Origin of the sequence: Tenacibaculum aestuarii (assembly GCF_964510395.1) — a bacterium.
In the GTDB taxonomy this organism is placed as follows: Bacteria; Bacteroidota; Bacteroidia; order Flavobacteriales; family Flavobacteriaceae; genus Polaribacter; species Polaribacter aestuarii.
Genome location: NZ_CAZEFY010000003.1, coordinates 1 through 461373, shown reverse-complemented (window position 1 = coordinate 461373; position 461373 = coordinate 1). Strand labels below are relative to the sequence as shown.

The following is a 461373-nucleotide window of genomic DNA, read 5'->3' as shown; positions in this document are numbered from 1 at the left end:
ATGAAGTTTTAGTTTTTTCTTTTGTAGGATGTTCAACTAAAGAAGTTATTATTAGTAATGGTAGCACTGTAAACATAGAACTCGAAGAAGATAATGTTCTTGATGAAATAGTTGTTACTGGATTAGGCGTAGCAAAAGAATCAAAACCAGTAAGTAGTAATATTATTCAGTCTTTAGTAGGTAAATCTTCAGGAGTAAATATTTCTCAAGATAATGGGGGGGCAACCAAAGTTTCTATAAAAGGGAACAGTTCATTGAGTCAAAATGAGCCAATGTATATAGTTGATGGAATTCCAGTAAGAAAGAGTTTTATTGAAAAATTAAATCCCAAAGACATTGATGCTGTACAAGTAATTAAACCTTTTGATGCTATAAAACTTTATGGAGAAAAAGCAAGAAATGGAATTGTAATTTTTACAACAAAGAAAGGAAAAGAAACTAATAAAAAAGAAATAGAGAAATTAAACTTATTGATAGAACAAAGGATAGAATTAAAAGCATGGAATCCTAAAACTCCATATTTAGATATTCTTAAAAAAGAAATTTCAGTTTTATCTGCTTATAATAAATACTTAGAAATTAGAGATTATTATTCTAATAGTCCGATGTTCTACATAGATGTAGCTGATTTCTTTGATCAAAAAGGAGAAAAAGAATTAGCAATTAGAATTTTGACAAATTTAATAGAGATAGATTTAGATAATTATGAACTTATAAAAGCATTGGCATATAAATTAGAGCATTTTAAGAAGTATGATTTAGCCAAGAATATTTATAAAAAAGTATTAGAATTAAGACCTGAAGAGCCTCAATCATACAGAGATTTAGCATTAGCATATGAACTAGCAGGTGACTATCAAGATAGCTTTAATTTACTGTATAAGATCTATAATGGAGAGCTTTTAGTTAAAGATGAAGATGAACGATTTGATGGTATAGAATCAGTTGTATTTGTAGAGCTTTCAAGATTGGTATCTCAGCATGGGAATAAATTAAAATTAAGTAAACACCAGAAAAAGTTTTTTAAATCAATTCCAGTAGATGTGCGTATAGTTGTTGATTGGAATCATAATGATACAGATATTGATTTATGGGTTATTGATCCAAATGGAGAAAAAGCATATTACAAAAATCAGGAAACAGTGATTGGTGGAAGAATGTCAACTGATATGACAGAAGGTTATGGACCGGAAGAGTTTATGCTAAAGAAAGCTATTAAAGGGAAGTATAAAATTATGATTGATTATTATGCTGATAATGTTCAAAAAATATCTGGCCCAACTATTTTAAAAGTAAATATGTTTACAAATTATGGAAAGAAAAATGAAAAGAGACGAACAACCATCATAAAATTAGAAAAACAAGAGGATTATATTGAGGTAGGAAATTTGTCTTTTTAAAATAACTTTATTCTAAAATTTACCTTTACATATGTTAAACATATGGACACTCAAATTTCTAAATGTTAATCTAGTTACAAACAATGTTTTTTACAGTGCCTGTTAATACCACTAAACGTTTTTTCATAGATATAAATTTCGTTACAAGTTTAAGAAAATAAATACTTAGCTATCGCCTTGCGATTAAAAATAGGAAAAATTACTATGTTTGTTGTATGATTGATGAAGGATTATTAACCTATTTGGAAGGATATATAACTGAGAATAGGAAGGAAACGTTTGAAAAGGTATTAAGCGAGCGAACACGTCACTTTACAGTAGTTTTAGAAGATATTTACCAACCGCATAATGCCAGTGCAGTGGTAAGAAGTTGCGATATTTTTGGTGTACAAGATGTATATGCAATTGAAAATAAGGTTACGAATAAAGTATCAAGACATGTAGCTAAAGGAAGTCAGAAATGGTTGGATATACAGCGTTTTAAAGAAGATGGTGATAACACCAAAGCATGTTTAGACGATTTAAGAAAAAAAGGATACCAGATTATAGGAACTACACCACATACGGATTCTTGTGTGTTGTCTGATTTTGATGTAACTAAAAAATCAGCCTTTGTTTTTGGAACTGAAAAAGAAGGAATTTCTGATTACATAAAGAAAGAGGCAGATGGTTTTTTAAAAATTCCTATGGTAGGTTTTACTGAAAGTTTAAACATTTCGGTAGCCGCAGCAATTATTTTACAAGATGTTACTACTCGTATGAAGAAGTTACCAATAGATTGGAAATTATCGGAAGCAGAGAAAAAAGAGTTGTATTTTGAATGGATTAAAAACACAGTTAAAAATCCAGAGAAATTAATAGAACACTATTATAAAGAATTTACTTAGAAGTTAAAATAGTATACACTAATTCTTTTGTCAATGGCTTTCCATTGGCAATTTTTTTGATGTTTTCAAACGTAAACACAAAGTCACAACCGTTCTTGTATTCAGAGCATCCATAGGCAGATTTCCCTTTTAAAATGGTTCCTTTGTTACATTTAGGGCAAGTTAAAGTATCTGAATTTGATTTACCCTTATCACTCGAAATGACATTTGAACTCGTTTTTTTAGCTTCAAACTTTAGGCTGAAATCATCATCAAAACGAACTAAACCTTCTACTTTTTCTAAACCTTGTTTAAAGCCTTTTAAATTGGTAGTACAACCCTTATCTAGTAATCGGATTAATTGACTTTCAGATATTTTTTTATCCAAGAACTCAAATGGAAGTTTAAAATCACATCCATTTTTATAAGAAGAACATCCATAAGCGGTACTTCCTTTTAACAATTGCCCGTTGTTACACTTCGGACAACTTTTACCTACAACTTCTTTCTTTTTAGAAGTTGATTTTTTCTTGGTTTTAGTTGTATTTGAAACCGTGCTTTTTTCGGCAGATAATCGTACAGATTTAGTATTAGAACGTACTTCGTATACCAAACGATCTACCATTTTTTTCATTTCATGAATAAAATGAGCAGCACTGTATTCACCACGTTCAATTTCTTTTAAACGTTTTTCCCACAATCCAGTTAATTCTGCAGATTTTAAGAGCTCGTTGTCAATCAAATCAATTAAGTCGATACCTGTTTTGGTAGGAATGATTAATTTTTTTTGACGCTCAATATATTTTCGTCTGAACAAAGTTTCAATAATACTTGCACGTGTAGATGGACGACCGATACCATTTTCTTTCATCAATTCACGCATTTCGTCATCATCTACTTGTTTACCTGCAGTTTCCATAGCGCGTAGTAAACTAGCTTCGGTATAATTACGAGGAGGTTTGGTTTCCTTTTCTAAAAAAGAAGGTTCGTGTGGACCTTTTTCTCCTTTGGTAAAAGTTGGTAAGACGTCTTTTTCGGTATCTTTTTTAGGCTCTTTTCCATATTCAAAAACTTCACGCCAACCTTTGGTCAAAATTTCTTTTCCTGTGGTTTTGAATGAAACTTTATCGGCTTCACCTATTACAGCAGTATTCGAAATATCACTATCTGGATAAAAAACGGCAATAAATCGACGAACAATAATGTCGTACACTTGCTGCTGATTGTATTGCAAGTTGATTTCTATTCCCGTAGGAATAATCGCGTGGTGATCGGTTACTTTTTTGTCATTAAAGACTTTACTCGATTTGCGTATTTTTTTTCCTAAAAGAGGTTGCGTTAAGGTCGCGTATTGTTTTAGCCCTTTTAAAATATTCGGAACTTTTGGATAAATATCATTCGGTAGAAAAGTGGTATCTACTCTTGGGTAGGTAACTACTTTCATTTCGTAAAGCTTCTGAACAATTTTTAAGGTTTCGTCCGCAGAAAACCCAAATTTGTTGTTACAGTATACTTGTAAACCCGTTAAATCGAACAGCTTTGGAGCGTATTCTTTTCCTTCCTTTTTGGTGACTGAAGTGATTTCAAAATCACTTTCTTTTACTTTATCAGCAAAGGCTTGTCCTTCTTCCTTTTTCAAAAAACGACCTTCTTCACAACTAAAAAGTGTATCGCGATACAAGGTTTGTAGTTCCCAATAAGGTTCAGGTTTAAAGTTTTGAATTTCTTTATAACGGTCAACCAACATGGCTAGGGTAGGAGTTTGTACTCTACCAATCGATAGCACTTGTTTGTAACCACCAAATTTTACGGTGTACAATCGTGTAGCGTTTAAGCCCAATAGCCAATCGCCAATTGCACGAGAATATCCCGCGTAGTATAAATTGTTGTAATCGTCGTTGTTTTTTAAGTTGTCAAAACCTTCTTTAATGGCTTCTTCCGTTAGGGAAGAAATCCATAAACGTTGAATTTTACCTTTATAATTAGCTTGATTAATTACCCAACGCTGAATCAATTCTCCTTCTTGTCCCGCATCCCCACAGTTAATAACCACATCAGCTTTTTCAAATAATGATTTTACAATTTTGAACTGTTTTTGGATACCGCTATCGTTGGTAACCTTAGTATCAAAACGTTCAGGAAGCATAGGGAGGTTGTTTAAATCCCAGCTTTTCCAGTGCGATTTGTAGTCTTTAGGTTCTAAAAGTGTACATAAATGACCGAATGTATAAGTAACCGCATAACCATTCCCTTCGAAATATCCATCTCGTTTGGTATTGGCTCCTAAGATATTAGCAATCTCACGGGCTACACTAGGTTTCTCGGCGATACAAACTTTCATAAAACAGAGTCCATGTGGACAATTATAGTTATGTAAATGCTTGTAAATTAGTTTAAAGCATTATACATGTGTAATTATTAATAAGGGTATTTACAATACAATTTAGAAGGCCGAAATTACTAAATTATTTGTGAATGTTATAAGTTGATAGTAGAAAGAAGTTTTGAATTATAAACAAAACATTTTGAACATTTAGGAGTACTATTTAAACTTTAAGAGTTAATAAATGGTTTGTTTATATAATAGATTTGTAATATTAATAAAGGTTGTAACTTAATAAAAAAAAAATTAAGTAGTACAAAACCAGTAAACTGAATTAGTATGAGTAGTATAAAAAGTATCTTAGGAGCAGAACCAAAACAGGTTTCAGGAAATATATATTCTCCTTCAAAATTAGTTTTAAAACTAGCTGTAGATAAAAAAACAGACTATGATCATTCAGTTTTTGAAGATAAGAATACAGATAGAAATCGAAAAATCTTAGTAATTGGAACAGAGCAAACGCTACTTGAAATGCAAAATGGAAAGAACTTTTTAACAGGAAATCATCCTGTAGAAATGTTTGTGCCAATGTTACATTTTATGAAAGCTGGGTTTGAAATGGATATAGCTACGCTAACTGGTAAACCATTAAAGTTAGAAGAATGGGCTTTTCCTGAAGAGGATAGAGAAGTAATGGCTATTTATGAGACGTTTAAACCACAAATTCTAGCACCTTTAAGTTTACAGGAGGTAGTTACAAAATTAGATAAAAATAGTCCGTATACAGCGGTATATATACCAGGAGGTCACGGTGCTATTATTGATTTGCCGACAAGCTTAGCGGTTAAAAAGGTAATTGATTGGAGTGTAAAACATGATAAATGGATGATTTCTATCTGTCATGGACCAGCTGCTTTTTTAGCAGCAGCTATTGATGCTTCTCCAGAAGAATTTCCATATAAAGGATACAAGATAGCTGCTTTTCCTGATGGAGCAGATAAAATGCTTCCGTTAACAGGATATATACCAGGTGCAATGCCTTGGTATTTTGGAGAAAGATTGCAAGCATTGGGTGTAACGATTGTAAATAAAATGCCAAATGGGAAAGTGTACCATGATCGTAAACTTATTACTGGAGATAGTCCAAAAGCAGCAAATAAATTAGGAAAGCTAGCTGCAACATTAATGCTTTCAGAAACAGTATAGGAAATAATTTATTAGAATAAATAAACCGTAAAAAATAGAAAAATGCCTGTATATTTTATTATTAGTTATGACATTGTAGACTTTGAATTGTTTCAAAATTATCCGCCAAAAGTAGCAGCATTGTTACAAGATTATGAAGGGGAGATTTTAGTTTCAGACACAGAGGCTATTGCAATAGAAGGAGAAAAGAAGATGATGCATGCAATATTAAAATTTCCATCGAAAGAATTGGCAATGGAGTGTTTTAATAGCAAAGCTTATCAAGAAGCAAAACCATTTAGACAAAATTCAACAAAAGATAATACAGTAGTGTTAGCCCAAGGGTTTACATTAGAAAATTAAGCGTACTAAAATTTCATTTTTAGTTTTTTATAGAGGATTGTGAAAAACCCCGAGAAAAATATTTTTCTCGGGGTTTTAAGTGAGTTTAATAAGAGATGTTTTAGTTTAATTATTAATAGATAGCGTTTCTAAAAATAACTCGATTATTTCTTTATCCTCTTCAAAATCGTCATTTAAAAACATGGTTACTACTATTATACCTTCATCTTTTGCGCCATAAGTAGCAACTGTGTATACTTCACTTTCTCCTTTGTATGTTAAAGTAGCTTCAATACCTTCAATGGTTTGACCACTTTTTATTTTTTTCTTGAATTTCTTTTCAGTTTTCGAATAGCCATAATTAATACTTTCTTTAGTAATTTCATTCAGCATTAATTGAGTTAAACTACTTGGATTAATCGTTTTAAATTTTTGAACCATAAAACCATTTCCAGTAGACCTAATAATCATACATTGTTCAACACCTTCTTCAATTTTTGAGTTTGATACGTTTAATGATTTATTATGATCAAAAGAAACCATATCATCTGAATAGGTCAAAATTTCAGGTTGTATAACTTTAACGGTTAACTCTTCACCTTTGGGAGTTTTATACTTAATGTCATTGTTTAGGTCAATACGGATTGAGTCATTATTGATGATTACAATATAATTGCCTTTAGTTTGTGCAAAACATAAGGTAGTAATTAACATTACTCCTAAAGTCATAATAGATTTTATCATTATTGTTTGGTTTCGTTTAATAATTATTTATGGTTATACATCTTAAGTTAGCAAACGGTTTTTACATTCCAACATAATCAGTTTTATTAATTTCTAAATTCCCAATTCGGTCGTTTTTAATTTTTATAGAGTACCAAACTGTCCAAATGTTACTTGTGTCAGGAACTCCTAAACTTGAATTCAAATAAACTGTGTTTCCTATAGTACTGTCTATTTCGGTTGTCAAAAGATTACATTCTGAGTAGAATTCAGGAATAAGTGATTTTTCAAAATTAGTTCTGTCGATTTGTTTTTTGTCAACAATAGAGTCGGTCAAAAGTTTAAAATCAGTTACCATTTTGTGAGAATGGTCTAAATAAGCTTGTTCTCCGGTTTTAGATAAATTTCTAACAATTGAACTATCGTTTAAACTATAAGTTTTCACTTCAAGAGTATGTTTTAAGTCAGATATTTTAAATTCTTTTTTACTGGAAATAGTGTCAAGAATTAAAGCCCAATAATTATAAATTGTATCCTTTTTCTTTTTTGACTGGATATTTTCAGCTTCTTTAATTGGTTCAGATTTCGTTTCTGCTTTTAATTCCGATTGAGTTTTGTCCGATTTTTTTCGGTCGCAACTTGATAGAATTGAAAGTATTAATATTAAAATCAAAAGTTGTTTCATTGGTTTGGTAACGTTTACTTATAAGATTAGTTGCGTTTTTGTTTTTAGCTAAATGTAGCAATTAATTTTATACAGTGTTAGGTAACGTTTTTATTTATTTTTTCATTCAATTTTTTATTTTCAGCTAGTATTTTTTCCTGCTGTTTTCCTCTGATATAAAATGAAATTCCACCAAAAGTTACTATTATTCCAAATAATAAAGAAATAAATACTAAAAGTAATATTCCTGCAATAGTCAGAAAAATTCCATAATTCATATTCTTTTTAGGGTTTAAGGATCCATTTTGAGACCTAGCATTTCCAGCTGCATCAAGTTTCATTTTTAGCTTTCTTTCAGCTTCTTTTTCGTCTTTCAAAAAGTCTCCACAACTGTCTTCAAATTGAGGTTTTTCATTCGTTAAAGAGCAAACTAATCCAGTTTTAAAGTCAACGTGTCTGTTTTGACAAATTTTGCAAAATTCAAGACATTCATTTAAAGTCATAATCAATTTTTTTAAGTATAATATTTGGTTTGAGTATATTCTAATTTTTCAAAGTCTTTCCTTTTACCTAGCAAATGTTACCTAACGGTTTGTGTATGATTTCGTTGCGTGATTTGGTTACTAATTTAGTTAAAAAAACAAAGGCATTAATTCAGTGCGAGTATTTTCCGAGAGGAAATTCATTATCTTTCTTTTATTTGTTATCTGTCTATTAATCATTGTTTTATGGGGTTTTTGGTATTCTTTTTTGTTGCCAAACTACCCTTTTTTGCTTATATTTGTTGCCGTATTGTTGCCCATTTAACATAAATACAACACATCGTTTAACACAGTAAATATAAGGAAAATGAAAGTTACTTTACGCCAACGTAGAAAAGGGAAACGAATTAGTTTATATCTTGATTATTACGAAAACGGAAATCGTAAATACGAGTACTTGAAATTATATTTAACACCAGAACCCGATAAAGGGTCCTTAACCAAAGCACAAAAATTAGAGAATAAGAAAATCTTACAACTTGCTGAAAGCATCAGAGCTAAAAGGCATCTAGAAATTCAAAATAATATTTATGGCTTTGAGAATAAGGAAAAGAAACAAGGGAACTTCTTTGTGTATTTAGAACAATGGATTGAAAGGCGTTCAGAAAGTAAGGGGAATTTAGCAGTATGGAATAGTACTTTAAAGCATTTAAAAGCTTATTATCCTAGTGGTATTTCTTTTGAAAGAATTGATGAAGAATGGGTTGAAGGTTTTAAAGAGTATTTAGATAAAAAGGCACTTTCCAGAAGTAAACGAGAATTAAGCCAAAATACTAAATCTGCATATTTTAAAAAGTTATTGGCAGTATTACGTCAAGCGGTTAAAGAAAAGGTAATACAATACAATCCTGCAATTTATGTTGAGAACTTCAAAGAAGAAGATACACATATGGAATTTTTAACTTTAGAAGAAGTTAGAAAGCTTTTTAGTACAGATAGTAAACATCCACAATTAAAAAATGCGTTTCTTTTCTCTTGTCTTACAGGATTGCGTTGGTCGGATATAACAAAGCTTCAATGGTCAGAAATCCAATATTCAGAAAGTTACGGGAATTTTATTAGATTTAAGCAAAAGAAAACTAAAGGAGCTGAAACCTTACCAATTTCCGAACAAGCATTTGAATTGTTAGGAGAAAAAGGCGAACCAACTCAAAAAGTTTTCGAGAATATTAATAACGTTCAGAGAAACTATGACCTATTAAAAGAATGGGTTGGAGATGCAGAAATTAAAAAGAATATTACGTTCCATTGTGCGCGACATTCATTTGCTACATTGCAGCTAACTTTAGGTACTGATATTTATACAGTATCAAAAATGTTAGGTCATAAGAACTTAAAAACAACTCAAATTTACGCTAAAGTAATTGACGACAAAAAGAAACAGGCAGCGTACAGAATAAACCTTAACCCAAATGGCTAAAGACCTATTTATCGACTTACTGTATGTGGAAAAGGTTACTGATGATAAAAGAACCGAAAACCAATTTAAAGAGCTTTTAAAAGGCTTTAAAAAGCAATGCCTCAATACAACGCCTAAATATGAAATCGACTTCAAAAAGGCGTATTCTAACAAGCGTAAATACTATTTAAAATTAATAGAAAACGAGTACATCAAAAATTTTAATCAAATTAATGATGCACTTGAAATCAATACTACACCTGGTCATTTATCTTTCTTGTATGATAAAGAATATAATCGTATCAAAAATTACCTAAACCAAATTAGCAACTATATTTCGGATAACGATCTTGATGAAAGCTTATACTTAAAACCAATTCAAAACGATAAATCAGATGAAGCCTATATCATTTCATTTTTAAAGTCTAATGCAATGATGCTTTTTATGGAACTTCAAGAACGATTTTCAGAATTGAGTGATGCAGAAATTTATACAATAGAAGAATTGCACGAAGTCTTTTTTAACGAAGAACCACCTCTAAATAAAGTCATTATTAAATACGAGGGAGATAAAATTATACCTGCTAAAATTAGTATAAAACCAAAGAGTAAACTTAAAACCTCTTTTGGTTATAAAGGTGAAAATAAAACTAATCTTCTTAATTTAATAGAATCTCTTCAATTAAAAATTGATTTGCTGGATAATCGAACAACTGTAAATCAATTATTAGAAGTTTTGACAACTAATGACTTTACTAAATTAGATTTCAAGATATATTTTGAAGCTAATACAACAGCAGTAAGATACTTTATCGATAAAATTAAGCATCAATTCAAGGATTTAAAACTATCACAAATTGAAAAATCAGATAAGTTTTATACAAAAAATGATAATAAATTAACCGCTCAAAATTTATCTTCAAGCAAGCAGTTTAGTTTTAAAGAAAAAGAAATTATTGATAATATTTTCAAACAAATGCAATAAAAAACATTGAGAACATTAAGAAATCTCAATGTAATCTTAATGCTGTATAAAAATCTCAATTTTTTTAAAATCTTCATTTTTAACCTTTGTCCTGTTCTTGAAAATCAAGAATGACATTAGGCCTGATGTCCTCATTTATTTTAAAAATAATAAAAGATGGACATTACAATCATCGAAAAATTAGAACGCATCGAAAAGTTGTTAGTAGAACAACAAACGTTGCAAAAGCAAGTATTGAATTTCAATGAAACTTGTCAGTATTTAGAACTATCACAATCGCACTTGTATAAACTTACAAGTACGGGAGCCATTCCACACTATAAACCGAATGGTAAAAAAATCTATTTCCAACGTCAGGAATTAGACCAATGGTTATTGCGTAACCGTATGGATTCCCAAGATGAAATCGAGCAACAGGCAGCTAATTATTTAATCAAAAAAGGAAGGATTTAGTTATGACTGAAATCATCGATTTACTCTTGGCACTCTCACAAGAGATTAAGGATTTAAAAGTACGTATCGAATTAATAAGAGCTACGAGAGCAGAACACTTAAAAGATACGTGGATTGACAATCAGGACGTAATGCAAACGCTACATATTAGCCAACGCACATTGCAAACATTCCGTTCAAATGGCACGATTCCATATAGCAAGATACAAGGTAAATTTTATTACAAAGTATCTGATATAGAGGAACTATTACAAAGCAATTATTATAACCCAAATTTTAAGTGCGATGGAAATAAGTAAAGAAAGCATCTTGAAGAAAACGCATTACGGGTTAAATATTTACGCTTATGTATTAAGGCAGTATTATCCTAAATCAACAGTCCTTTCCTTAAAAGGAAGGGACTGCGGGATAACCCGCAATCCTTTTAACGGTGGAAAATCAACATTACAAATTAATGTTGTTGAAAATAAAGCAATGCATTACGATACTGAATTAACCGATTTTAAAGGCGATGTATTCGATTTTGCAGCCTATCATTTTAAACTTATCGAAGTAGAAGAATTGTTACTTAAAATTAATGAGGTAATGAATCTAAATTTTGAAGTTAAAAAAGAAGATGAATTATCCTGGTTAGATGCACCTGACGATACTTGGTATGCTTACAGCAGTTTTTACAAAGCACCAATTAGAAATGTGTTTCCAACTGAAAAAGTAAGATTGCATCAAATATTTGAGCGTATTACAAGCGATAAGTATAAAAGTATTACAGAACAATTTAGAACGATTAAAGACCCTAAAGAAGCACGAAAATTTAAAGCAAATCATTTTGATTATGTAACATTTTCAGGTGTGTTTTCTAAACGAAACGATGATAGCTTAATTGAGCATTCATCATTATTAACAATCGATTTTGACCATTTAGAGAATCTTGAAGAACTAAAACAACAATTATTAAACGATGAATATTTTGAAACCGAATTGTTGTTTACATCACCTTCTGGAGAAGGTTTAAAATGGATAATTAGAATCGATGTGTCTAAAGTGTCACACAACGAATATTTTATTGCGGTGGCCAATTACATTAAACAAACATATAACATTGAGGTTGACCAATCAGGTAAAGACATTTCCAGAGCGTGTTTTTTATCACACGATCCATTGGCATACCTACATAAAAGACATCAAAAGATATGACAAAGATATTCAACCCTAAAGATTGGTTAGCTGTTCCAGAGCAAAAAGAAGTACCTAAAAAACCAATCAACAACAACCCAACAACAGTTGTTGCAAATGATATTGAAACATATATCAACGCTTTAGAGCAATCAGGTATCGATATTACTGATACTTATGAAAAGTGGCGTGATATTGGTTTTGCTATTTCAGAAGAATACGGTGAAGCTGGACGTGATTACTATCATAGAATTAGCAGAAATTATTCAGGTTACGACCAAAAAGAATGTGACGAACAGTATAACAAGTGTTTACAAGCAAAAGGACACGGTATAAGCATAGCAACCTTATACCACCATTTGCACCAAGTTGGTATTAAACCAAAACAGCAACAACAAGTTGTTGAAGTGTTGCAACAACCAGAGGAAGTAAAACAACCATTGCCAACAATACCTTCAACAGTTTACAACAACATTCCAACATTTTTGCAACAAGTGGTACAACCATCAAGCAGTAATGAGGAACGAGATATTTTGTTGTTGGGAGCATTAACAGCGTTTAGTGCTTGTTTTCCTAAATTGTTTGGTGTGTACGACCAACGTAAAGTATTTAGCAACTTGTATTTATTTGTTACTGCACCAGCTTCAGCAGGAAAAGGAAGATTAAACCAAATTAAAAACTTGGTAAATCCTGTTCACAAACAAAAACGCGAACAATCCAAAACCCTGAAACAACAACATCAAGTTGAAATGGCGACCTACAATATGAATAAAGGCAAAAGTGAAACTATGGAAAAACCGAGTAAACCACCTGAAAGAATGTTGTTTATTCCGGCTAACAATAGTGTAACAGGTGTATATCAATTAATATCTGATAATGAAGGCAGAGGGTTAATTTTTGAAACAGAAGGAGATACATTAGCACAAGCCTTTAAAAGTGATTACGGTAATTATTCCGATGGTTTTCGTAAAGCTTTCCACCACGAAACCATTAGTTACTATCGTAGAACGGACAGAGAGTATGTAGATATTGAAAGACCTTGTTTGTCAACGGTGTTATCTGGTACGCCAAAACAGATTCAAGCATTGGTTCCAAGTGCTGAAAATGGCTTATTTAGTCGATTTATGTTTTATTATATGAATATCAAACCTACTTGGAAAAACGTTTTTCAAACGGATACAACCAACGGTTTAGATGAATATTACGACCAATTAGGAAAAGAATTTTTTGGGTTATACAAAACCCTAAAAAACAATCCTGATATTGAAGTAAGGCTAACAACAGAGCAACAACAAAAATTTAATGTGTTTTTTGAGAAGCTTCAAACCAAATATCTCAATCTGCAACCCGATGACTATATAGCAACCGTTAGGCGTTTGGGGTTAATTGCATTCAGAATTATAATGTTATTTTCTGTATTTCGCATTATGGAAGATGGCGATGTAAACCAAGTAAGGTATTGTGAGGATATAGATTTTGAAAATGCGTTGGAAATAATTAGCGTATTAGTAAAGCACAGTAGTAAGGTGTTTAACGATTTACCTATTGAACAAAAAGAAGTAAAACGAGCCAATAGAAAAGAGCGTTTTTTAGAAGCATTACCTTATCAGTTTTCAAGACAAGACTATCTAAATATAGCCGACAAAAGCAAAATACCTCACAAAACAGCAGAAGGCTATATTACTAAATTTGTAGATGCAGGTTTAATTCATAGAGAAGCTCACAACACTTATTCAAATCCTGCAAAAGCACAGTAAGGAATTTGAGGATTTTAAGGAAACGAGGATTTATAAACATACGGTATATCCTCAAATCCTTAACTTCCTCATTTCCTGTTAATAACTGTTAATAACTGTTAATATCTTTTTATTAGTTCTTGTATTCCTTTTCTTAAATTAGACAGATATTGACAAGTCAAAATCTCCCTAAAATGACATTTGGCGAATACATCAGAGAAATACGAGAGGAACAACAATTACTATTAAGAGAGGTTGCATCTCAAATGAATATAGATACGGCACTTTTAAGTAAAATTGAACGTGGTACTCGTATAGCTCGCAAAGAACAAGTAGAAGCGTTAGCCAAGGCATTAAAGCAAAATAAAAGCGATATGCTTCAATCTTGGATGGCAGATAAAATTGTTTATATGCTAAAGGATGAAAAGAACAGTACGGAAATCCTCAAAATTGTAGAAGAAAAAATTAAGAAATTTAAAAATAAATGACTTATGAAATATTTGTTTAACTCAAGTGGTAATTGGATAGCGTTTAGAATTGATGATTATTTATTTAATTCTAATGCTAATTGGATTGGATGGTTTCCTTGGAACGATGAGCACGCTGTAGATAAAAAAGGTAGATATTTAGGTAGTATGTTCAATGATAGTCGTTTTTATAAAATAATGAATTTTCCATATAGAGGTTATCCAGGTTACCCAGGCTATCCGGGTTATCCAGGCTATCCAGGTTACCCGGGTTATGCAGGTTATTCACCTATGCCTATTGGGGTTAAAGATTATACTCCTGAAGAATTAAAAAACATTGAAAATTAACATACACTATCATATAAATGAAATTAGATAACCTATACACTTTAAGAAGAGATTTTTCAATAATAGGAGTAACAGGTCGAACAGGTTCTGGTTGTACTAAAATAGCAAACCACTTAACTCAATCATTCGATAAATTCAATAAAGATGGAGAATTAAGACCTTTGTCAGATTTTGACCCACGTTCACACTTTTATAGGAAATATAATATTTTAAACAATTTTATGGCTTCAGAAGGTAATTGGATTCCTTTTGAAAAAATAATGTATAAGAATGTAATTGTATTATATCTTTTTAACAAAGAAAGTGGCAATCTTAAATATTTAAATCAGCTTTTAAAAAAGTATTTTGTAGAAAAGTTAGGAGAAGAAAATTCAGAAATTGTTACTAAAGTATTCAAAGATATTGTTGCGCTACATAAAGAATATGTTAACCTGATAGATGACATTAAAAATTTGGGTATAATAAAAGATATAACATCAAAAGATAAATTATTAAAGTTAAATGATGTTTTCTTTGGTGTTGATTTTAAACAATTTTGTCATAAATTATTTAAAGTACTAGAAAATTACGGTTTTTATAGACGAACACTTTTTTTACATTTTATAGCTTGTAACATTAGACAATCTGGCGACCCTCTCAAAGAAAAGGGAGAAGGTATAAAACACGTTTATACAATTGCAGAGGTCATAAATAGATTAATTAAAGCAAGAAAATTAAAAAATAATAAGAAACCAACGCGTATAGTTATTGACTCATTAAGAAATTCATTAGAAATAATGTTTTTCAAAGAGAGGTATTCTGCCTTTTATATGTTGGCTACAAAAGATGTTGTGAATAACTCTAGGGATAGAATAATTGAAAGGCTTAAACACTCTATAAAAGATGAAAATGATATAGAGCCTACAGCCGACAAATTATTAAAACTTGATGCTACAGAATATAAGACTAGTGATTTTTCAAAAGGGTTGTTTTCTTCTCCAGATGTAGAAAACTGTATTCAGAAAAGTGACTATCATATATTAAATTTAAAACAGGGGGATATTAAAAAATTCTTTGAGTTATATCCTAAAGAAAAGTTTAAAGAGTATAATTTCCTTACCAGAAAGGAACAACTTTTAAAATTAATGGGGCTTATTGCTCAACCTGGTCTTTTGACTCCTAGTTCGGCTGAAAGATGTATGCAAATAGCTAATACTGCTAAACTAAATTCAGGTTGTATTTCAAGAAATGTAGGAGCAGCAATTAGTGATGAAGATTTTTATATTAAATCAGTTGGTTGGAATGATGTTGCTAAAGGTCATACACCTTGTAATTTAAGAGACATAAATGATATTATAGCACCAAAGTTTGAGCAAGAATTAAAAGAATCAAGCCATTACAGTCCATTTGAAAAAGGTGATTTCTCTCAAAATTCATCATTCAAATATAAAGGTGAATACCCTAATAATTTCCCAATAGCTTTAAAAGATTATTTTAAAGAAAGTTATGATAAGAATAAAAATGATTTAAATGGTAAGAATTGTGCATTCTGTTTTAAGACTGTGCATAATCATTATGAAGGAGAAGCTAATCAGGTACATACTAGATCTCTACACGCTGAAGAAAATGCTATGCTACAGATAACAAAATTGGGAGGGCAAGGTGTTAAAAATGGTATTCTATTTACAACAGCTAGTCCTTGTGAGTTATGTGCTAAAAAAGCATATCAATTAGGGATAAAAACAATATATTTTATTGACCCATACCCAGGTATTTCATCAGACCAAATACTTAATGGAGGGACAGGTGTACCAACAATGATTCCATTTGCAGGAGCAATAGGTAATGCTTATCACAAATTATATGATTCATTTATGTCTTATAAAGATGAGATTTCAATGACATTAGAATTGCAGCAAAAAAACAAAGTAGGTATTCAATTTAAAACTTTATTAAAAAGCCTTAAAAAAGATAAGGATATAGAAAAGTTGCTTGAAAGTACAAAACAGTTTACAGATGAAGATGTTATTGAACTTATTAAGAGAGGATTGTTAAGTAGTAGTCAGGACAATTAAGAACTTAAAAAAATAAAATGGTCAGTTAAAAAATTAAAAAGTAAGCGTATGAATCAGGAGCTTTATTTCAACATACTAACGTTTGATATACCAACCAAACCTATAACCTTTTATTTCAGTAGAGAAAAGATAGGTTATGCACAGGAAATTTATAAAAACAAATTCCCTTCAAATATTGAAGAGTTGTTTCCTGGTATTAAAGAAGAAAACCCTGATTTCATCTACACATCTTTTATTTATGAAAAAGAAGGCTACCAACCGTTAAACCTTAATTTAAAAGAGCAACCTACGGAACTGATTAAACATTATTTAAATTGGAGAATTAAGAAGCATTTTAAAAAGCTAAATAAAGTAGTTAAAACCAATTTTGTAAATGATATACAAGTATGGATAAAAGATGCAACATTTAGGAATCCAACTTTTGCAAAGTATGATAAGTTTACCTTAAAACTACAATTTGAGGAAGTAAGTGATTTTGGGGAATTGGTAATTGCTTACGATGGTGCAACTAAAATTTTAAAAACGCCTGTTTCAGAATTGGTAAAAGGCGATGTATCTACAACCATATTAACAGGCATTATTCATAATCGCAACTACTTTAAATATCAAAAACTACCTGATGATATAACCGATTTTTCTAAAACCTATGCGGTTTTAAATAACGATATAAGGAATGCTTTAGGCTACGAAATAGACAAAAAGGAAAAAGGCAATAAATACAAAGGCTACAAAGCTAAAATTGATGAATTTATAAAGCGGTATGTAGTTCAAGATGATTTTAAGAAAATCATACCTATTAATTGCAAATACTATTTACCCGTAGAATTAAAGCGTATTGGCGAAGTATCTCAAGAATGCAACGATTTAGTGTTTAATGGCGGTGTGGTAGGCACAAAACCAAAGTACGATTTCAAACAGTTAAAACCCTTTAAACCTTGTACTCAAATACATAAAAACATACATCTTTTTTTCATTCTACATAGGCAACACGTTAAAGAAGCGGAACTACTTCAAGAATACCTTCAAAACGGTTTTAAATGGTATAGAGGATTGCAAGAATACGCAGGTGTATTGTACCATACAAAAAAGGGTTTTAGTATTGTGTTTGATGATTTAGACGATCCTTTATCACAAATATCAGAAGGTATTAAAAATTTAAAAAGAGAACCTGATGTTACTTATGTAGCTGTTTATTTAAGTCCATTTTCAAAGTACGAGCAAGATTTGGATAAAAAGAAAGTGTATTATAAAGTAAAGGAGCAGCTATTATTAAAACGTATCGTATCACAAGTAATCGACGTAAATAAGTTCAGATTAAAAGTGAATGAGTATGAAGCAAATCCTGATAGAAATAGCGGGTATCTATACGACCTTACAAACATTTCTTTAGCCATTTTAGCAAAGTTAGAGGGTATTCCTTGGCAGCTAAATATTACACCAAAAAAAGAATTGGTTATTGGTGTAGGTGCATTTAAAAACGTAGAAGAAAATATACGCTATGTTGCAAGTGCATTTAGTTTCCAAAGTAATGGTAAATTCAATGAGTTTCAATATTTCAGTAAGTCAGATACCAATAAATTAGCCAATGCCATAAGTGATGCTATTTGGCAATATGTAACATTAGAACAAAACCCAGATAAAGTGGTTATTCATTTTTATAAGGAAATGAGCAATGAAGAAATAGAGCCGGTACTTGAAATGATGAACGCACTTAAATTGGAGTGTCCTTTATACATAGTCAACATAAATAAAACCAAGTCAGAAGATATAATAGCTTTCGATAATAATTGGTATGGTAATTTAATGCCTAAAAGTGGCACTTATATCAATATAAGTCAATCAGAACATAAATACTTATTGTTCAATAATTCAAGATACGATAACAGTAAAGTATATCCATCAACCGAAGGCTACCCATTTCCTGTAAAGTTAAGAATAACAAGTCCTACACCCGAAGCATTAAACGATAGTAAGGTGATTAAAAAGCTGATAGAACAAGTATATCAGTTTAGTAGGTTGTATTGGAAGTCTTTACGTCAACAAAATGTACCGATTACTATTAAATACCCTGAAATGGTGGCAGAAATAGCACCTCGTTTTGATGGTAGTACCATTCCGCCTTATGGTGAGGAAACACTTTGGTTTTTATAACACAAAAATTATTTATTATATAAATACAATGTATTACGTTATATTTTTATAATAATGTCGGTATATTAGCAAAACAAAAATATTTCTGAATGAATCGCATTAAAGAAGTTTTAGAAGAAAAAGGTATTAAGCAGGTATGGTTAGCGGATAAACTTGGTAAAAGTTTCAATACTATAAATGGTTATGTTCAAAATAGAAATCAACCAAGTCTTGAAGTTCTATACGAAATAGCAGAGATATTAAATGTCCAAGTCAAAGAATTATTATTAGATAGAGAAGATATATAAATGAAACTATACGAAATATTAGAAAGTCAGTTGAAGAAAGAAAATAATTTTATTTCTGATAATGGTGAATTAAAAAAATGGGTAGTCATTAATAAGGCGCAAAACTATGATTCTAATCTTATTAGCCTAATACTAGAAAATAAAGATTTAAAAAATAAGTTTTTTATTAACGTAAATTCTGTTTTAGTTTTTAATCAAAATCTATTTATTCAATTTTTAGAACAAAAAAACTATTTAAATGATAGTTATACAAAATATCAAAATAAAGTAGGCTTAACAATTAATGATAAATATATTAAGCAACGTAATGAGGTTTCTTTAGTATGGCCTTTTAAAGATTGTATTTTAGAAGGTGGGCAAAGTAAGGAAGAAGATAAAAGAGAAGAGATTTTTTTTAACGAAGTTCTTGCTCAAGATGAAATAACGCAACTTTTTGAACCCAAAATATTCACTAATGCTCAAATTTTTAATACTACTGCAAATTCATCTTTTAAAAGTTTTTCTCGTGATTCAGAAATTAATATTAAAAGAAATCTACCAAAAGATACTATTACAGATAACTTAATAATCAAAGGGAATAACCTTCTGGCGTTACACTCTTTAAAGAAGGAATTTACAGGTAAAGTAAAGTTAATCTATATTGACCCTCCTTTTAATACAGGGAAAGACGAGTTTAAATACAATGATAATTTTAATCATTCCACTTGGTTGACATTTATGAAAAACCGCTTAACAATAGCAAAAGAACTGTTATCTCCAAACGGTTCAATTGTAGTGCAAGTTGGCAATGAAGAAGCATCATATATACAAGTATTACTTGATGATATTTTTAAAAGAGAAAATTATTTGAACCATATAACAATGAGTACCAATGCTCCTTCTGGTTTTAAAGCGACAAGTTCAAAAATTTTCTCCACATCTAATCATATATATATATATGCCAAAGATAGTGGTCATAATGAGTTGAATAAAATTTACGTAGAAAAGGAGTATGATACTGCTTATAAGTATTACCTTTTAAATCCTGAAAGTGATTTTTCTGAATGGAAGTATTGTAATATAGTGGATATTATAGCTGAAAATGAAGGATTTGATAGCTCTAAATCTTTTAGAAAGACTCTGTCTAAAGAAAATCTAACAAATTTAATTGCTGATTTTGCTCTTAAAAATAAAGAAAGGGTTTTTAGAACAGCGGCTGTAGGTGGAGGTGCTCTTAAAAAGAGGAAAAAAACTGTTTTACTTTCCAAAAAAAATAAAGGTCAAGTTATGCAACATCCTAATGAAGATGTTGAGAATTTCTTCATATTAAATGGTGAAATGATGGTTTTTTGGAGTAATGTCTTTAAAAATATAGATGGGGAATTAAAGCCGGCAGAAGCATTAACTGACATATGGACTGATATAGGTTTTACTGGAATTGCTAATGAAGGGGGTGTGACGTTGAAAAATGGTAAAAAACCTGAATTATTATTGAAGAGGATTATTGAATTAACAACAAATGCTAATGATATAGTTTTAGATTATCATATGGGTAGTGGTACAACCTGTGCTGTAGCACATAAGATTAATAGACAATATATAGGTATAGAACAATTAGACTATGGTAAAAATGATAGTACAGTTAGATTAAACAATGTAATAAGTGGTGATAGTTCTGGAATATCAAAATTAGTTAATTGGAAAGGTGGTGGTTCATTTATTTATTTGGAATTAAAGAAACACAATCAAAATTTTATTGAGTTAATTCAAGAATCTGAAAACACAAAACAGCTTCTTGAAATATGGGACTTAATGAAATTAAAATCATTTCTAAACTATAATGTCGATATTAAAAAGCAAGAGCATCACATTAATGATTTTATGCAGTTGGATTTGAAAAAGCAAAAGGAACATTTGGTTACTATATTAGATAAAAATCAATTATATGTTAATATATCATCTATGAATGACAAAGACTTTGAAGTCACTCAAATAGAAAAAATGGTAACAAGTAACTTTTATCAATTAGAAAATTAATTTTATGGCTTTTTTATTTGATACATTAATTCGTGAGTTTGGTAAGAGAGAGATTTCTAGAACAATAGTACCTAATTATATCGTTGATAATCTTAAATATGAAATAAGACCGTATCAAAATGAATCTTTTCAAAGGTTTCTCTTGTGTTATAATGAAGAATTTGATGGTAAACCTAATAAACCATTTCATTTACTTTTTAATATGGCTACAGGTAGTGGTAAAACATTAATAATGGCTGGGCTTATATTATATCTTTATAAACAAGGTTACCGTAATTTTTTATTTTTTGTTAATTCAAATAATATTATCACCAAAACAAAAGAAAATTTTATAAATCCAATTGCCACAAAATATTTATTCAAAAATAAAATTGTAATTGACGGTAAAGAGGTTGTAATAAAAGATGTGGAAAATTTTAATGAATCTGACAGTGAGAACATCAACATTAACTTTACTACCATACAACAATTACATTTAGACTTAAATAATTCTAAAGAAAATAGTATTACTTATGAAGATTTTAGAGATAAAAAAATTGCTTTAATAGCTGATGAAGCACATCATTTAAGTTCTGCAACAAAAAACAAAGGACAACTTTTTGGTAGTTGGGAAGGAACAGTAATTGAAATATTAAATCAAAATTATAATAATGTCCTTTTAGAATTTACAGCTACTTTAGACTATGAGAGTCGTGAGATAGCTGATAAATATCAAGATAAAGTTATTCAGAAATATGACCTAGCACAATTTAGGGTTGATAAATATTCAAAAGAGATTAATTTAATAAGGTCTTATTATGAAGAGGAAAAAAGAATTCTACAGGCTTTAATTTTAAATCTATATCGCCAAGAATTAGCAGCTACTTATAATATTAACTTAAAACCAGTGGTATTATTCAAAGCAAAGAGTACTATAAAAGAATCCGAAGAAAATAAAACTAATTTTCACCGTCTTATAGATAATCTTTCAGTTGAATCGATAAGTGAAATTGAAAAAACTTCTACCGTTAAAATAGTGCAAAAAGCTTTTAACTTTTTTAATAATATTACTCTAACTAAAAGTGATATTGTAAAAAGAATTAAGTCTAATTTTAAAGAAGAAAACTGTATTAGTGCTAATAATGATAAGGAAGCAGAATTAAACCAAATTAGACTGAATACTTTGGAAGATGAAAACAACCCAATTCGGGCAGTTTTTGCTGTTCAGAAATTAAATGAAGGTTGGGATGTTTTAAATTTGTTTGATATAGTACGTTTATATGAAGGACAAAATACAGGTGGTTCTAATACTAAAATAGGAAAAACAACTCTTTCTGAAGCACAATTAATAGGTCGAGGTGCTAGATATTTTCCCTTTAACTTGGAAGAAGGTCAAGATAAATATAAACGTAAATACGATGATGAGGTTTCTAACGATTTAAAAGTTTTAGAAGAGTTATACTATCATACAAAAGAAGATAATAGGTATATATCTGAACTGAAAAAAGCATTAGTTGAATCTGGTATTTATGAAGATGAAGACAACCTTGTAACTAAAAAATTAATTTTAAAACCACATTTTAAAAAAACAGAATTCTTTAAAAAAGGTAGGGTTGTATTCAATAAAAAAATAGAAAAAAGCTATAATAATGTAAAATCGTTTTTAGATTTTGGTGTAGCTAAAAAGAGTTTTGAATTTACTCTTTCTTCGGGGATTGGTGCAATGTCAGGTGTTTTTGTTGATGATGAAGTTAAAACTGAAAAAATGGAACAACAAGATCTTCCTGTTCAAGAAATACCTCCTCACATAATAAGATTTGCAATCTCTCAAAATCCATTTTTTTACTACGAAAACCTTATAAAATATTTCCCTAATATAGAATCAATTTCAAATTTCATTACCAGTGAAAATTATTTAAATGGTTTAGAGATAATTTTAAAAGGTACTCCTGCTAGGCTTTTAAATGTATCTAATACAGATTATTTGTTAGCTATTCAGTCCTTATTACAGAAAATAGAAAGTGAGATTAAAAATAATTTAATTGAATTTGAGGGGTCACAATATATAAATAAATATATCCACGAAGTATTTAAGGATAAAGAGATAAGAGTTTCAAAAGGAAGTGAGAGAGAATTAGGTCAAGAAGAGTTTCTTGAAGACAAAGATTGGTATGTTTTTAATGCTAATTATGGAACCAGTGAAGAGAAGGAATTTGTAAAAATGTTTAGTAGGAGGTTCAAAACTTTAAATCAAACTTTTGAGAATATTTATTTATTTAGAAACGAAAGAGAAATAAAAATAATAGACAAGGTTGGTCGAGCTTTTGAGCCAGATTTTATTCTCTTTTGTAAAAAGAATGCAGAGGAAGAATTAACTTATCAAGTTTTTATTGAACCAAAAGGTAAGCACTTAAAAGCTCACGATAAATGGAAAGAAGAGTTTTTAAAAGAGATTAGGGAAGAAAAAACAACTCTTGAAATACATTCAGATAAATATTTGATAACAGGTGTTCCTTTTTATAATAATGAAAATGAAAACGAATTTAAAGAAACACTATCAAGTATATTATTAAACTAATCTTTAATTAATTATGCCTTTAAACTCACGTAAAGACTATATAGATTCTCAAGAAGGTCAAGGTTCAAAAAATTACTCATTACAAAAAGCAAGTCAGTTTGTTTTGGATATAAAAGAGGAAATATCTCCACTTTTAGCGGAATGTATTGTTTATGATTCTGAAAAAAAATTAGGCAACGCTCCTTGTGTAGAATTACCAAACGGTAAACTTGCAATTGCTCCAGATTTAAGGTGTGTCACGAAAAAAGGTAATGTATTTTGGTTTGAAATAAAAGACAAATCTCAACGATTTTTTTACCCAGATACAGGAGCTGATATTTTCCAAGTCTATGGCTGGTATAATACTTTTAAATTTTATGAAGAACCTGTTTTTATTCTTTTTAAAGACCCTGATTTTGAAAGTTGTTTGCCTAATAGACCTAATGAGAAAAAAAAGAAAGAATTTAAAACTAGATGGGATAGTTTTTCTGGAAAACCTTACGGTGCTTGGTTGGGTGACTTACTTGAATTACAAAATGGATATCCTCGTGTATTTGAGGAAAGATCTAGAGATTTAAAAATGTACATATTATATTTTTTAATAGCAAAAATGAACCCGGTTGATGATTGGTTAAAACTGATTAATGAGGTTGACAACAAAGCTATTAAACCAGTTCCTGAAGAAATAAAAGCATATTTACATTCAAATAATACTCTTTTGTCAGAAAAGAATATACGTGGTATTATAGCTTCATTATTTCGGGGGTAATTTGTAGTTGTCATACATACCCCCACAAAACAAAACCCAGTTTTTTCGTGCCTCAAAATCCTCTGTCTTTTGTTTTGTTCCGCTATCCAACGCGCTTGTAGTTTTTGGTTGCCAACCCGCACACAGCACATTGCTTATTTTATTTGCGGGTATATTTTAAAAAGTGGTACAATAAAAAAGCAAAGAGCTGTTCCCAACGCGCACACCAAAAACCACCCCAAGCTATGTTTACATAACGGGTAGTTATAATAGCAGCCGCTACACCCGCCACATCACCAAAGCTGTAGTTATAACGCCATTATGTAAAATAGCCGCTTTTCCCACGCGCACACCCGAACTTTCAATAAAAATCCGAACTAAATTGAAACAATAGCCATTTGAAAATTTAGCTTAAAATGATGCATATTCGTTATCTCATTCAAGCTGCACAAAACCATCGTTAAGTCCAAGTATTCCTTACCTCAAGTCTTTGTTTGTTTCATTTCGTTAACAAATATAAAAGACCACTTTTCCCCACCACCCAAGTCAGCGGTTATAAAAAAATAGGTTCATAAAATGTAGTAATACGCCATAGCATATTGCTTTTTCTCGTACCTCAAAAAAACAAAAAGCTATTGCCTAAAAGTCTTGTATAAGTAGCTTGTTTAAATGCTGTTTTATCAAACAACTATTTAAAACGCTACCCATACAAACGCTTCATCCAACGCTCAAATTGGTAATAACCTATTTTTTTAAGAGTTTATGCCCCAAAAAGTGGAAATCAATTAACTAAATACAAACCAAGATGATTACAAAAACAGTTCAAATCACAGAAGTTACAGTAGATGAATTAGCAGATGCGGTAGCAGATAAACTAATGTTTAAAATTGAAAACTACCTTAAAGAATTATCTAAAAAACAAAATGATGAAATCCTAACAAGACAAGAAGTAGCCGATTATTTAAAGATAAGTTTGGTAACAATACATTCCTGGAATAAATACGGTATTCTAAATCCAATTCGTATGGGCAACAGAATTTTTTATAAAAAACAAGACATATTAGATGTTTTAGAACAACAAAAAATAAATAAAAAAAGGTAGCAAATATATGTGGCTACCACAGCCAACGCGCAAGGCTATAAAGGTCACGCCCTACGGGTTTTGAAAAAAATCTCCACCCCAATATTATTTAAAAAAGAGGGTAGTATTTTTTCCAAAAACCTTGACAGCCTTATCCACGCCACAAGAACATACGGCTTTCTTTTTTTATTGTTTTTCTTTTAAAAAATTAATGGTGCGAAGCGTAGCGAAGCAATTTTAAATTGGATAGCTATGTCAACTTTTGAACTGAAAACACACCAAATCGGAAGAACCTACTCGCAACCTCATTTTTTTATCCTGAACAAAGGGCAAAACAGCGGAAAGCCTTTAAAAAATCCCTGTCCTAATTGTTTTGTGGTAACTGTACCAACCGAAGAAGAAAAACACACCCTTTATCATTTATCAATGATGCTTCAAATAGGTGGTTTCTATGCGTATTATCTTAAAGGTAGTGTTATTCCGTTTATTTCAATAGATGATTGCAGAAACACGCTTAAAGATGGCTACACTTCATTACTAAATGAATCTAAAGAGTTGCAGAAGCATATTAGTATTGTGTCAGCTATTAGCAGAAAAGAAGCAGAATTACAAAAAGTCATTTCAAAAATGGCAGATTTAAAGGTGTCATATATTCAAAGTTTATTTCATAAAAAGCAAAATCGGGCAACAAAGGGCAACAAAAACCTAATCAATCTATTAGCATAGAATTTGCCATATATTACTTGTGTTGGTGAAAGGCTATACCAAGTCCGTACCAACTCCGAACAAGTAGTAATTTTAAATTTTATATACAATGGGTGTTATTTCACAAGGAATCCTGGGCGGTGTATCAGGAAAAGTAGGAAACGTAGTCGGTGCTTCTTGGAAGGGTATTGACTACTTGAGAATCAAACCTTCAAGCGTGGCAAATCCACGAACAGAGGGGCAAGTTAACCAAAGAAACAAGTTTACTGTTACTTTGGAGTATCTTCAACCAAATTTAGGCTTTATCCAAAAGGGATATAAGTCTTATGCGGTGCAAAAAACAGAGTTTAATGCTGCAATGTCTTATGTATTAAATAATGCTATTACAGGAGCTGCACCAAACTTTACTGTAGATTATTCTTTAGCTTTATTAAGTAGAGGTAACTTATCAGGAGCATTAAACCCTGCAACAGATTTAGCAACTGCTGGACAAGTTGAGTTTACTTGGGATGATAACTCTGCTGAAGGTAATGCAAATGCGACCGATAAAGCAATGGTTTTAGTTTACAATCCAAGTAAAAAAGAATCAATGTATATTCTTGATGGTGCTGATAGAACTGTAGGATCACAAATCATTACAATTCCAAGTACCTATGCAGGAGATACTGTTGAGCTTTTTATGGCATTTACTACAGCAGATGGTAGCATCGTGTCAAACAGCGTTTATTTAGGCTCTGGAACAGCTAATTAACGGTTGATGTTTAAATAATAAAACCGTTCTACACGAACGGTTTTATTTTTATCGTTTAATAAGTTCCTAATTTTATCTATTATTTCTTTCCTTTGATTAGTTCTTATAATCAAATATTTGTTGCCTTATTGTTGCCTTTTTAACTGAAACCCCTTATAAATAAGGGTTTATTAAATTCCGACGAGGAAAGTCAGAAGCAATGAACTATAGCCGGTGTTACCTGCTGGCTTTTAATTTTTCCATTTCTAATTTCTGTTCCTCGGTCAATTCAATATTGTACAATGAAATAGACATAGAGAAGTCAGTTACTTTTTCAAGAGATATATTCTTTATTTTTTCTTTTTTAACTAAATCAGCAACTTTTTGAGTGCAAAACCTAAACATATTAGAGTTTCCATTTTCATCGGGGTTACACATAAACAAGTCCGAACCATCCCAATAATCGTCTTTAAAATAAAAACCTTTGGAATGTGGTTCTGTTGTGATTCCGATTTTATCCATTATTATTGAGTTTTTCGAATAGTCACGATATCCGCAACGTCCAGTTATAATCAATCCGTAGTATTTTTGGTCAATAAACTCATTCTTTTTTGAGTAGATTTCCACGTTGTAAGTTTTCCAACCCGAAATTCCGTTTGATTTGAATAATTCAATGATTCTTTCACTAACAATAAGAGGGAAAGCATTAGTAGTCCAAATGATGTCATAAAGAGATTTTCCGCCCATTGAGTGTTTGATAGGAATTATTTCAAGAATCTCTTTTTCTCCTCTAGAAATATCAGGTTCAGCTAAGTCAAAATTCTCAATTTCTCCTCTAAATGGTCGATTGGAATGTGTTTCTCCTATCTTATATATTTTTTCGTAGTTCAGCATTTCGTTCAGCTTGCAGGTAACTTGTTATATGCGTTATAAATGTTCTTTTATCCCTAAAAAAGATAGGGATACTACTATTTTTTTATGTTCTTAAAAGAAATATGAAATTAGGGTTGAGAAATTCATAGCCTTTTTTCTTTTGCAATTTTTAAGAGCCTCTAAAATACATGTTTTTTATAAATTATAGTAACAAATAGGAGGTGAATAAATTAACATAGATAAGCATATTCTAGTTGTATTTTTTTCTATTTTTAATTTATCAAGGAAAGTATGCGTAAGCAAAAATAAAATAGACAAACCAAAAATGAAAGCAGTAGAGCTTATACAACCCAATACATTTAATAACGAAAACCACTGGTATCCTAAAGCGTTGAATGCCACGATTCACCCTATGGTAAATTTCTTTTTAAACTTAGATAAAGAACGAATTATAGCTAGGTATTGCCATTTACACCCTAAAGTAAATGCGGAAAAGTTACGAGAAATTTTGTCGTATGAGTGTAAGTATTTTTTGTGGGGTGGTGCCGATTTAATCAATTCTACTTCGGCAGATGGAGACAAAAACATGGTTATTATTGAAAATAACTCATGTCCATCAGGGCAAAAATCAATGCCTTTGTTAGACGATAATAAAGAAGATGGAGCGTATCGTTTGCTCATAGAGCGTACATTCAAACCTATTTTAGATAAAAAACGTAAGCTTGTTAAAGACGGTAGGTTAGCAGTGTTTTACGATAAGAATTACATGGAAACTTCAGGGTACGCTGCTGTAATTGCAGATGTTTTTAAAGAAGAAGTATTTTTGGTTCCGTTTTTTTCAAATGAGGAGAATACACATGTTAAAATAGAGGATGAAATTTTTTATTTGAAACAAGACGAAGAATGGATTCCGTTACGAGGAATTTTTAGATATGTAACTCAAAAACCATGGAATCGTTTTCCTGTAAATAGCAAAACAAAGATTTTAAATCCGATTATTACGTGTTTGGCAGGAGGAAGAAATAAAATGGTAGCTGCCAAAGCGTATGATATTTACAACACGGAGTTAGAAGAACACGGAATGAAAATTAACATACCCGATACTATTTGGGACGTGAGTAAGAATGAAATTCCACTGTGGGTAAAGAAAATGGGCGGACAAGCAGTTATTAAAATTCCATATAGTAACGCGGGTCAAGGGGTATATACCATTGTAAATGAGGAGGAGTTAGAGGAGTTTATGAGGCAGGATATCGAATATGAACGTTTTATTGTTCAGAGTTTAATAGGTAATTACAATTGGAGTTCGGTAAGCACCAAAGGAAAATACTATCATGTTGGTACGATGCCAAATGCTAAAGGAGAAACCTATGTGTCTGATATTCGAATGATGATTAGTAGCACCAAAGATGGTATTAAGCCTCTATGTATGTATTCGAGAAGAGCCTTACTGCCTTTGGTAAACGATTTAGAGGATAGTAAGGATTCTTGGCAAATGTTAGGTACTAATTTATCAGTTAAATTAGGAGAAAATCAATGGACATCTGATACCAATCGTTTGTTAATTATGGATAGAAGAGATTATAACAAATTAGGTTTGGGGATTGATGATTTAATAGAAACATTTATCCAAACAGTGCTTTCTACTATTGCGATTGATAAAATGTGTATTAGCTTAATCAACGCTAATAAAAAGTTTAAAAAGAAATTATTTACATCTTTAAATAATGACAGTACGTTATTGAATGAGTTGTACTAACTGATAAAGTTTATGGGACACCAAATTGACTATATTACAGAGTTTGATGTAAATCAAACACCACAAAATTCTATTAAGAATTACTGGTTAAAAGTAACTTCAAATGCATTAGGAATTGCTACTTGTATTCCTATTATGGTTGCAAGAGGTAAGGAAGATGGGATTGTATTGGGGCTTACAGCTGCGGTTCATGGAAATGAATTGAACGGAATATCAGTTATTCAACGATTGTTTAAAGATTTAGATACAAACAATTTAAAAGGAACCATTGTAGGAATTCCTATTGTAAACGTACCTTCTTTTGTAAGAGGAACCCGTGTTTTTAACGATGGTGTAGATATTAACAGAATTATGCCAGGGAAGCATGATGGAAATACAAGTGAAGTATATGCCAATCGTTTTTTGAATTTAGTAGTAAAAAAGTTTGATTACCTGTTAGATCTTCACACTGCTAGTTTTGGTAGGGTAAATTCGTTTTATATCAGAAGCGATATGAACAACGAGGTTACTAAAAAATTAGCCTTATTGCAAGATGCAGAAATCATAGTACACACACCACCTTCAGACGGAACTTTACGTGGAGCTGCTGAAGAATTAGGGATTCCTTCCATAACGATTGAAGTTGGTAATCCGCATAGTTTTCAAAAGAAAATTATTAAGAGTGGGCTAGCAGGGGTGCATAATGTATTGACTCATCTAGGAATTACCGATGATGAATATGAAACTTCAAAGAGGAATACTGTAGTTTGTAATAAATCGTATTGGTTATATACTCAAGAAGGAGGATTGTTAACAGTACATGTCGATTTGAGAGATATTGTAGAAGAAGGAGATCATATTGCCACTCTAAGAGATGTTTTTGGCAACACAATTAAGAAATATTATGCCCCAGAAAAAGGAATTGTGGTGGGTAAAAGTGTTAACCCTGTAAATCAATCAGGAGGTCGTATTATTCACTTAGGAATTATGAGGTAAAAGTAAAAAAAGACTGCTTCAGCATATAAGTAATGGTGAAGCAGTCCTTTTTTTTTATGAAACTCTTATTTGAAAATTACTTCATTTCAGCAATAAACTCTTTGTTCATTTTCACGTAATCAGCGTTTCCAACTTTTTCAGCACCAGCTAATGAAGCTTTGGCAGCTTTAATAGCTCCTTTTTTATCTCCAGCTTTAGCAAGGATTAACGATTGTTGACGTAAGTACCAAAAACGAGGTTGATCTTTAGTCATGTCTACCGCTTTGTTAATCCATTCTTTGGCTTTGTTAATGTCTTTTCCTTCTTGTAAATAGTAAACAGCAGAAGAAAAATAATCGTTAGCAGAAGGACCACCCATTACTTGTGCAATACTTTCTTCAACAGCTTTGTCTGTTGGAGTATTAAATTTTACACCAACGTAAGCATTTTCCCATAAGATACCTAACACAGCAGAATCGTTTGTTAAATCGTCAATAGACATTGTAAACGTTTCAATTTTCATTGGCATAGCCTCAACCTTAGCAGAAGTAGACACAGCTACTTTTGCATCGTCCCATTTTTGAGGAGTTCCCCAATTATTAGCATCTGAGTAAAATAATACTTCCCAAGTATCTTTTCCAGGCTTCGTGTATACAGCATAAGTTCCTTTTTTCAATGTTTTTCCGTCGATAGTAACGTCGTCGCTAAAGGTAACTTTGGTGTTTTGATTTGCTCCAGTTCTCCATAATTTACCGTAAGGAACTAAATTACCAAAAATGGCTCTTCCTTTCATACTAGGTCTAGAATATTCAACAGTAACATCGGTTAAACCTACTTTTTGCTCTATTTTAGAAGCAGGACTCGGAGCAGGTGTTTTTAATTGGGCAGTAATGTTTGTTGATAAGGCAACAACAAACAAACTCAAAAGTATTTTTTTCATAATGATTGGTTTGTTTTAAATTTAGTTTTGTTAAAATTACAAGGAATTCTTCGGATTAATGTTAACAAAAACTTAAAATACGATAGATTTGTTTTAATTGATATTTGCAATCATGAAAAAATATATTTCTGAATTTATAGGAACTTTTGCCCTTATTTTCTGCGGAACAGGGGCGATGACTGTTAATGAGGTTACTAACGGAGCAGATTTAACGCATACGGGAGTAGCAATTACTTGGGGTTTGATAGTTATGGCGATGATTTATGCTTTTGGAGAAACTTCAGGAGCACATTTTAACCCTGCAGTAACAATTGCTTTTGCCTATGCAAAAAAGTTCTCTTGGAAAGAAGTTCCTAAATATATCATAGCTCAAATATTGGGAGCTTTATTTGCAAGTGTAATGCTTTGGGTGTTGTTTCCTGCAAGTGAGTTTTACGGAGCCACCATTCCGTCTATAGATCCGTGGCGCGCTTTTATATTAGAGTTACTTTTGACGTTCTTTTTAATGTTGACTATTATTAATGTATCAACAGGAAGTAAAGAAGTAGGCGTAATGGCAGGAATTGCCATTGGAGGAGTGGTTTTGTTAGAAGCCATGTTTGCAGGTCCTATGACTAAAGCATCTATGAATCCTGCTCGTTCTATTGCGCCAGCATTGGTTTCTGGTCACTTAGAACATTTGTGGTTGTATATATTGGCTCCAATTTTGGGAGCTTTGTTAGCGGTGGTTTCTTGTAAATTAGTAAAAGACGATAATTGTTGTGATGAAAAGTGTTAGTATATTAGGTTGCGGATGGTTAGGAAAAGAACTAGGGATAGAGCTAATTAAGAAAGGATATACCGTTAAAGGTTCAACAACATCAGTAGCGAAGTTAAACGAATTAAAGGCAGTTCATATTTATCCTTTTTTAGTAAATATTTCTGAAGATACTGAAATTACGGAATTTTTAGATACTGATGTATTACTAATAGCAATCACATCTAAAAATATTGATGACTTTAAAAGGTTAATTTCTAAAATTGAAAAGAGTAATGTAACCAACGTTATTTTTATTAGTTCAACTTCGGTGTATCCTAGTTTAAACAAGGAAATGGCTGAAAAAGATGAAACTGTAGATTCTCCACTAGTTGAAATAGAAAATTTGTTTAGAAATAATGAAAATTTTCAAACAACAATTCTTCGTTTTGCAGGGTTGTTTGGGGGGAACAGACAACCAGGAAATTGGTTTGTTGATAGAAAAATTCCGCATCCAAAAGGGTATGTAAATATGATTCATCGTGAGGACTGCATTGCAATCATACAACAAATTATAGCGCAAAATGTTTTTGGAGAAGTGTTTAATGCTTGCGCAAATCATCATCCAACCAGAGAGGATTTTTATATAAATGCAAGAAAGTCCCTTGGAAAACCAACTCCTGAATTTGATGATTCAAAATCACTAGAGTATAAAATAATCAGTAGCGAAAAACTTCAAAAAGCATTAAACTATCAGTTTATACACAGTGATTTATTGAGTATTTAATATTTTAGCCAATAGCCAATAGCCAATAGCCAATAGCCAATAGCCAATAGCCAATTACTGATACTTCTTTTTTCTCCAATAAGTAAACCCAAAACCAAACAGCGCTAATAATACTAACGGAATACCAATATTGATAAACTGCCAGTAACTTTTTTCTGCAAATGCACGTTGTTTATCTAACAAGTTAATTTGAATAGTTTTATTACGTAGTTGAATCAATCCAGAGTCGTCTAATAAATAATCAATCGCATTGATTAAAAACTCTTTGTTTCCAAATTGTTCTCCTGTCCATTTATCTAAAGATAAATCGTGTGGTTTTCCTTTTAAAACCTGATTTCTACCTACATCACCATCAGCAATTACAATCATTTTATTGTTTGTACTCTCAGCTTTAAAATCAGGAGTGTCAAAAGGCTTTATTCTGTTTTTATAAGCAGAAGGAATATTACCCTCTACAAGAACAGCTAATAATTGCGGACCTGATGCAAATTCATTCTCTTTAGGTTCTTTGGCAATACTTTGTAATTCAATAAAGTTGGGAGTTCCTGTTTTTTTAGTAAGTACAGAAGTTACTAATAAAGGAGTTTTTTTCAAGCTACCTTTTAACGTATCTATTTGAGTGGTAAAACGAAAACGAACAGGCGCAACATTTTTAGTAATTGGGTGGTTCGGATTACCATTAACTAGTGGATGATAAAACCAATTTAAGTGTTGAAACTGTGTTTGATTCCCTACATTTCCTGTAGCTAACGGAATTTTAGCTGAATATAAATCTTGAATGAGTTTATTGTTTACACGAACTTGATATCCAAATAATAAGTCCGTTAAATTCAAATCACGAGGAAATGCTAACATTTTTCCTTCATTATACAAACTATCAGTATCCGCATAGTTATTATCTAGCATCCATAAACTTTTACCACCGTTTGCTATAAACTGATCAACGGTAAGCTTTTCCTCTTCTGTAAAACGCTCAGTAGGTTTAGCAATAATTGCTAAATCGTATGCTCTTAAGTCTTTTAAAGTTTTTTGCGGATTGTTAGCAACACTATCTAATGTAAATTTTGCTAAACGGTATTTTTTGCCAATTTCACTTAATAAACTATATTGATAAATATCTTGTAATTCACCATTACCAGCTAATACAGCTATTTTCTGTCTTTCTTTTAAGGTAACATTATGTAGCGCATTAGCAAAAGAATACTCTAGTTTTTCAACAGCATTTTGTAGCTGTGCCTCTTGCGTCTTAGCAATAGAGTTAGGAAGTAAAGAAATTAACTCTACTTTTTTACCATAAGTAATTTCTGCCCAAGGAAAAATAATAGCTTCGGATAGTTTTCCGTCCTCTTCAACAGTTAACTGACTAGGCATCATTCCTTTTTTTACCAATTGCTCGCGAATATTATCAGGATTGATAAAACGGAAACGAATATTGGTGTTTTTAGCTTGTAACTCTTCTAAAAACTGACGAGTTTCAATTTGCAAACGCTTAAATTCCGCAGGAAATTCCCCTTCTAAATATACATGTATAGTTAACGGAGCGTCAATTTTATAAATAAGATTCTCACTTACTTCAGATAATGTGTAACGTTTGTCTTGTGTTAAATCGAAACGTTCGTATACTGAGTTGGCTATATAGTTAACAACTAATAGTCCAATTAAAGCCAATGCGATGTGTTGAAATTTCTTATTCATTTTTTAACTGTTGTTTAGTGATGAATAAAAAGAAAACTGTAACACTGATAAAATAGATGATATCACGTGTATCTACCACACCACGACTAATACTTTTAAAGTGTTCGCTAATACCAAACTGTTGCAAAGCGTATCCTGAATTTCCTAAAGAAGAACTTACAGCGTCAAATCCGTAGAACAAGGCAAAAGTGATAAATACACTTAAAATAAACGCTACAATTTGATTTTTAGACAGCGTAGAAGTAAATAGCCCTACAGCGGTATAAGTTGATGCTAAAAACAATAAACCTAAATAGGATCCAATAGTACTACCCACATCTAAATTTCCAACAGGACTTCCTAATTGGTATACGGTATAGGCATACGTTAGTGTTGGTAACAATGCAATAACAACTAATAAAAGTGAAGCAAAAAACTTACCTAATACAATTTGCCAATCGGTAAGTGGTTTGGTTTTTAAAATTTCGATAGTTCCACTATTAAATTCATCTGCGAAACTTTTCATAGTGATCGCAGGAATAAGGAATAAAAACAACCATGGAGCTAAATAAAAAAAGCTGTTTAAATCGGCAAAACCAGCATTTAAAATATTGAAGTTGTCTTTAAAAACCCATAAAAATAAGCCATTGACGAGTAAAAATACTCCAATTACCAAATAGGCAATAGGTGAGGCAAAAAATGAGTTAAATTCTTTCTTTAGTAATGGAAACATACTTAATGTTAAATGTTTAGTTGTTTTATAAGGCTATCGTCTAATGTCTAACGACTATGGTAGCGAAGCTACTTTATCAACACTCCAAGCAAGTGGTTTGTCATTAAATAATACTTTGGTTTGTGCCCAAACGCCTTTAAATAAATCAGAATTTCTATAATTTTCTAAATCTTGTTCAGCATCCCAATAGCTGTAAGTGAAAAAAATGTTTGGATTAGTCTTGTCTCTGTACAGTTCTAATAAACGACAACCAGGTGAATTTCGTATAAATTCTTTTTTAGTATTGAAGTTGTTTAAAAATTCTTCAATCTTTTCTGGTTGAAAGCTCATCTTTACTATTCGTACAAACATATAGTTAATTTATAGGTGTGAATTCTGGTGTAATAGGATTTTCAAATTCAACAGTAATAGTGTCTCTATATTCTAAACCAAGTAGAGTAGAAGCACCACCAACAGTTTCTAAATTACTTCGATAAATAGCAATTTCTAAAAATCCTGCAGAGTTAAAAATAGCCAATTTTTCTCCATCATGCTGATCATTGTTTTCAATCGAATAATCCACAATTTCATTATATCGACTAAAAATTTTGGTAAACGTATAACGTCTGGCAGTAACTTTAAAATCACGCCCTTTACCAATAGCGTTAAATTGTTTTTGACTAATATTAGTAATTACATTTCCGTAGTTGTCAATATAAATAACACCACCAGCAATAATAGTTTGTTGGTCGTTTACTTTTGGTTGAATTTCAATAATCTGTTTATAAGAATCAATCTCTCTACCAATAACACTTAAACTACCGCCACGAGCAATATGACTAGCCACTTGTACAAACACATCTAACACAGGAAAACTACTTTCTACACGATCATGAATATTGATCTCAAAAATTTTAGTAGGCTTAATTTCAGAAGCAATCATAGAAATTAATCCGTTATCAGGACAAATAAAATAATGATTGTCCAGCTCTAAAGCAATGTGTTTATTTTGAATACTTAATTCAGAATCAACTCCAATTACATGAATGGTTTTATCAGGAAAACTTTTGTAAGCATTTTTTAAAATATATGCCGTTTCTGTAATGTTAAAAGGAGAGATATGATGTGTTATATCTACAATCTTAGCATCAGGTAATTCTGAGTATATAGCCCCTTTTACAGCCCCTACAAAGTGGTCTTTAGTTCCAAAATCAGTAGTTAATGTAATAAGAGACATTAAGTTAGGTGTTTGTTAATTAGTTTGTGAAAAATTATGCTGAATTTTTAAACAAAACTACACATTTCGACAAAAATAATCATTATTTTTAGAGTGAATAATCTTAAAACTTTTGTCATTTGAACGAACGCATAATTGAATTAACAGAAATCAATCCAAATGATTTCTTTGGAGCTCAAAATAGCACAATTACTCAGTTAAAAACCTTCTTTCCTAAAGTAAAAATTGTAGCAAGAGGAAACAAATTAAAGATTTTTGGTGAAGCAGAATTATTAGATGAGTTTGAAAAGCGATTAGAAATGCTTATCAAATACTTCAATAGATATAATAAACTTGATGAAAATAGTATTGAACGTATTTTAACATCAACTGGTAAAGAGGAAGAAATTCGTAGATCAGGAAATTCAAAAGATGTTTTAGTACATGGTGTTAGCGGAAAGTTAATTAAAGCGCAAACAGCCAATCAGCACAAAATGGTGGAGTTGATGCAAAAAAATGATATGTTATTTGCGGTAGGTCCTGCAGGAACAGGAAAAACATATACTGCGGTAGCATTAGCGGTAAAAGCATTAAAAGAAAAAGAAGTTAGACGTATTATTTTAACAAGACCCGCAGTAGAATCGGGTGAAAACTTAGGGTTTCTTCCAGGAGACTTAAAAGAAAAGTTAGATCCGTATATGCAACCATTATACGATGCGTTACGAGATATGATTCCGCATGAAAAATTACAAGCCTATCTTGAAAACGGAACGATTCAAATTGCTCCGTTGGCGTTTATGCGTGGTCGTACACTAGATAATGCTTTCGTAATTTTAGATGAAGCACAAAATACAACGCATTCGCAAATGAAAATGTTTTTAACTCGTATGGGAATGCATGCTAAGTTTATCATTACAGGCGATCCAGGTCAGATTGATTTACCACGCAGACAAGTATCAGGGCTAAAAGAATCGTTGTTAGCTCTAAAAGATATTGATGGAATTGCGCAGGTGTATTTAGATGATAAAGATGTAATCCGTCACCGATTAGTTAAAAAGATTATTACAGCCTATAAAAGTATAGAAACAGAGTAGTTTTCATAACAAAGTATACATTATATTTGTGAACTTATTTTAAAAGTTATGAAGAATACAGTTGTATTTCTACTGTTTAGTTTTTTATCATTATCCTTTTTTTCTTGTTCAGATAGTGAAACCATTGAAGTGATTTCAGAAGGTTATATAGAAGCTAAAGTTGAAGGTAGTTTTTTTAGAAAAGATTTTAAATTTATAAATTCTAAAGAGTTCTCACTAGCAGGTATTGATTATAATCAGTATTTTGATGTTAATATTAATCTAAAGGTTAATGATTTAAATGATAAAATAGTTATAACTATTGAAAATGTTACAGATGTAGGTGTTTTTGAAATTAACGGTTTAACATCAACATATATTAGTTTTTATGATGGGAGTAATAAAAAGAATTATCATACTAATTACAATTTTGGTACAGGTATTTCTGTTGGAAAAATTACTGTTACAAAACTTGATAAGAAAAATAAAATAATTGAAGGAACTTTTGAAGGTAGATTGTTAGAAGGACAAGAGCTAATAGAAGAGAAAATTATTTCAGAAGGAAAGTTCTCTGGGACTTATTTTAATTTGGAAATTTAAAACTTCAATAGGATTTAATTTGAGAGATGTGTTTTTAAAGCATCTCTTTTTTATTTACATAAGTTTTTAACTTACATTTGCGCCACAACAACACAACAAAATAGTAATGAATACAATAAACGAAACTAACTTTCAGTTTCCAGGGCAAAAGACAGTTTACAAAGGAAAAGTAAGAGAAGTTTATAATATCAATGACGAGTTATTGGTAATGATTGCTTCAGACCGTCTTTCTGCATTTGATGTGGTTTTACCTCGTCAGATTCCTTTTAAAGGACAAATCCTAAATCAAATTGCAACTAAAATGATGAATGATACTTCGGATATCGTTCCAAATTGGTTGTTAGCAAACCCAGACGAAAACGTTGCAGTAGGTGATTTATGTGAGCCATTTAAAGTAGAAATGGTAATTCGTGGTTATTTATCAGGACATGCTGCTCGTGAATATGCTGCAGGAAAAAGAATACTTTGTGGTGTAACAATGCCAGAAGGAATGAAAGAGAATGATAAGTTTCCAATTCCAATTATTACGCCTTCGACAAAAGCAGATAATGGAGAGCATGATGAAGATATTTCTCGTGAAGATATTTTAGCAAAAGGAATTGTTTCGGAAGAAGATTATTTAGTATTGGAAGATTACACTCGTAAACTTTTTGAAAGAGGAACTGAATTAGCTGCTAAAAGAGGTTTAATTTTAGTGGATACTAAATATGAGTTCGGAAAAACGAAAGACGGTAAAATTGTATTGATTGATGAAATTCATACTCCAGATTCTTCTCGTTATTTTTATGCAGATGGATATGCTGAGCGTCAAGAAAAAGGAGAGAAGCAAAAGCAATTATCAAAAGAGTTTGTACGTCAATGGTTAATTGAAAATGGTTTCCAAGGAAAAGAAGGACAGCAAATTCCTGAAATGTCTGATGCTAAAATCAATGAAATTTCTAACAGATATATTGAGTTGTACGAGCAAATTACAGGAGAAACCTTTATAAAAGCAAATACAGAAAATGTATTGGAAAGAATAGAAAAAAATGTAACTACATTTTTACAAAATAGATAAAGAAGAGAGGCGAAAGCCTCTTTTTTGTTTAAAACAATTTCATTAACTAAGTGGCATTTATTTTTTTCGTAACTTTTACGAATTCTAAAAACTACCTTTAAAATGCCAAATTATACATTAAAAATTAACGGAAAATCTGTATCCTTTACTGCAGATGCAGATACACCATTGTTATGGGTTTTACGTGATGAACTCGATATGGTAGGAACTAAATTCGGTTGTGGAATAGCACAATGCGGTGCCTGTACAGTTCATGTAGACGGAACAGCAATGAGAAGTTGTCAATTACAAGTTTCAATGTTGGATGGAGAGGAAATAACAACTATTGAAGGGTTATCAACCGAAGGAGATCATCCATTACAAGAAGCTTGGAAAGAAGTAGACGTTCCACAATGTGGTTATTGTCAAGCAGGACAAATAATGACAGCAGCTTCCTTTTTAAAAGAAAACCCAAATCCTTCCAGTGAAGAAATTAGAGAAGCAATGCAAGGAAATATTTGTCGTTGCGCAGCTTATAATAGAATAGAAAAAGCAGTTGCTTTAGCTGCCGAAAAAATGTCTTAAAATTTTTCAATTATGAGTACACAAGAAAACAAAGTAACGTTTAGTAGAAGAAATTTTTTAAGAGCCTCTGCGCTAGCAAGTGGAGGAATTATGATCGGATTTAATTTATTCACAGCATGTAAGCCTAATGTAAAACCATCTGTTGACGTTGAGAATTTAAATTTCAATGATTTTAATGCGTTTATTAAAATTTCTGATGAAGGTTATGTAACTATTTACTCTCCCAATCCAGAAATAGGGCAAGGGGTAAAAACTTCAATGCCGATGATTATTGCTGAAGAATTAGATGTAGAATGGGATAAAGTACATGTGGCACAAGCACCGTTAGATACTAAAAATTATACTCGTCAATTGGCAGGAGGAAGTCAGTCTATTCGTCATGGATGGACGGCTTTGAGACAAACAGGAGCTACAACAAAGCAAATGTTGATTAATGCAGCAGCTGTAAAATGGGGTGTTGATGCAGCTACTTGTTCGGCATCAAAAGGTGTAATTACCAATGCGAATGGAGATAAGTTAGGGTATGGAGAAGTAGTAAAAGAAGCAGCAGCCATAGAAATTCCAGAAAATGTAACATTAAAAAATCCTTCAGAATTTACCATTATAGGTAAAAACGCTACAAACGTAGACTTAGAAAAAATAGTAACAGGTAAACCATTATTTGGATTAGATTACAAAGAAGAAGGAATGGTATATGCTGCGGTTGTAAGACCACCTTCTTTTGGAGAAGAATTAGAATCGTTCGATGTGTCTGAAGCTAAAAAAGTTTCTGGAGTTATCGATGTTGTTACTATTGGAGAAAAAGCAAGAAACTTTATTGAATCTGGTAAAAATAACTGGACTTTCAAATTGTCAAAATCAGACAAGGTAGTTGTGCTTGCAGAAAATACTTGGGCAGCAATCAAAGGAGCAAAAGCGATTAAAGCTAATTGGAAACCAGGATCTCAACTTGAAGATACAAAACTTCATGATGAAAAACTTCTAAGTTTACTAGATGGAAATAAATTTGATATAAGAAGAGAAGATGGAGATGTAAATAAGGCATTTTCAGAAGCTGATAAAGTTATAGAACGTACATATCATTCGCCTTTCTTACCACATAATTGTATGGAGCCTATGAATTTCTTTGCGAATATAACTCCTGATAAAATCCATTTGGTAGGGCCTGTGCAAACTCCAGAGTACGCAGCTCAAGTGGCATCAGAAATGTTAGGTAGAGATTTAGAACAAGTCCATGTAGAAATGACTCGAATGGGAGGTGGTTTTGGAAGAAGATTGTATGGAGATTTTGTATATGAAGCACTCGAAATATCTGATAAAATTAAGAAGCCAGTAAAGATGGTTTCGACAAGAGAAGAAGATATAACAAGTGGTATTTACCGACCAGCAATTAAATATAGAATTGCAGCATCAATAAAAGACGGAAAAATAACAGCATATCATTTAAAAGAAGCAGCAATTAATGATAATATGTATGATTTAATTCCACATTTTTTCCCTGCAGGATGTATTCCAAATTATAAAGTTTCAACAGCTAGTTATAGGAGTAATATTACTACAGGCGCTTGGAGAGCACCATATACCAATTTCCTAGGATATGCTGAACAATCATTTTTTGATGAATTAGCAACTGAGTTAAATCAAGATCCAGTTCAGTTACGTTTAGATTTATTAGAGAATGTGAAAGATACTGAAGATAAAAGAATAGAGTATTCAGGGAAGAGAATGCAAGATGCGATTCGATTAGCTGCGGAAAAAGGCGGTTGGGGAAAAGCCAAAGAAGGAGTTTTTCAAGGTTTCTCTGCATATTATAGTCATAATTCACATGTAGCAGAGGTAGCAGAAGTAGAGGTAAAAGATGGAATCCCTGTGGTAACAAAAGTAGTAGCAGCGGTAGATTGTGGTATTGTTGTAAATCCTACTGGTGCGATTAATCAAGTAGCTGGTGGAGTTATCGATGGTATAGGGCATGCAATGTATGGAAATTTAACTTTTGAAGACGGGAAGCCTTCTAGTAGAAACTTTGATAGTTATAGGTTAATAAGAATGAATGAAACTCCAAAAGTAGAAGTTCATTTTGTTCAAAACGAGTTGTCTCCAACAGGTTTAGGAGAACCAGGTTTACCGCCAGCAGGTGGTGCTGTAGCGAATGCAATTCATAAAGCTTTAGGAAAGAGACTATATAAACAGCCATTTGTAGAAGAGCTAAAATCAAACGTTTTAGGTTAAAAAATAAAAAAGAAGTAAAAGGTGCCTAATTAGGCACCTTTCTTCATTATATATTAATTATGCTACAGACAATTTTTGAAACTCTGTTAAAAAAGCACTATTTTCGCAACCTATAAAAATCAAAAATAATAATGGTTAAAGATTTATTTGAAAGAATTAAGGGGGATAAAGGACCTTTAGGAAAATGGGCAGATAAAGCAGAAGGATATTATGTATTTCCTAAATTAGAAGGACCGATTTCTAACCGTATGTCTTTCAATGGAAAAAAAGTAATTACTTGGAGTATCAATGATTATTTAGGATTAGCAAATCATCCAGAAGTATTAAAAGCTGACGGAGAATCTGCAGCAACAGATGGTTTAGCATACCCAATGGGGGCTCGTATGATGTCAGGTCATACAAAATACCATGAGCAATTAGAAAAAGAATGTGCAGAATTCGTTGGTAAGGAAGCTGCTTATTTAGTAAACTTCGGATACCAAGGTATGGTGTCAGCGATTGATGCTTTAGTTTCTAAAGACGATATTATTGTATATGACGTAGACACGCATGCTTGTATTATTGACGGTGTTCGTTTGCATGCAGGTAAACGTTTTGTTTACCGTCATAACGATATTGAAAGTTGTGAGAAAAACTTACAACGTGCTACTAAAATGGCAGAAAAAACTGGTGGAGGAATTTTATTAGTTTCTGAAGGAGTTTTTGGTATGCGTGGTGAGCAAGGACGATTAAAAGAAATCGTAGCTTTAAAAGAAAAATACAATTTCCGTTTATTAGTAGATGATGCTCATGGATTCGGAACTTTAGGAGAAGGAGGAAGAGGAACAGGATTCGAGCAAGGAGTTCAAGACGGAATCGATGTGTACTTCGCTACTTTCGCTAAATCTATGGCAGGTATTGGGGCATTTTTTGCTGGAGATAAAGATGTAGTACAGTACTTACAGTATAATATGAGATCTCAAATGTTTGCGAAATCATTACCAATGCCAATGGTAAAAGGAGCATTAAAACGTTTAGATTTAATCCGTACGCAACCAGAATTGAAAGATAAGTTGTGGGAAGTTACTAATGCTTTACAGTCAGGTTTACGTGATGCAGGTTTTGATTTAGGAACGACACAAACATGTATCACTCCTGTATATTTAAAAGGAGATATTCCAGAAGCTATGGCAATGGTGAATGATTTAAGAGAAAATCATGGAGTTTTCTGTTCAATTGTTGTGTATCCAGTAATTCCAAAGGGATTAATTATTTTAAGATTAATTCCTACAGCACGTCACACAATGGATGATGTTAAAGAAACAATCGAAGCATTTACAGCTATCCGTGAAAAATTAGAAAACGGAACGTATAAAAAAGTAGCTGAATCAATAATGGCTGAATAATCCAAAATTGAAAAATAGAATAAAAAACTCATGAAATATTTCATGAGTTTTTTTGTTTTAAAACAGAAATGATACATTTGGAATCCTTTTTGTACATAAAAATTACATGAAAAAACTCCTTTACCTATATATAATATTATTTGCAGTAGCAATACAGGCACAAATAAAAGATTCGCTGCCAAATTTTAACGATGAGTACATTCTTATTAAAGAAGGAGACAGTTTAATGATAAGGTTAAATGAAGTAACCGTCTTACCAAAACATAAGTTTAAGGAGAAAAACGATATCTTATACTATTATTGGTTGCGAAAAAAAGTATTCAAGGCATATCCTTACGCAATTTTAGCAGCAAAAAGAGTAGATAGTGTTAATGCGCGTTTAGAAAGAATAGATTCTAAAAGAAAAAAACGTGAATATGTAAAACGTGTTCAAAAATACCTAGAAGAAGAATTAACTGCGCCATTAAAAAAACTAACAAGAACAGAAGGAAGAATTTTATTGAAGTTAATTCATCGTCAAACAGGAAAAACAGCTTTTGATAATGTGAAAGAAATACGAAGTGGATGGAAGGCTTTTTGGTATAATACCACAGCAAACATGTTTAAGTTGTCATTGAAATCCGAATATCAACCAGAAACCGAAAATGAAGATTATCTAGTAGAGGATATTCTTCAGCGAGCTTATATAGATGAAAAGTTAGAGTATCAATACCCAAAACTACAAAAAGACTATATGGTTATAGTGTCAAAGAGTAGGGGGTACGTAGATGTTTCTGAGTATAAAGAGATGTTTGCAAAAATGCGCAAGAAACGAGATAAGAAAACCGTTAAAAAAGTACAGTAGTAGTTTTATTCTTTGGGCGTTCCATTTTGCTAGTAGTTTTCACTAGATGTTCAAACACTATCAAACTGTCGGGCTTTCCGCTATATCTTTTGTTTTAGGTTGCTGAGCGAAGTCGAAGCAAAACAAAAGGATGTCGCTTCCAATCCCTAACGCGAGAGGTATAGATTAGTCATTAAAGGAATACAGTATAATATTTATAGCTAAAGTCAATTCTCAAAAGTTAAAAGCCAACAGCCAATAGCTTACCGCTTACAACTAGGTGTTCAAAAAACTTTTGCACGTAAAGTATTAATTTTTAAAGTATTAAAAAAAGGTTTAGAAAAAAGGCAAAAAAAGTGCTTGTTATAAGAAAAAAGGTATCTATATTTGCACCCGCAAACGGAAAAGCGGTAAGCTAAGAAGTTAGTAAGAGTTCATTAAAATAGGGTGTAAGATAAGTAAAGAAAAGGTTAAAAAATATTGTAGTTTTTTCTTGTTTTATTTAAAGTAAACGTAGTATCTTTGCAGTCCGATTTTAACGGGGATAGTTCATTAAAATAGTGTAGCGAAACAAACGAAAAAAAACTTCAAAAAAGTTTTTGTCAGAATAAAAAGAGTTTGTATGTTTGCGCCCGCTTTAAGAGAGCGGTTACGATCACAGAAATTTTGGAAAACGATTGAGTTACTAGTTCGAGTCTAGTGTTTCTACAAGAAGGTTGAGTTAAAGAGATGAGTTTAAGACTTGTTATTGGCGACTTGCCAAGTTCATTGAAAATATTGAAATTGACAGCGTAATTAAAAGAGTAGAATTACCACGGCGATCTAATTTAGGTTAGATTACCGAAAAAATTCTTTTGGAACTTAACATTTAAAATAATTAAAGATTTTACAATGAAGAGTTTGATCCTGGCTCAGGATGAACGCTAGCGGCAGGCTTAACACATGCAAGTCGAGGGGTAACAGGGTGCTTGCACCGCTGACGACCGGCGAACGGGTGCGTAACGCGTATAGAATCTGCCTTGTACAGGAGGATAGCCTTTAGAAATGAAGATTAATACTCCATAGTGTAGAGAAGTGGCATCACTTTTTTATTAAAGATTTATCGGTACAAGATGACTATGCGTCCTATTAGCTAGATGGTAAGGTAACGGCTTACCATGGCAACGATAGGTAGGGGGTCTGAGAGGATTATCCCCCACACTGGTACTGAGACACGGACCAGACTCCTACGGGAGGCAGCAGTGAGGAATATTGGTCAATGGAGGCAACTCTGAACCAGCCATGCCGCGTGCAGGAAGACTGCCCTATGGGTTGTAAACTGCTTTTATACAGGAAGAAACAGTCGTACGTGTACGACCTTGACGGTACTGTAAGAATAAGCACCGGCTAACTCCGTGCCAGCAGCCGCGGTAATACGGAGGGTGCAAGCGTTATCCGGAATCATTGGGTTTAAAGGGTCCGCAGGCGGTCAATTAAGTCAGAGGTGAAATCCCATAGCTTAACTATGGAACTGCCTTTGATACTGGTTGACTTGAGTTATACGGAAGTAGATAGAATAAGTAGTGTAGCGGTGAAATGCATAGATATTACTTAGAATACCGATTGCGAAGGCAGTCTACTACGTATATACTGACGCTCATGGACGAAAGCGTGGGGAGCGAACAGGATTAGATACCCTGGTAGTCCACGCCGTAAACGATGGACACTAGTTGTTGGGGTTTACCTCAGTGACTAAGCGAAAGTGATAAGTGTCCCACCTGGGGAGTACGATCGCAAGATTGAAACTCAAAGGAATTGACGGGGGCCCGCACAAGCGGTGGAGCATGTGGTTTAATTCGATGATACGCGAGGAACCTTACCAGGGCTTAAATGTAGAGTGACAGGGCTAGAGATAGCTTTTTCTTCGGACACTTTACAAGGTGCTGCATGGTTGTCGTCAGCTCGTGCCGTGAGGTGTCAGGTTAAGTCCTATAACGAGCGCAACCCCTATCGTTAGTTGCTAGCAGGTAAAGCTGAGGACTCTAGCGAGACTGCCGGTGCAAACCGTGAGGAAGGTGGGGATGACGTCAAATCATCACGGCCCTTACGTCCTGGGCTACACACGTGCTACAATGGTATGGACAATGAGCAGCCACTTTGCGAAAAGGAGCGAATCTATAAACCATATCACAGTTCGGATCGGAGTCTGCAACTCGACTCCGTGAAGCTGGAATCGCTAGTAATCGGATATCAGCCATGATCCGGTGAATACGTTCCCGGGCCTTGTACACACCGCCCGTCAAGCCATGGAAGCTGGGGGTGCCTGAAGTCGGTTACCGCAAGGAGCTGCCTAGGGTAAAACTGGTAACTAGGGCTAAGTCGTAACAAGGTAGCCGTACCGGAAGGTGCGGCTGGAACACCTCCTTTCTAGAGAAAGATGGTGAGTTACATAAGAGGTTAATTTTACTCTTTGCTGTTAATTTTAAAAAATAGACTAAGATCTTAAAAAAGAGAATTTTAGATGTTTGATATAAAATATCTAAGCTGTCTAAGACAGTCTCGTAGCTCAGCTGGTTAGAGCGCTACACTGATAATGTAGAGGTCGGCAGTTCGAGTCTGCCCGAGACTACAATTTTAAAGAGATTAGTTGAAAGGAAATTTTAGAAGTTGGGTATCCCAAGTTGACGTATAGGTCATCAATTAACTGATAACTGTTAACTGATAGCTGACTACTGAAAAGAAAAGGGGGATTAGCTCAGCTGGCTAGAGCGCTTGCCTTGCACGCAAGAGGTCATCGGTTCGACTCCGATATTCTCCACCAGGTAGCACCTGGAGGCAATAATAAATATTGTTTCAGAGTGTTGCACGAATTGTACTGATAAATACTTATCAGTGGCGATTCGCCACGTTCATTGACATATTGGTAAAATGATATCGTAAAGAATCAAGATAGAGAGTTAGAGAAATCTAACAAAATATTTTTATAAGAACAAGAATTATAAAGAGCTCGTTGTAGTATTTATACTACAGCAAAAAGTACAATAAGCTAAATAAGGGCGTATGGAGGATGCCTAGGCTTTCAGAGGCGATGAAGGACGCGATAAGCTGCGATAAGCTACGGGGAGAAGCACATATTTTATGATCCGTAGATTTCCGAATGGGGCAACCCGTCATGTTGAAGACATGTCACACCTTCGGGTGAGCAAACCTGGTGAACTGAAACATCTAAGTAACCAGAGGAAGAGAAAACAAAAGTGATTCCGTTAGTAGTGGCGAGCGAACGCGGATTAGCCCAAACCAATGTTGTTACGGCAATATTGGGGTTGTAGGGCTGCGACATTAGAATCTTAGAGAACTAGAATCGTTTGGAAAGACGAACCGCAGAGAGTGATAGTCTCGTATAGGTAATCGAAGAGGATATAGCAGTACCCTGAGTAGTGCGGGACACGTGTAATCCTGTATGAATCCACCGGGACCATCCGGTAAGGCTAAATACTCCTGAAAGACCGATAGTGAACTAGTACCGTGAGGGAAAGGTGAAAAGAACCCTAAGTAAGGGAGTGAAAGAGAACCTGAAACCGTACGCCTACAAGCGGTCGAAGCACATTTACTGTGTGACGGCGTGCCTTTTGCATAATGAGCCTACGAGTTACTGTTACTAGCAAGGTTAAGATTTTAAGGATCGGAGCCGAAGCGAAAGCGAGTCTGAATAGGGCGAATATAGTTAGTAGTAGTAGACGCGAAACCGAGTGATCTACCCATGGGCAGGTTGAAGCTGTGGTAACACACAGTGGAGGACCGAACCAGTTGACGTTGAAAAGTCTTTGGATGACCTGTGGGTAGGGGTGAAAGGCCAATCAAACTCGGAAATAGCTCGTACTCCCCGAAATGCATTTAGGTGCAGCGTTGATTAAAAGTTTTATAGAGGTAGAGCTACTGATTGGATGCGGGGGCTTCACCGCCTACCAATTCCTGACAAACTCCGAATGCTATAAAATGTTTTTCAGCAGTGAGGGCATGGGTGCTAAGGTCCATGTCCGAGAGGGAAAGAACCCAGACCATCAGCTAAGGTCCCCAAATATATGTTAAGTTGAAAAAACGAGGTTTGACTGCCCAGACAGCTAGGATGTTGGCTTGGAAGCAGCCATTCATTTAAAGAGTGCGTAACAGCTCACTAGTCGAGCGGTCGAGCATGGATAATAATCGGGCATAAACATATTACCGAAGCTATGGACTTATTAAAGTGGTAGGGGAGCATTCTATATGTGCTGAAGGTGTGCTGTGAGGCATGCTGGAACGTATAGAAAAGAAAATGTAGGCATAAGTAACGATAAAGGGGGCGAGAAACCCCCTCACCGAAAGACTAAGGTTTCCTCAGCGATGCTAATCAGCTGAGGGTTAGTCGGGACCTAAGGCGAATCCGAAGGGAGTAGTCGATGGACAACAGGTTAATATTCCTGTACTTCTTATAACTGCGATGGGGTGACGGAGTAGTGAAAGCACCGCGAACTGACGGAATAGTTCGTTGAAACATTTAGGTATTAGACTGGTAGGCAAATCCGCCGGTTTAGCTGAAGTGTGATAGTACCACAAGTCTTCGGATGCGTGGATAGTGTGCCTAAAATCTTCCAAGAAAAACCTCTAAGCTTCAGGTTATAAGAACCCGTACCGTAAACCGACACAGGTAGTTGGGATGAGAATTCTAAGGTGCTCGAGAGATTCATGGCTAAGGAACTAGGCAAAATAGACTCGTAACTTCGGGAGAAGAGTCGCCCTACTCCGGTAGGGCCGCAGTGAAAAGATCCAGGCGACTGTTTATCAAAAACACAGGGCTTTGCTAAATTGAAAGATGATGTATAAGGCCTGACACCTGCCCGGTGCTGGAAGGTTAAGTGGAGTTGTTAGCTTCGGCGAAGCAATCAAATGAAGCCCCAGTAAACGGCGGCCGTAACTATAACGGTCCTAAGGTAGCGAAATTCCTTGTCGGGTAAGTTCCGACCTGCACGAATGGTGCAACGATCTGGATACTGTCTCAGCCATGAGCTCGGTGAAATTGTAGTATCGGTGAAGATGCCGATTACCCGCAGCGGGACGAAAAGACCCCGTGAACCTTTACTATAGCTTCGTATTGACTTTGGATAAGTAATGTGTAGGATAGGTGGGAGACTTTGAAGCAGCGTCGCTAGGCGTTGTGGAGTCATCCTTGAAATACCACCCTTTGCTTATCTAGAGCCTAACTCAGTAATGAGAACAGTGCGTGGTGGGTAGTTTGACTGGGGTGGTCGCCTCCAAAAGAGTAACGGAGGCTTCTAAAGGTTCCCTCAGCACGCTTGGTAACCGTGCGTAGAGTGCAATGGCATAAGGGAGCTTGACTGAGAGACATACAGGTCGATCAGGTACGAAAGTAGAGCATAGTGATCCGGTGGTTCCGCATGGAAGGGCCATCGCTCAAAGGATAAAAGGTACTCCGGGGATAACAGGCTGATCTCCCCCAAGAGCTCACATCGACGGGGGGGTTTGGCACCTCGATGTCGGCTCGTCACATCCTGGGGCTGGAGAAGGTCCCAAGGGTTGGGCTGTTCGCCCATTAAAGTGGCACGCGAGCTGGGTTCAGAACGTCGTGAGACAGTTCGGTCTCTATCTGCTGTGGGCGTTAGAAATTTGAGTGGATCTGACTTTAGTACGAGAGGACCGAGTTGGACTGACCTCTAGTGTATCTGTTGTCTCGCCAGGGGCACTGCAGAGTAGCTACGTCGGGAAGGGATAAGCGCTGAAAGCATATAAGCGCGAAACCCACCACAAGATGAGATTTCTTTAAAGGGTCGTGGAAGATCACCACGTTGATAGGCTATAAGTGTAAGTGCAGTAATGTATGTAGCTGAGTAGTACTAATAACCCATAGGCTTATGTACGTATCCCGGTCTTCGGACCGGGAGCAAACTCTTTGATAGATTTATGATATGATTTTACTAATATGTTAACTTTTACAGTTGAAATATACTGCAACGATTTAAGGTGATTATCGCAATGGGGCTCACCTCTTACCATTCCGAACAGAGAAGTTAAGCCCATTAGCGCCGATGGTACTGCCACTGGTGGGAGAGTAGGTCGTTGCCTTTCTTTTAAACCTCAATCTTTTAATAGATTGAGGTTTTTTTTTGCCTTTTTTTTAGAATATTATAGGGATCCTCTTAACAGGAAATAGTTATACAGGTAGATTTTACAATAGCTATGAAAGTAAGTCCTAGAAAAACCTATAAAATATGCTTTTGTTTTACTTAAAAATAGGTCTATGTATGATTTTTGTCATTCATTTAACTTAATTATATCTGGATCTTTGTATTTTAAAACTAAAAATTTATGGCAAACAAATTGAGTATGGTTACTGTTGAAGAAGCGGTAGCATCTGTACAATCAAATAATAAAATCTTTTTTCAAGGAGCAGCAATGACTCCTAATTTATTAATAGATAGTTTATGTAATCGTTATCAAGAGCTATCAAATGTAGAAATCATTCAAATACATACGCATGGTAATGCTAAGTATTTAGAAGAACCTTATAGTAAGTCTTTTAAGCTTATAAGTTGTTTTGTAGGCGATAATGTAAGAAAAGGAGTAAATACGAATAATGGAGATTATATTCCTATCTTTTTAAGCGAAATTCATTGGTTATTTCGTCGTAACATTTACGAGTTAGATGTAGCTTTTATCCAGGTTTCTCCGCCAGATAAACACGGTTATTGTTCGTTAGGGACATCAGTTGATATTACGTTACCTGCTATTCAAACTGCTAAAAAAGTAATTGCTTTGGTAAATCCGAATGTACCTAGAACTCATGGAGACGGAATTATTCATATTAGTAATATAGATTATGCTGTTGAAGTAAATACACCAATACACGAATCAGTTTCAGGAATTCCTTCTGAAATAGAAATTAAAATAGGAGAAAATGTAGCAGGATTGATTGAAGATGGAGCTACGTTACAAATGGGAATTGGAAATATACCAAATGCAGTATTGCATAATTTAACCAATCATCAGCGTTTAGGAATTCACACCGAAATGTTTTCTGATGGAGTATTACCATTAATAGAAAGAGGTGTAATTACTGGTGAAGAAAAAGAAATTAAAACAGGAAAGATAGTAACTTGTTTTGCTGTAGGATCACAAAAATTATACGATTTTATAGACGACAATCCTTTAGTACACTTTAAAGAAGCTGGTTATACAAATGATACTTCTATTATTAAGAAAAATCCGAAAGTAACTGCTATAAACAGTGCAATTGAAATAGATTTAACAGGACAAGTTTGCGCTGATACTATTGGGCAATACCAATATTCTGGTGTAGGAGGGCAAATGGATTTTATTAGAGGGGCTTCTTTATCAAAAGGAGGAAAGGCTATTATAGCAATGCCTTCTATTACTACCAAAGGAGTTTCCAAGATTACACCATTTTTAAAAGAAGGAGCAAGCGTAACAACTACCAGAGCACATGTGCATTATGTTGCAACAGAATATGGAGTCGTTAATTTGTTTGGAAAAAGTTTAAAAGAAAGAGCAAAAGCACTAATTTCTATAGCGCATCCTAATTTTAGAGAAGAGTTAAAAAAAGAAGCTTTTAATAGATTTAAAAAGCTATAAAAAAAGGGAGTGTTTAAATACTCCTTTTTTTATAATGATTTGGTTCTTTTTTCTAACTCTAGTGCTTTTCTATGCAGTATATTGTGTTCTAAATGTATATGATGGTATAAATCTTGTTCAAACTCTTCAAGTTTAATGTAAAGGTCTTTATACGTATTCGAGACACTTTCTGGAATGGAATAGTTATCTGTTAGTTTCGCTATTTTTCTGAAAATATTATTAATTTCTTCATGTCCATGCTCTAACATTTTTATAGGGGTATGTATCGTGGTGAATGAAGGAATACTTATTTTTTTGTGCTCTTTGTCAGCTACTATTAGCTGTTTTATATAAGGGAAAAGTATTTGTTCTTCTTTTTGAAGGTGAGATATAACTTCAGAAGAAGCTTTTCTAAATAGTTTATTAATTTTTAATAGTTCAGGATGTGTATTACCATAGGTTTTTATAACTTCATTTATATATTGAATAATTATAGGTAAACTTTCTTTTACATAAGAATGATGTACACTTTCAATATAAAGGATTAAAAAGTTTAAACTCCAAGTGTTATAATCTTGAAGTACATCACTAACGCTTTCAACATTTTCCAATTCACTTTTTAATTCACTTAAGTTTATTTTCTTCTTTTGGCAGACTTTGTTTATTGTTATATTTCCTTTACAGCAAAAATCAATTCCATATTTCTTAAAAATAGGAGCTGTTTTTATATTCTCTATTACATAATCAGCGACTGTTCTATTTTCTAAGACATTCATTTTTTTTATTTTAATAAATACTGATATAAGTTTATAATTTGTAATTATTTTAACTTAAATTATACTATAACTAAGAGGAATAATGTTTTTTATTACAAATAAACAGGTAAAAGATCATTTAAAACATGATATAAATCATCCTTGAAAAAATAATTAAGGTTTCTGTTAAATTTATTCGAAAGCTTTAGTGAGTGTCATAGATTTGTAAGTAGTAATAAAAAGAAGCTACTAATAAGATAATAATAGAATTTTTAGGAATGAGCGATAAAATATTAACTTGGAAAGATATTATTTACTTTGCTGTAAACGGAAATCCAACACCAGATAGCAGAGTAGAAAAAACTTCAAAAGAATGGGCAGCAATACTAACTTCAGAACAATTTAGAATAACAAGAGAAAAAGGAACAGAGCGACCAAATTCTGGAGCTTTATGTAGTGTGTACGATGCAGGTAAGTATAAATGTGTATGTTGTGGTACTCCTTTGTTTGATTCAACGATTAAATTTAGTTCAGGCACTGGTTGGCCTAGTTTTACACAACCCATAAAAGAAAATGCCATTCAATATGAAAAAGACACTACTTTTGGCATGGTGCGAGTAGAAGTGATGTGCAATACTTGCGATGCGCATTTAGGTCATGTTTTTCCTGATGGACCAGAACCAAGTGGCTTACGTTATTGTATCAACTCTGCATCAATGATATTAGATACCGAATAAATATGGAAGTATTAACTGTTGGAGGTGGTTGTTTTTGGTGTGTTGAAGCAATTTTTAACCAAATAAAAGGTGTAGAGAAAGTAGTTTCTGGTTATATGGGAGGAACTGTTCCAGGAACACCAACCTATAGAGAAGTATGTTCTGGATTAACAGGACATGCAGAAGTAATTCAAGTAATGTATAATCCTGAGATTATAAGTTATGAAGAGTTATTGGTGATTTTTATGACTAGTCACGATCCTACAACTTTAAATAGACAAGGAGCCGATGTAGGAACTCAATATCGATCAGTTATTTTTTATCATACTGAGGAACAACGAGCAAGAGCAGAACAAGTAATTGAGGAGTTAAAACCTTATTTTGAAAGTCCTATTGTTACAGAAGTTAGTCCAGCTACTACATTTCATGCTGCGGAAGAGTATCATCAAAACTACTATGAAAATAATAAGCAACAGATGTACTGTGCAGCAGTGATTTCGCCTAAATTGACTAAACTGAGAAAACTGTATGCAAGTAAATTAAAAGAACAATAAAACGTGTTGAAATTCAATATACAAAATACCTTTACAAAAGAATTACCTGCGGATCCAATTCAAGAAAATACCCGAAGACAGATAACAGAAGCTTGTTTTTCGTATGTAACGCCTAAAAAAACTTCCAACCCTAAAGTTTTACATGTTTCTGATGAAATGGCAAAAGAGTTGGGGCTTTCAGAAGAAGAAATAACTTCGGAAGAGTTTAAAAATGTATTTACAGGTAATAAAGTGTATTCAAATACGCAACCGTATGCGATGTGTTATGGTGGACATCAATTTGGACATTGGGCAGGTCAGTTAGGAGATGGAAGAGCAATTAATTTGTTTGAGACAGTACATAATAATAAAAACTGGGCATTACAGCTGAAAGGAGCAGGGGAAACACCATATTCACGTACGGCAGATGGATTGGCGGTATTGCGTTCTTCTATTCGTGAGTATTTGTGTAGCGAAGCCATGCATCATTTAGGTGTACCTACTACAAGAGCTTTGTCGTTGGCATTGTCGGGAGATCAGGTGTTAAGAGATGTGATGTACAACGGAAATGCAGCCTACGAAAAAGGAGCTATTGTATGTAGAACAGCCGAATCTTTTTTGCGCTTTGGAAACTATCAAATTTTAGCAGCTAGAGGAGATGTAAAAACCTTGAAAACACTGGTAGATTATACGATTACTCATCATTTTTCTCATTTAGGAAAACCTTCCAAAGAAACGTATGTTTCCTTTTTTAAAGAAGTTGCGGATCGCAGTTTAGATATGGTAATTCACTGGCAGCGTGTTGGATTTGTACACGGAGTAATGAATACAGATAATATGTCGATTCTTGGTTTAACTATTGATTATGGTCCTTACGGATGGTTAGAAGGTTATGACCATGGATGGACACCAAATACCACCGATAATACGCACAAACGTTATCGATATGGTTCGCAACCAGAAATCGTTTTATGGAATTTATACCAGTTAGCAAATGCCTTGTATCTTTTAATTGAAGAAGCGAAACCTTTAGAAGCTGTTTTGGAATATTACCAAGAGAAATTTCCTGAAAAGTATATGCAAATGATGCGAGAAAAATTAGGACTTTTTTCTTCAAAAGAATCAGATGGAAAATTAGTTTCAGATCTTGAAGAAGTACTTAAAAAAACAGAAACGGATATGACTATTTTTTTCCGATTATTAGCAGTTATTTCAAAAGAAGATACAGTTGAAAATGCCATCAAAAAAATAGAAAAAGCATTTTATACACCATCAGAAATTGTTGATGAAGTTAAATTATTTTGGGAAACTTGGTTTCAAAATTACTTGGATAGAATGCAAAATGAAACTGTTTCAGATGAAGATAAAAAGACAAAAATGAATGCTGTAAATCCGAAATATGTACTTCGAAATTATATGGCTCAACTAGCAATTGATGATGCCGATAAAGGAAATTATTCGTTGTTAAATGAGTTATATTTGCTACTTAAAAATCCTTACGATGAGCAACCAGAAAACGAAAAATGGTTTGCAAAACGACCAGAATGGGCACGAAATAAAGTAGGATGCTCTATGTTATCTTGTAGTTCTTAATATAAAAATAATTATTATATTTCGGTTTAATTAATATGTCTTATATCGTTGATTTTTAATGTATTAAGTATTGTATTTAAAAATAATTCAAAAAGATTTTTTTAATAAAATTCAAAATAAATTTGGAAAATCCATTTTTATAATTGAATATTTGTGCTCGTAAAAGTTCAAACACTTATTGACGATGTTATCAAGAAAGGTGGAGGGATTAGACCCTATGAAGCCTTAGCAACCCTTTGTGCAAACAAAGAAGGTGCTAAATTCTACCAGAGTGCAAAACTCAAGGATAGATAACCCAAAGAAGTTTCTTTAATAACTACAAGAAACTCCTTATAATTTCTTAATAACATTTTTCTAGTAAGCAACATCTAACAAAGATGTGTTTTGGCTTTTGGTTTAATTTTTTATTAACTCAAAAACAAGAAAAATGAGTACACAAAAATTCGCAACAAATGCGTTGCATGCAGGTCACGATGTAACACAAACAAGTGGAACGCGAGCAGTTCCAATTTACCAAACTACGTCGTATGTTTTTAACGATGCAGAACATGCAGCAAATTTATTTTCGTTAAAGGAACTCGGGTTTATTTATACCCGATTAAACAACCCGACCAATCAAATTTTACAAGATCGTTTAGCTGCTTTAGAAGGTGGTATTGGGGCTGTAGTTTTTGCTTCGGGGACAGCAGCTATTTCGACTGGATTGTTAACCTTACTAAAAGCAGGAGACCACATAGTAGCTTCAAGTAGTTTGTATGGTGGAACCTACAATTTGTTAAACGTTACTTTACCAAGATTAGGAATTACGACTACGTTTGTGGATGCATCTAATCCAGATAGTTTTGCAGAAGCTATACAAGAGAATACCAGAGCTTTCTTCGTTGAATCTTTAGGAAATCCGAAGTTGGATGTATTGGATTTAAAAGCGATTTCTGCTCACGCTAAAAAAGCAGAAGTACCTTTTATTGTAGATAATACCGTAGCAACTCCAGCTTTGTTAAACCCGATTGAACATGGGGCAAATATTGTAATTCACTCGTTAACAAAATATATTGGCGGACAAGGAAACTCGTTAGGAGGAGCAATCATTGATGCAGGAACCTTTAACTGGGCAAATGGAAAGTTTCCTGAGTTTACAGAGCCTTCAGCAGGATATCACGGATTGGTATATCACGAAGCTTTAGGAGCAGCATCGTACACGTTTAAATTAATTTTAGAAGGTTTACGTGATTTTGGAGGAGCGTTAAGTCCAACAAATGCTTTTAATATTATCCAAGGATTGGAAACCTTAGATGTGCGAATTAAAAAGCATAGTGAAAGTGCTTTGGAATTAGCGAAATGGTTACAAGAGCAAGAAGAAGTTGCTTGGGTAAACTATCCAGGGTTGGGAGGAAATCAGTACAAAGCTTTAGCAGATGAATACTTACCAAAAGGTCAAAGTGGATTGGTAACTTTTGGCGTAAAAGGAGGTTACGAAGCCGCTAAAAAGATTGCCGATAACACAAAATTGTTCTCATTACTAGCAAATATTGGAGATACTAAATCCTTAATTATTCATCCAGCGAGTACTACACACCAACAATTAAGTGACGAAGCACAAGAAAGTACAGGTGTTACGAAAGACTTAATCCGTCTATCAGTTGGATTGGAAAATATTGAAGATCTAAAAACCGATTTACAAGAAGCATTTGCTAAAATTTCTAAAGAAGTATTAGCATAATATAACTAGCTATTTGTTCTGAATTTACTTCAGAATAACATAAAACAACATCGGTAATGAAAAGCGATTTACAACACATACATATTCTTAGTTACACCACCATAAGCGGTACACGATTCGATACAATTCCGTTGAGCTATCAAGTTTTCGGAAAAACATTGGGTACCGCTCCTGTGGTATTGATTAACCATGCACTCACAGGAAATAGCAATGTCGCGGGAAACCAAGGTTGGTGGCAAGATTTAATAGGAGAAAACAAGGTTATAGATACTAATGAATATACCATTTTGTGCTTTAACATACCCGGAAATGGGTATGACGATTTTTTAATTGATGACTATAAAAGTTTTGAAGCACGTGATATTGCAAATATCTTTTTACAAGGACTACAACAGTTGCAAATTGAAAAGTTATTTGCATTGATAGGAGGTTCTTTAGGAGGTGGAATAGCATGGGAAATGGCTGTATTGAATCCGAAAATTACCGAGCATTTTATTCCTGTAGCAACCGATTGGAAATCGACCGATTGGTTGATAGCGAATTGTCAAATACAAGAGCAATTTTTAACCAATTCTAGCAATCCGGTACACGATGCACGCATGCACGCCATGTTGTGTTACAGAACACCAGAATCGTTTAAAAAACGTTTTCAGCGCTCAAAAAATGAAGAATCAGAACTTTTTAATGTAGAGAGTTGGTTGTTGCACCATGGAAAAAAGTTACAAGAACGCTACCAATTAGCTTCTTACAAATTGATGAATCAGTTATTAAAAACCATCGATGTAACCAAAGGAAGAGAAGGGCTAGATGTATTAGAGACGATCGAGGCAGATATCCATATTGTTGGCGTTGATTCCGATTTGTTTTTTACTGCGGAAGAAAACAGAGAAACACACAAACAACTGGCATCATCTCATGCGAATGTAACCTATAATGAAATTAATTCAGATCATGGGCATGATGCTTTTTTAATAGAGTACAAGCAATTAGAAAAAATTATTGAACCGATATTCAATCAAAAATCAACAAATAAAAGAATGAAAATTTTAAAGTTTGGCGGAAAATCTTTGTCGAATGAAGGGATACAAAATGTAGTATCTATCATAGAACAGAAAATTAATGAAGGAGAAAAAATAGCAGTGGTAGTATCTGCAAGAGGAAATGCCACAGATGAGTTAGAAGAACTCTTAGAAAGAGCCGCTAAAAATGAAACTTTTAAAGAACAATTAGAAGCGTTTCGATTTGAGCAAACCAAATTAACTCCGTTGGTAGATTTTTCTACGGAATTTAATCGCTTAGAAAAGTTGTTTGAAGGGGTGAGTTTGTTAGGTGATTATAGTCAAAAGATAAAGGATGAAGTACTAGCACAAGGAGAGTTATTGTCTATAAAAACGGTAACCGATTTATTACAACAAAAAGGAATTAACGCGCATGCAACGGATTCAAGAGAGCTGTTAAAAACAGATGAGATAGTTGGAAAAGGGCAATCGATTGTTGAAATTTCTAAAGAAAATGTGTTAAATCACTTTAAGCAATACAACGGAACAACTGTGAATGTAGTTGCTGGATTTATAGCATCAAACCTAAAAAATGAAACTACTACTTTAGGAAGGAATGGAAGTAATTATACGGCTTCGTTGTTAGCGAACTATTTGGATGCTGAAGAGTTACAAAACTATACGCATGTAGATGGGATTTTTACAGCCAATCCTGATTTGGTAGCTGATGCTAAGAAGATAGAAGTATTGTCATTTTCTGAAGCGAATGAATTAGCAAACTTCGGAGCAAACATCTTACATGCCAAAACAATTATTCCGTTGTTAGAGAAGAATATCAATCTACGAATTTTAAATACCTTCAATCCTAACGATAATGGGACGTTGATTACAGCAAAATCAACTTTAAAAGGCATTAAATCTTTATCGGTTTTAGATAAGGTTGCTTTGATCAATTTTGAAGGAAGAGGTTTGTTAGGTAAAGTAGGCGTGGATGCACGTATTTTTAAGGCGTTGAGCAATCACGGAATTAGTGTGAGTATCATTTCACAAGGTTCATCAGAAAGAGGAATTGGTTTAGTGGTTGATAAATCGAATGCAGCGGCAGCTGTAAAAGCTTTAGAACAAGAGTTTGAAAACGATATACAAACGAAAGATGTAAACCAGATTTCGATACAGGAAGAAGTATCGGTAATTTCAATAATTGGTCAAGATTTAAGTGAGTTCCATCACCCATACAATGCGTTGATTAAGAATCAAATAGTTCCGCTATTGTTCAACAATACCATTACAGGTAAAAATGTGAGTTTGGTAGTGAAGAAAGAACAGTTGCACAAGGCACTGAATGTGATTCACGGTCAAGTATTTGGAGTTGCTAAAAAGATTAACATTGCTGTTTTTGGTAAAGGTTTAGTTGGGGGAACGTTAATAGAGCAGATTTTAGAGAACTCAAAATCGATTTTAGAAAGACGTAAAATTCAACTGAATATTTTTGCCATCGCTAACTCTAAAAAAGTACTCTTAACTAAAAATGGAGTCAATACTGACTGGTCAAAGGAGCTTGAAAAAGCTAACGAAAATCAGGACATTATTAATAGTGTAATCAACTATGCGAAAGAGCACCATTTAGAAAATTTAATCGCAGTAGACAATACAGCTAGCTTAGATTTTATAGAGAATTACATTCCGTTAGTCAATACAGGGTTCGATTTGGTTTCATCTAACAAAATAGCCAATACAGTTTCGTACGATTTTTATAAAAAACTACGTAAAACCTTAGAGGAAAACAATAAAAGTTACTTGTACGAAACCAATGTAGGTGCAGGATTACCGTTGATTGATACGATTAAACTGTTACACGATTCAGGAGAAAATATCACGAGAATTCGAGGTGTATTTTCAGGCTCGTTAAGTTACTTGTTCAATAAATTTTCTGCGGAAGAAGTACCGTTTTCAACCGTATTACAAGAAGCAATTGACAGCGGATTTACAGAACCAGACCCTCGTGAGGATTTGTGTGGAAATGATGTAGCTAGAAAATTATTGATTTTAGCTCGTGAGCTAGATTTAGAAAATGAATTTGAAGATATTCAGATAGAGAACTTAATACCAGAAGCGTTTAGAGAAGTATCTTCAGAAGAATTTTTATCTAACCTAGAACAATTAAATCCAACGTTTCAACAGCAGAAAGAAGCTCAAGAAGAGAAACATGTGCTTAGATATATTGGAGATTTACATGGAGATTTACAGCAAATAAAAGGAGAGTTGGATGTAAAGCTAGTCTCTGTACCAGAGAGTTCTCCTTTAGGAAGTTTAAAAGGTTCCGATGCCATTTTTGAAATTTATACAGAATCTTACGGAGAACAACCTATCGTAATTCAAGGAGCAGGAGCAGGATCAAAAGTTACTGCAAGAGGCGTATTTGGAGACATCTTACGATTAGCAAAGAATAATAACTAAAAAAGAGAAGAAAGAAAATAGATACAAGAATTAAGACCCAAAAATCTTGATTCTTTTACCTTACAACGAAGCGGTCAAACATCTAAAAAAATAACATGAGCAAAAATTTTGAAACACAAGCCATACGAACGCAAACAAAACGTTCACAATTTTCAGAGCATTCTACACCTTTATACTTAACTTCAAGTTTTGTGTTTGACGATGCTGAAGATATGAGAGCGTCGTTTGCTGAAGAAAAGCAACGAAACCTATACAGTCGATTTTCAAACCCGAATACCACAGAATTTGTTGATAAAATAGTGACTATGGAAGGTGCCGAAGCAGGATATGCGTTTGCAACCGGTATGGCAGCGGTGTTTTCAACTTTTGGAGCTCTGTTAAATGCGGGAGATCATATAGTATCGTGTCGCTCTGTTTTTGGTTCAACACATAGTTTGTTTACCAAATATTTACCAAAGTGGAATATAGAAACGAGTTACTTTAAAATTACCGAAGTTGATAAAATCGAGAGCTTAATTCAACCGAATACCAAAATATTATATGCTGAAACTCCAACCAATCCGGCAGTTGATGTTTTAGATTTAGAGTTGTTAGGAAGTATAGCAAAGAAGCATAATTTGTTATTGGTGATAGATAATTGTTTTGCAACACCTTACTTACAGAATCCAATTAAATTTGGAGCTGATTTGGTGATTCACTCAGCAACAAAACTCATAGACGGTCAAGGGCGTGTTTTAGGAGGCGTAACCGTAGGAAAAGAGGAACTAATTAGAGAAATCTATTTATTTTCAAGAAATACAGGTCCTGCAATGTCTCCTTTCAATGCTTGGGTATTGTCTAAGAGTTTAGAAACCTTAGCAATCAGGGTAGAAAAACATTGTGAAAACGCCCTCAAAGTAGCGCAGTTTTTAGAAGAACATCCAAAGGTGAACTTGGTGAAGTATCCATTTTTAAAATCACATCCACAGCATGAAATTGCAAAAAAGCAAATGCGACTAGGAGGAAATATTGTTGCTTTTGAAATCCAAGGAGGTATTGAAGCTGGACGTAAATTTTTGAATAGTATTCAACTATGCTCATTATCAGCAAATTTAGGAGACACAAGAACCATTGTAACACATCCAGCATCAACCACACATAGCAAGTTAAGTGAAGAAGATCGATTAGAGGTAGGAATTACTGATGGTTTAGTACGATGTTCGGTGGGATTAGAAAACGTAGAAGATGTAATTCACGATTTAAATCAAGCATTAAATAATTAAGAAGTAAAGCATATATTTGTAATATGCTTTCTAAGAAAACAAAATACGGAATTAAGGCACTTACTTTTATTGCAAGGCAAGAAAAGGGCACTATGGTACAAATAGCTACCATTTCAGAAAAGGAAAATATTTCGCACAAGTTTTTAGAAAGCATATTACTTACCTTACGAAAATCAGGAATTTTAGGAGCAAAAAAAGGAAAGGGCGGAGGCTATTATTTGCTAAAGCCAGCCAGCGAAATTAGAATGACTGATGTTATAAGAACACTAGAAGGACCTATTGCTATGGTACCATGTGTTAGTTTGAATTATTATGAAAAATGTGATGATTGTCCAGATGAAGAAGCTTGCTCAGTACACAAACTAATGATTCAAGTAAGAGATAATACGCTACAAGTACTTCGTAATAATACACTTGCAGATTTAGTGTAGTATTAACAAATTGTAAAATTCAAATATTTTTTTGATTTCTCCTTGGAGAATTAAAAAGCATCTGTATATTTGCTGACTTAAAACCTAGTATTCCGATAGGGTAAAGGTATTTTAAAAATGATCGCAGAACAAATAGTAGAAAATAGAACGAATTATAGAGACGATAAGCTTTCTGAAAAACCAATAAGAAGCATTGTGAAATCAATTAGTTGGAGAGTTGTAGGAACCATGGATACCATATTAATCTCATGGATAATTACCGGACAAGTAAAAACAGCTTTTTCAATTGGAGCGATAGAATTAGTAACAAAAATGCTATTGTATTTTTTTCACGAAAGAGTTTGGAACAGTATTAAATGGGGTAAAAAATGAGCATAGAAACAATGAATTTAGAAGCAGTAAACGAAGCGTTAAAAAGCAAATCTCCAAAGGAGATTATTGTTTGGGCGTTACAACAGGCTAACAAGGCGGTAGTAACCACAAACTTTCGTCCCTATGAAGGAGCAATTTTACAAGCTGTAGCATCAGTAAAAAATACTATAGAAGTTATTTGGTGTGATACAGGGTATAATACTCCACAAACCTATAAACACGCTGAAGAGTTAATTGAAAAATTGCAGTTAAACGTTCAGTTGTATGTTCCTAAACAAACGGTAGCACATAGAAATACCACATTAGGTTTACCAACAGTTGACGATCCAAAACATGCAGTTTTTACTGAGCAAGTGAAGTTGGAGCCTTTCAAAAGAGCAATGAATGAGCACAAACCAGATGTGTGGTTTACCAACTTAAGAAAAGGGCAAACTGCTTTTAGAGATAGCATTGATATTGTTTCAAAAAGTAAAGATGGAGTATTAAAAGTAAGTCCATTTTACCATTGGTCAGATGAAGAGTTAGATGCGTATTTAGAAGAACACCAATTACCAAACGAGTTTAAATACTTCGATCCCACAAAAGTAGAAAGTAACAGAGAATGTGGTTTACATATTTAAAAATAGGATTATGAATACAGAAACGATACAAGTAGGAGCTTTAGAAAGTGAAGCCATATATATATTAAGAGAAGTAGTCGCGCAATTTGAAAAACCAGTACTGTTATTCTCTGGAGGAAAGGACAGTATTACTCTAGTTCGACTAGCTCAAAAAGCATTTTATCCAGCGAAAATTCCATTTCCTTTATTACATGTTGATACAGGACATAATTTTCCTGAAACCATTGAATTTAGAGATCGATTGGTAGAGGAGTTAGGAGTAGAATTAATCGTAAGAGAAGTACAAGATAATATTGATGCTGGTAAAGTAAAAGAAGAAACAGGAAAGTACGCGAGCCGAAACATGCTACAAACCGAAACGTTATTAGATGCCATTGAAGAATTTGGTTTTGATGCGTGTATCGGTGGAGCGCGTAGAGATGAAGAAAAGGCGAGAGCAAAAGAACGTATTTTCTCAGTACGAGACGATTTTGGACAATGGGATGAAAAGAATCAACGTCCAGAGTTGTTTGATATGCTAAATGGAAGAATTGATTTAGGTCAGAATGTACGTGTTTTTCCAATTTCTAACTGGACAGAATTAGATGTATGGTCGTATATACAACAAGAACAAATTGAAATTCCATCCATCTATTTCGCTCATAAAAGAGCCACTTTTATTAGAGACGGGTTAATCTGGTCTGCAAACGATGAAGTTGTGTATAGAGAAGAGGAAGAAGAAGTACAAGAGCGTATGGTGCGATTTAGAACGGTTGGAGATATGAGTTGTACGGCTGCAGTATTATCTGATGCAATAGATATTGATACCGTGGTAGATGAAATTAGAGAATCTTCTATATCAGAAAGAGGAGCAAGGATAGACGATAAACGCTCAGAAGCAGCGATGGAAAAACGTAAACAACAAGGATATTTTTAAAAAGAAAACCTAGTATTTAGTATAGAGTAATGAGAGAAAAATACTCAAAGCTCAATACTAATCACTCAATACTAAAAGAACATGAACGTAGTAAAAATAGCAACAGCAGGAAGTGTAGATGACGGAAAGAGCACACTAATAGGGCGAATTTTATACGATACAAAGTCATTAACACAAGATAAATTAGAAGCTATAGAAGAAAAAAGTAAGCAACGCGGATTTGATTACTTAGATTTTTCTTTGGCAACAGATGGTTTGGTAGCAGAACGTGAACAAGGAATAACCATTGATGTAGCTCATATTTATTTTTCAACTCCAAAAACGAGCTTTATCATAGCCGATACTCCAGGACATATAGAGTATACCAGAAACATGGTTACGGGAGCTTCAAATTCACAAGCTTCTATCATTTTGGTAGATGCCAGAAATGGAGTGGTAGAACAAACCTATCGTCATTTCTTTATCAATAATTTATTGAGAGTAAAAGACGTGATAGTAGCTGTAAATAAAATGGATTTGGTAGATTTTTCAGAAGAGAAATTCAATCAGATTAAAGGAGAAATAGAGTATTTAGCTAAGAAGAGCGACTATCAAAATCAAAATATCACATTCATACCTCTTTCAGCTTTGAAAGGAGATAATGTTGTGAAGTCTTCAGAAAACATCCCTTGGTATAAAGGAGAAACATTACTGAATCACCTTGAAAACTTGGGGTCTGAAGATACGCAAGAAGTATCAAAAGCACGTTTCCCTGTGCAAACAGTTATCCGTCCAAAAACAGACGAATATCACGATTTCAGAGGATATGCAGGGAAATTGTATGGAGGTGATTTAGCAGTAGGAGATAGCGTAACGGTATTACCATCAGCAACAAAATCTACCATAAAAAGTATTCAGTTTTTTGATAAAGAATATGCAAGAGCAAAAAGAGGAAGCTCTGTAAACATCACCTTAGAAGATGATGTAAATGTAAGTAGAGGAGATATGTTGGTAAAAACAGGAGAAGAACCTTCTGTAGTAAAACAGTTAGAGGCTACTATTTGTTGGATGGATAAAACACCATTACAAGCTTCTCAAAAATATTACATCAAACATGGTGTAAATGATGTGCAAGCAAAAATAACAGAACTAACAGCGTTAATCCGTACCGATTTTTCTGGAAAAGAAGAAACTCCATCTCAATTATCACTAAACGAAATTGGAGAAGTGAGTTTAAAAGTAAGTAAACCATTGTTTGTTGATTCATATGAGGAAAATAAAGCAAACGGAGCGTTTATAATCATCAATCCTAAAACTAATACCACGTCAGGAGTTGGTTTTATCAAGTAAATAATAAAAAGTTATGGCAATAATCATTACAGATGAATGTATCAACTGTGGGGCTTGTGAACCAGAATGCCCAAATACAGCCATTTACGAAGGAGCAAGTGACTGGAAATATAGTGAAGGAACCTCATTACAAGGAAATGTAACCTTATTGGATGGAACTTCTGTAAATGCAGATGAGGAGAATGCACCAGTATCAGATGAGTATTATTTTATAGTACCTGATAAATGTACCGAGTGTAAAGGGTTTCATGAAGAACCCCAATGTGCGGCAGTATGTCCGGTAGATTGTTGCGTGCCAGATGATGCACATGTAGAAACCGAAGAACAATTGTTAACAAAGCAAAAGTTCTTACATAACGAATAACAACGCTTTTACAAGCAAATAAGGAGTAAAACCAGATGCAAAGTTTTAGATCAGAAATAGAAAATCCTGTTGTAGAAAAGGATATCCTAGAGTTAGAACGTAAAATACGTTTGTTTAACGAAGGAAAAATAGATGAAGAACGTTTTAGAAGCTTACGTTTAGCCAGAGGAATTTACGGGCAACGTCAATTTGGAGTGCAAATGATTCGTATCAAATTACCCTATGGTAAAGTTACAAGCGAACAATTACATAGAATAGCCGATGTTTCTGATGAATATTCAAGAGGGCGTTTGCATATTACCACACGTCAAGATATTCAAATTCATCATGTAAGTTTAGACAGAACCCCAGAGTTATGGGCACAGTTAGAGAAAGACGATATTACGTTGCGTGAAGCATGTGGTAATGCGGTACGTAATGTTACGGCTTCAGAAACTGCGGGAATCGATCCGAAAGAACCGTTTGATGTAACACCGTATGCACATGCTACTTTTCAATTTTTCTTACGTAATCCAATCTGTCAGGAAATGGGAAGAAAGTTCAAAATGTCTTTTTCTGCTACAGAAGAAGATACGGCGTTGAGTTTTATTCACGATTTAGGATTCATTGCTAAAACGAAAACAGTTGACGGTAAAGAAGTAAAAGGATTCAAAGTGTTGTTAGCAGGCGGATTGGGTTCACAACCGCGACATGCAGATGTAATTTATGAGTTTTTAGATGCAGAACTACTAATTCCTACTATTGAAGGAGTGTTACGTGTGTTCGACCGTTATGGAGAGCGTGTAAAAAGAGCCAAAGCTCGTTTAAAATTCTTGGTAAAAGATTTAGGAGTGGATGCTTTTTTAGAACTAGTAGCAGCAGAAAGAGATGCATTAGCGTATAAAACCTATCCGATAGATACTACCGACTTTGAACAAGATATTGTTTTTGAAACCAACGAAGTTCCATCTGTAGTAATTGAAGATGAAGAAGCGTATCAAAACTGGAAAACAACAAATGTTTTCAAGCAAAAGCAAGCTGGATTATACGCGATAGGTATCAAAGTACATTTAGGAGATTTTTATACCGATAAAGCACGTTTGTTAGCAGATTTAATCAAAAAATTTGGAGCAAATGAGTTACGTTTTACGCTACGTCAAAATATCTTGATTCGTCATGTAAGAGCAGCGTTTTTACCATTTTTCTATACAGAATTACAAAAGTTAGGTTTTGCAGACGCAGGATATAATAGTTTGAATGATATCACTGCATGTCCGGGAACGGATACGTGTAATCTAGGTATTGCAAGTAGTACAGGAATTGCAGCAGAGTTAGAACGTGTGTTAAAAGCTGAATATCCACAGTATGTGAATAACAAAGACATCACTATTAAAATTAGTGGCTGTATGAATGCTTGTGGACAACACAATATGGCACATATTGGTTTTCAAGGAATGTCTATAAAAGTAGGAAACCTATTAGCTCCAGCTTTACAAGTGTTGATTGGAGGAGGAGTTTTAGGTGGCGGAAATGGTCGTTTTGCTGATAAATTGGTAAAAATACCAAGTAAAAGAGGACCAGAATCTTTACGAATCTTATTAAACGACTTCGAAAGCTATAAACAAGCAAATGAAGATTTCCTAAACTATTATGATAGACAAGGAAAAACATATTTCTATGAGCTGTTAAAAGAATTATCAGACACTACCAATTTAACAGAAGATGATTTTATTGATTGGGGACACGATAAAAACTATGTAAAAGCCATAGGAGTAGGAGAATGTGCAGGAGTGGTGATAGACTTAGTAGCAACCTTACTGTTTGAAAGTGAAGAAAAGCTAGAAAATGCTTCACAGGCCTTGAATAATCAACAATGGTCAGATAGTATTTACCACGCTTATGCAGCTATGGTAAACACAGCTAAAGCCTTGTTAACCGCCGAAGGAGCAAAAACCAATACACAAGCAGGAATCATTACCAATTTTGATGAATTGTTTGTAGCAAATAATAAAATAGAATTATCAAGTTCATTTGCAGAATTGATTTATCAGATCAATAAGAATGAACCTACGGAAGCTTTTGCAAAAAAGTATTTAGAAGAAGCATCATCATTTTATAAAACAATTGATGCTTACCGAAAAGTAGCCGTAGAAAGTTAAAAAAGGAGAGTCCAATGAAAAATCAACCGAAATTAACCGTAGTAGGTGCAGGACCAGGAGATGCTGATTTAATCACCTTAAAAGCCATTAAAGCATTAGAACAAGCCGATGTGGTATTGTACGATGCATTGGTGAATAACGAACTGTTAGGATATGTGAATCCGAATGCAGAATTAATTTTTGTAGGAAAACGAAGAGGATGTTATCGCTATCAACAAGAACAAATCAATGAGTTGATTGTTGCGAGAGGATTTTCTCACGGACATGTAGTACGTTTAAAAGGAGGTGATCCATTCATTTTTGGTAGAGGAGCAGAAGAAATGGAATATGCCGCAAAACATGGATTAGAGGTTGCTGTAGTACCAGGGATTTCTTCATCGTTAGCGGTACCAGCTTATCAGAATATCCCGTTGACAAAAAGAGGAAGTTCAGAAAGTTTTTGGGTCATTACAGGAACTACAAAACAGCACCAATTATCAAATGATGTTGCCTTGGCAGCAAAATCAAGTGCAACGGTTGTTATTTTAATGGGAATGGGTAAGCTCTCTGAAATCATTCAACTTTTTAAGGCAGAAGGGAAGAACGAATTACCGGTAGCTATTATTCAAAACGGAACAACTCCTGAAGAAAAAATAGGAATTGGTACCGTAGATACGATAGAAGAAGTAGTTGCTAAAAATAACTTGAGTAATCCTGCTATTATTCTGTTAGGAGATGTGGTAAATCACAGACAGCAATTACTACAAGTGCAACAAGAAGTAGCTTTAAAAGAAGTGGTATAATGGAAGAAAGAAATAACTTATATCCTATCTTTTTAAAAACAGCAAGCTTGGAAGTACTAATAGTTGGAGGAGGGGTTGTTGCAGAAGAAAAGCTACGATTTTTATTAAAATCGAGTCCAGACGCTAAGGTAACTATGGTAGCTCCTTTTTTTAGAGAAGAAACCATTGCCATAGCTCAAAAAGGTAAGGTAAATAGGATAACAGATAGCTATAATGATACCTATTTACAAGGAAAACATTTGGTGATTGCGACAACCGATGTTCCTGAGGTAAATATACAAGTGTATAAAGATTGTAGGAGCCAAAATAAATTGGTGAATGTAGCGGATAATCCACCATACTGTGATTTTTATATGGGGGGAATTGTTACTAAAGGAAATGTAAAAGTAGCCATTTCAACCAATGGGAAATCACCCACAACAGCTAAGAGGTTACGTCAGTTTTTTGAAGAAGTAATTCCAGAAGACATCAATCAATTAGTACAAAACTTAAATAGTTATAGAAAAACTATCAAAGGAAACTTTGAACAAAAAGTAGAAACATTAAATAAGCTAACTGAGAGTTTAGTAAAGTAACGTCATTGCGAATCTTTCGACTGTCGCTAAAGACAGGCTAAAATGAAGCAATCTGTTAGTCGATAAACAGATTACTTCGTATTCCAATTCATTGGAATTCTCGTAATGACAAAATAAAGAGAACATGATACAAACAGATATATTAATTATAGGAGCGGGTCCAACAGGACTATTCACTGTTTTTGAAGCAGGATTGTTAAAATTACGTTGTCATTTAATTGACGCCTTACCTCAACCAGGAGGGCAATGTTCAGAAATTTATCCAAAAAAACCTATTTACGATATTCCAGCATATCCAGAGATCTTAGCAGGAGATTTAACTAAGAACTTAATGGAACAAATCAAACAATTTGAACCAGGGTTTACCTTAGGAGAACGTGCAGATACTATTGAAAAACAAGATGACGGAACGTTTATCGTAACCACCAATAAAGGAACAAAACACCAAGCACCTGTGGTAGCTATTGCTGGTGGTTTAGGAAGTTTTGAACCCCGTAAACCTATCATTCCAAATATTATCGATTTTGAAGACAAGGGAGTGGAGTACATGATTAAAGAACCAGAATTGTACCGTGATAAAGATGTGGTAATTGCAGGAGGAGGAGATTCTGCTTTAGATTGGTCTATTTTCTTAACAGATGTAGCAAAATCGGTGACCTTAATTCACCGAAGAAATGAGTTTAGAGGAGCGTTAGATTCTGTAGAAAAAGTTCAAGAATTAAAGAATTTAGGAAAAATCAATTTGATAACGCCTGCTGAGGTAAAAGCAGTATTAGGTAAAAAACACGTAACAGGAGTGGTAGTAGAGGAAACAGGTAAAGAACCATTCATTATTGATACAGATCATTTCATTCCACTTTTTGGATTGGCACCAAAGTTAGGTCCTATTGCAAACTGGGGATTAGAAATTGAGAAGAACGCTATTAAAGTAAACAATGCACTAGATTACCAAACCAATGTTGAAGGTATCTATGCGATTGGTGATGTGAATACTTATCCAGGAAAATTAAAATTGATTTTATGTGGATTTCACGAAGCAACGTTAATGTGTCAGAGTGCTTATCAGCGCATCCATCCAGATAAAAAATATGTGATGAAGTATACAACAGTAGGAGGCGTAGATGGTTTTGATGGAACCCGAAAAGAAGCACCGAAAGCAGTAGTAAAAGCGATTCAATAATGGAGCAGGATGTTACAATAAAAATTACCGATCGTGATGGTGTATTGCACGAGGTAGTTGCTCCGACAGACATGGCAATGAACCTAATGGAGGTGGTTCGATCGTACGAATTAGCTCCTGAAGGAACTATTGGTATTTGTGGTGGAATGGCAATGTGTGCCTCATGTCAATGTTATGTGAAGTCGAATCATGAATTACCAGAAATGAATGATAATGAAGATGCAATGCTAGCAGAAGCGTTTCATGTGCAAGAAAATAGCCGATTAGGGTGTCAAATTCATATAACTCCTGAATTAGAAGGATTAGAAGTTGAGTTAGCTCCCGAAAGTTAATTATTTTTGTAAAAATTTATCACATGGGATTCAAGCAGTACGATTTATCATTAAAAGACGATGTAGAAGTTTTTACAAAACAATTATTTTATGCCTTGTTTGATGATGTATGCCAAGAAAAAGCCAATCATTTAAAAGAAAAGTTTGAAAAAATTTTAAAGGGTTTAGCTATTGAAAATGCTTCAGAAGTATGGGCAGTATATCAACAAACGTTTTGTGAAATACGAGAAAAGCTAGATTTAGATGCTAAAGCATTTGAAAAGACCGATCCCGCCTGTAAAAGCTTAGGAGAAGTGTATTTAGCCTATCCAGGATTCCATGCGATTGCCGTATATCGTTTAAGTCATGAGTTGTACAAAATGGAAGTTCCGATTTTACCAAGAATGATGAGCGAATATGCACACGGATTAACAGGAACGGATATTCACCCAGGAGCAACCATTGGCGATTCGTTTTTTATAGATCACGCAACAGGAATTGTGATTGGAGAAACCACGATTATTAAAGAGAACGTAAAAATATATCAAGGAGTTACTTTAGGAGGAATTCAAGTAAAGAAAGAATTGGCTTCCATAAAAAGGCATCCAACGATTGAAAATAATGTAACCATTTACGCCAATGCAACTATCTTAGGAGGCGATGTAGTGATAGGAAGAGATAGCATAATTGGCGCTAATGTTTGCGTAACCACCTCTGTACCCGAAGGGTCTATTGTGACCTATGAGTCAGAAAATAAAATAACCACTAGAAAATCCTATGTTAAATAATGTAGGTAGAAAAGTAACCATGAAAACTAAAACGATAATAGATAGCATAGGAAATACACCTCTAATAGAAGTTTCTAACATCCTTCAAAAAGAAGGGGTGAAGTTATTACTAAAATTAGAAGGAAACAATCCTGGTGGAAGTGTAAAAGACCGAGCAGCCTTTAATATGATTGCTGAAGCTATCAAAAGGAAAAATATCCGCCCAGGAGATTATTTAGTAGAAGCAACTAGTGGAAATACAGGAATTGCATTAGCGCTCATGGCTAAAATATTAGGTGTAAACATGGTATTGGTAATGCCAGAAAACTCTACCGAAGAACGTGTAAAGACTATGCGAGCATACGGAGCAGAGGTTATTTTAACGGATGCAGAAAAAGGAATTGAAGGTTCTAGAGATGTTGCCCTAGAACTACGTTATAAAAAAGGCTATTTTATGCTGAATCAGTTTGAAAATACCGATAACTGGAAAGCACATTATAAAACCACAGGTCCAGAAATTTGGAAAGATACCGAAGGGGAAGTTACCCATTTTGTATCTGCGATGGGAACTACAGGAACCATCATGGGAGTTTCTACCTATTTAAAAGAACAAAACCCTCAAGTACAAATTATTGGAGCGCAACCTAAAGACGGAGCTAAAATTCCAGGTATTCGTAAGTGGACACCAGCTTATCAACCAAAATTCTTTAACAAAAGTAAGGTGGATCAGGTGGTTGAACTAGACGAAAACGATGCTAAAAACATGACGAGAAGACTAGCACAAGAAGAAGGTGTTTTTGCAGGAATGAGTAGTGGAGGAGCGGTACATGCAGCGTTAGAAATAGCCAAAAATATTGATAAAGGTGTAATTGTAGCGGTGATTTGCGACAGAGGCGATCGCTATTTATCTTCGGATTTATTTCAATAGACTGTCTTTGTTTATTTAAACAAACGATTTTATATATAGCGTACGGATGTTATTCGTACGCTATTTTTCTGAAATTTCTTTAAGTTTATTCAACGCTTTATCCCAAGTTGAGTTAAAATAATCAAGGTAGTCGTCTGCTACATCGCAGTCTATTGTTACTGTGGTGACTCCGTTATGCTCTTGAAATGAATAATTTTCCAGTGAACCTGCCCATTTTTCAATTTCAGCACCTTCGGTAATTTCATTTTCACCGTCTAAGATACCGTTATGACGAATGGAAATAAACTGAAAAGGAATATTATCTACAATTTCTGAGACCATTCCACCTTTTTTACCATTTTCATCCGTTCCTACAAAATAGATTTTACTTCCTTTTTCCCAGCTCCCTTCATATGTTGAGGTCGGATTAAACTCAGCTGTCCATTGCTGGTAAGTTTCAATAGTATCAATACCCAACATGGTGTTGTACACTTTCTCAGCAGATGCGTTGATGTCTTTCTTAAATTGTAGCTTTTTCATGATTCTGTGTATTGGTTAAAGGTTTAGTTTTTTGGCGTAGGGGAGAACAAGCTATTAGTTGTGGGTATTGTTGTAAGCTGACTTTTTATTTTTAAAACTTCCACCAAGGTTTTTTCGGTTCTATTGGTTTTACTTCCTTTTCTATTTCCCAAAATGATTTATCAAACTTTTCATTCAGAGTTTTTTCGGTCAGATTATGTCCGTAAGGATAAATTCCGTCTTCAAGTCCGTTTTGAATTCTCTTGATTATTCTTTGTCCAGGCCAGCAAGTTGTTCCGTCTTCAAGTTCGACCGCTATATTTATTTCTCCTTGTGGGTCATTGTCGTTCGTTATCCATTTTGAATTTGGGACATTTTTAATCAGTGTTTCTCCAGTATAAGCTGAAATTGAAAATACAATTCCGCCCAAATTTTTAGAAAGTCGACCGCCTTTAATTGGTCGACCATCTTTCGTGTATTTTTGGATAAATCGGTCAATCTCCAATAAACTACCAATAGAATAGTCCAATTCAATTCCGTCAGATTTAAATGCTTTTACTGTCCAATCGGATTGTTTTTTTATATCTTCTAATAATGTTGCCATTCTGTTTTTTAGCTTGCTTACAACGGTTCGTATAACCTTCAGTTATTGGTTTTAAAGTTAATAATTTTCAGTTAAGCACTAACGTTAGTAATTCCGAGTGGATTCGGACGCAGTCGAATCCGCCGTAATTGCGGTTATACATCTTAAGTTAGCAATTGTTTAAATTTAGTAATAAAAACCAGAAAGAAAAAAGCGTAGAGTAAGGTTATGATATACGTTGAAACCTAGATTTCGTCAACATTGATAATCCCTACGCTTTACTACTTTAAATTCGTTCAGTTCTGTGAGACCAAGATCTCGATTTCAAGTTGTTGAATTGATAGTAGTTATTTTTCTTTCCAATCCTTTTTTCTTATGAGTAAAAATAAACAATTTTTAGGAATCGATGTAAGTAAAGATGTTTTAGATGTGTATGATTATCAAGGTAATTGGTATCAGTTTAAAAATGATGCATCAGGCTTTAAAGAGCTGTTGTTAATCACAAGTGATTTAACTCATTGTATAATGGAAGCCACAGGGTATTATCATGTACGATTAGCTTATTTTTTAACAGAAAAAGGAGTTTTGGTATCAGTAGAAAATCCGTTGAAAATAAAACGTTTTATTCAAATGAATTTATCAAAAGTAAAGACGGATAAGAGTGATGCAAAGCAGCTATATAATTATGGTGTAAGTCAAGCCCCTTCTATATGGAAAGGAGAGAGCAAGGAACAACAAGAATGTTTACAAATAGTACGTTTGTTGAGTGTTTATACGAAACAATCTACTCAATTAAAGAATAAGCTTCATGGCGAATCAGTATTAGGAACTCCATCGAAATTGGTAGTTGGTTCCTTAAAAAGACAGCTAAAAAATATACAAAAAGAGATGGTTAAATTAGAAGATTTGTTGCTAGAAAATGTAAAAAAGAGCTATCAAGAAGAAGTGACTTTATTAAAGTCTATTCCAGGAATAGGGGGTAAAACAGCATTAATGTTATTAGTTTTTACCGATGGATTTAAGCGTTTTACTTCAGCAAAAGAGTTGTGTAGTTACGCAGGTATAACTCCTACTATTAGAGAGTCAGGCAGTAGTAAAAAAGGAAGACCTCGAATAAGTAAAATGGGTAATCCAAAGCTTAGAAATTTATTGTTTATGTGTAGTTTTAATGCTTGCAAATACAACAAAACATGTAGAGAACTTTATGACCGAATTGTAGCTAAGGGTAAGAGTAAAAAACTTGCTTTAATAGCGGTGTGTAATAAGCTACTAAAACAAGCTTTTGCAATAATAAAAAGTGGTTTGCCTTATGATGCAAATTATAAAAGTACTTTGGTTTAAAAAAGTATAAAATTTACTTGTTTTTTACCTCAGTTCTTTGTTGTGGTGTCGTTTTTATTATTTTTAATAGTCAAATTTATAAGTATTAGTTGTTTGTCTTTTTGTCCAATTTTTAAATTCAATGTTCATAATTACTTCTTGTGTTCCGTGAATTTTTTCTTTAAAATCAAAGTTTTCTTGATATGAAATTCCGTATTTATTTAGAACTTCATCAATTTTGTTTTTTTTCAGTTCCGCTTTTTTATTTTCTCTTCTATATTTATTCAGTTTAGAGTAAGCAGTTCCAAGAAATGAAAATCCAGCTACAATCATTCCAATTTTCACGTACCATAGATACAAGCTAAATATTTTCCAGTCAGATAAAAAGTAACCAAGAAGTATTAAAAGAAAACCAATAATTATTGTGCCGTAGAAAGTCAAATGTGTTGACTTTTGGTTTCTGCGAATTATTTCCAATTCGAGATTAGCAATTTCTAACTTTTCTTGAAATTTTTTGTCAAGTGTAATTTTTGAGCAAGTATTATTAAAATTAGGTTTTTTATTGGTCAAATTACAAGTCAATCCTTTTTCAAGACTCGTTATTTGGTTTTCGCATAAATCACAATGTCTTGAAAAATTCATTAAAATTTTAGTTCGGTTTTAGTAAGTTTTTGATTCCAGCGTTCGTTTTGGTAAATGCACCACAACTTGTTATAAAAGAACTAAAACTTCTTTTATCCGTGTTTTTAAACATGATAAGTAGAATTTTTAGCAATTTTATTTTTCTTGTTTCAAGTCTCCAATATAAAACAAAATAAAAAGTGAACAAAAAATGTATGGTTATATTAGTAAGTTTTAGATATAGTAATTAACTATCTAACAAACTAGCAGGCAATGTCTTTGTATTCTAACATTACTTTCCATAGTTGTTAAAAGAATGGTAAATGATTTAACAATGAATACAAAAGTCTTGGTTAGATTAACTTTTGGCATACATGTTGAAAAGCTCTAGGAAAATTATTTTATTATGAGAACATTTTCAAGGCAAATCAACAAATTATTTTTAATAACATTCTTAACTATTACTTCTATGGCAGTTGGACAAACATCTTTAAATAAAGTAGATTTATCAATTTATCCTAAACCAGAAAAAGGATTTAAACAAATGGTTATTGAAGTTCCTCATTCAGAAAACGATAGTAACAAAAAAATAGAATTTGTTATCGGAAAATGGATGGAAGTAGATACTTGTAATAAGCACGGTCTTGTAGGAAATATAGAAAAAAAGGATCTTAAAGGATGGGGATATTCGTATTATGATTTTACTACCGATGGTGGAGTTATATCTACTAGAAAGGCTTGTTTTGAAAGTAGTACAGTCAGAAAGTTTGTTACCAGTCAACCAACAACAGTAAGATACAACGGGAAATTACCAATTGTTATTTATGTACCAGAAGGTTACGATGTTCAATTTAAGATATTCAAGGCAGAAGATGATGTATATCATGCTAGTGAGGTAAAACAAAAATAAACTTAAAAGTACTGTGATTTATAACAGTTTTATATGAGAAAAGCAGCAAATACTATTTGCTGCTTTTCCTTTTTATAGAATTAATACACTACTTTTTTTCTTTAATAGGCACTGCATCAAAAGGATCTACCATGGCAATAAATAAAACACAAGGTCCATTGTTTAAGCATTTGGCCCTATGTGGTTTTCTTGCAGGACCATAAGCATAAGAACCCGCTTTTAATACGGTCGCTTTTTCTCCTTCGTATTGTACTTCCAAATTTCCAGAAATTAAAATCATTCGTTCAGGAGAGTTATGTGTATGAGATATAACTTCAGTATTAGGTTCTATTCTAAAGAAAAAATCTAAATTAGGTTTAGCTATATCACCGTGAAGTATTGTAAAAGAACAATTAGGAAAGAAATCAGGAGCAGGAAGCCATTTCAAACTCTTATCATTAACAGTTGTCGCAATAGACATTTCAGTGTCTGAAACACCATTGCTTTGAGCATTTAATCCGATAGCTAAAAAAGCTAGGATAAGGGTTAACAGGTTTAGTTTGTTTGTTTTCATCTTGTTGATTTTTAGGTATTTAATATAGTTAAAATATTTAAAAAATCAAATACTATTGTTGATGAAATCTACTTGAAATTTATTTTTAGAAGTGATCTTTTTTCTTTTATCTATTTTAGTTTTGGTGACTAAAAAATAATACTATAACTTTGCCCCGTTCATTAACGTATTGATGTTATCAAGAAAGGTGGAGGGAATAGACCCTTTGAAACCTTAGCAACCCTTTGTGCAAACAAAGAAGGTGCTACATTCTACTGCTTTGGCAGAGAGATAACGAAAAGAATTTTCTTTCCTCTTTTCCTGATAACATTACACTAAATATCAGGAATGTCAAACATTTATCAAGAAATACAAAAACGAATTCTCGTGCTCGATGGCGCTATGGGAACCATGCTTCAGGAATATAAATTTACGGAAGAAGATTTTCGTGGAGAACGTTTTAAAGACTATCCAACACCGTTACAAGGAAACAACGATTTGTTATCCATCACGCAACCCGAAGCCGTAAAAGAAGTACACAGAAAGTACTTTGCGGCAGGAGCAGACATTGTAGAAACCAACACTTTTTCAGGAACTACTATTGCCATGGCAGATTACCAAATGGAAGATTTGGTATATGAGTTAAATTACGAATCTGCTAAGATAGCCAAAGAAGTAGCAGATGAATTCACTGCGAAAGAACCGCATAAACCTCGTTTTGTAGCAGGGTCTATCGGACCTACAAACCGTACGGCAAGTATGTCTCCTGATGTAAACGACCCAGGATACAGAGCGGTAACTTTTGATGAATTACGTATTGCCTACAAGCAACAAGTAGAAGCCTTAATTGATGGTGGTTCAGATATTTTATTGGTAGAAACCGTATTCGATACCTTAAATGCCAAAGCCGCTTTATTTGCCATTGAAGAGGTAAAAACAGAGCGAAATATAGACATTCCTATAATGGTTTCAGGTACAATTACCGATGCTTCAGGAAGAACATTATCAGGACAGACAGCCGAGGCATTTTTGATTTCGATTTCTCATATTCCGTTGTTATCTGTAGGATTTAATTGCGCTTTAGGAGCCAATTTGTTGCAACCACACTTAGAGGCGATTGCTTCTAAAACGGATTTTGCCATTTCTGCACATCCGAATGCCGGATTACCGAATGCCTTTGGAGAATATGACGAAACTCCTGAAGAAACTGCCAATCAGATAGAGGAATATTTGAAGAAAAATTTAATCAATATCATAGGTGGATGTTGCGGTACTACGCCTAAGCATATTTCGGCTATTGCAGCAGTAGCAGCGAAGTACAAACCACGAAAAGCTGAATTTATTACAGCAGTACAAAATAGTTAGTAGATGAGTGAGGAAAGAAGATACATGAAATTATCGGGGTTAGAACCGTTAATTATTACACCCGAAAGTAATTTTATCAATGTTGGAGAGCGAACAAACGTAGCAGGATCGCGTAAATTTCTTCGATTGATTAAAGAAGAAAAGTTTGATGAAGCCCTGGCAATTGCGCGTCATCAAGTAGATGGAGGAGCGCAAATCATCGACATTAATATGGATGATGGTTTGATTGATGGAAAAGAAGCGATGGTTCGTTTCTTAAACTTAATTGCTTCCGAACCTGATATTGCCAGAGTTCCTATTATGATTGATAGTTCTAAATGGGAAATTATCGAAGCTGGTTTACAAGTAGTACAAGGAAAATCGGTGGTGAATTCCATTTCTTTAAAAGAAGGAGAAGAAAAATTTATTTTGGAAGCTACCCAGATAAAAAGATACGGAGCCGCTGTAATTATCATGGCTTTTGATGAAGTAGGACAAGCAGACACCTACGAACGAAGAATTGAAATCGCAGAGCGTTCCTATAGAATATTAGTGGATGTTGTTGGTTTTCCTGCGGAAGATATCATTTTCGATTTAAATATTTTTCCTGTAGCTACGGGAATGGAAGAACACAGAAAAAATGCGTTAGATTTTATCGAAGCTACCCGTTGGGTACGTGAAAATTTACCACATGTTAGTGTGAGTGGAGGTGTAAGTAACGTATCATTTTCTTTTAGAGGAAACAATGTCGTTCGTGAAGCGATGCACTCAGTATTCCTTTACTATGCCATCAAAGCAGGAATGAACATGGGAATTGTAAATCCAGCCATGTTAGAGGTGTATGATGACATTCCGAAGGATTTATTAGAACATATTGAAGATGTTGTTTTAGATAGAAGAGATGATGCTACTGAACGTTTGTTAGAATTTGCTGAAACGGTAAAAGGGACTAAAGCAGAAAACAAAGAGCAGGTTTTAGAATGGAGGAGTTTTCCACTTCAAGAACGTATTACGCACTCTTTAGTAAAAGGAATAGACGCTTTTATTGAAGAAGATGCTGAAGAAGCTCGTTTGAGTGTTGCAAAACCACTACATGTAATTGAAGGACATTTAATGACGGGGATGAACGTAGTAGGAGACTTGTTTGGCGAAGGAAAAATGTTTTTACCGCAAGTTGTTAAATCTGCCCGAGTAATGAAGAAAGCCGTGGCGTATTTGAATCCGTTTATTGAAGCAGAGAAAAGTGAGGAACAAAAAGCTATTGGAAAAATATTAATGGCAACCGTAAAAGGAGATGTGCACGATATTGGTAAAAACATCGTATCTGTAGTGTTAGGTTGTAACAATTATGAAATTGTAGATTTAGGTGTGATGGTTCCACCAGAAAAAATCATAGAAACCGCTAAAAAAGAGAACGTAGATGCCATCGGTTTAAGTGGACTGATAACGCCTTCGTTAGATGAAATGGTGTATTTAGCCAAAGAAATGGAACGTCAAAACTTGGAGATTCCTTTATTAATAGGAGGAGCAACAACTTCCAAGGCACATACTGCTGTAAAGATTGATACGCAGTATAAAAACGCAGTAGTACACGTAAACGATGCGTCAAGAGCAGTGACTGTAGTAGGAGATTTATTGAATAAAGAAACCTCAAACGAGTATGTTGCCAAGTTAAAGAAAGATTACGAAGAGTTTCGTGATAAGTTTTTAAAACGAGGAAAACAAAAGCACTACATACCAATTGAGGAAGCTAGAGAGCGAAAATTCAAAATAGATTGGGATACGACTAACATTTCTAAACCAAAAGAACTAGGCGTACAAAAATTAGAACAAGTAAGTTTAAAAGACTTGGTACCATATTTTGATTGGAGTCCGTTTTTTCGCTCGTGGGATTTACACGGAAAGTTTCCTGATATTTTAGAAGATGAAGTAGTAGGAGTAGAGGCAACCAATTTGTTTGCAGATGCTCAAAAGATGTTGCAACAAATCATAGAAAAACAAGCATTAAAGCCCAAAGCTATTTTTGGTTTGTTTGAGGCAAACTCTATTAACGACGACGATATTTCAGTTCAAAAGAAAGGAAAAGAAGTCGCAGTATTTAGAACCTTGCGTCAGCAATTAAAAAAGCGTGAAGGAAAACCAAGTTTTGCTTTGGCAGATTTTATTGCTCCAAAGGAAACTGAAAGAACGGATTATATGGGAGCTTTCTGTACCGCTATTTTTGGAGCAGATGAATTAGCATTGCAGTACAAAGAAAATCACGATGATTACAATGCTATTATGGCACAAGCTATTGCCGATCGTTTTGCAGAAGCTTTTGCTGAATACTTACACCACAGAGTAAGAACAAAACATTGGGGCTATGCTTCTGAAGAAAACTTAACGAATGATGAGTTGATAAAGGAAGCATACAAAGGTATTCGTCCTGCACCCGGGTATCCTGCATGTCCTGATCATCTAGAAAAAGAAACGATTTGGCAGCTTTTACAAGTTGAAGAAAACATAGGAGTAAGTTTAACAGAAAGCTTAGCTATGTGGCCAGCAGCAGCAGTTTCAGGATATTATTTTGCCAATAGCGAAGCTAAATATTTCGGTTTGGGTAAAATAACAGACGATCAGGTAAGGGATTTTGTAGAACGAAAGAACATTCCTTTAGAAAAAGCCAGAAAATGGTTGCATCCAAATATATCAGACAATTAATAATAAATTAAAAAACCAATAAAAAGAGCGTATTTAATTAACAATAAGTTTTAAGTAAGCTAAGATAAAAACTAAAAAGGCGTAGTAATATTGCAGTATAAAAATCAGATGTAATGAAGAAATATCAATTAGAAATCAGGTTTGCAATTCAGCTAGCAATTATGGCAGTTTTATCGTTGTTTGCAGCTTCGCTGATGTAAGTTAAATATGCCTTTATAAGCTATACTTATGAAGGTAACAGAACATTTAGAAAAAGCTAACGGAAAATCATTGTTTTCGTTTGAAATTCTTCCACCGTTAAAGGGAGATAATATTGATTCAATATTCAAAAATATTGATCCGTTAATGGAATTCAATCCGCCGTTTATAGACGTAACTTATCACCGAGAAGAGTACGTGTATAAAGAGTTAGAAAGCGGATTGTTAAAAAAACAAGTAGTAAAAAAGCGTCCAGGTACGGTAGGTATCTGTGCGGCAATTCAAAATAAATATCAAGTAGATGCTGTTCCGCATATTTTGTGTGGAGGATTTACCAAAGAAGATACCGAAAACTTCTTAATAGACCTTGATTTTTTAGGTATTGATAACGTAGTTGCGTTGCGTGGTGATGCAGTAAAAAGCGAGACTTATTTTAAGCCAGAAAAGGACGGACATGCGTATGCAAGTGAGTTAGTAACTCAAATAGAAAACTTAAATAAAGGAAGATATTTGGATGATGACCTGCAAAACTCCTCAAAAACTGATTTTTGTATTGGTGTGGCTGGTTATCCAGAAAAACACATGGAAGCACCAAGTTTAGATTCTGACATCCATTTTTTAAAGAAAAAAATAAAAAACGGGGCTAGTTATATAGTAACACAAATGTTTTTTGATAATCAAAAATACTTTGAGTTTGTAGATAAATGTAGAGAAGAAGGTATAACAGTTCCTATCATTCCAGGATTAAAACCAATTTCAACCAAAAAGCAATTGAATTTAATTCCACATCGATTCAAAGTAGATTTACCAGATGCGTTGGTAAAAGAAGTGATTAAATGTAAAGATAATAGTGAAGTACGACAAGTTGGGATTGAGTGGAGTATTGCACAAAGTAAAGAGCTGCAACAAAGAGGGGTGCCTATTTTACACTATTACTCAATGGGAAGATCAACCAATATTCAACAAATTGCTGAAGCCATTTTCTAAATAAATCGTCATTTCGAACCGAGTGAAACGAAGAGTGAGAAATCTTATGAAAGCAAGTTATTCATTTTTATGAGATTTCTCCCTTCGGTCGAAATGACAGGTTAGTTTTTAATATTTCTTACGTTATAACGAGGAGTGTAACGACATGGTTATCTCATTAAGAGACAAAACGTTATTTTTGAGTGCTAACAAACTTCTCCTGAATAATTTGCGCTACAGGTTTGTTTTCTATTTTACTTTCTAGCCAAGAGAGAATGTCCAAATACAAAAAGGCTCTTTTTTCATAAGGGTGATTCTCATATACTTTTAAGCGATCGTATATCTTCTTAAACTCTTTTTTTATTTGATGAGGATATACATCGCCTAATGCTTTTATAGAAGAGATAAACTCCTTTTGAACCTCTTGAAGATTTTCCATTTTTAGTAAAAAACGATAGGTATCTTTAAATTGTCGTTCTAAATCGTAATCCAATCCACATTCATAATGAGCAATTAAGCACAATACTCTAGCAAAACATTGTAAATCTTGTGCGACATCAATATGTTTAGATTTGATGATTTTATTTAGGTATAAAATACACTCTTTGTTTTTGCCCATACCAAAGTATAAACAAGCTATTTTATAGTAAAATACAACAATATGATGCGTGTCTAAACGATCCTTGTACTCATCAATTTTTTCATTAATAATATCTACTAAATATTCACCTTCTGAAAAATTACCTTCTAAGAAGTGTAAATGTAACTTATTAGCATAGTAGTATAAAAAGGTCAGGATTTCAGTATTGCTATTTTGCGGAATACTTTTCTCTTCAATTTCCTTTTCAAATAAAGAAAGTTCTTCTTTAAATTTATCATAGTGCTTGATAAAAAATAAGCTTTCTAATAAATAATTTTTCCCCTTCAAATAAAAAACAGGATGTAAAGAAATATTCTTAGAATCATTTTTAAATAAATCTACCCATTTGTTGGCGTACTTATAACTCTGTAAAAAATCCTGTGTCAAAAAACTATGCCATAAATGAGCTTTGTATAGCCATAACTTTTCTCTAAAACCTAATTTTTCATACGAATATTCAGGTAACTTAGAATTGAAGTAAGAATTTACGCGTTGCAGTTCTTCATCATTTTTTACGTACCCGTTTTTTAATAAGGTTCCATACAATTGCAGCGATAAGTTAGATAATTTACTAGCTATTACATTTTGCTGACTGAGTTCTTTTGCTTGAATGGTTAGCTCATCTGAACGCGTGTCGATACTTCGGGTTATATATTGGCTTTCAATCACTTTTTCCAACTCAACAATTTCATAGGCAATATTTTTTTCTTCATTTTCAATTGCCATATTTTTTGCTTTCTCAAGGAGTTTTAAGCTTTGTTTGTACAATCCTTTTTGATACAAAACAGTAGCAAAGTCCAATTGTTCACGTATTTGAATTCTGATGTTTTTATGAGCAGGATTCATACGAAGACTAATAAGTATTTGCTTATATAAGTGAGCTTTTAAATTGGAAAGTTGCTGTTTACTAACAACACCGCTATCAATAATTGCTTTTTCGTTGTAACACTTTTGTTTTTCTAACAATTTAAAAAGGGAAAAGAACTTCGCATCTACATTACCACCCAAACGACCTACATATAAATTAAATTGACGTTTTTCTGATTTTGATAACGACTTTATCAAAACAAATAATGCGTCATTTTGTTGGTTGGAGAATGTAATTGGTTTACGCATAACTTTTTGTCTTTCAGTAGTTTGTTTTTATTTTTTCTTGTTTTGATATCGTAACTAACCTATTTAAAAAGAGTTTGTTAGAAAAGCCAATATATACATTTGGTTTTTATTCTGATAATCATAGTTAGATTTATGCACAACGATAAAATTCAAATTTTTGATACCACTTTACGAGATGGGGAACAGGTCCCAGGATGTAAATTAGATACTCAACAAAAATTAATTATTGCCGAAAGACTCGATTTTTTAGGAGTTGATGTAATAGAAGCTGGTTTCCCTGTGTCGAGCCCAGGAGACTTTACTTCGGTACAAGAGATTGCTAAACTGGTTAAAAACGCTTCAGTTTGCGGATTAACGAGAGCTGTAAAAAAAGATATTGAAGTAGCTGCTGATGCTTTAAAGTTTGCTAATAAACCTAGAATTCATACAGGTATTGGTACTAGCGACTCTCATATTCAATACAAGTTTAATGCTTCAAAAGACGAAGTAATTAGACGAGCTAAAGAAGCAGTTTCGTATGCGAAGAATTTTGTAGATGATGTAGAGTTTTATGCTGAAGATGCTGGTAGAACTGATAATGCTTTCCTAGCAAGAGTTTGCGAAGAGGTTATCAAATCAGGTGCAACAGTGTTGAATATTCCAGATACTACAGGGTATTGTTTACCAGAAGAATACGGAGCAAAAATAAAGTATTTAAAAGAACACGTAAAGGGTATTGAGAATGTGATTATCTCTTGCCATTGTCATAATGATTTAGGGTTAGCTACTGCCAATTCTATTGCAGGAGCTATTAATGGTGCGCGTCAAATTGAATGTACAATTAATGGTATTGGTGAGCGAGCAGGAAATACTGCATTAGAAGAAGTGGTAATGATTTTAAAACAACATCCATACTTAAACCTTCAAACGGATATTAATACCAAGTTGTTATACGATACAAGTATGATGGTTCGTGAAAAAATGGGAATGCCTGTACAACCAAATAAAGCTATTGTAGGAGCTAATGCTTTTGCACATAGTTCAGGAATTCACCAAGACGGAGTGATTAAAAATCGTGAGACTTATGAAATTATCAATCCAGCAGATGTGGGCGTTAATGAAAGTGCTATTGTGTTAACAGCACGAAGCGGAAGAGCAGCCTTGGCATATCGTGCTAAAAAGATTGGATACGAATTAACCAAAATTCAATTAGATACTGCTTATAAAACCTTCTTACAGTTTGCTGACAGACAAAAAGAAGTAATTGATGAAGACATTCATCAAATTATGAAACAAGTTAACAATATTTCAAAAATAGCTATAGCCTAATGGGAAAGACATTATTTGATAAAGTTTGGGATGCGCATGTGGTTGATAGCATTAAAGACGGACCACAAATTCTATATATCGACAAGCATTTAATTCATGAAGTAACAAGTCCGCAGGCATTTAATGAATTAAAAGAGCGTAATATTCCAATTGCGCGACCTGATAAAATTGTTGCAACGGCTGATCATAACACACCAACTGTAAATCAACATTTACCAATAAAAGATGAGCTGTCTCGAAATCAATTAGAACAGTTGACCAAAAACTGTGAAGAAAATAACATCACCTTATACGGATTAGGTCACCGCTATAATGGAATTGTCCATGTAATGGCTCCTGAATTAGGAATCACACAACCGGGAATGACTATGGTTTGTGGAGATAGTCATACCTCAACGCATGGTGCTTTCGGTACTATCGCTTTTGGTATTGGTACGAGTCAGGTTGCACAGGTATTTGCAAGTCAATGTTTGTTGTTAGAAAAACCTAAGAGTTTACGTGTAAACGTGAATGGAAAGTTGAAAAATGGCGTATTACCAAAAGATGTAATCTTATATATCATTGCCAAACTAGGTACGAATTCAGGTACGGGATATTTTTGTGAATATGCAGGAAATGTATTTGAAGAAATGTCTATGGAAGGACGTATGACCGTTTGTAATATGAGTATTGAGATGGGAGCTAGAGGAGGTATGATTGCTCCAGATGAAACAACTTTTGAATACGTAAAAGGACGTGAGTTTGCTCCAAAAGGAGAGGAGTTTGATAAAAAAGTAGCGTATTGGAAAACGTTGAAAACGGATAAAAATGCAGCATTCGATAAAGAATACTCATTTGATGCAGAAGATATTGAACCGATGGTAACTTACGGGACCAACCCAGGAATGGGTATAAAAATTTCTGAAAATATTCCCCTTTTAAATGATGCTTCCTTTGAAAAGTCATTGCAATATATGGATTTTCAAAAAGGAGCATCTTTAATAGATAAACCGATTAATTATGTGTTTATTGGTAGTTGTACAAACTCTCGAATCGAAGATTTTAGAGTAGCTGCCAATTATGTAAAAGGAAAGCAAAAAGCACCCAATGTGCATGCATGGTTAGTACCTGGGTCACAACAAGTAGCAAAACAAATTAAGTTAGAAGGATTACAAACCATTTTTGAAGAAGCAGGTTTTCAATTGCGACAACCAGGATGCTCTGCATGTTTAGCAATGAACGATGATAAAATTCCAGCAAAAGAATACTGTGTTTCTACATCTAATAGAAACTTTGAAGGACGTCAAGGGCAAGGAGCACGTACTATTTTAGCAAGTCCTCTTGTAGCAGCAGCGACAGCTATTGAAGGTAAAATAATAGACATTACTAAACACTTAAATTAAGATGGAAAAGTTTGTAAAACTGATTGATACAGCCATACCATTATCAACAGAAAATATTGATACAGATCAAATTATACCTGCACGCTTTTTAAAATCGACCGACAAAAATGGTTTTGGTGATAATGTGTTTAGAGATTGGCGTTATAAAAAGGATGGGAGTTTGAATGAAGATTTTGTATTAAATAATGATAATTATAGCGGAAGTATTTTAATCGCAGGAGATAATTTTGGTTGTGGTTCTAGTAGAGAACATGCAGCTTGGGCATTAGCGGGTTATGGCTTTAAGGTAGTTATCAGTAGTTTTTTTGCTGATATTTTTAAAGGAAATGCGCTGAATAATGGCATTTTACCTATACAAGTTCCGAAGGAATACTTAGTAAAGCTATTACAAAAAGTAACTAATGTACCCGAAACTACTATTATTGTCGATTTAGAAAATCAAGTAATAAAGACTCCTATTGGGAACGTAGATTTTGAAATTAATTCGCATAAAAAACTATGCTTGTTAAATGGGTATGATGATATTGATTTTTTAATCAGTAAAAAAGATAAAATAACAGCTTTTGAAGCAAAAATGGTATAAAAAGAAATATATGAAGTACAATATAACCGTAATTCCAGGAGATGGAATAGGACCTGAAGTAACCGAACAGGCTAAAAAAGTGCTAAGAGCAATAGGTAATGTGTTCGACCATACTTTCTTATTTGAAGAAACATTAATGGGTGCCTGTGCTATTGACCAAACGGGAAATCCTTTACCCGAAAAAACCATTGAGTTATGTAAAAAAAGTGATGCTATCTTATTTGGAGCTATTGGAGATCCAAAGTATGATAATGATCCTACAGCTAAGGTGCGTCCAGAGCAAGGGTTGTTACGTTTACGAAAAGAGTTAGGCTTGTTTTGTAATGTGCGTCCTGTAAAAGCATATGATACGTTGATCCATAATTCACCTTTAAAGAAAGAAAGAATTGAAGGAACAGATATTGCTATTTATAGAGAACTGACTGGAGGAATCTATTTTGGAATTAAAGAATTGAGTGATGATGGACAACATGCTTTTGATGGTTGTTCTTATACGGTTGAAGAAATTGAACGAATGGCACATTTAGCTTTTCAGTCAGCACAAAAAAGACGTAAAAAGCTAACTTTGGTTGACAAAGCTAATGTATTAGAAACTTCAAGATTGTGGCGCAAAACAGTTACGGAGATGGCAAGTGAGTATCCTGATGTAGAAGTTGACTTTTTATTTGTAGACAATGCAGCGATGCAGCTAATATTAAATCCGAAACAGTTTGATGTAATTTTAACAGAAAATCTTTTTGGAGATATTCTTTCAGATGAAGCTAGTGTAATAGGAGGTTCTATAGGCTTATTAGCATCGGCATCTATAGGAAAAGAAAATGCATTGTTTGAGCCAATACACGGTTCTTTTCCACAAGCAAAAGGGAAAGATATTGCGAACCCGTTAGCTTCAATCTTATCTGCAGCTATGTTATTAAAACATTTAGGTTTATCACAAGAGGCTCAAGTAGTAGAAGCAGCGGTTGAAAAATCATTAGAATTAGGAATTACGACTCAAGATATTAATCTGGAAAACCCATTTTCAACAAGTAAAGTAGGCGATTTTATTGCTGATTACATCTATAATCAAGAAGATAGTAATATCAACTTTCAAAATGTACACATGGGGCAAAGTACGATTATATAAGTTATATACACCATAAATTAACCGTAAACTTCTTTTAACTACTATTGTTAAAGGAAGTTTTGTTTTTAAGTTATTGATAGCGTGTTTATTAGTTGTTTAAAAAATCATCTCTTTGTTTAGTTTTTAATATTTTATGATTTTTGTGTTTAAATATTATTTTTTTTAACACTTTTTATGTTTTTATATTAAAAATATAGACCTAAAATGTAGATTTACAGTGAATTAAAAAAACCCTTCATATTATGAAAAAAACAAAATTAGCCCTAATTATGGGCTTGTCTGTAGGTGTGTTCTTCACCTCATGTTCAAGTGAAAACGAACAAATTAAAGAGTCAGGAGTTATAGAGCAATCTAGCGATAACCCAGGATTTAAACCAGTACCTCAAGAGGTAGTTGACGCCGTAGCTAAATTAGAGCTAAATGTAGATCATATTCGTTATGATAATTTTTACTTTCCTGATGGAACTTCAGAAGTACGCTTATTCTTAGAAGAGGATGTTGTAATGACAGAACAAGAATTATTCACTTTGGCAGATGCTAAGGATGAGAATCAATCTGGTCGTCAATACTCAACCAACAGTTTGGTATCTCAAGGTAGAAATATTTCTATCATAGGATATACAGGTGGTGGTGGATACGGTCTTTCTAGTAAAGAGCAAACAGCATTACAATGGGCGGTAGACAATTATAACCGTTTAAGTGGTGTGTCTATTAGCTTTACCCTAAGCTTTGGTACAGATTATTCTAACAAAGATATGGTAGTATACCGAAATCCAAATCAATCTGGATCAGGTGGTAGCGCAGGTTTTCCAAGTGGAGGTTTACCTTACAAGTGGGTACAAATCTACGGATTATCAGGGTACACAACGAATGTAAACGAGCATGTAATTACACATGAAATAGGGCATTCAGTAGGATTTAGACATACAGATTGGTTTAGCCGTCAAAGTTGTGGACAAAATACTAACGAAGGTACTGCTGGTGTAGGAGCTAACCATGTGTCTGGTACACCAACAGGATACGATCCAACTTCAATTATGTTAGCGTGCTTTAGCTCTAACGAAGATGGAGAGTTTAATGGTAATGATATTACAGCACTACAAAACATGTACTAAGAATTAACTAACCTTAATACATATTGTAAACCACCGATTAAAGTCGGTGGTTTTTTATTGCATATATTCCTTAGTTCATCATTTATTTTCCTGAGCTTATAAAAAAGACGTTTTAAAAAACGTAAGTCCAAAATACTTTTGAGGTATCTAATTATAAAAAACACACCATTATGAACCCAAAAAGAGAACTTATTTTTTTAAGAACATTTGCAGTAAGTGTAACAGCACTAATAGGAGTTTTAACTACTGTAGCCTTTAAAAATAAAGGAAATACACAGTTTGATACCATTGATGTAAAAAGAATTAATATCATAGAAAATGACGGAACGGTAAAAATGCTTATTACTAATGCTGCAAATTTTCCTAGCAAAGGCGATGAAATTAACGGAAGAGTATATCACGAAAGAAAAAAGAGAGCAGGAATGCTTTTTTATAACGAAGAAGGTATAGAGTGTGGAGGGTTCATTTATGATGGTAAAAAGACTGAAAAAGGACATAGTTCAGGCTTATCATTAACATTCGATCAATATGATGGAGATCAAGTAATGCAGTTAATAACAACTGATGCAAAGAAAGACGGAAAAAGATACAAAGCAGGAAGATTAGTGTTTAATGATAGAGGTGATAATGAAACCCAAGAAATGTCTCAAAAAATAGGAGAGGAATTAAAAGCAATTCAAGATCCAGAAAAAAGAAGAGCTAAGTTTCAAGAATATCAACAAAAAGGAATGATAGGAGGTGTACCAAGGGTAGCTTTGGGACAAACACCGGGAAAACAAAATGGATTGTTTTTATATGATTCTAACGGAAAAACAAGAGCGAAGTTTATTATAGATGAGGATAATAAAATAAAACTAGAGGCTTATGATGATAAAGGTAATGTAATAAGTACTTGGCCAGAAGACAAATAGTAGATTATAATTTGCGATGAGATTTTTTTAAAAATCTCATCGCAAATTTGATATATTTGTGAATAACGATATGAAAACAAATACCTCCTTTTTTAGAGAAAATACTGCATTTTTAATCTTTCTCTTCCTTTTTTCTTGGATAGTTATTTTAAAGAATCAATTTGGAGTTTCAAGTTCTTGGGAAGATTTTATTTTTTATCCAGATGCTCCTTTTTGGTTTTTCTTAAAAGCTGTTTTTATTTTTTGGTGGGTGAGCTTTATTAAAAAAAAGATTAATAAAAGTTCTAAAAAGCAAACTCCATCGTTAAAAAAGTACCTGTTGTTTTTTGGGATAGGGCTATTATCTTATTTAGTTATCGGAAATATTTTTGGATTAATAATCTCTTTTATTTTTGATACCTATTCTAGAAATTTTGGTACGTTATATCACTTGGTTTATAAAAATATGGGGTCGACAATGGACTTTATTATTTTTGGGGGATTTTCGTTAGCTTATTTGTACTATAAAGAAAATGTAGTTTATCAAAAACAAGTAACTGCTTATGAGATAAGTAAGGCCAAAAGTGAAATTACTCAGTTAAAAACTCAATTAAACCCTCATTTTTTATTTAATAACTTAAATGTTTTAGATCAACTTATAGAAGAGGATACAGAGAGAGCTTCTTTATTTTTAAATCGTTTTGCAGAACTATATAGGTATAGTTTACATAGTGCAGATAAACAATTGGTTCCATTAAAAGAAGAATTGTTTTTTGCTGAAGGTTATTTCAAGTTAATGGAAGAGAAATATCAAGGATATTATCAATTAGAAATTCAGGAAACTCTTTATCAAGAAAATACTTTAGTTCCTCCATTTTGTTTACAAGTCCTTATAGAAAATGCAATTACCCACAATAAAGGAACACTCGAAATTCCCGTACATATTGTAATAACAGGAGGTAATGGAATAAAAGTAACAAATAATAAAGCATTATACTCTAAAAGAGTAAAAGGTAACGGAGTAGCGTTGGCTAACTTATCAAAACAATTTGAGTTGCTTACTGGTACAGGTATTTGCATAGATGAAAAGGAAGATAAATTTGAAGTGGTGTTACCATTAATAAAAACTAACAGGCATAACTTATAATGATAAAAGCAATCATAGTAGAAGATGAATTACCAGCAAGGAAGAAGCTGAAAAAATACATTGAAAGTTATAAAGAGTCTATCACTATTGTAGAAGAGTTTGAAACAGTAGAAGAAGTTTTAGATTTTTTTGAAACACCAACTGATATCGATTTGATTTTTTCAGATATAGAGCTAAGAGATGATAATGCTTTTGAAGCCTATAAAAAAGTGAACATTAAAACACCTATCATTTTTATTACTGCCTATAATCAGTTTTGGATGGAGGCTTTTGAAACTAGTGGGATTGAGTATTTATTAAAACCCTATTCGTTTGAACGTTTTGAAAAAGCGGTTGATAAATATCTAAATCTAAAAAACTCTATGACTATTGGTAGTAATGAAAACGTATTGCAAAAGTTAGATGCTTATTTAACTAATCAAACAATACAAACACCGAAAACGTATCAAGAGTTTATTGCTGTAAAATCATCACAATACACCTATTTTTTAAAGATAGATGAAGTAGTGTACTTTCAAGCAGATTACGGAATTGTAGTAGCGTATGATGTACACAACAAAAAACATATTTTGAATCAATCTTCTCTAAAGATGTTAGAAGAATTGATAAATCCTACTGTATTTTTTAAAATCAATAGAAGTGAACTGTTAAACAGAAATTATATCGAAAAAATAAGCAGGTATACTAAAAATATAATCGCTATTAACTTAAAAAATAACGAGACAGTTTTAAAAACCAGTCAAAATAAAACGGCTGAGTTTACTAAGTGGCTTGGGATGTAAAACTATAAAAGCAAGATGATTTCTATCTTGCTTTTATAAAAATGTTAAACTAAATTAAGTTTCTCACGGATTTTATCCAAACACAAATTATCAATACTTCCTATATGCGTATGTTTTTTAGAAGTATCAGGAGTGTAGGTTCCGTTGACAACTTCACCACCAATTTTTTGGTAAGCCTCTCTAAAACTCATAACGTTTTCAACAAGCGTATTGATATTGTCTACTGTGAATAGATATTTGTATTTTTCATCCTGTAAGTCAATATCCTTCACAATAACTTGCTGAATAGCGTAATCAAAAATATCCAACACATCTTTTAGTTCTTCAAAAGCATTGATGATATTTTCTTTTAATAACTGATAATCTCTATGATAACCACTCGGTAAATTGTTAGTGATTAATAAGGTTTCAGTATACAACGCTTGAATTTTATTGCACTTTCCTCTAATCAATTCAAATACATCAGGATTCTTTTTATGTGGCATAATGCTACTACCTGTAGTTAATTCATCAGGAAAAGAAATAAAATCAAAATTCTGACTCATATACAGGCAGATATCCATCGCAAAACGAGCTAGTGTATTACTCACACTACCCAACGCCATGGTAATAGTACGCTCACTTTTTCCTCTACTCATTTGTGCAGCAACCACATTGTATTTTAAGGTTTCAAAGCCTAGTTCTTTTGTGGTGAATTCTCTATCAATAGGGAACGAACTACCATATCCAGCTGCAGAACCTAACGGATTTTGATCTACTGTTTTTAGCGCTGCATTAACCATGTACAAATCATCAATTAGCAATTCAGCATAAGCAGAAAACCATAATCCGAAAGAGGAAGGCATTGCCACTTGCAAATGGGTATAACCTGGTAATAGCTTGGTTTTATATTGCTCTGCTAATTGAAATAAGGTGTTAAAAAGTGTTTTTGTTTTACCTGAAATCAACTGTAAATTGTCTTTGTAATACAATTGTAACGCCACTAAAACTTGATCGTTTCTTGAACGTGCTGTATGAATTTTCTTGCCAACTTCACCATACATTTTAGTCAATTCGAACTCAATTTTAGAATGTACATCTTCAAATTGAGCATCAATTATAAAAGTACCGTCTTCAACTTGCTGTTGTAGCGTAGTAATTCCAGTAGTTAATTGCTCTAATTCTTCTCCAGTAATAATACCGATGGATGCTAGCATTTTAGCATGTGCTAACGATGCTTGCAAGTCGTATGGAGCAATGTGTATGTCTATTTCTCTGTCATTTCCAACAGTGAAATGCTCTATTTTTTTATCTATGGATAATCCTTTGTCCCAAAGTTTCATGTTTTTATGTTTTTTGTGTCACCTCGAACGTATGTGAGAGGTCTTAAAGTTATTAGTAACTCATTTTTTTGAGATCCTCCTCGTACCTCGTTCGGAATGACGATTATTTTAGAGCCAAGAGAATAGATCGCTTCGCTGTTAGAGAAAAGACTTGTCTATAAGTCTTTGTTCTTGACTCTTTGTTCTATTTTCTTCTACAATACTTTATTCAATAATTTTATATACAACTCAATTCCTTCCTCAATTTCTTGAAGATAAATAAACTCATCAGCGGTATGTGATCGAGTACTATCTCCAGGACCTAATTTTAAAGAAGGACAACTTAAAACCGATTGATCGGATAGAGTAGGAGAACCATAGGTTTCTCTTCCTAAAGTAATACCTGCTTGTACTAATGGGTGTTTCACTGGAATAGATGAGGAGTTCAAATGCAATCCTCTAGGTTGAATTTTACAAGGTGCGTGTTCTTGTAAAAAGTCACTGATTTCTTGATTGGTATATTTGTCGTTTACACGAACATCAACTACCAATTTTACTTCTGCAGGAACAGCATTGTGTTGTTTTCCAGCATTGATTTGTGTTACCGTGAGTTTTACATCTCCCAAAGTTTCTGATGTTTTTTCAAACGACAGGTCTTTAAACCATTGCAATACCTCTATTGTATTGTAAATAGCATTATCATAATTCGGATGCGCCGCGTGACTCGGAGTTCCTTTTACCTCAGCATCAAAAACCACCAAGCCCTTTTCTGCTATGGCTAATTGCATTAAAGTAGGTTCTCCTACTATAGCTACATCAATTTTTGGTAAGGTTTTTAGCAATCCGTTTAACCCGTTAGGGCCGCTACTTTCTTCCTCTGCCGTTCCTGCAAATACTAAGTTGTATTGTAGGTTTTCTTGTGCATAAAAATAAGTGTAGGTTGCCAATAACGAAACCAAACAGCCTCCGGCATCGTTACTTCCTAACCCGTAGAGTTTGCCATCTTCTACAATAGCTTTAAACGGATCTTTGGTATAGCCGTTATTAGGTTTTACCGTATCGTGATGCGAGTTGAGTAATAACGTAGGTTTGTTAGCATCAAAATGTTTATTTACTGACCACACGTTGTTCTGAGTTCTAGTGTATGGAATATCAAACTCTTTAAACCAGTTTTCTAGCAGTAGGGCAGTAGCATCTTCTTCCGAAGAAAAAGAAGGTGTTTCTATCAGGTTTTTTAATAGGTTGATGGCTTTTGTGGTAAGTCTTTGTATCATGATAGTTGTAATGAGGTGTGTTTGTTTTTTGAGTTAAATAGCATAGTTGTACTACCTATATGAACTTTGTGAACGTTATTTTTTAGGGCGTGAAAGCAATTGTCTAGTTTAGGAAGCATTCCTTCAAATATGACTCCATCAGCTTTTAATTGCGCGTAGGATTCTGAAGTGATTTGTTCGATAATAGAGTTGTCATCGGTTACATCACTTAGCACTCCTGATTTTTCAAAACAGTAATATAGTTCTGTACTAAAATGAGCAGAGAGACCTATAGCAATTTCTGAAGCTATGGTGTCTGCATTTGTGTTCAATAACTGTCCGTTAGCATCGTGCGTAATGGCACAAAACACAGGCGTTACTTCGTTATTAATTAATATGGTTAGTACTTGCGGATTCACGGTAACAACGTCGCCTGCAAATCCGTAATCTATAGGTTCAGCAGGACGTTTGGTTGATATAATAGTATTTCCGTCCGCTCCTGTAAAACCTATAGCGTTGGCGTTATGCGCTTGTAACTGCGCAACAATTTGCTTGTTGATTTTACCTGCATATACCATAGTAATCAAATCTAAAGTTTGCGTATCGGTTACACGTCTGCCATCAATCATCGTCACAGGAATATTCAACTGTTTAGCCAATTCTGAAGCTAGTTTTCCACCACCATGTACCAATACTTTCGGACCTTTTAGCTGAGCGAAATTAGCTAAGAAGCTATGTAGGGCTGCCTCATCATTAATGATGTTTCCGCCTATTTTAACAATCTTTATGGTTTTCATTTCTTCAATTATCAATTATCAATTATCAATTATCAGTTATTATTGTTCACTGTTCACTGTTTTCAATATTTCCTTTAATACTATCTGTGCAGCAAAGGTTCTGTTGTTAGCTTGTTCAATCACAATAGAATTCTCACCATCTAAAACCGCATCTTCTGCTACCACATTTCTTCTAATGGGTAAGCAGTGCATAAATTTAGCAGCGCCTATTTTTTCCTGAGTAATCATCCAGTTAGGATCTTCGTTCAATATTTTACCATATTCATTAAAAGAACTCCAGTTTTTAGCATAGATAAAGTCGGCATTTTCAAAAGCTTTCTCTTGATTGTATTCTATAGGGAACTCTTGAGTAATTTCTGGGTTTAGCTCATAACCTTCGGGGTGCGTTATAACAAATTCTACATCCATATTATGCATCAAATGCACAAAAGCATTGGCAACCGAATGTGGTAACGCTTTGGGGTGTGGAGCCCAAGACAACACAACTTTAGGTTTGTCAACTTTTTTAGTTTCCGTAATAGTAATCGCATCTGCCAAAGCTTGTAACGGATGGTCAGTAGCGCTTTCCATATTGATAACAGGAACCGTAGCATATTTTACAAAACTGTTGAGTACAATTTCAGAAGTATCTTTTTCTTTGTCTTTCAACGTAGGAAAAGCTCTTACCGCAATGATATCAGCATACTGAGAAATTACCATGGCAGCCTCTTTAATATGTTCTGAAGTACTTAAATTCATTACAGTACCGTCTTCAAACTCCATATTCCAAGCGTTGGTAATGTTTAACACACTTACTTCCATACCTAAGTTTTTAGCCGCTTTTTCGGTACTTAATCTTGTACGTAAACTAGCATTGAAAAAAAGCATGACTAAGGTTTTATGTTTTCCCAAATCAGCAAACTGATAGGGGTTTTCTTTTAATTGAATTGCCTTTTGAATGGTTTCTGAAAGGTTTTCAATGTCGTTTAAGCTGGTGTATTTTTTCATGACAGTTCCTTTTTTAAAGCATCAAAAAACACATCGATATGTTGCTTTTGAATGGTTAATGGTGGAAGGATTCTTAATAAGTTCGGATTCTTAGCGCTTCCAGTGAAAATATGATGCTTGAATATTAGGTTTTTTCTTAGGTCAGCAATAGGAAAGTTGAATTCTAATCCTAACATTAGACCTCTTCCTTTTACAGCTTTTATTTGTGGAATTGAAGCTGCTTGTTCCTTAAAATACGCAGCAATTTGCTGTGTGTTTTCCATCAATTGTTCTTTTTGGATGGTTTCAAGAACAGCTAAGGAAGCGGCACAAGCTAAGTGATTACCGCCAAAGGTAGTTCCTAACAAACCATAAGAAGCTTGAATGCTTGGATGAATTAAAATTCCACCTACAGGAAATCCGTTCCCCATTCCTTTTGCCATAGAAATGATATGCGGAGTAATGTCGTGTTTTTGAAAAGCAAAGAAATCACCCGTTCTACCAAATCCGCACTGAATTTCATCAGCAATAAGTAAGGTGTTGTATTGCTTGCATAGTTTTTCTAACCCTTGGTAAAAAGTAGTTGATGCTTCGTCTAATCCACCAATACCTTGAATGGTTTCAATAATAATGGCACAAACATCATTGTTTTGTAAGGCTTTTTCAACACCTGCTAAATCTTCAAACTCTAAAAAGATAACTTCTTGCTGCGCATTGATAGGCGCTACAATCTTAGGATTGTCGGTTGCCGCTACCGCAGCAGAAGTACGTCCGTGAAAAGAGTTTTTAAAGGCAATTACTTTTTGTTTACTAGTATGAAAAGAGGCTAGTTTTAAAGCATTTTCATTGGCTTCTGCTCCTGAATTGCATAAGAATAGTTGATAATCGTTGCAACCCGATATGTTTTCTAGTTGCGAAGCTAACTCCACTTGTAGCGGATTCTGAATCGCGTTGCTATAAAAGCCTAGTTTGCTTACTTGTTCACTAATATTTTTAACATAGGCAGGGTGTGAGTGCCCGATAGATATTACGGCATGTCCGCCATATAAATCTAAATACTCTGTGCCTTTATCGTCGTATACATATACATCGTTGGCGGTTACTGGGGTTATATCAAATAGAGGATATACATTAAATAAACTCATTAGTTTTCTTTTTTTATGGTATTAATTTTGTTAAAAGAGGCTACCATTCCTTGTATTAATGCTGCACTTAATCCTTTGTGTTCCATTTCATTCAAACCTTCAATGGTACAGCCTTTTGGAGTGGTAACTTTATCGATTTCTTCTTCAGGATGATTTCCTGTAGCTATGAGTAAGTTGGCAGCACCTTCACTAGTATGCATAGCGAGTTCTTGTGCTTCTTTTGCATCGAAACCTAACTGAATAGCGGCTTGTGTAGTTGCCCGTATTAAGCGCATCCAAAAAGCAATTCCACTAGCACATATTACGGTGGCTGCTTGCATTTGATCTTCAGGAATAATCATAGAAGTCCCTAGTTGGTTAAAAATAGTTGTAGCTATTTCTAAATCTTCCTTCTTTTGAGTATTACCACTAAGACAAGTCATCGATTTTCCAACGGCAATAGCAGTATTAGGCATGGCTCTGATAATAGTAGTGTCTGAACCAATAAGCGCTTCCATTTTTTCAATAGAAAAACCAGCAACTGTAGAAATCACTATATGATTGTCTGATAATAGGGGAGCAGTTTCTTTTAAAAGAGTTTCTAAATGTGTTGGTTGTACAGCAAAAATTAATACATCAGATGCTGTGATTGCTTCCTTGTTATTAGAACTAATGAAAACTTTGGGTACCTCTTTAAATTCATTAAGTTCTTCAATGTTTCTCTTGGTTAAGAAAAGTTGAGAAAACGAATTGTTTTGTGTCAATCCTTTAGCGATTGATTTTCCTAAGTTACCTGTTCCTATAATTGCTATTTTCATGTCTTTTATTTTAAAAATAAGTTGCCTTTAGTTGTAATCCTGTATTCTCTTGAAAACCAAACATCAGGTTCATGTTTTGGATTGCTTGCCCAGAAGCTCCTTTTAATAAATTATCAATAATGCTTGTTATGAGGAGCTTATCTCCGTGTTTATGCAAATGAATTAAACACTTATTGGTGTTTACCACCTGTTTTAAGTGTAGTTCATTATTAGCTACGTGTGTAAAAACAGCCTCTTTATAGTAGTCTGAATACAGTTGTTGCGCTTCTTCTAAACTTCCTTCAAAATCTGTGTATAATGTTGCATAAATACCTCTGGAAAAATCACCTCTGTTAGGAAGAAATAATACTTCTGAATCAAAATTAGATTGAAGTGTATGCAAGGTCTGATTGATTTCTCCTAAATGCTGATGTGTAAAAGGCTTGTAGTACGAAAAATTATTATCTCTCCATGTAAAATGAGTAGTTGCTGATAGTGAAGTTCCCGCACCAGTAGCGCCAGTAACCGCATTGATGTGTACATCATTTTGTAATAAACCTGCATCTGCCAGTGGAAGCAATCCTAATTGAATAGCCGTAGCAAAACAACCTGGATTTGCAATATAAGAAGCGTTTTGTATTGTTTCTTTTTGAAACTCAGGTAAACCATACACAAACTCTTTTCCTTGAAAATTACTATCTGCTTTTAGTCTGAAATCATTACCTAAATCAATAATCTTTGTGTGCTCTGAAAATGTATGAGCTTCTAAAAACTTTTTTGAGTTTCCATGTCCTAAACATAAAAACAGCACATCTACTGAAGCATTGATTTTATTGGTGAATGTTAAATCAGTACTCCCCACCAAATCCTGATGGACATTCGCTATTTTATTACCAGCATTAGAAGTGCTATACACAAAATTAATAGCAGCTTTTGGGTGTTGTAGTAAAAGCCTAATTAATTCTCCTGCTGTATAACCAGCACCTCCGATGATTCCTGCTTGTATCATATTGTTTGTTGTTTTAAATAGTAGAATGAGTTTTCATTCATGAGATCATCACGTCGTTATCACTCCTCATGATGACGTCATTGCGAGTGAAGCGTGGCAATCTGTTTATTGTTAATCACTCACTGTTTACTGTCTATTGATTAACCTGTTGATATATTTTATTCTGGTTTCCTAAGATTTTGATAAAACCTTTTGCATCTTCAGCGGTCCAACCTTTGTTTAGTTCACCGTAGCTACCAAATTTGGCATTCATTAAATCATGTGGAGAATCAATTCCATCTAAGGTAAAGTGATATGGTTTTAGCGTCACAAAAACATCGCCAGTTACCTTTGCTTGGCTATTTGTAAAGAAGGCTTCCATATCTCTCATCACAGGATCTAAATACTGACCTTCATGTAAATGCATACCATAAAAACTTGCTAAATATTCTTTGTGTTGTAATTGCCATTTAGTTAAGGTGTGCTTTTCTAACAAATGATGCGCTTTAATTGTGATTAACGCAGCAGCAGCTTCAAAACCAACTCTTCCTTTAATTCCAACAATGGTATCGCCTACATGAATGTCTCTACCAATCCCAAATTCAGACGCTAGGGTATTCAATTGTTCGATGTTTTGTACAGGAGTTTTTTCATCATCATTGATGGCTACTAGTTCCCCTTTTACAAATGAAAGTTTTACTTGCTCAGGTACTGCTTTTGTTACTTGCGAAGGATAGGCGTGTTCTGGTAATGGCTGTTCAGAAGTCAACGTTTCTTCACCACCAACACTAGTTCCCCATAAACCTTTGTTTACAGAATATTTAGCTTTTTCCCAAGACAAATCAATTCCATTATTCTTTAAGTATTCAATTTCTTCCTGTCTTGAAAGCTGTAAATCTCTTATAGGTGTGATGATTTCAATTTCAGGAGCAATGGTTTGAAAAATCATATCAAACCTCACCTGATCGTTTCCAGCACCTGTACTACCATGAGCGATATAGTTAGCATCAATACTTTTAGCGTAGTTTACTATTTCTATGGCTTGTACAATTCTTTCGGCGCTTACCGAAAGTGGATACGTGTTGTTTTTTAACACGTTACCAAAAATTAAGTACTTAATTACTTTGCTGTAATAATCAGTTACCGCATTAATGTTTTTATAGGTAGCCACACCCATCGTGTAGGCATTTTCTTCAATTTTTTTAATTTCTTCGGAAGAAAATCCGCCAGTATTCACACTAACAGCATGAACTTCATATCCTTGTTTTGATAAGCTTACCGCACAGTACGAAGTATCTAATCCGCCACTATAAGCAATTACTAATTTTTTCATTTTTTGTCTTTTTTTAGGAAGATGGTTTCCTTAATTCTTTTTAGTCTTTGAAAGACTTTCTCTTTAACTTTTATGTTTTGAGTTTTTTTGTTAGGATCGTATAACATGCCAGTACATAAACACATTTTTTGTTGAGTACGTTGTAGCACATCATAGTTTTTACAGGTCTGACAACCATTCCAGAAAGATTGATCTTCAGTAAGTTCAGAAAAGGTTACAGGTTTATAGCCTAGTTCGCTATTCAGTTTCATAACCGCTAAACCAGTAGTAATACTAAATATTTTAGCATTAGGAAATTTAGCTCTAGAGTGTTCAAAAACTACTTTCTTAATTTGTTTGGCTAAACCAATGCCTCTATAATTTGGGTGAACAATCAACCCAGAATTGGCTACAAATTTGCCATGACTCCAGGCTTCGATATAACAAAAACCAGCAAATTGATCGCCATCTAAGGCAATAACAGCGTTACCATTTTCTAGTTTTGTAATTATGTATTCTGGTTTTCTTTTGGCAATTCCTGTGCCTCTAACCAGAGCAGCTTCGTCAATAGTTTGACAAATAATCTCGGCATACTTACTATGCGATTGATCAGCAATAACAACTCTCATTGAAATTGATTTTAGATAAACATTTTGTTAAAAATCAGTGGTTTGAAAAGAAGAACCGGACGCACCTAGGTTCCCAAAAGAAGTAGCACCCTTACGGGCGACGTCGGATAAAAATAGGTCGTACAACAGCTACGTTATTGAAAACAATAACAAGAGTTAGTAACGATATAAAAATGTAGATTATAGAAATCAAAAGGATGAAAATAAAATTATACAATACTCAGTTTTGTGCAAGGAAAGACTAGCGTCGGTTGAAAGACCGCACTGATAAACTGGGTATATTGTTGTATATTTTATTCGTTTGCATAATGCTGCAAATCTATAAAATAAATTTTGATAAATGCTAAATAAAAAACAAAAACTTTTGTAACTAATAGTAAAACAATAGGTTATGAGATGTGTTTTTAAAGGGGAAATAAAAAAAATCAAAAAAAAATTAGGATAACTAAAAAATAATTTCAAATATTTGTGACATCAAATGAAAAAACAAGTTTTAAATATCATTTCTATTATTATTGTCATTGTGATTATTTCACAAGGATAGGGAAGCGGTATTTAATATTTAACATATAAATTAATCAAGAAGGCTTCCTAAATTTAGGAAGCCTTTTTTAGTTGCAAAAAACATGAATCAAATTTTTAACATCGTGGTAATTATTATTGTCATTATTAGCTCTCCACCGAGTTGATGCAGATAGTTATTGCCTATAAGGAAGCCTGTATCTAACTCAAGATACAGGCTTTTTTTATACCGTGAATATCATAATGATTTGGTTTTAAGTGTTTGGTTTTAAGGTTTTTGTCTGTTTTTGAGAGTCAGTGAAAATCATCAAAGCCTTAAAAAACAAGAAAGTAAAGTAAAAAGCGAAAAATAATTTTGAACAGTAAAAACAACTAAAAATGTACTATAACGAGGAAACAGTAATTTTTTACAACGGACAGTTTATCAAAGCGAAAGATGCTAGCGCTAATTTGTATAGCCAAAGTTTACACTACGGGAACGGAGTTTTCGAAGGTATAAGAGCTTATAATACAACGGAAGGAACTAAAGTCTTTAAGTCGTATGAGCATTACAAAAGGCTAAAGTATGGAGCAGAAGTAATGAATATTCAATTGGAGTATTCAGAAGACGAATTAACCCAAATCACTTACGAATTATTAGAGCGTAATGGTTTGAAAGATGCTTACATCCGTCCGCTAGTCACTACTGGAGCCGATATGAGTTTGTTGACTTCTAAAGAAACCAACTTAGTTATTCAATGCTGGGAATGGGGAAAATATATGGGAGATAAATTACTACGTGTAAAAACGTCTTCGTTCCAACGGCCGAATCCAAAATCTTGTTTTGTAGAAGCTAAAGTAACAGGTCACTATACTAACTCAATATTATCAACTAACGAAGCAAAAAATAACGGTTATGACGAAGCTTTGTTGTTAGATATGAACGGTAATGTAGCTGAATGTTCTGGGGCAAATATTTTTATGCAGAAAGATGGGAAGTTATACACGCCACCAAGAGGTCACATTATGGCAGGAATTACCCGTGCTACAGTTATCGATTTATGTAAAGAAGAAGGAATCTCTGTTGAAGAAAAGCATTTTACGTTAGAAGAATTAAAAAATGCAGACGCTTGCTTTTTTACAGGAACTGCAGCCGAAGTAGTTGGATTACAGTCGCTAGACGATTATCAATTTCCTCTAGCGTGGGAAAAATCACACGGACACAAACTAATGAAATTATACAAAGACGAAGTATTAGGCTTACGTCAAAAACGAAAAGCAAGCTAACATGGAACTAAACAAATTTAGTAAACAAGTAACGCAAGATGATACGCAACCAGCAGCACAAGCCATGTTGCATGCCATAGGATTGTCAAAATCAGATTTAGAAAAACCGTTGGTTGGAATTGCAAGTACGGGGTACGAAGGAAATCCGTGTAACATGCACCTAAACGATTTAGCAAAATTGGTAAAAGAAGGAACTGAAAATGCCAATTTAGTAGGGTTAATATTTAATACCATAGGCGTTTCCGACGGAATTTCTATGGGAACACCAGGGATGCGCTATTCTTTACCTTCTCGTGATGTGATTGCCGACTCTATGGAAACGGTGGTACAAGCGATGTCGTATGACGGTTTGGTAACCGTGGTTGGATGTGATAAAAACATGCCAGGAGCTTTAATGGCGATGTTGCGTTTAAACCGTCCTTCAGTTTTAGTATATGGAGGAACCATTGCGTCTGGGTGTCATGAAGGGAAAAAGTTAGATGTGGTATCAGCTTTTGAAGCTTGGGGAGAGAAAGTTGCCGGAACTATTACAAAAAAAGAATATCAAAGTGTCATAGAAAAAGCATGTCCGGGGGCAGGAGCTTGTGGAGGAATGTACACCGCAAATACTATGGCGTCAGCAATTGAAGCTTTGGGTATGAGTTTACCTTACAATTCATCTAATCCTGCGATTAGCAATGACAAAGAGCAAGAATGTGTCAATGCAGGGGAAGCGTTACGGGTATTACTTGAAAAAGACATCAAACCATCAGACATCGTTACTAAAAAATCGTTGGAAAATGCAGTACGATTGGTAACAGTTATGGGAGGTTCTACCAATGCAGTTTTACACTTTTTAGCTATAGCAAAAGCAGCAGATGTGCAGTTTACTTTAGAAGACTTTCAACGTATTTCTGATGAAACACCATTTTTAGCCGATTTAAAACCTAGTGGAAAATACTTAATGGAAGATGTACACAAAGTAGGAGGTACACCAGCAGTTTTAAAATATTTACTAGAAAAAGGGTTGTTACATGGAGATTGTTTGACTGTAACAGGAAAAACATTGGAGGAAAATTTAGCAGCGGTTCCAAGTTTAACGGAAGGGCAGGAAGTAATTAAGCCGACAGAACAACCTATCAAAGCTACAGGACATCTACGAATGCTTTACGGAAATTTGGCAAAAGAAGGTTCTGTAGCGAAAATAACAGGAAAGGAAGGATTGTATTTTTCAGGAAAGGCAAAAGTTTTTGAAGGAGAATATGAGGCAAATGACGGGATACGAGACGGAAAAGTAGAAAAAGGGGACGTAGTGGTAATTCGCTATGAAGGCCCTAAAGGAGGTCCTGGAATGCCAGAAATGCTAAAGCCAACAGCTGCTATTATGGGAGCAGGATTAGGAAAAGAGGTTGCGCTAATTACCGATGGACGCTTTTCTGGGGGAACGCACGGATTTGTAGTAGGTCACATTACACCAGAAGCCCAAGAAGGAGGTGTAATCGCTTTGGTAAAAGATGGAGATACGATAACCATTAATGCAGAAACGAATACGATTAATCTAGAAGTTTCTGAAGAAGAATTAGCAAAGAGAAAACAAGAATGGACAGCTCCACCTTTAAAAGTAAAAAGAGGAGTGCTATATAAATATGCAAGAACAGTAGCATCAGCATCTAACGGATGTGTAACCGACGAATTTTAACACTTGTACTATGGAAACAAAAACGAAACAACAAACAGAACTAGAAAAAAAACAGAGAGTAACCATTACAGGTGCAGAAGCTGTAGTAAAATGTTTATTAGCAGAAGGAGTCGATTTATTGTATGGGTATCCAGGAGGAGCTATTATGCCTGTATACGATGAGTTGTATAAATATCAAGATAAATTGCACCATGTATTAACACGTCACGAACAAGGAGCTACACATGCAGCACAAGGTTACGCAAGAGCTACAGGTAAAGTAGGAGTAGCGATAGCAACATCAGGTCCAGGTGCAACCAACTTAATTACAGGTATTGCCGATGCGCAGATAGATTCTACTCCAATGGTATGTATTACAGGACAAGTAGGAGCACATTTATTAGGGTCCGATGCGTTTCAAGAAACGGATATTGTAGGAATTTCAACTCCAGTAACGAAGTGGAATTATCAGATAACCAAAGCGAGTGAGATACCTGAAGTAATAGCAAAAGCATTTTACATCGCTCGTTCAGGAAGACCAGGACCTGTTTTGGTGGATATTACTAAAAATGCGCAGTTTGAAGAGTTTGATTTTGAATATAAAAAATGTACATCGGTACGAAGTTATCAACCTGTTCCGAGTATGAACATACAAAGTGTTGAAGCAGCTGTTGAACTGATTAACAATGCGGAAAGACCATTTGTAGTTTGGGGACAAGGAGTAATACTTGGAGAAGCTGAAGAAGAATTTAAAACATTTATAGAGAAAGCAGGAATTCCATCGGCAAGTACATTGTTAGGTTTATCAGCTTTACCAACTAAACACCCTCTACATGTAGGTATGGTTGGAATGCATGGAAATTATAGTCCGAATAAACTTACCAATGAATGTGATGTATTAATCGCTATCGGAATGCGTTTTGACGATCGTGTTACAGGAGATTTGAACCGTTATGCGAAACAAGCTAAAGTGGTGCATTTTGAAATAGACCCTGCGGAAGTTGACAAAAATGTAAAGACAGATGTAGCTGTTTTAGGAAACGTAAAAGAAACCTTAGCGGCAGCACTTCCTCTTTTAAAAGCAAATTCACACAAAGAATGGTTGCAAGAGTTTCGAAATTTAGATGCGGTAGAGTTTGATAACGTGATAAAAAATGATTTGTTTCCAACTAAAGAAGGTTTAACAATGGGAGAGGTTATCAAGCAAATAAATGAAACCTCTGAAGGAAAAGCCATTGTAGTTACCGATGTGGGTCAACATCAAATGGTAGCAAGTCGTTATGCTGAATTCAACCAAACAAAAAGTAATATTACTTCGGGTGGATTAGGAACTATGGGATTCGCCTTACCTGCTGCGATTGGAGCAAAAATGGGAACTCCAGAGCGAGAAGTAGTAGCTGTGATTGGCGACGGAGGTTACCAAATGACTATACAAGAACTAGGAACGATTTTACAAACCAAAGCAGCGGTTAAAATTGTAGTACTGAATAATGAGTTTTTAGGAATGGTACGACAATGGCAGCAGTTGTTTTTTGACAAACGATATGCTTCTACAGTGATGACAAATCCTGATTTTGTAGCAATCGCTAAAGGATATCATATGGCAGCTAATAGAGTTACTAAAAGAGAAGAATTGGCAACAGCTGTTCAAGAAATGATGCAGTCTAAAGAAGCCTATTTCTTAGAAGTTTGTGTAGAAAAGGAAGATAATGTATTTCCAATGATTCCAACAGGAGCATCGGTATCTGATGTTCGATTAAAATAAGAAAATATGAATACAAAAAACACCTATACAATTTCAATTTATACAGAAAATAATGTTGGATTGTTAAATAGAATATCAGCAATATTCCTACGAAGACACTTGAATATAGAGAGTGTTAACGTATCAAAATCTGAAATTAAAAGTGTGTCTAGATTTACGCTTTTAGTGAAGGTTACCGAGGAACAAGTTAAAAAAATCATTGGTCAGATTGAAAAGCAAGTAGAGGTAATCAAAGCTTTTTATCATACGGATGAAGCAACAGTTTACCAAGAATCATGCTTGTTTAAATTAAGTACAGACTTACTTATTCAAAATGATGAAATTCAAACCATCATCAATCAAAGTAAATCAAGAGTAATTAATATAAACAAAAACTTTTTTGTTCTTGAAAAATCTGGTACCAAAGAAGAAGTAGAAGAACTATATCATATTTTAGATAAGCATGGTATCATGCAATTTGTTCGGTCTGGTAGAATAGCTATTACGAAAGATGAAATGCCAGTATCAAAACTATTACAATTAATAAAAGCATAAACAAACAACACAAATACAATAGAAATGAAAAATTATTTCAACCAATTATCACTTAGAGAACAATTAGAACAGTTAGGTAAATGTAGATTCATGAATGCTGAAGAATTTTCAGAAGGAACTAAAGCATTAGAAGGCAAAAAAGTGGTAATTGTAGGATGTGGAGCACAAGGATTGAATCAAGGGTTAAACATGCGCGATTCAGGGTTAGATATTTCATACGCATTACGAGAAGCAGCCATTAAAGAACAACGTCAATCATATAAAAACGCAACAGAACACGGTTTTGAAGTAGGTACCTATGAAGAGTTGATTCCTACAGCTGATTTGGTTTGTAATTTGACACCCGATAAACAGCACACACAGGTAGTAAATGCAGTGATGCCATTAATGAAATCAGGAGCGACTTTATCATATTCTCACGGATTTAATATTGTTGAAGAAGGAATGCAAATCCGTAAGGATTTAACCGTAATTATGGTAGCGCCTAAGTGTCCAGGAACAGAAGTAAGAGAAGAATACTTGAGAGGATTTGGTGTACCTACATTAATTGCGGTGCATCCAGAAAATGACCCAGAGAGTAAAGGATTGGCACAAGCTAAAGCTTATGCATTTGCTACAGGAGGTCATAAAGCAGGTGTATTAGAATCGTCATTTGTTGCTGAGGTAAAATCAGACCTAATGGGTGAGCAAACCATCTTATGTGGAGTGTTACAAACAGGATCAATTTTATCTTTCAATAAAATGGTTGAAGAAGGAGTAGAGCCAGCGTATGCTTCTAAATTAATTCAATATGGGTGGGAAACGATTACCGAGGCATTAAAACATGGTGGGATTACCAATATGATGGATCGTTTATCAAATCCTGCAAAAATCAAAGCCTATCAACTTTCCGAAGAGTTAAAAGAAGTGTTAGCTCCATTATTTAACAAACACATGGATGATATCATGTCAGGACACTTTTCAAAAACTATGATGGAAGACTGGGCAAACGATGATGTAAATCTATTAACATGGAGAGCGGCTACTGGAGAAACACAATTTGAGAAAACAACTGCTACTTCTGAAGAAATTTCAGAACAAGCCTATTTTGATAAAGGAACTCTATTAGTTGCTTTTGTAAAAGCTGGAGTTGAGTTGGCTTTTGAAACCATGGTGAAATCAGGAATTATTTCAGCATCGGCATACTATGAATCGTTACACGAGTTACCATTGATTGCCAATACTGTAGCACGTAAGAAGTTGTTTGAAATGAACCGTATTATTTCTGATACTGCTGAATATGGATGTTACTTATTTGACCATGCAGCAAAACCATTATTGACTGATTTTATGAAATCGGTACATACTGATGTTATTGGAAAAGCTTATAGTGCTACCAACGAAGTAGATAATCTTGAATTAATTAAAGTGAATAAAGTAATTCGTAATCATCCTATTGAAAAAGTAGGAGCAGAATTGCGAGAAGCAATGACGGCTATGAAGGTAATAAAAACCAATGTCAGTCAAGAAGAACCTGTTTTAGCATAATCGTATGGAAGTTCAAAAAGAAACTTATTTTCCTAAATTAGAAGCAATAGAGCAAGCTGCTACAACTTTAAAAGAGGTTGTGGCAGTTACTCCATTGCAAGAAAATTTTAACCTATCTCAACAATTTAATGCCAATATCTTTTTAAAAAGAGAAGATTTACAACAAGTTCGTTCGTATAAAATTAGGGGCGCATACAATAAAATTAGTTCTTTAACTTCGGAAGAATTAGCAAACGGAATTGTATGTGCCAGTGCAGGAAATCATGCCCAAGGAGTTGCCTTAGCATGCAGAAAAAAAGAAATCTACGGAACTATTTATATGCCTGCACCTACACCAAAACAAAAGGTAGAACAGGTAAAAATGTTTGGGGGTGATTTTGTAGATATTCGATTGATAGGTGATACGTTTGACGATGCTTATAAGGCAGCAAAACTCTTATCGGATAGTTTGCAAAAAATATTTGTACATCCGTTTGATGACGAAAAAATTATTGAAGGGCAAGCTACAGTAGGCTTGGAGGTTTTAGAACAAGCACAACAACCTATAGATTATGTTTTTGTACCTGTAGGTGGTGGTGGATTGGCTTCTGGTTTATCAAGTGTTTTTAAATTGTTGTCTCCAAAAACAAAGATTATAGGAGTAGAGCCTGCGGGGGCACCATCAATGAAAAAATCCTTAGAAGAAAACAAGAATGTTATACTAGAAAATATAGACAAGTTTGTTGATGGAGCGGCAGTACAACAAGTAGGGGAGTTAACTTACAGAATTTGTCAAGAAAACTTATCGGATATGATTACTGTTCCTGAAGGAAAAGTATGTCAGACCATTTTAGAAATGTATAACAAAGAAGCTATTGTAGTAGAGCCTGCAGGAGCTTTGACGATAAGTGCACTTGATTTTTATAAAGAAGAATTAAAAGGTAAAAATGTAGTATGTGTTATTAGTGGAAGTAATAATGATATCACTCGTACTGCCGAAATAAAAGAACGCGCATTGTTGTACGGTAAATTGAAGCATTATTTTATCATTCGTTTTCCACAACGTGCTGGAGCTTTAAAAGAGTTTGTAGCTGAGGTATTGGGAGAGAATGATGACATCACTTTTTTTGAATACTCTAAAAAGACGAACAGAGAAAATGGACCAGCTGTGGTAGGAATTGAGTTAGAGAAAAAAGAAGATTTGCAACCATTAATTCGTAGAATGAAAGAGCGTAGTTTTTATGGTGAATACCTAAACGATAAACCGAATTTATTTGAGTTCTTAGTGTAGTATTAATGAGACTGTCTAGATATATCGTCATTTCGACGAGGTACGAGGAGGAATCTCTTGCAAATGAGTAACAAATATTCAAAAGATTTCTCCCTTTGGTCGAAATGACACTTTAGACAGACAGTCTTATTTTTGACCAAGATATACCCAATGGTCATTTTCTTTACAAAAAACAGAGTTTTCGTGAATCACATCGATATTCCCATTTTCCATAAAAAAAGCTTTGAATTCAACAGTAGTTTCTGTTGCGTGTAGCACTTCTAGCTTTATCCAATTAACAGCTTTTGTCCAAGCTAAAATTTCTTTCTTTTCTCGCTTAGAAGGTCTGGTACTGCTATGGTGACTTTTTTGTAGGTAATCGATATTTGCTAGTACAAAAGCACTATATCTTGAACGCATTAAAGCTTCAGCTGAGGTAACTGAATGAATGTTTTGATGTGCTTTTTGACAGCAATCAGAATACTTTTTGTTAGGGTTACATGGACACTGCATAATTAATTGATTAATTCAGGTTGTTCTTGTACTCTAAAGCAACGTTCTTCACCAAGAAATAAAGGATTTCCATGTTTTTCAGACCAAAACCCATCTAAAATATCTTTAGAAAGACAAGAATATACTACTACACCTTTGTAGATAGTGTTATCATCACTAGTGTAGTTAAAATTGATTGCTAAAATATTGTTTTTAAAAAAGCCAGTTCCAAATTGTTCTTGTTCGTTGTTGATTAACCATTTGGCAACTATTCTGTTGTTTTCGTCAAGAGTTAAAGAAAGTGTTCCTTTGTAAGTATTAGTACTTTCGTCTTGGTTGCTACCAATAATGTTGTAGGTTCCTATTAAATCTTCTATCGTCATAAATCTTCTTAAAAAAGCAAAAATAAGAATAAATTAAGTGGAGGTTATAATTAGTTTAGCACGATAATATTTCGTATATTTTCGAGTGTTTTATACTAGTTATCAATACTATGGAGTTTATAGATTATTACAAAGTTCTAGGGATAGATAAAACAGCGACTGCTGCTGATATCAAAAAGGCCTACCGTAAACTAGCCAGAAAATACCATCCTGATACGAATCCGAATGATGAAGAAGCAAAAAAGAAGTTTCAGCAAATTAATGAAGCAAATGAAGTGTTAAGTAATCCTGAAAATCGAAAAAAGTACGATGAGTATGGTGAACATTGGCAACATGCCGATGCTTATGAAGAAGCTAAAAAACAACAAGGGTATCAAAGCGGATTTGGTGGTGGAGGTTCTTATCAACAATACTCATCCTCAGATTTTGACGGAACTGATTTTTCTGATTTCTTTAATTCTGCCTTTGGAGGTGGAGGAAGAAGAGGCTCTAGCAGACGTTCCTCTCAATTTAGAGGTCAAGATTTTAACGCCACTTTACAATTGAACTTAAGAGATGTATATACTTCACAAAAACAAGTATTGACGGTAAACGGTAAGAAAATACGAATTACGATCCCTGCTGGGGTAGAAAATGGACAAACCATTAAGATAAAAGGACATGGAGGTGAGGGATTGAACGGAGGACCTAAAGGAGATTTATACATTACTTTTGAAATAGCTCCGGATATAAACTTTAAACGTGATGGTGCTGATTTGTACACAGAGCAAACTATTGATTTATACTCAGCAGTGTTAGGAGGAGAAGTGGTTATAAATACTTTTACAGATAAAGTAAAGCTGAAGGTAAAAGAAGGAACTCAAAATGGAACCAAAGTTAGATTGAAAGGAAAAGGGTTTCCGAAGTATAAAAAAGAAGGTCAGTTTGGTGATTTATATGTTACTTATAAGGTGGATATTCCAACGAATTTGACAGATGAGCAACGAGATTTATTTACAAAACTTTCTAAATTAAAATAAGATGAGCAACAAAGAACTAATAAGTATACAGAAAGTGATTGTTCATCATAATTTAGATGAACAATTTATAGAGAGTATTGAGTCTTTTCAATTAATAGAAATTGTGGTAAAAGACACAGATAAGTATGTGTATGTAGAACAACTACCAACTTTAGAAAAAATTATTCGATTGTATTACGATTTAGAGGTGAATATGCAAGGGATTGATGTGATTAATAATATGTTGGATAGAATGGATATGATGCGTAAAACCATTCAACAATTAGAAAATAAGCTTAAATTATATGAGTAAATAGGGAGAAAAACCTATTGATTAAAAACTCCAAACGATATCAATGATAAAAACATATTCAGATAAAGTTTGGAAGTTTTTATTAGGCTTACTTGTCTTCTACAATTTGATCACCACGATATGTGTGGTTTTTATCGCTGTATAATAAAGAGTGTTTTTTGTTTGAAGGACCAAAAGTAGCTACATCTGCTTCTTTTAATAATTTTCCGGAAGCAAATACATGGTTTTTGTCTTTTGAATAATAAGAAACTTCAAAAATACTGAATGTTTCAGGATCAGCTTCTTCAATAACTTCCCCAAAATAAAACACATGATTTTTGTCTTTAGCGTAAGGAAATTGGATGACTTTAAAAGAAGAAATATCCGCATTTTCAATTTTAGCTCCATCATAAATAACGTTGGAATCAAACAATAAATATTTGTCTTCTAAGATGGTTAAATCCTCAATGTTTTGGTAAGGAATTGACGTTAGAGAGTCTACCTTTTTACCATTTTTATATTCTTGAAAGTCGTGAATTCCATTTTTATCAACAATATATCGATCATTGATTTTTTTGCTTGTTGTAGGGTCTATTGTTGTGGCAACTAATAATTCGTAGCTTTTTAATAAATACACTTGATTTTGGTCTTTGGCAAAGCTTTTATTCAAAACTTTAAAAGAATCATAATCTACATTTACAGGAACGTAATTATAAAAATAATGTTTATCGTCTTTAGACCAATCCTGATCAATTTTTTGAAATGTTTTAGGATTGGCTTTTGCTACCTTCCACAGATGTCTTTTCTCTTGATGTATTCCATCTATTTCTTGTGACATATAGTTTATAGCAATATATACATGGTCTTTGTCAAAACAGGTGTAATCGTCTACATCTACATAAAAAGTAGCGACATCTACCTCATTATCTATAATATTAGTCTTGAAGTATAAATGATTTTTATCTTTTCCAAAGTCTCTTCCTAAAACCTTAAAACTTTTAACATCGGCATTTAGATTGGTGTTTCCTAATGAAAACCAATTTCCCATAGGAGAATAACGAATTTCTTTTTTTGATTTTGAGTAGTAATACGAATCTGAAACAGATTTATCAACAGGGCCAGCAAAAGGACTACAAGCTTGGGCAATAATTGCCATTATAAACAAGAACAATTTTGCTATAGGGGAGTGTTCAGCTAGTGTAATTTTTTTAATTATAGAATTCAAAATAAGTATAATTATAATGATTGATATATAGGGATATTGTGTAATTAAGTTCATCAAGCAACTTAGGATTTAGTTGATTTTAGTTCTTTTCAACCATTAAAAGTATTTCTTTATTAATGATATCAGCATTTTCTTTTTCTGTAATTATTGAACCATGATTCGCTTCCATAACAAATTGTTTGCTGTTGGTAGATAGTTCTTTTAGCTCTTTTTGCATATCGAACCATAGTTGAATTTGTTTGTCGGGATTAATACCTTTCTTTCTGTATCTTTCTTTTTGAGATTTGTTATATTGCTCAGTTGCGGTGAAAACCAAAACAGGTAATGAATCTAAACTTTTGGCTTGACTCGCTCGTTTAAGAATATCATTATTGATGCTATTTTCTTTCAAATATCTACGATAAACTTTACCTGAATTAGAAGCAAGATTAAAATTACGGATATGACAATCTTTAGGTAATCCATCATTTGTAGCTTTTGGATTGGTTATCGTATTATAAAGTCCTCTTATTCCCAAATCTGAAAGAACAGCGATAAATTTTAGTACGTTAATTTGTTCTTTAGGAATCAATTCTTTTTGAGCTAGTCGTTCCCATTGTTCAGGGTGACTAGAATCTAGAAATACCATTCCTTTTACTTCATTTGGGTATAAATCTCTGAATATTTGATTGTAAGGCCCTCCCATAGAATGTCCTACCAATATATAAGGTGGTTTTTCTCCACTTTTCTCAAGTAATTCGTGTAATTGGTGGGCGTAAAATTCTGGTGTAATACTATCTTTACTTGATTCGCTAAACCATTTTCCCTCTCTATCATAGCGTATTACTCTTACGTTTTTTTTCAATCCTTCCGAAAGCCAATGAAACATGTCTGTATGACTATTTGCGCCTGCTTCAAGAATAAGGGTTGGTAAATCATTTTTTACGCCTTCAGCTCTTATATGAAGTTTTGTTCCGTTAACATCCACTAATTTTCCAGGAGGAACAGGTTTTGAACTAAATAATCGGTAAGATGCACCTGCTATTATTAGCAGTAGTATTACTCCAGCTAAAAACTTTGCTATCCATTTGAGTGTTTTTAGAATTAATTTCATAGTAATTTTTATAACGGTCTAGTGTATGATGCGTATCCCGAAGGGTATGCATTATACACCGTGTTGTGTGTTCGTTATTTCTCTATTTTTTCAATGATTGCTTTGATAATTCTATCGGAACTTTCTCCATTCTGTTTTAATAGACCAATTATATAATTCAGATATGCGTCATTTTTTGTACTTAAATCACACAGATAAACAACTTGAGAGTTTGGAACAATTCCTTTATTATTAAATACTTTTAAAATCCCTTCATAGTCTTTTTGGTCAATTAATTTTTGAAAATCACTAAGGACTGTATTGTATATTTCTTCTACATTAAAACCTGACCAAAAGGAGGATAGACTTGTTTGGAATTCCGAAATAGTTTTGACATCAGAATTATTAGTAACATTTTTAAAGAGACGTTCAACACGTGACAATGCGTGCTCTAAAGCCTGTTTCTCCTTTTGCGAGTCAAAAAACGAAATAATATTAGATTTGACATTTTCAAATACATCATTTGCATTTTTCATCATATTAGAAGCCACCTCTTTTACAATCTCCTCTAGAAGCAGAAAATTTTCAATTTCAGCTACCCGTGCAATCCAAATATTTGGATTTTGAATATGAGAGACTTCTTCATTAGTTCTCCTGTCTCTATCTATTAGCCCATAAGATTCAATATGATGGAAATCACTTTGTTCGTTAAAAGATTTTGTTGTAGAAAATACTTTTTGACAACTACCTAATGACTTAACTGTGTAATCGGAGAATATAAGTTCTAAAATTTTTTCGTCTATACTTTTTGAACTATCACCTTCTATAAACAAAATAGGTTTTCTGCTGCCTAAGATTTCTAAATATAATTGTTCGGGAATAGGAGTGTTGTCTTCTAGTAATTCATAATCCCATACATTGGAGCCTTCATAAGATTTTGCCCAAACTTTACGAGCCTTTTGTCTTGAAATTGCAAAATCGATATCGTGAGTTAAATAAATAAAAGCACAATCCTTGCGTTCATTTTCGATAAGGTCAAATAAGTTTTTTACTAAAGACTTATGAATGTGCATTTCTGGTTCATCTAGAATTACAATAGAATTTTCAGGGGAACAAACAACTTCTGCAATCAAATAAAAAATCACTCTTTCGCCATCACTCATCTCAGAAGCGTTGTACTTATTCGATTCTTGTCCGATTGGCAAAGTTTCAATAACTCCTGCCTTAATTCTCAACTGCCTATGTGGTAATACTTTTTCCCAAATTTCTCTTACTGTATCAATTTTTGTTTTCGGAGAAAGAATTTTCTTTTCTTTTGAATCAGAAAGGGATTCATATTCTTCTGTATGTAAAAGAACCAAAAGTTTTTCAAAGTCATTGAGTAAGTGAGTATTTATATTCCTGCCCCATCTATTATCTTTTTTAAAACTAAGACTTTCATTTACATTTTGCTTGGGATGATTACTTCCAATAAAGAACTCATTTTTAGCTACATCTAAAGCTGTTGGCCTAACAAGCTTAGGCATTGTCAAAGATTTTTGAGCAGATATTCTATGAGTTGTTAAATGATTATCCTCTTCAATTTTCGCTCCAAATCTTGTTTTTCCTGAACCATTAGCACCAATGACTACCAATTGGTCAAATTCCAATACAGGATTTGTGTTAGGTGTTCCTTTTTTTGTTGGAAGGTTTATTTTCATTTACTCATTTTTTTAATGACAAACAACTTGTTATAAAAGAACTAAAACTACTTTTATCCGGAGTATTAAAGATGATAAACGGAAGTTTTTAGCAATTTTTGTTCTTTCTCTATTAGCGCTAGCCAATATAAAACAAAATAAAAAACCGTACAAAAAATGTACGGTTATAATATTGTTATTCAGGTTTGATAAGTAAACTTACTTTATGAAATTACGTTGTCGTTTCGCTTCAAAGGTTAAAATGGCTGCGGCAACCGATACATTCATTGAATCAATTTCACCTTGCATAGGAATGTTAATGTTTTGAGTAGCTTCGTCTCGCCAAATTTGTGTTAAGCCTGTAGCTTCGGTACCTACTACTAAAGCCGTAGCTTTTGTGTAGTCGTTTTTATGGTATTCGTTTGAGTTTTGTAGGGTAGCACTATAAATATGGATGTTGTGCTTTTGTAAAAAAGCAATGATTTCTTCAGAAGAACCTACACCAATTTGATTGGTAAACACACAACCCACACTTGAGCGAATGATGTTGGGATTGAATATATCCGATTTTGGATTTGCAATAAAAACAGCATCTACATTCGCAGCATCGGCAGTACGTAACATAGCACCAATGTTTCCTGGTTTTTCAATCCCTTCCATAACCAACACGAGTGGAGTAGTGGTGTTGAATTCAATAGAATCTACCTCAAAATTTTTTGTTTTCACTACAGCAATAATACCTTCGGTAGTGTCGCGATAGGCAAGTTTTTGATATACTTCTTTCGTAATTTCGATGCAATTAGCAGTTTGATTTTTTATTTCGGTTAGATTTTCTTCTGAGAAAAGTTCAGATACAAAAAGTACAGTGTCAATTTCATATCCACCTTTGAGCACTAACGAAATTTCGCGTTGTCCTTCAACTAAAAAAAGTCCTTTTTTCTTGCGTTCACGCGATTTTTCTTGAAGCTTTAAAAGCTCTTTTATATAGGCGTTTTGTGTACTGCTAATCTGTTTCATTCTTGCAAAAGTACGAATATAGACTTAATCAATTACCTAGAGAGAAATACATGAGGTGTAGAAAAGAAACGATTTAAAGTCAAGTTACAAGAAATTAATTATTTGGCTATCGTTCTACGATAAAAAAAGCTCGGTTGCCCGAGCTTTTTGAGAAAAAATTGTTGTCATTTCAAACATAAGTGAAATGGAAGGAGAAATCTTAAGTTCCAGTAGTGTTTAATCTTAAGAAAAAAACTTACTCATTTTAATGAGATTTCTCACTATCGTTCGAAATGACTAGATGAATTGTTATCTAGATTCCTTCGTCAAACTTCCTCGAAATGATGTTTTATTGATTCTTATACTTATCAGAATAACGTTTCCATAATTTGGTTTGGTGCGATTCTAAACTAATCTTTCTTCCTTGAATAAAAGCTTCGTTTAAAATATTTGTACGCATGTCTAAAGCATCTCCTTCAGAAATAAATAGGGTAGCATCTTTACCAACTTCTAAAGTACCTACTTTATCATCAATTCCTAATATTTTGGCGTTGTTACCTGTAATTAACTGAACTGCTTTTTCTTTATCTAATCCGTAAGCAGCGTAAGTACCTGCATAAAAAGGAAGGTTACGCGTACTCATACGTTCCATTTCTCCTTCCATACCTAAACCAACTAAGATACCTGCATCAGCTAATATTTTAGCTGCACGATAAGGTCTGTCATAATCTGTATCTTCACCATTAGGTAAACGGTGAGCACGTTCTAAAATAACAGGAATGTTGTTAGCGTTTAATAAATCGGCTACTTTTTCAGCTTCTTGTCCGCGTACAATTACGATGTTTTTAATACCTAATTCTTTACAAGTATTTACCGCATCGGTAATTCCTTTTTTACCAGATACATGTACAAACATTTTTTGAGAACCGTTTAAAACACCTTGTAAAGACTCATAAGGTAAGTTTTTAGTAGACTTATTGCTCGCTAAATAACTTTTTGCGTTGGCAAAAAAGTCTTTAAATTCCTCAATGTTTTTTTGATAGTCTTTGTTTGGTTTTAAACCAGGGTCTTCTCCCATCCACCAACGACCACGGCTAAAAGCATTAGGCCAGTTCATGTGAATTCCGTCATCAGTTTTGATAGAAGCATCTTCCCAATTCCAAGCATCTAGTTGAACAATAGAAGAGGTACCAGAGATAACTCCGCCACGAGGCGCTACTTGTGCCATTAACACTCCGTTAGGACGCATCGTTTCTACTACTTTACTTTCAGTATTGTAAGCTATAATACTACGGATGTGAGGTAACATAGTACCAACTTCGTCAACATCTCTTGTAGCACGAACGGCATCAATTTCAGCTAATCCTAAAGAGGTGTTTGCAGCAATAAATCCTGGATATACATGTTTTCCTTTAGCGTCAATAACGGTACCCATGCGGGCAATTTTCATTTTAGCACTTCCTACAAACTTAATTTTTCCGTTAGAGAACATAATTAAAGAGTTTTCAATTACTTCTCCATTACCTAAATGTGCCGTAGCTCCTTCAATAGAATAATCTTGAGTTTGCTTAGGTGCTGGTGTTTGTTGGGCTAGTATGTTTCCTAAGAATAAGAAACATACCAAACTATATATTAATTTAACTTTCATGTTTTGTATTTTTAAGTTCTTACTCTGTATCACAGTGAAATAATTTTTGCGTTTTTTTCTTAGGTGCTTGTGTTTTACCACCTTTTAACTTCTCTTGTAACATCATATTAATCAATTTAGCGCGTTCTGCTTTGATAGCTTTACGTTTTTCTAAATCTTTTTCAATATCGAAGTACATTGCTCCATCAATAATTGTTTTCTCTGCTTTTGAATATACAGATAAAGGATTTCCGCTCCATAAAACTACATCGGCATCTTTACCAACTTTAATACTACCTGTACGATCATTTAAGTGTAATAATTTCGCAGGATTGATAGTTACCGTAGCCCAAGCTTCTTGCTCGCTCATTCCACCGTACTTTATTAATTTTGCCGCTTCTTGGTTTAATCTACGAGACATTTCAGCATCATCAGAATTAATAGCAACGGTAACTCCTTGGTTGTGCATAATTGCCGCGTTGTAAGGAATAGCATCGTTAACTTCATATTTGTATGCCCACCAATCAGAGAAAGTAGAACCACCAACTCCGTGTTCTTTCATTTTATCAGCAAGTTTATACCCTTCTAAAATGTGAGTGAACGTGTTAATGTTAAAGTTGAACTGTTCAGCTACTTTCATCAACATATTAATTTCTGATTGAACGTAAGAGTGACATGAAATGAAACGCTCTTTGTTGATGATTTCTGCTAAGGTTTCTAACTCAATATCTTTACGATAAGGCTGTCCGCTTTTCTTTTTAGCATCGTATTCTTTAGCTCTTTGGAAGTAATCGATATATACTTGTTCAACTCCCATACGAGTTTGTGGGAAACGAATGGTGTTAGAATCTCCCCAGTTAGATTGTTTTACGTTTTCACCTAAAGCAAACTTGATAAATTTAGGGGTATTGTTGTATAATAATCCGTCAGCATTTTCTCCCCATTTTAGTTTAATAATAGCAGAGCGTCCTCCAATAGGATTGGCAGAACCGTGTAAAATTTGAATAGAAGTAACACCACCAGCGATGTTTCTATAAATATTAATATCGTTAGGATTAATAACATCTTCAATAGTAACTTCAGCAGAAGAATTATGACCTGATTCGTTAATTGCTGATGCAGCAATATGTGAGTGCTCATCAATAATACCAGCGGTAAGGTACTTACCTGTTCCGTCAATTATTTTTGCACCTCTACTAGATAAATTAGATCCTATTTTTGAAATTTTTCCATCTTTGATTAACACGTCAGTATTGTTCAATACTTCGTTGTTTTCAGAAGTCCAAACAGTAGCATTTTTAATTAAAATAGTTTCATTTTGAGGCTTAGAAGCGTTACCATAACCTACATTAGGGAAAGAAACAGCAAAAACTTCAGGTGTTTTGTCGTCTTTTTTCTTGTCTTTCTTTTTCTCATCTACTTTAGAAGTATAAGTAGCTGACCATTTACTTTCGTTTCCGTTATTGTCAATAGCGGTACCTTTAATTTGCTTATTATCTAATTGACCAGTTAAGCGTGTAAAATTATCACCTTCTCTTAAAGTAATGTTTATCCAATCATTAGCAAATGAAAAGTTTGATTTGATTTTTTCTTCTTCCTTTTTAATTTCTGCAGTTTGTTTAGCGCCTGAACCTGTAATTGCCATAGTATAGGTTGAACCATTAATATTTAAGGCATAATTACCCGTAATGTCTTTGATATCCATAGGATTGATAACATTCTTAGCTCCTTGAACCCAGTTTTCAAATAAGGTTGTTTTTGAGTCAAAAATATCTCCAGAAGTAATTAAGAAGTTAGCATAGCTTCCAGCTTTTAAGTTACCTACTTTAGTATTTTTTAAAATGTTAGAAGGAATCGTTGTCAATGCTTCTAAAGCAGTAGTTTTATCCAATCCGTGAGCTATAGCTTTTTGTAAGTTAGCATTGAAATCTTTTACATTCTTTAAATCATGCGTAGTTAAGGCGAAAGGAATTTTATTTTGAGCAAACACAGCAGGATTTGAAGGCTCTTGATTCCAAGCGCGCATATCACTCAACGCAATTTTATCCGTTAAAAATGGATTGGATACATCGTAAGCTTTTCTGAAATTAATAGGAAGGATATAAGTAGCATTGGTTGCTTTTATATCGTTAATTCTTTCGTATTCATTTCCTCCACCTAAAATAGTGTATTGAATACCGAATTCATCTCCAATTTTATCAGCTCGTAAATTATCTAAGTAACCACCTGCATTAAAAATTTGTGGTAAGTTTTTGTTATTGTTTAAAGCCTCTAAAGCTAAGTCTGTGTTTTTAGCATTTCCGTTAGCATACCAATCAGCATCTAAATAGGTTTGGCGTAGTAAAGCCATAGCTCCCATACGAGAAGTAGGGTAACTTTGACGTGATTTTACACTTTTAGAAAACGACAAGTAGTTTCCTGATTTTTTATCTAGAATTCGATACGCATCAGTATTGTTAGGATTTAAGGCAACTAACATTCCGTTTCCTTGCATAATTCCATCTTCTAAGTGTGTATTAACAGCACCAAAACCAGCAGCTAATAATTCTTTAGCTTTTTTAGCGTCAAATTTGAATTCTGAAGCAGGATCTATATCAGGGCGAATATGATCGTTCCAATAATATCCTTTTCTACCAGCATCGTATTGAGGTCCCTGTCCGCGACCACCTTCTCTTTTTGGTTTTTCAATACCAAAAGTAGCGTAAACATCTACAAAAGAAGGATAAATAGATTTACCATCAAGATCGATAGTTTGTGCTTCGTTAGGAATGGAAACAGATTTCCCTACAGAAACCACTTTTCCGTCTTTTACAAGTAATGTTCCTTTTTTTATTACTTGATTAGGAGTAACATAAATGGTAGCATTGGTAAATGCATACACATTGTTTTTGGATGACTTTACTCCTGTGTTAGTAGGAAAGTACTCTTGTGCAAAAGAACTACTAATACACAAGGATAAGAGTAAGAATAGTATTTTTTTCATTGAATATTGAGTTGATTAGTTCATAAAAGTATACAGTAAAAAAGGAATAAAAACCCTTTTAACAAAACATTAAGAATTAGTTAAGAATTAACTTTCCGATTTTTTCGTGACCTGATAACCAAGCCGTATTGCTGTCTACAAATTGAATAGCATAGTACCCGTATTTGCTTACATCCGTCCAAGTGTGTCCACCATCATTAGAAAATGAAACGCCAGTTTTTCCAACCGCAAAAACTTCTTTTCCGTTAGTATTAGGTACATATTGCACACAGCTTTTATAATTAGGATTTTGATTATTAGCTACAAGTGTCCATGTTTTACCTCCATCAGAAGTGACAGCTTTGTTAGCAAGATTATCTTCAGGTTTTGAATAGTTTCCTCCAATGGCGATTCCGTCGTTTTCATCGTAAAAATCGATAGAGTAAATTCCTTGTGGACCATCTCCCTGAACTATTGGTGTGTCAAAAATCTCCCAAGTATTACCAAAGTCGGTAGATTTTAAAATACGTGCTTTTGTTCCTCCAGATCCAATCCAAACCGTGTTGTTTACTATCGAAATGTTGGTGTTACTAGCGGCAAAAAACGCTTCACCTTCTTCAAAAGTTGGTAATTGAGAGCATGGTAGTTTAGTCCAAGTATTTCCTCCATCCGAAGTAAGAATAACAGATGGACAGTCTTCTGTAGGATCACCAACTGCAATTCCGTGCTTTCCATCAGCAAAGAATTTCATACTGTCGTAAAATACTTTTTCATTTTTTTCAATATAAACCAATTGAAGCTCTTCTTGACTTTTTTTGTATAGAAGAGCAGGGTTTGCTACCGATAATACAAAAACATTGTTATTATTTTGAGCAATACTTCTAAAATGTGGGATGATAGAATCATTGTATTTCAGTTTTTGAGTGCTCCAAGTTTTACCTCCATCTTCAGTAGTTGTAATATCTCCTATAGAACCAGCATAGGTTAGTTTATTAGCGTCAATAGCTAGTATAGCTCTAATACTAGTGCTGTCTTGTTTCATTTCTGTAATCGTAGCAGAATTAATAGTTCTTGGAGTGTATTGTTTTTCAGTTTTACAAGAAATTAACACGTAAAAGAGAAAGAAAAGTACAGATAGTTGTTTCATGTGTTTGGTTGCTTTTTTTTGATATTTTTACAGAACTAAAAATAGATAAATCAAACTTAATTCAATGAAAAAAGCCTTGGTAATTTCTGGAGGGGGAAGTAAAGGAGCATTTGCAGGCGGAGTTGCACAATACTTAATGAAGCATAAAAATAAAGATTACGATATGCTTTTAGGTACTTCTACAGGTAGTTTAATGGTGTCGCATTTGGCTTTAGGTATGGTTGATGAATTGAAAGAGGTATATACTTCGGTAGATCAAAAAGCTATTTTTAGTAACAGTCCGTTCAGAGTAAAATCAGTACATGGTGAAAAGGTGGTGTCAATACGACATAGAAACACGTTTTGGAACTTTTTAAATGGAAGTAAAACCTTTGGTGAGAGTAAAAATTTACGTAAGCTCATAAAAAATAGCATAACCAAAGAAATGTATGATGAGATTAGAAGGTTAAATAAAGAAGTCGTGGTAACAGTTTCCAATTTAACAGCGAATCAAATTGAATATAAGTCGATTTTAGAGTGCGAATATGAAGATTTTTGTGATTGGATTTGGGGTTCATGTAATTATGTACCGTTTATGAGTTTGTTAGAAAAAGATCACTGTCAGTATGCAGATGGAGGTTTTGGAAGTTTAATACCTATACGAGAGGCAATTTATAGAGGAGCTACAGAGGTAGATGCAGTAATTTTAGCTACCGAAGTGACACAAATGAATAGATTGCCAGCAAAGAACCCATTTTCATTGATGATGGACACGTTTGATTTCATGTTAGAAAATGTTGAAAGACATAATATTACCATAGGAAAACTATCAGCAAAACAGCACAATGTAAAGTTAAATTTATACTATACACCAACGGTTTTAACTACAAATTCTCTAGTATTTGATAAAGAGAAAATGAAACAATGGTGGAAGTCAGGATATAATTATGCTAAAAAGCTAAATGATGATAGAATGACAGAGTTTAGACCAGAAATGGTAGATAATCAGGAAATTGAAGAAGGAATAGAAAACAATTAAGTATGAAGTTTGGAAAGGTTGAACACCCTGAGTTAATAGATTTTACATTACCTGAAACTCACTCTAAAACAATAGAGTTGTTAAGTTCTTATGAAAAGAGTGATAAACCAAGTGTTTTTGTAGGATGTGCTAAGTGGAACAAAGCCGATTTAAAAGGGTTTTATCCGAGAGGCACAAAAGATGAATTAGAATATTATTCGAAGCAATTCAATTCTATCGAATTAAACGCTACTTTTTATCGTCAATTTTCTGCGGAACAATTTGCTAAATGGAAAGAAAAGACTCCAAAAGGGTTTAAGTTTTTTCCAAAGTTAGGGCAGGAGATAAGCCATTGGAAACGACTAGAAGGTGTTCAAGATGCGGTGAATATTTATTTAGATAATGCTTCAAATTTAGAAGAAAAATTAGGAACGATCTTTTTACAATTACATTCTAATTTTGGACCTAAAAACTTTGATAAACTACAAAATTTTGCTGTGAGTTGGCCTAATGGAATTCCGCTTGCCATAGAAGTTCGTCACCCTGATTGGTTTGAAGATAGAGAAGTGTTTGATGAATTCACTCAGTTGTTAGAAGAAAATAATATAGCTAATGTATTGGTTGATACGGCAGGTAGACGGGATATGGTACACATGAGATTGACCAATAATGAGGCTTTTATACGTTATGTAGGAGCAAATCATCCAACAGATTATTCACGTTTGGATGAGTGGGTAGAAAGACTAAAAGAGTGGAGCGATTTAGGATTACAAAATATTAACTTTTTTATCCATCAAAACTTAGAAGTAGAATCTCCTTTATTAGCAGCTTATTTTATAAAAAAGTTGAATAAGGAACTAGGTGTCAACTTAAAAATACCTAATGAAGAGAATAATCAACAAATGAGTTTGTTGTAATAATGTAAGATGGTTTAGTCATTCCGAATGAGGTACGAGGAGGAATCTGTAAGTATTCAAAAGATTTCTCCTTTGGTCGAAATGACGTTTAATTGTTTTTCTAAAAAATAAAAATCCAGCCAAGTAGCTGGATTTTTATTTTATATTGTTTTGATTGTTTTTATTTCAAGTCAATATACATATTATTATAGTCAGGGTTTGACATAGATGAGTTCCAAGAAGGTGAAATTTTATAACCTTTTCGCAATGTTGGTAGTCCTTTAGCTCCTGTTGTAATATATTGAATAGTTCTATCTAATAAAGGTTCTGTAGGATCACCTAAGACACCTAAATTCCCAGGATCTTCATCTATAAGAATATCAGGAGTAAATCCTTCAGGAGAATTTTCTCCATTAACATTTTGAATTTCAGAAACAATAGGCTGTAGAGCCCAGGTATGACTTTTTAAATTATCTCCATATCGAGTATAATCGTCAGAATCGTATAAAGTTATCGAACCAACATGCTTTCCATAAGTTTGATCTCCTACCAGCTTAACATCAATATATGGCTTAAGAGAATTGATTAGGACTTCAGAAGCTGAGGCAGAATTACCAGAAACAATAAAATATACCGTTGTTAAATTCAAACTGTTAATAGTTTCTTCTAACACAATAGTTCCTTGCGGATCTGTATTTTTAATTTGATTCGTAAAATTATTGATGAATGTTTCAGCAGGGCGAGAATTCATTACTTTTTGATTCCATAGTTGTTTCGCAAACAACTCATCAGTAAATTGTCCAGTAATCATACTACTTAAATAGGTAGCTGTTTGTAGAGAACCACCACCATTGTAGCGTAAATCGATGATTAAATCAGTAATTCCGGCAGCTTTAAAGTTGGCAAATTCAGCGTTTAAATCTCCATCGAAATCTTTAGAGAATTGATTATAGAGTAAATAACCAATTGTATGACCTCCATCTGTAATTATATTGCTTACCTTAACAGGGTTTTCAGTTACTTGTGATTTGTTTACTGTGATAGTTGTTCCATTACTAATAGGGTTTCCTCCATTATAATCAGCCAAATGAATGGTAAATGTTTCATTATTAAATAAATCATTCACATTAGCCCTGGTTAAAGTTGTTCCGTTAACTTCAGTAATAATCATACCTCTAGTTACTCCTTGCATTTCAGCATCAGAGCCATTAACAACATCGTATACGTACACATAATAACCATCAGAACCGTCAGAAAAATCAGCACCTAAAGCTTTCATACCACTTGTTAATCGTGTACCTGCAAAAGACTGCTCAAGGGCAATATAATCATCTACAATCCAAGAATAAGTTTTATTAGGGTCTTGTGGATATTCATTATCCATGTATAATAAGCTATAAAAAAGATCTACTGGGTCATCATAGCCCGATAAATAACTATATATTTCGTTATCGTTACTAAAACGTCTATCATCTAAATCAGGAACTAAATCTTGCCATAAGTAGTATGCATTTAAGCCTCTCCAAACAAAATGTTGAACTTCTATGTTTTTAGGGGCATCATCTTTTTCACTACAAGAAACAATAAGTATAGAAAATAAGAGAATAAGGGCTGTTTTTACTATTTTCATCTATTTTAGATTTTTGTAATTGTTTGTTTTATTAATGATTTAATCAAGTTACGTGAGTGTGGTATACCTAAATGCCTATTGTGGGCTTTCATAAGGAATGTGCTAACTGTAATACCAACGCAATTTAACGAATAATATTATTTTTTTTATTATTGATGTAACAAACTTGAAACTGCCTCGTCGTAGTTATGTAAGCCTGATAAATAAGAAGTGTTTATTTTAAAGGATTACGCAATTAATCAACTAAACAATGAACCAAACAGACTTTTTAAAAGTTGTATTACCATTTAAAGACAAAGTCTTTCGTTTAGCGAAAAGATTGTTGGTTTCTACAGAAGAAGCTGAAGACGCTACGCAAGAATTGTATTTTAAATTGTGGAGGAATCGGGAAAAACTGTCCGACTACAAAAACGTAGAGGCATTTGCGATGACGATGACAAAAAATTATTGTTATGATCGATTAAAATCGAAGCAAGCAAGTAATTTAACATTAGTGCATAGCAATTATAAAGAAAAAGAAACATCGCTAGAAAAGAAAGTAGAACATAACGATAGTGTAAACCAAGTACATCAGCTCATTGAAAAATTACCTGAACAACAAAAAATAATCATCCAGTTACGTGATATAGAACAGTATGATTTTGATGAAATATGCAAAATGGTAGATATGAAACCCACCGCAGTAAGGGTAGCGTTATCAAGAGCGAGAAAAACAATAAGAGAAGAACTCATTAAAAAACATAACTATGGAGTTAGCTAACATAGAGAAGTTATTAGAAAAATATCTAGACGCAGAAACAACGTTGCAAGAAGAAAAGATGCTACAAGAGTATTTTACCTCAAACAATGTGGCACCTCATTTGCAAGAGTACAGTATGATGTTTGGTTATTTTAAACAAAGTAAAGATGAAACCTTTACCCAAACCATTCAGTTAAAACCTGAGAAAACTAAGAAGAACTGGAAATGGTTGTCGGTAGCAGCGTCAGTAGTCTTACTATTTAGTGTATTTATAGGTAACGAAGAATACCAAAAGCATCAACAACGTAAACAGTTTGCGCAAATTAAAGAAGCGTTACAACTAGTTTCAGTCAATTTAAACAAAGGAAACGAAGCTATATATGCCGTTTCAAACAACCTAAAAAAGGGAAGTGATGCAATTGAACATTTAGAAACCTATGAAGAAACAGTAAATAAAGTAATAAACACTGTAAATTAATTAAGAAAGTAAAACCAAGTACTTATAAACAAAAGAAATCATGAAAAAAGTAATAGTATTATTAGCATTAGCATTTGTATCTAACTTAAGTTTCGGACAATCAATTTTTGATAAGTTAGAAGATATTGATGAAGTTTCATCAGTTGTTGTAAACAAAGATGCTTTTGAAATTTTATCAAAATTTAAAGTAGAGTCTGAAGACAATGAAGCAATGGAAGTTTTTAAGATGATTCAAGACTTACAAGAATTAAAAGTTTTTTCTACTGAAAATGCTGCCGTAGCAGCTCAAATGGAAAATATGGTAAAATCAGCTGTAGGAAAGAGTAACTTAATTGAGTTAATGCGAGTAAAAGATAAAGATTCTCGTGTAAAGATTTATGTTAAGGCAACTAAAAACAAAGATTTTGTAAGTGAAGTGTTAATGTTTGTAAAAGACAAAGATTCTAAAAACGGATCACCAGAATCTGTAATTGTTTCTTTAACAGGAAATATAGATATTAACAAAATGTCTAAACTAGCAGAAACATTTTCTAAAGACGGAAAGAAAGATAAATAAAACAAACAGAGCAGCGTTAATTCGTTAACGCTGCTTTCAATCAAAAACTAACAACAATGAAAAAACTAGTTATATATTCAATGTTACTAATAGTATTTGTAACAGTTTCTTGTAAAACAGAATCGTTACAAAGTTATTTGGTAGAAAGTCAAGACAAAGAAGGTTTTATGTCGTTTGACTTACCAGCAAGTGCACTTCAATTAAGTATGGATAAAGCTTCTGAAGAAGATAAAAAGGCCTACGAAAGCATAAAAAAAATAAACGTTACAGGTGTTCCGTATAAAAACTTAGACGAGGCAAGCTATGAAGCTGAAAAAGAGAGATTAAAATCTATTTTAAAGAAATCAAACTACAAAGAGTTGATGAAATTTAAAAAAGACGGAGCCAATGCAGCAATTTATTATTTAGGTGAAGCAGATGCTATCGACGAAATAGTAGCTTTTGGTTATGGAAAAGGAATGGGAGTAGGTGTAGCACGTGTTTTAGGAGAAAATATGGATGTTAACAAAATCATGGGAATGATGCAGAAAGCTAATTTCGATGCAGGAAATATTGACCTAAAACAATTTAAAATGATTTTAGGAGATAGTGATATAGTCTCAGATAAAGCAGAGTAACCATCATTATTAAAAATATAAAAAAGGCCATCAGATTTCTGATGGCTTTTTTCTTTTTAACGGGGCATTAACAAGCCTACCAATAGATTTTCCTATTTTTGGAGTCTAAACAAAAAAATATGAAGTTTCAAAAACTCCTTGTTGTCGTTGTTACCCTTTTTACAGTAACATTATTTTCTCAATCTGATAAAACCTACAGAGCAGAAAGAGACAAAGTTCATAGTTTAATTCACACGAAGTTAAAAGTAGATTTTAACTTTCAAGAGCAAGAAATGAATGGAGAAGAATGGGTAACACTAAAACCACATTTTTATGAAACGGATAAAGTTACTTTAGATGCCAAAGCAATGGAAATTCATAAAGTAACGATGAATAACCAACCATTAGATTTTAATTATGACGATTTTGAGTTGGTTATCAATTTACCTCGCAAATACAATCGAAACGAAGAGTTTACTTTATATATCAAATATACTGCACGTCCTGAAAGAGTAAAGCAAAAAGGAAGTACTGCAATAACTTCAGCGAAAGGGTTGTATTTTATCAACCCGAAAGGCTTAGATAAAAACAAACCGACCCAAATTTGGACGCAAGGTGAAACTGAAGCGAGTAGTTGTTGGTTTCCGACGATTGATGCGCCAAATCAAAAGACATCACAAGAAATTTACATGACGGTTCCGCAAAAGTATGTAACACTTTCTAACGGAAAATTAGAAAAGCAAACAACAAATACAGATGGAACTCGTACAGATTATTGGAATTTTACTCAAAAGCACGCTCCGTATTTATTCTTTATGGGAGTGGGAGAGTATGAGGTTATTAAAGACAAATACAAAGATATACCAGTTGATTATTATGTAGAAAAGGAATATGCTCCGTATGCAAAAGATATTTTTGGAAATACGCCTGAAATGTTAGCTTTCTTCTCTAAAATAACAGGAATTGAGTATCCTTGGAATAAGTATGCACAAATAGTTGGTCGCGATTATGTTAGTGGAGCTATGGAAAATACCACAGCGGTAATTCATGGAGAAAACGCATACCAAAGACCAGGGCAGTTAATTGATGAAAATGTGCAAGAAAATACCATTGCGCACGAAGTTTTTCATCATTGGTTTGGTGATTTAGTTACAACTGAAAGCTGGAGTAACTTAACTGTAAACGAGAGTTTTGCGAATTATAGCGAATATTTATGGTTAGAGCATAAATATGGAAAAGACGAAGCAGATGCACATTTGTTTGAAGACAGTGAAGCCTATAAGCAAGGGCAAAATTATGACAAGCATTTAGTTCGTTTTTATTACGATGATAAAGAAGATATGTTTGATGCGGTGAGTTACAACAAAGGAGGCGCTATTTTGCACATGTTGCGCAATTATTTAGGGGATGATGCTTTTTACACGACATTAAATACCTATTTAACCGATTATAAATACGGAACAGCAGAAGCACACCAATTGCGTTTAGCTTTTGAAAAAGTTACTGGAAAAGATTTAAACTGGTTTTTCAATCAGTGGTATTTTAACAGCGGTCACCCGAAGTTGTCTATTTCGTATGATTATAACAAGTTACGTAAAACGGTAACTGTAAATATCATTCAAACTCAAATAAATGAGTTTAAATTCCCATTTGCGATTGATGTTTTTGAAGGCGGTAAACGCACACGTCATAATGTTTTTGTGGATGGTAGAGATGCTTCGTTTACCTTTCCTTTTACCAAACAACCAGATTTAATTCAAGTAAATGCAGACGGTGTATTGCTGTGTGATATCAATGAAAATAAAGTATTGAGTGATTATATCCATCAATTAAAATATGCTCAAAACTACGCTCATAAAAGAGAAGCGTTGTTAGAAGTTGCAAAGCATCAAGATGATAAAAATGCGTTTAATGCAGTTGCTGGAGCGATGAATGACGATTTTTATAAAATCAGAATTTTAGCGTTAGAAAATATCAATCTAATCAATAAAAATTCAAAAAGAAATGTGATTGATAAAATCATGAAAATGGCTAATAACGATCCTAAAACATTAGTACAAGCTGCTGCTATTGAAACGTTAGGAAAGTTAACAGATCCTGCATTAAAATCGGTATTTGATAAAGGTTTACAAAGTAAATCATACTCAGTATTGGGTAAATCATTGGTAGCAATGTATTATATCGATAAGCAGTTGGCAATTCAAAAATCAAAGACCTTACCGTTAGAAGTAAAAAAGATTGTAGCTACTCCGTTAACACGTATTTATTTAGAAGAAAATGATGATACAGAGTTAAGTTTTATTGCGGGTAATGTAATGGCAGGAATGTTCTTAAGTCCGAATAAGAAAATTCAATCTTTATACAAAGAAGCGTTTGATAAAATTGGAAAAAGTAACAATACAGAAGCTATTCAAAATTTAGCGGATGATATTGTAGCGAAAGGACTTCAATACAAGCAATATAATTTTGATAAAGTAGGAATTAACTTGTTACGTCAATTAGTAGAAATGCAAAAGGCAAACAATCCTTCAAACATTGATAATAACTTACGAGTTATACAAATTGCAACAGCAAAATTGTTAGAGTAAACAAAATTAAACTCTTAGCACATATTATATAAAATCATAAAGTTTAAGTTAAAAAGAATACTTAGTTTTGGCACAGAAATTGAATTTTCTAGCGAAACTTAAACTTTATGATTAAAAAAACTACCCTACTATCTATTTTTTCAGTGCTAGTATTAGCGTCTTGTAGTAGTGTTAAAACTACCGAGAAAGCGATTAATTCTGGTGATTACGAAAAAGCTATTTCTTTATCAATAGAAAATTTAGCAAAGAACAAAACTAAAGAAAAAAATCAGCCGTATGTGTTGATGCTTCAAGAAGCTTTTGCTAAAGCGACTCAAAGAGATTTAGACCGTATTTCATTTTTAGAAAAAGAGCAAAATCCGTCGAATTTAGAATCTATTTATAATTTATACCAACGATTAAACAATCGTCAGGAAAGAATTAAACCATTATTACCGTTACGAATTTTATCATCAGGAAGTGATGCTAAATTTAAAATGGTTAGTTATGCTGATAGAATTATAGAAGCTAAAGAAAACTATGCCGATTATTTATACGAAAATGGAGTAGCCTTGTTGAATGACGGAAAGCGTAATAAAATTAATTACCGACATGCTTTTGATGAACTAAGACATTTAGATAAAATCAACCCGAATTATAAAGATACAAGAGCGTTGATTGAAGAAGCTCATGAGTTGGGGACAGATTTTGTACACGTATCAGTAAGAAATAAAACCAATCAGATAATTCCTAAAAGATTAGAAAGAGATTTATTGGCGATTGATACCTACGGATTAAATGATTTATGGACCGTATATCATGCAAATAAAGACAGAAAAATTCGTTACGATTTTGATTTGGAATTAGATTTTAGAAATATTGAAATTTCTCCTGAACAAGTTCGCGAAAAAGAAATCATTAAAGAAAAAAGAATTAAAGACGGTTATAAGTACTTGTTAGATAACAACGGTAACTACGTAAAGGATAGTTTAGGAAATAAAATAAAGGTAGATAAGTACAAAGTAATTCGTTGTAAATTATATCAATTTACGCAGTTTAAAAGCAGCCGAGTTAGTGGAGTTGTAAAGTATATTGATAACAGAACGAATCAATTAGTACAAAAGTTTCCTATTCAAAGTGAGTTTGTATTTGAGCACATATATGCCGATTATGATGGTGACAAAAGAGCGTTAGAAACTTCTCTGTTAGATTTATTGAATGAAAGAGTAGTGAGTTTTCCATCCAACGAACAAATGGTATACGATACGGGTACCGATTTAAAACAGAAACTAAAACATATTATCACACGAAATAAGTTTAGAAATTAAAGAAAAGCTCCTGTTAAATAGCAGGAGCTTTTTTTATTATATTTGAGTATGGAAAAGGATTTTAATATTATAACTTTTGAATATAAAAGGACGAATAAAACTAGCTTGTTTTTTAAATTGTTAAGTGTAGTTTTGATTATGGTCTTTTTATTTAATCCTTTATCTGAGTTTGTAGATGTTTTCAGAAAAAGTTTACCTCATGGTTGGTGTTGTCAACCTAATTTTTGTAATCTAAATACTTACCATTTTTTATAAATGGATTTATTCTCACAATTTGACGATGCTCCTAAAAACTTACTTCCGAAAGATGGAACAGTAAACTACTACGGAATAGTTTTGTCTAAGGAACTAGCAGACCATTATTACGAAGCTTTATTAAATTCCATTGAATGGCGTAATGACGAAGCTATTATTTTTGGAAAACGCATGGTAACCAAACGAAAAGTAGCTTGGTATGCAGAGCAACCTTTTGAATATTCCTATTCTAACATTACCAAAACAGCCTTACCCTTTACCAAAGAATTAATAGCGTTAAAAGAATTAGTTGAAAAGAAAACTAACGAAACCTACAACTCTTGTTTGTTGAATTTATACCACGATGGTTCTGAAGGAATGGCGTGGCATAGTGATGGGGAAAAAGATTTAAAAAAGAACGGAGCGATTGCTTCGTTAAGTTTTGGAGCAGAAAGACGTTTTGGTTTTAAACACAAACAAACCAAAGAGACGGTTTATAAAGTATTAGAACACGGTTCGTTATTGGTAATGAAAGACGAAACTCAAACCCATTGGTTACACCGATTACCACCTACAAAAAAAATCCACCGACCACGAGTAAACTTAACGTTTAGAACGATTGTGAGGTAGGTTTATCTATGTTGTTTTGGCTAATTATTTTTTAGTGTTAATATTTCTCCAAGTAATAAATAAACATTGAGAAATAAATTTTTAGCCTCTTTAGAATCTACATCATCGTGAACACCAGCTGATACACGTGAATATAAATTCGATAAATTCTGCCTTATTTTTTTCTTTCTATTCTTACTTTCACAATGTTGGTGAACGTATGCATTTATTCTGTTCAAAACATTATTTTCATTTAGGGATAAATCATTTCCACCAATATTAATTGTTTCAATTGTAGGAGGGAAAACTTTATTAGCAAAATTATCTATTATTCTTCGGCAAGTTGTCAAGGCTTGACTTATTGACTCTTTGTCATTTTCTGATAGTCTTGCAAATACAGAAGGAATTTGTTCAATTACATCACCACTATTTTCGGCTAGTAATAAATCAATATCATTTTTGTAATTATCAAAAATACTTTCTGCTAGTTGGTCGAATGTTCTTTCGTAATAAACATTAGTAACAAATTCATGAACTAAGGAAATTACTCTACTTTTTATACCTCCAAGTTTAGCTATTCTAATAGCTGTTTCATTAATTGATAACCTTATATCTTTAATAATTGGTAGTGCCATTTCTGCACTGGTGTCTGGAATTCTTAATTGATTTAGTTTTAAAGTTTCTATTTGAATTTTTGCCTCAATTTGCGATAAGGGAAACCAATATCCTTTGGACTCTTTTTTGTTAGTCCATCGTCCAGTTTTTGTCATATAGATTCTTGATAACTCTGAATCTGGATAACCTTGCATCTCGAATTTTAACCAATCTCTAACTTTAGAATCATCTACATATCTTGCTAATCTTGTAGTTTTTAAAAGAATGGATTGAGCTTCGTTTTTAGTCAGTTCAATATCGTCCATTATTTCTGTAGCTAATTTTAAAATATGTTTGTTTTTTGATTCCAATTTTTTCGGTTTATTGAGCACAAGGTTATTTAAGAATATGATTTAGTTTCAATAAACCATATCAACTAATAGCTAAGTTACTAGTTTAAAGGTTAAGAACCAACCTAAGTTTACTCCACTTCCTTATAAAAAGTCAATTCATAATCTGGTAACAAATTAGGGTGCGTAATTTTTATCAAATCTTTTAGCACTAAGTCAGGTCGTACAGGAGAGAGTTCAAAGTAAATCAAACCACCAGTTTCACCTTTGTTGTGTCCGATAGAAAATATCTTATTATTGTTAAATGCATCAAACTCTTTGTAGTGAATATTTGCAGTAGTTAACTGTTCTTTGGTAGCATACAAGCCACAGTTAAACCAAAAATCAGCGTGTTGCCCTTTTTCCAATACGCTTTCAAAACTTAGTGGTAAACTACCGGTTCCTTTCGTGCCTTTCCATAAGTAATTTAAGTTCGCATCGTTATAAAACGAAGCAATAAAACTTTCACCAGCAGGAACATTCCAAACATCTTTAAACATGCTTCCAGATAAAATGGTAGGCTGTTTATCGCTGTTTTTAGCAATTTCTTTCGCTTTTAGGTATTCCTTTTCTATGTTGTTGAAAATACTGTCTGCTTCCTTTTCTTTTCCGTATAAAGCACCAAAAAGTTTAATCCATTCCGCTCTTCCTAAAGGGGTTTCTTCCAACCAATCTCCATTAAAAATGACAGGAATACCTGTTTTTTTGATGTTTTGGTATAGTTTCGTATTTGGATGCAAAGCAAAACCAATAACTAACTCAGGTTCAATATCAATCAACTTTTCGGTATTCATGTCTTGTTCCAAGCCTAATTCAACAATCTTACCTTCTTTAATTCTATTTCTTGTTCTTTTAGAAGAAATATATTTGGTGTGCGGAAAACCAACAATGGTGTTTTCAGCATTCAAAAGTTCTAGCATCGGAATATGAGTAGTGCTGGTAACTACTATTTTTTCAACAGGAACTTTAATTTCTTTTTTAGAAAGATTGGTTTTATTAGTAAGTGTGTAAGAAAAATATTCGTGCGAGCTCTGAAAAGCTTTTTTGATCACTAATTTTTTTTCTCCGTTTTCAGAGATGATATCAAATCCCTTGGCATACTTTACAGTGCTTTGGACAGGTTTCTTTTCGGTAGTTTTTTTAGTTTCTTGCTTAGATTGTGTGAACAGAAGTAATAAAGAAAAAATAAGTAAATAACGTTTCATAGTACTCTATTTTTATAGGTGGAAGGTTAGTGTATCTCCGTAGTTTAGTTTTAATTCAAATGATTTTTCCAACGGAATATTGTTCGTATAAGCCCAAAGACTTCTCATTACACCCGCATGGGTTACAAGTACTACTTTATGTAGGTTTTTTGCTTTTAAATCCGTTAAAAAATCGGTAGTTCTATTGTGTAAATCGATATAGGACTCTCCGTTTTTAGCAGGTGTTTTTACAAAATCGTTCATCCAAATATCGAGCTCTTTTTTATCAATATCGTTCCATTTTTGGAGTTCCCAATCACCAAAATCAAGTTCTTTTAATCGATCGTCAAAAATTACGTTAGCTGAAAGTTTTTCAGCCAAAAGCTTACAGCGTTGTAAGGGACTGCTGTAATACGTTACATCAGTATCGTTCACAGGAACTTTTTTTAGAATACTACTCACTTCTTCTTCAAAAGTAGTCGAAAGTTCTATATCTGCTTGACCATAGCATATACCTTTGGCAATTTCAGGTGTTGTGTGTCGTACTAAAAAAACTTCCATAAGGCAAGTAAACTTAAGTAAAAAACAATTTCAGCTACTTGTTGCAAAGCACCCGCACAATCTCCTGTTTGACCACCAATCCATTTTTTAAAAAAGTGCCCCATGTACAAATAGGTGAGTAATAAGGGAAGTAATACTAAAAATACCATTGGTTTTTGAAAGAAAAATAAGGGTGCTATTCCAAAAATAGCTGATATGAGTAGCGATTTACTACTCATTTGTTGGGTGGTTGGTTTTATTTTAGAACTGTCAATATCTCTTACATAGTCATGTGTGTATAGTAGAACAGTTGCGATAAATCGGCTAATACTGTGTCCTGAAATAATTACTAGAATTAAATTAACGGATAGGTTTTGTAAGTGATACAAAGCTAAAAACTTTATGGCTAGGATAAAGACCAAACCACTCACTCCGAAAGTTCCGAGTCTGGAATCTTTCATAATGGTTAAAATCTTTTCTTTGGTCCATCCACCACCAAAACCATCGCAAACATCGGCAAATCCATCTTCGTGAAAAGCTCCTGTAATCCAAATAGAACTAATCATACTAATTACAATCGCAATATCCGTAGGAAAAATATAAGAAGAGGCAAAATAAGCCAGTGCTGCAATACTTCCAACTACAATACCTACTAAAGAAAAATAACGACTGCTTTTGTTGAGTATTTCAGGAGAATGATTTACCCATTTTGGACACGGAATGCGTGTGAAAAACAATACAGCAGTTAAAAAATAATGGATTTGTCTTTTTATCATAACTAAGCTTCGCTAACATTGGCACTTTTAAAAGTCGCCATTTCGTTTAAAAAGTTCACACTCGATTGAATAATAGGAAATGCAACCGCACAACCTGTTCCTTCACCTAAGCGCAACCCTAAATTTAAAAGCGGTTCAGCGTTTAAAAATTCTAACATTTTTTGATGTCCTTGTTCTCCAGAATTATGACAGAAAATACAATAGTCTAGAATATCAGATTCCATGGCATGAGCTGCTAATAGGGCAGCAGTAACAATAAAACCATCAATAAGTAAGGTCATTTTTAAAGAAGCAGCTTCTAACATAGCTCCACACATCATTACAATTTCAAACCCACCAAAAGCAGTCAAAGCTTCCATAGGTGTTGAAATAGCTTCAATATGTAAGTTGTATACTTCACGTAATGTGTCAATTTTTGTTTGTAACCCTTTATCATCTACCCCAGTTCCTCTACCTACACATTTTTCAATAGGTGTATTGGTAAAATAACTCATTAACAAAGCCGCAGATGACGTATTGCTAATACCCATTTCACCAAAACCAATAACATTACAACCTTCACTATACACCTTTCTTACCAATTGTCTTCCTTTTTCTAAAGCTTCTTGGCATTGTTCTGAGGTCATAGCTTTGGTAATACTATAATCTTGTGTTCCTTTCGTTATTTTAGCATTGGTAAGTTGTGAATGTGCTTCAAAATCAGCATTCACACCAGCATCTACAATATTTAAAAGGATGTTATTTTGTTTACAAAATACATTAATAGCAGCACCTCCTTGCAAAAAGTTAAACACCATTTGTTGCGTAACTTCTTGTGGGTACGGACTCACTTTTCCTGTGGTAGCAATTCCGTGATCTCCTGCAAAAACCATAATAGTAGGTTTTGATAACACAGGGGTAGTGGTATTTTGAATTAATCCCACTTGCATGGCGATTTTTTCTAAATTACCTAAAGCACCAATAGGCTTGGTCTTGAAGTTAATTTCTTCTTGAAGTTCGTTCTGTAAATCTTTTGATAGAGGAGTTATTGTTGTTGTCATGTTTTATTTTAAAGTTAAAGGAAGTCCAGATACCATAAAAATGGCTTTATCAGCTAGTTTAGCTATATGTTGGTTAGTCCAGCCTTGTAGTTGTGTGAATTTTCTACCAGATTCAGAATTGGCATGTAATCCCATACCAATTTCATTAGAAATAATGATAATATTGGCGTCTATTTCAACCAATTTATTGATTTCTTCTTTGGCAATTTCTAATGCTTTTTCAATATCATATTTTGTGTCTACAAAGAAGTTCGTTAACCATAGTGTAACACAATCAACAACGACAGTTTGTTTTTCAGAAATCACTTTACTCAACCATTTTTCCTCTTCAACAGTGGTCCAGCGTTCATCTCTATCAGAAATATGTCTGTCAACTCGTTGCTTGAAATCTTCATCCCAAATACGAGAAGTGGCTAGGTAAATAGGGGTGTCAGATAAAGATTCGGCTAGCTTTTGAGCATAGCTACTTTTACCTGAGCGTTCACCTCCTGAGATATAATATATCATGAAATAGCATTTTATGTTGACACAAAGATTGGAAAGATTTTTAATAAAAAACAAATTAAAATAGAGAACTGTTTATTTTTGCTGAACTAAAACCACGAATTATGACAGTATCTTCTTTTATGCCAGCAGTAACTCAGATGATTTATGACATGGGCTTACAGAACTATTTAAACGGAATTACTTTTGAGTGTCCAGAAGTAGCTTTAAAAGAAAAAGAAGTAGCTGTTCGATATAAGTTAGAAGGAAAAGTGTTAACGAGTAAAGAAATAACGGCTATTTTTTCTAAAACCAAGGCAGAAGGGAAGACCTTGTATTATGTTGATGAACCTGTTTTAGAAAGTATAGCTCCAGATATTGTTTTTACACAAGATGTATGTGATGTTTGCCAGATAGATACAGAATCTGTGGCAAAATCAGCTTACAAACTGCCAAAGGTTCCAGAACTAATATCTATTACTCCGAACTCTTTAGAAGATGTTTTTGATAATGCGTTAACCATTGCAAAAGCTATGAAACAGGAAGCAGTAGGAGAGGCGTATGTAAGTGGGTTGAAAAAGCGTATTTATGATATTGTAGATGTGCAACGTGAACATAGAATCCAATCGAAAAGTGTGATGTTGTTAGAGTGGATTGATCCGTTGTTTAATTGCGGACACTGGATTCCACATCAAATAGGGTATGCTGGTGGAATAGATTTATTATCACATCCATCAGGAGATAGCATCGTAATTTCTTGGGATAAAATCGTAAAATACAATCCAGAGGTATTGATTATTGCTCCTTGCGGATACGGAATTGAGAGAACACTTGAAGATATGAAGTTTTTAGAAGAAAGAGAAGAATGGACGTCTTTAAGAGCGGTAAAAAACAAACAAGTGTACATTGCCGATTTTGCCATGTTTACACAGTCTTCTGCTGGTACTTTAGTAGAAGGAGTTGAATGTTTAGCAAAAATGATTCATCCAACGTATTATACACTTCCAGAAAACTTACAAACAAAATTCGCAAATTATCATGATTTGATGGTTGCTAATTTATAAGAATACTATACATTTGCCGTGATTTTTGGTTTTTCTTTAATCATCTATTAAAGAGAATTAAAAGGGAATTCGGTGCAAAACCGAAGCTGTTCCCGCAACTGTAAGCTATTAAGCTTGTAACAAATACTCAAACCACTGTTTTTTAAATGGGAAGGTATGTTGCAAGACGCAAGCCAGGAGACCTGCCAATTATTATAATTTAATTAAAACTTTCGGGATAAAAGTTTGGTAGAATATGGCTAAAAAAGTATTTACATTTTTTTCTTTTTTTTATGTGATTGTCCTAGTAGGACAAAATGATACTATTTCTTATCGGTTAGATGAAGTTATTATCAATGCTACAAAAAAACTAAAAGAAAACTCCATAGGTCAGCATGTGGTAAGTCTTTCAGACTCTGTGTTGACACGAAATATTGAATCATTTACTGATTTAATAAGATACAATTCATCAATTTATTTAAAGGAGTACGGAAAAGGAGGAACAAGTTCTGTGAGTTTTAGAGGTACAAGTGCTTCTAATACAGCTGTTGTATGGAACGGGATAAATATAAACTCTATAAACAATGGTCAAACAGGTTTTAATTCTTTAACAGTAAGCTTAAATGACGCGATTGATGTAAGAAAAGGAGGAGGAAGTATAGAATTTGGTTCAGGAGCAATAGGAGGAACGGTGCATTTAAATGATGTTTTAAATTACACAGAAGACTTTAATGTGAAAAATCAGTTTGTACTAACAGGAGGAAGTTACAATACATTCAATTCTCTTTTTAAGTCAAAAATCTCCAATTCAAAATATAGCATAGGAGTGGGAGTTTCTAGAAATTCTTCAGAAAATGATTTTAAATTGTTCAATTCTGAGTATAGAAATACCAATGGAGTTTATGAAAACTATGGAATTAACTTAGGCTTCGGATATAAATTCAATAATCAATCTGAATTAAAATTTTATAGTACAAGTTTTTCTGGTGAGCGTCATTTCTCAGGAACATTACCTAATCCAACTTCAGCAAGAGAAAAATATATAGACTCTAACCAAAGAAACTTATTGGTGTATGGTTTTGAAAAAGGAAAGTTAGAGCAAGAAGTTAAGTTAGCGTATTTAACACAGAAGTATCAATATTTCTCTAATAAGTTTTCTGATAATTTTAATTATGGAAAATCGAGAAGAGTAATAGCGTCGTACAACCTGAACTATAAACTTCCTAGAATTAAAGCAAAAATTTCATTTTTTTCAGAGTATGAATCTGCTTTTGGTAGTACAGATGTAATTAAAGAGAAAAATAGAAAACAATTTTCTCAGCACCTTGTTTATACACAAGATATACATAAAAATGTTTCCTTCAATGTTAAGTTAAGAAAGGATTTTAATTCTGATTATAAGGTTCCGTTTGTTTATGCTGCTGGTATAAAAGTAACGCCTATTTCGAAATGGTATGTAAGAGTTAACGGATCGAAAAATTATAGAGTACCAACCTATAACGACTTGTTTTGGCCAGGGCAAGGAAATGAAAATTTAATCCCAGAGACCTCTATTCAAGGAGAGGTAGGGTTAGGCTACTCAAACAAAGGTTTAAACTTTGATATGGGTGCTTACATGATTAACACAGAAGATAAAATTGTGTGGACTCCTTCTGGCGATCCAAACAGACCAGGAGTTTGGACTCCAATCAATTTAAATGAAACTCAGAACAAAGGTATAGAAGCTAGTTTGAGTTATAAAGTTCAAATAGGAGAATATAAATTTAATGCAAGCTCTAACTATTCTTATGTTTTAGCGAAAGATAGTGAGACAGACAAGTATTTAACTTTTGTGCCTAAACATTTATTGAATAGTAACTTATCGGTAAACTATAAAAAAGTGAATTTGTTTACTCAGTCACTTTTTAATGGAGCTGTGTATACTACAGAGGACAATTCTAATGATTTAATTGTTCCTAGCTTTTTTATAGTTAATGTGGGGACTGAGTATGAAATCCTTCAAACTCAAAAAAAACAATTACTATTAGGTATTAAGGTAAACAATGTATTAGGAGAAAAATATATGGTTATGCCTAGGAGGCCTATGCCACAGAGAAATTTTAACATAAACATCAATTATAAATTTTAACAAATGAAAATAACTAAATTATTAGGATTATTATTCTTAGGAGGTATCCTTTTTACGTCATGTAGTGATGATCCAACACCTAGTTTACCTAAAGGAGATTATGAAAACGGAATTTTGATTAGCGGTGAAGGAACTACAGCTGTTTCAGGATCTGTTTCTTTTGTATCTAATGATTTATCAATTGTAGAGAATACAATTTATAAAAAAGTAAATAATGCTGAGTTTGGAGAGTATGTTCAGTCTATAGCGTTTGACGACGATAGAGCTTATATAGTAGCTGATAACCAAAATACAGTAACAGTAGTAGATAGATATACTTTTGATAAAGCAGGAACTATTACAACAGGTTTGTCAAAACCAAGGTATATGACCGTAGTAGGAAATAAAGGTTATGTAACTAACTGGGGAGCTACAGATAATGATAATGATGATTTTGTTGCAATTGTAGACTTAAACTCTTTAGAAGTAGAAGGAAAAGTAGACGTAGCTTTAGGACCAGAAAGAATTATTGCTAAAAATGGAAAATTATATGTTTCTCATTTAGGAGCATTCGGAACAAATAATAAAGTAGTTGTAATTGATATTGCTACAAAATCAGTAGTGAAAGAAATAACAGTTAAAGATAACCCAGATGAATTATATGTAGACAGTTCAGGGAAGTTAGTAGTTTTATCTCAAGGAAAAACTATTTATGATGCAAGTTGGAATGTGGTAGGACACACATTAGCAGCTATTTCTTTTATAAATACAGCTAATAACGAGGTTGATTCGGAATTAGTTTTCAATGAAGGAGAGCATCCTTCTCAAATGGTTTTAGAAGGTAATAACATTTATTATAGTTTAGGAAATAACATTTATAAAACTGATGTAAACGCTACTACTTTACCAACATCTGAATTATTAACTACTGATGCAGGATACCTTTATGGTTTAGGAGTAAGAAATAACGAAGTTTTTGTATTAGACGCTAGCTTTTCAGGTAACAGTAAATTAAATATTTACGATTTATCAGCTAAAACTAAAAAAGATACTAAAGAAGTTGCCTTAGGAGCTTCAAAAATTTATTTTAATTAAGTCGTCCCCCAAAAAATGGGAAATATTGCTATGTGTAGTAAGCTCACCAATTTGGTGAGCTTATTTTTTTATAAAAACTTTTCTTGTATTTCTTTAGAAGGAATCATACAAGCTTCTTTTTTTCCAAACCACTTGTAGCGATTTTTAGCAATGTAGTCGTATACCAAATTTCTTAAACTCTCTGGAAATATCAAAAAAACTTGTGTTAGTTTCCATATCCCGCCAAAATCATTCATAATTCTTAGCGCAGCCGTAGATTTAATATCATAAGCAACATTTGGTTCATATAGTATAATAGAATCAATCTTTGAAGTATCTATCCCTAAATATTGTGTAATTTCTTTTCCTACAGCTGATTGAAGAGAGGTAAAAACAAACTGATTTTTAGTGTCATACTTTATCACTTTTAGCACACTATTGTTGCAGAAATTACACACACCATCAAATAAGATTACTTTTTTATTGCTAGGTATACTGTTCATTTATAAGTTTTTGCGAAAAAATAAAAGATTATATTGTAACATTATTCAAAAGTAAGCGTCTTGTAAGAAAGTAAATAGTGATTTAACAATAATTTAGAAGTAATTAGGTAAATCAGTATGTACTTTTATTTAAAAATTAACTAAAACTATGATTCGAATAGAAAATCTTCACAAATCTTATCCTATAGGAAAAGACTCACTTCATGTTTTAAAGGGATTGAATTTACATATAAAAGAAGGAGAATTTGTATCTATTATGGGATCTTCAGGTTCTGGTAAGTCTACTTTATTAAATATTGTAGGTTTGTTAGATACGCATGATGAAGGAAAATACTACTTAAACGGACAGTTAATTGAAAACTTAAATGAAAAGAAAGCCGCAGTATTACGTAATAAATTTTTAGGTTTTGTTTTTCAGTCATTTAACCTAATTTCATATAAAACTGCTTTAGAAAATGTTGCTTTACCATTATATTATAAAGGTATAGGAAGAAAAGAACGTTTAGAAATAGCTATGGAATATCTAGAAAAAGTTGGATTAAAAGACTGGGCAAATCATTTACCAAATGAACTTTCTGGAGGTCAAAAGCAGCGTGTAGCTATTGCTAGAGCATTGGCAACAAAACCTAAAGTTGTATTAGCTGATGAGCCAACAGGAGCATTAGATTCTGCAACAACCGATTCTGTAATGGACTTGTTAACAGAGATTAATAATGAAGGGATGACAGTTTTTGTAATTACTCACGAAGAAGAAGTAGCTGCGCAAACCAATAGAATTGTTCGACTAAAAGACGGAGTTATCATTAGTGATGAATTAACAGAAATGGCAACCAAAGTAAAAAACTCTAAAGCGGTATAATATGTTTGATATAGATCGTTGGAGAGAAATTTTTCAAAGTATAAGCAAGAACAAGCTACGTTCTGTTTTATCAGGATTTACTGTCGCTTTTGCCATTTTACTTTTTACCCTATTATTTGGAATTGTATCAGGATTACAAAATCAGTTTAAAACTGCTTTTGCAGATGATGCAACCAATGCGATGTTTGTAAGAGTATGGAAAACCTCAAAACCTTATAAAGGTTTACAAACAGGAAGAAGAATACAGTTAAAGAACAAAGATTTTGATTATGTTAAAGATGAATATGAAGATAAAATTCAACATTTAACAGCAAGAATATACAAGAGTGTAAACATAACATACAAAAACAATCAAAATAATTATCAGTTACGAGCAGTTCATCCAGATCATCAGTTTTTAGAAAAAACAATTATTGATGAAGGAAGATATATTAACGAGTTAGATTTAAAAAATAACGCAAAAGTTATCGTGATAGGTCGTCTTGTTAAACAAGACTTATTTGGAGAAAAACCTGCGTTGGGAAAAAGAGTAAATGTTGATGGAATTTCATATAAAGTAATCGGTATTTTTTCTGATGAGGGAGGTGATAACGAAGAGCGTTTAACCTATATGCCAGTTACGACTGCTCAAAAATTATATGGGAACAATGATTATATCAGTCAAATAAATATAGGCTATGATCCAAAATTAAACTTAGATCAAGCTATCACATTTGGAAATCGTTTAGAAAGAGATTTACGAAAAAAATTAGATATTCACCCTGATGATCAAAGTGCTTTATCGGTAAGAAACATGGCAGAAGCAAACAAAGGAATTAACCAATTTATGTTTGCCTTGTATTTCATTGTAATCTTTGTCGGCTCAGGAACTTTAATTGCAGGAATTATAGGAATTAGTAATATCATGATTTTTGTGATTAAAGAACGTACTAAAGAGTTCGGAATCCGTAAAGCATTAGGAGCAAAACCATCTTCAATAATTGGTATGGTAATTCAAGAATCAATCTTAATTACAACTATAGCAGGATACTTAGGGTTGAGTTTAGGAACTTATATATTGAGTGCTATAGGAGATAGTCTTGAAAAGTACTTTATAAAAGACCCAAGTGTAAGTCCAGGTATTGTAATAGGAGCTACTATCATATTAATCTTATCAGGATTAATTGCAGGGTATTTACCAGCAAAAAAGGCAGCACAAATTAAACCAATTGTAGCATTAAGAGCAGATTAATTATGAAGTTTTTATTTGATTCAGACACTTGGCAAGAAATTTACGGAAGTATTCGTAAAAATAAATTGAGAACGGGTATTACAATTGTAGGGGTACTATGGGGAATCTTCATTTTAGTAGTGTTATTAGGTGCTGCTCGTGGAATGGAGAACAATTTTAAAAGAATATTTGGAGATTTTGCAACCAACAGTGTTTTTGTGTGGACGCAGAGAACCGATATGCCTTTTAAAGGATTTCAAAAAGGAAGAAGATTTAGTCTAACATTTAAAGATATAGAGGTTCTTGAAAAAGAATATGCTAAAGAAATAAAGTTATTAGCACCTAGAAATCAAACAAACGGGACTATTGTTAAGGATTTTAAAACGGGAGATTTTCAGGTGAGTGGAGATTATCCAGTGTTAGATCGCGTACAGAAGAAAGATCTTATGTATGGACGTTTTCTTAATCAAAATGATATAAAGAATAACTCCAAGGTTTGTGTAATATCTGAGGATATGTACAAACAATTGTTTGATAAGAAAGAAATGCCTATTGGGCAGTATGTTAAAATTAGTAATGTAAATTATAAGGTTGTAGGGGTATATAAACCTTCCAACACCATAGATATTGATGGAGATACCGCTTATATTCCGTTTACAACTTTTCAAAAAGTATACAACACATCCAATAAAGTAGATTGGATGATGATTACAGCTAATGAAGGAGTAGATATCAAACAAATGGAAAAAGATATCTTATTAACATTAAAAAGCTTACATAAAGTACATCCAGAAGATAAACGAGCTTTTGGTAGTGTGAATTTAGGAGATCAGATAGATAAGTTAATGGGCTTTTTAACAGGAATGCAATTTTTAACTTGGTTTGTAGGAATAGCAACCTTAATAGCGGGAGTTTTTGCGATTGGTAATATCTTGTTAATTACCGTAAAAGAGCGTACTAAAGAAATCGGAATACGAAGAGCTTTAGGAGCAACACCAAGAAGTATTAGAAGACAAATCGTGCTAGAGTCGGTTTTTTTAACCACCGTAGCAGGAATGTTAGGAATTATTTTTGGAGGACTTGTGCTATTCCTATTAGATTTTACGGTAGGAAGTGGTGATGATCCAACATTAGTAAATCCAACCGTAAATATACCCATAGTTATGTTAGCATTTTTCATATTAGTTCTTTTAGGAACACTAATAGGATTAATACCTGCATACATGGCAACAGTAGTAAAACCAATCGAAGCATTAAGAGAAGAATAAAAAAAGAAATAATCAATTAATCATGAGCAAAAGAGCAAAAATTATTTTAGGAATCGTAGCACTATTATTTGTAGTCATCCTAATTTGGTTAGGAAAGAAAAATCAAAAAAGTGTGGTTACTTACGAAACGGAAAAACCATTTAAAACAACTATTGTTAAAAAAGCAGTAGCCACAGGAAAAGTTGTTCCTTTAGAAGAAGTTGAAATCAAACCTCAAATTGCAGGAATTATAGATAAGATTGTGGTTGAAGAAGGAGCAATTGTAAAAGCAGGAGATTTGTTAGCATCGGTAAGAGTTGTTCCTAACGAGCAATCGTTACAAAGTGCAAAAGGACGAATTAACTCTGTACAAATTCAGTTAAACAATGCTAAAATTCAGTACGAAAGAAATAAAAAACTTTTTGATAAAGGAGTTATTTCTAGTCAAGAGTTTGAAAACTCACAATTATCGTATAATCAAGCAAAAAATGATTTGAGAAATGCTCAAAACGATTATCAAATCATTAAAAAAGGTTCTGTTGGTTCAGCAGGAGCAAATACGAATATTAGAGCAACAACTTCTGGTATGGTGGTTGAAATCCCTGTAAAGAAAGGATACCAAGTTATTCAGTCTAACAATTTTAACGAAGGTACTACCATTGCTACGATTGCAGATATGGAAAAAATGATTTTTGAAGGACAGGTAGACGAGTCTGAAGTAGGGAAGTTGGTAAAAGGATCTAACATTGAAGTTTCATTAGGAGCTATTGAAAATAAAAAGTTCCCTGCGGTATTAAATTTTATTGCACCTAAAGGAACTGAAGAAAACGGAGCAGTACAGTTTAAAATTAAAGCAGATGTAAGCCTTGACGATAATTATTTTGTTAGAGCAGGGTATAGTGCCAATGCAGATATTGTTCTAGAAAAGAAAGACAGTGTTTTATCTATCAAAGAATCGTTATTACGTTTTGATAAGAAAACTGAAGAACCATATGTAGAGGTGAAAAAAGGAGAAGATGAATTTGAAAAGCGTGAGTTAAAATTAGGAGTTTCAGACGGAGTAAACATTGAAGTATTAGAAGGTGTTACTGCCGATGACGAGATCAAAATTTGGAACAAAGCATCGAAAGATGATGAAAAGAAAAACAACTAAGAAATTAGATAAGTAAAATAATCAATGAAGCAGTTCTTTTTAAGAGCTGCTTTTTCTTCCAAGCTATTGTATAATACACTAATAACTAAAAAAAGCCCGTTTGAGGTATCGTAAAAGAAAGAAAAACAATTTTTAGGTAAATTCGGGATGCTTATATTAAGTAAGCACTTAATTTGATTTAAGGGGAAAATCAAATTATTTTATTTAGGGGTAAAAAAAAGCAGCTCATTTGAGCTGCTTTTTTAATTGAGTTTTTATTTTATCCTTTATAAAAAGGTAATTTAACCACTTTTGCAGCTAATTGTTTTTTACGAACTTGAATAAAAATATCGCTATCAATTTTTGAGTTTTCAATAGTAACATATCCTAAACCAATTCCTTTTCCTAAAGATGGACTCATAGTACCTGAAGTAACACGACCAATGTTGTTTCCATCAGCATCAACAATCTCATAATCATGACGAGGAACACCACGCTCAGTTAATTCAAAAGCAACTAATTTACGAGTAACACCTGCTTCTTTTTGCGCTTTTAAAGCTTCAGAGTTTACAAAATCTTTAGTGAATTTAGTAATCCAACCTAAACCAGCTTCTAAAGGAGAAGTAGTATCGTCAATATCATTACCATATAAACAATATCCCATTTCTAAACGTAAAGTATCACGAGCTGCTAATCCGATAGGTTTAATACCCCAATCTTTTCCAGCTTCAAAAACCTTATTCCAAAGTTGCTCTACATCTTCATTTTTTACATATACTTCAAATCCACCAGAACCTGTATAACCTGTAGCAGAAACTACAACGTTAGGAATTCCTGCGAAATCGGTAATTTCAAAAGTATAGAATTTAATATTCGATAAATCAACTGAAGTTAACGATTGCATAGCTTCTGCTGCTTTTGGACCTTGAATAGCTAATAAAGACCACTCTTCAGAACGGTTTTCCATTTCAACATTTAAATCGTTGTGTTGAGAAATCCAGTTCCAATCCTTTTCAATATTAGAAGCATTTACCACTAACATGTACTCATTTTCAGCTATCATGTAAATAATTAAATCATCTACAATACCACCATCGTTATTTGGCATACAGCTATATTGAGCTTTTCCTGGAGTTAATTTAGAAGCATCGTTAGAAGAAACTTTTTGAATTAAAGCCAACGCATTTTCTCCTTTTAAGAAGAACTCACCCATATGACTTACATCAAAAACACCAACCCCTTTTCTAACAGTTTCGTGTTCAATAGTTACTCCTTCGTATTGCACAGGCATATTGTATCCCGCAAAAGGAACCATTTTTGCTCCTAAAGCTTCATGTACATGTGATAAAGCTGTATTTTTCATTCTTAAGTATGTTTGTTTAAAAAGTGTTGCTAAAGTATTGAAAAATTAGCAAACAAAAGGGACGGATGTGTTTAATATTATAGAATGATATTACCCAAATGTTTGTTAATATTTTCTTGATCTTCTTTAAGAGTGGTAGATTTGAGAAAAGATTAAAGAAAAGTAATTGTTGTAATGTGTCAGTATTTGAAACGACAATTCTACCTAAAAAATAATTTGATGAAACTTAATAGAAAAACAATTTCCAATATCATATTTGTAATCTTAATAGGATTACTATTATATCCACCAACCAAAGTATATTTTATTCGATTAGTTTCTTTTGCTCCGTCAACTATTACTGAGGATAAAAGAGTAGAATTAGTAGATTATAACTGGAAATTAAAAGGATTAAATACAGAGACTGTTGATTTTAACTCGTTAAAGGAAAAAGTAGTGTTTGTAAATTTTTGGGCTACTTGGTGTCCACCTTGTGTAGCTGAAATGCCAAGTATTCAAAAGTTATACGATGATTATAAAGATAAGGTAGCGTTTGTTTTCATAAGTAATGAAGATTGGACAACAATTGATACTTTTTATAAAGAAAAAGGCTATGATTTACCAACTTATAATATTTTATCGAAAGTACCAGATCAACTAGTGAGTAATTCCATTCCTGCGACATTTGTTATTGATAAAAACGGAACTATAGTAGTAGATAAAAAAGGACCTGCCGATTGGAATAGTGATAAAATTAGAAAGTTATTAGACGAATTACTACAATAGAACATTTACCTTTGTAACATGAGTCAAGAACAACCAAATAATCCGCTTCACGGAATAAAACTCGCCACAATTTTAGAAGAATTATACCTAGAGTATGGTTGGGAAGAAATGGGAGAAATGTTGAATATAAATGTCTTTAAAAAGAATCCAACCTATACATCGAGTTTAAAGTTTTTAAGAACAACACCTTGGGCAAGAGCCAAAGTAGAAAAGCTGTACTTAGAAATGATTAGCGAATAATTTTTTTAAAACTGCACTTGTTTTTTCATTTTAAAGAAGTCATAAATACGTAAATTTTGATGTTTAAAATGTACTCATTTTTGTGTAGTTTTGATATTAGATGAAGAAAACTACTTTTTACATACTTCCTGTTTTATTTCTGCTAATTATTTCTTGTTCCAAAACAGTAAAGGAACAAGCTTTAACTATGAAAGATGTTTTTCCTACACAGAAAAATACAGATTCTACTTTTGTTTTTGCTTTAGATACAATTATTAGTTTCAAAAACTACATAGAAAAATGCGAGTATTATGAGGAGATTGCTAACAAGAAACAGTATGTAAGAACACAAAATAATGACATACCCTTAAATATTAATTTTTTTATAAAGTGTCATTTGCCAACTTTTTGTCCTAAAGAAAAAAATACAATTATACTAGAAGGGGATTTTAAAGAGAATAAAACACTTTTTTTTCATGAAGATGAAAAAGTTCTTAGTGTTAAAAATTTTGAAGAGTATTTAAATAAACAGTTGTTAAATTGGGGAAAAGATTATGGCTATTCTTATAGTCCTGATAGAAGTATTATTCTTCTTAGGTATCGTGATTTAACAGATAAATCAAAAAACAGGTTGAATAGTGTGTTAGATACTATCTCAGTGTCTTATTTCAATTTTATTAGAAGTTTTAAAAATGATAATCTAGATTCATTAAAAAGTGTATATCCTCTTCAAATACTATTAGAAAAAGATTTTAGGCAGTTTGATGAGAATGGAAATCTTATACATTTACCTCGACCCCCACAACCAGCTCCAATAGAAATAGTAGAATAATGCCACATTTCATTGACGTCATATTACCGATTCCACTACAAAAAGCATTTACCTATGTGGTAACTGAAGCGGAAGCTTCTTTTTTAAAAAAAGGAATGCGTGTAGCTGTTTCCTTCGGAAAAAGTAAGATTTATACTGCCTTGGTGTTTAACATTCATCAAACAGCACCCGAACTATACGAAGCCAAAGACATTCATCAAATTTTAGATGACCGTCCTATTGTTAATGAACGTCAGTTACAGCATTGGCAATGGCTTTCGAGCTATTATATGTGTTCGTTGGGAGATGTGTATAGAGCTGCGTTACCGTCAGCATTTTTGTTAGAAAGTGAAACCATTATTTATAAAAATGAAGAATTCACAGAGGAAACTATGTTGACAGATGATGAATTTTTAATTTTTGAAGCCTTACAGCATCATTCACAATTAACCATTCACCAGGTTTCGGATATTTTAGGTAAGAAAACAGTGCTACCAACCATTAATGGTTTAATTGAGAAAAGCGCGGTATATATCAAAGAAGAAATTTACGAAACCTATAAACCTAAGTTGGTAAAATATGTGCGTTTGCATAATAATTATGCTTCAAACGAAGGCTTACAAGGGCTTTTAGACGAGCTTTCAAGAGCTAAAAAGCAACGCGATGCTGTGTTGACATATTTTCAATTAGCAGCTTCTAAAAAGCCTATAAAAGCAAAGGATTTAGAAGAACAATCGGGAGCTTCTTCCGCAGTTTTAAAAGCCTTGGTTGATAAAGATATTTTTGAGTTTTACCATATTCAAACCGATCGAATCAATTATCAAGGAGAAACGAATCAGATTAAAGAGTTGAATGAATTTCAACAGGAAGCGTTTACGCAAATAAAAACTTCTTTTGAAACTCAAAATGTAAGTTTGTTACACGGAGTTACAGGATCTGGTAAAACAGAAATTTATGTAAAATTGATAAAAGAAGTGATTGCAGAAGGAAAGCAAGTCTTGTTTTTGTTGCCTGAGATAGCTTTGACTACGCAAATTATTACCCGTTTACAAAACTATTTTGGGAATTTGATCTCGGTATTTCACTCTAAATATTCCATGAACGAACGTGTAGAGGTGTGGAATAATGTGTTGGAAAACAAACCCAAAGCTCAAATTATTTTAGGAGCGCGTTCTTCGGTTTTTTTACCTTTTTCAAATTTAGGATTGATTGTAGTTGATGAAGAGCACGAAACTTCATATAAACAATTTGAACCATCACCACGTTACAATGCGCGTGATGCTGCGGTAGTTTTAGGACATTTACACAAGGCTAAAGTGTTATTGGGTTCAGCAACTCCGTCGTTAGAAAGTTACTTTAATGCGAAACAAAACAAATACGGATTTATTGAATTAAAACGTCGTTTTGGAAATATTCAGTTACCTAAAATTGAATTAATAGACATTAAAGAGAAGCACCGAAAAAAGGAAATGACAGGTCATTTTTCTGATCGTTTGCTGAAAATGATTACCGAAGCTTTAGACGAAAAAGAACAAGTTATCTTATTTCAAAATCGACGTGGATTTTCGCCTGTGGTAGAGTGTACTACTTGTGGAGTTTCTCCGCATTGTCCGAATTGTGATGTGAGTTTAACCTACCATAAATACCGAAACGAGTTAAAATGTCACTATTGCCATTACCAACGTGCGATGCCGAATAGTTGCGGTGCTTGTGGAAGCGCTACTTTAGACACCAAAGGTTTTGGAACGGAACAAATAGAATTAGAACTCAAAGAGCTATTTCCGAACCATACCATTGGTAGAATGGATTTGGATACCACACGAGGTAAATATGGTTATCAGAAAATTATTGGTGCTTTTGAAGCCCAAGAGATTGATATTTTAGTTGGAACACAAATGCTTTCTAAAGGATTGGATTTTGACAATGTTTCTTTGGTGGGAATTTTGAATGCGGATTCGATGCTAAACTTCCCTGATTTTAGAGCACACGAGCGTGCTTTTCAATTGATGGTACAAGTATCGGGTAGGGCAGGACGTACTAAAAAACAAGGGAATGTAGCCATACAAACCTACAATCCGTATCATCAAATTTTACAGCAGGTTTCTACGACCAATTATACTGAAATGTACCAGGAACAGCTACAAGACCGTTGGCAGTTCCATTATCCGCCGTATTATCGTTTGATAAAAATTACGCTGAAACATAAGGATTATACCAAGGTAGATAGCGGTATCAACTGGTTAGCGAAAGCCTTACAAAATGTATTTCATGAAAATGTATTGGGACCTTCGGCACCTGCGGTTTCTCGTATTAGAAACCAGTATATTAAGAATTTGGTGATTAAAATTCCGCCCAAACAATCCTTAGGAAAAACAAAAGAGCAATTACAAAAAATTAAAAATATTTTTGAAGCCGTAAAAGATTTTAGACCCATCCGCTTTATTATTGATGTGGATGCTTATTAGAAGTTTCGCTAACGGACTTGAGAGCAAAAGGACGCTAGTTTTTAAGATTAAGACAAAACCTAATTTTTTTAAAACTTTTCTATTCTAAAAGCCAAATTTAAAAATTGGTGGTATTCTTAAATAAGCATAAACCTTTAGATTTAGTACTTATTAGTTATGTTTTATACACCATGTTAGGTGATATTTTATTTCTCAACTTGCTTTCTTTTAATTGTATCATAAAAACCTTTTACTGTTAGACCTGTTTCAGCCAATAATTTTTCAATTAGATCTTCATTTACTCCTAAAACTCTGTAAACATTAATTTTAATAACTGTTTCAATAAAAATTGAAGCATAATACATATCAAGTTTATTAAAAACTTTTTTGGTTGAACTTCTATGAACTAAGTAGTTTCTTGATTTAACAATTTTAGTTATATATTCTTCAGTATTCAATTCTTTTGGTAAAATTTTAGAAAAATCTGATTGAAAATCTAGTAATCTTTTTCTAAAGTTAGGTTCGTTAATATGCGCTAAATTGTTTGAAATTAACTCTTTAATATTTGTTTCTTGAATTGAATCTAATATTCCTTTTTTAATTTCTTTAAATTCATCTTTATTAAATAATTTATAGTTTTTAAAACGTCTATGGAATGTCTCAATAGAGAAACAATTATTCAAAAAATAGTTTTCATCACTAAGTTTAGTGTTAATAGACTTTTCTAAAATTAATTCAATACTTATATGAAGATCTTCTTTTTCAAACCAATTGTGAATAATATTGTTCAAATTAGGTTTAATGTCCTCAAATTTGATTCTAGGATTCATTGGGGATGGAGACCCTAAAGAATTGTTACCTATCCAATATAAGGTTACAGGTTTTTTATTTTCTTTATAGAAATTTGTACTATCAATTTTAGTACTTTTATTACTTAGAATAAAAAGAATTTTCTTTAATTCTCCTATTAAATCTAAATAGTCCCAAATATTGATATCACCATTTGAAGATTTGATTTTTAATCCAACATTTTCTTTTATAGTAATTTGATTGTTTTCTATTTTATAGTTTATCTCATTAGAAGAAAAAATTTCAATTGAGAAATTATCAGAATTATATATTTCAATAATGTCAGTATCTTCAATAGTTAATTTTCTGTCTGTGAAAAGATTATTGTTTATTGTTGAAATTTTAGTCCAATCAAGCAATCCAGTCATTTCAATACTTACTCTATCGAAATAAAAGGATTCAGGGTTCTTGATAAATTCACCTTTGAATAAATAATCAGCACTAAATTTTCTAACGTCAGCCCCAGCTCCACTTGATGTCCCTATATTTTGACAGTTTACTAAAGTTACTCTTCCAAAACCATTAAAAACACCAATTATAGTTTTTATAATTCCATAATATGTCTTGTTTGAAGAAAATTCAATTTCTATTCTTTCATTAGAAATTGAAAGTCGAACGAAATCAATAGATTCATTCTCATCAAAGGGCGATACTATTTTTCCTATATAATTCTCCATTGATTTTTCAAATTGAACTAAACTCGTTTGAGAATATGAATCTATTTTAATTATTTAGATTTAATAGTAGCCAAATTACTAGAAAGTAATTTATAATCAAATTATTTTTTAAAAATTCCGAATATCCACAATATCCCCATTCTGTAGTTTGTTTTGGGTGTCTATGGTAAAAATGGTTTCCGCAACATATTCTGGCGTATAGAGCTGGTCGTTTTCTTTTAAATCGATAAAACGTTGTAGGTTTTTAAAATCTTTTTCATCAGTACTTCTAATATGGGTTTGCATGTTGGTATCTACCACACCAGGGTAAATAGCATTGCATTTCACTCCATGTTCAAGCTCGTTTTGTTCCGCGGCAATGGTTTTTGTCATCATATCAATCGCTGCTTTTGAGGTGCAATACACACTCCAACCTTCATACGGTTTTACCGCAGCTCCAGATGAAATACTAATAATTTGTTTTTTACAGCTTAGGTGTTGTGTAGCTTCAATAAACAAACTCGATAAAATCAGTGGAGTAGTGGTGTTTAAATGAATACTTTTAGCAATATCCTCCGAGGGAATATTTTCTAGGGTAGAAATAACGCCTAAGCGTCCCGCATTATTTACTAAAGTAATTGAGGTAACGTCTAGTTCTTTAATTTCATCTAGCAGCATTTTAAATGTATTGTGCGTTACTTTGGTATCCGATAAATCAACTGGTACCTGTGTAACGTTTTGCAAATCTGCAATACTTCTCGATAACGAGTATACTCTAAAGTTTTCTTGTGCGTATTTTTCGACTAAGGCTCTACCAATTCCTTTACTTCCTCCGGTAATGATAATGATGTTCATAAGAGTAAAAATAAGGAAATTAAAGTAAACGTCATTACGAGGAAGAATGCCGAAGTAATCTTTTAGTGGGGAGTGAGGCATTGAAAAGAATGAGATTCCTCATTTCATTCGGAATGACGGTAGTGAGTGGTCATTTCGAACCAAGCGATAGCGAAGTGTGAGAAATCTTATGATTTAGCATCTGTAATTTTAAAGAGTATCTGTAACTTCATTGAAACAGATTCCTCTCTCGCGTTCGGAATGACGGTAGTCGATTATTTAAAAAACTCTTTCGAATTTTCCCAATGTACATCCATTTCAGCGAGGGTCATGTCAGAAAGTTGTTTACCTTCTTTTTTAGCAGCTTCTTCTAAATACTGAAAGCGATTGATGAACTTTTTATTGGTTTTTTCCAAGGCATTTTCAGGATTTACTCTAATAAAACGCGCGTAGTTAATCATGGAGAATAAAACGTCTCCAAATTCTTTTTCTATTTTCTCTTGATTGTTGTTTTTGATTTCGTCATTCAATTCAGAAAGCTCCTCTTGAACCTTTTCCCACACTTGATGTGGTTCTTCCCAATCAAAACCAACGCCAGCAACTTTATCTTGAATGCGGCTTGCTTTTACTACCGCAGGTAAACTTTTAGGAACTCCTTCTAAAACTGACTTTTTTCCTTCTTTCAGCTTTAGTTTTTCCCAGTTTTGTTTTACTTCTTCTTCGTTTTCAACAACTACGTCACCGTAAATATGTGGGTGACGATCAATCAATTTATCTGAAATTGAATTGGCAACGTCAGCAATATCAAAAGCTTGTTTTTCGCTACCTATTTTAGCATAAAAGACGATGTGCAAAAGCACATCGCCTAGTTCTTTTTTTATTTCTTCTAAATCGTTGTCTAAAATAGCATCTGCTAATTCGTAAGTTTCTTCAATAGTTAAATGACGTAGACTTTGTAAGGTTTGTTTTTTATCCCACGGACACTTCTCACGAAGGTCGTCCATGATGTCTAACAAACGATTAAAGGCGGCTAACTGTTGCTTACGAGTATTCACGATTTAGGCTTCTTCTGCAGTTGTTTCTTCAGCTTCAACTAAGGTGCTAAAATCAAAATTAGCTTGCGCTAACGTGTTGTACCATTGAATTACTTTTTTAATGTTTGAAGCATATACACGCTCTTGATCAAAATCTGGTAAAACTTCACCGAAGTACTCAGTTAATTTAGCAGCACTTTCTTTGTGAGAAATCGCTTCTTTACCTTCTGCTTTTTCAGCAATGTTCTTAAATACACGTGCTAAAGGCACTTCTTCTTCGTATGTGTAAATAGCGATGTTTTCTAATAAACTTACATTGTGAGTCGCTGTAATAGGAAAACGTTTACCATCTACGATTGATTTTACGATAACACCAGTTTTGGTTTGTGATAAAATTTCATATAAACCTGGCTTACCAGTAACAGCTATAATTTTGTTAAATTCCATGTCTTACTGTTTTAGTGTATTACTACTTATTATTTCTTAGCATTTGGAAAACGCATGCGATACCCTGCATTTACTTTTCCTTTCGAAATATTCTCTAATTTCTTTTTAATTAATCGTTTCTTTAAAGAAGAAAGTTTGTCGGTAAACAAAACTCCTTCAATATGGTCGTATTCATGTTGAAAAACACGTGCAGGTAATCCGCTTAACGTTTCTGTGTGTTTTTCAAAGTTTTCGTCTTGGTACTCAATAGTAACAGTTTCTTGACGAAACACATCTTCATTGATGGTAGGAATACTTAAACATCCCTCGTTAAAAGCCCATTCATCACCTTCTTCTTTAATGATTTTTGCATTGATGAACACACGATTAAAGTCTTTAAAGTAATTCTTCTCTTCTTCACTTATATCTTCATCTTCTGCAAAAGGAGAAGCATCGATTACAAACAAACGGATGTCTTTTCCAATTTGTGGAGCTGCTAAACCAAGACCATTTGCATTGTACATGGTTTCTCTCATATCAGCAATTAGTTTTTCTAACTGCGGATAATCTTTATCGATTTCTTTTCCTACTTTACGTAATACGGGATCTCCGTAGGCAACAATGGGTAAAATCATCTACTTTTTAATTTTTAAGGAATGCAAAAATACAAAGAAAGCGCTGTGTTAGAAAATTTATTTGTTGTACAAATACGATTGTAAGATAATTGTAGCACTAATTTCGTCTACTAAGGCCTTATTTTGTCGTTGCTTTTTCTTTAAACCGCTATCAATCATTGTTTGAAAAGCCATTTTTGAAGTAAAACGCTCATCTACACGTTTGATAGGAATAGAAGGGATTGCTTTTTCAAGTTTTTCTAGAAAAGGAAGAATAAGAGCTTCACTTTCACTATCAGAATTGTCCATTTGTTTAGGTTTACCAACTAAAAAGAGTTCTACATTTTCTTTTTGAGTATAGTTTTTTAAAAAGGTTAGCAATTCAGAAGTGTCAACCGTTGTTAACCCTGAGGCTATAATTTGAAGTTCATCAGTTACAGCAATTCCCGTTCTTTTTTTTCCAAAATCTATGGCTAATATTCTGCCCATTAAAAAAGTTTTTTGCAAAGGTAGCTAAATTAAACAAGGGAGGAATATCTGTTTAAAAAATGTATCTTCGCGGTATATTCTTGAAAGCAACTTTATTTTTGCTGAAAAATATTTTAAAAATGACAGAATTACAATCAATTATAGAAAAAGCGTGGGATAACCGCGATTTATTGAAAGAAGAAACTACAATTAACACAATTAGAAAAGTAGTAGACTTATTAGATGCAGGTGATTTACGTGTTGCAGAGCCAACTGAAAATGGATGGCAAGTAAACGAATGGGTAAAGAAAGCAGTAGTATTATACTTCCCAATTCAAAAAATGGAAACGTTAGAAGCTGGTATTTTTGAATATCACGATAAAATTCCATTAAAAAGAGGTTATGAAGCGAAAGGAATTCGTGTAGTACCAAATGCAGTAGCACGTCATGGAGCTTATATTTCAGCAGGAACTATTTTAATGCCTAGTTATGTAAATATTGGAGCGTATGTTGATGAAGGAACTATGGTAGATACTTGGGCAACTGTAGGTTCTTGTGCACAAATTGGTAAAAATGTTCACTTATCAGGTGGAGTAGGAGTCGGTGGAGTGTTAGAGCCTTTACAAGCAGCACCTGTAATTATTGAAGACGGAGCTTTTATTGGTTCTCGTTGTATTGTTGTTGAAGGAGTTAGAGTAGAGAAAGAAGCGGTTTTAGGAGCAAATGTAGTATTAACAATGAGTACTAAGATTATTGATGTTACAGGTGATGAACCAGTAGAAATGAAAGGAGTAGTTCCTGCTCGTTCGGTAGTAATTCCAGGAAGTTATACCAAGAAGTTTGCAGCAGGAGAATATCAAGTTCCATGTGCTTTAATTATTGGTAAACGTAAAGAGAGTACGAATAAGAAAACCTCATTAAACGATGCTCTTAGAGAGTACGATGTAGCGGTTTAAGAAATTCATTGATGCATAAACAAAATACAGATTATAAAACATATAATTATACAGAAAGGTCTTTTATAGACCTTTCTGTGATTATAGTTAATTATAAAAGTTGGGATCCATTACAGCAATGTTTAAATTCTTTGCAATTAAAAGATTATAAGAAACTTAATTTAGAAGTTATCGTTGTCGATAACTGTTCTGGTGATAGTAAATTAGAGGAGTTTTCTAAACAAAATACAGATGTATTGTTTATAGAAAATAAAGGAAACAATGGTTTTGCAAATGGATGTAATGTAGGTGCAAAATTTAGTTCTGGAAAACAATTATTGTTTTTGAATCCGGATACCATTGCTAATGAAGAAGCATTATTTCAAATGTTAACATACCTTCAAAATAATCCTAATTATGGTATTGTTTCTTGTAAACAGATAACAAGTGAAGGCAAAGAAGAAAGGTATATTAGATTATTTCCAAGTTTTACTAGATTGTTTGGTATAACAAGGGCTATCGACCGTAAGTTTTCTAAGCGTTATAAAGAATTAAAAGAAACGACTAATTCTGTAGTCTTTCCTGATTGGGTTACCGGTGCTGTAGTTTGTATGTCTAAAGAAGAATTTGATAGTGTAGGAGGATGGAATGAAGACTATTGGATGTATTATGAAGATGTAGATTTATGTAAAAAAATAGTAGATAAAGGTTTACAAGTTGCTCTTTTAAAAGAAGTATCTGTAATTCATGATCATGGAGGAGCTTCTCGAATAAATGTAGTAACCTCTTCATTAACAAAATCTGAAGTTCTTATTTCGAGTCATATATACATAAACAATCACTTTACTGGTTTGAAAAAATATGTTAGTCAAATTCTTTTAGTTATTGAAACCATAATAAGTAAAGTTTTTTTCGGAGTATTGGGAATAGTTTTCTTTTTTGTTCCAAAGTTAGCAGTTCAAAGATTGTTGTGTAGAAATATGATGCTTTATTACTTTCAATGTTTAAAGAGAGGGAGTTGGTTAAGTAAGCGTTCTACGAATTTTTAATTATAAGATGAAGAAATCTATTTTTTTTATTAGTAAGCCTTTAGAGCTTTTGGGAGCTATAGAAGCAAGAGAACAATTTAAATTATCAGACTGTATTTTAGTTATTAAATCAGATAATTATGATGATGCAACAATAAACTTTTTAATAGAAAAATCAGGAGGTTGGAACTCAATAATTAGAACTAAAAAGAAATCTTCTTATGGTGTTTCTTGGTTAAAACTAGTAAGAAAACTAAAAAAGGAAGATTATCAATATCTTTTTGTAAGAGCGTTTCCTATTGCTTCATATTTTGTGAATAATTTAAACTATGAAAAATGCTTTTTATTGGATGATGGTACTGCTACTATAGAGATAGCAATGAATTGTAATACTGAGAAATATTTTACTAAACGTTTTTCATTATTCAAAGGAAAAAATAAAAAAGGATTTAAGTATACTCTTGTAGAAAAAATATACAAAACTTACGATATAAACATAGAAAAAGAGGTTAATGATATAACTTTTTTCACCTATTTTAACTTAGAAAACTTAGGACTACAAAATGTGGTTAAAAATGAGTTTAAATGGTTGAGAATAATGAAAAAAGGATCCAAAGAACAAGACGAAAATTCTATATACTTATTAGGAAGTAATGTTGTAAATGCTCATTTATTATCTTTTGAAGATTACTTTGTAACTCTGAGAAAAATATGCGACTTTTATAAAGGTAAGAAAGTTATATACATACCACACCCTAGAGAAAAAGAAGAACATTTAAAAAAAATGACAAATGAGTTAAACTTTTTTATAAGGAAGAAAAAGTTAAATGTAGAATTAGATTTTATAATAAGTGATGAAGTTCCTAATCATGTAGTAGGAACTATGACAAGCGCTTTAATTACATTAAAAATGATTTTTAATGAAGCTAAGGTTAACTTTTTTAATTTATATGATGAAAAAGTTGATTCAAGTAGAAAAGATGTAGTTAAAGAGATTTATAAATATCAAGAACAATATATTGATTATAACAGGTTAGATTATTAGTGGTGGAAAAAATTATAAAAACAACAATAATAAATTTAAAAGAGAGCAAAACTATTCTTTATCCTACAGATACTGTATGGGGACTTGGCTGTGATGCTACAAATGAAGAAGCTGTAAAAAAAATCTACAAACTAAAAAGTAGAGAAGAGTCAAAAAGCTTAATTATTTTGGTTGATTCTATTAAAATGTTACTGAATTATGTTGAAAGTATCCCTGAAAAAGCACTTCAAATTTTAAAAGAATCTAAAAAACCAACTACTATTATTTATAATAACCCGAAAGGATTAGCACCAAATACAATAGCATCAGACAATACAATTGCTATACGAATTCCGCAGGATGAGTTTTGTATTCAGTTAATTAAAGAGTTTGGTAAACCTATAGTTTCTACTTCAGCTAACGTTAGTGGAGAGCCAACACCTAAGTCTTTTTCAGAAATAAGCGAAGCAATTTTAAAGAATGTAGATTATGTGGTAAATTTGCATCAAGATAAAGTAGCAGAAAAGTCTTCAACCATTTTAAAAATTGAAGGTGACGATGTTATTGTGATTAGAGAATAATTGTATGCAAAAACAATATTTTAAGGAAGCAATTTCTGCAGAAATATTTCAATATATATCCCAAGCAGCTGAAGAATTACAACTAAAAAGCTATGTAATTGGCGGTTTTGTACGTGATTTTATTTTACAACGTGGTACAGCCAAAGATGTTGATGTGGTTGCGGTTGGAAGTGGAATAGATTTAGCTCAAAAAGTAGCTGAATTACTACCCAATAAGCCAAAGGTTCAAGTGTTTAAGACTTACGGAACAGCCATGTTACGTTTTCAAGATATTGAAATAGAGTTTGTTGGGGCGCGTAAAGAATCCTATTCGGAAGAGAGTAGAAATCCAAAAGTTTCTAAAGGAACCTTACAAGACGATCAAAACAGGAGAGATTTTACAATTAATGCATTAGCATTAAGTTTAAATGAATATGATTTCGGATTGTTGCTTGATCCTTTCGGAGGAATAGCGGATTTAGAAGCTAAAATTATCAGAACACCGTTAGATCCAGATATTACCTATTCTGACGATCCGTTACGTATGATGCGTGCCATCAGGTTTGCTAGCCAGTTGAATTTTACAATAGAAGAAAATTCGTTAAACGCAATTACAAAGAATGCTTCGAGAATTGATATTATTACTCGTGAACGTATTGTGGTTGAGTTGAATAAGATTATAGAATCTCCAGTACCGTCTATCGGGTTTTTATTGTTAGAAAAAACAGGGTTGTTAGAGAGGATTTTACCAGAACTAATTGCTTTAAAAGGAGTAGAAGAGGTAGAAGGACAAAAGCATAAAGATAACTTTTATCATACCTTAGAAGTTGTTGATAATATTGCTGAAAATACAGAGGATGTTTGGCTTCGTTGGGCAGCGCTATTACATGACATAGGTAAAGCACCAACGAAACGTTATCACAAAAAAATAGGTTGGACGTTTCATTCTCATGAGTTTGTGGGATCGAAGATGGTGTATAAGTTATTTAAACGTTTAAAAATGCCATTGAACAATAAGATGAAATTTGTTCAAAAAATGGTGATGTTAAGTTCTCGTCCGATTGTTTTAGCAAGTGAAGTGACAGATTCTGCTGTACGTCGTTTAATTTTTGATGCAGGAGATGATGTAGAATCATTAATGACGTTATGTGAAGCAGATATAACGACCAAGAACCCTAAGAAATTTAAACGTTACCATAAGAATTTTGAAATAGTACGTCAAAAAATTAAAGAGGTAGAAGAGCGTGATAGAGTTCGTAATTTTCAACCTCCAATTACAGGAGAAGAGATTATGGAAGCTTTTAATTTGAAACCTTGTAGGGAAATTGGTCAGATAAAAGAAGCGATAAAAGAAGCCATTTTGGATGGTAAAATCCCTAATGAACATGATGCTTCGTATCAATTTATGTTAGAAAAGGGAGCACAGTTAGGATTAAAACTGAGTAAATAATAAAGAAATAAAAAAGAGAAGTATTTTACTTCTCTTTTTTATTATCCTAAAGATTGCATTTCTACAAGCTTTTTATACGTTCCACTTTTAGATATGAGTTCTTCATGAGTTCCTTGCTCAACAATTTTTCCTTTTTGCATTACTACAATTAAATCAGCTTTTTGAATGGTAGACAAACGATGTGCAATGACTACAGATGTTCTTTTTTGCATCATTTTTTCTAAGGCATCTTGTACCAATTTTTCTGATTCTGTATCTAAAGCTGAAGTAGCTTCATCTAAAATCATAATTGGCGGGTTTTTAAGAACCGCACGAGCAATACTTAAACGTTGTTTTTGTCCACCCGAAAGTTTATTTCCACTATCGCCAATATTTGTGTCATAGCCATTAGGTAAGTCTTTTATGAACTCGTGAGCATTAGCTATTTTTGCGGCTTCAATAATTTCTTCGTCACTTTTCCCTTCAATTCCTAAAGTAATATTGTTTCTTACGGTATCGTTAAATAAAATAGAGTCTTGAGTTACTAAACCTTCTAATTGTCGTAAAGAATGTTTTTTGATAGTTTTTATATCAACTCCATCAATTTTGATTGTTCCTTTGTTAACATCGTAAAAGCGAGTTAATAAATTGGCAATAGTAGATTTCCCACTTCCCGACTGTCCAACCAAAGCAACCATTTTCCCTTTCGGAATAGTTAAAGAAAAGTCTTTTAAAACATAGCTGTCTTCATATTTAAAAGAAATATTCTCTATTGAAATTTCAGTATCAAAAGCTTTCTTGTTAATAGCATTCGGAGTATCTTTTAAAGGGTTTTCAGTTTCTAGAATCTCTAAAACACGTTCAGCAGCTGCATTTCCTTTTTTAACACTGTAGCTCGCTTTTGAAATAGCTTTTGCTGGAGTTAAAATATTATATGCTAATCCCATATAAGCAATAAAATCTTCCCCGTCTAAAGAGCCATCAATTAAAACTAGTCTACCTCCATACCAAAGTAGCACAGCAATAACGCCGATTCCTAAGAACTCGCTTGCAGGACTAGCTAAATTGGTTCTGTTTAATAAGGTGTTAGAGAAATGATAAAAGCGGTTAGTTGAATTTTCAAATTTTTGTTGAAATTCTTTTTCGGCAGTAAATCCTTTAATAACCTTTAAACCACCTAAAGTTTCTTCTAGTAAAGATAAAAAATAGCCTTGTTCTTTTTGTACATTATCTGATTTTCGTTTTAAACTCTTACCAATAAGTGAAATCACATATCCAGAAATAGGGATAAAAATAAAGACAAAAATGGTTAATTTAAAACTTATGGCAATCATTGCTATAATAGTAAAAACTATAGTTAAAGGTTCTCTTACCAACATTTCTAAAATAGATAAAAAAGAATGCTGGATTTCTAATACATCAGTACCAATACGTGCCATAGTATCTCCTTTCCTCTTTTCAGAAAAATAGGAGATAGGTAACTCTATAGTTTTCTTGTATAAATCGTTTCGGATATCTTTTAAAACACCATTTCTTAAAAATGTAATAAAGTACATAGCTAAGTAATTAAAGATATTCTTTAAAAAGAAAGTAATAATGACTAAACCAACAACAACCATTAATGCTTTTGATTTATCATCACCAGCAATATCGTTTACATAAAAAGAAATAGTACCTTTAAAGTACTCGATAATTTTTGTGATTCCTTCAAAAACAGGTTTTTCAGTTACTCTAGGAGTATCATGCTTAAAAATAACTTCTAACATTGGCATTAGTACCAAAAATGAAAGAGTAGAAAAAAGAGCATATAAGATATTAAATAAGACATTTGAATATCCATATTTTTTGTATGGTATTGCGTATCTAATAATCTTTTTAAAATAGTCCATTATAAATTTAGTTCTTTTATAATTCGTTGAATTTTAGTGTCTAATTCTTTTTCTACAGTTTTAGCATTTGAAGCAGTATCTAATTTGTTTTTTACACTAAAGTAAAATTTAATTTTGGGTTCAGTACCACTTGGACGTGCTGCAATTTTAGTTCCGTCTTCTGTGTGATAGATTAATACGTTCGATTTAGGAATGTCGATTGTAGTTTCTTCACCAGTGATTAAATTTTTTCTTGTTGAAGATTGATAATCGTATAAATATTCAACCTTAGAACCATCTATATCAGTTAATGGATTGTTACGTAAATCATCCATCATTTGTTTAATTTGTAGCGCACCGTCCATTCCCTTTTTTACTAAAGAAATTAGATGTTCTTTATATAAATGATGACGAGTATATAGGTTTAATAATTCCTTGTAGAACGAACTGTTATTGGCTTTTGCATCTGTCGCAATTTCACAAGCAAGTAGGGCAGAGGTAACCGCATCTTTATCGCGTACAAAATCACCTACCATATAACCAAAACTTTCTTCACCACCACCAATAAAGTTAAGTTCAGGATGGTCTTTAATCATTTTAGCAATCCATTTAAAACCAGTCAATCCAACTTTAGTTTCAACTCCATATGAATCTGCAATTTCATTCACTAAATTGGTAGAAACAATCGTAGAGCCTACAAATTGTTTTCCGTTTAATTTTCCTTGTTTTTTCCAATCATTGATCAAGAAATCGGTCATCATACTCATGGTTTGATTTCCGTTTAACAAAGTCATGTTTCCATCTATACCTCTAACAGCAATTCCAATTCTGTCTGAATCAGGATCGGTTCCTAATACGATATCAGCGTCAATTTTATTAGCTAAATCTACCGCCATTTTAAGAGCTGCTGGTTCTTCAGGATTTGGAGATTCTACCGTAGAGAAATCACCATCAGGAATAGCTTGTTCTTCAACAATATGAACTTGAGTATAACCTGCACGTTTTAAAACTTCAGGAATTAACTTGATAGAGGTTCCATGTAACGAAGTAAAAACAATTTTTAAATCTTCACGACCTTTGATATCAAAAGTTCCATTCGCTAAAGAAGCTTTCCAAAATGCTTCATCAATTTCGCTTCCGATAGAAGTTATCAATTCTTCTTTTGCATTGAAATTAATTTCTGAAAAGGCTAAAGAATTTACTTCATTGATGATCTCTGTATCATGTGGTGGAACTATTTGACCACCATCATTCCAATATACTTTATACCCGTTATATTCTGGTGGATTGTGAGAAGCTGTTAATACGATTCCTGCGTCACATTCTAAATAATTTACCGCAAATGATAATTCTGGAGTAGGACGCATATCTTCAAACAAAAATACTTGAATGTTATTTGCAGATAATACATCAGCAACCACTTTAGCTAACCATTCACTGTCGTGGCGGCAATCGTAACCAATAGCTACTTTTAATGTTTTATCAGGATATGTTTTGTGTAAGTAATTACTTAATCCTTGAGTTGCTTTACCTAAGGTGTATTTATTAATTCGGTTGGTACCTGCGCCAACAATTCCACGCATTCCTCCAGTTCCGAATTCTAAATTTTTATAAAAACGATCTGCTAAATCGTCAGCATTAGTATTAATTAATTGCTGAATTTCTTGTTGGGTTTCTGAATCGAAATCGTCAGAAAGCCACAGTTTTGCGCTGTTTAAAATCTCTTTCATGTATCAAATTAAAAAACGTACAAAGGTACGAGTTTAAAAATTCAGTTGTTCTTTAATTTTATAATGTTTTTGTTGCGGATTACTCTTGATAATTAGCTCACCTAAGAATCCTGCTAAAAACATTAGAGTTCCTAAAATCATGGAAGTTAAGGCTATGTAAAACCAAGGATTACTTGTAACGAGTATTGTTTTTACTCCGACAGTAAGGTGGTATATTTTCATCACTCCAATAAAAAAGGCAGATAAGAATCCGAAAATAAACATTAAAGTTCCCCATAAACCAAAAAAGTGCATAGGGCGTTTACCGAATTTAGATAAAAAGGAAATAGTAATTAAGTCTAAAAAACCGTTAACAAAACGATCCATTCCAAATTTGGTAACTCCGTATTTACGAGCTTGGTGTTGTACTACTTTTTCATCAATACGATTAAAACCTTCATTTTTAGCTAAAACAGGAATATAACGGTGCATTTCACCGCTTACTTTTACCGCCTTAACTACTTCATTTTTGTAAGCTTTTAATCCGCAGTTAAAATCGTGTAATTTTAGTCCTGATGTTTTTCGAGCTGCCCAGTTAAATAATTTTGAGGGAATATTTTTGGTAACGATATTATCGTATCGTTTCTTTTTCCATCCAGAAATTAAATCAAAATTTTCTTCAGTAATTAAGCGGTATAGTTCAGGTATTTCATCAGGACTATCTTGTAAGTCGGCATCCATTGTAATAACTACATCGCCTTTAGTTAAAGCAAATCCAGCATCTAAGGCTTGGGATTTACCATAATTTCTTTGAAATCGTAAACCTTTTACTTCTTGATGTTTTTGTGATAATTCTTCTATTATTCTCCAAGAATTATCAGTACTTCCATCGTCAATAAAAATAAGTTCATATAAAAATTGATTGGACTGCATAACTTTTGCAATCCAATCGTGTAACTCGTGTAAAGACTCTTCTTCGTTAAGAAGAGGTATTACTACCGATATATCCATATATTTTATTCAATGTTTAAAAAGGTAAAGTTACGAAGTATTACTTTTATGTAAAACTTTAACTTGTTTAAACTATTTTTAATATTGGTCTTCTTCTGTTTTTTTCATGATAGCACCAGTTATTGCTGATACGACAAAACCAAGAAAAACATAAAATAAAAAACCTAATGCGTCTCCAATAAGAGTTCCTTGAAATTTAGATTGCATAGCTAATTGAGTATCAACTTGCTCATCTGTTAAACCAGCATCTAGTAATTTTTGAGTTTGGAATTCGTTTAATTGGTTATAGAAATCTGGTTCAATAAGACCAGTGAAAATATGACTATAGATAATACTTATTAAAGCACCAATAGCAACAACACCTACACCTATTTTTAAAGCTTGTCCCCAAGTTAAAAAAGAATTATTATCTTTTTTGTATTTTTTTATAGCTAAAATAGGAAGAGCAATAATACATGCAGCTAATACAATCATATTAATTATTCCTCCCACAGTATCGAAGGTCATACCCAAAGCGTAAATTATAAGGTTGGTTAAAACTATAGCTCCTCCGTAAATTAATCCATAGTTTAAAATAATGTTTTTGCTGTTTGTTTGATTTTCCATTGTGTGAATTTAGTTAGTGATACAAATATATTCTTTTTTAATGTTACGTTTATTTTATCCTGTCAAAAGAAAAAAATATAAATAACAAACTATTAGTATTCAAAAACTTAGAAATGTTACAGTTTTTTTATTGAAATTTTGTTGTTTTTTACGAAAAAATGGTTGTAAATTTGCATCGGCAAGTCCTACACAACCAGCTCCCTTTGAATCCCCCCAGGGCGGGAACGCAGCAAGGGTATTAGGTCGTAGCGGTGTGATGTAGGTAGCTTGCCTTTTTTTGTACCTAAAAGTTTCGTTTATTTTTCCTCTTCATTTAAATTAAAACCACTTCTAGGGTGATGTAATTCAACCACTTCTTTAAGATAGCTATTGTCTAAATGGACATAAATTTCGGTAGTCGTAATACTTTCATGACCTAATAATTGTTGAATAACACGTAAATCTGCCCCGTTTTTTAGTAAATAAGTAGCGAAAGAGTGTCGTAATGTATGCGGACCAATACTTTTTTTAAGATTAATTTTTTGAGCTAATTCTTTTAAGATAATAAAAATCATTTGGCGGGTTAGCTTTTTTCCTCTTCTATTTAAAAAAACAGTGTCTTCATCTTCCTTTTTAGGAGTGATTTGAGATCTAATCTCATTAATATAAAAGTTCAGTCTATGAATAGTGGTAATATGAATAGGAACAAAACGATATTTGTTTCCTTTTCCAAGAACTTGAATATAGCCCTCATCAAAAAATAAATCAGAGAGTTGTAAATTGATTAATTCACTTACACGGAGTCCACAACTGTAAATAGTTTCTATAATGGTTTTATTACGCTCTCCTTGAGGGTGACTTAAATCGACAGCAGCAATTAACTCATCTATATCTTCTTTTTCTAAAGTGTCAGGAAGTTTTCTTGTAATGTTAGGGCTTTCAATTAAATCGGTTGGATTATCTTTTCGATAGTCTTCAAAAACTAAATAATCAAAAAAACTACGAAGTCCAGAAATTAATCGAGCTTGACTACGAGCATTAATATTTTTACTAGTTTCATAAATGAACTGTTGAATAGTTTCTGTAGCTATATGAATTGGGGAGTGAGTATTTTCTAAGTTTTCTACAAATAAAAAAAGCTTATTTATATCTCTTTTATAACTGTCTATCGAGTTTTTTGAAAGGCCTCTTTCAATTTTTAAATAATTAGTGTAATTGTATATTGTTGACTCCCAGTTCATTGTGTAAAAATGTGTTTTTTTTTGAAAAAAAAATGTTGAAAAATAAAAAATAAAATTACTTTCGCTGCACAAACTTATAATTAATAAAATTAAAAATTTATGAAAAAATTATTATTAGTAATTGCTATGGTAGCTGCTGGTTTTACTGCAAACGCACAAAAGAATGTTATTAAGGCAAACCCTATTGGATTAGCATTTGGGACGGCTGAATTATCTTACGAAAGAGCTGTTTCTGACAAGGGGGCTTTTGAAGTAGGATTATCTTATGCTGGTGCTGATGTAACTTCTGGTTCAGAAAAAATTAGCACAAGTGCTATTGGAGTTGAAGGTAAATATAAATTTTACTTTTCTTCTGATAAAGACGCTCCTAGAGGATGGTATGCTGCGCCTTTTGTAAGTTACTCTTCTGCTTCAGCAGAAAATAACACAGGTGAAGACGTAGGTTTTTCTGCTTTTTCTGGTGGTGCTTTAGCTGGATACCAGTGGGTATTTGGTGGAGGAGATTCAGGTTTTGCTTTAGATTTAAATTTTGGAGCACAATATGTTTCTGCTTCTGCAACAGGAGGAACTACTGTTAGTATTGATGGATTTTTACCAAGATTAGGTGTTTCGTTAGGATACGCTTGGTAATAGGTTCTAAAACTTTAAAATATTTTAAAAGGAAGCAATTTTGCTTCCTTTTTTTATACAAGAAAATTAAAAAAGTTATTTTTACACGAAATACTAGAGATGAAAAAAATAATCATAATTAACGGACCTAACTTAAATTTATTAGGAAAAAGAGAGCCAACTATTTACGGTTCAAATTCTTTTGAAGACTTTTTTAATGAATTAAAAAAGAAATATCCTACTGTTGAATTAGAGTATTTTCAGTCAAATATAGAAGGTGAGTTAATAAATAAATTACACGAAGTTGGTTTTGATTATGATGGAATCATACTTAATGCAGCAGCTTATACGCATACTTCTGTAGGTATTGGTGATGCTGTTAAGGCAATTGAAACCCCAGTGGTTGAAGTGCATATTTCTAACATACATGCAAGAGAGGAGTTTAGACATGTGAGTTATATCGCCCCGAATGCAAAAGGAGTTCTTTTCGGATTTGGTTTACAAGGGTATGAATTAGCGCTTAAAAGTTTTTTGTAGATACCAATAACGAATTCCTAATAGTATAAATAAAGGGATTATAGGGTAGGTGTATAGTTGTATTTTAGTTAGCCATACTACAGGAATAAGTAATAAAAAAGCTAATAAAACTAAACAGTATTTACGAATCCACATAGGCGGTTCTTTTTTTAATAAGAAGAAAGCTACAACTGTATTTGGAGCAAATGCCCATAAAAAATTAAAATTATTTGGTGCTGTTGAATGGTTGGTGAAAAACCATAAGAATACAATTAAAAAACCTAAAATTCCTGTTGTAAAAAACAACGTAAAGTCAAGCCATTTAGTTCTTTTTGAGTTTTTAATATCTTTATAGGTGATAAAAAGTCCTAATAAAAAGAAAAGTACTATTGCTAAAAACGGACTAAAAGCATCACTTTTTGATTTTTTTTCTTCAAAATCTAGTAAAATATTTGTTTTTTGAACTAAATTTTCTTCTTTATCTCCTTTGATAATCCTGGAAACCTTTAAAGCTTCAAAAACATAATCAGGAAGGTATAAATATTCTGAAGGAGTAGCTGGTTTATCTAGTTTACTTCCCAAAGCAATATTAATACCAAAACTTCCCCATGTATTTGGGTTGATTTCTTTATTCATTAATTGTCTCAGTGATAAATTTTCTGAAACAAAATCACCTTTAAAAAGTAAACTATCACCTACTACTTTTTGGATGATATCACGAGGTCTGGTAGCGCAATTGTCAAAAAATGGATCGTAGAAGTAACTTGCGTTTTCAGGAAGCGCATTGTTTTCTAAAAAATTAAAAAACTCATTTTTTTGTAGTTGTGTTAAGTTTAAAACTTGTTCTTTAACCCAACGACCATCTTGTTGCGCGCTTTTTAAGGATAAATAAAATGGATAGCGAGCCAATTTATATTTCATAAATCCTTTTGTAAAATTGATATAAAAGTTAGGGTCTTCAAAATCGAAAATACCGTAGTTATAGATTAAATCAAGTTGTAAAACAGGATCTTTTACACGAACCGCTGTGTGCCCAAATTTTTCATATAAAGCTTCTCCAGGTCCTGAAGTAATTACACTTATTCGTGAAAATTTAGATAAAGTTAAAGTATTGGTGTTTTGAGAAATTCCTAGGGTAATACTTAATAAAGTAAGTAAAATGAAAGCAAATTTTTTTATCATCATAAAAAGCTAAACTACATGAGTGTTTTACAAATATCATAAAACCGATTCATATAGTTATGAATTTTTAGGTTAATGTTTAATTCCAATAGTTTCCTCTATAAATTGGGAGATACGTTTTTCTAACCAGTCATTTTCAGTATTGGTAAAAGATGATATAAAACCAACATGTCCTCCATAATTTGGAGTTAACAAATGAAAGTTCTTCATGTTTTTGGCTTCTTTTGTTGGATAACACTCTTTTGATAAAAAACTATCGTCTAAAGCATTTATAAGTAATGTTGGGACTTTTATTTCAGGGATAAAAGGTTTTGAGCTTGCTTTTTGCCAATAATCTTCAGAACTTTCGAAACAAAAAACAGGAACTGTGTATTGTTTTTCTAAGTGACGAAACTTACTTGCTTTAAATAACAATTCTTTGTTGAGTTTAAAATCAGGAAATTTTTCAGCTTTTTTTAGAAGTTTTAATTTCATTGTTTTTAAAAACTCATTCAGGTATATTTTGTTTTTTAGCTTGTTTAATTCAGCTTGTGAAGAGGTTAAATCGACAGGGACAGAAACAGCTACACCTCCTTTTACTTCTGAAGGAATGTCGCTAAACTCACCCAAATATTTCAACGTTAGGTTTCCTCCTAAACTAAATCCGACAAGAATAATTTCATCATAACTGTAATTGTTATTAAGATATTTGATGATAAAATCAACATCATCAGTTTTACCACTGTGGTATGTTCCTAAAAGTAAATTGTCTTCACCGCTGCAGCCTCTCAGATTCATGCAAACAGTATCAAACCCTTTTTTATTAAGGTAATTAGAAGTGGTAATCATATAGTTTGATTGTGAACTCCCTTCTAATCCGTGAATTAACAATACTAAGCTTTTTGAACCTACGAAAGAAAAATCTAAATCTATAAAATCGGCATCCCAAGTTGTTACTCTTGTTCGGTCATACACAATTGTGTTTTTCATGAATAAAGGACGATAAATTGTGTTAAAATGCCCGTTCTTAAAAGGTAAGCTGGGTGAAAATATGTCTGAAATAATTGGCATAATACTGCGTTATAGCTTTTAAAACAAATATGACAAAAAATAGTTAAAACATAAAACTCATCAAATGATTTCTTATTTTAGCTGTAAATTATGAAACACTATGAATATCAAAAAATATATTCCAAATTTATTGACTTTAGGAAACTTGTTATGTGGTACAATTGCTACTGTTTTTGCTATTAAAGGAGACTTTTTTGCAACAGCAATTTTAGTGATGGTAGGAATTCTTTTTGATTTTTTTGATGGATTTGCAGCACGTATGTTAAATGTACAAGGGGAGTTAGGAAAACAATTGGATAGTTTAGCAGATATGGTAACGAGTGGTGTAGTACCAGGAATTGTAATGATGCAAATGTTGGTGAATGCTTTTGATGTTGATGCTGTTGGTTACTTTGGAGTTGATACATACGGAGCTACTGGTAGTAATTTACCATATTTAGGGTTGATATTAACACTAGGGGCTGGGTATCGTTTGGCTAAGTTTAATATCGACGAACGTCAATCGGATAGTTTTATTGGTGTACCAACACCAGCAATGAGTTTATTTGTAATTTCATTACCATTAATAGCTCAGTTTGATAAAGAATCGTTTTTTATAGGTTTGATAGAAAATCAATATTTTTTATTGACTATAACTGCATTATTTACGTATTTGATGAATGCTGAAATTCCGTTATTTTCTTTAAAGTTTAAAAACTTTTATTTTAAAGATAATGTGATAAAATATGTATTCTTGGCTTTATCTGTAGTGTTAATTATCACGTTAAAGATAGTTGCAGTACCTATGATTATTCTTTCATATGTAGTGTTATCTCTTGTAAATAATTCAGATAAAAAACTTTCGTCAAAATAGTATAAAAAAATCTCGAGTAGAAGAGCGAAGTCATAAAAAAACCACGTTGTTAACAACGTGGTTTTTTATTTTAATTACTTTTTTCAGGATCATAAATATCCATTATGAAGTGGTAGTTGTCTAAGGATAATTTATCTTCTGCAAAAGGTTTACTTATATGTTTGTTTTTTGAATAGTCTCCGTCTTTGAAGATGTCCCAATTTTCATTGTTTCTATTCGTCAATATAACTTTATCAGTGTCTATTTCAAAATTACACCAATCGTTATAGTTAGCTATTTTTCCGTAGCTGTAATCAGAAACTTTAATGTTTCCTTTCACATCTATGTTTTTAATATCAATACAGATGTTACAAAAATCAACAAAGTCTGTTTTATCAGAAGGGATAACAAGGAAAGAACTGGTGCTTCCCTTTTTTCTATATAGTTTGAATCCTTTTTTTAAATTGTGATTATGATAAACTTCAGAAAAAGAGGCTAGAATTTCATCTTCTTTAGCACTTTCAATTATAAAATGATTTTGAGTAATGGCATGATTATTCTCAAAATTCTTCTTTTTTAGTTCAAAATCTTTTCCAAGATATACTTTACGAACTGTTTCATCTTCAGCTAACTCTTCAGGTGTACCTTCTTTCAAAATACCACCATTGTACATTAAATAGGTTCTATCAGTAATAGCTAAGGTAGCTTGTACATCGTGATCTGTAATTAAAATTCCGATGTTTTTATTCTTTAATTGAGCAACGATTCCTTGAATATCCTCTACGGCAATAGGATCTACACCTGCAAAAGGCTCATCTAATAAAATAAATTTAGGATCAGAAGCTAAACAACGAGCTATTTCTGTTCTACGACGTTCTCCACCAGATAATAAGTCACCACGGTTTTTACGAACATGACCTAAACTAAATTCATCAATTAATTCTTCTAAGCGTTGTTTTCTTTCAGCTTTGGTTCTGTTTGTAAATTCTAAAACAGACATAATATTATCTTCAACAGATAATTTTCTAAAAACAGAAGCTTCTTGCGCTAAATAACCAATTCCTTTTTGAGCACGCTTGTACATGGCATCGGTAGTTATTTCTTCATCATCTAAAAATATATGACCATCATTTGGTTTAATCATTCCAACGATCATATAGAAAGAAGTTGTTTTTCCTGCTCCGTTAGGACCTAGTAATCCGATAATTTCACCTTGCTCTACCTCTAAAGAAATACCTTTTACAACTTTTCTGTTACCGTAAACTTTTTGTATGTTATCTGCTCTTAATTTCATTTCTTATAGTTGAAAGTGGAATTGTTTAAAAGTGTAAAAGTAACAAAACAGTTTCTTAAAATCCTCTTAAACAATTGTACGATAAAGTTAGGCTTCGTTTTCTAAAGCTTCCCAAAACTCTACAGCTCTTCGTAAATGAGGAATAACAATGGTTCCGCCGACTAAAGTAGCAATACTCATAGTTTCCATCATTTCTTCTTTTGTAACGCCATTTTTGTAGGCAGTTTCTAAATGATAAGCAATACAATCGTCGCAACGTAATACAGCAGAAGCAACCAAACCTAATAATTCTTTGGTTTTTACTGACAAATGACCTTCTGCATAAGCATTAGTATCTAAGTTAAAAATACGTTTGATTACTTTATTATCTGACGCTAGAATTTTCTCGTTCATTTTTGAACGATACTCATTAAACTCTTGGACTTTTTGTGACATGTTTTTGTTGTTTTTTTATTACAAACTTTGAGATATAAATACTTATCTCATATAAAATCATAATAGGAACCGATACAATTATTTGACTTGCAACATCAGGAGGTGTTATAATTGCTGATAAAATCAAAACAACAACTAATGCATGTTTACGGTATTTTCGTAAAAACTCAGGAGTAATCAATCCTATTTTTGAAAGGAAATAAATTACAACAGGTAGTTCAAAAAATACGGCAACACCTATTAGGGTATTGGTTATTAAACTTATATAAGCGTCAACTTTAAAGTTATTTTGGATAGCATCTGATATTTCAAAATTGTAAAAGAAATAAACAGACATTGGTAAAATAACGTAATAGCTAAATAAAACTCCTAAGAAAAATAAGAAAGAGGAAGTGAAAATAAATCCTTTAGATTTCTTTCTTTCATTTTGATGAAGACCAGGAGCTATAAAACGCCATATCTCCCATAAAACATACGGAAAAGCAACTACAAAACCTAATATTAACGAAGACCAAATCCCCGTCATTAATTGCTGAGTAGGGTTTAAAGCTTGTAGTGTTTGATTAAAACTTATATTACAAAAACTACTATCAATTCCTATAGCGGTAAATGTTTTACAGAAGAATTTATAAGTAGCAAAATCAGGTTTTAAATGTGCTAGTAAAATTTCATTAAATACAAAATTGATATTTGCAAAAATGACAATTGCTACCACAAAAATTGCAGTAAAACTTCTAACTAAATGCCATCTTAGTTCTTCAAGATGGTCTAAAAAAGACATTTCTTTTTCTGCCATTTTAGAAAATTCCTTCTTTAATTAAATCGTGTAAATGAACCACTCCTACATAATTGTTTTCAATATCTGTAACTAAAATTTGAGTAATGTTGTTGTTTTCCATTCTTTCTAAAGCTTCAACAGCCATAGCGTCAACATCTATAGTTTTAGGATTGGTACTCATTATATCTGCCGCAGTAAGTTCATCTATTTTAGTTGTCTTACTCAACATTCTACGGATATCACCATCGGTAATAATACCGTTAATTTTACCATTGGTGTCAACTACTGCGGTAACTCCTAATCGTTTTTCAGAAATTTCTACGATTACTTGTGTTACTTTATCTGTATTTTTTACTGTAGGAAGCTCATTGTTTTTAATAAGGTCAGAAACACGTAAATATAAACGTTTTCCTAAAGCTCCACCAGGATGGTATTTAGCAAAATCACTACTAGTAAAACCTCTAAGTTCTAGTAAACATACAGCTAAGGCATCACCTAAAACTAGTTGTGCTGTAGTACTTGTTGTAGGAGCTAAATTATTAGGGCAAGCTTCTTTTTCAACAAATGAATTTAATAAGAAGTCAGCATTTTTTCCTAAGAAAGAATCAGGGTTACCGGTAATAGCAATGATTTTATTTTTAGAATTCTTAATTAAAGGAACTAAGACTTTAATTTCTGGAGTATTACCACTCTTAGAAATACAAATAACAGTATCATCCTCTTGTACATTTCCTAAATCTCCATGAATAGCATCGGCTGCATGCATAAAAACAGCAGGTGTACCAGTAGAATTAAAAGTAGCAACCATTTTGGTAGCAATGTTGGCACTTTTACCTATACCTGTAACAACAACACGACCTTTCGAGTTGAAGATAAAATTAACAGCATTTGTAAAAGAGCTATCTAATAAATTTGCTAAATTAGCAATAGCATTACTTTCTAAAAGTATAGTTTCTTTTGCGATTGAGAGAATAGCGTTTGCGTCTTTCAAGTTAAAAAAGTTTTAAGAATTTTTAAAGTGTAAAAATAGGAATATTTAAGAACAAAATCTTTTTAATAAAAAGAAAGTTTCGGCTATTTATTGTTAGGATTTTTTGTAAATTAGTTCTCGTTTTTAATTTTTGATATTAGAAGATGAATAAAGAGCAGACGGATTTATATGGATCATTAAAAAAGATCTTCGGGTTTAATAAGTTCAAAGGACTACAGGAAGCTGTAGTAAATAGTGTGTTAGAAAATCATAACACATTTGTAATCATGCCAACAGGAGGGGGTAAATCGCTGTGTTACCAATTACCAGCGCTTATGAAAGAAGGTACAGCTATTGTAATTTCACCTTTAATAGCATTGATGAAGAATCAGGTAGATGCTATTAGAGGAATTTCTGAAAATCATGGAATAGCCCATGTATTAAACTCATCCTTGAACAAATCGGAGATTGCCCAAGTAAAATTGGATATCGAATCAGGTATTACCAAATTATTATATGTAGCTCCAGAATCACTTATTAAAGAAGAATATGTAGATTTTTTACGAGACCAAAAAATATCTTTTGTTGCAATTGATGAAGCACACTGTATTTCAGAGTGGGGACACGATTTTAGACCCGAATACCGAAATTTACGTAGTATTATTAAGCAAATTGATAATGTGCCAATTATAGGTTTGACTGCTACAGCTACTGAGAAAGTTCAAGAAGATATATTAAAAACGCTAGGAATGACGGATGCAAATGTCTTCAAAGCATCCTTTAACAGAGCCAATTTATTTTACGAAGTACGTCCAAAAACCAAAGAAGTTGAAAAAGACATAATTCGCTTTATAAAACAACGACAAGGGAAATCAGGGATTATTTATTGCTTGAGTAGAAAAAAAGTAGAAGAAATAGCTCAGGTTTTACAAGTAAATGGTATCAACGCAGTTCCGTATCATGCAGGCTTAGATGCTAAAACGAGAGTAAAGCATCAGGATATGTTTTTGATGGAAGACTGTGATGTTGTTGTTGCTACTATCGCTTTTGGTATGGGAATCGACAAACCAGATGTACGCTACGTTATCCATCATGATATTCCTAAAAGTTTAGAAAGTTATTACCAAGAAACAGGTAGAGCAGGTCGAGATGGAGGAGAAGGTTACTGTTTAACTTTCTATTCATATAAAGACATAGAGAAGCTTGAAAAATTTATGGCTAATAAGCCAGTAGCTGAACAAGAGGTTGGACACGCTTTATTACAAGAAGTAGTAGGATACGCTGAAACTTCAATGAATAGACGTAAATACTTGTTACACTATTTTGGAGAAGAATTCGATGAAGTAAATGGTGAAGGAGCTGATATGGATGACAATATGCGTAATCCGAAGAAAAAGCATGAAGCAAAAGACGAAGTAGTAACCTTATTATCGGTTATTAAAAATACTAGTGAAATGTATAAGCCTAAAGAAATAGTAAATACTATTATAGGTAAAGAAAATGCATTACTAAAGTCTCACAAAACAAACGAACAACCATTTTTTGGAGTAGGAAAAGCTAAAGATAATCATTATTGGATGGCGTTAATCCGTCAGGTATTAGTAGCAGATCTTATCAAAAAAGAGATTGAACAGTACGGGGTATTAAAAATCACAAAAGAAGGTAAACAGTTTATGAAAAATCCTGTTTCTTTTATGATGACTGAAAACCACGTCTACGAAACAGATGATGACGGTACCATAATAACAAACGAAAAGTCAAATGCTGGAGGAGTTGATGATAAGTTGGTGGCAATGCTAAAAGACTTAAGAAAAACTGTAGGAAAACGATTAGGAGTTCCTCCTTTTGCAGTTTTTCAAGATCCATCTTTAGATGATATGGCTTTAAAATATCCAATTGATTTAGATGAATTGGCAAAAGTTCATGGTGTTGGAGAAGGAAAAGCTAAAAAATATGGTAAAGACTTTGTCGCATTGATATCAAAATATGTAGAAGAAAATGATATCATGCGTCCTGATGACTTAATCGTTAAGAGTACAGGAGTAAATTCAGGATTAAAACTATATATTATTCAGAATACAGATAGAAAGCTGCCTTTAGAAGATATAGCAAGTTCAAAAGGTTTAGAAATGTCTGAGTTGATTAAAGAAATGGAAGCTATTGTGTTTTCTGGTACCAAGTTGAATATCGATTATGCAATTGATGATTTGTTAGATGAAGATCAGCAAGAAGAAATTCATGAGTATTTCATGGAAGCTGAGACAGATAAAATTCAAGATGCTTTAGATGAGTTTGATGGTGATTATGATGATGAAGAATTACGTTTAATGCGTATAAAATTTACAAGTGATATAGCTAACTAAAAAACAAATAATATGCAAGCAAGTACGTATTTACATTTTAATGGAAACTGCAAAGAAGCAATGACTTTTTATGCAGATGTATTAGGTGGAGAAGTAACCATGTTAATGCAATTTAAAGACGCACCAGAAGAAGTATGTAAAAATGTACCTGCTGAGGCTATGGAATTAACAATGCACTGTATGTTAGAAGCAGGAAATATTGCTCTTATGGCTTCTGATTATTTGAATGAACATGAGGCTTTTACCAAAGGAAATAACTTTGCAGTTAGTATAAATACTGAAGACGAAGATGAAGCTGTAGCTATTTTTAATGGGCTTTCAGAAGGAGCTTTTGTAATGATGCCTTTAGAAGAAGCTTTTTGGGGTGGTAAATTTGGGATGTTACGAGATAAATATGGTGTAAATTGGATGGTTTCATTAGAAGAAACGATAGCTTAATGAATGCTAAAGTAACAGAATATATCAATAATAAAAACACATGGACGCAAGAGTTGAATCTCTTGCGTTCTGTTTTGTTAGAAATAGGTTTTGAAGAAACTGTTAAATGGGGAGCGCCTGTATATGTTCATAAAGGAAAAAATATAGTAGGACTCTCTGCTTTTAAAAATTATTGTGGATTGTGGTTTTTTCAAGGAAGTTTTTTAATTGATGAGCAAAAAAAGTTGGTAAATGTGCAAGAAGGAAAAACGCAAGCGATGCGTCAATGGAGATTTTATACAGTAGAAGATATTCAGCCTGATTTAGTAAAACAATATGCTTTAGAAGCAATTAAAAATTCTGAAGAAGGAAAAGAATTAAAGGTTAAAAAGAATACAAAACCTTTGTCGATTCCTGATGAGCTTCAATTAGAGTTTGATAAAAATGAGAGATTAAAAGAGGCTTTCAACGTTTTTTCTTTGAGTAAACAAAGAGAGTTTTCAGATTATATATCTGAAGCAAAAAGAGAAGCTACCAAACAAAAACGATTAGAAAAAATTATCCCGATGATTTTGAATGGAGTAGGCTTATATGACAAATACAAAAACTGTTAGTTAATCGTAATTTTATCAATAGTAGATGTAGAATCACAGCGTATTACGTATAAATCAATATGTTTTAAGTTGTCTTTTCCAGTAATAAAATACTCAGCACAAGGTTTTAAACGAGGTTTACTTTTTCCAAAGTCAACATCACCATGAGTTAAAATGGTTGAAATTGTAGTAGTGTCAATTTTAGAGGTAGCTAATACTTGTTGAGCTTGCTCAGAAAATAAACGCTTTTTAATTCTGATCGTTTTTAAGGTACGAGCATCCATTCCGTAGTCAAAAGAAACATCTTTTCCTTTCCAGATAAAAAGAACTACTAAACTACCTAAGGCAATACCTATTAAATAATAACCAAAACGTTTTAACCACTGCATACTTTAAAATTGAAAGGCAAAAGTAATAACTTATATTATTCTTTTGGTAACATTTTTACTTTATTATATCTCGTTTTTGAAACTTTAGAAAAAGAGTAAGTTGATATCTCTGTAAGGTAAATCAAACCAATCAGCTACTGTTTTATTCGTTAAAATTCCGTGATAAAAGTACATACCATTACGTAAGCTTTTATCAAAACGAGCTGCATTTTCAAAGCCCCCTTCTTCAGCAATTTCTAATAAATAAGGAGTGAAAATATTACTAATAGATACAGATGCTGTTCTTGAATACCTAGAGGGAATATTAGGAACACAATAGTGAATTACTCCATGATTAGAGAAGGTAGGTTTGCTATGTGTTGTGATTTGAGAAGTTTCAAAACAACCACCTCTATCAATACTTACATCAACAATTACAGCACCATCTTTCATTTGCTCTATCATTTCTTCGGTAACAACAACTGGCGAACGATCCTTACCTCTAATAGCTCCAATAGCCACATCGCAACGCATTAGTGCTTTTTGAAGGGTTTTTGGCTGGATTGTAGAAGTGTAAATAGGAGAATTAACACAGCTTTGAAGTTTTCTAAGTTTAGTTATTGAATTATCAAAAATCTTAACTCTTGCACCTAAACCAATAGCAGATCTAGCAGCAAACTCACCAACAGTACCAGCTCCTAAAATAACCACATCAGTAGGGGGGACACCTCCTATATTTCCTAATAGTAAACCATTACCACCATTAGATGTGGTTAAAAGCTCAGCTGCAATATGCATAGAAGCAATTCCTGCAATTTCACTTAATGATTTTACAATAGGGTAAACACCATGTTCATCTTTAATATAGTCAAAAGCAATAGCGGTAATTCGTTTTTTAGCTAAAGCTTCAAAGTATTTTTTGTCTTGTGTTTTAAGTTGTAAGGCAGAAATTAATACCGTTTGCGGATTTAACATCTGAATTTCATCTAAAGAAGGCGGTTCAACTTTTAAAACAATATTACAAGCAAAAGCCTCTTTAACATCGTACGAAATTTTTGCACCAGCATCAGAGTATTCTTTATCACTGTAATTTGCACCGTCTCCGGCACCAGTTTCAACAACAATTCGATGTCCATGAGCAACAAGAGCACCCACAGCATCGGGGGTTAAACTAATTCGTTTTTCTTCAAAATGGGTTTCTTTTGGTAAACCGATAAACAATTCGCCTTTTTGCTTTTTAATTTCAAGCATTTCGGTTTGTGGCATTAACTGCTCTTTGGTAAAAGGTGAAATAGAACCCATGTAATTAGTTGGTTTTTAATTGAATGTTTCGTTGACCGTTTTCTAATAAGCTAATTGAGATGGAAACAGTATCTAAAGGTAGTAAATTTTTAATGTTTTCTGGCCATTCTACTAAACACCAATTATTACTGTAAAAATAATCTTCAACCCCCATGTCATAGGCTTCTTCTTCATCCTCAATACGGTAAAAATCGAAATGATAAACCGTTTCATAGGTGGTCGTTCTATATTCATTAACTAAAGAAAAGGTAGGAGAGCTAGCGATATCTTCAACCCCTAAAACTTTACATAATTCTTTAATTAATGTAGTTTTACCAACGCCCATTTCTCCATAAAATAACAGTATTTTATGTGGTGCTGTTGCAACGATTTCTTCAGCAATAGCTGTTAATTCGTTTAATGAATAGTTTTTGTTCATAAAAGCAAAAATAAAGAAGAAAACTTGTTTTGACTAGTAGAATTTACACGTTAGATAAATTTCCTTTTTTTGATTACTTCGGATTATAAACTGCACAAGGAATAATCATTTCTTCTAACGAAATTCCACCATGCTGATAGGTGTTTTTATAATACTTTACAAAGTGATTATAATTATTAGGATAGGCAAAAAACAAATCTTCTTTAGTGAAAATAAACGGACTGTTAATTGCTACAGTTGGTAAAAATATATCCTTTGGATTTTTAACTGCGTATACATCTTTATCTTCATAACTTAAACTCCTACCTGTTTTATAACGTAGGTTTGAGCTGATATTTTTATCACCAATAACTTTGGTAGGATGTTTACAGTTTATCGTACCATGATCAGTAGTAATAATAAGTTTTTGACCTAATTTTTGCGCTTTTTGAATGATGTCATATAGCGGAGAATTTTTAAACCAACTTACCGTTAAAGAGCGATATGCTTTATCATCACCCGCTAACTCTTTAATTACTTCCATTTCAGTTTTAGCATGTGAAAGCATATCAACGAAGTTAAAAACAACAGCGGTTAAATCGTTTTGCTTTGTTCCGTTGTAATTGTCGGCTAAATCTTTTCCGCTTTTTAACGAAACAATTTTGTAATATTCATGCTTAATATCTAAACCTAAACGTTTAATTTGATCGTCTAAAAATTCAGCTTCAAATAAGTTTTTGCCACCTTCATCAGTATCATTTTTCCAATCTTTAGGGAACCTTTTTTCCATTTCTGAAGGCATGAGCCCAGAAAATATCGCATTACGAGCATACTGCGTAGCAGTAGGTAAAATACTGTAATAAGAGTACTCTTCTTCCTTTTTATAATAATTATTGATAAATGGCTCTAAAACTCGGTATTGATCATAGCGAAGATTGTCGATAACTACCCATAAAACTCCTTGTTCTTTAGATAAGTTAGGAACAACATAATCTTTAAATAAAGTATGAGAAAATGTAGGTTTATCGTTGCTGGTTAGCCAGTTTTGATACTTCTTTTTAATGAATTTAAAAAACTGGGAATTGGCTTCTGATTTTTGAGATTCTAAAATCTCTAACATTCCTGTATCATTAATATCTTCTAATTCAAGCTCCCAGTGTACTAGCTTTTTATAGAGTTCGCTCCATTCTTCATAAGAATTCACCATGGCTAAATCCATTGATATTTTTCTGAATTCTTGTTGGTAGTTTGAAGTGGTTTTTTCTGAAACCAAACGAGAATGATCTAAATTCTTTTTTAAACTCAATAATATTTGATTCGGATTTACTGGCTTAATTAAATAATCTGCAATTTTAGACCCAATGGCTTCTTCCATAAGGTACTCTTCCTCACTTTTGGTAATCATTACTATAGGAAGGTTAGGGTTTTTCTGTTTTATTTCAGACAAAGTTTCTAAACCTGTAATACCTGGCATATTTTCATCTAAAAAAACAATATCAAAATTGTTTTCATCAACCATATCAATTGCATCAGCTCCGTTAGTACAAGTAGTTACTTTGTAGTCTTTTTTTTCTAAAAATAATATGTGTGGTTTTAATAAATCTATTTCATCATCAACCCAAAGAATATGTATGTTTTTCATCATAATTTTTCATCAAATTTTTACTAAAACAAAATCGTTGTCATAGTAGACTATACAGTAAATAACGTCTAAAAGGAGTTTTGTTGCTTTTTTAAAAGCTAAAAATACGTTAATTAAACGCTCGTTAATTTGGTTTTGTTGATAAATTATGATTTTTTTGTTTAAAATTCAAGGAATTATACATTTTGAAGAAATCTACAACCAATAAATTAAAGATAATTAACGATCCGATTTACGGATTTATCTCTATACCAAACTCACTAATTTTTGACATTATTGAGCATCCATACTTTCAAAGGTTGCGTAGAGTAACTCAAATGGGATTGTCAAATTTGGTATATCCAGGAGCGAATCACACGCGTTTTCATCATGCGATTGGTTGTATGCACTTAATGCAAAAAGCAGTTCGTGTATTGCGCGTAAAAAATGTTGAAATTTCTGAAGATGAAGCGAATGCTTTATACATAGCTATTTTACTGCACGATATTGGTCACGGAGCTTTTTCACACGCTTTAGAGCATAGTATTGTAAACGGAATTACTCACGAAGAGGTTTCTTTAAAGTTTATGAAAGCTATAAATGAGGAGTTTGAAGGAAAATTAAGTTTAGCCATTGAAGTTTTTGAAGGAAAACATCCACGTAAATTTTTATATCAATTAATATCAAGCCAATTAGATATTGATAGATTAGATTATTTAAAAAGAGATAGTTTTTATACTGGTGTTGCCGAAGGAAATATTTCTTCTGATCGCTTAATTGCGATGATGAATGTGGTAGACAATGAATTGGTAATAGAACAAAAAGGAATTTATTCTGTCGAAAAATTCATCATTGCACGTCGTTTGATGTATTGGCAAGTGTATTTACACAAAACAGGATTAGTAGCAGAAAATCTTTTAGTTAGCATCTTAAAACGAGCAAAAGAGTTAGCCACTAAAGGAGTGGAGTTGCCAGCAAGTTCAGCATTAAAATACTTTTTGTACAACCAAATAACTAGTGAAAACTTTTCTGATAACACTTTACAAATATTTTCCGAGTTGGATGATTATGATATCTTTTCAGCTATCAAAGAATGGAAAAATCACGAAGATTTTGTGTTATCTACCTTAGCAAAGAAAATTATAGATAGAAATCTTTTAAGGATTGAAATTCAAGAGAAGCCATTTTCAGAAGAATATATTGAAAAAAGAAGAAAAAAACTTCAAAAGCTAGTAAATCTAACCGATGAAGAGTTAGAGTATTTTGTTTTTTCAAATAAAATTAAACATCAAGCCTATAATTCTGATAAGCCTATAAAAATTTATACAAAAAAAGGTAAGTTAAAAGATATTGCAAAAGCATCTGATCAACTAAACCTGAAAGCGTTAACGAAGCCCGTGGTAAAGCATTACTTGTGCTATCCTAAAAAAATTACTTAGACTAAGTATTAGAAACAAATACGAATGGAGAGGTAATTGAACAAAAATAATTACTTTTGCACTTAATGAAATTTACAGCACAACAAATAGCCGATATTTTGGAGGGTGAAATTGTAGGAAACCCAGAAGCTGAAGTATCTAAACTTTCCAAGATAGAAGAAGGTACCTTGGGGTCATTAACCTTTTTATCTAATCCGAAATATAATTCATATATCTATTCAACAAAAGCAACAGTAGCCATTGTTAATAAAAGTTTTGTTCCTGAAAAGGAAATAGAAACAACTTTAATTAAAGTTGAAAATGCATACAAATCATTTTCAAAACTGTTAGAGTTTTATAACGAAGTGAAAAACAATAAAGTAGGGAGAGAGAATCCTCACTTCATGGCAGATTCTGTGACTATTGGGGATAATGAATACATTGGAGCTTATGCTTATATAGGCGAAAATGTGGTGCTTGGAAATAATGTGAAAATTTACCCTAATTCTTATATTGGAGACAATGTAGTTATTGGAGATAATACGGTTGTTTTTGCAGGAGTAAAAATTTATTCAGAAACAGTTATAGGTAAGAATTGTAAGATTCACTCAGGAACTGTAATAGGTGCAGATGGATTTGGTTTTGCTCCTGATGAGAATGGAGAATACAAAGCAATTCCACAGATTGGAAACGTTATTATAGAAGATAATGTTGATGTAGGATCGAATTCAACCATAGATAGAGCAACTTTGGGTTCAACAATTATTCGTAAAGGAGTAAAGTTAGATAACCATATTCAAATAGCTCATAACGTAGAAATAGGGAAAAATACCGTAATAGCTTCTCAAACAGGTATTGCAGGATCAACAAAAATAGGAGAGAACTGTATGATTGGAGGTCAAGTAGGTATTGTTGGGCACATCACAATTGGAAATAATGTGAAAATCCAAGCACAAGCAGGAATAGGAAAAAGTTTAAAAGATGGCGAAGTTGTTCAGGGATCTCCTGCCTTCGGATATTCTGATTATAGTAAATCGTACGTGCACTTTAAAAATTTACCAAAGTTAGCATCTACAATACATAAAATAGAAAAAGAGTTGAATGCTCAAAAAATAAACAATGAGTAAGAAACAAAAAACAATACAAGACGAAATAACATTATCAGGTGTAGGGTTACACACAGGTAATGAAGTTATGATGGTTTTTAAACCAGCACCAGAAAATCACGGATTCGCTTTTAAGCGTGTAGATTTAGAAGGAAGTCCAATAATTGAAGCGAAAGCTGAATACGTAACAAATACACAAAGAGGTACTAACCTTGAAAAAAACGGAGTTCAAATTCAAACATCTGAACACGTATTAGCTGCAGCAGTAGGTTTAGATATTGATAACTTACTTATTGAAATCAATGCTTCTGAACCACCAATTATGGATGGTTCTTCAAAGTTTTTTATTGAAGCTTTAGAAGAAGCAGGAATAGTAGAACAAGAGGCAGAAGTAGAAGAGTATGTTGTAAAAGAAATTATATCGTACAAAGACGAAGTAACAGGTAGCGAAATTATTTTAATGCCAGCTGATGAGTACCAAATTACTACAATGGTAGATTTTGGAACTAAAATTTTAGGAACTCAAAATGCTACTTTAGACACAATTTCTGATTTTAAAGAAGAAATTTCAGCAGCAAGAACATTTAGTTTTTTACATGAAATTGAAATGTTACTAGAAAATGATTTGATTAAAGGTGGGGATTTAAATAATGCTATTGTTTATGTTGACAAAGAGTTGTCAGATAGTACAATGCAAAAACTTAAAAAAGCCTTTAATAAAGAAAACATAACCGTAAAACCTAACGGAGTATTAGATAACTTAACGTTGCATTGGGCAAACGAAGCTGCGCGTCATAAGTTATTAGATGTTATTGGGGATTTAGCCTTGACAGGGACTCGTATTAGAGGTAAGGTAATTGCTAATAAACCAGGACATTCAGTAAATACAACGTTTGCTAAAAAGTTGGCTAAAATCATTAAGCAAGAAAAAAGAAATAACGTTCCTACTTATGATTTAAATCAGCCACCATTAATGGATATTCATAAAATCATGGATATCTTACCTCACAGACCACCGTTTTTATTAATTGATAGAATTATTGAACTATCTGACAAACACGTGGTTGGAATGAAAAATGTTACGATGAATGAAGATTTTTTCGTAGGACATTTCCCAGGAGCGCCTGTAATGCCAGGGGTTTTACAAGTAGAAGCAATGGCACAATGTGGAGGAGTTTTAGTGTTAAACACAGTACCAGATCCTGAAAACTACCTAACATACTTCATGAAAATGGACAATGTAAAGTTCAAACAAAAAGTATTACCAGGAGATACATTAATATTTAAGAGTGAGTTAATAACACCTATAAGAAGAGGTATTGCACATATGCAAGCATATGCTTATGCTAATGGTAAGCTGGTTTGTGAAGCAGAATTAATGGCTCAAATTTCAAAAGTAAAATAATATGAATCAACCACTTGCGTACGTACACCCTCAAGCAAAAATAGCTCGTAATGTAGTTATTGAACCTTTTACAACCATTCATGCAAATGTAGAAATAGGTTCAGGAACTTGGATTGGTTCTAACGTTACAATTATGGAAGGTGCGCGCATCGGTAAAAACTGTCGAATTTTTCCAGGAGCAGTTATCTCTGCAATTCCTCAAGATTTAAAATTCAACGACGAAGAAACCACTGTAGAGATAGGTGATAACGTTACTATTAGAGAATGTGTTACCATTAACAGAGGTACTTCTGATAGAATGAAAACAGTTATAGGTGACAATTGCTTAATTATGGCATATTGCCACATAGCTCATGATTGTAAAGTGGGTGATAATTGTATTTTTTCAAACAATTCAACGTTAGCGGGTCACGTTACTATTGGTGATAATGTGGTATTAGCGGGTATGGTAGCTGTACACCAGTTTGCCTCTGTAGGAAATCATGCTTTTGTTACTGGAGGATCTTTGGTTCGTAAAGATGTACCTCCGTTTGTTAAGGCTGCTAGAGAGCCATTATCGTATGTAGGTATAAATTCTGTTGGATTACGTAGAAGAGGGTTCACTACTGAAAAGATTAGAGAAGTTCAAGACATATACCGAATCTTATTCCAGAAAAACTACAACAACTCACAAGCGATAGATATTATTGAAGCTGAGATGGAAGCAACTTCAGAGCGTGATGAAATCATTCAGTTTATCAAAGATTCGCATCGTGGAATAATGAAAGGATATTTTAAAGCAAATTAATTAGTAAAATTGCACTTGATTGAGCAATTATAAAGATCAAAATAAATGGCAACAACATCAGATATTAAAAAAGGATTGTGTATAAAGTTTAACCACGATATCTATAAAGTTATTGAGTTTTTACATGTAAAACCTGGTAAAGGTCCAGCTTTTGTACGTACAAAATTAAAAAGTGTTACTACAGGAAAAATTTTAGATAATACATTTTCTGCAGGACATAAAATAGAAGACGTTCGTGTTGAAACTCATAAATTTCAGTACTTATATCCAGAAGGAGATACTTATCACTTTATGAATACTGAAGATTATAACCAAATTACACTTCAAAAATCAGTATTAGACGCTCCTGATTTAATGAAAGAAGGAGAAGTTGTAACTGTTTTAATTAATACTGAAGATAATATGCCATTATCTGTAGAAATGCCATCGCATGTTATTTTAGAAGTAACGCATACAGAGCCAGGTGTTAAAGGTAACACAGCAACAAATGCAACAAAGCCTGCAACTGTTGAAACTGGTGCTAGAATTAATGTTCCTTTATTTATTAATGAAGGTGATAAAATAAAAATCGACACGGAAAAAGGCGCATATACAGAGCGTATCAAAGAATAAATTTAATATTCCCGCTCTTTAGCGGGAATTTCTTTTTAAAGATGAAATTCAAACAGCCTCAAACTTTAGAGCAAATAGCAGCTCTATTAAATGTAGAATTTGTAGGAGAAAACGATTTTCCTATTACAGGAATTAATGAAATTCACGTAGTAGAAAAAGGAGATATTGTTTTTGTAGATCACCCTAAATACTACGATAAAGCCTTAAATTCTGCTGCAACTACTATTTTAATTAATAAAAAAGTAGAATGCCCTGAAGGAAAATCATTATTAATTTCTGATGATCCTTTTAGAGATTTCAATAAAATAACAAAACATTTCAATCCTTTTATAGCTTCAAAAAGTAGTATTGCTGAGTCGGCTATTATAGGAGAAGGAACAATTATACAACCAAATGTTTTTATTGGTGAAAATGTAACTATTGGTAAAAATTGTCTAATTCATGCCAATGTTGCAATCAATAATAACTGTGTATTAGGAGATAACGTTACAATTCATGCCAATACAGTTTTAGGAGGAGATGCTTTCTATTACAAAAATCGACCAGAAGGTTTTGATAAACTAATTTCTGGAGGTAGAGTAGTACTTGAAGACAATGTAGATTTAGGAGCTTCTTGTACTATTGATAGAGGAGTAACTGGAGATACATTAATAGGTACTGGATCAAAAATTGATAACCAAGTTCATATTGGTCACGATACTGTAATCGGTAAAAAGTGTTTAATAGCTGCGCAAACAGGTATCGCTGGCTGTACTATTATTGAAGATGAAGTGACAATTTGGGGTCAAGTAGGTATTATTAGTGGATTAACTATTGAAAAGGGTACTGTTTTAATGGCACAAACAGGAGTTACAAAATCCTTAAAAAAAGGAGTATACTTCGGAACACCACAGCGTGAATACCGTCAAACTCTTAGAGAAGTCATCTATTTAAAGAATGCAACAAATAAAGAAAAAAAGTAACCTAAAATTAATTGTGAAAACACAATTAAAAAGTTATTTTTGTCTGTCTTAAAAAATAAAAAAAGCAAACCAATGAGTGTTTTAGTAAATAAAGATTCAAAAATTATAGTTCAAGGTTTTACAGGAAGCGAAGGAACTTTCCACGCTAGCCAAATGATCGATTACGGAACAAACGTAGTTGGAGGTGTAACACCAGGTAAAGGAGGTCAAGAGCATTTAGGAAAGCCAGTTTTTAATACAGTTGATGAAGCTGTACAAAAAGCAGGAGCAGATACTTCTATTATTTTTGTACCACCAGCATTTGCTGCTGATGCTATTATGGAAGCTGCTGAAGCAGGAATTAAAGTAATCATTTGTATTACTGAAGGAATTCCTACTGCTGATATGGTAAAAGTAAAAGCTTATATTGATCAATTAGATTGTACTTTAGTAGGACCTAACTGTCCAGGAGTAATTACTCCAGAAGAAGCTAAAGTTGGAATTATGCCAGGATTTATCTTCAAAAAAGGTAAAGTAGGTATCGTTTCTAAATCAGGAACTTTAACGTATGAAGCTGCTGATCAAGTTGTAAAACAAGGTTACGGAATTACTACAGCTATTGGTATTGGTGGAGATCCAATTATTGGAACTACTACTAAAGAAGCTGTCGAGTTATTAATGAATGACGATGAAACTGAAGCAATCGTAATGATTGGTGAAATTGGAGGTAACTTAGAAGCTGAAGCTGCTCGTTGGATTAAAGCTGACGGTAACCGTAAGCCAGTGGTTGGTTTTATTGCAGGTCAAACTGCTCCAGCTGGTAGAACAATGGGACACGCTGGTGCTATCGTTGGTGGTGCTGATGATACTGCTCAAGCAAAAATGAAAATTTTAGCAGAAAATGGAGTACACGTTGTAGAGTCTCCTGCTAAAATTGGAGAAATGGTAGCTAAAGTTTTAGCATAATAAACTACATACATATTAGAGTAAATTCCCGTTTTTAACGGGAATTTATTTTTATATTTGAATCCAATAAACTACCCAGATACAAGCACACTGGGTATTCAAAAAAATTATGTAAGAATTTAGAGGCAAGCTTTTGGGAATAAAACCCTTGGCTATCGCCCTGTGATTAAAACAACTAATAAATGAAACTTTTAGAAAATAAAACTGCAATTGTTACAGGTGCTACTAGAGGAATTGGTAGAGGAATTGCCTTAGAGTTTGCAAATCAAGGATGTAACGTTGCATTCACTTATAGCTCTTCTGTTGAAGCAGCAACTGCTTTAGAAAATGAGTTGAAAGCATTAGGAGTAAAAGCAAAAGGATACCAATCAAATGCAGCTGAATTTGATGCAGCACAAGAATTGGCGAAAAACGTTTTAGAAGAATTCGGAACTATTGATGTGTTAGTAAATAACGCAGGTATTACAAAAGATAATTTGTTAATGCGTATTTCTGAAGAAGATTTTGATAAAGTAATTGAAGTAAATTTAAAATCTGTTTTTAATTTAACCAAAGCAGTAATTCGTCCGATGATGAAACAACGTGCAGGTTCAATTATCAACATGAGTTCAGTTGTTGGATTAAAAGGAAATGCTGGCCAAGCAAATTATGCAGCTTCAAAAGCAGGAATTTTAGGATTCTCAAAATCTGTAGCATTAGAATTAGGTTCTCGTAATATTCGTAGTAACGTAGTTGCTCCAGGTTTTATTGAAACTGAAATGACAGCAAAATTAGATGAAAAAGTAGTTGAAGGTTGGAGAAACGAAATTCCTTTAAAAAGAGGAGGAACTCCAGAAGACATCGCTAACGCTTGTGTATTCTTAGCATCAGATATGAGTTCATATATTACTGGTCAAACATTATCAGTTGACGGAGGAATGTTAACATAATATTAAAAATCTTAATTTTTACACACTTTGTGAGATACTACCTTTTTTGTAATAATTTTTATATATTAGATTAATTTTAAACTTAATTATTATGAAAAACTTTATTAAAATGTTAATGTTTGTTTTTGTGATAGCATTAACATCTTGTTCTGAAAATGAAAATTATTTAACCAATGGATTACAGTCAGAATTAACTACTGGTGATGATAATGATTTAGAAAGAAGCGCAAAAACTGGTTGTACTATCACAGAGGTATCTACTTATGGAAATCAAGTAACTTATTCAGTCAATCTTCAGGGTTTTAATAATCCTGTAATTAGCTGGCAAGTTTTATCAGGAAATATGAGTATTGTTGGAAACAACACAAATCAAACAGTTATAGTTAGTTTTGATATCTCTAACTTTACTGGAGGTGAACTAAAAGTTTCTATTTATGAGTACAGTGACCCAAACAACACTTATTGCGGAGAAACTCTTACATTATCACAGGGAGATTGCCCTCCTGACCCATGCACTGGAGTTTATGGAACAATTGTAGAAACTATTGAAGCATGTTATCCAGCGTCTCACCCATATGGTAGATACTATTTAAGTTATTCGGGTGATAATGAAGATGTTACCTGGTCAGTAGATTATGGTACAATTACATCTCAGTCCGGAGCTTCTGAAGTTCATGTGGCTGCTGCTAGTTTAGATCCATTTACTTTAACAGCTACTATTAGTACAGATGGAGGTTGTGTAAAACAAATAAGCAAAGTTTTTTATCCTTGTGATGCTGGTGGAGGTTTTGGAAAATAACTCTTATATATAATAAATACGCTAAACTAAAAAAGCCTGTATTATTTTATAATACAGGCTTCTTCTATTTTAAGGGGTTGTGTTTGCTTGTTAAGGGGTGCAAGCACGAGGGGTTTGTCTGGGGGACAAATTTCTAAACTCAGAACTTAAAGGGGACATAAGTTTTAGGGGAGAGTTTAGTTTTTAATGATTTATAAAATTCAAACGATTTGTTGGGGGATACAAATACTGAGGGGTTATTTGAATTTCACAACTCATTAAATTCTTTGGGGATTGTTTTAGGGAATCATTTATAGTATCATCTTTTTTTGTAATCTTCAAAGGTTCCATCATCATATAGAACCAAAATGTTTTTAATTTCTCTAAAAGCGGCTGATTCTTTTGGTTTTATAGTACTCTCTGAGAATTGCGTATTTGATTTTTTTTCGGGTTCTTGGTCAAATACTATATTTTCAGCGAACAGAGAAGGAGCTTCATTTTTTTCTATTTTTACCTCTTTCTCTTGGTTTTGTGTATTTGGAGGAAAACTACCTTTACCATACACTAACCAATTTAAATCAACTTCATCAAAAGCCGTTTCAACTTTTATAATAAAATCTAAGCTCGGTTTATTTCTTCCTGATAATAGGTGAGAAATGCTAGATCTTGGAACATCAATTTTATCTGCAAAACTAGACGCTGATAAATTGTAATAATCTAATATCTGTTTTAGTCTTTCTATCATTTGTTTACTCATGTAAACGTTAGGGGTTGTTTACAGTTGTAAATATATATAGTTTTATAATTGTAAACAAGTAAAAAGTGATTTTTTTTCAAATTAATCTCAACTAACCACATAAAACACTTCAAATGAATACACTTAAATAGCTAAAAAACAGTATTTTAAATCGTAAGTATAGAAAAAGGCTATAATGTAGGTAAAAGCATATAGTTACAATTGTAACACTTAAAAAACTTAAATTATTACTGTTTTATATTGTAAACATCTCTCTAAATTCACTTTAAAGTACCTTTTTATAGTGCATTTTAAAGAATTGAATAGTAGAATAGAGTTAGAATCGTTATTAAGTAGCTTCCTTTTTTAATTTAGCTTTAAAATCTTAAAGATGAGCATGAGAAAAGTATAAAGTCTATATTGCTACTTTAAGTTATAAGGCTTAATAAACTTAAAGTAATAATTACTTATAAAGATCTAAAATACTCAAGTAATAGTTATAATTTTATGAGTTTATTACAATTGTAACAATAATTCAAACGTTAACAAATGTAAAATACGTGTTTTGTTGTTTACTTTTGTAAAAAAAAGAAAGCACCCTGTTTACAGAGTGCTTCATTATTGTTGAGAAAGTTGTATTCTACTTACTTTTTATTCTCTATCCATTTTCTTGCATTAACAAAAGCTTCTAACCAAGGTGAAACTTCATCTTGTCTGTCTTGTGGATAGTAAGCCCAGTTCCATTGGAAAGTAGAACGCTCAATATGTGGCATAGTTACTAAATGACGACCAGTCTTATCACACATCATTGCAGTATTATAATCTGAACCGTTTGGATTGTTAGGATATCCTTCATATCCGTACTTAGCAACAATGTTGTAATTGTCTTCAGTTTCTGGTAAATTGAATTTTCCTTCTCCATGAGAAATCCAAACTCCTAATTCAGTTCCTGCTAAACTAGATAACATTACTGAATTATTCTCTTTAACTTTTACAGATGTAAAAGAACTTTCGTGTTTTTTAGATTCATTGTGTAACATCTTACCATGCTCATTATGCTCTGGGTTGATTAACTCTAATTCCATAAACAACTGACATCCGTTACAAATACCAACAGAAAGGGTATCTTCTCTTTTAAAGAAGTTTTTCAAAGCAGTGTTAGCTTTTTCATTATATAAAAATGCTCCTGCCCATCCTTTTGCAGAACCTAATACATCTGAATTAGAAAAACCTCCAACAGCTCCAATAAATTGAATATCTTCTAAAGTTTCACGACCAGAAATTAAATCCGTCATGTGAACATCCTTCACATCAAAACCAGCTAAATACATAGCATTTGCCATTTCGCGTTCAGAGTTTGAACCCTTTTCACGAATGATAGCAGCTTTTGGTCTATTAGTTACAGTACCAACAGTATCTGCAAGTTTTCCTGTAAAATGAGTTGGGAATGTATATTGTAAAGGTTGATTTTTATAATTATCAAAACGATTTTTAGCTAAACCATTAGCCGTTTGTTTTTGATCTAATAAATAAGAAGTCTTATACCAAGTATCTCTTAATTCAGCAATTGATAAAGCAAAAACATCAGATCCATTTTTAATATTCAATCGATCAGATTCAGTTACCGAACCAATTTTAAAGAATTCAATATTATTATCGGCTAAAGTTTGTTCTACAGAAGCGTCTGTTGCTTGGAAAACAATTCCTGAGTTTTCGGCAAATAATAATTTGATACTATCAGCTTCGTTTAAAGCAGATAAATCTAAGTTCGCACCTACATTTACATCCGCAAAACACAATTCTAATAAAGTAGTAATCAATCCTCCAGATGCAACATCGTGACCAGCAACGATTTTTCCTTCCTTAATTAAATTCTGTAAAACATTAAATGCTGATTTAAAGAACTCATTATTAGTAATCGTAGGAGCAGAGTTACCTAATTTATTTACTACCTGTGCAAATGAACTTCCTCCTAATTTAAAATCATCTTGTGATAAGTTGATATAATAGATATCTCCTTTGTTTGCTTGTAAAAGAGGTTCTACTACTTTAGTAATATTGTTACAGTTTGCTGCAGCAGAAATAACCACAGTTCCAGGAGAAATTACTTCTTCATTAGGATATTTCTGTTTCATAGATAAAGAATCTTTCCCTGTTGGAACATTGATTCCTAAATCGATAGAAAAATCTGAAACCGCTTTTACAGCTTTGTATAAACGAGCATCTTCACCTTCATTTTTACAAGGCCACATCCAGTTTGCTGATAATGAAACAGATTGTAAACCATCTTTTAAAGGTGCCCAAACAATATTCGTTAATGCTTCAGCAATTGAGTTTTTACTTCCAGCTACAGGATCAATCAATCCAGAAATAGGAGAATGCCCAATTGTAGTAGCAATACCTTCTTTACCTTTATAATCTAATGCCATTACCCCGACATTGTTTAGTGGAATTTGTAATGAACCAACACATTGTTGTTTGGCTACTTTTCCTCCAACACAACGGTCAACTTTATTAGTCAACCAATCTTTACAGGCAACAGCTTCTAATTGTAAAACTTGCTCTAAATATTGAGTAAAGTTTTCTTTAGAATACTCAACATCAGCATAATTACGATCAACTGTATTATCAGTCATAATCGTTTTTGGAGAACTACCGAACATGTCTTCTAAAGCTAAATCCATTGGTTTGTTTCCGTTGGTTTTAGATTCAAAAGTAAAACGGTGATCCCCAGTAACATCACCTATGGTGTACATTGGCGAACGCTCACGTTCAGCAATCTTATTAAGAGTATCGATATGCTTTTCAGCTATCACTAATCCCATACGCTCTTGGGATTCGTTACCGATAATCTCTTTATCAGATAGGGTAGGGTCTCCAACAGGTAATTTATCTAAGTCGATTTTTCCACCAGTATCTTCTACTAATTCTGATAAGCAGTTTAAGTGTCCACCAGCTCCGTGATCGTGAATAGAAACAATAAAGTTTTCATCACTTTCTACCATACCACGAACAGCGTTGGCTGCACGTTTTTGCATTTCAGGATTTGAACGTTGAATTGCGTTTAATTCAATTCCTGTTGAAAATTCTCCAGTATCGGCAGAAGAAACTGCAGCTCCTCCCATACCAATACGGTAGTTTTCACCACCTAGAATTACTATTTTATCTCCTTCTTGTGGAGTATCTTTTAATGCTTGTTCTTTTTTACCATATCCGATACCACCAGCTTGCATGATTACTTTATCGAAACCAAGTTTGCGAGCATCTTCTTCGTGTTCAAAAGTTAGAACAGAACCACAGATTAAAGGCTGACCGAATTTATTACCAAAATCAGAAGCTCCGTTAGAAGCTTTAATTAAGATATCCATAGGAGTTTGGTATAACCATTTACGCTCATCCATTCCTTTTTCCCAAGGACGATTCTCTTCTAAACGAGAATATGAAGTCATATATACAGCAGTACCAGCTAAAGGTAACGAACCTTTTCCTCCAGCTAATCTATCACGAATTTCACCTCCTGAACCTGTTGCTGCACCATTGAATGGCTCAACAGTAGTAGGGAAGTTGTGTGTTTCAGCTTTTAAGGAAATAACAGATTCAAACTCTTTTGTTTCGTAAAAATCTGGTTTATCTGCGCTTTTAGGAGCAAATTGCTCTACTCTTGGACCTTTAACAAAAGCAACATTGTCTTTATAAGCAGATACAATATCATTAGGATTTTGTTTAGACGTTTCTTTAATTAACTTGAATAAAGAAGTAGGCATTTCTTCACCATCAATAATAAAAGTACCGTTGAAAATTTTATGACGACAATGTTCTGAATTTACTTGAGAGAATCCAAATACTTCAGAATCTGTTAGTTTTCTACCAATCTTAGTAGCTACTTCTTCTAAATACGCAATTTCTTCCTCACTTAAAGCCAACCCTTCTTGCTCGTTATAAGCAGCAATATCCTCAATTTCTAAAATTGGTTCAGGTTGAATATTAATCGTGAAAGTTTCTTGGTTTAATCCGTCAAACTTTTGAGAAATCATTGGGTCGAAGTCAGAAAAATCATTAGCTACTGTGTCAAATTCTTCAATTCTGATAATTCCAGAAATCCCCATATTTTGAGTAATTTCAACAGCATTGGTACTCCAAGGAGTAATCATTGCTGCTCTAGGCCCAACAAAAAAGGCGTCAAGAGACGCCGCATTTATTTTCGGTTGGTTGCCAAATAACCAAGTTAACTTCGAAATTGTTTCAGATGTTAATTCTTCTATTGTTTGAACAGCAAAAACCTTGCTGTTTACGTTTCCAAAGAAATGAATCATTATTAGTTGTGTTTGTGTGTGTTTTTGAAAGGTGTAAATTTAATTCTTTTGGTTGAAATAGAAGCATAAAAAAAGCAGCAAAATTTTGCTGCTTTTTATAATGTTGTTTTACTTGTTAAAGTAATGACTATCAATATACATTTCTTGTTCAAACTTGTTTGTTGACACATTTATATCAATACGTTCAAAGCTTTTTACTTCGTATGCAGATTTTGCTGATAGACCTCTTATATCATCCAAGGCTGTTTTAAGTACAATTTCATTTTCATCACCAAATGGTAAGATGTTATCCCAATGTTTCCATTCTTCAATTAAGATATTAGGCTCAAACCCATCACCATAATCATTTTGACCAAGTTTATTATAAATTTGAAAAACAATTGGTTGCATAGCCATTTTATGTGAAGAATTAGCAGTATTTACATTAGTATAGTCACTAATTGGTGAATCATATAATGTTATTGACCCTTCATTTTTACCTACTGTTTTAGTTCCTACTACTTTAACATCAATAAAAGGACGCAATCCATTTATAATCATTTCACTAGCAGATGCAGTACTACCAGATGCTAAAACATATAACTTATTAATACCTGATAATCTATTGATTGTTTCTTCATTAGTTTTTTTTCCATCTGCTCCATAAACATTTAACGTATTATCAAAATAGTAAGGATCATTGTATTGAGAGTGCTTATTGTTGAATTTTAACTCAGCAAATTTATCGCTACCAGCTTCGGCGTGTATCATACTTGCTAAATAAGCAGACGTTTCTACAGAACCACCACCATTAATTCTTAAATCTAATACTAGCTCTTGAACGCCAGCAGATTTTAGTTCAGCAAAAGCAGCATTCAATTCGTCATTATATGAAGATCTAAAGCCATTGTAAACTATGTACCCAACCTTCTTACCATTTATATTATCAAAAACTTTAGTTAAATGTACCGGATTGTCTGATACTACAGCTTGTGAAATTGTTTTCTTTTCCTTAAAAGTTTGACCATCCTTTTCTGTAAATGAAAATTCTGAAGTTTCTTGGTAATAACCATTAAAAACGGTTTTATAATTACTCAAGGTCATTACAGTTCCATTGATAGCATTTATAATATCACCTCTTTTAAATCCAGCTAGATCTGCAGGAGAGTTCTTTGAAACATGTTGAATATATATTACTACATAATCGGTTGTACCAACTCTAACCAAACTAGGTCTAAAACCAAAAGTCTTAGAAGTACCTTGAAATTGTTGTTGCTGAGCTACGTAATCTTCAATAAACCAAGAGAAATCATCATTTGTATGTTTTAGGCTTTCAAATAATGAATTAGGAGTACTAAATGAGTTTAAATAAGTGTAATAATCATTTGTATTATCATCTTTACTGTCTGCCAAACTAGGGACTTCTCCTTGCCAGTTATACCATGAGTTCATAGCTTTCCAAACGAAATTATTAATTGGAGTGTCAAGTATAGGTTGATTTATATCTTCTTTACTACAACTTAAAAGTAAGATAAATAGAAAACTCATTAATATTTTTTTTCTCATTTTTAAATTAATTACTAGTTATTGAACAATGTAACAGATAATTTTCACCTCTTACTTTTTTTAACATAAAACTATTTTTGATCAGGTATTCTATTTCTTTCTATTTTTCCTTTTTTAACGGCTTTATAATTTTCGTAACAGTTTAAGACAGCTTCAATAAGCTGTAAGTCGCTAGCTTTTTTAATAAAATATTCAGAATAGTTACAATCAGAAAGTAGTTTGTTTAGCTCAGCTCTGTCCATTTCTAAATACTCCATCATTACCTCTCGGTCAAATTTACCTGCAAGCATTTTTCGTAAATCATCTTCTTGTTTAAGTTTCTTTAACTTTTTTAGTTGTTTAGGTTTATTTCCGAAATGGTTGTATACTAAATCTACTGGATTCAATAGTTTAGCAATAGGAGAGGAGATTTTTTGAGGTTTTCCTACCTCGTAGGTTTGTGGTAAACCATTAATATGAATTCTTGTAAAGCGATCTTTAGGAACTTGTTTTACATCAACCTCTAAAACTCCAATAAGCTCGGTAGATTTAATTACTACTTCCTTAACTTCTTCTGGTTTTTCTTCTAGAGAAATGATTACTTCATTTCCTTTTAAAAGATCGTTTGTTACTTTTAGTTTTATAGAAGAGTACCCTAAATAAGATACAAGCACAGTGTCATTTGCTCTTGCTATTAGATTAAAAGCTCCTTGTTCGTTGGTAATTGTACCTACTACAGTATTTAAGTTTAATATATGTGCAGCACTTAAAGGTTTTTTAGATTCAGAATCTATAATTTGTCCTTTAAGATTATTGTTTTGAGTGGTTTGAGCTATTGTTATAAATGATGAAACAAGTAGTAACAATAAAATGGTATACTTTTTTTGCATAATGCAATAATAAGAATAAATAGATTTTGTTTAGTTAATTATCTGTGAAATTGATACGGTAAGTACAAGATATTGTGGAATAAAAAAACACAAGCTATATAAAAGCTTGTGTTTTTTATTGTTGGTGCACATAAGAAGATTCGAACTTCCACATTCCTAAGAATACTGCCCCCTCAAGGCAGCGCGTCTACCAATTCCGCCATATGTGCGTAAACTAAAAAAGTTAAGCTTTCGCTTAACTTTTTGGTGACCGGGCTGGGGCTCGAACCCAGGACCCTCTCCTTAAAAGGGAGATGCTCTACCAACTGAGCTACCCGGTCATTGCTTCCTTGTGAAAGCGGTTGCAAATATACAACTGTTCTTTAAATGAAAAAAGTTTTTTTGTAATATTTTTTACAGATATTTGTAACTGCTTAATTACTAGTTTATGAAAATTGTATTATTGGGATATATGGCTAGCGGAAAATCGACAATTGGTAGAATTTTGGCCGAAAAACTGCAGATTTCCTTTATAGATTTAGATGCATATATTGAAGAAAAAGAAAAAATGTCGGTTTCTGATGTCTTTAAAGAGAAAGGAGAAATCTATTTTCGTAAGCAAGAACATGTTTATCTAAAAGAACTTTTAGATAAAAAAGAAGACTTTGTTTTATCCTTAGGAGGAGGTACACCATGTTATGCAGGAAACATGAATGTACTATTAAGTTATGATGATGTGACTTCTATATATTTAAAAACATCTATACAAACCATAATGGAAAGATTGGTAAATGAAAAAAGCCAACGTCCGTTAGTAGCTCGCTTAAATGAAGATGAATTGGCAGAGTTTATAGCCAAACACTTATTTGAACGTAGTTATTATTACAATCAAGCTACTCATAAACTAGTAGTTGATAATAAAGATGTGAATGAAACAGTGGAGGATCTCCAAGTTATACTAAGTTAAATAAGCAATAGTTTCATTCGCTTTAAATTCAACAACAACATGTTCTTTAATAGAGGTAGATAAAGAAATACCTTTAAAATCTGCTTTTACTGGATATTTTTTGTGATTTCTATTGACTAACACGGCAGTTTTAAATCTTTTTAAAGGAACTTCTAAAAAGTGTTTAACACCGTATATCAAAGTAGTACCTGAGTTTAAAACATCATCAACCAATACTAACGCTTTGTTTTTGTACTCGTCACTAGTTATTGAAGTAGTAATTGGAGTTGTAGGTTTTTTCTTATCGATAAAAACTTTACAAAGGGTAACTTTTAAAGGCGAGATTTTATTTACGGCCTCTGCAATTTTTTCAGCAAGAAAAAAACCGTTATCAGCAATACCTGCAATAATGATTTCTTTTTCCTCACTATTACTTTCGTAGATTTGAAAAGCCATTCTACGAATTTTTTGCTCAATTTGTGTATTGTTTAGGATGATATTGTTAGTGTCGGTCATTTTTCTTTTAGTTTAAAACAAAGGAATTACAAATTAACATCATTTTCTTCAGAATCTTCGTAATAATCGTCAATATCACGACGATCTTTTTTGGTAGGACGTCCAGTTCCTTTTTTACGATAATAGTCTTTAGAGTACTTTAATAACTCAGTTTTTTCAAACTCTTCTTTCGGAGTTAAATCTTTTCGATATAAATCAACCAGTTTAGCACCCACACGGTTAGGAGGGATGTCTAGTATCTTTATCTTATAGTTAATTTGATTTTTTCTGATGGTAATTTCTTCATTTCCAAAAACTTCTTTGGAAGGTTTTAAGTTGGTTCCTTCAATCTTCACGTGCCCTTTTTTGCAAGCATCTGTGGCAATACTTCTGGTTTTAAATAATCGAATGCACCACAAATATTTGTCAATTCTCATATAAAAAGTTAATTTTTATCGTTTCGTTTTTTACAAAGGTATAAAAATGGTAAATTGCGCGTTAAAATTTCAGAATTAAATGATAAAATTTAAACATTTTTTATATGTAGTAGCTGTAAGTTCTCTTTTGTATGCTTGCGGTACTGATAGTAATCCAACGATAGATAATTTTGACCATGAAGCTCAATCTATTATAGATAATGACTCTCTAGTTAAATTTTTACAAAACCATTATTATGATACAGCTGTAGACTCAATTAAGTTAATTGATAATGGACAATCATCTTTATATGGTGACGCTAACTTAAAAACGATTGAAGTAAATGAAAATGATATAGATTATAAGGTCTATATGTATGTAGGTGAGGATAAAGTAGGATCAAACAGTCCATCACCAGATAAAGGCTTTCCAACTATTGCTGATTCTATATATACAAAATATCAGCTATGGACAATAACAAACTCGAAGAATTTTTCTTTAAATCAAACAGGAAGTGAAGCTCGTTGGTGGAATTTATACCCTAGCCAAAGTGGTGCGCCAAGTACGATTTCTGGTTGGAAATATGGTTTTGCTGGAAATTTAAAAGGTGGTTATAATAATACTGTTACTGGAGAAAAAATTAATTATATTAATGGAGGTAAGGGTATAATATTTATTCCTTCAGGTTTAGCTTATAGAAATGTTGGTTCTGGAACTGTACTGGAAAATACAAGTTTAATTTTTTATGTAGAGCTTTGGGATTTTGTAGAGGGAACTGATCATGATAATGATTATGTTTCTACTATTAATGAAATTAATTATGAGAATGGAAAGATATCAAATATAGATACTGATAAAAATAATGTTCCTAATTATTTAGATATAGATGACGATGGTGATGGAGTCTTAACAAAGGATGAAGATAAAAATGGAGATGGAGATCCAAGAAATGATTTTAATGATCCAAACAAACCGTTAGTTCCAGATTATTTAAATAGAGATATTAGAGTTAAATATTAAAACATAAAAAACCGAAGTTATATTAACTTCGGTTTTTTTTATATCTAATTGATAGTGTTTTTTTAGAACCTATAAGATAATCCTAAAATAATTTGATTCACACGAGTATCGAAATTAACATTTTGACCAGCGTTATTATTATCTATAAAATTAGATTCAGTATCAGATAAAGCTCTTTCCCAACGAATATCAAATCCTAATTTACCTAATTCAACACCGGCACCGAATTGTAATCCAACTGTGAATCCATCTGAATCTACTTGTTCAAGATCTTTAATATCAAAATCAGAATCTAGAATATATTGAAATGAAGGACCAGCAAAAACATGTGCTACTTTTAAGAATTTCATACCTACTAAAACAGGAATATCAATTTTTTGAAATTTATAAGTGGTTGTTTGTGGTGAAGAAAGATCGTTGTATTGATAAGACACTTCATTGCTTAATTGAGTATATACCAATTCTGGTCTTAAGTATAAATCGGTAACAGGTAAGTTTATACGTAACCAAGCACCAGCATGAAATCCTGTTTTACTTTTTGCGTTATCAAAAACCACATCATTCTTAACATCAGAGAAAGAATCTGAGTTGTAGTTGATACCAGCTTTGATACCTCCTTGGATTTGACTTTGTGCTAATTGAACTCCTCCTATAAAAAGGAAAATCATTAAAACTACTTTTTTCATTTGTTTTAAATTTATTTATTAATAATTGGGGTTATACTTAAGTTTAGTACAAAAAAATACATCACTTTAAACCTAAAAAGTGATGTATTTATTGTTTACAATAAAGGGTTTATTTTCTTGAAATAACTTTTTCTACTGCTTTGATGATAGCTTTATCATTTAAACCGTATTTCTTCATTAATTCTGCAGGAGTTGCAGATTCTCCGAAGCTGTCATTTACAGCTACAAATTCTTGTGGAGTAGGGTTGTTTGTAGTTAAACAACGAGCAACACTCTCACCTAAACCACCATATTTATTGTGCTCTTCAGCGGTAACTACACATCCAGTTTTAGCAACTGATTTTAAAATAGCTTCCTCATCTAAAGGTTTAATAGTATGAATGTTAATTACTTCTGCTGAAATTCCTTTTTCTTCTAATTGTTCAGCAGCTTGTAAGGCTTCCCAAACTAAATGTCCTGTCGCTACTATAGTTACGTCAGTACCTTCTGTAAGTTGAATTGCTTTACCAATTTCAAAAGGTTGTTCAGTCATAAAAACAGGAACGCTTGGTCTACCAAAACGTAAATATACTGGTCCTTCATGTTCAGCAATAGCTAAAGTAGCTGCTTTGGTTTGGCTATAATCACAAGTATTTATAACCGTCATACCAGGTAACATTTTCATTAACCCGATATCTTCTAAAATTTGGTGCGTAGCTCCATCTTCACCTAGAGTTAATCCTGCGTGAGATGCACAAATTTTTACATTCTTATCAGAATACGCGATTGATTGACGAATTTGATCGTATACACGACCTGTAGAAAAGTTAGCAAATGTACCTGTAAAAGGAATTTTTCCACCAATAGTTAATCCTGCAGCAATTCCCATCATGTTTGCTTCAGCAATTCCAACTTGAAAGAAACGTTCTGGGTGATTTTTAGCAAACTCATTCATTTTTAAAGAGCCTGTTAAATCAGCACATAAGGCAACAACATTAGGATTTGTTTTTCCTAATTCAGTTAAACCATCACCAAACCCAGATCGGGTATCTTTTTTTTCAGTATAAGTATATTTTTTCATCAGTTTGTGTTGTGTAAATACGTGTCAAAAATAATCTTTTATAAAAAGGTAGCCTTATAATTTTGATAATTCTTTGTAAAGTTTATGAACTGGAAACCCCATAACATTAAAATAACTTCCTTCCATCTTTGTAATTCCTATTTTACCTATCCATTCTTGAATTCCGTACGCGCCAGCTTTGTCAAAGGGTTTGTAGTTAGTTATATAGTAATCAATTTCTTCATCAAGTAATTCTTTAAATGTAACAATAGTAATGTCATTGATTGTTTTTTGAAAATTCTTACTTGTAAGACATATTGAAGTAATTACTTCATGAGTCGTATTAGATAGTCCTTTTAGCATGCTAAACGCTTCGTTATAATCTTTAGGTTTTCCTAAGGCTTTATTACTTAACCAAACAATAGTATCTGAAGTAATTAATAGGTCATTTTCTTTTAACTCAGATGTAAAAGGAGAAGCTTTTAAAGCGGCTAAGTAATCTGTTATTTGAGTGTGATGTAATTCCTTTGGGTATATTTCTTCAATTTCTTTGGTTTTTATAGAAAAAGGAATATCTAAGCTTTTTATTAATTCTTGTCTTCTAGGTGAATTAGAAGCTAAAATTATATTGTATTTTGATAGTTTAGTAGATAACATGTTTAAAATGATAAGCTATTAGTGGAATGCTTAAAAGCGCTAGAAAAAAATTAAAGTAACTAATTTTAATGAGCTGTTGATAATCTTTTACTTCGGAAGCTTTCATTAAATAGTATATAAAATATAAATCAGGAAGAACGCCTAAAAACATTAGGGTTGCAAAAACGAATGTATTATCAGAAAAAGCTAAGGCAATAGAAAAGATAAAAAAACAACCGATAATAGATAGAATTAAAGCGATGTCTCTAGCTCTCTTTCTTCCTAATAAAATGGGAAGTGTATTTTGTTTGTTTTGGTTGTCTTCATTTACATTTATTAAATCAAAAATTATTTCAATAGCTATATTACTGAAAAAAGAAATTATTATATAGGCTATTGTAATTAGCTGAAGATTAAAAAACAAAGTCCATTGTTCTTGGGTTAAACCGACAGGAAAATCAAACCATAATAAAGTTAATAAAGCAAAAGGTTTAAGAAAAGCAGTAACAATATTACTGAAAAAAGTCTTTTTAATATTGTTATTTACGTAAAGCCACACAATTGTAGGGCAAATAATAAATAGGACTCCGTATAAAGGTCTTTCTATTTTGAAAGATAAAAGAACACCTACAAAACCCCCAATAAAAGTAAGTAAAAAAGAAAGTTTCTTTATATTTTTGAGGTTTACCCTTGTTTTCTTATGCTGATTTCTAGCAACAAAACTTGTAATATAACAAGAAGCTAATAAAAGAGTGCTTGCTATAGATAAAAGCCCTAAATCAAAAAAAGAAAGTGTTGTTTTAAAGCCATAACCGTATAAAAAACAGAACTTAAATAAAAATAAAATAAAAACGAAGTATACGATTTTCTTCCACTGAATAATATTTAAGAAGCTATTATTCATTAATTAAAAAGCCTTTTTAATTCTGGCTAAATCACGTTTAGTATCACGGTCTTTAATAGTGTTTCTTTTATCGTGAGTTTTCTTTCCTTTTGCAAGAGCTATTTCTAATTTTGCCCACCCATTTTCATTTATAAACAAGCGTAAAGGCACAATAGTGTTACCTTTAGATTCTACTTCTTTTTCAAGTTTTTTTAATTCACGTTTGTTTAATAATAAACGACGTTCGCTTTTAGGTTTGTGGTTATAATGATGTCCAAAGGCATATTCTTCAATATACATGTTTACCACAAAAAGTTCTCCTTTATCATTGAATTCACAAAAACTTTCAGTAATTCTAGCCTTACTTTGTCGTATCGATTTTATCTCAGTACCAGTAAGTTGTATTCCTGCAGTGTACTTGTCAAGTATCTCGTATTCAAAACGAGCTTTTTTATTCTGTATGTTAATCTTTTTTTGCATAAGGAAACACAAATATAACTATAATTTTAAGTTGTTAAATAAAATTATTAAGCTATGATTTAAGTCATGTTTTAAGGGAGATTTCGAGGGTAATTTTGCTTAAAATTTAAACTTATAATCATGAAAAAAATTATATTAAGTGCTGTATTTGGAATTTTATTTTTTAGTAATGCAGCTGCTCAAGAAACTACAAAAGCTGATGATTTTAAAAGATGGCAAGCTCGTTTTAGATGGGTTAGTGTAATGCCAAATGAATCAGCTACCATAGGAACTATTGGAGGAGACGTTGAAATTAGCAAAAGTTTTATTCCTGAACTTGATTTTACGTACTACTTTACTGAAAATATAGCAGCAGAGCTAATTTTAGGAACCACTAATCACGATGTAAAAGCAGTAGGAACAGCATTAGGAGATGTTAATTTAGGTGATGTTTGGTTATTGCCTCCAACATTAACGTTACAATATCACTTTAATATCAGCGATTTTAAACCTTATGTTGGTGCAGGTGTTAATTACACTATTTTTTATAATGCTGACCCAGGTGCTGTAGTAGATGTAGATTATAAAAACGGATTCGGATATGCGTTACAATTAGGTTTTGACTATGATTTAGACGATACTTGGTTTTTAAACGTAGATGCTAAGTATATAGGGTTAAGTACTGATGTAACTGTTGACGCAGGTATTGCAACTGTTCCTGCAGAAGTAGATATCAATCCATTATTAATAGGCTTTGGTATAGGAGTAAGATTCTAAACTAATTTGAAAGCGAGCATTTTAAGAGCTGCAAAATTGCAGCTCTTTTTTTTGTTATTAACAGAATTTTAAAGTTAATGTGATTGAATTCCTATAAATTTGTGCGCAAGACAATTTTTTAAAGAATCAAAATATTATGAAGTACTTATATATTTCACTATTGATATTATTAGTTTCGTGCAAGCCAAAATTTACAGCGCAAGAAATAATAGATCAATCGTTAGCATATTCTAAGTCAAATAACATAGCGGATGCAACTATTTCTTTTGCTTTTAGAGATAACAATTATAAAGCTATACGAAACAACGGAACTTTTGAATTAACAAGAGTTGTACAAAACGATACAATAACTATAAAAGATGTATTGTTTAATGACGGATTTAAACGTTTTGTTAATGATAGTTTAGTTAATCTTTCAGAAGAAGATAAAAATAAGTACAGTAATTCAGTAAATTCTGTTCATTACTTTTCTGTGTTACCATTTGGATTGAACGATAAAGCTGTTCAAAAGAAGTTGTTAGATCCTGTAACTATCAAAGGAAAAGAGTATTATAAAGTTAGAGTTACTTTTACTGAAGAAGGCGGAGGAGAAGATTTTGATGATGTGTTTCTTTACTGGTTTTCTAAAGAGAACTTTCAATTAGATTATTTAGCCTATAAATATCACACAAATGGAGGAGGAGTTCGTTTTAGAGATGTAAAAGAAGAAAAGTTGGTTAATGGAATCCGTTTTGTAGATTATAACAACTATAAACCTTTAGATAAAGAAATAGATTTTTATAATATAGATAAGTTATACGAAGAAGGTAAGTTAAAGAAGCTTTCTGAAATTGTTTTAGAGAATATAAAAGTGTATTAAAATAATTTTAGAACATACAAAAAAGCAGCGTATAAATGCTGCTTTTTTGTGTATAAAAGTTAAAGTAACTTACTCAACCTTAATTAGTTTTGGAGTTTTTGATTTTAAAGCTTCTAATTTAGGGATGTTAATTTTCAATTCGCCATTTTTATAGGTAGCCTTAATTTTTTCATAATCTACTATACCTTTGGGTAAGGTGAAACTTCTTTTAAAAGACATATAACTATATTCTTTTCGTGTATAGTTATCATCTGTTTCTTCTTTGTCTTCCTTTTTTTCTGAAGAAATGGTTAAAATATCATTTTCAATATTTATTTGAAAATCATCTTTACTCATTCCTGGAGCAGCTACATCAACTGTAAATTCATTTTCATTATTTTTAATGTTTACAGCTGGTAAAGTAGTATTTGTGTCAGAGAAATTAGTAGAAGACCAGTCTCTAAAAAAATCATTAAATACATTAGGTAATGCAGGAAAATCGGTGTTCTTTAATAACATAACTTTACAATTTTAGTTAAACATTGTTTTTAAAGAAATAAATCAAAAAAAATACCAACTAAAAAAAGTGTCATTTTTTCATTTAAAAGGTGAAAAAATGACACTTTATGTTTTGATTTTTAGCTGCTTAAGTTTATTCGTTTTCAACCAAATCAGATTGATTTCTAAAAACTAACTGATCATCAAAGGCATCTAATAAGATAATACTATCAGTAGAAACTTTTCCTGATAAAATTTCTTTAGACAATTGATTTAAAACCTCTTTTTGAATTACCCGTTTTACCGGGCGTGCACCAAACTCAGGTTGATATCCTTTTTGTGCTAAGTAAGCAATAGCTTGATCTGTAGCATCAAAAGTAATGTTTTGTTTCGCAATCATTTTTTTAACACTGTTTAATTGTAGTTTTACAATTTCTTTAATGTTTTCTTCTGAAAGCGGAGTAAACATAATAATATCATCAATTCTATTTAAAAATTCAGGTCTCACAGATTGTTTTAACAATCCTAAAACTTCTGTTTTAGCTAAATCCATAGTTGTATGGATGTCACCTTTCATATTCTCAAATTTCTCTTGAATAATATGACTTCCCATGTTTGAGGTCATAATGATAATGGTGTTTTTAAAATCTGCAACACGACCTTTATTATCGGTTAATCTACCTTCATCTAACACTTGTAATAAAACATTAAAAGTATCAGGATGTGCTTTTTCAATCTCGTCTAACAACACAACTGAATAGGGTTTTCTTCGTACAGCTTCAGTTAATTGTCCACCTTCATCATACCCTACATATCCTGGAGGTGCTCCAACTAATCTACTTACCGAATGACGTTCTTGGTATTCACTCATATCAATACGAGTCATTGCATTTTCATCGTCGAATAAATATTCTGCTAACGCTTTTGCTAGCTCTGTTTTACCAACTCCTGTTGTTCCTAAGAATAAGAATGATCCGATAGGTTTATTCGGATTTTGTAACCCAGATCTTGAACGACGAACTGCATCAGAAACAGCTTCTATTGCTTCTTCTTGTCCTACTACACGTCTGTGAAGTTCATCTTCTAGCTTCAATAATTTTTCACGTTCAGATTGTAACATTTTAGTTACAGGTACTCCTGTCCATTTAGCAACTACTTCAGCGATATCGTCATAGGTAACTTCCTCTTTAATTAGAGAGTTTTCTTGTTGACTAGCTAATACTTTTTGTTGCTCATCAAGCTGTTCTTGTGCTTCTTTAATTTTCCCGTAACGTAATTCAGCTACTTTTCCGTAATCACCATTACGTTCAGCTTTTTCAGCTTCTAACTTATAGTTTTCAATATCAGTTTTTAAACTTTGGATAGTGTCAACCACACTTTTTTCTGATTGCCATTTCGCATTGATTTCGTTACGTTCTTCTTTTAAATTGGCTAAATCAGCATTTAAGGATTTTAATTTAGGTTCATCATTTTCACGTTTAATTGCTTCAATTTCAATTTCCAACTGCATTATTTTACGATCTAAAACATCTAATTCCTCTGGTTTAGAATTGATTTCCATACGTAATTTAGAAGCAGCTTCATCCATTAAATCTATCGCCTTATCTGGTAAAAAACGATTGGTAATATAACGTTGTGATAATTCTACTGCACCAATAATAGCTTCATCTTTAATACGAACCTTGTGGTGTGCTTCATATTTATCTTTAATACCTCGTAAAATAGAAATAGCACTTTCAGTATCTGGTTCATCTACCATTACTTTTTGAAAACGACGTTCTAATGCTTTATCTTTTTCAAAATACTTTTGATATTCATCTAAAGTAGTAGCCCCAATTGCTCTCAATTCTCCACGTGCCAAAGCTGGTTTTAAAATATTAGCGGCATCCATAGCACCTTGACCACCACCAGCACCTACTAAAGTGTGGATTTCGTCAATGAAAAGAACGATGTTTCCTTCAGATTTAGATACTTCTTTTACTACGGACTTTAAACGCTCTTCAAACTCACCTTTGTATTTCGCACCAGCGATTAAAGCTCCCATATCCAAAGAAAAAATTTGTTTATCCTTTAGGTTTTCAGGAACATCACCACGGATGATACGATGTGCTAATCCTTCAGCAATAGCAGTTTTACCAGTACCTGGTTCACCTACTAAAATAGGATTGTTCTTAGTTCTACGTGATAAAATCTGTAAAAGACGTCTAATTTCTTCATCGCGACCAATAACAGGATCTAATTTCCTGTCTTGTGCTAACTGGTTTAAGTTTTTAGCATATTTATTTAAAGAATTGTAGGTTTCTTCTGCACTTTGAGAAGTAACACGATTACCTTTACGTAATTCTTCAATAGCAGCTGTTAAACTCTTTTCAGTAACACCTTGATCTTTTAATACTTGAGCTATTTGACTTTTCGATTTGAAAATAGCTAAGATTAAATGCTCAATAGAAACATACTCATCGTTCATTTTTTTTGCGATAATAGCAGCTTCGTTCAATGTTTTATTAGCTTCACGAGAAAGCATTAAATCTGCTCCAGTAACTTTAGAAAAACTTTTTAGTTGTTTATCTAAAATTTGCTGTATAACATCAATATTAATGTTAAGTTTCTTTAAAATGAAAGGAAGTACATTTTCATCGACTAAAAATAAAGCTTTAAAAATGTGTTCGTTTTCTATAAGATTGTTACCATAACTTTGCGCTAATTGTTGCGCTTGCTGTATGGTTTCTTGTGATTTTATTGTATAATTGTTAAAATTCATATCGTTTTATTTTTTCACTGTAAAAGTCAAAATCAATACCAAGTCTATTTTTAAAGTTAAAAACGACATTTTGTCTTAAAAACACAAGTAATTACTGACTTTTTGACTGATAAAGAGTAGTGATAGTTAAGTTGATATTAAATTAAGAAATATATGGGAATGTTGGATAGTTTTTTTGGAAATAAAAAAATAGATAAATCAGATAAGGGGTCGTTTATAAAATGGATTCCGTTAACGACTATTGAACAGTTAGAAGTAGTTAAAAATCAATCAGAAAATAAACCTGTAGCTATTTTTAAGCATTCAACTCGATGTGGTATTAGTAGCATGGTTATTAAACGTTTTGAAAATAATTTTGATGAAGAATTGAAAGATTTAAAAGTGTATTATTTAGACTTGTTGAGTTATAGAGATATTTCGAATGAAATTTCGGCTCAATTTCAAGTAACACACCAATCTCCTCAATTATTGGTAATTAAAAAAGGGGCGGTAGTAGTACATGCTTCTCATTATGATATTTCTAAAGTAGATTTGAAAAAAATCTAAAAAAACTCCTGATTTTAGTGGGATTTCCTTAAATACCTCGTATTTTTGCATATTTCAAAATTATAGAGATTTGAGTAACGAAACAGCAACTTCACAACCAAAGAAAGGAAAAAATTTATACTATTATCAAAAAGAAGCATTAAACAAAATTTTTAAAAGTTTTGAAGATGCTCCAGAGAATTACCACTTGTTATATCAACTTCCTACAGGAGGTGGTAAGACAGTTATTTTCTCTGAAATTACACGTCAATATTTAAAACATCATCAAAAGAAAGTATTAATAATGACTCACCGAATTGAGTTATGTAAGCAAACAGCAAAAGTGCTTACTGAATTTGGGGTTGAGAATAAAATTATTGATAGTAAAGCAAGTTTAGATGACCAAGAGCAATACGATTGTTTTGTGGCGATGGTAGAAACATTAAACAATCGTTTAAACGACGATATGTTAGATATTTCTGATGTTGGATTGGTAATTATTGATGAAGCACACTACAATTCATTTACTAAATTATTCAAGTTTTTTGAAAAGTCTTTCATTTTAGGTGTTACAGCGACTCCTTTAAGTTCTAATATTAAACTTCCTATGAAAGATAATTATGATGAGTTGATTGTAGGGGAAAGTATAGGTTCTTTAATAGAAAATGAATACTTAGCAAAAGCAAATGTTTTTTCTTACAACGTTGGATTAACTTCTTTAGAAGTAGGAGCAAATGGAGATTATACCGTAAAATCATCTGAAGATTTATATACCAATACTGACATGCTTTCTAAGTTATTACAAGCTTATGAAGAACGCGCTAAAGGAACTAAAACGTTGATTTTTAATAATGGTATTAATACTTCTTTACACGTATTTGATACTTTTAAAAGAGCAGGATATCCTATTGCGCATTTAGATAATACGAACACTAAGAAAGAACGTGATTTAATATTAAAATGGTTCCATAAAACACCAAATGCGATAATTACTTCAGTAAGTATTTTAACAACAGGGTTTGATGAGCCATCAGTTAAATCAATCATTTTAAACAGAGCTACAAAATCGTTAACACTTTATTATCAAATGATTGGTCGTGGTTCTCGTGTATTACCAGGCAAATCTGATTTTAATGTAATTGACTTAGGAAATAACTTTCATCGTTTCGGTCCTTGGGGAGCAGATTTAGATTGGCAAAAAATGTTTAGAGCTCCTAACTTCTATTTAGATAATTTATTATCTGATGAAGAGATAGAAAGTGATTTTAGATATGAACTTCCTGAAGAGGTAAAAGCAGAGTTTGCTAATTCTGAAGATTTATACTTTGATGTTAAAAAAGTATATAGAGACACGATACAAGGTGGTGAATCTTCTAAAAGAGTATTAGAAAAATCTATAGAACATCATGCTAAAATGTGTGTTGAAAACAGTGAAGATGTTTTTGATGCTTTGATATTAGCTAAAATGTTAGGAGGAGATATTGATGATAGAATTTACAGATATTCAAAATGTATTTCTAAAAGTACCCATAACTTTATTGATTGGTTACAAGATGATTACCGTAAAAAATTAAACACGTATTTACGTGGCAATTTTGACGAGGTATACGAGCAAATCCATGGTCATCCACCACCAGAGGAGGAGTAGGGATGTTAGAAAGTGAAAAACTAAAAGTGAAAAATTAAATTTTCTAATAATCTAACAATCCAAGAATCCAACAAAAAAATCCGACTCTTTAAAAAGAATCGGATTTTTGCTTTCTATACTTTTTGGCTGTTTATTTAGCAGGCAAAATTTTACCTGAGCATTCACCAAAACCAATACGGATTTTTTCATTTTTACAGTAACCGCGCATAATAACAGTATCGTTATCATTAATAAACTTACGCTCACTACCATCATTCATTTTAATAGGATTTTGACCTCTCCAAGTTAATTCTAGCATAGATCCAAAGCTATCTTGAGTAGGCCCAGAAATAGTACCACTACCCATCATATCACCTGCATTTACAGGACATCCGTTTACCGTGTGATGCGCTAATTGTTGTACCATTGTCCAGTACATATACTTAAAGTTAGAGTTACATACAACAGTTTCTTCTTTACCCTCTGGTTGAATAGCCATTTGTAAATTGATGTCGTAACTATCTTTTCCTTCTTTCTTTAGGTAAGGTAATGGTTCGTATACTTGTTTAGGGTTGTCTACTCTAAAAGGTTCTAAAGCATCTAAGGTTACAATCCAAGGAGAGATTGTTGAAGCAAAATTCTTTCCTAAGAAAGGTCCTAATGGAACATATTCCCAAGCTTGAATATCACGAGCAGACCAGTCATTAAATAATACCAATCCAAAGATATATTCTTCTGCTTCTTCAATAGGAATTCTGTCTCCTAAATCGTTTGCTACTGTTGTAATAAACGCCATTTCTAATTCAAAATCTAATAATTTTGAAGGTCCAAAGTTAGGTGTAGTTTCTCCCTCACTAGGACGTTGTTGTCCTACAGGACGACGAATTGGAGTTCCTGAAGGTACGATAGAAGAACTTCTTCCGTGGTAACCAATAGGTATTTGTAACCAGTTTGGGAATAAGGCATTTTCAGGATCTCTAAATAAGCTTCCTACATTCGTTGCGTGTTCTTTACTGGCATAAAAATCGGTATAATCTCCTACAGCGACAGGAAGTTGCATTTCAACTTCATCCATTCTAAAGATGATCTTGTCTTTGTGCTCAGCATTATCTCTTAGTTTACTATTTTTTACATCAAAAATATCAGCAATTCTATTACGAACTAAACGCCATGTTTTACGTCCGTCTGCAATAAAATCATTTAAGGTATCTTGTAAAAAGATATCATCTGTTAACGGAATTCCATCAAAATATCCTAATTGATGTAAGGCACCTAAATCAATCGCATAATCACCAATTCTTGTACCAATCGTTATGATATCATCTTTAGTTAGAAAAACCCCAAAAGGTATGTTTTGAATAGGGAAATCTGAGTTTTCAGCTACAGTTAACCAAGATTTTCTATTCGGGTTATTAGCAGTTATTTCCATTTATCGTTTTTGTTATATTTTCATCAAACCTACATATTTTTTTCAATTTACCCCAAAAAGATGAGTAAAAAAAATGTGAAAGTATTTTTGTAGATACTTCTTGTAAAATCCATTTAAATTGAATAATAAAATTAGTACTTTTGGCTACTTTATGTAACAACACACAACATGCAAAAAGATCATCAAATATTTGATTTAATTCAAGAAGAAAAAGAACGTCAGCTAAACGGTTTAGAGTTGATTGCTTCTGAAAATTTTGTAAGCGACCAAGTAATGGAAGCTCAAGGATCAGTTTTAACCAATAAATATGCTGAAGGATACCCAGGTAAACGTTATTACGGAGGGTGTGAAATAGTAGATATCGTTGAGCAAATTGCGATTGATAGAGCTAAAGAATTATTTGGAGCGGAGTATGTAAACGTACAACCACACTCTGGAAGTCAAGCGAATACAGCCGTTTTTGCTGCATGTTTAAAGCCAGGAGATACTATTTTAGGATTTGATTTATCTCACGGAGGGCACTTAACTCACGGTTCGCCAGTAAACTTTTCTGGTAAATTATACAACCCAGTTTTTTACGGAGTTGATAAAGAAACGGGATATATTGACTATAACCACTTAGAGCAACAAGCTAAGGAACATAAACCTAAATTAATCATTGCAGGAGCTTCGGCGTATTCTCGTGATATTGATTTTAAGAAATTTAGAGAGATTGCTGATAGCGTAGGAGCTATTTTAATGGCTGATATTTCACATCCAGCAGGATTAATTGCTAAAGGAATTTTATCAGACCCATTACCTCACTGTCATATTGTTACTACAACAACTCACAAAACCTTACGTGGACCTCGTGGTGGTATGATTATGATTGGAAAGGATTTTGAAAACCCATTTGGAGAAAAATTAAAATCAGGAAAATTAAAGAAAATGTCTACGTTGATTAATTCTGCGGTTTTTCCAGGAAATCAAGGTGGACCATTAGAGCACGTTATTGCTGCCAAAGCGGTTGCTTTTGGAGAGGCATTGACAGATGAGTTCTTAGATTATCAAATTCAAGTAAAAGAAAATGCGCAAGCAATGGCGAAAGCATTTGTAGCAAAAGGATATGAAATTATTTCTGGAGGTACAGATAATCACTGTATGTTAATTGATTTACGTAACAAAAACATTACAGGTAAAGCTGCTGAAGAAGCATTAGGTAAAGCTGAGATTACTGTAAACAAAAACATGGTTCCTTTTGATACGGAGTCTCCATTCGTAACTTCTGGTATTCGTGTAGGTACTGCTGCAGTTACTACACGTGGTTTAAAAGAAGCTGATATGGAAGTAGTTGTAGACTTAATTGATGAAGCTTTAATGAATGCTGATAACGAAGAGGTATTAGAAGCAGTAGGAGAGAAGGTATTTGATTTAATGCACCACAGACGTTTGTTTATCATGTAGAAGGCGATGCTTTCGAATTAGGTATAAATAAAAAGGTCGCTCTAAAATATTTTAGAGCGACCTTTTTTTATTCGTCATTATCTTGAGCTCGTTCAAGAATTTTTTCTGGAAGTGCTTTTTTGGCTTTGGCTCCCATTTTCTTAAGTTTTTCTACACTTGTAATTAAATTTCCGCGACCTTCTACTAGTTTATTCATAGCAGCGGAATAATCGGCTTTAGTACCATCTATTTTCTTACCAATGTTTACTAAGTCGATTAATAATCCTTGAAATTTATCATATAAAGCACCTGCTTGACGTGCTATTTCTAAAGCATTACGTTGTTGTTTCTCGTTATTCCACATCGTATCAATAGTACGTAACGTAGCTAATAACGTGGTTGGAGTAACAATCACAATATTTCTTTCAAAAGCTTTATTATATAAGGTATTATCTTCATTTAAAGCTACCGCAAAAGCAGGCTCAATTGGTACAAAAAGCAATACAAAATCAGGAGATTCTATTTTGTAGATGTCTTCATATTTCTTTTCTGAAAGTTGCTCTACGTGGCGCTTTAATGAATTTACATGCTCTTTTAAAAAGCGTTCTTTTTCTATATCATCCTCAGTATTTATAAATTGCTCATAAGCAGTTAATGACACTTTTGAATCGACAATCATTTTTTTATTATCTGGTAAATGAATCACCACATCAGGCATAATACGTTTGCCTTCTTCATTGGTAAAAGATTGTTGCACAAAATACTCACGGTCTTTTTCTAAACCAGATTTTTCTAAAACGCGTTCTAAAACCAATTCACCCCAATTTCCTTGAGTTTTACTGTCTCCTTTCAAGGCTTTAGTTAGGTTAATAGTTTCTTTGCTCATTTGAGCATTTAACTCTTTTAATCCTAATAATTGTTCTTTTAAAGCAGAGTGCATCGAAATGCTCTCTTTTTGAGTGTCTTCAACCTTCTTTTCAAAGGTTTGTATTTTTTCTTGAAGCGGATTTAAAATATCCTTAATATTCTTTTTATTTTGTTCAGTAAACTTATTTGATTTTTCGTCTAAAATCTTGTTCGCCAAGTTTTCAAACTCTTTGGTAAACTTTTCTTGTAATTTTTCTACTTCCTCTTTATTCTCATTTAGTTTTAGCTGTAAATTTTTCAACTCTTCATTTTTTCTAGCTAATTCAATAGAAGAAAACTCCTTTTCACGACGTAATTCACCATTTTCTTTAGTTTTTTCATCTAATCGTTTTAAAAAATCTTCTTTTTGTTGAGAAAAAAGGACTTCTTTTTCTCTTTTTTGAACTTCAAAATTAGCTTGATTGTTTTGTAACGAAGCAATCTCTTTTTCTAAATCGGTAGTTTGTTGTTTAAACTTTAATTTAGAAAGCAGATTTCCAATAACAAACCCAATTAGTAAGGCACTAATAGCAATTAAAATAAGTAAAAGAGTGGTATTCATTAGAATAAATAAAAGTTTATTAAGTGAACAAATATAGGACAAGATAGGTTAAATTTATTTGATTTTTGTAGGGAAAACCGTATCATTGACCCTTATAACTGTTAGAATGATATCTAAATTTATATTTCACAAAGTTTTAGGCTGGAAGTTGGTAGGAGATTTTCCTAGAGATTTAAAAAAGTATGTGGTTATTGGAGCGCCGCATACGAGTTGGAAAGATTTTCCTATTGCTATTTTAGCCAGAAACACTTACAATGTTAAAATCAATTTTATAGGAAAGGCTTCCTTATTCAAACCACCATTTGGGTTTGTTTTTAGAGCGTTAGGTGGTTCACCAGTTGACAGAAGTAAGAGTAACAATAAGGTAGAAGCTATTGTGAATTTGTTTAACGAACACGATGAATTTCGTTTGGCATTATCTCCTGAAGGAACTCGAGCGAAAATAACGGAATGGAAAACAGGGTTTTATTATATCGCTAAAGGGGCTAATGTACCAGTAGTAATGTTTGCTTTCGATTTTGAAAATAAACAAATTATAGTAGCACCTCCATATTACTTAACTGACGATATGAATACTGATATGAATCATATTTATGATTTTTACAGAGATATAAAAGGGGCAAAACCCGAATTGTTTTACGTTCCTCCTAAACAAGAATAATACTTATTTATATAAATGTATTAAGGTTAGAGATTAATTTCTAACCTTTTTTTACGGTATAAATAAACTTTTTAGGGTAATTATTGGTCTTTTAGGAGTAGTGTTCTTCTAATTAAGAAACTTACTATTGCAGAGTATAAAGTTATAGTAGAATAGTAAATGAAGTCTCCCCCCGAAAGTTCATTTATAATAAAGGAGGTTTATTTTAATAACCTCCTTTATTTCTTAAAGATAAGTAGATTAACTAAAATAGTTAAAATCACTTCTTCTCTTGAAAAACTCATTAGATTTGAGTACCTTGTATAGGTTTTAAAATCAATATAATATGAAAAGGTATAGCATTTTAGTAGGTGTAATTTTTATACTGTTTAGTTGCGCCTCTTCAAGAACAGCAACTCAAGCAGAAATAGATACTTTAAACGCTCTTATTGAAAGTAAAACTTTCGAGATAGAATCTGAATGGGCAGAACCTCAAGCTACGTTTGCCATGACACAAATAGCTAATGCAGGAATGCTACCTAATGGGAGTAGTGCTGGAAATATAAATTTAATAGGTAACACTAATTTTTTTAAGATGAAAGGAGATACTGTATCAGCCTATTTACCCTATTATGGAGAACGTCAATCAGGTGGGTCTTACGGTGGTACAGATATTGGAATTGTATTTGAAGGAGTTCCAGATAATTTAACTATTAATGAGGCTAAAGAGAATAGCTATAGAATTAACTTCAAAATAAAAGATAAAAATAATACTACCGAAAATTATAACGTAATAGTTAGAGTATACCCTAGTTTATCTACTTCTATTTATGTTATTAGTAATCAAAAAAGATCTATAAATTATCGTGGTAGGGTGGTTGTCAAAACTTCAAAAGAATAAACAAAGTTGCGTAAATATTCTTGATAGCATATATTAGATGTATGGAGTTACCCAACTTAAAGAAACATTTTATTGAAAAAGGTGGACTATCTGAAAAAGATTATGCTTCAATACAATCATATATTCAAACAAAAAAAGTTTCTAAAAACGACTTCTTATTAAAGCAAGGAGCAATTTGTTCACATTTCTTTTTTGTAGAACAAGGTTTGTTACGCATGTATGCGTTAAATGAAGAAGGGAAAGAAAATATTTTACAATTTGCTACAGAAGGATGGATAGTAAGCGACAGAGGAAGTGTTTTTTTTCAAGAACCTTCTACATATTTTATTGATGCTGTTGAAGATACATTAGTTGTAATGTTCGACGAGCATTTTATAAATGAAGTATCAAAAATAAACACTGATTTTAGAGAAAAAAACGAACAGTTATTACAAAATCATATTCGACATTTATATAAACGTATCAGTCAGTTATTAGGGGTGTCAGCAAAAAGTCGTTACTTAGATTTTGTGAGTATATACCCCGATATTATGCTTCGGGTACCTCAATGGATGATTGCTTCTTACTTAGGAATTACCCCTGAAAGTCTTAGCCGAGTTCGTAAAGCACTTGCAGAAGAAAACTTCAAACCACACAAATAACACTTCTTACCATAGGTCAATGCATATCCTTTTTTGTTGCAGTAATTTTACAGTGAAATAAAAAGTAGAGGTCAACTCACTTAATATTTCAGAAAAAATAAACTGAATTTATTTCGATGTTAATCATCGAATAATTAATCCCATTTAATGGGTAAAAAAGGATTTATTATGAGACATTTAAAAACATTAGTTGTAACAGAAAGTACAACAATGCCTAAAATTTTAAACTGGCAAGTTTCAACTGTTAGTAATGTCGAAACAGCCATTGAAAAATTACATCAACAATCGTATAATGTGCTAGCTATTTCAGAAGAAATAAATGAAATAGATAGAAATAAATTAAAGAAAATAATTACAGTACTATTTCCTGAAGCGATTGTAGTTACTTATAAAGAAGAAAAAACACTTTCAGAAAATGTAAAAAAAGCATATTGGTCTAAAAATAAACCAGGAGCGCAACGTAATTATTTAGACAATTCATTTGAAATAAAACTAGCATGTAGTTTAAATTAATAAAAGGATAGAAAGATGAAAACAAGAAGTATAGAAAGGGTCGTAAAACCAGGAACTCCGCATTTTGTAGGAGACGGATTTAGAGTACATAATTTTATTCCAGGAAGCTCAAGTATGCAGCGTATGGATCCGTTTATTATGTTAGATTATAATTCAAAATATAATTTTCCTCCAACAGATAAACCTAAAGGTGTAGGAGTACATCCGCACAGAGGTTTTGAAACTGTAACTATTGCTTATAAAGGACGTGTAGAGCATGGAGATAGTGCAGGAGGAGGGGGAATTATTGGTGAAGGTGATGTACAATGGATGACAGCAGCTTCTGGAGTTTTACACAAAGAGTTTCATGAAACTGAATGGAGTAAAACAGGAGGAGAGTTTCAAATGGTACAATTGTGGGTAAATCTTCCTGCAAAGGATAAAATGAGTCCGCCAAAATATCAAGCAATTGCAAATACTGAAATGGCTAAAGTTCAGTTACCAAATAATGAAGGAGAAGTAGAGGTAATAGCAGGTGAATATGAGGGTAATAAAGGACCTGCATCAACATTTTCTCCAGTAAATATGTTTAATGTACGATTAAAAAAAGGAGCGAAAACACAATTAACATTTCCAGCGCATTATACTACTTCAATTTTAGCTGTAGAAGGAAGGGTAAAGGTAAATGAAACGGAAAATGTTTTGCAAGATCACTTTGCTCTGTTTGCAAATGATGGAGATACTTTTGCACTAGAAGCTCTAGAAGATACTGTTGTTTTAGTATTAAGTGGTGAACCACTAAATGAGCCTATTGCAGCTTATGGTCCTTTTGTAATGAATACTCAAGAGGAGTTAGTGGAAGCATTTCAAGACTTCAACACAGGGAAGTTTGGATATTTAGAAGATTAACTCTAATTTTAAAAAGCAACTCAAATTCAACGAGTTGCTTTTTAAATTTACAATAAAAGAGGTCTGTTTAGAAGTTTCTAGCAGCCTTATAAAACCTATTTATAAAATGAAAGAAGAATTTCTAAACATACCGCTTGTAAAAAACGAAAAGGAACATCGTTTTGAGATAGAAGTTGAAGGAATCATTGCTTTTATAGATTATAAAGAAACACATAGCCAAATAGCTTTGGTACATACCGAAGTGCCAGAAATAATAGGAGGCAAAGGTGTTGCTGCAGCTTTGGTAGAAAAAACGTTGAATTACCACCTTGAAGAACACCATAATTCATTGTTACCATTTTGTCCTTACGTATTCGCTTATATAAAAAGACATCCTGAATGGAAACGTATCGTTGATAAAAGTTTCAATGGTTATGATAAATTATAGATTATGTCGAATACTAAACTAATTATTGAAGAGCGAGCGGCAAATATTGGGAATTTCTTGGTAGGCCGTTTATTACCTTTTCGACAGAAGCGTATGGTAGGTCCTTTTATTTTTATTGATCATATGGGGCCAGTGAATATGAACGATAAAGAAAATTTAGATGTAGCCATGCATCCACACATAGGTTTATCTACACTTACCTTTCTGTTTGAAGGAGCTATTGTACATCGTGATAGTTTAGGTACAGAAATCGAAATTACTCCTGGTGCTGTAAATTGGATGACTGCTGGTAAAGGAGTGGTTCATACGGAAAGAACACCAGAACGCTTGCGACAATCACAAAAAAAACTTCATGGATTACAAATATGGGTAGCATTGCCAAAAGAAGAAGAGCAATGCGAGCCAACATTTACACATGTGGAGGCAGATGAAATACCAAGTTGGAACGAAGACGGAGTAGAGTTTAAGCTTATTGCAGGAAAAGCCTTTGGAAAGCAATCGCCGGTACCAGTTTATAGTCCGTTGTATTTTATTGAAATTAAATCAGAAACAACGAAAACGGTTACTATAGGAGAATATTTGTTTGGAGAAAGTGCAGTGTATATTTTGGAGGGAAGTATTATCAGTGATAACCATACTTATGGAGAGAAACAATTATTAGTAGCGAAAGATAGTACCTTGTGTTCTTTTGAAATTACAGCAAATTCTACTGTTTATATTTTTGGAGGAGAGTCATTTTTAGAAGAACGCTTTATAGAGTGGAATTTTGTAGCCTCAGATAAAAACTTGATAGAAAGGGCTAAAAAAGATTGGAAAAATAACAAGTTTCCATCTGTACCAAATGAAACAGTTAAGATTCCATTGCCAGAACAGAACCTACACGTTTTGGAGGATAAAAAATTAATAAAAAACAAACAATATGAAAACAGGAAGACTAGAAGCTTTTAGCGATGGTGTTTTAGCCATAGTAATTACAATTATGGTATTAGAAATGAAAGCTCCAGAAGATACTACACTGCAAGGGTTATTAACTGTAGCACCTGTGTTTATAAGTTATTTATTAAGTTTTATTTATTTAGGGATTTATTGGAATAATCACCATCATTTAATGCAAGTAACACAAAAAGTAAACGGAAAAATACTTTGGGCCAATTTACATTTGTTATTTTGGTTATCACTTATACCTTTTGTAACAAGCTGGGTAGGAGAACACGGACATTATTATGAAGCATTACCAATTGCAGTTTATGGATTTGTTTTGTTAATGAGTGCTATAGCCTATTTTATACTAGAAAGAATGTTAATTACATATCACGATGATAATTACGCGCTTTCTAAATTGTGTACCAATGGTACAAAAGAATATGCTTCTTTGGGTATATATCTTCTAGCTGTTCCATTATCTTATGTAAATACCTGGGTTTCTATAGGGCTTTATGTTGTTGTAGCTTTAATCTGGTTAATGCCCGATCGTAAATTAGAGGAATTAATGAGTGAAATAGAAGAACATTAAAATATAAGGTTATACCATACAAAAAGTAAGGATTTTTTTGAGTACATCATTTATAATAAAACTATTTTGGGTTCTTTAATTAACTAACTTTAAAACAAGTATTATGAAAAAATCAATTTTAGATTTAACAGGTTCTCAAGAATTAACAAAAGTTACTTTACAAAAAATTAAAGGAGGAATTAGAATACCTGTTCCTACTGAATGTGGAGGAGATGGTTCTTATATCTATCAAAATGGAGTAAAAGTTTGTTGCTATAGACCTTCAACTAATGATTATATTTGTTAATACTCTATTATAGAAAAGTATTTATAAAACTGCTTAAGAACTTACTTAAGCAGTTTTTTATGCTTTATTACAACCCTAGTTTATCCATTTTTTCTTTTTCATATCTACTATCTTCTGCAGGATAGCGTAGCTTACCTTCAAATTTTTTAGAATCTTTAGCCAAAGAATAGATTAAACTTTCACCTGCATTAATTGGGGTAATAGTATAAATAGGATCTGTATACGCTTCTTGTGAAGAAATAACTTTCCAACCTTTCTCTTTAAATAGCTGAATTAAATCATCCATAAATAAGGTGGCAGCAAAATTATGATGTAATAGGTTTACACTTTTAAATGCTGACTGTCAATCCTATGAAGAACAACAAAAACGATTTTAAATGAAGCAAAAAATATTACTTAATGGTATAGAGTTTATGACAGAAACTTACTGTGGTCTTTTTAAAAGGTTTGAAGATGGTGGTAATAGATTTGATTTTGGGTTACAAGAAAGTGAATTTTTATATGGAGATTTAACATGTACTTTCCCGTTGGTTCAATCAAACTTAGAATTTTGGATAGACTATTTAAAACATGATTTAGTTGTTTTCCAGCAAAAACAGATTCTTGAATATGGTAAGACAACTATAAAATCTTTGTTATTTAAAGATTTGAGTGAAACTAATTCAAGGTGTTATTATATTTACTTTTCGGGTCTTAAGTTACGACCGATTAACCCTGATTTGATAACATATGCAAATAATTATTAATTAATTAATACAATAAGTAAAAAAGCATCCAAAACGGATGCTTTTTTTTCTTTTTTAAAAACCGCACGTAGTATTATTGAATTTTATTGCTTTTTTGAATAATATATTTTACCTCACAAATTTTTTTGGGAGGTTGCTCCAGCGGAAACCCAAACTAAAATTTTTGCGCTAAAATGTATTGTTAGTCATTTGCAATTTTGATTCGATAGTACGCCAATTTTGAGATTACAATTTATTTTCATTATGTTTGTATCATTATTAACACGTTCATTGATTTATTGTTCTCCTTAAATAACTGATTATCAAAGGGGGAAATTGATTAATTTTTAAAAGAATTGTAAACGCATTATTTATATAGTAGCGTTTATTTTTTGTACTATAATTAATATTATGTTAAATAGATGTTGTTTGAATAAAATTATAAACTCTACTCTTATTCAATTATATAATGTTTGTTCATCGTTTGTCTATTGCCTGTTCCTTAGTTGTCTATCAGTAATTACTTATTTCCTATTTGTGAAACACTACTTTTGCTAAGTAACTCCTCATGCTAAACCTTTTAAGTAACCTAAAAGGTAAACCAAACTAAAACAAATAACTAACTTAAAACTTTTATCATGAGAAAAATACAATTCTTAATGTATGCTGTACTATTTTTTTTAGGATGTACATTAGATAATTCAATTGAAGATTTTAATGAAGCTCAAAACACACTACAAAATAAGTCTAATCCTAATAAAATTGATATTTGCCACTACGATATGGAAACAGATTCGTGGAAAATATTAAACGTAAATATAAATTCTTGGGAAGAACACACTACACATGGCGATGTACGATTAGATGATCAAGATAATGATGGTACGGTACCAAATAATGAATGTAATTATGGTGTTATGGGAGACTGTGATGATACAAATGCAGCAGTGAGTCCTCTCCTATCAGAAATACTAAATAATGGTATTGATGATGATTGCAATCCAGAAACTCCCGATGTAGAACTGATCAAGGATGCAGATGGAGATGGTTATAATGAGTTAGAAGATTGTGATGATCATGATTTTTACGTACATCCTGGTGCTACCGAGATTTTATATAATGGATTAGATGATGACTGTAACCCTAATACACCAGATGTAATTGATGCGGATAATGATGGTTTTACATCAGATGTTGATTGTAATGATTCAAACCCTACTATTTATCCTGGCGCTCCTGAAATATGTGGAGATAATATAGACCAAAATTGTGATGGATATGATAAAGATTGTTCGGGTGGTGGTCCAATAGTTATAAAATAAGTCTTATTTAGTAGTCATTATAAATATAAAAACACTCCATAATTTGGGATGTTTTTATATTTATATTCAGAAAAAATAAAAAAGTTGGTAAATTTTTAACAAAAAAAGTAGGGTTATTTAAAGGTCTCTTGTTTTATATATTGTAAGTTGTATTTATAATATTAGACGCTGTTTAGGAAGCCCCCTTCAACCTATACATTTTTTTGTTTCACTACAATTTATTCCTAACAGCGTCAAAATTTAATTAGACTTTGAAAGTCGTGATATTGTTTGTTTAAAGGCTGTTTTTTACAGCCTTTTTTTATACAATTTTAACTTTAAACAAAAACAAAGGCAGTACTTTTGCTTAATGCAAGAAAATAATCAATCAAAGTTAGAGTTTATCGCTCTAATGGCGTCTTTAATGTCGCTTGTAGCACTATCAATAGACGCATTACTCCCCGCTTTAGAACACATAGGTATTAGTATTAATGTTCAAGAATCTTCCAACGATAGTCAGTTGTTAGTAACAATGATTTTTTTAGGACTGGGGTTTGGTCAGTTAACTTCAGGGCCAATTTCTGATACTTTAGGAAGAAAACCAGTTATTTACGGTGGATTTGTACTTTTTGTAATCGCTAGTTTTATTTGCGTTAGTGCAACAAGTTTAGAAATGATGGTCGTTGGAAGAATTTTACAAGGAATAGGACTTTCTGCACCAAGAACTATAAGTATTGCGATGGTTCGTGATAGTTTTAGCGGTAATTACATGGCGAAAATTATGTCGTTCATTGTAGTTATTTTTATTTTAGTTCCTGTGGTGGCTCCTGCACTAGGAAAAATTATGCTCGATGCTTACGGATGGAAATCTATTTTTTATAGTCAGTTAATTTTTGGAGTTTTAGTGATGTTTTGGTTATGGAAACGACAACCAGAAACACTTAAAGAAGAAAATAGAATTAAATTCTCTTTTGGTTTATTTTCCGACGGCTTAAAAGAATTTATAAAATACAAACAAGCAACTGTGTTTACCATAATTTCCGGTTTTATAACAGGATCCTTTATGGTTTATCTAAGTGCTTCTCAACAAATTTTTCAAGAGCAGTATTTATTGGTAGATGAGTTTCCGTTCATTTTTGCTGGATTGGCAATTTCTGTAGGATTTGCCACATTTTTAAATGGTTCATTTGTAATGAAATTCGGAATGCACAAATTGGTATCTTTCTTTTTAATTGTATTTACCTTAGTGCCTTTAATTTATGTAGCATTATTTTACCAAAAAGAGAATCCAAGTATAACCATTTTATTAGTGTTTTTTGCTTTACAGTTTTTTTCTATCGGGTTTTTATTCGGAAACCTACGTGCTTTAGCAATGCAACCAGTAGGGCATATTGCAGGTATTGGAGCTGCTATTAACGGATTTGTATCAACTATTATGGCAGTACCAATTGCAACGGTAATAGGTAGATTTGTTAGTACCACTACCCTTCCACTTTTTATCGGTTTTTTTATTTGCGGCGCTTTATCTTTAGCTCTTGTAAACCTAACAAAACTTAAACAGGCAAATTAATATTATGAATGTATCAATTCTTTACGAAGACGACTATATAGTATGTGCATCAAAACCTAATAATGTAGTTGTACACCATGCACATCACTCTAGAAATGTAGCTGATGAAGCTTCATTATTGCAGTTATTACAAGAGCAATGTGGTGAAAAAATGTATCCTATACATCGTCTTGATAGAAAAACATCTGGAATACTATTGTTAGCTAAAAAAAGTGAGTATGTTGCTAAGTTTCAAGAATTGTTTATGAATAATCAAATTCAAAAAACATACTATGGAATTGTAAGAGGACATGCTCCTGAATCAAAAATTATCGACTCGCCAGTAAAAGGAAGAGATGCGAATGTACATAAAGATGCTGAAACACATTTATCCACGTTAAAAACTGTTACTGTTGATATTCCTGTAAAACCGTATGATACTTCAAGATATAGTTTGGTGAAATTAATGCCTAAAACAGGTAGGTTACACCAGTTGCGTATTCACATGAATAAAATTAGTCATCCGTTAATTGGTGATCCTAAGTATGGAGATAAAAATCATAATATGATGTTTCTTGAAAATTTTAATTGTGAAAATCTCTTTTTGCATGCACGTTCTTTGGAATTTCTTCACCCTTACTCAAATGAAAAACTAGAAATTATAGCTGAATTACCTGAAAATTGGAATACAGTTTTTGAAAGATTTAATTGGGTTTTATAAGTTGTTTAATTAGTAACCTCTACTACTCTTATTTATTTTTTATTGAATATTAACAAGTGTAATTATTTTGTTAATATTTAAACAATATGAAATATTTTTAATTTTTTAACGATTTTGTTTATGAATTGCTTAACTAATTAACTTTTCATTAAAATAATTTAAGAAAAATGAAAAATTTAAAACCCTTCATCTTAGCAATTACAGCTTTAATTTTTATTACTAGCTGTAGTGATAATGACACTAACCCTGTTGAAAATCAAAATGCTAAACTATTTGAGACTCATTCTCATGAAGTATGTAGTTATATTGATAGCTACTGGGGAGCTAATGCTTACATTGGTTCTACCATTTTAAACCAATCTGAAACAAATTTTATAACCAGCCAAAATGTAAAAATAGCAGATGTATTTAACATCAATACTATTCCTTTATACTTTGCAAAAGGTTCTGGTACAGCAAATGCTATTTCTTATGGAAGTGGTTATATAATTTTCGGGGAAGAATTATATAACATGGCTTTAGGTCAAGGAGGTAGAATTTCTTGTGCTATGGTACAAGCTCATGAGGTTGGTCACCAATTACAATATCAAAATAATTTACCGACAAGAAGTGAAAGTACTGCAAGAGCTACTGAATTAGAGGCCGATGGTTTTGCTGGATATTATATAAAAAGACCTAATGGATACAATGCTACTTGGACACAAGCAGCACCAGCTTATAACTTTGCAGCTTCTATCGGTGATTATAATACGACGAGTTCTGGACATCATGGAACACCAGCTCAACGCCGTTCAGCTTTCCGTTTAGGATATTTATTAGGGGACTATAATTTAAGTGTGAGTAGCTTTGATTATAACTTCTTTTACTATTATGATAATTATGTATTGCCTGGAGCATTACGTCAAGATTTAAAGAAACCAGACGATATAGACGAAGATTTACATAAGTTTATCTTATCTAAAATGGAAGAATTAAGAAGAATTAATTCTGGAGAAATCTCGAAAGAAGAATTCGAAAAGTTACAATAAAATAAAAACTAAGTTAATTAGTTGAGCAATAAAAAAAGGGTTACATCACTGTAACCCTTTTCCCTTTTTTAATATAAAAAGTATTAAATATCTTGGAAAATAGCGTGCATTAAACGTTTTTTATCGTTAATGCTTTCTTCAAGTGCTATCATAGTTTCAGTTCTATTTACTCCGTGAATATCATCTATTCTATAAATGATATCTTTTGCATCTGCAGTATTTTTAGCACGAACTTTACAGAAAATATTATACTTTCCTGCTGTTACATAAGCAACTGTAACGTTAGATATTAAACGTAAATTGTCTAGTACATGTTGAGTCATAGATGTTTTATCTAAGAAAACTCCTACATGAGCAATAAACGAGTACCCCATTTTTTCATAGTTCAAGGTTAATGTTGACCCTTGAATAATACCTTCGTCTTCCATCTTTTTTACACGTACATGAATAGTACCAGCTGATACTAATAACTTTTTTGCAATGTCAGTAAAAGGTGTACGGGCGTTTTCAATTAAAATGTCTAAAATTTGATGATCGATTTCATCTAGTATGAACTTCTTCATTTTTTTGTTTTCTTCAAGTAATATTGCTAAAATATAGTTTTTTTATAAAAAATGTAAGTTTTGTTTAAGGAAATATAAATTTTTAACTATTTTTTATGAACTCTTTATGAGCTAAATATGAAGATAAATTTCCTTCTTTTTCTTTTGTTAAAACCAGTGCAAATTTACCATTTTCTATAGTTTCTACATACTGAAAAGCAACATCTTTTTCATTATTTTTTGAGCGATAAATCACATCGTAGAAATTCTTGATATTGTTAGGAATAGCTAAATAATCTTGATAAGAACTAAAGTCGTTATTTATTGAAATATGATAAATTCCTTGCAATAATGCATAGAAATTATACTTTCTTACCTCTTCCCTATCGTAATCATCAGGAAAATGACCTGCTTCAATAAGAATAGTATTATGTCCTATTTTTTGAAAATTATCTCCTGTAGCAGTTGGGTAAAATTCATCAGTATAACGACCAATATGATTTGGTATAATTTCTTGTAACAATTTATTCATTGCTACAATAACATTCATCGTTTCTTTTCTACCTTCGGTAATTTTGCGTGTTTCTTCTTCAGAAGGAGCCAAAAAAGATATCGTAGCAGTATTGGTAGTACCTTCTACTCCAAAAATGGTTCTTTGATCGTGTAAATTAAAGCAAAACTTCGGATTTACTTCTTCTAAAATTTTACGTAACAACTTACTTTCTTTCGCTTGTAACTCAACAGCGTCTCTATTTAAATCAATATTATTAGCATTGACACGTGTATAGGCTCGTGCTCCATCAGGATTTAGCATAGGAACGATGGTAATACTACAATTGTTTACAATTCCCTGCGTAATTTCATGATCCGGAAAACGCTTAATAAAGTTTAAAAAATCGAAAACAGCTTTGGTTCCGGTACTTTCATTACCGTGCATTTGACTCCAAATAAGAATTCTCTTTTCTCCTGTTCCAAATTTCAATTGATAAATAGCTCTCTGCTGCTCTGATTCACCAATTATTTTTGTTTCGATTTTAGAATTTTGTAAGTCAAAATACAAAGGCTCTATATCTGTTAGGGTAATCCACCTTCCTGATATAGAGTCTTCTTTAATTTTCAAATAGTTTTCTTCTAAAAAGGAGCTACTAATGTGTGTCATATTATAACGAAAACCAATCAGCTATTAGCTGTTTTTCAATAGGTTCAACTGTTTTGTGTACATAATCGTTTTTACCCATATCGTATTCATAGTCTTTAGACCATTCTTCAATATTTTTAGCTAACGATTTTAACGAATCACAAATAAATTGTACTTCTTCATTTGTAATAGTTGGGTGAACGGATAAACGTACCCAACCTGGTTTTTCTGTACTACATCCTCCTAAAATTTGTCCTTTTATTTCATTTGATCTGGTTTGATCTACATTTAATAAAAAGTGTCCGTAAGTTCCTGCACAAGAGCAACCTCCTCTGGTTTGAATACCAAAACGATCGTTTAATAACTTAACTACTAAGTTAAAATGGTATTTTTCAAAGTAAAAAGAAAAAATACTTAAGCGATCTTTATGGTTAGGAGCTAAAATTTGAACTCCTTCTAAATTTTCTAGGCAATTAAAAATGATCGGATTAATTTCATCCTCACGTTCTTTAATTTTATCGGTACCCATTTGGTCTTTTACTTGAATACATAATGCTATTTTTATCGTTTGTAAAAAAGCTGGTGTACCTCCATCTTCACGAGTTTCAACATCATCAAAATAATCATGTTGCCCCCATGGATTTGTATAACTTACAGTTCCTCCTCCTGGGTTATCAGGAACCATATTTTTATATAATTTCTTATTGAAAATCAATACTCCAGATGTACCTGGACCTCCTAAAAACTTATGTGGAGAGAAGAAAATAGCATCTAAATACTCCTCTTCATTTTCTGGGTGCATGTTTATATCAACATATGGTGCAGAACAAGCAAAATCAACAAAACATAAACCACCATATCTGTGAATTAAAGAGGCTACTTTATGGTAGTCAGTTTTAATACCTGTAACGTTAGAACCAGCAACAATTGAAGCTATTTTTATAGGCCTATCTAAATATTGTTTTATAGTTTCTTCAAACTTATCTAAACACACTAAACCTTTTTCGTTAGATGGTACCACTACTACATCTGCAATAGTTTCAATCCAAGAAGTTTGGTTTGAGTGATGTTCCATATGACTAACAAAAACAATAGGTCTTTTTTCATCAGGAACTTGTGTGTTTTCCTTTAGATTTTCAGATACTTTGAGTCCTAAAATACGTTGGAATTTATTTACAACTCCTGTCATACCAGAGCCTTCGGTAATTAATACGTCATCTGCAGAAGCATTTACATGACGTTTTATAATATTACGAGCTTCGTGATACGCAAGTGTCATAGCTGCTCCTGATGTAGACGTTTCTGTATGTGTATTGGCTACAAAAGGTCCGAATTTATGCAACAATTGCTCTTCGATAGGTCTGTATAATCTTCCACTAGCAGTCCAATCTGTATATACCATTTTCTTTTCACCATAAGGTGTTTGAAAAGTTTGGTCAATTCCTACAATATTTTTTCTGAACTTATCAAAATACTGATCTAAATCCATAATTATAATTTGTGTTGTTTGTTATGGCGATAAAATTACTAGTATGCCACTAGGTAGCCTAAAATAATTAGAATATTAACGTATTTATAACATTTTGTTATTAAAGCCTAAATTTACCTCCTATTAAGATTGTATTTTGTAAAAAGTAAAAACTTTGTGATGCAGAATCTACAGAAAATCTAGTGGTTTTAACATTAGGCATGTAAATATATCCTCCTTTTAAATCTGCTTGAACAAAGAAATGTTTTAAGAAAGTTATATTTAAACCTGCTCCAATAGAAGCACCATATCCTGATAAGTGAAAATCATCGTGTCTTTCCATACCTAACAAAGTAGTGTTTGTTCTTGGGTATAAAATACCAAGCCCAACTCCTTCGGTTACATTAATCTGTAAGTTCTCTAAGTTTAATCCAAACCAATGACTTATATCGTCAAAACGTTTTACTTCTACATTTACGTAATTTAATCCATCTGTATGTTCGAAACGTAAAAAATCACCAGCTAAATTGATAGTTTCATTGTTATAAGTTCCGTCATATTTAGCATTTCCTATATTTATATTACCATTAATTCTCACATCTTGCCCGCCAATCATTACATATTTCATATGGTCTACCCCGATAGAAACTGTATAGTTTTCTTTGAAGAAATAACCAATTCTATAATTTGTTTGAGGTATGGTTACTCTTCCTGGATTGAAATAATCATTAAAAGAAAACTTTGTTTGTCTATCTCTAGCTTTTACATTGTACAAAGTGAAATCATAATTTTCTCCTTTAAAACGAATGTCAGAATTTGAATAACTAGCCCAGTTCCATCCCCAGTAAACGAAGAATTTTCCTTTATTAGTTACTTTTTTCTTTTGAATGACTTCTTCGTTTTTCTCCTGCGCTACTATTGACACTGATGCTATCAGCATCAATAAACTTACTATTTTTAATTTCAAGTGTTTATTGTATTATTTGTTCTATTTCAGTGATAAATCTTTCAGCTAAAGTATCTGCGCTCTCTTGGCTAGTACTTTCTGTATAAATTCTAATGATAGGTTCCGTATTTGACTTACGTAAGTGTACCCACTCTTCAGCAAAATCAATTTTTACACCATCAATTGTATTAACATCTTCGTTTTTATATTTACTAGCCATAGTTTCTAAAATCTTATCAACATCAATTTGTGGTGTTAACTGGATTTTATTCTTACTCATAAAATAACTAGGATATGAATCTCTTAGCTCTTTACAAGACATTTTTTTATGCGCTAAATGTGATAAGAATAAAGCAACCCCAACTAATGAGTCACGCCCGTAATGAGACTCAGGATAAATTATACCTCCATTTCCTTCTCCTCCAATTACGGTGTTGGTATCTTTCATCATTTGTACTACGTTTACCTCTCCTACTGCACTTGCTGTATAAGTTCCGCCATGCTTTTCGGTAACATCGCGTAAAGCCCTTGAAGAAGATAAGTTAGAAACTGTATTTCCACCTCCTAATTGACCTAAAACATAATCGGCACAAGCAACTAAGGTGTATTCTTCACCGAACATAGAACCATCCTCAGAAATTAAGGCTAAACGATCCACATCAGGATCAACCACAATACCTAAATCAGCTTTTTTCTTTACAACCAATTCAGAAATATCTGTTAGGTGTTCTTTTAAAGGCTCTGGGTTATGTGGGAAATGTCCGTTAGGATCACAGTACAATTCGATACACTTTACACCTAATTCTTTTAATAAAGCAGGAATTGCGATTCCTCCTGTAGAATTTACACCATCTACAACTACTTTAAATTTCGCTTTTTTGATGGCTTTTGTATCAACTAAATCAAGTTTTAAAACTTCTTTGATGTGCTTTTTTATGTAGTTTTTCTTTTTTCTGTACGATCCTAAATCGTCTACTTCAGCAAACTGAATAGTTGCATCTTTTTCAGCAATCTTTAAAATCTCTGCTCCGTCTTCTCCATTTAAGAACTCTCCTTTTTCATTTAAGAGCTTTAAAGCATTCCACTGTTTTGGGTTGTGAGAAGCAGTTAAAATAATACCTCCATCCGCTTTTTCTAAAGGAACTGCAACTTCCACTGTAGGTGTAGTAGATAAACCTAAATCGATAACATCAATTCCTAAACCCACTAAGGTATTGGCAACCAAGCTACTTATCATTTTACCTGAAATACGAGCATCTCTACCAATAATAATAGTTATTTTTTCTTTTTCTACGTTTTTCTTTTTTATAAAAGTTCCGTATGCCGCTGCAAATTTTACTGCATCAATCGGAGTTAAATTATCACCTGTATTTCCGCCTATGGTACCTCTAATACCTGATATAGATTTTATAAGTGTCATATTAATTTTTTATTAGGTAACAAATATAAAGTTATTTAAGAAAAGAGCATTAAAACGGGAAGGCTTTAAGTGTAACATTTGTTACATATAAACTAAAAAAACCGTTAAACTTTACAGCTTAACGGTTTTATCATTTTTAAGAAGTTGTTAGGATTATTTTCCTTCCATTTTCTTCTTTAACTCAGCTAATCCACCGATGTCTCCTAAAGTAGTTTTTTCTACTTCTTGAGCTTTAGCAGCAGCAGCTTTAATGTTCTTTTGTTCTTCTTCTCTAAAGATAGAAGTGTGAGAAGCAACGATTCTACGGTACTCTTTACTGAATTCAGTTACTTGGAACTGAGCAACATCACCTTTAGCTAATTTGCTACCGTCTTCTTTTTCTAAGAAACGAGTTGGAGCGAAAGCTTCAATTCCGTCAGCAAATACTACTGTTGCACCTTTATCATTTTTCTCTTTAATAGTACCTTCGTGCATAGACCCGATAGCATACGTAGCTTCATGAGCATCCCAAGGGTTATCTTGAGTTTGCTTGTGACCTAAGTTTAACTTACGGTTTTCTACGTCTAATTCTAATACTTGTACTTCTAATTGATCACCAACAGTTACGAAATCTGATGGGTGCTTAATTTTCTTAGTCCAAGATAAATCAGAGATATATACTAATCCGTCGATACCTTCTTCTAACTCAACGAATACACCAAAGTTAGTGTAGTTACGTACAGTACCAGTGTGTGTAGAACCAACTGGATACTTAGTAGTAATATCAGTCCAAGGATCTGGGTGTAATTGCTTCATACCTAAAGACATTTTACGCTCTTCGCGATCTAATGTTAAGATTTGAGCTTCTACTTCATCACCAACTTTTACGAAATCTTGCGCAGAACGTAAGTGAGTTGACCATGACATTTCAGAAACGTGGATTAATCCTTCTACTCCTTCTTCAACCTCTACAAATGCACCATAATCAGCTAAAACAACTACTTTACCTTTTACTTTATCACCAACTTTTAAATCAGAGTTTAAAGCTTCCCATGGGTGAGCAGATAATTGTTTTAAACCTAATTGAATTCTAGACTTGTTATCATCAAAGTCTAAGATTACAACGTTTAATTTTTGATCTAATTCAACAACTTCGTTCGGGTGGTTGATACGAGACCAAGATAAATCGGTAATGTGAATTAATCCGTCAACACCTCCTAAGTCAACAAATACACCGTAAGAAGTTACGTTTTTAACAACTCCTTCTAATACTTGTCCTTTTTCTAATTGACCGATAATTTCACGTTTTTGATCTTCTAAATCAGCTTCGATTAACGCTTTGTGAGATACTACTACGTTCTTAAATTCGTGGTTGATTTTAACAACTTTGAATTCCATAGTTTTCTCTACGTATTGATCGTAGTCACGGATAGGCTTCACATCGATTTGAGAACCTGGTAAGAAAGCTTCAATACCAAATACATCAACGATCATACCTCCACGAGTTCTACACTTAACAAAACCGTTAACGATTTCACCAGTTTCGTGTGCGTTGTTAACACGATCCCAAGCTTTGATTACACGTGCTTTTTTGTGAGATAATACTAATTGACCAGAAGAATCTTCTCTTTTGTCAACTAATACTTCTACTTTGTCACCCACTGCTAAATTTGGGTTATAACGGAACTCGTTTAACGAAATTACTCCTTCTGATTTAGAGTTGATGTCGATAATAGCATCACGGTCAGTAATACGTACTACTTCACCTTCAATTACGTCACGCTCGTTAACGAAACCTACAGTTCCTTCTAACGCAGTTTCAAATTCTTTTAATTTAGCCTCATCTACAGCTTCAATACCTTGTTCGTACTTGTGCCAATCAAAGTCAGCTAAAAATTCTTGTGGGTTTACTTTTGTTTCAGACATTCTGAAAATAATTTGTATCTTTTTGTTAACCAGATTTTTAACGATGCTAACGCCAAGAGAAATTAAACTTTATAAATATAATTTTACACCTTTTTTAAATCTGTACTCGTAAAAAGGCGTGCAAATTTACGAATAATTCTTGAAGTAACCTAAAATGTTTTGGTTTTTAGAGGGTTAAGGGTGAAGATAGCGATAAGCTTCGTAAAGATATTAACTTATTATATTAGTTATCAATAGAAACATAAACATTAATAATACCTCTATTTTGCCATTCTCCATTTCTAAATTCAATTCTAGACCTCAAGTTATTTAAAACCCCAGAAGTTTCACTAAATCTTTTAGCATTCCAAAGCTTTATTTCTTTATCGCCGTTAGCATAAAATGTAGTGATATAGGCTTTTTTAGTTTTAAGTAATTCTGTCTTAAAATCAATTTCATTCGGAGGGTTTAATTCTATCGGTAAAATTGAATTGTTATAGGTTGGTTTATTTATTGAATATTTTTTAGTGTTGTTTATATCTGTAGTTATTGTTAATGTGAAGTTTTTCTCTCTTTCTATCCTAAGAGGTTGAGTTGCCCCTCCTAATTGAGCTCTAACAGTATTTCTCATTGAATCTTCTGAACGTTCAGGGAATAACTGAACTAACCCCGCTAAAATTTCTTCTTGAGATTTAGGTATAGTTGTTATTAAGCTTTTAATACTTGAAATAACACCTGGTTTTTTTTCATTACTTTTATGTTTTGAATGAGTATAATTCTTTTGAATTCCATGGCTTTGGATATACTCTGGCTTTTTTTCAATATGAATTTTTATTTCTCCCAATACAGAATCGAGTAATTCACCATCATATTCACTAATAAAATCTTGTTTAATTAATTCTAATACTCTCTCAGTATAATTCTCTGATATTATTTTTTTTGTAAGCTTTTTAAAGTCTTGTTTTAAATTGATTTTTTTAAGTGCTTCAATTGTGAATTCTTTTAATGACTCCTCATTAAATTTATTTTTATTAAATAATTCTGTAAATGCCTCTCCTTTTTTACTGTTTCTTTCAAACTTAATTGTTTCTAACAAAATAGGGTCTTCTTGATTTGTTAAGTCTCCGTCGTAAAATATTTGAATGCTTTGTCCAATTAAAATACCGTATTCTAATTTTAAGAGGCGCATGTATGAGAACAACTGTTGTTGAAATGTGGAAGTTAGAGGAATATTAGGTTGTTTAATTTCAATAACAAAAAGGTTTTTATTTGTAGCTGACTTAACTACAAAATCAGGCATGATTCGATTAACTGACCCTAATTGAAAAGAAGGTCTAATATCAAAATCTCCTAAAAACTGTTTCCAATCTAAAACTCTTAAAGCTTGAATTACATTTTTTTCAAAATCATTTTCACTTATATCAGCTTTTATGCTTTCTGATAGTAAAAAATTTATTTCATTCCATTTCTCTTGATTCATAACTATTCTGTTTTAACCTTGTTATAATTGGGTTAATTAATTGTATCCGTTGATAGCTAAGCTAATGGTTTAAAGATAAATAATCAAACCAAACTTACTCCACTTCCTTAATTTCTACTTTTTCAACTTTAAACAAATTATCAAAAACTTCAAAAATACTTTCTGCTTCTTTTTTACGTACAGAAATGGTGTATTCGCAATCTAACTCAAGTTTTTGATTGATGATGTCTAAGTTTCGATGTTTGAAAATAATATTCTCTATCTCTTCAATGCAAAATAGCCAGAAAATATATTTTCCTCATCCATAATAGCCTTAAACCAATAAGTATTAGACGGCATTTTTTTATTGTTATAAAAGCCATCCCATCCAGGATCTTTAGAAGTTAATGTTTTTAGAAGTTTTCCATACCTATCATAAATCGCTATCCTTGAATTAGGGAAATTCTCAATACCTTTTATTTGCCAAAAATCATTGTATCCATCATTATTAGGTGTGAAAAACTTAGGATAATTAACCATTGTAATATTTTTTGAATCTGTACCACAGCCTTTTTTATCTCTTACATAGGCTGTATAAGTTTCTCCTTCTAAGTTTGAAAAATAATTACTGTCTTGAAAATTCTCTCCATCTATTGAATACTCAAAATCTCCATCACCTGTAGCTATTATTTCTATACTTCCATTATTAGGTGTACCGTTTTGTTTTATTCCTGTTATTTGAGGTAAAGTAGAACGTATTAATTCAAATTCAAAACTATTTTCACATAGTATATCGTTTTTAATTTCTCTCACTATAAGCTTATAATTCCCAGAATAAATTAAGTTTACTTCGTGTGTTTTAGAGATTAAAGTATTGTCCTGATAAAACCATTCATAACTATCGAAACTCTCGTTAATAGATAGGGGTAAAGAAGGTTCTAGGTTACATAAAAAGTATTCCTTTTCTAAATTTACAATTGGTAATTCGTTAACAATCAAATTAAAGCTAGTTTCTATATAACACAAATCGTTTATTATATTCTCTACTCGAACATTTATTGTTTCTGACCAAGTCTTTGTGTTTTTATATGAGTTTAAGGCTGTATTTTGTAACTCATTCCCATCCATATCAAAATAAGTTACTTTTAAACCTGTTTGATTTTCAATCATTTCATTTTTTATATTGGACAAATCAAAAAAGGTAATCCCATTTTCTAAGTTACAAGCATAAATATTTGATGGTTGATTAATTACTGGGCTTGTTATTGTTTTTAAAATAAGTGGCGTTTCTGAGTAACATTGCGATAAAATATCGGTTACTCTTACTGTGATTGTTTCATTGTTTTGAGATGTATTTGTATAAGGGTTTGGTAAAGGATAAGGTAATTTATTACCTAAATTATCATAATAAGAAACCTCTACCCCTGTTTGGTTTCCTAACACCAAACTTTCTATATTTGATGTATCAAAATATTCGGATATTCCATCGTTATTATCATCACAGCCAAAAATTTCTTGTAAAGGGTTAGCTATTGGTATAGGGTTAACAATTAACTTTATAGTAGACTGATTGTAACAACCTGTATCTGTATTTATTGCTTTAACTGTTATTATTTCTTGATTAATTACTAAATTAGTAACTGTCGATAATGATGTTAAAATTTGTCTTCCATTCTCATGATAAAACTCAACCTTGATGTTAGTGCTGTTTCCTATTATGTTTTTATGAATTTCTTGTAGATTAAACGTAGCGTATCCGTTAGAGTCAGTATCACACTCTTTTAAATCTGATATTAGTTCTAAACTAGGTAATGGATTTATAATTAAGTCAAAACTCGTTTCAGAATAGCAGCATAAATTGTCTTTATGACTAACTCTTACTTTGATTGTTTCCCTGTTTGCAATTGTATTTGTAAAAGGATTAGGGAGCGACTCGTATTGTTTACCACTACCATCTATAAAGGTCACTATTTTATCTGATTGTCCTCCTAGAACTTGCTCTTTAATTGAAGATGTATCAAATGAAGAGGAGACCCCTGTATTAAAAACATCTTCACAAGCATATATATTATTTATACCATAAGCTGTGGGAGGTTCTTTTACTTCAATTGTTTCGGTTAAAACCTCAGTTGTTCCATCTTCAGCTAACACATTAGCCGTTATTGTATATGTTCCTTCAGAAGAAAAATCATGGAAAGGAGATAAATCTGAGGAAATATTATCTGTACCAGAAGTAGGATCACCAAAATTCCATGTAACAGAGGTTATATTTGATGTTCCTTGAATACTAAACTCTTTTAAAAACTCTGAACAAATATTTGAAATATTCATATCAAAATTATTGGTAACATGATTTACATTTCCAGTTACATTTACATAAAACTTAGTTTCTGGATATCCAAGATCTTTCACATCTATAAATTGTCCAGATGGAGGGCATCCTCCTGAATAAGACCTAAACCACGAAGTCGTATTATCATCACTTGATGTACCTCCTGGAAAAGACACGGTTCCCCCACCTTGTAACACTTCTACAAGAATTCTTTCAACTCCATAGGGGATTACAATAGGTGTGTCAAAATCAACCTCAAAAATTCTAGGAGAACTAGAAGCTCCAAAATAAGAGATTGGAACTATTTGACTTGAACCAATCAAATTTAACTCAGAAAAAGAAGAAGGGAAATTATCATCAATTTTATAGATTCTAAATTGAATGTTTGTTCCCCAGTTAGCATAATATATTGCCACTTGTCCTGAGTTAATTACAAACTCTTCATTATTTGAAATTCCAAAATTATTTAATATAAAATCTCTTGACCAACTCATTCCTCCAGTTGTACAACCATAAATATTAGTTTTAACAATATCATCACAAGTACTATGTGTTAATCTTGTGGTAGCTCCTGAGCTATTTACATCAAAAACTTCTCCAGTAACATTAATGTAAAAATTAGCATTGGTAACGGGTGTGGGTAAGTTTTCTGTTTGAGTGTGGAAATAAGTATCAAAGCAGCCTGTATACCATGAATTATCATTGTCATTTTCTGTACCAGCAATTAAAACTTCTACTTTTTCGTCATATATACTTTGGTATTTTGACACTGAAACTAATATTCTCTCTGTTCCAGCTGGAACAATTATTGGTGTATCAAATGTTGTATCCAAAACTTGTGGAACTCCATTTATAATAGGAGTTTCTCCTATAAGTCTTGAACCAATTCCATTAATTGATCTTCCATTTTGAAATCCAGATCCAATAATGGCTACATTAAAAAATAAAGTAGCACCTTCACTAGATTTAAATAATCCTACTTGCCCAGATTTAATTGCAAATTGTTCGTTTGGTTTAATACCAAAATCTGATAATTTAAATACTCTTGACCAGGTTTCATTATCTTCATCACAAGAAAACATATCAGTTTCAACAAGAGTATTACCGACATTATGATTTAGGGTAATTTGTGCACTTATATTTTTTAAAAACATTAAAAATATAGTCAATAGAACAATTTTTCTTAACATTATACAGAGATTTTCTTTTTTCGCTTTTTTATTTCAAATAATATAAATTTTAATCCACTTCCTTAATTTCCACTTTAAATAAATTATCAAAAACTTCAAAAATGCTTTCAGCTTCTTTTTTACGTACAGAAACAGTGTATTCGCAGTCTAATTCTAGTTTTTGATTGATGATATCTAAGTTTCGTTCTTTAATGATACGTTGTACTTTGTTCATCATATCGTAACCAAATTTCAGCTTATAATGAACATCAATGGTTTTTTCTACAATTTCAGAAGCTTCTAAAGCTAATTGTGCAGAAGTACGATAGGCATTAATCAACCCTCCTACTCCCAATTTAGTTCCGCCAAAATAACGTACTGAAACAATTAAGATATTGGTAACCTCAAAGGCTTGTATTTGTCCGTAAATTGGTTGTCCTGCAGAGTTGCTAGGTTCACCATCGTCATTGGCACGAAAACGTGTGTTTTCTGTACCTAATTGCCACGCATAACAATGGTGACGTGCTGTATGGTGCTGTTTACGAAGTTCTTCTAATCGTTCTTTAATATCCTCTTCAGAAAAAACAGGAAAGGCATACCCGAAAAACTTGCTATTTCGGTCTTTAAACAAGGTTTCTTCAGAAGGCTTTGTAATGGTTTTATAGGTATCTTTTATCTCATTCATCACGCCGAAACTACTAATAAAATACTAATTATGGCAAGTCCAATACCAATCCAATTCTTTTTAACGAGCTTTTCTTTAAAAAACAACAAAGCAAATACCGTGGTTAAAACGACTACCGAAACATTGTTGATCGTAAAAATAGTAGCGCTTTCAAGTCCTTCTGTTTGTAATGCTTTCAGTAAAAATTCCATCGAATAATAATTGGGAACTCCTAAAGCAATTCCTCCAATAAGTGTTTTCCACTCTAACTTAACCTTCTTACTGAAAAATTGAATCACCATAAAGGAAATACCAAAAAGTAAGGCACAACCAAAAATGGTAGATAAAAACATAGGTACAGCTCCTTTAGAAACATAGGTGTCCTCTGTGTATTTTAACAAAGTATCGATGCTTCCAGATCCTAAAAAGAGTAACATAGGAAACAACAAGTTTTTAAATTCAACAGGAGCAGTATCACTTTTTGCTGAAGATAAATACACTGCTACCAGCGCAAGTATAATCCCGATGATTTTTACAAAACCAATACTTTCATTATAGAGAAAAATTCCTAAAACAACAGGAATTACGACCGACATTTTTCCAGCCACAGAAGCAACAGAAAGTCCATTTTTTTGAGCAGTAATTCCCATTACAAGAAATACGGTAATAAATAAAAAACCTAAGATGGTTGCTCCTAAAAACCAAGGTTGTTTTGGAATTTCTGTTACAGAAAGTGAAATTTCTGAATGCACAAAGCCGAAGCACAATGCTACCGCATAGTTTAAAACAATAGCTTGAAATGTATTTACTTTGTAAACATCAAACAATTTAAAGATTACAAAAAGTAAACTTGTTATAAAAACACTGAAAATTAAAAATATCACGCTATAAACTCCTTTCTTTTTAGTAAATCTACCACATCTTCTGTTTTCGGACAATTATTCCATACATGAATACCTAATTGTTGTGCAGTCTTGGTGTTTTCTTGGGTATCGTCTATAAAAATAGTTTCAGAAGCCTGTAAATTATTTTCGCTTAAAACAAACTCAAAAATGTTAGTATTTGGCTTTCTTAGATTGATTTCGTGCGATAAGTAAAACTGTTCAAAATAACTTTTAAATTCATTATAAAGTTCTTCTCCCCAATTATTTTGAATCCAAGAAATATGCATATCGTTTGTGTTACTCAATAAAAACAATCGATAATTATTCGTTGCAGCAAGTTTCTTCAAAAAATCTAAGCGATGCTTCGGGAAATCTAACAAAATAGCATTCCACGAGTAGATTAATTTTTCTTTAGGAATATTGAATTTATTGTAGAAAAAATCAATAAAATCATCCGTAGAAATTAATCCCATTTCATACTGATAATATTGTTGCATCATTTCTTCGCTAATCTCAGTAACTCCAAGCTTTGCTAGTTCTTTATATGTTGCTTCTTTATCTAAATTGATGAATACATCACCAAAATCAAAAATGATGTTTTTAATCATTCTTATATATTCTTAATATGTCGTTAGTTATTTTTTCTTCGGAAGAAAGTTTCGCATTGAAAACAGGACGCTTCACTCCTGCTTCAAAGTTTACATCACCGATAAACACTCTAGCTTCATCCCATAAATTGGCTTCGATAAATGTTTGCAAGGTTTGCGCACCTCCTTCAATAATTACCGATTGTATTTGATGTTTATGCAATACATTGCAAATTTCCTCCGCTACTCGAGAAGAAAAATTGATTTCTTCGTAAATAAGTTTTTCAGATTTCTCACTATCGTTCGAAATGACATCTTTTATCTCATTGTTCTTTCCTACAATAACTATTGTCTTAACACTTCCATTTAAAACAGTTGCTTCTGAAGGAATTCGTAAGTTTTTATCAATAACAATTCTCACAGGGTTATTTCCTGACCTACTACGAACAGTTAATGACGGATTGTCATTAATCACCGTATTGGTTCCTACTAAAATGGCATGCTCTTCACTTCGCCATTTATGAACTAACTGTTGAGAAAAAGCATTTGAAATCCACACAGGTTTTTGCTCATCTTTAGTTAAAGGAGCTATAAATTCATCCTTAGTTTCTACCCATTTTAAAACAATATACGGACGTTTTTTGTTTTGAACAGTAAAAAAACGTTTATGATGTTCTTTACAAGCTTTTTCACAAACACCAACTATTACACTTCTTCCTGCTTTTTTAAGACGTTCAATACCTTTTCCTGCTACTAAACTATTGGTGTCTACACTACCGATTACTATATTAGGAATTCCTTTTTCTATGATCAAATCAGCACATGGTGGTGTTTTTCCGTGATGAGAACAAGGTTCTAGAGTCACATAAATAGTAGCTTCTTTTAATAATTCTTGATTTTGTACAGAACGAATAGCATTGACTTCAGCATGAGGACCACCATAAGGCGATGTAAACCCTTCTCCTATAATTTTATTCTCATGAACAATTACAGCGCCAACAGATGGATTGGGACGTGTTGTGCCAATACCGTTTTTAGCTAATTGTAAGCAACGTTGTATGTATATTTCGTGATTCAAATTGTTATAATTTTATTTTTACATCTTCAATTTGATCAATTGGGTACACATGCGAAAAACCTAACACTTTATATTTTAAGTCTCCTTTAAATTGAACTTTTAAACTTTGGTTAAGTAAAGAAGAAAGGAGTCCGCCTAAAACTCCGTTTTTATTATTCTCAAAAACTTTTTTGGCAGGAATCACTACTTTTAAAGGAATAGAGAATTCTTTACGAGCAGGAACTTTAAATTCTTCTGAAGATACCTGAGCAACTTGAACCTGATTTACTAAAACTTTAATTTCATCAGTAGCAATTTTACCACCAATATCATTAGGGTTTTTAAAATAGGCATTTGCCCCTACTCTAATAGTATCGGTAGTAGCCGATAGTAGTTTTATATCATCAACTTTTAAGAAGATAGGTTTTTGTTTTACAGAACAACTTACTACAAAAAGTAAAAAAGGTAAAAAATATATGATTTTCTTCATGAAAACTCGTGTTTTTTTGGGTACTTTGCTTTAACAAAAGTACTATATTCTTATGATATCTTCTGATTTTATTATTAGAGAAGTAAAACCGCAAGATAATGCGGAATTAGCAGCAGTTATACGTGGTGTGTTAATCGAATTTGGAGTTCCTAAGGTAGGAACTGCCTATGAAGATAAAGCTACCGATGAAATGTATGAAACTTACCAAAAAGATAAGGCTGGTTATTTTGTAGTAGAGCATCAAGGAAAAGTTGTTGGCGGTGCTGGTTTTGCTCCTTTAGACAATTTTGAAGGTAACGTATGTGAATTCCAAAAAATGTACTTCCTGCCTATAGCTAGAAGGAAAGGCTTAGGAAGTAAATTAATTGATTATTGCTTGGATAAGGCCAAACAACAAGGTTTTGAGCAATGTTATTTAGAAACCATGCCTTACATGGAAGCTGCGAGAGCTTTATATGCGAAAAATGGATTTGTAAATCTTGATAAACCTATGGGAAACACAGGCCATTATTCGTGTAATGTTTGGATGCTAAAGGATTTGTAGTTTAGATAGTTTTTAGAAACGAAATTTTAATGAATTTAAAACACTTTAGAGTTTATTTTACGGAACAATTAGAAAGTATATTTCCTAAAACAGAAATAGATACTTTCTTTTTTTTGTTGATAGAAGAATATTTAGGATTACAACGAATAGACTTTACTTTACAACCAACTTTAGAAATCCCTTCGGAAAAGTATGATCTTTTAAACACAGCTCTTACTAGATTACAAAAAGAAGAACCAATTCAATACATATTAGGGAAAACAGAGTTTTACGGATGTCCTTTTAAGGTAAATGAAAACACACTGATTCCGAGACCAGAAACCGAAGAATTAGTTGAATGGATTCTTAATGAGGTAAAAGAATTAGGTTTAGAAAATAACAAACAGCAATTATCTATTTTAGATATAGGAACAGGTACAGGTTGTATTCCTATCAGCTTAAAAAAAGAGCTTCCAGCTGCAAAAGTAAGCGCTATTGATGTATCTGAGGAAGCTTTAGAAATAGCTAAGGAAAATGCTTCGTTAAACAAAGTTGAAATTACTTTTATACTTCAAGATATATTACAAACTGAGAGTTTACCTAAACAATACGATGTGATAGTATCTAATCCACCTTATGTGCGCGAATTAGAAAAAGTAGAAATCAAAAACAATGTTTTAGAAAACGAACCACATTTAGCGTTATTTGTTGATGATGATAATCCGTTGATTTTCTATAAAAAAATAGCCGATTTAGCCATTAAGTCGTTAACTAAAAATGGATTGCTTTTTTTTGAAATCAATCAGTATTTAGGCTCTGAAACTATAGAAATGTTAAAGCGTAAAGGTTTTACTAAAGTTGAACTTCGAAAAGATTTGTTTGGTAACAATCGGATGATTAAAGCAACTTATTAAACATAAAACCTTTACAGGGGAATATTGATATTAAGTATTATTCTATCCCAAAGAATCTTTTAAAGAAAGATCCTTTTTTCTTTTCAGTAGCTTCTCCAACTTCCTGAGGAGTACTACTATCTGAAAGACTACCTAAATTATCAGTAATTAATCTTTCTACATAAGTATCGTAATCAGTGTTTTTAGAATCTAAAAAACCTTTCAAGAATTTTTCTGAAGCTTCAATTCCATTAAGATCTTCAATTTCTCTTAATCGCTTGTATAAAGGAATGATTTCTTGTATAGCTTTTCTAGGTGCTGGTTTTCGTAGTGCTTTGTAGTTTGTAACTTGTCCTTTTTCATTTTCTTTTACAACAAAATCAGTCATTACCCAGTAATATCTACCTGTTTTAGCCATGTTTTTAACAAAAGCAATTATGTTTTGTTTCTTTTCAATTCGCTCCCACATTAATTTGAAAATTACTCTTGGCATATCTGGATGTCTTACAACATTATGACCAGATCCTACTAATTCGTACTCTTCATAGCCAGAAGATTCGACAAAGTCTTCATTGCAATATTCAATTACACCTCTAGTGTCTGTAATACTAAGGAGAATAGAGTTTTCTTCTAAAATAATTTCACGGTCTACAGGGGTTGGAGTTGGTAATTTTGGATTTCTTTTTAAAGCCTCCCACTTTTTCTCAGAGTTAGTTGTAATATAATTAAATTGATTTGATTTATGTTTTCATAGTTTAAAAATGTGTTTTGTTTACGTTTTAGATTATCGGGGGATAAAACAACTGAGAAAAAATATCATTTTTAATGAAGTATTCTTAACACAGCTGCCACAAACCTAAAGATCAATTTATTTTTAAAACATGACAAAAATCATACTCTATTAATGAAAATAGTTTATAAAGTTAAGTTAGAGTTATATTAAAGTTAAATATCAAACTGTCAATTATATAATCATCACTTAGTGAGAGTTTTGTTTTTTTAACCTTTATTATTTTAATAAAAAGTTTACATTATTCATTACAAAACAAACATTTTTCTTTTTTTTCAATAATAAAAAACTTTATATTAGTGGAAAAGTTATAAAGAAATTGGATTTACAAAAATTACTTCTAGAAACAAAAACAAAAGCAATTTATCTAATTGATAATGAAGGTAAAATAATTGATTTTTATCCTCAAGATAATGAGTTATCAGAAATTAAAGACAAAATAGCTGCATTTGATGCTGTCATATTTAATATGTCTAGCAGCTTTTTTAGTTTATTTTTTAACACAGAACTCAATGAAATGATTCTTAAATCTGATAAAGAAGCTTTACTGCTCTTTAAATATAAAGAGTATGTATTATGCTTCTTAGCAGATAAGAACACTAATATTGGTCTTCTGAACCTTATGTTTAAAAAAGAAACTAATACTATTAACCTTACTTAACCAATACAAATTAAAATTAACTATTAACATTAAAAACCCTCGGAATTATGGAGAAAATCTTAACCACTCTAGTTCAAAATGTAAAAGAAAATATCCCTGGATATATTGCAATCAGTGTTGCTGAAATTGCTTCAGGTGAATCGTTAGCATCAGATTCAGCTGATACAAGTTTTGATCCTGCTTTAGCATGTGCTTACAACGTTGAAATTATCAATGCCAAACGTAAAGCAATTGATATTTTAGGTTTAAAAGAAAGCATTAACGACATTCACTTTAAGTTAGATAATCATATACACATTGTTGATATGTCTCCTAGTGGAGAGTATTTTATTTATCTAGCTGTTGATTCTAACAGAGCTAATTTGGCTCTTACCAGAACTATGCTAAAAAAATACAAACAAGAATTAAATGAAGTCTTATAAAGCTATTGATGTACAGAAAATAACAATTGATAATGAATTTCAAAACTTTATAAACTTTTTTCAAAATGAATTTCAAAATAAAGTTTTATCAAATAGTTCAGTTGTTAATGAAAATGAAACCTTAAAATCTATAAACAGTGTAAGCGATTTAAAAGAAGCTGTTTACGATTTCTTTTTCGAACCCAGGTTTGAAAACATTTTTGACTTAGTAAAGTTTAAAAACAAACAAAAACCACAAAGTGATTAATAATCACAAAAAAAGACTAGATTTAATTAAATTTAGTCTTTTTTTGTACTTCAAAGAATAATATATAATCACCCTACCAAAAGCATCTTACATATTGATAAAAAGCATGTTATACATATGTTGAACTGTTAAAGAATTCATAAAGCAAAAAAAAATGAACTAAAAAACAAAAATAAGCTCTTATTTTTGTGACCCTTTTTTGCATAGGTGTGTCTAATTAAGGGTAAAGGAAACAAAAAACAGCATTAATAACACTTTAATGCTTACAGTTAAACATAATGGGGGAAATAAACTTACAAATGTTAGTCGAGGAATCGGAGGCTAACAAAGGACTTGTATTCGATTCTGAAGGTCATATCATAGATTCTTACAATATTACTAATGAACATAACGTAGCAGCAATGTTAGCTGTTATGGTCACAATGTCTCATGAATTCTTCGAAGATGTTTTAGAATCTGATAAGTTTAATCAGCTAGTATTAAACTCAAATGACGAACTAGTAGTAGTAAATAAATACAGTAACGAGCATATTATTTGTTTAATAGCCGATGATGTATCTAAGGTAGCTATGATGAAGCTTACCTTAAAAAAACTAGCTCTATAACTTTTTTACATAGAAATCTATTAATCTTTAAATACAATTAATTATATATCAAAATGAAGGAAATTTTAAACGATTTTATCGAGAATTTAAGAACTAATGTTCCAGGGTTTATCGCAGTATGTGTAACCGATGTGGGTTCAGGTGAAGCTTATGAGTCTTTTACCGTAGACCCAAATTTCGATCCTACACTTGCATCTGCATACAATTTAGGAGTAGTAAAAGCTAAATTAAAAGCAATAGATGCTTTAAAATTAAACGAAGAGATACAGGACATCACTATTACTTTATCTAGTCAAGTACACATTATAAACATCGCACCTAGTGGTACTTACTTTATTTATTTAGCTGTAGATTCTAAAGAAGCTAACTTAGGAATCACTAAAGCTTTATTAAATAAATATAAAGTAGATTTAAATAACGCGTTATAAAAATATACTTGTGAAAAATACAGATCATTTACCTATAAAAAAAGGTTTAAAAAAAGACCTTAATAATAAATTAAAAACCTTTAGAGAGTATAGATTTTCTGAAGGAATAATAGAGTCTCAAGAAAAAAAGAGCAAAGATTTCTTTGGCTTTTTATTTAAAGAGTATGATAGCATGAATGATTTAGTTAAAGATATTTTTTAATAAAGAACGCTTTTTATAAGCGTTCTTTATTTTTTAATGATATTAAAGTGTTTTTGAGCTTATCTATTAATAAAACTATTTCTTCTTTATTATAACTAGCAAAACCAACCCGTATAGCATTGTGCTTTTTATTTGCTAAATCATAACGTTGCCACTCTCCTATTTCTAATTGATGTTTTTTTGCTTCTATTGCTACTTCTTCCCAACTATATTTTTGATGTAGTTGCAGCCAAATAGCCATCCCTCCTTTAGGTATTTTAAATTGAAAAAAATCTCCTAGCTCTGTTTGTAGTAGCTTGCAAAACAAATCTCGACGCTGTAAATATACCTTCAACACTTTTCTTATATGTCTATCTAAATCTCCTGATTTGATAAAATCTGCAAAAGCTAACTCTAATAAAGCATCACCTTGTCTATCTACATATCCCCTTAATTTAGCAGCTTCATTAATAAAATCTTTAGAGGCAATTAAATAACCAATCCTAAAAACAGGAGCTACAGTTTTACAAACAGAACCTATGTAAATTACATTACCATAAGTATCGTGGCTAGCTAAAGGTAAAATAGGGGCATGATCGTAATTAAAATCGTAATCGTAGTCATCTTCAATAATAGCAAAATTATATTTCTGTGCTAATTGTAACAAATGAATTCTTCTTTCGGCCGACAATGTCACTGTTGTTGGGTGGTGATGATGAGAGGTCACATACACAGCTTTAATTAGGTCTTTTCTACATAATTTTTCAATTTCGTTAGTCACCAATCCATTTTCATCTACTGAGACTCTTTTAATCTCAGCATTTTGATGCAAAAACGTAATATCTGCTGATGAGTAATTAGTTTCACCTACAACAACAATATCATCTTGGGTTAAGAGTAACTGAGTAGATAACCACATTCCCATTTGACTTCCTCGAGTAATTAAAACATTCTCTTTAGAAATATTTAAACCACGAGTATCATTAAGGTATTCAACTAAAGTTTCACGTAATTTTATGTTTCCATAAGGAGATCCATAATCTAAATATTTATGAATTGATTTTCTCGATACTATTCTTCGATAAGTTCTTGCAATCTCATTCGTTGGAGTGAGTCTCGTGTCTGAAGTTCCATCATTAATATAAATTACTCCTTCTTTTTTTTCGGTTTTCTTCTCTAAAAGAACCTTATTTTTATAAAAAGGAAATCCTGTTTTTTGTTTTAAAGGACTACTTTCAGTTGTTTTAAAATCTATTCTTTGGGTGTTAGGAAGTTTAGTGTTAACAAAAGTTCCTTTTTTAGGAAAGCTTTCTATCCAACCTTGTAGCGTCAATTCTTCATAACAAGCAACAACTGTTTTTCTATGTATACCCAGTAAATCAGCCAAAATTCGTGACCCTAACAGTTTTGTACCAGGTGTTAAATTACCTTCACGAATAAGTAAAATCAACTGATTTGCTAATTGAAGATAAACAGGCTCTTTAAGAGATTTATTTAATTTTATAGTTGTCTTATAAGGAAACATCTGGACTACTTTAAATATATGTTCTGGATTAAATTGGTAGTCCATAAATGTACTAAATTTGAACTATTAAGCATTTTTTAAACTACTCAAAGAAGAAATAAATAAATTAAATCATTGAAAACTATAATAACACACCATGAAAAAACAAGAATTACAGCCAACAGAATATAATGAGTATTATGCTGGATATTTATCTAAAATAAGCGATAACACAACACTATTAGATGGGTTTGAAAAAGACAAACAAATGGTATTGGATTTCTTCTCAGCTATTCCTAAAGAGAAATTAGAATACCGCTATTTATCTGAAAAATGGAGCATAAAAGAGGTTTTCCAGCATTTAATAGACACCGAGCGCGTTTTCATGTATAGACTACTACGAATTGCTAGAAATGATACTTCTCCTATTGAAGGATTTGACCAAGACATTTATATAAAACCTTCAGAAGCAGATAATAAAACTATTGAAGACTTACTGAATGAATTTTCTATTACTCGTCTGTATTCAATAAACTTACTAAATAGTATTTCTGAAGAACATTTAAAAAACATGGGAGTAGCCAATAACACACCTGTTTCTGCTAGAGCTTGTGCGTTTATTTTATTGGGGCATAGCGTTTGGCATATAGAAATAATTAAAGAACGTTATTTGAAATAAACTTATGAAAGAATACTCAAAATCTAAACTTAACAGAGTTAAAAGAGGACAAAATAGAGCTGTTTACGATATTGAAAAAATCAATACAATTTTAGATGCAGGCTTCATTGGTTTTGTAAGTTATATTTATGATGGAAAAGCAATTTCATTGCCTATGGCGTATGGAAGAAAAGACAACAAAATATACTTACACAGTTCACAAGCTAACAGAATACTATTATCGTTATTAGAAGTAGGAGAAATGAGTATGACAGTACTACATTTAGACGCTTTAGTGTTAGCGCGTTCAGGATTACATCATTCGGTAAATTATCGTTCAGTAACTTTATTTGGTTCAGTAAAAAAAGTAGAAAACACTCAAGAAAAAGAAGCAGCATTATATTGTTTTATGGAACATATGATGAAAGGACGTTGGGATGAAATTAGAGCTATGAAACCTGAGGAACTAGATAGAACTTTAGTCGTTGAAATGACTATTGAAACTGCATCTGCTAAAATTAGAGATGTGGGTGTTAATGATGAACCGGAAGATTATGATTTACCTATTTGGGCGGGGTTAATACCTTTGAAACAAGTGGCCTTCTCTCCTGTTTCAGATGAAAAACTTTCAAAAGATATTCAATTGCCAAATCACGTAATAGAGTATTACAATAAGCATAAATAAGCATTTTATAATAGTTAAAATTACTGTACATTACCTGTCTTATGTAAAATAAAAAAAATCAAATTCCGTATGAAAAAATATGATGTAATTATCTTAACAGATAAAAGGTATGTAAATCCAATTGAAATTAACCCATACACTAAAAACGTACTTGATGAAGATAATTATGTAAAAATAGCTCTTGAAAACCAAGGATTAAAAGTTAATCGTCTTTCTTGGGATGATGCTAGTTTTGATTGGTCAACAACTCGTTATGTTTTATTTAGAACAACATGGGATTATTTTGATCGATTTTCTGAATTTTCTGAATGGTTAAACAAAGTGAGTCAGCAAACTATTTTATTAAATTCAGAAAGGATAATTCGTTGGAATATAGATAAACATTACTTGCAGGATTTACAACAAAACGGAGTGCATATTTGTGAATCATATTTTATAGAACAAGGCACTACTCAAAGCCTTAAAGAACTTTCAAATCAGTTTGGTTTAAAAGAATTTGTTTTAAAGCCATGTATTTCAGGGGCAGCAAGACATACCTATAAAACCAATCCAGAAAACATAGAAACCCTTGAAGCTGTTTTTTCTGAATTAATAACTGAAGAAGCAATGATTCTTCAACCTTTTCAGTATAATATTGTGAAAAAAGGTGAAATATCATTAATGGTAATGAATGGTAAGTTTACACATGCAGTATTAAAAATAGCCAAATCAGGAGATTTTAGAGTACAAGATGATTTTGGTGGATCTGTACATAGCTACTCTCCTACTCAAGAAGAAATTGACTTTGCTGAGAATGCTGTAAAAGCTTGTATAGATTTGCCTATTTACGCTAGAGTGGATATTTTTACTGATAATAATGATAAATTGGCTATTGCTGAACTAGAGTTAATAGAGCCAGAACTATGGTTTAGAAAACATCCAGCTGCAGCTGATGAATTAGCTAAAGGAATTAAACAATTAATCAATAAAGATGAAAAAGTTATTTAAAATACTGGGCGGTTTACTTTTAATTGGAGGAATAGTTTTAGCTGTTTTCTACTTTAAGAATAACGAAAGTCTTCCTTCAGGAAAACAAGGGACTAAAGCGGATGAATTAGCTACTAAAATGCTAGATGCATTAAATTATGAAGCATATAAAAACACACGTTTTATAGAATGGAGTTTTAGAGGGAAACGCTTTTATAAATGGGATAAACAAAAAAACATAGTTGAAGTATCTTGGGATACCAACAAAGTGATATTGCACACCAAAGAACCTGAAAAGAGTATTGTTTTGATTGATGGAAAAGAAAATGACAACAAAGAAATTCTTCAAAAATCAATCGATTATTTTAATAATGATAGCTTTTGGCTAGTTGCTCCTTATAAAGTTTTTGATAGCGGTATTGAACGAAGACTTGTACAATATGAAGGTAAAGATGCTTTATTGGTTACTTATACAACTGGTGGTTCTACACCAGGAGACTCTTATTTGTGGATTTTAGATAAAAATGACAGGCCTACCAGTTATAAAATGTGGGTTTCTATAATCCCTACAGGTGGAACAGAAGCAAGCTGGAGTGATTGGATAACCACAGAATCTGGAGCAATATTACCAACAAAACATGAAATGTCAGTTGGTGCTTTAGATATGGGAGATGTAAAAGCTTATAATTAACATTATTAAAACTTATAAATAATAAAAAAAGAGCAGCAAAATTGCTGCTCTTTTAGTTTTCTATTATAAAAGAAATTATTTACCGAAGCTATAAGAAATTCCGAAGTTAATACCAAAAGAAGAATATGGTACTTTTTCAGATAATTGCTTGCGAGCATAAGGATTTGCTTGTGCTTCTTGGTATTCAGTAAGGGTTAACTCATCTACATATAAAATTTCTTTAGAGTAACCAGTAGGTAAATTGTTAATAGTAGCTACAGTAGTTCTATTTCCATCTGGAGTAACGATTTCCGAATTAAATTCTTTGAAAATAGCTTTATCTCTAGTAACACTAATTCCCATATATTCTAATTCAGCAAATAAGGAAACGTTATTAGAAAGCTCATACTTATAACCAATAGCTCCAATAAAACCTAAAGGTAAACGACCTTTATAATCTTGAGTAAATGTAGTTTCATTATATGTTCCATCAGGGAAGTTACCTCCATTTGGAGCTGGTTGACCAGACATATCTTGTTTAATATATCCTTTAGCTTCAGTTTCTCCTCCCACTTTGATTAACGCACCAAAACGACTGTAAACATTATTTGTAAACTTATACACTAAAGAAGCAGAAGCTCCATAGGCTCTTGCTCTTGCTATTACATCAACATCATTTCCTGGTAAAGTTACTTTTCTAATAGTTTGATCTGCTCCATGTAAATAACCAAAAGCAGCTTCTACTCCGAAAGTATCATTAAAAAAATAACCAGATCTTAATTGAGTATGCATCCCTTCTCCGTAACTACCATAAGTGTTTTCCACTCCTGTAGTAGTTGTTTCTGTTCCAAACTTAACACCAGCACTTCCTATTGAATAACCTCCACTAGCAGAAACATAAAATTGAGCACTTGCGCTTGCTGTAATTAAAACCATAGCAAGCATTAAAATACTTTTTTTCATAATAAATTATTTGTTAACTTTAAATTGATAATAAGTGCACAAACCTAGTGAAAATCTACGATTAGCAGCGTTTAAGAACTGTTAAATTATTAGTATTATTGCAGTGAGGAGTACTCTAAAAATCAATCTTTTTGAATAAAAATATATTACATACTGAGGTTCAGAATTATATTAACGAAAACTTACGCACTAATATTGAAGAATTAATTTTTAAAGGGAGTTCTTTTGAAGGCGTTACCATGCAAGAATTAGCAAATCAACTAGTCGCAAAGCAGAAGTCCGAGAAAAAACTACCCACTTGGTTCGCTTCGAAAAATATTTATTACCCTGCAAAAATTAGTATTGAACAAACTTCCTCAGAAATTACAGCTAACTATAAATCGAAATTGGTACAGGGAGAATCTATTATTGATATCACTGGAGGTTTTGGTGTAGATTGCTTAGCTTTTTCTAAAAAGTTTAAAAAAGTTATTCATTGTGAGATTAATAATGATTTATCTGAAATTGTTGCTCATAATTACAAGCAATTAGGTGTTTCAAATATAGAAACAATAGCTTGTGACGGATTAGAATACCTAAAAAATATACCTCAAAAATTTGATTGTATTTATATAGATCCATCTCGAAGAAATGACATAAAAGGAAAGGTCTTCTTGTTAAAAGATTGCTCGCCAAATGTACCTGAGAATTTAGATTTTTTATTCGATAAATCAGAAACTATTTTAATAAAAAACTCTCCTATTCTAGACATTTCTTCAACAATAAATGAATTAAAATTTGTTAAAGAAATTCATATTGTAGCTGTTAATAATGAGGTAAAAGAATTACTTTTTTTATTAAAAAAAAAAATTAAAGATTTGATTAAAGTTAAAGCAGTTAACTTGTTGAAAAACAAAGATCAAGAATTTTGTTTCAGTTTAAGAAATGAAGGTTTTTTTGATTATTCTTTACCTCAGAAATACTTATACGAACCTAATACAGCTATTTTAAAGTCTGGAGGTTTTAATGAAGTTGCAAGTCAATTAAAAGTACATAAACTACATCAACATTCTCACTTGTATACTTCTGAAAAATTAATTGAAGATTTCCCTGGAAGGATTTTTGAAATTATTTCTGTTTTTCCATATAACAAAAAGAAACTAAAAAGAGAGATAAAAGTAGATAAAGCCAATATCACGACCCGTAATTTTCCGAAAACTGTGGCGCAAATAAGAAAAGAAACTAAATTAAAAGATGGAGGGCATACATATCTTTTTTTCTCAACAAACTTAAAAAATGAGTTAATAGTTATTAATTGTATAAAAGTTAATACTCTTAGTACTTTATAAAGTAAAAGTTGTTAAATTAATATATCTTCCTTATATTCAAGAAATGTTTTGTTGTTAGGGGAAGCAAAATATTTTAAAAGTCTTGATACTTAAATCAAGGCTTTTTTATTTAACCACCTTTTATATAAATTTGTTTTTATGACGAAACAATCAAGCATATATCAATCTGTAAAGTTATCTAAGGACTCTTCTATCAAAATAGAAGACTCTCTTGTTATTGAGGCTCCTTTGCAAATTAATATTAATAATGAAGCTTACACAGTTGTTATGCGCACTCCTGGAAGTGATGAAGCCTTAATAAAAGGCTTATTATTTGCAGAAGATATTTGCAAGAAAAATGAAGATTTAAAACTAAGTGTAGTAAAAACAAAGGAAGATTATTCTACTATAATTAACGCTGATATAGCGAAAGAAAAATTAGGAAAGGGCTATTTGAATAAGCGTACTCTTTTATCTATTTCTTCTTGTGGAATTTGCGGAAAAAAAGAATTAAAAGACTTAAAAGTTGCAGGAAATACTTTAAAAAGAAAAGATACTGTTTGTATTAAATCTTTTATTGAAACTACTATCTTCATGTTTTTGAAAATGAAAGAATTACAAAAAACATTTAAAGTAACTGGAGGGAGTCATGCCTGCGCAATTTTCAATAAAAAAAATGAACTTTTAACCATACAAGAAGATATTGGTCGTCACAATGCTGTTGATAAATGTGTTGGCGATTTAATAAGTAATTCGCAACTTAAAGAAGCGAAATACATGTTAGTAAGTGGTAGAGTTTCTTACGAAATAGTATCGAAAGCTTTTTTAGCTAAAATTCCATTTATAATAGCTGTTTCTGCCTGTTCCTCTTTAGCGGTAGACTTTGCCAAAGAATTTGGCATTTGCCTAATTGGTTTTAGCAGAGGCGACAAAATGACTGTTTATGCTAATCCCCAATTTTTAGTTTAATTTTTTATAGATTTACCTGTTTAAACACCTTTTTTTATCAGAATTCAGCGATAAAAAAAAGATTTGTATTTTAGTGCACAGAATATTAACTAATCAACCCAAATACTTATGCCTTTTATAGAAGAAGAAAAGTTTAAGTTAATACAAGAAGACTTAGACAATTCAAAATTACAAAGAGAGGAAGCTGAAAATGAATTAGCCAGCACTCAAGAAGAACTCTCTTCATTTAAGAAAAGCTCGAGAGGACTATCAATCTTTTTGGGACTTTTATTAGGAGTAGCTTCAGGAGCAGCTTATTACTTTTATGCTTACGGCGGTAACAGTGCTATCAATAATGTAGATATTGAAGCAGTAAAGAAACAAGAGGCATACAGAGTACTAGATAGTATTAGTAGAGCCAATGCAAGAGCTGCAAGAAACGGAGATACAGAAATGTCTAACATTAATATTGAAACAGCTACAAATGAAATAGCAGAAGGAACAAGAGGAGAAACTATATATTCTGTTCAAATTGGTGTGTTATCTAACAACCAATATCCTTTATTATCTTCTCAAGTTATTCCATCTATAGTTACCAGTACAGATGGTTACTTTAAATATTCATTAGGCTTATTTTTGACTTTAGATGAAGCTAAAGATTTAAAGAAAGAATTAATTAAAATAGGATTTAAAGATGCTTTTGTAGCTTCATATGTAAATGGAGAACGTCAGCAAATACACAACTAAACATACTAAAATGTTAAACATTTTTTTTAAAAGAGCACTCATAGTAGTTTTACTAATGAGTGTTCATTTTTTTTATGCCCAAACGAGTACTACTCCTGAACAAAAAACACAAATAGGTTTTGGGCAAATAGACTTCTTGTCTATTAAAATGCCTGAAGGAGAACAAAATATGGATTACACAGGACTCCATTACAACCTAAAACTGAATGATTGGAGTTATGCTGGAGTTGGTTTATATGGTGCTGTAGGTGGTATTCGTGGAGGTTTCTTTACTTTGGGTGTAAATGCAGGTATTCAACAAAAAATAACAGATAAACTATTTATAGATGCTGGACTTCATTTTGGAGGAGGTGGTGGCGCAGGTGCCCCAGATGGTGGTGGTGCATTTATTTTACCTCACCTTAATTTAGGATATGATTTTAAGCATTTTTCAGCTACAGCAGGATATAGTTATGTAGATTTTTTTGATGGAGGAGCAATTAATAGTAGTCAAATCAATGTTGCTGTACAAATCCCTTTATCATTTAAAACAGCTAGTTTTAAAGATCGAGAAAATTCATTCTCTATTGAAGATTTAAAAACTACCTCTTGGAATACTTTAAGTAATAGAATTTCGTTATTAATGCACTTAAACAATGCATATGTTACAAAAGGTTCTTACGAAGGCAACACTATACGTTTAGCAGGTTTTGAACTAAATTCTTATATCACAGATAGCTTTTTCTTTTTCGTAAAAGCCGATGGAGCTTACCATGGAATCAAGGCTGGATACATGGATGTTTTCTTAGGAGGTGGTTATCACTTATCAATGAATAAAAACCGTACAAATATTTTAGCTAAGTTTGGTGTAGGTGCCGGCGGTGGCGGTGGTGTTGAAACTGAAGGAGGTTTTTTAATATATCCTGATATCTCTTTAGAACAAAAATTATTTGGTAATGTATATGCTTCTATAAACAAAGGATATATGATGAGTCCTAATTCTCATTTTGTTTCCTCTACTTATGGCTTAGGATTGAAGTATTATGTAGATAGAGATGGAACTTTGTCTGAAAATGAAGATTTAGAATTTTCAACGGGAAAGTTTAAAGGGTTTGAAACTGTTATTAAACAAGATTTATACCTAGACGCTGCTAGAGATGAAGGATTTTATCAAAACATGCATCAAATATCATTACAATTAAACTTCTTCTTAAATAAATACTTATACGCAGCAGGTCAAACTTCTTTTGCTGATTTTGGCGATGCTGGTGCTTATGCAGAAGGTATTGTCGGATTAGGAATTCAAACCAAGGAGTTTTTCAATGGAACTACCTCTATTTTTGCTCAAGTTTTAGGAGGAGCAGCTGGTGGTGGTGGTATTAGTACAGGACAAGGGTTAATTGTTAAACCAAGTATTGGTATTAACCATGAATTAGCTAAAAATCTACAATTAAGGTTAGGGGCAGGTTACGTTAAAGCGAAAGGAGGTAATTTAAGTAGTACTTATTTAAATTTTGGAATTTCTTACCGTTTTTCATTTTTAAGTGTTAATTAGCTTTAAAATTTAACTTTTCTTTAAAGTTTGATGAATTATCTTCGCTTTTTTAAAAAAGATTGAGTTAATAACCTTACTTTTTTAGGTATCAGTAGGGATAATTTATAAGTAAATATGATCAAAAAGAGAATCTTATCTCCATTTCAAAAGTTTGTAAAAATAGAAAGTGTTAGTGGTATTTTATTACTAGTAGCTACTTTAATAGCTCTCGTTTGGGCAAATTCCCCTTATAAAGATAGTTATGAAGCTCTTTGGCAATATAAAGTAGGCTTCACTTCTCCTCATTTAGAATTATACAAACCTTTAATTCTTTGGATTAATGACGGATTGATGGCTGTATTCTTCTTTTTAATTGGCTTAGAAATTAAACGAGAGTTTTTAATTGGTGAACTTAACTCTATGAAAAAGGTTGCGTTTCCTCTTTTTGGAGCCTTAGGAGGAATGTTAGTACCTGTTTTGTTTTTCCTTATTCTAAATGAAAACCCTGAAACTCAAAAAGGTTGGGGAGTCCCTATGGCCACTGACATCGCCTTTTCACTTGCTGTTTTAAATGTATTGGGTAATAAGGTTCCTTTAAGTTTAAAGGTTTTTCTAACTGCTTTCGCTATTGTAGATGATATTGGAGCCGTATTGGTAATTGCTTTGTTTTATAGTGGAAGTATAAATGTAACTTTAATTATAACAGCTTTAATTTTATTGGCTTTTCTTTACCTTATAGCATATAGAGGTTTTTATTCTAAATATGTAACATTTTTATTTGGTATAGTTATTTGGGTTTTATTCCTTAAATCTGGGATACACCCTACTATTGCGGGAATTTTAATGGCTTTTGCTGTTCCTATTAGACAAAAAATACGTACACCTGAGTTTATAGAAAACCTAGAGCAAATAACAAATAACATCAAACAAGCTAGAATTTCTCCACAACCAATATTATCAAAAGAACAAATTGAAGAAATAGATAACTTAGATAATTGGATTGATGATTATCAGTCACCATTGCAGCTTCTTGAGCACAAATTACATGATTTAGTAGCCTATATAATTATTCCGATTTTTGCTTTAGCAAATGCTGGAGTTTTAATTGATGGCGATGCTAATTTAGACACCACACTTATAAGAAACATAGCTTTATGTTTAATTTTAGGAAATAGTATCGGTATAACAACTATTATTACTGTTGTTAAAAAACTTAAAATCATTGAAGTTCCTAAAGACATTTCAAATCAACACATTATAGGAGTATCGTTTTTAGCAGGAATAGGGTTTACCATGGCTATTTTCATATCTAGTTTAGCTTATGCTAGTAGCCCTGAGTTTATTGATTCTGCTAAGATTGGTGTTTTATTAGGGTCTGTTATTTCTGCTATAATAGGGTATTCAATATTAAGATTTAATAAAGCAGAAACTATAGAAGAATAAAGTCAGTAATTCAACTAACTAATATTACTCCAAATGCCACTTGTTTTGCGTAATTTTTCATATGTTTTTAGCAAGTTGGCGTTTTCTTTTTTAGATAAGTTAGGATCTTCCTGTAATAAGTTAATAGCAGCTTGACGTGCTTTATGAAGTATAGGACTATCTTTTACCATATCTGCTATTTTAAGGTTTAAAACCCCACTTTGTTGCGTTCCCATAATATTTCCTGGCCCACGAAGTTTCAAGTCTACTTCTGCAATTTTAAATCCATCTGTAGTTTCTACCATGGTTTGTAATCGAGTTTTTCCGTCAGAAGATAATTTGTAACTAGATAATAAGATACAATAGCTTTGTTCTGCTCCACGCCCTACTCTACCCCTCAACTGATGCAATTGACTTAATCCAAATCGCTCTGCACTTTCAATAACCATTACCGAAGCATTTGGTACGTTCACTCCTACTTCAATTACTGTTGTTGCTACCATTATTTGCGTATCTCCTTTTGCGAAACGTTCCATTTCATAATCCTTATCAGCCGGTTTCATTTGCCCATGAACGATACTTATTTGATATTTAGGAGAAGGGAATTCTCTAGAAATACTTTCGTATCCATCCATTAAATCCTTATAATCCATAGCTTCAGACTCTTGAATTAAAGGATACACAACATAGGCTTGTCTTCCTTTTGCTATTTCATCTTTTAAGAATTTAAAAACTCCTAAACGATTGCTATCGTAACGATGCACCGTTTTTATTTCTTTACGTCCAGGAGGCAATTCATCAATAACTGAAATATCTAAATCGCCATACACAGACATAGCCAATGTTCTAGGAATTGGTGTTGCCGTCATTACCAATATATGTGGAGGAACTGCCCTTCCATCTGATGGGCTTTTCTCCCATAATTTTCTTCTCTGTGCAACCCCAAAACGATGTTGCTCATCAATAATAGCAATTCCGAGATTTTTAAACTGTACTTTATCTTCTAAAATAGCATGTGTACCTATTAAAATATGAAGAGATCCATCTTCAAGACCAGCATGAATTTCTCTACGCTTTTTGGTTTTTGTAGATCCTGTTAATAAATCGACATGAATATTCGTGTTTTTTAATAAGTCTACTATCCCATTATAATGTTGTATAGCTAAAATTTCTGTAGGAGCCATAATCGTAGCCTGATAACCATTATCAATAGCTAATAACATAGTTAATAAAGCTACAATCGTTTTTCCTGAACCTACATCACCTTGTAATAAGCGGTTCATATGAGCTCCAGAACCTACATCTTTACGAATCTCTTTCAGTACACGTTTTTGTGCATTGGTTAAATCGAAAGGCAGATGATTGTTGTAAAAATTAGTAAACTCCTCTCCTACATGCTCAAAAATAAATCCTTTTAGTTTCGATTTTCGAATGAGTTTTTTTTGTAATAATTGGAGTTGAATAAAAAATAATTCTTCAAACTTTAATCGATATTGTGCTTTGGCTAATAATTCTTGATTTTTAGGAAAGTGAATATTTAATAGAGATTCTTTTTTACCTAAAAACTGATGTTCTTCTATAAAATATTGCGGAAAAGTTTCTTCAATACTACCATACGCCTGCTGAAATAAATTCTGAATCATGCCACGCATAACTTTATTGCTTATTCCTTTTGTACCAAGTTTTTCAGTTGATGGATACACAGGTTGCATAGCCATTTGTAGCTTGCTTTTGTATTCTTTTACCGTTTCCATTTCTGGATGTGGCATGTTGGGGGTTCCATTATACCAATTTAACTTTCCGTAAATTACATATGGAACATCTACTTTTAAGCTGTCTTTTATCCATTTCGCTCCTTTAAACCATACCAACTCCATAAAACCTGTATTATCAGAAAAAGTAGCCACTAATCGACTTCCTCTTTTTTGTTTTACGGTTTTTACTCCTGTAATTTTTCCTACAATTTGAACTTCAGCAGAGTTTTGTTGCAACTGACTAATAGTATAAAACTGTGTTTTATCAATATATCGAAACGGAAATAGGTGTAATAAGTCTCCACAGGTTTTAATACCTAATTCGCTATATAACAACTCAGCTCTTGCTACACTTACGCCTTTTATGTATGTTACAGGGTGGTTTAAATTCATGAGAAACGAAAGTACAAAAAAGCAGTTTTCTCGACAACTTTAAAAAGATTAAAGCTATCTAAAAATATTTTTTACCTTTAGTAAAAATTTAAACCCTAATGTTATGAAAAATTTATTCAAAAATTGCGCATTTATCTTATTGTTTACTACTGTTTTAGTCAGTTGTAGTAGTTCTGATGACACATTCAACGAAAATAATATTAAACTAAATGGAGAATCTTTTACCGTTGCAAGTGCTAGTATTGTAGGAATATCTTTAGGAGAAGATGGTCATTCTGGTATTACTTTAGTATCGGGTAATTCTGCTCAAGTAAAAACGTTGACAATTGATGTACCAACTTTCACAAAAGAAACTATAGCTAATACTTATTCTTTTCCTGAAGAAGAAGGTGTACTGGCACTAGATGACTTTTTAACGCGTTATACTTATTTTGAAAACAATAGTAGTGTGTCTACTGGTTTAAAATCAGGTACAGTTACTGTAAAACACAATGGAGATAATAACTATTCTGTTACTATGGATTTATTAATGAACGATGATAGCACATTTAAAGGAACGTATACAAACGATTTTCAAGTAATTTTTAGTAATAATCAGTAAAATTATAATTAATAATTTTTAAAAAAGTGCGGTTTTTTAACTGCACTTTTTTATTTGCTGTATCTTTGCACTCTTAAATTCATCAAATGAGATTACATAGAAATTTAGTTTTTGCGGTTATAGATAGTTTACGCGATATTTTTAATGAAGATGTATATGCTGATAAAGCTGTAGAACAAGCTTTAAAGAGAGATAAACGCTGGGGAGCCCGTGATAGAAAATTTGTTGCTGAAACGATTTATGATATTGTTCGCTGGAAACGATTGTATTCTGAAATAGCAAATGTAAAAGCTCCTTACGCTCGTCCTGATTTATGGAGATTATTCGCTGTTTGGTGTGTATTAAAGGGAATTCAATTACCAGATTGGAATCAGATAGAACCTACGCCATCTCGAAGAATTAAAGGGAAATTTGATGAATTATTAAAAATTAGAAAATTTAGAGAATCTATTCCTGATTGGATTGATGAAGTTGGAGTTCAAGAATTAGGAGAAGAAGTTTGGACCAAAGAAATAGCGGCTTTAAATAAACAAGCAGAAGTCATCTTACGTACAAATACATTAAATACCACCAAAGCTCATTTACAAAAACAGTTAGCTTCTGAAGGAATTGACACTGAATTTATCAAAGGATATGATGATGCTTTAAAATTGGTTGAAAGAGCAAACGTATTTAAAACGGAAGCCTTTAAGAAAGGATTTTTTGAAGTACAAGATGCTTCTTCACAATTAGTTGCGGCTTATTTAGATGTAGAACCAGGTATGAAAGTAGTTGATACTTGTGCTGGTGCTGGAGGTAAAACATTACATTTAGCTTCTTTAATGAAAAACAAAGGGCAAATTATAGCGATGGATATTTATGAGAGTAAATTGAAAAAGTTAAAAGTTCGTGCTCGTAGAAATGGTGCTCATAATATCGATACTCGTGTAATTGATTCAACTAAAGTGATAAAAAAACTACAAGGAAAAGCAGATAGAGTTTTAATCGATGCTCCTTGTTCTGGTTTAGGAGTAATCCGTAGAAATCCTGATAGTAAATGGAAATTACAACCAGAATTTTTAGATCAGATTAGAGAAACCCAGCAAGAAGTATTACAACAATACTCTAAAATGGTAAAACCAGGAGGTAAATTGGTATATGCAACCTGTTCAGTATTACCTTCAGAAAACCAACAACAAGTAGAATTCTTTTTAGCTTCAGACGGGGGTAAAGATTTTACTTTTGTAAAAGATGAAAAAGTATTGTCGCACAAATCTGGCTATGACGGATTTTATATGGCTCTTTTAGAAAGAAAATAAACTGATTAAATTCTTGGATTGTTAGATTTCTATATCAAGAAAATAAATGTAAAAAAGGCTCGGGATAATATCTCGAGCCTTTTTCAATCAACTATTAAAAACTAACTAATCACTAAACATTACTTGTTAAGTAATTATATACTCATAAGACGTTTGTTTTTTAAACTCGTTACATAAGTTTGTTAGCTTTAACATTATTTTAAGAGCGTACTTAAAAACCTATTTTGTTAAGAACTGGTTTACAGTTTGTTTTGTTTTTTGAGTTATTTATAATTACATTTAACTATAACTAACTTTAAACCTATTTTTATGACAAACTCAAACAAACCTACTACATTGTTTTGGATCATTGCTGTTGCTGCACTTATTTGGAATGGTTTAGGCGTTATGTCTTACCTTGGACAAGCCTTTATGACAGATGAAGTAAAAGCTACTTTACCAGAGGCTGAAAGAGCCTTATATGAAAACATTCCTACTTGGGTAACAGCCGCATTTGCTATAGCAGTCTTTGCTGGTTTGCTTGGTAGCATTTTCTTATTAGCAAGAAAAAAAGCAGCTAGAGTTGTTTTTCTAATTTCTTTAATAGCAATTTTAGCACAAATGTCTTACAATTTATTTATGAGTAGAGCAGCAGAAGTATATGGTCCTGGTGGAGTTATTATGCCTGTAATGGTTACTCTTATAGGAGTCTTTTTATTAATGTACACCAAAAGAACTATTGAAAAAGGCTGGTTGTCTTAATCAAAAACACAAATAATAAAAAAAGCTGCTTTTATAGCTGCTTTTTTTATTCAAATAGTACAAAAATAAACTCAGCAACACAGGCGGGTTTTTCTTGTCCTTTTATTTCTATTATACAATCAAATGTGAGTTTTTTCCCATTTTTAAAATCCTCTAATTGCTTTAAGGAACTTATTAAACGCAATTCACTATTAACAGGAACTGGGTTTGGAAAACGTACTTTATTCAATCCATAATTCAATCCCATTTTTATACTTTTAACCTCAAATTGCTTTAAAATTAATTCAGAAAGCATAGAAACCGACATAAATCCGTGAGCTATGGTTGTTCCTGTAGGAGAATATTTTGACGCTTTTTCTTCATCAATATGAATCCATTGCTTATCGAGTGTTGCATTGGCAAAATCATTAATCATTTGCTGTGTAACGGTATACCACTCACCTATTGGTAATTGTTTTCCTTCTATACTAGAAAGTTCTTCTAAATTTTCAAAAACTAGTTTTTTCATAGTGCTTATTATTTTCCAAAAACATCTTTTTTAATGCGAGGAAGCTCCAATTTATATTGTACTGCTATAGTTCTTATTACAACAATAATACTTGCAGAAATCACAAAAAGTAAATCTTCATTTATATTTAAAGGATGTAAAAGTAAGTACACCATTCCTCCAGCTAAACAAGCAGAAGCGTAAATTTCTCTATGGAAAATCAACGGAATTTCATTCGTTAATACATCTCTAATAACTCCTCCCATTACAGCAGAAGACATCCCCATAACTAACGCTACAAACGGATGTAAATCAAAACTCAATCCTTTTTGAACGCCTATTAATGTAAATACACTAATACCAATCGTATCGAATAAAAACATTGTTTTTCTTAGTGGAGCTATTTTACTTCTAAATAAAAAGGTAACCACTACTGCTGTGAGTATTATCCAGATATAATTGATATCTCCAATCCAATTTATAGGATGCGCATTAATAAGCACATCACGAGTCATACCTCCTCCAACTGCCGTTACAAAAGCAATGATTAACACCCCAAAAACATCAAATTTTTTTCGAATAGCCACTAATGCACCACTAATGGCAAAAGCGAATGTTCCTGCAATGTCTATGACGTAGATGATACTCATTTATATTGATATTTCTGAAATTTGTATTTGTAATTCTTTTTTCACTTCAGCAATACGATTTCTTTCATTTTGAAGAATTAAAACTAAAGACACACCTCTTTTACCAGCTCTAGCTGTTCTACCGCTTCTGTGTGTATAATATTCTAACTTTTCTGGTAATTGATGATGTAGTACAAAACCTAAGTTTTGAACATCGATTCCTCTTGCAGCTACATCAGTAGAAACTAATACTTGAAGACTCTCATTTTTAAAAGCACGCATTACTTTATCACGCTCTTTTTGCTGCATATCACCTTCTAACGCTTCAACTGAAAATCCTTCTTCTTTTAACTCTTTTGTTAATTTTTGAGCTCCTGCTTTGGTTCTTGTGAATATAATGCCTCTTTCAGTATGTCGTTTTTCTAAAAACTTAACAATAATATCGGTTTTTTCAGGAATCGTAGTTGTTACAAACTGATGTGTAATATTAGCATTTACCAAAGAATTCTTGTTTACTTCTACTTGTTTAGCAGAAGAGCTCATGTATTTTTTTATGATACTTCTGATTTCTTCTGGCATTGTAGCAGAAAACAACCATGTTTTACGTGTACCTGAAGTATATTTTAAAATACGGTTTAATTCTAATTTGAACCCCATACTTAGCATTTCATCAGCTTCGTCAAGTACAAGGGTGTTAATATTTTTTAAATCAACCTCACCTCTCTCAATCAAATCAATTAAACGCCCAGGTGTAGCTACCACAATATGAGTAGTTCTCTTTAAATTATTGATTTGACGCTCAATTTTTTCTCCTCCAAAAACAGCTTCTACAAAAATTCGTTCGTCTACATATTTAGTAAACTTAAATAATTGCTTTTTTATTTGTTGTGCTAACTCTCTTGTCGGAGCTAAAATCAACGCTTGAATATGGCTTTTAGAAGGATTTATCTTATGCAAGATAGGTAATCCGTATGCAGCTGTTTTACCAGTTCCTGTTTGCGCTAACCCAATAAAATCTGAATTATTTTCAAGTAAGTAAGGTATCGCTTCTTCTTGCACTTCAGTAGGAGTTGTTATTCCTAACTCTTTCAGTCCTTTTACATACTCTTTTCGTACTCCTAATGCGGTAAATGTTGTCATTGTATAAATTTATAAGTGCAAAGATATTGTTCTTTTTACGGTAATAATAAGTTTGTTACTTCTTTCGTAATTCTTTTCGGTTTTTTGGTAGTAGCATCTAATAAACAAAATGTGGTTTGTGATTTTACTAATAAAGTTTCGCCTCTATATATTTCAAAATGACGAATAGATTTTATTCCTTCGGTTTTACCAACCCAAGTTCTAAGCGTAACTTCATCTCCCAAAACAGCTTGATTTTTATAATCAATTTCATGACGAATAACAAACCAAACATAATCAATATTTGTCGCTTTTTTTGATAGCTCCTTCCAATGAGCATCAGAAATATTCTGCATCCATTGCACGTATACCACATTGTTTACATGGTTATACTCATCTATTTCATTAGCTATTACAATATGTTTTTGTTCAAATACATTCATATAACAAACTTACAGGTTTGATGTTAATTATTACTTAAATATAACGTAGATTTTAAATTAGAACGATAATTCGTGTTAATTTAGGCAACATGAATAGAATCGCTGACGACTTAGGAACAAAAAGTATTAGTCAACTTCTTTTAAAGCAAGCTATTCCTGCTTCTATTGGTATTTTAGTCATGTCAATTAACATGATAGTAGATACTATTTTTGTTGGAAGATGGATAGGTGTTTTAGCTATAGCTGCAATTACTGTTGTGCTACCTATAGCTTTTTTAATCTCATCTATAGGAATGGGAGTCGGAATTGGAGGAAGCTCTATAATCTCAAGAGCTTTAGGGGCTAACAAAGCTAATACGGCTTTTGAAGTCTTCGGAAATCAGATATCGCTTACCATAGTACTTTCAGTAATATTTGTGCTCTTAGGAACCTTTTTTAGCACGCCTATCTTACAACTTTTTGGTGCCAATGGAGATATTATAACACCTGCTACTGAATATTTTAATGTAATAGTTTGGGGAGTTCCTTTTTTAGCTTTTGCTATGATGGGGAATCCTGTAATTAGGGCTGTAGGAAAACCTAATTACGCGATGCTTACTATGTTATTTCCTGCTATTGCTAATATATTCTTAGATGTTGTTTTTATAAAATTCATGAATTTAGGAATGTTTGGTGCAGGATTAGCAACTTCTATATCGTATGCTGTTAGCGGATTATTTATTTTATGGTTTTTCTTTTCTAAGAATACTCAACTAAAAGTCATTCCAAAATATTTTAAACTCAATTTTTCCATCGTAAAAGAAATTGTTTCTTTAGGGGGCGTGACAGTAGTAAGGCAAGGAACCATAAGTTTACTCACGATTATTCTAAATTACACCCTTTTTAAATACGGAGGAGAAATATCTATTGCGATATATGGTATCATTAACAGAGTTATGCTGTTTGCTCTTTTTCCTGTTTTAGGAGTAACTCAGGGATTTTTACCCATTGCAGGATATAATTATGGAGCAAACAATATTGAAAGAGTTAAAGAAAGTATTAAAACCTCGATACTTTTTGGTACAGGAATAGCCATTATTATTTTTATTGCAATAATGTTGTTCCCAACTCAATTGGTAAGTGTTTTTACTGAAGATAAAGAGCTATTAAACAGCACGCCCAATGCGTTAATTGTTGCTTTTTTAGCAACTCCTGTAATTACAACCCAATTAATTGGTGCGGCCTATTTTCAAGCAGCAGGAAAAGCGTTGCCTGCTTTACTTTTAACACTTTTAAAACAAGGAATCTTTTTAATTCCTTTGGTGTATATACTACCCAAATTTTATGGGGTAAATGGTGTGTGGATGTCGTTTCCTATCGCTGATATTTCATCAACTTTGGTTACTTATATTTATTTAAAAAGAGAAGTTCGATTGAACTTAAATTAATCTAAAAGACTTTCTCCGTTTAAGTTCGTGGTTAAAACATCACTCATATAATCGAAGAAAGGGCGAAGTGCTTTAAAAGCATCATCTACTTTTGTTAAAAATTCTGGAGCAAGAACCTCTTCATCAGAAAAATGTTGAATAGCGATATATCCTTTTTTACGAATCAAATCGATATCTGGGTGCTCCTTGTCAAATCCTTTTGGTGCTGTTTTTAGTTCATCTCCTTCAAGTTTACCACCAAAATATTGTGTATAGTTTTTCTCTTGTAAAATTTCTCTAATTTCAGAAGCATCCATTTCAAATTCTTTACGAATACGAAGTAAATCTTCTTTGTTAGGTTCCCAAAATCCGCCTGCTAAAAAACTATCTCCTGGACAAATATGCAAATAATAGCCTCCTCTTAGTTCAGGCTTTTTTCTATGAAATGAACCTCCAAAATGTGTTTTATAAGGAGTTTTATCTTTTGAAAAACGCACATCTCTATAAATTCTAAACAACTTGTGCTTATCAACTTCATCATGCTTATTTAGATTTTCTTGAATGGTTTTGTAAACCTCTTTTGCATTGTTTTGAGCTTTGGTGAAGTCTTTTTTATGCTCAGTAAACCATTCACGATTGTTATTTTCTTTTAAGTCTTTTAAAAATTGAAATGTTTGTTTATCTATTTGCATTTTAAGCGAATTTGAAATTCTAAGGTACAAAAAAACTCCACTATCATCTAGTGGAGTTTGTATTTTATATTAGGTGTAGATTACACGTTAAATCTGAAATGCATTACATCACCATCTTTGACAATGTATTCCTTTCCTTCTACTCTCATCTTACCAGCTTCTTTTACCTTAGCTTCGCTACCAAACGCAACATAATCGTCATAGCTTATAGTTTCAGCACGGATAAATCCTTTTTCAAAATCGGTATGAATTACTCCTGCAGCTTGTGGTGCTGTTGCTCCAACAGGAATTGTCCAAGCTCTTACTTCTTTAACACCTGCAGTAAAATAAGTTTGTAAGTTTAATAATTTATATGCCGAACGAATTAAACGAGAAACACCAGCTTCTTCCAATCCGATATCAGCTAAAAACATTTGACGCTCTTCGTAGTCTTCTAATTCTGTAATATCAGCCTCTGTACCTACAGCCAACACAATAACTTCTGCATTCTCGTGAGCTACATTTTCTTTTACCTTATCAACATAAGCATTTCCCGAAACTGCTGATCCTTCATCAACATTACATACATATAATACTGGTTTAGCAGTAATGAACTGTAATGGGTGTACAAACTCTTCTTCTTTTTCAGTAAATTCAATAGAACGTATAGACTTTCCTTCTAATAAAGTGGCTTCAACTTTCAATAAAATTTCTAATTCTATTTGCGCTTCTTTATTACCAGTTTTAGCAGTTCTTTTTACACGCTCTAAACGTTTTTGAACTGTTTCTAAATCTTTTAACTGTAATTCAATATCAATTGTTTCCTTATCACGAATAGGATCTACAGATCCATCAACGTGCACAATATTATCGTTATCAAAACAACGTAATACGTGTAAAATAGCATCCGTTTCACGAATGTTTGCTAAGAATTGATTTCCTAAACCTTCTCCTTTACTTGCTCCTTTTACCAATCCTGCAATATCTACAATCTCTACAGTTGCAGGTAATACTCTTTCAGGGTTAACTAATTCTTCTAATTTTTCTAAACGAGTATCTGGTACATTTACCACTCCTAAGTTTGGTTCAATGGTACAAAACGGAAAGTTAGCACTCTGTGCCTTTGCGTTTGATAAACAGTTAAATAAGGTTGATTTCCCTACGTTAGGTAATCCTACAATTCCAGCTTTCATTCTATGTTTTTATTGAAATTTTGCGAGTGCAAATATAATGTATTGCTTTCTAAAAACACTATTTATTTAAAACTCATTAATTACTTTAATTAATTGTTGTTTGATTAAAAAATTAACATTTATTTAAGAAGTTAACTGATTTTGACTATTTTTAAATATTAATAAACTAAAAAACTTTTCTTATGTCTAAACAAAAACTCTTTGTTATTTGTTTTTTATTTCTTGGTTTACAAGTAATAAATGCTCAAATACAAATAAAAGGAACTGTAAAGGATGTTAATAACGAACCTTTACCAGGAGCTAACATTCTAGAAAAAGGAACAACCAATGGAACATCTACTGATTTTAATGGAGAATTTTCTCTAAGTGCTGATCCTAACGGAAGTCTAATCGTAAGTTTTTCAGGTTTTGAAACACAGGAAATCCCAATTAATGGAAAAACTAGCTTTGATATTGTTTTGAAAGAAGGGTTGCAATTAGACGAAGTTATTATTGTAGGGTCTAGAAATGTTAGAAGAACAGCGGTAGACACTCCTGTACCTGTTGATGTTATTGACGTAGGTGATTTGGCAACCAAAAATGGTAAGGTAGAGGTCAATGATATTTTACAATATGCTGCACCTTCGTTTAACGCTACAAAACAATCAGGCTCTGATGGTGCTGATCATATCGTACCAGCTTCTTTACGTGGTTTAGGTCCTGATCAAACTTTAGTCCTTATCAACGGTAAAAGACGTCATCAATCTTCGTTAGTTAATATTTTTGGTACACGTGGACGTGGAAATTCTGGAACCGATTTAAACGCAATTCCTTCCGCAGCTATTAAAAGAATAGAAGTTTTAAGAGATGGAGCTTCAGCACAATATGGTTCTGATGCCATTGCTGGGGTAATCAACATTGTTTTAAAAGATAATACAGATGGAGTTTCAGGAAGTTTAGGTTATGGTGCTTATAGTACTGCAATTGGTGATGGTTGGGCCGAAGCTACTGGTGAAACTTTATATAATGTAGAAGGAAAAAATAGATTAGATGGTGAAGACAAAAGTTTTGATGGTGGTACTTTTAAGTTAGATTTAAACTATGGAGCAAAGCTGAATGATAAAGGAGGGTTTGTAAACTTTACAACTGAGTTGTTGTCAAAAGAAAGAACGTTAAGACCAGGGTTTTCTTGGCGAAAAGGATATGGTAGCGCAGGTATTGACGGGTTCAATTTTATGGTAAATACTAGTTTACCAATTAATGATAACACGGAAGCATATGCTTTTGGTGGAAGAAATTATAGAGATACCGATGCTTACGCTTTTTCTAGAGATAGTTATGCAGATGGCGATAATAGAAGTGTTCCTAGCATACACCCTAATGGGTTTACTCCAAGAATTACTTCAAACATTACAGATATTTCAGTATCAGCAGGAATTAAACATAAATTAAATAATGGTTGGGAAGTTGATTTTAACAATACTTACGGAGAAAATAAGTTTCATTATTTCATAAAAGACTCTAATAACGCTTCAATGAAAGATGCCTCTCCTACCGATTTTAATGCAGGTGGACATAGTTTATCACAAAACACTACAGGATTAGATTTTACTAAATATTTAGAAGATTTAATGAGTGGAGTTAACTTAGCTTTTGGATTGGAGTATAGAACAGAAAACTTTATTATTTTTTCAGGTGAAGCTGCTTCATACGGATTATATGATGATAACGGAGTTTTAATGACGAATCCTGCAGTACAACCAGTTGCTGTAGATGGCAATGGAGAAGAACTAGTAGGAGGCTCTCAAGGATTTCCAGGTTACGGCCCAGATAATGAAGTAGATCGTTCTAGAAGTAATGTAGGTATCTATTTTGATTCGGAATTTAATTTTACTGAAAAATTTTTAGTTGGTGCAGCTCTACGCTTTGAAGACTATAGCGATTTTGGAAGTACTTTTAATTTTAAGCTAGCTTCAAGATTTAAAGCGAATGACAATTTAACTTTAAGAGGTTCTATTTCTTCAGGATTTAGGGCACCATCATTGGCTCAATTATATTACAATTTAAAATTCACCAATATTGTTAATGGCGAATCACTTCCTTCATTACTATCTGCTAACAATAGTACTGTAACTAAAGCTTTTGGTATCGAGCAATTAAAAGAAGAAACTGCTTTTAATGCTAGTTTAGGTTTTACTTATAAAATAGGCGGATTTACAGCTACAATTGATGCGTATTCAATTACAGTTGATGATCGTATTATTTTAACGGATAATTTTGATGCTTCAGGATTAAATTTAGGAGTTGATGCTGCTCAATTCTTTGCCAATGGTGTTGATACTAAAACTCAAGGGATTGATATTGTTTTAAACTATAAAAGAACTTTTGATGAACACAGAGTTAATGTAGGTTTAGTTGGAAACTTTAATGATACTAAAATTGAAAAAATAAATAATGGTAATTTAAATAGGTTTACATTTTTCAGTCCATTTTCTGAAGCCTATTTAAAAGCTGCAGCTCCAGATCATAAATTTGGTTTAAATCTAGGCTATGGTTATAAAAAGTTAGATGTAGCTTTAAACTTCACTAAGTTCAGTGAGGTACAATTACAAGATTTTCAATGGGTTGAAACACCTGCAGCTACACAAACTGAAGCAGACGCTTTATATGCAGTAGCAACAGATATTTACAAGAGTAAAATTACAACTGATTTAAGTTTAAGTTATGCTTTTACTGATAAAATAACTTTTACAATTGGAGGTAACAACATTTTTAATGTATATCCTACTCCACAATTTGATGGATGGACAGATCAAGGAGGATTAGCAGATTCTGTACAAATGGGGTCAGACGGAGCTTATTTCTTTACTAGATTAGGTTTTAAACTTTAAAACAGAACGTATAAAAACAAAAAAACCGAGAATATTCTCGGTTTTTTTGTTTTTATCTTAATTCTAAAAGTCTAACCTCTTAGATTATTCGTTATGCATAAAACGTTGTTTCGCTAATAGCTCCTCTTCTGTTTCAACATTATCTTCATCAGGAACACAACAATCTACAGGACAAACTGCCGCACATTGTGGCTCTTCATGAAAACCTTTACACTCAGTGCACTTGTCAGCAACGATGTAATAAATTTCATCAGAAATTGGTTCTTGATCTTCATCGGCATTGGCAGATTTACCGTTTGGTAAAACGATATTTCCTGTTAAATCAGTTCCGTCTGCATACTTCCAATCATCAGCCCCTTCGTAAATAGCTGTGTTTGGACATTCAGGTTCACAAGCCCCACAATTTATACATTCATCTGTTATTATAATTGCCATAATTAATCTCTTTCAGTTTTGTAACTTTGCATTTGCAAAAATAGTTCCAATTTAATTTAGAACCAAATAAATGGATAGTATAAAAAGTAGAATTAACGCTTTTCATAAACTAGGAGAATTTTTAAGTCAGTTTTCTCAAGAAAAAGTTGAGAAAAAAGAAAATATAGAACATAATGAGTTATTTTTTGACGGATTTAAACATCAACTTAAAATAGCTGGAGAAAACAATACGTGGTTTACGAAAGAAAACCTATTGTTTTCAATAGAAAACTGGACAAAAGCATTAACCACAGATAATTTAAGTGAATGGATTTCTAAAGAAGATTTAGGAAAAAACGACGCTAAGTTAATTGCTATTATCATGGCTGGAAACATCCCTTTGGTTGGTTTTCACGATTTTTTATCAGTATTAATCTCGGGACATTCAGTTTTAGTAAAGCAATCATCTAACGACAAACATTTATTACCTTTTTTAGCTAAGTATTTGGAATATGTTGAACCTGAATTAAATGGTAAAATATCATTTACTGAAGAAAAACTAACTGGTTTTGATGCTGTAATTGCAACAGGAAGTAACAATACAGCTCGTTATTTTGAGTATTATTTTAAAGATAAACCGAGTATTATCCGAAAAAATAGAAATTCTGTAGCAGTATTAACAGGAAACGAATCTGAAAAGCAAATGCAAAATTTAAGTGAGGATGTTTTTCGTTACTTCGGATTAGGATGCCGTTCAGTTTCAAAAGTATTTATTCCGAAAGACTATAATTTCGACGCTTTTTTCAACGGAATGTATAAGCAACACGAAATTATCAATAATATTAAGTATGCTAATAATTACGATTATAACAAAGCGGTGTATTTGATGAGTGAGTTTGATATTTTGGAGAATGGTTTTTTAATGATTAAAGAAGATGAGAGTTACGCCTCTCCTATCGCTTCAGTTTTTTATGAGTATTATGAGAATACAGATGATTTGAAAATAAAACTTTGGGAAGATAGAGAGCAAATTCAGTGTGTAGTGGCTAACAATTTTATTGAAAATGAAATTGAATTCGGACAAACACAACATCCGAAGTTATGGGACTATGCTGATGGGGTAAATACATTAGAATTTTTATCGAAAATTTAAAGCAACCTCTCTATATAAATTTGCACCTTTGTGTAACAAAACACAACAACACAAATGAAAAAACACAACTTTAGCGCGGGTCCTTGTATTTTACCTGAGGAAGTGCTTCAAAAAGCTTCTGAAGCAGTTATTAATTTTAATAATGATAACCTTTCTTTAATTGAAATTTCTCATAGAAGTAAACCTTTTGTAGAGGTAATTGAGAAAGCAAGAAGTTTAGCTTTAGAGTTATTAGGTTTAGAGAATAAAGGCTACAAAGCCTTGTTTTTACAAGGTGGTGCAAGTATGCAATTTTTAATGGTTGCCTACAATTTATTGAATAAAAAAGCTGCGTATTTAAATACTGGAACTTGGAGTAGTAATGCGATTAAAGAAGCTAAATTATTTGGTGAATTGGTGGAAGTTGCTTCTTCAAAAGATAAAAACTTTAGCTACATTCCAAAAGGATATGAAATTCCAACAGATGTAGATTATTTTCACTGCACCAGTAACAATACGATTTTCGGAACGCAAATGAAAAGTTTTCCTGAAACTTCAGTTCCTATGGTATGCGATATGAGTTCAGATATTTTTTCTCGTCAATTAGATTTTTCAAAATTTGATTTGATTTATGCGGGAGCTCAAAAAAATATGGGGCCAGCAGGTACAACATTGGTGGTTGTAAAAGAAGATATTTTAGGAAAAGTAGAACGTCAAATACCTTCTATGTTAAACTATCAAATGTTTATTGATAAAGACAGCATGTTTAATACACCTCCTGTATTTCCAGTATATACATCTATGTTAACATTGGAATGGTTAAAAGATTTAGGAGGAATTGAATTTATTGAGAAAGTAAACGAGAAGAAATCAGCTTTACTATATAATGAGATAGATAGAAACCCATTATTTAAAGGGGTTGCAGCTGTAGAAGATCGCAGCCATATGAATGCAACATTCACTTTAACCGATGAAAGCTTACAAGCTAAGTTTGATACAATGTGGCAAGAAGCCAATATTAATGGACTACACGGTCATAGAAGTGTTGGTGGATATCGCGCAAGTATGTACAACGCATTACCTTTGTACAGCGTTCAAGCATTGGTAGATGTAATGCAGGAATTAGAAAGAATAAGTTAGATATAATGTCATTTTGTTTATCATAATGACATATTTTATAAAATACAAAGATGAAGATATTAGCGAACGATGGAATTTCCGCTAGCGGAATTGAGGCTTTGGAAAAAGCTGGATTTGAAGTGTTAAATACCAAAGTTGCTCAAGAACAACTTGAAAACTATATAAATGAACACAGTATTGATGCGATCATAGTAAGAAGTGCTACGGAAATACGTCAAGAATTGATAGAAGCTTGCCCAAGTATTAAATTAATTGGTCGTGCAGGTGTTGGTATGGATAATATTGATGTTGAATATGCTATCGATAATGGTGTACATGTTGTAAATGCTCAAAGTGCATCTGCTCCTTCAGTTGCTGAATTAGTTTTTGCACATTTATTTGGTATGGTACGTTTTTTACCTCAATCGAATCGTGAAATGCCTTTAGAAGGTGATATGAGCTTCAATTCTTTAAAAAGACAGTTTTCTCAAGGAATTGAATTAAGAGGTAAAACTTTAGGTATTATAGGTTTTGGTCATATCGGACAAGAGGTTGCTAAAATGGCTTTAGGGTTAGGAATGAAAATAATAGCTACGGACACTGAAGTAGAAAATGCTACTATTACAATTCCTTTTTTCGATGGACAAGTAGTTAATTTTTCCGTAGAAACTCAATCGTTAAATGAGGTATTATCAAAGTCAGATTTTGTAACCTTACATTTACCAGCACAAGAAGAGTACGTTATAGCTGCTACTCAGTTTGATCAAATGAAAGACGGAGTTGGAATTATCAATACTTCAAGAGGTAGTGTTTTAAATGAAGTTGATTTAGTAAATGCTATTGAAAGTGGTAAAGTTAAATATGCTGGATTAGATGTTTTTGAGAATCAGCCAACACCTGAAATTCAATTATTGATGAATCCAGAAATCTCTATGACACCTCATATTGGAGCATCAACTATTGAAGCACAAGAAAGAATTGGAGTTGAATTAGCCAATAAAATTATAAAACTATTAAGCGAATAATTCATGGCGATTGTAAAACCATTTAAAGCGGTAAGAGCTACACGTGATAAAGTGGCGCTAGTATCCTCTAAATCATATGAAATTTATACTCCTGCAGAGATTGGAGCAAAGCTAGACTTTAATCCGTATACATTTTTACATGTAATTAACCCTGGATATAAATACCATAAACAAGATGTAACCGGTGAACAACGTTTTAAATTGGTACACAACCGTTATTTAGAGTTTAAAGAGAATGAGGTTTTTCAACAAGATAAAGTTCCAGCTTTTTATGTATATCAAAAAATAACTCCTTCAGATAATTTCTGCGGAATTATAGCAGCAACTTCTGTTGAAGATTATCATAATAATGTGATAAAAAAACATGAAGATACTTTAAGAGAACGTGAGTTATTGTTTGAAAATTACTTAAAAAACACAGGCTTTAATGCTGAACCAGTGCTACTAACCTACCCTGATAATGATGTAATAAATTCAATTATACAAAAATATCAGGAGCAGCGACCAGAGTACGAATTTTCTACGTCTGATAGAGATTTACACTTTTTATGGGTAGTAAATGACAGCAACGATGTAGCTAAAATTTCTAAGGCATTTCAACAAGTTAACACTTTGTATATTGCTGACGGTCATCACAGATCTACATCTTCTTGTTTATTGGCTCAAAATTTAGCAGAAAACAATCCAGAACACACAGGTAAAGAAGATTACAACTATTTTATGAGTTATCTATTACCTGAAAGTCAGTTAAAAATTTATGAATTCAATCGATTTATTAAAGATTTAAACGGATTAACTCCTGAAGAATTACTGATTGAATTAGACACACATTTCAGAATAGAAAATCGTGGGCAAGAGCTATACAAGCCAAAAGAAAAACATCACTTTAGTATGTATTTAAACGGTGAGTTTTATGCCTTGTATTTACGTAAATCACTTTACAAATTCACTGATTGTTTAAGCGAACTAGATGCCTATATTTTATATACAACCGTATTACAACCTATTTTAGGAATAGATGATATACGTAATGCTTCTAAAATTGTGTATTCACAAAATAAATCAGACGGATTAGAACTTAAAACCAAGGTAGATAGTGGGGAATTTAAAGTTTCCTTTGGAATGCTTCCTACCAATATAACAGAATTAAAAACAATCGTAGATGCTGGTTTAATGATGCCTCCTAAAACCACCTATATAGAGCCTAAATTACGAAGTGCTTTAACTATTTACGAATTTTAATGCCATATCAGCACATACAGTTATTATCATGACAGGAATTAAAGATAATCTTCAAAAAATAAAATCAAGTTTACCAAAACATGTAACGCTAGTTGCAGTTTCAAAAACGAAACCTGTTTCCGATTTGCAGGAAGCTTACGATGCGGGGCAACGTGTATTTGGAGAAAACAAAATTCAAGAAATGGTTGCCAAGTATGATGCTTTACCTAAGGATATTCAATGGCATATGATAGGGCATTTGCAAAGTAATAAAGTTAAATATATGGCACATTTTGTTGATTTAATTCATGGTGTGGATAGTTTTAAAACTTTAAAAGAGATAGACAAGCAAGCCAAAAAGCATGGTAGAGTTATTAATTGTTTATTACAAGCTCGCATTGCCAAAGAAGAAACCAAATTTGGGTTGCCTTTTGAAGAAATAGAAGAAATTTTAGCTTCGGATAAATTAAAGGAGTTAAAGAATATCAAAATTGTTGGATTGATGGGAATGGCAACGTTTACAGATAATCAAGAACAGTTGCAAGATGAATTTTCATCGTTGTCTAATTTCTTTAGTAAAAATCAAAAAAATTACCCAGATTTACAAACACTATCTATGGGGATGAGCGGAGATTACCAATTAGCCATTGAAAACGGAAGCAACATGGTGCGAATAGGGAGCTCAATTTTTGGAGTTAGAAATTATATTGCTTAGATTTACATAAATCTGCTAAAAAAAAGAGAGAATTGTACGCTATTTTAGACATAGAAACTACTGGGGGAAAGTATAATGAAGAGGGAATTACTGAAATTGCTATTTATAAATTTGATGGACATCAAATCGTAGATCAATTTATTAGTTTAGTGAATCCGGAAAGAGATATCCAAGAATTTGTTGTTAAACTAACAGGAATTAACAACAAAATGCTTCGTAATGCACCTAAGTTTTATGAAATAGCTAAACGAATCGTTGAAATTACCGAAGATTGTTTTGTGGTTGCTCATAATGCTAACTTCGATTATCGAATTTTACGCACAGAGTTCAACCGTTTGGGTTATGATTTTAAGCGTAATACTTTATGTACTGTAACCCTTAGTAAAAAATTAATTGCTGAAGCTCCGTCGCACAGTTTAGGTAAGTTGTGTAGGTTTATAGGAATTCCAATGTCTGATCGTCATAGAGCAACAGGAGATGCATTAGCAACAGTACAGTTATTCAAATTATTATTAGAGAAAGACACCGAAAAAGAGATTATCCAACAATCTATCAAGTATTTTGATAATCGACATGAGAAATTTCGAATTCAAAAAATATTAGACAGTCTTCCTGAAAAACAAGGAGTATTTTATATACACAATAAAGAAGGAAGTATTATTTACATTGGTAGAGGAAACAACATGAAACACGAAGTAAATAAACTTTTTTTAACTGAAACTACAAAAGGATTAAAAATAGTAAAAAGAGCTTCGGAAGTTACTTTTAACGAAACAGGTAATTTACTTTTTACACGTCTTAAATATCATTTAGAGCTAGAAAAACTAAGACCTAAATACAATATTATCAGAAGAAAAAAAATTGTGGATAGAAACTTTAATCATGATCATATGATGATTATCGATAAAGGTCGTATTCCTGAAGAACATGCTGTAATATTAATAGAAAGTAACGAGGTTATAGGCTATACATATACAAACTTAGCTTTTCAAGAAAATCAGTTATCAATCTTAAAATCAATGCTAACTCCTATTGAAAATAAAGAACTAGCAAAAACAATAATTAAGAACTACTTGTTAAAAAACAAAGTGTCTAAAATTGTGCGATTACAAGTTGAAAATAATTTGTAATATTGTTGTAAACCACTCAATAATTTACTGTTTTGGAAGAAAAATCACTTAACTGGAGAGATAAATTACATGAAATAATTTATGAAGCAGATACACCTGCTGGAAGGTTATTTGATATCGTTTTATTGTTTGCTATTTTAGCAAGTATTATTTTAGTAATGCTAGAAAGTGTGGATAGTTTTGATAAAAAACATCATACTTTTTTATATGTATCTGAGTGGATAATTACAATTCTTTTTTCAATAGAATACATCCTAAGAATTATATCTATTAATAAACCAACTAAATATATTTTTAGCTTTTACGGTATAATAGATTTCTTATCTACAGTTCCTATGTATTTAACCTTTTTCTTTGTGGGTTCTCATAGTAGTTTAATAGCTTTGAGAGCTTTACGTTTATTAAGGGTTTTTAGAATCCTTAAAGTATCAAGATATATTGGTGAGTCTAATCAGCTTATTAAAGCATTAAATGCCAGTAAAGCTAAAATTGGAGTATTTCTTTATTTTGTACTCATTATTTGTATCATTTTAGGTTCTATCATGTATTTTATTGAAGGAGCAGAAAATGGTTTTACCAGCATTCCTAGAAGTATTTATTGGTCTATCGTAACTCTTACCACAGTAGGATATGGTGACATTGCTCCACAAACAGCTTTAGGGCAATTTATAGCGAGTATAACAGTAATTATTGGTTATGCTATTATTGCCATTCCAACAGGAATTGTTAGTTCTGAAATGACAAAAAAGAAAGTAGACTTAAACACACAATCTTGTCCGAATTGCTCATACGAAGGTCATAAAGATGATGCCGAATTTTGTTATCATTGCGGAACAAAACTGAACTAAATGCCACAAACAAATACCTTAATTACAATTGTAGGAGCTACGGCTATAGGAAAAACAGCACTAAGTATTAAACTAGCCCAACACTTTAACTGTGATATTGTTTCGTGCGATTCTCGTCAGTTTTATAAAGAAATGACTATAGGAACAGCAGTTCCTGATGTAGATGAACTCGCTGCTGCTCCACACCATTTTATTCAAAATCGTAGCATTTTTGAAGATTATTCAGTTGGTCAGTTTGAAAAAGACGCTTTAGCTAAGCTTGATGAACTATTTGCTAAAAATCCTATTCAAATTATGGTAGGTGGTAGCGGATTGTATGTTGATGCGGTTTTAAAAGGTTTTGATGAGTTTCCAGATGTAGACCCTCAAATTAGAATTGATTTAACTGCAGAACTTGAAAACAAAGGAATTGAGCATCTTCAACAGCAATTAAAAAAACTAGATATTGAGACCTACAATACAATTGCTGTTGGCAATCCGCATAGATTAATTCGTGCTTTAGAAATTTGTATCGGAACAGGAAAAACATACAGTTCTTTTAAAAACAAGCCAAAAGCTCCACGCAATTTTCAAACTATAAAAATTGGTTTAAAAGCAAATAGAGAAATCATGTACGATCGTATCAATCGTCGAGTAGATATTATGATTGAAAACGGTTTGATTGAAGAAGCGCAAAAATTACACCAACATAAAGAGTTAAATGCATTACAAACAGTGGGATACCGAGAGTTATTCGAATATTTCGAAGGTAACTTTACTAAAGAATCTGCTATTGAAGAAATAAAGAAAAATTCTCGAAGATTTGCCAAACGCCAAGGAACTTGGTTCCGTAAAGACCCTGAAATTATTTGGTTCGATTTTCAAGAAGATGTAAATAACATTATCGCAACCATTGAGAGTAAAAAGTAAAATTTAACGAATTTTAAGGGTCGTACATTAACCACTTTTTTATATTTGTCACAAAACACAGAAATTTATGAAATTAAAAATCACATTTATACTCGCTTTATTTTTTATCGGATTTACAAATGCACAAACGAAAGTAGGTACAGTAGACAGTGAATTAATTATTAGTAAAATGCCACAAATGAAAGGTGTTTTACAACGTGTAGAAAACTATGGTAAACAATTAGATTCTAGTTTTCAAATTAAAGCTACAGAGTATAAAACAAAAGTAGATTCTTTTAAGGCTGAAGAAAAAATAATGACGGATGATGATAAAAAAACACGTTTTCAGGAAATACAGGTACTTGAACAAGAAATGGCTAAATTTCGTCAAAACGGAACAGCAATGATGCAAATTCAAAGAGAACAAAGTTTACGTCCGTTATATAAAAAAGTAAGTGAAGTAATTGCTGAAGTAGCTAAAGAAAATGGTTATACCCAAATTTTAACAACTACAGGAAATGAATTTGGATATCTTGATGAACGTTTCGATATCACAAAATTGGTATTAGACAAACTAGGAATTAAAGAGTAATTCTTTATGTACCAAAAACAAAAAGACTTACAATTACAATACGAAGGATTTTTACAAACACCTTTTCTATGGCACGGAAAAGGTGTTTTTGATTTAGAACAATTTTGTGTTTCAAAAGTTACAACATCTTCTTTTTCCGAAGAAATTACACAGAAATTACGTTTAGGCAAATTAGTAGAGCGTTTTGTTTCATTTGATTTACAGCAAGATTCCTCTATAACCATTCTCACAGAAAATATTCAAATTCAACAAGAAAAAATAACCTTGGGTGAGCTGGATTGTATTCTAAAACAAGACGAAAAACCTATTCATTTAGAAATAGTTTATAAGTATTATTTGTATGATGCTACTGTTGGAAATTCTGAGATTGAGCATTGGATAGGCCCTAACAGACGAGATTCTTTTGTTCAAAAACTAAGTAAATTAAAAGAAAAACAATTACCTCTACTCTACTCTAAACAATCTAAAAAGTATTTAGATAAATTAGAGTTAGAGGCTACTGAAATTACGCAAAAAGTTTATTTTAAAGCACAATTATTTGTGCCTCTTCAAGATATAAACAAAGAATTTTCTTTGGTAAATAATGAATGTATCTACGGATTTTATATTTACCCTAAGGAATTAGTTCAATTTTCTGATTGCAAGTTTTACATCCCTAATAAACACAACTGGTTGGTTAACCCACACCCTAACGTTGATTGGTTAAACTTTGAATCGTATCAAAATAAACTTCAACAGTTTTTAAATGAAGAAAATGCACCTCTTTGTTGGTTAAAAAAAACCAATGGAGAATTCCTTAAATTTTTTGTGGTTTGGTGGTAACTTTCAATTTTGAAATTCGCTTTCTTGAAGTAATAAAATAAACTCCAGACAACAATACTACTGATGCAATAATTGATTGCGTTGTTAAAGTTTCATCTAAAAAATACCATCCTAAAAACAAGGCTACAACAGGGTTTACATACGCTGATGTTGACACTTTTTCAGTAGGAACAATTTTCAATAAATAATTGAAAGATGTAAAGGCTACAATACTTCCAAAAACAATTAATAAAAACATAGCTCCTTGTGCTTTAAAAGACCAATCTAAAGGGGAAGACCAAGTTTCTTTTAGTAAAAAAGAACCTATAAAGAGAAAAACTCCTGCAAAAAGCATTTGATACCCTGTACTTACAAAGAAGTTTTTAGGAAGTTTAGCTTTAGCCACAAAAACACTTCCATAACTCCAACTTAGTACGCACGAAAAAATCATAAAAATTCCTATTAGCATATCTTTTGAAGTCGTAATTTCATTTTGACTTACTAACAAATACATTCCTATAATTCCCAAAACGACTCCAATAATAGATTGTCTTTGCATCTTCTTTCCATCAATTAAACGTAATAGTAACAACACAAATAAAGGCTGTGTTGCAGCTAATAAAGCACCAAAACCACTATCTACAAATTTTAATGCCCACACAAACATTCCATTTCCATACACTAAAAAAAGAAAACCAGCTATTGCTGAATTTAAAAGCTGTTTTTTAGTCACTTTTATTTCTCTTTTTAAAAGTTTAGCTATAAGCATGATTAGCGCTCCTGATATAGAAAAACGAATAGCTGCTAATAACAGTGGAGAAACCTCAGTTACGACAATTTTATTTAACAAATAGGTTGATCCCCAAATAACATAAATAGCTATAAAAGCAGCTATAACGAGCGGTTTAGATTCTTTCATTTTATCTATATTCTAATGCGCTAAAAGTACAATAAAACCTTTTTGCTTGTTCTTGAAAAAGAAAAAATCGTTTGAAAATATTTTCAAACGATTTTTTTCTTAAACACTCACTATTTAATAGTTATAATTTTGCTAATAATTTTTCAGCTACTAGTTCTGATGATGCTGGATTTTGTCCTGTAATTAAATTACCATCTTCAATTACATATTCTTGCCAATCTCCTGCTTTGCTATAAATCCCTCCCTTATTTTTTAGCTCATCTTCTACTAAAAATGGCACAATTGAAGTTAATTGTACAGCATCTTCTTCAGTATTAGAAAAACCAGTTACTTTTTTATCTCTAACTAAAGGATTTCCATTTACTTTAGCGTCTTTTAATACAATAGGTGCATGGCAAACAGCTCCTACTGGCTTACTATTAGCATAAAAAGCTTCTATTAAAGCTACAGAATCTTTATTTTCAGCTAAATCCCATAAAGGTCCATGTCCTCCAGGGTAAAAAATTGCATCATAATCACCTTCTTTAACTTCACTCAATTTCATTGTGTTTGTCAATACAGCTTGAAGTTCTTCATCTTTATTAAAACGAAGCGTAGCAGGTGTTTGAAAATCTGGTTCATTACTCTTTGGGTCAATTGGTGGTTGCCCTCCTTTAGGTGATGCTAAAACCACTTCAACTCCTTTGTCTTTTAATAAGTAATAAGGTGCCGCAAATTCTTCAATCCAAAACCCTGTTTTTTCTCCTGTATTTCCTAGTTCTTCATGGCTAGTAAGTACAAATACTACTTTTTTCATATTATTTCTATTTTTAAGTTACCTCAAAATTAGTATATGAAAGGTGAAAAAAAATTGATGTATGGTAATAAAGGCTTTTATAAAGTTTCTTTTCGTATTCTACTTAAACTTTCTGTTGTTATTCCTAGATAAGACGCTAAATGATAATTTTTAATTTGCTGCTCTATATTTGGGTAGGTTTGTAAAAATAGATGATATCTTTCTTTAGCAGATAACACTAAATTATTTAAAATTCTTTTTTGAAATCTTACCGTTGAACGTTCTAATTTTTTTCTAAAAAAATGTTCTATTTTGGGTACTTTTTCATAGATATTATCCAAATCTCTCTTAGCTACTTTTAACACAGTAGCATCTGTAATACATTCAATAGAAAGTACAGATTCTGATTCGGAAAAATAACCTATGTAATCACTAATCCACCAGTCGTTAATAGCAAATTGTATCGTATGCTCTTTTCCTTTAGCATCCAAAAAAAACGTTCGTAAACAACCTTTTACTACATAATATTGATAATAAACTTTTTCGCTAGTATGTAATATGGTATTTCCTTTTTTATACGTTACCTCCGAAAAAATACTCTCAACTACTTTTAACTCTTTATCTTTTAGCTGAAGATTTTTAAATACATTACTTACAGATGTACTCATTATAAAAACATTATAGTAATCCCTCTAAATAGTGTTCCTCAATTTGATAAGTTTCTTTTAAATCTGAAATTTTAGCTTCAATACGTTTTTTATCCATTTTTTTAGATGATTTAGCACCTATCAACATTACATTTTTACGTGTATGTTCATTGCTTATAAACTCAAAAACCTTCGTAGTATAGTTGTTTTTCTCTAAAATTAAGGCTCGAATTGTATCGGTAACCATTTCAAACTGACGCTCTTTAAAAATTCCATATTTTAATAAAGGGCTCTGCTGCTCTTTTCCTTTTACTTGCTGACGGATTTGTTTATGACAGCACGGAGCACAAACAATCAATTCTGCTTTTGAAACCAAACCTTTGTAAATAGCATCATCGGTAGCTGTATCACAAGCATGTAAAGCAATTAAAATATCTATTTTATTGTTATCGTACTCCTGAATTGGTTGTGCTACAAAAAGTAATCCTTTAAAATCACACTTTTTGGCAATATCATTACAATAATCAACTAAACTCTGGCGTAACTCAATACCTGTTACACTGGCAGTATATCCTTTTTGATTGACCAAATAATCGTACAAAGCAAAAGTTAAATAGCCTTTTCCTGAGCCCATATCTACAATATTGATATGCTTAGGTAATTTAACTGATTGTATTTGAGCTTCAATAATCTCTAAATACTTGTTAATTTGACGGTATTTATCCGCCATTTTAGGAATTACTTTTCCTTCTTTATCCGTTACACCTAAATGATATAAATATTCGCTGTTTTCAGCTCTTTTTTCTTTGGGCTTATCGTGAGTTTCTGGTAACTTATTCTTAAAACTTGGTTTTGTAGTTTTAAAACTTACCTTTTTCTTTTTTGATATAAAGACCAACAAATCGTTCGATAGTGTAAATAAAGTTGCCGCTCTAAATTTTTCAGAAAGTAAATTTGTTAACTCTTCTACACTTTCTTCAAAATCATAGTTTTTAACCTGATCGTTCGTTGTATATCTATATAAAAATTGAAAATGAGTTTCTCCTCTTAACTCAATTTGACGAACGTATACATTAGATAGTTCGTCACTTTTACGAATAGGTTTACTTACCGTTAGTTTTACAAAATCGTTTTTTTGAATGCTGTTTTGAAATTCAGTAAACAGTTGATGTAAGGCTTCTTTCATATTGCAAAAATAGTCAATCAATTTTGGTAAATAATAAATAAAAACCACAATCACTTTATTTATACAGTTGCAACACTGAAAAAAAATTATCGTCTCTATTTAAACAAATTATGAAACACTATGAAAAAATCAATCAAACTTACCTCTATTCTTTTATTATTAATTTTCACTATCTCTTTCTCTAATCAAAAAAGGCAAAACACTAATATTACAACTAAAAACGAAATTGACACCTACCTAACGAGAGTAATGGAACTACATAATATTCCCGGATTAGCTTTAGCTGTAATTAAAGACGATAAGATAGTTTATGAAAATTATTTTGGTAAATCATCTTTAGAGAATAATAAATCTGTTGATCAGAATACCTTATTCAGAGTTTATTCAGCAACAAAACTTATTACTTCTACAGCAATATTTCAACTTATACAAAATAAAAAACTGTCTTTAGAAGACAAAATATCAAAGTATATAGATGGTTTGCCACAACAATGGCAAGAAGTTAAGGTTAAAAACCTACTAAGTCATTCTTCAGGATTACCTGACATTATAAGGTATAAAAGCATTTTAACTGATGAAGAGCTAATGGAGAAACTATTCAATGACAAAATGAATTTTGCTACAGGAAATCAGTTTCAATATAATCAAACGAATTATTGGTTGCTTGCCCAAATTATAGAAAAAATAACAGGAATGTCTTTTGATGATTATATTCTTAAAAATCAGTTTGATAATTCTACAAATGGAGTTTTATTTTCTTCTAACTCACAAGAAACTATTCCAAATCGTGCTACTAGATATTTTTATAATGAAAAGACAAAAGAGTTTGAAAAAGACACAAATAATAGTGGTAAAAGAGGACATTCTGGTAACGGATTAAACATCACTCTCAAAAAGTTTATTGAATGGAATAAAAAACTAGATGATAACATTTTATTAAGTCATAAAATGAAGTCAGAAATGTGGAAACCCTTCAATTTCACCAATCAAAAAGATGTTTTTTTACATGGTTGGAGCAGTATAAAAGTAAACGGATTAAATTCTTATGGGTTTTCAGGTGGAAATTTAGCTGCTTTCAGAAAATTCATCGATAGTAATACTACAATAATTTTGTTATCAAATGGATATGAAATACCTGTTTATGATATTATTATTAATGATATTGCAAGAATTTCAATTCCTGAATTGAAAGCAAAAAAAATAACAAAGGAAGAAGATGTTATGCGTTTTGTTACTCATCGTCAATTTAATAAAGCAATTCAATCTTTTAAAAAATTAAAAAAAGAAAACCCTAATTCTGACTTCGACAACTTAAAATGGAACATTAATAGTATCGGAAATTCTTACGCCTATAGTAAAAAAAACATTGAAAATGCTCTTGATGTATTTAAGTTTAATGCTAAAATAAATTCAAATTGGTGGGTTTCAAAGGCAAGTTTAGCTGAAGTTTATGAAATGAAAAATGACAGTCTTAAGGCAATTGAAAATTATAAAAAAGCAATTCTACTAAATGAAGACAATCAATGGAATTACAATGAGCAAATGAAAAATAAAATTGCAGAGTTAAAAAGATAATAATAATGACTGAATTTTAAAATATTGGCTTTCTGTAACATTTTCTATTCTAAAACGTCTTCAAGGAAACTAAACTGCATGAAATATCTAAAAATTAGTAATTTATTATTACTCCTAACAGTATCTTTTTACCTACTTAATTGTACAAAAAACAACAAAACTAAAATTGAAAAAGAAAACAATACCTACGTTATAAAAAACGTCAATGTAATACCAATGACAAAGAATAGTGACGTCATTGAAAATGCTACTGTGGTAATTCACAACAACAAAATAGAATCTATAAATGATTCTATTCCTCCTGAGGCAACAATCATAGATGGGAAAGACAAGTGGCTTATTCCTGGACTAATTGATATGCATGTACATACATTAAGCAATGGTAGTTTTTCTCAAGGATATGCAACTAGAGGTTCTACAGTAAATTTTAATACACAGAACTTAATGACTCCATATATAGCCAATGGAGTTACTACTGTATTTGAGCTAAGTGGAAGACTTGGGCACTTTTCGCAAAGAGATAAAATAATGGGAAAAAGTGTTATTGGACCTCGTATGGCAATAGCTGCTGTAATTGATGGTAAAGGCAATGAAATAAAAGCTACAACTCCTATAGAAGGAAGACAATCGGTTAGAAATGCTAAAGGCTTAGGCTATAGATTTATAAAGGTTTATACTTGGTTAAAGGAAGAAACTTTTAAAGCTGTTATTGATGAAGCTGAGAAACAAAATATGAAAGTTGTTGGACACATTCCTACCGCTTTTGATGGGAAACCTGCTGAAGATTTATTTGTGCCACATTTTGGACTAATAGCGCATGCTGAAGAATTATCGAAACAGACGAATGATTATAGTTATGAAAAAGCGCAAGAATTTGCTCGTTTAGCTAAAGAAAACAATACTTGGTTAATTCCTAATTTATCAAACATGGTCTGGATTTCAAAACAGGCTGAATCATTAGAAAGTATTCAAAACTTACCAAGTTTAAAGTATGTACATCCTCTTATGAAAAGTAAGTGGTTAAACTCGAATCGTTATCATGGAGCTTCTCCCAAGTTAATAGAATTTTATAATAAACAAAAAGATTTTCATATTCAGATTGTAAAAGCTTTTAAAGAAGCAGGTGTACCTATGCTTGCAGGAACAGATGCTGGTATTTCTGGAATCGTTTGGGGTTTTTCTCTTCATGATGAATTACAATTATTAGTAGAAGCTGGATTAACAACTGAGGAAGCCTTAGCTTCTACAACTAGGTTACCTGCTGAATGGTTAGAAATAGGTGATAAAATAGGAACTATAGAAACTGGAAAGTTTGCTGATTTAATTTTGTTAAATAAAAACCCATTAGAGAATATTAATAACACACGTACAATATCTGGTGTGTTTGTTAATGGAAAATGGCTCGATAAAAATGAAATCGATACTATGCTCTTAAAAGTAGCTGAATGGAATAATGCGAATAAAGAAAAATATGATTGGAAAAACAGAAAAAATTTATAGCTCTATAGTTAACGATATATAATGTTACAAACCAGGTATAAGAATTATATCTGGTTTGTAATATATTAACTAAACTAATCAATTTCTACTTTTTAAAACTTCTTCAATCTCAGTAATCGTAAAACCTTTGGCTTTTAGTAAAATTAAATAGTGATACAACAAATCTGCTGCTTCATTTTTAAATAGTTCTTCGTTATTATCTTTTGCTTCAATAACGACTTCCACCGCTTCCTCCCCTACTTTTTGGGCTACTTTATTAATCCCTCTTTTGTAGAGTTTATTGGTGTATGAGTTTTCTACATCATTATCTATTCGGTCAGCAATAACACTTTCCAATTCGTATAAAAAACCTTTAGAAGTCTCTTCTGCAAAACATGAAGTCGTTCCTTTATGACAGGTTGGTCCTTCAGGAGTTACTTTAATCAATAAGGTATCATTATCACAGTCTAATTGAATGTCTTTCACCCATAAAAAGTTTCCAGATTCTTCACCTTTTGTCCAAAGTCTATTTTTACTTCGGCTATAAAAAGTAACTTTTCCTTCTTTTTGTGTTTTGGTAAAGGCTTCTTTATTCATATACCCTAACATTAATACTTGCAAAGTAATATTATTTTGTATTACTACTGGAACCAATCCATTTCCTTTTTTAAAATCTATATTCATCGTATGGGTATGTTTTGTGTTTTTAATTCTTTTTTTAGTGTGGGTATAGGGATTTCACCAAAGTGAAAAATGCTCGCTGCTAATCCGGCACTAGCTTCTGTTTTGGTAAATACTTCTGTGAAATGCTTAGTTTTTCCTGCGCCACCAGAAGCAATTACAGGAATATTTACAGATGAACTCACTGCTTTAGTTACTTCAATATCAAATCCGTTTTTAGTTCCATCACTATTCATAGAAGTTAATAAAATTTCACCAGCACCTAATGCTTCCACTTTTTTGGTCCAAGAAACAGTTTCTAGTTCAGTTTCATAAGTTCCTCCTTTTGTAAATACTTTCCATTCCCCATTTACATTTTTTGTGTCAATGGCTACAACTACAAACTGACTGCCAAACCTATCTTTTAAATCAGTTATCAGTTGCGGATTTTTTACAGCTGAAGAGTTAATACTCACTTTATCCGCACCAGCTTGTATCAACGCTACAGCGTCTTCTACAGTACTGATTCCTCCTCCCACAGTGAATGGAATATTAATTTCTCGTGCTATCGTTTTTACTAATTCTACTAAAGTTTTTCTATTTTCTAACGTAGCCGTAATGTCTAGAAAAACCAATTCATCAGCTCCTTGCTTCACGTACTGTTTAGCCAACTCAACTGGATCTCCAGCATCTTTAATATCTATAAAGTTAACTCCTTTTACAGTTCGCCCGTTTTTTATATCCAAACATGGAATTATTCTTTTCTTTAACATCTTCTAACTTATAAATTCTTGTAACTCTTTTAAACTGACCTTTCCTTCATAAATAGCTTTACCTACGATAGTACCTTCACAACCAATTTCTTTTAATCTGTGTAAATCATTAATATTTGCTACTCCTCCACTGGCTATTAAATTTACTGAGGTTTTACTTAAAATTTCTAAATATAAATCTAAAGAAGCTCCTTGCAACATTCCATCTTTAGCCACATCGGTACAAATAGTATTAGAAATACCTATTTCTTGATATTCATTTATAAAATCAACAATATCTACTTCTGAGGTTTCTAACCAACCGTTGGTAGCTATTTTTCTGTTTTTGCAATCGGCTCCTAAAATTATTTTATCCTTTCCATATTTAGTCAACCATCCAATAAATGTATCTGGATTCTTAACAGCTACACTACCTCCTGTTATTTGATTAGCGCCACTTTCAAAAGCGATACGAGCATCTTCATTAGACTTTAAACCTCCTCCAAAATCGATTTTTAAATTGGTTTTTGTTGCTATTTGTTCTAATATTTTTTGATTTATAATTCTACTCGATTTTGCTCCATCTAAATCAACTAAATGCAAATATTGAATTCCATTTGCTTCAAATTCTTTAGCTACTTCTAATGGATTTTCATTGTATATTTTCTTTGTATTGTAATCTCCCTTGGTCAAACGAACACATTTACCTTCTATAATATCTATTGCGGGTATAATTCTCATTTTTAATCTCTTTTTATAACTCTAAAAAATTCTTTAATAATTGCTCTCCAACATCTGCTGATTTCTCTGGATGAAACTGCATCGCATAAAAATTATCTTTCTGTATAATGGTACTAAACGGAGTAATATAATCACAAGTTGCTAGTGTGCTTTCACATACTTCTGCATAATATCCATGAACGTAATATACATCATCATTTAGAGTTATATTTTTTAGTAATTCAGCCGATTTTAATTCCGAAAAATTATTCCATCCCATGTGAGGAACTTTTTCTTTTGGTGGAAATTGCTTTGTTTGTGCATCAAAAATTCCTAAACATTTCGTATTTCCTTCCTCAGAAGATGTACACATTAGTTGCAATCCTAGGCAAATTCCTAGTACAGGCTGTTGTAAGGAAATAATTAATTCATCAAGGTTTCTTTCTCTTAAATATCGCATCGCTGAACTTGCTTCTCCAACTCCAGGAAATATCACTTTATCTGCTGACTTTATTTCTGTTGGATTATCAGTAATAATACTTTCATATCCTAGGCGCGTTAACGCATTTTGTACCGATCGAATATTACCTGCATTGTATTTTATAATCGCTATCATATTTTTCAATTATCATTTATCAATTATCAGTTACCTGTTATTCTCTTTAATCATTGTTCACCGATAATTGATTATTGTTCATTGTTATAAAACTCCTTTTGTTGACGGTAAAACCATCTTATCAGCATCTCTTTTTACCGCTACTTTTATAGCTTTGGCAAAAGCTTTAAATATGGCTTCTATTTTGTGATGTTCGTTTGTTCCTTCAGCTTTGATATTCAAATTACACTTAGCACCATCGGTAAACGATTTAAAAAAGTGAAAAAACATTTCTGTTGGCATTTTTCCTATCATTTCTCTTTTAAATTCAGCCTCCCAAACTAACCAGTTTCTTCCTCCAAAATCAATAGCTACCTGTGCTAAGCAATCATCCATAGGTAAACAAAATCCGTAACGTTCAATACCCAATTTATTACCAAGAGCTTTGTTAAATACTTCTCCTAAAGCAATCGCTGTATCTTCAATGGTGTGATGTTCATCTACTTCTAAATCGCCTGTTACTTGGATATTCAAATCCATTTGACCATGACGAGCTATTTGATCTAACATATGATCAAAAAAAGCAATACCAGTATCTATCGTGCTTTTTCCCGTTCCATCTAAATTTAAATCAATTTTAATCTGAGTTTCATTCGTATTTCGTTCAATAAATGCTGAACGTTCTTCTAATTTTAAAAACTCATAAATAGCATTCCAATCATTGCTTTCTAAAGAGATATATTGATCTAATTCTGTTCTTTTTATGGTGATTTCATCAGAACCTAAATAGGTTTCATCATTGATATAAATAGCTTTACTTCCTAGATTTTTTGCTAACTCAACATCGGTTAATCGATCTCCAATTACAAAGGAATTTTGTAAATCATATTCGTCAGAAAAATAGTTGGTTAACAAACCTGTATTGGGCTTTCTGGTAGGTTGATTTTCTTTAGCAAAGGTTCTATCAATAATTTCTTCAGTAAATACAATTCCCTCATCCTTAAATGTCTTTATGACAAAATTGTGTACTGGCCAAAAGGTGTTTTCTGGATACACTTCCGTTCCCAGTCCATCTTGATTGGTTACTAAAACCAGTTCAAAATCTAGTTCTTTGGCTATTTTACTTAAGCCTTGAAAAACTTTTGGGTAAAACTCTAATTTCTCAAAAGAATCTACTTGTTCATCAACAGGTTCTTTAATTAGGGTTCCGTCTCTATCTATAAATAATACTTTTTTCATTGTTTTTAATTTTAAAAAGAGCTCTCAACATTGCTCGAGGGAACATCTATAAATTGTAAAGCTCTTAACAATCTTTTATTCTCTATTTCACTACCTATAGTAATTCGTAAACAATTGTTTACTAAGTTACTTCTATTTCTTGTGATAATCTTCTGGTTTACAAGTTGATTATACACTTCATTAGCATTTGATACTTCAATCAAAAGAAAGTTTGCTTCAGATGGGTATACTTTTTTTACCAGTTCAATTTCTTGTAACTGTTTTTCCAGTTTCTCTTTTTGATCTATAATGATGTTTTTCTCTATTTCAAACTGTGCCAAATTATCTAGTTTATTAAGTATTGCTCCTTGATTTAAAGTGCTGATATTATAAGGAGGTTTGACCTTATTGTATATATCTATAATCATTGAATTTGCATAAGCTACTCCAACTCTAACTCCAGCTAAGCCCCAAGCTTTACTAAATGTTTGACTAATGATTAAATTTGGATAATCATTAAGCAATGATATATAAGAATCCTTCGTACTGAAATCAATATAGGCTTCATCAATAATTACAATTCCTTTAAATTCACTAAGAATGTACTGTATAACTTTATCTTCAAAACAGTTACCTGTTGGATTGTTAGGTGAACAGATAAAAATGAGTTTAAGAGCTTCGTCTTTCAAGTATGGATTCAGTTCTTCTACGTCTATTTGAAAATCAGATGTTAAAGGTAATTCTACTAATTTAACATCATTAATAGCAGCAGAAACACTGTACATTCCATAAGAAGGAACAAAGGTTAATGCTTTGTCTTTTACAGGCTCACAAAAAATCCGAAATGCTAAATCGATAACTTCATCACTTCCGTTTCCTATAAAAATTTGATTTTTATCAACACTCTTAATTGCTGATAATCGCTCTTTAATTTCTATTTGCTGTGGATCAGGATAACGATTTAAAACCCCATATGGATTTTCGTTTGCATCCAAATACACTTCTGCCTCTCCTTTAAATTCATCCCTAGCAGAAGAATAAGCCTTTAGCTTCTGAATATTAGGACGTATGATCTTGTTTAAATTGAATTCACTCATCGTTAATTATTTTGAGGTTTCTTTAATTAAGATTTCTCACATTCGTTCGAAATGACTCTTAGTTATTTAACTCTTTTAATCTTACTGTAATTGCATTTTTGTGCGCTTGTAAGCCTTCTGCCGCTGCCATTAACTCAATCGATTTACCTATAGTAGTAATTCCTTCTTTAGTTACTTCTTGAAAAGTGATTTTTTTCACAAAACTATCTAACGAAACTCCGCTATAGTTTTTTGCATAGCCATTGGTTGGCAAGGTGTGATTGGTGCCACTAGCGTAATCACCAGCACTTTCACAGCTGTAGTTCCCTAAAAATACTGAACCAGCATTTACAATTCCTTCGATATATTCAGAAGCTTTCTCAGAAGCTATAATTAAGTGCTCTGGAGCATATTCATTACTAAATTGAATACATTCTTCAGAAGAATTTAAAACAACTGCAAAACTGTTTTCTATTGCTTTTTTAGCTAATTCTTTTCTAGGTAACTCTTCTATTTGTTTTTTTAGTTCTGTTATAACATTTTGAGCTACATCGTTTGAAGTAGTCACTAAAATAGCCTGACTATCAGACCCGTGTTCCGCTTGCGACAATAAATCGGCAGCTACAAAAACCGGATTTGATGTTTCATCAGCAATAACCAATACTTCACTAGGACCTGCAGGCATGTCGATAGCAACGCCTTGTTGTTGTATTAATTCTTTTGCTTTGGTAACAAACTGATTCCCTGGACCCAAAATTTTATATACATTCGGAATTGTTTCTGTTCCGTATGCCATAGCACCTATAGCCTGAGCTCCTCCAGCTTTAAAAATTTGAGTGATCCCTACTAAAGAAGCCGTGTATAAAATAGCAGGATTGATAGCTCCTTCTTTGTTAGGTGGCGTACATAAAATAATCTCTTTGCATCCAGCTATTTTTGCGGGAATCCCTAACATTAAAATAGTTGAAAACAAAGGAGCTGAACCTCCTGGGATATACAAACCAACCTTTTCTATGGCTACATTTTTTCTCCAACAAGTAACCCCATTTGTTGTGGTTATTTTTTTAAGAGTTTCTTTTTGTGAATTGTGAAATGCTTCAATATTACTTTTCGCTAATTGAATTGCTTGTTGTAACTCTTCTGAAACCAGATTTTTAGCACTTTCTATTTCTTCCTCAGAAACTTTAAAAGAGTTTAAAGAAACATTGTCCAACAACTGAGCATATTTTGTTAATGCCTTGTCTTTATTATTTCTCACATCAGTTAAGATGGTTTGTACAGTTTCTCTTAAGCTAGTTTCATTGATAACAGCTCTTTTACACAACGAACTCCAATTTTGTTTTGCTGGATTATTTATTATTTTCATCTGTTTATTTTTATTGTTTTTAATTGTCATTCCTAGACTGTGCTCAACGCAAGTACCGGAATTGAATCCTTGGATATCGCCCTGCGATTAAATAACCATTTTTTCTATAGGACAAACCAAAATACCTTCTGCTCCATTGGCTTTTAGCTCGTCTATGATTTCCCAAAACTCATTTTTATTCAATACAGAGTGCACCGAACTCCATCCTTTTTCAGCTAATGGCAATACAGTTGGACTACGCATTCCTGGTAAAATTTTAATAATTTTTTCTAACTTGTCATTTGGGGCATTTAATAAGACGTATCTTGATTGTCTACCTTTTAAAACTGATTGAATTCTGAACTGTAATTTGTTTAGAATATCTTGTTGCTCTTTTCCTATTTGAGGAGAAACAGCTAGAACAGCTTCCGATGTCAATAAAACTTCTACTTCTTTTAAATTGTTTTTGAAGAGTGTCGATCCACTTGAAACGATATCACAAATACCATCGGCTAACCCAATATTTGGAGCTATTTCTACAGATCCATTAATGATGTGTAGTTGTGCTTGAATATTATTTTTATCTAAAAAGCTTTGAACTGTATTCGGATATGAAGTCGCTATTTTTTTATTCTGAAAATAACTAATTCCATTGTAGTTTTCTCCTTTAGGTATAGCTAAAGAAACTTTACATTTTGAAAAACCTAGCTTTTCAATAAATTGAATTCTATTTCCTTTTTCTATCAATAAATTTTCTCCGATAATGGCAGCATCTACAACTCCATCTTTTAAATATTGAGGAATATCTCCGTTTCTTAAATAAAAGATTTCCAAAGGAAAATTGTTTGCAGAAGCTTTTAATTGGTCTTTTCCATTGTCGATAGAAATACCACAATCTTTCAGTATTTGTAAGGAATCTTCGTTAAGTCTTCCTGATTTTTGTATGGCTATTTTTAATTTACTCATTTTAATTTTGAATAGGTTTGAGTAAATCTTTTGAGAAGTATTTTCGTGGCGCCTTGTTGAAAATAAAAAACCCGTTTGATTTACTCAAACGGGTTTAAAATATATCTTGATTTTATTCAATACATTTTCAGCTCGCCTGAGTGCAAGTATGAAAATGATGATGATTTAATTGAATAAAATTCATGTCTTTTGTATTGTTGCTACAAAGATTTGAAATAAAAATTGAATTGTGCAAGTTTTTTTATAAAAAAAATAAAACCACCTGAATATCAGGTGGTTTTTATATGAATTTATCATGCTAAATCGAGTTTAGCAAAACAATTATTCTATTATCTGAAATCTATTTTACGCATACGTAAGCTTTCAGGAGTTACTTCTAAGTATTCATCATCTTTAATGTATTCCATACATTCTTCTAAAGACATATCTACTTTAGGAGCGATTTTAACTCCGTCATCAGAACCTGATGCACGTACGTTTGTTAACTTCTTCCCCTTGATTAAGTTTACCGCTAAATCATCTTGTTTTGCGTTTTCACCTACAACCTGACCTTTATAAATCTCTTGGTTAGGGTCGATGAAGAAACGCCCTCTATCTTGTAAACGGTCGATAGCATAAGCAGTTGCCTTACCAGACTCCGAAGAAATAATTGCTCCGTTTACTAAATCAGAAAACTCTCCTTTGTAAGCATCGTACCCTCTTAAACGGTGGTTAATGATTGCTTCACCTTGCGTAGCTGTTAATAATTTATTACGTAAACCAATTAAACCACGAGAAGGAATATCAAACTCTAAGTGTTGTAAATCTCCTTTAGGTTCCATTACTAATAAATCACCTTTACGCATTGTTACCAAGTTAATTGCTTTACTTGCCAAATCTTCAGGTACATCAATTACTAAAGTTTCGTATGGTTCACACTTAACTCCGTCAATTTCTTTTAAAATTACTTGTGGACGACCAACTTGTAATTCATATCCTTCACGACGCATTGTTTCAATTAATACAGATAAATGTAGAATTCCACGTCCAAAAACGTTGAATTTATCCTCTGTATCTGTATCTTCAATACGTAATGCTAAGTTTTTCTCAGTTTCTTTATATAAACGGTCACGTAAGTGACGAGACGTTACATATTTTCCTTCTTTACCATAGAATGGAGAGTTGTTAATAGTAAATAACATACTCATCGTTGGCTTATCCACCTCAATTCTTGGTAATGCTTCTGGATTCTCTAAATCTGCAATTGTATCTCCAATTTCAAAATCATCAATTCCAGTAACAGCACAAATATCTCCACTACGTACTTTATCCGTTTCAACTTTACCCATTCCTTCAAAAACGTGTAATTCTTTGATACGAACTTTTTTTGTAGTTCCGTCTCCTTTACAAAGCATGTAATCTTTGTTCTTTTCTAAATCTCCACGGAAAACACGACCAATCGCAATTCTTCCTTTGAATGAAGAATAATCTAACGACGTGATTTGCATTTGAGGTGATCCTTCACGATATGGAGCTTCAGGAATTGTTTCGATTACAGCATCTAATAAATCAACTAAATCTTCTTTAGGATCTTGCCAATCTGTACTCATCCATCCATTCTTTGCAGAACCGTAAATGGTAGTAAAGTCTAACTGCTCTTCCGTAGCCTCTAAAGCAAACATTAAGTCGAATACTTTTTCGTGTACTAAATCTGGAGTACAGTTTTCTTTATCAACCTTGTTTACTACTACGATTGGAGTTAATCCTAATTCGATAGCTTTTCCTAATACGAAACGTGTTTGTGGCATCGGTCCTTCAAAAGCATCAACCAATAATAAAACACCATCAGCCATTTTTAATACACGTTCTACCTCTCCACCAAAGTCGGCGTGACCAGGAGTATCAATTACATTAATTTTTACATCTTTGTAATTTACTGATACGTTTTTAGATAAAATGGTAATTCCTCTTTCACGCTCTAAGTCGTTGTTATCTAGCAATAAATCTGTACGTTCTTTACGCTCGTCTAAAATTTTAGCTTGATCTATAATTTTATCAACCAAGGTAGTCTTTCCGTGGTCAACGTGTGCTATAATAGCAATGTTTCTTATTGATTGCATTCGTGCTTATTTTGAAGCTGCAAAAGTAGTGTTTTATTGCTTACCTTTTACGAATTTTTATTACTGAATTCGTAATATTCAATTTAAAGCTTTAGAAAAAGTACTTTTTTATAACATCTTTATATACTTTCTCTTTACTTTTTAAGGGATGCTGTAGTTTTAATTGATTGATTTCCCTTTATAGTTTGAAAGAAATAAATACTCGATTTTTAGTTATTTAGAAATACATTACTCTGTTTTTGTATCTTCTAACTCTTCATCATCTGCTCTAAAAGCACTAGGAAGTATGTCGGGGATTAATTTGATTAATAAAGGCAAAAGTAGGGCTCCTCCAGGAAGCATAAACACAGTAAAAGCAGGTATTGCTTTACAAATATCGAGTGTTTGTTGCTTTACTTTTGCCTTTTCTTCATCGGTTAACGATGTAGTTAATGATTTTCTAATAAGAAAGACTAGCTCCTTGCTTTCTTGAAGCTCTTTAGCTAATCTTTTCTTATTTTTATAGATAGCCTCTTTTATTTCATCAACTGTATTCATTACAGCTTACGACGGGCTTTTTCAGTTTTAAGTAAGTTTAACTCTCTAGAAGTTTGTCCTGCTACTGAAGTATTTTCTTCTGCTCTACGAATTAAGTAAGGCATCACATCACGAACAGGTCCGAAAGGAACATATTTCGCAACATTATATCCTTCTTTAGCTAAGTTAAAGCTAATGTGATCGCTCATACCATATAATTGACCAAACCACATACGCTTATCATCAGCTGCTATGTTGTGTTCTTTTGCTAAATCCATTAACAAATAAGAGCTTTCTTCGTTGTGAGTTCCAGCAAAAATTGCCATATTTTTATGATTCATCATATAACGAACTGCTTCGTTATAATTATCATCAGTAGCTTGTTTATCTACACAAATTGGAGATTCGTATCCTTTTTCATTAGCTCTCTCACGTTCTTTCTCCATGTATGCACCGCGTACCACTTTCATACCAATATGATATCCTTTTTGATGAGCTCTTTGATGTAAGTCTCTCAAATAATCCATACGATCATGACGGTACATTTGTAACGTATTAAAAACGATGGCTTTTTCTTTGTTATAAGTTTCCATCAATTCCTCAATCAAATCATCCGCAGCACCTTGCATCCAACTTTCTTCAGCGTCTATTAATAGTGGTACATCTTTAGCAACCGCAGCTTTACATACTGTATGAAAACGCTCTACTACTCTATCCCACTCTACTTTTTCTTCAGAAGTTAATTCTTTTCCTTCAGTTAATTTTTGATACAAAGCAAAACGACCAAAACCTGTAGGTTTAAAAACAGCGTAAGGAATAGCTGTTTTTTCTTCAGCAAAATTAATTGTTTTTAAGGTCATTTTTAAAGCATCATCAAACTGAGCTTCATCTTCTTTCCCTTCTACAGAATAATCTAAAATACTATGAACGTTTCCTTTTTCATACATCTTTTCGATGTTAGGTAAACAGTCATCTTCTGTTACTCCTCCACAAAAATGGTCGAAAACTGTTGATCGGATTAAGCCTTCAACTGGTAAATGAGCTTTCAAAGCAAAATTAGTTACCGCAGTACCAATACGAACCATTGGTTGGCTTTGAATCATTTTAAATAAAAAATAGGCACGCTCTAGCTCTGAATCAGATTTTAATTTAAAAGCAGTTTCGGTGTTGTCAAAAAGTCTCATTATCGAGGTATATTAATGTCTTATATTTAAAGACAAATATAAATGAGTAGAGTGATATATTTTAATTTTTTCTATTTAATTTCGCTGTATATTTTTAATAACAATGACTACAATTAACGCAGCAACATATCCTATTCATTTTGATGAAAAAGCTTATAACGAATTAACTTCTTTAGTTTCTAAAAAAAATTACTCATCTGTATTTATTTTAGTTGATGATAATACTTTAGAACACTGTTATCCTCGATTTATGCAATTATTTGCTACAGATAAGCCTATTGAAGTCATTCAAATTGATGCTGGTGAAATTCATAAAAACATCGAAACTTGTATGGGTGTTTGGAACGTGATGACTGAATTGGGCGCCGATAGAAAAAGTTTGCTTATTACTTTAGGGGGTGGTGTTATTACCGATTTAGGTGGTTTTGTTGCTTCAACGTTTAAAAGAGGTATTGATTTTGTAAACATTCCTACCACTTTATTGAGCATGGTAGATGCTTCTGTTGGGGGAAAAACAGGTGTTGACTTAGGTGTTTTAAAAAACCAGATTGGTGTTTTTGCAAACCCAGAGATGATTGTGATTGATGCTGAATACTTGCATACAGTTTCTGCGCGTGAAATTCGTTCAGGTACTGCTGAAATTATTAAGTATGGAATGACACATGACATTAAATTATTCAATGAAATCAAGGATAACGATCAGGTAAATATTGTGGATTTAATCCACCGTTCAATTGAAATAAAGAATGAAGTTGTTTTAGAAGACCCGAAAGAACAAGGTGTTCGTAAAGTTTTAAACTGGGGACATACCATTGGACATGGTGTAGAATCGTATTTTTTAGAAAATCCTGATAAAGATGCTATAACTCATGGTGAAGCTATTGCCATAGGAATGGTTTGTGAGGCTTATCTGTCTTCTGAAATTTTAGGTTTTCCAAAGGAAAAGGTATTAGAAATAAAAGAAGCCATCATTAAGATTTACGGAAAAGTAACGATTGATAAAGGCGATTTTCAGCCTATTATTGAGTTGATGAAGCATGATAAAAAGAATGTGGGTGGTGAAATTAATTTCGTACTTCTAGAAGATTACGAAGATTTTAAAATCAACTGCAAAGCTTCCGAAGAATTAATTAATGAAAGTTTAGCATTTTATAACGCATAAAAAAAAGAGCAACTTTAAAGTTGCTCTTTTTTTATTTTAGCTTTTCTTCTATATACTTTTTAGCTGTTTCGTAAATAGCATCTACTTCTTTTGGGCTAAAGCCACTAAATTCACCTAAAGGAAAACAAACTGTAGCAAACGTATTGAAAAATTTGTGCTCTTCAGAAGATAACATCAAAAGTTTAGACGTATGCGCTAAAACTTTTAGTGTTGTATTTAACTCTTCATTTGTTTTTTCTGAAGGATACACAACGTAACTTCCAATTATTGGATATTCTGAATCTTTAAAAGGTGTCGTTGGAAAATTATCTATAATTCCTCCGTCTGAATATAGCATACTATCTATTCTTATAGGGTTAAACAAACCAGGAATGGCACATGATGCTAACACCGGCTTTAATAAATCTCCTTCGTAAAAATACTGAGTAGTTCCTTTATTCAAATTCGTTGTGGAAACCGTTAAAGGAATATTTAATTCTTCGAATGTCGGTTTAATTTTATCCTCAATTAGTCTAGCATAGTTAGAAGAGTTAAAAATTCCTGGTTTCGCTATTGTTATCCACGAAAACTGAAATATTTCGGTTGTTTTAAAGAAATTTAAAATTTCTTTTGGTCTCATTCCAGAAGCATACATAGAACCAACTAGCGAACCAGAACTGCAAGCTGAAATTGCATTGATTTTAATATTCAGTTCTTCTAGTTTTTCCAATAAAGCAATATGAGCAACTCCTTTTTCTGCTCCTCCACTAAGTACTAAATTTATAGGTACATTCGGATCTAAATGTTTTAATTTTTCAAGAGCGCATTGGTACTTTTCTTTAATCATCTTTTTTTCTTCATTTTAGCTTACATAACACTTTTTATAAAGCCTTTCATAGGCTGGTAGAATATTATCGAGTGAAAATAATTTAATATGTTCTTTAGCGTTTTCTTTAAACTGGTTCAAAATAACTTCATCTTTTAAAAGATAAACGGCATTATTAGCCATATCATTTACATCACCTAACTCACTTAAAAAACCAGTAACACCATTAATATTTACTTCAGGTAAACCACCTGTGTTAGTAGAAATTACAGGAGTACTTGCTGCCATGGCTTCTAAAGCTGCCAATCCAAAGCTTTCTGTTTTTGAAGGTAACAAAAACACATCTGTATAACATAAAATCTTAGCTACTTCAGTACTGTTTCCCATAAACAATACTTTATCTTCTATTTGTAACTCTTTGGCTAAGTTTTCTGCTTTTAAACGTTCTGGTCCGTCACCAACCATTAATAATTTTGAAGGTATTTCTTTTTGAACTTTATTAAAAATTCGAATAACATCATCGGTACGTTTTACAGGACGAAAATTACTTATGTGTGTTAAAATTCGCTCATGTGGTTTCGCTAGTGCTTCTCTTTTACACTCTCCTTCATGCGCTTTATCATACTTTTCACCATCAATAAAATTATAGACTACTTTAATATCTTTTTCAATATTAAATAAACGAAGGGTATCTTCTTTTAAACTGTTAGAAACTGCCGTAACTTCATCTGATTTATTGATGCTAAATTCTACCGCTGTCTTATACGTTGGATGACTTCCTACTAAAGTAATATCAGTACCATGTAACGTTGTAACTACCTTTACATCAATACCTTTATCTTCCAACATTTTTTTTGCCATATAAGCCGCATAGGCATGTGGAATAGCATAATGTACATGTAAAACTTCAAGTTCATATTTTGCTACTACTTCTACCATTTTACTTGATAAAGCCAATTCGTAAGGTTGGTATTGAAATAGTGGATATTCCTCTAAAACAACTTCATGAAAGTGTAAACGGTGTGAAAAAAAATCTAATCGAACAGGTTGATTGTAAGTTATAAAATGTACTTCGTGACCTTTATCAGCAAGAGCCATTCCTAATTCAGTTGCTACAACTCCACTTCCACCAAAGGTTGGATAACATACAATTCCTATTTTCATGTTTACTGTTTGATTATTTTTAGATTTAGAATATAGTTAATGACGTAAATTTAAGGTATTACTTACGTTTATTTGTAAAGAATTTCTTAAAATAAAAACGCCATTACGTAGTTTGTAATGGCGTTTTTATTTTATGAATTATCTGTAATTTAGTAATCTCCTAATGTTTCAGGGTTTTGAGCTAAAGCAGATGCTAATTGTTCATCATTTGGTGCTTTACCATGCCATGCGTGAGTGTGCATCATAAAATCTACACCATTCCCCATTTCAGTATATAATAAAACACAAACTGGTTTTCCTTTTCCTGTGCGAGATTTTGCATCAGCCATTCCGTTTAAAATAGCTTCAACATTATTTCCTTCTTTGATTTCTACAACATCCCATCCAAAAGCTTCAAACTTAGCTTTTAAACTTCCCATAGGTAATACTTCATCAGTAGAACCGTCGATTTGTTTTTCGTTTAAATCAACTGTAGAAATTAAGTTATCAACCTTTTTAGCAGAAGCATACATAGCAGCTTCCCAAATTTGACCTTCTTGTAACTCTCCATCACCATGTAATGAATATACAATTTTATCGTCTCCATTTAACTTTTTTGCTTCAGCAGCACCGATAGCAACACTCATTCCTTGTCCTAACGATCCTGAGGCAATACGAATACCTGGTAAGGCTTCGTGCGTAGTTGGGTGACCTTGTAAACGAGAGTCTAACTTTCTAAAAGTTGCCAACTCAGCTACAGGGAAGAATCCGCTGTGAGCTAGTACACTATAATATACTGGTGAAATATGTCCGTTTGACAAGAAAAATAAATCTTCATTTGTACCGTCCATGGTAAAATCGGTAGAATAATTCATAATTTCTTGATACAAACAAGTGAAAAATTCAGCACATCCTAAAGAACCTCCTGGGTGTCCTGAATTTACAGCATGTACCATTCGTACAATATCTCTACGAACTTGTTGTGTAAAATCTTGTAATTGTTGTGTTGTTGGCATTATTGTTTTGTTTTATGCCCACAAATGTAACTGATTATGCAAAAATGAGCAATTACTTTTATTAGGTTTTTTGCTTTTTCTTCTTAGCTGCTGGAAACAGCACATTGTTTAAAATTAAACGGTAACCAGGAGAAGTTGGATGTAAATCTAATTCTGTTTTCGGATCTCCTACCCTATGTTGATAATCTTCAGGATCGTGACCTCCGTAAAAAGTAAACATTCCTTTTCCTTTCGTTCCATGAATATACCTGCCTTCTTTGTTGGTTTTGTTTTCTCCCAAAACAACAATAGTCGATTTTATAGTATTCGGATCAAATGAAGTCGTTTGTCCCATAAAACCTTTTACCAGCATAGTATGGTTTTGTGTTAACATCGTTGGAACTTGATCCCATTTTGCAGAAAACTCTTTCAACGTAAAATAATCTACTTCTTTATTAATTCTCCTTTTTCGAGTCATATCAATGGTAGAAAATTCATACGTAGTTGGATTACGAATCAGCTCAAAATTTTTAAAAGCAAAAGTTTTATTAAAATTTATTTTAGATTGATAATTAGGCTCGGAAGCATCACCATCAAACATTGCCTCACAAATATCTACTCCATCAGCTGCTAAGGCAATATCAAAACTATCGGTTGCTGAACACATGGCAAACATGAATCCACCACCAACTACGTAATCACGTATTTTTTTAGCTACAGCACCTTTTTCTTCTGACACTTTATTGTATTCTAGTTTCTTGGCTAAGGCTTCTGCATCTTTCTTTTGTTGAATATACCAAGGAGCTGTTCTGAAAGCACCATAAAATCTTCCATATTGTCCTGTAAAATCCTCATGATGCAAGTGTAACCACTCATAAAGTAACAACTTATCATTTAATACTTCTTCATCATATACTACATCAAAAGGAATTTCAGCATACGTCAGTACCATGGTTACCGCATCGTCCCAAGGCATTTTATCTTTAGGAGAATATACCGCTATTTTCGGAGCTTTTTCTAAAGTTACCGCTTCTTGATTTTTTGAAGGTGAAGAAATTTCTTCTAAAATTAACTGTGATTTAGCATCTGAAATAACTTGATAGGAAACACCTCGGATTTTACACTCATTTTCAACCGATTCGTTGTTTTCAATTAAAAAAGCGCCACCATCATAATTTAACAACCATTTTGCTTTTAATTCATTTTGAAGTGCATAATACACAATTCCATACGCCTTTAAATGATTCTTCTGATTTTCATTACTCATTGGCACGTAAATAAAGGAAGCCCAAATCGTGTTTGAGAATAGAAAAAAGATAAGTATGTATGTAAATTGCTTCATTTTAAAAACTAAAATACACAATTACTTTTTAGCAATTGTGTATTCTGTCATATTTTAAGTTTTATTTAAAGTCTAAAACGGAACATCATCGTCACTCGGACCGAATGCATCTTCTGGTGAAGCGAAGTTACTAGATGCTACTTCATCGTTAAATCCAGAGTTCATACTTGATTGGAATTCACTACTAAACCCTTCTTCTAAATCTGAGAATTTAGCTAAGTGTCCTGTAAACTTCAAACGTATATTATCTAACCCACCATTACGGTGTTTTGCTACAATAAACTCTCCTTGACCTTCACATGGTGAATGATCATCATCATCCCATTCTGTCATACCATAGTATTCAGGACGGTAAATAAAAGATACAATATCGGCATCTTGCTCAATCGCTCCCGATTCACGAAGATCGGATAATAACGGACGCTTACTACCTCCACGAGTTTCTACCGCACGAGATAGCTGAGAAAGTGCTATTACTGGCACATTTAATTCTTTACCTAAGGCTTTTAAGTTACGAGAAATTGTCGAAATTTCCTGTTCACGGTTACCTCCTGCTCCACCAGCTGTCATTAACTGTAGGTAGTCAATAATTAATATTTTAACTCCATGTTGCGATACTAAACGACGTGCTTTAGCACGTAAATCGAAAATGGACAAGGCAGGTGTATCATCAATAAAAATAGGTGCTTCTGAAAGGTTTTTAACTTTTACATTTAATTGCTCCCATTCGTGTGGCTCTAAATTTCCTTTACGCAATTTTTCAGAAGTTAATCCTGTTTCCGAAGAAATCATACGTGTAATTAACTGTACCGAAGACATCTCTAACGAAAATAATGCTACAGGATGTCCGAAATCTATCGCCATATTTTTCGCCATCGAAATTACGAATGCCGTTTTACCCATACCAGGACGTGCTGCAATAATAATTAAATCGGTAGGCTGCCAACCAGAAGTAAGTGCATCTAATTTGGTAAAACCAGTTGCCAAACCACTCATCCCTTCTTTGGTAGAAATTTCTTGGATTTTATTAATGGATTGTTGTACTAACGAATCGGCTCTCTCTGCTCCTTTTTTTAAGTTTCCTTGTGTAACCTCAAATAATTTTCCTTCAGCATCATCTAACAAATCAAAAACATCCATGGTTTCATCATAGGCATTTTCAATGATTTCTGAAGAAATGGTTATTAATCTTCTTTGAATGTACTTTTCAAGAATAATTCTCGAATGAAACTCTATGTGAGCTGAAGAGGCTACTTTTTGCGTTAATCCAATTAAGTAAAAATCTCCTCCTGCTATATCTAACTTCCCGTTCTTTTTTAATTGATTAGAAACCGAAAGTAAATCGATTGGTTCTGAATTTTGAAATAATGCATAGATTGCTGCATAAATTTCTTGATGTCTTTTGTCATAGAAAGCCTCAGGATGCAAAATATCAATTACTTCATCAATACCCTTTTTATCAATCATCATAGCTCCTAAAACAGCTTCTTCTAATTCTAAGGCTTGTGGCGGTAATTTTCCTTTTTCTAAGCTAATAATTCTAGCTTTATCAATTTTTGTTCCTTTGAGAGATTGGGTTCTTTCCATGGCAGCAAATGTATATTTTTAAGATGATATTTGTAGGTGCATTTCTTAAATTTCTTTTTGCACAATTTTGCAAACAAAAGTGTTATTAACTTGTTGATAACGTATCAACTTTCTTATTTTTGGGCTTATGAAGCTTCAAAAAAGACATCTTTATATTGCGTTGATACTTCCGATTCAAATTGTTTTGGTACAATTATTAAGTCAAAAATCGCTGTGGATTGAGCAATATTATAGCAATGGTATTTATCCATACCTTTCCCATTTTTTCCGGACTATTCTGGGATGGATTCCTTTTTCATTTGGTGATGCATTAGGTTTATTTTTAATTGTTATTTTCTGTAAGGCTTTATACGGTTTAATAAAAAACCGATTTAAAAATTCGCTTTCTAAATTACTAAATTTTATCATTACTTTATCAATAATATATTTTTGTTTTTATGCCTTTTGGGGGTTAAATTATTTTAGAGAGCCATTAGCTAAGAACTTAGGGTTACAACAATCTAACTACACTACCGAAGAATTAGTTTCTACAACAGAACATATTATTAATGAATTAAACGCTGTTCACCTACAAATTACCTCTAACGATTCTGTGAAAGTGGTAGTTCCTTATTCCCAAAAAGAAATATATAAGTTGGCTCCTAATGGTTTTAAATCGTTATCTACCATTTATCCACAGTTAAACTATCAAACTTCATCAATAAAAAGTTCTTTGGTTAGTTTATTTCAATCGTACAATGGAACTTCAGGATACCTTAATCCATTAACGGGTGAGGCTCAAGTAAATGATATGATTCCTAAAACAGGTTATCCTGCTACCACCTGTCATGAAATAGCACACCAAATTGGTTGGGCAGCTGAAAACGACGCTAATTTTGTGGGATTTTTAGCTTCTGTAGCAAATGATGACCTCTACTTTAAATACTCGGGTTACCGTATGGCTTACAACTATTGTATTCGTCAGGTATATAAAAGAGATAAAGAATTAGGGAAAAAACTCGCTAAAACGTTAAATAAAGGTGTTTATAAAGATTATAAAGCTAGTTACGTGCATTGGCAACAATTTAAAAACCCTATTGAACCTTACCTAAAAAAAGGGTACAATTCTTATTTAAAAGCCAACAATCAATCAAAAGGAATACAATCGTATAGCTATGTTGTCGATTTATTGATTGCTTATTTTAAAAATGAATATTAACATAAATTCATCTTATTTCAATTCTCTAAATAGATTTGAAATAGCTATTTTTGAGGCTTTAAAAATACTACGATGAACAAACAACATATAATCGACCGATTTATTAAGTATGTAACTATTGATACTGAAAGTGATCCTAACAATCCTGCTTTTCCTAGTACTGAAAAACAATGGGACTTAGCCAAAGTTCTTGAAAAAGAATTGAAGGAAATAGGAATGGAAGATGTTGAATTAGATGAGAATTGTTATTTAATGGCAACGTTACCTAGCAACTTAGATTACGAAGTACCAACTATTGGTTTTGTTGCTCATATTGATACTAGTCCTGATTTTACAGGAGCTAATGTTAAGCCTCAAATTCATGAGAATTACGATGGTAAAGATATCTTATTAAACAAGGAAGAGAACATCGTTTTATCTCCTGATTATTTCGAGGATTTATTACAATATAAAGGTCAAACGATCATCACTACTGATGGAACTACTTTGTTAGGTGCTGATGATAAAGCTGGTGTTACTGAAATCGTTTCTGCAATGGAGTACTTAATCCAACACCCAGAAATTAAGCACGGTAAAATCCGTATTTGTTTTACTCCTGATGAAGAAGTTGGTAAAGGAGCTCACATGTTTGATGTTGAAAACTTTGGAGCAGAATGGGCTTACACTATGGACGGAAGTCAGATTGGAGAATTAGAGTATGAAAACTTTAATGCTGCTGGAGCAACAGTTACTATTAATGGTAAAATTGTACACCCAGGTTACGCGAAAGGAAAAATGATTAACTCTATGTTAATTGCAAGTGAGTTCATCAATGCTTTACCTGAAGACGAAGTGCCAGAAAAAACTACAGGTTACGAAGGTTTCTTCCATTTACACCACATGCAAGGTGAAGTTGAAAAAACTACTTTACACTATATTATTAGAGATCACGACATGGATCAATTCAATAATCGTAAGCAAGCTATGTTAGATTTAGCTGAAGTGTTGAATGCTAAACGTGGACAAAAATTAGTTTCTGTTGAAATTAAAGATCAATATTTCAACATGAAAGAAAAAGTAACTCCGGTAATGCATATTGTTGATATTGCTGAAGAGGTAATGAAAGATATGGGAATTACTCCGTTAATCAAACCTATTCGTGGTGGTACTGATGGTTCTCAATTATCATACAAAGGATTGCCTTGTCCGAACATTTTTGCTGGTGGACATAATTTCCACGGGCGTTATGAATACGTTCCTGCAGAAAGTATTGTAAAAGCTAGCGAGGTTATTGTTGGTATAGCTCAAAAAGTAGCTGTAGAGTTTAAATAATCAATCGCTTCTTATTTATATAAAATCAAAAACTCTAGCTGCAGCTAGAGTTTTTTTATGATATTTTTACCCCTTTAAAAAATATCATTTTGTTTGAAATAAATCCCCTTAATTTTATTTCACCGCAAATATGTACCTTTTTAAAAAGCTTAGAAACAGGAAAATTCCCTTTTACCTATCTTAAAAACCCCTTATTTCACAAAAAAACACAAATTTGTATATTTCTTTTATTTAATTTTTTGCCTAGTACCTCCTATCTATTTTTGCGGCAAATAATTATCAAATGAATAGACGAGACCTTTTAAAGTTGACAGATAAGTATCAGTCTCCTTTGTATGTTTACGACACTGAAAAAATCATTTCTCAATACAAGAAGATTACCTCTGCATTTTCAAAAGTGAAAAATGTAAAAATTAATTATGCAGTAAAAGCGTTATCAAACATTAATATATTGAAGGTGTTTAATAAGCTTAATAGCGGATTAGATACAGTTTCTATTCAAGAAGTTAAATTAGGTTTATTAGCTGGATTTGAACCTCATGAAATTATCTATACCCCTAACGGTGTTTCTCTTCAAGAAATAGAAGATGTTGCTAAGTTAGGTGTTCAAATTAACATTGATAATTTATCTATTTTAGAATTATTCGGACAAAAGCATCCAACAATACCTGTGTGTATTCGTATCAATCCACATGTTATGGCAGGTGGAAATAGTAAAATATCTGTTGGGCATATTGATTCTAAATTTGGAATTTCAATTCACCAAGTACCTCATATAAAAAGAGTAGTAGAAAATACAGGAATGCATATTAATGGAATACACATGCATACTGGTTCTGATATTTTAGATATTGATACTTTTTTACGTGCTTCTGAGATTTTATTTGACGTAGCTAAGCAATTCGAAGATATTGACTTTGTAGATTTTGGTAGTGGATTTAAAGTTCCTTACAAAAAAGATGATATCTCTACTAATATCGAAGAGTTAGGAGAAAAACTATCGACTAGATTTAATCAATTTTGTAAAGGTTATGGTAAAGATGTAACCCTAATGTTTGAGCCTGGAAAGTTTTTAGTTAGTGAAGCTGGTTATTTCTTAGCTAAAGTAAATGTGATTAAACAAACTACTTCTACTGTATTTGCAGGTATTGATAGCGGTTTAAATCATTTGATTCGCCCAATGTTTTATAATTCATACCATCAAATTGAAAACATCTCTAATCCAAAAGGAAGAGAACGCTTTTATAGTGTAGTAGGTTACATCTGTGAAACAGACACCTTTGGGTCTAATAGAAGAATTAATGAAATTTCTGAGGGAGATGTTTTATGTTTCCATAATGCAGGAGCTTATTGCTTTTCTATGGCATCTAACTATAACTCTAGATACAAACCTGCTGAAGTTATGATTTATAAAGGAAAAGATTACTTAATTAGAAAAAGAGAAACTATAGAAGATATTCTTAGAAATCAAGAAAATATCACATTATAATAAAAATTAAAAGCTCTGACCCAAAAAGGTCAGAGCTTTTTTAAAATATAATCAACCCCTCAAAGACTATATTTTAAAACGTTGTAATTAAAGTCCCCTATCTTTATTTACATTACAAATATCATTGAAATATTTTATAATTATCATAGGAAAATCCCCTTTTCTATAAAAATAACACCCTAAAACAACAAAACAGCCTTTAATTTTAAAAGCTGTTTCATGGTTAAATTAAAATATTTTAAAGTTTGTGTTTAGAAAATATATCGTAAACCTAACTGCATTTGCCATCGAGATAATAGACTTGAATCATAACCGAACGTTTTATTTGAGTTAGGTGTAAATGAATATGTTGGAGCTTGTGAATAATCAGGCACATAACTAGCAGGATCTGTATTCGCAGGATCAACATCTGGGAATCTGATACCTAAAGGTTGTAAATTATTAGGTTGTTGAACAACTCCCCAATCAGAATTTATTAAGTTTCCTACATTTAAAATATCAAGACTTAATTGTATCGTATTTTGTTTTTTATCTGATACATTGAAATTAAAATCTTGTAAGATTTTTAAATCCCACTTTCCTCTCCATGGAGCCAACGCTCCATAACGCTCTACATACTGCCCTCTTCTATCATTCAAATAATCGTCTTGTTGAATATAATTTTCAAAAGCATCTGCTTGTGCTGCATCACTAAACTGCATTTGATTAATTTCAGAGCTTGTAGGCACGTATAATAAATCGTTTACTGCAGAACCGTCATTATTAATATCACCACCATATGTATAGTTAAATCTTCCTCCTTGTGCATATTCAAAGAAAGTAGAAATAGTTGTAGCAAACTTCTCACCTCCATATGTAAATTTCTTAGATGCAACTCCAATAATTCTGTGAGTATCACCATATTTAGAATATGATAATACATCATTATTAGCATTTCCTACTACTGGATTAAAAGCAAAAGCATCACCTGTAATTTCTGCTTCAATAGAGTTCACATCTTTAGCGTTTAAGTAATTATATGCCACACTAGTATATAATCCATTATCAAACGTTTTTTGAAGTTTAAAAGAAGCATTCCAAACACGACCTTTATCAGAGTTTGTAAACACATAAGCATTGTTTCCTTTATCACTTCCATTATATATTTCTCTATTATCAAAAGGTGTATTTAAAGTAGCACTAGGCTCTCTTAACCCCCAGTTTTGTACATGTGCTCCATTAATATCTTTTGTATAAGAAATGTCTGTAGTAGCTATAATTCCATTTTCGAACTTCCAATCCAAACCTAAGTTTGTTCTCCATACTTGAGGAAACTTAAAATCTGGGTCTACTAGTTGGAAGAAACCATCGTCAGCCCCACTCACCTGATTTCCAATCCATACAAAAGGTAAACGTCCTGTAAACACCCCAGAACCTCCACGAAGTTGCATTGTATTATCTCCATGAGTATCCCAATTAAAACCTACTCTTGGTGAAATTAACCATTGATTTGTTGGCATTTTAGTTGAAAGTAATTCTTGTTCTTCTCCCGTGTTTGGATTATAATATAATACTGAATTATTTCTAGTAGCTCCATTATCAGTATCTATATACTTTTGAATTAAACTTGAAGTATCAAAATACAATGGTTTATCAAATCGAATTCCATAAGTTAATTTAAAATTGTCGTTCACCTCCCATTCATCTTGCACATAAAAAGCAAGCTGACCTACGTTTAATTCAGATAGTTTCCATCCTCCATCCACACCCACTCCCGCAGCGTTTAACGCATTATACCTACTTTGTGCATATGCTAAATTAGTTGCTAAAATACCATTTGGGTCAGCTGCATCGTTTAAAAAGTTAGCTACACTTGGGTATGGTCCTCCAAAACCAGGTATATTAAACGTTCCTCTGTAAGGAAATGTTCCGAAGTTATCGTAAGCCGCTAGATTAAATGAATTTTTAAACTCAAACTTTTCAAATGAGAAACCAACTGTATAGGTATGATCTCCTTTAAAGAAGTTCATATTGTTCGTTAACTGAAAAACTCGTTGATCTAATGTATTGTGGATAGAAAATGGCTCATGACCAGCTATGATATAATTACTACCACTACCATCTTCTATCGAAATTACTGGTGCTGGTGCCGATAATGGGTTTCTAAAATCATCAAAATGAGAATATCCTATTTGTAATTTATTGGTTGTTGTTTCCGATAAATTTGAATTCAACTCTAATTGGAATGAATTTAAGTTATTATTAATTTCATATCCAGAGTTTTCAAACTGTAATGTAGTAAAGCTTGGTCCTCTATTTCCTAAAGCAGTAGGATGTGCAGGAGTTTCTTTTGAAGCTCTTAAGAAGTTGTAAATTAAGGCTAATCTATTTTTGTCATTAATATTCCAATCTAACTTAAAAATTCCTTTGGTAGATTCAGAACCATAAGTAAATCCTTCATAAGCTCCTGTATTATATCCTAAAGTAGCTAAAGCGTCTCTGACAGCTATTAAATCTGATTCCGACACTCTTGATTCATTAATAGCTCCACTTCCAGTGTTTGGTACCCATCCTGCTGTACCTAAATCTTCACGATCATCTTTTTCAAAATTAGCAAAAAAGAATAATTTATCTTTTATTATAGGACCTCCTAAACTAGCTCCGTATTGACTTTGGCTCAACTTAGGTTTTACAACATCTTGCCCTTTTATTTTACCTCCTGTCATATCCTGATTTCTAAAGAAACCATATACAGTACCTGTAAATTCATTGGTTCCACTTTTAGTAACCGCATCTACTGAAGCACCTGTAAAACCTGACAAGGTTACATCATAAGGTGCCGTTGAAACAGATATTTGCTCAATAGCATCTAATGAAATTGGTTGAGAGCCCGTTTGCCCCCCTGGTGTTGGAGAATCTAATCCAAAAGGGTTATTAAAAATAGATCCGTCTAAAGAGAAATTATTAAACTGATCATTTCTACCTCCGAAAGAATTTCCACTAGCAGTTGGTTCTAAACGTGTAAAATCTGCTGCTGAACGAGAGATAGTTGGTAGTGTTTTCAATTGGATAGCACTTACACTAGTTTGTGCTCCTGTTCTATCATTATTAAAAACTGTACTTCTGGTTGATGATATAACAACTTCTTCTAATTGTTCTCCATCTTCAGCTAAGATACCATCTATATTGGTGGTCTTACCCAGCGTTAAATAAACGTTAGTTACTTCTTGAGATTCAAACCCTATATAACTAAATGTTACTTTATAAGGCCCTCCTACTCTTAAATTAGGAATGGTGTACCTACCATTTTCTTGAGCTACTGCTCCTGATATAGTACCCGTAGGTTCATGTAAAACCACAATGTTAGCTCCAAACAATGGTTCTCCTTGACTGTCTGTTACAATTCCTTTTATTTTTGATGTAGTTATCTGGGAAAAGATGGATAAACTCAAAAAAACAAAAGAGAATACTAATAATTTTCTCATAATAGTACTGATTTTGTTTATGTTACATCTCAAATTTAAGAAATAAAAAAATCCGCTCGACTGAGCGGATTTATACTTTATTAACAGGTATTTAACAATTTAGTTACTATTCAGCAACTACTTCAAATACGATGTCAGCTACAACAGTTCTGTGTAAACGTACAGCAGCGTTGTATTTTCCTAATCTTTTTACGTTACCTCCAGTAACTTTGATAAATTTTTTATCGATTTCAGTACCGGCTTTTACTAAAGCTTCTGCAACATCAATGTTGTTAACTGAACCAAATAATTTATCACCTGAACCTACTTTAGAAGCTATTTTGATTTCATATCCTTTAATAGTTTCTGCTAACTTGTTAGCATCTTCTATTAATTTAGCTTCTTTATAAGCACGTTGCTTTAAATTTTCTGCTAATACTTTTCTAGCTGAAGAAGTAGCTAAAATTGCATATCCTTGAGGTATTAGGTAGTTACGTCCGTAACCATTCTTAACAGTTACGATATCGTCTTTAAAACCTAAGTTTTCTACGTCTTGTTTTAATATCAATTCCATGTTTCTACTTCTTTATTATTTTAACATATCTCCAACGTATGGCATTAAAGCTAAGTGACGAGCTCTTTTGATAGCTTGAGCCACTTTACGTTGATATTTTAATGATGTTCCTGTTAAACGTCTTGGTAAAATTTTACCTTGCTCGTTTACTAAATACATTAAGAAGTCTGCATCTTTGTAATCGATGTACTTAATACCGTTTTTCTTGAAACGACAGTATTTAGCTTCTTTCTTAGTTTCAATATCAAGCGGAGTTAAGTAACGTACTTCCCCTTGCTTATTTCCTTTTGCTTGTTGTTCTATAGATGCCATTTCTTACTTTTTTGCAGATTTAACACGTTCTCTTCTCTTTTCAGCCCAAGCTGCAGCATGTTTGTCTAACTTTACAGTTAAATAACGCATAACGCTATCGTCACGTCTAAACTCTAATTCAAACGGAGCAATTGCATCACCAGCTACCTTGTACTCAAATAAGTGGTAAAATCCACTTTTTTTCTTTTCGATTGGATAAGCTAACTTCTTTAAGCCCCAATCTTCTTTAGAAATCATTTCTGCACCTTTAGAAAGTAAATAGTCCTCAAACTTCTTTACTGCTTCCTTTATCTGAGTTTCAGATAAAACGGGATTCAAAATGAAAACAGTTTCGTAATGATTCATAATTAAATTATTTAAAATTTATTTTTAAGCCTGCAAATATACTGCTTTTTACTGCATAAACAAACTCTTAGCTTTAAATAATTTCATGATTTTGTGTATGTTTGTAACTAAACGACCTTATTTATGCAAATTCCTGAAATCCCTAACCTAATTCATTACGCTATTCCATTCTTTATTTTAACAGTAATTATTGAAGTTATTTTAACCATTAAAATAAAATTAGAAGATTATGAATTTAAAGATGCTGCTACTTCAATTACTATGGGGTTGGGTAATGTTTTTGTAGGATTGCTTACTAAAGGAATTATTCTGGGTGTATTTCTGTTTTTATATCAATATCGTTTATTCACCATTCCATTTGCTTGGTGGTCATGGATTATCATATTATTTGCTGAAGATTTTGCTTACTATTGGAATCATAGAATTGCACATGAAAGTCGTTTATTTTGGGCTAGTCACGTAGTACATCATTCTTCAACAAAATACAATTTAAGCACTGCCTTACGTCAAACATGGTCTGGAAGCTTTTATACCTTTATCTTTTGGGCTCCGTTAGCTATTATTGGTTTTCATCCTCTAATGATACTAACTCAAATGAGTATTAGTTTACTATATCAATACTGGATTCATACTGAATTGATTGACAAAATGCCTAAATGGTTTGAAGCTGTTTTTAATACGCCTAGTCATCACCGAGTACACCATGCTACCAATCCACAATATTTAGACAGAAATCACGCTGGAATTTTTATTATTTGGGATAAACTCTTCGGTACTTTTGAACCAGAAGTTGAAAAACCTGTATATGGTTTGGTAACAAATATTAACACCTATAACCCTGTAAAGGTTGCCTTTATTGAATGGTACAACATGTTTACCGATGTATTTAAAAGTAAAACTTCTGTTGGAAAAAGGCTTTTATATTTTATAAAACCTCCTGGATGGAAACATGATGGAACAGGAAAACTTTCTACCGATTTACGTAAAGAGTGGGAAGAAAATAAAAAAGGAGAAGTTTAAACTTCTCCTTTTTTATTAATTAATATCAAATCGAACTCCTAATGAAATATTTCTTGTATCTGTATCTTTAAATAATGGGTTTAAATCATACTTAGCGTATAAGCCATAGCCTTTATATGCTATAAAAGCACTTAATCCGTAGTTGATTGTATTCATATTAAAGTTATCTTTTTGAACCTCTTCGATCATAACTCCTTGAGCATTTCTATATTCTAAATACTGACGTGTTCCCAATTTAAATCCGAAGAAACCTCCTACCCCTAAACGAAAAGCTTTATGAGTTCTATCTACTACTTCTCCATCAGAATACTTTTTATTTTTAGAGAAGTCAAACTCCAAATGCATAGGAAATGTCATCTGTACATGACGTAATCTACTTTCTGAAAGTTGATCAGGATGAATACTCAAATTTGTTTCTTCTCCATTCACTATATGATATTGATTATTTTCTGCTCTTAAATTATTCCACAGAAAAGAAACCCCATATTTAAAATACGTTTTGGATGGTTCTTTAGTAAAACGTGTTTTAAATGTAAATCCTAATTCATAAAAATGTGATTGCCAAAATTTGTATTCAGAATCATTTAACGAACTAAACTCATTATTAGTCAACACATTGTTTACCCCTAAAGCAAACACTATTTGCGAGGTTGTTCGTTTCTTTCTTCTCTTCCTTTCTTTATCAACTTCATCTTTAGAAAGATCTAATTTAAACTCTGCTCCTGCTATTCTAAAAGTACCAACATTGGTATCTTCTTCACTACTTAATACTTTACCATCAATTTTATCTTGCACCAATTGTTGTAAGTTTTGTTCTTGAACAGAAACTTCTCTTTCTATTTGTTCTGCATGATATTGAGCTGCTTCCTTTTTCAACTTTACAGCTTCATCAATCGTTATTTTATTACTTTCTAATTGAGCGTTGATTTCTTTCACTTTCAACTTTAATGAATCTTTGTGCTGTTGCGTGATTTTATCAATAGTATTTGATATTTTTTTCACTTCTTTTTCAAATACTTTTTCTTGAGAATGGGCAATAGTTGTTACAAACAACACTAATAATAGTATTCTTTTCATCTTTGTAATTTTAAATTAAACTGATAATAATTTTGGTGATTTAATTATCGATAATTGGTAAGCGCTTTATTTATTTCTATCGACAATTGCTACTGCAATGTCTGATATTTTTAGTTTTAGTTTCTGCATGAAGTCTCCGTTATACTCTTCATCATCAATTGTTCTTTCTACCTCTGCTAAAATGGTATTAGGGTTAATTTTAAAATCAGATTTTTTCAATTCATCCTCTATCGTTTTTAACACATCTTCACGTTTCACTTTATGCCTTGCATAATATTCTTTAATTTCTTCCGAATTATGAGTTACTGCAAATAATAAATCGTTACTATTTACTTTTATTCTTGAAGTAACATTCTTCTTTGTTTCTGTTGAAGAATTCTCATCTATCAAAGCTATTACATCTTCTTTAGGTAAACCTTTTTCTTGAATTGGTTTAAATGCTATTTCTTCTTTGTATTCATTGATGATAACTTCAGTTTTATTATCCGTATTTAGGATTTGGTTTTCTTTCTTCGGAAAAATTTCTTCCTCTTTTTCTTCAACCTGTACAATAGCTTCCTCAGTACCATTTATCAACCCCTCTATTTTAACATCATCTATTTTTAAGGTATCTATGGAAGTTTCAACAATTGTTTCCTCTGGTTTTTCGGTATTAGAATTCATAAAAAAAGAAAATCCTACGCTCAATAACAAAACAACACTTGCAGCATAACCAACATATAAAAACCAATTTCTTTTCTTTTGATTTTGATGTTCGTCTAGTTGAGAACTCAGGCGTTCCCATGCTGATGAAGAAGGTGAAAACTCTCTGTTTTTGAGTTTATCAGCTATTTGTTTATCTATCTTATTTGTTGACATCTTTAATTTGATTCATTTCACAATAATTTGTTTGCAACCATTTACGAGCTTTAAATAATTGCGATTTAGAAGTACTTTCAGAAATTTGTAACTTTTTGGCTATTTCTGAATGTTTATAACCTTCAATAGCATATAAATTAAATACTAATTTATAGCCTTCAGGAAGTGTATCTATGAGTTTTTGAATATCTTCTACCGAAGTATTCTCTAAACTTTCGGTAGCTGCATCGTTAAAAACAAACTCCTCATCTGATAATTGAATAGGATTCTTTTTTTGTAAATAGCTTATACACGTATTTACCATAATTTTACGAATCCATCCTTCAAAACTTCCTTCTCCTTTAAATTTTTGTAAGTTGGTAAAAACCTTAAAAAAGCCTTGTAACATCAAATCTTCTGCATGATGTAAATCTTTTACGTATTGCCTACAAACACCTAACATTTTAGGTGAATACTGTTCAAACAATTGCTGTTGCGCTTCTCTGTTTTGCTCAGTTGCCTTTTTTATAAGCTTCGCTTGTTTGTTATGCAGTGAAATAACTTTCAATTTCTTTTTTATAGTTTTTATTGCCTTACAAATATATAGACTAGTAAAATTGAAAAAAGGTTGCCTGAAGAAAAAAAACCTCCAGCTTTTTTTGAATGCTGGAGGTTCGAATATCATCTTTAAATGATATTTCAGGGGGGGACTTGTCTTTTAAAGTCAGCTCCTCTGAATTATACCACAAATTTATAGCATCTCTGTAAATATTCTTACAGGAAAAAACCTAGATGTTTCTATTTTTAAGATTATTTTAATAATAATGAGTGTTTTACCAGCTTACTCCTGCTCCACCACCTCCTGAACTTCCACCTCCAAAACTTGATGACGATGAGGATGATGACCAAGATGATCCTCCTGAACTAGAAGAACTACTAGATCTTTCTAATCTTGGGATTATAATAGTTTTACTTTCTTGATAGTTACAGTTCTTGCATAAATAATCTTCTCTTTTTTCACCACTAGAATCATAAGTTGCCTTATATATGATCTTTGTACTTATTATTCCATAGGTTTTATATCCACACTGTTTACAATTTGTATATTTTCTACTAGAACCTTCATATTCGAGAATTAAAATATCACTTTCATCTTCTGTTACCCAAACATCATATTCTTTAGATTTAATTTTCTCTTCGAGAATTTGCTCTTTTTCTAAGAAATCATTTTCAGCCCATTCACTCTTTAAATGAAATTGTTTTCCGTTCTTTTTACTGAAACGTGGGGAAAAACGATATAATTTAAGTTTAGATTTTACATGCCTATTAATAAAATACAAGGGAAAAGGAAATAAAAAAAGCAAACAGCCTAAACCTAGCTTACTCATATCTTGGTATTTGTCATACAGGTCTTCTTTTGACACATCTATTGACCTTGCTTTAATAACAAACCAACCTCCTATAAATAAACTAACTATTGAATAAAAAAGTAGATATATGAAAAACGGATTCTTAAAAAAACTCGTTTCTTTTTCATTGTAATAATTAATATTCTGAGCATAAATTTCATCAATAACATCAGGATTGTCTAATATTTCTTCTATTCTAGAAGCAGCAGCTAACATCCCTTTACCAAATTCACCTTGTTTAAAATAAGGAACAACTTCATCTGTTCCTATTCTATGACAAACAATATCTGTTAAAATAGGCTCTAATCCATACCCTACTTCAAACTCTGTTCTTCGTTGGTCTATTACTGTTAAAATTAATAATCCATTATCCACCTCCTTATCTCCTATTCCCCATTCTTCAAATAATTTTACAGCAAAGCTTTTAGGTACTTCTTGCCCTATGCTTTTAACAATTACTACAGCTATTTGAGCTGTTGTTTTTTGTTCTAACTCCCATAGTTTTAAATTCAACTCTTGTTCATCTAGAGCATTAATATAGTTATTAGGGTCAGAAATAAATCCGTTAGCACCATTCTTCTTCGGATTAGGGATCTCTTTAACAGAAAAGACTTCTTTTTGTTCGTATACTGGTGGAATAAAACTTTTTGGATGACTTAGTTGTTCTTGGTTTTCTTCTTTTGTTTTTTCTTGTGACTGCTTTATTACGATCTCCTCTTCTTCAACAACCTCCTGAAAGCTATATACTTGAAAAGATATTAGTAATAATATAAAATTTAGAACACACTTTTTCATCTCTTAATCTTTAATATATTTTTCTGTTTTCTTCATTTTTTGGGCTTATAAAAGTAATAAGTTTACAGTAAACATTTACTCTTAAAACTTGCTCAATATAATTCTTTGTACTACTTTTATTTTAGATCATAATAAAACAAACAAGAGCTTTTAGTGTATGAGTTATAATGTAACGATAGAAGAAGAGAACAAAGAGATAGCTAGCAGGTATAAAAACTTATTAAAGGGTACGTATCAAACTTTATCTGAAGACGATAAAAAACTGATTCGTAAAGCTTTTGATATTGCTGTAGAAGCACATTCTAAACAGCGAAGAAAAACAGGAGAACCCTATATATACCATCCTATTGCCGTTGCCAAAATTGTTGCTGACGAAATAGGCTTGGGTGCTACTTCTATTGCTGCAGCTTTACTACACGATGTTGTTGAAGACACGCATTATACTATTGATGACATGGAGCGTTTGTTTGGAGAAAACATTGCCCGTATTGTTAGTGGTTTAACTAAAATATCTAACTTAAAACAAGAGCAAGACTACTCTATACAAGCAGAGAATTTTAGAAAAATGTTACTCACATTACATGATGATGTTCGAGTAATTCTTATCAAAATTGCTGATAGATTACACAATATGCAAACAATGGATTCGATGCCTCCTCACAAACAGGTAAAAATAGCATCTGAAACCTTGTACATTTATGCTCCTCTTGCACACCGTTTAGGTTTATACAATATTAAAACTGAATTAGAAGATCTAGGATTGAAATACACTGAACCAGATGTATACCAAGACATTTTAACTAAAATTAAAGAAAGTAAAGAGGATCAACAAAAATATATCGACAGCTTTACGGGTATTTTAAAAGAGGCCTTAGATAAAGAAGGTTTTAAATATGAAATTAAAGGACGTTTTAAATCAATTTTCTCTATTCGTAGAAAAATGCGAAAACAAAATGTAACTTTTGATGAAGTATACGACAAGTTTGCCATTAGGATTATCTACCATCCTTCTTCTGGTGATGAAAAGTTTGATGCTTGGAAAATATACTCGATTGTAACAGACTTTTTCAAACCAAACCCCGCTCGTTTACGCGATTGGATTTCTCAACCAAAATCTACCGGATACGAAGCATTACATATTACCGTAATTGGTCCACAAGCAAAATGGGTTGAAGTACAAATTCGTTCAGACAGAATGGATGAGATTGCTGAAAAAGGATATGCTGCCCATTTTAAATACAAACAAGGTAATGTTCAAGAAAATGGTTTAGAAGGTTGGTTAAACCGTTTAAAAGAAAGTTTAGAAAACCAAAGTTTAGATGCTGTAGATTTTGTTGAAGATTTTAAACTTAATCTTTACGCTAAAGAAATTTATGTTTTTACACCAAAAGGAGACTTAAAATCACTTCCTAAAGGAGCTTCTGCGCTAGATTTTGCGTTTTCTGTACATACCGATGTAGGACTAAAATGCCGTGGTGCAAAAGTGAATGGTAAATTAGTTCCGTTGAGCTACGAATTAAAAAGTGGTGATCAGGTAGAGGTTCTTACTGCATCTAATAACAAACCGAATGTTCGTTGGTTAGATTTTGTAATAACAGCTAGAGCACGAGCTAAAATTAAATCTGCCTTAAAAGCGGAAGAAAAGAAAATAGCTGAAGAAGGTAAGGCTATTTTACAACGAAAATTACGTCACTTAAAGATTAATGCTACCGAGAAAGTTATACATGAACTAGCTAGCTATTTTGGATTAAAAACCAGCTTCGATTTATTTTACCGTGTTGGTAATGGCGCTATAGATAATACACAACTTAAACAGTTTGTTGCTCAAAGAAGTAGTAGCTTTATGGGTTTTATCAAAAGTACCTTCCGCCGCACTCCTTCTAAAGAAATTTTAGAAAAAGAAGAAGTAACGAATCAATACGATGCTTTAGTTTTTGGTAAAGAAGAACAAACGTTGGATTACACACTAGCAAAATGTTGTTCTCCAATTCCTGGTGATAAAGTTTTTGGTTTTGTTACTATTAATGAAGGAATTAAAGTTCATAAAAATGATTGTCCGAATGCAATTTCTTTACAGTCAAATTACGCCTACAGAATCATGCCTGCAAAATGGATTGATTCTACTAAGCAAGAGTTTACTGCTATTTTACACCTTTCAGGTATCGACAACAAAGGAATTGTAAACAATATTACCAAGATAATTTCTAACAGTATGGATGTTTTTATTCATAGTATTAACATCTCTGGAGATAATGGAGTTTTTGATGGAAAACTATCGTTAAGCGTAAAAAATAAAAACCAATTAGAGAAGTTAATAGGTAACATGAAAAAAGTAGAAGGTGTTCAAAAAGTTGAACGTGTTAATACTTTGTAAACATCATTTTAATATCGTTGTTTTTTTATCAAGAAATAAACGTAAATTTGCCCTTTAATTCAAATCGCAAATAAGCGTATGTGATTTTTATTAAAGATACATTTTAATAAGTACAAATATTTGAATCGTATATCTCACCTAGTGAGTAAAATTTTAAAATAAATGAGTAATTCAGCAGAAAATCAAGAAATTGTAAAAAAAGTGTTTACTTCTTTTCTAGAAGAAAACAAGCATCGTAAAACACCTGAACGTTATGCTATTTTACAAGAGATTTACGATGCTGATGAGCATTTTGATATAGAATCTTTGTATATTAAAATGAAAAACAAAAACTATCGTGTAAGTAGAGCAACGCTATACAATACGATGGATTTGTTATTGGATTGTGGATTGGTTCGTAAACATCAGTTTGACGGACAATCAATGGCGCGATATGAAAAAAGTTACTTCGATAAAAATCACGATCATGTAATTCTTACAGATACTGGTGAAGTAAAAGAGTTTTGCGACCCACGAATTCAAATCATCAAAAAAACAATTGAAGATGTTTTTGATATTGATATTCACAATCACTCACTTTATTTCTACGGAACAAAAAGAAACAACAAATAAAAACATACACTTAACAACACACTAAATGGCAGTAGATTTATTACTTGGTTTACAATGGGGAGACGAAGGAAAAGGTAAAATTGTAGACGTATTAACAAAAAACTACGATATTATTGCTCGTTTTCAAGGAGGTCCTAACGCAGGTCATACTTTAATTTTTGACGGAAACAAGCACGTATTACACACAATTCCTTCAGGAATTTTTCATAAAACAGCTTTAAATGTGGTGGGTAACGGAGTAGTTATCGATCCTGTTATCTTTCAAAAAGAATTAGAAAATTTAGATGCGCATAATATCGATTATACATCTAAATTATTAATTTCTCGTAAAGCACACTTAATTTTACCAACACACCGATTATTAGATGCTGCTTCTGAAACTTCAAAAGGAAAAGCAAAAATCGGTTCTACATTAAAAGGAATTGGCCCTACTTACATGGACAAAACTGGTAGAAACGGAATGCGTGTTGGTGATTTAGAATTAGACAACTGGAAAGAAAAATACAGAGCTTTAACTGAAAAGCATTTAAGTATGTTAGCTTACTTTGATGTACAAATCGATTACGATTTAGATGAGTTAGAAGCTGAATTTTCTAGAGGTATTGATAAATTAAAAACATTACAATTCATCGATTCTGAAGAGTTTTTAAACAAGGCTATTAAAGAAGGTAAAACTATCTTAGCTGAAGGAGCTCAAGGATCATTATTAGATATTGATTTTGGTACGTATCCATTCGTAACTTCTTCAAACACTACCGCTGCTGGTGCTTGTACTGGTTTAGGAGTTGCTCCTAACAGAATTGGTGAGGTATTCGGTATTTTTAAAGCATACACTACTCGTGTGGGTTCTGGACCTTTCCCTACTGAGTTATTTGACGAAGATGGAGCTACAATGGCTAAAGTTGGTCATGAATTTGGCGCTACAACTGGTCGTCCTCGTCGTTGTGGATGGTTAGATTTAGTTGCATTAAAATATGCTGTTGATGTAAACGGTGTTACGCAATTAATGATGATGAAAGGTGATGTATTATCAGGTTTTGACACTTTAAAAGTGTGTACTTCTTACAACTATAAAGGTGAAGAAATTTCTCACTTCCCTTATAACATTGAGCCAGAAAATGTAACGGTAAACTATACTGAATTTAAAGGTTGGGAAGATGATTTAACAAAAATGTCTTCTGCAGATCAATTACCTCAAAACTTATTAGATTACATTGCGTTTATCGAAAAGGAAACAGGTGTACCTGTAAAAATCGTTTCGGTTGGACCTGACAGAAAACAGACAATTAACAGATAAAAAATTTAGAGGAGCTCAATTGAGCTCCTTTTTTTATAATGGTACAAGAATATTTAGACAATATCACAGCATAGTTTAAATCATACAAAGAAGTTGCTGATAAAACGATTGCTCAACTTGAAGAAAAAGATTTACACTGGAAATATAATGAAGAAAGTAACAGTATAGCTTCTATCATTATTCATATGTCAGAAAACATGCTATCTCGTTGGACTGATTTTTTTACTTCTGATGGAGAAAAAGACTGGAGAAATAGAGATGCTGAGTTTGAGCCACAAAACTTAACTAAAACAGAATTGATTGATCAATGGGAAAAGGGTTGGCACTGTCTTTTTTCTGCTTTGGATTCATTAAATGAAGAAAACTTCAATCAATCTATTCTTATAAGAAACAAACAAGTTAAGTTGATTGAAAGTATTACAAGACAAATAGCCCATTTTCCTTACCATATTGGTCAAATAGCTTATGTAGGTAAAATGATTTTAAACGATAAATGGCAAACAGCTTCTATTGCCAAAGGAAAATCAAAAGAGTTTATACAAGCTCAATTTGAAAAAAACTCAAATTAAAAAAGGGAAGTTAATCAACTTCCCTTTTTTTTATTTCTTACTATTTAAAATTTCCTCTCCAAATTTATTACACAATAAAAGTATTTCTTTAATATCTTCTATCGTGGTTTTCGGATTAATTAAACACATCCTTAATACTACTTGTTTATTAAGTATTGTAGTAACTAATAATGCTTCTCTAGAATCCATAATTCTTTGAGATATTTTCTGATTTAACTCATCTAATTCTTTTTCTGATAAGTTTAATCCGATAGGATTGTATCTAAAATTAATAACCGCCAAGGTAGCTGGTGAAATAATTTCCCAGTTTCTACTTTTACGTAACATCTTTTCTACATCATCCGCTAATTGAATATTATAACTTACTGCTTCTTTAAAAACATTTAATCCGTAAGTTTTGATAGACATGTAGAATTTCAACGCTCTAAAACGTCTTGTTAACTGAATTCCGTAGTCATAAAAGTTAATTTCAGATTCATTTCCTTCAATATCACGTAAATACTCAGGTTTTTCACTAAACGTATTACTTAACCAAGAAGAATCTTTTACTAATAAGCAACCTATTTCATAAGGTTGATAAAACCATTTATGTGGGTCTACCGTTAACGAATCTGCTCGTTCTATACCTCTTAAAGCCTTAGCTCCTTTTTCAGATAAAATAGCTGCTCCTCCATAAGCTCCATCAATATGAAACCAAAGATTTTCTTCTTCACAAATATCTGCAATATCATTTAAAGGATCTACAGTACCTGTATTTGTTGTACCTGCTGAAGCTATATAACAAAATGGCTGTAATCCTTCTAACCTATCTTTTGCTATCGCATTCTTTAACTTGTTGATACTAATTCTGAATTCGATATCTGTAGGTAAAATTCGAATTTGTTCTTTCTTAAATCCTAAAACGCGAATCGCTTTAATGTTTGAAGAGTGTGCTTGATCTGACAAATAAATAACTGCCTTCGAAAAATCATCTCCACACTTTAAACGTCTTGCTGTAGCCAGAGCGGTTAAGTTTGCCATAGAACCACCACTAGTAAAAATACCCCCTCCTTTTTCAACAGGGAAGTTATACATTTTAAGTAACCAGTTCATTGTTACAATTTCTAACTCAGCTGCCGCTGGAGAAACCATCCATCCACCAGAAAAAATATTGAATCCTGTTGCTAAACTATCAGCCATCGTACTAATAAAGTTACTAGGCCCTGGTACAAATGAAAAAGCTTTAGGGTGCGAAACAACGGTACTATTAGGCATTACATTATCCATCACAAAGTCTAACACTTTTTCAGCAGGCATACCTTCTGCAGGAGCTTCTTGTAAGAAAATACTATCCATTTCTTTTCTAGTAGCACTTGCAACAGGTTTTTGCTGATCTAGAGTATCCCAGTGTTCAGCAATTATATCAACTATTTTATATCCGTAAGATTTCATCTCTTCTTTTGATAAATCAAAATGAGCGCTCATATCTTTATATTTTTTTAATTTGCTACAAAATTAACCATTTACTAAAAGACTGCCTTTTATTTATCTTGATAATTTTATTTCTTTATTAAGATTTTTAGCATGTTCTTTTCATTATTTTTGTGCATTAAATCGTATTATTTTGAAAAAACTATTTCTACTAGCTTTTATATTATTCTCTGTTGTAAGTTTTTCTCAAACAAAAAAAATCAAAATCCTTTCTACCGAACTAAGTACCGCTGATGAAAGCAAGTACCCTGGGGCAACCTTGTTAATTGGTAAGGTAAAAATGTCGCACGAAGGTGCTACGCTAGACTGTCAAAGAGCCTTGTTATATAAAGACAAAAACTTATTTAAAGCCATTGGTGAAGTAGTAATTGAACAAGGAGACACGATTATTCAATACAGTGATTTTGCTACGTATGACGGAAATACGAAAAAAGCGAAATCTTGGGGAAATGTAGAAATTAACGATAAAGAAATGAAGCTAAAAACCGATACGCTTCATTTCGATAGAATTAACCAAATATTATATTATCCTAGTGGCGGAACAATTAAAGACACCAAAAACACGCTAAAAAGTGTAAAAGGAACCTATCTTTTAAGGGATAAAAAATTCACAGCACAATCTAAAGTAACAGTTGTAAACCCTGAAAATCATTTAGAGTCTAACCATTTAGATTATTATACCAATACTAACTTAGCTTATTTATACGGGCCAAGTACCATTACTAATTTAAAAGATAGTACTAAAGTATATTCTGAAAGAGGTTTTTACGATACAAATACCGATGTTTCATACTTTGTAAAACGTGCAAAATTATTTTTAAAAGAACGAACCGTTTCTGCAGATAGTTTGTACTATGATAAACGTAACGGTTTTGCTTCTGCAACCAACAATATAAAAGTAGTTGATACCGTTCAAAATATGGTAGCAAAAGGAAATTATGCTGAATTATACGAACTCAAAGATTCTTTATTTATAATTGATAGAGCTGTTGCTATTTCTGTATTTGAAAAAGACTCTATGCATGTTGCGGGCGATAAAATTTTACTTACTGGTAAACCAGAAAAACGTATTGCTAGAATTTTTAACAATGTAAAAATATTCAAGTCCGATTTACAAGGAAAATGCGACTCTATTCACAGTAGTCAAGAAACGGGATTAACCAGAATGTTTAAAAATCCCATATTATGGTCTAATAAAAGTCAAATTACAGGAGACAGCATTCAGTTAGTATCTAATAAAGAAACAAATAAACTTGACTCTTTAAAAGTATTACAAAATGGTTTTATGATTCAACAAGACTCCGTTCATACAGAAAACTTTAATCAAATTAAAGGAAGAAATATTTATGGTAAGTTTGAAAAAGGAGAATTAAGAACAATGTTAGTTAAGGGTAATGCAGAGTCTTTATACTACAGTAACAACGAAAAAACACAAGAATTAGAAACAATTACCAAAGAAATAGCAAGTGATATTGAGTTTATTTTAGAAGATGGAGAAATAATACAAACTAAATACTTTAAAAAATCTGAAGGAAAAACTTTTCCTCCTTCTGAATTCCCTTCTGACGAAAAAAAATTCAAAGGCTTTTTATGGCGAGGAGATGAACAACCCTTAACTGTGGAAGATATTTTTATAAAAGACGCTACTTCTACCGTTCCATCAAAAAGAAAAAAACAACCTGATGTTGTAAAAGAAGCTAAGGAAATGTTTATCGAAGAAACTTCAAAAAATAAGAAAGAACAAAAAAAGCTTAATCTTAAAAAATTAAAATAATTTCTGTGAAAGACGATTTTTTTAAATACCAAGGACAAACAACCCCACATCCTTTAGCTATTGAAATTTCACACGCCAAAGGAAGTTATATTTATGATAGCAACGGAAAAGCGATGTTAGATTTTGTTGCAGGAGTTTCTGCCAATAGTTTAGGACATAATCATCCTAAGGTAAATGAAGCTATAAAAAATCAATTAGAGCAGTATACACATGTAATGGTGTATGGAGAATTTATTCAAAAACCACAATTAGAATTGTGCAAAGCTTTGGCTGCTACCTTACCTCCTAGCCTATCATCTGTTTATCTAGTAAACTCAGGTACCGAAGCTACTGAAGGTGCTCTAAAATTAGCCAAACGTTTTACAGGCAGAAGTGAAATTGTTGCCGCCAAAAATGCCTACCATGGAAATACACAAGGTGCTATGAGTGTTTGTGGAGCAGAACAACAAAATCGTGCTTTTCGTCCGTTAATTCCAGGAAGTAAGTTTATTGAATACAACAACGAAATAGATTTAGAAAAAATAACATCTAAAACAGCTGGTGTTATCCTAGAAACCATCCAAGGAGGTGCAGGATTTATCGAACCTAAAAATGATTATTTAGCAAAAGTAAAACAACGCTGTGAAGAAGTTGGCGCCTTGTTAATTTTAGATGAAATCCAATCTGGAATTGGGCGTACAGGAAAATTTTGGGGATTTGAAAATTACAACGTCACTCCAGATATTATTATTACAGGTAAAGGTTTAGGTGGCGGAATGCCTATCGGAGCTTTTATTGCTTCTTTTGAAGTGATGGACTGTTTAAAAGAACACCCAAAATTAGGACATATTACTACGTTTGGCGGACATCCTGTAATTGCGAGTGCTGGTTTAGCTACCGTACAAGAAATCACCTCTTCTAACTTAATGAACGAAGCCTTACGAAAAGAAAAAATTATTCGCGATGCCTTTAAGAATCATCCTGCGGTTAAAGAAATTAGAGGAAAAGGATTAATGCTTGCTTTATTAGTAGATACTCCTGAAGCTGCCTCACAAGTAATTTTAAACTGTTTAGACAAAGGATTGATTTTATTCTGGTTACTTTTTGAAGGAAGAGCCATTCGTATTACGCCTCCACTCACCATTTCTGATGAAGAACTAAAAAAAGGATGTGATCTTATTGTAAGTGAGTTGGATAAATTATAATAAAATTTGACTCAATAGCATCTTATATCGTTGTAAGTAATTTTCTATTCATTTATTGAAAATTGAATTTCAATTGCTTCTGCTTCTCCTATTTTGTTTGGTCCCTCATGAATCCACCATTTTCTTCCTATATTCATGTATTCGTCTATTGGTTGTTTTGATAAAAATCTAATCAAAACTTCTTTAGTTTCTCCTGGCAAAATCCATTCGTTTTCGTCAAATTGAATATCTCCCACGTATGAATACTTAAACTGTCCATTTGATTGATATTCAAAAACATGATTAGGTCGATATCCGCTTTTAATCCCTGTTTTTCTGCCGCCTTCTTCAGTTGAGGTTAATTTTAGCTTCGCTTTTACATGAATTAATTCAGGTGTTTCTTCTAGATCAAAATCTGTTATACTATAATCAGTATATTTTCCAAAAGCATATGTATCAAAAACTTTTCCGTAACCTAAATTCAACCACCTTTTGTAAATTAATTTTCCATTAAAATACAAATAAAGTTCATTGTCATTTTTTATTTCTTTTCGTATAATCATAGTCTAGTTGAATCATCTTCAGTTATCGGTTTAGTTTACATTTTTTTTCTCTTAAATACTGACGTTAGCAATTCCTAATGAATTTGGATGTAATCGAATCTACCGTAATTGCGGTTATATATTGTTGGGCACTGTTATTTATAGTAGATTTCTCTGATTGCTATGGTTTTCAAAACTCCGTTTTCTATAATCCTTTTTTCAATCCAATTATCAAATTCATCCATCTTATACTCAAATTTTTTTGATGAAGCTAAAGAGTCATTATTATCAAATTCTTGAGCTAAAATCATTTTATTTCCATTGTATTGGTAAATCGTTTTTGTTTTTATTCCTTGTCTTTTAAGGTTGATTGTTACAATGCTATCATTTAATTCGTCTTGATTGTAATAAGCACTCACTATTAAATTGGTTATTGTGTCTTTTGAAATTTTGTTCACATAAACTTGAGACATAGAAGACATTTTTTTAGTCTTGTCTTTTCTGTAATACTGGGTTTCTATTTGTTCAAATTTCTCGTTATTATTATCAAGAATACTTGAAGATTGAAAAAGTAAAGAGTTCTTATATGAATAATTAACTTCTAAAGGTAAGTTGTCTATCGACATTTTCACAATTTCTTTTTTTAGTTGATTATCTGAATTATATATGTAATTAATTTTCATATTTTGATTATCAAATAAGGTTTCTCTTTTTTGATAAATAATCTGGTCGTTTTTTCCAAATTTTTTAGTTGTGATTAGCACAGTGTCTTGAATTCCGTTATTGATTTGGATAGTGTATTCAATAGTTTTATTCGCACTTTTTGTCAATCCGTTTTTTTGTTTTGAAGTTTGTTTATTACAACCAAATAAAACGATTGATAGTATTATTGTAATTAGTTTGTTCATTTGGTTTTAATTGTGCCCAACGTTGATGTGTATGATTAGTGGCGTGTTTAAGCACCTAATTTAGCAAATAAAAACCTAATAGAAAATCCGCGAGGATTTTCGTAAGTAGGCGAGAACCAGCCATTAATTATACACGGTGTTACCAACAGTATTTATTTTATTTCAGCTGATATTGTTAATGAATGAAATACATAATTTTTCATCATAATGCCATCAAATTCTCCATCATCATTTATCCAAATTTGACGAACGTTTTGAAAAATATTTCTGTCAAGTGGAAATTTTGCATTTGGGTTATGATATATTGTTAAGCTTTCATTCCAGTCTTCTATCGATTTTCCTTTTTCCACGTTATAAGTAAAATCCTTTGCAGGTGCATTTGGGTCACTATCATCATATTTAAAACCAGAGCGAACCATTATTAGTTCTTTTTCTGTCAACTTATGTTCAAAACCCATTCTATTGAATTTATGTAAATCACAATTATTTGAGAAAATTACGGCACTTACATTTTCTGTATTTGGATGTGAAAAGAAAAACGAAGGAATTACTTTGTCGTCATTCTTATGCTCTTTTACTATTTCAGTTTTTATATGCTCTAAACCCTTTTCTGTCTCTTTTGTTATTATTTTTTTTCCATATAGATACTCCATTAATTTGGCATCAGGTAAAAATTTTGCCATATAATTATGTGATGGTGTAATTGCAAAAACTAAAGGTTTGTCTTTAACCCAATCTAATTTCCAGTATTCTTTGTTTAATTTTGAGAATAAAACGCTACCTAACCTTATAGAATAATAATCCATTATATCTTTTTGGGCAACTAAATCCATTTTAGCAACAGATTCTTTTATGAATTCTTCTGAATATTTTTCATCTATTTTTTCGGCAGACAAACTGGCTTCTATAAAGAAATCGTATTCTTTCTTTTTAACGTGGAAATCAGGTCTGTTTTCATCTTCGATAAATTGAAATTTATTTTCTAATAGAAATATGTATAAATAAATTTCCCAAAGCCTTGCATCAAATCCAGTACTTTGAAAATCTTTTATAAAATTTCCATCTTGGTCATTCATCAGGAAACAGATATTTTCTATAATGTTTTTAGCTGGGTCAAAAAGTGAACTTTCGGACAATAACTTAAATTTCTCATTAAGTTTATCCTCTGAAACAATTATTTTGTAGATGTCCTCCATTTTGGTGATATTCTTGGTAACGGTCTTGTATAATTAGCCAGCTAAGGGAATTTGAGAACTAAAGATAGTAAAAAGAACTGACTTTGACGCGTGAGCGTCTGTGTCCGCAGGACACAAAACCTTAGTTGGAATTATACGTCTTAAGTTAGCAATTGTTTAAATTTAGTAATAAAAACCAGAAAGAAAAAAGCGTAGAGTAAGGTTATGATATACGTTGAAACCTAGATTTCGTCAACATTGATAATCCCTACGCTTTACTACTTTAAATTCGTTCAGTTCTGTGAGACCAAGATCTCGATTTCAAGTTGTTGAATTGATAGTAGTTATTTTTCTTTCCAATCCTTTTTTCTTATGAGTAAAAATAAACAATTTTTAGGAATCGATGTAAGTAAAGATGTTTTAGATGTGTATGATTATCAAGGTAATTGGTATCAGTTTAAAAATGATGCATCAGGCTTTAAAGAGCTGTTGTTAATCACAAGTGATTTAACTCATTGTATAATGGAAGCCACAGGGTATTATCATGTACGATTAGCTTATTTTTTAACAGAAAAAGGAGTTTTGGTATCAGTAGAAAATCCGTTGAAAATAAAACGTTTTATTCAAATGAATTTATCAAAAGTAAAGACGGATAAGAGTGATGCAAAGCAGCTATATAATTATGGTGTAAGTCAAGCCCCTTCTATATGGAAAGGAGAGAGCAAGGAACAACAAGAATGTTTACAAATAGTACGTTTGTTGAGTGTTTATACGAAACAATCTACTCAATTAAAGAATAAGCTTCATGGCGAATCAGTATTAGGAACTCCATCGAAATTGGTAGTTGGTTCCTTAAAAAGACAGCTAAAAAATATACAAAAAGAGATGGTTAAATTAGAAGATTTGTTGCTAGAAAATGTAAAAAAGAGCTATCAAGAAGAAGTGACTTTATTAAAGTCTATTCCAGGAATAGGGGGTAAAACAGCATTAATGTTATTAGTTTTTACCGATGGATTTAAGCGTTTTACTTCAGCAAAAGAGTTGTGTAGTTACGCAGGTATAACTCCTACTATTAGAGAGTCAGGCAGTAGTAAAAAAGGAAGACCTCGAATAAGTAAAATGGGTAATCCAAAGCTTAGAAATTTATTGTTTATGTGTAGTTTTAATGCTTGCAAATACAACAAAACATGTAGAGAACTTTATGACCGAATTGTAGCTAAGGGTAAGAGTAAAAAACTTGCTTTAATAGCGGTGTGTAATAAGCTACTAAAACAAGCTTTTGCAATAATAAAAAGTGGTTTGCCTTATGATGCAAATTATAAAAGTACTTTGGTTTAAAAAAGTATAAAATTTACTTGTTTTTTACCTCAGTTCTTTGTTGTAAAACGTTTTTATTCCGTTAGTGTCGTTATTTCAACAATTTTAAAATCTTTATTTTTTGGTTTCAAGATATTATTTTTTCGATCAATAATGTATTCTGTTGTGAATGTTTTTTCAGTCAATTCATTTAAGTTCTTTCTTTTTAGTAGTAGAGTGTCATTTTTTATTTCATAATTTCCTTGGAATGTACAGCTGTAATCAGCTTTGTGATAAGTAGCTCCGAATGAGCCATTTTTATAGAGTGTCAATGTTCCACTTTTAGGAGTTCCATAAACTTCAATAATACCAACCAATATTCTTTTAGTCCAAAATTTTTCATTTTCGAGACCTATTATTAAATAAGTACAAACTCCAAAAAATATAATCAGAAAAAATGGGATAAAATCAAATTGTTTTTTCTGTTTAAAAAGTTTTAGTAAACTACGAATTGTAATTATTAGAAATGTTAAGATCAATAATCCACCGAAAAATAGAAGATTTAAACCATTTAAAAGTCCTCTACAATAATCTCCAATTGGAATAAATTGGTAAATCATTGCGATTCCAAAAAATGATAAAATTCCGTATTTGAGTAATTTTTTTTTCAAATGTTTTACAACTAGTTTATATGCAGAATAAACTTACCATTATACTCCCTTTTGGGCAGGATATGCAGAAGTTCTTAGCAATTTTATTCTTTTTATTTTTTTAGCAATATAGTTGTATTTTATGTACAATCAAAAAAGGTTTTTCGTAAAAAAAGAACATATGTACTTGTTTTTTAAAAATAATTTATAATTTTACCCCAATGTTTAACAACAAAAGAAATATCATCTCTATTCCAGCTGTAAGTATTACGGCTTCTTTTGTTGGCACTACAACTACAATTATTACTACAACCCTTTAGGGGTTATTTTTCTACATATTATTTCCGTATATATTTATTTTTTCAAAAGACTTGAAAACAGATAAATAGCTTAAAAAATCTTATTTTTAATTTATTATCCTTTTTAAAATGAACGTTTTAAAATTTGGTGGTTCTTCAGTAGCCAACCCTCAAAACATAGAAAAAGTAGTACAAATCATTGCCAATGCGTCTGTAAACAGTCCACTTATTGTGGTGGTTTCTGCTTTTGGTAAAACAACTAATAAACTCATTGCATCGGCAGAACAAGCTGCTCAAAATAATGCTAATTATCTTGAAAACTATCAAGAAGTTGAACGATTGCATTTTGAAGTAATTGAAAAATTAGTTCCTGAAAATCAGCAAGATGAAGTTAAAGCCTATATAGCATCCCTTTTTAAACAATTAAAAACCTTGCTAGAAGGTTGTTTGTTACTAAACGAAATTACTCCTAAAACCCTAGCTACGATTAGTGGTTTTGGCGAATTATTATCTTCTTACATTATTGCAAGCATAGCTAGTAAGCAACTCGATGTGGTATATAAAGACAGTAGAGAGTTAATCATCACTTCTAACGCTTTTGATAAAGCACAGGTTGATTATCAACTAACCAACGCCAATTGTAAGGAGTATTTTGACAAAAATAAGCACCAAGTAACTTTGTTACCTGGATTTATAGCTCGTACAAAAGAAGGAAAATCAACTACTTTAGGACGTGGAGGTTCCGATTATTCTGCGGCTATTTATGCGGCGGCTGTCAATGCTGATGAATTACAAATATGGACAGATGTTAGTGGTATGTACACTGCGAATCCACACATGGTAAAACAGGCATTTCCTATTCCACATATTTCGTATCAAGAAGCCATGGAATTATCACATTTCGGGGCAAAGGTTATCTACCCTCCTACGATTCAACCGGTGTTGGAAAAAGAAATTCCTATTCGAATAAAAAACACCTTTGAACCTGAGAATGTAGGAACACTCATTTCTAAAATCACAGAAAACGGAAAACCTGTAAAAGGAATTTCTCATATCGAAAATATTACCTTACTAACTTTAGAAGGAAGTGGCATGGTAGGTGTTTCTGGCATTTCTAAACGTTTGTTCGAAACTTTATCGACACACAACATCAATGTGGTGTTAATTACACAAGCTTCTTCAGAACACTCTATTTGTGTGGGTATTTATGATGAAGATGCTGAAAAAGCTGCCTTAAAAATTAACGAAGCCTTTGCTTTTGAAATAGAACGTCATAAAATAGATCCAATTATTGTAGAACAAGGATTGGCAATTATCGCTTTGGTAGGTGATAAAATGAGAAATCACCAAGGTTTAAGTGGACAAATGTTCAGTTCTTTAGGCAAAAACAACGTGAATATTCGTGCCATTGCTCAAGGTGCTTCAGAGAAAAACATTTCTGCTGTTATCAACAGTTCAGATGCCAAAAAAGCATTGAATACGCTACACGAACAGTTTTTTGAGGAAAAAGTAAAGCAATTAAACTTGTTTGTGACGGGTGTAGGAAATGTGGGTGAACGCTTTTTAGCGCAAATCCACCAGCAGAAAAAATACTTAAAAGAACAGTTAAAACTGAATGTACGTGTTATAGGGATTTCCAATTCAAAACAAATGGTTTTTGATGAAGGTGGTATCAGCTTAAAATCGTGGAAAGAACAATTACATAACGGAGAAGCAAGTACTTTGGAGCGCTTTTTTGAAAGAACAAAAGCGTTAAACCTTCGTAATTCAGTTTTTATTGATAATACGGCCAATCAGAAAGTTTCTGAAATATACGAACACTATTTAGCCAATAATATTGGGGTGGTTACTTGTAATAAAATAGCCTGTGCTTCTGAACTAGATAATTATAAAAAGTTAAAATACATCTCTAGAAAGTACAGTGTTCCATTTTTATTTGAAACCAATGTGGGTGCTGGTTTGCCTATTATTGATACGCTTAAAAACTTAATTGCTTCTGGTGATCGAGTGCATAAAATACAAGCCGTGTTATCAGGTTCTCTAAACTTTGTGTTCAATAATTTTAATGAAAATGTTTCTTTTCATGATGTCGTACAACAAGCACAAGAACAAGGATACACTGAACCAGATCCTAAAATTGATTTAAGTGGTGTAGATGTTGCTCGAAAAATATTAATTCTTGCTCGTGAAAGCGGTTATGATTTGGAACTTTCTGATATTGAAAACAATTCATTTTTACCTGAAAAGAGTTTAGAAACTACCAATAATGATGATTTTTACGCTTCTTTAACCGAGTTTGAAAGCCATTTTCAACAAGTATACAAAGAAGCTGCTGACAAAAATTGTCGTTTAAAATATGTTGCTGAATTCAATGATGGAAAAGCAAGTGTTGGCTTGCAGCATATTCCGTTTGACCATCCTTTTTATAATTTAGAAGGAAGTGACAACATCGTATTGTTTTTTACAGATAGGTATCCTGTAAATCCACTACAAATAAAAGGAGCTGGTGCGGGTGCTGAAGTAACCGCTTCTGGAATTTTTGCTGATGTGATACGAATTGGAAATCAATAGTACATGGAAAAACGTTATCAAAATATCATACAAGTCTATAACAATGTAGCACAGGCGTATCAAGATAAATTTGCCAATGATACCGTGTACAATCATAGTTATGATCTCCTTTTAAAACATATGGAACCGACTCACCATAATGTGTTGGATGTAGCTTGTGGTTTTGGTAAGATTACCAATTACCTCTTACATCACAATACTGCACTCACTGTTTTAGGAGTGGATGCTGCTGAAAATATGGTAACTTTAGCAAAACAGTACAATCCGAAAGCTTCTTTTAAAGTGCTAGATTGTAGAGATATTACTAGTTTACAACAAGGTTTTGATATTATCATCTTCGGGTTTTGTTTTCCGTATCTTACTAAAGAGGATGCTCTAAAACTTATAAAGGGTGCTGCTACGATGTTAAACCCTAATGGATTATTATACATCAGCACCATGATTGGAAATTACGAAAAAGACTCTCGTATAACTGCTAGCTCAGATGGAAAAAACTCGGTGTTTATCCACTATCATGAACCAGAATATTTGATTGAAGCTATAGAAGCACAAGGATTTAAAATTTTAGAAAATTACACCAAACTATATCAAGAAGGTGGTGATACCGACTTGTTTTTAATCGCAAAAAAATGAACTATTTAAAAATATTTTCACCTGCAACTGTTGCTAATGTTTCCTGCGGATTTGATGCTTTAGGTTTAGCACTCGAAACTGTTGGTGATACGATGACTTTTACCAAAACAGCTACAAAAGGTGTAAGAATTACCCAAATAACTGGGGCTGATTTGCCTTCTGACCCTAAAGTAAATGCTGCGGGAGTAGTTGCGTTAGCGATGTTAGAAAAACATCCCGTTGACTTTGGTATCGACATCACCATTCACAAAGGGTATACCCCAGGAAGTGGCTTAGGAAGTAGTGCTGCCAGTGCTGCGGGAGCTGCGTTTGGCGTAAATCAGTTATTAGGAAATAGCTTCACTCCGCTTGAATTAACTCAATTTGCGATGTTAGGAGAAGAAGCCACTTGCGGAACTCCGATAGCTGATAATGTTTCTGCTGCTATTTATGGTGGTTTTACGTTGGTGCGCAGTTACGAACCTTTAAGTATTGTAAAAATTCCTGTCCCTGCTGATTTAAGAGTGGTGGCTATCCATCCTCAAGTTGAAGTGAAAACCAAAGATGCTAGAGCGGTATTGCCGAAAGAAATTACTTTAAAAGATGCGGTTACACAATGGGCCAATGTTGGTGGTTTAATTAGTGGATTGCATACGAATGATTATCAATTAATAGCGGATTCATTAACCGATATCATTGTTGAACCTGCTCGTAAACATCTGATTCCACATTTTGATGAAGTGAAGCAACAAGCAATTAAAGCAGGAGCTTTAGGAGCAGGAATTTCAGGTTCTGGTCCAACTATTTTCACTTTATGTAGAGGTGATGAAACTGCTGAAAATGTTTACAAAACCATACAAAACACTTACCAAAACAAACAAATTGATTTTAACATGATTCTTTCAAAAATCAATACAGAAGGAATTAAAATTTTAGAACAACACTAAACACGAAATTATGAACTATTATAGTCTCAATCATAAATCACCTAACGTTAGCTTTGAAGAAGCTGTAGTAAACGGATTAGCTCCAGATAGAGGATTGTATTTTCCTGAAAACGTTACGCCACTATCAAAAGAATTTATTGATAATATTGGTGAATATTCTAATGAAGAAATTGCGTATGAAGCCATCAAACAATTTGTGGGTGATGAAATTCCGAAAGACGTTTTACAAAAAATCATTAAAGAAACCATCAATTTTGAGTTTCCTGTGGTATCCATTGAAGAAAATATTGGTACACTAGAATTATTTCACGGACCTACTATGGCTTTTAAAGATGTTGGTGCTCGTTTTATGGCACGTTGCTTGGGTTATTTTAATCGTGATAAAGATCAACAAGTTACTGTTTTAGTGGCAACTTCTGGAGATACTGGTGGTGCTGTTGCTAATGGATTTTTAGGAGTTAAAGGTGTAGATGTAGTTATACTCTACCCTAGCGGAAAAGTAAGCGACATTCAAGAAAAACAATTAACAACCTTAGGACAAAACATTACTGCTTTAGAAGTTGACGGTGTTTTTGACGATTGCCAAGACATGGTAAAAACTGCTTTTTTAGATGCAGATATCAATCGTACGTTAACCTCAGCAAACTCCATAAATATTGCCCGTTGGTTACCACAAATGTTTTACTTTTTCTTTGCCTATAAACAAGTGTATAAACAACATAAAGAAGTTGTTTTTTCAGTACCTAGTGGAAATTTTGGAAATATTTGCGCAGGAATTATGGCGCAAAAACTAGGATTACCTATCAAACATTTTGTGGCTTCGACCAATGTAAATGATACTGTTCCTAAGTATTTAGTAAGTGGTGAATACCACCCTAAACCATCTAAAGCCACCATATCGAATGCGATGGATGTTGGAAATCCGAGTAATTTTATCAGAATTCAAGAATTATTTAATAACGATTTAGGGCTTTTAAAAGCAGCGTTTTCTTCTTTTTCTTTTTCTGATGATGAAACTCGTGACGCTATGAAAAACATCTATGAGAACTCTAATTATATTGCTGATCCACACGGAGCAGTTGGATATTTAGGCTTGAAAAAGTACGGATTACAAAACGAGTTCGGAATTTTCTTAGAAACTGCACATCCAGTAAAATTTTTAGATGTTGTTGAAGAGGTTTTAAATGTAACTGTTGAAATTCCATCACAAATAGCATCAGTAATAAACAAACAAAAAGAAGCGATACAAATTAGTTCCTATCAAGAATTGAAAGATTTTTTAAATGCTTAAAACCAAAAAAATGCCTCAAATATGAGGCATTTTTTATTCTTACATTCTAAATATATTATCTACTAAATTTTCATCATTTCTAGTTCCATAAGGATCTATAGCAATATAATTAGGTTTTTCATTTACTATACATCGAACTTCAGTAAGCTCTTTAGCCAATTGTTTAGACTCATAAAACAACACTGTACTGTTGTCTTTTACTAGTGAAGGATGGGTTGTAAAGATTCCTATTTTAATAGGTTCGTTAATACCAATTTCTTTAGTCTCTCCGTTTTCTATTGTTTCAAAACGTTTCGCTTTTATGGTGGCGATAACTTCATAGGTTCCATCTGATAACTTCTTATACGAACTTTTTTCTACAGCTATATCGTAAGTAATTATTTTTTTAAACCAATCATTTACCAGTCGGTGATATCCTTTTGGAGTAATCTTATATATTTCTTCAAGTAACTCTATGGTATGTGCTTTAGGAGTACTATCTAATCGGTGTTTTTCTGTCATGTTTTTTAAAACATGATTTACTTTCTCCTCTCCTAGTAAATCTCTCAATGCCATTAACATTGTGTACGCTTTACCATAAGAAATATAACCTTCTTCTTGTACTTTATAAATGGGAGGTTCAATATTTTCACCAAATGCTCTTCCTAAGAAATACCTTCGTCGTGCATCTTCAGCTAACGCATACAAAGCGCGTTTTCCATACATCTTTTCTAATACCACTCCTTCTGTATATTTCGCAAACCCTTCTACTAATAAAGAACCACCCGCAACTGGTTTGGCTGTTAACGTATGTCCCCACCATTGATGAGCTACTTCATGAATCGTTCTTTTAGCGACTAAATTAAAGGTGTTTTCATCACGTACATCCGACAAATACAAACGATCTTCAGTCATGCTAATAACTCCGGGATGCGCAAATCCACCAAATCCCCAATGTGAAGGTATTTCTGCTATACGGATGTAATTAAAATTGTACGAACCAAAGTTTTCCTGACAATATGTTAACGCTTCTTTTGTACTATTTTCTATTGTGTTGATATTAAAATTATGGCTAGGGTTGTAATACTGCTCAATTGCTATTCCTTCGTGTATTGTTTTTTGAACTTCATATTTGGCAGAAAAATAGGCTATTATAGGAAATATTTTACCTTTTGATTTGTAGTGGTAATAGTTTCTGTTATTCTCAGACCAAGTTCGTAGCAATTCTCCCGAGCTTATAGCCGTTTGATCGTTACTTGTAGATATAACCGTTTCAAATTGTACCTTTTCAATTTTGATATCTTCAAATGCTATATGAGTGTCTGAATCATCTTCCTCTTCTCTTTCTGGTAAACCTCTATTTTTACGTTCAGTTCTGTCTATAATTTCCAATCCAGCAGCATACCCTATGATAGGTTCAAAATTTCTAGATGTAATATAGGTTCCGTTGTGAACAATACTTTTATCTTCCTCGTATCCTTTCACTTCTTTCTCTATAGTAAATGTGTATTGTACTGAATCATTAGGTTGTAACTTCTTCTTAAACTCAAGCACATAGGCTCCATTCACCGTATCTTTTACCATCAAACGAGTGTTTTCTATATTGAGCTGTTTTACTGGGATTCTCTCTGTTATTAATAATTCAGATAAAGCTTTGTCACTTTTGTTCTTTAAAACATAATTTGCTTTGATAGTATACTTTCTTTCCTTTGGAAAAATGGCTACTGTCGTTTTTTGAGAAACTGGATATAACTTTTCTAATGTCTCATACTGTTTATACGTCCGTTCATAATTTTCACTAAAATTTAAGTAATCATTATCGGTTTGATAGTCTGAAACAATATTAGTATTGTAGAATACCAAACTTCCTGCTCCTACAGCTAATAAAAGAAAGCTTAAAAACAGTACGCTACCTACTCGGTTATTTTCTTCTTTCAATTGTTTTATTTTATACGAAAAGTCTTTTATTATTCCTCTGTTCCATAGTTTAAAGGCTATTAAACCTAAAAGCGTCCCCAAACTTAACCAGTATATGGATAAGTGATTAAACTGTGTAGTATTACTGTTATGCATAGTCATGTCTCCAAAATTCACTCTTGGCATAAAACCTATACTTGTTAAAGGGTGTTCTAAACCTATAAGATTTGCTTTCATAGTAACAATAACCAACAAACCAAAAACTCCCATTCCTACATACTTACTTTTAACGATGCCATTTACAAATATGGACAACATAGCATATACAATTAATTGTATCCCATAATAATAAAATACAGAAGCATACATCACAAAGTCTATACTTGTAAAACCTAAACTTACCTGAAAAGCAATACAAATGAACACTCCTGTGGCTATTAACAGCATAGGTAATAATAATAAACTAATAAACTTAGCTACAAAGAACACCCAGTTTTTTACTGGAGTAGCGCCTATGATTAAATTAAAATTCATACTGTACTCTCTCCATACAATCTCTGAACCATAAAAAATTAGTAATAAGAGTCCAAAAAGAGTTAACGGACTTGTTATAAGTTCTATCAACTGATTTGTTAAAGGATATATACTTACCCCATATTCGCGTCCTTCTACAACGTTTGCATACAGTTCAGAAAAAACAATTAGCAACCACATAGCTACAATTACTAAAAAAGGTAAGCTTCTAAACACACTATTTAACTCTAGTCGTATCAAAGACAAAAGCGACTTTATATGTGCTTTAAAATTGTATGCACCATTTATTGGTTTATAAGAAATTAATTGTTTTGTCTCATTTTTTAGTGTTTTTTCTTTCTTTACTTTCTTCATCATTTTCCTAAAAGAGAAACTCTTGTAAGTGAGAAACAATATTCCTAAAGAAAAAGCTATCCATAGAGCTCTATTCAATAAAAACAGCCCCGAAAAAGAAAGTAACTGCGTGTTTTTTTGATAGGCTGTCCAATATTGAGTTTGCTCAAAAAAAGCGGCTATTCCAAAAGAATCTGCTATTGCTGCTACTGACATCATTTCTGGTGACGCAGGAACAGATTGTGCTAACAAAGGTGAGTTTAAGAAAATTGAACTCACAAAATATAACATATAAATACATACAGCACTTGCGTAGGTTGCAATGCTATTTTTGGTAAATATGCTCACAGAGAATATTAAAGAAGTACATATAAAAATATTAGGCAGTACTATATAGAACCAAGGCTGTATATAATTAAGTAAACTAAAAGTCCCCAATCTTTTCTCATCTAAACTAGAAAAGTAGTTTCCAAGTATATATCCTATTATAAAAGGAGAAAAAGCCAAGACACTAAAGATAAAAGTCCCTAAAAAACGACTCCAGAAATAATTCTGCTTTGTTATTGAAGAACTATAAATTAAGCCTTCCATATGATGCTGTTTGTCTCTTATGGTAGCTGTTACCGTAAAAAACATGATGATAAAAACGCTCCCTAAGGTAAAAAGTCCTGTATGAAAGTAAACTTGATAAACAGCATTGAAATTAACTCCTGTAGGAGCATGTCCTTGGCTTCCTATAAAATATCCTAGTCCTAAAAACAGTAATGCAAATAAAGGAAAGGCACGTTGTTTTAATTGATAATAAATTTCAAATTGTAATAATTTCTTAAACATAGCTTAGGCTTTTTTATGGTGAAACAATGTTGCGAAGTAGTAATCTTCTAAATTTGGAATAATTCTTTCAAAGCCATTTGATAAAGTAGTTTCAGAAAAAACTCTTATTTGCGTCTCACCTGCGACTAATTTGGTTGAAATAACATCGTACAGTTTTTTATAGTGCTCAATTTCATTTTTAGCTATGATTTTTGTCCAAATATTGTTTTGAATACTCGCTACTAATTCTTTCGGATTTCCTTGTGAAATGATTTGACCTTCCGATAATATTGCCATTTTCGTACACAAGTTTCGAACGTCTTCTACTATGTGAGTAGATAAGATGACAATCACATTCTCTCCTATTTCACTTAAAAGATTTAAAAAACGATTACTTTCTTCTGGATCTAAACCAGCAGTAGGTTCATCTACAATAATTAATTTAGGGTTTGCCAATAAAGCTTGTGCTATACCAAAACGTTGTCGCATACCACCTGAAAAAGTATGTATCGCTTTTTTTCTGTGCTGATATAGGTTTACCTGTTGTAATAATGAAGCTACTTGGTTTTTGCGTTCAGTATTATTAGTAATCCCTTTTAAAATTGCTAAATGATCTAACAACTTCTCAGCAGATACTTTAGGATATACTCCAAATTCTTGAGGTAAATACCCTAAGTATTTTCGTATTTCTTCAGGCTTGTTAATAACGTCATAGTCATTAAATACAATTTTTCCTGAAGAGGGTTCTTGTAAAGAAGCTATCGTACGCATTAAAGAAGATTTACCAGCTCCATTAGCACCTAACAAGCCAAACATTCCGTTTGAAATTTTTAAGTTGATTCCGTTTAGTGCTTTAACTCCGTTAGGATATGTTTTGGTAAGGTTTGTTATAGTTAATGTATTCATGTAAGATTTGTTTTATTTACAGCAAATCTCTACTCCCTTTCCTTTTAAATAAATTAAAAATGACGTATTCTCTTGTTTTTAACTCACACAATGTATATTTAATTACTAACCAAAATTCATCTAAAAAATCTCTTTGTTCATTTCAAAAACAATAGTGTTTATCAATATAATTGTGAGAACAGTTTTACATGAGTAATTTTGAAGTATGATTGAACTTTTAAAGAAATACAAAGCCTTTTTTATTGGACTTCTAATTATAGTTCCAGCATTCATTATATTGGATTATCTTAATTTTCTTAATATTCCAAGAGACCAACCTGTTGAGGTTATTGTAATTACTGCTTTTTGGGCACTAGTCATTGCTTTGCCCATACATAATTACCAATATTTAAAAAGGAAAAAGAAAGCTGTAATTGGTATTACTTCTCTTTTTGTACTACTTTTTTTTACAGTACTTTATGATTCTTACATGAAGCTTCCAGACAATCCAATCACCTTCATTTCTTTAATGATTTTTTGGTTTGGTTTGGCTTATTTTTTAGTTCCTAATTTTATAAAAAAGTATTGGAAGTTTATTGTCTTTTTGTATACCCCTTTACTTATCTACTTTTTATACCTCAGGTTGTTTTCTGGTGATTTGGAAGCCTATTTAAAAGTAAAAGAAGAAACTCCTTTTTATATATTCTTTTTACCCATTCCTGTTTTCTTTGTTCTTTGGATTTTTGAACAATGGAAATGGGTACAAGAGTTAAAAAAGGAAAAATCTAAAACAGAATTAGCATTGCTAAAAACTCAAATAAACCCTCATTTTTTCTTCAACACTCTCAATAACTTATACGCACTGACAGTCAAAAATTCACCCCAAGCTCCAGAAGTTATTTTAAAACTATCTGACATGATGCGTTATACCATTTACGATGGAGAAAAAGAAAAAGTAAAAATTTCAGAAGAAATAGAATACCTAAATAATTACATCGAACTTCATAAAATTCGTTACAAAAAGTCAGTAGAAATAACCTTCAATCATAATATTGATACTACCTATAATGTTCCTCCTCTATTATATATTATCTTACTTGAAAATGCCTTTAAACATGGTATAGAAACACTTACAGAAAAAGCTTTTATTCATATTGATTTATATGAAGATGCTAATTTTATTTACTTTGACATAGAAAACAATTTTGATGCAAGTGAAATAAACAATTCTAAGGGAATTGGATTACAAAACTTAAAACGAAGATTATCTTTGTTGTACAATCAACAACATGAGCTAAATATTAGTTCTCAAAAAAACATATATAAAACACAGTTAAAAACACCAAAGCATGCTTAACTATATAATTATTGATGATGAACCTTTGGCTCATGAAATTATAACAGAATTTTGTAGTATGCTACCTCATATTCAATTAGAAAAAAGCTGCTACAATGCTATGGAGGCTATCCAGTTTTTAAATGAACATACCGTTGATTTCATGTTTCTAGATATAAACATGCCTAAATTAAAAGGTTTAGATTTTTTAAAAACGCTATCAACCCCACCTAAAACCATTATTACTACTGCCTACAAAGAATATGCTCTTGAAGGATTTGAGCTCAATGTTGTAGACTATCTTTTAAAACCTTTTAGTTTTGATCGTTTGGTAAAAGCTGTTAATAAAGTATCAGATACTGTGTCTACCCAAACACCCCACATTGAAAGTATACAGGCAAGTCAAGCCAATACTCGAATTTTTATCAAGGGAAATAAAAAACACCATCAAATTGATTTAAGTGATTTGTTATTTATAGAAGCTTACGGAAACTACACAAAGCTATTTTTAATAGATGAAATGATTGTGAGTCATGAAAAGATTTCTCATTATGAATCTCTGTTAAACCCCAACCAATTTTTAAGAGTACACAAATCATTTATCGTTGCTATTGATAAAATTAAATTTATAGAAGGTAATCGTATTATAATTCAAGAACAAAAAGTTCCAATAGGGCAAACCTATAAGAGTTTGGTTAGCAAACTGTATAATTAATCAAGGCTACACTTTTTTTAATAATTGTCTTTTATTTTTTATAGATTTATGCATCAACAAAACCATTTGTATGCATATATCTTCAACAATTACACGCCTTTTTGATTTTCCATATCATCAGCTAGAAAACTACCCACAACAAGATTGCCTAGTTTCTAAAGAGAATAATATTTGGAAAAGTTTTTCTACAAATGAGTATATAAATAAAGCTAATACTGTAAGTAAAGCCTTACTAAAACTCGGAATTAAGCCTGGAGATAAAATAGCTTTAATTACTTCGGTAAATCAACCTAAATGGCATTTGTTAGATATTGGTGTTATGCAAATTGGTGCAGTAAATGTTCCTTTATACCCTACTTTTTCAGAAAAAGACTACGCGTATATCTTACACCATTCAGATAGTGTGTATTGTTTTGTTTCTGATGATGAACTCTATCAAAAAGTAATCAAAATTCAAGGACAAACACAGCTTAAAAAAGTATTCACTTTTGAAGAATTAGAAACAGATTACAGTTGGAGTTCCTTTCTAAATCTTGGTAATGATGAAACACTTGAACCAAAAGTTGAAGAATTAAAAGGGATTGTAAAACCATCTGACTTAGCCACCATTATATATACTTCAGGTACCACAGGTACACCCAAAGGAGTAATGCTCTCTCATAATAACATAGTTAGTAATGTTTTTGCTGTTGGAAAAAGGCTCGATTTACAAGGAAATCAAAAAAGAGTAATCAGCTACTTACCAATATGCCACATCTTTGAGCGTGCTGCATCTTATTATTGTCAATATATGGGTTTCGAAATTCATTTTGCTGAAAGTATTGATAAAGTTGGAGATAATTTACGGGAAATTCAGCCTCATTTTATGGCGGTTGTACCACGATTACTCGAAAAGGTTTTTGATAAAATTGTAGATAAAGGAAGTAATCTATCAGGTTTAAAAAAACGACTGTTCTTTTGGGCATTACAATTAGGGGAAGATTACCAACCTTATAATGCAAACGGTTGGTGGTATGAATTCAAACTCTCTATAGCACGCAAACTTATTTTTTCTAAATGGAAAGAAGCCTTAGGAGGAAATTTAGAGTTCATGTTAGCGGGGAGTGCACCTACTCAAGCCAGACTTGTAAGAATATTCACTGCGGCAGGAATCCCTGTTTTTGAAGGCTATGGGCTTACCGAAACCTCTCCTGCAATTTCTGTTACCGATATGAGAAACAATGGGTTTAAAATAGGGACTGTTGGAAAGGTAATTGAAAATGTAACTGTAAAAATAGCTGAGGATGGAGAAATCGTAGTGAAAGGTCCTAATGTAATGATGGGCTACTATAAAGATTCAGAAAAAACTAACGAATCAATTATAAATGGCTATTTCCATACAGGAGACATTGGAGAACTAGACAATGAAGGATTTTTAAAAATTACTGATAGAAAAAAAGAAATTTTTAAAACCTCTGGAGGCAAATATATAGCTCCCGCTATCTTAGAAAGTGAGTTAAAAAAATCACGTTTTATAGAGCAAGTTATGGTGATTGGTGAAGGCGAAAAAATGCCAGCTGCATTAATTCAAGTTGCTTCCGAATTTGTTCAAGAATGGTCAAAAAGACACAACCATACAATTGTGGATATTACTACAGATGAGAAACTACTCAAACGAATTCAAAAAGAAATTGATATTTGCAATGAAAAATTTGGGAAATGGGAACAAATAAAACGTTTTGAAATAACTCCCGATGAATGGACGACCAATTCTGGTCATTTAACTCCGACATTGAAAATGAGACGAAAAATAATCTTAGAAAAATACAATAGTTTGTGTCAAAAAATATATAATCCTCAATAAATCAACTAGTAAACTACAACTTGTGCAATCGGGGTATTTTTCATACTTTGCAAAGCCCAAAAATTTGAACATATGTCGATTGAAATTATGCGTCTTTTTGACTTTCCTTATTATCAACAAGAAAATTATAAATTAGATAAAGCATTTACCACTAAAAAAGATGGAAAATGGCAGTCTATTTCAACAAGTGAATATATTAAACAAGCCAATGCTATAAGTAGAGGTTTGTTACGATTAGGTGTACAACCTAATGATAAAATCGCTGTAATTTCAACTAATAATAGAACTGAATGGAATGTTTGTGATATTGGAATATTACAAACAGGAGCTCAAAACGTTCCTATTTATCCTACTATTTCTAAAGAAGACTACGAATATATTTTAAACCACTCTGAAGCTACTTATTGCTTTGTTTCTGATGATACAATTTTAGAAAAGCTTAATCAAATAAAAGCTAATACAAAACTTAAAGAAGTTTTTACTTTTGATGATATCCAAGGAGAAAAAAACTGGCAGGAAGTTTTAGATTTAGGAAAGGATGAAAGCAATCAGAATGAAGTTGAAGAGCGTAAAAATGCTATTAAAACTGATGATTTAGCTACCTTAATTTACACTTCTGGAACAACAGGACGTCCAAAAGGAGTAATGCTAAGTCATAAAAATGTAGTTTCAAATGTACTGAGCAGTGAAAAACGTGTTCCGTTAGAATACGGTCAAGGTAGAGCTTTAAGCTTCTTACCTGTTTGCCATATTTTTGAACGTATGATTTTGTATTTATATCAATACTGTGGTATTTCTATTTATTTTGCTGAGGCTATTGACAAATTGAGTGAAAATGCTCAAGAAATAAAGCCGCATGTAATGACTGCTGTTCCAAGGTTATATGAAAAAATTTACGATAAGATTTATGCCAAGGGAGCTGACTTAACAGGTATTAAAAAGAAATTATTCTTTTGGGCTATAGAATTAGGTTTACAATATGAACCTTATGGAGCTAACGGATGGTGGTATGAAAAGAAACTAAGCATTGCTAAAAAACTTATTTTCTCTAAATGGCAAGCTGCCTTAGGTGGAGAATTAAAAATAATGGTTTCTGGTTCTGCTGCATTACAACCACGTTTAACTAGAGTATTTACAGCTGCTGGAATGCCTGTAATGGAAGGTTATGGTCTTACTGAAACTTCTCCTGTAATTGCTGTAAACGATATGCGTGATGGAGGTTTTAGATTAGGAACTGTAGGTAAATTGATTGATGGTGTTAAGGTTAAAATAGCCGATAATGGAGAGATTTTAGTAAAAGGTCCAAACGTAATGCAAGGATATTACAAAGATCCTGAAAAAACTGCTGAGGCATTACAAAATGGATATTTCCATACAGGTGATAAAGGAGAGTTAAATGAAGATGGATTCCTAAAAATAACCGGACGTACCAAAGAAATGTTTAAAACCTCAGGTGGTAAATATATTATTCCACCATTATTAGAAGGTCAATTAAAACAATCTCGCTTTATTGAGCAAGTAATGGTTATTGGTGAAGGTGAAAAAATGGCTGCTGCATTTATTCAACCAAACTTTGAGTTTGTACGTGAATGGGCACAAAGACATAACGTTACCGTAGGAGATAATAAAGACTTGGTAAGCAACCCTAAAGTAATAGAACGTATTCAAGAAGAAGTAGACTATGCCAATACTAAGTTTGGTAAATGGGAAACTATTAAAAAGTTTGAATTAACCGAAGAAGAATGGTCTATTGATGGAGGACAGCTTACCCCTACCATGAAAATGAAACGAAACATTATCAAAGAAATGTATAAAGACTTATACGATAAAATTTATAGAAACTAATCGTTTAAAGTGTTGTGAAAGCAACACTTTTTCTTTTTAATCACAAGATAGCTAAGATCTTAATTTCCTTTGAATACCTCGTAAACTAGTCCATAGGCAATTGATTATGACTCAAATTATTTCTTTCTCTTCGGATGTTTCTACTATAGAATTACCTAAAAAATTCGATTATCCTTATAATTATACACCTCATACTCTAGCCCAAATAGCCACTGAGGAATTGCAAGAATATTTAACAAATCAAACTGATTTTTCGCACAACTTTGGAATTAAAAATCCTGAGGATGCAAACTCACTTGGAAAAATGTTTGGAGTCTTAGTCGTGCAAGATCAAAATGGAACCTTAGGCTATTTAGCTGCATTCTCTGGTAAACTTGCTGAAAGCACACAACACAAACATTTTGTTCCGCCTGTTTTTGATGTTTTAGATAAAAATGAATTCTACCTTACAACAGAAGAACGACTTAATGAGTTAACCCATAAAATAGAAAGTCTAGAAAGCTCCTCTAATTTTATTGAAACAAAAAAAGCATATCAAAAAACGCAACAACAGCACGAAAAGCTTTTAGCTGAAGAACAATCAATAATTAAACAACGGAGAAAACTTAGAAAAAAACTAGGGCAACAAAACAATCAGTTAAATATAAATGAAGAGTTTTACTTACGTGAATATGAAGTGTATTTAAATGATAAAATAGCAACATCAAAAAAAGCGTACCAAGTAAAGCAACATCAAATTGAGGAGTTGAAACAACAACGCACAAACCTTTCAGCTTGGGCACAACAAGAAATATTTAAAAAATATGCGTTTCTTAACTATAGAGGGGAAACTAAAAACTTATTAGATATTTTTACAGACTCCACCCAAAATATTCCTGCTGGTGCTGGTGATTGTTGCGCTCCTAAATTACTTCAATATGCATACAAACATCAATTAAAACCTATTTCTATGGCTGAATTTTGGTGGGGAAAACCTTTGAAAACTTCCATAAGAAAACATCAATATTTTTATCCTGCGTGCACAGGGAAATGCAAACCTATTCTAACGCATATGTTACAAGGGATCATAGTAGAAGAAAATCCGTTAGTTGCTCAATTAAAAGAGAAAAAAGAAATTGAAATTCTGTATGAAGATGCCGATTTATTAGTCATCAACAAACCGTATGATTTATTATCGGTAGCCGGAAAAGAAATCAAAGATTCTGTGTATAGTCGTATTCAAAAATTATATTCAAATGCAACAGGACCATTGGTTGTACATCGTTTAGATATGTCTACCTCTGGAATTCTCTTAGTTGCTAAAAATGAAGCTATTTATAAAGCTTTACAAGCACAGTTTATTAATAAAACTATACAAAAAAGGTATGTAGCCTTGTTAGATGGTGTTTTAAAAGAACATAAAGGAAAAATAGACCTACCACTCAGAGTAGATTTAAATGATCGTCCTAAACAGCTTGTTTGTTATGATTACGGAAAGAAAGCTCTGACTCAATGGGAAACAATTGAAGCTATAGGTACAAAAACCAAAATATATTTTTACCCTATTACAGGACGTACGCATCAATTACGAGTGCATGCTGCTCATCAATTAGGATTAAATACTCCCATAGTTGGAGATGATTTATACGGAAAGAAATCTGACCGATTATACCTTCACGCTGAAAAAATTACATTTAAGCATCCTACATCAAAAAAAGAAGTGAGCTTTACTGCTCCTGCTCCCTTTTAACTTATACTACGTATTTTGTCTTTTTTAGTGAGCTTAAAATAATAAAGGATGCTAAAAAGAAAATTGCTAAACACAACACACTCCATTGCATAGAGCCTGTAATAGCGTTTAATGCTCCATATACAGCTGTTCCTAAAACAATGGCTATTTTTTCAGTAACATCATAAAAACTAAAATAAGTAGCATGATCTTCTGTTTCTGGTAATAATTTCGAATAGGTAGAACGTGTTAATGTTTGAATTGCTCCTTGTACCAATCCTAATAATCCTCCTAAACCATAAAAGTAGATATCTACATACTCTTGAGACTTATCTAAAGAGAAAGCACAAAAACATACCAACATCCACACAATAATTGTTACTTTTAAAGCAGTAATATTTCCCCACTTTTCTGATAATCTAGAAAAAATAATTGCACCTATTATTGCTACTATTTGTACTAGTAAAATAGTAATAATTAAACTTGTTGAAGACAACCCTAGTTCTGAAGAACCAAAAATAGCTGCCATTAAAATAATAGTTTGTACACTAATGCTTAACAAGAAAAAAGAAATTAAAAAACGTTTTAACGTTGGATAATTTAACACCTCTTTTATTACAATTTGTAGCTCTTTATACCCTTTCCAGATGTAATCTTTTTCTGGTTTTTTGTTATACACATTTCCTGGTAAACGTTTAAAAGTTATTTGAGCAAATCCTAACCACCATAAGCCTACCATAACAAAAGAAATTCTAGATGCCATACCCGAGCTAATTCCTAATGTTTCAGGAAACATAATCATGCCTAAGTTTATTAAAAGTAAAATTACAGAACCAATATATCCGTAAACAAAACCTTTAGCACTGGCTCTATCCTGTTGTTCAGGATGAGCAACTTCAGGCAAATAAGCATTATAAAAGACCAAACTAGCCCAAAAACCGATACTTGCTAAAATTGTAAATAAAATACCTATCCAAACAGTATCAATCCCTTCAAAAAAGTATAAACTCATTACAGATATTGACCCTAACGTACAAAAAAACTTCATAAACTTTTTCTTACTTCCCGTATAATCCGCAATACCCGACAATATTGGAGAAATAAAAGCTACTACTAAAAACGAAAAAGACAATGCATAGCTATATAAACTATCTGGGTGCTCCCAATCTTGCCCTAAAAAACGTACTACTTTTCCTTCTGTTACAGCACTGTAATACAATGGAAAAACCGCAGTACTAATTACTAAGGAATATACTGAGTTTGCCCAGTCGTAAAACGCCCATCCGTTTATTAATTTCTTATCGCCTATTTTATACATATTCTTAAAATAAAAAACCGCTCATTTTTCATGAACGGTTTGCAATATACTATAATTTATCAATCTTACTTAGCGGGAGCCACATTGTATTTAGCTGCTAATTTTTTAGCTTCTGGTAAAAATGCTCTTAAAGTTTGAATACGTGTTTGGTTAGAAGGGTGCGTGCTCATAAACTCAGGTGGTGCTCCACCTCCAGAACGTTCACTCATTCTTACCCATACTTCAGCAGCTTCTTCTCCATTATATCCTGCCATAATCATAAAAACTAAACCTAATTTATCTGCTTCAGTTTCATGCTCTCTACTAAATGGCAACATAACTCCTACTTGTGTTCCTAAACCGTAAGCCATATTCCACATTTCAGCATTCTTACTATTTTGAGTACTTAGAGCTAAAGCTACTCCACCTAATTGTTGTAATTGACCTGTAGACATACGTTCTTGTCCGTGTTTTGCAAATGCATGCGCTACTTCATGTCCCATTACTGCAGCTACTCCATCTTCATTAGCACAAATAGGCATGATACCTGTATAAAAAACTACTTTACCACCAGGTAAACACCAAGCATTAACTGTTTTATCTTCTACTAAATTAAACTCCCACTTATAGGCATCAGCTTCAGCAACCTTACCATTAGCCCTTAAAAAACGATCAACCGCTTCAGAAATATTTTTCCCTACACGCTTTATTTGATTCGTTTGTTTAGTATTAGTAGACAATTTATTTTCTTTTAAAAAAGTTTGATACTGCGCAAAACTCGCTGGTAGTATTTCAGCATCATTTACAAAGTTTAATCTTTTTCTTCCTGTAATCGGTACAGTACTACATTCCGCTAAAAAAATAGCTAAAAGTGTTAGACCTATAATTTTTTTCATTGTTTAATAGTTTAAAGTTCTATATTCTTGGTTGTGTATTTTATGACACGAAATTAATTTATTTGTCACAAAACTGGCAATAAATTATGAGTTTAAAGCTACAAATTCTATCTTTATCTAAAAAACTAATTCATGAATTTTATACATTCAAAAAACACTTTACCTAGTATTAAAATTCCAAAACCAATTATTTTATCCGCTAAAGCTTTACAGTTTATTTCTAACAATTTAGCCACAAAATTTGGAGTAAAATTATTTACAACTCCTGTTAGCTTTCCTATGCCGAAAAGAGAGAAAGTAATGTTAGAAAGTGCTCAAACTAAAACTATAAATATCCCTACTATTTCAAGAGATGTTCAGATGTTATCTTACGGATACTCAACCAAAAAAGTATTATGGGTACATGGTTGGGCTGGAAGAAGCACGCAATTATACATGATTGCTGATAAATTACTAGAAAAAGGATATATGGTTATTTCTTTTGATGGTCCTGCGCATGGAAAATCTACAGGAAAAACAACAGAAATGCCTGATTTTTTAGAAACTATTGCTGAAATAGATAAGCAATATGGCCCTTTTGAAGCGGCTATTGGTCATTCCTTTGGTGGTGTATGTTTATACAATGCTCTTTCTGAAAATTTCTCTGTAAAAAAACTAGTTACTATTGGTGCAGCAGATAAAATATCAGACGTTATTTTAAACTTCACTAAAAACCTACACGTAAAACCTCTCATAGCCCACAAAATGAAACGTTTTTTTGATAAAAAATGGCAGCGTGATATCGATGTACATTCATCGAGTGCAAAAGCTAAAAATATAGATATTCCTACTTTAGTCGTTCATGATTCTTTTGATGGCGATGTCGATGTAAGTTGTGCTATAAAAATTCGTCAAAACTTACAGAACGGAACGCTTTTAATTACTGAAGGACTAGGACACACCAAAATTCTTCGTGATGCAAAAGTAGCTTCTAAAATTGTCGATTTTATTATACAACCATTATGAAAAAAACAATCTTTCTATTCGTTTTAGCTTTATTCGTACCTTATTCTGCAAACGCTCAGAAACATAAAAAATATAAAATTAACAAGCCTAATAGTGAATGGAAAAAACTACTTACACCACAACAATATTTTGTACTCAGGGAAGCAGGTACTGAGCGACCTAATTCTAGCCCTTTAAACTTCAATCATAAAAAAGGAGTGTACGTGTGCGCTGCTTGTAAAACTCCACTTTATAAATCTGAAAATAAGTATGACTCAGGTAGTGGGTGGCCTTCTTTTGATAGAGCTATTTTAGGCAATGTAGACATGGAAACTGACTATAAACTTGGATATGCGCGTACTGAATTAAAATGTGCCAATTGTGACGGGCATTTAGGTCATTCTTTTGATGATGGTCCAAAAGAAACCACAGGAAAACGTCATTGCATTAACGGAGTTGCTTTAGAGTTTATTCCAAAGAAATAAAATTACAAGTTTGATGTATACCTTAAATACTCATCATTTCTAAACTTTGAAGAAAAAACCTTTAAAACTAAATATCATTATGCAAAGCTCTTATCTAATCAGCATAAAGCGACAGTTTGAATATTATAAATCTCTTGGTGATAAAACTTTCACTCAAATTAGTAATGAGCATTTTTTTTGGCAAGTTAATGAAGAAAGTAACTCTATTGCTATCATAGCAAAACATATTGCTGGAAATATGCTTTCTCGCTGGACAAGTTTTTTAACTGAAGATGGAGAAAAATCATGGCGAAATCGTGACGAAGAATTTATGAATTCATTTACTACAAAAGAAGAAGTACTTGAATATTGGGAAAAAGGTTGGTCATGTTTATTTAATGCTATCAATTCACTTTCAGAAGAAGATTTAGAAAAAATCGTATATATCAGAAATCAAGGACATACAGTTATTGAAGCCATTAATAGGCAGTTATGCCATTACTCGTATCATGTAGGACAACTAGTTTTCTTAGGGAAAATGTTACAAAACAAAAATTGGAATTCTTTATCTATTCCTAAAAACGCTTCAAAAAATTACAATACTGAAAAGTTTTCAAAAGAAAAATCATGTAAACATTTTACCGAGGATTTATAGTTTAAAAAAACGCTTTCCTCTCTAATTTTCTACTTATAACTAGAATCAATCATAAATAGTAAGGTTTTGCTAAAAAATTCTATCAACAAAATGCTAAAAACTAACAACTAATAACTAAATTTGTGCCTCTAAAAAATGAAGCCGATACATGTTTAATAATTTAAGCGAAAAGTTAGATAAGGCGTTACATACGCTAAAAGGACACGGAAAAATTACCGAAGTTAATGTTGCAGAAACACTAAAAGAAGTTCGTAGAGCTTTATTAGATGCCGATGTTAACTTTAAAATAGCAAAAGAGTTTACCAAAACTGTACAAAAGAAAGCCTTAGGACAAGACGTATTAACCACGTTAAATCCAGGACAATTAATGGTTAAACTTGTTAAAGACGAGTTAACTGAATTAATGGGTGGCGATACTGTTGGTATTAACTTAGGTGGTTCTCCTACCGTTATTTTAATGTCTGGTTTACAAGGTTCGGGTAAAACAACCTTTTCTGGTAAATTAGCTAACTACCTTAAAACTAAAAAATCTAAACAGGTTTTATTAGTTGGATGTGATGTATATCGTCCTGCGGCAATTAACCAGTTACGTGTAGTTGGTGAGCAAATTGGTGTAGAAGTTTATGCTGAAGAAGGAAATCAAAATCCTGTAGAAATTTCTCAAAATGCTATTAAGCATGCAAAAGCAAACGGTAAAAATGTGGTGATTATAGATACCGCTGGTCGTTTAGCTGTTGATGAGGAAATGATGACGGAGATTTCTAACATCCACAAAGCTGTAAGTCCACAAGAAACCTTATTTGTGGTGGACTCTATGACAGGTCAAGATGCTGTAAACACAGCTAAAGCTTTTAACGATGTATTAAATTTTGACGGAGTTGTATTAACCAAGTTAGATGGTGATACTCGTGGTGGAGCTGCTTTATCGATTAAGTCGGTAGTAGATAAACCAATCAAATTTATTGGTACGGGTGAAAAAATGGATGCAATTGATGTATTCCACCCAAGTCGTATGGCTGATCGTATTTTAGGAATGGGAGACGTTGTTTCGTTAGTAGAACGTGCCCAAGAACAATACGATGAAGAAGAAGCAAGAAAACTACAAAAGAAGATTGCTAAAAACCAGTTTGGTTTTGATGATTTCTTAAATCAAATCAATCAAATCAAAAAGATGGGTAGCATGAAAGATTTAGTTGGAATGATTCCTGGAGCTGGAAAAGCATTAAAAGATGTAGATATTGATGATGATGCATTTAAAGGAATTGAGGCTATTATACACTCTATGACTCCTGCGGAAAGAAGTACTCCTTCTATGATTAATGCGAGTCGTAAAAAAAGGATTGCAAAAGGATCGGGAACGTCGGTTCAAGAAGTAAATCAGTTGATGAAACAATTCGACCAAATGAGCAAGATGATGAAGATGATGCAAGGTGGTGGCGGAAGAAAAATGATGCAAATGATGAAAGGTATGAGATAATATTTAGAAGAGAAGTTTTGTCGGCTTCTCTTTTTTCTTTTTTAGACTAACAACAACACACTAAATAACACACAACACACTAAAAATGATTTTACTAGACGGTAAAAAAACATCAGCAGACATTAAAGAAGAAATTGCTTTAGAAGTAGCAGAATTAAAAGCAAATGACAAAAAAACTCCTCACCTAGCAGCTGTTATTGTTGGTAACGATGGTGCTAGTTTAACTTATGTAAACGCAAAAGTTAAAGCTTGTGAGCGTGTTGGGTTTGAATCTACTTTACTTCGTCTTCCTGAAGAAACTACTGAAGAAGAATTATTAAACGAAATTGCTATTTTAAATATCGATAATGATATTGATGGTTTTATCGTACAGCTTCCTCTACCCGATCATATTGACGAGCAAAAAGTTTTAATGGCGATTGATCCTGATAAAGATGTAGATGGTTTTCACCCAATGAATGTTGGTAAAATGACCTTAAATCTTCCAACTTTTATTTCAGCAACTCCTTTCGGTATTTTAGAATTATTAGATCGTTACAACATTGAAACTTCTGGTAAAGATGTTGTAGTAATTGGTCGTAGCCATATTGTAGGAAGCCCAATGAGTATTTTATTATCTCAAAAAAGAAAAGTAGGAAACGCTACCGTTACCTTAACACATAGTAGAACTAAAAACTTAAAAGAAATTACTCAAAAAGCAGATATTATTGTGGCTGCTATTGGTATTCCAGAGTTTTTAAAAGGTGATATGGTAAAAGAAGATGTAGTAGTTATTGATGTAGGAATTACACGTGTTGCGGATGCTTCTAAGAAAAACGGATTCAGACTAGTTGGTGATGTAGCTTTTAACGAAGTAGCTGAAAAAGCATCGCACATTACTCCTGTTCCTGGTGGTGTAGGTCCTATGACGATTGCAATGCTATTAAAAAACACCTTATTAGCTTGTGAACGTAGACAAGAAAAAGCGTAATAAAACAACTTTATATATAATAAAAAAAAGACTGCTTATCAAGCGGTCTTTTTTGCATAAGACCTATACTTAATTCTAAATTAAAAACCTTTTAAACTTAATAGGTCATTTTTATTATATTAGCTAGCATTTACAAAAATATACTATATCTATATTGGCTTTATAATAGCCAAAAAATATCTTTAAGTAATTCATAAATAAACCACAAAGCTATTGGAAAGTAAAATAGAATTTATTGAAAGTATTGGAAAAATAGCTGTCTTTATAATGATACTCCTTTCTGTTTTTCTTTTTACAGTTAAAACAACAAACAAATTACCTAATAGGCTTTTTGGTATTTACTTACTGTGTGTAGCGTTTGATTTAATAGGTTTATTTACAAGCAAAACATTAGAACACCCCAATATTGAAAAAATAAAAATGGCTTCTAGCCTACTACAACTACCTTTGTTCTACCTTTATGTCTTATCTGCCTGTTATTCAAATTTCAAGATTGTAAAAAAACACTTCGCTCATTTCTTACTATTTATAATAATCCTCATTATTTTTTACATTACAAACTTATCTAATCAAAGCTTATTACTTTACGAGATAGTAGGAGAAATACAATTTATCATTTATATCATAGCCATATTTATAGTTTTAAAAAGATACAAAAGCATATATATTGAAAATTATTCCAATGCTAATTATGACGTTTATAAATGGTTGTTTCAGATTACGGTTTTATCGTGTATAGCGCATTCTTTTGTGATATCTAGGTGGTATTTATCTAATTCTACCTATAAAGAATATGTATTAAATATTAATATATTAATAAGTCTTTCTGTATTATCTATCACTATATTTTTTGTTTTAAAAGCCTTATACCAGCCTCAACTTTTTACAGGAGTTAATATTAATTTAGAACCACTTGATTCCAATTCAAAAAGAAAGTCAAAGGTATTAGCTATTCAAGAAAACGAGCTTGAAAGCAAATACCTAAAAACGCTAACAGTTTTTATGAGCGATAAAAAGCCGTATTTAGATTTTGATTTAACACTACAAAAACTATCTTTTCAAACTAATATTCCAGAAAAAGAACTATCGCTATTAATTAATCGTCATTTAGGAAAACATTTTTTTGATTTTATAAATGAGTACCGAATAAATGATGCAAAAATACTGTTGCAAGATTCCACCCAAAAAGAACTCACTGTATTAGAAATCTTATATAAGGTAGGTTTTAGTTCCAAATCTTCATTTTATAGTGCTTTTAAGAAAGCAACCAACCAAACCCCTACACAATACAGAAAATCAACCACTTAAAATTGGTTCTACTTTTTAACTATACTCTTTTTCATAATAAAATCAGTCCGACTTTCTTTAATCGGACGTTTATAACAATGTAATAAATCAAATTTGTAGGAAATTTAAAATCATACAAGATGAAATTCATTTACTTTCTCACATTAATAATGACTATTCAATTCTGCTTTGGTCAACAAGTACCAAAAGAACTAAAAGGTATTGAAAGTGAGATAAATCAATTGATAAAAAAATACAAGGCAGTCGGCTTATCTGTCGCTGTAGTTAAGAATAATAAGGTAATCTACTCAAAAGGGTTTGGTTATAGAGATTTAGAAAATAAGCTACCGGTTACTCCACAAACTATTTTTCCTATTGGTTCTGTTACCAAAGCATTTACAGGTTCCGTTTTAGGTATTTTAGAATCTAAAAATCTAGTTTCTTTAAAAAGTAGACCTGCCTTCTATCTTCCAAATTTTGAATTTTATAACGATACCATGAACAGTTTAATAACCATTGAAGACCTATTAAGCCATAAGAGCGGAATAGGAAATCAAGGGACTACACAAATTTTCTTTCCAGAGGATAAATGGTTAAAGATGATACAACGCCTCAAATATTTAAAACCTGAAGCTGAGATAAAAAATAGTTTTGCATATAGCAATATGGCATATACCCTTGCAGGAACAATTATTGAACAAATTACAGGTGATAGTTGGGAAACTAATATTCAAGAAAAAATATTTATCCCACTAGAAATGACAAACTCCTACATTAAATTAGAAGATATAAAGAAAACATCTAACTACTCTTTGCCTTATGGTATATATAAAGGAGAGATTGAGAGAGTAAAGTTCGAAGAATTTAACACCATCAGTCCTGCAGGAGCCATTAAGAGTACTGTAAATGACATGTCTAATTGGATGTTAACTTGGTTAAACAACGGCGTATATAAAAACTCTCAAATCATTCCTAAAGAGTACATAAAAAAAGCAACAACCCTTCAAAATAGTAACGAAGGAAATTATGAAAAAGATGTTTTTTTGTTCGGTGAGGGCTTTGGATGGCGACTACGATCTAACTACGGACGTTTTAGAGTTGAACACGGAGGAAATACTTATGGATTTAGTTCTGACCTAGCACTATTTCCTTTTGAAAACATAGGAATTGTGGTGTTGACCAATCAAGATAACTCTCTCTTACCTTATATGATAGTGGACACTATTACAAGAAGATTGTTCAATATTAATCCTGAACCTAATTACCCAGTTAGTGTAAAAGAACTTTATAAGCCCTTGCCTTATAAACAATTTAATAAAGATAAGATGCCAACTCATTCTTTGAATTCATTTTGTGGTTCTTATGAGGCTAAAGGATTTGGAAGGATAGATATTGTAAAAGAAAATGGTAAACTATATGCTATTTTACCTACCTATAAATTTCAGTTAGAGCATTTAAACTATAATTCTTTTTTCTTAAAACCTACTAAAGAGTTTAAAGATGTATTTAACCCTCAATTTGACATTCAATTTATGAATAATATTAAAGGAAAAATTACATCATTAAAAATGTATTCCCAAAAAGAGCCTATTGAATTTAATAAGATAGATTAAACTTGTTTGAGTAAAACTTTACCCCAAAAAACACTTTATTAGCTTGCGAACGTAGACAAGAAAAAGCGTAATAAAACAACTTCATATATAATTGAAAAGGCTGCCTTTAAAAGCAGTTTTTTTTATGGATAATATTAAAACCTTCTTGAATTACAGATTTTCTTTTATATCTTGCTAATAAAAATTTAAAGAAGGTACGTTTACACCTCACTATTTGGTTGTATAAAAAAACAAAAAGTGCTTATATAGACAAAGTTGCCAACAAGCTAAAAAATCTAAAAACAGAAATAATTACAAGTATTTAAGTAAAAGATTCTACTATGAAAGAAACCATCGATTTATTTAAAGAAGTATTTAATACCCACAAAGAATATTTAGGAACTGTTGTAGAATTTCACGTGCAAAAACTAAGAGAACTGGATACTTTTTTACCACCAATGCAGTCTTTCTTTATTGTAACAAACACAAGTAAACTAACCTATGAATTTGTCAGTAAGAATTTTGAAGTAGCTCTGGGCTTAGATATTAGCAGAATGCAAACCGAGGGAGTGCCGTATTGGTTTTCACATTTTCATCCGGAAGATTTACCTATATGGATGGGAGTATTGGAAGACTTAATGTTATTTACCATGACTCAAGTAAAACCGGAAGATCGTAGTAAGCTTTCTTACAGTTGGAATGTAAGAGTAAAGAATTCTAAAAACAAGTATGTGAACTTATATGAGCATCAAACACCAACGTATTTTGATAAACAAGGCAAGCCTATAATAGGCATATCTCACGGAAGTGTTGTTGGAAATGGTGAAAGGAAACCCATTATAGGAGTGGTAAAAAAACTAAATGAGAACAATGAATACGAAACCATTTATCACAAAAACTACTCTCAAAAATTGCTTACTACATCTCTAAGGTATAGAGAGCTAGATGTCATTAGGCTATTAGCTTTAAATAAAACCAGCAAAGAAATAGGAGAAAAATTATTCATTAGCTCTCATACCGTAGATGGCCATCGCAGAAATATTCTTAAAAAATTAAACTTCAATTCTACCCAAGAGCTAATAAATTATTGTTTAGCCAACCAATTGTTTTAAAAAATACTCAATATTGAGTATTGTGGTATATGGTGAATAAAACGTAAATTGAGCTAAAGCTATAAGATAAACTATTATGAAAAAAATATTTACTATAATCTTATTCTTAAGTATGGCTACAAGTAGTAATGCTCAAGAAATAAAAGGTTTTAAAACAGAAATGTATAAAAACGAGTACGGTAATCTTAGATTAAAAGTAACCCCAAACACATTTGATGGCATAAAACCTAAAATAATAAAAACAAGTGGTGTCTATGGAGTTAGAATTTGCTATACACAAAATGGTGTGAAAAAAGCAGCGCTTCAAGACATGACCCATAAAATAGTAACCAAGGGAGAATTTGAATATGGTGGTTGGGGCTCTGGAAAGGGTGTTAAGATAAACGGTATTACTTTTTTTCGTGCCGACAAAACCCCCAAAGACCAATGGCCTAAAAAAAATGATTGTTTATAATTAAAACCAAAATTGTTATGAAAAAACACCTATTATTTATAACGCTACTATTTATTCTAGCAAGTACCAACCTTACACAAGCACAAACTAAAGAAGAAACCATATTTTGGCTAAAAGAATATGGTTTTGATATGTTGACATATACAAGCCCAATTTCTTCAAAATTCTCATATGAATATAAAATTGATGTAAACTCTATCTGGCTTATTAAATATCAGGCAAATAACCAAGGGATTAGAAGTAAAAGTTCGGAGACCAAAATAAACTATGAGTGTTTAAAAAAGCCTATTTAGAAAACATTTATATCGGTAAATATTCAGGGGATTTATCATTAATCATAAAATTTGAAAATGAATGTACAGATTATACTGAATATAGTGATGGTAAAATTGTTGTAACTGGTAGTGATCAAATTTTTTATTTTTATTTTGATAATAAAACTACTAAAGAAGACCAAGAACGCTTTTTAAAAGCTTTTAGGCATTTGGCACAACTTTGCGGTGCCAAAGAAAAACCAAAAGTAAAAAAGAACACCTTTTAATAACTAATCAATTTAAAAATGAAAAAACTATTATTTATTTTAACATTAACAATAAGTTCTACTTTATCAATTGCCCAAACTAATAAAACTCTTAGTGATGCTGAGATTAAAAAAGAATGGATAGAGACTATAAATTGGATCAAATCAAAGTCATCCTATTATAATATTGAATATTATGACTCAAGTTGGGGTAATACAATTAGAGTAAAACAGTCTTTTAAAATTTACAGTGATTTTTCTTTTTTAATTGTTCAAAATGAAATTGAAAAATCTAAAAAATGGTTTCATAAAGGTAGTCTTCTAGATATGAAAGGTGTTAATACTATTGCAGAAAATGAAAAAGATTCATCTGTATCACGTATTCATATAAATGTTTCAAATGAAAGGAAGTTTGCAACTACAGATTTTGACACTTATTCTTCAACCTGGTTAGAAGTTTTAAATAAAGATGATATGCCAAAAAGATTAGAAAATGCTTTCAATAGTTTGGGTAAAATAAGTAGTAGATACAGAAAAATAATAAATGAAGAAAAAAGAAAAAAAGAATCAGATAGAATTAAATCATACAATGAAAAATTTTAAAAAATCAAAACCCATGAAACACCTATTATTCCTTTTAGTACTTACGTTAAGTATAAATACCACAAATGCACAAGATGCTACTTTACAAGAAACTATTGATTGGTTGAATATTTATGGGTTAAAGGAGAATGGAACATCATATTCTAATCCTGATATAACCTACACATATACATGGTATTTGACTAAAAAAAATGAAAAATTACATTTTGAACTAAAACAATTTGAAAACGGAATAGAACTTTTAAAGGAAAGCAAAAGTTTTTTTTATGAGGATATCAATTGGATTAAACTTTCACAAGTGGGTCAATATTTTAAGGTGACTATTGATTATAAAGAAACAGGAGACCAGCATTATCTATCTTTTTTAAACAAAGAAAAAGCTATTAGTTTGTTTAAAGCTTTAAAACACTTAAATACCTTTTATAATTATAAAATACAATTTACCGATAAAATTAGACCTAACTTAAAAAACAAATTTTAAAAAAGCAAAACCCATGAAACACCTATTATTCCTTTTAGTACTTACGTTAAGTATAAATACCACAAATGCACAAGACGCTACTTTACAAGAAACTATTGATTGGTTGAATATTTATGGATTTGAAGATAATTTTTCCGACGTTAATAAGAGAAAAACTAAAGTAGAGTGCGATGTTTCATTAAATAAAAATGGAGTCGCAAGTTTTTATTTTATATACTTCGAAATGTCTAAAGACGATTCAGATTGGAGGGAAAGAGAATATGATAACTATGAACGCTTTAGTATATTGCAAGTGAAATTTATTTACTTGTATCCTCCCATAGGAAATAGACAGGGTTACACAATTAGGATAGGGGTACAAAATAAAGATATTAGTTTATTTGTTGAATTTCCTGATAAAGAAAAAGCTATTAGTTTGTTTAAAGCTTTAAAACACTTAAATACCTTTTATAGTCATGAAATACAATTTATCGATAAAATTAGACCTGACTTAAAAAACAAATTTTAAACTATAAACCCATAAAAAAAACAATCTTAACACTTGCTTTATTTATAACTACGCTAACCTTAACTTTTGCACAAGAAAAACAAGGTGATGCTACTTGGGAGGAAACCATAGACTTTATAAAGTCTAAAAAAAAATTTATTAGCATAAATTATTCTACTTCTCCGTCAAATGAAATAAAAATAGATGCACAAGGTATACAATTAATAATATATACTTGGAGTAATTATCCGAAAGAATGGGATAAACGTATATATTATATGCCTTTTAGATATTTAAAAAGCGTTAAACCTTTTAAAGAAGGTAGTTATTGTTATATAGATATTAATAAATTATCAGGTGAATATGTTAGTGTAAAGGTATTTAAAACAAAAAAAGATGATGTTTTTGAATTTAATCCTAAAGGAAGTAAATACTACCTACATGATTCATTTAACTTAGCTCGATTTGACAAATTATGTGTTAATGATGTTGAAATGCGAGAACGTCTTACAAAAGCTTTTCAACATTTAACTTATTTAGCTATTCAAAAAAGAGAAGCAGAGCGTAAAGCTTCTGGAGACAAATTTTAAACAATTAAACAAATAAAAACATGAAAAAAATCATCACCATTTTAACATTAGTATTAGTAGTTACTAGTGCCTTTTCGCAATCAACAGACAAACGCTACACATATTCTTATGCTATTTCAGACTTTAACAGCTCTAGTTGCACTAGTATTAAAGTGATTTATTTTAGTCCTATAGTGTCTTATAACTTTACAGAAGATGAACCCTTTCATCATTATTATGAAATTCAAGGTAACAAAATATCAGAACGATGGGAAAACAAGGTAAAAGCCAATTTTAGTTTAGAGAAATCGTTTTGCTACTATACAAAAACAGATTATTGGGAATCTAGTTATAATGACATAGACGCTACAAGAGATAAGTGGATTGCATTTTACAAAAAACAAGGCTACAAAGTATATACAACTTATAATTTTGGTTTTAGATAATTGATAAACTACTAATAGGACAATAAACCACTTGATTTCATGAAGCATCCCTTAAAAAATGTAGCTTTATTACTACTATCTTTAATGTGTTCTGTTGTTATAATTGCACAGCAAGACATAACAGACAAACAGATCCTAAAACACATCAAAGGAAAAGAGATAGAATGGATTTCTGGCGAAAGTAATTTGGCTAAAGTAAAGATGAAATCCACCAAAAAATGGGGGATTTATAATATAGATGTCTACCGGTATTATGGAGAAAATGTGATTAATGCCGACGAGGTCGTAGCGCCAAAATTCGATTCCATTGGCTGGTTTAAAAACATGGAACCTTTTGTTATTGTTAAAAATAATAAGAAGTACGGCATCCTTTTAAACCCATATGAAATACCTGACGCTGTAGAAAGAGTAAATTGCATTTATGATGCTATTAAAGTGAAGGAAGTAGATGGTAGGTATTATGCGCTTGTAAAGCAAAATGAAAAATGGGGATTGGTAGATTGGTTTGAAGATGTGGTTTTGGTAGATCCAACTTTTGATAATCCTGAAGATGTACCATTAGTTTGGATAGAAGGTTGGGCAAAAGATATGTTTGTAGCGTCTAAGAAAAAATTAAAAGCAGATATCCTTATTTTTGATGAAGGTAATGGAGATGGTGTGTTTAAAGCAAGAAAAAAAGCCACTAAAAAATGGGGAATGTATCAATCGTTAGGAGAAAATGATTTAAAAACACTTATACCTCCAAAATACGATAGTATTCGGTTTTTTGGTTATAACTCTAAATACACAGCAGTTTACAACAAAGATAAAGTAGGTATGTATTTGTCTTATTGGAGTTATAATGATAACACAAAACTGTCAGTACCTTGTATTTACGAAGATTATAAAAAGTATGATGCAAATGGTGTACCAAAACTGGCTGTTAAAAAAGATGGAAAATGGGGTTGGGTAAACTGGTTAACAGGAAATGAAGAATCAGAGTTTAAATACGAAACCGTAGACGATTTACCATATCCATATTACAAACAAGACATTTGGTTTGAAGACTAAATAAAGCTTACTTTAGTAATTTTATAAATGAATCTTCAATCCTTAAAAATACCATCAGGTTGGTCAGTAGAATGGAATTTGTTAACAGATACAGATCCAACAGAAGACACCATAAACGAGTTTACAGGCAGCTCTCTATTGCTTATCAATTCGCATACACGATTAAAAGCGATTGATGTGTCTTGGCGACCAGAAGGAGACATTAATGGTGCATACCAACTACAGGTTATATGTTTGTTGCCAAAATTCAATAGTAAAACAAATACAATAGAATATGAAGGTATTTGGGAAACACCAGAATTAGAATTTACGACTAAAAATAGATTAGAGTTAGTCGATAAATTAAATCATTTACTATTTTATTTAAAGCCCTATACAGATACACGCATTTTATTAAAACCTGGTGTTGTAGATCAGCCTAATGAAACTATAAGACAAGAGTTGTTAACTAACAATTTAACAGAAGAAATTTCAAAAAAAATAATAGCATCTAACCATAAAAAACTTCAGGAGTTACTACTAGACCACGAAGCTGTTCCGTATGCTGATGTAGAAAAATTATTGCACGATGGTGCTACTAAAGGTGTAAAAAACAAAGCGAAGCAATTGTTAAACAGTAAACAGTTTAGAAATCAGAAACCTGAGACATCATCAGAATTTGAAAAGGCTAAACTCATTTCGGTAATCACAAATAAGATGGAAGCTGTTCTTGCAGAGTTGCAACACCTAAAACCAGAAAAAGAATTCACGCTTAAAACTTATGAGCCCAATGGCTATTGGAGCCTCCAATGGAAAAGCACAAAACTTTGGAAAACCGAACATTATTTAAAAGAATGGTTTTCCGTTAGTTTATATGGAGATACTGATGCGTTTTCATTAAGTGGCTCTCATGAAATTAAAGATATTTTTGAACAACTTGAAGACAGATATTTTTTATATAAAGAAAAAACAACAGATACGCTGTTTAGAATGCTTAACACCATTGAAAAGCAAGTCAAAGAATCTGTTTTAAAAGCTGTTGATCAAGAGTTTGATTCTAGTTATTAAAAAAACTATTTGCCAACATTGTATAAAAATAATAGCAGTTTAATCACTTAAACTAAAGTGAAGTTTATAAATTTAAAGTCAATAACAAACCTAAAGATAAATGTATCTAAATCCGCTACTATTCTTATACTTACACGTTGTAACCAATTAAACGAAGACTTAATATTAGAAAAACAATAAATGAAAAAACGTTTTATATTTTTTTTACTACTGATTATCAACTACTATGCAAAGGCTCAAGAATTCACTTCTTACGAAAAACCTTTGAATATAAGTTTGTATTCAGAAATATTAAAAGACTCTGTAAGTCTGGAGATAACCTTACCTAAAGAGCTTAAGAATCAAATAAACACAAAATACCCTGTTATATACCTTCTAGACAAGCAGCTACATATAAACTACACATACAATCTATATACTATTGACTATTTAAGCTCGTTACAATGGATTCCCAAAGCAATTGTTGTTGGTGTAACTTTTTCTCGGAAAAATAGAATTTCATGGACAGTTCCTAATGAAAATGGTGGGAAAGCGGATGATTTGATATTGTTTATTGATAAAGAATTGAATGATAAATTGAATAGAGAATATCCTATTTCTAGTTTTAATTTATTGATAGGGCATTCACGTACGGCTATTTTTTCCTCTTATGCTCTTACAAAGAAACCTGATTTCTTTAATGGTATAATAGCAAGTAGTGTTTCCAATTTCGACTTTGGAGATGAAGTGCAGCAAAAACAGTTTAATACTTTCTTGAATAAAATTTCTTCAAGCCCCAATAAATACTATTACTTTTTTTCTGTTGGAGAAAAAGCATACGGAGATTTACATGAATCAGCTGTCGATAGTTTAAGCCTCTATTTAAACTCTAAAGAACTACCTAAGAACCTAGAATGGAAATACTTCAAACATCAAGTTGCTCATGATCTTACGCCAGGAGTTACCGTAAGTAATTCGTTAAGTCAAATTTTCAAAGATTATGGGAGAAGAATAGATCTTTGCTTCAAACTTGCAAAGTCATCGAAAAATAAAGTACCATGGAATGATTTTCAAGATTTATATACATCAATTTCAACTGAATTAGGTTTAAAAATAGAACCTTCTGAGTTATTCTTCAACAGTATTGCCTCGGAATATTACAATGATTATGATAGTATATATGGTAATAAAAAACTAAATTTTACGCTGGAAATTCTATTAAAAGCAATAGAAAAATACCCTGAAGGTTATGATTACTATACTTGGATAGGAGAAATATATATTACTCTAAAAGAATTTGAAAAAGGGGAATATTATCTCAACAAAGCAATTAAACTAATTAATAAAGACAAATCCATCTCTGAATTTGACCTAAAAAACTACCTTAAAGAAATAGAGGCGTTAAAAAAAACAAAATAACTCCCTACAACACCATAATAAGTACGTTAATCAAAAAGTATTTTAATTTATTTACTAAAAATACTGACCAATCTCTTTATCACTCTCCAACTCTACCGCTTCTTTATTTTGTTGAAATAAACGCGCAGTATAGTTTCCTCGTAATACAATTGAGTCACCGTTCACTTCTAACCAACTCCCTTCACGTAAGCCCAATACAGATGTTTCATTAAAAATATGATATTCTTTAATACGGGTTTCTCTAGTTTCTCCCATATGTGTAGAATCTGGATTAGGATCTAAATAGTGCGCATTAATATTAAACGGAATAAACCCTAAAGTTTTAAAACTTGGTGGATACACGATAGGCATATCGTTGGTATTCATCATTGTTACTCCACAAATATTACTTCCTGCACTCGTACCTAGATATGGCGTTCCGCTTTCAACTGCTTTGGTTAAAGCAGGAATAATATCATTTTTATACAGTTGGTTTACCAATTCAAACGTATTACCTCCACCTGTAAAAATTGCCTCCGCTTGCTGTATTGCTTCTTTCGGATTATCAAACTCATGAATCCCTTTTACCTCTTTATTAATGGTAGCAAAAGCCTTACGAGCTATCTCGGTATATTCATCATAGGTTTTACCACTTGCTCGTGCATACGGGATAAACAAAATTGTAGACGCTTCTTTAAAAAAGTCTGCCAATGTTGGTAAAATATATGTTAAATATCCACTTCCATGTACTGTAGATGTACTTGCTACGATAAGTTTTTTCATTTGATTTAAACGCTATTATTCTTAGTATCAGCTCTAAATTTTCAAAAAGTAATTAGTGCTATTATTTTTCAAATTAACAAAAATTTACCATGTCATTAAAACATTTTTAAGACAAGTAGGTGGTTTATTTGTGATATGAGAAACTTTTTACTTATTCTTTTTACGCTATTTTCTTGTGTCGTTTTTGCACAAAATCCTCCTAAAATTATCAAGGGAACTGTTTTTATCGACAGTATTCCTACTCAAGATGTGCACATCATCAATAAAAAACTTGCTCTGGGAGCTATTTCAAACGAAAACGGACAATTTGAAATTTTAGCAGAAGAAAATAACATACTATTAATTTCTCACCTAAATTTAGAATACAAAGAAATTACTGTGAATGAAGAAAATATAAAAGCTAAAAACATTGTTATTTATGTTGATAGTAAAACCCATATGCTAGATGAAGTTGTTTTAGAAAGAAAAAGAGGAATTTTTGAGACAGATGATGATATTCTTACCAATGCCCCAATAGTGAACGCTAAAACATTAAAGCTCCCCTATGCCAACGTAAAACCTAAAGATGATAAAACTGTAAAAATTGAATCGGGAATAACTATAGGACTCTCAGGACTTGTAAACGCACTTAACGGAAATAATAAGAAGAAAAAACTACTAAAAAAACTAAAAATAGAAGATCAAAACATAGCTAACATTCGAAAACATTATACAGATGGCTTTTTTATAAGACAACTAAAAATTAAAGAAGAACATATTAATTCATTTTTAGAAAGTTGTATTTCAAAAGGTATTATCAATCTGTATCGAAAGGATAAAGTTCTTGAATTAACTTCCGTTTTAATTGAAAATAGTAAACACTCTCCTTATCTATTAGAAAATGAAAATATAAGACTCTCTCAAAAATAATTGCATGATAAAACAACTACCCATCACTTTACTTTTATTACTTACTCTACAAATAACCGCACAAGAAAAACGAAAATTCTTATATGCATCGGTTCACGATGAAGTAGCATCTGTTCCCAATGCACATATTATCAATTTAAATACCAAACAAGGTACTTTTACGAATGATAATGGTGAATTCAGAATTTTAGCTAAACCCAACGATTCTTTACAAATCTCATTTGTAGGCTACGAAATGAAAACTCTTAAAGTTGAAACGATTCATTTTGGAATTGAAAAACATAAAATAGAACTAAAAAAAATAGCAATTGAACTAGATGAAGTGGAAGTAAAAAAACACAACTTAATAGGTTCTATCGCTATAGATACTAAACAAACACCTAAAGATATTGGCTTGGATAAAGCTAAAAGCGCTCTAGATTTTTCTATGATTGATTTTAGTGAAAAAGTAATTTTAGAAATTGACGAAGTTGATAGATCTAAACCTCCTAGTATGATAAGAACTACTGATCCTACAGCTAGTTTTGCAGGTGCTGGTACAGGTTTTAGTTCTGGTCTTGATAAATATGCTCAGCAAAAAAAAAGAACCCGAAAAACAATAAAGTTTAAAGAAAGTTTTCCCAAAATGCTCCTCTCAGAATTTGGAAAACACTTCTTCTTTGAAGAATTGAAAATTCCTAAAGATAAGTACCTACATTTTTTAGAATACTGCAATCCGCTAGGCATTGAAAAATTATATAAAGATGGAAACGTTTTAAAACTAATCGAAATTTTGCGAAAAGAAAGTGTCAGCTATTTAAAAACTATTCATGAAAAAGAATGAAGAAACTATTAATCATACTATGCTTTGTTTCATCTATTAAAATTCTATCCCAAGAACGAAGAACTTTTTTATATGCCTCAATTTATGATGAAATTGGTTCTGTATCAAATACACATATTATCAATTTAAACACCAAACAAGGTACTTTTACTAATAATAATGGTGAATTTAGGATTTTAGCAAAACCAAACGACTCTTTACAAATATCATTTGTAGGTTATAAAACCAAAATTTTTAAAATTGATTCAAAGCATTTTGGTATACAACAAAACAAAATTGAACTAAAAAAAGTAGCAATAGAACTCGATGAAGTTGAAATAAAAGAGCATAACTTACTTGGGTATATTTCTTCTGACACTAAACATATTAAAACTGAAAAAGAGATCAATGCAGAAAGTTTAAACCTTCCTTACGCTGGCTCAAGAATTTTAACTCCTGCCGAAAGGCGTTTATACACAGGAATGGGTGGACGCCCTTTAAAACTTGAAGGTTTCGGTTTTATTTTGTCAACAGATTATATTATTAACTCCATATCAGGTAGGCTAAAAAAGCTAAAAAAAGAAAAAGCTATTGAGGATACTGAAAAGAGAATACAACATATACGCAACAATTATCGAGTTTATATATTACATGAATTAAAAATTATACCAGAAGACCTTACAAGATTTATCTACTTTGTTGAAAAAGCTAATGATTTTTCTCCTTTACTATTAGCTGATGAAATAACTATGATTTCTTTTTTAAAATTAAAATCTGAAGAATTCAAAAAATTAAATCCACAAAATTATAAACCACCCAAACAGTAGTCCAAAATTTAAATTAATGATTTTAAAATATTTTGTACCTTTATAAGTAAGCACTAACCTACAACACTTACCTTTATGAAGCGATTTTTTTTAGCCTTACTTCTTTTATCACAAGTTGCATTCTCACAAGAAGAGCGAAAAACACTTTTCGGAATTGTTTATGATGAAAATGGTGTTTTAGAAAACGCTCATATTGTTAATTTTTCTACAAATCAAGCTACTTTTTCTAACGAAAATGGTGAATATCGAATTTTTGCAAAACCTAACGATTCGATAAGATATACCTCTATAGGATACCAAACAATTTTTGATATACTTACCAAAGAGGATTTTAATACTTACCGAAAAAGAACCACTTTAGAAAAACAAGATTACGAGTTAGATGAAATTTTACTACGAAACAACGAACTTTCAGGAGAGCTTACTAAGGATTTACGTAAAGTAAAACGTGATAAAAATCTAGAAATCGCTAGTAATGCTACTGATTTTTCTAAAGTAAATTATAACAACTATGCTTCCGATGATCATATTAGCTTACATGTAAAACCCAATGTTGTTAGAGTTGACCCTACTAAAGATTTTGAGGGATTTGGCACAACCAATACATTTCCTGTAAAAGACTCAGAAAAAATACAAAAACTTCGTAAAGAATTAGCTTTTAAAGAAAGTTTACCTGCTAAACTATTAAGTGAATTAGGAGAGGATTTCTTTTTTGTTGAACTAAAAATTCCTGTTAATAATTATTACCATTTTCTTGAATACTGTAATCCGTTAGGTATTGAAAAACTATATCAAAACCGTGAAGTATTAGAGGTTATTAAAATTTTAAGAAAAGAGCACTCTAGCTATTTAGAAATTATTAAAAAACAGTAATTTGGCGCAATAATTGTTTTAAAACACTCCATGAAAAAAGTTATTATCATTCTTTTAGTACTTCCGTTACTTTCTTTTACACTGCATAAGTACTACGTTGCTTTAACTGAAATTGAATATAAAGAAGACTCTAAAAGCATTCAAATGATTATGAATGTTTTTATGGATGATATAGAATTAGCGATTAATAAAGATCATAATACCAATCTAAAAATTGCTACAAAGAATGAGCTACCTTCTATTGATGAACATTTTTATAAATACTTAAAAACTCATTTCAAAGTAATCATTAATAAAGAAGAGAAAACCTATAAATTTATAGGTAAAGAGTACGATGGAGATATCGTTTATTTCTATTTAGAAATTGAAAATGTCTCGTTACCAAAATCAATAAAAATAGAGAACAATGTTTTAGTAGATCACTTTCCTGATCAACAAAACTTGGTAAAAGCTACTGTCAATAAAAAACGAAAAAGTTTATTTTTATCTAATAATAATGATAAAGGTTTGTTAAAATTTTAACATTCACACTTTTTTAATAATAAGTTTTCATTAACTTTCCGCTTATTTATTCAAAAACTAATAAGCATATAATGAGAAAATATTCTACGCTACTATTTTCAGCGCTCTTTGTATCTGCTTCTTTATTTGCTCAAGAAGCCCCTAAAAAAGAACGTCAACAAGGTCATACCGACCAAAACAAATTTCGACAATTAAAAGATGTACTAGCAACTCCTAACGATCAACGTACCGCCTCTGGTGCACCTGGTCATGCTTACACACAACAAAAAGTTGATTATATAATGAACTTACGTTTAGATGAAGCTACAGATAGATTATACGGAGAGGAAGATATTACCTACCACAATAATTCTAAAGACCATTTAGAGTATTTATGGTTACAGTTAGACCAAAACATGAGAGCTCCAGATTCTAAATCTCCATTAGCTGAATCTAAAGGTGCTAGTAGCTTTCAAACTCCTAGTAAATTTGTGAGTGAAAACATGGATAAACCAAAAGCATTTGGTTTTAATATTGAAGCTGTTAAATATGCTGATGGTAGAGACTTATCGCATACCATTAATCGTACAATGATGCGTATTAATTTACCTAAGCCATTGGCTCCAGGTGAAGTGTTTAAATTCAAAATAAAATGGAACTATTTGATTAACAATTCTGTTGAAGATGGTGGTCGTTCAGGTTTTGAATCTTTTCCTGATGGAAATAAAAACTATACCATTGCTCAATTTTTCCCAAGATTATGTGTGTATAACAACGTTGAAGGATGGCAAAACATGCAATTCTGGGGTCGTAGTGAATGGGCTCTAGAATTTGGTGATTATGATGTAAAAATTACAGTTCCTGCTGATCATATTTTAGATGCTACTGGTGAATTACAAAACGAAAAAGAGGTTTTAAGTAAAGAACAACGTAATCGTTTTGAAAAGGCAAGAAAGTCTTTTAAAAATCCTGTATTTATCGTTTCTCAAAAAGAAGCTGAAGAAAACGAAAAACAAGGAACTTCAAAAACTAAAACTTGGCACTTTAAAGCTAACAAAGTACGTGACTTTGCTTTTGCTTCATCAAGAAAATATATTTGGGATGCTATGGCAGTAAACATTAACGGTAAAACGGTGATGGCTGTATCTTTATACCCAAAAGAAGGAAATCCATTATGGGAAGAGCATTCAACTCGTGTTGTTGCTAATACGTTAGAAGAGTATTCTAAAATGACTTTTGATTACCCATACTCTAAAGCTGTATCAGTACATGCTAAGCGTCAAGGAATGGAATATCCTATGATTTGTTTTAACTATGGGCGTCCAAACCCTGATGGAACCTATTCTGATAGAGTTAAAAATGGAATGATTGGAGTAATTACTCATGAGGTTGGTCATAACTTCTTCCCTATGATTGTAAACTCAGATGAGCGTCAATGGACATGGATGGATGAAGGACTAAACTCTTTTGTAGAGATTTTAGCTGAGTTAGACTACGATCCTAATTTTAATACGGGTAACTTACCAAAAGACATTGTTCGTTACATGAGCTTAGATCAAAATAAATTAAGCCCTATCATGTCTCAAGGTGATTACGTTCATAATTTCGGACCAAATGCATACACAAAGCCAGCTGCTGGTTTATACATGTTGCGTCAAACCATTATGGGACCTGAATTATTTGATTATGCTTTTAGAACTTATTCACAAAGATGGATGTTCAAGCACCCTACTCCTGCTGATTTCTTTAGAACTATGGAAGACGCTTCAGGTATGGACTTAGATTGGTTCTGGAGAGGTTGGTTCTATACTACAGATTATACTGATATTGGAATTAAAGAAGTTAAACCTTTATATGTAACTAACAAACCTAATGAAGAAACAAAGAAGTTACAAGCACAATACCCTTCTTACTTTGCGCAATTAGGAAAATTAGTATACTTAACTACTGATAAAGGAAGTGCTGATAAATCTGAAGTAGAAGCTTATATTAATAGCTTACCGAATGATAAAAAAACTAGCTTAAAGGAATTACCTCAATATATCTATCAAGTTGAGTTCGAAAAACCTGGAGGATTAGTAATGCCTATTATTTTAGAAATTAATTATGCTGACGGAACAAAAGAACGTCAAACTTTCCCTGCTCAAATATGGAAGAAAAATGAACATCAAGTTTTTAGAGTATTTACATCTTCTAAAGAAATTAAAAGCTTTGTTGTAGATCCAGACCTTGAAACAGCTGATATTGATACTTCTAATAATAGTTGGCCAAAGCAAACAACAAATAAATTTGATGCTTTTAAAAATAAAGCTAAGAATTAATAATAAATAGTATCAAAACAAAAAAGCAGCTTTTTAAGCTGCTTTTTTTATATTTATAAGTAAAGTTACATTACTTATTAAATAATCTATTTACATCATTAAATGTAAGTAATTTAGAAACTGTCATAATATCTGGATCTCTACTTACATACTGCTGAATTTGTAATCTTACCACCCCATCTTCTTTAGTGTATTTTAGCCAAATAACATCTCCATTTGCTTTAATTTTATAAGGATCCCTTGGATTTTCTTCAAAACCTTTTACAATTATTTGATATAACTTTTCTACATCATTGTCTAGATTTTTAAAAGAAAAATGAACGTACTCATGTATAGGATCGTTAATATTCTTATAATATAAATTATAAGCTTCATTACCAATTTTTTCTAAATACACATATTCAATTTTACCTACAATTTCTGTTTTAGTAGTTTCTATAAATTCAATCTGTGAATACGACACAACTGAACATAAAAACGCGGTTAAAAAAAGAAGTCTTTTCATAAATTTAGGGGTTTAAAGTTTGATTAAATTTTTATTTTTTAAATATAACTAAAACAACAACGACTTATACAGACAAAAAGTATGAATTACTTATTTTTTCTTTTATAAAACTCTTTGCTACAATTTCTCTTAAAATATTTTTCCTTATGTACTTCATAGTAAGTTAACTTTTAAACAATTAACATTTATATTTTTTATATTTTGCGTAAACGTTAATTTTTATCCCTCGAAAAAATCATGTTAAAAAAAGCTTTGTCTATTGTATTCATTGTTATTACTTTCTCAAAAGTATTTTCTCAAACTAACCTGTATAGTGAAAATGATCTAAAAAAAATTAAAGAAAAATTTTATCTAAATAAAGAAATAGGAATAGACAGTACTCTAGTTTATATGGAAAAACTACAAAAGAGCACAAGTATTCCTTACAAAACATTTGGGTATGCTGCATCTGAATATTTAAAAATTAGAGAAAAAGAATTATTAAATATTTCTTTCTATCAAGATAGTATAAATAAATATCTTCCTAGAATTTCAGAAACAAACAACAACTACCCTATTTTATTTGATATTTATATATTATTAGGAAATTCCAATAAAAGAAAAGGTTTAATTAAACCTGCTTTACAAGATTATATTACTGCTGAAAACTATGCTTTACTAGCAAACGATATTGAGCGAACTATTAAAATTAAAGGTAATATAGCCCTTATTTATCAAGACATGGGTGAACTAGAAAAAGCCTTAAAAAAAAGTAAAGAAAGCCTACACTTATTAGAGCTAAATAAAAAAGAACTTGCCGGTAAATATTATTCCAATAAATATAAAAGAATGCTAAATGTAGCTGCAATTTACGCTACACTTTACAAAAATGATACAACTAAACTTCAGTATGCAGATTCATCGCTACAATACTATAATGCCATACTTATAAACAAAGATTTTAAACTTAACAATTATTATCTTGGTAAAGTTTATTATGGTTTGGGTACAACCTACAGCCTGAAAAAAGAATATTCTAAAGCTGGTTTATTTCTTAAAAAAGGATTAACGTTTTTTAAAAAAAGTAAATCCTCTTCTTATTTATACAAAGGATACTATAACCTTGGATATAACCATTATATGTCAGGTGATATAAATAAAGCAAAAGAGAACTTTTTAAAGGTTTTAAAAATTAAAAAAGACACTATTCTAGATTATAATTATTTATACACACATTATTACCTTTCTAAAATTCACACCAACCAAAACAAAATAGACTCTGCTAAATATCATTTAACCAAGTTTATTGTCGGTTATGAAAAACTTACTTCAAGAAAAAAACAGCAAATCAATGGAGCCTACAAAATTGATCTTGATAAAAAAATAAAAGAGTTAAAAGAGCTAAAAGAATATATTGCGAATAAAAATTTTTATTACAGAGCTATTTTTATAATACTAATTTTCATACTAATAATTATTAGTTTCTTAGTCATTAAGAATTCTAAAGAAAAAAAGAAAGCTAATGAAAAACTAGATGAATTATTAGCTAAAAATTCAAAAAAAGAATACCTAACTAAAAAGCCGTTTTCTACTTCTAATGATGTAAAAATAAAAGACGAACAGCACAAACAAATTATTAAAGGCCTATTAAAAATTGAAGAAAAAGAATACTTTTTAAAAGAAGAGTTTAATTTATATAATGCTGCTAAAAAAATTGGAACAAACACCACATACCTTTCAAAAATTATTAAAGATTATAAAAAAATGAGTTTTAATGATTATACAAACGAATTACGTATTAACTATATAGTTAAAACATTAAGTAATGATAAAAAGGTTAGATCATATACAACTCAAGCAATTGGAGAAATAGCTGGATACAAGAACTCTAAATCCTTCACACGAATTTTTAAAAAACATATAGGTATAACTCCTTATCAATTTATAGAAAAAATTAATAAAGAGTTATAATGTTGTAATCGTTTTAAATACTGAAACCTTTGTATTCATAGCATTTATCTTTACTATCCTCTTCTGGAAGTGGAGGTAAACAATCTTCTTCTCCATCTGTATCAGGTCCACCAAATACCCCTGTATTTGGCTTTGCAATTGGATCTCCTGCAAATATTTTAAACTTTTCTTCTTGTGTTAATTTATACTCTCTTAACAACTCAATAGATAAACGTTTCATAAGTTTTTAATTTTAGTTTGAGTAAAGTTATTTTTTTTATCCATCAATTTATCTTTTGACATCTTTATTCATCACAAAACAAAACAAAAACCTAACAATCAATAAATTAAAACAAAAATAAGAGTGCTATTTTTTTTAAATAGTGCCTGTTTTTTTCTTAAATAGTAACTATATAAACTTCTTACAAGACCTAAAACCTGTAATATTTGTATGAGAAATTTCTTAAATGCGGAACCTGAAAAGCATACAATAGAGTAAGGAAAATTAAAATTAATTAACCATGTTAAAATCTATTTCAAACTTAGGAAACGTTTTAAACAAAACAGAACAAAGAGAAGTTAATGGAGGCCAAATTGTCTGCCCTAGAGGAACTTATTTAAAATGTAACTGGATAAGATGTTGGTGTGAACCAGAATATGTTGAAGAACCTATTGAAGACTTTGATCATTAATAACTAATAACTAAAACTGATTAATTATGTTAAAATCTATTTCAAAATTAGGAAATGTTTTAAATAAATTAGAACAAAGAGAAATTAACGGAGGTTTAATACAATGCCCTCCGCATACGAGATATATCTGTATAGGAACACCTCCTATGGTATCTTGCTGGTGTCAACCATTTGTTCAGCCAGGTGATGATTTTGTGAGATAAAATCAAAAGCCGCTTATACTAGAAATAAGCGGCTCTTTTATAAATTATACTAACTTTTTAGCATTCTTAACTTTTTGTTTGGTAAGTGCAATATCAATTACCTCACTCATATCTGTTACGTAATGGAAGGTTAACCCTTTTAAGTAACTTTCCTTTATTTCATCAATATCTCTTTTATTATCCGCACAAAGAATTATTTCTTTAATATTAGCGCGTTTAGCAGCTAATATTTTTTCTTTAATCCCTCCTACTGGTAATACTTTTCCTCTCAATGTAATTTCACCAGTCATTGCTAATTTATTTTTAACCTTTCGCTGTGTAAATACCGATACTAACGACGTTAACATAGTTATACCAGCACTTGGTCCATCTTTTGGTGTTGCTCCTTCTGGTACGTGAATATGCACATCGTATTTATCTAATACTTCTGGGTTAATCCCAAATTCTTCAGCATTCGATTTAATATACTTCATTGCAATGGTAGAAGATTCCTTCATTACCGTACCTAGGTTACCTGTAATAGAAAGGTTTCCTTTTCCTTTAGAGATAATCGATTCTATAAATAAAATATCTCCTCCAACACTTGTCCATGCTAAACCTGTAACTACACCAGCTACATCGTTATTTTCATATTTATCACGTTCTAAACGAGCTGGCCCTAGAATAGTTTCAATATCCTCATTGGTAAGCGTAACATTATATTCATCTTCCATAGCTATTGATTTTGCTACAAAACGAACTACTTTTGCTACTTGCTTTTCTAAACCACGAACTCCAGATTCACGAGTATATCCTTCAACAATTTTTTCAATCTGTTTTTTACCAACTATCAAGTGTTCTTTTGATAATCCGTGTTCTGTTAATTGCTTCGGAAATAAGTATTTCTTGGCTATTTCTACTTTTTCTTCAATCGTATATCCTGTTACATTGATAATTTCCATACGATCTCGTAATGCCCATGGAATTTGATTGATATTATTCGCTGTAGCTATAAACAATACCTTAGAAAGGTTATACCCTACTTCTAAATAATTATCGTAAAAATGTGTATTTTGTTCAGGATCTAATACTTCTAACATTGCTGAAGAAGGATCTCCTTGATGGCTTTGTCCTAATTTATCAATCTCATCTAACACAAAAACTGGATTGGAAGTTTCTGCCTTTTTGATATTCTGAATTAAACGCCCTGGCATCGCTCCAATATACGTTTTACGGTGACCACGAATCTCAGCTTCGTCACGTAAACCTCCTAACGACATACGAACATACTTACGCCCTAAAGCCTCTGCTACCGATTTACCTAACGATGTTTTACCAACTCCCGGAGGTCCGTATAAACAAATAATAGGCGATTTCATATCTCCACGTAGCTTTAAAACTGCTAAATGCTCTATGATACGTTCTTTTACCTCTTCTAAGCCAAAATGATCTCTATCTAATATTTTTTGAGCTCTTTTTAAATCAAACTTATCCTTAGAAAACTCATTCCAAGGTAACTCTAACATCAACTCTAAATAATTACGTTGAATACCAAATTCAGCCATTTGGGGATTCATACGTTTTAAACGACTTAACTCTTTTTCAAAAGTTTCAGCAACTTCTTTACTCCATTTTTTCGACTTCGCTTTTAAACGCATTTCATCAAGCTCTTGCTCGTGAGAAACGCCTCCTAGCTCATCTTGAATCGTTTTTAATTGCTGATGTAAATAATACTCACGCTGTTGTTTATCTAAATCAGAACGTGTTTTCGATTGAATATCGTTACGTAATTGTAATTTTTGAAGCTCTTTATCTAAGTTCTTTAAAGTTAATAACGCACGCTCTTTCAAGTTATCTTTTTCTAATAATACTTGTTTTTGCGACACGCTTAACTCCATATTTGATGAAATAAAATTCACCAAAAATGAACTCGATTGAATATTTTTAATTGCAAATGAAGCTTCAGATGGCAACATCGGATTTTCTTTAATAACCTCTAAAGCTAAATCCTTAATAGAATCAATAATTGCATCAAATTCTTTTTGATCGTCAATTTCACGCTCATCTACTGCTTCTTTTACCTTTGCTTTTAAATAAGGCTCTTCTTGAATAACTTCCTCAATTTCAAAACGCTTTTTACCCTGAATAATAACCGTTGTATTGCCATCAGGCATTTTTAGTACACGTAATATTTGCGCTACTACACCTGTTTGATAAATATCATCTATTCCTGGATCTTCAACTTCGCTATCTTTTTGTGCTACTACTCCTACAACCTTATCTCCCTTGTTGGCATCTTTAATAAGTTGAATAGACTTATCTCTACCTGCTGTAATAGGAATTACCACACCAGGAAACAATACAGTATTTCGTAAAGGAAGAATTGGTAATTCTTCAGGAATACTTTCTTGATTTATTAATTCTTCGTCCTCTGGCGTTAATAAAGGGATTAATTCTGAATCTTCATTAAAAACATCTTGAAGCGACAAATTGTCTAAATGTAATATTTTTGATTTGCTCATATCTTATATATTCTGTCATAGTGGCACTTTTAAATATTTCTAAAAAGAAATACCACTTTTTTAAAACCGTAAACAACTGACAAACAGAAAGATAAAATCATCTAATTGCTTATCGTATTAACTATAAGTCAATTCTTATGCCATTAAAAACCATGTTTCATTTAATTTGTAACTATTTTTGATGTTAGTCGTCATATAGGTATCTTATCAACAAAAACTAATCAAAAAATGAAAACTAAACTTTTGTTCCTTTCCCTATTACTTTTAATCATTAGCTGTACTTCTAAAACAAATTCTTCTGAATTCATAGAAAAAGCTTCTGGACGTTATTATTTTAATGCTGATGAAATTATAGAAGTTACTTTTGATGAGGACAAAAAATTACGCTTAAAATGGCGTAACCAAGATTTAGAACCATTAAAAGTTGACGATACTTCTTTTTATGTTAGAGAATTAAACGAAAAACTAATTTTTAATACTGCTGAAAACAAAATAGAATTAGCCGAAAAGAGGGAACATGAAGGAGAAAAATATGTTTTTAAAAAATTAAAAAGAGGAGAAAAGACACCTAGCGAATATTTAGCTGAAGGTAATTTTAAAGCTGCTTTAGAAGGTTATAAAGCTATTAAAGAAAAAGATAGCTTAACCCCTGTTATTAGAGAGCGAAACTTAAACAGATTAGGTTATCAGTATCTTAGAAATAATGAATATGAAGCTGCTATTAATGTATTTAAAATTAATATTGAATTATACCCAAACAGTTCAAATACATACGATAGTACTGGTGATGCTTATACTAAAATGAAAGATACTGCAAATGCTATTGAGTACTATAAAAAGGCATTGGCTATTAATCCTGAAAACAGAAGTTCAAAACGCGCTTTAGAAAAACTGACTTCTAAAAAAGAGGAATAATGGAAAAGTTAAAATACCCTATTGGTAAACTCAATATTCCTACTGATATTTCTTCTGAATTACTTACAGACTGGATCTCAACTCTAGAACGCTTTCCTGAAAGATTACAGAAACTTGTTGAAAATCTTTCTGAAGAACAAATAGACACTCCCTACAGGGAGAACGGATGGACAATTAGACAAGTAATACATCATTGTGCAGACAGTCATCATAATTCTTATACACGTTTTAAATGGGCTCTTACTGAAGAGAAACCTATTATTAAAACGTATTTTGAAGATCGTTGGGCTGAATTGTTTGATTCTAAAACTGCTCCTATTCAACTTTCTTTAAATACTTTAAAAGCGTTACATGCTAAATGGGTCTACTTTTTAAAAGGTTTAACTGAAGATGACTTGAACAAATCTTTTATTCATCCTGATGGAGATGAAGAAGTTGGGTTAAAAGAAAATATTGGCATTTATGCATGGCATTGTAACCACCACTATGCGCATATTCAACAATTGTTAATCAGAAAAAATTGGTTGTAAAAACTTTTTAGAGTAGAATCAATAAAGCAATCCCTACAAAAACCACTATTTGTGCCCATTTTAGGTATACTCCTACTTTACTATGCTGTTTAATGTAATCAGAAATTTTTCCTGCTAAAACAGCTATTGAAGAAAAAATTAAAAACGAGGTTAGTATAAATAAACCTCCTAACACATAAAACTGGAGTACGTTTGACAAGCTGTCAGAAAACAAAAATTGTGGAAAAAAAGCCAAAAAGAAAATCGTTACTTTCGGATTTAATACATTCATCCAAAAACCTGTTTTGAATAACTGTAATGTTGATTTTTTCTGAACATTCTCAGTAGAAAATGCAATTTTAGCATCACTTTTATACACCTGATAGGCTAAGTATAACAAATATCCTGCTCCAAATAGCTTGATGATGAAAAACAAATTCGGGTTCTGTTTGATGATTTCAGATACTCCAAAAGCAACCAAAGTTGTATGAATTATACATCCTGTCATTAAACCTGCAACCGTAGCTAATCCATATTTTTTTCCATTGACAATACTTTGTGTTAAGACAAAAATATTATCAGGACCTGGCGAAAATGCTAAGGTAGCAGTAGCTAATACAAAAGATATGAGGGTTTCTAGCATAAATTAACTTTCAGCTAAAATAGCTTTATTGATTCTTTTAACCAAGCTTGGTCCTTCATAAATAAATCCTGTATAAATCTGCACTAAATCTGCACCTGCTTTTAATTTTTCTAAAGCATCCTTTTCAGAATGAATACCTCCTACTCCAATAATAGGAAATGCTTTTTTAGAATTATCTGCTAAATACTGAATCACTCTTGTACTTCTCTCTTTAACCGGTTGCCCACTTAAACCTCCGTTTCCAATTTCTTGTAAACGTTCTTTAGAAGCTTTTAAATTATCTCTATTTACCGATGTATTTGATGCTATAACTCCATCAATTTTTGTTTCAGCAACCAATTCAATAATTTCGTCTAACTGTTGATTATTTAAGTCTGGAGCAATCTTTAATAAGATTGGTTTTTGTTGTGTTTCAGTATTATTTAATTTCTGAACTTCAGTAATCAATTCCTTCAAATAATCAGCATCTTCAAGTTTAGCGTGACTCGATACGTTTGGACAACTTACATTCAGTACAAAATAATCTACATACGGATGCAGCCCTTTAAAACAAGTTACATAATCTTCAGTATAATTTTCAGGAGCTGTATTGGTATTTTTCCCAATGTTTCCCCCTATAATGATTTTTCCTTTGTTCTTTTTTAATTGTTCAATCGCTGCTTCTAATCCTTCGTTATTAAATCCCATTCGGTTAATAATTCCTTTATCATCTTTTAAACGGAATAAACGTTTTTTAGGATTACCTACTTGACCTTTTGGCGTTACTGTACCTATTTCTACAAAACCAAAACCAAAATCTGCTAACTCATTATACAAAACAGCATTTTTATCAAATCCTGCAGCCAAACCTACTGGGTTTTTAAAAGTTAGTCCAAATAAATTACGTTCTAATTTTTTATCATTTACTTGATACATTCCTCTAAAAATAGCTGAAACCCCAGGTATTTTCGATAAAAATTTAACTAACGAAAAAGTAAAATGGTGAATCTTTTCTGGATCAAAAAGGAAGAATATTGGGCGAATAAGTAATTTGTACATCGGTTTTAATTATAATCTTTCGTTTATTAAATATAAAAAAAGCTCCAATAAAGGAGCTTCTGAATTATCGCAATACAGCGTCTAAATTCTTTTCGAATGTTTGCTGTAGTTTCTGCATTATTTTATCTATTTGTTTGTCTTCTAAGGTTTTGTTTTCATCTTGCAAAACAAAACTTACTGCATACGACTTTTTACCTTCTGGTAATTTATCTCCTTCGTATACATCAAACAAATCTACTTCTTTCAACAATTTTCTTTCTGATTGAAATGCCAAGTTATAAATATCTTTAAACTCTACTTTATTGTCTAATAACAATGCTAAATCACGTTTTACCGCAGGGAATTTAGGTAAATCAGCTACTTTAATTTTCTTGTTTCCTACTAAACCTAAAATAGTTTGCCAGTTAAAATCAGCAAATAACACTTCTTGTTTGATAGAAAATTCTTTTAAAATTGCTCTTTTTACAACTCCTAACTCTACCAACTTCATTTTTCCTAAACTTAAGGTAATTCCTTCAGAAAACACATCTGATTTTGTTGGTGTTGTTTTTAAGTTATCTATTCCTAAACGACTTAACAAGGTTGTTACAATTCCCTTTAGATAAAAGAAATCTGACGCTTGTGAAGCTACCTTCCAGCTATCTTGTGTTCTGTTTCCTGTTACAAATAAGGTTAAGTGTTTATCTTCTTGATATCCGCTTTCGTACTTATGATAGGTTTTACCAAACTCATAAAACTTTAACGAATTTTGTTTTCTGTTAATGTTGTAAGCAACAGACTCTAATCCACTAAATAATAATGACTGACGCATTACCTTTAAGTCGTTACTTAACGGATTTAGCATCTCTACACTATGTTCTGGGTTCAAATTCTCAGATAACTCTAGGTAATCCGCCTTGGTTAACGAATTTGCCATGGTTTCGTTGAATCCTAGTGATGATAGTTGGTCAGCCACAATGTTTTCTACTTTTACATTGATATCACTATCAAAAGAAATAGAAGTATTTAATTTGTGAGAAAACTCTACATTGTTATATCCGTAAACACGTAAAATTTCTTCAATAATATCTGCCTCACGTTGTACATCGGTTCTGTAAGATGGTACTACCAACCCTAAACCTGCTTCTGTAACACTATTGATTTTAATATCTAAAGAAGCTAAAATCTTTTTAATAGTTTCTTTAGGTATTTCTTGACCGATTAATTTATAAGCATTTTCAAATGATAAGAACACTTCAAAATCTTCAAGCTTTACTGGGTAAAAATCTAAAATATCTGATGACATTTTTCCACCAGCATACTCTTCAATTAATAAAGCAGCGCGCTTTAAAGCATATTTTGTTGTGTTTATATCGATTCCTCTTTCAAAACGGAAAGAAGCATCTGTATTTAATCCGTGACGCTTTGCTGTTTTACGAACAGACACAGGATTGAAATAGGCACTTTCTAAGAAAATAGTATGGGTACTTTCAGTAACTCCAGAATTTGCTCCTCCGAAAACACCACCAATACATAATGGTTTACTATCAGCATCACAAATCATTATATCTTCAGAAGATAGTTCTCTTTCTACATCATCTAAGGTAGTAAACTTGGTTCCTTCTTCTAAGGTTTTTACTACTACTTTTCCTCCTCTAATTTTAGAAGCATCAAAAGCATGTAATGGTTGTCCTAATTCATGTAAAACATAGTTAGTAATGTCTACAATGTTATTTTTAGGAGCTAAACCTATTGCTTTTAATCGGTTTTGAATCCATTCAGGAGATTCTTTTACTTCAACATCAGTAATAGTAATTCCACAATAACGTGGCACTAACTCTTTATCTTCTACTTCAATATCTATCTTTAGAATACGCTCGTCAACATGAAAATCAGAAACAGAAGGAGATATTAATTCTATGTTTGTTCCTTGTTGAATTAATCCTGCGCGTAAATCACGTGCAACACCATAATGACTCATTGCATCAGAACGGTTAGGTGTTAACCCAATTTCAAAAACATAATCTGTTTCAATATTAAACACATCAGAACATGGCGTACCAGGAGCTAAACTTTCGTCTAATATCATAATTCCGTCATGGCTTTTCCCAAGACCTAATTCGTCTTCGGCACAAATCATTCCGTGACTTTCTTCTCCTCTAATTTTTCCTTTCTTTATCTTAAACCCTTCTCCTTTTTCATCATACAACATCGTACCTACAGTTGCAACAGGTACTTTTTGACCTGCATCTACATTCGGTGCTCCACAAACAATTTGTACAGGGCTACCATTTCCTAAATCTACTGTAGTAATTTTTAGTTTATCTGCGTTAGGGTGTTTTATACAGGTCTTTACTTCACCTACAACTACACCTTGTAAGCTACCTTTTATACTTTCAACCTTCTCTATACCTTCTACTTCAAGACCTAAATCGGTAAGTAACTCCCCTGTCTTTTCAGCCTCCCAGTCTGTTTGTAAAAATTGTTTTAACCAATTGTATGATATCTTCATAATCAATCTCTGAATTTAGCCTGCAAATTTACGTAAAATAAAGGAAAAAAAATCATCTTGTCTCTTATAGCTGCTACGTTATTGATTGTTAACATTTTGGTAACATTGAATACTCCCTTTTTTCATTGATTTGTAACGAATTAACAAAGTTTTAACATAAATTCATTCACATGAAAAAACTATTACCCTTCTTTTTGTTGATAGCTTCATTATCGCTATTTGCTCAAATTCCATCATATCTATAATGATGTAAACTTAAACTTATCTGGTACAGCTTTAAAAAATGAATTAGCTACTAAAATCATTAATACGCATACTACTAATTTATCCTATACTCCTGGTGTTTGGGATGCTTTAAAGGAAACAGATTTAGATCCCAACGATCCTAGTAAAGTATTATTAATTTATGGTTATAGTGATACTGATGGCAACTATGTAACCGATAGAACTCGAGATAAAAATGCTAATGGTGGTACTGCTGGCACGCAATGGAACAGAGAACATGTATATGCAAAATCATTAGGAAACCCGAATTTAGGAACTTCTGGTCCTGGTGCAGATGCTCATCATTTAAGAGCTGCTGACATCTCGTTTAACTCACAAAGAAGTAGTAAAAAGTTTGCGGCAGGCTCAGGAAATGCTGGTGACGTTACTGGTGGATGGTATCCTGGTGACGAATGGAAAGGAGATGTTGCTCGTATGATGATGTACATGTACTTACGCTATGGAAGCCAGTGTTTACCAACAGGTGTAGGTACTGGTTCTACTATGGCATCTGACTCTAATATGCTTGCTCTATTTATTCAATGGAATGTTGATGATCCTGTTTCAGATTTTGAAAAACAACGAAATCCTATTTTAGAAGGAGTTCAAGGAAATCGTAATCCGTTTATCGATAACCCTGCTTTTGCAACTGAAATCTGGGGAGGTCCACAAGCTGAAAATTTGTTTGGTGGAGGAAGTAGCTCAGACACTCAAGCTCCTTCTGCTCCATCTAATTTAACTGCTTCAAACATTACAGAAACTACAGTTGATTTAACTTGGACTGCATCAACAGATAATGTTGGAGTTACTGGGTATGACGTATATAACGGAGCTACTAAACTAACTACTGTCTCAACAACTTCCTACAATGTTACTGGTTTAACAGCTTCAACAAACTATACGTTTTCTATAAAAGCAAAAGATGCTGCAGGAAACGAGTCTGCTAGTAGCAACACTGTTTCAGTTACAACACAATCTGGTAGTACAGGTGGAAATGGAACCGCTACAGATTTATTAATTTCTGAATACATAGAAGGTTCATCAAACAACAAAGCTCTTGAAATTGCTAATTTTACAGGAGCTACAGTGAATTTATCTGGCTATTCATTAAAGAAAGCTGCCAATGGTGGTGGATGGACAAATATATTAACCTTAAGTGGACAATTAACTAACGGAAATGCATATGTAATTGCTAATAGTAGTGCTTCTAGCACAATACTTAACAAAGCTGACAGAACTGACACTAGTGTACTTTCTTTTAATGGAAATGATGCTATTGGTTTATTCAAAGGAACTATACTTATCGATTTAATAGGAAATCCTAATAGCTCTTCTACATTTGCACAAGATGTAACTTTACAAAGAAAACCTTCTATTAACTCACCTAACAGTAGTTATACAACTTCTGAATGGGATACTTTAGCAAAAGATACTTTTAACGGCTTGGGAAACCACAGCATTGATGGAGGAACTTCTACCCCTGATACAACTGCTCCAACAGCACCTACTAATGTTGTTGCTTCCAACATTACACAAACTGCAGTTAATTTAACTTGGACTGCTGCTACAGATAATATTGGGGTTACTGGATATGACATATACCAAGATAGTTCTGTAATAGCAACTGTAACTACTACAAACTATTCCGTTAGCGGTTTAAAAGCTGCTACAAGCTATACTTTTTCTGTTAAAGCTAAAGATGCTGCTAATAATGTTTCTTCTTCAAGCAATACTGTTAATGTAACTACTCTTGCAAACACAGTTTCTTATTGCAACACTAAAGGGAATAACGTAAACTATGAATGGATAGACAATGTTGTTATCGGAGGAATTTCAAATGCTACAGGGGCTAATGGCGGATATGGTGACTTTACCTCTCTTACAGCAAATCTTCCTTATGGAAATAATACTATTGTTGTAAGTGCTGGTTTTGCTAGTTCTTCTTACACAGAATATTGGAAAGTTTGGATAGATTTTAATAAAAATGGAACTTTTGAGTCTTCAGAAGAAGTAGTAAGCGGTTCCTCTTCTAGTTCAGGAAACTTATCATATACCTTTTCTGTGCCTACATCTGCTTTAGCAGGAACCACAAGAATGCGTGTTTCTATGAAATGGGATGCAGCACCTTCTGCTTGTGAAACTTTCTCTTATGGAGAAGTTGAAGATTACACAGTTAATATAGGCACTAGCGCAAAAGGAATGGAAAATACAATTGTAATTGATGGTAAACTAGAAAATGAAACTTCTATATTTGACGCTACTGTGTCTCCAAATCCAACAGCTAAAACAGTAAAAATTCAGTTAGGAGATAACAGAAATGCTTCTTTTAAAATTTCAAACTTATCTGGACAAACTGTCTTAAACGGAACAGTAACACACGACACTGTTAATATTTCTAATTTAAAAAATGGAGTTTATATTCTTGAAATTAACGATGGTCAAAAATCGTTTACTAAAAAAATTATAAAGAAATAACTGCTTTTAAGTACTATAAAAAGGGCTACCAAATTGGTAGCCCTTTTTTATTTTTTCAAAACTATACTTCTATTGTCTTTTTTGACTCTTTTGAAGAAAACACATAGGTAAACAACCACATTAACGTAAAGGTTGGTACTATATCTAACCCAGGCATAGCTTCTTCAATAAAAGCTAGAGCTCCAGCTACTTTACCTTTGTTTCCTTTATACATTTTTGTCATTAAGTATGCTGATGCTGGTGCCCAAACAATGTCGGACAATTCACCAACTCCAGGGATTAAATACGATACATATCCTATCGCGTCAAACAACAAACTCAATGCTAGTTTTTGGTATTTATTTTCCTTATTCATTTATCTAAAATTAATTCAACACTACAAATCAAAATTCAAGCCAAAAACATCTTATTTTTGTCAGGTAAATTGATAAGTTTGTTCTAAAATACTAAAAAACAAATGATTTTTTCTGATTTCATCAATCAAATAGAAAAATTACAGCAAAAGCAACTAGGTGGTTTAACCTCACAATTTAAACTTGCTCCTAAACTTAGAATGCGCTATTCAGAAGAGTTGATACTTAGCAAAAATCCGAAAAAAGCAGCTGTATTAGCTTTGTTTTATCCTGATAGCAATAATCAAACACGTTTTTTATTAACCGAAAGAGCTAGTTATAATGGCGCGCACTCTGCTCAAATTAGTTTCCCTGGAGGTAAGTTTGACAAAACAGATGACAATTTAAAAACTACTGCACTCCGCGAAACTTACGAAGAAGTTGGTGTGCCTTTTGAGGCTATACAAATTATCAGGCAAACATCAGATGCTTATATTCCTCCTAGTAATTTTTTAGTAGCCCCATTTATTGGAATTTCTGAAAAAACACCTCTTTTTATTCCTAATGAAGAAGTAGCGGAAGTAATTGAAGTTTTGGTTAGTGATTTATTAAACGATGAAAATTTAACATTTGTAGAAATGGAGACCTCATACATGAAAAATATTGAAGTACCATGCTTTAAACTAAACGATTACATTGTTTGGGGAGCAACAGCAATGATGTTATCAGAAATTAAAGATTTATTAAAATAAAGGCTATTCTATAATTCTTTTGTAATTTAGCTTATTCGACTAATAAAAACCAATAATAATGCCTTTATTTAAAAGGAACCCTTTCGGACATATACTGTTCATTAAACGCTTTTTAATACAAACTTTAGGATTAATTTCCCATGGTCGTTATCGTAAATTTAATGACTTACAAATAGAAGGTATGGATGTTCTAAGGAGTCTTCCAGATCAAAAAGTGCTTTTTATTTCTAATCATCAAACCTACTTTGCTGATGTTGCTGCTATGTTTCATGTTTTCAACGCTGCTTTAAAAGGACGTGATGATAATATTAGAAATATAGGTTACCTATGGAAGCCTAAATTAAACATGTACTATATAGCAGCTGGTGAAACAATGCGTTCAGGTTTACTTCCTAAAATATTTGCCTATGTGGGGTCTATTTCGGTTGAAAGAACTTGGAGAAGTGCTGGTAAAGATATTAATAGACAAGTTAAAATGTCTGATATTTCTAACATTGGTAAAGCGTTAGATGATGGTTGGGTAATTACCTTTCCACAAGGTACCACTACCCCTTTTAAACCTATTCGTCGTGGTACAGCTCACATCATTAAAACCTACAAACCTATTGTGGTACCAATTGTTATTGACGGATTTAGACGTTCTTTTGATAAAAAAGGATTAATGATTAAGAAACGTAACGTATTACAATCAATGGTTATAAAAGAACCATTAGATATTGATTATGATAATGAAAATGTGGCTAGCATCATTGAAAAAATTGAATATGCTATCGAGCAACATCCTTCGTTTTTAAAGGTACTAACACCTGAACAAATTAAAGAACAAGAAGAATTAAACGAAAAACGAAAGTTCTGGAGTTAATTCAGTTATAAAACTTTTAATCATATAAATTATGGCTAAAAAATCAATTTTAAACAAAAAGTCAATTGACTTTTTAGAGAAATATTTAAATAATGCGGCTCCTACTGGATATGAGTGGGAAGGTCAAAAAATATGGATGAACTACCTAAAACCGTATGTTGATGAATTCATTACAGATACTTACGGAAGTGCTGTAGGTGTGATTAACCCTGAGGCTAAATATAAAGTAGTTATAGAAGGACATGCCGATGAAATCTCTTGGTATGTAAATTACATTTCTGACAACGGATTAATCTATGTAATTCGTAACGGAGGAAGTGACCATCAAATTGCACCAAGTAAAGTAGTAAACATTCATACTAAAAACGGAATTGTAAAAGGAGTTTTTGGTTGGCCTGCAATTCATACTCGTAACAAAGCTTCTGAAGAAGCTCCAAAACCTGAAAACATCTTTATCGATTGTGGTTGTGCAACCAAAGAAGAAGTTGAAAAGTTAGGAGTACACGTAGGTTGTGTAATTACCTATCCTGATGAATTTCATATTTTAAACGGAGATAAGTTTGTTTGTCGTGCTTTAGACAACCGTATGGGTGGATTCATGATTGCTGAAGTTGCTCGTTTATTACACGAAAACAAGAAGAAATTACCTTTCGGATTATACATTACAAACTCTGTTCAAGAAGAAATAGGTTTACGCGGTGCAGAAATGATTACCCAAACCATTAAACCTAACGTAGCTATTGTTACCGATGTAACACATGATACTACAACTCCTATGATTGACAAGAAAAAAGAAGGTCATTTAGAGTTAGGTAAAGGTCCTGTAGTTGCCTATGCCCCTGCTGTACAACAAAAATTACGAGATTTAATTATTGATGCTGCAGAAGTAAACAAAATTCCTTTCCAACGTTCAGCGTTATCAAGAGCAACTGGTACAGATACTGATGCTTTTGCTTACAGTAATGGTGGAGTTGCCTCTGCTTTAATCTCATTACCTTTACGTTATATGCACACAACAGTTGAAATGGTTCACCGTGAAGATGTTGAAAACGTAATTAAAATGATTTACGAAAGTTTATTAAAAATTGAGGACGGAGAAGACTTCTCTTACTTTAAATAATAAAAATAATTAAACGTCATTACTTACCTGTAATGACGTTTTTTTACCAAACCCTTATGGATGAATTAATAGATATAGTTGATGAAAACGGAAACTACACAGGTAAAACATGTTTAAAATCTGAGGCTCATACACATGGCTACTTCCATCCTACTATTCATGTTTGGTTGTATACTTCAAACAAGAAAATCTTACTCCAAAAAAGAGCTTTATCTAAAAAAGTATTTCCTGGTTTATGGGACATTTCTGTAGCAGGACATATCGCTGCTGGTGAAAATATCATAACAGGAGCTCTTCGAGAAGTAAAAGAAGAAATTGGTTTTGATATACTTCCTGAAAACTTGCACAAAATAGGCACTCGCAAGCACATGGTAAATCACCTAAACGGGATTATTGATAATGAATTCCACCATGTATTTATTGCCGAATTAACAATTCCTATTGAGGAGTTAACGCTTCAAAAAGAAGAGGTTGCTGAATTAAAATTATTCGATTTAGAAACCATTTTACATATTAAAGATTTCGAAAACTTTTTACTTCCTCAATACCAAGATTACTATTCTTTTGTACACAAACAAATTGTAACTGCCTTAAGCTAAATTATATTTCGGCTTCAATAATTTAGTTTCCATTTTAAAAATCAAATAGTTATCTTTAGAATGAAAACTATCGAACTATGTTATCAAAAGAGGATAAATCTGCATTAAGAAGTAGGTTGTTTCGTCATTTAGACGGAATTGTAACTTGTCCAGCAGCATACATCTTACACGAAAAAGGAATCACTAACTATCTTTTAGAAAAAAAATCTGTCAGTTTAGCTGAAATTACTTCCGAGTTTCATGCTAACGACGGGTATTTAAACGTGGCTTTAAGAACCTTATGTTCTCAAGGCTGGCTAACACAACATGTTGACAATACTCACAACACCGTTCTGTTTGAAATCAACGAAACTTCAGCTATAGCATTTTCTTATTTTCACTTATATAAAGAAGCTTTTACTTTATTAAAGTTTTCTGAAAATTACAGTGCTAGAAAGTTTGAAATTGAGCCTTTTGAAAAATTGGAAAGTTTATATCAAAACTTCACCAATAATTTTGGAATTGAACCTCCATCAACTTCCAAAGAAAAAGAGATTTTAAATCAAATTCTTACACATATTGAAGGAATTATTGTTGGGCCTACAACTGTTTTATTAGGTATGAGTGGTATGTTTCATAAGTATTTTATGCAAACCAAGTTTCAAGCAGAAGAATTTCATAAAGATGCAGAAAACTTTGGTCGATTGTTAGACTTGTTAACTCGTTTAAAATGGTTTTCCAAAACAAACGACTCCTACGAATTTACTGATGAAGGTTTGTTTTTCGCACGAAGAGCAAGTGCTTATGGGGTTACTGTATCTTACATTCCAACACTTAGAAAACTAGACAAACTCATTTTTGGTAACCCTGATATTTTTAGAACTTCCGATCTTGGAAATGACGAAATCCATGTAGATAGAGAAATGAATGTTTGGGGAAGTGGTGGTGCGCATTCAACCTATTTTAAAGTGATTGATGAAATTATCATCAACCTGTTCAACAAACCCATTAACGAGCAACCTAAAGGTATTTTAGATGTTGGCTGTGGTAATGGTGCGTTTTTAAAGCATTTATTCAATGTAATAGAAAACCAAACCAAAAGAGGTACGATGCTGGAAGATTATCCACTTTTGCTTATTGGTGTCGATTATAACGAAGCTGCGTTGAAAATAACTCGAAAAAACTTAGTACAAGCTGATATTTGGGCAAAAGTAATTTGGGGAGATATTGGAAATCCGAAGGCGTTATCAGATGATTTACAAGATAAGTATGGTATTAATCTCTCAGATTTATTGAATGTTCGAACATTTTTAGATCACAACAGAATTTGGCAAGAGCCTGTTCCTACCAACAATTTGACTATTACAAGTTCAACAGGAGCTTATGCTTATAGAGGAAAACGTTTAAACAATAATCTTGTAGTAGAATCATTAAAACAACATTTCAACAAATGGAAACCCTACATAAGTAAATTTGGCTTACTACTCATTGAATTACACACCTCTAAACCAGAATTAGTTACTAAAAACTTAGGAAAAACAGCTGCCACTGCCTACGATGCTACGCATGGTTATTCGGATCAATACATTATTGAGCTGGATGAATATATGAATGCTATGGAATTTGTGGGGTTAACTCCCGATAAAAACACTTTTAAAAAGTTTCCAAACTCGGAGTTGGCAACAGTTTCTATTAATCTTTTTAAGTAGACTTAATCTTTTATCTTATATAATTTAGGTTCAGTTATATTAACTTTTGAAAAGGTTTCTTTATTTATTTCAAAATGCATTTTTGACATTTCATTCAAATAAACTTCCAAAGGTTCCATACCTATTTCCTTTCTACGCTTGTTTACATTTATACTATCTATCAAAGGTTTTGGATAAGCTTGACAAACTTTCCAGTTATACATCACTTGAGTTCCGTAAACTTGCTTTTTACCTGTATTTAGCTGTACTCTATCTAGCAAATAGGCATAATTTTCAGGATTAGCATTCTTATTCTCTACCTTAATTTTCATCTCCTTTAAAACCGCTTCTTGAAATTCAGGATTAAAATCTAAATGCTGCACAATAAGCCAAAAATTTCTAGAACCCTCTTTTCCTGCAAGGTCAAAACCAACAAAACCATGTTTGTTAAAAATTTCTGCAGCTTTCTTATGAGTTACAGCAAAAACACTATCTTTAAATGATTGCCATTCTTCTTCGGTTAATTCTTTGTATTTTCCTGAGGGAATACCAGCAGCAACTTGGTCTATTTCTACCATGCTTGCTAGTTCATTAACCAATTCTTGATTGTATTCCCTTTTAACAAAATTTTCTTTTTCAGTTTTACAACTTACCAATAGTACCAGAGCTAAAGCTGTAAAAATTTTAATTCTCTTCAACAGCATTTTCTTTTACAGATAACAGATTAGCAAATAACTTATAAGCTCCAGAAACTCCTGCAGGTAGTTCTCTAAAAAAACTTAAGCCTGTATAGATATAGTTTCCTTTTCCGTATTTAGCTACTAACAAACTTCCTTTTTTAGCTGTTTCTCCTTTGTCGTGCATAGATAAAATTGGTGTATATTCTTTACTCCATTTGTTAGGGAAATACAATCCGCGTTCTTGTACCCATCCGTTAAAATCAGCTTCAGTAATTTTATTCGGATAATTTAAAATCGAATGATCTTTTGCTAAGAATGTTACGTTTGCATTTTCATCGGTAACTCTATCACGAGACAATTGTAAATTGTATGGAGCTTGTACATCTACTCTTCTGTTTGTATTGTATTGTACAATTACATTTCCTCCATTTTTTACATACTCTAACAAGTATTTTTGCTTAAACTGTAACTCTTTTATAGTGTTATATGCTCTAATACCAACAACAACCGCATCAAATTGCTCTAAATTGCCATTAATCTCATTTACATTCAATTCTGTTACCTCGTAACCAATTTGTTGCAAGCTTTCAGGAATTGCGTCACCAGAACCTTGTATATATCCTATTTTAGTACCGTTCTTTTTAATATCCATACGTACTACTTTTGCTTGTGATGGTAGTAATACTGATTGTTTAGGAATATGATTATAATTAATTTCTATTAATTCTTTATCATAAGTTTTGCCGTTAATCTTTGCTATTGCTTTTAAAACTCCTTCTGATTCATTTTGTGTTGGAGTTACCATAAATTCTACAAATTGAACATCTCCTTTTTGGGCAATTGAAAAATCTATTGCTGTTGGAGATACTTTCCATCCTTTCGGAGCTTGTAAACTTACTTTTCCGTTAATATTTGCATCTCCTGCTCTTACTTCAACAGATATCTTTTGAGCTTCCGAAGTAGAAAAAATCAATACTTTATCGTTTAATTTTGTAGTTACTTTCGGTAATACCTCAAAAGGCTCATAGATTTCTCCAACATCTCTTTTAGCATATCTATGCACTACCGGAATGGTAAAAGCAACTGGTTGATCTTCAATGATAACATTGTATTGAATTTGAATAGGTCTTGGAGATTCTGGATTTCCAATCAATTTTTGGTCATTTACCTTATACATTCCTAAATCCCAAGGAGTGTTTAACCAATAAGGTGAAGAGTAAGAAACATCTTTGCCTATATTAATTTTATTTTTAAAATTTTGTTTGCTATTAGGAGCCAAATCCAATTCTTTTTTGATGTTTTTTCCTTCAGGAAGGATGGTAATTGACGATAACTCCATAGAAATAGAACTTCTGTTTAGCACTTCAAAATCCACATCAATCGTACTGCTTGGAGTTGCACTAGAACTTACAGCCGATGCTTCTAAATACAAACCTGCACAAGCCTTGATAATTTCATTTAACTCTTTGGTTTTAATAGTTCTCCAATGTGTATCTTTCAATTGTCGAACCATTTTGTAGGCTTGCAACAACTCTGGTAAGTGTTTTGACGGATTTACAAAATCGAAATCATCTTCAATTTTATATAAAATATCTCCAATCTCTCCACCTCCTTCTATACGATTCCAAGTAGTATTGATTCCTGAAAAAATATCTTTTTTATCCTTCGGAAAATCTCCTTTTAAAAACTCAACATATTCGGTTTGACTTCCCCTAGTAGTCAGTCTACCAAAACCCTGACATAAATGTTGGCTACTCGCAATGGCTGCTAATTCGTTATTTGACAATCCTTTCAAAGGATAATAAGCTCCTATATCAAAACTTAACATGTTACTTTTATCAGCTTTTACAAAGGCTTCTTCGCTTCCGTAAAACCACCACGAAGTATTAAAAAACAACCTATTAGGTTGCCATGTGCTCGTAGATTGTAACTGTTCTGGATATTTTGTTTTATCAGCTGCCAAATCAAATGCTTCAACACTTAACATTGCTGAAGATGTATGGTGCCCATGTGTAGAACCTGGTGTTCTGTGATTAAAACGATTGATAATTACATCTGGTTTAAACGTACGAATTGCCCAAACTACATCGGCTAATACTTTATCTTTATTCCAAATTTCTAAGGTTTCATCAGGATGCTTTGAATACCCAAAATCATTTGCTCTAGAAAAACGTTGCTCTCCACCATCTACTCCTCTTGCAGCTAAGAGTTCTTGAGTACGGATAACTCCTAATAACTCACGCATTTCAGGACCTATCAAATTTTGACCTCCATCACCACGAGTTAACGATAAATACGCAGTTCTTGCATTTTCATGGTTAGATAAGTAAGAAATTAATCGGGTATTTTCATCATCAGGATGTGCTGCTATATACAAAGCCGAACCTAAAAAGTTTAGTTTTTGTATTTTTTCATAAATCTGATTAGAAGTTAACTTTTGTGGCTTCTGTGCTTTTATTGTTAGTGAAATCAATAAAAATGATAGAACTAAAAGTACTTTTTTGTGCATTTTTAATAGTTTGAGTAATACACAAATGTAACTTTTTTAACGAAAAAAAGAGTTACATTAACAAAATGCTAACGTTTTTATTAGAATCAAGATTATAAATTTAATCTAAAAAATATTCATCTTTAAACCCTATCAAATACAATTTTTCTTGAGCACGCGTAACTGCTGTATATAACCAACGTAAGTATTCTACTGAAGCTCCATCAGGTAAATAAGGCTGTTCTATAAAAACAGTTTTCCACTGTCCACCTTGTGATTTATGGCATGTCATAGCATAAGAAAATTTCACTTGAAGTGCATTGAAGTATTTATTCTTTTTCACTCCCATAAATTGTTTATACTTCGATTTTTCTTGAGCAAAATCTTCTTTTACAGCTTCGTATAAGCGATTCGATTCTTCATACGTTAATGACGGACTCTCACTAGTAAGCGTGTCCAATAACAATACTGTTTCAAAAGGTTTCATATCAGGATAATCAATCATGCGAACTTCAACTTCAGCAAACTTAAATCCATATAAATCTTTGATTTCATTAATACGCATTACCTCACAAATATCACCATTGGCAATAAACCCTGCGGAAGACGAGTCTTTTAACCAGTAGTAGTTGTTTTTTACAACCATTACATAATCACCGGTAGAAATTTCGTTTTCTTGTCCGCGAATTTTCGTTCGTATCTGTTGATTGTATTGATTCGCTCGTTTGTTTGAACGCACAATAATAGCGGTATCTTCTACTCCAATATCTCCATCATAAGCAGAAGTAATAGCATCTTGAATATCGTATCCGTCTTGTAAACGAATAATATCAGGATAATTTAAATCGAACTGAAAATGTGTAGATTCATTTTGAATTAACAAACGTAAATCGGTTGCATTGGCTAGTATTCCTGAGCCCTCCTCTTGACGTACTACTTCATCTAGCTCAATTTCGGTAACTTCTTTGTTAAACTCAAACGAAAGTTTGTCTGCTTCTAATGCTGGACTCATTGTTAATTTAACAGGAGGTAACTGAGCCGTATCACCTATAAATATAATTTTACAATTTTTCCCTGAGTACACATATGAAATTAAGTCGTCTAACAATGAACCGTTTTCAAACAATTTAGCATTTTGTTTTTCATCTGAAATCATCGAAGCTTCATCAACAATAAAAAGTGTATCAGTATGCTTATTGGGCTGCATAACAAAACTTACACCTCCACTACTTTGTTTTTTTGGAAAGTATATCTTTTTATGAATGGTAAATGCTTGTCTATTCGAGTACCCCGAAATAACCTTAGCTGCACGACCTGTTGGAGCTAATAAAACTGCCTTTTGACCAATCTTCCATAAATTATGAACAACTGTACTTATAATGGTAGTTTTTCCCGTTCCTGCATATCCTTTTAATAAAAACAAAGCACGATTATCATCTGAAAAAATAAAATGCGTTAAAACATCTAACAGCTCACCTTGCTTTTGTGTAGGAGCATATGGGAATTTTTGAAGTATTTCTTTGTAGAATTTAGGGGCGGTTTGTATCATATTTTAAATAATGCTCAAAGATAAATGTATTTACAAAATAATTATTTTCATCATTGAAAAAAAATTGTAGATTTGCGAATATCATATATTAAAAATTAAAAAAATGAATTTATTATTAATGATTTTAGTAGCTGTAGTGGTTGCTTTTCTTTTAGCTGTACTTGTAGTTAAATTTGTACCTCTAAAAATGAGATGGTTAGTTTCAATATTACTTTTAGGTGCAACTGTCTTTTTAGCATATAAAATTTATGGTGGAATTATGGAGCCAATTAACTTTAACAAAGACAAGAAAGTGCGTTATGCTAAAGTTATTAAGAATTTAAAATTAATTCGTGATGCTGAAGTAAAATATAAAGAGGTAACAGGAACATATACTAGTAATAAAGACTCTTTAATTAGTTTTATTGAAAGCGGAAAATTAGCTTTAACAGAGACTAAAAACATTGAGGTAGAAGAAGACAGAGGTGGTGGAATTAAAGTTAAAGTTTCTAAAAAACAAGTAGATACTATTGGATATGAGCCTGTTTTAAAATACTTTGAAGGTAAGGAATACAAAAACATGTTCAATGTACCTGGTACTGATTTACAATTTGAGTTAGCAACTGGTAGAGTTGAAAAAGTAGCAGGTTTAGAAGTTCCTGTATTTGAAGCTAAAGTTTCAAAGAAGCCTATTTTAACAGGAATGAATCCTTCGTTAATCAAAGCTGAATTGGAAGCAATTGAATCTGATCAAATTAAAGGTGAGTTTGTTTCTGTAGGTTCTTTAAGTGAAGTAACTACTGGTGGTAATTGGCCTCCTTTTTATGATAAAGGTGAAGCAGTTGCAAAGAAAGACTAAAAAAATAAGCGCTATAGCGCAATATAAAGATCTATCCATCCAATTTAGTTTGGATGGATTTTCTTTTTGTATCTCTAACTCAGATAACAAAGCTCCATTACTTTTCACTAAATATATTTTTGCAGCTTCAATAACTTCTCCTGAGTTATTGTTGGAAGAAATTATACGTATCTTTAATACCGATAAAGATCTGCAACAAGATTTCTCTTCTGTTTTTGCTATTCATCAAAACAACCTAGCTACTTTAGTTCCTAATAAACTTTTTGATCGAAACAATTTAGCTCCGTATTTAAAATACACTGTAAAAACCTTAAAAACAGATTTTATTACTTACGATTTACATGATATTATAGCTGCTAACACAGTTTATATACCTTATGTAAATATCAATAATTACCTGTTTCAAAACTTTGGAGAGTTTGAATACAAACACCATTCAACCGTGTTAATAGACAAACTACTCTCCTATTCTCAAGAAAACTCTGATCAACAGTTTTTTGTACATGTTTCTCCTAATGATATAGATATTGTAGTTTGTAAAGAAGGAAAACTTATATTTTACAACTCCTTTTCATACAGTACCAAAGAAGATTTTATTTACTATATCCTTTTTACTTCGGAACAATTACAAATGGATCCTAACAGTTTTCAGTTAACTTTTATTGGTGACATTGAAAAAGATTCAGAGTTGTACACCATAACTTATACTTACGTTCGAAATATTCATTTTATGAATCCTGTTGATAATTTCTTTGCAGATAACAATGATTTTTCGAACCATTCAAATTTTATACTTATTACCTAATGCGAATTATTTCTGGAAAATATAAGAGTAAAAGAATTTCTGCTCCTAAAAACTTACCTGTACGACCTACGACCGATATGGCTAAAGAGTCGTTATTTAACATCTTAAATAATTTGTATTATTTTGATAATATTTCAGTATTAGATTTATTCGCAGGAACAGGGAATATTAGTTACGAATTTGCCTCGAGAGGTACAGAAACTATTTATGCTGTTGATGCTCATTTTGCGTGTATCAAGTTCATCAATCAAACTTCTAAAGAGTTAGACATGGACATTACCAGCTACAAAAGTGACGTGTATAAATTTTTAGAAAAGACTCCGCTAAAAACAGATGTTATTTTTGCTGATCCTCCTTATGATTTTGAAGAAACACAATTCTTAAAAATAGCGGATATTATTTTTGAACGTAATTTGTTAAATGAAGATGGTGTTTTAATTATTGAACATTCAAAACATACAGATTTAACCAAGCATCCAAATCATAGTTATGATAAACGTTACGGAGGAAATGTTTTTAGTTTTTTTGAAGCTATTACTACTATTGATGAAGATGAATAATAAAAGAAAAGGGATTATACAAAATGTACATCCCTTTCCAATCGCCTCTAATTAGAGTTGTTTCCCCTTTTCAACCCTATCCTTGTAATATTTTAATTACCATCCCAATAAAATGGCGGCTTTCTTTTATTTCTTTTAGCTTCCGTTTTTCCTAAATCAAATGCTATACTAATTTCGTGTGAACCACTATTATATGGACTCGCATTTGATAAATAACTTTCATAACTATAACCTAGACGAATGTTATCTTTTACTCGTATTTGAAACAATCCTGCTACAGCGTCATTCAAACGATGAGAGAACCCAAATTCAATTTGCTTATTTAACAATACTCCTAATGATATATCAGTTGACCACGGAGCTCCCTTAGTATATCTCGTTAAAAAAGATGGTTTTAAACTTACTTTATCATTTATCACAAAATTATACCCTGATGAAAGATAAAAAATCATGCTATCTGTTGCCGAAGTTACCATACCATTTCCTCTGTCATAATACTCGTTTCCTAATAAATTCAATGCTGATAAGCTTATGTATAACGCATCTGTATAGAAAAAAGCTCCAGTACCTATGTTTGGCATAAACTTATTAATATTCTGACTAAAAAGAGGATCACTTGTTATTCCTAAACTTTGTAAATCTACATTTACAAAGCTTCCTCCTCCCTTTAATCCAAAAGATAAAGTTGTTTTATCTGAAAGCTGAATTGCATATGAAATATCAGCGTACAAATGGGTTTCATTTAACACATACACTTTATCAAATATAGCAGAGAGCCCCATCCCTAAATTATTTCCAATTCCTCCATGTAATGCTAATGAGCCAGTTCTTGGGCTTGCTGGTTCATTAACCCATTGGCTACGTACACTTGAAGTTACTGTAAAAAAATCATGTGTTCCTACATAAGCTGGATTTAGTAGACTAAAATTATTATAATATTGAGAGTACAAAGGTTCTTGTTGACCATATACTACCTGTAAACTTAACACAAGAATTATTGTACTAATTATTCTCTTTATAAAACTCATTTCTGTTTTTCTTTTTTTAGTAATTAATATAAACCCATCCTTTTAACACTCTTTTATCTCCATCTATGTTCAATACATAAAAATAGGCTCCTGTAGGAAGTTTTTCTTCTTGATTACTCCCTTTTCCATTCCAGTTATTTTGATAATTGGTAGAATGATACACTCTATTTCCCCAACGATTATAAACTTCTAAGTTATTATTAGAGTACTTATGCAATCCGCTTACAATAAATGTGTCATTTATACCATCATCATTGGGTGAAAAACCTTTTGGTATGGTTAATCCTCCTGAATCACAAATATCTCCTATTCCGTTTTGATCTAAATCCTTTTGATCAGGATTTGATGTTGTTGGACAGTTGTCATTTTCGTTTAAAACTCCATCACCATCTATATCCTCATCACATATATCTGCTATAGAATCATTATCTAAATCATCTGATATAAAGGTTATCACAGCCTCTTCTGAACTCGACAAACCATTTGAGTCAGTAACAGTCAATATAACTACATAATCTGTTAAGTTTGGACAGTTAAAATTAGTTTGACTCAAACTCATGTTTGAAATTCCTGATGCGTCATAAGAACCATCATTAATATCTTCCGAAGTAATTACTACATTTCCATTGGTATCTAACTCTACTTGTATGTCTCTTGTTATTACAATAGGAGGTGTGACGTCTTCAACTGTTACGGTAGCTGTACAAGTATTTGTATTTCCACTAACATCCGTTACTGTTAAATTAACCGTATTTGTTCCAACATTGGTACAATTAAATGTGGTGGTATCTAAACTCATTGAGGAAATTCCACAAGCGTCTATACTTCCATTATCAATATCAGCAGTGGTAATAGTCGCCACTCCTGTAGCATCTAACGAAACTGTAATATCCTTACATATTACTGTTGGTGGCGTAATATCTTCCACAGTTACAATAGCTGAGCAAGTATTACTATTTCCATTTACATCAGTAACAGTTAAGATTACCGTATTTACTCCTATATCAGTACAATCAAATGTAGTTTTATCTAAACTCATTGAGAAAACCCCACAAGCATCCGTACTTCCATTATCAATATCAGCAGTGCTAATCGTTGCAATTCCTGTGTCATCTAATGAAACTGTAATATCTTGACAGATTACTGTAGGCAGTGTATTGTCTTCTACAGTTACGGTTGCCGTGGCGGTATTACTATTTCCACTGGTATCTGTTACGTTTAATGTTACCGTATTAATTCCAACATCCGAACAATTAAAAGTAGTTTTATCAAGACTTATTGAAGCTATTCCACAATTATCCGTAGAACCATTATCTATATCTGTTGTAGAAATAGTTACATTTCCAGAAGCATCTAATGGGACAGTCAAATTTTTAGTTATTACTGTTGGTAGTACTGTTTCTACAGTACTTATATATGCTTTTTTTATAATTGTTTTACTACATCCATCGCTATCGGTAACTGTTAAGCTTACATCAAATTCTCCATTTTCTGTATAAGTATGCTTAGGGTTTGATATATTGCTCGTAGTTCCATCTCCAAAGTCCCATAACCAATCTGACGGAGGCCCATAAAAAACAGTAGCATCAGAAAATCTAACTGTTAAAGGGTCACAACCTGTGGTTACATCGGCAGAGAAATCTGGATTGGGCCCTATAACTTGTATAAAATTTGATTTCGTATTGGTATTTGTTAACCCTGTTATAACAGTAGTTATAGTTAAACTTACATTATAAATCCCTACAGATTCATAAGTATGTGTTGGGTTTTGTTCGGTAGATGTATTTCCATCACCAAAATCCCATAACCATTCTTCAACGGTATCATTTCCGTCTATGGTTGATTCATCTGTAAAGTTTACTGTAAGAGGCCCACAACCTTGTCTGGATGTAACGCTAAATTGTGCTCTTGGAATTACTATTTTTATTAAACCTGTTGCTTTACTAGTACATCCATTCACAGTGTCTTTTACTGTAAGGTTTACTGTGTAATCTCCTACAGCTGTATAAGAGTGTATTGGATTCTGTGCTGTTGAAGTACCTCCATCTCCAAAATCCCAATTCCATGTATCTGGTAAAGTAGATTGATCTGTAAAAAACACAGTATGCGGAAGTGCTTGTCCTACTGTAGGGTTTGCATTAAACTTTGCTTTTGGTGATTGTACATTAAACGTTTTCGTTATTGTATTTTCCTTTCCTGTAATATCAATAACTTTTAGTTTTATTTCGGCATTAATTATATCGGTATATATACGTGTAGGATTTTGTTCTGTTGAAGTATTGCCGTCTCCAAAATCCCATTCCCAACTTACAATGGCTCCGTTAGGTGAAGATGAAGTATCAGTAAAGATTACCTCGTTTCCTACACAATACCCTCCTGATATTGTAAAATCTACCAATATTTCATCAGACTCATAGGCACCAATATCTATTGTTGTACCTAAAATACGAGCATTATTTCCTAAATCTTTCGCTTCACTATTGGCTGCGTTATTTCCTGCGTTTAAAAGTGGTGAGGTGTTTTGCAAGCCATAATCATTATTCGCGGCATCAACAAATAACGGGTCGGTTATTGTAGTACCATCAATATTACCTGTGCCTGACGGGTTTTTACCTTTTACATAGCTATAAGTTATGTTAGTTATAGCTCCATTTATTTCAGCATTGCAACTAGTGCCACCACAAATATTATCGGTAAATAAACTATTAACAATAGTTACGTCTTTGCCATTGGTATTAAGAGCACCGCCGTTATCGGTTGCTTCGTTTTGTGTAAAACTACAGTTTATAAGCTTTAAGCTACCACCTTCTATAGAAACTGCTCCACCATATTTCGCTTTGTTAGCGTAAAATAAACAATTGGTAAAGCTCACGTTAGTACCGTAGGTAATTACTGCACCACCAACACCATTAAAACCTGTACCCCCAGCTTCATTATTTCTGAAGACACAATTTCTTATAGCAATATCCTCTGCACTTGTGTAGGTTAATAACGCAGCACCTGTACGCCCTTCTAACGAGCTTCCGTCATCGGCAAAACCGTGTTCAAAAATAAACCCATCAACAACAATGTTTTCACTTTTTACGGTTAGTATTCCGTGAGCATCGTGGTCATCTGTATTACTGTTACTGTTTAAGTCACCACTTAAAATGGTTTGGTTTGCTGTCCAATCTCTATCGTTTAGAGCAGTTTCTGTACCTGCAAAACCGCCGTAAAGACTAACACCTTCAGGAATTTCAATGGCTGTAGTTTCATTTAAGGGTTTATAGGTACCTTTAGCGACCCATATTTCGGTGATATTGGAGCATATATATGTTTGCCAAATAGCATCTTGCAAATTATTATAGGCATTGGCCCACGAGCTACCGTCATTTGTACCGCCACTTACCGAAGCATTGACATAAAGTGTGGTAGCCGTTGGATATGGACAACTGACTACGCCTTCATAAGCGCCGATGTTTACTGTTGTGTTTTGCACACGATCTTCTCCTGCAATATCATAGGGAATACTCTCGGTGGTATTGCCATCGCCATCCAAATCAAAACTGTCAGTAGGGAGGTTGGCGTTATTTCCGGCATCTATGGCAGGACTTGTGGCTATCAAACGTAAGCCATCATCTGGGGTAGCCCATATACCATCTTTTCCTTTAGGCAAAGTAGGAGCTAAAAAAGGATTAGCTGTAAGTTGAGTAAAGCCAGTACCAGTATAATTTTCAGAAAAATTATCAGCTCCCATAAATGTACTCCCCCCTGAAGAGGATATATCGGCGCCATTTCCGTAAAAAACAGTATTATATAGCGTTGTATTAGAGTCATTACTATGCATTCCGCCACCGTTGGTGGTAGCTGAGTTGTTATTAAATGTAACATTAACTAAGCTTGAAGGAGAACTTTCATTGAATATTCCAGCTCCATAGCCAGCTCCGGCTGAACCAAAGTCAGAACCACCACCAGCAGCACTATTATATATAAACACTGTATTGGTGATAGTTGCCAAAGAATTAGCTTTGTTATATATACCACCACCATGACCACTACCACCGTCATTTCCTACTCCGGGTACAATCATTTCTCCATCTCCTCCCCTGACTGTATTATAAGCAAAAGTAGCATTTGTAATAGTTGGTGAAGAAGCCGAATTAAACATACCGCCTCCGTAGGCATTGCTATCACTATATCCTCCGTATCTCCCTCGTACTGTATTGTTAGTAGACAACAAATTTACAATAGCTGGTGAAGAGGAATCATTATACATTCCACCGCCACCATATTGAGCTTTGTTTTCACTAATGGTAATATTCTTAAAAATTGGAGATGAAGAAGCATTGTATATCCCTCCTCCTCTATTATAATATATTACTTGCCCGCCAATAGTTATCGTTCCTGTATGATATATCGCAGCACCTTTTGTAATAGTAAAACCTTCAACAAGAGCTGTACTGTTAAGGTTAGTGGTAACTAATACATGTACCGTATTTGTAGTACCTAAGTCGCCTGATAGTATGGATGGATTTGTAAAATCTTGGGTATTAGTAGCTGGGTTATAACTCCCTTTGAGTTTTATATTTTTATTCATCCAGAAATAAAACTCCGTAGGGTTAGTAAGTGTTGTCCCAGGTGCTGAGTTAGGATGATACGTGCCCGAGGCAACCCAAATTTCTTCACCATCATCGATACAGTTTAGCGCATCTTGCAAATTGGTAAAGGCATTTATCCAAGAGGTACCATCGTTGCCGCCTGTGGTGGCGTTACTATCTACATATAAGCGCGTGGCCGCTGAACAAGGCGGTAGTACAATGGTAAAAGTTGTTGGATCGTTTTCTCCAGCCTCATTAGAAACACCATTTCCATTAGGATCTGGGTCAGTACCATTATCTGACAAATCATTTACAGTAGTTGTTGTATCAGAAGCTGAAATGATACTTTGACTACTGTAATTACCTGTTCCAAGACCTTGATCTGTTACATTTGTTACTTGAATAACTAGTCGTATTTGGGCTGTTCTGCTAATTGCTAAAGTGCTTCCATCTGTAATTATTTGCGTGTCTGCACTTCCGTTAAAATCTGTATTTAAATTAATTGTTCCTGGGTTATTAATAAAAGTAGGTTGGCTAATTACTGTATAATTTCCAATACCAAAAACGGCATCTAAGTCATCACTTAAGCTTAATGATGATAGGTCGGCATCACCTAAGTTTTCAATATAATAGTTAAAAGTTACTTGCTGTGCAGATACAGTCGCATCTTTTGCCATACCTATAATTGGATTAGCTACCGATAGGCTTAAGTTGGTAGATACCTTAGTTGACATGGCTTGGTGTGCTTCACCATACAGGTTATTACTGTGATCTTCTAAGTCGGCTTTACTTACATTGTTTCTATCGGTAACCGAAGTTGTATACTCTACTCTACCAGATGCTGTTGCTAGAGCAGCAACCTTTTGAGCCATTATTGAAGATATTATTAACGCTAAAAAATAGAATAGTCGTTTTTCCATAATTATTATTTATAAATATTTAAAGTCGTCAATAATTAAATTGTTGACGACTGGTACTGTCTTATATCTCGTTCCTATTGAAGTTCTATATCTTAAATTAAGTATTGCTAGTGACCTATAATTTATAGTTCTTTAAATGTTTAGTTTATGGTTAATTCTGGTAGACTTATCATAATCATTGTTCCATTTGAAGTTGAAAGTGTATATCCACCTAACTCATTTATTTCTAGAGTCAATTCTCCACCTCCTTCATAACGATAATACCCTTCTACACTGTGAGTTCTTATTAAAACTCCCCAATGTTCTTCAGGGTAATTATATCCGTCTATTTTTTTAGCTCCTAAATCAATAAAATTGACGACCCCCATTCCAGGAACTTCTAAATAACCATTTCCTAAGTTTTCAATTTTTGATTTATAATGGTGATTAACAATGTAATCTTTCCCGGTTTCTCGATTTTGAAAGAAACAATCATACATATAATTGTTTACAATATTTAATGTATACATGTTATTAATTTTTATATGTTACAAATATGATTTATATCAACATCAATATTGTTTCAAACAAACTCACTATTGTGTCATACACATTAAAACACTCTCTTCAAACACTTTAAAAAACATATTACTAATAGAATTCGCCAAAAAACAACTCTTTTGTCTATAGATTAATATATTTGACTATTAATTATTCATATGAAGAAACTAGCTAAGCTATATAGCAACATAACCAATATTGGAGTAACAGATAAACTTTCTAAACTAGAAAGTAAGAGAGTCCGTTTACTCAATATTTTTATTTCTAATTGGTTTTTAATTGAACTTGTTTTAATTACAGAAGACACTCTGAAAAAAGGAATCTCCTCATTTCCTGTTTTAGTACATACGGGCAGTATAATTGGTTTGTTAGCTACCTTATTTTTACAGTACAAACGTAAGTTTATGGTAGCGCGTATCTTGTTTTTTTCTTTAATTCTATATAGTAATTTTATGTTCTGTAATTTTGCTGAAAGAGGCGGCTATATTGAATATTTTTACATCGTTGTACCTGTTTTTCTCTTACTTTTTACCAATAACAAATACTTACTTTATAGTGTTTTTATCATTTCTTATTTACTTTTTGTTATTCCAATACATGTTTTTCCAATCTACCCACAAGGAACATTTGGTTCTCCAATACTTATTTTAATTCAGTTTATCATTTTCTTTTTTCTAGTACAGTACTTTAAAAATGCAAATATTAAAAGTGAAGAAACCCTCGAAAGTCAACGAAAACAATTAGAAGAATTGAATGAATTTCAGTCTCAATTTTTCATCAATGTTTCTCATGAAATTAGAACACCACTAACCTTAATTAAAGGGGAAATAGATGGGTTAGACATATTCAAAAACACCCCTTATGAAAAAGATAGTGCTGCTATTAAAAGTAGACTGAATAAGCAGGTTAATAAAATTAAAACTATAGTTGACGACGTACTTGATTTAGCAAAAATGAAAGACGCTAATTTTAAAATTTATCCAACCCCTTTTTTAATAAACAACTTAATTAATAAACTGTACACCTCTTTTGAACCTCTTTGTAGCCAAAAAGAAATTTCATTCACTATAAAAAAAGTAAACGAAGAATGTTGGGTCTTATCTGATACTGTTTTTTTAGAAAGAGCTCTAAACAACATTATTGTCAATGCTATTAAATATACCCAAAAAAACGGAAATATTTCAATCACTTTATATAAAAATAATGAGCAAGTTTTTATAACTATTAAAGATTCTGGTATTGGAATTGCTAAAAAAGATATTGATTTAATATACAACCGTTTTTATCAAGCTAAAAATGATATTAATAAAGCTGGTGGTAGCGGTGTAGGGTTGGCTTTTAGTAAAGAAATCATTGAATTACATCAAGGGAAATTAACTGTGAATAGTGAATTAGATAAAGGAAGTATATTTACAGTAATGTTACCTCAAACATCAAAAATTAACACAAAAGAAAATTTAGAAGAAACAACGGTACAAAACACTTATAAAGAATCCTTTACTCATAAAAAAGTAATTAGCTCTGAGGTAACAAAACCTTACACTATCCTTATCGTTGATGATAATTTTGAAATGCGAGCTTATTTAAAAAGTATTTTAAACAATTATACTTGTTTCGAAGCAGAAAATGGAAAAGAAGCTTTAGAAATTCTTTCCAATGAAAAAATCGACTTTATGGTAACAGATTATATGATGCCCGTAATGAATGGTTTAACTTTAATTGAAAAAATTAAAGAACAAGAAATAAAAGTTCCTATTTTAATGCTAACAGCACGTACAGACTCTAAAAGTAAATTGAACGTATTACGCTTAGGAATTGATGATTATGTGAATAAGCCCTTTGAAAAAGAAGAACTATTAATTCGAATACAAAATGCACTACACAATAATATAAATAGAACACAGTTTATTAAGAAAAATAACATTTCTAAAAAAGAATTAGATCAGAATAATCATTGGATTATTGATATACAAAAATTTGTTTATAAACGATGTTCAGACCCAAAAATGACTCAAGACGATATTGCAGAGTATTTTAATACTTCAAGAAGTTCTTTAAATCGAAAAATAAAAGCTGAAACAGGCCTAACTCCAAATCAGTTTATAACCGAAATTAAACTTCAAAAGGCACGTGACTTACTTGAGCAAAACTCAACTATTTTATTAAAGACATTGGCTTTAGAAGTTGGGTATTTACATACCTCCCATTTTTCTAAAATATACAAACAACGTTTTGGAGTTCCTCCTATGGTAAAAAACCAATCAAGTATAAAATAAAAGAGAACCGAATTGGTTCCCTTTTTACTATTCTATTAAGAATACATTTGTTCTCTTAATTCTTTTACCTTCGGATCTTCTAAATAATCATCAAAAGTTGAGTATTTATCAATGATTCCTTTAGGTGTAATTTCTATAATTCTATTAGCAACCGTTTGTGCAAACTCGTGGTCATGCGTTGTAAATAACACGGTTCCTTTAAAATTAATTAACGAGTTGTTTAATGCCTGAATAGATTCTAAGTCTAAGTGGTTTGTTGGTTCATCTAACATTAAGATGTTCGCTCTAGTCATCATCATACGAGATAACATACAACGTACTTTTTCTCCTCCTGATAATACATTACTCTTTTTTAATGCCTCTTCACCAGAGAAAATCATTTTACCTAAGAAACCTCTTAAGAAAACTTCTTCTCTCTCTTCTTCAGTTTGAGCATATTGACGTAACCAATCTACTAAATTTAACTCTCCATTTTGGAAGTATTCAGAATTATCTGCTGGTAAATATGATTGTGTAGTAGTTACTCCCCAATTGTATTTTCCTGAATCAGCTTCTTCATTTCCTGAAATTACTTGATAAAATGCTGAAGTAGCTTTTGAGTTCTTTGAAATAATAGCAACTTTATCACCTCTATTCAAGTTAATATCTACATTTGAGAATAATAACTCTCCTTCTGCATCCTTTTTTGATAAACCTTCAATATTTAAAATCTGATCTCCAGCTTCTCTATCTCTTTCAAAAATAATAGCAGGATAACGACGTGAAGAAGGCTTAATTTCATCTACATTTAATTTCTCAATCATCTTCTTACGAGAAGTTGCTTGCTTAGACTTTGCAACGTTCGCAGAGAAACGACGGATAAATTCTTCTAATTCTTTCTTTTTATCTTCTGCTTTTTTGTTTTGTTGAGCTCTTTGTTTAGCAGCTAACTGAGAAGATTCGTACCAGAATGTATAGTTACCAGAAAAATGGTTAATTTTTCCAAAATCGATATCAGAAATATGTGTACAAACCGCATCTAAGAAGTGACGGTCGTGAGATACAACTATTACCGTATTATCATAATTTGCTAAGAAATTTTCTAACCAAGAAATCGTTTCAAAATCTAAATCGTTCGTAGGCTCATCCATGATTAATACATCAGGATTTCCAAACAACGCTTGTGCTAATAATACACGTACTTTTTTCTTCGGATCTAACTCAGATAATAAGGTATAATGATCTTCTTCTTTAATTCCTAAGTTTGATAATAAACTTGCAGCTGAAGCATCGGCATTCCACCCGTCCATTTCTTCAAAACGAACTTGTAACTCCCCAATTTTTTCTGCATTCTCATCAGTATAATCAGCATACAACGCATCTATTTCTGATTTAATTTGGTGCAGTTCTTTATTCCCCATCAACACTGCTTCTAAAGCTGTGTATTCATCAAAAGCATAATGATCCTGCGTTAAAACAGACATTCTTTTTCCTGGCTCTAGGTGAACACTTCCTGAGGTTGGGTCTTGTTTTCCTGATAAAATCTTTAAAAAAGTAGATTTCCCTGCTCCATTTGCTCCAATAATTCCGTAGCAATTTCCTTGTGTAAACTTGGTATTTACTTCATCAAACAAAACACGTTTCCCAAACTGAACTGATAAATTAGAAACTGATAACATGTATAGTATTTTAAATTTCGTGCAAAAGTATAAAAACTAAAGAGTATAAAAGAATTTGCATGAAAGTTTTTAACACATTACTTTTGAGGCTTTTTAATTCTTTTAACAACGAATTAACAGCCTTATTACGAAGAGTTCTCTATTTTTGAACATTGATATTTAGGGTAAATTCAAGCATGATTAAGTATTTAATACCTCTCATATTAGTTATATTTATTGGATGTGAAAAATCTGATAATCAAAAACCTACCTATTTTGGGGGTAAGATTATCAATCCTAAATCTGACTTTGTTATTTTATCTAACAGTTACGAATTTAAAGACACAATTCCTTTAAATAAGAATAACACCTTTTTAGGAACCTATACCAATATAAAGGAAGGTTTGTATGTTTTTTATCATGGAAATGAGCATCAATATGTATTCTTACAACCTACTGATAGTACCTTAATAAGGTTAAATACTTGGGATTTTGATGAATCTTTAGTTTTTAGTGGTAGTAATGCAGAAAGGAACAATTTATTGATAGATGCTTTCTTACAATATGAGCAAGAAGATAAATTAATTGCTAGGTACTTTAATTTACCTCAAAAAGATTTCACTAATAAAATGGACTCTTTAAAACAAATTAAGAATGCTATTCTAACAAAGTATAAGGAAAACGATTTAAATCCTTCTGAAAAATTTTCTAAGCTTTTAAACATCGCTTTAAACTATCCTATTTATACAAACTTAGAAAAGTATGCTATTAAAAACGCTACTCAGAAAGAACCTGAACCTTTAGCTAAATCTTACTACAACTATCGTAACAAAACAAATGTTTGCAACGATTCTTTAATGTTTTTTGGTCCATATTATAGGTTTGTAATTGAAAAAATCTACAACGATGTTTATCAAAAAAATAGTGTTAATGAACTAGATAATTTCACAGTAGAATTACTTAACTCTATTGATAAGAACATTGATTCTGAAGAAATAAAAAATAGATTATTATATAATGCTGTTGTAGGGCATTTTTTTAAAGAACCTAATTATGAAAAGAAAAATGAAACTTTCTTTACTTTCTTTAAACTTAATACAGATAACGAGCAAAAGAAAACAATACAGCGTTTAATTAACGATTTAAAACTCCTAAATAAAGGAGAACAACTTCCTTCTTTTGATCTGATTTCAGCAGATGGCGGTCTTGTTGATATTAAAAATGTTGCTAAAGGAAAAAACACAGTCGTATTATTTAAAAATTATAAATATGCCTCTGACGACTGGGTGTCTTCTAGGTTTAATCACTTAATAAAAAATAACCCTGATATTAATTTTGTTTTAGTAAATTTATGTGACACCTCTAGAAGGTACACTAAAAACATAGATATTAAATATCAATACACACTACCAGAAGAGAGTCCAACTTGTGAATATTCTTCGAGTAAATTTTCTCGTTTGGTTTTAGTTGATAAAAATGGAATTATCCAGAATGGATATACTAGTTTATCTTCTTCCAGTATCAATCAAGAAATCAATAACTTACAAAATTTTAAATAGTTAGCTGCTATTCATTTTATTTAGTGTACTTTTGCACCGTCCAAAAAAAAAATCGTATTAACGATTCATAACATTAATAGAATTCGCGGAGGGGCATCTGTGGGTTCTCTAAAAACACAGTATGTCAACATTTTTAGATTTAGGTTTACAAGAACCTATCAATAGGGCTTTGACCGATTTAGGGTACGAAAAGCCAACAGTAATTCAAGAAAAAGCAATTCCACAAATCATTTCTTCAACCGAAGATTTAAAAGCTTTTGCTCAAACAGGAACCGGTAAAACAGCCGCTTTTAGTTTACCAATCATCGAACTTATCGATCAAACAAGTGTACACACACAAGCTATTATCTTATCACCTACTCGTGAATTAGCAGTACAAATAGGTAATAATATTGAAGGCTTTACAAAATACTTACCTAACTTAAAAGTAGCAACCGTTTATGGAGGTGCTAATATTGAAGAACAAATAAGAAAACTTAAAAAGGGCGCCCAAATTGTTGTGGGTACTCCTGGTAGAACAGTTGATTTAATTAAAAGAAGAGCCTTAAAGCTTGGTAACGTTCAGTGGTTAGTCCTTGATGAAGCCGATGAAATGCTTAACATGGGGTTCAAAGATGAATTAGATCAAGTTTTAGAAGCAACTCCTGAGAGTAAACAAACTTTGTTATTCTCTGCTACTTTTCCTAGAGAAGTAGAAGATATTGCTAAAAACTACATGAAAAATCCTGTTGAAATTGCTTCAGGACAAAAAAATCAAGGTTCAGACAATGTAAGTCACGAATATTATTTAGTAACTGAAAAAACACGTTACCCTGCTTTAAAAAGGGTTGCTGATTTAAATCCAAATATTTACGGAATCGTTTTTTGTAGAACTCGTAGAGAAACCCAAGAAGTTGCTAACAACTTAATTAAAGACGGTTACAATGCTGATGCGTTACATGGTGATTTATCTCAAGCGCAACGTGATTCGGTAATGGAAAAATTCCGTGAGAAAAATATTCAAATATTAGTAGCTACTGATGTTGCTGCTCGTGGTTTAGATGTTAACAACCTAACACACGTAATTAACCATAAATTACCAGACCAAATAGAAAACTATAACCACCGAAGTGGTAGAACTGGTAGAGCTGGTAACAAAGGTATTTCTATTGCTTTGGTTACTAAAAAGGAACAAGGTAAATTACGTCCTATTGAGCGTATTATTAAAAAAGAATTTATTCACACTCCTGTTCCTTCTGGTAAAGAAATTTGTCAAAATCAATTATTCCATTTAATTGATAAAGTACATAATACTGAAGTAAACACAGATCAAATAAATGATTTTTTACCAAGTATTTATGAAAAATTAGAAGATTTAACCAGAGAAGAGTTAATTCAGAAGTTTGTTTCGTTAGAATTCAACACTTTCTTATCATATTATGAAAATGCTCCTGACTTGAACAATTTATCGTCAAGAGAAAATTCAAGAGGACGTTCTTCTAGTGAAAATATGACTCGTTTCTTCATCAACTTAGGAAGAAAAGATCGTTTAAATCCAGCTAAATTAATCGGATTAATTAATGATCAAAACATAGGTGATAAAATTGAAATTGGTGCAATTGATATTTTAGACACTTTTTCTTTCTTTGAAATAGACAAGAACTACGAAAAAGAAACTTTAGATGCATTTGCTGATAATGATCCTGATTTTAATGGACGTTCAGTAAATATAGAAATTACAAAAACCGATCGTGGTAACGGCGGTGGTAGAAAACCTCGTAGAAGTGGTGGAGGTAATTTTAACGGAAAAAAACGTAGAAGCGATAGAAACGACAAACCCACTGATACTAAAAAAAGTTTTGGTAGAAGACGCAGCAAAGAAACTTCATCTAGAAGAGGTGACAATAAACCTGCTGCAGGATTTGGTAGAAAACGCAGAAGAGATTAAATTATAAATCTATAAATAAAAAAAGCAGCTCAATAAGCTGCTTTTTTTATTTGTAGAATTGAAATTACTGGTTTCCTAAAATAATAGGCATTCCGCTTTTTCCAGAACCAATAATAACTACTTTACTATTCTGAGAGTTAGCTAATCTATTCGTAGCTTCTATTCCTTTATCTTGTAAAATTTTATCAGTTAACGAAGCGCTTAAAATTTTGTTCGCATCAGCTTTACCTTTTGCTTCAATAATTTGTTTTTCTGCTTCTTTTTGAGCTGTAACTAATCTAAACTCATATTCTAATGACTCTTGCTCTTGTTTTAATTTACGCTCAATAGCTTCTTTAATAGTTGAAGGCAATGTTACATCTCTAACAAGTATTTCATTTAATTGAACATATTGAGATTCTAAAATCTTTTTTGTTTCAATAAAAATTTCATCTTGAATAGCATCTCTTTTGCTTGAATATAATTGTTCAGGTGTATAACGCCCCACTACACTACGTGCAGCTGAGCGAATTGCAGGCTGAATTACACGTTGTAAATAGTTTTCTCCTAATACTTGATGTAACTTTCCTAAATCGTTGTAAACTGGTTGATACCATGCCGAAGCATCTATCTGAATTTCTAATCCATTTGAAGATAATACTTTCATCTTTTCAAAAAGTTCTTGCTGTCTCACCTCATAAACATGCACTTTATTCCAAGGAGCAACTACATGAAAACCTTCTCCTAATGGTGGTTCATCTGTTACAACTCCTCCTCCAAACGTTTTATACAACACTCCTGCTTCACCTGAATTAATTGTTACTGTTGATTTTACTATGAAAATTATTAAAACGATTACTACAGGTATTAACATACCGAACTTAGGAAACTTTAATTCTACTTGATTTCTTGTCATTTTTTTGTGTTTTATACTCTACTCAAATGTACAACTAAATTAAAGAACCGCAGTTTTCATATTCGCATTCGTGAGCTGAAATCTCAAGCTCTAAAGTGATATGCTCTAAATGAAAATCATCATGTAATAACTTTTTTACCTTTTGTTTAATTTGTTTGGCTTCTTCCCAAGAAAAGCTACGCTCCTTTAAAATTAAATGTGCCGTAAAAATATTGTATTCTCCATCCATTGTCCATAAGTGACAATCATGTACTCCTTCAACTTCTTCTAAAGACAATAAGTTCTTTTTAATATCATCAACAGAAATTCCTACAGGAGCTCCCTGTAAAATAATACGTAAGCTTTCTTTGATATTTTTGTACACGTTAAACAATACAAAACCTGCAATAGCTATTGATAAAACAGGATCTAACACTGGTACATCCCAAAACTGCATTACTATACTCGCTAATAAAACTACTGCCCAACCTAATACATCTTCTAATAAATGTAACGATACAACTCTTTCGTTGATTGATGTTCCTTTTTTCAATTTAAAAACAGCTGCTCCATTAACAATGATACCTAAAACTGCTAGCCACATCATTCCTTTTGCATCAGCACTTTCTGGAGTAATAATTCTTGGAATTGCTTCTTTAATAATAAATACAGAACCTATTACCAGTACGATTGAGTTTATGATAGCTCCTAACAAGGAAAATCGTTTATATCCGTACGAGTATTTTTTTGTCGGTTTTTTAGTCGATTTCTTTTGAAAGTACCATGACAATCCTAAACTTAAACTATCACCTAAATCGTGTAAAGCATCTGACATAATTGCCAAACTATTGGTATAAAAACCTCCTATAATTTCAATAATTGTAAATGCTAAATTCAAGAAAAAGGCAACGGCTATATTCTCTGTTGAGTTTCCGTGTGAATGATGGTGATGATTGTGTCCCATGTTTTTATGAATTGACTTTAAATGTATAAAAAAGATGCAAAAAGAGGAGTTAAAAAACTCCTCTTTCTCTTATAACTTCACCAATATACCTGCGTTGAAAATAAATCCGTCTGTTGGTGCCCAAATATCTGTAAAGGACGGATTATTATGTGGTGCTTCTATCATATCTTGATAGTTTTGCTGCTTGGTGTCTGTAAAGTTTTCGAAATTAGCATACAAACTAATTTTCCCAAACGTTTTCATTACCATAAAGCCCATCGTCCAATAATCTGGTGTTTTTGTTAAATTATTTCTCAATTGAGAGCTTTTATAATATGCTTCATACCCTATTCGCCATTTATCATGTACTTCATACATTAATACGCCTCCAAAACTATGTTTTGGTGTCAGAGCTTTTTGATTATTATTGATTTCAACATTGTTATAGGCATAGTTTGTAAACAATACAAAATCTTTATACTTTAACTTTAAATTAGTTTCTGCTCCATAACTATTTAATCGACTTGAAGCATTCATAAATTCATAATTGGCTCCATTTTCTTGTAATAAAAGTGTATTTTTTAACTGCGTATAAAACACTAATTGATTAAAAGACAATGATACATTATCATTAAAAATTTTTGTTTTATAGTTTACATCTGCATTGAATCCGATAGATGTTTCTGCTTCAAAATTGGTCAAGTTAATTGGCATTACATTTTGATACGAACGCAATTCGGCATCTTCAGTAAAAATTGTAGGTATTTTATATCCTAAACCTCCTCCTATTCTACTTGAAACTTTGTCATTGTATTTGATAAATAAAGAAGCTCTAGGTAATACAAACGTTCCGTAGTGATCGTTATAATCTGTTCGTAAACCACTTTCTAAAGTTAAACTGTTTGAAAGTCTCCAGTTATTTTGAGCAAACCCTCCAAAAGTAAACTGCTCATAACTTCTATCTAAATTAGTTGTTGGATTTTCTGTAAAGTTTTCAGTAATTATGTTTCCTCCAAAAACCCAATCAGAACTAGTATTATATAAGTTATACGTTGCTTCTGTAAATGTAGCCCATTGTTTTCCATCAAACTCATAATCAGGCAAGCTTAAATTTCTTTTGAAATAACTCACACTATTTTTAAAATGAAAACTTTTCGTTTCTGAGATATCATTAGAATATGATAATTGTGTTGAGTAACGTTCTGATTTATTTTCTTCAAAAAAACTGTGATCAGGTGTCATATTTCCTGCAATTACATCGGTGTCACCTCCAATTCGGTCTTCTATAGTTGTTCCAAAGTTCAAACGCCACTCTTCTTTTTCATTCGGATAGTAAAATAATGACGGATTGATACTAAAACTTCTCACTTTTGGAATATCAGAAAAATGATCGTCATTTACATCGGTAGCTTGTTGTCTGTTTGCAGATCCGTATAAACTAACTCCAAATTTGTTGAAACGTTCACTATAAAAAGCGTTTAACGTACTTCCGTTACGAGAAGTCTGATCGAACATTAAACTAATTTCTCGTTCTTCTTTTGGCTTTTTTGACACCAAGTTTACCAAACCAGCAATAGCACCTCCACCGTATAAAGTAGAAGAACTTCCTTTGATAATTTCTACTTGCTGTAAATCTAACGGAGGAATTTGCATAATACTCAATCCGCTAGAAAAACCTCCAAATAACGGAAATCCGTCTTTTAGTAATTGCGTAAAACGTCCATCTAATCCCTGAATACGAATACTTTGATTGGCTGAATTTGCCGAAGTTTGCTGCATCTGAATTCCTGTACTTTCTCGTAACACCATAGCTATGTTTGCTGAATTCATAGCCGCTTTTTCTCCTAATTCTTCTGCTCCTATAACCTCAATTCTTGTAGGAATCTCAGCAATCGTCCTTTTACTTCTTGTCGATTGAATTACAACCGCTTCTAAAGTTTCTTCGTCTTCATGAAGTTCTACTACAAATTGCTTTTTTGTTGTTGGAAGTTGAATAGTTTTTTCGACTGTTTCAAAACCTATAAATGATACTATAAAGGTTTGTTTTCCATTAGAAATATTATTAATAATTGCAATTCCATCTAAGTTAGTTTCTGCTCCAATAGTCGTGTTTTTCAAATATACCGAAGCACCTACTATAGGCTCTTTTTCATCAGAAATCACTTTAAATTCAACTGAGTTTTGTGCAGTTATATTAACTACCGATAGCATAATAACTACTGCTACTATTATATTTTTTAACATGTGTTATTTTTAAATTAATTATATGTAAAAAGACATCTCTTTTTCTAAAAAGATGCATGAAAGCTTTCTATTTTTTGAAAGCGAATACTGAATAATTAATTTAAACTCGAGGTGGTTGGAAAATTCCTTTTAAGAAAGAAAAGCTATAAGTAACTTGATAAAAATCAATTATTTCTCTTATTTCAAAAAAGGGAATAATTTCGAAGTAATATTCAACAGGTACAAATTCTGCTGTAAGATTCACCACCGTACAATGATGATGGTGTTCTTTGTTTTTCTCTTCTTCTGTATCATTTTGATGATGTTCGTGCTCATGCTCGTCATTCAATACATCAAAATGTGCTTCGGTTTCATCAACAAAAACTACTGCATCAGTATGCGCCTGAACTGGAGGCACAATTAACAATAAGGTTAATACTATGATGCAGAAATTTTTCAATACATTAATTTTAGATACACAAAAGTATAAAATTTAAAAACGCTACTCTTCTTCTAGTCTATCTTTAACATATTCTATCTTACTTTTACCATGAGCTAAAGGATTACCTTCTTCATCTAAACTTACCATGATAATTTTATCGATTGCAATGATTGTTTTTCTGGTAATCTTATTACGAACCTCACAACATAAAGTAATTGATGTTCTTCCAAATTTTACGACATCAATTCCTATTTCTATGATGTCACCTTGTTTTGCAGAACTTACAAAATCTATTTCAGACATAAACTTAGTTACTGTCTTCGGAATTTCTAATTGAATAATAGCATATAGCGCTACTTCTTCATCTATCCATTGTAATAATCTACCTCCAAAAAGGGTTCCGTTAGGATTTAAATCTTCGGGTTTTACCCATTTGCGTGTATGAAATCTCATATTTTTTTCTTTTGATACAAATTTCTGCAAGAATTAAACAAAAACCAATCTATAGTAATTGGTTTCTTAAATTTTACCATAGTATTTTCTGATAAACCACTCAATACTTAAAAAAGCAACTATCAAAAATAAAATCCATTTCCAGTCAATTAAATTTTGCTCTTTTGTGGTAGATTTTTGTGTAGTATAATACGCTTCATCATTTACCAAATCTTGTAATAATTGAGTTGTTGTATTCGGGTAGAAAACTGCTCCGTTTGTTTTAGAAGCTAATGCTAGTAACTTCTTTCGATTTGCATTCGTAAACTGCTCTTCGATTTGATAATCGGTTATTTTAAACTGACCATAACTCGTAATATTTTGATTTGCTACAGAAACTTTGTAGGTGTAATCACCTGATAACAATCCTTCAACAGACACTTGATATGAGTTATTTACCAGTGAAAACGGTAGCTTCTTTTGCTCCTTTGTTTCTTTATTTGTTAACGTCAGTTCTAAATTGGCTCTGTTATCAAATTGGTAGTTCTTATCTACATAAAACGCTGTAATGCTAATCGGAGCATTCGCTGGATACAATCGTTCAGAAGTAACTTCTAATCGCTTTCGTTTTTTGTTAGAAGCTAAATACTGCGCTAAATTTCCTATAAATGCGTCGAAACTTTCAAAATTTTGTTCTTTTAAATAACTAGATGCTCTCCACTTCCAAACACCTTCACCAAATAACATCGCATATTTCTTGTCATTCTCTTCAAAAGTTGTAAATAATGGTTGTGTGGTTTCTACTCCTGCAAATTTCTGATATAATAAACTTTGTGCTTCCTTTTTCAGCTGAACCTCTCCAAACTTATCTTGTAGTGGAGGGAAATGTGTAAAACCAATATTTTCTTGTAAAAATGGAAGGAAATCAGCATTATAGAGAGCACTATATTCTTCCTTTTGATTAATAACTTTCTTTGCTACTCCTAAATTTTGACTATTTATAAAATTCCAATCGGTTTTTGTTCCTGTAATGATTAAATAATTGGATGTTATCTTCTCTAACACACTTTTGAAAGAACTGTTAGGTTGATACAATACATACAACTGATAGTCATCAAAATTTATGTTCTTGTCTTGAATTAAAGCAATATCAACTTTACGTTGTTTGTTGCTTTCAATCGCTTTTTTCAGTGCTCCTAAATCAGGATGTAAAAAAGAACCCAACAATAAAACCTTGGTTTGTTCATCAAATACTTCAACAGAAAAGTTTTTGTAGTTGTTTTTAGTGTTTTTTTCGTTTGGTATTTTACTGATGGATGCCGAGTAATATTGTAACCCTTTTGTTTTAGACAACAAGTTAGTGGTAACTGTTTGCGTGGGATTATTAGGAGAAAAATCTAATTGTTTAGAAAATACTCTTTGTCCGTTTTGAAGAATCGAAAAAGTAGTAGTTATCTTGTCTTTTCCTTCATAATACAACAAGGCTTCTACTGGAAACTTATTTTGTAAATAGCTGTATTTATTTACGTTTAACTGAGCTATCTGTATATCTTGATACTGCGTGGTATCGCCCACAATTATTGGAAATATTTTGTTTGTTGATGTACTAAACTCATAATCGTTTCCTTGGGTTTGATTACCATCAGTTACCAAAACTGTTGTTGAAATTTTGCCTTTATTCAACTCATTAACAGCTGTAATTGCTTTTGAAATATTGGTTTGCGTGTCAGAAAACGATAAACTATCTAAAACATCAACCTCCTTTCCGAAGGAAAAATATTGAACATCAAACTTTTCTTGAATCCCTTCATCTTCCTTTATTTCAGAGAGCACTTTTCTTACGTTTTCTTCTTCTTTAAAAAACTGCGTAGAAAGTGAATTATCCACCAATACAGATAACACCGGTTTGCTGTTCTCGATTTCTAAAGTTTTAATCTTCGGATTGATAAGTAACAATCCTATCAAAAAAAGACTCAACGCTTTTAAGCTAAAAAGTAGGATGTGTACTTTCGGAGTTCTTTTTACTTTGTAGAAATATTGAAAAAAAGCAATTGCTACGCTTATTAATACGGCTAATACAATGTAAATTATAGTTATTGACTCCACTCAGCTTATTTTAGTATGTGAAGATAAAAATATCCATTAAATAAATTGTCAAATTCTAAATTTCATTCTTTCTCTTTAAATTTTAAAGAGTGCTTTTAGGTTTGTCTTCAAACATTCTAAAAAAGAGCATAGAAGCTATATTCCTTGCTCTTTCTTTGGCTTCGTATGCTTTTACTCCATCAAAAAGTTCATCTACGGTTTCAAACCATAGTTGTAACCAACGACCAAAGTGTTCTTGATAAATAGAAAAATCGAAATCTCTATCTACATCTTTGTGTGCTTTCATCGGATTTCCTTTAAACTTTCTAACAAAAAACAAATTCGTTTCCCAAAAATCGGTGAGTTTCTGCAAATGGCTTTCCCAAGTATCTTCTGGAATCGTTTTCAAAAAGATAGGACCTATAAAATCATCCTTTCTAATTTTATCATTATAAAAGGTTGATACCAGTTTATACACATCTTCTCTATTTTCTATATCTCTTTTATCCATTTACAATTCGTTGTTAAAATACACCGCAAAAGTATATCTTTATGCTATTGCAATTTATGACTTAAATCATAATGATACCTGAAGAACTTCTTTTAAAATACAATGCTGACACTAAGGAATATAAGAAAGAACAACTTATTTTCTCTGAAAAACAAACCGCACATTACTACTATCAAATAGTAACTGGAGCAGTGAAAATGAATAATTTTAATGATGATGGCAGAGAGTTTATTCAAGGAATATTTTATAAAAACCAAAGTTTTGGAGAACCTCCTTTGTTTATTGATGTTACCTACCCTGCCAATGCGGTGGCTATTTCTGATAGTACGATTCTAGCCTTGTCTAAAAGTAACCTGTTTAAATTACTGCAAGACAATCCTGAAATTCATTTAAAAATCACCCAAAGTTTAGCCAAACGTTTGTACTACAAAGCAATTATAGCTTCAGAAATTTCAAGCCAAGAACCTGCACATAGAGTACTTCGATTTATTGATTATTTAAAAGACGATGTATATAAAGTTGAAGGAAAGTATTCGTTTAAAGTAGCCTATACACGCCAACAAATAGCCGATATTTTAGGTTTGCGAGTAGAAACGGTTATTCGGGTCATAAAATCTTTAGAAAAAAAGGGAGACCTAAAAATTAGCAAACGAAAGGTATATCGTTAAAGCTTTTTAAAAGAGACCATTTAAAAAAATGTGTAATAAATCATAAAAATTAATTAGGTTTATGGAATTCCGTAAGAATTTATACACCCTTTGTAGTAAGTTCGCTATAATTATATAACTAATTAACAAATAACTAGAACTCGTTAATAACTTTACCCTTAGATAAAGTATCAGTTTTATTATATTTGAAAGCGTATAAAAATTGCTAAAAGTTCCGCATATCCTACCATTAAGAGAATATAACAGTAATTTTATTACGTATATAAACTAGTTACCTGCAAGCTGAAAAAACGACAATGAGACAACTAATCATATCGACAATTTTACTTTCCTTTTTATGGAGTTGTGACAGTCCGACTAAAAAGGAAAAGTCAACTGAATCCATTAAAGCAACTGAACAGACAAACTCAGACTTTGAAAATTACATTTCAACACTCGATCAAATTCCTCTTCCTTTAGAAGCTAATCCACTTGGACAACTTCCTGAGACCTCAAAGAATTTTGACAAAAATGCTTTCGAAAAATATAAGCATACTTGGACGAGCCAACCATTAGGAATCTACTATCAGGACGACAAGACAATTGGTATTATTGACTGTTCAATTGGTGATTGGGGACTTGTGCCCTTTTTGACGACTTATGACCTTAAAGGAAATAAAATTGACTCGACAGGTTTTTACGTCAAGAGCGGTCAAGACATGGGATATGAAGCAATTGAACATTTGACTTTTAATGCTGACCGAACAATTACCGTCAATGACACTGTAAAACGTTGGGACTTTAATGAAAATGAAACGGATATTATCGAAGGAAGCATGAAAATGACAACAGGGAAAGTCGAGTATCGAGTTTTAGATAATGGACGAATTGAAAAGAAATAAAAAAAGCCAGCAGGTAACACAGCATATAGCTTATGGCGGCTGAACGCTTTCCAGCAAGGTTTTCGCTCCGTAGCCAGCTCTGGTTTCGGGGGACAGGAAAGTGCTTCGAAACCGCCACAAGCCATATGCAAACCGTTATCTCTTATTAGCCAAACCAGATGAATATAGATAATCTAACAAGAGTATTTTTTCACGAAATAGGACATTTTATTTCTCAAGAATTGAACTTCAAATTGTTCAATATTGGACTTGGAACTGAACATCTATGGATTCAGCCATACAAATTTGAAAACTATATTGATTATGGTGGAGGAACGAAACCCAAAAAGCCGAAAAACTACCAACCTAAAAAAATAGGAAATATTGAAAATCCAGCGCATTATATAGCAAATTCTATTTACGGTTGTTTAATCCAAACACTATATCTGAAATCAATAAAAGAATATGAATTTAATTTTTGTTTTAGTATAGATGATTCTGCAAACGGAAAACACGATGTTACTGATTTCGCTAGTACAAACCTATATTTCAATGGAACTAAAAGAAGAGCAATAATAGATTTTATAAAAAACGAATATATCACCCAACTAGAAAACGATACGGACCACCTAAAAAAGTTATTTGAAATCAGTCCATTACATTTTGCTAGTGATTTTAATGAAAAACGATTATTGGACATCCAATCAATTAAAAATTCACTTAAAGATTTTTTAAATGAACACGAACAATATTATTCACTTCTGATTAAAAAAATAGAAGAAATAAAAACAAGAGATAACAAAGAACTGAGGTAAAAAACAAGTAAATTTCACAAAAATTATCTCAAAGTACTTTTTACTCTTATCCTTAGCTACAATTCATTTATAAAGTTCTCTACATGTTTTATTCTATTTACATATCTATAGAAAAACTCAGCGAAGCTCGCTGACAGTTCCGTTGCGTTGAGAAAATACCAGTGAATCTCATTGATATTACAGCATAGCTCTTTGTACCTAAATAAGATTGCTTTTTTTAACTACTAAAATTCCTTCGGTTTATCTCTAAAAAAAGGGAAGTATTTTCTATTTTTGTGCCTTTCAACACAACAACAAAACATGAACTTAACAGAATTAAATGCCATCTCTCCTATTGATGGTAGATACCGTAACAAAGTAGCAAGCTTAGCGAACTATTTTTCAGAAGAAGCTTTAATAAAATATCGTGTAAAAGTAGAAATTGAGTATTTCATTGCTTTATGTGAAATTCCACTACCTCAATTAGCCGATTTCAACAAAGATTTATACGCTGATTTACGTAAAATTTATGAAGACTTTTCTGCTGAAGATGCGCAAAAAATCAAAGAAATTGAAAGCGTTACCAATCACGATGTAAAAGCTGTTGAGTACTTTATTAAGGAAAAATTTGACGCCTTAAACTTGCAGAAATATAAAGAGTTTATCCACTTCGGATTAACGTCTCAAGATATTAACAATACTGCTATTCCATTATCTATTAAAGATGCGATGGATGAAGTGTACTATCCAACTTTAGATACTTTAGTTTGCAAATTAGCTGATTTATCTGAAGAATGGGAAAACGTACCAATGTTAGCAAGAACTCACGGGCAACCAGCCTCTCCTACCCGTTTAGGAAAAGAGTTTTTTGTATTTGTAGAGCGTATTAACAATCAAGTTATTCACATACAACATACGCCACATGCTGCGAAGTTTGGTGGTGCTACTGGTAATTACAATGCACACAAAGTAGCGTACCCAGATATCGATTGGAAAAACTTCGGAACTCATTTCGTAGAAGAAGTGTTAGGATTGCACCACTCCTTCCCTACTACGCAAATTGAGCACTATGATCATATGGCGGCTTTATACGACGGATTAAAGCGTGTAAATACAATTTTAATTGATTTAGATCGCGATGTTTGGACGTATGTTTCTAACGACTACTTTAAACAAAAGATTAAAAAAGGTGAAGTAGGTTCTTCGGCAATGCCACATAAAGTAAATCCTATTGATTTTGAAAACTCTGAAGGAAACTTAGGTATTGCCAATGCTATTTTTGAGCATTTATCTGCTAAATTACCAGTTTCAAGATTGCAACGTGATTTAACGGATAGTACAGTATTACGTAATGTTGGAGTTCCTTTTGGACATACGTTAATTGGTTTTGCCTCTACGTTAAAAGGATTGAACAAGTTATTATTAAACGAAGCTAAATTTGCGGAAGATTTAGAAAATAACTGGGCAGTAGTTGCTGAGGCTATTCAAACAATTTTACGTCGTGAAGCGTATCCTAATCCATACGAAGCTTTAAAAGGATTAACGCGTACCAACGAGAAAATCAACAAAGATTCTATCGCTAATTTTATTGATACTTTAGAAGTTTCAGACGCTATTAAAAACGAATTAAAACAAATTACACCATCTAATTACACTGGTATATAATGAGATATTTACTTACTTTTTTAGTTTTATTTTTAGCTATTTCATGTACTCCTGAAAAAAAAGGGGACCCAACACGTTTTGTTCACGGAACCTTTGAAATTCCTGCGGGTGATAACTACGGAAAAACAACTATTGTAAGAAAAGATAGTATCCAAATTGAAGAGTATACTAAAAAAGTAAGTATTTCAACTGATAGCTTAGTTACTGAAAAAGAAATAAAACACATTGATACTCTCTATATCAAATGGAAAAATAATTTCGCATATACTTTGCGAATGAAAAGTCCGAAAACTGATTTAGATAAAGATCCTATATTTGTTCAAATAACTAAAGTAACTGATAGTTCGTATACCTTTACTGCAAGAATTGGTTACTCTAATTTTAAACAAGAAGGAACCGTATATAAAGTAAAATAACTATGGAAATTTTCTTACAAGCTGATACCTGGGTTGCCTTATTAACCTTAACTTTTTTAGAAGTTGTACTGGGTATTGATAACATTATCTTTATTTCTATTGCTTCTAACAAGTTACCTGAACATCAGCAAAAAAAAGCTACTCGAATAGGTCTTCTATTAGCTATGATTTTTAGAATTCTTCTTTTACTAGGAGTTTCTTATTTAATTAGTATGAAAGACCCTATTTGGAATATTGATTTATCTTGGTTACAAGTAGGTGTTACAGGACAAAGTTTAATTTTATTTGCTGGAGGTATATTTTTACTATACAAAAGTACTAGTGAGATTCACCACAAAGTTGAAGGAAGAGATGAAACACACACTTCTGGGAACCCTAAAAAGAGAGCTACTTTACTAAATGTTATAACTCAAATAGTATTAATTGATATTGTTTTCTCTTTTGATTCTGTGTTAACAGCTGTAGGGATGACAAACGGTATACAAGGAGCTTTAATCATAATGATTATCGCTGTTATTGTTTCAATATTAATCATGTTAATGTTTGCTACTCCTATTAGTAATTTTGTTAACAAACATCCTACAATTCAAATGTTAGCTTTATCCTTTTTAATTTTAATTGGGTTTATGCTGATTACTGAAAGTGCCCACTTATCACACACTGTTGTTTTCGGGCAATCAGTGGGTGCAATTCCTAAAGGATATTTATATTTTGCTATTACTTTTTCTCTACTTGTAGAAATGCTAAATATGAAAATGCGAGGTAATTCAAAAAAAGGTTAAGAAAATATTAAGACGATATAAAATAAAAACCGATAGCAATATTGCTATCGGTTTTTATTTTTTTCTATTTTTGTTGCCAGTGACTCGATTCAAAAAACATATTGCTGTACTCAGTATATTCATGTTGTTATTACCTACAGTAATAGCAACAATCCACTTATTTGAAAATCACGAGCACGCTGTATGTACTTCTACTGATGAGCAACACTATCACGCACAAGAGTTTGATTGTTCACTTTCTCATTTTCAATTTAGTACGTTTACGTATCAAACCGTAGAAAACTATACGGTAATTCCACAACATTTTTACAAGTTAGATTGCAACACACAACCGCAGTTAATCTCATTTGTATATACTGATAAAAAATCTTCAAGAGCGCCACCTTATTTTACTGTATCTTAAACGTTTGCAACAAACAACCAACAAAAATTATCGTTAAAACAGTAAAATTCATTTTTAATGAAGACAATTATTAATTTCCTATTTCTTGTAGGAATATCTGCTGTATATGCACAAAACAGCTTATCAGGAAAAATTACAGATACTAATAACCAACCACTTTTAGGAGTTGAAATATACTCTGACCAATTGCATAAAGGAACCATTACCAATGAAGATGGTACTTACAACCTACAAAACATTCCTAACGGAAAAGTAACTTTCAACTTTTCTTTTTTAGGATTTAAAACTATCTCAAAAGAATTTCATTTTAACAGTGAAAATATCTCTTTTGATGTACAATTAGAAGAATCTATTTTTAAGATTGATGAAGTTATCATCTCTACTCCTTTCAACAAATTACAATCAGAAAATGTAATGAAAGTTGAGCGTCTTTCGGCTAGAGCCCTTCAAAAAACAGGAGCGACAACACTTTCTGAAGGAATTACTAATATCGCTGGAGTTTCTCAAGTTTCTACAGGAGCATCTATCGGAAAACCTGTTATTAGAGGTTTAAGCGGAAACAGAGTATTGGTTTACACACAAGGAATCCGTTTAGAAAATCAACAATTTGGTGGTGAGCATGGATTAGGAATTAACGATGCTGGTGTTGCTGGTGTTGAAGTTATCAAAGGGCCTGCATCTCTTTTATACGGTTCTGATGCTTTGGGTGGCGTTTTATACATTCAACCTGAAAAATTCGTTCCTGAAAACACTACAAAACTGAATGTTAGTCAACGTTATTTTAGCAATACCTTAGGTACAAATACTTCTCTTGGTTTTAAATCTTCTTTAAAAAAGTGGCAATTTTTAGCTAGAGGAACTTATGCACAACATGCAGATTATAAAACACCAGATTATAGAGTTACAAATACTCGTTTTAATGAAAAAGATTTAAAACTTGGTGTTGGTTTCCACGAGAAAAACTTTTCTTCTGAATTACGTTACAACTTCAACAATTCTAAATTAGGATTAACTGAAGGAATTGGTGAGCAAACCAAAGAAACGCATTTAGAAACTCCTTATCAAGATATTGATAATCATATTATCAGCTTACACAATCATGTTTTCTTTAAAAACTCAAAATTAGATATCGATTTAGGATACACAATTAATAATCGTCAAGAGTTTGAAGAGCACGAAGAGCATGAAGAAGGTGAAACTGAAGAAGAGCACGAAGAGCATGAAGAAGGTGAGGCTGCCTTAGATATGAAGCTAAAAACTTTTAGTTATAATACGAAATACCACCTTCCAAAATTTGGAAAATTTGAGGTTTTAGTAGGTGCACAAGGTTTACATCAAACCAATACAAACTTTGGTGAAGAATTGTTAATTCCTAATGCTACTGTTAACGATTTTGGGGTATTTACTACTGCTAACTTTGAGTGGGATGACAATACTTCTTTACAAGCTGGTATTCGTTACGATAATAGAGGAATTACTACAGAACGACACGAAGTAGCCCATGAAGACGAAATACATATTTTTGAAGCTATAGATAAATCTTACAATAGTTTTACTGCTTCTTTTGGAGCAAAAACTTTGCTTTTTAATAGCATAACTTCTCGTTTTAATGTTGCTAGTGGATTTAGAGCTCCAAACCTTGCTGAATTAACCTCTAATGGAGTGCATCACGGTACCAATCGTTTCGAAGTAGGAAATAACAACCTAGTAAATGAGAAAAATTTACAGTTCGACTTATCTTTAGATTACAATTCAGAACACTTTGAGTTATTTGCTAACGGATTTTACAATACCTTAAACGATTATATTTATTTATCTCCTACTGGTGATGTTGAAGACGGTGCCCCTGTTTACACCTATTTACAAGAAAATGCTAAATTATATGGTGGTGAATTTGGTTTTCATTTACATCCTCACCCTTTAGATTGGTTACATTTAGAAAGTAGTTTTGAAATGGTTATTGGAAAGCAAGATAATGGTAACTATTTACCGTTAATTCCTGCTAATACTTTAAAAAATACGCTTAGAACTGAATTTTCTAACGAAAAATGGTTACCAAACGGGTATGCATCTGTAAGCTTACATTCCTACTTTAAACAGGATAATATTAGTGAGTTTGAAACAGCAACTCCTGCTTATAACCTAGTTAATTTAGGTGTAGGTGGCGATATAATGATTAGTAAATATACCTTTACTACATCGTTAACTGTTAATAATTTATTTGATAAGAAGTATATCAATCACTTATCAAGATTAAAACCAGATACTATTTTTAATCCAGGTAGAAATATTGTTTTAGGAATAAATTTCACTATTTAACCAAAAAAAATAACTCCCCGGTAATACTATTACTGGGGAGCTTTTTATATAAACAAACTTTAACTTAATAAAGTTATCCGTCTTTTCTTTTCTTTAGCAATTCAGGGAACTTCTTTTTAAAGCGATTCAATCGAGGAATTGAAACTCGTTGTACATACGGATTCTCCGGATGCAATCGTTCATAGTTTTGATGATATTTTTCTGCCGGATAAAACTTTTCTAGCTTTCTAACTTCAGTAACTATCTTCCCTTTATAAACTTCTTTGTTTAGTTTTCTAATCGTATTTTCTATGATTTCTTTTTCTTGTTGTGTTTGATAAAACGCGATCGATCTGTATTGCGAACCATAGTCTGGATGTTGTCCATTTTTTGTTGTTGGATCATGCGAACCGAAAAACACCGTTACCAATGTTTGAAAACTTACTTCCTTCGGATTATAATATACCGCTACCGATTCTGCATGTCCTGTTTTACCTGTTCCAATAGTTTTATACGTAGGATTTTTTGTATGTCCTCCAGCATAACCAGATACTGCTTCTCCTACTCCTCTTACACTTTCAAAAATCGCTTCTACACACCAAAAACAACCGCTGGCAAAATACGCTACTTTCGTTTCTTTCGACGTTTGTTTTATATCAGAAGTATTTCTATTTTCTTTTTCCGAAGAAAACCCCCATAAAATAGTCAATAAGAAAAGACCTATCAGTATTATTGCTAGCTTAGCTATCTTCATAAGTTTATCATTTATAACGTCTTTGTCGTATTAAAATTATCTTTTTTACAATTGTTTACAACTTTAATATTTCCTTAAGAAATTTGTTTGCGTGTTGCCGTTGCGTTTTCTATTTTTGTTCAGATAAAGATTAAGTTTTAATGGAGCATTTTATAGTATCAGCACGTAAATATCGTCCTCAAAATTTTGCGGATGTGGTAGGGCAACAAGCCATCACCAATACGTTAGAAAATGCAATACAAAACAACCATTTAGCTCAAGCTTTATTGTTTACAGGACCTCGTGGGGTTGGTAAAACTTCGTGCGCTCGTATTTTAGCAAAGCGAATTAACCAAGAAGATGCTACCAATGCTGATGAAGATTTTGCATTTAATATTTTTGAATTAGATGCTGCTTCAAACAACTCGGTTGATGATATTCGTAACCTGACCGATCAAGTTCGAATCCCACCTCAAACTGGTAAATACAAAGTATATATTATTGACGAGGTTCACATGCTTTCACAAGCTGCTTTTAATGCTTTTTTAAAGACTTTAGAAGAACCACCAGCTCATGCTATTTTTATTTTAGCAACTACCGAAAAGCATAAAATTATACCAACGATTTTATCTCGCTGTCAAATTTTTGATTTTAAGCGTATTGGTGTTTTAGATGCTAAAGAGTATTTAAAAACGATTTGCGCTAAAGAGAATATTACTGCAGAAGATGATGCTTTGCATGTAATAGCTCAAAAAGCTGACGGAGCCATGCGTGATGCACTTTCTATCTTTGATCGTGTCGTAAGTTTTTCTGGTAATAATTTAACTCGCGAAGCGGTTACGCAAAACCTTAATGTGTTAGACTACGATGTGTATTTTAACATTACAGATTTACTCCTTGAAAATAAAATTCCAGAAGTCTTAATGGCTTTTAATGAAGTATTAAGTAAAGGTTTTGAAGGACATCACTTTATTAATGGTTTAGCTTCTCACTTTAGAGATTTGTTAGTAGCCAAAGACCAAGCAACTATTGCTTTATTGGAAGTTGGAGACAATACTAAAAAACGATACTTAGAACAAGCTACCAAAGCTAGCATGCAATTTTTAATACCTGCGATAGATAAGGCTAATGATTGCGACTTAAAATATCGAGGAAGTAAAAACCAACGCTTATTGGTAGAACTTACTTTAATGCAAATTGCCTCTATCACTTTTGATGGAGCAAAAAAAAAATCTAGCAACTACATAATTCCTGCTACTTTTTTTACCTCTTTATCTCCTTCAGTTAAAAAAACTAAAGTAAAACCTACTGCTACTGTTAATACTCCGCAAAAGGTTCAAGAAAAACCAGTTGTTGCTACCAATGAGGTTCCTAAACCAACTTTAAAGAATATTAAGCGTCGTACTTCAGCTTTATCTTTAAAAAGCTTACATCAAAAGAAAGATGTTAAAGTAAATTTAGATGAAGAAGAAAACTATGATAATCATCCTAAAACTCCTTTTTCTTTAGATGAATTGAAAGACGCTTGGAAAAAGTACTATTTTCAATTGCAACGTATAGGAGAACAGAGTATGGCTGCAATAATAGCCTCTGATGAACCTCAATTACAAGAAGATTTTACTATCGTCTTTTCTGTACCTAGTGATTTAATGAAATCGCAGTTGGAAAAAGGAAAGCCAAAATTATTACGATTCTTACGCGAAAAACTTAATAATTACGGAATACAAATTAATGTAAAAGTTAACGAAACTATAGAAAAAAAGTTTGCCTATACTCCTCAAGAGAAGTATGACAAACTCAAAGAAAAAAATCCGTTACTTGAAAAGTTGAAAAGTACCTTTGGTTTAGATGTTTAGGTTTTTTCCTAAATAAACAACGATCCAACCTTCTATTTTCTTTACATCGTGCTCAAACTCAGAAATTAATAAAATTTCATTGGTATTTTTATTCTTAACTAAAATTGGAATAGACTTAATTTCGTCGTGTATTTTCTCTATTTTAGTTTTATACTCTTGAACTGAATTTACTGGAGTTTCATGAATTTCTGGAAACTCTCTTACAGCTTCCATTATATTAATATAATCATCTTCAATTGTAAATAAATGATCTTCATCATCGTAATCTTTTGTAATTACTTCTTGTGATGTAGCTAAACGATAAGCTCCTTGCTCTCCAAAAATTGATGAGAAGTTTGAAATTACATACTTATTTATCGAGTCACTTCCTGTCATTGCAATTAAATATCCTACATCATTTAACTCTATATTGTCAGTAAGCTCATCGTCGTAAATATTTACTTCTAACGACTCTAAACCTTCTGCTTTTGCTTTCTCTACATTTTCAATGTTAGAATCAATTAAAACAACTCTTCGTTTATTCTCTTTTAAATACTTAGCTATTAACCTTGCTACGTCCGATGCTCCTACAATCATAATAGCATTAGATCGTTTTAAGAATACTCCAACTATTTTCGCAAATAATCTCGCAGTGGTTGCATTCAACAATACCGTTCCTAACACAATCATAAATACCAACGGAGTAATGTACTCAGCACCTTCTATTCCTTGTTTCAATAATTTACTTCCAAATAATGAAGCAATACCCGCAGCAACGATACCTCTTGGTCCTACCCAACTAATAAATAGTTTTTCATTAGTTTTTAAATTGGATTTTGAAGTACTTAAAAAAACTGCTAAAGGGCGAATTACAAAAACAATCAAAGCAAAAAGTAATAAAGTTTTCCAATTATATAACAGCATTAGCTCTTCATAATCGATATTAGCTGATAATAAAATGAATAGTATAGAAATTAGCAATACACTTAATGATTCTTTAAAATACAAAATCTCTTTTAAGTTTTTTAACTTACTATTTCCTAATACCATTCCCATAACCACAACAGCTAATAATCCTGATTCATGGGCAAATAATTCAGATTCTACAAATACTAATAAAACAGTAGATAATGAAACTACGTTTAACAAGTAATGTGGCACCCATTTTTTATTAATAATAAAAATTAAAGCATGTGCAAATGTGAACCCGAAAGTAGTTCCGAATAAAATAATTTTTAAGAATTCTAATAAGGCTGTCTGTGTAAAACCAGCTCCTCCACCAACACTAATAAACTCAAAAACAAGTACTGCTACTAAAGCTCCGATAGGATCAATTAAAATACCTTCCCACTTTAAAACTGCTGAAACATCTTTTTTTAGTGGAATATTTCTTAAAATTGGTGTAATAACAGTTGGTCCTGTTACAATAATTAATCCTGAAAATAAAAAGGATAATTCCCAACCTAAACCAAATACATAATGAGCAATGATAGCGCCTCCAAAAAAAGTAACTGCTGATCCTAAAGTTATTAATTTCGTAATTACAGGGCCTATGTTTTTAATTTCTCCTCGGCGTAAGGTTAAACCTCCTTCAAAAAGAATGATACTAATTGATAACGAAACAAAATAATAGAGACCGTCTCCAGGAAACAATCCTTTTTCACCGTTCCAAACGGGTTCGATCCATTTACTTCCATCTTCATTAAAAAATTCTGCTGCAATTGGCCCTACAAGTAGTCCAATTAAGATTAAAGGTAAAATTGCTGGAATTTTAAACCTCCATGCTACCCATTGAGCTAAAATTCCTAGTATAATTATCCCCGCTAGTTCTAACATATTTTATTTTTAAAAAACTAAAAATACAGTTTTTAATTAAACTGCTTTTACATTTACTTATTTTTTTACCTCTAAAACCTTCTTCAATTCATTACCAGAATCATCGATTACGGTAATAGTATTAATCCCTTCGTTAGGTAAAATTGCTTGTTCGTGATATTGCTGTGTAATGCCTATAAATTGTTCGTTTAAATACCAGTAAACTTTAGCTTCTGAATTACTGTGTGTTAACTTTAAAATAATAGGATTTAACTGATTATCTTCTCCTCTCGTTAACGAAACTTTTGTTATACTTTTTGAGGGAAAAACCAAGCCCATTAAATTACTTTCTAATCGATTACAATCAGATCTATAATTGGGTAATGGTCTATAATCAGCATTATTTTGTTGGTAATAATGAGCCATTAATGGAGGTAAAACAAACCATGATTTGGATTTCATGTTTGAAATGGATTCACAGTTCGAATTTACTCTGAATTTCTCAAGCTTATCAACCATAATTTCTTGATGATACGGGCATGATTGCGCTTTCATCGCACTTTTTTGAACTCTTTTTGTAATTGACGGACAAATAGGTTTCGCTAAAAAACCACTTTTCTCGCAAATAGCTGCTTCTATCAAATCTTCATAAGGTTCTAAAAACCAATTTGATTTTGGTAGCACATCAAAAACATCAAACATTAATGGCGCAGCGCTTCCTACTCCTGTTAGATCAGGACGCCCTTCTCCATCAGAATTTCCAATCCACACCCCTACAACATATTTAGGTGTTACACCAATAGACCATGCATCTTTATTACCAAAACTAGTTCCTGTTTTCCACGCTATTTTTTGAGATGAATCATAATATTTCCAAGCTTGATCTGTATAAGGTCTATTTACTTCTAACAAAGTGTTTAATGTTAAAAATATAGTCCCAGCATCTAAAGTTGTATAGTCTTTTTGAACCTTTCCTAAATCTAGAGTTTCATCAAACAAAAAGCTAGGTTCTATAAATTCCTCCTGATAATACTTATGCTTTAATTCTTCATAGTGATTTACAATTCCTGCGTATCCTGCAAAGGTTTTACATAAATCCCATAAACTAGCTTCCGCACCTCCTAAAATCAATGAAAGCCCATAATAATCAGCTGATTTATTAATATCTTTAATGTGGTATGCTCTTAAATCTTCTCTAAATTTTTCCAATCCATATCGCTGTAACATACGTACTGAAGGAATGTTAAGCGAACGTGTTAATGCTTCATTGGCTGGAACAGCTCCATCAAAAGTTAAATTGAAATTTTTAGGAGAATAACCTGCTATTTCTGTTGGCACATCTGCTACCAATTGATTAGGTAATAAGTCTCCCGATTGTAGCATTTGTGCGTATAAAAAAGGCTTTAGAGTACTTCCTGTACTTCTTGGAGCAATGATATTATTCACATCTTTTTGATGTGCTTTATCAGTTGGAGAATTTCCTACATAAGACAGTACTTTTCTTGTTTTAACATCTAACACCAAGACAGCCATATTATAAACTTCATTTTGTTTTTGACGGAAATAATGTTGCTTTACTAAGTTATTTACTTGTCTTTGTAAATGAACATCTATAGAACTTTTTACACGATCACCTCTATACTGTTGCGTTACTTCTTGTACAAAATGTGGTGCTACCGTAGGTAACGGATATGGTTTTTGTGGCAACTCTTCTTCAATAGCTAAATCATACGTAATTTGATCGATTATACCTTCTTCATGCAGTTTTTGTAATAGTCTATTTCTTTTAATTTTTAGCTTTTGTTGATTTTTCCCTGGATAAATCAACGACGGAGCATTTGGTAATACAGCTAAAGTTGCTGTTTCTGCCCATGACAATTGATGTGGTTTTAAACCAAAATAACGCCACGAAGCCATTTCTAAGCCCACTACATTTCCTCCATATGGCGCATGAGATGCATAGAGCTTTAAAATTTCTTTTTTTGAATATCTAAATTCTAATCGGGTAGCTAAGATTAACTCTTGAAATTTTTCAAAATATGAACGCTCTTTATTTTTTCTTGATAAACGAATTACTTGCTGCGTTAGCGTACTTCCACCTCGTACAACTCTTTTTGCTTTGATATTTTCTACCATCGCTTTTCCTATCGAAATAGGATTGAATCCGAAATGCTTATAGAAATAAGCGTCTTCAAATTGTAAAATACAATGTTCGAATTTATTAGGCACAGAGTCTAACTCAGGAAATCTCCATTGACCATCGCTAGCAATAACAGCTCCTAACAATTCATTATTTTTTGCTGTTACGACTGTTGATGTTGGATTGTCAAATAATTTTTTAGGCAGACAGAAATAATAGAAAATGACTCCTATAAAAGTCAAAATCAATACCATTTTCTTTTTCTTAGTCTGAATCATTTTTCTTCTTTAAACAAAAAGCAAAGAAATATATATTTTCATACATTTCTTTGCTTTTTTATTATAAAAAAATTATAAAAGTTTTAATTTACTTCATGTTTAGTTACTCTGTTAATAAATTAAATACTCCTTTTTCTAAAAATTTCGCTTCATTTTGAAGCTCTAATTCTTTTAATTCTACAAAGCTTTTCACAGTATTACCAACCTCAACTTTTTCCTTTTTAAAATAATAACCTTCATTTGTATTTTCATCTAATTTTAACGCAAACTTTTTGCCTTCAACTTCTGCTATTGCTGTTTCTGGCAAAGTTTTTACTTGCGAACTACTCGTTTTTATAGTAGCTTCTGCAAACATTCCTGATAAAAAATTTCTTTTTTGTTCCTCCTCAATATGCGCATGTACATCTACAGTTCTATTTTCATTGATGCTTTTTCCTATCAAATGAACTTTCGCTTTATAAACTTCTGATGATAGTTCTGGAACCCTAAAACTAATTTCTTGACCTACTTTTAACTTTAAAGCATCTTTTTCAAAAACTGAAAGTTCTAAATGTAAATGCTTATTATCTATAATTTCTAAAATTTCATCAGCAGGAGATATATACGAACCTGTAACTGTCTTAATTTTAGTAATATTTCCTGAAATAGGTGCATAAATACCCGTAACAGAAGTTATTGAGTTACTATTTAGTTTAGTTGCCGATATATTAATCATTTGCAACTGCTTTTGTAAGCTTACTAATGTAGTTTGTGCTACTTCAAAATCTCTCTTAGCCTTTAAGTAATTTCTTTCCGAAGTTATTTTTTCATCGAATAATGCTTTTTGTCTTTCGAATTCAGATTTTAAAAAGGCTATTTCTTGTTTTGTTTCCAAATACTGTTGCTGCATTGCCACAAACTCTTGGTTTTCTACCGTTACCAGACGTTGCCCTTTTTTGACTTTATCACCAACCAATAATGGAATACTTTTAATAAATCCCCCCATTTTAGCGGTTAGTACAACTTTATTTGTAGGAGGCACATCTATTTTTCCTACTACTTTAATCGTAGTTGGAAAATCTTGCTCTTCAACAGTAACTAATTTCATACTGTTTTTTTCCCATTGTTCATTCGTTATAAAAACTCTATCGTCAGTAACTACTGTTGATTCTTCAGTAGTACTCTCAGCTTCTTTTGATTTACATCCTATTACAGTTATAAATAGGATACTATAAATTATATATTTCATCTTTATTTTTTTAATACGTTAAGTAGTTAATATCTATTACAATATTGTTGTACGACTCTATACTCGTTACATAAGCTAATTTTAGTTGATATGCATTTTCAACACTTTGGATGTATTGAAAAAAGTCAATCTCACCGTGTTTAAAACTCATATTGGCTGTTTTTAAAATTTCATCTGCTAAAGGCATTCCTTCTTCTTGATAATAAGCTAAAGACACTGTTTTCTCTTGTAACTTATTTTTAAGATTTGTATAGTAAGTTTCTAACTGTTTTTGATAGTTTGAAGTTTCGTACTCGGCAATTTCCTTTGCTATTTTAGATTGCTTTATCTTTGATGACTCTCCACTAAACAACAATGAAATTTTTATTCCTACTTGATATCCGTAAAAGTCTTGAGCCACATATTGATTACTTCCTCTAAATACTTCTAAAGACAAATCTGGTAATAACTGTTGTTTTTGTTGAGACAATTGTCTTTTTGCCAATTGTTCTCTTTCATAATAACCTTGAACTTCTGTAATTTCACTTAAATTAACATTTTGAACTTGTATTGGTTGAATAGTTGCTTTTTCTTCAATTACTAAACTATCTTCTACCTGAACTAATGCTTTTATTTTTTGATACGCTATGCGAGAAGCAACTACAGTATTTCGATAATCATTCTTTACTTGTTTCTGTTTTGCTTTTGCTGTTATCTTTTCTAAATAATTAGTTTCTCCCAACTCAAAACGTCGTTTCGCAGCGTACGAAAACTTATTATACAAACTATCTAAACTCTTATAAATATTCTCTTGTGCTTTCGTGTATTGATAAGTATAATACGCGTTTACAACCGATTTCATCAATTTCTTTTTAGCTGTTTCATATTGATTACTTTCTATGTTATAAACTGATTTTTGTACTCTCTTATTCGCTCCGTAAACTGTTGGAAATGCAAAGGTTTGTTGAATACCGAAAATGTCTAAAGGATGATCTGCTACTGTATTATTTTCATCCCGATTATAATAAACTTCTGTTTTATCAAAAGTATAAGCCGATGTTATAGCTGTTTTAGCTTTTTCTACCTTTAATTGTTGCGCTTGCAAACCTTTGTTATTCTCAACAGCTAAATCTATTAAGTTTTGTAAGTTTTGAGGAGTTTCTTGTGCTTGAACAGTAGACAATCCCATAAGAAGTACAACACCTAAACTCGCTACTTTTTTATTGATTTTTAATTTCTTCGGATTATCAAAAATTGTGTACAACACAGGTAACACTACCAATGTTAAAATTGTAGAAGTTATTAATCCTCCTATAACTACTGTTGCTAAAGGACGTTGTACCTCAGCTCCTGCATTGGTTGATATTGCCATAGGTAAGAACCCTAATGCGGCTGCCGATGCCGTTAGTAGTACAGCTCTTAAACGGTCTGCTGTTCCTTGTTTCACCAGTTCTTCAATAGTAGAAAACCCTTTATGTTTTAATTCTTTGAAATGTTCAATTAATACAATCCCATTGAGCACTGCAATTCCAAAAAGAGCTATAAAACCAACTCCTGCTGATATACTAAAAGGTAAATCACGCATCCATAATAATAATACTCCTCCAATAGCCGCAAACGGTATAGCTGAATAAATAATCAATGCCTCTTTTACCGATTTAAAAGCAAAATACAGCATGATAAATATTAAGATTAACGCTATAGGAACTGCTATCGTTAAACGTTTTGAAGCACTCTGTAAGTTCTCGAACTGTCCACCATATGTAATTGTATATCCCGTAGGAAGCTTTACATTTTTATTTATCAATTGTTGAACATCATCTACCACTGATTGTAAATCTCTGTTACGAACATTGATTCCTACCACCAATCTACGTTTAGTATCGTCTCTCGAAATTTTTGCTGCTCCTTTTTGATACGTTATAGTAGCTAGCTCATCTAACGGAACTTTTCCTCCATTAGGTAGATCTATATACAACTCTTTTAAATCGCTAATATCAGTACGGTTGTTCTTATCTAACCTCACTACTAAATCGAAGCGTTTTTCTCCTTCAAAAACATTTCCTGCTGCTTTTCCTGCAAACGCCATAGACATCATTTCATTAACTTCTTTTATATTAAGACCATATCTAGCAATTTTAGCTCTATCGTAAGCAACATTCATTTGAGGTAAACCTTCAATCTTTTCAACAATAATATCAGAAGCTCCCTCTACATTTTCTACTAACTTTTTAATTTCACTTCCTTTTTGAGCTAAAATCGATAGGTCTTCTCCAAAAATCTTGATTGCAATGTCGGCTCTAACTCCTGTAATTAACTCATTGAAACGCATTTCAATTGGCTGTGTAAACTCTACTTCCATTCCTGGAATTACCGCTAGTGCTTCTTTAAATTTATCTGCCAGCTCATCTTTACTTTCAGCTGATATCCATTCTCCTTTAGGTCGTAATGTAATCATTACGTCACTTTCTTCCATACTCATAGGATCTGTTGGTACTTCTGCTGCTCCAATACGTGATACTACTTGTTTAACCTCTGGAAAGTTATCCTTGAGTATTTTTTCAATTTTAGTAGTTGTTTCAATAGTATTACTTAACGTTGTTCCTGTTTTTAAAACGGGTTGAATTACAAAGTCTCCTTCATCTAACGTAGGAACAAACTCACCTCCCATTTTGGTATAAATAAAAACAGAAAATAATAACATTGATAATGCGATTCCTAGAACTACCTTTTTTCGATTCAATGCCCAATGAATTACCGGTGCATACCATTCATTCAAATTTTTTATAAGTCTTACTGAAATATTTTTATCTGTAATATTTGATGGTCTTAAAAATATAGACGCCATTACAGGAACATAGGTTAAACACAGTAAAATAGCTCCTATAAGTGCAAAACTGAATACCAAAGCCATAGGTTTAAACATTTTTCCTTCAACTCCACTTAAGGATAAAATAGGAATGAAAACAATTAAAATTATTAACTGACCGAATACCGCAGAACTCATCATTTTTGAGGCTCCCTCATAACTTACCGAGTCTTTAACCTTCTGCTGTTCTTTCTTGTTTAATGTAACGAAAGTATCTTTTTGCTGAGTGATTTTAAAGGTAATATACTCGACGATAATTACAGCTCCATCTATTATAATTCCGAAGTCTATCGCTCCTAAACTCATTAAGTTTGCATCGATACCAAAAATGTACATTAACGATAAGGCAAACAAGAGACACAAAGGAATTACAGAAGCTACTACCAACCCTGAGCGAATATTTCCTAATAAAAGAACTACTACAAAAATTACAATTAAGCATCCTAGTACTAGGTTTTCGGTAATTGTAAATGTGGTTTTCCCTATAAGTTCACTTCGTTCTAAAAAGGCGTTTATAAACACTCCTTCAGGTAAGGATTTTTCAATACTTGCTACACGTTCTTTTACTGCTTCAATTACATCTTTTGAACTAGCATTTTTTAGCATCATTACTTGCCCTAATACCTTTTCTCCTTCTCCGTTTGCCGTTATAGCTCCAAATCGTGTAGCACTACCATAACCTACTGTTGCAACATCTTTAACATAAATAGGTATTCCCTCTTTATTTATTACAACAATATTTTTTATGTCTTCAAGATTTTTAGCCAATCCTTCTCCACGGATAAAGTAAGATTGATTTACTTTTTCAATATACCCTCCTCCTGCAACATTATTATTATTTTCTAACGCTGTAAATACTTCTTTTGTAGAAATATTCATCGCATTTAGTTTTTGGGTATTGATGGCTACTTCATACTGCTTTAAATGACCTCCCCAAGTATTAACCTCAACAACTCCAGGTATACCTGATAATTGTCTCTTTACTACCCAATCTTGAATAGTTCTTAAATCTGTTGTGCTATAGCGATCTTTAAACTCTGGTTTTACATCTAATATGTATTGGTATATTTCTCCAAGTCCAGTAGTAATAGGTCCCATTTCTGGACTTCCAAATCCTTCTGGTATTTTTTCTGAAGCGGCTTTAATTTTCTCGGCTATTAATTGCCTTGGCAAATAAGTCCCCATCGATTCCTCAAAAACGATGGTTACTACCGATAAACCAAATTTAGAGATGGATCTGATTTCTTTTACCCCAGGTAGATTTGCCATTTCTAACTCTACTGGGTAAGTTATAAATTGTTCTATATCTTGTGTTGAAAGATTTCGTGATGTAGTGATTACTTGTACCTGGTTATTGGTTACATCAGGTACAGCCCCAATAGGGAGTTGTGATAACGAATAAATTCCAAAGCCTACAATAAAACTTGTAAATAATAGGACTATAAATTTATTCTTTATAGTGAATTCTATAATTTTTGATAACATAATTCATCATTTAAATAATTACATATTTTATACCGATTCATTATGAAGTAAATCGATAATTTTAATTACTAACTGTATGTGAATTATATATACCTAGGCGGTTGAAACACCCCTAATGCGTCCGGTGAGTTATAAAAATTTTGATAATGAAAAAGTTGCTTTCTTTCTACAAAAGCCAATATAGAAGGTAAAGGAACCTCTATATCTTCAAATGTAACTTTATGGAAATCTACTACGTGATAATCAAATTGAAACGGAAGTTTCTCATGCTCTTCCTTTTCCTCTTGATGTTTTTCTGAATGAGCTACTTTTAACTCTCCGTAGTGTTTAGATAAGAAAGTAATAAAGCTATCACTATAGGTTTCTTTATGAAACTGTGCATGCTCAACTAACTTATCTAAGTTTAAAATATTAGTACACGTAATATTTAAACTTTGAAAAAGCATTACAATAGATAATATTATAGCAGTTGTTCTCACTCGCTAACAAAGATACTTTTTTTGATATTCTCTCCCACACCTTAGCACTCTTAATATTATGTTAATAAAAATGAATAATAAACAAAAAAGGAGCTATAATTAGCTCCTTTTTTATTTCTATTTGATGTAATAATTATTTCACAACTTTAATCCATCTTCCTTGAGTACGTGCAATATAATCGTTGTCGTACATTGCTTCAACTTGTACTCCTGGTAAATAATACTCTCCTAAATACGATGCATTTAATAATACATTAAACGTTTTAGTTTCATACTTTTTCAATGTAAAGTAGTTACTAATACTCGCATCTCGTATATCGGTATAATCTACATTAGAAGATGTTGTACTGTTTCCAAAATCGGTAAAACGAGTATTGACAATTTCCCAACCAGAAGGTATAAACTGTGTTAAGGCTACATTTTCTAGTGTTTCACTAGTTGAGTTTTTAATTTTTATCTCAGCTATAAAATTGGTTCCTTGTGATAAATTATCAGGTTCAATACGAGCACCATCTTTTGTTTTATACACAATAGATGCTTCTAAGTTCTTTTGGAATACTTTTTCTTCACCTACTGGTAAAATTCCTTTATTTAGTACTCGCACGTATACAACTCCTTTATTTTTATTGGTTATTTTTAAGGAGTTCTCTTTTTGAAGTGCTACTAAATCTTTTGCTAATAATGATTTTGTTGTACTTGCCTCTCCTGAAACCTTATTGAAAATATAGTTGGTATTAATTCCATCAACTCCTCCATTTTTTAAAGCATACTGACTCATTGCTAACAAACTATACGCTGTTGTTTGCGTACTCATCCAATTGTTACTAGACAAATCTTCAGCAACTTCTTTAGCTAACTTTATTGCCTTAGTTTCATCATCTAACAAAGTATACGTTTCTAAAGCCATTGCTTTGTTTCTGGTTTCTGAACCATAATTTGAATAATATCTCTTAATAGAACTATGCCCTATTAATCCTTTTAAAATAGATTCCGCTATCGATTTTTTTCCGATTAAAGCATACGCACTTGCCAATCTTGTTTTAGCTTCATCTGAAACTCCCATCGACTCACGCAAACGATTCATTGAAGCTAAATCTGGGTTATTCGCTAAACACAATGTATACAATCGATATGCTTGCGAAAGAGAATTGTTATAATAGCTTGAAGTATTTCTCCAATTACGTGCTTGTTGCTTCTGATATCCAATCCATTTAGATTTGAAGCCAATTGGTAACACATATCCTTTCTTTTCTGCTTCTATCATAAAATGACCAGCATACGATGTTCCCCAACTATCTGCAGTACTATTTCCTTGCCAATAAGAAAGTCCTCCATTTGATAACTGGAAATCTGACAATCGTTGAATAGCTGCTTTTATATTTCTTTCTGTTGAAGCTATCTTATCTTTTGATAATTCGAATAGTTCAGGTAAGTATAACTGTGGAAAAGCCCCAGAAGTGGTTTGCTCTACACAACCATGTGGATAACGAATTAAATACCCTAAACGCTTTGTAAAGTTCATTGGAGGTAATGTAGATAACTCTAACGTAGCTGCATTAGTTCCTCTAGTTCCAAAACTAGTAAAACTTAGTTCGCCTTGTTCATTCGACTTTAACACTAAATCTTTTACCTCAGTCGTAACTGGATTCGGATTTAAGACATCAATCTCTACTTCGTAAGATGCTTTTTCACTTCCTGAACTTGCATCTATTTTCACTTTACCAATTCCTTTAAAATCATTCACTTTTAAGGTGAAATACGCCATTTTTTCATCCGGTTGATCAAACGAAACTGTTTGTGTGGCATCTCCAACTATGGTATAAGCTTCATTAGGTTGTACTGTTACTTTTACATTCTTAATGTTTGGTTTCATTGCAAAAACAGTAACTGGTAGCGTAACGGTTTCTTGAGGCGTAATCTTACGCGGTAATGATGCTAAAATCATAACAGGTTTACGTACAAAAGCTGTTTTTTCATCGCTACCATACGCATCTTTTTTAGTGTCTGTAGCTACAACCATGGCACGTACAGACCCTACATATTTAGGGATTTTAATCTTGTGTTCCTTAATATCTCCCATTTCTAAATCGAAAGGACCTAAATAGGTAACCATTGGTTTGAATCGATTGGCTTTTCTGTTTTTACTTCCTGCTTCCGATTCGTCACCTCCAATACTTAATATTTGATTTACTTTTCCACCATAAGCTCCAATAACATCATCAAAAATATCCCATGTTCTTACTCCTAACGATTGACGAGCGTAGAAAACACCCCAAGGATTCGGAGTTTTAAAACGTGTTAAATCCAACAAGCCTTCATCTACTAGCGCAATGGTATACGTCATTGGTCTACCTTTTTCTTCTTTTACACGAATGGTAGCTGTAGACTCTGGTCTTAACTCGTCAGCTAATTGAATTTTAGGTGCTAGTTTAGTATCAGGATTATTTACCAACATCGGGATAGAACCATACATACGAATTGGTAAATCGTTTACCGTTTGGCTGTGCTTTTGTAATAAAGAAATATTCACAAAAACATTAGGTGTATAACTCGCTTTCACTGGAAAACTAAACGATGTTTGTTGAGCTTGCGTTGGTACCCAGAAGTGATCTAACACCTCAGTTCCATTTTCAATAGTGATAAAAGCTTTTCCTCCTTCAGAAGAAGGAAACTTAACTGTTGCTGTTTCATTTACTTCATACGATTCTTTGTCAGTAGTAAACACTAACATGGTAGCATTGCTCTTATCTTGATTTCCTTTTTTCTTTGCGTACCAAGAAGGCCAATCAAAATACACTACGTTAGAAGTTACGTGCTTACTTTTTAAATCAGTTACTTTAATTAAATAGCGTCCCCAATCGTTTTCATCAACTTTTAATTTGAAAGTTCCTTTACCTCCTGCATTCGTACCAATTGTTAACTTTTTGTAAGGTTCATGATATCGTGTTCCATCATAACTAGACAATCCATTGTCAGAGGTATTCCACCACCAACGCCATGATAACTTATACACATTTACTTCTAAATTATTCGCTACTCCTACTCCTTCTTGATTTACAGAAGCAACATTAAACGTATATTCTTCATCAGTAAATAAGTAATTTTTAGATTGAGGTTCTTCTGCATCTTGTAATCCTGCATATGAAGTATAAGGCGATACTTTATTAGAAAACACATCAGTGCTAAAATCTCCTCCGTTCTCATAAACCTTAGTTATAAAACTCGCTTTTAGCATTCCTGGAGCTTTACTATCTAGTTTTGGTTTTACAGAGAAATTGGTTATTCCTTCATTATTTAAACTACCTTTTAATACTTTAAACTCTTCAGTTCCAAAACGGCGAGTAACATCATCAAAATTATAGTTTTTGAATTTTGAAAACTCAGTAGTTGTTTGCGAAAATTTTCCGTTGATATCTAATTTTAAACCTCTCGCAATAGCACCATGTAACCACTTAACTTCTACGTTTCCTGAAATTTCAGAATTAGCTTTGATAAATTCTTCTGTGGTGTTAAGTTTTATTTTTAATCGGTTAGGTTTAATGGTTTCAATTTTTAAGTCTTTATTAAAAACTGCTCCACCTACACTTACACGTAATTTCCAATTTCCAGTAATTGCTTCAGGGTTTGTTGTAGGTGTGTATCCATATACATTGTTTGATTTCTTCGGAAGAATTGTTCGGTCAATTATTTTTCCCTGCGGATTGATTAACTCAAACTTTATTGGATGGTCTTCTGGAATTGGATTCGCGTTATCGTTTAATACAAAGGTTAAGAATAATTGATCGCCTGGTCTCCAAACCCCACGTTCTCCGTAAATATAACCTTTAATTCCTTCTTGTAATTTTACACCTGATACATCAAACTTACTCATAGACAATGTTTCACCGTCATTTAACTTAATGTATGTTGTATTTTTATTTTTCATTACTACAGCAAAAAATGCATTAGAAACATTACTGAAAGTAGCAATTCCTTCTTTATTCGTAGAAGCCGATTCTATTGGTTGCATCTGTAAATTATATAACGTCACATTTGCAGCTTCAATTGCATTTGTAGTAAGTATATCTGTTACCGCTACTAAAGTCTTGTTATTGTTTCCTTTCTTTACGATTATACCAATATTTGTAGCCAAAATATTAGTGCTAATTTGCTTGTCGTAATAGTAAGAGTTGGTACATGGATTATCTCTATCTCTCCAACTATAATCACCGTAATAATCTTCATAATAATGAGGATTATCATAAGTTTTTGTGTTTATCTCTTTTTTTCCAAAAACAATTGTTTTGGCTTCTGATCCTTCAGTACATGAATAAGTAGAATAATCTTTATTGAATGAAAATTCTACTCTATACATCGCTCCATCTTCCACAGTTACAATTTCAGCTAAATCAATAGCAAAAGCATTTTCCTTACTTAAATCTACTCCTTGATTACCAAGATTCACCGTATATTTTGCAATTGGACGACCTACATAACGTAAATTACCTTGGTTGCTTAAATTATTGTATTGTAAAAATTGTAATACATTATCCTTATAAATTTTATAGATAGTTGCATCAACTGCCTTTAAGTTAACCGCTTTAAAATTGATTTTTAAATTGCTTGAATTTGGTAATATTGATCCACTTTTAATAAAGCTAACAGCAGGTTTCAACTCTTCAAAATATACTGTTTTAATAATGTTTTCTTTTAAAGTGTATCCATCTGCACTTTTAATTCCCTTAAAAACCTCTATATCTATCTTTTCTGTATAAGATGCTTTTGGGTATAAAGTAACTTTATTCCTTTTGATTTTATAAGTATATTCTCTTTTTTGAGTATTTAAAAACTGAATAAGTCCTTTCAAATTTTGAGATTTTTGTAACGGATCTGAAAAACTTATTTCTATATGTTGTTTGTCTGTATCAATAACATCAATATCTAATACTTTAAAGTTATTTTTTCCTATAATAGTCAGTTCTCTTTTACCTTTTGATTCTGATTGAATAGAACTTCCATTCCAAGTTACTGATAATGATTTATCGTCATCATAACGTTGAATACTGTCTACTTTAAAATATATTTTTGAGCTAAGTTCACCAACTTCACTAAACTTTATTCTCTTCGCCTTACCGTTATAAGATGCTTTTACTAAATCGGTTAATTTAGCTGTTTCAATAACATCACTCGCTATAATTTCACCTTCTACAGCATATAAGTCTTTAGTATATACACTTGGTGATTGTAGTGATACATTGAAAAGTAATTCCTTTGTTTTTAACTTAACTGTAAAGTCTTTTAACTCTTCATCAATATCTTCATACAAGTTTGATAAATGAAGAGTTACCAAATACTCTTGATTACTTTTTAATTTTTCTGTAGGTATAAAAGCAATTTCATTCTCGTTTACAGCTACTTCACCTTTAATCTCTGGTGAAACTGTTATGATTTCATTCGCATCAAAATTTGTAGTGGCTTTCTTTTTTAATACAAACTTTAAGTTTGGTGTTACCGATATTAATTTATCTGGAAACACACTAATATACTCACTAAACTCGTTAACATTACTTTCTGTAGTAACTGATTTTTTACACGAATTAGCCATAAGCATTAAACAGATTAATGCAAGAGAACCTAAAATTTTTCTCATTTGTTTTAGTAACTGTAATTTCATTTTTTTGGAAGTTTTGACTTTCTCTATTCTTTATAAAACTACTGAAAAATCTTTTTAAAAGATGATCTATTTAGAATTTGTAGCAATTTGTTTAGTATCCGTAATTAGAATCGGTATTTATCAGCAATTTTTTAAGAGATTTTTTTAATAACAAAGCTAACTATTTTTAAGCTATTTATTACTCTATTCGTTTTTATATTTTTTACTTTTACAACCTCAATTACACATTATGCTTGGATTACAATTTGACACAGAAACTTCATGGGTTGAAGTTGCTAAAAACGGCTTAGAACAATTATTAACCGATCATGCTTTTGCTGAACAAAAAGCTGCTTCGAATGCTGTGTCAATTATCATCAACTATTCTGAAGAAACTGAACTTGTTAAAGATATGAGTGATATTGCCATTGAAGAAATGGAACATTTTAGAATGGTACACAATTTAATGGTAGAACGAGGAATGGTTTTAGGGCAAGCAAGTAAAAATGATTACGCTCAACGATTGCAAAAGTTTTTTCCACATACTAAAGACAGAACTGAAGCCCTAATACAACGTTTGTTAGTTGCTGCTTTAATTGAAGCTCGTAGTTGTGAACGTTTTAAGGTTTTTGCAGATAATATGGAAGATGAAGAGCTTTCTAAGTTTTATTTAGATTTAATGGTTTCAGAAGCTAATCATTACACCTTATTTTTAGGATATGCTCGTCAATATATGGATCGTGATCTTGTTGACGAAAAATGGAACAGTTTGTTAGCTTTTGAAGCTAAAATGATGCGCGAAAGAGGTAAAGAAGCAAGAGTTCACGGATAGTAAATACACTGCAAACAATTTTTAAAATAAATATATTAAGTAAGTGTTTAGTAAAGAAGAATCAGCTCGATTACGTAAAGAATTTTGGACAAGCTTTGGGAAATCTTTTCCAAGAAAATGGTTGTTGTATAATACTAAAATAAAAGGATTTGCTTTTAAATTCCAAGCTGATAGGAAAAAAGCTTCTGTGTGTTTAGATTTCGAACACCCTGAAGATGTTGCTAATGAACTACTTTATGACCAATTACTTTCTTTAAAAAAAATACTAGAAACTGAATATTTACCAGAAGTAATCTACGATGATACTTTTGAATTGGATAATCATAAAATTATCCGAAGAATTTATGTTCCTTTTGATAAAAAATTTAGCATTCATAATAAAGATACTTGGCGAGATTGTTATGAGTTTTATGTTGAAACTATGACACAGTTTGAGCTGTTTTTTTATGAGTATGAAGATTTTATAAAACAGGCTATCTAGTCACAGGAAAAAACCCCTTTTTACCTCAAAAACATACAATTAACTTGTTTCGCATTAAGTTTTCGTTATATCTTTACAACGTTTTTTGATTAACCCCTTAACCCCCTAATCATGAATAACTACCCCCTCAAGTTATTGGTGCTTTGTTGTGCACTAATATTGACGTCTTGTTCGTCTAATGAAACTGAAATAGTTGACAACAACCCTGAAATGTCAATTACAGTAAGTGAAAAATCAATAGAATCGGACATTTTGACCCTTATTAATAACTATAGAGTTAATAATGGTTTTTCTTCATTAAGTAAATTAGAAGTCATTAAATCACAAACAAACAATCATACCAACTATATGATTGAAAAGAATGAGGTTTCTCATGACTTTTTTTACCAACGCAAAGAATACTTAGCAAAAAATGCCAGCGCTGTAAGTGTTGCTGAAAATGTAGCTTACGGTTATTCAACAGCTGAATCTGTTGTTAATGCATGGGTTAAAAGTGATGGTCACAAGAAAAATATTGAAGGTGACTTTACTCATTTTGACATTACCGCTGAAAAAAGTGCTGATGGTAAATGGTATTTTACCAACATCTTTGTAAGACAATAGTGAAGAAAATAAAACCTGCATTCAATGTGCGAGATTGAATCAGGGCAAAAGAAAACTACTCTACGGAGTCTAATTACTTATTTTCACTTTTAATAATCATTAAAACAAAGGTGAAATAAATAAAAAACCCCAATTCAATGTGCGAGATTGAATCAGGGCAAAAGAAAACTACTCTACGGGAGACTAATTACTTATTTTCACCTTTATAATCATTAGTGATTATAAACTTTGATCGTCTATTTTCTTGATGTTCTTCTTCGGTACATTTAACACCGTTAGAACATTTATTTATTAATTGCTTTTCACCATAACCAATAGCACTTTGAATTCTGTGTTTAGCTATGTCTCGTGAATAAATATAATCTCTAGTAGATTTTGCTCTTTTATCAGATAAAATTTCATTGTATCGATCACTTCCTCTACTATCTGTATGAGCTTCTATCTTAATAATCATTTTCGGATTATTTTTTAGCACTCTTACTATATGCTCCAACTCATAAGCTGCATCAGGTCTAATATTCCATTTATCAAAATCAAAGAATATAGGATCAATTACAATTTCATTACCTATAATTAACGGTGTTAAATATAAATCGCGTTCTATTTCAACACCTCTTATATCAGTAGTTTCAACATTATCTATAAAATCATCTTTATAGTCTAATTTTGTACCTCTTAATGTGAATTTTTTCTCACACTCTACTTCAAATATATAAGAAGCGTCTTCTTGAGTAACAAATCTTTGTAATACCTTACCTTCGGCATCTATTAATTCTACTAATGTATTTGGTAATAATTCTTTTGTTCTTTTATCAAATGTTCTACCTTTTATAAATTGTTTACATTTAAAAGTTCTGAATTCATAAATATCATCTTCTCCTTTACCTTCCGGTCTATTCGAAGAAAAATATCCTGTTTTTCCGTCTTCATTATAAAAAAAAGCAAAATCATCATAACCACTATTAAATGGAGCTCCAATATTTACTACTTCAGAAGAGTTGTTTTTTAACAAATCTGATTTATAAATATCTAAAAGTCCTAAGTTTTGATATCCATCTGAAGAAAAATATAAGGTGTAATCTTTTGCTACAAACGGAAACATTTCTCTACCTATAGTATTAATCTTATCTCCTAAATTTGTAACCTTTCCATAACCTCCATTAGGTAAAATTGCTACTTTGTAAATATCGGTTGCTCCATAACCTCCAGGTCTATCAGAAGTAAAATACAATGTTTTTTCATCTGGACTTAATGCCGGGTGTCCACTAGAATACACCTTGTCATTAAAAGGTAATTCTTCAACATTATCCCATTGACCATTCAGCAAAGTTGCTTTGAAAATTTTTAAGTTCGACGTACCTTTTTTATCATACTCAAGCTTCTCTTTTTCATCTAGATTATTCCTAGTAAAGTACAATGTCTTTCCATCTTTGGTAATAGCTACATTCGATTCGTGGAAACCTGTATTAATTTTAGAAGAAACAATTGGCATAACGTCTTCTAAATCAAACTCATCATCTTTAGTGATAATTTTAGCTTGATATATATCTAAATATGGTTGATTGTTCCATTCATAAATTTCACCTTTATCGTTTCTTGTAGAAGCAAAATATAACTTTTCACCTTGTACATAAGAACCAAAATCTGAATTTTTAGTATTGATTTTTAAATTTGCTATCTCTACAGAATCTTTATTCAAAGTTTTTAGTTTGTCATAATCTACATTTCCTATTTTGGAAACTACATCTGGTATTTTTTGCAGCCATTTATCTGCTTTTTCATATTCACCAATACTTCTAAGTGATTGTACATATTTATATATAGCTTCATCACTTAAACCTTCATCTCTATTGGAAGCCACCCCATACCAGTAAGCTGCTTGTTTAGAGTTAGAATTGTTATAATAACAATCAGCTAATTTTGTTACCATTTCTACTCCATCATCGCCTGCGTCAATCGCTTTTTTATAGAATTCAGCAGCCTTTATGTAGGAGTATTCTTTATAGAATTTATCAGCTACTTTTCTTTGTGAAAAAGCAAAACATGATAAAAAAAGTAATATAAATGTAATTTTTGTTTTCATAAGTGTGCTTTTTAAAAGTATCTAGGTGATTTTGTTCTATATGCTTTAGGGTGCAATTCAAACATCAATAATACTTCATGAGTACCATTTGAATATTGATTAATATCAGATAACGGATGTTCGTAAGCATATCCTATTCTAAACTGACGAGAGACTTGAAAATCTACCAAAGCTCCTAATGCTCCTGTATACTCGTTAATTCTATAAGATCCACCTAACCAAAGCTTTTCATTAAACAAAAAGTTTGCTGTAATATCATACGATAAAGGTGCTCCGTTTGTTGCTTTAATTAAAGTTGCTGGCTTAAATTTTACATTATCACTTAAATCAAATACATAACCTCCTGTTAAGTAATAACTCACCTTATCTACAACTCCATAATTAATTCCATTAACTTCTAAATCATTATGATCTATATTTAATAGCCTTGGAGCCGATAATCCTACATACCATTTATTAGTATGCATTAATACTCCACTACCTATATTAGGTTCCCATCTATTTTGAATTCCTGAGATACCTGGATCAGATGGTTCTGCTGCTATTAAAGCATCATCAATGTTATATTGAGTAAAACCTGCTTTAAGACCAAAGGCTAATTTTATAGTACTGTTAAGCTTAATAGTGTAAGAAAAATCTCCATACAAATAAGTGAACTTTTCGTATCCAAGCTTATCGTTAATAAACGATAAGCCTAGACCGATTTTATCATTCCTTAGAGGTGAGTGAACAGATAAAGTTTGCGTTTCAGGCGCTCTATCTAATCCTGCCCACTGACTTCTATGCAACCCAACTATACTCAACACTTCTCTACTACCTGCATAAGCTGGGTTTATGGAAATTGTGTTGTACATGTACTGGGTAAATTGTGGTAACTGTTGCGATTGTACGGTAAAAATACCTGCAAATAGTAACACAACAATTGCTTGTAATATTCTGTAATTATGGTTCATAGCTTATAATATTATTTGGTTCCTAAATAAATTGCTCCTGTAAATGGTTTTAAACCACTATTTTCTAATATTACAATGTAGTAATATGTACCTGCTGGTAATCTTTTAGCCCCTCCAAACGTAGTTCCATCAGAAACTCCATTCCAATTATTGGCATAATTGTTAGACTCAAAGACTTGTGCTCCCCAACGGTTAAATATTTTCACATTTACTATAAATCCACAAGATTCTACTCCTGTTACTTCAAAGAATTCATTCCATGAATCTCCATTAGGGGTTACTGCTTTTGATATTACCACATCTTCTTGTCCACATGGTAACACAACACAGTCATCGTTTATATTAATCGTAACTTTTATTGACCTTAAACATCCATTATTTGGTTCAGTATAAGTGAATACATAGTCTCCTAAACTTAAACCTGATGGATCAAAACTTGCATCGTTCGATAATACTACATTTCCTTGTGTAACTTCCCAACTACCTTCTTCACTTGGGTTAGCTACATAATCATTCAAATTAATTTCTCCATCGTCTATACATTTAGAATCAGCTATTTCTGTTACCGATGTATTGACTGTTACTTTAATGGTTTGTGTAAATTCAGCTACGTTACCACAATCATCAGAAACTGTCCATGTTCTTGTAATCATATAATTACTATCAGTTCCATCAAACGTACTTGTTTCTTCAAAATTTGTTTGAGTTACGTTTGCTGAACAATTATCAGTAAACTCTAAAGTTGGAACCTCTGGAACATTGTCACATTCAACTGTAATATCTTCTAAAGTAGAAACTAATTCTGGTGCTTCAGTATCTTCAACATTAATTACTTGAGTATGCGAAACTGTATTTCCTGCACAATCTTCTGCTGTCCAAATTCTAGTAATTGTATATGCAGAAGCACATGCTCCTTCTTCTCTAGTAATTTCTTCTGAATAATTTACTATAACTGATGAACTACAATTATCAGTCGCTGTTAATACTACTGCTACTGGAATGGCATCACAACTTACCGTTACATTCGCAGGCAATTCTTCTACAAACTCTGGTGCTACTGTATCTTCTACTGTTACTACTTGAGAATGTGAGGTTTCATTTCCTGCACAATCTTGAACTGTCCATGTTCTTGTAATTGTATATTCTGTTGCACAATCATCATCTTGCCCTGCAAACTCTTCTGAATAATTTACTATAACTGATGAACTACAATTGTCTGTCGCTGTTAATACTACTGCTACTGGAATGGCATCACAACTTACTGTAATCTCTGCTGCTGGTAACTCCTCTACAAATTCTGGTGCTACTGTATCTTCTACTGTGATTACTTGAATATGAGTAGTCGTGTTTCCTGAACAATCTGATACCGTCCACTTTCTTGTAATTAAGT

General features: G+C 32.2%; 414 protein-coding genes, 4 tRNA genes, 3 rRNA genes, 1 other RNA gene, 2 pseudogenes and 3 riboswitches (1 of these 427 only partly in view). Of the genes and pseudogenes, 249 read left to right on the top strand and 175 right to left on the bottom strand.

What is annotated here, in order from left to right:
* Together ACKTSU_RS08240 and ACKTSU_RS08235 are read left to right on the top strand one after the other, a co-directional pair.
* Positions 1–1400, top strand: partial view of a VIT domain-containing protein gene (locus ACKTSU_RS08240; protein WP_408035892.1) — the 3' portion only. 2014 nt of this gene lie to the left of the window's left edge; 1400 of the gene's 3414 nt are visible here — the last part of the coding sequence; its start codon lies off the left edge, out of view; the stop codon is at positions 1398–1400.
* A 215-nt stretch (positions 1401–1615) separates the two neighbouring features.
* Complete coding sequence (locus ACKTSU_RS08235; RefSeq protein WP_408035891.1) at positions 1616–2287, top strand: TrmH family RNA methyltransferase; 672 nt, start codon at positions 1616–1618, stop codon at positions 2285–2287.
* Here the strand turns inward: ACKTSU_RS08235 and ACKTSU_RS08230 are convergent.
* Positions 2280–4607 carry a type IA DNA topoisomerase gene (locus ACKTSU_RS08230; RefSeq protein ID WP_408035890.1) on the bottom strand — a complete coding sequence of 776 codons (2328 nt, stop codon included), beginning with the start codon at positions 4605–4607 and terminating at the stop codon, positions 2280–2282. The two genes, ACKTSU_RS08235 and ACKTSU_RS08230, sit on opposite strands and share 8 nt — an antisense overlap.
* Positions 4608–4928: 321 nt before the next feature.
* Here ACKTSU_RS08230 and ACKTSU_RS08225 point away from each other — a divergent pair, with 321 nt between their 5' ends.
* Both ACKTSU_RS08225 and ACKTSU_RS08220 read left to right on the top strand, forming a co-directional pair.
* On the top strand, positions 4929–5795 hold the full coding sequence (locus tag ACKTSU_RS08225) for a DJ-1/PfpI family protein (RefSeq protein ID WP_408035889.1): 867 nt from the start codon (positions 4929–4931) through the stop codon (positions 5793–5795).
* A gap of 42 nt (positions 5796–5837) precedes the next feature.
* Positions 5838–6137 carry a DUF1330 domain-containing protein gene (locus tag ACKTSU_RS08220; RefSeq protein WP_408035888.1) on the top strand — a complete coding sequence of 100 codons (300 nt, stop codon included), beginning with the start codon at positions 5838–5840 and terminating at the stop codon, positions 6135–6137.
* A 105-nt stretch (positions 6138–6242) separates the two neighbouring features.
* Here ACKTSU_RS08220 and ACKTSU_RS08215 read toward each other — a convergent pair whose 3' ends face one another.
* The 3 genes from ACKTSU_RS08215 to ACKTSU_RS08205 all read right to left on the bottom strand — a co-directional run bounded on the left by ACKTSU_RS08215 (position 6243) and on the right by ACKTSU_RS08205 (position 8006).
* Complete coding sequence (locus ACKTSU_RS08215; RefSeq protein WP_408035887.1) at positions 6243–6860, bottom strand: hypothetical protein; 618 nt, start codon at positions 6858–6860, stop codon at positions 6243–6245.
* Positions 6861–6921: 61 nt separating this feature from the next.
* Positions 6922–7524, bottom strand: a complete 603-nt coding sequence (locus ACKTSU_RS08210) for a hypothetical protein (protein WP_408035886.1) — start codon at positions 7522–7524, stop codon at positions 6922–6924.
* A gap of 77 nt (positions 7525–7601) precedes the next feature.
* Positions 7602–8006: a hypothetical protein gene (locus ACKTSU_RS08205; protein WP_408035885.1), complete on the bottom strand. Its 405-nt coding sequence runs from the start codon at positions 8004–8006 to the stop codon at positions 7602–7604.
* Positions 8007–8352: 346 nt separating this feature from the next.
* On the opposite strand from ACKTSU_RS08205, the gene ACKTSU_RS08200 reads away from it, so the two are divergent.
* The 17 genes from ACKTSU_RS08200 (at position 8353) to ACKTSU_RS08120 (ending at position 26935) form a co-directional block, all read left to right on the top strand.
* The gene (locus ACKTSU_RS08200; RefSeq protein WP_408035884.1) at positions 8353–9465 is read left to right on the top strand and encodes a phage integrase SAM-like domain-containing protein; all 1113 of its coding nucleotides are present in this window, start codon (positions 8353–8355) and stop codon (positions 9463–9465) included.
* Positions 9458–10429 (top strand): DUF6617 family protein, encoded by a 972-nt coding sequence (locus tag ACKTSU_RS08195; RefSeq protein ID WP_408035883.1) that lies wholly within the window; start codon positions 9458–9460, stop codon positions 10427–10429. The genes ACKTSU_RS08200 and ACKTSU_RS08195 overlap by 8 nt, the downstream gene beginning before the upstream one ends.
* Positions 10430–10585: 156 nt before the next feature.
* The gene (locus tag ACKTSU_RS08190; RefSeq protein WP_408035882.1) at positions 10586–10882 is read left to right on the top strand and encodes a helix-turn-helix domain-containing protein; all 297 of its coding nucleotides are present in this window, start codon (positions 10586–10588) and stop codon (positions 10880–10882) included.
* Between the two features lie 2 nt (positions 10883–10884).
* Complete coding sequence (locus tag ACKTSU_RS08185; protein WP_408035880.1) at positions 10885–11181, top strand: helix-turn-helix domain-containing protein; 297 nt, start codon at positions 10885–10887, stop codon at positions 11179–11181.
* Entirely contained in the window at positions 11168–12076 is a 909-nt protein-coding gene (locus ACKTSU_RS08180; RefSeq protein ID WP_408035879.1) for a BT4734/BF3469 family protein, read from the top strand. The genes ACKTSU_RS08185 and ACKTSU_RS08180 overlap by 14 nt, the downstream gene beginning before the upstream one ends.
* Entirely contained in the window at positions 12073–13812 is a 1740-nt protein-coding gene (locus ACKTSU_RS08175; RefSeq protein WP_408035878.1) for a DUF3987 domain-containing protein, read from the top strand. The genes ACKTSU_RS08180 and ACKTSU_RS08175 overlap by 4 nt, the downstream gene beginning before the upstream one ends.
* Before the next feature lie 173 nt (positions 13813–13985).
* Complete coding sequence (locus tag ACKTSU_RS08170) at positions 13986–14279, top strand: helix-turn-helix domain-containing protein (RefSeq protein WP_408035877.1); 294 nt, start codon at positions 13986–13988, stop codon at positions 14277–14279.
* A 3-nt stretch (positions 14280–14282) separates the two neighbouring features.
* On the top strand, positions 14283–14606 hold the full coding sequence (locus tag ACKTSU_RS08165) for a 4-fold beta flower protein (RefSeq protein WP_253680672.1): 324 nt from the start codon (positions 14283–14285) through the stop codon (positions 14604–14606).
* 17 nt (positions 14607–14623) lie between these two features.
* Positions 14624–16660, top strand: a complete 2037-nt coding sequence (locus ACKTSU_RS08160; protein ID WP_408035876.1) for a hypothetical protein — start codon at positions 14624–14626, stop codon at positions 16658–16660.
* Positions 16661–16708: 48 nt separating this feature from the next.
* Complete coding sequence (locus ACKTSU_RS08155) at positions 16709–18811, top strand: Piwi domain-containing protein (RefSeq protein WP_408035875.1); 2103 nt, start codon at positions 16709–16711, stop codon at positions 18809–18811.
* A gap of 89 nt (positions 18812–18900) precedes the next feature.
* Positions 18901–19098 carry a helix-turn-helix domain-containing protein gene (locus ACKTSU_RS08150; RefSeq protein WP_408035874.1) on the top strand — a complete coding sequence of 66 codons (198 nt, stop codon included), beginning with the start codon at positions 18901–18903 and terminating at the stop codon, positions 19096–19098.
* Positions 19099–21114, top strand: a complete 2016-nt coding sequence (locus tag ACKTSU_RS08145) for a DNA methyltransferase (protein ID WP_408035873.1) — start codon at positions 19099–19101, stop codon at positions 21112–21114.
* 4 nt (positions 21115–21118) lie between these two features.
* On the top strand, positions 21119–23671 hold the full coding sequence (locus tag ACKTSU_RS08140; protein ID WP_408035872.1) for a DEAD/DEAH box helicase family protein: 2553 nt from the start codon (positions 21119–21121) through the stop codon (positions 23669–23671).
* A 13-nt stretch (positions 23672–23684) separates the two neighbouring features.
* Positions 23685–24419 carry a hypothetical protein gene (locus ACKTSU_RS08135; RefSeq protein ID WP_408035871.1) on the top strand — a complete coding sequence of 245 codons (735 nt, stop codon included), beginning with the start codon at positions 23685–23687 and terminating at the stop codon, positions 24417–24419.
* Positions 24420–25203: 784 nt separating this feature from the next.
* Positions 25204–25500, top strand: coding sequence for a helix-turn-helix transcriptional regulator (locus tag ACKTSU_RS08130; RefSeq protein WP_408035870.1), 297 nt, complete (start codon positions 25204–25206; stop codon positions 25498–25500).
* A gap of 231 nt (positions 25501–25731) precedes the next feature.
* Positions 25732–26205 (top strand): DUF6943 family protein, encoded by a 474-nt coding sequence (locus ACKTSU_RS08125; RefSeq protein ID WP_408035869.1) that lies wholly within the window; start codon positions 25732–25734, stop codon positions 26203–26205.
* 88 nt (positions 26206–26293) lie between these two features.
* Positions 26294–26935, top strand: coding sequence for a DUF6266 family protein (locus ACKTSU_RS08120; protein ID WP_318544998.1), 642 nt, complete (start codon positions 26294–26296; stop codon positions 26933–26935).
* Positions 26936–27151: 216 nt separating this feature from the next.
* Here ACKTSU_RS08120 and ACKTSU_RS08115 read toward each other — a convergent pair whose 3' ends face one another.
* Entirely contained in the window at positions 27152–27808 is a 657-nt protein-coding gene (locus tag ACKTSU_RS08115; RefSeq protein WP_408035868.1) for a hypothetical protein, read from the bottom strand.
* A gap of 304 nt (positions 27809–28112) precedes the next feature.
* Here ACKTSU_RS08115 and ACKTSU_RS08110 point away from each other — a divergent pair, with 304 nt between their 5' ends.
* Positions 28113–29546, top strand: coding sequence for an ATP-grasp domain-containing protein (locus tag ACKTSU_RS08110; RefSeq protein WP_408035867.1), 1434 nt, complete (start codon positions 28113–28115; stop codon positions 29544–29546).
* Between the two features lie 12 nt (positions 29547–29558).
* The gene (locus ACKTSU_RS08105) at positions 29559–30521 is read left to right on the top strand and encodes a succinylglutamate desuccinylase/aspartoacylase family protein (protein ID WP_408035866.1); all 963 of its coding nucleotides are present in this window, start codon (positions 29559–29561) and stop codon (positions 30519–30521) included.
* Positions 30522–30597: 76 nt separating this feature from the next.
* On the opposite strand, the gene ACKTSU_RS08100 is transcribed toward ACKTSU_RS08105, so the two are convergent.
* Complete coding sequence (locus tag ACKTSU_RS08100) at positions 30598–31440, bottom strand: DUF2911 domain-containing protein (RefSeq protein WP_408035865.1); 843 nt, start codon at positions 31438–31440, stop codon at positions 30598–30600.
* A gap of 112 nt (positions 31441–31552) precedes the next feature.
* Between ACKTSU_RS08100 and ACKTSU_RS08095 the strand changes: the two genes are divergently transcribed.
* Both ACKTSU_RS08095 and ACKTSU_RS08090 read left to right on the top strand, forming a co-directional pair.
* A complete protein-coding gene (locus ACKTSU_RS08095) occupies positions 31553–32218 on the top strand; it encodes an MIP/aquaporin family protein (RefSeq protein WP_408035864.1) in 666 nt (221 codons plus the stop codon).
* Entirely contained in the window at positions 32205–32963 is a 759-nt protein-coding gene (locus ACKTSU_RS08090; protein WP_408035863.1) for an NAD(P)-binding domain-containing protein, read from the top strand. The genes ACKTSU_RS08095 and ACKTSU_RS08090 overlap by 14 nt, the downstream gene beginning before the upstream one ends.
* Positions 32964–33017: 54 nt before the next feature.
* Here the strand turns inward: ACKTSU_RS08090 and gldG are convergent, their stop codons facing one another.
* The 4 genes from gldG to ACKTSU_RS08070 are packed head-to-tail and all read right to left on the bottom strand — an operon-like array spanning position 33018 to position 36586.
* The gene (gene gldG, locus ACKTSU_RS08085) at positions 33018–34658 is read right to left on the bottom strand and encodes a gliding motility-associated ABC transporter substrate-binding protein GldG (protein ID WP_408035862.1); all 1641 of its coding nucleotides are present in this window, start codon (positions 34656–34658) and stop codon (positions 33018–33020) included.
* Positions 34651–35370: a gliding motility-associated ABC transporter permease subunit GldF gene (gene gldF, locus ACKTSU_RS08080; RefSeq protein WP_408035861.1), complete on the bottom strand. Its 720-nt coding sequence runs from the start codon at positions 35368–35370 to the stop codon at positions 34651–34653. The genes gldG and gldF overlap by 8 nt, the downstream gene beginning before the upstream one ends.
* Positions 35371–35424: 54 nt before the next feature.
* Positions 35425–35721, bottom strand: coding sequence for a putative quinol monooxygenase (locus tag ACKTSU_RS08075; protein ID WP_408035860.1), 297 nt, complete (start codon positions 35719–35721; stop codon positions 35425–35427).
* Positions 35722–35725: 4 nt separating this feature from the next.
* The gene (locus ACKTSU_RS08070; protein ID WP_408035859.1) at positions 35726–36586 is read right to left on the bottom strand and encodes an SAM hydrolase/SAM-dependent halogenase family protein; all 861 of its coding nucleotides are present in this window, start codon (positions 36584–36586) and stop codon (positions 35726–35728) included.
* A 119-nt stretch (positions 36587–36705) separates the two neighbouring features.
* On the opposite strand from ACKTSU_RS08070, the gene ACKTSU_RS08065 reads away from it, so the two are divergent.
* The 13 genes from ACKTSU_RS08065 to ACKTSU_RS08005 all read left to right on the top strand — a co-directional run bounded on the left by ACKTSU_RS08065 (position 36706) and on the right by ACKTSU_RS08005 (position 51919).
* Complete coding sequence (locus tag ACKTSU_RS08065) at positions 36706–37659, top strand: PhoH family protein (RefSeq protein ID WP_274634972.1); 954 nt, start codon at positions 36706–36708, stop codon at positions 37657–37659.
* A 48-nt stretch (positions 37660–37707) separates the two neighbouring features.
* Positions 37708–38238: a hypothetical protein gene (locus ACKTSU_RS08060; RefSeq protein ID WP_408035858.1), complete on the top strand. Its 531-nt coding sequence runs from the start codon at positions 37708–37710 to the stop codon at positions 38236–38238.
* A 106-nt stretch (positions 38239–38344) separates the two neighbouring features.
* The gene (locus ACKTSU_RS08055; RefSeq protein ID WP_408035857.1) at positions 38345–39295 is read left to right on the top strand and encodes a phosphoribosylaminoimidazolesuccinocarboxamide synthase; all 951 of its coding nucleotides are present in this window, start codon (positions 38345–38347) and stop codon (positions 39293–39295) included.
* A 102-nt stretch (positions 39296–39397) separates the two neighbouring features.
* Positions 39398–39859: a (2Fe-2S)-binding protein gene (locus ACKTSU_RS08050; RefSeq protein ID WP_408035856.1), complete on the top strand. Its 462-nt coding sequence runs from the start codon at positions 39398–39400 to the stop codon at positions 39857–39859.
* 12 nt (positions 39860–39871) lie between these two features.
* Positions 39872–42088: a xanthine dehydrogenase family protein molybdopterin-binding subunit gene (locus tag ACKTSU_RS08045; RefSeq protein ID WP_408035855.1), complete on the top strand. Its 2217-nt coding sequence runs from the start codon at positions 39872–39874 to the stop codon at positions 42086–42088.
* Positions 42089–42219: 131 nt separating this feature from the next.
* Positions 42220–43473, top strand: a complete 1254-nt coding sequence (locus tag ACKTSU_RS08040; protein WP_408035854.1) for an aminotransferase class I/II-fold pyridoxal phosphate-dependent enzyme — start codon at positions 42220–42222, stop codon at positions 43471–43473.
* A gap of 106 nt (positions 43474–43579) precedes the next feature.
* A complete protein-coding gene (locus ACKTSU_RS08035; protein ID WP_408035853.1) occupies positions 43580–44317 on the top strand; it encodes a DUF4294 domain-containing protein in 738 nt (245 codons plus the stop codon).
* 867 nt (positions 44318–45184) lie between these two features.
* Positions 45185–46702: ribosomal RNA gene (locus ACKTSU_RS08030) — 16S ribosomal RNA — on the top strand.
* Positions 46703–46830: 128 nt separating this feature from the next.
* Positions 46831–46904 (top strand) — tRNA-Ile (locus tag ACKTSU_RS08025).
* A gap of 115 nt (positions 46905–47019) precedes the next feature.
* Positions 47020–47096, top strand: a tRNA-Ala gene (locus tag ACKTSU_RS08020).
* A 218-nt stretch (positions 47097–47314) separates the two neighbouring features.
* Positions 47315–50187: ribosomal RNA gene (locus ACKTSU_RS08015) — 23S ribosomal RNA — on the top strand.
* A gap of 99 nt (positions 50188–50286) precedes the next feature.
* Positions 50287–50395: ribosomal RNA gene (rrf, locus tag ACKTSU_RS08010) — 5S ribosomal RNA — on the top strand.
* Together the 16S, 23S and 5S rRNA genes with 2 tRNA genes alongside form the textbook arrangement of a ribosomal RNA operon.
* Before the next feature lie 240 nt (positions 50396–50635).
* Positions 50636–51919, top strand: coding sequence for an acetyl-CoA hydrolase/transferase family protein (locus ACKTSU_RS08005; RefSeq protein ID WP_408035852.1), 1284 nt, complete (start codon positions 50636–50638; stop codon positions 51917–51919).
* Positions 51920–51948: 29 nt separating this feature from the next.
* Here ACKTSU_RS08005 and ACKTSU_RS08000 read toward each other — a convergent pair whose 3' ends face one another.
* Entirely contained in the window at positions 51949–52674 is a 726-nt protein-coding gene (locus ACKTSU_RS08000) for a DUF542 domain-containing protein (protein ID WP_408035851.1), read from the bottom strand.
* 269 nt (positions 52675–52943) lie between these two features.
* Here ACKTSU_RS08000 and msrB (ACKTSU_RS07995) point away from each other — a divergent pair, with 269 nt between their 5' ends.
* From msrB (ACKTSU_RS07995) to cysM, 19 genes are all read left to right on the top strand, one after another.
* Positions 52944–53390 (top strand): peptide-methionine (R)-S-oxide reductase MsrB, encoded by a 447-nt coding sequence (msrB, locus tag ACKTSU_RS07995; protein ID WP_408036897.1) that lies wholly within the window; start codon positions 52944–52946, stop codon positions 53388–53390.
* 2 nt (positions 53391–53392) lie between these two features.
* Entirely contained in the window at positions 53393–53923 is a 531-nt protein-coding gene (gene msrA, locus ACKTSU_RS07990; protein ID WP_408035850.1) for a peptide-methionine (S)-S-oxide reductase MsrA, read from the top strand.
* Positions 53924–53929: 6 nt separating this feature from the next.
* Positions 53930–55495: a protein adenylyltransferase SelO gene (locus tag ACKTSU_RS07985; RefSeq protein ID WP_408035849.1), complete on the top strand. Its 1566-nt coding sequence runs from the start codon at positions 53930–53932 to the stop codon at positions 55493–55495.
* A gap of 184 nt (positions 55496–55679) precedes the next feature.
* Positions 55680–55792: riboswitch (SAM riboswitch) on the top strand.
* Positions 55793–55922: 130 nt separating this feature from the next.
* Positions 55923–57215 (top strand): O-acetylhomoserine aminocarboxypropyltransferase/cysteine synthase family protein, encoded by a 1293-nt coding sequence (locus tag ACKTSU_RS07980; protein WP_408035848.1) that lies wholly within the window; start codon positions 55923–55925, stop codon positions 57213–57215.
* Positions 57216–57271: 56 nt separating this feature from the next.
* Positions 57272–60670: a bifunctional aspartate kinase/homoserine dehydrogenase I gene (thrA, locus tag ACKTSU_RS07975; protein ID WP_408035847.1), complete on the top strand. Its 3399-nt coding sequence runs from the start codon at positions 57272–57274 to the stop codon at positions 60668–60670.
* A gap of 95 nt (positions 60671–60765) precedes the next feature.
* Positions 60766–61932 carry an O-succinylhomoserine sulfhydrylase gene (locus tag ACKTSU_RS07970; RefSeq protein ID WP_408035846.1) on the top strand — a complete coding sequence of 389 codons (1167 nt, stop codon included), beginning with the start codon at positions 60766–60768 and terminating at the stop codon, positions 61930–61932.
* A 23-nt stretch (positions 61933–61955) separates the two neighbouring features.
* A complete protein-coding gene (locus ACKTSU_RS07965) occupies positions 61956–62363 on the top strand; it encodes an RrF2 family transcriptional regulator (protein WP_028891802.1) in 408 nt (135 codons plus the stop codon).
* A gap of 117 nt (positions 62364–62480) precedes the next feature.
* Positions 62481–62735, top strand: a complete 255-nt coding sequence (locus ACKTSU_RS07960) for a DUF2061 domain-containing protein (RefSeq protein WP_408035845.1) — start codon at positions 62481–62483, stop codon at positions 62733–62735.
* 11 nt (positions 62736–62746) lie between these two features.
* Positions 62747–63355 carry a phosphoadenosine phosphosulfate reductase domain-containing protein gene (locus ACKTSU_RS07955; RefSeq protein WP_408036896.1) on the top strand — a complete coding sequence of 203 codons (609 nt, stop codon included), beginning with the start codon at positions 62747–62749 and terminating at the stop codon, positions 63353–63355.
* A gap of 10 nt (positions 63356–63365) precedes the next feature.
* Positions 63366–64271, top strand: coding sequence for a sulfate adenylyltransferase subunit CysD (gene cysD, locus ACKTSU_RS07950; protein WP_408035844.1), 906 nt, complete (start codon positions 63366–63368; stop codon positions 64269–64271).
* A gap of 81 nt (positions 64272–64352) precedes the next feature.
* A complete protein-coding gene (locus ACKTSU_RS07945; RefSeq protein WP_408035843.1) occupies positions 64353–65600 on the top strand; it encodes a sulfate adenylyltransferase subunit 1 in 1248 nt (415 codons plus the stop codon).
* A gap of 13 nt (positions 65601–65613) precedes the next feature.
* Positions 65614–65964: a 4Fe-4S dicluster domain-containing protein gene (locus ACKTSU_RS07940; RefSeq protein WP_408035842.1), complete on the top strand. Its 351-nt coding sequence runs from the start codon at positions 65614–65616 to the stop codon at positions 65962–65964.
* Positions 65965–65999: 35 nt separating this feature from the next.
* Positions 66000–68102, top strand: a complete 2103-nt coding sequence (locus tag ACKTSU_RS07935) for a HEPN domain-containing protein (protein WP_408035841.1) — start codon at positions 66000–66002, stop codon at positions 68100–68102.
* 14 nt (positions 68103–68116) lie between these two features.
* Positions 68117–68884, top strand: coding sequence for a uroporphyrinogen-III C-methyltransferase (gene cobA, locus ACKTSU_RS07930; protein ID WP_274633761.1), 768 nt, complete (start codon positions 68117–68119; stop codon positions 68882–68884).
* Positions 68884–69459 carry a precorrin-2 dehydrogenase/sirohydrochlorin ferrochelatase family protein gene (locus tag ACKTSU_RS07925; RefSeq protein ID WP_408035840.1) on the top strand — a complete coding sequence of 192 codons (576 nt, stop codon included), beginning with the start codon at positions 68884–68886 and terminating at the stop codon, positions 69457–69459. The genes cobA and ACKTSU_RS07925 overlap by 1 nt, the downstream gene beginning before the upstream one ends.
* A gap of 124 nt (positions 69460–69583) precedes the next feature.
* Entirely contained in the window at positions 69584–70639 is a 1056-nt protein-coding gene (locus ACKTSU_RS07920) for an NAD(P)/FAD-dependent oxidoreductase (protein WP_408035839.1), read from the top strand.
* Positions 70639–70971, top strand: a complete 333-nt coding sequence (locus ACKTSU_RS07915) for a 2Fe-2S iron-sulfur cluster-binding family protein (RefSeq protein ID WP_408035838.1) — start codon at positions 70639–70641, stop codon at positions 70969–70971. The genes ACKTSU_RS07920 and ACKTSU_RS07915 overlap by 1 nt, the downstream gene beginning before the upstream one ends.
* A 23-nt stretch (positions 70972–70994) precedes the next feature.
* Complete coding sequence (epsC, locus tag ACKTSU_RS07910) at positions 70995–71738, top strand: serine O-acetyltransferase EpsC (protein WP_408035837.1); 744 nt, start codon at positions 70995–70997, stop codon at positions 71736–71738.
* Between the two features lie 19 nt (positions 71739–71757).
* Positions 71758–72645 (top strand): cysteine synthase CysM, encoded by an 888-nt coding sequence (gene cysM / locus ACKTSU_RS07905; RefSeq protein ID WP_408036895.1) that lies wholly within the window; start codon positions 71758–71760, stop codon positions 72643–72645.
* Positions 72646–72705: 60 nt separating this feature from the next.
* Here the strand turns inward: cysM and ACKTSU_RS07900 are convergent, their stop codons facing one another.
* A complete protein-coding gene (locus ACKTSU_RS07900; RefSeq protein WP_408035835.1) occupies positions 72706–73164 on the bottom strand; it encodes an SRPBCC domain-containing protein in 459 nt (152 codons plus the stop codon).
* A 91-nt stretch (positions 73165–73255) separates the two neighbouring features.
* On the bottom strand, positions 73256–73747 hold the full coding sequence (locus ACKTSU_RS07895) for a hypothetical protein (RefSeq protein ID WP_408035833.1): 492 nt from the start codon (positions 73745–73747) through the stop codon (positions 73256–73258).
* A 354-nt stretch (positions 73748–74101) separates the two neighbouring features.
* Here ACKTSU_RS07895 and ACKTSU_RS07890 point away from each other — a divergent pair, with 354 nt between their 5' ends.
* Positions 74102–75067 carry an IS110 family RNA-guided transposase gene (locus ACKTSU_RS07890; RefSeq protein ID WP_408035591.1) on the top strand — a complete coding sequence of 322 codons (966 nt, stop codon included), beginning with the start codon at positions 74102–74104 and terminating at the stop codon, positions 75065–75067.
* Between the two features lie 63 nt (positions 75068–75130).
* On the opposite strand, the gene ACKTSU_RS07885 is transcribed toward ACKTSU_RS07890, so the two are convergent.
* Complete coding sequence (locus tag ACKTSU_RS07885) at positions 75131–75688, bottom strand: hypothetical protein (RefSeq protein WP_408035832.1); 558 nt, start codon at positions 75686–75688, stop codon at positions 75131–75133.
* Positions 75689–76073: 385 nt separating this feature from the next.
* Here ACKTSU_RS07885 and ACKTSU_RS07880 point away from each other — a divergent pair, with 385 nt between their 5' ends.
* Positions 76074–76577 (top strand): ecotin, encoded by a 504-nt coding sequence (locus tag ACKTSU_RS07880; protein ID WP_408035831.1) that lies wholly within the window; start codon positions 76074–76076, stop codon positions 76575–76577.
* Positions 76578–76665: 88 nt separating this feature from the next.
* Here ACKTSU_RS07880 and ACKTSU_RS07875 read toward each other — a convergent pair whose 3' ends face one another.
* On the bottom strand, positions 76666–77130 hold the full coding sequence (locus ACKTSU_RS07875; RefSeq protein WP_408035830.1) for a cupin domain-containing protein: 465 nt from the start codon (positions 77128–77130) through the stop codon (positions 76666–76668).
* Positions 77131–77302: 172 nt separating this feature from the next.
* Positions 77303–77407: riboswitch (SAM riboswitch) on the top strand.
* A 50-nt stretch (positions 77408–77457) separates the two neighbouring features.
* Here ACKTSU_RS07875 and ACKTSU_RS07870 point away from each other — a divergent pair.
* From ACKTSU_RS07870 to metF, 3 genes are all read left to right on the top strand, one after another.
* Positions 77458–78474 (top strand): homocysteine S-methyltransferase family protein, encoded by a 1017-nt coding sequence (locus ACKTSU_RS07870; protein ID WP_408035829.1) that lies wholly within the window; start codon positions 77458–77460, stop codon positions 78472–78474.
* A gap of 3 nt (positions 78475–78477) precedes the next feature.
* A complete protein-coding gene (gene metH / locus ACKTSU_RS07865) occupies positions 78478–81153 on the top strand; it encodes a methionine synthase (protein ID WP_408035828.1) in 2676 nt (891 codons plus the stop codon).
* A 228-nt stretch (positions 81154–81381) separates the two neighbouring features.
* Positions 81382–82338 (top strand): methylenetetrahydrofolate reductase [NAD(P)H], encoded by a 957-nt coding sequence (metF, locus tag ACKTSU_RS07860; protein ID WP_408035827.1) that lies wholly within the window; start codon positions 81382–81384, stop codon positions 82336–82338.
* Between the two features lie 172 nt (positions 82339–82510).
* On the opposite strand, the gene ACKTSU_RS07855 is transcribed toward metF, so the two are convergent.
* The gene (locus tag ACKTSU_RS07855; RefSeq protein WP_408035826.1) at positions 82511–84073 is read right to left on the bottom strand and encodes a hypothetical protein; all 1563 of its coding nucleotides are present in this window, start codon (positions 84071–84073) and stop codon (positions 82511–82513) included.
* A 132-nt stretch (positions 84074–84205) separates the two neighbouring features.
* Here ACKTSU_RS07855 and ACKTSU_RS07850 point away from each other — a divergent pair, with 132 nt between their 5' ends.
* The 8 genes from ACKTSU_RS07850 (at position 84206) to ACKTSU_RS07815 (ending at position 92406) form a co-directional block, all read left to right on the top strand.
* Complete coding sequence (locus tag ACKTSU_RS07850) at positions 84206–85381, top strand: 2-isopropylmalate synthase (protein WP_408035825.1); 1176 nt, start codon at positions 84206–84208, stop codon at positions 85379–85381.
* A complete protein-coding gene (gene leuC / locus ACKTSU_RS07845; protein WP_408035824.1) occupies positions 85381–86763 on the top strand; it encodes a 3-isopropylmalate dehydratase large subunit in 1383 nt (460 codons plus the stop codon). The genes ACKTSU_RS07850 and leuC overlap by 1 nt, the downstream gene beginning before the upstream one ends.
* A 1-nt stretch (position 86764) precedes the next feature.
* Entirely contained in the window at positions 86765–87346 is a 582-nt protein-coding gene (leuD, locus tag ACKTSU_RS07840) for a 3-isopropylmalate dehydratase small subunit (RefSeq protein ID WP_408035823.1), read from the top strand.
* A 10-nt stretch (positions 87347–87356) separates the two neighbouring features.
* Positions 87357–88472 carry a 3-isopropylmalate dehydrogenase gene (gene leuB, locus ACKTSU_RS07835; RefSeq protein ID WP_408035822.1) on the top strand — a complete coding sequence of 372 codons (1116 nt, stop codon included), beginning with the start codon at positions 87357–87359 and terminating at the stop codon, positions 88470–88472.
* Between the two features lie 242 nt (positions 88473–88714).
* Positions 88715–89587, top strand: a complete 873-nt coding sequence (locus ACKTSU_RS07830; RefSeq protein WP_408035821.1) for a M57 family metalloprotease — start codon at positions 88715–88717, stop codon at positions 89585–89587.
* A 170-nt stretch (positions 89588–89757) separates the two neighbouring features.
* On the top strand, positions 89758–90498 hold the full coding sequence (locus tag ACKTSU_RS07825; protein WP_408035820.1) for a hypothetical protein: 741 nt from the start codon (positions 89758–89760) through the stop codon (positions 90496–90498).
* A gap of 70 nt (positions 90499–90568) precedes the next feature.
* A complete protein-coding gene (locus ACKTSU_RS07820; RefSeq protein WP_408035819.1) occupies positions 90569–91624 on the top strand; it encodes a sensor histidine kinase in 1056 nt (351 codons plus the stop codon).
* Positions 91624–92406, top strand: coding sequence for a LytR/AlgR family response regulator transcription factor (locus ACKTSU_RS07815; protein ID WP_408035818.1), 783 nt, complete (start codon positions 91624–91626; stop codon positions 92404–92406). Before ACKTSU_RS07820 ends, ACKTSU_RS07815 begins: the two co-directional genes overlap by 1 nt.
* Before the next feature lie 44 nt (positions 92407–92450).
* On the opposite strand, the gene argH is transcribed toward ACKTSU_RS07815, so the two are convergent.
* The 9 genes from argH to ACKTSU_RS07770 form a co-directional block, all read right to left on the bottom strand.
* Positions 92451–93728: an argininosuccinate lyase gene (gene argH, locus ACKTSU_RS07810; RefSeq protein ID WP_408035817.1), complete on the bottom strand. Its 1278-nt coding sequence runs from the start codon at positions 93726–93728 to the stop codon at positions 92451–92453.
* 194 nt (positions 93729–93922) lie between these two features.
* Entirely contained in the window at positions 93923–94981 is a 1059-nt protein-coding gene (locus ACKTSU_RS07805; RefSeq protein WP_408035816.1) for a M20 family metallo-hydrolase, read from the bottom strand.
* The gene (argB, locus tag ACKTSU_RS07800) at positions 94978–95757 is read right to left on the bottom strand and encodes an acetylglutamate kinase (protein WP_408035815.1); all 780 of its coding nucleotides are present in this window, start codon (positions 95755–95757) and stop codon (positions 94978–94980) included. The genes ACKTSU_RS07805 and argB overlap by 4 nt, the downstream gene beginning before the upstream one ends.
* A 39-nt stretch (positions 95758–95796) precedes the next feature.
* A complete protein-coding gene (locus ACKTSU_RS07795) occupies positions 95797–96744 on the bottom strand; it encodes a Rossmann-fold NAD(P)-binding domain-containing protein (protein ID WP_408035814.1) in 948 nt (315 codons plus the stop codon).
* Positions 96741–97868 carry an aspartate aminotransferase family protein gene (locus ACKTSU_RS07790; protein ID WP_408035813.1) on the bottom strand — a complete coding sequence of 376 codons (1128 nt, stop codon included), beginning with the start codon at positions 97866–97868 and terminating at the stop codon, positions 96741–96743. Before ACKTSU_RS07790 ends, ACKTSU_RS07795 begins: the two co-directional genes overlap by 4 nt.
* A complete protein-coding gene (gene proC / locus ACKTSU_RS07785; RefSeq protein ID WP_408035812.1) occupies positions 97868–98665 on the bottom strand; it encodes a pyrroline-5-carboxylate reductase in 798 nt (265 codons plus the stop codon). Before proC ends, ACKTSU_RS07790 begins: the two co-directional genes overlap by 1 nt.
* A gap of 10 nt (positions 98666–98675) precedes the next feature.
* Entirely contained in the window at positions 98676–99653 is a 978-nt protein-coding gene (argC, locus tag ACKTSU_RS07780) for an N-acetyl-gamma-glutamyl-phosphate reductase (protein WP_408035811.1), read from the bottom strand.
* A gap of 133 nt (positions 99654–99786) precedes the next feature.
* On the bottom strand, positions 99787–100965 hold the full coding sequence (argG, locus tag ACKTSU_RS07775; RefSeq protein ID WP_408035810.1) for an argininosuccinate synthase: 1179 nt from the start codon (positions 100963–100965) through the stop codon (positions 99787–99789).
* The gene (locus ACKTSU_RS07770) at positions 100962–101573 is read right to left on the bottom strand and encodes a GNAT family N-acetyltransferase (protein ID WP_408035808.1); all 612 of its coding nucleotides are present in this window, start codon (positions 101571–101573) and stop codon (positions 100962–100964) included. The genes argG and ACKTSU_RS07770 overlap by 4 nt, the downstream gene beginning before the upstream one ends.
* A 900-nt stretch (positions 101574–102473) precedes the next feature.
* Between ACKTSU_RS07770 and ACKTSU_RS07765 the strand changes: the two genes are divergently transcribed.
* Genes ACKTSU_RS07765 through ilvA form a run of 6 tightly spaced genes read left to right on the top strand, consistent with a single transcriptional unit; the run spans position 102474 to position 110114 of the window.
* Positions 102474–103361, top strand: a complete 888-nt coding sequence (locus ACKTSU_RS07765) for a branched-chain amino acid transaminase (protein ID WP_408035807.1) — start codon at positions 102474–102476, stop codon at positions 103359–103361.
* A 1-nt stretch (position 103362) separates the two neighbouring features.
* Entirely contained in the window at positions 103363–105039 is a 1677-nt protein-coding gene (gene ilvD, locus ACKTSU_RS07760; protein WP_408035806.1) for a dihydroxy-acid dehydratase, read from the top strand.
* A gap of 10 nt (positions 105040–105049) precedes the next feature.
* Complete coding sequence (gene ilvB / locus ACKTSU_RS07755; RefSeq protein ID WP_408035804.1) at positions 105050–106783, top strand: biosynthetic-type acetolactate synthase large subunit; 1734 nt, start codon at positions 105050–105052, stop codon at positions 106781–106783.
* Between the two features lie 6 nt (positions 106784–106789).
* Positions 106790–107317, top strand: coding sequence for an acetolactate synthase small subunit (ilvN, locus tag ACKTSU_RS07750; RefSeq protein WP_133535472.1), 528 nt, complete (start codon positions 106790–106792; stop codon positions 107315–107317).
* 24 nt (positions 107318–107341) lie between these two features.
* Positions 107342–108844 (top strand): ketol-acid reductoisomerase, encoded by a 1503-nt coding sequence (ilvC, locus tag ACKTSU_RS07745; protein ID WP_408035803.1) that lies wholly within the window; start codon positions 107342–107344, stop codon positions 108842–108844.
* A gap of 4 nt (positions 108845–108848) precedes the next feature.
* On the top strand, positions 108849–110114 hold the full coding sequence (ilvA, locus tag ACKTSU_RS07740; protein ID WP_408035802.1) for a threonine ammonia-lyase IlvA: 1266 nt from the start codon (positions 108849–108851) through the stop codon (positions 110112–110114).
* A gap of 126 nt (positions 110115–110240) precedes the next feature.
* On the opposite strand, the gene ACKTSU_RS07735 is transcribed toward ilvA, so the two are convergent.
* Entirely contained in the window at positions 110241–110606 is a 366-nt protein-coding gene (locus ACKTSU_RS07735; RefSeq protein WP_408035801.1) for a YchJ family protein, read from the bottom strand.
* A gap of 2 nt (positions 110607–110608) precedes the next feature.
* The gene (locus ACKTSU_RS07730) at positions 110609–110968 is read right to left on the bottom strand and encodes a hypothetical protein (protein ID WP_408035800.1); all 360 of its coding nucleotides are present in this window, start codon (positions 110966–110968) and stop codon (positions 110609–110611) included.
* A gap of 110 nt (positions 110969–111078) precedes the next feature.
* Here ACKTSU_RS07730 and ACKTSU_RS07725 point away from each other — a divergent pair, with 110 nt between their 5' ends.
* A complete protein-coding gene (locus tag ACKTSU_RS07725) occupies positions 111079–111987 on the top strand; it encodes a DnaJ C-terminal domain-containing protein (protein WP_408035799.1) in 909 nt (302 codons plus the stop codon).
* 1 nt (position 111988) lies between these two features.
* Positions 111989–112279, top strand: coding sequence for a chaperone modulator CbpM (locus ACKTSU_RS07720; protein ID WP_408035798.1), 291 nt, complete (start codon positions 111989–111991; stop codon positions 112277–112279).
* Positions 112280–112367: 88 nt separating this feature from the next.
* On the opposite strand, the gene ACKTSU_RS07715 is transcribed toward ACKTSU_RS07720, so the two are convergent.
* The 7 genes from ACKTSU_RS07715 to ACKTSU_RS07685 all read right to left on the bottom strand — a co-directional run bounded on the left by ACKTSU_RS07715 (position 112368) and on the right by ACKTSU_RS07685 (position 122966).
* Positions 112368–113414, bottom strand: a complete 1047-nt coding sequence (locus ACKTSU_RS07715; protein ID WP_408035797.1) for a DKNYY domain-containing protein — start codon at positions 113412–113414, stop codon at positions 112368–112370.
* Between the two features lie 148 nt (positions 113415–113562).
* Positions 113563–114576 carry an alpha/beta fold hydrolase gene (locus tag ACKTSU_RS07710; RefSeq protein ID WP_408035796.1) on the bottom strand — a complete coding sequence of 338 codons (1014 nt, stop codon included), beginning with the start codon at positions 114574–114576 and terminating at the stop codon, positions 113563–113565.
* A 74-nt stretch (positions 114577–114650) separates the two neighbouring features.
* Complete coding sequence (locus ACKTSU_RS07705) at positions 114651–116255, bottom strand: DUF4435 domain-containing protein (protein WP_408035794.1); 1605 nt, start codon at positions 116253–116255, stop codon at positions 114651–114653.
* 198 nt (positions 116256–116453) lie between these two features.
* Positions 116454–117251: a TrmH family RNA methyltransferase gene (locus ACKTSU_RS07700; protein WP_408035793.1), complete on the bottom strand. Its 798-nt coding sequence runs from the start codon at positions 117249–117251 to the stop codon at positions 116454–116456.
* A 328-nt stretch (positions 117252–117579) separates the two neighbouring features.
* On the bottom strand, positions 117580–118878 hold the full coding sequence (locus tag ACKTSU_RS07695; RefSeq protein WP_408035792.1) for an amidohydrolase family protein: 1299 nt from the start codon (positions 118876–118878) through the stop codon (positions 117580–117582).
* A gap of 19 nt (positions 118879–118897) precedes the next feature.
* Entirely contained in the window at positions 118898–121840 is a 2943-nt protein-coding gene (locus ACKTSU_RS07690) for an amidohydrolase family protein (protein WP_408035791.1), read from the bottom strand.
* A 76-nt stretch (positions 121841–121916) separates the two neighbouring features.
* Positions 121917–122966: a WD40/YVTN/BNR-like repeat-containing protein gene (locus tag ACKTSU_RS07685; RefSeq protein ID WP_408035790.1), complete on the bottom strand. Its 1050-nt coding sequence runs from the start codon at positions 122964–122966 to the stop codon at positions 121917–121919.
* Between the two features lie 64 nt (positions 122967–123030).
* Here ACKTSU_RS07685 and ACKTSU_RS07680 point away from each other — a divergent pair, with 64 nt between their 5' ends.
* The gene (locus ACKTSU_RS07680) at positions 123031–123984 is read left to right on the top strand and encodes a patatin-like phospholipase family protein (protein ID WP_408035789.1); all 954 of its coding nucleotides are present in this window, start codon (positions 123031–123033) and stop codon (positions 123982–123984) included.
* 2 nt (positions 123985–123986) lie between these two features.
* Positions 123987–124880 carry a DUF72 domain-containing protein gene (locus ACKTSU_RS07675; RefSeq protein WP_408035788.1) on the top strand — a complete coding sequence of 298 codons (894 nt, stop codon included), beginning with the start codon at positions 123987–123989 and terminating at the stop codon, positions 124878–124880.
* A 160-nt stretch (positions 124881–125040) separates the two neighbouring features.
* On the opposite strand, the gene ACKTSU_RS07670 is transcribed toward ACKTSU_RS07675, so the two are convergent.
* Positions 125041–126489, bottom strand: a complete 1449-nt coding sequence (locus tag ACKTSU_RS07670) for a S41 family peptidase (RefSeq protein ID WP_408035787.1) — start codon at positions 126487–126489, stop codon at positions 125041–125043.
* Positions 126490–126739: 250 nt separating this feature from the next.
* Here ACKTSU_RS07670 and ACKTSU_RS07665 point away from each other — a divergent pair, with 250 nt between their 5' ends.
* From ACKTSU_RS07665 to ACKTSU_RS07635, 7 genes are all read left to right on the top strand, one after another.
* On the top strand, positions 126740–127249 hold the full coding sequence (locus tag ACKTSU_RS07665) for an RNA polymerase sigma factor (protein ID WP_028891866.1): 510 nt from the start codon (positions 126740–126742) through the stop codon (positions 127247–127249).
* Positions 127236–127706, top strand: a complete 471-nt coding sequence (locus ACKTSU_RS07660; protein WP_408035786.1) for a hypothetical protein — start codon at positions 127236–127238, stop codon at positions 127704–127706. Before ACKTSU_RS07665 ends, ACKTSU_RS07660 begins: the two co-directional genes overlap by 14 nt.
* 40 nt (positions 127707–127746) lie before the next feature.
* Complete coding sequence (locus tag ACKTSU_RS07655; protein WP_274639997.1) at positions 127747–128262, top strand: DUF4252 domain-containing protein; 516 nt, start codon at positions 127747–127749, stop codon at positions 128260–128262.
* A gap of 56 nt (positions 128263–128318) precedes the next feature.
* Positions 128319–128879 (top strand): DUF4252 domain-containing protein, encoded by a 561-nt coding sequence (locus tag ACKTSU_RS07650; RefSeq protein ID WP_408035785.1) that lies wholly within the window; start codon positions 128319–128321, stop codon positions 128877–128879.
* Between the two features lie 119 nt (positions 128880–128998).
* A complete protein-coding gene (locus ACKTSU_RS07645) occupies positions 128999–131446 on the top strand; it encodes a M1 family aminopeptidase (RefSeq protein WP_408035784.1) in 2448 nt (815 codons plus the stop codon).
* A 107-nt stretch (positions 131447–131553) separates the two neighbouring features.
* Entirely contained in the window at positions 131554–132753 is a 1200-nt protein-coding gene (locus ACKTSU_RS07640; protein ID WP_408035783.1) for a hypothetical protein, read from the top strand.
* Between the two features lie 255 nt (positions 132754–133008).
* Complete coding sequence (locus ACKTSU_RS07635) at positions 133009–133617, top strand: alpha-ketoglutarate-dependent dioxygenase AlkB family protein (RefSeq protein ID WP_408035782.1); 609 nt, start codon at positions 133009–133011, stop codon at positions 133615–133617.
* 20 nt (positions 133618–133637) lie between these two features.
* Here ACKTSU_RS07635 and ACKTSU_RS07630 read toward each other — a convergent pair whose 3' ends face one another.
* The 6 genes from ACKTSU_RS07630 to ACKTSU_RS07605 all read right to left on the bottom strand — a co-directional run bounded on the left by ACKTSU_RS07630 (position 133638) and on the right by ACKTSU_RS07605 (position 138626).
* Positions 133638–134561: an AbiTii domain-containing protein gene (locus ACKTSU_RS07630; RefSeq protein ID WP_408035781.1), complete on the bottom strand. Its 924-nt coding sequence runs from the start codon at positions 134559–134561 to the stop codon at positions 133638–133640.
* Positions 134562–134671: 110 nt separating this feature from the next.
* Entirely contained in the window at positions 134672–135784 is a 1113-nt protein-coding gene (locus tag ACKTSU_RS07625; RefSeq protein WP_408035779.1) for an ABC transporter substrate-binding protein, read from the bottom strand.
* 12 nt (positions 135785–135796) lie between these two features.
* The gene (gene cobC / locus ACKTSU_RS07620) at positions 135797–136324 is read right to left on the bottom strand and encodes an alpha-ribazole phosphatase (RefSeq protein ID WP_408035777.1); all 528 of its coding nucleotides are present in this window, start codon (positions 136322–136324) and stop codon (positions 135797–135799) included.
* Entirely contained in the window at positions 136309–137079 is a 771-nt protein-coding gene (locus ACKTSU_RS07615) for an adenosylcobinamide-GDP ribazoletransferase (RefSeq protein WP_408035775.1), read from the bottom strand. Before ACKTSU_RS07615 ends, cobC begins: the two co-directional genes overlap by 16 nt.
* 2 nt (positions 137080–137081) lie before the next feature.
* Positions 137082–138119 (bottom strand): nicotinate-nucleotide--dimethylbenzimidazole phosphoribosyltransferase, encoded by a 1038-nt coding sequence (gene cobT / locus ACKTSU_RS07610; protein ID WP_408035773.1) that lies wholly within the window; start codon positions 138117–138119, stop codon positions 137082–137084.
* Between the two features lie 3 nt (positions 138120–138122).
* Complete coding sequence (locus tag ACKTSU_RS07605) at positions 138123–138626, bottom strand: bifunctional adenosylcobinamide kinase/adenosylcobinamide-phosphate guanylyltransferase (protein ID WP_408027452.1); 504 nt, start codon at positions 138624–138626, stop codon at positions 138123–138125.
* Positions 138627–138727: 101 nt separating this feature from the next.
* Between ACKTSU_RS07605 and ACKTSU_RS07600 the strand changes: the two genes are divergently transcribed.
* The 3 genes from ACKTSU_RS07600 to ACKTSU_RS07590 all read left to right on the top strand — a co-directional run bounded on the left by ACKTSU_RS07600 (position 138728) and on the right by ACKTSU_RS07590 (position 142847).
* Positions 138728–139666: an ABC transporter substrate-binding protein gene (locus ACKTSU_RS07600; RefSeq protein WP_408035771.1), complete on the top strand. Its 939-nt coding sequence runs from the start codon at positions 138728–138730 to the stop codon at positions 139664–139666.
* A gap of 9 nt (positions 139667–139675) precedes the next feature.
* Positions 139676–139870, top strand: a riboswitch (cobalamin riboswitch).
* 31 nt (positions 139871–139901) lie between these two features.
* Complete coding sequence (locus ACKTSU_RS07595; RefSeq protein ID WP_408035769.1) at positions 139902–141773, top strand: TonB-dependent receptor domain-containing protein; 1872 nt, start codon at positions 139902–139904, stop codon at positions 141771–141773.
* A gap of 3 nt (positions 141774–141776) precedes the next feature.
* On the top strand, positions 141777–142847 hold the full coding sequence (locus ACKTSU_RS07590) for a YncE family protein (protein WP_408035768.1): 1071 nt from the start codon (positions 141777–141779) through the stop codon (positions 142845–142847).
* 68 nt (positions 142848–142915) lie between these two features.
* Here ACKTSU_RS07590 and ACKTSU_RS07585 read toward each other — a convergent pair whose 3' ends face one another.
* The gene (locus tag ACKTSU_RS07585; protein WP_408035767.1) at positions 142916–143329 is read right to left on the bottom strand and encodes a thiol-disulfide oxidoreductase DCC family protein; all 414 of its coding nucleotides are present in this window, start codon (positions 143327–143329) and stop codon (positions 142916–142918) included.
* A 148-nt stretch (positions 143330–143477) separates the two neighbouring features.
* On the opposite strand from ACKTSU_RS07585, the gene ACKTSU_RS07580 reads away from it, so the two are divergent.
* From ACKTSU_RS07580 to ACKTSU_RS07565, 4 genes are read left to right on the top strand one after another with little or no spacing between them, the layout of a single operon-like run.
* Complete coding sequence (locus tag ACKTSU_RS07580; RefSeq protein WP_408035766.1) at positions 143478–144188, top strand: ABC transporter ATP-binding protein; 711 nt, start codon at positions 143478–143480, stop codon at positions 144186–144188.
* 1 nt (position 144189) lies between these two features.
* Complete coding sequence (locus ACKTSU_RS07575; protein ID WP_408035765.1) at positions 144190–145419, top strand: ABC transporter permease; 1230 nt, start codon at positions 144190–144192, stop codon at positions 145417–145419.
* 2 nt (positions 145420–145421) lie between these two features.
* Complete coding sequence (locus ACKTSU_RS07570) at positions 145422–146666, top strand: ABC transporter permease (protein ID WP_408035764.1); 1245 nt, start codon at positions 145422–145424, stop codon at positions 146664–146666.
* A gap of 22 nt (positions 146667–146688) precedes the next feature.
* Positions 146689–147798, top strand: coding sequence for an efflux RND transporter periplasmic adaptor subunit (locus ACKTSU_RS07565; RefSeq protein WP_408035763.1), 1110 nt, complete (start codon positions 146689–146691; stop codon positions 147796–147798).
* 259 nt (positions 147799–148057) lie between these two features.
* On the opposite strand, the gene gcvT is transcribed toward ACKTSU_RS07565, so the two are convergent.
* Complete coding sequence (gene gcvT / locus ACKTSU_RS07560; protein ID WP_408035762.1) at positions 148058–149140, bottom strand: glycine cleavage system aminomethyltransferase GcvT; 1083 nt, start codon at positions 149138–149140, stop codon at positions 148058–148060.
* A 219-nt stretch (positions 149141–149359) separates the two neighbouring features.
* Here gcvT and ACKTSU_RS07555 point away from each other — a divergent pair, with 219 nt between their 5' ends.
* From ACKTSU_RS07555 to priA, 4 genes are all read left to right on the top strand, one after another.
* Positions 149360–149905, top strand: coding sequence for a TlpA family protein disulfide reductase (locus ACKTSU_RS07555; protein ID WP_408035761.1), 546 nt, complete (start codon positions 149360–149362; stop codon positions 149903–149905).
* An 18-nt stretch (positions 149906–149923) separates the two neighbouring features.
* Positions 149924–150145: a VF530 family protein gene (locus ACKTSU_RS07550; RefSeq protein ID WP_274635339.1), complete on the top strand. Its 222-nt coding sequence runs from the start codon at positions 149924–149926 to the stop codon at positions 150143–150145.
* Positions 150146–150332: 187 nt separating this feature from the next.
* Positions 150333–150956 (top strand): hypothetical protein, encoded by a 624-nt coding sequence (locus ACKTSU_RS07545; protein ID WP_408035760.1) that lies wholly within the window; start codon positions 150333–150335, stop codon positions 150954–150956.
* On the top strand, positions 150956–153400 hold the full coding sequence (priA, locus tag ACKTSU_RS07540; protein ID WP_408035759.1) for a replication restart helicase PriA: 2445 nt from the start codon (positions 150956–150958) through the stop codon (positions 153398–153400). The genes ACKTSU_RS07545 and priA overlap by 1 nt, the downstream gene beginning before the upstream one ends.
* Before the next feature lie 185 nt (positions 153401–153585).
* Here priA and ACKTSU_RS07535 read toward each other — a convergent pair whose 3' ends face one another.
* The 6 genes from ACKTSU_RS07535 to ruvX form a co-directional block, all read right to left on the bottom strand.
* Positions 153586–154905 (bottom strand): ApeA N-terminal domain 1-containing protein, encoded by a 1320-nt coding sequence (locus tag ACKTSU_RS07535; RefSeq protein WP_408035758.1) that lies wholly within the window; start codon positions 154903–154905, stop codon positions 153586–153588.
* A gap of 108 nt (positions 154906–155013) precedes the next feature.
* Positions 155014–155739 carry a (S)-benzoin forming benzil reductase gene (locus tag ACKTSU_RS07530; RefSeq protein ID WP_408035757.1) on the bottom strand — a complete coding sequence of 242 codons (726 nt, stop codon included), beginning with the start codon at positions 155737–155739 and terminating at the stop codon, positions 155014–155016.
* Between the two features lie 254 nt (positions 155740–155993).
* Positions 155994–156773: a nucleoside triphosphate pyrophosphohydrolase gene (mazG, locus tag ACKTSU_RS07525; protein WP_408035756.1), complete on the bottom strand. Its 780-nt coding sequence runs from the start codon at positions 156771–156773 to the stop codon at positions 155994–155996.
* Positions 156774–156776: 3 nt separating this feature from the next.
* Positions 156777–157199 carry a DUF5606 family protein gene (locus tag ACKTSU_RS07520; RefSeq protein ID WP_299001866.1) on the bottom strand — a complete coding sequence of 141 codons (423 nt, stop codon included), beginning with the start codon at positions 157197–157199 and terminating at the stop codon, positions 156777–156779.
* Between the two features lie 29 nt (positions 157200–157228).
* Complete coding sequence (def, locus tag ACKTSU_RS07515; RefSeq protein ID WP_408035755.1) at positions 157229–157813, bottom strand: peptide deformylase; 585 nt, start codon at positions 157811–157813, stop codon at positions 157229–157231.
* 57 nt (positions 157814–157870) lie between these two features.
* A complete protein-coding gene (ruvX, locus tag ACKTSU_RS07510; protein ID WP_408035754.1) occupies positions 157871–158281 on the bottom strand; it encodes a Holliday junction resolvase RuvX in 411 nt (136 codons plus the stop codon).
* 119 nt (positions 158282–158400) lie between these two features.
* Between ruvX and ACKTSU_RS07505 the strand changes: the two genes are divergently transcribed.
* The 5 genes from ACKTSU_RS07505 to ACKTSU_RS07485 are packed head-to-tail and all read left to right on the top strand — an operon-like array spanning position 158401 to position 163257.
* Positions 158401–159216: a 2,3,4,5-tetrahydropyridine-2,6-dicarboxylate N-succinyltransferase gene (locus ACKTSU_RS07505; RefSeq protein ID WP_408035753.1), complete on the top strand. Its 816-nt coding sequence runs from the start codon at positions 158401–158403 to the stop codon at positions 159214–159216.
* 11 nt (positions 159217–159227) lie between these two features.
* Entirely contained in the window at positions 159228–160244 is a 1017-nt protein-coding gene (locus tag ACKTSU_RS07500; RefSeq protein ID WP_408035752.1) for a glycosyltransferase family 2 protein, read from the top strand.
* Positions 160245–160251: 7 nt separating this feature from the next.
* The gene (locus ACKTSU_RS07495) at positions 160252–161268 is read left to right on the top strand and encodes a polysialyltransferase family glycosyltransferase (RefSeq protein WP_408035751.1); all 1017 of its coding nucleotides are present in this window, start codon (positions 160252–160254) and stop codon (positions 161266–161268) included.
* 2 nt (positions 161269–161270) lie between these two features.
* A complete protein-coding gene (locus ACKTSU_RS07490) occupies positions 161271–161828 on the top strand; it encodes an L-threonylcarbamoyladenylate synthase (RefSeq protein WP_408035750.1) in 558 nt (185 codons plus the stop codon).
* Positions 161829–161832: 4 nt separating this feature from the next.
* Complete coding sequence (locus tag ACKTSU_RS07485; RefSeq protein WP_408035749.1) at positions 161833–163257, top strand: CCA tRNA nucleotidyltransferase; 1425 nt, start codon at positions 161833–161835, stop codon at positions 163255–163257.
* Positions 163258–163298: 41 nt separating this feature from the next.
* Here the strand turns inward: ACKTSU_RS07485 and ACKTSU_RS07480 are convergent, their stop codons facing one another.
* The 4 genes from ACKTSU_RS07480 to ACKTSU_RS07465 all read right to left on the bottom strand — a co-directional run bounded on the left by ACKTSU_RS07480 (position 163299) and on the right by ACKTSU_RS07465 (position 168430).
* A complete protein-coding gene (locus ACKTSU_RS07480) occupies positions 163299–165125 on the bottom strand; it encodes an ABC transporter ATP-binding protein (RefSeq protein WP_408035748.1) in 1827 nt (608 codons plus the stop codon).
* Positions 165125–166834, bottom strand: a complete 1710-nt coding sequence (locus ACKTSU_RS07475; protein WP_408035747.1) for a phospho-sugar mutase — start codon at positions 166832–166834, stop codon at positions 165125–165127. The genes ACKTSU_RS07480 and ACKTSU_RS07475 overlap by 1 nt, the downstream gene beginning before the upstream one ends.
* A 33-nt stretch (positions 166835–166867) precedes the next feature.
* Complete coding sequence (locus tag ACKTSU_RS07470; RefSeq protein WP_408035746.1) at positions 166868–167824, bottom strand: glycosyltransferase family 2 protein; 957 nt, start codon at positions 167822–167824, stop codon at positions 166868–166870.
* 78 nt (positions 167825–167902) lie between these two features.
* Positions 167903–168430 (bottom strand): DUF4199 domain-containing protein, encoded by a 528-nt coding sequence (locus ACKTSU_RS07465; RefSeq protein WP_408035745.1) that lies wholly within the window; start codon positions 168428–168430, stop codon positions 167903–167905.
* A 176-nt stretch (positions 168431–168606) separates the two neighbouring features.
* Here ACKTSU_RS07465 and ffs point away from each other — a divergent pair.
* Positions 168607–168706, top strand: an RNA gene (gene ffs, locus ACKTSU_RS07460) — signal recognition particle sRNA small type.
* Between the two features lie 20 nt (positions 168707–168726).
* On the opposite strand, the gene ACKTSU_RS07455 is transcribed toward ffs, so the two are convergent.
* Positions 168727–169650 carry a site-specific tyrosine recombinase gene (locus ACKTSU_RS07455; RefSeq protein WP_408035744.1) on the bottom strand — a complete coding sequence of 308 codons (924 nt, stop codon included), beginning with the start codon at positions 169648–169650 and terminating at the stop codon, positions 168727–168729.
* A 99-nt stretch (positions 169651–169749) separates the two neighbouring features.
* On the opposite strand from ACKTSU_RS07455, the gene ACKTSU_RS07450 reads away from it, so the two are divergent.
* Positions 169750–170280, top strand: coding sequence for a DUF3575 domain-containing protein (locus ACKTSU_RS07450; protein ID WP_408035743.1), 531 nt, complete (start codon positions 169750–169752; stop codon positions 170278–170280).
* Between the two features lie 99 nt (positions 170281–170379).
* The gene (gene aroQ, locus ACKTSU_RS07445; RefSeq protein ID WP_408035742.1) at positions 170380–170796 is read left to right on the top strand and encodes a type II 3-dehydroquinate dehydratase; all 417 of its coding nucleotides are present in this window, start codon (positions 170380–170382) and stop codon (positions 170794–170796) included.
* Here aroQ and ACKTSU_RS07440 read toward each other — a convergent pair.
* Positions 170773–171957, bottom strand: coding sequence for a lipoprotein N-acyltransferase Lnb domain-containing protein (locus tag ACKTSU_RS07440; protein ID WP_408035741.1), 1185 nt, complete (start codon positions 171955–171957; stop codon positions 170773–170775). The two genes, aroQ and ACKTSU_RS07440, sit on opposite strands and share 24 nt — an antisense overlap.
* 72 nt (positions 171958–172029) lie before the next feature.
* Entirely contained in the window at positions 172030–172926 is an 897-nt protein-coding gene (locus tag ACKTSU_RS07435; RefSeq protein ID WP_408035740.1) for a YheT family hydrolase, read from the bottom strand.
* A gap of 187 nt (positions 172927–173113) precedes the next feature.
* Between ACKTSU_RS07435 and ACKTSU_RS07430 the strand changes: the two genes are divergently transcribed.
* Positions 173114–173860 (top strand): CDP-alcohol phosphatidyltransferase family protein, encoded by a 747-nt coding sequence (locus ACKTSU_RS07430; protein ID WP_408036894.1) that lies wholly within the window; start codon positions 173114–173116, stop codon positions 173858–173860.
* 538 nt (positions 173861–174398) lie between these two features.
* On the opposite strand, the pseudogene lptB reads toward ACKTSU_RS07430, so the two are convergent.
* The 4 genes and pseudogenes from lptB to ACKTSU_RS07410 form a co-directional block, all read right to left on the bottom strand.
* Positions 174399–175133: pseudogene (gene lptB / locus ACKTSU_RS07425) on the bottom strand (LPS export ABC transporter ATP-binding protein); the annotation flags it as partial.
* Between the two features lie 87 nt (positions 175134–175220).
* A complete protein-coding gene (locus tag ACKTSU_RS07420) occupies positions 175221–175568 on the bottom strand; it encodes a carboxymuconolactone decarboxylase family protein (protein ID WP_028891915.1) in 348 nt (115 codons plus the stop codon).
* Complete coding sequence (gene tatC / locus ACKTSU_RS07415) at positions 175543–176364, bottom strand: twin-arginine translocase subunit TatC (RefSeq protein WP_408035739.1); 822 nt, start codon at positions 176362–176364, stop codon at positions 175543–175545. The genes ACKTSU_RS07420 and tatC overlap by 26 nt, the downstream gene beginning before the upstream one ends.
* 1 nt (position 176365) lies before the next feature.
* Positions 176366–177337 carry a KpsF/GutQ family sugar-phosphate isomerase gene (locus tag ACKTSU_RS07410; protein ID WP_408035738.1) on the bottom strand — a complete coding sequence of 324 codons (972 nt, stop codon included), beginning with the start codon at positions 177335–177337 and terminating at the stop codon, positions 176366–176368.
* A 143-nt stretch (positions 177338–177480) separates the two neighbouring features.
* Between ACKTSU_RS07410 and ACKTSU_RS07405 the strand changes: the two genes are divergently transcribed.
* From ACKTSU_RS07405 to ACKTSU_RS07395, 3 genes are read left to right on the top strand one after another with little or no spacing between them, the layout of a single operon-like run.
* Entirely contained in the window at positions 177481–179679 is a 2199-nt protein-coding gene (locus tag ACKTSU_RS07405; protein WP_408035737.1) for a RecQ family ATP-dependent DNA helicase, read from the top strand.
* Positions 179680–179691: 12 nt separating this feature from the next.
* Positions 179692–180117, top strand: a complete 426-nt coding sequence (locus ACKTSU_RS07400) for a VOC family protein (protein ID WP_408035736.1) — start codon at positions 179692–179694, stop codon at positions 180115–180117.
* A complete protein-coding gene (locus ACKTSU_RS07395; RefSeq protein WP_408035735.1) occupies positions 180117–180710 on the top strand; it encodes a YdeI/OmpD-associated family protein in 594 nt (197 codons plus the stop codon). Before ACKTSU_RS07400 ends, ACKTSU_RS07395 begins: the two co-directional genes overlap by 1 nt.
* On the opposite strand, the gene ACKTSU_RS07390 is transcribed toward ACKTSU_RS07395, so the two are convergent.
* The 4 genes from ACKTSU_RS07390 to porX form a co-directional block, all read right to left on the bottom strand.
* Entirely contained in the window at positions 180707–181078 is a 372-nt protein-coding gene (locus tag ACKTSU_RS07390; RefSeq protein WP_408035734.1) for a DUF4258 domain-containing protein, read from the bottom strand. The genes ACKTSU_RS07395 and ACKTSU_RS07390 overlap by 4 nt on opposite strands.
* A gap of 84 nt (positions 181079–181162) precedes the next feature.
* Positions 181163–182359: an alanine dehydrogenase gene (locus tag ACKTSU_RS07385; RefSeq protein ID WP_408035733.1), complete on the bottom strand. Its 1197-nt coding sequence runs from the start codon at positions 182357–182359 to the stop codon at positions 181163–181165.
* Positions 182360–182363: 4 nt separating this feature from the next.
* Positions 182364–182777 carry a tRNA (adenosine(37)-N6)-threonylcarbamoyltransferase complex ATPase subunit type 1 TsaE gene (tsaE, locus tag ACKTSU_RS07380; RefSeq protein WP_408035732.1) on the bottom strand — a complete coding sequence of 138 codons (414 nt, stop codon included), beginning with the start codon at positions 182775–182777 and terminating at the stop codon, positions 182364–182366.
* A 73-nt stretch (positions 182778–182850) separates the two neighbouring features.
* Complete coding sequence (gene porX, locus ACKTSU_RS07375) at positions 182851–184398, bottom strand: T9SS response regulator signal transducer PorX (protein ID WP_408036892.1); 1548 nt, start codon at positions 184396–184398, stop codon at positions 182851–182853.
* 185 nt (positions 184399–184583) lie between these two features.
* On the opposite strand from porX, the gene ACKTSU_RS07370 reads away from it, so the two are divergent.
* The 9 genes from ACKTSU_RS07370 (at position 184584) to ACKTSU_RS07330 (ending at position 193340) form a co-directional block, all read left to right on the top strand.
* Positions 184584–185816 carry an HD domain-containing protein gene (locus ACKTSU_RS07370; protein ID WP_408035731.1) on the top strand — a complete coding sequence of 411 codons (1233 nt, stop codon included), beginning with the start codon at positions 184584–184586 and terminating at the stop codon, positions 185814–185816.
* Between the two features lie 65 nt (positions 185817–185881).
* Complete coding sequence (gene lpxD / locus ACKTSU_RS07365) at positions 185882–186922, top strand: UDP-3-O-(3-hydroxymyristoyl)glucosamine N-acyltransferase (RefSeq protein ID WP_408035730.1); 1041 nt, start codon at positions 185882–185884, stop codon at positions 186920–186922.
* Positions 186915–188306: a bifunctional UDP-3-O-[3-hydroxymyristoyl] N-acetylglucosamine deacetylase/3-hydroxyacyl-ACP dehydratase gene (locus ACKTSU_RS07360; RefSeq protein WP_408035729.1), complete on the top strand. Its 1392-nt coding sequence runs from the start codon at positions 186915–186917 to the stop codon at positions 188304–188306. The genes lpxD and ACKTSU_RS07360 overlap by 8 nt, the downstream gene beginning before the upstream one ends.
* 1 nt (position 188307) lies before the next feature.
* A complete protein-coding gene (gene lpxA / locus ACKTSU_RS07355) occupies positions 188308–189093 on the top strand; it encodes an acyl-ACP--UDP-N-acetylglucosamine O-acyltransferase (RefSeq protein WP_408035728.1) in 786 nt (261 codons plus the stop codon).
* Positions 189094–189138: 45 nt separating this feature from the next.
* Complete coding sequence (efp, locus tag ACKTSU_RS07350) at positions 189139–189705, top strand: elongation factor P (RefSeq protein ID WP_408035726.1); 567 nt, start codon at positions 189139–189141, stop codon at positions 189703–189705.
* 41 nt (positions 189706–189746) lie between these two features.
* Positions 189747–190667 carry a UDP-3-O-(3-hydroxymyristoyl)glucosamine N-acyltransferase gene (locus ACKTSU_RS07345; RefSeq protein WP_408035725.1) on the top strand — a complete coding sequence of 307 codons (921 nt, stop codon included), beginning with the start codon at positions 189747–189749 and terminating at the stop codon, positions 190665–190667.
* Positions 190668–190739: 72 nt separating this feature from the next.
* On the top strand, positions 190740–191612 hold the full coding sequence (gene sucD / locus ACKTSU_RS07340) for a succinate--CoA ligase subunit alpha (protein WP_028891930.1): 873 nt from the start codon (positions 190740–190742) through the stop codon (positions 191610–191612).
* Between the two features lie 182 nt (positions 191613–191794).
* A complete protein-coding gene (gene fabG / locus ACKTSU_RS07335) occupies positions 191795–192541 on the top strand; it encodes a 3-oxoacyl-[acyl-carrier-protein] reductase (RefSeq protein WP_274634192.1) in 747 nt (248 codons plus the stop codon).
* Positions 192542–192632: 91 nt separating this feature from the next.
* Entirely contained in the window at positions 192633–193340 is a 708-nt protein-coding gene (locus tag ACKTSU_RS07330; protein ID WP_408035723.1) for a hypothetical protein, read from the top strand.
* Between the two features lie 298 nt (positions 193341–193638).
* Here ACKTSU_RS07330 and ACKTSU_RS07325 read toward each other — a convergent pair whose 3' ends face one another.
* The 6 genes from ACKTSU_RS07325 to ACKTSU_RS07300 all read right to left on the bottom strand — a co-directional run bounded on the left by ACKTSU_RS07325 (position 193639) and on the right by ACKTSU_RS07300 (position 201102).
* Positions 193639–194064, bottom strand: a complete 426-nt coding sequence (locus ACKTSU_RS07325) for a helix-turn-helix domain-containing protein (RefSeq protein ID WP_408035722.1) — start codon at positions 194062–194064, stop codon at positions 193639–193641.
* Positions 194065–194699: 635 nt separating this feature from the next.
* Positions 194700–198368, bottom strand: coding sequence for a phosphoribosylformylglycinamidine synthase (gene purL / locus ACKTSU_RS07320; protein ID WP_408035721.1), 3669 nt, complete (start codon positions 198366–198368; stop codon positions 194700–194702).
* 108 nt (positions 198369–198476) lie between these two features.
* Complete coding sequence (locus tag ACKTSU_RS07315) at positions 198477–199913, bottom strand: S41 family peptidase (RefSeq protein WP_408035720.1); 1437 nt, start codon at positions 199911–199913, stop codon at positions 198477–198479.
* Between the two features lie 71 nt (positions 199914–199984).
* Positions 199985–200782: a carboxypeptidase-like regulatory domain-containing protein gene (locus ACKTSU_RS07310; RefSeq protein WP_408035719.1), complete on the bottom strand. Its 798-nt coding sequence runs from the start codon at positions 200780–200782 to the stop codon at positions 199985–199987.
* Between the two features lie 122 nt (positions 200783–200904).
* Positions 200905–200991, bottom strand: a tRNA-Leu gene (locus ACKTSU_RS07305).
* A 35-nt stretch (positions 200992–201026) separates the two neighbouring features.
* Positions 201027–201102, bottom strand: a tRNA-Lys gene (locus tag ACKTSU_RS07300).
* A gap of 107 nt (positions 201103–201209) precedes the next feature.
* On the opposite strand from ACKTSU_RS07300, the gene ACKTSU_RS07295 reads away from it, so the two are divergent.
* Positions 201210–201728, top strand: coding sequence for a shikimate kinase (locus ACKTSU_RS07295; protein ID WP_408035718.1), 519 nt, complete (start codon positions 201210–201212; stop codon positions 201726–201728).
* Here ACKTSU_RS07295 and ACKTSU_RS07290 read toward each other — a convergent pair.
* Complete coding sequence (locus ACKTSU_RS07290; protein ID WP_408035717.1) at positions 201720–202223, bottom strand: phosphoribosyltransferase family protein; 504 nt, start codon at positions 202221–202223, stop codon at positions 201720–201722. The two genes, ACKTSU_RS07295 and ACKTSU_RS07290, sit on opposite strands and share 9 nt — an antisense overlap.
* 26 nt (positions 202224–202249) lie before the next feature.
* On the bottom strand, positions 202250–202639 hold the full coding sequence (locus tag ACKTSU_RS07285) for an RNA-binding S4 domain-containing protein (protein WP_408035716.1): 390 nt from the start codon (positions 202637–202639) through the stop codon (positions 202250–202252).
* A gap of 79 nt (positions 202640–202718) precedes the next feature.
* Here ACKTSU_RS07285 and ACKTSU_RS07280 point away from each other — a divergent pair, with 79 nt between their 5' ends.
* Positions 202719–203639, top strand: coding sequence for an FKBP-type peptidyl-prolyl cis-trans isomerase (locus tag ACKTSU_RS07280; RefSeq protein ID WP_408035715.1), 921 nt, complete (start codon positions 202719–202721; stop codon positions 203637–203639).
* 62 nt (positions 203640–203701) lie between these two features.
* On the opposite strand, the gene ACKTSU_RS07275 is transcribed toward ACKTSU_RS07280, so the two are convergent.
* From ACKTSU_RS07275 to smpB, 5 genes are all read right to left on the bottom strand, one after another.
* Positions 203702–204325, bottom strand: coding sequence for a porin family protein (locus ACKTSU_RS07275; RefSeq protein WP_408035714.1), 624 nt, complete (start codon positions 204323–204325; stop codon positions 203702–203704).
* 109 nt (positions 204326–204434) lie between these two features.
* A complete protein-coding gene (locus tag ACKTSU_RS07270; RefSeq protein WP_408035713.1) occupies positions 204435–205385 on the bottom strand; it encodes a transketolase family protein in 951 nt (316 codons plus the stop codon).
* A 54-nt stretch (positions 205386–205439) separates the two neighbouring features.
* Positions 205440–206021: a Maf-like protein gene (locus ACKTSU_RS07265; RefSeq protein WP_408035712.1), complete on the bottom strand. Its 582-nt coding sequence runs from the start codon at positions 206019–206021 to the stop codon at positions 205440–205442.
* Positions 206008–206904, bottom strand: a complete 897-nt coding sequence (locus ACKTSU_RS07260) for a UbiA prenyltransferase family protein (protein ID WP_408035711.1) — start codon at positions 206902–206904, stop codon at positions 206008–206010. Before ACKTSU_RS07260 ends, ACKTSU_RS07265 begins: the two co-directional genes overlap by 14 nt.
* A gap of 3 nt (positions 206905–206907) precedes the next feature.
* Positions 206908–207363, bottom strand: a complete 456-nt coding sequence (gene smpB / locus ACKTSU_RS07255) for an SsrA-binding protein SmpB (protein WP_028891944.1) — start codon at positions 207361–207363, stop codon at positions 206908–206910.
* A gap of 120 nt (positions 207364–207483) precedes the next feature.
* On the opposite strand from smpB, the gene ACKTSU_RS07250 reads away from it, so the two are divergent.
* Positions 207484–208119: an OmpW/AlkL family protein gene (locus ACKTSU_RS07250; protein ID WP_408035710.1), complete on the top strand. Its 636-nt coding sequence runs from the start codon at positions 207484–207486 to the stop codon at positions 208117–208119.
* Between the two features lie 136 nt (positions 208120–208255).
* A complete protein-coding gene (locus tag ACKTSU_RS07245; RefSeq protein WP_408035709.1) occupies positions 208256–208978 on the top strand; it encodes a DUF6503 family protein in 723 nt (240 codons plus the stop codon).
* A gap of 69 nt (positions 208979–209047) precedes the next feature.
* Here the strand turns inward: ACKTSU_RS07245 and ACKTSU_RS07240 are convergent, their stop codons facing one another.
* Both ACKTSU_RS07240 and clpB read right to left on the bottom strand, forming a co-directional pair.
* Positions 209048–209476, bottom strand: a complete 429-nt coding sequence (locus ACKTSU_RS07240; RefSeq protein ID WP_408035707.1) for an Hsp20/alpha crystallin family protein — start codon at positions 209474–209476, stop codon at positions 209048–209050.
* 133 nt (positions 209477–209609) lie between these two features.
* Positions 209610–212216 (bottom strand): ATP-dependent chaperone ClpB, encoded by a 2607-nt coding sequence (gene clpB, locus ACKTSU_RS07235; RefSeq protein WP_408035705.1) that lies wholly within the window; start codon positions 212214–212216, stop codon positions 209610–209612.
* Positions 212217–212375: 159 nt separating this feature from the next.
* On the opposite strand from clpB, the gene ytxJ reads away from it, so the two are divergent.
* Positions 212376–212762 carry a bacillithiol system redox-active protein YtxJ gene (gene ytxJ, locus ACKTSU_RS07230; RefSeq protein ID WP_408035704.1) on the top strand — a complete coding sequence of 129 codons (387 nt, stop codon included), beginning with the start codon at positions 212376–212378 and terminating at the stop codon, positions 212760–212762.
* A gap of 70 nt (positions 212763–212832) precedes the next feature.
* Positions 212833–214389, top strand: coding sequence for a DEAD/DEAH box helicase (locus tag ACKTSU_RS07225; RefSeq protein ID WP_408035703.1), 1557 nt, complete (start codon positions 212833–212835; stop codon positions 214387–214389).
* 130 nt (positions 214390–214519) lie between these two features.
* On the opposite strand, the gene fahA is transcribed toward ACKTSU_RS07225, so the two are convergent.
* Positions 214520–215797 (bottom strand): fumarylacetoacetase, encoded by a 1278-nt coding sequence (fahA, locus tag ACKTSU_RS07220; protein WP_330486711.1) that lies wholly within the window; start codon positions 215795–215797, stop codon positions 214520–214522.
* A gap of 168 nt (positions 215798–215965) precedes the next feature.
* Between fahA and glyA the strand changes: the two genes are divergently transcribed.
* Positions 215966–217240 (top strand): serine hydroxymethyltransferase, encoded by a 1275-nt coding sequence (gene glyA / locus ACKTSU_RS07215; RefSeq protein WP_408035702.1) that lies wholly within the window; start codon positions 215966–215968, stop codon positions 217238–217240.
* A 67-nt stretch (positions 217241–217307) separates the two neighbouring features.
* Here the strand turns inward: glyA and rmuC are convergent, their stop codons facing one another.
* Positions 217308–218687 (bottom strand): DNA recombination protein RmuC, encoded by a 1380-nt coding sequence (rmuC, locus tag ACKTSU_RS07210; RefSeq protein ID WP_408035701.1) that lies wholly within the window; start codon positions 218685–218687, stop codon positions 217308–217310.
* Between the two features lie 106 nt (positions 218688–218793).
* Between rmuC and ACKTSU_RS07205 the strand changes: the two genes are divergently transcribed.
* The 9 genes from ACKTSU_RS07205 to ACKTSU_RS07165 all read left to right on the top strand — a co-directional run bounded on the left by ACKTSU_RS07205 (position 218794) and on the right by ACKTSU_RS07165 (position 224496).
* A complete protein-coding gene (locus tag ACKTSU_RS07205) occupies positions 218794–219348 on the top strand; it encodes a 1-acyl-sn-glycerol-3-phosphate acyltransferase (RefSeq protein WP_408035700.1) in 555 nt (184 codons plus the stop codon).
* Positions 219349–219673: 325 nt separating this feature from the next.
* Positions 219674–220228 (top strand): DUF4251 domain-containing protein, encoded by a 555-nt coding sequence (locus ACKTSU_RS07200; protein ID WP_408035699.1) that lies wholly within the window; start codon positions 219674–219676, stop codon positions 220226–220228.
* Between the two features lie 41 nt (positions 220229–220269).
* On the top strand, positions 220270–220869 hold the full coding sequence (locus ACKTSU_RS07195) for a Crp/Fnr family transcriptional regulator (RefSeq protein WP_408035698.1): 600 nt from the start codon (positions 220270–220272) through the stop codon (positions 220867–220869).
* A 168-nt stretch (positions 220870–221037) separates the two neighbouring features.
* Positions 221038–221382: a hypothetical protein gene (locus ACKTSU_RS07190; RefSeq protein ID WP_408035697.1), complete on the top strand. Its 345-nt coding sequence runs from the start codon at positions 221038–221040 to the stop codon at positions 221380–221382.
* A 15-nt stretch (positions 221383–221397) separates the two neighbouring features.
* The gene (locus tag ACKTSU_RS07185; RefSeq protein WP_408035696.1) at positions 221398–222270 is read left to right on the top strand and encodes a pirin family protein; all 873 of its coding nucleotides are present in this window, start codon (positions 221398–221400) and stop codon (positions 222268–222270) included.
* Positions 222271–222376: 106 nt separating this feature from the next.
* The gene (locus tag ACKTSU_RS07180; RefSeq protein WP_408035695.1) at positions 222377–222697 is read left to right on the top strand and encodes a GNAT family N-acetyltransferase; all 321 of its coding nucleotides are present in this window, start codon (positions 222377–222379) and stop codon (positions 222695–222697) included.
* A 3-nt stretch (positions 222698–222700) separates the two neighbouring features.
* Positions 222701–223645 (top strand): pirin family protein, encoded by a 945-nt coding sequence (locus tag ACKTSU_RS07175; RefSeq protein ID WP_408035694.1) that lies wholly within the window; start codon positions 222701–222703, stop codon positions 223643–223645.
* Positions 223617–224210 carry a TMEM175 family protein gene (locus ACKTSU_RS07170; protein WP_408035693.1) on the top strand — a complete coding sequence of 198 codons (594 nt, stop codon included), beginning with the start codon at positions 223617–223619 and terminating at the stop codon, positions 224208–224210. Before ACKTSU_RS07175 ends, ACKTSU_RS07170 begins: the two co-directional genes overlap by 29 nt.
* Before the next feature lie 103 nt (positions 224211–224313).
* A complete protein-coding gene (locus ACKTSU_RS07165) occupies positions 224314–224496 on the top strand; it encodes a hypothetical protein (RefSeq protein ID WP_408035692.1) in 183 nt (60 codons plus the stop codon).
* A 67-nt stretch (positions 224497–224563) separates the two neighbouring features.
* Here the strand turns inward: ACKTSU_RS07165 and ACKTSU_RS07160 are convergent, their stop codons facing one another.
* Positions 224564–224782: a hypothetical protein gene (locus ACKTSU_RS07160; protein WP_408035691.1), complete on the bottom strand. Its 219-nt coding sequence runs from the start codon at positions 224780–224782 to the stop codon at positions 224564–224566.
* A 91-nt stretch (positions 224783–224873) separates the two neighbouring features.
* Here ACKTSU_RS07160 and ACKTSU_RS07155 point away from each other — a divergent pair, with 91 nt between their 5' ends.
* From ACKTSU_RS07155 to ACKTSU_RS07135, 5 genes are all read left to right on the top strand, one after another.
* Positions 224874–225242: a hypothetical protein gene (locus tag ACKTSU_RS07155; RefSeq protein WP_408035690.1), complete on the top strand. Its 369-nt coding sequence runs from the start codon at positions 224874–224876 to the stop codon at positions 225240–225242.
* Between the two features lie 617 nt (positions 225243–225859).
* On the top strand, positions 225860–226543 hold the full coding sequence (locus ACKTSU_RS07150; RefSeq protein WP_408035689.1) for a putative metal-binding motif-containing protein: 684 nt from the start codon (positions 225860–225862) through the stop codon (positions 226541–226543).
* Positions 226544–226808: 265 nt separating this feature from the next.
* Positions 226809–228092, top strand: coding sequence for a multidrug effflux MFS transporter (locus ACKTSU_RS07145; protein WP_408036890.1), 1284 nt, complete (start codon positions 226809–226811; stop codon positions 228090–228092).
* Positions 228093–228096: 4 nt separating this feature from the next.
* Positions 228097–228792 (top strand): pseudouridine synthase, encoded by a 696-nt coding sequence (locus tag ACKTSU_RS07140; protein WP_408035688.1) that lies wholly within the window; start codon positions 228097–228099, stop codon positions 228790–228792.
* Positions 228793–228959: 167 nt separating this feature from the next.
* On the top strand, positions 228960–229820 hold the full coding sequence (locus ACKTSU_RS07135; protein WP_408035687.1) for a neutral zinc metallopeptidase: 861 nt from the start codon (positions 228960–228962) through the stop codon (positions 229818–229820).
* 83 nt (positions 229821–229903) lie between these two features.
* Here ACKTSU_RS07135 and ACKTSU_RS07130 read toward each other — a convergent pair whose 3' ends face one another.
* The 13 genes from ACKTSU_RS07130 to ACKTSU_RS07070 all read right to left on the bottom strand — a co-directional run bounded on the left by ACKTSU_RS07130 (position 229904) and on the right by ACKTSU_RS07070 (position 245860).
* On the bottom strand, positions 229904–230383 hold the full coding sequence (locus tag ACKTSU_RS07130) for an Lrp/AsnC family transcriptional regulator (RefSeq protein WP_274633680.1): 480 nt from the start codon (positions 230381–230383) through the stop codon (positions 229904–229906).
* An 82-nt stretch (positions 230384–230465) separates the two neighbouring features.
* Positions 230466–231521, bottom strand: a complete 1056-nt coding sequence (locus ACKTSU_RS07125) for a M14 family zinc carboxypeptidase (RefSeq protein ID WP_408035686.1) — start codon at positions 231519–231521, stop codon at positions 230466–230468.
* Between the two features lies 1 nt (position 231522).
* A complete protein-coding gene (locus tag ACKTSU_RS07120) occupies positions 231523–232989 on the bottom strand; it encodes an aminotransferase class V-fold PLP-dependent enzyme (RefSeq protein WP_408035685.1) in 1467 nt (488 codons plus the stop codon).
* 100 nt (positions 232990–233089) lie between these two features.
* Positions 233090–233908, bottom strand: a complete 819-nt coding sequence (locus tag ACKTSU_RS07115; RefSeq protein WP_408035684.1) for a hypothetical protein — start codon at positions 233906–233908, stop codon at positions 233090–233092.
* A gap of 31 nt (positions 233909–233939) precedes the next feature.
* Positions 233940–235334 (bottom strand): phosphoglucosamine mutase, encoded by a 1395-nt coding sequence (gene glmM / locus ACKTSU_RS07110; protein ID WP_408035683.1) that lies wholly within the window; start codon positions 235332–235334, stop codon positions 233940–233942.
* Between the two features lie 153 nt (positions 235335–235487).
* The gene (gene rpsA / locus ACKTSU_RS07105) at positions 235488–237239 is read right to left on the bottom strand and encodes a 30S ribosomal protein S1 (protein ID WP_299001783.1); all 1752 of its coding nucleotides are present in this window, start codon (positions 237237–237239) and stop codon (positions 235488–235490) included.
* Positions 237240–237462: 223 nt separating this feature from the next.
* The gene (locus ACKTSU_RS07100) at positions 237463–238698 is read right to left on the bottom strand and encodes a hypothetical protein (protein WP_408035682.1); all 1236 of its coding nucleotides are present in this window, start codon (positions 238696–238698) and stop codon (positions 237463–237465) included.
* A 258-nt stretch (positions 238699–238956) separates the two neighbouring features.
* Positions 238957–242178, bottom strand: a complete 3222-nt coding sequence (locus ACKTSU_RS07095) for a T9SS type B sorting domain-containing protein (RefSeq protein ID WP_408035681.1) — start codon at positions 242176–242178, stop codon at positions 238957–238959.
* Positions 242179–242248: 70 nt separating this feature from the next.
* On the bottom strand, positions 242249–242863 hold the full coding sequence (locus ACKTSU_RS07090) for an IMPACT family protein (protein ID WP_408035680.1): 615 nt from the start codon (positions 242861–242863) through the stop codon (positions 242249–242251).
* A complete protein-coding gene (locus ACKTSU_RS07085) occupies positions 242863–243669 on the bottom strand; it encodes an EamA family transporter (protein ID WP_456243493.1) in 807 nt (268 codons plus the stop codon). Before ACKTSU_RS07085 ends, ACKTSU_RS07090 begins: the two co-directional genes overlap by 1 nt.
* A 53-nt stretch (positions 243670–243722) precedes the next feature.
* Entirely contained in the window at positions 243723–244334 is a 612-nt protein-coding gene (locus ACKTSU_RS07080; RefSeq protein ID WP_408035678.1) for an HAD-IA family hydrolase, read from the bottom strand.
* Positions 244327–245391 carry a bifunctional diaminohydroxyphosphoribosylaminopyrimidine deaminase/5-amino-6-(5-phosphoribosylamino)uracil reductase RibD gene (ribD, locus tag ACKTSU_RS07075; protein WP_408035677.1) on the bottom strand — a complete coding sequence of 355 codons (1065 nt, stop codon included), beginning with the start codon at positions 245389–245391 and terminating at the stop codon, positions 244327–244329. The genes ACKTSU_RS07080 and ribD overlap by 8 nt, the downstream gene beginning before the upstream one ends.
* A gap of 4 nt (positions 245392–245395) precedes the next feature.
* Positions 245396–245860, bottom strand: a complete 465-nt coding sequence (locus tag ACKTSU_RS07070) for an LEA type 2 family protein (RefSeq protein ID WP_408035676.1) — start codon at positions 245858–245860, stop codon at positions 245396–245398.
* Between the two features lie 52 nt (positions 245861–245912).
* On the opposite strand from ACKTSU_RS07070, the gene ACKTSU_RS07065 reads away from it, so the two are divergent.
* Positions 245913–246404 carry a GNAT family N-acetyltransferase gene (locus ACKTSU_RS07065; protein WP_408035675.1) on the top strand — a complete coding sequence of 164 codons (492 nt, stop codon included), beginning with the start codon at positions 245913–245915 and terminating at the stop codon, positions 246402–246404.
* A 29-nt stretch (positions 246405–246433) separates the two neighbouring features.
* The gene (gene prmC / locus ACKTSU_RS07060; RefSeq protein ID WP_408035674.1) at positions 246434–247297 is read left to right on the top strand and encodes a peptide chain release factor N(5)-glutamine methyltransferase; all 864 of its coding nucleotides are present in this window, start codon (positions 246434–246436) and stop codon (positions 247295–247297) included.
* 37 nt (positions 247298–247334) lie between these two features.
* On the opposite strand, the gene ACKTSU_RS07055 is transcribed toward prmC, so the two are convergent.
* Entirely contained in the window at positions 247335–247913 is a 579-nt protein-coding gene (locus ACKTSU_RS07055; protein WP_408036888.1) for a PAS domain-containing protein, read from the bottom strand.
* A 472-nt stretch (positions 247914–248385) separates the two neighbouring features.
* On the opposite strand from ACKTSU_RS07055, the gene ACKTSU_RS07050 reads away from it, so the two are divergent.
* The 6 genes from ACKTSU_RS07050 (at position 248386) to ACKTSU_RS07025 (ending at position 250631) form a co-directional block, all read left to right on the top strand.
* Positions 248386–248727, top strand: coding sequence for a hypothetical protein (locus ACKTSU_RS07050; RefSeq protein ID WP_408035673.1), 342 nt, complete (start codon positions 248386–248388; stop codon positions 248725–248727).
* A gap of 47 nt (positions 248728–248774) precedes the next feature.
* Positions 248775–249149 carry a hypothetical protein gene (locus ACKTSU_RS07045; protein ID WP_408035671.1) on the top strand — a complete coding sequence of 125 codons (375 nt, stop codon included), beginning with the start codon at positions 248775–248777 and terminating at the stop codon, positions 249147–249149.
* The gene (locus tag ACKTSU_RS07040; RefSeq protein ID WP_408035670.1) at positions 249136–249396 is read left to right on the top strand and encodes a hypothetical protein; all 261 of its coding nucleotides are present in this window, start codon (positions 249136–249138) and stop codon (positions 249394–249396) included. The genes ACKTSU_RS07045 and ACKTSU_RS07040 overlap by 14 nt, the downstream gene beginning before the upstream one ends.
* Positions 249397–249674: 278 nt before the next feature.
* Positions 249675–250001, top strand: a complete 327-nt coding sequence (locus tag ACKTSU_RS07035; RefSeq protein WP_408035669.1) for a roadblock/LC7 domain-containing protein — start codon at positions 249675–249677, stop codon at positions 249999–250001.
* 53 nt (positions 250002–250054) lie between these two features.
* Positions 250055–250429 carry a hypothetical protein gene (locus tag ACKTSU_RS07030; RefSeq protein WP_408035668.1) on the top strand — a complete coding sequence of 125 codons (375 nt, stop codon included), beginning with the start codon at positions 250055–250057 and terminating at the stop codon, positions 250427–250429.
* A gap of 10 nt (positions 250430–250439) precedes the next feature.
* Positions 250440–250631 carry a hypothetical protein gene (locus ACKTSU_RS07025; RefSeq protein WP_408035667.1) on the top strand — a complete coding sequence of 64 codons (192 nt, stop codon included), beginning with the start codon at positions 250440–250442 and terminating at the stop codon, positions 250629–250631.
* Positions 250632–250644: 13 nt separating this feature from the next.
* Here ACKTSU_RS07025 and pdxR read toward each other — a convergent pair whose 3' ends face one another.
* Positions 250645–252180, bottom strand: coding sequence for a MocR-like pyridoxine biosynthesis transcription factor PdxR (pdxR, locus tag ACKTSU_RS07020; protein WP_408035666.1), 1536 nt, complete (start codon positions 252178–252180; stop codon positions 250645–250647).
* Positions 252181–252271: 91 nt separating this feature from the next.
* On the opposite strand from pdxR, the gene ACKTSU_RS07015 reads away from it, so the two are divergent.
* From ACKTSU_RS07015 to ACKTSU_RS07000, 4 genes are all read left to right on the top strand, one after another.
* Complete coding sequence (locus ACKTSU_RS07015; protein WP_408035665.1) at positions 252272–252793, top strand: DinB family protein; 522 nt, start codon at positions 252272–252274, stop codon at positions 252791–252793.
* 4 nt (positions 252794–252797) lie between these two features.
* Complete coding sequence (locus ACKTSU_RS07010) at positions 252798–253457, top strand: pyridoxamine 5'-phosphate oxidase family protein (protein WP_408035664.1); 660 nt, start codon at positions 252798–252800, stop codon at positions 253455–253457.
* Positions 253458–253526: 69 nt separating this feature from the next.
* Complete coding sequence (locus tag ACKTSU_RS07005) at positions 253527–254444, top strand: ATP-grasp domain-containing protein (RefSeq protein WP_408035663.1); 918 nt, start codon at positions 253527–253529, stop codon at positions 254442–254444.
* Positions 254428–255114 carry a hypothetical protein gene (locus tag ACKTSU_RS07000; protein WP_408035662.1) on the top strand — a complete coding sequence of 229 codons (687 nt, stop codon included), beginning with the start codon at positions 254428–254430 and terminating at the stop codon, positions 255112–255114. The genes ACKTSU_RS07005 and ACKTSU_RS07000 overlap by 17 nt, the downstream gene beginning before the upstream one ends.
* 75 nt (positions 255115–255189) lie before the next feature.
* On the opposite strand, the gene ACKTSU_RS06995 is transcribed toward ACKTSU_RS07000, so the two are convergent.
* On the bottom strand, positions 255190–256056 hold the full coding sequence (locus ACKTSU_RS06995; RefSeq protein WP_408035661.1) for an outer membrane beta-barrel protein: 867 nt from the start codon (positions 256054–256056) through the stop codon (positions 255190–255192).
* Between the two features lie 131 nt (positions 256057–256187).
* Here ACKTSU_RS06995 and ACKTSU_RS06990 point away from each other — a divergent pair, with 131 nt between their 5' ends.
* The 5 genes from ACKTSU_RS06990 (at position 256188) to nhaA (ending at position 262014) form a co-directional block, all read left to right on the top strand.
* The gene (locus ACKTSU_RS06990; RefSeq protein ID WP_408035660.1) at positions 256188–257384 is read left to right on the top strand and encodes a THUMP-like domain-containing protein; all 1197 of its coding nucleotides are present in this window, start codon (positions 256188–256190) and stop codon (positions 257382–257384) included.
* 138 nt (positions 257385–257522) lie between these two features.
* Positions 257523–258332, top strand: a complete 810-nt coding sequence (gene fdhD, locus ACKTSU_RS06985; protein WP_408035659.1) for a formate dehydrogenase accessory sulfurtransferase FdhD — start codon at positions 257523–257525, stop codon at positions 258330–258332.
* 108 nt (positions 258333–258440) lie between these two features.
* Positions 258441–259058: a hypothetical protein gene (locus ACKTSU_RS06980; protein WP_408035658.1), complete on the top strand. Its 618-nt coding sequence runs from the start codon at positions 258441–258443 to the stop codon at positions 259056–259058.
* Between the two features lie 10 nt (positions 259059–259068).
* Positions 259069–260592, top strand: coding sequence for a hypothetical protein (locus tag ACKTSU_RS06975; protein WP_408035657.1), 1524 nt, complete (start codon positions 259069–259071; stop codon positions 260590–260592).
* 114 nt (positions 260593–260706) lie between these two features.
* Entirely contained in the window at positions 260707–262014 is a 1308-nt protein-coding gene (gene nhaA / locus ACKTSU_RS06970; protein WP_408035656.1) for a Na+/H+ antiporter NhaA, read from the top strand.
* A gap of 14 nt (positions 262015–262028) precedes the next feature.
* On the opposite strand, the gene recG is transcribed toward nhaA, so the two are convergent.
* Positions 262029–264140: an ATP-dependent DNA helicase RecG gene (recG, locus tag ACKTSU_RS06965; RefSeq protein ID WP_408035655.1), complete on the bottom strand. Its 2112-nt coding sequence runs from the start codon at positions 264138–264140 to the stop codon at positions 262029–262031.
* A gap of 103 nt (positions 264141–264243) precedes the next feature.
* On the opposite strand from recG, the gene ACKTSU_RS06960 reads away from it, so the two are divergent.
* The 3 genes from ACKTSU_RS06960 to ACKTSU_RS06950 all read left to right on the top strand — a co-directional run bounded on the left by ACKTSU_RS06960 (position 264244) and on the right by ACKTSU_RS06950 (position 266780).
* Positions 264244–264741 (top strand): hypothetical protein, encoded by a 498-nt coding sequence (locus ACKTSU_RS06960; protein WP_408035654.1) that lies wholly within the window; start codon positions 264244–264246, stop codon positions 264739–264741.
* Positions 264742–264827: 86 nt separating this feature from the next.
* The gene (locus tag ACKTSU_RS06955) at positions 264828–266039 is read left to right on the top strand and encodes an RsmB/NOP family class I SAM-dependent RNA methyltransferase (protein ID WP_408035653.1); all 1212 of its coding nucleotides are present in this window, start codon (positions 264828–264830) and stop codon (positions 266037–266039) included.
* A gap of 309 nt (positions 266040–266348) precedes the next feature.
* On the top strand, positions 266349–266780 hold the full coding sequence (locus ACKTSU_RS06950; RefSeq protein WP_408035652.1) for a hypothetical protein: 432 nt from the start codon (positions 266349–266351) through the stop codon (positions 266778–266780).
* Between the two features lie 46 nt (positions 266781–266826).
* Here the strand turns inward: ACKTSU_RS06950 and ACKTSU_RS06945 are convergent, their stop codons facing one another.
* Genes ACKTSU_RS06945 through ACKTSU_RS06930 form a run of 4 tightly spaced genes read right to left on the bottom strand, consistent with a single transcriptional unit; the run spans position 266827 to position 269458 of the window.
* Positions 266827–267288: a MaoC family dehydratase gene (locus ACKTSU_RS06945; protein ID WP_408035651.1), complete on the bottom strand. Its 462-nt coding sequence runs from the start codon at positions 267286–267288 to the stop codon at positions 266827–266829.
* Positions 267289–267296: 8 nt separating this feature from the next.
* Positions 267297–267917, bottom strand: a complete 621-nt coding sequence (locus tag ACKTSU_RS06940) for a trimeric intracellular cation channel family protein (RefSeq protein ID WP_408035650.1) — start codon at positions 267915–267917, stop codon at positions 267297–267299.
* The gene (locus ACKTSU_RS06935) at positions 267918–269036 is read right to left on the bottom strand and encodes a DEAD/DEAH box helicase (protein WP_408035649.1); all 1119 of its coding nucleotides are present in this window, start codon (positions 269034–269036) and stop codon (positions 267918–267920) included.
* A gap of 35 nt (positions 269037–269071) precedes the next feature.
* Positions 269072–269458, bottom strand: a complete 387-nt coding sequence (locus tag ACKTSU_RS06930; RefSeq protein ID WP_408035648.1) for an acyl-CoA thioesterase — start codon at positions 269456–269458, stop codon at positions 269072–269074.
* 89 nt (positions 269459–269547) lie between these two features.
* On the opposite strand from ACKTSU_RS06930, the gene ACKTSU_RS06925 reads away from it, so the two are divergent.
* A complete protein-coding gene (locus ACKTSU_RS06925) occupies positions 269548–270885 on the top strand; it encodes an MATE family efflux transporter (RefSeq protein ID WP_408035647.1) in 1338 nt (445 codons plus the stop codon).
* Here ACKTSU_RS06925 and ACKTSU_RS06920 read toward each other — a convergent pair.
* Both ACKTSU_RS06920 and ychF read right to left on the bottom strand, forming a co-directional pair.
* The gene (locus ACKTSU_RS06920) at positions 270882–271556 is read right to left on the bottom strand and encodes a DUF2461 domain-containing protein (protein WP_408035646.1); all 675 of its coding nucleotides are present in this window, start codon (positions 271554–271556) and stop codon (positions 270882–270884) included. The genes ACKTSU_RS06925 and ACKTSU_RS06920 overlap by 4 nt on opposite strands.
* A gap of 80 nt (positions 271557–271636) precedes the next feature.
* Positions 271637–272728, bottom strand: a complete 1092-nt coding sequence (ychF, locus tag ACKTSU_RS06915) for a redox-regulated ATPase YchF (protein ID WP_408035645.1) — start codon at positions 272726–272728, stop codon at positions 271637–271639.
* Positions 272729–272910: 182 nt separating this feature from the next.
* Here ychF and ACKTSU_RS06910 point away from each other — a divergent pair, with 182 nt between their 5' ends.
* Positions 272911–275598 (top strand): TonB-dependent receptor, encoded by a 2688-nt coding sequence (locus ACKTSU_RS06910; RefSeq protein WP_408035644.1) that lies wholly within the window; start codon positions 272911–272913, stop codon positions 275596–275598.
* 84 nt (positions 275599–275682) lie between these two features.
* Here the strand turns inward: ACKTSU_RS06910 and ACKTSU_RS06905 are convergent, their stop codons facing one another.
* Complete coding sequence (locus ACKTSU_RS06905) at positions 275683–276033, bottom strand: 4Fe-4S dicluster domain-containing protein (protein WP_028892008.1); 351 nt, start codon at positions 276031–276033, stop codon at positions 275683–275685.
* Positions 276034–276103: 70 nt separating this feature from the next.
* On the opposite strand from ACKTSU_RS06905, the gene ACKTSU_RS06900 reads away from it, so the two are divergent.
* The 10 genes from ACKTSU_RS06900 (at position 276104) to ACKTSU_RS06855 (ending at position 285504) form a co-directional block, all read left to right on the top strand.
* Complete coding sequence (locus ACKTSU_RS06900) at positions 276104–277165, top strand: acyl-CoA reductase (RefSeq protein ID WP_408035643.1); 1062 nt, start codon at positions 276104–276106, stop codon at positions 277163–277165.
* A 54-nt stretch (positions 277166–277219) separates the two neighbouring features.
* Positions 277220–278284 carry a 3-phosphoserine/phosphohydroxythreonine transaminase gene (gene serC, locus ACKTSU_RS06895; RefSeq protein WP_408035642.1) on the top strand — a complete coding sequence of 355 codons (1065 nt, stop codon included), beginning with the start codon at positions 277220–277222 and terminating at the stop codon, positions 278282–278284.
* Positions 278285–278334: 50 nt separating this feature from the next.
* Complete coding sequence (locus ACKTSU_RS06890; RefSeq protein ID WP_408035641.1) at positions 278335–279288, top strand: D-2-hydroxyacid dehydrogenase; 954 nt, start codon at positions 278335–278337, stop codon at positions 279286–279288.
* A gap of 3 nt (positions 279289–279291) precedes the next feature.
* Positions 279292–280530 carry a DUF1015 domain-containing protein gene (locus tag ACKTSU_RS06885; protein WP_408035640.1) on the top strand — a complete coding sequence of 413 codons (1239 nt, stop codon included), beginning with the start codon at positions 279292–279294 and terminating at the stop codon, positions 280528–280530.
* Between the two features lie 28 nt (positions 280531–280558).
* Positions 280559–281224, top strand: coding sequence for a YggS family pyridoxal phosphate-dependent enzyme (locus ACKTSU_RS06880; RefSeq protein WP_408035639.1), 666 nt, complete (start codon positions 280559–280561; stop codon positions 281222–281224).
* 32 nt (positions 281225–281256) lie between these two features.
* Positions 281257–282354 (top strand): exonuclease domain-containing protein, encoded by a 1098-nt coding sequence (locus ACKTSU_RS06875; protein WP_408035638.1) that lies wholly within the window; start codon positions 281257–281259, stop codon positions 282352–282354.
* Positions 282355–282386: 32 nt separating this feature from the next.
* Entirely contained in the window at positions 282387–283202 is an 816-nt protein-coding gene (locus ACKTSU_RS06870; protein WP_408035636.1) for an ion transporter, read from the top strand.
* Complete coding sequence (miaA, locus tag ACKTSU_RS06865) at positions 283203–284111, top strand: tRNA (adenosine(37)-N6)-dimethylallyltransferase MiaA (protein ID WP_408035635.1); 909 nt, start codon at positions 283203–283205, stop codon at positions 284109–284111.
* A gap of 67 nt (positions 284112–284178) precedes the next feature.
* Complete coding sequence (locus tag ACKTSU_RS06860) at positions 284179–284682, top strand: OmpH family outer membrane protein (protein WP_299010358.1); 504 nt, start codon at positions 284179–284181, stop codon at positions 284680–284682.
* A gap of 6 nt (positions 284683–284688) precedes the next feature.
* Positions 284689–285504, top strand: coding sequence for a DUF1853 family protein (locus ACKTSU_RS06855; protein ID WP_408035634.1), 816 nt, complete (start codon positions 284689–284691; stop codon positions 285502–285504).
* Here ACKTSU_RS06855 and ACKTSU_RS06850 read toward each other — a convergent pair.
* The 4 genes from ACKTSU_RS06850 to ACKTSU_RS06835 form a co-directional block, all read right to left on the bottom strand.
* On the bottom strand, positions 285479–286402 hold the full coding sequence (locus tag ACKTSU_RS06850; RefSeq protein ID WP_408035633.1) for an EamA family transporter: 924 nt from the start codon (positions 286400–286402) through the stop codon (positions 285479–285481). The genes ACKTSU_RS06855 and ACKTSU_RS06850 overlap by 26 nt on opposite strands.
* Positions 286403–286523: 121 nt before the next feature.
* On the bottom strand, positions 286524–287198 hold the full coding sequence (locus ACKTSU_RS06845) for a type 1 glutamine amidotransferase domain-containing protein (protein WP_408035632.1): 675 nt from the start codon (positions 287196–287198) through the stop codon (positions 286524–286526).
* 77 nt (positions 287199–287275) lie between these two features.
* On the bottom strand, positions 287276–287845 hold the full coding sequence (locus ACKTSU_RS06840; RefSeq protein WP_408035631.1) for a Crp/Fnr family transcriptional regulator: 570 nt from the start codon (positions 287843–287845) through the stop codon (positions 287276–287278).
* Between the two features lie 10 nt (positions 287846–287855).
* Positions 287856–289010 (bottom strand): class I SAM-dependent methyltransferase, encoded by a 1155-nt coding sequence (locus tag ACKTSU_RS06835; RefSeq protein WP_408035630.1) that lies wholly within the window; start codon positions 289008–289010, stop codon positions 287856–287858.
* 120 nt (positions 289011–289130) lie between these two features.
* Between ACKTSU_RS06835 and ACKTSU_RS06830 the strand changes: the two genes are divergently transcribed.
* Both ACKTSU_RS06830 and ACKTSU_RS06825 read left to right on the top strand, forming a co-directional pair.
* Positions 289131–290585, top strand: coding sequence for a serine hydrolase (locus ACKTSU_RS06830; protein ID WP_408035629.1), 1455 nt, complete (start codon positions 289131–289133; stop codon positions 290583–290585).
* A 216-nt stretch (positions 290586–290801) separates the two neighbouring features.
* Positions 290802–292085: an amidohydrolase family protein gene (locus ACKTSU_RS06825; RefSeq protein ID WP_408035628.1), complete on the top strand. Its 1284-nt coding sequence runs from the start codon at positions 290802–290804 to the stop codon at positions 292083–292085.
* A 78-nt stretch (positions 292086–292163) separates the two neighbouring features.
* Here ACKTSU_RS06825 and hisIE read toward each other — a convergent pair whose 3' ends face one another.
* The 11 genes from hisIE to ACKTSU_RS06770 form a co-directional block, all read right to left on the bottom strand.
* Positions 292164–292748: a bifunctional phosphoribosyl-AMP cyclohydrolase/phosphoribosyl-ATP diphosphatase HisIE gene (gene hisIE, locus ACKTSU_RS06820; protein WP_408035627.1), complete on the bottom strand. Its 585-nt coding sequence runs from the start codon at positions 292746–292748 to the stop codon at positions 292164–292166.
* Positions 292745–293497, bottom strand: a complete 753-nt coding sequence (gene hisF, locus ACKTSU_RS06815) for an imidazole glycerol phosphate synthase subunit HisF (protein ID WP_408035626.1) — start codon at positions 293495–293497, stop codon at positions 292745–292747. The genes hisIE and hisF overlap by 4 nt, the downstream gene beginning before the upstream one ends.
* A gap of 3 nt (positions 293498–293500) precedes the next feature.
* Entirely contained in the window at positions 293501–294217 is a 717-nt protein-coding gene (gene hisA / locus ACKTSU_RS06810; RefSeq protein ID WP_408027282.1) for a 1-(5-phosphoribosyl)-5-[(5-phosphoribosylamino)methylideneamino]imidazole-4-carboxamide isomerase, read from the bottom strand.
* A gap of 13 nt (positions 294218–294230) precedes the next feature.
* Positions 294231–294812, bottom strand: coding sequence for an imidazole glycerol phosphate synthase subunit HisH (gene hisH, locus ACKTSU_RS06805; RefSeq protein ID WP_408035624.1), 582 nt, complete (start codon positions 294810–294812; stop codon positions 294231–294233).
* An 84-nt stretch (positions 294813–294896) separates the two neighbouring features.
* The gene (gene hisB / locus ACKTSU_RS06800) at positions 294897–296030 is read right to left on the bottom strand and encodes a bifunctional histidinol-phosphatase/imidazoleglycerol-phosphate dehydratase HisB (RefSeq protein WP_408035623.1); all 1134 of its coding nucleotides are present in this window, start codon (positions 296028–296030) and stop codon (positions 294897–294899) included.
* A gap of 11 nt (positions 296031–296041) precedes the next feature.
* The gene (gene hisC / locus ACKTSU_RS06795) at positions 296042–297106 is read right to left on the bottom strand and encodes a histidinol-phosphate transaminase (RefSeq protein ID WP_408035622.1); all 1065 of its coding nucleotides are present in this window, start codon (positions 297104–297106) and stop codon (positions 296042–296044) included.
* Between the two features lie 58 nt (positions 297107–297164).
* Positions 297165–298451 (bottom strand): histidinol dehydrogenase, encoded by a 1287-nt coding sequence (gene hisD / locus ACKTSU_RS06790; protein ID WP_408035621.1) that lies wholly within the window; start codon positions 298449–298451, stop codon positions 297165–297167.
* Between the two features lie 87 nt (positions 298452–298538).
* Entirely contained in the window at positions 298539–299396 is an 858-nt protein-coding gene (gene hisG, locus ACKTSU_RS06785; RefSeq protein ID WP_408035620.1) for an ATP phosphoribosyltransferase, read from the bottom strand.
* A 329-nt stretch (positions 299397–299725) separates the two neighbouring features.
* Positions 299726–301495 (bottom strand): translational GTPase TypA, encoded by a 1770-nt coding sequence (typA, locus tag ACKTSU_RS06780; RefSeq protein WP_408035619.1) that lies wholly within the window; start codon positions 301493–301495, stop codon positions 299726–299728.
* Positions 301496–301723: 228 nt separating this feature from the next.
* Entirely contained in the window at positions 301724–302032 is a 309-nt protein-coding gene (locus tag ACKTSU_RS06775) for an LETM1 domain-containing protein (protein WP_408035618.1), read from the bottom strand.
* Positions 302032–303195 carry a proline dehydrogenase family protein gene (locus ACKTSU_RS06770; RefSeq protein ID WP_408035617.1) on the bottom strand — a complete coding sequence of 388 codons (1164 nt, stop codon included), beginning with the start codon at positions 303193–303195 and terminating at the stop codon, positions 302032–302034. Before ACKTSU_RS06770 ends, ACKTSU_RS06775 begins: the two co-directional genes overlap by 1 nt.
* Positions 303196–303298: 103 nt before the next feature.
* On the opposite strand from ACKTSU_RS06770, the gene aroB reads away from it, so the two are divergent.
* Entirely contained in the window at positions 303299–304357 is a 1059-nt protein-coding gene (gene aroB, locus ACKTSU_RS06765; protein WP_408035616.1) for a 3-dehydroquinate synthase, read from the top strand.
* Positions 304358–304388: 31 nt separating this feature from the next.
* Here the strand turns inward: aroB and ACKTSU_RS06760 are convergent, their stop codons facing one another.
* From ACKTSU_RS06760 to dnaB, 5 genes are all read right to left on the bottom strand, one after another.
* A complete protein-coding gene (locus ACKTSU_RS06760; RefSeq protein ID WP_408035615.1) occupies positions 304389–305183 on the bottom strand; it encodes a patatin-like phospholipase family protein in 795 nt (264 codons plus the stop codon).
* 15 nt (positions 305184–305198) lie between these two features.
* Entirely contained in the window at positions 305199–306326 is a 1128-nt protein-coding gene (gene bshA / locus ACKTSU_RS06755) for an N-acetyl-alpha-D-glucosaminyl L-malate synthase BshA (protein WP_408035614.1), read from the bottom strand.
* A gap of 149 nt (positions 306327–306475) precedes the next feature.
* Positions 306476–307321: a transketolase gene (locus ACKTSU_RS06750; RefSeq protein WP_408035613.1), complete on the bottom strand. Its 846-nt coding sequence runs from the start codon at positions 307319–307321 to the stop codon at positions 306476–306478.
* A gap of 61 nt (positions 307322–307382) precedes the next feature.
* A complete protein-coding gene (locus tag ACKTSU_RS06745; RefSeq protein ID WP_408036886.1) occupies positions 307383–308567 on the bottom strand; it encodes an asparagine synthetase B in 1185 nt (394 codons plus the stop codon).
* A gap of 147 nt (positions 308568–308714) precedes the next feature.
* Positions 308715–310229: a replicative DNA helicase gene (dnaB, locus tag ACKTSU_RS06740; protein ID WP_274635283.1), complete on the bottom strand. Its 1515-nt coding sequence runs from the start codon at positions 310227–310229 to the stop codon at positions 308715–308717.
* A gap of 127 nt (positions 310230–310356) precedes the next feature.
* Between dnaB and ACKTSU_RS06735 the strand changes: the two genes are divergently transcribed.
* From ACKTSU_RS06735 to lysA, 3 genes are all read left to right on the top strand, one after another.
* A complete protein-coding gene (locus tag ACKTSU_RS06735) occupies positions 310357–311427 on the top strand; it encodes a DUF3810 domain-containing protein (RefSeq protein WP_408035612.1) in 1071 nt (356 codons plus the stop codon).
* A 72-nt stretch (positions 311428–311499) separates the two neighbouring features.
* Positions 311500–312738: a peptidase T gene (pepT, locus tag ACKTSU_RS06730; RefSeq protein WP_408035611.1), complete on the top strand. Its 1239-nt coding sequence runs from the start codon at positions 311500–311502 to the stop codon at positions 312736–312738.
* A gap of 283 nt (positions 312739–313021) precedes the next feature.
* A complete protein-coding gene (gene lysA / locus ACKTSU_RS06725; protein ID WP_408035610.1) occupies positions 313022–314227 on the top strand; it encodes a diaminopimelate decarboxylase in 1206 nt (401 codons plus the stop codon).
* A 251-nt stretch (positions 314228–314478) separates the two neighbouring features.
* On the opposite strand, the gene ACKTSU_RS06720 is transcribed toward lysA, so the two are convergent.
* The 4 genes from ACKTSU_RS06720 to rpsF all read right to left on the bottom strand — a co-directional run bounded on the left by ACKTSU_RS06720 (position 314479) and on the right by rpsF (position 318901).
* Positions 314479–317691 (bottom strand): TonB-dependent receptor, encoded by a 3213-nt coding sequence (locus tag ACKTSU_RS06720; RefSeq protein WP_408035609.1) that lies wholly within the window; start codon positions 317689–317691, stop codon positions 314479–314481.
* A 106-nt stretch (positions 317692–317797) separates the two neighbouring features.
* On the bottom strand, positions 317798–318244 hold the full coding sequence (gene rplI, locus ACKTSU_RS06715) for a 50S ribosomal protein L9 (RefSeq protein WP_408035608.1): 447 nt from the start codon (positions 318242–318244) through the stop codon (positions 317798–317800).
* A gap of 15 nt (positions 318245–318259) precedes the next feature.
* The gene (rpsR, locus tag ACKTSU_RS06710; RefSeq protein ID WP_028892048.1) at positions 318260–318556 is read right to left on the bottom strand and encodes a 30S ribosomal protein S18; all 297 of its coding nucleotides are present in this window, start codon (positions 318554–318556) and stop codon (positions 318260–318262) included.
* A gap of 3 nt (positions 318557–318559) precedes the next feature.
* Positions 318560–318901, bottom strand: a complete 342-nt coding sequence (gene rpsF / locus ACKTSU_RS06705) for a 30S ribosomal protein S6 (protein WP_408035607.1) — start codon at positions 318899–318901, stop codon at positions 318560–318562.
* A 123-nt stretch (positions 318902–319024) separates the two neighbouring features.
* On the opposite strand from rpsF, the gene ACKTSU_RS06700 reads away from it, so the two are divergent.
* On the top strand, positions 319025–319921 hold the full coding sequence (locus tag ACKTSU_RS06700) for a sterol desaturase family protein (RefSeq protein WP_408035606.1): 897 nt from the start codon (positions 319025–319027) through the stop codon (positions 319919–319921).
* A 15-nt stretch (positions 319922–319936) separates the two neighbouring features.
* Here the strand turns inward: ACKTSU_RS06700 and ACKTSU_RS06695 are convergent, their stop codons facing one another.
* The 4 genes from ACKTSU_RS06695 to ACKTSU_RS06680 form a co-directional block, all read right to left on the bottom strand.
* The gene (locus ACKTSU_RS06695) at positions 319937–320998 is read right to left on the bottom strand and encodes a hypothetical protein (RefSeq protein ID WP_408035605.1); all 1062 of its coding nucleotides are present in this window, start codon (positions 320996–320998) and stop codon (positions 319937–319939) included.
* 66 nt (positions 320999–321064) lie between these two features.
* Positions 321065–321856 (bottom strand): hypothetical protein, encoded by a 792-nt coding sequence (locus ACKTSU_RS06690; protein WP_408035604.1) that lies wholly within the window; start codon positions 321854–321856, stop codon positions 321065–321067.
* Complete coding sequence (locus ACKTSU_RS06685) at positions 321843–322403, bottom strand: RNA polymerase sigma factor (RefSeq protein WP_408035603.1); 561 nt, start codon at positions 322401–322403, stop codon at positions 321843–321845. Before ACKTSU_RS06685 ends, ACKTSU_RS06690 begins: the two co-directional genes overlap by 14 nt.
* 265 nt (positions 322404–322668) lie before the next feature.
* The gene (locus ACKTSU_RS06680; RefSeq protein WP_408035602.1) at positions 322669–324039 is read right to left on the bottom strand and encodes a TPM domain-containing protein; all 1371 of its coding nucleotides are present in this window, start codon (positions 324037–324039) and stop codon (positions 322669–322671) included.
* A gap of 157 nt (positions 324040–324196) precedes the next feature.
* On the opposite strand from ACKTSU_RS06680, the gene ACKTSU_RS06675 reads away from it, so the two are divergent.
* The 4 genes and pseudogenes from ACKTSU_RS06675 to ACKTSU_RS06660 all read left to right on the top strand — a co-directional run.
* Complete coding sequence (locus tag ACKTSU_RS06675) at positions 324197–326413, top strand: RelA/SpoT family protein (RefSeq protein ID WP_408035600.1); 2217 nt, start codon at positions 324197–324199, stop codon at positions 326411–326413.
* Positions 326414–326575: 162 nt separating this feature from the next.
* Complete coding sequence (locus ACKTSU_RS06670; protein WP_028892056.1) at positions 326576–327025, top strand: Fur family transcriptional regulator; 450 nt, start codon at positions 326576–326578, stop codon at positions 327023–327025.
* Between the two features lie 25 nt (positions 327026–327050).
* Complete coding sequence (locus ACKTSU_RS06665; RefSeq protein WP_408035599.1) at positions 327051–328322, top strand: adenylosuccinate synthase; 1272 nt, start codon at positions 327051–327053, stop codon at positions 328320–328322.
* An 86-nt stretch (positions 328323–328408) separates the two neighbouring features.
* Positions 328409–328891: pseudogene (locus ACKTSU_RS06660) on the top strand (DUF1572 family protein); the annotation flags it as partial.
* Between the two features lie 30 nt (positions 328892–328921).
* On the opposite strand, the gene ACKTSU_RS06655 reads toward ACKTSU_RS06660, so the two are convergent.
* Positions 328922–330355 (bottom strand): pyridoxal phosphate-dependent decarboxylase family protein, encoded by a 1434-nt coding sequence (locus ACKTSU_RS06655; RefSeq protein WP_408035598.1) that lies wholly within the window; start codon positions 330353–330355, stop codon positions 328922–328924.
* A 139-nt stretch (positions 330356–330494) separates the two neighbouring features.
* On the opposite strand from ACKTSU_RS06655, the gene ACKTSU_RS06650 reads away from it, so the two are divergent.
* Both ACKTSU_RS06650 and ACKTSU_RS06645 read left to right on the top strand, forming a co-directional pair.
* Positions 330495–332135 (top strand): OstA-like protein, encoded by a 1641-nt coding sequence (locus ACKTSU_RS06650; protein ID WP_408035597.1) that lies wholly within the window; start codon positions 330495–330497, stop codon positions 332133–332135.
* Positions 332136–332140: 5 nt separating this feature from the next.
* Complete coding sequence (locus ACKTSU_RS06645) at positions 332141–333319, top strand: aspartate aminotransferase family protein (protein ID WP_408035596.1); 1179 nt, start codon at positions 332141–332143, stop codon at positions 333317–333319.
* Between the two features lie 44 nt (positions 333320–333363).
* On the opposite strand, the gene ACKTSU_RS06640 is transcribed toward ACKTSU_RS06645, so the two are convergent.
* The 3 genes from ACKTSU_RS06640 to ACKTSU_RS06630 all read right to left on the bottom strand — a co-directional run bounded on the left by ACKTSU_RS06640 (position 333364) and on the right by ACKTSU_RS06630 (position 335944).
* Positions 333364–333861, bottom strand: a complete 498-nt coding sequence (locus ACKTSU_RS06640; RefSeq protein ID WP_408035594.1) for a hypothetical protein — start codon at positions 333859–333861, stop codon at positions 333364–333366.
* A 134-nt stretch (positions 333862–333995) separates the two neighbouring features.
* Positions 333996–334748, bottom strand: a complete 753-nt coding sequence (locus ACKTSU_RS06635; protein ID WP_408035593.1) for a hypothetical protein — start codon at positions 334746–334748, stop codon at positions 333996–333998.
* A 152-nt stretch (positions 334749–334900) separates the two neighbouring features.
* The gene (locus tag ACKTSU_RS06630; protein ID WP_408035592.1) at positions 334901–335944 is read right to left on the bottom strand and encodes a hypothetical protein; all 1044 of its coding nucleotides are present in this window, start codon (positions 335942–335944) and stop codon (positions 334901–334903) included.
* Between the two features lie 351 nt (positions 335945–336295).
* Here ACKTSU_RS06630 and ACKTSU_RS06625 point away from each other — a divergent pair, with 351 nt between their 5' ends.
* Positions 336296–337261 carry an IS110 family RNA-guided transposase gene (locus ACKTSU_RS06625; protein WP_408035591.1) on the top strand — a complete coding sequence of 322 codons (966 nt, stop codon included), beginning with the start codon at positions 336296–336298 and terminating at the stop codon, positions 337259–337261.
* Positions 337262–337314: 53 nt separating this feature from the next.
* Here ACKTSU_RS06625 and ACKTSU_RS06620 read toward each other — a convergent pair whose 3' ends face one another.
* Complete coding sequence (locus ACKTSU_RS06620) at positions 337315–337890, bottom strand: hypothetical protein (protein ID WP_408035590.1); 576 nt, start codon at positions 337888–337890, stop codon at positions 337315–337317.
* Between the two features lie 407 nt (positions 337891–338297).
* Here ACKTSU_RS06620 and thrA (ACKTSU_RS06615) point away from each other — a divergent pair, with 407 nt between their 5' ends.
* Genes thrA (ACKTSU_RS06615) through thrC form a run of 4 tightly spaced genes read left to right on the top strand, consistent with a single transcriptional unit; the run spans position 338298 to position 343589 of the window.
* Positions 338298–340739 carry a bifunctional aspartate kinase/homoserine dehydrogenase I gene (gene thrA, locus ACKTSU_RS06615; RefSeq protein WP_408035589.1) on the top strand — a complete coding sequence of 814 codons (2442 nt, stop codon included), beginning with the start codon at positions 338298–338300 and terminating at the stop codon, positions 340737–340739.
* A gap of 3 nt (positions 340740–340742) precedes the next feature.
* Positions 340743–341372, top strand: coding sequence for a class I SAM-dependent methyltransferase (locus ACKTSU_RS06610; RefSeq protein WP_408035588.1), 630 nt, complete (start codon positions 340743–340745; stop codon positions 341370–341372).
* Positions 341369–342298, top strand: a complete 930-nt coding sequence (locus ACKTSU_RS06605) for a homoserine kinase (protein WP_408035587.1) — start codon at positions 341369–341371, stop codon at positions 342296–342298. The genes ACKTSU_RS06610 and ACKTSU_RS06605 overlap by 4 nt, the downstream gene beginning before the upstream one ends.
* Positions 342299–342308: 10 nt before the next feature.
* Positions 342309–343589 carry a threonine synthase gene (thrC, locus tag ACKTSU_RS06600; protein WP_408035586.1) on the top strand — a complete coding sequence of 427 codons (1281 nt, stop codon included), beginning with the start codon at positions 342309–342311 and terminating at the stop codon, positions 343587–343589.
* A gap of 39 nt (positions 343590–343628) precedes the next feature.
* Here the strand turns inward: thrC and ACKTSU_RS06595 are convergent, their stop codons facing one another.
* Both ACKTSU_RS06595 and ACKTSU_RS06590 read right to left on the bottom strand, forming a co-directional pair.
* Entirely contained in the window at positions 343629–347186 is a 3558-nt protein-coding gene (locus tag ACKTSU_RS06595; protein WP_408035585.1) for an ABC transporter permease/M1 family aminopeptidase, read from the bottom strand.
* Between the two features lie 3 nt (positions 347187–347189).
* Positions 347190–348071: an ABC transporter ATP-binding protein gene (locus ACKTSU_RS06590; RefSeq protein WP_408035584.1), complete on the bottom strand. Its 882-nt coding sequence runs from the start codon at positions 348069–348071 to the stop codon at positions 347190–347192.
* A gap of 205 nt (positions 348072–348276) precedes the next feature.
* Here ACKTSU_RS06590 and ACKTSU_RS06585 point away from each other — a divergent pair, with 205 nt between their 5' ends.
* From ACKTSU_RS06585 to ACKTSU_RS06565, 5 genes are all read left to right on the top strand, one after another.
* Positions 348277–349407: a sensor histidine kinase gene (locus ACKTSU_RS06585; protein ID WP_408035583.1), complete on the top strand. Its 1131-nt coding sequence runs from the start codon at positions 348277–348279 to the stop codon at positions 349405–349407.
* On the top strand, positions 349400–350101 hold the full coding sequence (locus ACKTSU_RS06580) for a LytR/AlgR family response regulator transcription factor (protein ID WP_408035581.1): 702 nt from the start codon (positions 349400–349402) through the stop codon (positions 350099–350101). Before ACKTSU_RS06585 ends, ACKTSU_RS06580 begins: the two co-directional genes overlap by 8 nt.
* 70 nt (positions 350102–350171) lie before the next feature.
* A complete protein-coding gene (locus ACKTSU_RS06575) occupies positions 350172–351944 on the top strand; it encodes an AMP-dependent synthetase/ligase (protein ID WP_408035580.1) in 1773 nt (590 codons plus the stop codon).
* A gap of 72 nt (positions 351945–352016) precedes the next feature.
* Entirely contained in the window at positions 352017–353789 is a 1773-nt protein-coding gene (locus tag ACKTSU_RS06570) for an AMP-dependent synthetase/ligase (protein WP_408035579.1), read from the top strand.
* 106 nt (positions 353790–353895) lie between these two features.
* On the top strand, positions 353896–355518 hold the full coding sequence (locus tag ACKTSU_RS06565) for an RluA family pseudouridine synthase (protein ID WP_408035578.1): 1623 nt from the start codon (positions 353896–353898) through the stop codon (positions 355516–355518).
* 1 nt (position 355519) lies between these two features.
* Here ACKTSU_RS06565 and ACKTSU_RS06560 read toward each other — a convergent pair whose 3' ends face one another.
* Together ACKTSU_RS06560 and ACKTSU_RS06555 are read right to left on the bottom strand one after the other, a co-directional pair.
* Positions 355520–356815 (bottom strand): MFS transporter, encoded by a 1296-nt coding sequence (locus tag ACKTSU_RS06560; protein ID WP_408035577.1) that lies wholly within the window; start codon positions 356813–356815, stop codon positions 355520–355522.
* 65 nt (positions 356816–356880) lie between these two features.
* A complete protein-coding gene (locus ACKTSU_RS06555) occupies positions 356881–357690 on the bottom strand; it encodes a M48 family metallopeptidase (RefSeq protein WP_408035576.1) in 810 nt (269 codons plus the stop codon).
* Positions 357691–357822: 132 nt separating this feature from the next.
* Between ACKTSU_RS06555 and ACKTSU_RS06550 the strand changes: the two genes are divergently transcribed.
* The 19 genes from ACKTSU_RS06550 (at position 357823) to ACKTSU_RS06460 (ending at position 373286) form a co-directional block, all read left to right on the top strand.
* Positions 357823–358695 (top strand): alpha/beta hydrolase, encoded by an 873-nt coding sequence (locus tag ACKTSU_RS06550; protein ID WP_408035575.1) that lies wholly within the window; start codon positions 357823–357825, stop codon positions 358693–358695.
* Positions 358692–359159 carry a peptide-methionine (R)-S-oxide reductase MsrB gene (gene msrB, locus ACKTSU_RS06545; protein ID WP_408035574.1) on the top strand — a complete coding sequence of 156 codons (468 nt, stop codon included), beginning with the start codon at positions 358692–358694 and terminating at the stop codon, positions 359157–359159. Before ACKTSU_RS06550 ends, msrB (ACKTSU_RS06545) begins: the two co-directional genes overlap by 4 nt.
* Before the next feature lie 79 nt (positions 359160–359238).
* Positions 359239–359793, top strand: a complete 555-nt coding sequence (locus ACKTSU_RS06540) for a DUF1572 family protein (protein ID WP_408035573.1) — start codon at positions 359239–359241, stop codon at positions 359791–359793.
* Positions 359794–359941: 148 nt separating this feature from the next.
* Positions 359942–361270, top strand: coding sequence for a signal recognition particle protein (ffh, locus tag ACKTSU_RS06535; RefSeq protein WP_274634855.1), 1329 nt, complete (start codon positions 359942–359944; stop codon positions 361268–361270).
* A gap of 85 nt (positions 361271–361355) precedes the next feature.
* Complete coding sequence (gene folD, locus ACKTSU_RS06530) at positions 361356–362240, top strand: bifunctional methylenetetrahydrofolate dehydrogenase/methenyltetrahydrofolate cyclohydrolase FolD (protein WP_408035572.1); 885 nt, start codon at positions 361356–361358, stop codon at positions 362238–362240.
* Between the two features lie 213 nt (positions 362241–362453).
* Entirely contained in the window at positions 362454–363548 is a 1095-nt protein-coding gene (locus ACKTSU_RS06525; protein WP_408035571.1) for a helix-turn-helix domain-containing protein, read from the top strand.
* 119 nt (positions 363549–363667) lie between these two features.
* Positions 363668–365140, top strand: coding sequence for a serine hydrolase (locus tag ACKTSU_RS06520; RefSeq protein WP_408035570.1), 1473 nt, complete (start codon positions 363668–363670; stop codon positions 365138–365140).
* A 320-nt stretch (positions 365141–365460) separates the two neighbouring features.
* A complete protein-coding gene (locus tag ACKTSU_RS06515; protein ID WP_408035569.1) occupies positions 365461–366231 on the top strand; it encodes a response regulator transcription factor in 771 nt (256 codons plus the stop codon).
* Between the two features lie 76 nt (positions 366232–366307).
* The gene (locus tag ACKTSU_RS06510; protein ID WP_408035568.1) at positions 366308–366685 is read left to right on the top strand and encodes a hypothetical protein; all 378 of its coding nucleotides are present in this window, start codon (positions 366308–366310) and stop codon (positions 366683–366685) included.
* A 17-nt stretch (positions 366686–366702) separates the two neighbouring features.
* On the top strand, positions 366703–366978 hold the full coding sequence (locus ACKTSU_RS06505) for a hypothetical protein (RefSeq protein WP_408035567.1): 276 nt from the start codon (positions 366703–366705) through the stop codon (positions 366976–366978).
* A complete protein-coding gene (locus ACKTSU_RS06500; RefSeq protein ID WP_408035565.1) occupies positions 366957–367226 on the top strand; it encodes a hypothetical protein in 270 nt (89 codons plus the stop codon). Before ACKTSU_RS06505 ends, ACKTSU_RS06500 begins: the two co-directional genes overlap by 22 nt.
* 18 nt (positions 367227–367244) lie before the next feature.
* Positions 367245–367808, top strand: coding sequence for a hypothetical protein (locus ACKTSU_RS06495; protein ID WP_408035564.1), 564 nt, complete (start codon positions 367245–367247; stop codon positions 367806–367808).
* 13 nt (positions 367809–367821) lie between these two features.
* Positions 367822–368289, top strand: a complete 468-nt coding sequence (locus ACKTSU_RS06490; protein ID WP_408035563.1) for a hypothetical protein — start codon at positions 367822–367824, stop codon at positions 368287–368289.
* Positions 368290–368302: 13 nt separating this feature from the next.
* Positions 368303–368797 carry a hypothetical protein gene (locus tag ACKTSU_RS06485; protein WP_408035562.1) on the top strand — a complete coding sequence of 165 codons (495 nt, stop codon included), beginning with the start codon at positions 368303–368305 and terminating at the stop codon, positions 368795–368797.
* Between the two features lie 257 nt (positions 368798–369054).
* On the top strand, positions 369055–369366 hold the full coding sequence (locus ACKTSU_RS06480; protein WP_408035561.1) for a hypothetical protein: 312 nt from the start codon (positions 369055–369057) through the stop codon (positions 369364–369366).
* Between the two features lie 20 nt (positions 369367–369386).
* On the top strand, positions 369387–369791 hold the full coding sequence (locus ACKTSU_RS06475; RefSeq protein ID WP_408035560.1) for a hypothetical protein: 405 nt from the start codon (positions 369387–369389) through the stop codon (positions 369789–369791).
* A 39-nt stretch (positions 369792–369830) separates the two neighbouring features.
* Positions 369831–370841, top strand: coding sequence for a WG repeat-containing protein (locus tag ACKTSU_RS06470; protein WP_408035559.1), 1011 nt, complete (start codon positions 369831–369833; stop codon positions 370839–370841).
* Between the two features lie 27 nt (positions 370842–370868).
* Positions 370869–371888: a hypothetical protein gene (locus tag ACKTSU_RS06465; protein WP_408035558.1), complete on the top strand. Its 1020-nt coding sequence runs from the start codon at positions 370869–370871 to the stop codon at positions 371886–371888.
* A 180-nt stretch (positions 371889–372068) separates the two neighbouring features.
* Positions 372069–373286: an alpha/beta hydrolase-fold protein gene (locus tag ACKTSU_RS06460; protein ID WP_408035557.1), complete on the top strand. Its 1218-nt coding sequence runs from the start codon at positions 372069–372071 to the stop codon at positions 373284–373286.
* A 54-nt stretch (positions 373287–373340) separates the two neighbouring features.
* Here ACKTSU_RS06460 and pepE read toward each other — a convergent pair whose 3' ends face one another.
* A complete protein-coding gene (pepE, locus tag ACKTSU_RS06455) occupies positions 373341–374048 on the bottom strand; it encodes a dipeptidase PepE (protein ID WP_408035556.1) in 708 nt (235 codons plus the stop codon).
* Positions 374049–374183: 135 nt separating this feature from the next.
* On the opposite strand from pepE, the gene ACKTSU_RS06450 reads away from it, so the two are divergent.
* The 6 genes from ACKTSU_RS06450 (at position 374184) to ACKTSU_RS06425 (ending at position 380281) form a co-directional block, all read left to right on the top strand.
* Positions 374184–374957 (top strand): carboxypeptidase-like regulatory domain-containing protein, encoded by a 774-nt coding sequence (locus ACKTSU_RS06450; RefSeq protein ID WP_408035555.1) that lies wholly within the window; start codon positions 374184–374186, stop codon positions 374955–374957.
* A gap of 4 nt (positions 374958–374961) precedes the next feature.
* A complete protein-coding gene (locus ACKTSU_RS06445; protein ID WP_408035554.1) occupies positions 374962–375780 on the top strand; it encodes a carboxypeptidase-like regulatory domain-containing protein in 819 nt (272 codons plus the stop codon).
* On the top strand, positions 375777–376586 hold the full coding sequence (locus tag ACKTSU_RS06440; protein ID WP_408035553.1) for a carboxypeptidase-like regulatory domain-containing protein: 810 nt from the start codon (positions 375777–375779) through the stop codon (positions 376584–376586). Before ACKTSU_RS06445 ends, ACKTSU_RS06440 begins: the two co-directional genes overlap by 4 nt.
* A gap of 75 nt (positions 376587–376661) precedes the next feature.
* Positions 376662–377459 carry a peptidase associated/transthyretin-like domain-containing protein gene (locus ACKTSU_RS06435; RefSeq protein WP_408035551.1) on the top strand — a complete coding sequence of 266 codons (798 nt, stop codon included), beginning with the start codon at positions 376662–376664 and terminating at the stop codon, positions 377457–377459.
* A 30-nt stretch (positions 377460–377489) separates the two neighbouring features.
* Positions 377490–377981, top strand: a complete 492-nt coding sequence (locus ACKTSU_RS06430) for a DUF6702 family protein (protein WP_408035550.1) — start codon at positions 377490–377492, stop codon at positions 377979–377981.
* A 71-nt stretch (positions 377982–378052) separates the two neighbouring features.
* On the top strand, positions 378053–380281 hold the full coding sequence (locus ACKTSU_RS06425) for a M1 family metallopeptidase (RefSeq protein ID WP_408035549.1): 2229 nt from the start codon (positions 378053–378055) through the stop codon (positions 380279–380281).
* Positions 380282–380351: 70 nt separating this feature from the next.
* Here ACKTSU_RS06425 and ACKTSU_RS06420 read toward each other — a convergent pair whose 3' ends face one another.
* Positions 380352–380786 (bottom strand): hypothetical protein, encoded by a 435-nt coding sequence (locus ACKTSU_RS06420; RefSeq protein WP_051435880.1) that lies wholly within the window; start codon positions 380784–380786, stop codon positions 380352–380354.
* A gap of 390 nt (positions 380787–381176) precedes the next feature.
* Here ACKTSU_RS06420 and ACKTSU_RS06415 point away from each other — a divergent pair, with 390 nt between their 5' ends.
* Positions 381177–382736: a helix-turn-helix domain-containing protein gene (locus ACKTSU_RS06415; protein WP_408035548.1), complete on the top strand. Its 1560-nt coding sequence runs from the start codon at positions 381177–381179 to the stop codon at positions 382734–382736.
* Positions 382737–382749: 13 nt separating this feature from the next.
* On the opposite strand, the gene ACKTSU_RS06410 is transcribed toward ACKTSU_RS06415, so the two are convergent.
* Entirely contained in the window at positions 382750–382956 is a 207-nt protein-coding gene (locus ACKTSU_RS06410; protein WP_408035547.1) for a hypothetical protein, read from the bottom strand.
* Between the two features lie 280 nt (positions 382957–383236).
* Here ACKTSU_RS06410 and ACKTSU_RS06405 point away from each other — a divergent pair, with 280 nt between their 5' ends.
* Together ACKTSU_RS06405 and ACKTSU_RS06400 are read left to right on the top strand one after the other, a co-directional pair.
* A complete protein-coding gene (locus ACKTSU_RS06405) occupies positions 383237–383407 on the top strand; it encodes a hypothetical protein (protein ID WP_408035546.1) in 171 nt (56 codons plus the stop codon).
* A gap of 26 nt (positions 383408–383433) precedes the next feature.
* Positions 383434–383610: a hypothetical protein gene (locus tag ACKTSU_RS06400; protein ID WP_408035545.1), complete on the top strand. Its 177-nt coding sequence runs from the start codon at positions 383434–383436 to the stop codon at positions 383608–383610.
* A gap of 44 nt (positions 383611–383654) precedes the next feature.
* Here the strand turns inward: ACKTSU_RS06400 and lon are convergent, their stop codons facing one another.
* Positions 383655–386111 carry an endopeptidase La gene (gene lon, locus ACKTSU_RS06395; protein ID WP_408035544.1) on the bottom strand — a complete coding sequence of 819 codons (2457 nt, stop codon included), beginning with the start codon at positions 386109–386111 and terminating at the stop codon, positions 383655–383657.
* 228 nt (positions 386112–386339) lie between these two features.
* On the opposite strand from lon, the gene ACKTSU_RS06390 reads away from it, so the two are divergent.
* The gene (locus ACKTSU_RS06390) at positions 386340–387026 is read left to right on the top strand and encodes a tetratricopeptide repeat protein (RefSeq protein WP_408035543.1); all 687 of its coding nucleotides are present in this window, start codon (positions 386340–386342) and stop codon (positions 387024–387026) included.
* Positions 387026–387556, top strand: a complete 531-nt coding sequence (locus ACKTSU_RS06385; RefSeq protein ID WP_408035542.1) for a YfiT family bacillithiol transferase — start codon at positions 387026–387028, stop codon at positions 387554–387556. The genes ACKTSU_RS06390 and ACKTSU_RS06385 overlap by 1 nt, the downstream gene beginning before the upstream one ends.
* Positions 387557–387563: 7 nt before the next feature.
* Here the strand turns inward: ACKTSU_RS06385 and ACKTSU_RS06380 are convergent, their stop codons facing one another.
* The 3 genes from ACKTSU_RS06380 to pheT all read right to left on the bottom strand — a co-directional run bounded on the left by ACKTSU_RS06380 (position 387564) and on the right by pheT (position 391707).
* Positions 387564–388178 carry a LysE family translocator gene (locus ACKTSU_RS06380; protein WP_408035541.1) on the bottom strand — a complete coding sequence of 205 codons (615 nt, stop codon included), beginning with the start codon at positions 388176–388178 and terminating at the stop codon, positions 387564–387566.
* A gap of 3 nt (positions 388179–388181) precedes the next feature.
* Entirely contained in the window at positions 388182–389216 is a 1035-nt protein-coding gene (locus tag ACKTSU_RS06375) for a quinone-dependent dihydroorotate dehydrogenase (protein WP_408035540.1), read from the bottom strand.
* 64 nt (positions 389217–389280) lie between these two features.
* Positions 389281–391707, bottom strand: coding sequence for a phenylalanine--tRNA ligase subunit beta (gene pheT, locus ACKTSU_RS06370; RefSeq protein ID WP_408035539.1), 2427 nt, complete (start codon positions 391705–391707; stop codon positions 389281–389283).
* Between the two features lie 219 nt (positions 391708–391926).
* On the opposite strand from pheT, the gene ACKTSU_RS06365 reads away from it, so the two are divergent.
* On the top strand, positions 391927–394446 hold the full coding sequence (locus tag ACKTSU_RS06365; RefSeq protein WP_408035538.1) for an endonuclease: 2520 nt from the start codon (positions 391927–391929) through the stop codon (positions 394444–394446).
* 61 nt (positions 394447–394507) lie between these two features.
* Here ACKTSU_RS06365 and ACKTSU_RS06360 read toward each other — a convergent pair whose 3' ends face one another.
* Entirely contained in the window at positions 394508–394801 is a 294-nt protein-coding gene (locus ACKTSU_RS06360; RefSeq protein WP_408035537.1) for a hypothetical protein, read from the bottom strand.
* A gap of 102 nt (positions 394802–394903) precedes the next feature.
* Between ACKTSU_RS06360 and ACKTSU_RS06355 the strand changes: the two genes are divergently transcribed.
* From ACKTSU_RS06355 to ACKTSU_RS06335, 5 genes are all read left to right on the top strand, one after another.
* Positions 394904–395530 (top strand): NUDIX hydrolase, encoded by a 627-nt coding sequence (locus tag ACKTSU_RS06355; protein WP_408035536.1) that lies wholly within the window; start codon positions 394904–394906, stop codon positions 395528–395530.
* A 58-nt stretch (positions 395531–395588) separates the two neighbouring features.
* On the top strand, positions 395589–396392 hold the full coding sequence (locus tag ACKTSU_RS06350) for a lysophospholipid acyltransferase family protein (protein WP_408035535.1): 804 nt from the start codon (positions 395589–395591) through the stop codon (positions 396390–396392).
* Between the two features lie 31 nt (positions 396393–396423).
* Positions 396424–397512, top strand: coding sequence for a M42 family metallopeptidase (locus tag ACKTSU_RS06345; RefSeq protein ID WP_408035534.1), 1089 nt, complete (start codon positions 396424–396426; stop codon positions 397510–397512).
* Positions 397513–397568: 56 nt separating this feature from the next.
* Positions 397569–398111, top strand: a complete 543-nt coding sequence (locus ACKTSU_RS06340; RefSeq protein ID WP_408035533.1) for an NUDIX hydrolase — start codon at positions 397569–397571, stop codon at positions 398109–398111.
* A gap of 77 nt (positions 398112–398188) precedes the next feature.
* The gene (locus ACKTSU_RS06335; RefSeq protein ID WP_408035532.1) at positions 398189–399799 is read left to right on the top strand and encodes a class I SAM-dependent methyltransferase; all 1611 of its coding nucleotides are present in this window, start codon (positions 398189–398191) and stop codon (positions 399797–399799) included.
* 2 nt (positions 399800–399801) lie between these two features.
* On the opposite strand, the gene ACKTSU_RS06330 is transcribed toward ACKTSU_RS06335, so the two are convergent.
* The 3 genes from ACKTSU_RS06330 to ACKTSU_RS06320 all read right to left on the bottom strand — a co-directional run bounded on the left by ACKTSU_RS06330 (position 399802) and on the right by ACKTSU_RS06320 (position 404495).
* Complete coding sequence (locus tag ACKTSU_RS06330) at positions 399802–400482, bottom strand: DUF6624 domain-containing protein (RefSeq protein WP_408035531.1); 681 nt, start codon at positions 400480–400482, stop codon at positions 399802–399804.
* A complete protein-coding gene (locus ACKTSU_RS06325; RefSeq protein ID WP_408035530.1) occupies positions 400463–402967 on the bottom strand; it encodes a PIG-L family deacetylase in 2505 nt (834 codons plus the stop codon). The genes ACKTSU_RS06330 and ACKTSU_RS06325 overlap by 20 nt, the downstream gene beginning before the upstream one ends.
* A gap of 100 nt (positions 402968–403067) precedes the next feature.
* Positions 403068–404495: an ATP-dependent DNA helicase gene (locus ACKTSU_RS06320; protein WP_408035529.1), complete on the bottom strand. Its 1428-nt coding sequence runs from the start codon at positions 404493–404495 to the stop codon at positions 403068–403070.
* Between the two features lie 103 nt (positions 404496–404598).
* On the opposite strand from ACKTSU_RS06320, the gene ACKTSU_RS06315 reads away from it, so the two are divergent.
* Genes ACKTSU_RS06315 through ACKTSU_RS06305 form a run of 3 tightly spaced genes read left to right on the top strand, consistent with a single transcriptional unit; the run spans position 404599 to position 406698 of the window.
* Positions 404599–405333 carry a hypothetical protein gene (locus ACKTSU_RS06315; RefSeq protein WP_408035528.1) on the top strand — a complete coding sequence of 245 codons (735 nt, stop codon included), beginning with the start codon at positions 404599–404601 and terminating at the stop codon, positions 405331–405333.
* Positions 405308–406138, top strand: a complete 831-nt coding sequence (locus ACKTSU_RS06310) for a DUF3822 family protein (RefSeq protein WP_408035527.1) — start codon at positions 405308–405310, stop codon at positions 406136–406138. Before ACKTSU_RS06315 ends, ACKTSU_RS06310 begins: the two co-directional genes overlap by 26 nt.
* Positions 406138–406698 carry an RsmD family RNA methyltransferase gene (locus ACKTSU_RS06305; RefSeq protein ID WP_408035526.1) on the top strand — a complete coding sequence of 187 codons (561 nt, stop codon included), beginning with the start codon at positions 406138–406140 and terminating at the stop codon, positions 406696–406698. Before ACKTSU_RS06310 ends, ACKTSU_RS06305 begins: the two co-directional genes overlap by 1 nt.
* A gap of 92 nt (positions 406699–406790) precedes the next feature.
* Here the strand turns inward: ACKTSU_RS06305 and ACKTSU_RS06300 are convergent, their stop codons facing one another.
* The 3 genes from ACKTSU_RS06300 to ACKTSU_RS06290 all read right to left on the bottom strand — a co-directional run bounded on the left by ACKTSU_RS06300 (position 406791) and on the right by ACKTSU_RS06290 (position 413732).
* The gene (locus tag ACKTSU_RS06300) at positions 406791–407726 is read right to left on the bottom strand and encodes a PorP/SprF family type IX secretion system membrane protein (RefSeq protein ID WP_408035525.1); all 936 of its coding nucleotides are present in this window, start codon (positions 407724–407726) and stop codon (positions 406791–406793) included.
* A gap of 16 nt (positions 407727–407742) precedes the next feature.
* Positions 407743–413223, bottom strand: a complete 5481-nt coding sequence (locus tag ACKTSU_RS06295; RefSeq protein WP_408035524.1) for a PKD domain-containing protein — start codon at positions 413221–413223, stop codon at positions 407743–407745.
* A gap of 140 nt (positions 413224–413363) precedes the next feature.
* Positions 413364–413732 (bottom strand): hypothetical protein, encoded by a 369-nt coding sequence (locus ACKTSU_RS06290; RefSeq protein WP_408035523.1) that lies wholly within the window; start codon positions 413730–413732, stop codon positions 413364–413366.
* A gap of 189 nt (positions 413733–413921) precedes the next feature.
* On the opposite strand from ACKTSU_RS06290, the gene ACKTSU_RS06285 reads away from it, so the two are divergent.
* Complete coding sequence (locus ACKTSU_RS06285) at positions 413922–416039, top strand: hybrid sensor histidine kinase/response regulator transcription factor (protein WP_408035522.1); 2118 nt, start codon at positions 413922–413924, stop codon at positions 416037–416039.
* Between the two features lie 35 nt (positions 416040–416074).
* On the opposite strand, the gene ACKTSU_RS06280 is transcribed toward ACKTSU_RS06285, so the two are convergent.
* On the bottom strand, positions 416075–417697 hold the full coding sequence (locus tag ACKTSU_RS06280; RefSeq protein WP_408035521.1) for an ABC-F family ATP-binding cassette domain-containing protein: 1623 nt from the start codon (positions 417695–417697) through the stop codon (positions 416075–416077).
* A gap of 176 nt (positions 417698–417873) precedes the next feature.
* On the opposite strand from ACKTSU_RS06280, the gene ACKTSU_RS06275 reads away from it, so the two are divergent.
* Positions 417874–419235 (top strand): hypothetical protein, encoded by a 1362-nt coding sequence (locus ACKTSU_RS06275; RefSeq protein WP_408035520.1) that lies wholly within the window; start codon positions 417874–417876, stop codon positions 419233–419235.
* Positions 419236–419356: 121 nt separating this feature from the next.
* A complete protein-coding gene (locus ACKTSU_RS06270) occupies positions 419357–421162 on the top strand; it encodes a DEAD/DEAH box helicase (RefSeq protein ID WP_408035519.1) in 1806 nt (601 codons plus the stop codon).
* Between the two features lie 64 nt (positions 421163–421226).
* Here the strand turns inward: ACKTSU_RS06270 and ACKTSU_RS06265 are convergent, their stop codons facing one another.
* The 7 genes from ACKTSU_RS06265 to ACKTSU_RS06235 all read right to left on the bottom strand — a co-directional run bounded on the left by ACKTSU_RS06265 (position 421227) and on the right by ACKTSU_RS06235 (position 428672).
* Positions 421227–422057, bottom strand: a complete 831-nt coding sequence (locus ACKTSU_RS06265) for a prohibitin family protein (RefSeq protein WP_408035518.1) — start codon at positions 422055–422057, stop codon at positions 421227–421229.
* Between the two features lie 34 nt (positions 422058–422091).
* The gene (locus tag ACKTSU_RS06260) at positions 422092–423000 is read right to left on the bottom strand and encodes a cation diffusion facilitator family transporter (RefSeq protein WP_408035516.1); all 909 of its coding nucleotides are present in this window, start codon (positions 422998–423000) and stop codon (positions 422092–422094) included.
* A gap of 69 nt (positions 423001–423069) precedes the next feature.
* On the bottom strand, positions 423070–425223 hold the full coding sequence (locus ACKTSU_RS06255; RefSeq protein WP_408035515.1) for a TonB-dependent receptor: 2154 nt from the start codon (positions 425221–425223) through the stop codon (positions 423070–423072).
* Positions 425224–425323: 100 nt separating this feature from the next.
* Positions 425324–425662, bottom strand: coding sequence for a hypothetical protein (locus ACKTSU_RS06250; protein ID WP_408035514.1), 339 nt, complete (start codon positions 425660–425662; stop codon positions 425324–425326).
* Between the two features lie 42 nt (positions 425663–425704).
* The gene (locus tag ACKTSU_RS06245; protein WP_408035513.1) at positions 425705–426097 is read right to left on the bottom strand and encodes an acyl-CoA thioesterase; all 393 of its coding nucleotides are present in this window, start codon (positions 426095–426097) and stop codon (positions 425705–425707) included.
* A gap of 66 nt (positions 426098–426163) precedes the next feature.
* On the bottom strand, positions 426164–428182 hold the full coding sequence (locus ACKTSU_RS06240; protein ID WP_408035512.1) for a VWA domain-containing protein: 2019 nt from the start codon (positions 428180–428182) through the stop codon (positions 426164–426166).
* Between the two features lie 82 nt (positions 428183–428264).
* Positions 428265–428672 carry a group III truncated hemoglobin gene (locus ACKTSU_RS06235; RefSeq protein WP_408035510.1) on the bottom strand — a complete coding sequence of 136 codons (408 nt, stop codon included), beginning with the start codon at positions 428670–428672 and terminating at the stop codon, positions 428265–428267.
* A 71-nt stretch (positions 428673–428743) separates the two neighbouring features.
* On the opposite strand from ACKTSU_RS06235, the gene ACKTSU_RS06230 reads away from it, so the two are divergent.
* From ACKTSU_RS06230 to ACKTSU_RS06195, 8 genes are all read left to right on the top strand, one after another.
* Positions 428744–429340: a Crp/Fnr family transcriptional regulator gene (locus tag ACKTSU_RS06230; protein WP_408035509.1), complete on the top strand. Its 597-nt coding sequence runs from the start codon at positions 428744–428746 to the stop codon at positions 429338–429340.
* A gap of 296 nt (positions 429341–429636) precedes the next feature.
* A complete protein-coding gene (locus tag ACKTSU_RS06225) occupies positions 429637–430221 on the top strand; it encodes a hypothetical protein (RefSeq protein ID WP_408035508.1) in 585 nt (194 codons plus the stop codon).
* Between the two features lie 158 nt (positions 430222–430379).
* Positions 430380–431015, top strand: a complete 636-nt coding sequence (locus tag ACKTSU_RS06220; protein ID WP_408035507.1) for a hypothetical protein — start codon at positions 430380–430382, stop codon at positions 431013–431015.
* Between the two features lie 300 nt (positions 431016–431315).
* On the top strand, positions 431316–432659 hold the full coding sequence (gene purB, locus ACKTSU_RS06215) for an adenylosuccinate lyase (protein ID WP_299036142.1): 1344 nt from the start codon (positions 431316–431318) through the stop codon (positions 432657–432659).
* Positions 432659–433075 carry a hypothetical protein gene (locus tag ACKTSU_RS06210; protein ID WP_408035506.1) on the top strand — a complete coding sequence of 139 codons (417 nt, stop codon included), beginning with the start codon at positions 432659–432661 and terminating at the stop codon, positions 433073–433075. Before purB ends, ACKTSU_RS06210 begins: the two co-directional genes overlap by 1 nt.
* Before the next feature lie 2 nt (positions 433076–433077).
* Positions 433078–433857, top strand: a complete 780-nt coding sequence (locus tag ACKTSU_RS06205) for a TerC family protein (RefSeq protein ID WP_408035505.1) — start codon at positions 433078–433080, stop codon at positions 433855–433857.
* 121 nt (positions 433858–433978) lie between these two features.
* Positions 433979–434260 carry a hypothetical protein gene (locus ACKTSU_RS06200; RefSeq protein WP_408035504.1) on the top strand — a complete coding sequence of 94 codons (282 nt, stop codon included), beginning with the start codon at positions 433979–433981 and terminating at the stop codon, positions 434258–434260.
* A 57-nt stretch (positions 434261–434317) separates the two neighbouring features.
* On the top strand, positions 434318–436579 hold the full coding sequence (locus ACKTSU_RS06195; protein WP_408035503.1) for a TonB-dependent receptor: 2262 nt from the start codon (positions 434318–434320) through the stop codon (positions 436577–436579).
* 73 nt (positions 436580–436652) lie between these two features.
* Here ACKTSU_RS06195 and msrA (ACKTSU_RS06190) read toward each other — a convergent pair whose 3' ends face one another.
* Positions 436653–437312 carry a peptide-methionine (S)-S-oxide reductase MsrA gene (gene msrA / locus ACKTSU_RS06190; protein ID WP_408035502.1) on the bottom strand — a complete coding sequence of 220 codons (660 nt, stop codon included), beginning with the start codon at positions 437310–437312 and terminating at the stop codon, positions 436653–436655.
* A 140-nt stretch (positions 437313–437452) separates the two neighbouring features.
* Between msrA (ACKTSU_RS06190) and dnaX the strand changes: the two genes are divergently transcribed.
* Positions 437453–439147, top strand: coding sequence for a DNA polymerase III subunit gamma/tau (gene dnaX, locus ACKTSU_RS06185; protein ID WP_408035501.1), 1695 nt, complete (start codon positions 437453–437455; stop codon positions 439145–439147).
* Here dnaX and ACKTSU_RS06180 read toward each other — a convergent pair.
* The 6 genes from ACKTSU_RS06180 to ACKTSU_RS06155 all read right to left on the bottom strand — a co-directional run bounded on the left by ACKTSU_RS06180 (position 439136) and on the right by ACKTSU_RS06155 (position 455028).
* Positions 439136–440962: a cation:proton antiporter gene (locus tag ACKTSU_RS06180; RefSeq protein WP_408035500.1), complete on the bottom strand. Its 1827-nt coding sequence runs from the start codon at positions 440960–440962 to the stop codon at positions 439136–439138. The genes dnaX and ACKTSU_RS06180 overlap by 12 nt on opposite strands.
* 57 nt (positions 440963–441019) lie before the next feature.
* On the bottom strand, positions 441020–443359 hold the full coding sequence (gene pbpC, locus ACKTSU_RS06175; RefSeq protein ID WP_408035499.1) for a penicillin-binding protein 1C: 2340 nt from the start codon (positions 443357–443359) through the stop codon (positions 441020–441022).
* Positions 443360–443462: 103 nt separating this feature from the next.
* On the bottom strand, positions 443463–444587 hold the full coding sequence (locus ACKTSU_RS06170; protein WP_408035498.1) for an efflux RND transporter periplasmic adaptor subunit: 1125 nt from the start codon (positions 444585–444587) through the stop codon (positions 443463–443465).
* 10 nt (positions 444588–444597) lie between these two features.
* Positions 444598–448920, bottom strand: coding sequence for a CusA/CzcA family heavy metal efflux RND transporter (locus ACKTSU_RS06165; RefSeq protein WP_408035497.1), 4323 nt, complete (start codon positions 448918–448920; stop codon positions 444598–444600).
* Positions 448921–449003: 83 nt separating this feature from the next.
* Positions 449004–449366, bottom strand: coding sequence for a hypothetical protein (locus ACKTSU_RS06160; RefSeq protein WP_408035496.1), 363 nt, complete (start codon positions 449364–449366; stop codon positions 449004–449006).
* Positions 449367–449532: 166 nt separating this feature from the next.
* Positions 449533–455028, bottom strand: a complete 5496-nt coding sequence (locus ACKTSU_RS06155) for an alpha-2-macroglobulin family protein (RefSeq protein WP_408035495.1) — start codon at positions 455026–455028, stop codon at positions 449533–449535.
* 253 nt (positions 455029–455281) lie between these two features.
* On the opposite strand from ACKTSU_RS06155, the gene miaE reads away from it, so the two are divergent.
* The 3 genes from miaE to ACKTSU_RS06140 all read left to right on the top strand — a co-directional run bounded on the left by miaE (position 455282) and on the right by ACKTSU_RS06140 (position 456947).
* Positions 455282–455863, top strand: a complete 582-nt coding sequence (gene miaE, locus ACKTSU_RS06150; RefSeq protein WP_408035494.1) for a tRNA-(ms[2]io[6]A)-hydroxylase — start codon at positions 455282–455284, stop codon at positions 455861–455863.
* A gap of 43 nt (positions 455864–455906) precedes the next feature.
* Entirely contained in the window at positions 455907–456344 is a 438-nt protein-coding gene (locus ACKTSU_RS06145) for a DUF4268 domain-containing protein (RefSeq protein WP_408035493.1), read from the top strand.
* A gap of 111 nt (positions 456345–456455) precedes the next feature.
* A complete protein-coding gene (locus tag ACKTSU_RS06140; RefSeq protein WP_408035492.1) occupies positions 456456–456947 on the top strand; it encodes a CAP domain-containing protein in 492 nt (163 codons plus the stop codon).
* A gap of 187 nt (positions 456948–457134) precedes the next feature.
* Here the strand turns inward: ACKTSU_RS06140 and ACKTSU_RS06135 are convergent, their stop codons facing one another.
* The 3 genes from ACKTSU_RS06135 to ACKTSU_RS06125 form a co-directional block, all read right to left on the bottom strand.
* The gene (locus tag ACKTSU_RS06135; RefSeq protein WP_408035491.1) at positions 457135–459030 is read right to left on the bottom strand and encodes an OmpA family protein; all 1896 of its coding nucleotides are present in this window, start codon (positions 459028–459030) and stop codon (positions 457135–457137) included.
* A gap of 11 nt (positions 459031–459041) precedes the next feature.
* Positions 459042–459983, bottom strand: coding sequence for a PorP/SprF family type IX secretion system membrane protein (locus ACKTSU_RS06130; protein ID WP_274635088.1), 942 nt, complete (start codon positions 459981–459983; stop codon positions 459042–459044).
* A gap of 11 nt (positions 459984–459994) precedes the next feature.
* A partial coding sequence (locus ACKTSU_RS06125; protein ID WP_408035490.1) for a gliding motility-associated C-terminal domain-containing protein occupies positions 459995–461373 on the bottom strand: 1379 nt, incomplete at its 5' end.

What these genes read in the sequence shown, in the direction of transcription:
- gcvT (WP_408035762.1), bottom strand. Translation starts at nt 149,140, where the DNA reads ATGAAAAATACAGCTTTATCACATGTACATGAAGCTTTAGGAGCAAAA.
- ACKTSU_RS07710 (WP_408035796.1), bottom strand. Translation starts at nt 114,576, where the DNA reads ATGAAATTAATTCTAAAAACACTCAAATGGATAGCAAAGTTTTTAGCT.
- typA (WP_408035619.1), bottom strand. Translation starts at nt 301,495, where the DNA reads ATGCAATCAATAAGAAACATTGCTATTATAGCACACGTTGACCACGGA.
- ACKTSU_RS06465 (WP_408035558.1), top strand. Translation starts at nt 370,869, where the DNA reads ATGAATCTTCAATCCTTAAAAATACCATCAGGTTGGTCAGTAGAATGG.
- ACKTSU_RS07185 (WP_408035696.1), top strand. Translation starts at nt 221,398, where the DNA reads ATGAAAACAAGAAGTATAGAAAGGGTCGTAAAACCAGGAACTCCGCAT.
- ACKTSU_RS07345 (WP_408035725.1), top strand. Translation starts at nt 189,747, where the DNA reads ATGAAATTCAAACAGCCTCAAACTTTAGAGCAAATAGCAGCTCTATTA.
- ilvA (WP_408035802.1), top strand. Translation starts at nt 108,849, where the DNA reads ATGGAAGTTCAAAAAGAAACTTATTTTCCTAAATTAGAAGCAATAGAG.
- ACKTSU_RS06775 (WP_408035618.1), bottom strand. Translation starts at nt 302,032, where the DNA reads ATGAATACAGTTGATGAAATAAAAGAGGCTATCTATAAAAATAAGAAA.
- ACKTSU_RS07820 (WP_408035819.1), top strand. Translation starts at nt 90,569, where the DNA reads ATGAAAACAAATACCTCCTTTTTTAGAGAAAATACTGCATTTTTAATC.
- ACKTSU_RS07795 (WP_408035814.1), bottom strand. Translation starts at nt 96,744, where the DNA reads ATGAAAAAATACACCAGCTTAAACGACATTGAAAACCTTTCAGAAACC.
- ACKTSU_RS06255 (WP_408035515.1), bottom strand. Translation starts at nt 425,223, where the DNA reads ATGTTAAAAAATATAATAGTAGCAGTAGTTATTATGCTATCGGTAGTT.
- ACKTSU_RS07315 (WP_408035720.1), bottom strand. Translation starts at nt 199,913, where the DNA reads ATGAGAAAAAAAATATTAATGAGTTTTCTATTTATCTTACTTTTAAGT.
- ACKTSU_RS07570 (WP_408035764.1), top strand. Translation starts at nt 145,422, where the DNA reads ATGAAGTTTTTATTTGATTCAGACACTTGGCAAGAAATTTACGGAAGT.
- ACKTSU_RS07580 (WP_408035766.1), top strand. Translation starts at nt 143,478, where the DNA reads ATGATTCGAATAGAAAATCTTCACAAATCTTATCCTATAGGAAAAGAC.
- ACKTSU_RS07870 (WP_408035829.1), top strand. Translation starts at nt 77,458, where the DNA reads ATGTCAAACATTTATCAAGAAATACAAAAACGAATTCTCGTGCTCGAT.
- ACKTSU_RS06890 (WP_408035641.1), top strand. Translation starts at nt 278,335, where the DNA reads ATGAAGATATTAGCGAACGATGGAATTTCCGCTAGCGGAATTGAGGCT.
- ACKTSU_RS06750 (WP_408035613.1), bottom strand. Translation starts at nt 307,321, where the DNA reads ATGCCAACAACACAACAATTACAAGATTTTACACAACAAGTTCGTAGA.
- ACKTSU_RS06260 (WP_408035516.1), bottom strand. Translation starts at nt 423,000, where the DNA reads ATGGGACACAATCATCACCATCATTCACACGGAAACTCAACAGAGAAT.
- ACKTSU_RS06900 (WP_408035643.1), top strand. Translation starts at nt 276,104, where the DNA reads ATGGATAGTATAAAAAGTAGAATTAACGCTTTTCATAAACTAGGAGAA.
- ACKTSU_RS06440 (WP_408035553.1), top strand. Translation starts at nt 375,777, where the DNA reads ATGAAGAAACTATTAATCATACTATGCTTTGTTTCATCTATTAAAATT.
- ACKTSU_RS06945 (WP_408035651.1), bottom strand. Translation starts at nt 267,288, where the DNA reads ATGAAAAAACTAGTTTTTGAAAATTTAGAAGAACTTTCTAGTATAGAA.
- rmuC (WP_408035701.1), bottom strand. Translation starts at nt 218,687, where the DNA reads ATGAATACCACTCTTTTACTTATTTTAATTGCTATTAGTGCCTTACTA.
- ACKTSU_RS07150 (WP_408035689.1), top strand. Translation starts at nt 225,860, where the DNA reads ATGAGAAAAATACAATTCTTAATGTATGCTGTACTATTTTTTTTAGGA.
- ACKTSU_RS06860 (WP_299010358.1), top strand. Translation starts at nt 284,179, where the DNA reads ATGAAATTAAAAATCACATTTATACTCGCTTTATTTTTTATCGGATTT.
- glmM (WP_408035683.1), bottom strand. Translation starts at nt 235,334, where the DNA reads ATGACACTTATAAAATCTATATCAGGTATTAGAGGTACCATAGGCGGA.
- ACKTSU_RS07190 (WP_408035697.1), top strand. Translation starts at nt 221,038, where the DNA reads ATGAGACATTTAAAAACATTAGTTGTAACAGAAAGTACAACAATGCCT.
- ACKTSU_RS06675 (WP_408035600.1), top strand. Translation starts at nt 324,197, where the DNA reads ATGAGTTATAATGTAACGATAGAAGAAGAGAACAAAGAGATAGCTAGC.
- argC (WP_408035811.1), bottom strand. Translation starts at nt 99,653, where the DNA reads ATGATACAAGCAGGAATCATCGGAGGTGCTGGTTATACAGCAGGAGAA.
- ACKTSU_RS06950 (WP_408035652.1), top strand. Translation starts at nt 266,349, where the DNA reads ATGACAAACTCAAACAAACCTACTACATTGTTTTGGATCATTGCTGTT.
- ACKTSU_RS06280 (WP_408035521.1), bottom strand. Translation starts at nt 417,697, where the DNA reads ATGTTATCAGTTTCTAATTTATCAGTTCAGTTTGGGAAACGTGTTTTG.
- cysD (WP_408035844.1), top strand. Translation starts at nt 63,366, where the DNA reads ATGAATACAGAAACGATACAAGTAGGAGCTTTAGAAAGTGAAGCCATA.
- ACKTSU_RS07965 (WP_028891802.1), top strand. Translation starts at nt 61,956, where the DNA reads ATGCTTTCTAAGAAAACAAAATACGGAATTAAGGCACTTACTTTTATT.
- ACKTSU_RS06835 (WP_408035630.1), bottom strand. Translation starts at nt 289,010, where the DNA reads ATGAAAGAAGCCTTACATCAACTGTTTACTGAATTTCAAAACAGCATT.
- ACKTSU_RS06555 (WP_408035576.1), bottom strand. Translation starts at nt 357,690, where the DNA reads ATGAAAAAAATTATAGGTCTAACACTTTTAGCTATTTTTTTAGCGGAA.
- ACKTSU_RS06935 (WP_408035649.1), bottom strand. Translation starts at nt 269,036, where the DNA reads ATGACAACATTTACCGCATTAGGAGTACGAAAAGAGTATGTAAAAGGA.
- ACKTSU_RS06160 (WP_408035496.1), bottom strand. Translation starts at nt 449,366, where the DNA reads ATGCTTTTTCAAAGTTTAAATATTACGTGTACTAATATTTTAAACTTA.
- dnaX (WP_408035501.1), top strand. Translation starts at nt 437,453, where the DNA reads ATGGAGCATTTTATAGTATCAGCACGTAAATATCGTCCTCAAAATTTT.
- ilvN (WP_133535472.1), top strand. Translation starts at nt 106,790, where the DNA reads ATGAATACAAAAAACACCTATACAATTTCAATTTATACAGAAAATAAT.
- ACKTSU_RS07435 (WP_408035740.1), bottom strand. Translation starts at nt 172,926, where the DNA reads ATGAAAAACACAATTGTGTATGACCGAACAAGAGTAACAACTTGGGAT.
- ACKTSU_RS06325 (WP_408035530.1), bottom strand. Translation starts at nt 402,967, where the DNA reads ATGCACAAAAAAGTACTTTTAGTTCTATCATTTTTATTGATTTCACTA.
- ACKTSU_RS07165 (WP_408035692.1), top strand. Translation starts at nt 224,314, where the DNA reads ATGAAAAAATCAATTTTAGATTTAACAGGTTCTCAAGAATTAACAAAA.
- ACKTSU_RS07535 (WP_408035758.1), bottom strand. Translation starts at nt 154,905, where the DNA reads ATGGAGAATTATATAGGAAAAATAGTATCGCCCTTTGATGAGAATGAA.
- ACKTSU_RS07665 (WP_028891866.1), top strand. Translation starts at nt 126,740, where the DNA reads ATGAACCAAACAGACTTTTTAAAAGTTGTATTACCATTTAAAGACAAA.
- hisF (WP_408035626.1), bottom strand. Translation starts at nt 293,497, where the DNA reads ATGTTAAAGAAAAGAATAATTCCATGTTTGGATATAAAAAACGGGCGA.
- ACKTSU_RS07120 (WP_408035685.1), bottom strand. Translation starts at nt 232,989, where the DNA reads ATGGATTTAGATCAGTATTTTGATAAGTTCAGAAAAAATATTGTAGGA.
- ACKTSU_RS07140 (WP_408035688.1), top strand. Translation starts at nt 228,097, where the DNA reads ATGAATGTATCAATTCTTTACGAAGACGACTATATAGTATGTGCATCA.
- pepE (WP_408035556.1), bottom strand. Translation starts at nt 374,048, where the DNA reads ATGAAAAAACTTATCGTAGCAAGTACATCTACAGTACATGGAAGTGGA.
- ffh (WP_274634855.1), top strand. Translation starts at nt 359,942, where the DNA reads ATGTTTAATAATTTAAGCGAAAAGTTAGATAAGGCGTTACATACGCTA.
- ACKTSU_RS06220 (WP_408035507.1), top strand. Translation starts at nt 430,380, where the DNA reads ATGAATATAGATAATCTAACAAGAGTATTTTTTCACGAAATAGGACAT.
- ACKTSU_RS08185 (WP_408035880.1), top strand. Translation starts at nt 10,885, where the DNA reads ATGACTGAAATCATCGATTTACTCTTGGCACTCTCACAAGAGATTAAG.
- ACKTSU_RS07700 (WP_408035793.1), bottom strand. Translation starts at nt 117,251, where the DNA reads ATGAAACAGATTAGCAGTACACAAAACGCCTATATAAAAGAGCTTTTA.
- dnaB (WP_274635283.1), bottom strand. Translation starts at nt 310,229, where the DNA reads ATGGAAAGAACCCAATCTCTCAAAGGAACAAAAATTGATAAAGCTAGA.
- ACKTSU_RS06315 (WP_408035528.1), top strand. Translation starts at nt 404,599, where the DNA reads ATGAATTTATTATTAATGATTTTAGTAGCTGTAGTGGTTGCTTTTCTT.
- ACKTSU_RS06350 (WP_408035535.1), top strand. Translation starts at nt 395,589, where the DNA reads ATGCCTTTATTTAAAAGGAACCCTTTCGGACATATACTGTTCATTAAA.
- hisH (WP_408035624.1), bottom strand. Translation starts at nt 294,812, where the DNA reads ATGATAGCGATTATAAAATACAATGCAGGTAATATTCGATCGGTACAA.
- thrA (WP_408035847.1), top strand. Translation starts at nt 57,272, where the DNA reads ATGAAAAGCGATTTACAACACATACATATTCTTAGTTACACCACCATA.
- ACKTSU_RS07945 (WP_408035843.1), top strand. Translation starts at nt 64,353, where the DNA reads ATGAACGTAGTAAAAATAGCAACAGCAGGAAGTGTAGATGACGGAAAG.
- ACKTSU_RS08045 (WP_408035855.1), top strand. Translation starts at nt 39,872, where the DNA reads ATGAGTACACAAGAAAACAAAGTAACGTTTAGTAGAAGAAATTTTTTA.
- ACKTSU_RS07045 (WP_408035671.1), top strand. Translation starts at nt 248,775, where the DNA reads ATGGAGAAAATCTTAACCACTCTAGTTCAAAATGTAAAAGAAAATATC.
- ACKTSU_RS08170 (WP_408035877.1), top strand. Translation starts at nt 13,986, where the DNA reads ATGACATTTGGCGAATACATCAGAGAAATACGAGAGGAACAACAATTA.
- ACKTSU_RS08090 (WP_408035863.1), top strand. Translation starts at nt 32,205, where the DNA reads ATGAAAAGTGTTAGTATATTAGGTTGCGGATGGTTAGGAAAAGAACTA.
- ACKTSU_RS07310 (WP_408035719.1), bottom strand. Translation starts at nt 200,782, where the DNA reads ATGCAAAAAAAGTATACCATTTTATTGTTACTACTTGTTTCATCATTT.
- metH (WP_408035828.1), top strand. Translation starts at nt 78,478, where the DNA reads ATGAGTGAGGAAAGAAGATACATGAAATTATCGGGGTTAGAACCGTTA.
- ACKTSU_RS07875 (WP_408035830.1), bottom strand. Translation starts at nt 77,130, where the DNA reads ATGAAAACAAACAAACTAAACCTGTTAACCCTTATCCTAGCTTTTTTA.
- ACKTSU_RS07155 (WP_408035690.1), top strand. Translation starts at nt 224,874, where the DNA reads ATGAAGCAAAAAATATTACTTAATGGTATAGAGTTTATGACAGAAACT.
- ACKTSU_RS07015 (WP_408035665.1), top strand. Translation starts at nt 252,272, where the DNA reads ATGAAAAAACAAGAATTACAGCCAACAGAATATAATGAGTATTATGCT.
- hisG (WP_408035620.1), bottom strand. Translation starts at nt 299,396, where the DNA reads ATGAGTAAATTAAAAATAGCCATACAAAAATCAGGAAGACTTAACGAA.
- thrC (WP_408035586.1), top strand. Translation starts at nt 342,309, where the DNA reads ATGAACTATTATAGTCTCAATCATAAATCACCTAACGTTAGCTTTGAA.
- ACKTSU_RS07285 (WP_408035716.1), bottom strand. Translation starts at nt 202,639, where the DNA reads ATGAGAATTGACAAATATTTGTGGTGCATTCGATTATTTAAAACCAGA.
- purB (WP_299036142.1), top strand. Translation starts at nt 431,316, where the DNA reads ATGAACTTAACAGAATTAAATGCCATCTCTCCTATTGATGGTAGATAC.
- msrB (WP_408035574.1), top strand. Translation starts at nt 358,692, where the DNA reads ATGAAAAAAACAATCTTTCTATTCGTTTTAGCTTTATTCGTACCTTAT.
- ACKTSU_RS07600 (WP_408035771.1), top strand. Translation starts at nt 138,728, where the DNA reads ATGACAGTATCTTCTTTTATGCCAGCAGTAACTCAGATGATTTATGAC.
- ACKTSU_RS07400 (WP_408035736.1), top strand. Translation starts at nt 179,692, where the DNA reads ATGCAAGCAAGTACGTATTTACATTTTAATGGAAACTGCAAAGAAGCA.
- ACKTSU_RS07595 (WP_408035769.1), top strand. Translation starts at nt 139,902, where the DNA reads ATGGCTAAAAAAGTATTTACATTTTTTTCTTTTTTTTATGTGATTGTC.
- ACKTSU_RS07555 (WP_408035761.1), top strand. Translation starts at nt 149,360, where the DNA reads ATGAAACTTAATAGAAAAACAATTTCCAATATCATATTTGTAATCTTA.
- ACKTSU_RS06510 (WP_408035568.1), top strand. Translation starts at nt 366,308, where the DNA reads ATGAAAAAAATATTTACTATAATCTTATTCTTAAGTATGGCTACAAGT.
- lon (WP_408035544.1), bottom strand. Translation starts at nt 386,111, where the DNA reads ATGAGCAAATCAAAAATATTACATTTAGACAATTTGTCGCTTCAAGAT.
- ACKTSU_RS08075 (WP_408035860.1), bottom strand. Translation starts at nt 35,721, where the DNA reads ATGTTTGTACGAATAGTAAAGATGAGCTTTCAACCAGAAAAGATTGAA.
- ACKTSU_RS07010 (WP_408035664.1), top strand. Translation starts at nt 252,798, where the DNA reads ATGAAAGAATACTCAAAATCTAAACTTAACAGAGTTAAAAGAGGACAA.
- ACKTSU_RS07635 (WP_408035782.1), top strand. Translation starts at nt 133,009, where the DNA reads ATGGATTTATTCTCACAATTTGACGATGCTCCTAAAAACTTACTTCCG.
- ACKTSU_RS08190 (WP_408035882.1), top strand. Translation starts at nt 10,586, where the DNA reads ATGGACATTACAATCATCGAAAAATTAGAACGCATCGAAAAGTTGTTA.
- argH (WP_408035817.1), bottom strand. Translation starts at nt 93,728, where the DNA reads ATGAAACTTTGGGACAAAGGATTATCCATAGATAAAAAAATAGAGCAT.
- ACKTSU_RS07420 (WP_028891915.1), bottom strand. Translation starts at nt 175,568, where the DNA reads ATGTCACAAAAAGTCCAAGAGTTTAATGAGTATCGTTCAAAAATGAAC.
- rpsR (WP_028892048.1), bottom strand. Translation starts at nt 318,556, where the DNA reads ATGGCATCTATAGAACAACAAGCAAAAGGAAATAAGCAAGGGGAAGTA.
- ACKTSU_RS06745 (WP_408036886.1), bottom strand. Translation starts at nt 308,567, where the DNA reads ATGAGTAATGAAAATCAGAAGAATCATTTAAAGGCGTATGGAATTGTG.
- argB (WP_408035815.1), bottom strand. Translation starts at nt 95,757, where the DNA reads ATGAAAACCATAAAGATTGTTAAAATAGGCGGAAACATCATTAATGAT.
- ACKTSU_RS07885 (WP_408035832.1), bottom strand. Translation starts at nt 75,688, where the DNA reads ATGAATTTTTCAAGACATTGTGATTTATGCGAAAACCAAATAACGAGT.
- ACKTSU_RS06825 (WP_408035628.1), top strand. Translation starts at nt 290,802, where the DNA reads ATGACAAAGAATAGTGACGTCATTGAAAATGCTACTGTGGTAATTCAC.
- ACKTSU_RS08100 (WP_408035865.1), bottom strand. Translation starts at nt 31,440, where the DNA reads ATGAAAAAAATACTTTTGAGTTTGTTTGTTGTTGCCTTATCAACAAAC.
- ACKTSU_RS08060 (WP_408035858.1), top strand. Translation starts at nt 37,708, where the DNA reads ATGAAGAATACAGTTGTATTTCTACTGTTTAGTTTTTTATCATTATCC.
- ACKTSU_RS06285 (WP_408035522.1), top strand. Translation starts at nt 413,922, where the DNA reads ATGAAGAAACTAGCTAAGCTATATAGCAACATAACCAATATTGGAGTA.
- ACKTSU_RS07575 (WP_408035765.1), top strand. Translation starts at nt 144,190, where the DNA reads ATGTTTGATATAGATCGTTGGAGAGAAATTTTTCAAAGTATAAGCAAG.
- ACKTSU_RS08220 (WP_408035888.1), top strand. Translation starts at nt 5,838, where the DNA reads ATGCCTGTATATTTTATTATTAGTTATGACATTGTAGACTTTGAATTG.
- ACKTSU_RS07715 (WP_408035797.1), bottom strand. Translation starts at nt 113,414, where the DNA reads ATGGCAATTATTGCCCAAGCTTGTAGTCCTTTTGCTGGCCCTGTTGAT.
- ACKTSU_RS06295 (WP_408035524.1), bottom strand. Translation starts at nt 413,223, where the DNA reads ATGGAAAAACGACTATTCTATTTTTTAGCGTTAATAATATCTTCAATA.
- ACKTSU_RS06635 (WP_408035593.1), bottom strand. Translation starts at nt 334,748, where the DNA reads ATGAACAAACTAATTACAATAATACTATCAATCGTTTTATTTGGTTGT.
- ACKTSU_RS07830 (WP_408035821.1), top strand. Translation starts at nt 88,715, where the DNA reads ATGAAAAAAACAAAATTAGCCCTAATTATGGGCTTGTCTGTAGGTGTG.
- ACKTSU_RS07940 (WP_408035842.1), top strand. Translation starts at nt 65,614, where the DNA reads ATGGCAATAATCATTACAGATGAATGTATCAACTGTGGGGCTTGTGAA.
- lpxA (WP_408035728.1), top strand. Translation starts at nt 188,308, where the DNA reads ATGAATCAACCACTTGCGTACGTACACCCTCAAGCAAAAATAGCTCGT.
- ACKTSU_RS06565 (WP_408035578.1), top strand. Translation starts at nt 353,896, where the DNA reads ATGACTCAAATTATTTCTTTCTCTTCGGATGTTTCTACTATAGAATTA.
- ACKTSU_RS07730 (WP_408035800.1), bottom strand. Translation starts at nt 110,968, where the DNA reads ATGACGATAGAAGATTTAATAGGAACCTACAACATTATTGGTAGCAAC.
- ACKTSU_RS06760 (WP_408035615.1), bottom strand. Translation starts at nt 305,183, where the DNA reads ATGATTAAAGAAAAGTACCAATGCGCTCTTGAAAAATTAAAACATTTA.
- ACKTSU_RS06830 (WP_408035629.1), top strand. Translation starts at nt 289,131, where the DNA reads ATGAAAAAATCAATCAAACTTACCTCTATTCTTTTATTATTAATTTTC.
- ACKTSU_RS06380 (WP_408035541.1), bottom strand. Translation starts at nt 388,178, where the DNA reads ATGCTAGAAACCCTCATATCTTTTGTATTAGCTACTGCTACCTTAGCA.
- ACKTSU_RS07645 (WP_408035784.1), top strand. Translation starts at nt 128,999, where the DNA reads ATGAAGTTTCAAAAACTCCTTGTTGTCGTTGTTACCCTTTTTACAGTA.
- ACKTSU_RS07935 (WP_408035841.1), top strand. Translation starts at nt 66,000, where the DNA reads ATGCAAAGTTTTAGATCAGAAATAGAAAATCCTGTTGTAGAAAAGGAT.
- ACKTSU_RS07030 (WP_408035668.1), top strand. Translation starts at nt 250,055, where the DNA reads ATGAAGGAAATTTTAAACGATTTTATCGAGAATTTAAGAACTAATGTT.
- ACKTSU_RS06625 (WP_408035591.1), top strand. Translation starts at nt 336,296, where the DNA reads ATGAGTAAAAATAAACAATTTTTAGGAATCGATGTAAGTAAAGATGTT.
- lpxD (WP_408035730.1), top strand. Translation starts at nt 185,882, where the DNA reads ATGAAATTTACAGCACAACAAATAGCCGATATTTTGGAGGGTGAAATT.
- ACKTSU_RS06495 (WP_408035564.1), top strand. Translation starts at nt 367,245, where the DNA reads ATGAAAAAACTATTATTTATTTTAACATTAACAATAAGTTCTACTTTA.
- ACKTSU_RS08110 (WP_408035867.1), top strand. Translation starts at nt 28,113, where the DNA reads ATGAAAGCAGTAGAGCTTATACAACCCAATACATTTAATAACGAAAAC.
- fabG (WP_274634192.1), top strand. Translation starts at nt 191,795, where the DNA reads ATGAAACTTTTAGAAAATAAAACTGCAATTGTTACAGGTGCTACTAGA.
- ACKTSU_RS06135 (WP_408035491.1), bottom strand. Translation starts at nt 459,030, where the DNA reads ATGAAAACAAAAATTACATTTATATTACTTTTTTTATCATGTTTTGCT.
- ACKTSU_RS06470 (WP_408035559.1), top strand. Translation starts at nt 369,831, where the DNA reads ATGAAGCATCCCTTAAAAAATGTAGCTTTATTACTACTATCTTTAATG.
- ACKTSU_RS06230 (WP_408035509.1), top strand. Translation starts at nt 428,744, where the DNA reads ATGATACCTGAAGAACTTCTTTTAAAATACAATGCTGACACTAAGGAA.
- ACKTSU_RS06205 (WP_408035505.1), top strand. Translation starts at nt 433,078, where the DNA reads ATGGAAATTTTCTTACAAGCTGATACCTGGGTTGCCTTATTAACCTTA.
- folD (WP_408035572.1), top strand. Translation starts at nt 361,356, where the DNA reads ATGATTTTACTAGACGGTAAAAAAACATCAGCAGACATTAAAGAAGAA.
- ACKTSU_RS07960 (WP_408035845.1), top strand. Translation starts at nt 62,481, where the DNA reads ATGATCGCAGAACAAATAGTAGAAAATAGAACGAATTATAGAGACGAT.
- ACKTSU_RS07295 (WP_408035718.1), top strand. Translation starts at nt 201,210, where the DNA reads ATGAAAATTGTATTATTGGGATATATGGCTAGCGGAAAATCGACAATT.
- fahA (WP_330486711.1), bottom strand. Translation starts at nt 215,797, where the DNA reads ATGGAAATAACTGCTAATAACCCGAATAGAAAATCTTGGTTAACTGTA.
- ACKTSU_RS06275 (WP_408035520.1), top strand. Translation starts at nt 417,874, where the DNA reads ATGATTAAGTATTTAATACCTCTCATATTAGTTATATTTATTGGATGT.
- hisD (WP_408035621.1), bottom strand. Translation starts at nt 298,451, where the DNA reads ATGAAAATAATAAATAATCCAGCAAAACAAAATTGGAGTTCGTTGTGT.
- ACKTSU_RS07625 (WP_408035779.1), bottom strand. Translation starts at nt 135,784, where the DNA reads ATGAAACGTTATTTACTTATTTTTTCTTTATTACTTCTGTTCACACAA.
- ACKTSU_RS07440 (WP_408035741.1), bottom strand. Translation starts at nt 171,957, where the DNA reads ATGATAAAAAAATTTGCTTTCATTTTACTTACTTTATTAAGTATTACC.
- ACKTSU_RS06460 (WP_408035557.1), top strand. Translation starts at nt 372,069, where the DNA reads ATGAAAAAACGTTTTATATTTTTTTTACTACTGATTATCAACTACTAT.
- thrA (WP_408035589.1), top strand. Translation starts at nt 338,298, where the DNA reads ATGAACGTTTTAAAATTTGGTGGTTCTTCAGTAGCCAACCCTCAAAAC.
- ACKTSU_RS06475 (WP_408035560.1), top strand. Translation starts at nt 369,387, where the DNA reads ATGAAAAAAATCATCACCATTTTAACATTAGTATTAGTAGTTACTAGT.
- prmC (WP_408035674.1), top strand. Translation starts at nt 246,434, where the DNA reads ATGAATTTAAAACACTTTAGAGTTTATTTTACGGAACAATTAGAAAGT.
- ACKTSU_RS08055 (WP_408035857.1), top strand. Translation starts at nt 38,345, where the DNA reads ATGAATACAATAAACGAAACTAACTTTCAGTTTCCAGGGCAAAAGACA.
- ACKTSU_RS07160 (WP_408035691.1), bottom strand. Translation starts at nt 224,782, where the DNA reads ATGGATGATTTAATTCAGCTATTTAAAGAGAAAGGTTGGAAAGTTATT.
- ACKTSU_RS07545 (WP_408035760.1), top strand. Translation starts at nt 150,333, where the DNA reads ATGAAAGATGTTTTTCCTACACAGAAAAATACAGATTCTACTTTTGTT.
- ACKTSU_RS06330 (WP_408035531.1), bottom strand. Translation starts at nt 400,482, where the DNA reads ATGCTGTTGAAGAGAATTAAAATTTTTACAGCTTTAGCTCTGGTACTA.
- ACKTSU_RS06445 (WP_408035554.1), top strand. Translation starts at nt 374,962, where the DNA reads ATGATAAAACAACTACCCATCACTTTACTTTTATTACTTACTCTACAA.
- ACKTSU_RS08200 (WP_408035884.1), top strand. Translation starts at nt 8,353, where the DNA reads ATGAAAGTTACTTTACGCCAACGTAGAAAAGGGAAACGAATTAGTTTA.
- ACKTSU_RS07275 (WP_408035714.1), bottom strand. Translation starts at nt 204,325, where the DNA reads ATGAAAAAAGTAGTTTTAATGATTTTCCTTTTTATAGGAGGAGTTCAA.
- ilvC (WP_408035803.1), top strand. Translation starts at nt 107,342, where the DNA reads ATGAAAAATTATTTCAACCAATTATCACTTAGAGAACAATTAGAACAG.
- epsC (WP_408035837.1), top strand. Translation starts at nt 70,995, where the DNA reads ATGGGATTCAAGCAGTACGATTTATCATTAAAAGACGATGTAGAAGTT.
- gldF (WP_408035861.1), bottom strand. Translation starts at nt 35,370, where the DNA reads ATGTTTCCATTACTAAAGAAAGAATTTAACTCATTTTTTGCCTCACCT.
- ACKTSU_RS06480 (WP_408035561.1), top strand. Translation starts at nt 369,055, where the DNA reads ATGCCTTTTAGATATTTAAAAAGCGTTAAACCTTTTAAAGAAGGTAGT.
- ACKTSU_RS07280 (WP_408035715.1), top strand. Translation starts at nt 202,719, where the DNA reads ATGATAAAATTTAAACATTTTTTATATGTAGTAGCTGTAAGTTCTCTT.
- msrA (WP_408035850.1), top strand. Translation starts at nt 53,393, where the DNA reads ATGGAAGTATTAACTGTTGGAGGTGGTTGTTTTTGGTGTGTTGAAGCA.
- rplI (WP_408035608.1), bottom strand. Translation starts at nt 318,244, where the DNA reads ATGGAATTGATATTAAAACAAGACGTAGAAAACTTAGGTTTTAAAGAC.
- aroQ (WP_408035742.1), top strand. Translation starts at nt 170,380, where the DNA reads ATGAAAAAAATAATCATAATTAACGGACCTAACTTAAATTTATTAGGA.
- msrA (WP_408035502.1), bottom strand. Translation starts at nt 437,312, where the DNA reads ATGAAGATAGCTAAGCTAGCAATAATACTGATAGGTCTTTTCTTATTG.
- ACKTSU_RS07770 (WP_408035808.1), bottom strand. Translation starts at nt 101,573, where the DNA reads ATGAGAGTTGTTATTGCTGATCAATCGCATAGTAAGTATGCCGAGATT.
- ACKTSU_RS06505 (WP_408035567.1), top strand. Translation starts at nt 366,703, where the DNA reads ATGAAAAAACACCTATTATTTATAACGCTACTATTTATTCTAGCAAGT.
- ACKTSU_RS07855 (WP_408035826.1), bottom strand. Translation starts at nt 84,073, where the DNA reads ATGCGTAAACCAATTACATTCTCCAACCAACAAAATGACGCATTATTT.
- ACKTSU_RS08005 (WP_408035852.1), top strand. Translation starts at nt 50,636, where the DNA reads ATGGCAAACAAATTGAGTATGGTTACTGTTGAAGAAGCGGTAGCATCT.
- ACKTSU_RS06180 (WP_408035500.1), bottom strand. Translation starts at nt 440,962, where the DNA reads ATGTTAGAACTAGCGGGGATAATTATACTAGGAATTTTAGCTCAATGG.
- ACKTSU_RS06585 (WP_408035583.1), top strand. Translation starts at nt 348,277, where the DNA reads ATGATTGAACTTTTAAAGAAATACAAAGCCTTTTTTATTGGACTTCTA.
- ACKTSU_RS06165 (WP_408035497.1), bottom strand. Translation starts at nt 448,920, where the DNA reads ATGTTATCAAAAATTATAGAATTCACTATAAAGAATAAATTTATAGTC.
- ACKTSU_RS06995 (WP_408035661.1), bottom strand. Translation starts at nt 256,056, where the DNA reads ATGAAAAAAAGTATTTTAATGCTTGCTATGGTTTTAATTACAGCAAGC.
- ACKTSU_RS07000 (WP_408035662.1), top strand. Translation starts at nt 254,428, where the DNA reads ATGAAAAAGTTATTTAAAATACTGGGCGGTTTACTTTTAATTGGAGGA.
- ACKTSU_RS07170 (WP_408035693.1), top strand. Translation starts at nt 223,617, where the DNA reads ATGAAAACAGGAAGACTAGAAGCTTTTAGCGATGGTGTTTTAGCCATA.
- ACKTSU_RS07530 (WP_408035757.1), bottom strand. Translation starts at nt 155,739, where the DNA reads ATGAACATCATTATCATTACCGGAGGAAGTAAAGGAATTGGTAGAGCC.
- ACKTSU_RS07550 (WP_274635339.1), top strand. Translation starts at nt 149,924, where the DNA reads ATGAGTCAAGAACAACCAAATAATCCGCTTCACGGAATAAAACTCGCC.
- ACKTSU_RS06690 (WP_408035604.1), bottom strand. Translation starts at nt 321,856, where the DNA reads ATGTCAACAAATAAGATAGATAAACAAATAGCTGATAAACTCAAAAAC.
- ACKTSU_RS07505 (WP_408035753.1), top strand. Translation starts at nt 158,401, where the DNA reads ATGACAGAATTACAATCAATTATAGAAAAAGCGTGGGATAACCGCGAT.
- ACKTSU_RS06580 (WP_408035581.1), top strand. Translation starts at nt 349,400, where the DNA reads ATGCTTAACTATATAATTATTGATGATGAACCTTTGGCTCATGAAATT.
- ACKTSU_RS06425 (WP_408035549.1), top strand. Translation starts at nt 378,053, where the DNA reads ATGAGAAAATATTCTACGCTACTATTTTCAGCGCTCTTTGTATCTGCT.
- clpB (WP_408035705.1), bottom strand. Translation starts at nt 212,216, where the DNA reads ATGAATTTTAACAATTATACAATAAAATCACAAGAAACCATACAGCAA.
- ACKTSU_RS06335 (WP_408035532.1), top strand. Translation starts at nt 398,189, where the DNA reads ATGTTATCAAAAGAGGATAAATCTGCATTAAGAAGTAGGTTGTTTCGT.
- ACKTSU_RS08035 (WP_408035853.1), top strand. Translation starts at nt 43,580, where the DNA reads ATGAAAAAACTCCTTTACCTATATATAATATTATTTGCAGTAGCAATA.
- ACKTSU_RS07825 (WP_408035820.1), top strand. Translation starts at nt 89,758, where the DNA reads ATGAACCCAAAAAGAGAACTTATTTTTTTAAGAACATTTGCAGTAAGT.
- ruvX (WP_408035754.1), bottom strand. Translation starts at nt 158,281, where the DNA reads ATGGGCAGAATATTAGCCATAGATTTTGGAAAAAAAAGAACGGGAATT.
- ACKTSU_RS06880 (WP_408035639.1), top strand. Translation starts at nt 280,559, where the DNA reads ATGACAGGAATTAAAGATAATCTTCAAAAAATAAAATCAAGTTTACCA.
- ACKTSU_RS07980 (WP_408035848.1), top strand. Translation starts at nt 55,923, where the DNA reads ATGAGTACACAAAAATTCGCAACAAATGCGTTGCATGCAGGTCACGAT.
- ACKTSU_RS06130 (WP_274635088.1), bottom strand. Translation starts at nt 459,983, where the DNA reads ATGAACCATAATTACAGAATATTACAAGCAATTGTTGTGTTACTATTT.
- ACKTSU_RS06655 (WP_408035598.1), bottom strand. Translation starts at nt 330,355, where the DNA reads ATGAGCGCTCATTTTGATTTATCAAAAGAAGAGATGAAATCTTACGGA.
- ACKTSU_RS07675 (WP_408035788.1), top strand. Translation starts at nt 123,987, where the DNA reads ATGAAGTTTGGAAAGGTTGAACACCCTGAGTTAATAGATTTTACATTA.
- ACKTSU_RS06695 (WP_408035605.1), bottom strand. Translation starts at nt 320,998, where the DNA reads ATGAAAAGAATACTATTATTAGTGTTGTTTGTAACAACTATTGCCCAT.
- ACKTSU_RS07040 (WP_408035670.1), top strand. Translation starts at nt 249,136, where the DNA reads ATGAAGTCTTATAAAGCTATTGATGTACAGAAAATAACAATTGATAAT.
- ACKTSU_RS07805 (WP_408035816.1), bottom strand. Translation starts at nt 94,981, where the DNA reads ATGATACAAAGACTTACCACAAAAGCCATCAACCTATTAAAAAACCTG.
- ACKTSU_RS07480 (WP_408035748.1), bottom strand. Translation starts at nt 165,125, where the DNA reads ATGGACTATTTTAAAAAGATTATTAGATACGCAATACCATACAAAAAA.
- leuD (WP_408035823.1), top strand. Translation starts at nt 86,765, where the DNA reads ATGGAAAAGTTTGTAAAACTGATTGATACAGCCATACCATTATCAACA.
- ACKTSU_RS08120 (WP_318544998.1), top strand. Translation starts at nt 26,294, where the DNA reads ATGGGTGTTATTTCACAAGGAATCCTGGGCGGTGTATCAGGAAAAGTA.
- ACKTSU_RS06590 (WP_408035584.1), bottom strand. Translation starts at nt 348,071, where the DNA reads ATGAATACATTAACTATAACAAACCTTACCAAAACATATCCTAACGGA.
- ACKTSU_RS06840 (WP_408035631.1), bottom strand. Translation starts at nt 287,845, where the DNA reads ATGAGTACATCTGTAAGTAATGTATTTAAAAATCTTCAGCTAAAAGAT.
- ACKTSU_RS08230 (WP_408035890.1), bottom strand. Translation starts at nt 4,607, where the DNA reads ATGAAAGTTTGTATCGCCGAGAAACCTAGTGTAGCCCGTGAGATTGCT.
- ACKTSU_RS07270 (WP_408035713.1), bottom strand. Translation starts at nt 205,385, where the DNA reads ATGAAAAAATATACTTATACTGAAAAAAAAGATACCCGATCTGGGTTT.
- ACKTSU_RS07385 (WP_408035733.1), bottom strand. Translation starts at nt 182,359, where the DNA reads ATGGGTTCTATTTCACCTTTTACCAAAGAGCAGTTAATGCCACAAACC.
- ACKTSU_RS07790 (WP_408035813.1), bottom strand. Translation starts at nt 97,868, where the DNA reads ATGAGTTTATTTAATGTATATCCTCTATTTGATATAACCCCAGTAACC.
- ACKTSU_RS07325 (WP_408035722.1), bottom strand. Translation starts at nt 194,064, where the DNA reads ATGATAGAAAGACTAAAACAGATATTAGATTATTACAATTTATCAGCG.
- ACKTSU_RS08040 (WP_408035854.1), top strand. Translation starts at nt 42,220, where the DNA reads ATGGTTAAAGATTTATTTGAAAGAATTAAGGGGGATAAAGGACCTTTA.
- hisIE (WP_408035627.1), bottom strand. Translation starts at nt 292,748, where the DNA reads ATGAATATAGATTTTAAAAAAGGAAATGGATTGGTTCCAGTAGTAATA.
- ACKTSU_RS07240 (WP_408035707.1), bottom strand. Translation starts at nt 209,476, where the DNA reads ATGTTATTAAAGAACACCGATTTTCCTGCATTACCTAATGTATTTAAT.
- ACKTSU_RS06170 (WP_408035498.1), bottom strand. Translation starts at nt 444,587, where the DNA reads ATGAAATATATAATTTATAGTATCCTATTTATAACTGTAATAGGATGT.
- ACKTSU_RS07360 (WP_408035729.1), top strand. Translation starts at nt 186,915, where the DNA reads ATGAGTAAGAAACAAAAAACAATACAAGACGAAATAACATTATCAGGT.
- ACKTSU_RS07080 (WP_408035678.1), bottom strand. Translation starts at nt 244,334, where the DNA reads ATGATTAAAAACATCATTTTTGATTTTGGTGATGTATTCATCAATTTA.
- ACKTSU_RS06360 (WP_408035537.1), bottom strand. Translation starts at nt 394,801, where the DNA reads ATGAATAAGGAAAATAAATACCAAAAACTAGCATTGAGTTTGTTGTTT.
- hisA (WP_408027282.1), bottom strand. Translation starts at nt 294,217, where the DNA reads ATGAGAATTATACCCGCAATAGATATTATAGAAGGTAAATGTGTTCGT.
- ACKTSU_RS06140 (WP_408035492.1), top strand. Translation starts at nt 456,456, where the DNA reads ATGAATAACTACCCCCTCAAGTTATTGGTGCTTTGTTGTGCACTAATA.
- ACKTSU_RS06975 (WP_408035657.1), top strand. Translation starts at nt 259,069, where the DNA reads ATGTTAAACATTTTTTTTAAAAGAGCACTCATAGTAGTTTTACTAATG.
- ACKTSU_RS08180 (WP_408035879.1), top strand. Translation starts at nt 11,168, where the DNA reads ATGGAAATAAGTAAAGAAAGCATCTTGAAGAAAACGCATTACGGGTTA.
- ACKTSU_RS06855 (WP_408035634.1), top strand. Translation starts at nt 284,689, where the DNA reads ATGTACCAAAAACAAAAAGACTTACAATTACAATACGAAGGATTTTTA.
- ACKTSU_RS06955 (WP_408035653.1), top strand. Translation starts at nt 264,828, where the DNA reads ATGAGATTACATAGAAATTTAGTTTTTGCGGTTATAGATAGTTTACGC.
- ACKTSU_RS08160 (WP_408035876.1), top strand. Translation starts at nt 14,624, where the DNA reads ATGAAATTAGATAACCTATACACTTTAAGAAGAGATTTTTCAATAATA.
- cobT (WP_408035773.1), bottom strand. Translation starts at nt 138,119, where the DNA reads ATGACAACAACAATAACTCCTCTATCAAAAGATTTACAGAACGAACTT.
- ACKTSU_RS07900 (WP_408035835.1), bottom strand. Translation starts at nt 73,164, where the DNA reads ATGAAAAAGCTACAATTTAAGAAAGACATCAACGCATCTGCTGAGAAA.
- hisC (WP_408035622.1), bottom strand. Translation starts at nt 297,106, where the DNA reads ATGAGTGAATTCAATTTAAACAAGATCATACGTCCTAATATTCAGAAG.
- ACKTSU_RS07495 (WP_408035751.1), top strand. Translation starts at nt 160,252, where the DNA reads ATGAAGAAATCTATTTTTTTTATTAGTAAGCCTTTAGAGCTTTTGGGA.
- tatC (WP_408035739.1), bottom strand. Translation starts at nt 176,364, where the DNA reads ATGGCAGAAAAAGAAATGTCTTTTTTAGACCATCTTGAAGAACTAAGA.
- ACKTSU_RS07850 (WP_408035825.1), top strand. Translation starts at nt 84,206, where the DNA reads ATGCACAACGATAAAATTCAAATTTTTGATACCACTTTACGAGATGGG.
- ACKTSU_RS07450 (WP_408035743.1), top strand. Translation starts at nt 169,750, where the DNA reads ATGAAAAAATTATTATTAGTAATTGCTATGGTAGCTGCTGGTTTTACT.
- ACKTSU_RS07765 (WP_408035807.1), top strand. Translation starts at nt 102,474, where the DNA reads ATGTACTATAACGAGGAAACAGTAATTTTTTACAACGGACAGTTTATC.
- tsaE (WP_408035732.1), bottom strand. Translation starts at nt 182,777, where the DNA reads ATGAACAAAAACTATTCATTAAACGAATTAACAGCTATTGCTGAAGAA.
- ACKTSU_RS06270 (WP_408035519.1), top strand. Translation starts at nt 419,357, where the DNA reads ATGTCAACATTTTTAGATTTAGGTTTACAAGAACCTATCAATAGGGCT.
- ACKTSU_RS06920 (WP_408035646.1), bottom strand. Translation starts at nt 271,556, where the DNA reads ATGCAAATAGATAAACAAACATTTCAATTTTTAAAAGACTTAAAAGAA.
- ACKTSU_RS06210 (WP_408035506.1), top strand. Translation starts at nt 432,659, where the DNA reads ATGAGATATTTACTTACTTTTTTAGTTTTATTTTTAGCTATTTCATGT.
- ytxJ (WP_408035704.1), top strand. Translation starts at nt 212,376, where the DNA reads ATGTTGGATAGTTTTTTTGGAAATAAAAAAATAGATAAATCAGATAAG.
- cobC (WP_408035777.1), bottom strand. Translation starts at nt 136,324, where the DNA reads ATGGAAGTTTTTTTAGTACGACACACAACACCTGAAATTGCCAAAGGT.
- ACKTSU_RS07245 (WP_408035709.1), top strand. Translation starts at nt 208,256, where the DNA reads ATGAAGTACTTATATATTTCACTATTGATATTATTAGTTTCGTGCAAG.
- ACKTSU_RS08165 (WP_253680672.1), top strand. Translation starts at nt 14,283, where the DNA reads ATGAAATATTTGTTTAACTCAAGTGGTAATTGGATAGCGTTTAGAATT.
- ACKTSU_RS06415 (WP_408035548.1), top strand. Translation starts at nt 381,177, where the DNA reads ATGGAAAAACTACAAAAGAGCACAAGTATTCCTTACAAAACATTTGGG.
- metF (WP_408035827.1), top strand. Translation starts at nt 81,382, where the DNA reads ATGAAGGTAACAGAACATTTAGAAAAAGCTAACGGAAAATCATTGTTT.
- ACKTSU_RS07695 (WP_408035792.1), bottom strand. Translation starts at nt 118,878, where the DNA reads ATGAAAGTTAAATTAATATATAGTTTGGTATGTTTCTTATTCTTAGGA.
- purL (WP_408035721.1), bottom strand. Translation starts at nt 198,368, where the DNA reads ATGATTCATTTCTTTGGAAACGTAAACAGCAAGGTTTTTGCTGTTCAA.
- pbpC (WP_408035499.1), bottom strand. Translation starts at nt 443,359, where the DNA reads ATGATTCAGACTAAGAAAAAGAAAATGGTATTGATTTTGACTTTTATA.
- ACKTSU_RS06735 (WP_408035612.1), top strand. Translation starts at nt 310,357, where the DNA reads ATGAAGCTTCAAAAAAGACATCTTTATATTGCGTTGATACTTCCGATT.
- ACKTSU_RS06700 (WP_408035606.1), top strand. Translation starts at nt 319,025, where the DNA reads ATGCAAATTCCTGAAATCCCTAACCTAATTCATTACGCTATTCCATTC.
- ACKTSU_RS07670 (WP_408035787.1), bottom strand. Translation starts at nt 126,489, where the DNA reads ATGAAAATAGTAAAAACAGCCCTTATTCTCTTATTTTCTATACTTATT.
- ACKTSU_RS07455 (WP_408035744.1), bottom strand. Translation starts at nt 169,650, where the DNA reads ATGAACTGGGAGTCAACAATATACAATTACACTAATTATTTAAAAATT.
- ACKTSU_RS07970 (WP_408035846.1), top strand. Translation starts at nt 60,766, where the DNA reads ATGAGCAAAAATTTTGAAACACAAGCCATACGAACGCAAACAAAACGT.
- ACKTSU_RS06940 (WP_408035650.1), bottom strand. Translation starts at nt 267,917, where the DNA reads ATGAGTATCATCTACGTCATAGACATTGCAGGAACATTCGCTTTTGCC.
- ACKTSU_RS07260 (WP_408035711.1), bottom strand. Translation starts at nt 206,904, where the DNA reads ATGAATAATAGCTTCTTAAATATTATTCAGTGGAAGAAAATCGTATAC.
- ACKTSU_RS06665 (WP_408035599.1), top strand. Translation starts at nt 327,051, where the DNA reads ATGGCAGTAGATTTATTACTTGGTTTACAATGGGGAGACGAAGGAAAA.
- ACKTSU_RS06265 (WP_408035518.1), bottom strand. Translation starts at nt 422,057, where the DNA reads ATGACAAGAAATCAAGTAGAATTAAAGTTTCCTAAGTTCGGTATGTTA.
- ACKTSU_RS06225 (WP_408035508.1), top strand. Translation starts at nt 429,637, where the DNA reads ATGAGACAACTAATCATATCGACAATTTTACTTTCCTTTTTATGGAGT.
- ACKTSU_RS07955 (WP_408036896.1), top strand. Translation starts at nt 62,747, where the DNA reads ATGAATTTAGAAGCAGTAAACGAAGCGTTAAAAAGCAAATCTCCAAAG.
- ACKTSU_RS07200 (WP_408035699.1), top strand. Translation starts at nt 219,674, where the DNA reads ATGAAAAGGTATAGCATTTTAGTAGGTGTAATTTTTATACTGTTTAGT.
- ACKTSU_RS06575 (WP_408035580.1), top strand. Translation starts at nt 350,172, where the DNA reads ATGCATATATCTTCAACAATTACACGCCTTTTTGATTTTCCATATCAT.
- ACKTSU_RS07130 (WP_274633680.1), bottom strand. Translation starts at nt 230,383, where the DNA reads ATGAAGAAGTTCATACTAGATGAAATCGATCATCAAATTTTAGACATT.
- ACKTSU_RS06560 (WP_408035577.1), bottom strand. Translation starts at nt 356,815, where the DNA reads ATGTATAAAATAGGCGATAAGAAATTAATAAACGGATGGGCGTTTTAC.
- ACKTSU_RS07590 (WP_408035768.1), top strand. Translation starts at nt 141,777, where the DNA reads ATGAAAATAACTAAATTATTAGGATTATTATTCTTAGGAGGTATCCTT.
- ACKTSU_RS08140 (WP_408035872.1), top strand. Translation starts at nt 21,119, where the DNA reads ATGGCTTTTTTATTTGATACATTAATTCGTGAGTTTGGTAAGAGAGAG.
- ACKTSU_RS06435 (WP_408035551.1), top strand. Translation starts at nt 376,662, where the DNA reads ATGAAGCGATTTTTTTTAGCCTTACTTCTTTTATCACAAGTTGCATTC.
- ACKTSU_RS08195 (WP_408035883.1), top strand. Translation starts at nt 9,458, where the DNA reads ATGGCTAAAGACCTATTTATCGACTTACTGTATGTGGAAAAGGTTACT.
- ACKTSU_RS08215 (WP_408035887.1), bottom strand. Translation starts at nt 6,860, where the DNA reads ATGATAAAATCTATTATGACTTTAGGAGTAATGTTAATTACTACCTTA.
- ACKTSU_RS08105 (WP_408035866.1), top strand. Translation starts at nt 29,559, where the DNA reads ATGGGACACCAAATTGACTATATTACAGAGTTTGATGTAAATCAAACA.
- ACKTSU_RS07290 (WP_408035717.1), bottom strand. Translation starts at nt 202,223, where the DNA reads ATGACCGACACTAACAATATCATCCTAAACAATACACAAATTGAGCAA.
- ACKTSU_RS07405 (WP_408035737.1), top strand. Translation starts at nt 177,481, where the DNA reads ATGAATAAAGAGCAGACGGATTTATATGGATCATTAAAAAAGATCTTC.
- ACKTSU_RS06320 (WP_408035529.1), bottom strand. Translation starts at nt 404,495, where the DNA reads ATGATACAAACCGCCCCTAAATTCTACAAAGAAATACTTCAAAAATTC.
- ACKTSU_RS07470 (WP_408035746.1), bottom strand. Translation starts at nt 167,824, where the DNA reads ATGGATATATCGGTAGTAATACCTCTTCTTAACGAAGAAGAGTCTTTA.
- ychF (WP_408035645.1), bottom strand. Translation starts at nt 272,728, where the DNA reads ATGAAAGCTGGAATTGTAGGATTACCTAACGTAGGGAAATCAACCTTA.
- ACKTSU_RS06340 (WP_408035533.1), top strand. Translation starts at nt 397,569, where the DNA reads ATGGATGAATTAATAGATATAGTTGATGAAAACGGAAACTACACAGGT.
- bshA (WP_408035614.1), bottom strand. Translation starts at nt 306,326, where the DNA reads ATGAAAATAGGAATTGTATGTTATCCAACCTTTGGTGGAAGTGGAGTT.
- recG (WP_408035655.1), bottom strand. Translation starts at nt 264,140, where the DNA reads ATGAATTTAAACCACCCTGTAACATACATAAAAGGCGTAAGTGTAGCA.
- ACKTSU_RS06680 (WP_408035602.1), bottom strand. Translation starts at nt 324,039, where the DNA reads ATGAAAAAGTGTGTTCTAAATTTTATATTATTACTAATATCTTTTCAA.
- ACKTSU_RS06905 (WP_028892008.1), bottom strand. Translation starts at nt 276,033, where the DNA reads ATGGCAATTATAATAACAGATGAATGTATAAATTGTGGGGCTTGTGAA.
- glyA (WP_408035702.1), top strand. Translation starts at nt 215,966, where the DNA reads ATGCAAAAAGATCATCAAATATTTGATTTAATTCAAGAAGAAAAAGAA.
- ACKTSU_RS06345 (WP_408035534.1), top strand. Translation starts at nt 396,424, where the DNA reads ATGGCTAAAAAATCAATTTTAAACAAAAAGTCAATTGACTTTTTAGAG.
- ACKTSU_RS06610 (WP_408035588.1), top strand. Translation starts at nt 340,743, where the DNA reads ATGGAAAAACGTTATCAAAATATCATACAAGTCTATAACAATGTAGCA.
- ACKTSU_RS07180 (WP_408035695.1), top strand. Translation starts at nt 222,377, where the DNA reads ATGAAAGAAGAATTTCTAAACATACCGCTTGTAAAAAACGAAAAGGAA.
- ACKTSU_RS07565 (WP_408035763.1), top strand. Translation starts at nt 146,689, where the DNA reads ATGAGCAAAAGAGCAAAAATTATTTTAGGAATCGTAGCACTATTATTT.
- ACKTSU_RS07135 (WP_408035687.1), top strand. Translation starts at nt 228,960, where the DNA reads ATGAAAAATTTAAAACCCTTCATCTTAGCAATTACAGCTTTAATTTTT.
- ACKTSU_RS06155 (WP_408035495.1), bottom strand. Translation starts at nt 455,028, where the DNA reads ATGAGAAAAATTTTAGGTTCTCTTGCATTAATCTGTTTAATGCTTATG.
- ACKTSU_RS07640 (WP_408035783.1), top strand. Translation starts at nt 131,554, where the DNA reads ATGATTAAAAAAACTACCCTACTATCTATTTTTTCAGTGCTAGTATTA.
- ACKTSU_RS07585 (WP_408035767.1), bottom strand. Translation starts at nt 143,329, where the DNA reads ATGAACAGTATACCTAGCAATAAAAAAGTAATCTTATTTGATGGTGTG.
- hisB (WP_408035623.1), bottom strand. Translation starts at nt 296,030, where the DNA reads ATGAAAAAAGTATTATTTATAGATAGAGACGGAACCCTAATTAAAGAA.
- ACKTSU_RS07615 (WP_408035775.1), bottom strand. Translation starts at nt 137,079, where the DNA reads ATGATAAAAAGACAAATCCATTATTTTTTAACTGCTGTATTGTTTTTC.
- cysM (WP_408036895.1), top strand. Translation starts at nt 71,758, where the DNA reads ATGAAAACTAAAACGATAATAGATAGCATAGGAAATACACCTCTAATA.
- ACKTSU_RS07880 (WP_408035831.1), top strand. Translation starts at nt 76,074, where the DNA reads ATGAGAACATTTTCAAGGCAAATCAACAAATTATTTTTAATAACATTC.
- ACKTSU_RS06400 (WP_408035545.1), top strand. Translation starts at nt 383,434, where the DNA reads ATGTTAAAATCTATTTCAAAATTAGGAAATGTTTTAAATAAATTAGAA.
- efp (WP_408035726.1), top strand. Translation starts at nt 189,139, where the DNA reads ATGGCAACAACATCAGATATTAAAAAAGGATTGTGTATAAAGTTTAAC.
- ACKTSU_RS07390 (WP_408035734.1), bottom strand. Translation starts at nt 181,078, where the DNA reads ATGCAGTGGTTAAAACGTTTTGGTTATTATTTAATAGGTATTGCCTTA.
- smpB (WP_028891944.1), bottom strand. Translation starts at nt 207,363, where the DNA reads ATGCAAAAAAAGATTAACATACAGAATAAAAAAGCTCGTTTTGAATAC.
- ACKTSU_RS07070 (WP_408035676.1), bottom strand. Translation starts at nt 245,860, where the DNA reads ATGAAGAAAATCATATATTTTTTACCTTTTTTACTTTTTGTAGTAAGT.
- pdxR (WP_408035666.1), bottom strand. Translation starts at nt 252,180, where the DNA reads ATGGACTACCAATTTAATCCAGAACATATATTTAAAGTAGTCCAGATG.
- ACKTSU_RS06200 (WP_408035504.1), top strand. Translation starts at nt 433,979, where the DNA reads ATGTTGTTATTACCTACAGTAATAGCAACAATCCACTTATTTGAAAAT.
- ACKTSU_RS08210 (WP_408035886.1), bottom strand. Translation starts at nt 7,524, where the DNA reads ATGAAACAACTTTTGATTTTAATATTAATACTTTCAATTCTATCAAGT.
- aroB (WP_408035616.1), top strand. Translation starts at nt 303,299, where the DNA reads ATGACTACAATTAACGCAGCAACATATCCTATTCATTTTGATGAAAAA.
- ACKTSU_RS06720 (WP_408035609.1), bottom strand. Translation starts at nt 317,691, where the DNA reads ATGAGAAAATTATTAGTATTCTCTTTTGTTTTTTTGAGTTTATCCATC.
- ACKTSU_RS08135 (WP_408035871.1), top strand. Translation starts at nt 23,685, where the DNA reads ATGCCTTTAAACTCACGTAAAGACTATATAGATTCTCAAGAAGGTCAA.
- ACKTSU_RS07395 (WP_408035735.1), top strand. Translation starts at nt 180,117, where the DNA reads ATGAATGCTAAAGTAACAGAATATATCAATAATAAAAACACATGGACG.
- ACKTSU_RS06290 (WP_408035523.1), bottom strand. Translation starts at nt 413,732, where the DNA reads ATGTATACATTAAATATTGTAAACAATTATATGTATGATTGTTTCTTT.
- ACKTSU_RS08145 (WP_408035873.1), top strand. Translation starts at nt 19,099, where the DNA reads ATGAAACTATACGAAATATTAGAAAGTCAGTTGAAGAAAGAAAATAAT.
- ACKTSU_RS07115 (WP_408035684.1), bottom strand. Translation starts at nt 233,908, where the DNA reads ATGCTGATAGCATCAGTGTCAATAGTAGCGCAGGAGAAAAACGAAGAA.
- ACKTSU_RS07100 (WP_408035682.1), bottom strand. Translation starts at nt 238,698, where the DNA reads ATGAATCAAGAGAAATGGAATGAAATAAATTTTTTACTATCAGAAAGC.
- ACKTSU_RS06375 (WP_408035540.1), bottom strand. Translation starts at nt 389,216, where the DNA reads ATGTACAAATTACTTATTCGCCCAATATTCTTCCTTTTTGATCCAGAA.
- ilvB (WP_408035804.1), top strand. Translation starts at nt 105,050, where the DNA reads ATGGAAACAAAAACGAAACAACAAACAGAACTAGAAAAAAAACAGAGA.
- miaA (WP_408035635.1), top strand. Translation starts at nt 283,203, where the DNA reads ATGCCACAAACAAATACCTTAATTACAATTGTAGGAGCTACGGCTATA.
- ACKTSU_RS06235 (WP_408035510.1), bottom strand. Translation starts at nt 428,672, where the DNA reads ATGGATAAAAGAGATATAGAAAATAGAGAAGATGTGTATAAACTGGTA.
- ACKTSU_RS06570 (WP_408035579.1), top strand. Translation starts at nt 352,017, where the DNA reads ATGTCGATTGAAATTATGCGTCTTTTTGACTTTCCTTATTATCAACAA.
- miaE (WP_408035494.1), top strand. Translation starts at nt 455,282, where the DNA reads ATGCTTGGATTACAATTTGACACAGAAACTTCATGGGTTGAAGTTGCT.
- pheT (WP_408035539.1), bottom strand. Translation starts at nt 391,707, where the DNA reads ATGAAGATATCATACAATTGGTTAAAACAATTTTTACAAACAGACTGG.
- sucD (WP_028891930.1), top strand. Translation starts at nt 190,740, where the DNA reads ATGAGTGTTTTAGTAAATAAAGATTCAAAAATTATAGTTCAAGGTTTT.
- ACKTSU_RS07485 (WP_408035749.1), top strand. Translation starts at nt 161,833, where the DNA reads ATGCAAAAACAATATTTTAAGGAAGCAATTTCTGCAGAAATATTTCAA.
- ACKTSU_RS06910 (WP_408035644.1), top strand. Translation starts at nt 272,911, where the DNA reads ATGTCTAAACAAAAACTCTTTGTTATTTGTTTTTTATTTCTTGGTTTA.
- ACKTSU_RS06885 (WP_408035640.1), top strand. Translation starts at nt 279,292, where the DNA reads ATGGCGATTGTAAAACCATTTAAAGCGGTAAGAGCTACACGTGATAAA.
- ACKTSU_RS07725 (WP_408035799.1), top strand. Translation starts at nt 111,079, where the DNA reads ATGGAGTTTATAGATTATTACAAAGTTCTAGGGATAGATAAAACAGCG.
- ACKTSU_RS07475 (WP_408035747.1), bottom strand. Translation starts at nt 166,834, where the DNA reads ATGAAAGAGATTTTAAACAGCGCAAAACTGTGGCTTTCTGACGATTTC.
- ACKTSU_RS06845 (WP_408035632.1), bottom strand. Translation starts at nt 287,198, where the DNA reads ATGAAAAAAGTAGTATTTGTACTTACTAGCCATGAAGAACTAGGAAAT.
- ACKTSU_RS06410 (WP_408035547.1), bottom strand. Translation starts at nt 382,956, where the DNA reads ATGAAACGTTTATCTATTGAGTTGTTAAGAGAGTATAAATTAACACAA.
- ACKTSU_RS06770 (WP_408035617.1), bottom strand. Translation starts at nt 303,195, where the DNA reads ATGAGACTTTTTGACAACACCGAAACTGCTTTTAAATTAAAATCTGAT.
- ACKTSU_RS07005 (WP_408035663.1), top strand. Translation starts at nt 253,527, where the DNA reads ATGAAAAAATATGATGTAATTATCTTAACAGATAAAAGGTATGTAAAT.
- ACKTSU_RS06850 (WP_408035633.1), bottom strand. Translation starts at nt 286,402, where the DNA reads ATGAAAGAATCTAAACCGCTCGTTATAGCTGCTTTTATAGCTATTTAT.
- fdhD (WP_408035659.1), top strand. Translation starts at nt 257,523, where the DNA reads ATGACGAAACAATCAAGCATATATCAATCTGTAAAGTTATCTAAGGAC.
- ACKTSU_RS06385 (WP_408035542.1), top strand. Translation starts at nt 387,026, where the DNA reads ATGGAAAAGTTAAAATACCCTATTGGTAAACTCAATATTCCTACTGAT.
- ilvD (WP_408035806.1), top strand. Translation starts at nt 103,363, where the DNA reads ATGGAACTAAACAAATTTAGTAAACAAGTAACGCAAGATGATACGCAA.
- ACKTSU_RS08070 (WP_408035859.1), bottom strand. Translation starts at nt 36,586, where the DNA reads ATGTCTCTTATTACATTAACTACTGATTTTGGAACTAAAGACCACTTT.
- ACKTSU_RS08095 (WP_408035864.1), top strand. Translation starts at nt 31,553, where the DNA reads ATGAAAAAATATATTTCTGAATTTATAGGAACTTTTGCCCTTATTTTC.
- ACKTSU_RS07680 (WP_408035789.1), top strand. Translation starts at nt 123,031, where the DNA reads ATGAAAAAAGCCTTGGTAATTTCTGGAGGGGGAAGTAAAGGAGCATTT.
- ACKTSU_RS06300 (WP_408035525.1), bottom strand. Translation starts at nt 407,726, where the DNA reads ATGAGTTTTATAAAGAGAATAATTAGTACAATAATTCTTGTGTTAAGT.
- ACKTSU_RS06195 (WP_408035503.1), top strand. Translation starts at nt 434,318, where the DNA reads ATGAAGACAATTATTAATTTCCTATTTCTTGTAGGAATATCTGCTGTA.
- ACKTSU_RS08225 (WP_408035889.1), top strand. Translation starts at nt 4,929, where the DNA reads ATGAGTAGTATAAAAAGTATCTTAGGAGCAGAACCAAAACAGGTTTCA.
- ACKTSU_RS07815 (WP_408035818.1), top strand. Translation starts at nt 91,624, where the DNA reads ATGATAAAAGCAATCATAGTAGAAGATGAATTACCAGCAAGGAAGAAG.
- ACKTSU_RS07720 (WP_408035798.1), top strand. Translation starts at nt 111,989, where the DNA reads ATGAGCAACAAAGAACTAATAAGTATACAGAAAGTGATTGTTCATCAT.
- def (WP_408035755.1), bottom strand. Translation starts at nt 157,813, where the DNA reads ATGATTTTACCCATTGTTGCCTACGGAGATCCCGTATTACGTAAAGTA.
- rpsF (WP_408035607.1), bottom strand. Translation starts at nt 318,901, where the DNA reads ATGAATCATTACGAAACTGTTTTCATTTTGAATCCCGTTTTATCTGAA.
- ACKTSU_RS06305 (WP_408035526.1), top strand. Translation starts at nt 406,138, where the DNA reads ATGCGAATTATTTCTGGAAAATATAAGAGTAAAAGAATTTCTGCTCCT.
- ACKTSU_RS06390 (WP_408035543.1), top strand. Translation starts at nt 386,340, where the DNA reads ATGAAAACTAAACTTTTGTTCCTTTCCCTATTACTTTTAATCATTAGC.
- ACKTSU_RS07895 (WP_408035833.1), bottom strand. Translation starts at nt 73,747, where the DNA reads ATGGCAACATTATTAGAAGATATAAAAAAACAATCCGATTGGACAGTA.
- ACKTSU_RS06515 (WP_408035569.1), top strand. Translation starts at nt 365,461, where the DNA reads ATGAAAGAAACCATCGATTTATTTAAAGAAGTATTTAATACCCACAAA.
- ACKTSU_RS07650 (WP_408035785.1), top strand. Translation starts at nt 128,319, where the DNA reads ATGAAAAAACTAGTTATATATTCAATGTTACTAATAGTATTTGTAACA.
- ACKTSU_RS07690 (WP_408035791.1), bottom strand. Translation starts at nt 121,840, where the DNA reads ATGAAAAAAATACTATTCTTACTCTTATCCTTGTGTATTAGTAGTTCT.
- ACKTSU_RS08130 (WP_408035870.1), top strand. Translation starts at nt 25,204, where the DNA reads ATGATTACAAAAACAGTTCAAATCACAGAAGTTACAGTAGATGAATTA.
- ACKTSU_RS06595 (WP_408035585.1), bottom strand. Translation starts at nt 347,186, where the DNA reads ATGTTTAAGAAATTATTACAATTTGAAATTTATTATCAATTAAAACAA.
- ACKTSU_RS07605 (WP_408027452.1), bottom strand. Translation starts at nt 138,626, where the DNA reads ATGATATATTATATCTCAGGAGGTGAACGCTCAGGTAAAAGTAGCTAT.
- pepT (WP_408035611.1), top strand. Translation starts at nt 311,500, where the DNA reads ATGAACAAACAACATATAATCGACCGATTTATTAAGTATGTAACTATT.
- ACKTSU_RS06550 (WP_408035575.1), top strand. Translation starts at nt 357,823, where the DNA reads ATGAATTTTATACATTCAAAAAACACTTTACCTAGTATTAAAATTCCA.
- ACKTSU_RS07685 (WP_408035790.1), bottom strand. Translation starts at nt 122,966, where the DNA reads ATGAAACAACTATCTGTACTTTTCTTTCTCTTTTACGTGTTAATTTCT.
- ACKTSU_RS06980 (WP_408035658.1), top strand. Translation starts at nt 258,441, where the DNA reads ATGCCTTTTATAGAAGAAGAAAAGTTTAAGTTAATACAAGAAGACTTA.
- leuC (WP_408035824.1), top strand. Translation starts at nt 85,381, where the DNA reads ATGGGAAAGACATTATTTGATAAAGTTTGGGATGCGCATGTGGTTGAT.
- ACKTSU_RS07330 (WP_408035723.1), top strand. Translation starts at nt 192,633, where the DNA reads ATGAAAAACTTTATTAAAATGTTAATGTTTGTTTTTGTGATAGCATTA.
- ACKTSU_RS06605 (WP_408035587.1), top strand. Translation starts at nt 341,369, where the DNA reads ATGAACTATTTAAAAATATTTTCACCTGCAACTGTTGCTAATGTTTCC.
- serC (WP_408035642.1), top strand. Translation starts at nt 277,220, where the DNA reads ATGAAAAAACACAACTTTAGCGCGGGTCCTTGTATTTTACCTGAGGAA.
- ACKTSU_RS08205 (WP_408035885.1), bottom strand. Translation starts at nt 8,006, where the DNA reads ATGACTTTAAATGAATGTCTTGAATTTTGCAAAATTTGTCAAAACAGA.
- nhaA (WP_408035656.1), top strand. Translation starts at nt 260,707, where the DNA reads ATGATCAAAAAGAGAATCTTATCTCCATTTCAAAAGTTTGTAAAAATA.
- ACKTSU_RS06245 (WP_408035513.1), bottom strand. Translation starts at nt 426,097, where the DNA reads ATGAGATTTCATACACGCAAATGGGTAAAACCCGAAGATTTAAATCCT.
- ACKTSU_RS07175 (WP_408035694.1), top strand. Translation starts at nt 222,701, where the DNA reads ATGTCGAATACTAAACTAATTATTGAAGAGCGAGCGGCAAATATTGGG.
- ACKTSU_RS06630 (WP_408035592.1), bottom strand. Translation starts at nt 335,944, where the DNA reads ATGGAGGACATCTACAAAATAATTGTTTCAGAGGATAAACTTAATGAG.
- gldG (WP_408035862.1), bottom strand. Translation starts at nt 34,658, where the DNA reads ATGAATAAGAAATTTCAACACATCGCATTGGCTTTAATTGGACTATTA.
- rpsA (WP_299001783.1), bottom strand. Translation starts at nt 237,239, where the DNA reads ATGTCTGAAACAAAAGTAAACCCACAAGAATTTTTAGCTGACTTTGAT.
- ACKTSU_RS06490 (WP_408035563.1), top strand. Translation starts at nt 367,822, where the DNA reads ATGAAACACCTATTATTCCTTTTAGTACTTACGTTAAGTATAAATACC.
- ACKTSU_RS06405 (WP_408035546.1), top strand. Translation starts at nt 383,237, where the DNA reads ATGTTAAAATCTATTTCAAACTTAGGAAACGTTTTAAACAAAACAGAA.
- argG (WP_408035810.1), bottom strand. Translation starts at nt 100,965, where the DNA reads ATGAAAAAATTAGTAATTGCTTATAGTGGCGGATTAGATACTTCGTAC.
- ACKTSU_RS07920 (WP_408035839.1), top strand. Translation starts at nt 69,584, where the DNA reads ATGATACAAACAGATATATTAATTATAGGAGCGGGTCCAACAGGACTA.
- ACKTSU_RS06520 (WP_408035570.1), top strand. Translation starts at nt 363,668, where the DNA reads ATGAAATTCATTTACTTTCTCACATTAATAATGACTATTCAATTCTGC.
- ACKTSU_RS07065 (WP_408035675.1), top strand. Translation starts at nt 245,913, where the DNA reads ATGATATCTTCTGATTTTATTATTAGAGAAGTAAAACCGCAAGATAAT.
- ACKTSU_RS06355 (WP_408035536.1), top strand. Translation starts at nt 394,904, where the DNA reads ATGATTTTTTCTGATTTCATCAATCAAATAGAAAAATTACAGCAAAAG.
- priA (WP_408035759.1), top strand. Translation starts at nt 150,956, where the DNA reads ATGCCACATTTCATTGACGTCATATTACCGATTCCACTACAAAAAGCA.
- ACKTSU_RS07125 (WP_408035686.1), bottom strand. Translation starts at nt 231,521, where the DNA reads ATGACACACATTAGTAGCTCCTTTTTAGAAGAAAACTATTTGAAAATT.
- ACKTSU_RS06925 (WP_408035647.1), top strand. Translation starts at nt 269,548, where the DNA reads ATGAATAGAATCGCTGACGACTTAGGAACAAAAAGTATTAGTCAACTT.
- ACKTSU_RS08125 (WP_408035869.1), top strand. Translation starts at nt 25,732, where the DNA reads ATGTCAACTTTTGAACTGAAAACACACCAAATCGGAAGAACCTACTCG.
- leuB (WP_408035822.1), top strand. Translation starts at nt 87,357, where the DNA reads ATGAAGTACAATATAACCGTAATTCCAGGAGATGGAATAGGACCTGAA.
- ACKTSU_RS08050 (WP_408035856.1), top strand. Translation starts at nt 39,398, where the DNA reads ATGCCAAATTATACATTAAAAATTAACGGAAAATCTGTATCCTTTACT.
- ACKTSU_RS07890 (WP_408035591.1), top strand. Translation starts at nt 74,102, where the DNA reads ATGAGTAAAAATAAACAATTTTTAGGAATCGATGTAAGTAAAGATGTT.
- ACKTSU_RS06540 (WP_408035573.1), top strand. Translation starts at nt 359,239, where the DNA reads ATGCAAAGCTCTTATCTAATCAGCATAAAGCGACAGTTTGAATATTAT.
- ACKTSU_RS08155 (WP_408035875.1), top strand. Translation starts at nt 16,709, where the DNA reads ATGAATCAGGAGCTTTATTTCAACATACTAACGTTTGATATACCAACC.
- ACKTSU_RS07915 (WP_408035838.1), top strand. Translation starts at nt 70,639, where the DNA reads ATGGAGCAGGATGTTACAATAAAAATTACCGATCGTGATGGTGTATTG.
- proC (WP_408035812.1), bottom strand. Translation starts at nt 98,665, where the DNA reads ATGAAAATAGCAATTATAGGAACAGGTAACTTAGGAAAATCAATCGCT.
- ACKTSU_RS07705 (WP_408035794.1), bottom strand. Translation starts at nt 116,255, where the DNA reads ATGAAAATAAACCTTCCAACAAAAAAAGGAACACCTAACACAAATCCT.
- ACKTSU_RS06420 (WP_051435880.1), bottom strand. Translation starts at nt 380,786, where the DNA reads ATGAAAAGACTTCTTTTTTTAACCGCGTTTTTATGTTCAGTTGTGTCG.
- ACKTSU_RS06450 (WP_408035555.1), top strand. Translation starts at nt 374,184, where the DNA reads ATGAGAAACTTTTTACTTATTCTTTTTACGCTATTTTCTTGTGTCGTT.
- ACKTSU_RS07655 (WP_274639997.1), top strand. Translation starts at nt 127,747, where the DNA reads ATGAAAAAAGTAATAGTATTATTAGCATTAGCATTTGTATCTAACTTA.
- ACKTSU_RS08150 (WP_408035874.1), top strand. Translation starts at nt 18,901, where the DNA reads ATGAATCGCATTAAAGAAGTTTTAGAAGAAAAAGGTATTAAGCAGGTA.
- ACKTSU_RS07035 (WP_408035669.1), top strand. Translation starts at nt 249,675, where the DNA reads ATGGGGGAAATAAACTTACAAATGTTAGTCGAGGAATCGGAGGCTAAC.
- porX (WP_408036892.1), bottom strand. Translation starts at nt 184,398, where the DNA reads ATGAAAAACATACATATTCTTTGGGTTGATGATGAAATAGATTTATTA.
- ACKTSU_RS06930 (WP_408035648.1), bottom strand. Translation starts at nt 269,458, where the DNA reads ATGAATGTATTTGAACAAAAACATATTGTAATAGCTAATGAAATAGAT.
- ACKTSU_RS08115 (WP_408035868.1), bottom strand. Translation starts at nt 27,808, where the DNA reads ATGCTGAACTACGAAAAAATATATAAGATAGGAGAAACACATTCCAAT.
- ACKTSU_RS07195 (WP_408035698.1), top strand. Translation starts at nt 220,270, where the DNA reads ATGGAGTTACCCAACTTAAAGAAACATTTTATTGAAAAAGGTGGACTA.
- ACKTSU_RS06430 (WP_408035550.1), top strand. Translation starts at nt 377,490, where the DNA reads ATGAAAAAAGTTATTATCATTCTTTTAGTACTTCCGTTACTTTCTTTT.
- ACKTSU_RS07250 (WP_408035710.1), top strand. Translation starts at nt 207,484, where the DNA reads ATGAAAAAAATTATATTAAGTGCTGTATTTGGAATTTTATTTTTTAGT.
- ACKTSU_RS08175 (WP_408035878.1), top strand. Translation starts at nt 12,073, where the DNA reads ATGACAAAGATATTCAACCCTAAAGATTGGTTAGCTGTTCCAGAGCAA.
- cobA (WP_274633761.1), top strand. Translation starts at nt 68,117, where the DNA reads ATGAAAAATCAACCGAAATTAACCGTAGTAGGTGCAGGACCAGGAGAT.
- ACKTSU_RS06960 (WP_408035654.1), top strand. Translation starts at nt 264,244, where the DNA reads ATGAAAAATTTATTCAAAAATTGCGCATTTATCTTATTGTTTACTACT.
- ACKTSU_RS07265 (WP_408035712.1), bottom strand. Translation starts at nt 206,021, where the DNA reads ATGTTATCTACTAAACTATCAAAATACAATATAATTTTAGCTTCTAAT.
- lysA (WP_408035610.1), top strand. Translation starts at nt 313,022, where the DNA reads ATGAATAGACGAGACCTTTTAAAGTTGACAGATAAGTATCAGTCTCCT.
- ACKTSU_RS07735 (WP_408035801.1), bottom strand. Translation starts at nt 110,606, where the DNA reads ATGCAGTGTCCATGTAACCCTAACAAAAAGTATTCTGATTGCTGTCAA.
- ACKTSU_RS06485 (WP_408035562.1), top strand. Translation starts at nt 368,303, where the DNA reads ATGAAACACCTATTATTCCTTTTAGTACTTACGTTAAGTATAAATACC.
- ACKTSU_RS07500 (WP_408035752.1), top strand. Translation starts at nt 159,228, where the DNA reads ATGCATAAACAAAATACAGATTATAAAACATATAATTATACAGAAAGG.
- ACKTSU_RS07925 (WP_408035840.1), top strand. Translation starts at nt 68,884, where the DNA reads ATGGAAGAAAGAAATAACTTATATCCTATCTTTTTAAAAACAGCAAGC.
- ACKTSU_RS07205 (WP_408035700.1), top strand. Translation starts at nt 218,794, where the DNA reads ATGATATCTAAATTTATATTTCACAAAGTTTTAGGCTGGAAGTTGGTA.
- ACKTSU_RS06640 (WP_408035594.1), bottom strand. Translation starts at nt 333,861, where the DNA reads ATGATTATACGAAAAGAAATAAAAAATGACAATGAACTTTATTTGTAT.
- ACKTSU_RS07090 (WP_408035680.1), bottom strand. Translation starts at nt 242,863, where the DNA reads ATGAATGAGATAAAAGATACCTATAAAACCATTACAAAGCCTTCTGAA.
- ACKTSU_RS08235 (WP_408035891.1), top strand. Translation starts at nt 1,616, where the DNA reads ATGATTGATGAAGGATTATTAACCTATTTGGAAGGATATATAACTGAG.
- ACKTSU_RS07465 (WP_408035745.1), bottom strand. Translation starts at nt 168,430, where the DNA reads ATGGAAAATCAAACAAACAGCAAAAACATTATTTTAAACTATGGATTA.
- ACKTSU_RS08000 (WP_408035851.1), bottom strand. Translation starts at nt 52,674, where the DNA reads ATGAATGTCTTAGAAAATAGAACAGTCGCTGATTATGTAATAGAGAAT.
- ACKTSU_RS07520 (WP_299001866.1), bottom strand. Translation starts at nt 157,199, where the DNA reads ATGGAATTTAACAAAATTATAGCTGTTACTGGTAAGCCAGGTTTATAT.
- ACKTSU_RS06670 (WP_028892056.1), top strand. Translation starts at nt 326,576, where the DNA reads ATGAGTAATTCAGCAGAAAATCAAGAAATTGTAAAAAAAGTGTTTACT.
- ACKTSU_RS07660 (WP_408035786.1), top strand. Translation starts at nt 127,236, where the DNA reads ATGGAGTTAGCTAACATAGAGAAGTTATTAGAAAAATATCTAGACGCA.